The organism is Methylobacterium sp. Gmos3 (assembly GCF_056430985.1).
The window spans coordinates 219,134-576,222 of record NZ_JBWJYL010000002.1; the positions used below are offsets into that span (position 1 = coordinate 219,134).

Here is a 357,089-nt window from a genome sequence, read left to right on the forward strand (position 1 = left end):
GATCATCTCCACGAGGCTCGCCACGTCGCGGACTTCGGTGTCGACGGCGGTCGCGCGCTCGATGAGAGCCCGGGCGGACGCGGGACCATCCGCGTAGCGCCCCTCGACGAGGCGAGCGAGGCGCTCGCTCTCCGAGGGGGCGAGGATACCGTCGACGCGGGCGACATGGACGAGAAGCGCGGTCGCGGCGAGGTGGGTGTCGTCGGCGGCGTCGCGCGCGTCGGAGCCGCCGATCCCCAAGGCTTCCACCGCGTAGGCACGCAGGCGTGCGATCAGGGACATGTCCGCTCCGGGCCAAACGTGCATTGCAACATTCGGCCCCGCCCCGGCAAAATCAAGCAGCCGCAAACAGGTTGCGCCGGGCCGTGTCCCGTTTGCATCGCCTTCCCGGCGTCAGCCCTGCCGCTGGGCGTGGGTGACGGCGACGTGGATGAGTTCGGCGAGCGTGCGCACCCCGAGCTTCTGGCGCATCTGCGAGCAGGAATTGGTGACGGTCTTGTAGCTCACCGACAGGTCGGCGGCGATGGCGCCGTAGGAACGCCCCTGCGCCAGCCGCGCGAGAATCTGCTGCTCGCGCGGCGTGAGTTGCAGTTCCGGGGTGCGGCGGGCATCGGCGCGCAGCATCGCCACCTCGGTGGCGAGGCGGCGGTCGAGATAGACTTCGCCCTGCCGCACCTGCTCGAAAGCATCGTAGAGTTCGGCCGAGGCGTGATCCTTCAGCACGTAGCCCAGCGCCCCGGCTTCGAGGGCGCGGGCGACGATCACCGGATCGTTGTGCATGCTGAAGACGAGGATGCGCGTGCTCGGCGCGACGGCGCGGATGCGCCGGATCAGGCCGAGGCCGGCCAGCCCGCTGCCCTGGAAGGTCAGATCGCAGATGACGACCGGCGGCCGCAGGCGGTGGAAGATGCGGTAGCCGCCCACCACCGTCGTCGCCTCCGCGATGGTCTCCACGCCAGCATCCTCGAGGACACGGCGGCAACCCTGCAGGACGATGGGGTGATCGTCGATCACGAGCACCGGCAGCCGCGTGGTGACGGGCTCGATCTGGGTGGCGATGGCGTTCATACGCTCTGTGCAGTGATGAGTTCGTCGCCGGGCTCGCGGCTCCGCTCGGGCGGCACCGGAATGGCGATACGGACGATCGCCCCCGGGCCAATATTGTCAAGGGTGAAAGTCCCCTGGAGGGCCTCGACACGTTCACGCATCCCCGACAAGCCGAGCCCGATCCGGTGTTCGGTGGGGATGCCGGTCCCGTCGTCGCGGATTTCCACGTAGATCGTGTCGGCGCGCTGCTCGGCCGTGGCCTCGACGTGGGTCGCACCGCCATGCCGCACGGCGTTCGTCGCGCTCTCCTGCACGCACCGGAAGATGGTGAGATCCACGAGGTCGCCGTAGCCCTGGGCGAGGCCATCGAAGCGGCCCTCGAAGGTGATGCCCCGATGCCGCTCGCCGAAGCCGCGCAGGAGCAGGTCCAGGCAGGTCGGCAGCGGCGCCTGCCCAAGGCCGTGCGGGCGCAGGCGGTTCAGCAGCGCGCGGTTCACGCCCTGCACCTGACCGACGATGGTACCGATCTCGGCCGCGCGGGCCGCGAGCTTCACGCGGTCCACCTCCTTCGCGGCCGCCGCGATGCGGGCGATGGACGCCGCGTTGGCTTCGAGCGCGAAGAGGCAGGGGCCGAAATCGTCGTGCAGTTCCAGCGCCGTGCGGCGGCGCTCGTCGTCCTGCGCCGTCAGGAGCTTCTGGTTCAGGCTGGCATTGGCCGAGCGGGTCTGCGCCAGCGCCCCGGCCACCTTGTTGAACCGCTCCGCGATCACAGCCAGTTCCGGCGTCCCCGGCGGCGCGAGGCGCGCGGTGTAATCGTGATGTTCGAGCTGCGTCAGCGCCTCGCCGAGGCGGCGGAGCGGCGCGAGGATGCGCCCCAGCGCCAGATAGAGCGCCACCAGCATCGCGATATTGATGGAGAAGGTCGTGAGCGACAGGGCGCGGGCATAGCCCCAGATCTCCTCGATCTCGTCCATCGGCTGCGTCGTGATCTGCGCGGTGCCGAGCACCCTGTCGCCGACCGCGATCGGCAGGCTGTGCCGTTCGATGGGCGGCAGGATCATCCGCGCGAACCATGCCGGCGCCTCCCTCTCGGCCCGCCGCGTCTGCCCGGCCTGGCCGACGCGCTGGCCCTGCGTATCGAGCACCGCCACGCGGACATGCCGCAGCGCGCGGAAGCGGATGTCGAGAGCCCGCAGCAGGGTTTCCGGCGACGTCGTGTCGGACAGCCGGATCGTATCCGCCACCAGGGACTCGACCGTCGTAAGGGACGCGCGGGTCTCGACCCGGACGGCAGTGCGCGCGTTCAGGACCACCACCGCGCAGGAAATGATCGCGGCCAGGAGATCGATGAGGAGCACCACCGCGATGAGGCGGGTCCGTGTCGACCAGCCGGCCCACGGCATGGTCCTCGTCTTGGCTGGGCGATGCGGCGGCAGGAGGTTCGGGCGCGTATCCACGGCGTGACGAGGCCCGTGTCTGGAGAGCAGAGGGTGATGTCCTGAATGACGGCTCGACTACTATTCCTTAAGCGAAAGGCCGTAAATCCTGTGGATGACTTCAGCGGGTCCGAACTCCACTAGATACGACACTGGGTTGTCGCTCGGCGACATCATTGCGCCGTATTGCGAGCCCTCTATCGGCGAGCTTGCCGGTATCCGGCGTGCGCATCGGGCCGGGCCAGCCGAATCCGGGCGTCCCGATGGCACCCATCGCGCATCAGGTCCGAGATCGCAACCGATGTCCGAGTTACTCCTAGACACGTCGGAGAGGCGAACCGCCCGCGCCACCGCCATGCCGCATGGCAAGCGCTCGCGCCTGCGCCTCCTGCTCGTTGGCGCCGTCTGTGCCGCTGCCCTGTCCGGCTTCGCCGTCGCGGCCTCGTCCGTCATGGCGGGCCTCGTGATGCCCACGCCCCGCCTGTCGCGGGCGCCCGCGATCGGCACGGGGCTGGCGGCGAGCTGGCCGGACCTGAAGGACGGCCTTCCCCCCCGGGCCGGCGAGCCCGTGAAGATCACCGAGAGCAAGGCGGAAGCGCCGAAGCCCGCGCCGGCTCCGCGCATGGCGGCATTCTCCGCCGACCAGAAGGCGTTCGACGCCAGCACGCCGACATTGCCGGTGCCTCAGGCGCAGCCGAAGCCCGTCGCCGAGCGCGCGGCTCCGGTGAAGCCGACCGAGCGCATCCCTGTCCCGACCGAGGTGGCGGTGCTGGACGATATCCCCGCCGCCAGGATCGTGACCCCGAGCCGGACGGTCGCCACCCTCGCCCCGCGTCCGTCCGAGACCGTGCGTGCCCGCGACGAGGTTGCGCGCGTCGCCGAGGAGCCGGCCAAGGTCGCGGCGCCGAAGCCCGTCGCCGCAGCAACCCCCGTTCCGGCCAAGCCGAAGCCGGCGCCCGTGGCCACCGCCAAGGCCGCGCCCGAGCCCGCCAGGGTCGCGAAGGCGGAAACGCCGAAGCCCCCCGCGAAGCCGGTTGCCGCGAAGCACGCCGTGACCCAGACCGCCTCGGCGGAACCCGAGCCGGAAGAGACAGAGATTCTCGGGGTGAAGCTGCCTTCCCTCGCCCCGACGGGCAGGAAGATCAAGGACGGGGTCAGCGCCCTCGGCGACGCCGTCCGCAACGCTTTCTGACCGGCGGCGCCCGTCCGCTTATCCGCGTGAGGGCTCAGCCGGAAAGGTCCCCCTCCACCGTCATTGCAAGCATCGGCGAAGCGATCCAGGGGCTGCGCGACGGCCAAGACCGTGGCACTTCCCTGGATCGCTTCGCTCGCGAGGGCGAAGGTGCGTCAGTCTCGCTGAGGCTTGAAGCCGCCCTTGCCGGCCTGCCGACGGTGACGGTCGGCGCGGGGTGAGCCCATGCTTTTGCCGCCGGGCAGTCCCTTGCGCGGAGCCGGGGCGAAGTCCGGCGGCAGCGCCTCGACCTGGATCTCCGGCGAGCCGTTGCGCGCGAAGGATTCCGCGAAGCGCGAGGCCGCGTGGCCGCGCACCTCGAATTTGGTCTCGCGGTCGAAGATGCGGATGGCGCCGATCTCCTGGCGGTCGAGACCGCCGCGCCGGGTCAGCAGCGGCAAAAGGCGGCGCGGATCGGCATTGTCGCGCCGGCCGAGGTTCAGGCGGAACCACACCGCCGGCCCCATCGCCGCGATCTTCTCCGCATTCATCGGATCGAAGGGTGCCCGCTCGGGACGCGCGCGACCTTCGCCGGGATCGGTGACTTCCTCCGGCGCCGGCAGGCGGGTGCGGTAGATGCGGGCGACGATGTTGGCGAGATCCTCCGGGCTCTTATGGGCCAGGAGCATCTGCGCCATCACCGAATCGTCCTCCGAGGCCGGCTCGGATATGAGCGAATCGTTCAGCATCCGCTCGGCGTCGAGGGCGCGGATCGTGTCGGCCGAGGGAGGGCCACACCATTCCGGCTGGACCTTCGCCATGGCGAGCATCTGCTCGGCCCGGCGGCGGCGGGCGTTCGGCACCAGCAGCACCGACGTGCCCTTGCGCCCGGCGCGGCCGGTGCGGCCCGACCGATGCTGCAGGGTCTCCGCGTCGTGCGGCAGGTCGGCGTGGATGACGAGGCTCAACGAAGGCAGATCGATGCCGCGCGCCGCGACGTCGGTGGCGACGCAGACCCGCACACGGCCGTCGCGCAGGGCCTGAAGCGCGGCGTTGCGCTCGCCCTGCCCCATCTCGCCCGACAGGCCGACCGCGGAGAAGCCGCGCTCGGTCAGGTTCGCCTGGAGGTGCCTCACGGCGTTGCGGGTGTTGCAGAACACGATGGCCGTGGGGGCATCGGCCTCGCGCAGGAGGTTCAGCACCACGTGCTCGATCTCGCGCGGGACCACCCGCACCGCCTTGTAGGCGATGTCGGCGTGGCCGCGCGTTTCGCTCTTCACGGCAAGCCGCAGGGCGTCGCGCTGGTAGCGCTCGGCCAGCGCCTCGATGCCCTTCGGCAGGGTCGCGGAAAACAGATAGGTCGAGCGCTCGGCGGGCGTCGCCGAGAGAATGAACTCGATATCCTCGCGGAAGCCGAGATCGAGCATCTCATCGGCCTCGTCGAGGACGACGGCGCGCAGCGTCGACAGGTCGAGCGCCCGGCGCTCGATATGGTCGCGCAGGCGGCCCGGCGTGCCGACGACGATCTGCGAACCTCCCATGAGGCTGCGGGCCTCCCGTCGCGGATCCATGCCGCCGACGCAGGCCGTCACCCGGCCCTGGGCCGGGCCGTAGAGCCAGGACAGTTCGCGCTGCACCTGCAACGCGAGTTCGCGAGTCGGGGCGATCACCAGGGCGAGCGGCGCGGCCGGGGCCGGCATGGCCCCGTCCTCGTTGACGAGCAGGTCGGCCATGGCGAGGCCGTAGGCCACCGTCTTGCCCGAACCGGTCTGAGCGGAGACGAGCAGGTCGCGTCCCCCGCCGGACGCTTCGAGAACGGCGGCCTGGACAGGCGTAGGCTCGGCATAGCCGCGCTCATCCAGAGCCCGCGACAGGGGGGCGGGCAGGTTCGGAAAAGGCACTTCGGTCAGGCTTTCGTTTAGGCGCCGTCCGCCAGGGCAAAGCCCGATCGGCATCGAACGACGCAACATCCTCAGGAACAGACACGCGGCGCCATTGCCCGCGCGGGACGCTTGAGAGCGTCCATCCGAAGGCCGCCCGTTTTGGTCCGAGGCGCGCATGGTAGCGGTTGCCCAACGGGCTGACCACTCCATCCCAGGCATGAGGGGGCTGCTTGCGCGGGAAGACTATGCCGTTGGCTCGGGATCGAGGGACATCCTCATGCGCAGCCGGACGATCCCGTCCTCCGTGCGAACCGCCAGTACGTAGTCCTGACGTTCCGGGCCGTCCGCCATGCCCTGGGCGATGCGCGTCATGATTCGCGCGGCCTGGGCGCGCGCGGCGTCGAGATCGGGCAGGTCGAACCCCTCCCGGTCACGGACGAGGTTGCTGCCGTCGTGAAGGTCGATGAAGAAGCGGGGCAAGGCGCAAGCCGGATCCATGCGGTGGATCCTACTTATGCGCCGGCCTTGTTTCTACGTAGTTACCGGTCCGCCAATAATCGCGGCAGGATCGACGCAGGGCGACGGTCCTCAGGACCGCCGCGAGCACAATCATCAGTTGTTAAGCTCAGTAAGCTCGGCCGAAATACGGCCTGGACTCGGGACGGTACCGGTCGGCGACCGGCCAAGTATAGGGCTTGGCCGCACCGGAGACGTAGGTGTTCGCTTGGTACGCTGGCTTAAAGCCGTTGAGGGTCGTGGACTGGCCCTTCTTCTTCGGGGCCGACACATCCTTGGCCGCGACTGTTCCAGTCAGGCCGATGACGGCAAGGGTGACGAGAGAAAGTCGAGACAACATCCCGGGCATCAAGACCTCCACCGCCGGCGCAAGTGCCGGTACGGATCGAACGGTCAAGCCGATGCACGGTTCCGGGCGGGGCACCGCGGGGCCTCATCGAAATCGTCGCCCAAACGCACCGGCCTCGCGAACGGAGGTCGATCCGGCCGGTCTCTCAGGCGCCGAACCGCTCGGTGCGGATGATCGTGGCCGGCACGCCCGCCGCCATGATGAGATCGGCCGCAGGGCTGACGAAACGGTTCGACCCACAGAGGAACACCCTGTTCGGCCTTCCGATGCCGGCGAGCACCGCCTCCACCAGGGCGGAATCGATGCGCCGCCCTTCGCCTTCCCGCGTGGTGCGCAGGAACAGCGAGAAGTGCGGCTCGTCGCGGGCGCGGGCCTCCAATTCGTCGAGGGCGATGGCCTCCGCCCGGCTGCGCACGGAATAGATCAGCGCCGCCGGAATGTCCGGAGCGGCCTGCGCCCGTCGCCGCAGCATCGCGAGGAGCGGCACGACGCCCGACCCGCCGCCCGCCAGCAGCAGGGGCCCCCCATCCTGCCCGTCCCAGGAGAACGACCCGCCGATCGGTCCGCGCAATTCGAGGCGGTCTCCCACCTCGGCGTGGTCGAAGAACCAACTCGAGACCTCGCCATCGGGCAGGCCTTCGACCAGCAATTCGAGCGTCCCGCTGTCGTCGGGCACCGATGCCACGGAATAGCTGCGGCTGGCGCGGTAGCCGTCCGGCGCGGTGAGGCGGACATCGACATGCTGCCCCGCCCGCTGCCGGCCGGCGATGGCGCAGCGCAGGCGCACGCTCTTCACATGCGGCGTGACCGCCGTGACCGAGGCAACCTCCGCCTCGTGCCAGCGGAAAACGATGGGCTCGGGCGCCGCCGGCTCAGTCACCGATATACCGCTGCTCACGCCAAGGGTCCCCGTACATGTGATAGCCGCGCAGTTCCCAGTAGCCGGCGGTATCGCTGTTGGTGAAGCGCAGGCCCTTCAGCCACTTGGCGCTCTTCCAGAAATACAGGTGCGGCACGAAGAGCCGCGCCGGGCCGCCATGGTCGGCATGGATCGGCTCACCCGCGTAGCGCGTGGCGATCATCGCCTTGCCGTTCAGGAGATCCACCACGGGCACGTTGGTGGTGTAGTCGTCGAAGGATTCGGCCAGCAGGTAGGCGGTCGGCGCCGAGATGTTCGCATCGGCCAGAAGGTCGTCGATAGTGACGCCTTCCCAATCCGTGTCGAACTTGGACCACTTGGTCACGCAATGGATGTCGCCGTGCCACTTGGTGCGCGGCAGGGCATCCAGTTCCTCCCAGCTATACGCCTTGATCGGCCGCGACCCCTCGCGCAGGGTGAAGCGCCAGGTCGCAAGGTCGATCACTGGGTTCGGGCCGATCTGGAGGATCGGGAAGTCCTGCGTCAGGTACTGGCCGGGCGGTAGCCTCGCCCCGGTCTCTGGAGGCTGGCGTCGCCCGACAAAGCCGCGTGTCACCATGGCGCTTCCCTCACCCATGGCCCGGTTTCGGGCGCGGAACGCCGTCCGTCAAGCGCCGCCACTTCGCCGAACTATCGCCAGAAAGCCGATGTGGTATGGCACCAACGTCGAAGGGCGTGGACTCATCACAGGAACGGACATGCGGACGACCGTCGCGACCGCCGTGCTACTGGCCGGCGTCATTTCCCTCGCTCCCGCCGCGCAGGCGCGGGACGGTATCGGCCCGGCCGGCGCCGCGGCGCTCGGCGCCATCGGCGGCCTCGCCGTCGGCAGCGCCATCGCCGGCTCGGCCAACAACGGCTACTATCCCGGCCGCCCCGTCTACCGCGCCCCGCCGCCGGTCTACGTGGAAGAGGATTACGCCCCGGTCTGCCATTTCGAGCGTCGCCGTTACGTCGATGCCTATGGCGACGTGCTGTTCCGCCGCGTCCGCGTCTGCGAGTGATCCGCGTCTGACACGGGCGGCGGCTTGAAGCGCTCGGCGCAGGCGATTCCGCCGAGCACGAGCGCCAGCGCCGCCGCCTGGACGGGCCCGAAAGGCTCGCCGATGAGCAGGACGGCGAGGGCCGCCCCGAAGATCGGGACCAGATTCACGAACAGGCCCGCGCGGTTGGGGCCGATCAATTCGACGCCGCGCATGAAGCAGAGCTGCGACAGCAGCGAGGGGCCGAGGCCGACGAAGGCCACCATCACCCAACCCTCATGGCTCGGCCAGACGGAATGGCCGGTGGCCCATTCCACCGCCAGCGGCGGCAGGGACGTCACGAAGGCGGCGACCGCCATCGCGCCGAAGAAGCCCAGCGCCGACACTTTCGGCCGCATCGGCAGCACGACCGTGTATCCCGCGTAGAGCAGGCAGGCCCCGAACACGAGCACGTCGCCCCGGTTGAAGGCGAGGTTCGTGAGCACGGAGAGGTCGCCATGGCTCGCGGCCATCGCCGCGCCCGCCAGGGTCAACACCACGCCGACCGCCTGGCCTCCACCCACCGGCACGCCATAGGCGAGGCGGTTGGCGATGATCACGATGACCGGGATCGATCCCTGGAACAGGGCGAGGTTCACCGCGCCGGTATAGGTGCCGGCGGCATAGAACAGGCAGTTGAAGGCGGTGTAGCCGAGCCCGCCCATCAGCAGGATGCGCAGCCAGTGCCGCCGGAGCACCGGCCACTCGGCCAGGATGCGCGGTCCGGCGAACGGCATGAGCACCGTGCAGGCCACGAGCCAGCGCAAGGTCGTGATGACCTGCGGCGACACGTGACCCGGCGCCCACCGGCTGGTCACGGCGTTGCCCGCCCAGAGCAGGGCGGTGAGCGTCAAGAGCGGGTAAGCCTTGGCGGCGCCGCCGCCCGGCCGTGTCACCTCAGCGGCGACGGAACTGACCGCCGCGCACCGGCGGGCGGGGGCCGGAGGAGCGCTCGTCCTTATGGCGGAACACGAGGCGACCTTTCTCCAGATCGTAGGGCGACATCTCGACCGTCACCCGGTCGCCGGCCAGCGTCTTGATGCGGTTCTTCTTCATCTTGCCGGCCGTGTAGGCGACGATTTCGTGGCCCTGGTCCAGCTGCACCCGGTAGCGGGCGTCGGGAAGGATCTCGATCACGAGACCGTCGAACTGCATCAACTCTTCTTTGGCCATACACCTTCTCCAGTCGGACCGTCCGGCAGCAGGCGTTCCGGCAAAACCGCGTTCGACAACCCGTGTCGTCTGAAAAACGCCGGAGCGCGACGGTCCGATCCGAAAGGGGGGATCACTTCTGCCCGGCGGCGAAGCACGGATTTAGTCGCCATGGAACATGGCCGCAAGTCGGATGCGACGTTGCCGGTGCCGCAATACAATCCGATTTCGCCCCGGAGCCTCAAAGTCTGGCCAAAAAACGGGGTTCGTCCACTTCGCTCCCTCACCCCGAAAGGCTGACTGAAAAAGCGATGGATACCCCTCGCGAGGGCGGCGGGTGTCTTCGCCGGGGCGTCGTGACCCTGTCGTTCAGTCGATCAAGACGGAGGCTCCTGGCCGGTATAATCGAGCCGCCCGTCCGGCGTGCGACGCCAGACCCGAAGCGTCATCATCCCACCCGCCGGATCGCCCCGCCGGTCGAAGGACACGTCGCCGAGAATGGTCTTGTAACTGCCCGCGCGGAGCGTGTCGGCGAGCTTGCGCCCATCGACCTTGCCCCGCGCATCGGCTGCCTGCCCCCTGTCGAGCGCCTGCGCGAGGAGTTGGACGGCGGCGTAGGCACCGGCGGCAGCCATGTCCGCTTCCGGCGTGCGGGCGACCGGCTTGCCGGCTTTCGGATCCGGCAGGCGCGGCGGGTCCGGGGGCAGCGTCATCACGGTGCCCTCCCCCGCCGGGCCGCTCGCCGCGAAGGCCTGCGCGAGGATTCCGTCGCTGGCAACGAGGGTTGCGGTGAGGTGGGCCTCGCGCAAAGCCTTCACCAGCGTGGCGGCGTCGGGCGCGGTGCCGCCGAAATACACCGCCGCGACCTTCGCCGCCGCGAGCCGCTTCATCAGGGCGGAGAGATCCCGGTTGCCGCGCTCGATCCCCTCGAAGGCGGCCTCGTGCTGGCCGAGTTCGTGCAGCCGCACCGCCACCGCGTCGGCAAGGCCGCGCCCGAACGTCGTGCGATCGTTGAGGATGGCGATGGGGCGCCCGGCGAAGGCGCGGCCGAGATAATCGGCGGCGGCGCGACCCTGCTGCGGATCGCTCGGGCCGAGGCGGAACAGGTTCCACAGGCCCCGCCCGGTCAATGGCCCGTAGGTGACGAAGGGCGCGACCAGGACCGTCCCGGCCCGCTCGTAGACCGGCGCGGCCTTCGCGGCCGAAGCGGATTCGAAGGGTCCGACGACCAGTCCGATTCCGTCCGCCGTGAACCGCGCGGCGATGGCGGCGGCCTGCTTCGGATCGCCGCCGTCATCGGCGGTGGCGAGGGCGAAGCGGCGTCCGCCCGCCCGGTTGAGATCGGCCACCGCCTGGTCGGCGCCCGCGCGAAGGCCCTGACCGAACGCGGCGTCCGGCCCGGAAAGAGGGGCCGACAGGCCGATCCGCACCGCCGGCACCTGGGCGGCGGCCGGCAATGCCCCCAACAGGCAGAGGGCCAGAACGAGGGCTCTCATGATCGGCAGCGGCCTCGGCGGATGGAAACTTGCGCGAGTATACGCAGGCCGATCTTCGCCCGGCGAGGGGAGTCACGGATTTTCGACCAGCCCTGCGTGCAAGCAGGGTCGCGATCCTGAGCGATCTGCGCGATAAGGCACCCGGCCCGCAGTGCCGCGGCGGCGAAGCATCGTCCCCGGCGGGTCGCTCCAGCCGTTTCGGGACCTGTTCCATGACCTCGTTGTTCGCCGGCATCCAGGATGCGCCGCTCGATCCCATCATGCGCCTGTTCGAGGCGTTCAATGCCGATACCCGCCCCGGCAAGCTGAACCTTGCCATCGGCGTCTACACCGACGCGGACGGCAAGGTGCCGCGCCTGCGGGCGGTGCAGGAGGCCGAGAGGCGCTGGATCGAGAAGGGTCTGCCGAAGACCTACCGCCCCATCGAGGGCACCAAGCCGTTCCGCGACGCGGTGCAGGCGCTGCTGTTCGGCGAAGGCGCGGCGATCCTCTCGCAGAACCGCGCCGCGACGCTCCAGAGCGTCGGCGGGACCGGCGCCCTCAAGATCGGCGCGGACGTCCTCGCCAAGCTGAAGCCCGGTGCCACCGTCGCCGTGAGCGACCCGACCTGGGAGAACCACCGCGCCCTGTTCACGCAGGCCGGCTTCACGGTGGTGGATTACCCCTACTTCAACGCCGAGACCGGCGGCGCCGATTATCCGGCCATGCGCGCGGCACTCGACAAGCTGCCCGCCGGCTCGATCGTCGTGCTGCACGCCTGCTGCCACAACCCGACCGGTGCCGACCTCACGGACGAGGAATGGGCCGACCTCGTGCCGCTGATGCAGTCGCGCGGGCTCATCCCGTTCCTCGACATCGCCTACCAGGGCTTCGGCCTTGGCTTGGAGGCCGACGCCGCGCCGGTGCGCCGCTTCGCCGAATCGGGCCAGGAATTCTTCGTCGCCTCGTCCTTCTCGAAGTCGTTCTCCCTCTATGGCGAGCGCGTGGGCGCCCTGACCATCGTCGCGGCCGATCCGGCCATGCGCGCCAAGGTCGAGGCCCTGGCCAAGCGGCTGGTCCGGTGGAGCTACTCCAACCCGGTGACGCATGGCGCGGCCATCGTCGAGATCGTGCTCACCGATCCGGCGCTCCGGGCCGATTGGGAGAAGGAGCTCGGCCAGATGCGCGAGCGCATCCAGGAGATGCGGGTGCGCATGGCCGACAGCCTGCACCAGCGCCACCCCGACCGGGGCTTCGAGGCGATCAAGGTGCAGAAGGGCATGTTCTCGTATACCGGCCTCGGCCCGGACGAGGCCGTGCGCCTGCGCGAGCAGCACGAGGTCTACGCCCTGGAGACCGGCCGCGTCTGCGTGGCCGCCCTGAACGCTCACAACATCGACCGGGTGCTCGACGCCATCGACGCCGCCGTCCAGGCCTGATGCCCGAGCGGGCGCCGCGACATGGCGGCGCCCGCTTGCCGTCTGCGTAAGTAGGTCCCAAAAAAGTCCTTAATATCGGGCTGCCGTGAGGCCCATTCCGACGGATCCCCGCCAGCCCCATGCTCAAAACCGCCTTCGTTGCCGCACGCGACCGCCAGCGGCTGTCGGAGATTGCCTCGATCCTGATCGGCTTCGGCGTGACCCGCGTCGTGGACCGCCTCGGTCTGCGCGCCCTTCCGCTCCTGCCGCGCCGCCAGCCGCGCCTCGACGTCACGCGCCTGTCGGAGCCGGAACGGCTGCGCCGGGCCATCGAGGCCCTGGGCCCGACCTTCATCAAGTTCGGTCAGATCCTCGCGAGCCGGCCCGACCTCCTCTCGCCCGCCTGGACGGAGGAGTTGCAGAAGCTGCACAGCCAAGTCCCCCCAGTGCCGTGGGAGCAGATCCGCAATCAGCTCGAGCAGGACCTCGGCGGCCCGGCGCAGGAGATCTTCGCGGAGTTCAACATCGAGCCGCTCGCCTCGGCCTCGATCGCCCAGGTCTACCGGGCGCGGCTCCACACGGGCGAGGACGTCATCGTCAAGGTCGTGCGGCCGAACCTGCGCAAGATCATCGAGGCTGATCTACGGCTGATGGCTCACGGCGCCCGCATCGTCGAGGCGGAGTGGCCGGATATGGCCCGCTACCAGCCGCGCGAGCAGATGCGCCATCTCGCCGACGGCCTGAACGGCGAGCTGGACCTCCTCAACGAGGCGCGCAACTGCGAGCAGCTGGCCCAGATCTTCGAGGGACGTGACGACATCGTCTTTCCGAAGATCCACTGGGAGTATTGCTCAGAGCGGGTTCTGGTCCAGGATTTCATCCACGGCATCCCACCCAACGACGAGGCCGCGCTGGAAGCGGCCGGAATCGACAAGAAGATGCTCGCACAGAAGGGCACCGACGCCTTCCTGCAGATGGCGCTGATCGAGGGTCAGTTCCACGCCGATCCTCACCCAGGCAACATGCTGGCGATGCAGGGCAACCGCATCGGCTTCATCGATTTCGGCATCGTCGGCCGGCTGTCGCAACGGCGGCGCAACCAGTTGCTCGTGCTGATCGGCGCCATGCTGAAGCAGGACGCGGACGGGCTGATGGCCGTGCTCCTCGATTGGACCGGCACCAGCAACCCGGACCTCACCAAGCTTCAGGTTTCGGCTCAGTCCTTCGTGGAAAGCCACTCCTCGATCCCGCTGAACCTCGGGCTGGTGCTCACCGACTTCATGAACATGGCCCGCGAGAACGACCTCGCGATGCCGACCGACCTTGCGATCCTGTTCAAGGGTCTCGTGACGGCCGACGGCGTGATGCGGCATCTCGACCCGAACTTCGACCTCTTCGCCGCCGCCGCGCCGACGGTGCGGGCGAGCATGCGCTCGCAATTCTCCCTCGACGGGCTCAAGCAGAAGGCCGAGGCCCTGGGCGCCGGCCTCTACGGCGCCGCCTCCGAGTTGCCGACGCTGATCCACCTGATGCTGGTGCGGCTGAAGCAGGGCCGCGTCACCGTCGAGATCGAGATCAAGGGCCTCGAAAAGGTGACGCGTGGCATCGAGCGGGCCGCCGCCCGCGTCGCCGTCGCCCTGGTGGTCGCTGCCTTCGCCACCCAGCTCGCGCCCCGGCTGATCGATCTCGGTACTCCCGTCTTCGTGTCAATCGGCCTCGTGATATTTATCCTCGGCATCGGGTGGTTGGTATTGCTGATGCGAAAGCGGTAATTGTATTAACGAATACAATTCTCGGATCTTGTCGTTTTGTCGCAAGCGAGCGGAGACAGTCTTCGCTTGCAGCAGCTTGGCCGCGTGCTACGGTTTCGGACCCTTCGAATCGCGCGGATGCGGGCGGGGGCGGCGGGTTAGAAGCGGGGTCATCCCGCCACCGTCGTCTCAGCCTCGACCTGACCGTCGCCGACCTCGCCTTCGGCGGGTGCAAGCCCCGTGACGGGGCCTCCGGGAGGGCACGGCGGGGGCGCTGGGATGGATCTTCTTGATGCACTGACGGAGCCGGTCGGCGGGCGCCTCGGCGACCTGGAAGCTGAGAACGCGCGCCTGCGGCTGCTTCTTAGCCAGGCGACGGAACTGGCCGACAGCGAGATTCGCCGCAACGCCCGGCTCGGCCGCATCGTGGAAAGCGAACGGGTGGCCGCCGAGCGCAGCGAGGCCCTGTGGCGGCGCGATCTCGAGGACGGGGCGGCGCGCCTCGCCAGCGCCGAGGAACTGAACGCGCAACTTCAGGCCAGCGAGGAATTCAACCGGCGCCTGCTCTGGACCACGAACGACTTCGTGGCGGTGCTCGATCTCGACGGACGGCTCATCACGCTGAGCGAGAACGGCCCCTCGACCCTCGGCCTCGTCAGCGCGGCCGGCGCCCTCGGGCAGCCCTGGATCGATTTCTGGATCTGTCCCGAGAGCCGCAGCGCCGTGCTCTCCGGGCTGCATTCGGCCCGGCTCGGACGGGCCAACCGGTTCCAGGCCGAGCTGGAGGTGCGCGGCCTCTCGACCTGGTGGGACATCGCGGTGACGCCGATCCACGGGGCCGACGAGCGGCCGGAGCGGATCCTGGCGGTGGCGCGCGACATCACCGAACTGAAGACCACGGAGGCGCGCCAGACCCTGCTGATGCAGGAACTCGCCCACCGCATGAAGAACACCCTCGCGCTCGTCCAGGCGGTGGCCGCCCAGACCCTGCGCAACGCCGCCTCCCTCGAAGCGGCCTCGGACTCGCTGTCCGCGCGGCTCCTCGCCCTGGCGCAGGCGCACGACGTGCTCGTGCAGGGTTCCTTCACCAGCGCCTCGCTCTCGGCCCTCGTGGCGACGGCGGTGTCGCTGCACGGCGACGGCATGCCGGGTCGCTTCCGCATCGAGGGGCCGGACGTCACCCTCAATGCGCACCAGGGCATGACGCTGGCGCTGATGCTCCATGAACTGGGGACCAACGCCACGAAATACGGCTCGCTCTCGACGCCCGCCGGCCATGTGGCGGTGACATGGAGTGTGATCGAAGCCCGGCCGGAGGGGGATCCGGTCCTGTGCTTCCGTTGGGAGGAAGTCGGCGGCCCGCCGGTCTCGCCGCCGACGCGCACCGGCTTCGGCACGCGTCTCATCGCGCGCAGCCTCGCGCACAGCTTCGGTGGAACGGTGAAGCTGGATTATCCCCTCACCGGGGCGGTCCTGACCTTCGAGAGTCCGCTACCGCCGCTGGCCGCCGAAACGCAGGTCTACCAGCGCGCCGGCTAGAGCGTTTTCGGTTTGATCTGGATCACCTGCTTCACCGTCTTTGCGAGCGACAGCGAAGCAATCCAGGGCAGCGGGACCTGAACGGATGTGGCGGATCCCTGGGTTGCTTCGCTTCGCTCGCAAAGACGGGAGGCGCAGCATGATCCGGGTTTTCCCGAAAACGCGCTAGCCCTGGGCTTGGGCCACGGCCCGGGCCTTCTCCGCCAGAGCGCCGAGGGTTTCGTCGCGCAGGCGGCGGGCTTCGGCGAGCGGGCCGGCGATCGCGTCGCCGGTCTTCGCCTGGCGTTCGAGGGCGCGGCAGGCGGCGCTGAAGGCGTCGCAGCCGAGCATACCGGACATGGAGATGAGCGTATGCGCCTCGCGACCGACATCGGCGGCCGGGCGCTCGTCCTCCGGGAACGCATCCGCCAGCGCCTGCGAGAACCGGGCGATCAGCTTCTCCAATCTATCCCGCCCGATCACGTCGCCGAGTTCGGCGAGCGTGCTCGCATTGACGAGGGCGGGCGTGGACAATGGCGCTGTCCCTTCCAAACACGTGATTGACTTTGCGCGCCGCAGGATGCCCCGCTGACAGCCATCCTCCAACCCCCTCGGCCCCCATCGGTCACGATGTCGCTGCCGGGCGGACCCGGGAGCCACACGGTGCCGCGCGGAAACCGGCCTTGAGGACGAACAGCCTTCGGGCAAGGCTCACCGCTCTCTGGATGATGCTGCTGGCCTCCGGCGCGGCGACGGGCCTCCTGCTCTACGGCCTCTACGGCCAATCCACCGCCGTGCAGGTCGCCGAGGCCGAGGTGGCGGTGACGCGCGGATGCCGCGAGATCATCGACCGGGTGGCCGGGCGGAAGGGTTCGCTCCCGCCGGGCACCGCCCCGGAGCGCGTCGTCGCCCTGGCGCTCGAATCCCTGCCCGGCGTCGAGGGCGGCATCTGGACGGCATCGGGCGGCTCGGTCGCCTATGCCTTCCCGACCTACGAGGGCACCGGCCCGAAGACCGACCTGCCGGAGGCGGAACGCCCGGTCATCGCGGCGGTGACGGCCGAGGCGTTGCAGGTCGAGCATGCCGTGACGCTGCGGCGGCCGAACCGGACGCAGGTGCTCGTGCTTCAGGGCTGTCCGCTGCGCGCCTACGGGCCGGACGCCGCCGCCTGGACGATGATGCGCGCCCACGTCGCCGAGGGCCCCTCCTACACGCGCCTGCTGGTGGGCCTCGCCTTCCTCGCGGTGACGGTGGCCGGGTCCGCGATCTTCCTCGGCCGGTTCCTCATGGGCTTCTCGCGGCGGATCGCGCAGTTGGAGGCGACCCTCGCCTCGCCCCTCGCCGAGGAGGAGGAACTGCCGCACCTGCCGCGCACGGGCGAATCGGAACTCGACCGGTTGGTGGATGCCCTGAATGCCGCCGGCGGCCGATTGCGCGCCGCCCGCGAGCGGGCCGTGGCCGCCGAACGCCTCGCGGCGGTGGGGCGCCTCGCCGCCGACCTCGCCCACGAGATCCGCAACCCCATCGCCGCCATGCGGCTGAAGGCCGAGAACGCCCTGGTAAGCGGTGAGCCCGAGCGGACGGCGACGGCGCTGAAATCGGTGCTGGGCCAGATCGCCCGCGTCGATGCCCTGCTGCGCGACCTCCTGAACCTGACGCAGCCACGCTCCATCGCCCGAAGCCCGGTGCCGGTCGGCCCGTTGCTGAGGGAATGCGCGCAGTATCACCGCGAGTTGGCCGAGGCGCGCAACCTGCGCATCGCCGTCGAGGCCGGCGCCCTGCCGCCGGGCGACGATCCCCATCTCGACCGGGCACAGGTGATGCGCGCGGTGGAGAACCTGATCCTCAACGCCATCCAGCACAGCCCGGATGGCGGCTGCGTCCGCGTCGAGGCCGGGCGGATCGTCCGCGCCGGCAGCGTGTTGCTGACGATCGCGATCTCGGATTCCGGCGTTGGCGTCGATCCCGAGCTTCGCGCGGTGATCTTCGAGCCCTTCGCCACCGCCCGCCCCGGCGGCACCGGCCTCGGCCTCGCCATCGTCCGCGAGATCGCACGGGCGCATCGCGGCGATGTTTCGCTGGCGCCCGCCGCGCCGGGCGAAGGCGCCACCTTCATCATGGAGCTGCCATGGCGACCGTCCTGATCGTGGATGACGACGCCGCCCTGCGCGAGGGGCTGGCCGAAACGGTGAGCGACCTCGGCCACCGTCCGCTCGTCGCGGCGAGCGGCAGCGAGGCGCTGGCGCGGCTCGCGGCGGGGGGCGTGAACGCCGTGCTCCTCGACCTGCGGATGCCGGGCGATCTCGACGGCATGGCGACGCTCGCCCGCATCCGCGCGCAGGCTGAGCCGCCGCCGGTCCTCGTGCTGACGGCCTATGCGAGCCCGGCCAACACCATCGAGGCGATGCGCCTCGGCGCGCACGACCACCTGACCAAGCCCGTGGGCCGGGCCGACCTCGCCGCCGCCCTCGACGGGATGCTCCAGCGCGCGCGGCCCGATCCGGTGCAGGAGGGCAAGCGCCCGGCGGGTGGACTCGTCGGGTCGAGCGAGGCCATGCGCCGGGTGCAGAAGACCATCGGCCTCGTAGCCGACAGCCCCGCCACGGTGCTGATCGGCGGCGAGACCGGCACCGGCAAGGAGGAGGTCGCCCGCGCCCTCCACGCCTATTCGGCGCGGCGCGAGAGGCCGTTCGTGCCCGTCGATTGCGCCGCGATCCGGCCCGACCTGTTGGAGATCGAACTGTTCGGCCATGCGCGCGGCGGCTTCCCCGGCGCCACCGCCGACCGCAGCGGCGCCTTCGCGCAGGCCGCCGGGGGCACGCTGTTCCTCGATGAGATCGGCGACATGGCCCCCGCGATGCAGGCGAAGATCCTCCGCGTCATCCAGGACCGGACGGTCACGCCCCTCGGTGGCCGTCCGTTGCGGATCGACGTCCGTCTCGTGGCGGCGACCCACCGCGACCTGCCCGCCCTGGTGGCGGAGGGCCGCTTCCGTGCCGACCTCTATTACCGGCTCGCGGTGGTGCCCGTCGTCATGCCGCCTCTCCGCGAGCGGCTGGCCGACATCGTGCCGCTCGCCGAGCATTTCCTCGCCGCCTTCGGCAAGCGCCTCAGCGCTGGCGCGGCGGCGCGGCTCCTCGCCTATCCCTGGCCCGGCAATGTCCGCGAGCTGCGCAACGTCGTGGAGCGCGCCGCATTCCTGGTGCGCGGCGGGCTGATCGCCCCCGAGGAGATCGATCTGCCCGGCGCCGTCACAGCGGAGGCCGTCGCGCCCGAGGACGAGGATACCGACCTGCCGGGTGCGGTGGCACGCCTGGAACGCCGGATGATCGCGAGGGCGCTGGTTGCGGAGGCCGGCAACCGGAGCCGGGCCGCCAAGCGTCTCGGCATCCAGCGGCAGTTGCTCTACGCCAAGATCGACCGCTACGGCCTCGCCGCCGATGAACCGGACCTGTCGCAAATCACGACAATGGATGTCGCTAAATCCGACAGAGGATCGACCGGCGAAGACCACGAAAGCTGATGGATCTGCCTGTTCTGCTCAACTAAACGTCATTGGAGACCGTGTCCCGGAACTGTGCTTGCCCTGGCGCGTCATGGTCGCGCTCGGTTCGCAGGCGCGGACAATCGGGAGGGTTGGTCGCATGGCTGGGTCGGCGGTGCCGAACGAGACGCGGACGGGGACGACGAGGGCTCCCTCGGCGAAGGCCCTGCGTGGCCTCGACGCGCTCAACTTCTTCCTCGCGGACGTGCGCGACGGGCTCGGCCCTTATCTGGCGATCTACCTCATCGCCGTGCGCGGCCCCGACCAGGGCTGGAACGAGGCGACGACCGGCCTCGTGATGACCATCGCGGGCATCCTCGGCCTCGTGGCGCAGACCCCCGCCGGCGCCTTCATCGACAGGACCGACCACAAGCGGCTGGTGGTGATCGGCGGGGCCATCGCGGTGACGGCGAGCTGCCTCGTCCTGCCGTTCGTCTCGAATTTCTACGTCGTCACGGCCACGCAATCCCTCGCCCATGTCGCGGGCGTGATCTTCGCGCCCGCCCTGGCGGCGATCACCCTGGGCCTCGTCGGCCCCAAGATGTTCTCGAAGCGGATCGGCCGGAACGAGGGCTTCAACCATGCCGGCAATGCCGTCTCGGCGGCGGCGGCGGGCGGCCTCGCCTACTTCTTCGGGCCGGTGGTGGTGTTCTGGCTGATGGGCATCCTCGCGGCCCTCTCCATCGGCGCGATGCTGCTCGTGCCGGCCAAGGAGATCGACGACGATCTCGCCCGCGGCATGACCACGCCGGAAGAGAAGAAAGAGGACGAGCCCTCGAGTCTGAAGACCCTGTTGAAGAGCAAGGGCCTGCTGCTCTTCGCCGTGCTCTGCGCGATCTTCCATCTGTCCAACGCGGCGATGCTGACCTCGGTCGGCCAGTTGCTCACCCATATCTCGGGCAAGGATCACGCGACCTCGCTGATCGCGGTCTGTATCGTCGCCGCGCAATGCGTGATGGTGCCCACCGCCATCTTCGTCGGCGCCAAGGCCGACGCCATCGGACGCAAGCCGATCTTCCTCGTGGCCTTCGGCATCCTGGCGATCCGGGGCGTGCTCTACACCTTCTCCGACAATCCGTTCTGGCTCGTCGGGGTCCAGCTGCTCGACGGCATCGGCGCCGGCATCTACGGCGCGCTGTTCCCCGTCGTCGTGGCCGACCTGACGCGCGGCGGCGGACGCTTCAACGCGGCGCAGGGGGCGGTCGCGACGGCGCAGGGCGTCGGAGCATCGCTCAGCGCGACGCTGGCGGGCGTCATCATCGTCTCGGCCGGGTACTCGGCGGCATTCCTCAGCCTCGCGGCCATCGCGGGCGTCGGCTTCGCCCTCTACCTCGTGCTGATGCCGGAGACCCGCGACAGCATCGCGGAACAGCCCGGCGGCGGCACCCTGCCCCGCGCCGCCGCGACAGCCTGAGCGGCCGGCATGAGCACGCCTCCCCCGGACGGGTCGTCCCGGCCCTTCGTCTTCCTGCATGTCGGCGACCAGCACCTCACGGTGCGGGACGCGCGCCATCACCAGGACCTCGTGGCGATCCTCGACCAGATCGCCCGGTTCGATCGCGGCGCCTTCGACTTCGTGTACCTGCCGGGCGACATCGCGGAGAACGGCGCCGCCGGGGAATACGCACTGATTGAGGAGGCGCTGGCGGCCCACCCGACCCTTCCGGTCCTGCTCATCCCCGGCGACCATGACCGGCAATACGGCTCGATGCAGGATTTCGCGCGCTTCCACGCGGTGGTGATGGCCGAGCGATACCCCAGCGTGGCGAACGACCTGTTCCAGCCGCCTGCCGGCCCTGGGCTCGAACCCGAGTGCAAGCCGATCCCGCAATATTACTACGCCGCCGATCATGGCGGCGTGCGCTGCCTGTTCGTGGACATGGTCAGCGCTGGCTTCGGCCAGAAGGGCAAGGGCCTCGATTTCCGCCTCGGCTCCGGCCAGATGCAATGGCTCAGCGAGGAGGTCGTGCGCGCCCGGCGCGAGGGGAAGACCTGCGCGGTCTTCATGCACAGCTACCCCGACGACCTCGAGAAGAAGGAAGCCGAGGACGTCGCCGGCCTGTTCTGGAGCCAGGGCGTGCGCCTCGTGGAGATGGGGCACACCCACTACAACGAGTTGGCCCATGACGGCCGCACCACCTACGCCGCCGCCCGCTCCGTGGGGCAGAACGAAGACGGCTCGGTCGGCTACGCCGTCGGCGCCATCGACGGCGGCGAGGTGAGCTGGCGCTTCCGGCCCCTCGACAGGACCGATCCCTTCGTGCTCGTCACCCATCCCGCCGACCGGCGGCTCGCGACACGGGGCCTGAGAGCCGACGAGGCCGGCTTCATCACCGTGCGCGCCGTCGTCCTGTCGGACGAGGCGCCCTCGGTCTGCCGCTGCCGCGTCGATGACGGACCCTGGCAGGCGATGGCGAGCACGGCCGACGGGCACGCCTACACCGCCTCCGTCGAGTGGCCCTACGGCGCCCGGCGCATCGCGGTGGAGGCGATCCATCCGCGCTGGCCCGGCCATGGCCCCGATTACATCGACCGCGACGTCATCGAACCGGCCGGCAGCGTGTTCCTCAGCCCGACCCGTCCCGACCGCCCCGGCAGCGATGCGTGCAGCCTCGGCGCATGGCTCGACAAGGGCGTGCGCGGCGATCAGCTCGGCCCGAACAGGGCCGGGCGCGACTGGTGATTTCCCTTTTCCTTCTGACCGAAAGACCGACGCCGCGATGGGTGCCCTGACCCTGACACCGAACCTTGCGACCTGGGGGATTGCCGCCCTGGCGACGCTGGGCGTGATCCTGCGCCCCTTCTCCTGGCCTGAGGCGATCTGGGCGGTGCTCGGCGCCGCGCTCCTCGTCGTGCTCGGCCTCCTGCCCTGGCAGGTCGCCATCGACGGCGTCGCCAAGGGCACGGACGTCTACCTGTTCCTGATCGGCATGATGCTGCTCGCCGAGATCGCCCGGAAGGAAAGCCTGTTCGATTGGCTGGCGAGCCTCGCGGTGCGCGCGGCCAAGGGCTCGGCCACGCGCCTGTTCCTGCTGGTCTACATCGTCGGCACGGTGGTGACCGTGTTCCTCTCCAACGACGCCTGCGCCGTGGTGCTGACGCCCGCCGTCTATGCCGCGACCAAGACGGCGAAGGTGAAGGACCCCCTGCCCTACCTGTTCATCTGCGCCTTCATCGCCAACGCGGCGAGCTTCGTGCTGCCGATCTCGAACCCGGCGAACCTCGTCGTCTTCGCGCAGAACATGCCCCCGCTCGGGACGTGGCTCCGCCTGTTCGCCCTCCCCTCGCTGCTCGCCATCGTGACGACCTACCTCGTCCTGCGCGTCACCCAGAACGGGGCGCTCAAGCAGGACATCGAGGCCGACGTCGAGACGAAGCCGCTGGAGACCGGCGGCAAGGTCGCCGGGCTCGGCATCGTCCTGACCGGTGCCGCCTTGATCGGCGCGTCGGCGGCCGGCATCGAGCTCGGCCTGCCGACCTTCATCGCCGGCCTCGCCACCGCCATCGTCGTGCTCGCGATCAAGCGCGGTGGCGTCGTGGAGGTCGCCAAGGACGTGTCGTGGAGCGTCCTGCCGCTGGTCGCCGGGCTGTTCGTGCTGGTGGAGGCCCTGGAGAAGACCGGCGTCCTCAAGATGCTGGCTGACACGCTGAAATCCTATGCCGGCGCCGACCCGATGGCGACAGCCTGGGCGGGCGGCGCGGCCGTCGCCTTCGGCTCGAACCTCGTGAACAACCTTCCCGCCGGCCTGCTCGCGGGCGCGGCGGTGCAGACGGCGCAGGTCTCGCAGAAGGTGGCGGGCGCCATCCTCATCGGCGTCGATGTCGGGCCGAACCTCTCCGTCACCGGGTCTCTGGCCACGATCCTCTGGCTGACGGCGATCCGCCGCGAGGGTCAGGACGTCTCGGCCGGGCGCTTCCTCAAGCTCGGGGTGCTGGTGATGCCGCCGGCCCTCATCCTGGCGCTGGCCGCGCTTCTCTACCTCTGACCCTGTCGAAGACCGGAGATCACGCGGCGTGACTGCGACCCTTCTTTATCCCTTCATCATCATCGCCGGGTGCCTTCAGGCGCTCGGCAACTCCATGAACGCGCAGTTGCGCGGCAAGGTCGTCAACCCCTGGCTCGCGGCCACGGTGTCGTTCCTGCCCATCGTCTTCGTCTTCACGACGCTGTTCTTCGCGATGCCGACGCCGCTGCCGACCCTCGACAGCCTCTCCAAGATGCCGTGGTATGCGCCGCTCGGCGGCGTCGCCGGGGCGGTGGCGGTGTTCGGCGGCCTCGCCTTCATCGACAAGGTCGGCGCCGGGCCGTTCAACGGCCTGACGCTCACCGCCAACATCATCACCTCCCTCGCGATGGATGCGTTCGGCCTGTTCGGCCTGCAGGCGGCCGGCTTCAAGCCGCTTCCCTGGCTCGGCGGCCTGCTCATGGCCATCGGCGTCGTGTTCATCGCCCGCTCGGGCGGCAAGAAGGACGGCGACGAGCACACCAGCACCGCCGGTAAGCTGCTCTACCCGTTCATCATCGTGGCCGGCATGCTGATGGCCATCGGCGTGGTGTGGAACGCGCAGTTGCGTGGCGCCGTGGTGAACCCCTGGCTCGCCGCCACCATCTCGTTCATTCCGGTGGTGTTCGTCTTCGCCTTCATCTTTCTGCTGCGCCCGACCCCGCTGCCGAAGCGCGAGGACCTCGCGGGCGTGCGCTGGTACATGCCGCTGGCCGGCATCACCGGGGCGGTGGCGGTGTTCGCCGGGCTGCTCTTCGTGGACAAGGTTGGGGCCGGAGCATTCAACGGCCTGCTCATTACCGCGAACCTGCTCACCTCCGTCGCCCTCGACCATTTCGGGTGGCTCGGGATGAAGCAGGTGAAGGCCGGCAAGGCGCGCCTGTTCGGAGCCGCCGTGATGGTGGCCGGGATTGTGCTGATCTCGGTGTTCTAGGCTTGCAGGGAGGCCGCCGCCTCGTCGGCCGCGAGTACCGGCTCGGGCGGCGCCTTGCGAGAGAAGTAATACAGGTCCACCGCCCGCCAGAAGGCGCCGCGCTCGGCGTCGCTGCGGTGGGCGAGGGCCGCTTCGAGATGCGCCATCGCCTCGCGGGCGATCTCGCTGCCCTGCAACTCGTCCATCAGTTCGGAAAGGTCAGGCATTGCAACCTCCGTTCTCTGTCCGAGAAGGAATAACGCCTAAGCTTGAATAGTGATCCAGAATCCGTGGAACGGCTTGCCACCCGCTAAGCTGCGACTACGATCCCCGCACTGCGAAAATCGTTCGCGGGAGATTCTACATGCAGCTTCGTCATCGCTTCCTCCGGTCTGCGGCCCTGCCGCTGGCACTGGCCATCGGCCTTCACGCCGCGCCCCTCGCCGCGAAGGAGATGCCGGAGACACAGGCGACGACCGAGGCGCGCAAGCCGAACGTGGTCATCATCGCCACGGGCGGCACCATCGCGGGCGCGGGGGCGGACGCCACCAACAGCGCGAGCTACGCCTCGGCCAAGGTGCCGGTGGACAAGCTGATCGCCGCCGTGCCGCAGATCACGACCGTCGCCAACGTGCGCGGCGAGCAGGCCTTCCAGATCGGCTCGGAAAGCTTCACCGACGAGAAGCTTATCCAGCTAGCCAAGCGCGTCTCGACGCTGCTGAAGCAGGACGACGTGGACGGCGTGGTCATCACCCATGGCACCGACACGCTGGAGGAGACCTCGTTCTTCCTCGATCTCGTCGTGAAGAGCGACAAGCCCATCGTCGTGGTCGGCTCGATGCGCCCGTCCACCTCCCTCTCGGCGGACGGCGCCCTGAACCTCCTCGACGCGGTGACGGTGGCCGGCAGCAGGGAGGCCATCGGCAAGGGCGTCACGGTGACGATGGGCGACTACATCCAGAGCGGTCGCGACGTGACCAAGCGGACGAACGTCGTCCCGAACGCCTTCTTCAGCCAGTGGGGTCCGCTCGGCATGGTGGTCGAGGGCAAGACCTACTTCTACCGGACGCTCGCCAAGCGCCACAACACGAGTTCCGAGTTCGACATCGACCAGATCGACAGCCTGCCGCTGGTCGGCATCGTCTACGGCTCGGGCAACATGATCCCGGCCGTCTACGACACCGAGGTCCTGGCCGGCGCCAAGGCGATCATCCATGCCGGCACCGGCAACGGCTCGGTGGCCGATTACCTCGTCGACAAGCTCAAGGACATCCGCGCCAAGGGGACGATCATCATCCGCTCGGCGCGGGTGCCGGACGGATACGTGGTGCGCAACGCCGAGCAGCCCGACGACAAGTACGATTGGGTCGTCTCCCACGATCTGAACCCGCAGAAGGCCAAGCTCCTCGCCGCCGTGGCGCTCACCAAGACGAGCGACACGAAGGAGCTTCAGCGCATCTTCTGGGAATACTGATCCCTCTCGCCCCCGCCCGGCATGCGCGTCACGCGGGGCGGGTGGCGATGCGGTCGTGATCCCCTCGCAATTTCTGGAGTAAAGACTCACCTGCATGCCGCAGGAGAAACACCCATGAGCGACCTTCATCCGGAAGTCGCGGCCGTCACCGCGCGCATCGTCGAACGCTCGCGGGACAGCCGCCGCGCCTATCTCGACCTGATCGAGCGCGAGCGCGAATCCGGCGTCCACCGGCCGACGCTCGCCTGCGGCAACCTCGCCCACGGCTTCGCGGCCTCCGGCGAGGACAAGGCGGCGATCCGGGCCGGGCGGTCGATGAACATCGGCATCGTCACCGCCTACAACGACATGCTCTCGGCGCATCAGCCGTACGGGCGCTACCCGGACCAGATCAAGGTCTTCGCCCGCGAGCGCGGTGCCACCGCCCAGGTGGCGGGGGGCACGCCGGCCATGTGCGACGGCGTCACCCAAGGGCAGCGCGGCATGGAATTGTCGCTGTTCTCGCGGGACACCATCGCCCTCTCGACGGCGGTGGCGCTCAGCCACGGCATGTTCGACGGCACGGCGCTGCTCGGCATCTGCGATAAGATCGTGCCCGGCCTGCTGATCGGCGCGCTGCGCTTCGGCCATCTGCCGACGATCCTGATCCCGGCCGGGCCGATGCCCTCGGGCCTTGCCAACAAGGAGAAGGTGCGGATCCGCCAGCTCTACGCCGAGGGCAAGGTCGGCCGCGAGGAACTGCTGGAATCCGAATCCGCCTCCTATCACGGCGCCGGCACCTGCACGTTCTACGGCACGGCCAACTCCAACCAGATGATGATGGACATGATGGGCCTGCACATGCCGGGCGCCTCGTTCATCAACCCCGGCACGAAGCTGCGGCAGGCCGTGACCCGCGCGGCGATCCACCGCCTCACCGAGATCGGCGCGAACGGCAACGATTACCGGCCGCTCGGCAAGTGCGTGGACGAGAAGGCCATCGTGAACGCCACCGTGGGCCTGCTCGCCACGGGCGGCTCGACCAACCACGCGATCCACCTGCCGGCCATCGCCCGCGCGGCGGGCATCGTCATCGACTGGGAGGATATCGACCGGCTCTCGGCGGCGGTGCCGCTGATCTGCCGCGTCTACCCGAACGGCGCGGGCGACGTGAACCATTTCCACGCGGCGGGCGGGATCAGCTTCGTGATGTCCGCCCTGCTCGATGCCGGGATGCTGCACGACGACATCCTCACCGTCTCCGGCTCGCGCCTGCGCGACCATGCCCGCGACCCGAAACTCTCGGGCGAGGAACTGGTGTTCGAGGACGCGGTGCCCGAGAGCCTGGACGACACGATGATCCGCAGGCCGGATCGCCCGTTCCAGCCGGATGGCGGGATGCGCCTCGTGAAGGGCAATCTCGGCCGCGCGACCTTCAAGACCAGCGCCGTCGATGAGAAGCGTCATGTCATCGAGGCCCCGGCGCGGGTGTTCGACGATCAGGATGAGGTGCTGAAGGCGTTCAAGGCCGGCGAGCTGGAGCGGGACGTGGTGGTGGTCGTGCGCTTCCAGGGTCCGCGCGCCAACGGAATGCCGGAACTGCACAAGCTCACCCCGCCGCTCGGCGTGTTGCAGGATCGCGGCTTCAAGGTCGCGCTGGTGACGGATGGGCGCATGTCCGGCGCATCGGGCAAGGTGCCCGCCGCGATCCACCTGACCCCCGAAGCCCTGGCCGGCGGCACCATCGCCCGGCTGCGCGACGGTGACATGGTGCGTCTCTCGGCCCCCGAGGGCCGTTTGGAGGTGCTGGTGGACGAGGCCGACCTCGCTGCCCGTGACCTCGCGCCGACTCCGAAGCCGCAAGCTGGCACGGGCCGGGAGTTGTTCGCGTTCATGCGCATCGGCGCAGACGGGGCCGAGCAGGGCGCTTCGGCCATGCTCGCCGCCGCCGGCCTCTAGGCGAGAGAACACTCACGCTCACCCCCCCTCACAACCTCATCCTGAGGTGCGGCGCAGCCGCCTCGAAGGAGGGCTCCAGGGATCGCGGAGGCATCTGGACGCCTCCTTCGAGGCCCGCCGAGGCGGGCACCTCAGGATGAGGGCATTGGGTGGGATCCCAGGTAACGGAAAGGAACGGCACCATGAACGACCTCGCCAGCATCGACACGTTGATGCGCTCCGTGCCGGTCATCCCGGTTCTGGTGATCGATGACGTGGCCCAGGCCCGTCCCATCGCCGAGGCGCTGGTGAAGGGCGGGCTGACCGCGCTCGAAGTCACCCTGCGCACGCCCGCCGCCCTCGACGTGATCCGCGAGATGGCATCGGTGGAGGGCGCGGTGGTCGGCGCCGGGACGGTGCTGAACCCCCGCGATCTCGACGCCGCCATGAAGGCCGGCGCCGAGTTCATCGTCTCGCCGGGCCTGACGGCGCCGCTGACGGAGGCCGCCAAGGCGAACGGCGTGCCCTACCTGCCGGGCGTCGCGACTGCCGCCGACATCATGCGCGGGCTCGACCACGGGCTCGACCGGTTCAAGTTCTTCCCGGCCGAGGCAGCGGGCGGCATCAAGGCGCTGAAGGCGCAATCGGCCGTGTTCGGGCAGGTGCGCTTCTGCCCCACGGGCGGCATCACCGAGGCCACCGCCCCGGACTGGCTCGCCCTCCCCTCCGTGCTCTGCGTCGGCGGGAGCTGGGTGGTGAAGCCCGGCGCGCCGGATCCCGCCGCCATCGAGGCGGCGGCGCGGGCGGCCTCCGGCTTGCGGAAGGCCGCCTGAGGGCGGCTTACTCCGCCGGCATCGCCTGCATGGATTCGCGGGGCACGAAATGCGTGCCCTCCTTTTCCAGCACCACCTTGCGGTCGTGCAGGGATTCCAGCGTCGAGCGGTGGCCGATGGAGACGATGGTCGTCTCCGGCAGCCGCTCGCGCAGCATCCGGTAGATCTTCGCCTCCGAGGGCTCGTCCAGCGAGGCGGTCGATTCGTCGAGGAACAGCCACGCCGGTTTGGCGAGCAGCGCTCGCGCGATGGCCAGACGCTGCTGCTCGCCGCCGGAAAGCCGGCGCTCCCACACATCGTCCACGTCGAGCTGGTCGATCAGTTGCGGCAACTGCGCGTCGGTGAGCGCCTGCCGGATCTCGCCGTCCGAGAATCGCGACCGTTCGTTCGGATAGACCACCGCATCGCGGAGCGTCCCCAGCGGAATGTAGGGCCGCTGCGGCAGGAGCAGGGCCGATTGCCCGGCGGGCACGTCGATGCGGCCCCGACCGAAGGGCCAGATGCCGGCGATGGCGCGGAAGAGGGTGGACTTACCCGAACCCGAGGGGCCGGTGACGAGGGTCGCCATACCCTTCGGCAGCGCGAGCGTGTCGGCGGCGACGATTTCGCGGCCGTCCGGTAGGGCCAGCGCGAGGCCCGTGGCGGTGACGCCCCCGGAGGTGGCGTTGCCCTGCATGAGCCCGCCGCCCGTCGCGGCCATGGCCTCGGCCTTGGTCATCGCCCGGCGGAAGGAGCCGAGACGGATCGTGTTGGCCTTGTAGGCCGCCAGCGTGGTGTACGCGTCCACGAAGAAGGACAGCGAGGTCTGCACCTGGCCGAAGGCGTTGCCGGTCTGTTGCAGCGCCCCGAGCGTGATCTTCTTGGCGAAGAACGACGGCGCCGCGATCAGGTAAGGGAAGATGACGCTCGCCTGCCGGTAGCTGAAAGTGAAGGCGATCAGCTTGATCCGGCGGAAGATGATGCCGGTGTAGTTCGCCACCACCATGTGGAACAGCGAGGACAGGCGGCTGGCCTCGGCCTTCTCGCCGCGCAGCAGGGCGATCTGCTCCGAGTAGACGCGGTTGCGGGCGAGCGAGAAGCGGAAATCGGCCTCGACGCGCTCCTGGCGGAAGTTCAGCCCGATGAGCGGGCGGCCGATGAGATGCGTCAGCCACGTGCCGACCACGGCGTAGGCGATGACGAGCCACACGAGGAAGCCCGGGACGACCGTATCGGTGAAGGGCAGCACGAAGTCCTTCGAGATGGTCCAGAGGATCACGATGAAGGACACGAGCTGCGCCGCCTGGCTCAGAAGCCGGATCGACAGGCTCGCCGTCTGCCGGATGAAGGCATCGACGTCGGATTGGATACGCTGGTCGGGGTTGTCCGCTTCCTCGTCGGTGAAGGGGATGCGGTAATGGGTGCCCTCCCCCAGCCAGCGGTCGGTGAGGCTATGCGTCAGCCACGTCCGCCAGCGGATCAGCAGGGAGGAATCAACGAACAGGTCGAACATGCCGATGGCGATGTTCAGCGCGGCCAGCGGCACGAAGATCCACAGCAGCTGATGCCAGAACGCCTCCGCGTTGTACTCCTGCAGGGAGTTGTACATGTCGCGGTAGAAGAAATTGAACCGCAGCGTCAGCGCGACGTCGGCGAAGTTCACGAAGATCGACAGGGCGACGAGGTTGCGGCCGATCCGCCCCTCGGTGCTGCCGAACCACCGGAACAGGCTGATTTCCTTGGTCGGCGCATCGCGGTTGGCGAAATACGGATCGGCGATGTTGGTGATGGCGCGGATCGGCTCGAGATAGGAGATGCCGAGCACGATGCCGGCGAAGACCACGGCGCCGGTCGCCGCGAAGGCCGGCGGCAGCAGGGCGGCGAGGAAGGGCGGCAGCACGCCCGCCTCGGCCAGCGCCCGCGATCCCGCGAGCAGCAGATAGCCGACGCCGTAGACCGAGACGAAGACCTTCAGATAGGCCGAGATGCCGTTGGACGCGACGAGGATCGCCGCCATCGCGAAGCCGGCCAGGGAGACGTAGAGCGGAGGGCTCGGCACGCCGGGGAACGCCAGCAGGACCAGCGCGCACAGCGCGGTCACTACGGCCTGGATACCGAGTCCGGTCCTGATCGCCGCCACACCCATCTCCCTTCACGCCCCCCCCCCCGACCGCGAACGGACGGAACCCGCGGACATGGCTGCGGGTCGTGGCGAGATAGCGGCAGGGGAGGAACCTGTCGCGTGAAACTTCGGACAGGTTCGGTTCCGGCGGTTATGTCGCTGACGTGACAGGCCCTCGTGCAGTGACATCGGGGGCCGGCTGGAGACAGGGTACGAAAGGTGATCGCCGAGACCGAAAGGACGCGGTAACCCCCTCTCCCCGCCTGCGGGGAGAGGCCCGCCGACACCTCGTCGTGTCGGCGGGAAGCGGAGGCGAAGCCGGAGCGGCGGTGTGGGGGCTGGACGGAAGAGCCTCGTTCGGGGCGCCCCCTCACCTTCGGCTGCCGCCTCGCCGCGACGACGACGGGGTCGTCGCGGCCCTCTCCCCGCAAGCGGGGCGAGGGGAATGCTCACCGCCGACGCTCTCTCAGACCCGCCCGCCACCAAGGCACGGGCAACCCCTCTCCCCGCCTGCGGGGAGAGGTCCACCGACACCTCGTCGTGTCGGCGGGAAGCGGAGGCGAAGCCGCAGCGGCGGTGAGGGGGCTTACCGGAGGAGCCTCGTTCGGCAGGCCCCCTCACCTTCGGCTGCCGCCTCGCCGCGCCGACAACGGGGTCGTCGCGGCCCTCTCCCCGCAAGCGGGGCGAGGGGCCTACAAACTTTCACGGCCAGAGCCTCGGGTCGAGGTCGCGTTACGCGACCTTGCGCGGCACCAAGCGCTCGCTGCCCAGGGCTTCCTGAGCGCCCGAGATTCCGGCCTCGGTGTATTCCGCATCCTCGTTGACCCGCCAGACATCGTGCAGGCGGGTGCCGGCGCGGATGTTCTCTACGGTCAGCATCGCCGTCATCATGGCGTGGTCCTGATTGTTGTACTTGTGCATGCCATTGCGGCCGACGAGGTGCAGGGTCGGGTAATCCCGCTGCAATTCCCGGCGCACGGTGGCGACGTGGGCGGAATAATCCTCGTCGTAAACCGGATAGGCCTTCGGCTGGCGCACGACACAGGCGTCGACCACATCCGCCGGGTCGATGAGCCCGATGCGGCCGATCTCCGCCTTGGCCAGCGCGACGAGATCCGCATCCGACGAGGTCCAGAGCCCGTCGCCCTCGAAGCAGAAATATTCGAGGCCGAGGCAGGTATGGGCCTCGTCCGGGATCATCTCCGGCGACCACGAGCGGAAGTTCTGGACCCGGCCGACCTTCACCGACGGGTCGTGGATGTAGATCCAGTTGTCGGGGAAGGTCTTGTCGGACTTGGCGATCAACGCCACCGTCACGAAATCGCGGTAGGCGAGCGCCCGCGCGTTGAAGGTGCTCAGCGGACGCGGGCGGATGGCGTTCACGAGGTCGCGCACCGGCGCGGACGAAATCACGTGCTTGGCGGTGAAGGTCTCACGGCTGCCGTCGCCGCGTTTCGCCGAGGCGGTCCAGAGGCCGGTGCCCGCGTCGAAGGTGAGCGAATCGACCATGCGGTCGAGCAGCACCTTGCCGCCCTGCGCCCGCGTCTTGGCGGCGGCGGCCTCCCACATCATGCCGGGACCCCGGCGCGGATAGCGGAACGATTCGATCAGCGTCTTGATGACGGGGCCGCCGGCCTTCTGGCGCTTGCGCAGGCCCAGCGAGCGCTTCACCCCGTCGAGGATCGCCGCGCCGAGATCGAGCCCCTTGATCCGCTGCGCCGCCCAATCGGCCGAGATCGCATCACAGGACAGGCCCCACACCTTCTCGGTGTAGGTCTTGAAGAAGATCGAGAACAGGCGCTCGCCGAACTGGTTGCGCACCCATTCGTGGAAGTTCTTCGGATCCTGAACCGGCCGTGCGCGGGCGTAAAGGTAGGAGGCGACGCAGGCGACACTGGTGGCGATGCCGAGATTCTTCAGTGCCTCGAAGGCCTTGAGCGGATAGGCATAGTACTTGCCGTTGTAATAGATCCGCGACAAGCGCGGGCGCTCGATGAAATCGTTGGGCAGGATCTCGTCCCACAGGTCCACCACCGCCTTCGACTTCGAGAAGAAGCGGTGGCCGCCGATGTCGAAGAGGTAGCCGTTGTGCGAAACGGTGCGTGAAATGCCGCCGACCTGCGCCGGGTCGCTCTCCAGCACCGTGACCTCGCGGCCATGCTTCGAGAGCAGATAGGAGGCTGTCAGACCCGCCGGCCCGGCGCCGATCACCAGGGTCTCGGTGTGGTGGCTCATCAGTCGCTCCGGCCCGGATCGATACAATTCAGCGCGCGTCGGCCTGATTAATGTCGGCGGACGGTTAAGACTTCGCTGCCTCTACGAAACCCATTTCAGAACACGGATCACACCCATGTTCGCCGCCTGGCGGTGGGCCGAGACGTCCCGCCGGGCGGCGATCTCGGCCCGGTTGGCGACGTAGTAGCGGTAGGCGGCGAGCAGCATGTCGCCGTTGGTCAGCGTCGGTCGCCAGCCGAGACCGGCCTTGATTCGGCTGGTGTCGAACACGAAGCTCTCGGCGATCATGCGGTAATGGTAGGGGCCGAGCGGCGAGATGCGCAGCGCGTGCGCGGCACGCATGGCGAGCAGCGTCGGCTTCAGTGGCAGATGCGCGGTGCGGGCGCCGGTGCCGGCATGGGCGATGACGTGCTCGAAGGTCTCACGCATGGACCCGACATCGTCGGCGCCGATGCCGAACACGCCGGAGGCGGTTTGCCGCCACGCCAGCAGCATCGCCGCGATCAGGTCCTTGGCGTAGATGAACTGGTAGCGGTTGCTCCCCTCCCCCACGAGCCACACCCGGCGGCCCTCGCGGATGAAGTCGAACAGGATGGCGAGCAGCCCCAGCCGCCCCTCGTCGATGATCGTGGGCGAGCGGATCACCGTCGTGGCGAAATGCCCCGCATGGGCGGCCAGGATGCGCTCGCCCTCCAGCTTGCTCGCGCCGTAGATTTCGCAAGGAGCGGGCGCATCGTCCTCGCGCACGGGACGGTCGAAGCCGCGCGCCCAGAGGCAGTTGCTGGAAATATAGACGAGGCTGCGGATCCCGGCCGAGGCCGTCGCCCGGGCGAGGGTTCGCGTGCCCTCGACATTGCTCGCCCAGAGCTCGCGCGGCTTGATGGTGCCGTGGGCCAGCAGCGCCGCGCAGTGGAACACCGCCTCGTGGCCCGGCAGGTGCCGGTCGAGGAGCGCCCGGTCGCGGATATCCCCGACGATCGCGGTGAAGCCCGGCGCCGCGATGGTGGCGGGCAGGAGATCCACGCTCGTGACGAGGTGGCCCTCGTCGAGGAGGCGGCGGACGAGGAGCGAGCCGAGGAAACCGGAACCGCCCGTGACGAGAACGCGTGCCATTGTGAAGCTCGCCGGCTGGAAGGGATCGGAACGTCAGGCCGCCGCGTCGAGGGCGCGGTTGCGGGGAAGGGTGAGTCCCTGTGGCCTGAACAGGCGCATGGCCTGGGCGAACAGGGCACCCGGCACCAGCACGCCGAGGATCGGCAGATCGAAGACGATGAGGATGCGCGCCATCGGCAGCAGCAGCCACGCCGCGACGGTCATCGGCGCCGCGCCGGGTGCCCGGCCGAGGACCAGCAGCGCCAGGGCGGGCGCCGCGATGGCGAGATCGTAATGCGAGACGTAGGGCTGCATCACCAAGGCGCCGAGGATGATGACGGCGAGCGCACCGGGCTCCCGCACGTCCCGCCGCATCGCCGCGACGGCGAAGGCAAGGCAGGCCGCGCTGACGACACCCTGGAGAACCCAGGCGGCGCCGGCCGGCAGGCCGGAATAGCGCGCGGCGAAATAGGCCGTGACCGAGGTCTCGATCATCTTCGCGTCGAACTGGGTGATGAAGGCGCTCTGCACCGGCATCGTGATGGTGACGAAGCGCTGCCAGACCTCGATCCCGAACATGCCCACGGAGGCGGCGATGAGGGCCAGGGTCGCCATGGCGCCGACCACGAGGCAGCGCCAATGCCCCGACAGCAGCAGGATCAGCCCGATGGCGCAGGCGAATTGCGGCTTCATCGACAGCAACGCGAGGCAGAGCCCCGCGAGCCAGGGCCGCCGCCCCGCCTCGATGAGCGCGACGGTGGTGGCGAGCGCCAGCAGCCCGCCGAAATGCCCGTACATCATCATCGCCACGGCGGGCGGCGACAGGCAGACCACGAGGATCGGACCCCACGCGGGCGATCCGCGCAGGAGGAGGCGCGTCGTCAGCGCAAGGGCCGCCAGGTTCGCGGCCGTCCAGAGCAGCACGGCCGGCAGGAACGGCAGGGCCGCGACGGGCGCGAACAGCAGCAGCGAATGCGGTGGGTAGACGAAGATGAGCAGCGGATCGCGCGTCATCTGAAATGCCGTCTTGATCGCCGCGCTGTAGGCGGGCTGATCGACCAGCAGGGCACCCTGCCCCGCGAGCACGAGGCGCGGCGCCATCCAGAAATTCACGAAATCCCGGCCGAGCGGCGCGCCGATCATCCAGCCGTGGATGTTCCACGGGATCATCGCGAGCCACGACAGCGCCGAAATGAACGCCCCGCCGACGAGGATCGCGATCTCCCGTCGCTGCAATGTCGGTGTGAACATCAGGTCGGCTCCGCGCAGGCACAACCCTAGGAAGCAACGGCTGACGATTGGTTAACCCAACCATGCTTCTACGAAAGCGCTGCCCGGCGGCCCTTCGGGTGGTGGGAGACGAGACGACGATGCCGGACCGAGCCCCGCCGGCCACCCTGCCCGCGACGCGGATCAACCCGGCGATCCTGCTCTGGCTGTTCGCCGCCTTCGGCCTCGCGACCCTGGCCCCGCCGGCCGACATCGCCGCCACGATCCACCACCTGCGCGTGCCCGATCCCGACGACGCGATGCGCCTCGCGGAGGTTCGCGACCTCTTGAACGGCCAGGGCTGGTTCGATCTCGTTCAGCACCGTTTCGGGCCGCCCGCCGGGATCGTGAGCCACTGGTCGCGGCTGGTGGATGCGCCGCTCGCCGGGCTGATCCTGCTGCTGACGCCACTGGTCGGCCGGGACATGGCGCTGGGCCTCGCCGCCGCCTTCTGGCCGATCGCGCTCTTCTGCCTGTACGCCTTCGTGCTGATGCGCGGGACCGGCGCCATGTTCGGCGGGAGGGCCGGGCTGATCGCCCTCGTGATCGCGACGCAGACCATCGGCGTCACCGTGCAATTCTCCGCCGGACGCGTCGACCATCACGGTCTGCAACTCACCATCGTCCTCGGCATGGCGCTGGCGCTGATGCGCGGCGGTGGCCGGGCCGGGCTCATCGCGGGGATGCTCGCCGCCGCGTCGATGGCGGTGGGGCTCGAAGGGCTGCCCTATGTCGCGGCCGGCGCCCTGTTCCTGTGCGGCGACTGGATCCTGCGCGGACGGCCGGCGCTCGGCGCCTTCACCGGCTTCGGCCTCGGCCTGGGGCTCGCGGCGCCGATCCTGTTCGGCGTGCAGACCGCCCCGGCCCGATGGGGCATCACCGCCTGCGATGCCCTCTCGCCACCGTGGCTCACCCTCGCGGGGGGCGGCATGATGCTCACGCTGGCCTGCGCCGGTCTCGACCGGATGCTGGCGCGCTCGGCCTCCCGGCTCGCCGCCGTGGCCGTGCTCGGTCTCGCCGTGATCGGCGCCGTCGCCAGCCTGTTCCCCGTCTGCCTCGCCGGGCCGTTCACCGGGATGACCGCCGTGGTGCGCGACCACTGGCTGCTGAAGGTCAACGAGATGACCAGCGCGGCGACCTTCCTTGCCCGTGGGCAATGGGAGGTGCTGGTCTTCTACCCGGTCCTGATCCTCGCGACGCTCACCGCCACTTGCCTTGCCGGACGGGGGCGTCCCTGGGCGGTCGCGGCCACGCTCCTGTGGCCGGGATCGATCATGGGGCTGATGGAATTTCGCGGCCTCTACGTCGCGAGCGGCCTCGTGCCCCTCGTCGCGGGGGCCTTCATCGACCGGGCGCTCGGCCCGGCCGGGTTCCGCTGGAAAAAGCTCTCGGCGGTGACGGCTGCCGGGCTCATCAGCACGGTCTGGATCGCGCCGGCCGTGCTGGGCGAGACGCTCCTGCCCTGGACGCGGACCGCGAAGGACCCCGAGGGCGCCAGGGGCTGCCTCACCGATACGGCCCTGCGGGATCTCGCGATCCTGCCGCGCGGCACGGTGCTGGCACCCGTCTTCATGGGGCCGGCGATCCTGCTGCACACGCCCCATGCGGTGGTGGCCGCGCCCTATCACCGGGCCGTGCCGCAGATCGCGGCCTCCCTCGAAGGGCTCGGCGGCACCGAGGCGGACCTGCGCGCAGCGATGGCCGCGCAGGGCGCGACCTATCTCGTGGCCTGCCCGACGCGCCCGGCGGACGACCTCCAGCCCGAGACGGCCTTCGCCACGCGGCTCACGCGCGGCGAGGCGAGCACGGACTGGTTGCAACCGGAGCCGTCACGGGGGCCGCTGAAGATCTGGCGGGTGGCGCCTTAGACGAGCCGCCGGTCGAGCCGGATGATCCGGCACGGATCGCCGGCCTTGGCGGGCGCGGCATGCGGCTCGCGGATGAGCAGGGCCTCCGAGCGGCCGAGCACGGCGAGCATCGACGAATCCTGCCGGTTCTCGGGCGTGGCGACGGGGAGTTGCCCCGCCTCGATGGCGAGGCTCGCGCGCATGTAATCGGCCCGGCCGTCATTGGCCGGCAGGTCACGGCCGAGGCGCGCGGGCTCGCTGCGGTCGGCCCCCGCCTGCGGATCGCCCAGCATCGCGCGGATGGCCGGCACCACGAACAGCAGCCCGCAGACGATAGACGAGACCGGGTTTCCCGGCAGGCCGATCACCAGCATGTCGCCGAGACGCCCGTGCATCAGCGGCTTGCCCGGCCGCAGGGCGACCCGCCAGAAGCCGAGCTCGAGCCCTTCGCGGGCGAGCGCCGCCTGGACGAGATCGTGATCGCCCACCGAGGCGCCGCCGAGGGTAATGAGCAGATCGGCTTTCGCCTCCCGCGCCCGACGGAAGGCGGCTTCGAGCGCCGCATGGTCGTCGGCCGCGATGCCGAGGTCGATGGTCTCGGCGCCGGCCTCCTTCGCGAGGGCGGCCAGCGCGAGGCTGTTCGAGGCGACGATCTGGTCCCAGGCGGGTGTCGCGCCGGGCTCGACCAACTCGTCACCCGTGGCGAGAATCGCGACCCGTGGTCGGCGGCGTACGTCGAGGCGCGGATGCCCGGCGGCGGCGGCCAGAGCGAGGCGGCGCGCGTCGAGACTCAGGCCCTCGGCGAGGAGCACCTGCCCCGCCGAAAAATCGAGGCCTTCCCGGCGGATGAACCGGCCCGGCTCCACCGCCTCGCGGACGCGGACGGTCTCGCCCTCGGCCTCGGCATCCTCCTGGATCAGGATGGCGTCGGCGCCCTCAGGCACCGGGGCGCCGGTGAAGATCCGCACCGCCTCGCCGGGTTGGAGCGTGCCCGCGAAGCCATGGCCGGCGGCGCTGGTGCCGGCGAGCGTGAGGCGCGCGCCCACCGTTCCCGCATCGGCCGCACGCACGGCGTAGCCATCCATGGCGGAGGCCGGGAAAGGCGGCTGCGTGCGGGTCGACACCACCGGAGCCGCGAGCACACGGCCGGCGGCGCGGGCCAGCGGCACGCTCTCGGCCTCGACGGGCCGGGCGACGCTCGCGAGGATGCGGGACAAAGCCTCGGCGACGGGAATCAAGCCGCTCATCGGCCCTGGCCTCACTCTGCTGCGTCTGCCCTGTAGGCGCCGGAGCGCCCGCCATCCTTGGCGAGGAGGCGGATGCCCTCGATGCGCATGCCGCGATCCACCGCCTTCACCATGTCGTAGACCGTGAGGCAGGCCACCGAGACGGCGGTCAACGCCTCCATCTCGACGCCGGTCGGCCCCTGCACCCGTACCTCGGCGGTGAGGCGCAGGCCGGGCAGGCTCGCATCCTCCTCGCATTCCACCCGCACCTTCGACAGGAGCAGCGGGTGGCAGAGCGGGATGAGCTCATGGGTCCGCTTGGCCGCCATGATCCCGGCGAGCCGGGCCGTGCCGATCACGTCGCCCTTCTTGGCGTCGCCCTCGCGGATCAGGTTCAGGGTCTCCGGCCGCATCGCCACGAAGCCCTCGGCCCGAGCGGTGCGGTTGGTGGCGGGCTTGTCGGTGACATCGACCATGTTGGCCGCGCCCGAGGCGTCGAGATGGGTGAGGCCCTCGCTCATGCCTTGGACTTCTTACCCGTTTCCCCGAACAGCAGCGCCCGGGTCGCTTCGGTGACGTCGCCCTGGCGCATCAGGCTCTCGCCCACCAGCACCGTATTCAACCCGTGCTTGGCCAGCGTCTCCACGTCGGCATGGCTGCCGATGCCGCTCTCGGCCACGGCGATCCGGTCGTCCGGGATGCCGGGCTTCAGCCGCAGGGCGTTGTCGAACGAGACCTCGAAGGTCTTCAGGTTGCGGTTGTTGATACCGACCAGGGCCGTGCCGAGCGGCAGCGCACGGGCCAGTTCGGCCTCGTCGTGGACTTCGGCCAGCACGTCCATCTTCAGTTCGTGCGCGGTCTCGACCAGGGCGGCGGCCTCATCGTCATCGAGGCAGGCCATGATGACAAGGATGCAATCGGCCCCCCAGGCCCGCGCCTCGTAGACCTGATAGGGCTCGAACATAAAGTCCTTGCGCAGCACCGGCAGGCGGCAGGCCTCCCGCGCGGCGATGAGGTAGTCGGGCTTGCCCTGGAAGGAGGGCTCGTCGGTGAGCACCGACAGGCAGGTGGCGCCGCCCTTCTCATAGGCCGTTGCCAGGGTGGCCGGATCGAAATCGGCGCGGATCAGCCCCTTCGAGGGCGAGGCCTTCTTCACCTCGGCGATGAGGGCGGTGCGCCCCTCCGCCCGGTGGGCGCGGATCGCCTCCGCGAAGCCGCGCGGCGGATCGGCCTGCGCGACCTTCTTCTCAAGCTTGGCCAAGGACACCCGCAGCTTCGCCTCGGCGATCTCGCGGCGCTTGTACGCCTCGATCCGCGCGAGCACGTTCGGCCGCTCGGGCGCCTCGGCGGCGGGGTCGGGCGTGGCCTCTTGCGTCAGCGAGGTCATCGGCTCTCCTGCCCCTTCGAGCATTCTTGCGACACGCGCACCAGACGCGCGAGGGTGGCACGGCCCGCGCCGGAATCGATCGCATCCTGCGCCCGGCCGACCCCTTCCACCAGGGTCTGGACCCGCCCCGCGACGACGAGAGCCGCGCCCGCATTGACAACCGCGATGTCGCGGTAGGCGTTTCGTTCGCCCGCGAGCACCGCTCCGAGAGCCCTGGCGTTGTGCGCCGGGTCGCCGCCGCGCAGTTCCTCCGGGGCGCGCAAGGGCAGGCCGACATCGCGCGGATCGATGGTGAACCGCGTGATCCGGCCGTCCTCCAGTGCGACGACGCCGGTCGGCCCGGTGACGGTGATCTCGTCGAGCCCATCCGACCCGTGCACGGTCCAGACCCGCTCGCTGCCGAGTTCGGCCAGCACCCGCGTCAAGGGCTCGGCGCGGGTGCCATCCGCGACGCCGAAGAGCTGGCGGATGACGCCGGCCGGATTGCACAGGGGGCCTAGCAGATTGAAAATCGTCCGCACCGGCAATTCGGCCCGCACCGCCGCGACGTGGCGCATCGCGCCGTGATGCGTCTGCGCGAACAGGAAGCACAGCCCGGCTTCCGCGAGGCAGCGTTCCTGGCCCGCCGGATCGAGCCCCAGTGCCACGCCGAGCGCCGCGAGCACATCGGCCGCGCCGGACCGCGAGGTAGCGGCGCGGTTGCCGTGCTTGGCCACCGGCACGCCGCAGGCCGCGACGAGGATGGCGGCGAGGGTCGAGACATTGACGCTGCCCGAATGGTCGCCCCCCGTCCCGACGACATCGACCGCGCCGTCCGGCGCCGTCACGCGCACCATCCGCGCCCGCATCGCCTCGGCGGCGCCGACGATCTCCTCCACGTCCTCGCCGCGCAGCTTGAGCGCCGTGAGGAAGGCGGCGGATTGGACGGGCGTCACCTCGCCGGACAGCAGCAGGTCGAAGGCCGCGCGCGCTTCGGCGCGCTCGAGGGGCTGGCCCCCGGCGACCTTGGCGAGGAGCGGTCTGAAACTATCCATCGGACTCGTCGCGAGTGGCGGGGCCGGCGGCGTCAATGCACGTCGGCGGCCGTCCTGTCACGCTGCGCGTTCCAGGCTTTGGCGAGATCGAGGAAGTTCCTCACGATGTCGGCGCCGTGCTGCGAGCGGATGCTCTCCGGGTGGAACTGCACCCCATGCACCGGAAGCGTCTCGTGCTGCAGGCCCATGATGAGCCCGTCCGCCTCGGCGGTCACGGCGAGCGCCGAGGGGCAGGTCGCCCGGTCCACCACCAGCGAGTGGTAGCGCGTCGCCTCGAAACTGTCGTTGATGCCCCGGAACAGGCCGCTCGCCTTGTGGCGGATGGTCGAGACCTTCCCGTGCAGGGGAAGGGGCGCGCGCACCACATCCCCGCCGAAGGCCTGCCCGATGGCCTGCAACCCCAGGCAGACGCCGAAGATCGGGATCTCGCCCGCGAGATCGCGCACCACGTCGAGGCAGATGCCGGCCTCGTTCGGGCTGCACGGCCCGGGAGACAGCACCAGCGCATCCGGCGCCTTCTCACGGATGTCGGCCACCGACAGCGCATCGTTCCGCGCCACCTCGATCGAGTCGCAGAGCGGGCCGATCAGATGGACGAGGTTGAAGGTGAAGCTGTCGTAATTGTCGATGACGAGGACTTTGGACATGACGCGGATCCGGGACTCGAACCCGTGTGGCGCCTCGGAGCAGTCGGGTCAATGGCGGGTTATTGCCCCCGCCGCACCTGCGCCGCGAAGCGCACCGCCTCTTCCGCCGCGCGGAACAGGGCCTTGGCCTTGTTGACGCATTCCTGCTGCTCGGAGGCCGGGTCGGAATCGTAGACGATGCCCGCCCCCGCCTGGACGTGCATCCGCCCGTCCTTCACCAGCGCCGTGCGCAGCACGATGCAGGTGTCCATTTCGCCGCCCGCGCCGAAATAGCCGATGCAGCCAGCGTAAGGCCCGCGCTTCTGCTTCTCCAACTCGTCGATGATCTCCATCGCCCGCACCTTCGGCGCGCCGGACACGGTGCCCGCCGGGAAACCGGCCGTGAGGGCGTCGAGGGGATCGTGCCGCGTGTCGAGGTCGCCCTCGACGTTCGACACGATGTGCATGACTTGGCTGTAGCGCTCGATGAAGAACTGATCGGTGACGCGCACGGTGCCGATCCGCGAGACGCGGCCCGCGTCGTTGCGGCCGAGGTCGAGGAGCATCAGGTGCTCGGCGCGCTCCTTCGGATCCGCCAGAAGCTCCTCGGCGAGGGCTTGGTCCTCCGCAGGCGTGGCGCCCCGGCGGCGGGTGCCGGCGATGGGCCGGATCGTCACGACGCCCTCGCGCACCCGCACGAGGATTTCCGGCGACGAGCAGACGATCTGGAAGGCGTCGAAGTCGAGGTAGCAGAGGAACGGAGCCGGGTTCGTGCGCCGCAAGGAGCGGTACAGCGCGAAGGCCGGCAGGGTGAACGGCGCCTCGAACCGCTGCGACAGGACAACCTGGAACACGTCACCCGCGACGATGTACTCCTTCGCCCGCGCGACCATTGCCGCGAATTCGTCCGGCGTGGTGTTCGAGACAGGCTCCGGCGCGGCGACCGTCGCGAGGTCGATCCGCGCCTCGATGGGCAGCGGGCTCTCCAGGGCGGCGGCGACCCCGTCGATACGTGCCAGCGCGGATTCGTAGGCTGCCCTTGCGGCAACACCCTCCACCGGGCGCACCGGCGTCACGACAGTGATGACGTCGCGGATCGAATCGAACACGACCATCAGGCGCGGGCGCATCAGGATCGCATCCGGCACGCCGAGCGGGTCGGGGTTCGGCACCGGCAGGCGCTCCATCGAGCGCACCATGTCGTAGCCGAGATAGCCGAACAGCCCCGCCGCCATCGGCGGCAGGTCGCGGTCCGCGTCGGCGCCGATGGCACTCTCGGCGATCAGCCCGCGCAGGCTCGTGAGCGGATGGCGATCATCGGGTTCGAACGCGCTGAGGTCGGGCTGGCGGGCGAGGGAGGCCGCGCCGTCCCGGCAGCGCCAGATCAGATCGGGGTCGAGCCCGATCATCGAGTAGCGCCCGCGCACCGCCCCGCCCTCGACCGACTCGAGCAGGAAGGCTGGCCCGGCATGGCGGGCCCGGAGCTTCAGGAACGCCGCGACCGGCGTTTCGAGATCGGCCACCAGGGCGATCTCGATCAGGCTCGGCCGCCCGGCCTCGTAGGCGGCGCGGAAGGCCTCGAAATCGGGCAGGTCCGACATCAGTACTCGCCGCCGAAGACCTTGCGGAGCGCCGCCTGGTCGACCTTCACGCCGGCGTTCTTCTGAACGTCCGCGATATACTGCGACAGCACGTCGTCCGCGATGGCCGACTGGAAGTTCTGCGTCACGGTCTTGTCGCTGGTGCTGTCGGGCACGAAGGCCGGCACCGTCGCCGACGTCACCTTGAACACAGCGCGCGAATCGCCAGAGGCCGCGCTGCCGGCCTTGTCGACCGGCGTCGCGAAGATCAGGTTCACCACGTCCGCGGTGAGCATGTCCTTCGGCTGGCTGCGGGCGAGGTCCGTCGTCTCCTGCGCGTTCACGCCCACTTCCTTGGCCGCGTCCTCGATGCTCGCGCCTTTGTCGAGCTTCTCGACCAGTTCGCGGCCCTTGGCCTGGAGGCGCTTGGCGTTCTCGGCCTGCATCCAGCCGGCCTTCACCGCGTCCTTCACCTCATCGAACGGCTTGTCGTGGGCGGCGTCGATCTTGGTGACGTCGTACCAGATGAAGCCGCCGGTCTTGGTGCGCAGGGGCTCGTTGTCGCCGCCGATCTCGGCGCGGAACACGGCCGGCAGTGTCGTGTCGGCATCTGGGATGGTGCCGACGCGGGTGCCGTCCGGCGCCTTGCCCTGGCCATCCACCGCCTGCACCGCCACGAGGTTCAGCTTGCGCTCGGCGGCGATATCGGCGAGCGACTTGGCGCTGGCGCGCTGGTCCTCGATGCCATCGCGGATGTCATCGATCTTGTCCTTCGCCCGCTGCAGGGCGAGGGTCTTGCGGATCTCAGGGGCCACCTCCTCGAACGGCTTCACCGTGCCGGGCTCGATCTTGGTGACGCGCAGCAACACCTGCCCGAACTGGCCCTTCACCGGCTGGCTCACGCCACCCTCGGGCAGGCTGAACGCGGCCTCGGCCACGGTCTTGTCGAACAGCTCGTCGCGGGACAGCGTGCCCAGCGTCAGCTCGTTGCCGGCGGTGCCGCGCGCCTCGGCGACCTGATCGAAGGTCTTGGCGCCCTCCTCGATCTCCTTCCGCGCCGCCTCGGCCGAGGCCGCGTCGGGGAAGACGATCTGCTGGATGGTCCGCTTCTCGGCATTGCCGTAGCGGCTCTTGTTGAGGTCGTAGGCCTTGCGGGCATCCTCGTCCGAGACCGGCTCGGCCTGCGCCACCGTCTCCGGATCGACCACGAGGAAGTTCACCGTGCGGAATTCCGGCGCGCGGAAGCGGTCCTTGTTGCCCTCGTACCAGGTCTTCAGCTCGTCATCGCCCGGCGCGGTGATCTGGCCGGCATCGGAGGGCTGGAGGAACAGGTAGGACACCGCCCGCCGCTCGGTCGTATAGCGGTGGACGGCCTCGCGCAGGGCCAACGGCACGGTGATACCGCCGGAGACCGCCTCGGCCAGCTGAATGCGCGCGATCACCGAGCGCTGCACGTTGACGAAGCGCGACTCGTTCAGGCCGGCGCGCTGGAGCGTCTGGTAGAACAGCTGCGGCTCGAACTGGCCCTGCGCATTCTGGAACGACTTCTCCTCACGGATCGCCCGCAGCACGGCGCTGTCGGGCACCGCGAGGCCGAGATCGTGGGTCTTCTGGTCGAGGGCGGCCTCGGTGATGAGCTGCGACATCACCTGCCGGTCGAGGCCGAGGGCCCTGGCCTGCTCCGGCGACAGGGCGCGCTTCAGCTGCACCTGATAGCGCTCGAGCTGGTTCTGGTAGGCCTGCCGCACCTGCTCGGACGAGATCTTGGTGCTGCCCACGGTCGCGACGGCATTGCTCCCGCCGCCGCGGATCAGATCCTCGACGCCGTAGATGCCGATGCCGAACAGCAGCAGCGAGAAGATGATCGCCAAAACGATCTTGCCGAGCCAGTGCTCGGAGGCGGCGCGGATGCCCTGCAGCATGGTGTGTCTTGGAAACGCCGTTCTGGAGATGCCGTGTCGCGGCTCGCGATAGACCATTCGCGCCGTGAAACAAAGGCTCGCCCGCGTTACCATCCCCGTCGCGACCATTAGCAAAGGGCGTTGGCGCGGTTTGCGCGCCCAAGCTTGCTCTGGTACGGCCGCGTGATCACACGACGGTGAGGAGCGAGGCGGGGTATGACGCAGAGTGGGCGGCGCCCCCTGGTTGCCGGCAACTGGAAGATGAACGGCACGCGATCCTCGATCGCGGTCGTGGAGCAGATCCGCGACGGCCTGTCCCCGGATCTGTGCTCCCGGATCGACGTGCTGATCTGCCCGCCCTCGACCCTGATCGGGTCCTGCGTCGCGGCGGCTTACGGCTCGAACATCGCCATCGGCGGCCAGAACCTCCATGCCCGCGAGAGCGGCGCCTTCACCGGCTCGATCTCGGCCGAGATGCTGGCCGATCTCGGCGCGAAATACGTGATCGTCGGCCATTCCGAGCGGCGCGCCTACCACCACGAGACCGATGACGGCGTCCACGCCAAGGCCCTCGGCGCCCGCCGCGCCGGCCTGTGCGGCATCATCTGCGTCGGCGAGACCATCGAGGAGCGCGAGCAGGGCCGCGCCCTGGACATCGTCCGCGCGCAATTGGCCATCGGCCTGCCCAAGGGCGCGACGTCCGCCGACACGGTGATCGCCTACGAGCCGGTCTGGGCCATCGGCAGCGGGCGCACGCCGACGCCGAAGGACATCGCCGAGGTTCACGCCTCCCTGCGCGACATGCTCGACAAGCTGGCCGGCGAGGAAGCGCACAGGATCCGCATCCTCTACGGCGGCTCCGTGAAGCCCGGCAACGCCCGCGAGATCCTGTCCGTCGAGAACGTCGACGGCGCCCTGGTCGGCGGCGCGAGCCTCGTGGCCGAGGATTTCCTGGGCATCTGCAAGGCCTACACCTGAGTGAGGGCCGGGGCTCGGCGCCCGGGCTTCGCACGGGTGTCACACTGACTTGGTCTTGAGGGTGGGCGAGTCCCGACCGAAAGCGCCCCATGTCCGAGGATCTGAGTTCCGCGCCTCCCGCCCTGGTGGAGATGATCCGCCGCGAGATCCTCGACAGCTATGACGAGGAACTGGAGCAGGATCTGGAGGAGAGCCGGCTCGATCAGCTCGATGCCGCCTCCGGCCATACCGAGCTCAACCGGCGCTTCTATTTCCGCGAGCTTCTGCGCCTTCAGCACGAATTGGTCCGGCTGCAGGATTGGGTCCAGCACAACAAGCTGCGCGTCGTCGTGATCTTCGAGGGCCGCGATTCGGCGGGCAAGGGCGGCGTCATCAAGCGCATCACCCAGCGGCTCAACCCGCGCGTCTGCCGCGTGGCCGCGCTGCCCGCGCCGAACGAGCGCGAGCGGACGCAATGGTACTTCCAGCGCTACGCCGCCCACCTGCCGGCGGCCGGCGAGATCGTGCTGTTCGACCGCTCCTGGTACAACCGCGCCGGCGTCGAGCGGGTGATGGGCTTCTGCACCGAGGCCGACGTCGAGGAGTTCTTCCGCTCGGTGCCCGAGTTCGAGCGGATGCTGGTGCGCTCCGGCATCGTCCTCCTGAAATACTGGTTCTCGATCACCGACGAGGAGCAGGCCCTGCGCTTCACCATGCGGATCACCGATCCGCTGAAGCAGTGGAAGCTCTCGCCGATGGATGTCGAATCGCGGCGGCGCTGGGAGGATTACACCCGCGCCAAGGAGGACATGCTGGCCCGCACCCACATCCCCGAGGCGCCCTGGTGGGTGGTCGAGGCGGTGGACAAGAAGCGGGCGCGGCTCAATTGCATCAGCCACCTCCTGGAACAGATCCCCTACGGCGAGGTGGAGCACCCGCCCGTGCAACTGCCCGCACGGGTGCGCCACGCCGATTACCTCCGCGCGCCGATCCCGGCGGACATGCACGTGCCGGATCGCTACTGAGTCGCGAGGCGGGCGTGGTTGGCGCTGGCGCCCGCATGGTGTAAGGCCCGGTGCATCTCGATGGAGCGGCGCCGGACGCCGCCCCCCGCCCATGCCTAGACCGAAGCCGGTCGGCGCGGGCGAGCGAACCCGGATCCCCGATGCAGACCGTCCTGATCGTCGTCCACCTTCTGATCGTTCTCTCCCTCATCAGCGTCGTGCTGTTGCAGCGGTCGGAGGGCGGGCTCGGCCTCGGCGGCGGCGGCGGAGGTGTCGGCGGCTTCATGACCGGCCGGGGCCAGGCCAACGCCCTCACCCGGGCCACCGCGATCCTCGCGGCGCTGTTCTTCATCACCAGCATGACACTCGCGGTCATGTCGCACCGGACGGCCGCGCCCAAGTCGATTCTCGACACGGGCGCTCCGACGCTGCCCGGCACCCCGGCGACCAAGGCCCCGGCGGGCGCGGACAACCTCCTCGACACGCTGCGCAAGGCGCAGCACCGGACGCCCGAGCAGGCGCCGGCCTCGCCCGCCCCGGAATCCGGTGCTCCCACCGCGCCGCAATCGCGCTAAGAGTCCCGCGCGGGTCGCCCACGGCCCGCGTCTCGCCTGAGTTCGGCACGGATCGCCCGCGGGTCGCGAACCTGCGGCCGCTTCGCGTTCCATCCCCAGCCACCGCCGGTTTGGACGGGAACACCGTTTGGCAAACGCGGCTGCCTTCTTTATGGATCGAGGCCCATGACGCGGTACGTTTTCATCACCGGCGGCGTGGTCTCCTCCCTCGGCAAGGGGCTCGCCTCGGCGGCATTGGCAGCGGTGCTTCAGGCCCGCGGCTACCGGGTTCGGATGCGCAAGCTCGACCCCTACCTGAACGTCGATCCGGGCACGATGAGCCCGACGCAGCACGGGGAGGTCTTCGTCACCGACGACGGCGCCGAGACCGACCTCGACCTCGGGCATTACGAGCGCTTCACCGGCGTGCCGGCCACGCGGGCCGACAACATCACCACCGGGCGCATCTATCAGGACATCATCGCCAAGGAGCGGCGCGGCGATTATCTCGGCGCCACGATCCAGGTGATCCCGCACGTCACCAACGCCATCAAGGACTTCGTCCTCGAAGGCAATGACGCGTTCGATTTCGTGCTGGTCGAGATCGGCGGCACGGTGGGCGACATCGAGGGCCTGCCGTTCTTCGAGGCGATCCGCCAGCTCGGGCAGGAATTGCCGCGCGGCACCACCGCCTTCGTGCACCTGACCCTGCTACCCTACATTCCGAGCGCAGGCGAGTTGAAGACCAAGCCGACGCAGCACTCCGTGAAGGAACTGCGCTCCATCGGCATCCAGCCCGACATCCTGCTCTGCCGCTGCGACCGACCGATCCCCGTGGAGGAGCGGCGCAAGCTCGCCCTGTTCTGCAATGTGCGCGAGACGGCGGTGATCGAGGCGCGCGACGTGGCCTCGATCTACGAGGTGCCCCTTTCCTACCGCACCGCCGGCCTCGACCGGGAAGTGCTCGGCCATTTCGGCCTGGAGCACGGCGACGAGCCGGATCTGGCCCGGTGGCGGACCATCGCCGAGCGGGTCCGCAATCCCGAGGGCGAGGTCTCCATCGCCATCGTCGGCAAGTACACGGGGCTCAAGGACGCCTACAAGTCGCTGATCGAGGCCCTGACCCACGGTGGCATCAACCACCGGGTGAAGGTGAACCTGCAATGGATCGAAGCCGAGGTCTTCGAGAACGAGGACCCGGCCCCGTTCCTCGAAGGGCTCAACGGCATCCTCGTGCCGGGCGGCTTCGGCCAGCGCGGCGCCGAGGGCAAGATCCGCGCGGCGCGCTACGCCCGCGAGAAAAAGATTCCCTATCTCGGCATCTGCTTCGGCATGCAGATGGCGGTGATCGAGGCGGCGCGCTCGCTTGCCGGCATCCCGGACGCGAATTCCACCGAGTTCGGCGAAACGTCCGAGCCGGTGGTCGGCCTCCTGACCGAGTGGCTGCGCGGCAACGAGCTGGAACGCCGGGCGGCCGCGGGCGACCTCGGCGGCACGATGCGGCTCGGTGCCTATGAGGCGCAACTCGACCCCGAGTCCAAGATCGCGCAGATCTACGGCTCGGAGCGCATCTCCGAGCGTCACCGCCACCGCTACGAGGTGAACATGGCCTACCGCGAGCGGTTGGAGGCCAAGGGCCTGCGCTTCTCCGGCCTTTCGCCCGACGGTCTGCTGCCGGAGACGGTGGAGCATGTCGGCCACCCGTGGTTCATCGGCGTGCAGTTCCACCCGGAGCTGAAATCCCGGCCCTTCGAGCCGCACCCGCTGTTCAAGGGCTTCGTCGGCGCCGCCATCGAGCAGAGCCGGCTGGTTTAATCCCACCCGCTCCCACGACCTCACCGTCATTGCGAGCGAAGCGAAGCAAACCAGGGGCGGAGGGCCGCTTGTCGAAGGTGGCGGATCCCTGGATTGCTTCGCTGCCGCTCGCAATGACGGCGTGTGCCCGTGTGGGGGGGACGGGGCACCGTCCCGGTGTCGCGGCGGCTCGCAAACCTGCGGGAAGGCCTTAGATCCCAACCGTGACAGAGATCCTGTTCTACCATCTCCAGCATCAGCCCCTTGAACGGGTGCTGCCGACCCTCGTGGAGCGGTCGCTGGAACGCGGCTGGCAGGCGGCCATCCAGGCGGCGAGTGAGGAGCGGCTGTCCGCCCTCGACGACCAGCTCTGGACCTATACCGACGAGAGCTTCCTGCCGCACGGCACGGACCGCGAGCCCGACGCCGCGAGCCAGCCCGTCGTGCTCACCCTTAAGGAGGCGAACCCGAACGCGGCCTCGATCCGCTTCCTCGTGGAGGGCGCGGATCTTCCCCCCGATGCCGGCGACTATGCCCGCATCTGCATCCTGTTCGACGGCACCGATCAGGATGCGCTGCTGCGCGCCCGCGAGCAGTGGAAGCAGGCCAAGGACGCGGGGCACACCGTCGCCTATTGGCAGCAGGACGAATCCGGCCGCTGGAACAAGAAGGCGTGACGCCCTCCATGACATCATCCAAAGCCGGCTACCTCGCGGGCGCCCTTCTCCTGGCGCTCGCCCTACCGCTGCCGCTCGCAGCGCAGGACGCCCATCACGGTGCCCCGCCCCGCGCGCAACCGGCAGGCCCCGAGGGCCGGCGCCTGCCCGCCGATTCGGTGACGAGCCAGAGCATCACCCTGCCCGATGGGCGCAAGCTCGACTTCACCGCCACCGCCGGCAGCCTGCCCATCGTGGACGAGAGCGGGAAGCTCCAGGCCGAGATCGGCTTCATCGCCTTCACGCGGCCGGCGGAGGAGGGCCGCGAGCGGCCTGTCACCTTCGCCATCAATGGCGGCCCCGGCGCCTCCTCGGCCTATCTCAACCTCGGCGCCATCGGGCCCTGGCGGCTGCCGCTGGGCAAGGACAGCATCAGTCCGTCGCAAAGCGTCGCCCTTGTGCCGAATGACGGGACGTGGCTCGATTTCACCGATCTCGTGTTCATCGATCCCATCGGCACGGGCTACAGCCGCGCGACCGATGGCGACCCCAAGAAATACTGGTCGGTCGATCCGGACGCCTCGATCCTCTCGGCGGTGATCGCCCGCTATCTGCGGGTCAACAGCCGGATGGCGAGCCCGAAATTCTATGTCGGCGAAAGCTATGGCGGTTTCCGGGGACCGCTTATCGCCGCCAAGTTGCAGGAAGAGATCGGCGTCGGACTGTCGGGCATGGTCCTGCTCTCGCCGGTCCTCGATTTTGCGTGGCTCGAACGGCCGCGCAACGATCCGTGGGGCTTCGTGCTCCGCCTTCCTTCGCTGGCGGCAACGGCCCAGGAACGCAGCGGCAAGGATCCGACACAGGCCTCCTTGGCGCAGGCGGAGGATTACGCCACGGGGGCCTATTTCGCCGACCTGCTGAAGGGGCCGGGCGACACGCAGGCGGTCGACCGGATGGCCGATCGTCTCGCGCCTCTCACCGGTCTCGACCGCGAGTTCCTGCGCCGTCAGGCGGGCCGCCCCTCGGGGCGCGGCGTGCAGCGCGAGTATGGCCGAGACAACGCCCGGGTGACGAGCCTCTACGACACCGGCATCACCGGCTGGGACCCGGAGCCCGACTCGCTCGCCTCGCAATTCGAGGATCCGCAACTGACGGCGATGCATGCGCCGCTCACCAGCGCGATGCTCGACCTCTACGCCCGGACGCTGAAATGGCCGGTGCCGAACATGCGCTACGAGTTGCTGAACAACACGGTGAACGGCGGCTGGAACTGGGGCTCGCGCCGGCAGGCGCCGGAAGCCATCTCAGCCCTGAAGGGCGCGCTGGCGCTGGACGGCAAGTTCCGCGTCCTCGTGGTCCACGGCGCCACCGATCTGGTGACGCCCTATTTCGCGTCGAAATTGCAGATCGCGCAGGTGCCGCCCTACGGCGGAGGGCGGCTCACCCTCTCGGTCTATCCCGGCGGCCACATGTTCTACGGGCGGGATGCCTCGCGGGCGGCCTTCCACAAGGATGCCGCCGCCCTCTATGAGGCGGCGCTGAAGGACCGCTAGCCCCGCGCCGGGACGAGCAGCGCGACGATCCCGAGCAGCCAGCCGCCCATCAGGGCGAAACCGCCGCTTGGGGCGGCCATCGGGAACAGCGCGTGGCCCGCCAGCGCGCGAAGGCTGAGATCGCCACAGAACAGGCACAGACCCACGGCGAGCAGTCCGGCCGCGATTCGGGCGAGCGGCATCCGCACCAGCCCCGCCGCGCCCAAGCCCACGAGGGCGAGGATGGCGGGGGCGTGAAACAATAGGAACTGCGCGGCGGTCTTCAGCGAATCGGCGCCGGGGATATGGGCCGCCGCCGCGCTGGCCGCGACGCCGAGCAGGCCGCAGAGGCAGGCAAAGGCGCCGAGCGCGCGATCCGGCGGCGCCAGTCTCACAGGCCGCGCTCGGCGAGCAGCCGGGCCACCGCCGCCCGCAGGTCCGCCACACCGTAATCGTCGCGGCTGGAGGTCAGGATCACCTCGGGATAGGCGGCGGGGCGCTTGGCCAGGGCCTCGTGGATGCCGGCGAGGCGGGCCTCGATCTGGCTCTTCTTGAGGGCGTCGGCCTTGGTCAGCACGACCTGATAGCTCACCGCCGCCTTGTCGAGCCCATCGAGCACGTCCGTGTCGATGCTCTTTAATCCGTGGCGGGAATCGATCAGCACGAAGACCCGCGCGAGGTTGGCGCGGCCCTTCAGGTAGGAATGGATAAGGTTCGTCCAGGCCTCGACCTTGGCCTTCTCGACGGCCGCGTAGCCGTAGCCCGGCATGTCCACCAGGGACAGGCGGTCGCCAATCTGGAAGAAGTTCAACTGTTGCGTGCGCCCGGGCGTGTGCGAGACGCGCGCCAGGGTGTTGCGCCCGGTCAAGGCGTTGATCAGGCTGGACTTGCCGACATTCGAGCGCCCGGCGAAGGCGATCTCGAGGCGCTCCATCGGCGGCAGCCGGTCGAGGGTCTGCGCGGCGGCGTAGAAATCGGCGCTGCCGGCGAACAGCCGGCGGCCGGCCTCGGTGAGGCCGGCCGTCTCGTCGTCTGTCGTATCGGGTGTGGTCACGTCAGCCCTTGGTCGGCGCTGTGCCGGCGGGCGTCTTGGAGCCGCGCCGGAACGTCCGTCGCAGGTTATCCCACAGCTCCACCTTCACGCCGTTGCGGCGCATGATGATGTATTGCTGCAGCACCGACAGCGAGTTGTTCCACGCCCAGTAGATCACCAATCCGGCCGGGAACGAGCCGAGCATGAAGGTGAAGATGATGGGCATGAAGGTGAAGATCTGCGCCTGGACCGGGTCCGGCGGCGCGGGGTTCATCTTCATCTGCACGAACATCGTGATGCCCATGATGATCGGCCACACGCCCAGGTGGATCGGGATGAATTCCGGGGGCGTGAAGGGCAGCAGGCCGAACAGGTTCACGATGCTCGTCGGATCCGGCGCCGCGAGGTCGTGGATCCAGCCGAAGAACGGCGCGTGCCGCATTTCGATGGTGATGAACAGCACCTTGTAGAGCGCGAAGAAGACCGGAATCTGGATCAGCACCGGCCAGCAGCCGGCGACCGGATTGATCTTCTCCTTCTTGTACAGCTCCATCATCGCCTGTTGCTGCTTGACCTTGTCGTCCTTGTACCGCTCGCGGATCGAGGTCATCTCCGGCTGGACGGCCTTCATCTTGGCCATCGAGACGTAGGAGCGGTTGGCGATCGGCAGGAACAGCAGCTTCAGGCACAGGGTCACGATCAGGATCGAGACGCCGAAATTGCCGAACAGGTGGTAGATGAAGTCCAGCGCCCGGAACATCGGCTGGGTGATGAACCAGAACCAGCCCCAATCGATCATCAGGTCGAAATGCCGGAGGCCGAGGTCTTTCTGGTAGGCATTGATGACGTTGACCTCCTTGGCGCCCGCGAACAGGCGCTGGGTGGTCGTGGCCGAGGCACCGGCGGCGAGGTTCACCACGTTGCCGCGGGCGCTCGCCTGGTAGACGTTGGTGGTGCCGTCGGTGCGGTCGGTGAAGGCGCCGGTATAGGGCGCGTTCTGCTCGGGGATGACCGCCGCCGCCCAGTACTTGTCGGTGATGCCGAGGAAGCCGCCGGTGACGTTGTTGTAGGCCTTGCCCTTGGTGTTGGCGCCGCCATAGGCGCCTTCCTTGGCGAGCTTGTCGTAGGTGATCTCCTGCAGGCCGTCGTCGCCGAGATAGCCGATCATGCCCTCGTGCAGGACGTAATAGCCCTGAGTGTGCGGCTTACCCCAGCGCGAGACGAGGCTGTAGGGGTAGAGCGTTACCTCGCCCGAGCTCTTGTTCTCGACCGAGTCGCGCACCGTGAACATGTACTTGTCGTCGACGGCGACGATGCGCTTGAACGTCAGGCCCTCGCCGTTGTCCCAGGTCAGGGTTACGGGCATGCCCGCAGAGAGCGTCTTGCCGTCGGCGGTCCACACCGTCTCGCTGTTCGGCAGCTTGGCGTTGGCGCCGACCCAGCCGAACTCGGCGTAATAGGGCGTCTCGGTCCCGGCCGGCGAGAACAGGACGATCTCGGGGCTCTTGGGGTCGATGGTCTCGTGGTAATTCTTCAGCGCGACGTCATCGATGCGCGCGCCCTTCAGGTTGATCGATCCCGAAAGGGCCGGCGTCTCGATCTTCACGCGCGGGGCGCGGGCGAGCGCCGCCTCGCGGGAGACCGGGCCGCCCGGCGGCGTCGGCGCGGTGCCGGGCGCCGGGGCGGCCGGGCCGCCCTCCTTCGGCGAGGGCGAGGGCACGCCGTCCGGCGTCACGCCCGGCGGCTGGGTCTGCGCCTGGGCCGCCTTGTTCTGGGCCTCGATCTGGCGCTGCTGCTCGAGGCGCGGCCCGGCCACGAAGTACTGCCATCCGAGCAGCACCAGCAGCGACAGGCCGATGGCCACGAACATGTTGGTCTTGTCATTGCCCATTGGGGACACCAAGGCCTTTGTTCGGGGAGGCGGGCGGCGCCGGAGGGCGCTTTCCGCGTCGGGATGAAGGGGGGTTCGGGCTGCCGCCGGAATCCGGCTTGCCGGCGCGGGTCACCGTGGGAATCGCCTTGCGGAGATCGTCGGTGAGGGCCGCGAAATCCGCATGGAGCGCGGGGCGGCGGGCGACGAGCACGATGTCGGCGGTACGGCCCGCGAGGTCGGCGGGCAAGCCGGCGGCGACCTCGGCGACGGCGGCACGAAGCCGCCGCTTGATGCGGTTGCGCTCGGTCGCGTGACCGACGCGCTTGGTGACGGTGAAGCCGAGGCGCAGGCCACCGGCTTCCTCGGAGCGCAGGATGCCCTGCGCCGTCATCCGTTCGGTGTGAAAACGGCGGCCCGCGGCAGCGGCCAGGAAGTCGGGCCGCTTCTTGAGCCGTTCGATCGTCGCCATCGACCGTTCGATCCCGGCTTCAATGCCCCGGAAGGGGCCGCGCACAGGGCGCGGCGGCGGGTCTCGACCCGCCGGGCTCAGGCCGACAGGCGCTTGCGGCCGTGGGCGCGGCGACGGGCCAGCACCTTGCGGCCGCCGGCCGTGGCCATCCGCGCGCGGAAGCCGTGGCGACGCTTACGGACGAGCTTGCTCGGCTGATAGGTTCTCTTCATGACGAATGGCCTTCAAAGGTCGAGGCGCGCTCGCGGGCGGCTATGCCGCTCCCGACCTTCACGCGTCCTGCATGTCTCGCAAACACGAAGGGCGCCCAAGTGGGGCGCCCCGTCGCGGGTGGCCGGCTTATGGCGGAAGGGTCGGCACAAGTCAACTTTTTGCAGGCCCGTTCGGGCCATTCCTTAGTGTCCCTCGAACTCCATGAGGGTACGCACGTCCACACCGAGGTCGCGCAGGCGCTTGGCGCCGCCGATCTCCGGCAGATCGATGACGAAACAGGCCGCCACGACTTCCGCGCCGATCTTGCGCAGCAGGTTGACCGCCGCGATGGCGGTGCCCCCCGTGGCGATCAGGTCGTCCACCAGCAAAACCCGGTCGCCGGGGCCGACGGCATCGACGTGGATCTCGATCTCGTCGGTGCCGTATTCGAGGGCGTAGGCGATCGAGACGGTCTTGTGCGGGAGCTTGCCCTTCTTGCGGATCGGCACGAAGCCGCAGGACAATTGGTGGGCGATGGCGCCCCCGAGGATGAAGCCCCGCGCCTCGATTCCCGCCACCTGCTTGATGCCGCCGCCGGCATAGGGGTGCACCAGCGCGTCCACCGCCCGCCGGAACGAGCGCGGATCCGACAGGAGCGTGGTGATGTCGCGGAAGACGATGCCGGGCTTCGGATAATCGGGAATCGAGCGAATCGATTCCTTCAGCGCGACGTGGCGGCGGGCTTCCATGCGGGTGATCTTCCCTGACGAAAGGGGCGGTTAAAGCAGATGGGCTGGCGCGATGCCAGTCGGCCCCCTCAGCCGGCGCCTTGAGCCTTCTTGAGGATCGCCAGCAGGTCGCGCTGCAGGCTCTCGTTGCCGCAGCACACCGAGCGGGGCGCCAGGGGCTCGGCCGCGCCGTCCGCCGAGGTCACGAAGCCGCCGGCCTCGCGCACCAGGGCGACGCCCCCGGCGAAATCGTAGGTCTGGAGATCGCGCTCCCAATAGGCGTCGAGCCGCCCGCAGGCGACATAGGCGAGGTCGAGCGCCGCCGAACCCATGCGACGGGTACCGCCTGAGACTGCCATCACGGCGGAAATCTCGCGCAGCAGACGCGGATGGCTGCCGCGCCCGAGATAGGGGGTGCCGTAGCCGACGAGGGCGTCCGCCATCTCGGTGCGGGCCGCGACCCGGATGCGGCGGTTGTTCAGGTAGGCGCCCTTGCCGCGCTCGGCGACGAACAGCTCGTCCTTGATCGGATCGAACACCACGCCCGCGACGATCACGCCCTCGCGCTCCAGCCCGATGGAGACCGCGAAATGCGGCACGCCGTGCAGGAAGTTCGAGGTGCCGTCGAGGGGATCGACGTGCCACGTGTGGCTCTTGTCGGTGCCTTCGATGATGCCGCCCTCTTCCAGCACGAGGCCGTAGCCGGGGCGCGCCTTCAACAGGGCATCGCGCACCACCTCCTCGGCCTTGCGGTCGGCGGCGGAGACGAAGTCGCCCGGCCCCTTGCGCGAGACCTGGAGGTTCTCGACCTCGCCGAAGTCACGCCGCAGGCTGCGGGCGGCCTTGCGCGCGGCATCGACCATCACGGTCATGAGGGGCGAGGAAATCATAGCGTCTTGGACTCTTGCGTCGCGGATTTGCGACGGTGGTTACAGGCAGGAGGCTGCGATGGCGAGCCTACAGACGGCTCACCGTTATTCGTGTGGACTGGCGTCGCACCGGCCAACCCTATTCTCCACCTCATCCTGAGGTGCGGCGAAGCCGCCTCGAAGGAGGGCTCCAGGGATCGCGGAGGCTTCCGGAGCCCTCCTTCGAGGCCCGCTGCCGCGGGCACCTCAGGATGAGGTGGAGGGTAGGACCCGGTTTGCCGAGCAGGCTACTCGGCCGCTTCCACGAACACCGTACCCGCGCGCGGCAGGCCGAGCGTCGCCCAGGTCTCCTTTAGCGCCTCGGTGAGGCGCGCGATCTGGGCGGCATCGTGGAACGGCGACGGTGTGATGCGCAGGCGCTCCGTTCCGCGCGGGACGGTGGGGTAGTTGATCGGCTGGATGTAGATCCGGTGCCGTTCGAGCAGATGGTCGGCCGCCGCCTTGCACAGCTCGGCATCGCCCACCATCACCGGGACGATGTGGGTCTCGGTCTCCAGCAGCGGCAGACCGGCCGCATCGAGGGCCGCCTTGGTCGCGGCGGCCTGACGCTGATGCGCGATGCGCTCGGCGTTGGAGCGCTTCAGGTAGCGCACGGAGGCCGTCGCCGCCGCCGCCACGGCCGGCGGCAGGGCGGTGGTGAAGATGAAGCCCGGGGCGAAGCTGCGCACGGCGTCGCAGATCGCCGCCGAGCCGGTGATGTAGCCGCCGACGCAGCCGAAGCCCTTGGCCAGCGTGCCCTCGATCACGTCCACCCGGTGCATCACGCCGTCGCGCTCGGCGATGCCGGCGCCTCGCTCGCCGTAGAGGCCTACCGCGTGGACCTCATCGAGGTAGGTCATGGCGCCGTAGCGTTCCGCGAGGTCGCAGATCCGGCCGATCGGGGCCACGTCGCCGTCCATCGAGTAGACCGATTCGAACGCGATCAGCTTCGGCCGGTCGCCGGCCTCGCGCAGCAGCTCCTCGAGATGGGCGAGGTCGTTATGGCGAAAGATCTTCTTCTCACAGCCGGAATGACGCACGCCCTCGATCATCGAGTTGTGGTTGAAGGCGTCCGAAAGGATCAGGCAGTTCGGGATCAGCTTGGCGATGGTCGAGATGCCCGCCTGGTTCGACACGTAGCCCGACGTGAAGACGAGGCCCGCCTCCTTGCCGTGCAGGTCGGCGAGTTCGCGCTCGAGATCGACCAGCGGGGAGTTGTTGCCGGCGATGTTGCGGGTGCCGCCCGCGCCGACGCCGCAGCGCGCGGCGGTCTCGGTCATGGCGCCCACCACGTCCGGGTGCTGGCCCATGCCGAGGTAATCGTTCGAGCACCACACGGTGATCTCGGTGACGGAGCCGTCGGGGCGGCGCCACTTCGCCACCGGGAAACGGCCGGAGATGCGTTCGATGTCCGCGAAGACGCGGTAGCGGCGCTCGCTGTGCAGGCCATCCAGGGCCTTGCGGAAATACCCGTCGTAGCCGGCACCCGCCCGCACCTCCGCCACGGGGGAGAGCGTTGTGTTGGGGGTCCGGTAAGCAGGCATCGCGCGTCCTTCTGAGGGGGTCGCCGCCGGTTGGCTGTCGTGAGGTCGGGCGTTGTATACCGACTCCGCGCGGATCTGGAACCGCTTCAAGTCGAAGGTCGGACCACCGCGCCCTGCAACCCTCCCTGGATCCAGATCAATGCAAGAGGACAAACCGGCGCCGAGAGAAGAGCGTTTGAAGGCCGCGCTCAGAGCGAATTTGCGTCGGCGCAAGGCGCAGGAGCGCGATCGCGCGGCGCCCGACAAGCCGACCACCGAGCGGGACGATGCGTCGCGCAAGCAAAGCTAAGCCGTCATTCGCTTCGTGCGGTCCCGATTCCGACAAATCCAGTCTATAGCAGGCTCCACTTAAGCCTGGGCGTTTCCCGCCCGATACAGTTTTCAAGCTCCCGCCGCCGGTGCGGGGGTGCCAGGACGGACCCGATGGATCGCATCCACATTACAGGCGGCGCGCCGCTCAACGGCACGATTCCGATTTCGGGCGCCAAGAACGCGGCGCTTCCGCTGATGATCGCCAGCCTGATGACCGGTGAGACGCTGGAGCTCATCAACGTCCCGCGTCTGGCCGACATCACCGCCCTGCTCCGCATCCTCGGCAATCACGGCGTCGACCAGATGGTGGTCGGCAAGCGTCCGGGTCAGACCTCCGAGACCGGCCAGACCATCCGCCTCACCGCCTCGAACATCATCGACACGACGGCTCCTTATGACCTCGTGTCGACCATGCGGGCGAGCTTCTGGGTGATCGCGCCGCTGCTCGCCCGGTTCGGCGAGGCGAAGGTCTCGCTGCCCGGCGGCTGCGCCATCGGCACCCGGCCGGTCGACCTGCTCATCATGGCGCTGCAACAGCTCGGAGCCGAGACCGAGATCGACGGCGGCTACGTCATCGCCAAGACAAAGAAGGGTCTGCGCGGGGGGCATGTGTCCTTCCCGAAGGTCACGGTCGGCGGCACGCATGTCGCCCTCATGGCCGCTGCGCTGGCCTACGGCACCAGCGTTATCGAGAACGCCGCCCGCGAGCCCGAGGTGGTCGACCTCGCCGAGTGCCTCAACAAGATGGGCGCGCGGATCAAGGGCGCGGGCACGCCGCGCATCGAGATCGAGGGCGTGGCCCGCCTCGGCGGCGCCCGCCACGAGGTGCTGCCCGACCGGATCGAGACCGGCACCTACGCCATGGCCGTGGCGATGACCGGCGGCGACGTGATCCTCAAGGACACCCGCGCCGACCTGCTGCACTCGGCCCTCGACATCCTGGCGACGACGGGCACAGAGATCACCCCGGTGGATGGCGGCCTCCGCGTCCGCCGCAACGGCGGCGGGATCGCGGCGGTGGACGTCACCACCGATCCGTTCCCCGGCTTCCCGACCGACCTCCAGGCGCAGTTCATGGCGCTGATGACTCTGGCCAAGGGCCAGTCGCATATCCGCGAGACGATCTTCGAGAACCGCTTCATGCACGTGCAGGAGTTGGCCCGCCTCGGCGCGAAGATCCGCCTCGACGGCGACATGGCGATCGTGGAAGGCGTCGACCGCCTGCGCGGGGCGCCGGTCATGGCGACCGACCTGCGCGCGTCGGTGTCCCTCGTCATCGCCGGCCTCGCCGCCGAGGGCGAGACGCAGATCAACCGCGTGTACCACCTCGACCGGGGCTTCGAAGCCCTCGAAGCCAAGCTCGGCCGCTGCGGCGCGCAGATCGAACGCGTGCGGGGGTAAGTCGTTCGCGGGGCTTGTTCCCGGATTGGGAACACGCTATCGTTCTTTTGTGAATGTCATTGCGCGCTCGAGTCTCGTGGCTTTCTGGTCTCGTCATCCGAGATCGGAAGGCCCCCTGCAGGCGTGGTACCTTCTCGCATCCCGCGAGACATGGACTAGCCCGCAGGAGATCAAGCGCGCTTTTGGTACAACCGTGGATTTCATTGGCGATAATCGCGCAATATTTGACATCGGCGGCAACAAGTACCGCCTTGTCGTCCACTTCTCTTACAAATTCAAATCATGTCAGATCAAGTTTGTTGGAACGCATCGCGAATACGATGATATCGATCCTCTCACCGTGGAGATCGCCCGCAAATGAATGAGACGACAATCTCCAGCGCCGCTCAGACCGTTCACAACATTCGGGCCTTGCGGACCGATGCGGATCATCAATGGGCGCTTGCGGAGGCAAACCACTATTTCGAGAACGAACCCGAAATCGGCTCGCCGGATGGTGATCGTTTCGCTGTTCTGGTGGCGCTCATCACCGCCTATGAAAGCGAGCACTATCCCATCCCCGTGGCCGACCCGGTGGACATGCTGCACTTCGCCATCGAGGACATGGGTCGCTCGCAGGCCGGGCTGGCGGAGCTTTTGGGATCGCGGGCGCGGGCGTCGGAGATCCTGAACCGGAAGCGGCACCTCACCCTCGCGCAGATCCGACAGATCAGCGAGGCATGGCATCTGCCGATCGCGGCATTGGCCGCGCCCTATCGCCTGGATCGGGACGCGGCCTGAAACGGCGATGGGCGGCCCAAGCCGTCCGCCGCAAATCGCGCGTCAGCCGCCGATGGCGCCGCGCTTGAGGCCGAAACCGGGGATCTCGCAGCCGCAGGGCGCATTGAACGGACCCGGACGGGTCGGGCAATTGCCGCGGGCCGTCACGCAGATCCGGCCGAAACGGCGCGGGCCGTAATCGTACTCCTCGCGGTGGAAGCGGCGCGGCCGATCGTCGTAATAATCCGGCGGCGGGGGCCGGCGGGGGCGGTAATCGTATTCGTCGCGGTAATATTGCGCGCTCGCCGGCGTTCCCAGCGCCGGAGCGAGCGCGAGGGCGGTCAGTACCGCCAGCGTGATGCGCTTCACCGTCATCGTCCTGCTCGATCGTCCGGCCGCTTCCCGGCGGCCACGGTCACTTACAACCTAAAAGTGCGATCATGAACGATGCATGAGGCGGTGCGATCCGACCATAGCGGCGTTGCCGGGACAAGCCGGCGCCGCTACTGACGCCATGCTGCCCCGCCTTGGGCCCCCTCACCCGACCGGAACCCCTCGATGGAGCTTCTGAAGCTCGCCGCCCTGGACGCCGAAGACCTCACCGTGATCTCGGCCCATCTGCAGGACGCGATCCTGCGGCCGGAGGATCTGACCTATCTGAAGGGCGAGAAGCGCTTCGCCCTGGTGCTGCGCCGGTTCGACTGGTCGGCGGGTCCGAAGGCGCCGCCCCAGCGGCGGCTGAGCGGGCTGCATTTCGAGCGGGTGCTGGCGGTGCGCACGCGCGGGCTCGACCAGGGGCCGGACGCCATGCCGCTGAGCCTGCTGGCGATCACCTTCACGCCGGGCGATGCGCCTTCAGGGCAGGTCGAGATCCTGTTCTCCGGCAACGGGACGATCCGCCTGGAGGTGGAGTGCATCGAGGCGCGGATGCGCGATCTCGGGCCGATCTGGGAAGCCGGCGGGCGCCCGGGCCATAACGACGCGACCGGGCCGGCGGCCTGAGACGGAAGGGGGACGATCATGGTCCGCATCGACAGCCGGGATCCGGATTTCGCGAAGGCCTTCGCGCACCTGCTCACGATGAAGCGTGAGATCTCCGAGGATGTGGACGATGCCGTCCGCAGGATCATCGCCGACGTGGTGGCGACGGGCGACGACGCCCTCGTGGCGTACACGCGGCGCTTCGACCGGCTCGGCGCCGACTTCTCGGCCGAGCGCCTGCGCATCGGGCCGGATGAGGTCCAGGCCGCCGTCGCTGCCTGCCCGCAGGAGGCCCTGGACGCCCTGCGCCTCGCGGCCGAGCGCATCGAGACCTTCCACAAGGCGCAGAAGCCCACCGACCACAAGGTCACCGATGCGCTGGGCGTCACGTCCGGCTGGCGCTGGACGGCCCTCGAATCGGTCGGTCTCTACGTGCCGGGCGGGACGGCGAGCTACCCGTCCTCCGTGCTGATGAACGCCGTCCCGGCGCGGGTGGCGGGCGTGCCGCGCATCGTGATGGTGGTGCCCACGCCCGATGGCGTGCTGAACCCGCTGGTGCTCGCCGCCGCGTATCTCGCCGGGGTGGACGAGATCTACCGGGTCGGCGGCGCGCAAGCCGTGGCGGCGCTGGCCTACGGCACCGCGACCATCGCGCCGGTCGCCAAGATCGTCGGCCCCGGCAATGCCTGGGTCGCGGCGGCCAAGCGCCGGGTGTTCGGGCAAGTCGGCATCGACATGATCGCCGGCCCCTCGGAGGTGCTGATCCTGGCGGATGGCGAGGCCAACCCGGACTGGATCGCCGCCGACCTGCTGGCCCAGGCCGAGCACGACGTGGCCGCGCAGGCCGTGCTGATCACCGACAGCGGCGAGCTCGCGGACGCCGTGGAAAGCGCCGTCGAGCGCGCCCTGGCCACCCTCCCCCGCGCCGAGATCGCGCGGGCGAGCTGGCGCGATTACGGCGCCATCATCCGCGTCCGGGACTTCGACGAGGCGGTGCCGCTGGTCGACCGGATCGCCCCCGAGCATCTCGAGATCGAGACGAAGGACGCCGAGGCCCTGTCCCTCAAGGTCCGCAACGCGGGCGCGATCTTCCTCGGCTCGCATACGCCGGAGGCGATCGGCGATTACGTCGGCGGGCCGAACCACGTTTTGCCCACCGCCCGCTCGGCGCGGTTCTCCTCCGGGCTCGGCGTGCTCGATTTCATGAAGCGCACCACCGTTCTCGCCTGCACGCCGGAGAGCTTGCGGGCGCTCGGGCCGGCGGCGATAACGCTTGGCCGGTCGGAGGGGCTGGACGGGCACGCCCGTTCCGTGGCGATCCGGCTGAACTTGTGAGGCTTCGGGGATGTCGGACAAGGAGCGGGGGGCGGACAAGGGGCCGAACCGCCTCGTCGCGGTGACGCTGGACGAAGCGTCCATCGCCCGCGGCAACCCCGATCAGGAGCATGAGCGCGCCATCGCGCTCTACGACATCCTGGAGGGCAACAGCTTCTCGATCCCCGGCCGGGAGGGTCCGTTCAGGCTTCTCCTCGGCCTCGTGGAGAACAAGCTCTCCTTCGCCATCAGCACGGCCGAGGGCGAGCCGGTGATGACGCATCTCCTTTCGCTGAACCCGTTCCGCCGGGTCATCCGCGATTACGAGATGATCTGCGAGAGCTACTACAACGCCATCCGCACCGCCTCGCCGAGCCAGATCGAGGCCATCGACATGGGGCGGCGCGGCCTGCACAACGAAGCCTCCGAGACGCTGAAGCAGCGGCTCGACGGAAAGGTCGATCTCGATCACGATACGGCGCGGCGCCTGTTCACGCTGATCTTCGCCCTCCACTGGAAGGGCTGAAATCAGTGGCGGACCCGCGTCCGGTCTGAGCCGCCATGGCCGAGCCGCCACCCGATCCGGCCCCGCGCAAGCAGCGGGTGCAATCCGTGCTGTTCATGTGCAATTACAACGCGGTGCGCTCCCCCGCCGCCGAGGCCATCGCGCGCCATTATTTCGGCAAGTCGATCTACGTGCAGTCGGCGGGCGTCCGGCAGGGCGAGCCCATCGACCCGTTCATGGTCGCCGCCCTGGACGAGATCGGCATCGACGCGAGCCGCCACCGCCCCCGCACCGTCGAGGAGCTGGAGGATTGGGAGGGGCTGAACTTCGACCTGATCATCACGCTGGCGCCGGAGGCCCACCACAAGGCCATCGCGCTGACCCACATGCTGGCCGCCGATGTCGAGTACTGGCCGACGCCCGACCCGACACTCGTGCAGGATGCGTCGCGGGAGCAACGCCTCGACGCCTATCGCGACGTCCGCGACGGGCTGACGGCGAAGATCAAGCAGCGGCTGAAGTCTTAGGGCCGCACCCGCACGAGTTGGTTCAGCCAGCCGTCTCCGAATCTTCACCTCATCCTGAGGTGCCGTCGCAAGGCGGCGGCCTCGAAGGCCTCATCCTGAGAGTCTGGCCGGAACGGTCGCGTCCCCCTCCGTCATTGCGAGGAACGAAGCAATCCAGGGACGCTCCACGGTCGGAAGCGGCCCTCCCGTCCCTGGATTGCTTCGCTCACGCTCGCAAAGACGGTGAGGTGTGAGGCGCCGTCGCGACCTTTCCGGCCTGACAATGAGGTGCGGCGAAGCCGCCTCGAAGGAGGGCTCCAGCCTGCTGCGCGATCCCTGAAGCCCTCCTTCGAGGCCCGCTGATGCGGGCACCTCAGGATGAGGTGAGTGGATAGGGGCCGCCTCAACGTGATCGGTCGTTGTCCTAGCCCTCAGCGCAGGACCGCGCGCGGGCCGCTGACGGTCTCGAGGAGGGCGGCGCGCGCCCGCGCCACGAGGTCCGGCCGCGCCTGGGCGATGTCGTCCGCGTCGAGCAGCGGCGAATCCGAGAGGGCGGCGAGGTAGGCGCTCTCCTCGCCCCGGCAGGACCGGAGGGCGGCGTCCGCCGCGAGGTCCCGGCCGGTGAAGGCCGCGCCCTCGACATAGGCGCGTCCGAGGCAGCTTCTCCACGAAGAATGGGCGGAGGCCGCGTCCCCGGCCAGCGCCGGGGCGGCGGTCAGCGCAACCACGATGGCAGCAGCGGAGAGGACCGGGAGGGAAAAGCGAAGGGCGGCCACGGGACGATCCGTTCGGCTGAAAGCACCTGTTAGCCTTCACGCAGAGGATAAAGGATCCCTTAACGCGGCCGCCCTGGTTGTCGATAACTCCCGCCGGATCAGTCCTGCTTCTCGAACGCCCCGGCGATGGTGAGATGCAGGTCGTCGCCGATCAGCGGCAGGTAGGTCTTCACCCCGAACTCGGAGCGCTTCACCACGCCGGTCGCCTCGAAGCCGACGGTCATCTTCTTGTCGAGGGGGTTCACGCCCGCGCCGACGAGGGTGACGTCGAGGGTGACGGGCTTGGTCACGCCGTGCAGGGTCAGGTCACCCGTGACCTTCGCGTGGTCCTTACCGGCCGGCGCGATCTTGGTGGAGACGAAGGTCATCTCCGGGAACTTGGTGCCGTCGAGCCACTGGTCGCCCTTCAGCTCGTCGGTGAGCTTGGCGCTGGTGGTCGTGACCGAAGCGACGGGGATCTTGATCGTCAGCTTGGAGGCCGAGGGGTTCTTCGGCTGAAGCTCCAGCGTGCCGGACGCCTCAGAGAAGCCGCCGGCATAGTTCGAGAAGCCCATATGCGACACGCGCCAGCCGACCTGGGTGTGGTTCGGATCGACGGCGTAGGTGCCGGCCGGGATCTGGGCCGGGTCACGGGTCGCGGGGGTCTGAGCCTGCGCGCTGGCGATGCCGACGAGCAGGAGGGCGAGGGTGGCGAAGGACTTCACAGGGCATCTCCGTGTGGATGATGCGAGAGGCCGTAACTCCGCGACCGGCCTTCGTTAAGGCTAAGCTTTCCACCGACGTGCCGAAGCGCACAAGGCGGCTCAGGCACGCCAAACGGTCTTAGCGAGCGCAGCGACGCAATCCAGGGCAGCGGGACGCTTCGGAACGTTGCCCTGGATTGCTTCACTTCGTTCGCAATGACGACGCGTGTGGTTCAGTGCGCCCGCGCCACGCAGAATTCCACCGCGTCGAGGAGTGCGGACCGCACCGGCCCATCGGGGAAGATCGAGAGCGACGCCTTGGCCTTCTCGCCGTAATGGCGGGCGCGGGCGACCGTCTCTTCCAGGGTGCCGTGACGGCGCAGGGTCGCCAGGGCGGTGGCGAGGTCGTCGTCGCGGATCTCGCCGCGCGTCAGGGTTCGGCGCCAGAAGGCGCGGTCTTCCTCGCTGCCGCGCCGGTAGGCGAGGACGATCGGCAGGGTGATCTTGCCCTCGCGGAAATCGTCCCCAACGTTCTTGCCGAGTTCGGTGGAGGTGCCGCCGTAATCCAGCGCGTCGTCGATGAGCTGGAAGGCGATGCCGAGATTCATGCCGTAGGCGCGCGCGGCCTCCTGCTCGGCCTCGCTGCGCCCGGCGATCACCGGCCCGACCTCGCAGGCGGCGGCGAAGAGTTCGGCGGTCTTGCCCCGGATCACGGCGAGGTAGGCCTCCTCGCTGGTCTCCAGGTTCTTGGCAGCGGCCAACTGCATCACCTCGCCCTCGGCGATCACCGTGGCGGCGGCGGAGAGGATGTCGAGAGCGCGAAGCGAGCCGACCTCGACCATCATGCGGAAAGCCTGCCCCAGCAGGAAATCGCCAACGAGCACGCTCGCCTCGTTGCCCCACTTGATGCGCGCGGCGACGCGGCCCCGGCGCATGTCGCTCTCGTCCACCACATCGTCGTGGAGGAGCGTCGCGGTGTGCATGAACTCGACGCTGGCGGCGAGTTTCACGTCCCCGTCCTTGCCGGCCTGGTCCGCGTAGCCGCAGAGTTGCGCGCAGGCGAGGGTGAGGATCGGCCGCAGGCGCTTGCCGCCCGAGGCGATGAGGTGGTTCGCCACCTCAGGAATCATCGCGACGTCGGAGCCCGTCCGGGAGAGGATCGTGGAGTTGACCCGCTTCATCCCGTCGGCCACCAGCGCGACCAGGTCGTTCAGCCCGGCATCGTCGGGCTTCTGCGGGTTCTCGATCGTGGCGGCGATACCCAAGATCCGTGACTCCCAAACCGGGCCGCGCGGGAGACGTCCGCGCGGAAAACATCGGCGCCGTCCAATCGCATGGTGCCTGCGGCGTCGCAACATGGGCGGATATGGGACAGGCGGCATCCGCACTCCACGCGGCGAATGCGCCAACCCCATACCGGGATCCCGGCAGAAGGAGGAGAGACGGGTTTGGTCGAACTGATCCGGGCGAACGACATCGTGCTCATCGGCTTCGCGCGTTCGCTCTTGGAGGATGCGGGCATCCCCGTCCTCGTCGCGGACGAGCATATGAGCGCCATGGAAGGCTCCATCGGCATGTTCGGGCGGCGCCTGCTGGTGCCGGACGACCACGCCGCCCAGGCCCGGCGCATCCTCAAGGATGCCGGGCTCGCGCACGAATTGCGGGCGCCGTGAGCGAGGCCGATGCCTTCCTCGGGGGGCGGCTGCGCCTGCACCAGCCGCCGCGCGGCGCTCACCGGGCCGGGACGGACGGCGTTCTCCTGGCGCGGCTTCTCGCCGCCGAGCCGGGGGAGAGGCTGTGCGACCTCGGTTCGGGGCCGGGCATCGTCGGCCTCGCCTGCGCGATCTTGCGGCCAGGCGTCTCTGTCACACTGGTCGAGCGCGACCCCGCCCTCGCGGACCTCGCCCGTGCCAACGCCGCGCTGAACGGCGTGGCGGCCGAGGTCATCGAGGCGGATGTCCTCGCCCCCGGCCGCGAGCGGGAAGCCGCCGGCCTCGCCCCCGACCGCTTCGACTGCGTGCTGACGAACCCACCCTTCTTCGAGGACGGCCGCTACCGCCCCTCCCCCGACGCGGCCAAGGCCAGCGCCCATGGCTTCCCGGCCGAGGGTCTCGACGGCTGGATCCGCACCTGCGCGGGCATCCTGCGGCCGGGTGGTCGGCTCGGAATGATCCACAGGGCCGACGCCCTGCCCCGCTGCCTCGCGGCGCTGGCCGGTCGCTTCGGTGGCATCACGGTGCGGCCCGTCCACGCGAAACCGGACGAGCCGGCGATCCGCATCCTCGTCTCCGCCGTGAAGGGGAGCCGGGCCCCCTTCTCCCTCGCGCCGCCCCTCGTCCTGCACGGGCCGGACGGGCGCTTCAACGCCGAGGCCGACGCCCTCCACCGCTGAGAGAGCCCGCGCCGAAGCGCGCATTGTTGCTGCACCGCACCCTGAGGTAGGAGCAGAACCATGTCCGAGACCGCGACGATGACGCCCTCCATCTGGACCCGGATGTCCAACCCCGGCCATTTCATGCGCTGGTCGGGAAAGGCCGTGCCGTGGCTGACGGCCCTGTCCCTCGCGGCCCTCGCCGTGGGGCTCTACCAAACCTTCTTCGTCGTGCCCGCCGACTATCAGCAGGGCGAGACGGTGCGGATCATGTACATCCACGTCCCGGCGGCGTGGCTCGGAGTGTTCTTCTACGGCGCCATGAGCCTGTCGGCGGTCGGCACCCTGGTCTGGCGCCATCCCCTGGCGGACGTGGCCCAGCGGGCGGGCGCGCCCATCGGCGCGGCCTTCACCCTCGTCTGCCTCGTGACGGGTTCCCTCTGGGGCAAGCCGATGTGGGGCACCTACTGGGTGTGGGATGCGCGGCTCACCTCGATGCTGGTGCTGTTCCTGATCTATTGCGGCCTCATCGCCCTGTGGCGAACCATCGAGGACCCGAACCGGGCGGCGCGCGCGGTGGCGATCCTCACCCTGGTCGGCGCCGTGAACCTGCCGATCATCAAGTTCTCGGTGAACTGGTGGTCCACCCTGCACCAGCCGGCCTCGATCCTGCGGATGGGCGGCTCCACCATCGACCCGTCGATGCTCTACCCGCTGCTCCTGATGATCGGCGCGGCGACGCTCGGCGGCTCGACCCTGCATCTCTACACGATGCGCACCGAGATCATGCGCCGCCGGGTGCGGACGCTGACGATCCGCGAGGCGGAACGGCTCGATGCCGGCGCCCGCCGGATTGTGCCCGCCCCCGCCGCCGCGCCGCTCCCTCAAGCCCTGTAGGCTCGAACGTGTTCGATCTCGGATCGCATGGCGGCTTCATCGTCGCCGCCTACGCCTTCACGGCGCTGATCATGTGCGGCCTCGTGGGGAACGCCCTGCGCGACCGCGCCGCCCAGCGCCGCGCCCTGAAACGCTTCGGGGAGGACCGCCGGTGAGCGAGACCCACGACATCGCGGCGCCGCAAGCCCGGCGCTCGCTTCTGCTGATCCTGCCGGTTCTGGTGTTCGCCGTGCTGGCGGGCGTGATGTTCCTGCGCTTGCGCTCCGGCGCCGACCCCTCGGCCCTACCCTCGGCGATGATCGGCAAGCCCGCGCCGAGCTTCGACCTGCCGGCCGTGCCCGGCCTCGCCAAGGACGGCGCGCCGGTCCCCGGTCTGTCGAGCGCCGACCTCAACGGCGGCGTGACGGTGCTCAACGTCTTCGCATCGTGGTGCGCACCCTGCCAGGTCGAGCATCCGATGCTGATGCGGCTCGCCCGCGAGCCCGGCATCCGCCTCGTCGGCATCGACTACAAGGAGCCGGATCCGGCGGCCGGAAAGAAGTTCCTCGACCGGCACGGCGTGCCCTTCGCGGCCGTGGGCGCGGACGCAGATGGCCGGGCGGCCATCGATTTCGGGGTCTACGGCGTGCCGGAGACCTTCATCATCGGGCCGGACGGGGTGATCCGCGACAAGATCGTGGGCATCGTCACCCCGGACAATTTTTCGAGCGTCCTCGCGCGCATCCGGGCCGCCGGGAAGGTGGCGGAGGCGCGCTGAGGCCTCACGCTTCCGGCTGTTTCTGCTCGTAGCGCATCAGCAGCGGCGTCTGGGCGAGGGCGAAGAGCACGGTGATCGGCATGATGCCGAACACCTTGAACTTCACCCAGAACTCGTAATCCTGCGTGCGCCAGACGATCTCGTTCAGCACCGCCAGCGCCAGGAAGAAAAGGCCCCAGCGGAAGGTGAGACGCCGCCAGCCCTCCTCCGTCAGCGAAAACACGCTGTCGAGCACCACCGAGAGCAGCGGCTTCTTGAACAGCAGCCCGCCGAGCAGGATCAGCCCGAACAGGCTGTTCACGATGGTCGGCTTGATGACGAAGAACGTCTTGTCCCTCAGCGCCAGGGCGAGGCCGCCGAACACCAGCACCACCGCCCCCGAGACGAGGGGCATGATCGGCACCCGGCGCAGCAGCGCGAAGTGGATGCCGAGCGAGAGGATCGTCGCCCCCACGAACAGGGCGATGGCCGCGTAGGTGACCTGATCGCCGTCGAGCCCCAGCCGTTCGCCGAAGGCGTTGGCCAGGAAGAACAGCACCAGCGGACCCATTTCGAGCCCGAGCTTGGCGAGCGGCGGCAGATGCCGGCGCGGCGGAATGGCTTCGATCTGCATGGTCTCAGTCCCGTTCCAGGCCGGCGACGGCCCTGGCGAAATCGCGGGCCGCGAAGGGCTCCAGATCCTCGACGCCCTCGCCGACGCCGATGAAGTGCACCGGCAGGCCGAACTTCGCCGCCAGCGCCACGAGGATGCCGCCCCGCGCCGTGCCGTCGAGCTTGGTCATCACCAAGCCGGTAATCGGTGCGGCCTGCGAGAACAACTCCACCTGCGAGAGGGCGTTCTGGCCGACCGTCGCGTCGAGGATCAACAGCGTCGCGTGCGGCGCCTCAGGATCCTGCTTGCGCAGGACGCGGACGATCTTCTCCAACTCGGCCATCAGGCCGGTCTTGTTCTGCAAGCGGCCCGCCGTGTCGATCATCAGGATGTCGGTGCCTGCCGCCTGCGCCTGCTTCAGCGCATCGAAGGCGAGCCCGGCCGCATCCGCCCCCTGTGCGCCGCTGATGACCGGCGTACCGGTGCGGGCGCCCCAGACGTTCAGCTGCTCGATGGCCGCCGCGCGGAACGTGTCGCCGGCCGCGAGCATCACCGAGCGGCCCTCGGCTCGGAACTTCGAGGAGAGCTTGCCGAGGGTCGTCGTCTTGCCCGCGCCGTTGACCCCGACCGTGAGGATCACGAACGGCTTCTTGGTGCCGTCGATCTCCAGGGACTTCGCCACCGGCTCCAGCGCCCGCTCGACCTCGGTGGCGAGGATGGCGCGTACCTCGTCGGGGGAGATACCCTTCTCGTAGCGCCCCTTGCCGACCGCCTCCGAGATTTTCATCGCGGTCTCCAGGCCGAAATCGGCCTGGATCAGCGCGTCCTCCAGATCTTCGAGGGTGGTGGCGTCGAGCTTGCGCTTCGTGAACAGCCCCGTCACCCGGTCGGACAGGGCCGTGGAGGTGCGGCGCATCCCCGAGGTCAGGCGGCTCCACCAGCCTTTGGCCTCCGGCTCGCGGTCGGGGCCCGCGCCGGCATCGTGCGCCAGGGCGGCGGCGGTGTCGGTCGGCTGGATGTCCGGGTCGAGGGCGACATCCGGCTCGAGTGAGACATTCGGCTCGCGGTTCATGGTGCCGGTATCGACCGGATCCGCACCGTGCGCCGGCCGGTCGCCGGCCGTGCCCGTGGGCGGCTTCTCGTCCTCGCCCTCGACGGGCAGCAGGTCGGCGCCCTCCGTGGCGTCGATGGCGCCTTCGTCCTCGGGCAGCGGGATGTGTTCCACATCCTCCGCACCCGTGGCGAAATCCGGCTCGCCCTCGGATGGGGAGGCCGGCAACTCGTCCTTGACCTCGTCCTTGCCCTTGCGCCCGAACAGGCGCCCGAACCAGCCGGGCTTGTCCTCGCTCGTCATAAACCCTCGCCTTCCGCCCGAATCCGTCGCATGTCCCGAATCCGATGCCTCATACAACCGACATAGGCGCGCGCCTCCTGTATCGCGATGCCCTGGTGCTCGTCATCGACAAGCCGGCGGGTCTTCCGGTCCATCCCGGCCCCCGTGGCGGCGAGACGCTGACCGACCATCTCGACGCGCTCCGCTTCGGCCTGCCCCGCCGGCCGGAAGCGGCGCACCGCCTCGACCGGGACACGTCGGGCTGCCTCGCGCTGGGCCGTCACGCCAAGGCGCTGGCCCGCCTCGGCAAGCTGTTCTCCGGCAACCTCGCCGGGAAGACCTATTGGGCCGTGGTCTCCGGCGGTCCCTCCGAGGAGGCCGGCAGCATCGACATGCCGCTCGGTCGCCGCTCCTCCGATCCGCGCTCGTGGTGGATGAAGGCCGACCCGGACGGCGACCCGGCCCTCACCCATTGGCGCGTCCTGGGCCGAGCCGAGGGACGGACCTGGCTCGAACTCAAGCCGGTGACGGGCCGCACCCATCAACTGCGCGTCCATTGCGCCGAATCGGGCTGGCCGATCCTCGGCGACCCGATCTACGGCGGCGCGCCGCGCGGGAGCGCCCTGCACCTGCACGCCCGCGCCCTGTCGCTGCCGCTCTACCCGAAGCGAGAGCCCATCGTCGTTCAGGCACCGGCTCCGGTGCATATGGAGGCGGCCCTGTCGGCCTGCGGCGCGACAGCCTGAGGCTCCGCGATCAGCCGTGCTCCGTCGTGGCCGACGATCCGCGCCGAGATGAATGTCCCCGGCGCGATGCCCTCGCCGAGGAGTACCGGCGAGAAATCCTCCGCACGGCCGGTGCCGCCGCGCTCGGCCAGCACCGTCAACGTCTTCCCCACCTGCTGCGCCAGATGCCGGGCGCGGGCGGCATCGCCCGCCTCGCGCAGACGCGCGGCGCGGTCGCGGATCGCCTCCGGCGCCACCGGGGGCATTCGCGCGGCCGGGGTGTCGGGGCGGAGCGAATAGGGGAAGACGTGGAGATGCGTCAGGCCGCATTCCTCGACCAGGGCGAGGGTCTGGCCGAACTGTGCCTCGGTCTCGGTGGGGAAGCCCGCGATCAGGTCCGCCCCAAAGACGAGGCCGGGCCGGGCGGCGCGGGCCTCGGCGCAGAAGCGGATCGCGTCGTCGCGGGAATGGCGGCGCTTCATGCGCTTGAGGATGAGGTCGTCGCCGGCCTGCAGCGACAGATGCAGATGCGGCATCAGCCGAGGCTGCCCGGCGATGGCCTCGAGCAAGGCGTCGTCGGCTTCCACGGAATCGATGGAGGAGAGGCGCAGCCGGGCAAGACCGGGCACCTCCGCTAGGATCCGAAGGACGAGGCCGCCGAGGGACAGGCTCTCGCCAAGATCGCGGCCATAGGCGGTGAGATCGACCCCGGTGAGCACCACCTCGCGCCCGCCGGCCTCGACGGCGCGGGCCACCTGCTCCACCACCGCGCCCGCCGGCACGGAGCGGGAGCGCCCGCGCCCGAACGGGATGACACAGAAGGTGCAGCGGTGATCGCAACCGTTCTGCACAGGCACGAAGGTGCGGGTATGCCCCGCCATCGCCGGCACGTCCGCGCGCTCGGCGGTGAGGGCTTCCATCACCGCCCCCGGACCCCGCGCCGCGCCGGCCCAGGCGGCGGGGTTCAGCTTCTCCGCATTGCCGATCAGCCGCCCAACCTCGGGCATGGCGCGGTAGGCCTCGGTCTCGACCTCGGCGCCGCAGCCGGTCACGACGATCTCGGCCTCGGGATTGGCACGGGCGGCGCGCCGGATCGCCTTGCGCGCCTGCCTCCCGGCTTCCTGCGTCACGGCGCAGGTGTTCACCACGAGGCGCGGGCGCCCGTCGCCAGCGGCGAGGCGGCGCATGGCCTCCGTCTCGACGGTGTTGAGCCGGCAGCCGAAGGACAGGGTCTCTACGCTCAACAATCGATCCCGGCGAACAGCTCCGGCGCGAAGGTGCCTTCCGCGACGAGGGCGACGGGGCCAGTCATCAGCACGTGATCGTCGGCCCGCCATTCCACGAAGAGGTCGCCGCCGGGCAGGCTCACATTGGCCTGCCGGCCGATCATCCGCAGGCGCGAGGCCGCCACCACCGTCGCGCAGGCGGCCGTGCCGCAGGCGAGCGTCAGTCCCGCACCGCGCTCCCAGACGCGGAGCTTGATCGCCTCGCGCCCCAACACCTGCGCCACCGAGATGTTGGCCCGCTCGGGGAAGACCGGATGATTCTCGAGAAGCGGGCCGACCCGGCCGAGATCGTACCCATCCGGGTCCGTCTCCACGAAGAACACCGCGTGCGGGTTGCCCATGTTCACCACGCCCGGCGAGTGCAGCACCGGGTTGTCGATCGGCCCCACCTGCAACTCGATGCGGCGTGTATCCGGGAAAGGCTCGGCCAGCGGGATCTCGTCCCAGGCGAGGTGCGGACGGCCCATGTCGACGGTGAAGGACCGCTCGGAATTGCGGCGAACCCCGACGCGGCCGGCACTCGTCTCAAGGAGCAGGCGGCTGCCCTCGGCGGGCCGGGCCATGGCCGGATCGTCCAGCATCGCGTAGGCGACGCAGCGGGTGCCGTTTCCGCAGGCGCCGGATTCCGATCCGTCCGTGTTGTAGATGCGCATGAAGGCATCCGTCCCCGCGCTCACGGGATCGTGCAACACCATCAATTGATCGAACGACGAGCCCGGATCGGCCGCGATGGCCCGCGCCTCGGCCGCCGAGACGCGCACGGATGTGCCGCGCAGGTCGAGCACCACGATGGCGTTGCCGGCGCCGTGCATCTTCAGGAAACGTCGATAAGCGAGTGCGCTCATACGAAGGAATCTGCCGGAGGGGTTTGCGCGCTTATGGCAAACCCGGCGCCGGAGCGCGAGGGCGCGACAGCGTTGCAGATCCGCCGCACAGGCCGGGACCCGTGGCGGACGGCCTCGCGGCCCCGCCGGAACCGAATTACCTTAACGCTCGGCCGCCGCGAGACCCCGAGTCGCCGCCGCCGATGGGAGCCCACCCGCGTGACCCGTTGCCGTCGCCTCGTCCCCGCGCTCTGCGCCCTCGCCGCCGGGCTGGCCACAGCCCTGCCGCTGGCCGCGCAGCAGCCGCCCTCCCCGGCACAGACCAATCCGCTGCCGACGACCACCGCGCCGAACCCGCCGGCCGACCCGAACAAGAGCGCCGCCCCGGCGCCGGAGCAGGCGATCGTACCGCCCCCCGCAGGCCAAGCGGCGCAGCCCCCCGCAGGCCAAGCGGCGCAGCCCCCCGCGGGCCAAGCGGCGCAGCCCGCCGATCCATCGCGCCCGCCCCTCGTCGCCAAGCCCGCCGAGGCGGGGGACGTCGATGAAGTGACCCTGCCCGCGAAACCCGCCGCCATTCTCGCCGGCAAGGCGAAATGGGAGGAGGCCGTGCAGGGCCTGCAGAAGGCGTTCGCGCAGATCGAGGTCGACCTCGCCAGGGCCGGGATTAAGCCCGCCGGGCGCCCGCTCGCCGTCTTCACCAAGACGGAGGACGAGGGTTTCGACTTCGAGGCGATGATTCCCGTCGCCGCGGCCCCGAGCACCGCCTCGGCGGCCGGAGACGGCCTGCGCTTCGGCACCACGCCCGCCGGCAAGGCCCTGCGCTTCGCCCACCGGGGCTCCTACGAGGGCATCGACACCACCTACGAAACCCTGACCGCCTATCTCGATGCCAAGGACATCGTGGTTCAGGACAAGTTCGTGGAGGAGTACGTGACCGACCTGAAGGACGGCGCGGACGACACCCTGGACGTCAACATCTACGCGTTGCTGAAGTGAGCCTCATGAGCGGACCTCCCCTCGCTCGGCTGCTCCAGCCACGCGAAGTCGGACATTTTGCCGCCTCCGACTCCGACCGGGAACGTGGCCAAGCTGGCGGTGATTTGCCGGTCATGTTCGCCGCGAACGACCATTCGCCACCCAAGGTTGTATCTCCCGCCGGGGTGGACGGCGTCTCCGCTCTCGCGCTCGTGGTGCACGCGCGCCTCTGCGCCGTGTACAAATGCCCGATCCCGTATTTCAGCGCGCTGGAGCCGCTGTCGGAACTCGTTTCGGCGCTGCTCTCGCACCGGACGCGCAATGCCGCTTCGGGCAAGGCCTTCGAGAGCCTGCGAGCCCGTTTCCCGACCTGGGAAGAGGTGATGCGCGCCGATCTCGCGGAGATCGAGGAGGCCATCGCCGGTGTGACGTGGCCGGAGCTGAAGGCGCCGCGGATTCGCACCATCCTGTCGGCCATCGAGGCCCGGGCCGGAAGCCTGAGCCTTGATTTCCTCGCCAACCTGTCGCCGGAGGAGGCAAGGGCCTGGCTGGAGCAGTTCCCCGGCATCGGCCCGAAGACCAGCGCCGCCGTTCTCGCCTTCTCGTCCCTGCGGATGCGGGCGCTGCCGGTGGACAGCCATCATCACCGCGTCGCCCAGCGCCTCGGGCTGATCGGCCCCCGCGTCGGACTCGGGCCGGCGCATGTCCTGTTGCTGGCGCAACTGCCCGCCGAATGGTCGGCGCAGGATGTGTACGACAACCATGAGATCCTGATGATGCACGGCCAGAAGGTCTGCCATCATCGCCGCCCCGCCTGCGGTCGCTGCGCCCTGGTCGATCTTTGCCCCAGCGCCCTCATGGAGATGCGCGAGCCCTGAGCCTCTCCTCCGCTTGACCCTTCGGCGGCGTGGTTCCACTAACCGGCGCCCGGCTGGCGAGACGTGACCCCGTGAGACCCGGCCCTTCACTGTCAGGATCGGCGCCGATGGCCGCGTTCAAGGAATTGGTGTTCTCCGGCGTCCAGCCGACCGGCAACCTCCATCTCGGCAATTACCTCGGCGCCATCCGGCGTTTCGTGGAGATGCAGGGGCGGGAGGCGCAGTGCCTCTACTGCGTCGTCGACATGCACGCGATCACCGTCTGGCAGGACCCGGAGGCCCTGCGCGGCCAGATCCGCGAAGTCACCGCCGCCTTCCTCGCCGCCGGGATCGATCCGAAGCGCTCCATCGTGTTCAACCAGAGCCAGGTGCCGCAGCACGCCGAGCTCGCCTGGGTGTTCAATTGCGTCGCCCGCCTCGGCTGGCTGAACCGCATGACCCAGTTCAAGGAGAAGGCGGGCAAGGACCGGGAGAACGCCTCCATCGGCCTCTACGACTATCCCGTGCTGATGGCCGCCGACATCCTCGCCTACCGCGCCACCCATGTGCCCGTGGGCGAGGACCAGAAGCAGCACCTCGAACTGACCCGCGACATCGCGCAGAAGTTCAACACCGATTTCGGCGCGTCGATCACGGCGCAGGGCCATGGGGAGGGCTTCTTCCCGATCACCGAGCCGATCATCGGCGGCCCGGCGGCGCGGGTGATGTCCCTGCGCGACGGCACGAAGAAGATGTCGAAGTCCGACCCATCGGACAATTCGCGCATCAACCTGACGGACGATTCGGACGCCATCGCCCAGAAGATCCGCCGGGCGAAGACCGATCCCGAGCCCCTCCCCTCCCAGGTGGCGGGGCTGAAGGAGCGGCCGGAGGCGGACAACCTCGTCGGGATCTACGCGGCGCTCGCCGGCACGACCCGCGAGGACGTGCTGCGCGAGCATGGCGGCGCCCAGTTCTCGGCGTTCAAGCCGGCGCTGGCCGACCTCGCCGTGTCGAGCCTCGCGCCCATCGCCGCCGAGATGCGCCGGCTCTCGGCCGATCCTGGCCATATCGAAGCCGTCCTCGCCGATGGCGCCGAGCGGGCCGAGGCCATCGCCCAGCAGACCCTGGATGCGGTGAAGGACATCGTCGGGTTCGTGCGGAGGAAGCGGGGATGACGGTGCGGGCGCTGGTCTTCGACGTCTTCGGGACGCTGGTCGATTGGCGCTCCGGCGTCGCGCGGGAGGCGCGGCGCCTCCTCTCCGCGACGGCCCCGGACCTCGATGCCGGCGCCTTCGCCGATGCGTGGCGGGGTCGCTACCAGCCCTCGATGGAGACCGTGCGGTCGGGCGCCCGCCCCTTCGTCGATCTCGACACGCTGCACGCCGAATCACTCCCCGACGTGCTGGCGCAGTTCGGCATCTCGGACGTGTCCGACGCGGTACGGGCTGAACTGGTCCAGGCGTGGCATAGGCTCGACGCGTGGCCCGAGGTGCCGGCCGCGATGGCGCGCCTGTGCGAAAACTTCCTTCTGGCGCCCAACTCGAACGGCCCGGTGCGGCTGATGGTGGACCTCGCCCGCCGCAACGGCCTGATCTTCGACGCGATCCTCGGCGCCGGCTATTCCCGCGACTACAAGCCGAAACCCGCCCTCTACCGGGATGCCGTGGCCGCCTTCGGCTTCACGCCGGAGGAGACGATGATGGTCGCCGCGCATTCGAGCGATCTCGCGGCGGCGGCGAGCCATGGGCTCTCCACCGCCCACATCGCCCGGCCTTTGGAGCACGGGCCGGCGGGCGGCGAGACCGGGCCGAGCGTGCCCGTGACCTACGCGGCCTCCGACCTGTCGGACCTCGCCGACCAGCTCGGCTGCCGCTGACGCGCGAGAGGGGAGCCCCTGATGGCCGATTGGAACCCCGCCCTCTACACCCGCTTCGAGGACGAACGGACCCGCTCGGCGGCCGACCTGCTAGCCCGCGTGCCCCTCGAAGGGCCGACGCTCGCCTTCGACCTCGGCTGCGGGCCGGGCAACTCGACGGCCCTCATCGCCGCCCGGTATCCTGAGGCCGAGATCGTCGGGCTCGACACCTCCCCCGCCATGCTCGACAGCGCGCGGGCGCGCCTGCCGCATCTGCGCTTCGGCCTCGCCGACGCCGCGACCTGGGCACCGGAGCAGGCGCCGGACCTGATCTACGCCAACGCGGTGCTGCAATGGCTGCCGGATCACCCGACCCTGCTGCCGCGCCTGTTCGGCCTCCTGGCGCCGGGCGGGGTGCTCGCTGTGCAGATGCCGGACAATCTCGCGGAGCCGAGCCACCGCCTAATGCGCGAAGTCGCGGCCTCCGGCCCCTGGGCGGCGGCCATCGGGGACCCGGCCGTGGCGGGTCGCCTCGGCCGGATGCTGGAGCCCGCCGGCTATTACGATCTTCTCGCGCCGCTGGCCGCCGAGGTCGATGTCTGGCGTACCGCGTATCACCACCGCATGGCCGATGCGGCGGCCATCGTCTCCTGGGTGAGCGCTACGGGGCTGCGCCCGTTCCTCGATCCCCTGGACGCGGACCAGCGCGCCGGCTTTCTCGCGGCTTACGAAGCAGCCATCGATGCCGGCTACCCGCCCCGGACGGACGGGCGCCGGCTGCTCGCTTTCCCGCGCGTCTTCATCGTGGCGCGCAAAGCCTCCTGACACCCTTCCGTCATTGCGAACGACGTCGGCGGGTGATCTGTGAGATCAGCCCTGTCCGCGCGCGACGAGTTCGCCGTAGGCGCCGAGGTCTAGTTCACCTTCAGCCGCGACCCGCGCCCGATCCTCGTCCGCGATCACCGGCTGCACGAAGTCCAGGCGCTTCCACTGCGCCAGCGGCGTCTCCGTGCCGTCCTTCGGCACGTAGCGGCTCTGCTCGACCTTCGTGTAGCGGTGGATGTAGCGGGGGCAGTTCACCCACAGCGTCTCGACCTCGACGCGCACGATGTACTGCGCCTCCGGGTAGCTGCTCTGGAGCGGGTCGTCCCTCAAAATCCGCGCGGTGCCCTGGACGCGCAGGCGGTGCGGCGTCTCGAAATCGATGAACAGCAGGCCGACCTTCCCCTGGCCGACGATGTTGCCCATCGACAGGAACATGCCGTTCCCGTCGTAGCCGGGGAAGGCGAGCGTCGTATCGCCGACCACGCTTACAACGCCGGTCGGGCCGCCCTTGTAGGAGACGGTCGGATTGCCCTGCTCGTCCACGGTCGAGAGAAAGAACATGTCGCGCGATTCGATGAAGGCGCGGTCCTGCGCGTCGATGGCGCGGTGGACGTGGTGCTTGTCGAGGAAGTCGGCGAGTTTCGTCGTGCCGAAATCGTCCTGAAGGGCGCGGTGCGCGTCACCGTACAGCGTGTCCAAAGGCTCCTCCCTTACTTGTCGTTGGAGCCGTTCTTTCCAGAGGCGGCGCGCAAAGAAAAGGGCCGGCCCCATCCCTGGAGCCGGCCCCTTTGTCTCACGGTGGGAGAGATCAGTTGCGGGTCTTGTCGACCAGCGCCTTCTCAGAGATCCACGGCATCATGCCGCGCAGCTTGGTGCCGACTTCCTCGATCGGGTGAGCGGCGAGCTTGGCGCGGGTGGCCTTGAACGAGGTCTGGTTGACCTTGTTCTCCAGCATCCAGTTGCGGGTGAAGGTGCCCGACTGGATGTCGTTCAGCACGCGCTTCATCTCGGCCTTGGTCTCGGGCGTGATGATGCGCGGGCCGGTGACGTACTCACCGTACTCGGCCGTGTTGGAGATCGAGTAGTTCATGTTGGCGATGCCGCCCTCGTAGATGAGGTCGACGATCAGCTTCACCTCGTGCAGGCACTCGAAATAGGCCATCTCCGGGGCGTAGCCCGCCTCGACCAGGGTCTCGAAGCCGGCCTTGATCAGCTCCACGAGGCCGCCGCAGAGCACGGCCTGCTCGCCGAACAGATCGGTCTCGCACTCTTCCTTGAAGGTGGTCTCGATGATGCCGGCGCGACCGCCGCCGTTGGCGGAAGCGTAGGACAGGCCGAGGTCGTGGGCGTTGCCCGAAGCATCCTGGGCGATGGCGATCAGGGTCGGCACGCCGCCGCCGCGCAGGTACTCGGAGCGCACGGTGTGGCCGGGGCCCTTCGGGGCGACCATCAGCACGTCGAGATCGGCGCGCGGCTCGATCAGGTTGAAGTGCACGTTCAGGCCGTGGGCGAAGAGGAGCGCGGCGCCCTGCTTCATGTTGCCGGCAAGCGACTCGCGGTAGATGTCGCCCTGCAGCTCGTCGGGGGTGAGCATCATCACCACGTCGGCCCACTTGGCGGCCTCAGCGACCGACAGGACCTTGAAGCCTTCGTGCTCGGCCTTCTTGGCGGTAGCGGAGCCCTCGCGGAGCGCGATGACGATGTCCTTCACGCCCGAATCGCGCAGGTTGAGCGCGTGGGCATGGCCCTGGCTGCCGTAGCCGACGATGGCGACCTTCTTGCCCTTGATCAGGTTCAGGTCGGCGTCGCGATCGTAATAGACCCGCATGGCGGCAATGTCCTCTTTCGTGTCGATGAGCGCGCGCGGGCGCTCCGTGGGTGTGCGGCCGTGCGATAGCGCGGGCTTTTAGCCGCGCAAGCCTCTGAACGGAAGGCCAAACCGTACAGGGCTGATCCGCCGTCAGGCCGGCAGCGCCAAGCCCTCGCGGGCGAACACGGCTTGCACCGCCGGCCGGGCGGCCACGCGCTTGGCGTGCGCCGTCCAGGCGGGGAAGCGACCGGCCATGTCGAACTTCAGAACCTGCCCGCGTCCCCAGATCCAGAAGACCATCAGGTAGGCATCGGCCACGGTGAAACGGTCGCCGACCGCCCAGCCCCCGTGGGACAGCCGCACCTCGGTCATGGTGCAGAGGTCGCCGTAGGTGTCGGCGCCCTTGGCGCGGATGCCGTCCTGGGCGTCTTCGTCGTCCGTGTAGCGCTCGGCGCGGCGGACATGGGCGTAGGTGACGTGATGGTTGCAGGCGAGCCAGCCGAGCCATTCGTCGGCGATGGCCATCTCGCGCAGATCCGCCGGCCACAGGCCCGTCTCCGGCACCTGCCGGGCGACGTGGCGCATGATCGCCGAACATTCAGTGAGAACCCAGCCGTCCTCGACCAGCGCCGGCACCCGGCCCCGGTCGTTGATGGCGAGGTATTGCCCCGAGCGCTGGTCCCCCCTGGCGAGATCGAGGGCCTTGCCTTCGAAGGGCAGACCGGATTCCTCAAGGACGATATGCGCCGCCAGCGAACAGGCGCCGGGGGCGTAGTAGAGGGTGCGGGCCATGGGGAATACAGCGTCCTGACTCATTGGAAGGCGGCGAGACCCAGAAGGTTTGCCAGCTTTTCGCGAACGAGATCGAGCGTGATCGACGGCACACGATCGATCGGTCGAAATCCGCGAGACGCGCGATCGACGTTGCGGATCTGATCCGTGAGGATCGCGCCCGAAATCGCCAGCCCTTCCGGCAGGATCACCTTCGTCGGCCAGGGATCGACATTGCGCGTGACCGCGCAGACGATGGCTGTCGCATTCCGTACGTGGTAGCCGCGATTCGTCAGGATAAGCCCAGGACGGACGCCGCTCTGCTCACGACCGAGAGTCGGCCTGAAATCCACCCAGACGAGGTCGCCCGCATCGGGAAGGGCGAAGTCCTCACGACCAGTCATCATCGATGATCTCGGCGCCGACATCCGGCCCCCAATCGACGACAGGGGGGCGCTTCGCGGCACCGAGTCGATCCATCTCGGCAAGCATATCCTGAAGAGTTTCCCGTCTGCGCAGGGGAAGGACGTCCACGATCTGGCCGTCGGCCAGTCCGTGTCTGGCTCCTTCGACGGCAGGGATACGAATGACGTATTCCCCGCCCCGCCGCACCAGCTTCGCTTCCATCAGGGCAACTCCACCACGCGCACGATCATACCGCAATCGGCCTCATCCTAAAGCGGCTCCGCCCCCCGGCTCATCGCGGCGATGCCGGTGCGGCAGATCTCCACGAGGCCGATCACGCTCATCAGGCGCACGAACCGATCGACCTCCTCCGTCGCGCCGGTCAGCTCGAAGACGAACGAGTTGAGCGTCGCGTCCAGGGTCTTGGCGCCGAAGGCGGCGGCCAATCGCAGCGCCTCGCTGCGGTGCTCGCCCTCGCCCTTCACCTTCACGAGGCAGATCTCCCGCTCCAGGGCGTTGCCCTGAAGGGTCAGGTCCACGACCCGGTGCACGGAGACCAAACGATCCAGCTGCGCCTTGATCTGGTCGATGACGGCGTTGGTGCCCGTGGTGACGATGGTGATGCGCGAGATGTGGCGCGCCTCCTCCGTCTCGGAGACGGTCAGGCTCTCGATGTTGTAGCCACGGCCCGAGAACAGGCCGGAGATCCGAGCCAGGGCGCCGGGCTCGTTGTCCACTATCACCGCCAGCGTATGACGGTTCACCGACTCGACCCGGACCGGCTCCGGGTAGTGGGTGTTCATCGCGTTCATGCCCGTGGTCCCGTCCTGTCGTTGCGGCCCGCGAAGGGCCCGCCCCTGCGAAGTTCCGCCCCGGAGGATCGCCTGGACGCTCCCCGAGACGCATGATAACGGCGCGGCCGATGACAGCCCGACAGCGCGCCCTCGATGCCGTGTGCCCCAGCGGACGCCTCGGCGTCGAACTCGGCCCCCTGAACCGGCCCCTGATCCGGCGTGAGGACGGCGAGATCCTCTATGCCGACCATCGCGCCACCGACGATCTCCGCGCGAAATACGCCGGCCACGAGTCGGTCATCGGACCCGAGGCGCAACCGATCGTCGAGGTCGATCTCGTCCTCGAGCACCAGAGCCTCGCCGAGGCCCTGGGACCGCGCGCGCCCGTGGACTACATCGTGGCCAGCCACGTCATGGAGCACATCGCGGACCCGCTCGGCTGGCTGAACGAACTCGCCGCCGTGCTGCGCGAGGGAGGGGTGATCTTCCTCGCGGTCCCCGACAAGCGCTTCACCTTCGATTTCCACCGCCGACCCTCCACGACGGCGGACCTCGTCGGCCACCATCTGGCGGGGGCGAAGCTCGCGAGTCCCACCCAGGTGTTCGACTACGTGTCCCGCGTCGCCGAGGTCGACCCCTTCGCCGTCTGGGCCGGCAGGCAGCGCGATCCGAAGCCAATCTTCGAAGGCCAGCTCGTGCGGGCGCTCGACGATGCGCGCAACGTCGCCGCCCATGGCAGCTATTACGATGCCCATTGCACGGTCTACACGCCCGCGAGCTTCCTCGAAATCTTTCGCGAGGTGATCGAACTCGGGCTGATCCCGTTCGAGATCGCCCGCATCGACCCGACCGAGCGCAACACGATCGAGTTCTTCGTGACGCTGCGCAAACGCGAGACGGCGAGCCCGGCCGAGCGCGCCGCCGCGACGCCGCGCCTCGACCCGCACCGGCACGGCGAGTGGCCGGACGTGCCGGTGCGCGGGCTTTGGCGGCGCCTCGCCCTGGCGCTGCGGATGCTGCGCACCGGCAGCATCCGCGGGTCTGAGGAGGGCCGGCACGGCTGATCCCCGGTTCGGGACTTAGACCAGCATCTTCCCTTCCTCGGAGATCACGTCGCCCAGCTCGACGCCGGTCTCGCCGAGGTAGTCGGAGAGCAGCATCTCGTTGTGCGCCTTGCCCGAGGGGATCATCGGGAAGCAGTTCTCGGTCTTGTCGACCACGCAGTCGAACAGGACCGGGCCGTCATAGGCGAGCATCTCCGCGATGGACGCGTCGAGATCACCCGGCTTCTCGCAGCGCATGCCCTTGGCGCCGTAGGCCTCCGCGAGCTTCACGAAGTCCGGCAGGCTCTCGGAATAGCTCTGCGAGTAGCGCGAGCCATGGAGCAGTTCCTGCCACTGGCGGACCATGCCCATGTACTCGTTGTTCAGGATGAACACCTTCACCGGCAGCCGGTACTGGATGGCCGTGGACAGCTCCTGGATGTTCATCAGGATCGAGGCTTCGCCCGCGATGTCGATCACGAGCCCGTCCGGGTTGGCGAGCTGCGTGCCGATGGCGGCCGGCAGGCCGTAGCCCATGGTCCCGAGGCCGCCGGAGGTCATCCAGCGGTTCGGCTCCTCGAACTTGAAGTACTGCGCCGCCCACATCTGGTGCTGGCCGACCTCCGTGGTGATGAAGGTCTTGCGGTCCTTGCACGCCTCGTAGAGCCGCTGCACCGCGTATTGCGGCTTGATGATCGTGCCCGACGGCCAGTAGGCGAGGCAGTCGCGCGCCTTCCACTGGCGGATCTTCTGGAACCACCCGTCGAGGTTCGACTTTTCTGGCTTCGACGGCAGGGCGCGCCAGGCCTCCAGCATATCGGCGAGCACGTAGGCGCAATCGCCGAGGATGCCGACATCCACCTTCACGACCTTGTTGATCGAGGAGGCATCGACGTCGACGTGAATCTTCTTCGAGAAGGGCGAGAAGGCGTCGAGGCGGCCGGTGATGCGATCATCGAAGCGCGCGCCGATGCAGATCATCACATCGCATTCGTGCATCGCGAGGTTGGCCTCGTAGGTCCCGTGCATGCCGAGCATGCCCAGGAACTTCTCGTCCGACCCCGGATAGGCGCCGAGGCCCATCAGCGTGGAGGTGATGGGGAAGCCGGTCTCGGCCACCAGCTCACGCAGCAGGCGCGAGGCCTCAGGCCCGGCGTTGATGACGCCGCCGCCGGTGTAGAAGACCGGCCGGCGCGCGCCGGCCATCAGCTCGACGGCCGCGCGGATGCGCTCCGGATCGCCCTTCACGGCCGGCTTGTAGGTCTTGTGCCGCATCGTCGTGGGGCGCTCGTAGAGGCCCGTGGCGAACTGGATGTCCTTCGGCAGGTCGATGACGACCGGGCCGGGGCGACCGTTCTTCGCGACGTAGAACGCCTCGTGCAGGATGCGCGGCAGGTCCTCGATCGATTTCACGAGGTAATTGTGCTTCGTGCAGTGCCGGGTGATGCCGACCGTGTCGCATTCCTGAAAGGCATCGGTGCCGATCAGGTGCGTCGGGACCTGGCCCGTGATGCAGACCAGCGGGATCGAATCCAGCATCGCATCGGTGAGGCCGGTGACGATGTTGGTGGCACCGGGGCCGGAGGTGACGAGGACGCAGCCGACCTTGCCGGACGAGCGGGCATAGCCCTCGGCGGCGTGAACGGCGCCCTGCTCGTGGCGCACGAGGATGTGCTTCACCGCCTCCTGGTGAAACAGCGCGTCGTAGATCGGCAGCACCGCGCCGCCCGGATAGCCGAAGAGCGTATCCACGCCCTGATCCTGGAACGCCCGGATGACCATCTCGGCCCCGGTCATGACCTCGCCGCCCATGTCCGTCTCCTCGTCCTGTCGGCCTTTACGTCGGCCGTCCCTCGTTCCGATGCGCCTGTCGCGGGCAATAAAAAAGGGTCCCGAGGGACCCTGCATGCGCCACCAGCCGGATCGCGGCTCGTGCTAGAGCCGCCCGGTCGGTGACGCCACCGCTACAATAAGGACCGTGCGCATCTCGAAAACCATTCTCCGCCCGACGCGCACCGCCCGACCTTTCGGGAGCCTCGCATCGAGGATTGCGCGTCATACTCCTCGGATGCCGGCCGGTCAACGACCCGATACGGCAGAAATTTTGCCGGCGACGCCTCAAGCCGCCGGAGGCGGGAAGCGGCGCACCCAGCCGCTCGCCGCGTCGTAGGCCGCGCCGAGTTGCAGGCAGGCCAACTCGCCGTGGTTGCGGCCGACGATCTGGATGCCGGTCGGCAGGTCGTTCGGCCCAAACCCGGCCGGCACGGCGAGCGAGGGGAGCCCGGCCATGGTCGCCGGCACCGCGATCTGCATCCAGCGATGGTAAGTGTCCATCGCCTGCCCGCCGACCTTGTCCGGCCAGCGATGCGCGATGGGAAAGGGGAAAACTTGCGCAGTCGGCATCACCACAAAGTCGTACACCTCCATGAAGCGGCGCAGCGCCCCGTACCAGCGGGTCCGGCCCTCCTGCGCCGCCATTACCTGATCGGCTGTGAGCGTGGCGCCGCGCTCGGCCTCCCACACCGCCTCGGGCTTCATCAGCGCGCGGCGGGTTGGGTCCATCACCAAGGGGCGCAGGTTCGCGGAGACCGTGAAGGCGCGCAGCACGCCCCAATCGTGCCAGACCTGCTCGATGTCGAACTCCGGCACCACCTCGTCCACGAGGCAGCCGATATCGGCGAAGGCGGTGAGCGCCGCGCGGCAGGTTTCGAGCACGCCCGGCTCGAACGGGATGCGACCGCCGAAATCCCCGAGCCACCCGATCCGCACGCCCCGGAAATCGCGCTCCAGCGGACCGGCGAAACCCGCCGGGTCTTGGCGGATCGAGTTCGGGCAGCGCGGGTCGTAGCCCGCCTGCACCGACAGCATCAGGCCGATATCGGCGGGGCTGCGCCCGATCGCGCCATGGACGCTGAGGCTGGGGCTGAACACGTCGAGCGTCTCGGACGGAATGCGACCCCAGCAGGTGCGCAGGCCATAGACGTTGTTGAAGGCCGGCGGATTGCGCAGCGACCCGCCATGGTCTGTGCCGTCCGCCACCGGTTGCAGGCGCAGGGCGACGGCCACCGCCGCGCCACCGCTCGACCCGCCGCCCGTTTTGCCCGGATCGTAGGCGTTGCCGGTGACGCCGTAGACCGGGTTGAAGCTGTGCGAACCGAGACCGAATTCGGGGATGTTGGTCTTGCCGATGAAGATCGCCCCCGCCGCGCGCAGGCGCGACACCATGATCGAATCGGCCTCGGCGATCCGGTTGGCGAAGATCGGCGAGCCCTGCGTGAAGGGCAGGCCCCGCACGGGGTCGAGATCCTTCACCGCCAGGGGGAAGCCGTGGAGCGGCCCGACCGGCTCGCCCCGCGCCAGGGCGGCGTCGGCCTGGGCGGCCTCGGCGATCAGGCTCGCCTCGTCGCGCAGGGCGACGATGGCGTTGAAGGTCGGGTTGAGGCGCGCGATCCGGTCGAGATAGGCGCGCATCACCTCCACGCAGGAAATCGCCCGGCCGCGAATGGCGGCGGAGAGATGGACCGCGCCGAGCGCGGTGATTCCGTCCGCGCCCGGCATGGTCATGCGCTCCCGATGGTCCAGGGAAGGGTCTCGTCGCCCCGGAAGACGACCACCTCGGTCTCGTCCACCGCGACGCAGGAGACGACCCGGCCGGGTCGCCTTTCCAGGGTGATGGTCTCGGCGTTCGGCGCGAGGCCGTGGAAACGGGCGCCGTTGAGGGAAGCGAAGCTCTCGAACTTGTCGAGGGCGCCCTCCTCGTCGAAGACCTGCACGTAGGTCTGCAAGGCGGTAGGCCCGCAGAACACGCCCGCGCAGCCGCAGGCCGATTCCTTGGCGCCGACCGGATGCGGCGCCGTATCGGTGCCGAGGTAGAAGCAGCTCTCCCCGGAGGTGGCCGCCTTGCGCAGGGCGAGGCGGTGCCACTCCCGCTTGGCCACCGGCAGGCAGTAAAGGTGCGGCCGCAAGCCCGCCTGGAAGATGTGCGTGCGGTTGATGACGAGGTGGTGCGGTGTGATCGTCGCCGCGACGCGCGGGGCGTGGGCGCGAACCACGTCGAGGATCTCGGCGGTGGTGGCGTGCTCCACCGTGACCTTCAGTCCCTGATGGCGGGCGAGAAGCGGCAGAAGCTTCGTCTCCATGAACACCGCCTCGCGGTCGAAGATGTCGACCGCCGGGTCCGTGACCTCGCCGTGGATCAGGAGCGGCATCCCGATCCGCTCCATCCGCTCCAGCACGGGGGCGATGTTGCCGAGGTCGGTGACGCCCGCGTGGGAGTTGGTGGTGGCCCCGGCCGGATAGAGCTTGGCCGCGATCCACACCTTTTCGCGGAATCCGCGCTCGATCTCGTCCGGGCTCGTGGCGTCGGTGAGGTAGCAAGTCATCAGCGGCGTGAAGCTCTGCCCCTCGGGCAGCGCCGCCAGGATGCGGTCCCGGTAGGCCGAGGCGGCCTCCACCGACGTCACCGGCGGCACGAGGTTCGGCATGATGATGCCGCGGCCGAACTGCGCCGCCGTATAGGGCAGCACGGCGCGCAGCATGGCGCCGTCGCGCAGGTGGATGTGCCAATCGTCCGGCTTGGCGATGACGAGGCGGTCGAGGGTGGACGCGGCCATGGCGCGCTCAGCCCTGGCCGAAGGCGGAGATGCCGCCATGGGCCGAGGACCACGTGGCCGGCTCGTGCAGGAAGCTTTCCACCTCCTTGAGTGTCGCCGGATCGAAGGTGCCCATCTCCTTGGCGACTTCGAGCACGTCCCACCATGTGGTGAGGGCGTGCATCGTGAGGCCGTTCTCCTTCAGCAGTTCATCGCTGTCGGGGAAGATGTCGTAGTAGAACAGCACGAAGCAGTGATCGACCACCGCGCCCGCGTCGCGCAGCGCCGAGCAGAAGTTGATCTTGCTGCGCCCGTCCGTCGCCAGATCCTCGACCAGCAGGGTCTTGGCCCCTTCCACGACCTCGCCCTCGATCCGCGCGTTGCGGCCGAAGCCCTTGGCCTTCTTGCGCACGTACTGCATCGGCAGGCCGAGGCGGTCGGCGATCCAGGCGGCGAAGGGGATGCCGGCGGTCTCGCCGCCTGCGATATGCGTCAGCGACTCGTAGCCGATCTCCTGCACGATGGTCGACACGGCGAAGTCGGTCAGCGCCGAGCGCAGGCGGGGGAACGAGATGATCTTCCGGCAATCGGTGTAGACCGGGCTCGCCCAGCCGGAGGTGAACTTGAAGGGCTCGCCCTTGTAGAAATGGACGGCCTCGATCTCCAGGAACATCTTCGCCGCCTCGCGGGCGATCAGCTTCCGGTCGATCGGCATGAAGGTCGTCATGAGTCGGCTTTCGAGGATACGGATTCCCGCATCGTCCTCATGCCATCGGCAGCGGGCGTCAACCCTTCCCGGAGCCCTTGTCCGCGCGCAGATGCGCGAGGTGGCGGATCGCCAGGGCATAGCCGTGGATGCCGAAGCCCGCGAGCACGGCGGTGGCGGCTTTCGAGACGTAGGAATGGTGCCGGAATTCCTCGCGGCGATGGACGTTCGAGATGTGGCACTCGATGACCGGCACCTCGCAGGCGTTGAGCGCATCGAGGATCGCCACCGAGGTATGGGTGTAGGCCCCGGCATTGATGACGATGCCGGCGCAGCCGACGCGGAACGCATGGATCGCCTCGATCAGGACATGCTCGGCATTGCTCTGGCGGCATTCGGCCTTCAGCCCGAACTCGGCGGCGGCGGCCCGGCACAGATCCTCGACGTCGCGAAGCGTCGCGCTGCCATAGATCTCCGGCTGGCGCTGGCCCAGCAGGTTGAGGTTCGGCCCGTTCAGGACCAGCACCGTATCGTTCATCCCCAACCCTTTCGCCCGCCGAGCGAGAGGTGCAACGATCCCGGCGGCGGTTCAAGCCCGCCTTCTCAGGCGCAAACCGCTATGCTAGACGAGCCCTCGCGCGGGTGTAGCTCAATGGTAGAGCAGCAGCCTTCCAAGCTGAATACCCGGGTTCGATTCCCGGTACCCGCTCCACCCCCTTCCGCCCATCGCCTCGCCCGTTCTGGATGGCCGTCGCCTTCGCGTATAGGCTTGGCCAACAAGCGACGTAGCCGAGGTTCCGCCCATGAAGGTATCCGCCGACCTGTGCATCGTGCCGATGGGCGTCGGCCCGTCGGTGTCGCCCTATGTCCGCGAGATCAAGGCGATCATCGAGGCGAGCGGGCTCGATGCCACGATGCATCCGAACGGCACCAACATCGACGGCGAACTCTCGGACATCTGTGCCCTCGCCGAGAGATGCGAGGCGCGGCTGGCCGAACTCGGCGTGCAGCGGACCTTCTTCACGCTGATCTTCTCGACCCGGCGGGACAAGGTGCAGACCATGGCCGACAAGCTCGCCGCCGTTTCCTGAGCCCTGCGGCCCTCTGACTTTGATCGTTACGGCGTCTGCCGCGTTCACGCTGCAACGATGGTGCGGCGGGAGACGGTCATGGACCAAGCTGGCAGCGAGGACGACCGGGCCCGGAAGGTCACAATCGAGCCCTACGACGGGCCTGCCGGCGGGTGGGGCTCGGCGCGCTCCCTCCTCGAAATCCTGACGCGGGAAGGCGTGCCGATCACCGGCACGGCGCTGCTCACCAAGCAGAACAAGCCGGGCGGCTTCATGTGCACGTCCTGCGCCTGGGCGAAGCCGGCCAAGCCCCTGGCCTTCGAGTATTGCGAGAACGGCGCCAAGGCGACGGCCTGGGAGCAGACCCGTCGCCGGGCGACCCCGGACCTTTTCGCCGCGCACACGGTGAGCGACCTCCTCACGTGGAGCGATTACGCGCTGGAGGAGGCCGGGCGCCTCACGCATCCGATGCGCTACGACCCGGCCACGGACCGCTACCGCCCCTGCACCTGGGAGGACGCCTATGCCGAGATCGGCCGCGAGCTGAAGGCGCTCGAACCGAAATCGGTGGTGTTCTACGCCTCCGGCCGGGCCTCGCTTGAGGCGAGCTACATGTGGGCGCTGCTCGCCCGGCTCTACGGCAACAACAACCTCCCCGATTCCTCGAACATGTGCCACGAGCCGACCTCGGTGGCGCTGCCGCAATCCATCGGCTCGCCGGTCGGCACGGTGCGGCTGGAGGATTTCGAGGAAACCGATCTGCTCTTCTTCTTCGGGCAGAATGTCGGCTCGAACTCGCCGCGGATGCTCCACCCGCTGCAGGAAGCCCGCAAGCGCGGCGCCTCGATCATCACCTTCAATCCGCTGAAGGAACGGGGCCTGGAGCGCTTCACCGATCCGCAATCACCCACGGAGATGCTGACGCGATCTTCTACGAAGATCTCCACCCAGTACCATCAGGTGAAGGCGGGCGGGGATCTCGCCGCCATCACCGGCCTGTGCAAGGCCCTGTTCGCGGCCGACCGGCACGCGCGGGCCGCCGGGAAGCCGGGCGTTCTCGACCACGCCTTCATCGCCGAGCACACGCACGGTCTCGAAGCCTTCGAGCAATTCTGCGACGGCCAGGAATGGCCGGACCTCGAACGGCGCTCCGGCCTCAGCCGCACCGCCATCGAGAGCGCAGCGTCGGTCTATGCCCGCGCGAAGGCGGTGATCGGCGTCTACGGGATGGGCCTGACGCAGCACCGCCGGGGCACCGAAACGGTACGGATGCTCGCCAACCTGCTGTTGCTGCGCGGCAATATCGGCAAGCCCGGCGCGGGCATCTGCCCGGTGCGCGGCCATTCGAACGTGCAGGGCCAGCGCACCGTCGGCATCACGGAGAAGCCGGAGCTCGCCCCCAACGACAAGCTGCGTGAACTCTACGGCTTCGAGCCGCCGCAGGAGAAGGGCCTCAACACGGTGGAGGCCTGCGAAGGCATCCTCGACGGCAGCGTCCGCGCCTTCATCGGGCTCGGCGGCAACTTCCTGCGGGCGATACCGGATACGGGCGTGATGGAGCCGGCCTGGCGCAAGCAGCGCCTGACCGTGCAGATCGCCACGAAGCTGAACCGCTCGCATCTCGTGAACGGCGAAGTCGCCTACCTCCTGCCCTGCCTCGGCCGCATCGAGATCGACCGGCAGGCCAGCGGACCGCAGGCGGTGTCGATGGAAGATTCGACCGCCCGGTTCCACGGCTCGAAGGGCGCCGCCGATCCGGTGAGCCCGCAGCTGCGTTCCGAGCCCGCCATCGTCGCCGGCATCGCCAAGGCGACCCTGCCGCCGAACCCGCGCATCGATTGGAACGCCTGGGTCGGCGACTATTCGCTGGTGCGCAAGGCTATCGAGGCGACCTATCCCACCGTCTTCCACGACCTGAACGGTCGGATGTTCGATCCGGGCGGACTCGCCAAGCCCCTTCCCGCCCGCGAGCGGCGATGGGAGACCGAGACCGGCAAGGCGAACTTCGTGGTGCCCGGCGGGCTGGAAGCCGACCCGGACCTGCCGGAGCGCGGTGGCGACGTGCTCGATCTCATCACGCTTCGCTCGAACGACCAGTTCAACACGACGGTCTACGGCTACCACGACCGCTTCCGGGGCATCGACGGCACCCGCGACGTGCTGTTCATGAACCGGGCGGACATCGCACGGCTGGGCCTGCGCGACGGGGCCAAGGCCGCCGTCGAGACGGTGAGCGACGATGGGGTGAACCGGAGGCTCGGCGGCCTTCGGATCGTGGCCTACGACATCCCCCAGGGGAATTGCGGCGGCTACTATCCCGAGATGAACGTGCTCCTCCCGCTCTGGCACCACGACGCCCAGAGCAAGACTCCCGCCGCCAAGTCGATTGCCGTGAAGGTGATCGCCGAAGCCTGAGCGCGGCAAGCCGGGAGGCTGGCGCCGGGCGCCGGCCTCCGGCATGGATCGGCCATGAACGAGACGACACAGGTCGCGGGCGCCCCCGTGCCGGATCAGCGGTTGCGCGACTTCCTCGACCGGGCCGGCGGCGCGGGTCCCCTCGCCGCGCCGGGCCTCGATCTCGCGCGCCTCGATTGCAGCCGCGCCGCCCTCGCCTCCGAGGGTGACGCGGCGCCGTGGCGCGATGCCGAGAGCGGGGGCCTCAACCTCTCGGGTGCGGACCTCACCCGCGCGCGATTGGACGACGCCGATTTCGGCGGCGCCAACCTGCGCCGGTCCACGCTGGCCGGGGCGGTGGGACGCTCGGCCCGCTTCGCCGGGGCGATCCTCGAAGAAGCCGACCTCACCGAGAGCGATCTCTCCGGTGCGGATTTCAGCGGCACTGTCGCGGGGCAAATCCGCCTGTCGCGGGCGATGCTGGAGGACGCACGGTTCGGCGGCGCGGCGATGCGCTTCGCGGACCTGTCTGAAGCACTGCTCGACGGGGCCGACTTCACCCGCGCCGATCTGTGGGGCACCGACTTCACCGGGGCCGACGCGGACGACACCGTGTTCCGCGAGGCGCGGCTCGACGAAGCCAAGCTCGGCGACGCCAACCTCACCCATGCGGATTTCGAGGGCGCCAGCCTGACCAAGGCGGTGCTGGCGGGCTCGCGGCTGCACGGCGCGACCTTCACAGGCGCGAAGCTCGACGGGGCGGACTTCTCCGGCGCCGACCTGTCGGACACGAACCTCGTGCGCCTCAACCTCGCGACCTGCCGCCTGCGCCACGCCCGGTTTTCCGGCGCCTGGCTCAACGGAACGCGGATGCACGTCGAACAGCTCGGCGGCGGCGTGGGCGAGGAGATGGCCGGCGACTTCGCCGCTGCCCAGGCGAGCTATCTCGCCCTGGAACAGAACTGGAAGAGCATCGGCGATCAGGACGGCGCGAGCTGGGCCTACAAGCGCGGACGGCGGATGGGCCGCCACCATGCCGGGGCGCAGGCCAAGGGCGCCTGGACCGCACGCAACTGGCGCGGCGTGGCCCGGCACGGCTATCGCTGGGTCGCCGACCGTTTCGTGGAATGGCTGTGCGATTACGGCGAGAGCCTCTCGCGCATCACCCGCGCCTTCGTCCTGCTGATCGGCGTCTTCGCCGTGCTCTATGGATTGACCGGCGGGCTCATCATTCTCGAAGGTCCCGAGGCCGGGCCGACCTACAACCCCCTCGACCTGATGAGCTACAGCGCCCTCAACATGATGACGGCGAACCCGCCCGAGATCGGCCTGAAGCCCACGGGGCGCGTCACCAACCTCCTCGTCGGGATCGAGGGCGCGGTCGGCATCATCCTGATGGGTCTGTTCGGCTTCGTCCTCGGCAACCGCCTGCGGCGGTGAGGCTCACTCGGGCGAGCCGAGGCGGTCGATCACGAGGTTGAGGTCCCGGCGCAGGTTGCGGATCTCCGGCTCACTCATTTCGAGCTGGCACATCACCGTCTCGCGCACCGAGGCGGCCTCAACCCGCAACTCCCGCCCCTGGTCGGTCAGGCCGATCTCGACCTCGCGCTCGTCGCTCTGCCGCCGGGTCCGCCGCAGGAAGCCCGCGCTTTCCAAACGCTTCAGCACCGGGGTCAGCGTGCCGGAATCGAGGCGCAGCCGCCGGCCGATCTCGGAAACGGTGACGCCGTCCTGCTCCCACAGGACGAGGAGCACGAGGTATTGCGGATAGGTCAGGCCAAGCCGTTCCAGCAGCGGCCGGTATGACTTGGTCATCCGGTGCGCGGCGGCGTAGAGCGCGTAGCAAAGCTGGTTGTCGAGGCGCAGGGATTCCGTGACGGACGGATGGTCGATCGTCGCTGCCGTGTCCGCCATCGTGAACGCTCGTCCAGTACTCTGCGCCGCCTGTTCCGCCAGCCTTTGAGCCGGCTTCGCCGACAGACTTAGCACATTGCCAGGAAATCGCATGCGTGGGTGTCGACGCACGAGAGATTTAGCGACACGCCTTGAAGCCTGAGATGCAGCAATCAGGCGTACAACGAGCCGAGGCTGTGGAGGAAGCCCTGTTCGTCCTCCAATGTGCGGAGATCGAGCAGGATCGTATCGTCCTTGATTCGTCCGATGATCGGCACGGGCGCGCGACGAAGGGTTTCCGCCAGGCGGCGGCACCGCCCCCCGGCGCTGCGCGCGCGACCCTCCCCCGCAGGGGTCAGCACCAGGGCGGCGCTGGGAAGGGTCTCGACCGGCAGGGCACCGGAGCCGATCTGGCTCATCGTCTCCGCGACCGCGACGCTCGCGCTGCCTTTCACCCGCTCGGCCACGATGGGCGCGAGGCGTTCGGCCTGGACGGCGATGTCCGACCGCTCGCGTGTCAGCAGCCGGAGCGTCGGAAGCTCGTCGCGCAGGCGCTCGGGATGCAGGTAGAGGCGCAGCACCGCTTGGAGCGCCGCGTAGGTCATCTTGTCGACCCGCAGCGCCCGCTTCAAAGGGCTCTTGCGGATGCGGGCGAGGAGATCCTTCCGCCCGGCGATGATCCCGCACTGAACGGCGCCGAGGAGCTTGTCGCCGCTGAAGGTCACGACATCGGCGCGCGCGAGCGCCGCGCTCACGGTGGGCTCCGGCGGCAGGCCGTAAGCGGCGAGATCGATCAGGCTGCCGCTGCCGAGATCCTCGGCCAGGGGGACCCCGCGCTCCCGGCACAGGGCGTGGAGCGCATCCGGATCGGGCTGGGCCGTGAAACCGCTGATGGCGTAGTTGCTCGGATGCACCTTCATCACAAGGCCCGTGGCGGGGCCGATGGCCTCGGCGAAGTCGCGCAGATGCGTGCGGTTGGTGGTGCCGACTTCCCGCAGCTTGCAGCCGGCGCGCACCATCACGTCCGGCACCCGGAAGGAACCCCCGATCTCGACGAGCTCGCCGCGCGAGACCACCACCTCCTTGCGCATGGCGAGCGCGTTCAGCACCAGCAGCACGGCGGCGGCGTTGTTGTTCACGACGATGGCCGCCTCGGCCCCCGTGATCCGACGGATCAGCCCCTCGATGTGGTCGTCCCGCTCGCCGCGGTTGCCGGTGGCGAGGTCGAATTCGAGGTTCGTCGCCTGGGTCATCACCGCAGCGACGGCCTCCGCCGCCGAGCGCGGCAGCAGGGCGCGGCCGAGATTGGTGTGCAGGACCGTGCCCGTCAGGTTGAAGACCGGACGCAGCGACGGTCGCCGCTCGGCCGCCAGCGCCTCACCGCACCGGGCGAGGATCGTCGACTCGTCTCCGGTCTCGGCCTCGCCGGAGCGGATCCGCGCGAGATCACCCCGGATCGCGTCGGTGAGCGCGCTGCGCCCGAACGATTCGGCCAGGGATTGCCCGTCGGGATGGGTGAGCAACCGCTCGACGGAGGGAATGCGGCGCTTCTCCGGCGCTGCGTCTTGGAGAACGTGCGTCATTGGCCAAGGACATAATGGGTCGTCGGCGCGAAGCCAGGGCGCCGCGCCCATCGGCCCCTTCCTCCCGATCCGATTTCCGACCAGATCGCCCGGCAAACGCCCGCTCGATACAACCGGAGGAGACCGTTCCGTGAAGAAGACCGCCTTCGCTCTCGCCCTCGCCATGCTCGGCGCCGGCCATGGCGCCGCCCAGGCCGAGACGATCACCAAGAACCGTTTCGGCTGCCACGCCAAGGAAGTGACGGAGCGCCTGTTCCAACTCGTTCAGGCAGGCGACGAATCCGGCTTCGGCCAACTTCTCCAGTCGAGCCTCGCCTCGGGCGAGTGCCACAGCTGGAAGACCGGCGAGGAGGCGACGGTCCAGACCCGGACCGTGGGTTATGCCTGCCTCCTCTCCAAGGAGGGTGGCGGCCAGTGCTACTGGACGCCGGTCAGCGCCATCGAAGGCGACAAGTGATCGACACCCGCCACCTCTGACGTCTCGTTGAGGTGGCAGGCGGCGAAATGGCCGCGCCCCACGGGATCGAGCTTCGGCACCTCCACGCGGCAGCGGTCGAACGCATACGGGCACCGGGTGTGGAAGCGGCACCCGGGCGGCGGCGCGATGGGGCTCGGCACATCGCCCTTCAGGACGATGCGGGTGCGCGCCGCCCCCGGCTCCGGCACGGGCACCGCCGAGAGCAGCGCCTGCGTGTAGGGATGCTTCGGCGCCGTGAAGAGCTCCCGGCGCGGCCCGATCTCGACGATCTTGCCGAGGTACATCACCGCCACCCGGTGGGTCATGTGCTCCACGATGGCGAGATCGTGCGAGATGAACAGCAGCGCGAGGTCGAGATCGCGCTGCAGATCGCAGAGCAGATTGACGATCTGCGCCTTCACCGAAACATCGAGCGCGGAGACCGCCTCGTCGCAGATGATGAGGTCCGGCTCGGCCGCCAGCGCGCGGGCGATGCCGATGCGCTGGCGCTGGCCGCCGGAGAACTCGTGCGGGTAGCGCCCGAGCGCGTCGCGCGGCAGGCCGACCCGCTCCATCAGCGCGGCGAGCCGGCTCTCCATGTCCGCCCTGTTCCGGGCGAGGCCGAAATTGCGGATCGGCTCGGACAGGATCCCCCTCACCCTCATGCGCGGGTTGAGGGACGAGAACGGGTCCTGGAACACCATCTGGATGCGGCGGCGCAGGGGCCGGAGCGCCCCATCCGACATCTCGTCGATGCGCGTGCCGCCGAGGACGACCTGTCCCGCCGTCGGGCGGTAGAGGCGCATGAGCGCCTTGGCGACCGTCGACTTGCCGCAGCCGGATTCACCGACGAGCGACAGGGTTTCGCCCCGCGCGACGGTGAAGGACAGGCCGTCCACCGCCTTGAGCACCTTCGCGTTGCGCCCGAACAGGCCGCCGCCGAGGGCAAAATGCTTCTTGAGGTCGTTGACCTCCAACAGGGTCGGAGCGGTGACGCTCATGCCGCGAGGGCGTCCTTCGGCGCGAAATGACAGGCGGCGAGATGCGCCGGCCCCTTCGGTTCAAGGGCCGGGGCCTTGGTCCGGCAAATCTCGGCCACCTGCGGGCAGCGGCCGGCGAAGACGCAACCTTCGATCCGCTGCTTGAGGCTCGGCACCATTCCGGGGATCTCGGCGAGGCGCCCGGTCTCCCCGTGCGCGGCGGAGCCGAGCCGGGGCACCGCCCCCATCAGGCCGCGCGTGTAGGGGTGGCGGGGCGCGCGGAACAGGTCCTTCACCGACGCCTCTTCCACCTTGCGCCCGGCATACATGACGACCACCCGGTCAGCGACCTCGGCCACCACCCCGAGATCGTGGGTGATGAGCATGATCGCCGCGCCGACCCGGCGCTTCAGATCACGCATCAGATCGAGGATCTGCGCCTGGATCGTCACGTCGAGGGCCGTGGTCGGCTCGTCGGCGATGAGGAGCTTCGGCGAGCAGGCGAGCGCGATGGCGATCATCACCCGCTGGCGCATCCCGCCGGAGAGCTGGTGCGGATATTCCCGCACCCGGCGCTTCGGCTCGGGAATGCCGACCAGCGTCAGCATCTCCACCGCCCGCTCCTCCGCCTGCGACCGGCTGAGCCCCTGGTGCAGGCGCAGGGTCTCGCCGATCTGGCGCCCGACCGTGAGGACGGGGTTCAGGCTCGTCATCGGCTCCTGGAAGATCACGCTGATGTCGTTGCCGCGGATCTTGCGCATCTCCCTGTCGGAGAGGCCGAGCAGGTTCGTGCCCTGGAAGCGGATCGAGCCCGCGATGGCCGCCGGAGGCTCCGGCAGCAGCCGCAGGATCGACATCGAGGTTACAGACTTGCCGCAGCCGGATTCGCCCACGATGGCCAGCGTCTCGCCCGCGCCGATGGCGAAGGACACGCCGTCCACCGCCCGGTTCACCCCCTCGGGGGTGCGGAAATGGACCTGGAGGTTCTCGATTGCGAGGAGCGGTGCCTCGTTCATGCGCTGCACCTCAGACTTCCTTGGCCATGCGGGGGTCGAGGGCGTCGCGCAGCCCGTCGCCGACGAGGTTCACCGCCAGCACGGTGAGGGACAGGGCGACGGCCGGGAACAGGATGATGTAGAACTTCACCTGCCAGAGGGCGCGGCCCTCGGCCATGATGTTCCCCCAGGTCGGCACCGAGGGCGGCACGCCCGCGCCGATGAAGGAGAGGATCGCCTCCGTGATCATCGCCGAGGCGCAGATGTAGGTCGCCTGCACGGTCATCGGCGCCAGGGTGTTGGGCAGGATGTGCCGCCAGATGATCGCCGGCATTCGCGTGCCGGTCGTGACCGCCGCCTCGACATAGGGCTGCTCGCGCAGGGACAGCACCACGCCGCGCACGAGGCGGGCGACGCGGGGGATTTCCGCGATGGTAATGGCGATGATGACGTTCTGCACCGAGCCCCGCGTCAGCGCCATCAGCGCGATGGCGAGCAGGATCGGCGGGATCGACATCATGCCGTCCACGATGCGCATGACGATGCCGTCGAGCCAGCGCACCATCCCCGAGACGAGGCCGATGGCGAGCCCGCCGATCGAGGCGAGCACCGCCACCGAGAAGCCGACGAGCAGCGAGACCCGCGCCCCGTAGATGACGCGGGAATAGATGTCGCGCCCGAGCATGTCGGTGCCGAACCAGTATTGCGCGGAGGGCAGCCGGGTGCGCTTGGCCGGGGCGAGCGCGGTCGGATCGACCGTGCCGAGCCACGGCGCCAGAAGGGCGGCGAGGAGGATGAGGGTCAGGATCACCCCGCCCGCCACCACGGTCGGGTAGCGGCGGATGAAGCGCCAGACCGGCCCCCGCGCCTTGCGCGGGGGGATGACGTCGGGGAGCGGAGCGGCCACGGCCGGAGCGGCGGCGTCCATGTGGGGAACGATCGTCGCGCTCAATAGCGGATCCTCGGATCGAGTATCGTGTAGAACAGGTCGATGGCGAGATTGACCAGAACGTAGATGAAGCTGAACAGCAGCACGACGCCCTGGATCACCGGATAGTCACGCCGCAGGATCGCATCCACGGTCAGCCGCCCGAGGCCAGGGATGGCGAAGACGGTCTCCGTCACCACCGCGCCGCCGATGAGCAGCGCGATGCCGATGCCGATCACCGTGACGATGGGCACCGCCGCGTTCTTCAGGGCGTGGACGAACAGGATGTTGCGCTGGGCGAGCCCTTTCGCGCGGGCGGTGCGCACGTAATCCTGGCTCAGCACGTCGAGCATCGTCGCCCGCGTCACCCGCGCGATGAGGGCGATGTAGACGAGGCCGAGCGTCACCGCAGGCAGGATCAGGTTCGAGAGCCAGGGCCACAGGCCCTGTGCCAGGGGCGTGTAGCCCTGGACCGGCAGCCAGTTGAGCTGCAGGGCGAAGACGTAGGCCAGGATGTAGCCCACCACGAAGACCGGCACCGAGAAGCCGGCCACCGCGAGGCCCATCACCATGCGGTCGATGAGGCTCCCCGCCTTCCAGGCCGCCAGCACGCCGAGCGGCACCGCCACGACGATGGCGAAGACCAGCGTGACGCACATCAGCGAAACCGTCGGCTCGACCCGCTGCCCGATCATGGTGGTGACGGGCAGGTTGGTGAAGATCGAGAGGCCGAGATCCCCGTGGAGGATCCGCCACCCCCACTCTCCGAAGCGGACGAGGAAGGGCCTGTCGAGGCCGAGCGAGGCGCGGATGCGCTCGATGTCGGCGGGTGTCGCCTGATCGCCCGCGATGATCGCGGCCGGGTCGCCGGGGGAGAGGTAGAGGAGGCTGAAGACGAACAGCCCCACCACCGCCATCACCGGAATCGTGGCGAGGATCCGCCTGCTGATATAGCCGAACATCGGAACCTCAGGCCTTCGACACGCCCCAGACGAAGGGAAGCGGCCCCTTCACGATGCCCTCGACGTTCGAGCGCCACGCCTGATAGCCGAGGAAGAAGCCCGTCGGCGCGTAGACCACCCCGTCGAGGGCGGCGGCGTTGGTCTTGTCGATGGCCGCCTTCTCGGACGTCTCGTCCGCCGCATCGAACCATTCGGCGATGCCGGATTCGACCGCGGGAACACTCGGCCAGCCGAACCAGGCCTTGTCGCCGTTGGCCCGCACCGCCGGGTAGCCCGCCGGATTGATGGCATCCGCGCCCGCGTGCCACGTGTGGAACATGTTCCAGCCGCCCTGCGCGACCGGCGCCTTCGAGGCGCGGCGGGTGCCCACCGTGCCCCAATCGGTGGCGACGAAATCGACGTTGAAGCCGATCTGCTTCAGGAGGTCGGCGGTGATGTCGCCCTGCGCCTTGGTGATCGGCTGGTCCTGCGCCACGATGCAGACCACCTTCTCGCCCTTGTAGCCCGCCTCCTTGAGCATCTTCTTGGCGGTCTCGATGTCGCCCTTGCCGACCTTCGCGCCGCCGGCCTCGCTGTAGAGGGCGGTGCCGGGGGTGAAGAATCCGGGCAGCGGCTTCCACAGGGCCTCGTCGTCCCCGACGATGGCGCGCATGTAATCCTCCTGGTTCATGCCCACGAGGACGGCCTGCCGGATCTTCGGGTTGTCGAAGGGCGGATGGAGGTGGTTCATCCGGAACGAGCCGACATTGCCCAGCGGGTCGGCGATATCGACGCGGATGTCCTTGTTCTTGCGCAGGAGCGGGACGAGGTCGGGGATCGGGTTCTCCCACCAATCGACCTCACCGTTCTGGAGCGCCGCCGAGGCGGTGGCGGCGTCGGGCATGATGACCCACTCCACCCGGTCGATCAGCATCCGCTTGCCGCCCGCGAGCCAGGAGGCCGGCTCATCGCGGGGCTTGTAGTCCTTGAAGGTCTCGAAGGCGGCCCGTGCCCCCGGCACCCACTCGTTCTTAATGAACTTCATCGGCCCCGAGCCGACATACTCGGTGATCTGCGTGAACGGGTCGGTCTTGGCGATCCGCTCCGGCATGATGAAGGCGCCGGGGACGTTGGTCTTGCCGAGCGCGAAGAGCAGCTTCGGGAAGGGCTTCCGCAGGCGCCAGCGGAAGGTGGTGTCGTCCACGGCCGCCAGCTCGTCCTGGATGCCCTTGATCATCCCGCCGATTGGATCGCGGGCCATCCATCGGTTGAGGCTCGCCACCACGTCCTTGGCCAGGACCGGCTCGCCATCGTGGAATTTCAGGCCGGGGCGGAGCTTGAAGGTCCAGGTGAGGCCATCGGGCGTGACCTCCTCCGAGCCGACCATCTGCCGCTGCGGCTTCAGGTTGGCATCGACGCCGTAGAGCATGTCCCAGACCATGGCTCCGGCATTCCGCACCACGTACTGCGTGCCCCAGACGGGATCGAAATTGGCGAGGTTCGATTGCGGCACGAAGCGCAGCACCTTCGCGTTCTGCGCGAGTGCCGGGCTGGCGAGACGGGGCGCGGCCAAGCCGGCGGCGCCGAGGGCAGCGGAAGTCTTCAGGAAGGTCCTGCGGTCCATCATCGTCTCCAAGCCGGGGCTGGCCGCCCCATTGAGCAGCCCCCACAGGGCGTCGGTCGTTCGTTGGGCGCGCGCGGCAGCCGGTGCCGGGATGGCCGGCGCTCGTTGTCGAGCCCGCATCCGCGCGACGGTCGGTGAGACGCCGACATCGCCGGGCTCGGTCGAGACCTCTGCAAGCGCCGGGCCACGGTTCCCCCGCCCTCCGTCTGATGACCAACGGTTGAGCAGCTTATTATCTGTGCAGCCGGCGTCTAGTTGTGTCCGCAAATTGGCTTTGGAGAGAAGAAGTTTCTCTCTCAGCGCCATCCGGCACGAGCATTGCCTTCAGGGAAGGCACGAAATTCAAAATTCGAAAGAGGCTCGATGAAGCGACGCACGGTGATCACGGGCGCGGGCGCCCTCCTGGCGGGGGCCATCGCGCGCCCGGCCCTGGTGCGGGCGGCCTCCGCCTCCACCCTGCGCTTCGTGCCCTATGCCGATCTGGCTCTGCTCGATCCGATCATCACCACGAACTACGTCACGCGCACCCACGCGTTGATGGTGTTCGACACCCTCTACGGCCTCGATGCCTCCTACCGCGCGCAGCCGCAGATGGTCGCGGGGCACCGCGTCGAGGATGGCGGCCTGACCTGGCGGCTGACACTTCGGGATGGGTTGCTCTTCCACGACGGATCGCCCGTCCTCGCCCGCGACGCGGTGGCAAGCCTCAAGCGCTGGGGCCAGCGCGATTCCTTCGGGAGCGCCCTGTTCGCGGCCGTCAACGAGCTCACTGCGCCATCGGACAAGGAGCTGCTGTTCCGGCTGAAGCGCCCGTTCCCGCTTCTGCCGGAAGCGCTGGCAAAGCCTGTCTCCTACGTGCCGGTCATCATGCCCGAGCGGCTCGCCGCCGCTCCGCCGACCCAAGCCGTCACCGAGATGATCGGCAGCGGCCCCTTCCGCTACGACGCGCGGGAACGGGTTTCGGGCTCCCTCAACGTCTACCGCCGCTTCGAAGGCTACCGCCCCCGCGAGGACGGCACCGCCAGCTTCACCGCCGGGCCGAAGATCGCGCGGTTCGATCGGATCGAATGGCGCACAATCCCCGATGGCGCGACCGCCGCCGGCGCCCTGCGCTCGGGCGAGATCGACTGGTGGGAGCAGCCGCTGGTGGACCTCGTACCGACCCTGTCGCGGCAATCGGACATCAAGGTCGCCCTCATCGAGAGCGCGGGGCTGATCGGCCAGATCCGCCTGAACCACACGCAACCGCCCTTCGACAACCCGGCCATCAGCCATGCACTCCTGACAGCCGTGGACCAGGGCGAGATGATGGATGCGGTGGCCGGCACCGACCATGCCATCCGCCGTGGCCCCTGCGGGATCTTCACCCCCGGCGGTCCGATGGCCTCGGATGCCGGCATGACGGCCCTGACCGGCCCCCGCGACCTCGCCGCTTCGAAGCGCGCCCTGGAAGCGGCGGGCTACAAGGGTGAGAAGATCGTGCTTTTGGCCGGCACCGATGTGCCGCGCATCTCGGCGATCTGCGAGGTGATGGGCGATGTCTGCCGCAAGCTTGGGCTCAACCTCGATTACGTGGCCACCGATTGGGGCACGGTGAACCAGCGCATCCTGAGCGCGAAGCCCATCGACCAGGGCGGCTGGTCGATGTTCGGCGTGTTCTCCGGTGGTCTCGACCAGCTCTCGCCGGCCTACCACCTCGCCGCCCGGGGCAACGGCCGCGCCGGCATCCCGAGCTGGTTGACGGACGCGCCGATCGAGGACCTCCGCAATGCGTGGTTCCAGGCCCCGGACCTCCCCGCCCAGCAGGCCCTCGCCGCCAGGATCCAGGCCCGCGCCCTGGAAGTCGGAGCCTACGTGCCCTGCGGTCAGTACTTCCAGCCATCGGCCTACCGCACCGATCTCGACGGGATGCTGACCGGGCTGCCGTTGTTCTGGAACGTCGGCCGATCAGGATAAAGCATGGAAATCACGCGTGCGTCATCAGTACGTCGCAAGCTTCGAAAAGGATAAATTCACCATCAAAAAAGACTTGTGGCAGAGCTTCGGAACCGAACTAACATGGCAAGTTCTGCTTAAGATCTGCGATCGATAACTTTGGGACCCGCCAAAGTCCCAAAGTTCCGCTGCCATGTTCGCGATGAGCCTCACCCTCGGGGTGACAGCGCCCTTGCTCGTGCTCGCCGTCCTGCACCTCCAGGTTCGACTGGCGGGGCGGTGCCGCGAACGGCTGAAGCCGCAGGCCGAGCGGCTTCTCATCGAAAGCCGATGGATGGAGCGGCACGCGAAAAGCCCGGCCGAATTCAGGTCCCGATGGGAGGCCGAATTGGCTCATCTGCACAGGATGCAGATGCCGAAGGCCATGCGCGCGATTTTCCGGATCGGCAGCTTTCGGCAGGCACTGCACGCGGAATGCGCCGCGATCCTCACCAAGGAGATCGAATCCTGGACCTTCGTCGACCGTGCGAGCACATCGCCCGAAAGCTACGAGCGGCTGATGCTCCGCTGCCTGAGAACGGACGGCTGGCGCCTGGATCATCACGATGGGGAGCATGTCGTCCTGTTCCGCGAGCGGACGCGCATCGTCGCCCGCCTGCTGTGGACGGCGCATGACATCGAGTGCCTCGCCATCTCGGAGGCCGCTTCCGCGGCAAGCCGCATCGGCTGCCCGAATGTCTGCGTCATCACGAACGGCCGCTTCACCGGCGCTGCATCTGCGATGGCGCGGCAACAGGGTGTGAACCTGCTGCATTGCTCGCAGCTCGACCGCCTGCCCGCACAGGCCGCCACGGCTGTTCCGGTTCGGACGCCCCGCGCGACCGACCTGCGCATGGCCGCCTGACCGGCCTCGCCCAGAACCAAATGCGCTCCGGCGGATTGCCCCTGCCGGAGGAAGCGATGGCCGACACGTCTCAAGAGCCGAAGCATGTGAATGTCGAGGACCCGAGCGCCGCCGCCTACTGGGCGCGGCGCTTTCAGGTGCCCGTCGAGGATGTCATGAAGGCGGTGCGGGAGGCCGGCGACGATCCGGCCGCCGTGGCGGCGCATCTCGGGCTGCCATGGCCCTACGAGGCGAGCGGGATCGTGTAGGCGTGAGGACGACGATGAGTGTCCGTCTCATGGCGACCCTCCTCGTCGCCGGCTTGGCCGCCCCCTCCCCGGCCCTGGCCTGGGGCGTGCCGGGCTGCATCAACCTTCCCGAATACGAGCGGGCGCTCGGCGCCCTCGAAGGCATGCCCGGCGCGTGCGACATGAGCGTCGAGGAGGCGCGCCGGATCGTGGCGGCCCAGGGCAACAGACCCGGCGGCCTGCTGGGTCGGATCATCGGGGGCTCGCCGCAACCGTCCCCTGTCGTGACCGAACCGCCACAGGCTCCGAGGCGCGAAGCCGGCCATCGCAACAAAGCCGCGAATCAGCGATAGCCGGATGTACGGGCGCTTGCAGTTCCGTGCGGCCGACAGCGGACACCGCGCCGAGGGAAACACGATGCTGATGACCATCGTCTACGTCATTGCCGTGCTGACGGCGCTGGACATGTCCGGCGTCGCGTTCCGGTGGGCGACGAACAAGATTTCCCGCTGACCGGGAAGGACGTCAGTCCAATTCGGTGGTGATCGGTGACGATGCTTTCATGGATTGAGAGCTATCGTTCCGCATGACCAGCATCGCCGCCCAAGTCGTCCAGATGCAGGCCGGAAGCACCGCGCAGTCCATCGGGACGGCCGTGGCCCGGCAGCAGATCAAAGCCTTGAAATCGGTCGCCGACATGGTGGCTCAGACCGCAGCGTCCGCTGCGCCGCCGGCCCCGCCCGGACAGGGCCAGTCCGTCGACATCCGCGCCTGAGCGAGGCGCTTGGTGGGCGGTAACGGGCCCGAACCACCGAATCGGCACGCAGGCACAGCGGCCTTCGCCGGAGTGGACCTCCGCCGCCGCCCCGCCGTGATCGCGCATTTGTCCGCGCCCAACCCCACGCGCCCGGCAGCGTTGGCCTCGTAGGCGTCGACGCGCATCGCAAGTGCGTCGTCAATCTACGTATCCCAGCCGAAGCATCGGTTGACTCGCGAGAGACGCATGTCGTCGACCGCCCGGCTCCACCCGTAGCCGTTGAGGATGATGGCGTTGTCGGCTGCGCAGTCATCGCGGGGGACGATGACACCCGCGCCCTCGGTGGCGCTGGCAATGCTCTTGGCCGGAATCCGCGTGCGTAACATTCGCCTCGAATCGGCGGATCTTCGCCCGACGGCTAAAGCGCCCCGCGAGCGAGCGGCCAAAACTTGAACCAGAAAGAATAAAATGGAGGTGGATACTAAGGCCCTTCGACGCCGCCGCGACCCATTCTGTCTTCGACCGGGCATCGTCGATCACAAATAATTTATTTCATGCCTGGTTGCTACGCATCGACCGATATGTTCAGAAATAAAAGCAATTTAAATTGTTGATTTTGGCTTATCCCAGCGCATGGTGATCATTTTTGCAGTTTTCAGATGAGGCTGCGTTGGACTAACCCTCCCTAACGCAACTTCTAATGAGTATGCCATGCACGCCCGCAGGTAATACTCATGGCACGCCCGGTCATCTCGATCCCTCGAGTGGCCGGGCGTTTCTATCTGTGACGAAGAGTATGCATACATAATGCCTTGTGGAGATATAGCCTCCGCCCACGGCCGGAATTGCAAATTCTACATTTACATCCAGCGATCATCGCATTCTTATGACTTTATTACAGTACAATAATCTCGATTTGAACTTATATCATGACAACACTACTATACATCGGCGGCAGATGACCCAGCCAGCGAGTGTGACGTGATTGCAATGCTGGCATTTTCAGTATTGGGCGGCGATTGACTCGGGCGATTGAATTTAATAACGCTTTGGTAAGGATATCAAATCAGTAACGAATATCCTTAAATTCATACTAATCAGTCATCGAGCGCCCATTCCGCAGACCAGAATGGGTCTTCAGAGGAGGATCGTAAAATGTCGACAGTAGATGGTTCTGTTGTGAAGCCCGACGTGAACGGTGTCGTTCAGGGCAACGGCGGCGATGTCGATAAGATGGCCGGCGGCTCGGGCAATGACAGACTCGAAGGTCATGCCGATTTCAATCAGTACTACGGTGGTGCAGGCAACGACACCTTCATTCTCGCTGCAAAGTTCGGTCAGACGACGGATTCCCCGACTACCGTTTTCGCCGATCAGGCCGCCTACATCACTGATTTCCAGAATGCCAGCGGCGGCACGAACCCCGCAAACGCTCCCGGCGATCATGACTTCATCGCGCTGACTGGCTTCGGCGAGGGCTCCTCGGTGCATCTCGACCATGTGGGAACGTCCGGCACCAATGGTGCGACGCTCTACTATTACAACATCTACGACACGCACACCGGCAATTACTATAATTTCTTGGTCAATTCTCTCAACGGAAAGGCGCTCGGCGCTGGCGATTTCGCCTTCTCGAGCACCACGTCGGCCGATCACCCGATGATGACCAGCTAAGCTACAGGCTGATCAACACCAGATCGACCTTCGAAAGGCGGGCTCGGGCCCGCCTTTTCCTTATTGAATTTTCGGCGATTCATTTTTCGGGTGCTGGCCACTGGATGAATGACCAATGGTCGAGCGCGAAGACCGCACCCCGCGCTGCTGCACGTGCGCGCTCACGCGGTAGCCCGTCGATTGGCTCGATGCGGAATACCGGACAGGTCAGGCCGATGAGGCGCAGACCCAACCTCAACCCGCGCTACGGCGTCGATGAATATGGTGGGCGGTGACGGGCTCGAACCGCCGACCCTCTCCGTGTAAAGGAGACGCTCTACCAACTGAGCTAACCGCCCGCAGCGGCGTTCGATACGGCATTGCCCGCCGGTCACGCAAGGGCTGACGCCCACACGAAAAAGCCCGGAGCGATGTCGCTCCGGGCTTTCCGGTTCAGTGGGCCACGAAGGCGGCGCCGTCCTCGTCCGTCCGCGCGGACTTCACCGGCGGCAGCGGCTCATCCCACTCGATCGGCACGGGCTGGCGCAGCAGCGCCCGCTCCAGGACCTGATCCATCCGCGAGACCGGAACGATCTCGAGACCGTTCTTCACGCTGTCGGGCACCTCGGCGATGTCCTTGGCGTTCTCCTCGGGGATCAGCACCGTCTTGATGCCGCCGCGCAGGGCGGCGAGCAGCTTCTCCTTCAGCCCGCCGATCGGCAGCACCCGACCGCGCAGGGTCACCTCGCCGGTCATCGCGATGTCGCGGCGAACCGGGATACCCGTCAGGGTCGAGACGATGGCGGTCGCCATCGCGATGCCGGCGGACGGGCCGTCCTTCGGCGTCGCGCCTTCCGGCACGTGGACGTGGATGTCGCGACGCTCGAACAGCGGCGGCTCGAGGCCGAAGTCGAGGGCCCGCGAGCGGACGTAGGACGCCGCCGCCGAGATCGACTCCTTCATCACATCCTTCAGGTTGCCCGTGACCGTCATCTTGCCCTTGCCGGGCATCATGACGCCCTCGATCGTCAGCAACTCGCCGCCGACCTCGGTCCAAGCCAGACCCGTCACCACGCCGACCTGATCGTCCGCGTCGATCTCGCCGTAGCGGAACTTCGGCGGGCCGAGGAAGACCGGAAGGTTCTCCTCGCTGGCCTCGACCGACTTCGCCTTGGTGATCAGGATCTCCTTCACCGCCTTGCGGGCGAGGTTGGAGATCTCCCGCTCCAGGTTGCGGACACCGGCTTCCCGCGTGTAGCGGCGCACCAGCATCATCAGCCCGTCATCGGTGATCGACCACTCCTTCTTGTCGAGGCCATGCTTCTTCATGGCGCTCGGGATCAGGTGCTTGCGGGCGATCTCGACCTTCTCTTCCTCGGTGTAGCCGGCGATGCGGATGATCTCCATCCGGTCCATCAGCGGCGCCGGGATGTTGAGCGTGTTCGCCGTCGTGACGAACATCACGTTCGACAGGTCGTAATCGACCTCGAGGTAATGGTCGTTGAACGTCGCGTTCTGCTCGGGATCCAGCACCTCCAGCAGGGCCGCCGATGGGTCGCCGCGATAGTCCATGCCCATCTTGTCGATCTCGTCGAGCAGGATGAGCGGGTTGGACGTCTTGGCCTTGCGCATCGACTGGACGATCTTGCCGGGCATCGAGCCGATATAGGTCCGGCGGTGACCACGGATCTCGGCTTCGTCCCGCACGCCGCCGAGCGACAGGCGCACGAACTCACGCCCCGTCGCCTTGGCGATGGACTTGCCGAGCGAGGTCTTGCCGACACCGGGAGGACCGACGAGGCACAGGATCGGGCCGGTGAGCTTGTTCGCCCGCTGCTGCACGGCGAGGTACTCGACGATGCGCTCCTTGACCTTGTCGAGGCCGAAATGGTCCTCGTCCAGCAGCGCCTGGGCGCCGAGGAGGTCCTTCTTCATCTTCGAGCGCTTGCCCCACGGGATGCCGAGCATCCAGTCGAGGTAGTTGCGCACGACGGTCGCCTCGGCGGACATCGGCGACATCTGACGCAGCTTCTTCAGCTCCGCCGTCGCCTTCTCGCGGGCTTCCTTCGAGAGCTTGGTCTTCTCGATCTTCTCCTCGAGTTCGGCCAGCTCGTCGCGGCCATCCTCGGAGTCACCCAACTCCTTCTGGATCGCCTTCATCTGCTCGTTGAGGTAGTACTCGCGCTGCGTCTTCTCCATCTGCCGCTTGACGCGGGTCCGGATGCGCTTCTCCACCTGCAGCACGGAGATCTCGCTCTCCATCAGCGACAGCACCTTCTCCAGGCGCTGGGCGACGGTCGGCGTCTCGAGGATGCCCTGCTTGTCGGCGATCTTGACGAGCAGGTGCGAGCCGATCGTGTCGGCGAGCTTGGACGGCTCGTCGATCTGCGTGACGGCGGAGACGACCTCGGGGGAAATCTTCTTGTTGAGCTTGACGTAGTTCTCGAACTCCGAGAGCACAGAGCGCGCGAGCGCCTCGGCCTCGACCTGATCGCCGAGCTCGTCATGGAGCGCCAGCGCGGTCGCCTCGTAATACTCGTCGGAGCGGGTGAAACTTGCGATCTTGGCGCGGCCGACACCCTCGACCAGCACCTTCACGGTGCCGTCGGGCAGCTTCAAAAGCTGGAGGACGCTGGCCAGCGTGCCGATCTTGTAGATCGCGTCGGTGGCCGGATCGTCGTCGCCCGCGTTGATCTGCGTCGCGAGGAGGATGTGCCGGTCGGAGCGGACGGCCTCTTCGAGGGCACGGATCGACTTTTCGCGGCCCACGAAGAGCGGCACGATCATGTGCGGGAAGACGACGATGTCGCGCAGGGGAAGGACGGCATAAGAGCCCGTCGAGCCCGGAATGACCGGCTGGCGCGATTTCGACTGGGACATATCGGAAACCTCATCAGGAATGCCGGACAGGACGCCCCTCCGCTGACGGAGCAAGCACGCTGCCACGGCCGACCGGGCCGCGAGGGTCTTATTGGGGAAATGAGCGGCTGGTGACGCGGTACCGTACCTCTAAGGAGCGTACGGCCACCGCGCTGAGCCTGACATGATGACGCCCCGGACGCCTTTCAAGGAGAACGGGACAGCGCAGCCCGGCGACACAACGCCGGGCTGTCATCAGCCTTACGCACTGACGCTGGCGGGCGCTTCCTTGCCGCGCTCGCCATGGATGTAGAGCGGTCGCGACTTGCCCTCGACCACTTCCGGGCCGATCACGACCTGCTCCACGGACTCGAGGCCTGGCAGATCGTACATCGTGTCGAGGAGGATCGTCTCCAGGATGGAGCGCAGGCCGCGGGCGCCGGTCTTCCGCTCGATCGCCTTGCGGGCGACGAGAGACAGGGCCTCGTCCTGGAACGTCAGGTCGACGTTCTCCATCTCGAACAGGCGCTGGTACTGCTTCACCAGGGCGTTCTTCGGCTCCTGAAGGATCTTCTTCAGGGCGGCCTCGTCGAGATCCTCCAGGGTCGCCAGGACCGGGAGACGGCCGACGAACTCGGGGATGAGGCCGAACTTCAGCAGGTCCTCCGGCTCCACCGAGCGGAAGATCTCGCCGGTACGGCGGTCGTCGGGGGCCTGCACGGTCGCGCCGAAGCCGATCGAGGTGCCCTTGCCGCGCTGGGAGATGATCCGCTCCAGCCCGGCGAAGGCGCCGCCGCAGATGAAGAGGATGTTGGTGGTGTCGACCTGCAGGAACTCCTGCTGCGGGTGCTTGCGGCCGCCCTGCGGAGGCACGGAGGCAACCGTGCCTTCCATGATCTTCAGAAGCGCCTGCTGCACGCCCTCGCCCGACACGTCGCGGGTGATCGAGGGGTTGTCCGACTTACGGGAGATCTTGTCGATCTCGTCGATGTAGACGATGCCGCGCTGGGCGCGCTCGACATTGTAGTCGGACGCCTGAAGCAGCTTAAGGATGATGTTCTCGACATCCTCACCGACGTAACCGGCCTCGGTCAGCGTCGTGGCGTCGGCCATGGTGAACGGCACGTCGAGGATGCGGGCCAGCGTCTGCGCGAGCAGCGTCTTTCCCGAGCCCGTCGGCCCGATCAGCATGATGTTGGACTTCGCCAGCTCGACGTCGTTGTGCTTCGTCGCGTGGGCGAGCCGCTTGTAGTGGTTGTGCACCGCGACGGAGAGAACCTTCTTCGCGAAGTCCTGACCGATGACGTAGTCATCGAGGACGCGGCGGATCTCCTTCGGCGTGGGCACGCCGTCCCGGCTCTTCACCAGGGAGGACTTCGACTCCTCGCGGATGATGTCCATGCACAGCTCGACGCATTCGTCGCAGATGAACACCGTCGGGCCGGCGATGAGCTTGCGGACCTCGTGCTGGCTCTTGCCGCAGAACGAGCAATACAGCGTGCTCTTGGAGTCGTTGCCGCCAGACTTGCTCATATCGGTCTCCGATTCCCCACATGCGCTGCCGGCAAAGGGGCGCATGGCCATTTCGTGAAACGTAAGGGGGTTCGCTTAAAGAAACAGTGTGCTGCGCGCCTTTGACCGTGAGGTCATATCCCCCGATGCAAACACGCTGCCGCGGCAGGATCAAGGCCGCGACAGCGCGTCGTGTCCGCTCAGGCGGCGGCCGGCTCCGGACGCTTCTGGATGACCTCGTCGATGAGGCCGAACTCCTTGGCCGCGTCGGCGGTCATGAAATTGTCGCGCTCCAGGGCGGTGTGGATCGCCTCGTACTCGCGGCCGGTGTGCTTCACGTAGATCTCGTTGAGGCGCCGCTTCAGGGCCTCGATCTCGCGGGCATGGATCAGGATGTCCGTCGCCTGACCCTGGAAGCCGCCGGAGGGCTGGTGGACCATGATCCGCGCGTTCGGCAGGGCGAACCGGTGGCCGGGCTCGCCGGCCGTCAGCAGGAGCGAGCCCATCGAGGCGGCCTGGCCGACACAGAGCGTCGTCACCGGGCAGCGGATGAACTGCATCGTGTCGTAGATCGACAGGCCCGAGGTTACCACGCCGCCGGGCGAGTTGATGTAGAAGGAGATTTCCTTCTTCGGGTTCTCGGCTTCGAGGAACAGGAGCTGCGCGACGATGAGCGAGGCGCCGTAATCCTCGACCGGTCCGGTCAGGAAGATGATCCGCTCACGCAGCAGGCGAGAGTAGATGTCGAAGGCGCGCTCGCCACGGCTCGATTGCTCGACGACCATCGGCACGAGGGCATTGTTAAAGACGTCGATCGGATCTCTCATCTCATCCTGCCCCGGGGGTGAGGCCCGGCGTCCGCCGAATCGCGGAACGCCGGGCATGCCAGCGAACAACGGCGATGCTTAACTATCGCCTAAACTCATTGCCCGCTGCCCAAGGAGGGGGCGGGCTCAGTCGGCCGAATCGGCCTTTTCAGCCGGCTTATCACCGGTCGTGTCGTCTTCCTCGTCGTCGGCGAACAGGGCGTCCTTCGCGACGGGCTCTTCCGTGACTTTGACCTGACCGAGGACGTGGTCAACCACCTTTTCCTCGAACAGGGGGGCCCGCAGCTCAGCGAGCGCCTGCGCATTCTTACGGTAGAAGTCCCAGACCTGCTGCTCTTGGCCGGGGAACTGCCGCACCCGGGCGATGAGGGCCTGATTGACCTCCTCGTCGGAGACCTTGATATCGGCGCTCTCGCCGACCTGCGCAAGCACAAGTCCGAGCCGCACGCGACGCTCTGCAATCTTGCGGTACTCGGCCTTGGCCTTTTCCTCGTCGGTGCCCTCGTCCTCGAAGGTCTTGCCGCGGGTCTTCAGATCCTGCTCGACCTGAGCCCACACCGCGGCGAATTCCTGCGCGACCAGCGACGGGGGAAGCTCGAAGGCGTACTTGCCGTCGAGCGCGTCGAGCAGATCCTTCTTCAGGCGGCGACGCGAGGCGGTCTCGTAATCGCTGCCGATCGCCTTGGAGATGGCGTCCTTCAGGTCGGCCAGGGAGTCCATGCCCATGGTCTTGGCGAACTCGTCATCGACCTTCGCCTCACCCGGCTGCTGGATCTTGACGACGGTCACGTCGAACTCGGCATCCTTGCCGGCGAGTTGCTCGGCGCCGTAGCCCTCCGGGAAGGTGACCTTCACGAGGCGCTGCTCGCCGGACTTGGCGCCGACCAGCTGGTCCTCGAAGCCGGGGATGAAGGTGTTCGAGCCGAGTTCGAGGTCGATGCCCTCGCCCTTGCCGCCCTGGAACTCCTCGCCGTCGATACGGCCGACGAAGTCGATGGTGACGCGGTCGCCCTTCTCGGCGGGGCCACCGTCCTCACGGTCGGTGAAGGGGCGGCTCTGCCCGGCCATGCGGTCGAGGGCCTCGGTCACTTCCTCATCCGAGGGGGTGGCGACGAGCTTCGTGAGGCTGACATCCGAGAGGTCAGCCAGCTCGAAGCTCGGCATCACCTCAAGGGCCACCTTGAAGGCGAGGTCGGCCTTGGCGTCCAGCGCCTTCTCAACCTCCTGCTGGTCGGACGGGAACTCGATCTGCGGCTCGAGGGCGAGCTTCAGGTTGTTGTCGGTGACGATCTTGCGATTCGCCTCGTTCACGGCGTTCTGGACGACATCGGCCATCACCGAGCGGCCGTAGACCTTGCGCAGGTGGGCGACCGGCACCTTGCCGGGGCGGAAGCCCTTCAGCTGCACCTTGTCCTTCATGCCGGCGAGTTCGCTGGTCAGGCGCTCCTCGAGTTCCTGGGCGGCCAGCAGGACCTGATATTCCCGCTTGAGGCCCTGGGTGTTGATCTCGGTGACCTGCATCGTCGTCGCTCTTCCAGAATCGTGTGCCGCCCCGTCCCATCGAATCCGAGTCGGGGTTCAACGGCAGCGCAGGAGGCGGGCGTCGGCAGACGCAGGGAATCCCTGCCGTCGCGGGGTGGCCTGGTGCGGGCGGAGGGGCTCGAACCCCCACGTCTTGCGACACTGGAACCTAAATCCAGCGCGTCTACCAGTTCCGCCACGCCCGCGCGCGCCGACAACCCGGCCCGTCGCCGGCCGCCGGAAGCGCGCCCTATAGCACGCGCGACGGCGCCCGCAGCAAAAAAGTTCGGCCTGTTGCCTCCGGTGGCGCCATCGCCTTCGCGCGGCTATGGAGCGGCGCACGCCCGCCGCCCACGAGGAACCATGGCCGACGAGTCCACGCCGCATCCCGCCCCGCTTCCGTGGGCCGATTCTCGGGCCTCGGATGTGTCCGTCGCTCCCTCACGGCGGGCCATGGTCGGCGGCCTCGCGGCGCTCGGTCTCGCCGGCACCGCGCGGGCGCAAACCCCACCGGCCACGCCGGAACCGAAGGCCCTGACGGCCGCGCCGGGCAAGTCCCGGTTCAAGCCGGAGCCGGCGCAGGAGACGGCGATCTGGTGTTTCGACGGCACGAGCACGCCGCCGATCGTGCGGGTGAAGCTCGGCCAGCCGGTGCGGCTTCGGTTGAAGAACGGCACCGACAAGCCGCTCTCCCTTCACTGGCACGGGGTGCGCAACGTCAACGCCATGGACGGCGTCGGCGGGGTGACGCAGGCGCCGGTGCCCCCCGGCGGCGACTTCCTCTATGAGTTCACGCCCCCCGACGCGGGCACCTTCCTGATCCGTCCGTTGGTGGTCGGCGGGTCGAGTGAGCCTTCCGGCCGGGGACTCGCCGGGATGCTCGTCGTCGAGGAGACGAATCCCCCCGCGGTCGATGCCGATCTCGGCCTGCTGCTGCAGGATTGGCGGCTCGAAGCGGATGGCACGCTCATGCCGTTCGGACAGACGAGCTTCGCCGCCGCGAGCGGGCGGCTCGGCAACCTCGTGACGGTCAATGGCGGCCCCGTGCCCCAATCCATCGAGGCGCGGCCCGGCAGCCGCATCCGCCTGCGGGTCGGCAACGGGTGCAATGCGCGGGGTACGCGCCTGCGCTTCGAGGGGGTGAAGGTCTACGTGGCCGCCGTCGACGGGCAGCCGACGGACACGTTCGAGCCCCTGCGCGCGACCCTGCCCTTCCCGCCGGGCACCCGCTACGACCTGATGATCGACCTGCCCGACGAGGAGGGCGCGAAGGCGAGCGTCATCGCGCTGATCGGCTCCGGCCTGACGCTCGCGAGCGTGACGACCAAGGGCGCGAAGCTTGCGCAGACCCGCGCGCCCATCGGCCCCATCGGCGAGAACAAGAAGCTTCCCGCCGAGGTGAAGCTGCAGAATGCCCTGCGGCGGGACGTCGTCATCACCGGGGGCGCCTTCATCCCCAAGGAGGGCGGCGAGGCGAAGGACAAGGCCGCGCCGGAGCCGGTCTACACCGGCGATCCGAAGAAGGTCTGGTCGGTCAACGGCGTCAGCGCTGCCACCGGGCAGGCGCCGATCTTCACGGTGAAGCGCGGGCAGGTCGTCGTGCTGGCGTTGCGCAACGACACCGCCTTCCCGCAGGCCCTGCACCTGCATGGCCACTGCTTCCGCCTGCTCCACCCCCTGGACGACGGCTGGGAGCCCTACTGGCTCGACACGTTCCAGCTGCTCGAAGGCCGCACTGCGCGGATCGCGTTCCTCGCGGACAATCCCGGCAGGTGGCTCATCAGCGCCACCGTGCTGGAGCGATTCGATACCGGGCTCTGGACCTCGTTCGAAGTCACCTGAGCCCGGAAAGGACGGCGGGCATCAGCTCGGGCAGGTCCTCCGCGATGAGGCCCGGCCCGTGGCGCAGGCCGGCATCGCCGTGGAGCCATACGGCGGCGCAGGCGGCTTCGAAGGTCGGCATCCCCTGCGCCAGCAGCCCGGCGATCAATCCACCGAGGACATCGCCGGAGCCGGCGGTGCCAAGATAGGGCGTGCCGTGGTCGTTGATCGCGGCCCGGCCGTCGGGATGCGCCACCACCGTGTCAGCGCCCTTGAACACCACCACCGTCCCCGTGAGCGCGGCGGCGGCACGGGCTCGGTCCACCTTGCTGCCCGCCTGCATGACCTTGGTGTCATCGAACAGCCGGGCGAACTCGCCCGCATGAGGCGTCAGCACCGCTTCGCCGCCGCCCTCCGCGATCAAGCCGGCGAGATGCCTCGCTCCTCCCGCGAAGCTCGTGAGCGCATCCGCATCGAGGACGAGACGGCGCCCCGCCGAGGCCGCCACCGCGACGCGATCCCGCGTCGGCTCGCCGACGCCGAGGCCCGGCCCGATCAGGACCACGTTCAGCCGCTCGTCCGTCAGCAGATCGTCGAGATCGTCGGGCTCTTCGCAGCGGCGCAGCATGATCGCGGTGAGGTGGGCGGCGTTCTCAGCGAGCGCCCCGGCCGGCGAGGCCAGGGTCACGAGCCCCGCTCCGACCCGAAGGGCCGCGCGGGCGGCGAGGCGCGCCGCGCCGGTCTTGGTCGCGGGGCCTGACAGCACCACCGCGTGACCCCGGGTGTATTTGTGGCTCGCCCGCGTGAGACGCGGAAACTCCCAGCGCCAGAGATCCGGCCCATTGTGATGGAGCGGCGGCAGGGAGGCCTCCAGCCCGGCGGCGATGGCCGCCTCCCCCGCGCCGATCTGCGCCACATGGATGTCGCCACACAGCGAGCGGCCGGGTTCGAGGAGATGCGCGGCTTTGAGCGCGACGAAAGTGACGGTCTCCACCGCCTCGAAGGCCACGCCGCGTACCGCGCCGCTGTCGCCATCGACGCCGCTCGGCACATCGACCGCCAGAACGGGCAGGCGCGCGGCCTTCACCGCCTCGACCATGGATCGCGCCGCGCCGTCGAGATCGCGAGACAGGCCGGCGCCGAACAGCGCGTCGATGACCAGATCGACGCTCGCGAGGTCGCTCGGCAGTTCGGTCAGGACCGGCTCCGGCCAGGACTCGGCCGCGAGGGCCGCATCGCCCTTCAGAGCCGCCCGGTCGCCCAGCAACACGAGCGCAATGGCGTAGCCCTCGGCCGCGAGGAGACGCGCCGCGACGAAGCCGTCACCGCCGTTGTTGCCCGGGCCGCAGAGGACGAGCACCCGTCCGCCTCGGGGCGCGAGTACCCTCGCCCGCTCGGCGACCGCCGCACCGGCTGCTTCCATCAGGGCGATGCCCGGCACGCCCCCGTCGATGGCCGCCGCGTCCAGCTTGCCCACCGCGGCAACGCTGAGCACCCGAGTCCCCGCACCGCTCACTGCCCTCGCCTCGACCATCGGATGCTCACTCAATGGACAGAATCTCACCGATCGCCTCAATGTTGCGCAGGAATTGCACACGAAATAGGCGATTTGGAGCAGCGCGACGGCGAAACCCCGTGGCGGCTGGCTCGCGGCGATGTTACTGTTACGCAACGTGCATAGACAGGCCCGAGCGGCATGAAGAAGATCGAAGCGATCATCAAGCCCTTCAAGTTGGACGAAGTGAAGGAGGCCCTCCAGGAGGTCGGCCTTCAGGGCATCACCGTGATCGAAGCCAAGGGCTTCGGGCGCCAGAAGGGCCATACCGAGCTCTATCGCGGCGCCGAATACGTGGTGGACTTCCTGCCCAAAGTGAAGCTCGAGATCGTGCTGTCGGACGCGCTGGTGGAAGGCGCCGTCGACGCGATCCGCAAGTCGGCCCAGACCGGCCGCATCGGCGACGGAAAGATCTTCGTCTCCACCATCGAGGAGGCGATCCGCATCCGCACCGGCGAGACCGGGCCGGACGCCATCTGATCGTCCTTCGCAGTCGAGACGTACTATTCCTCGACTGCCTGATTTTCGCTCTTGCACGAATATCCGGCAAACAGCCTTTTGGCATGGTTGCCGGCAACGCGTGACCTTACATCTCTCCTGATGAGGTGACCCAACGGGTCGCCGGATAGAGCCGGGAGGGCTGAGCGATGGCCGCACAGGACCTACGCGAGTCCGCGAAAGTCTACGATCTCGCAACATTCCGACGCGCGCAGGCGGCTCGGCGACCCGTCGAGGCGCCCAAACCCGTGCCCGTCGTCAGCGGCGGCGCCTGGTATCACGAGGCCGCCATCCGCGACGACGACCGCCCCCGGGAGCGCTGACGTCAGAGGCAAAAAGAAAGCCGGACCCGAAGGCCCGGCTCTCTCACTGTGCGGAACTCGTCCGGTCTCAGGCCGCGGCGGAGCTGGCGGTCTGAACCGAGGCGATGGTCTTCAGGACCTGCGACGCGATTTGGTAGGGGTCGCCCTGGGAGTTCGGACGGCGATCCTCGAGATAGCCCTTGTAGCCGTTGTTCACGAAGGAATGCGGCACGCGGATCGAAGCGCCACGATCAGCCACGCCGTAGCTGAACTTGTTCCACGGCGCGGTCTCATGCTTGCCGGTGAGGCGCATGTGGTTGTCCGGGCCGTAGACGGCGATGTGGTCTTCGATGTTGGTCTCGAAGGCCTTCATCAGGCTCTCGAAATACTCCTTCCCGCCGACTTCGCGCATATACGCGGTCGAGAAGTTGCAGTGCATGCCCGACCCGTTCCAGTCGGTGTCGCCGAGCGGCTTGCAGTGGTACTCGACGTCGATGCAGTACTTCTCGCAGAGACGCTGCAGGAGGTAGCGGGCCATCCACATCTCGTCGGCGGCCTTCTTGGAGCCCTTGCCGAAGATCTGGAATTCCCACTGGCCCTTCGCCACCTCGGCGTTGATGCCCTCGTGGTTGATGCCGGCCTCGAGGCAGAGTTCGAGGTGCTCCTCGACGATCTGGCGGGCGACGTTGCCCACGTTCGAGTAGCCGACGCCGGTGTAATACGGACCCTGCGGCGCCGGGTAGCCCTGCTCGGGGAAGCCGAGCGGACGGCCGTTCTGGTAGAAGAAATACTCCTGCTCGAAGCCGAACCACGCACCCGCGTCATCGAGGATGGTCGCGCGCTTGTTCGACTCGTGCGGGGTCTTGCCGTCCGGCATCATCACTTCGCAGAGGACCAGCACGCCGTTCTTGCGGGCCGGATCGGGGAAGTGGCGCACGGGCTTGAGCATGCAGTCGGAGCTGCCACCCTCGGCCTGCTTCGTGGACGACCCGTCGAAGCCCCACATGGGAAGCTGCTCAAGGGTCGGGAAGCTGTCGAATTCCTTGATCTGCGTCTTGCCACGCAGGTTTGGCACCGGCGTGTAGCCGTCGAGCCATATATACTCGAGCTTGTATTTCGTCATTCCGGTCTCTCGCCGATCTCTCGATCCCTTGTCGACGCGGCGCCCCGCAGATCATGGGGCTCCGGCGAACGGCACGCCGCCTTTGCAACGGTCGCCGAACCCTAAGCACGCATCGTGCCATCTCCCCCGCCACCAATCGTTCGGTTCCCATGCATTCGATCACGGAATCGAGAGTGGGGCCGCGCGGGTGACATGCCCCAGGCTCCCCCTGTAAGGAACGGCACGTCTGCCGCGCTTCGCGCGGACGGGACGGGCAACAGGGAGCAGAGTCACGATGACGACCGCAGCCGAGGTGTTGAAGACAATCCGGGACAACGACGTCCGCTACGTCGACCTCCGCTTCACCGACCCGCGCGGCAAGTGGCAGCACGTGACCTTCGACGTCTCGATGGTGGACGACGCCTTCTTCTCCGAGGGCCAGATGTTCGACGGCTCCTCGATCGCCGGCTGGAAGGCGATCAACGAGTCGGACATGCTGCTGATGCCCGATCCGTCCACCGCCTGCATGGACCCGTTCTTCTCCGCCGCGACGCTCTCCGTCGTGTGCGACGTGCTGGAGCCTGGAAGCGGCGAGCCCTACGGCCGCGACCCCCGCTGCACCGCCAAGCGCGCCGAGGCCTACCTGCAAGAGGTCGGAATCGCGGACACCGTCTATGTGGGCCCCGAGGCCGAGTTCTTCGTGTTCGACGACGTGAAGTTCTCCGCCGACCCGTACAAAACCGGTTTCGAACTCGATTCGACCGAGCTGCCGACCAACGGCTTCACCGATTACGAGGGCGGCAACCTCGGCCACCGGATCCAGACCAAGGGCGGCTACTTCCCGGTGCCGCCGCAGGATTCGGCGCAGGACATGCGCGGCGAGATGCTCGCGGCCATGGCCGCGATGGGCGCCACCGTCGAGAAGCACCACCACGAGGTGGCCAGCGCCCAGCACGAGCTCGGCCTGAAGTACGACACGCTCACCACGATCGCCGACCACCTGCAGATCTATAAGTACTGCATCCACAACGTGGCGCAGAGCTACGGCAAGACCGCGACCTTCATGCCGAAGCCGGTCTACGGCGACAACGGCTCGGGCATGCACGTCCACCTCTCGCTCTGGAAGGACGGCAAGCCGCTCTTCGCGGGCGACAAGTATGCCGGCCTGAGCCAGGAGTGCCTGTACTTCATCGGCGGCATCATCCGGCACGCCAAGGCGCTGAACGCCTTCACCAACCCCTCGACCAACTCGTACAAGCGGCTGGTGCCGGGCTACGAGGCCCCCGTGCTGCTGGCCTACTCGGCCCGCAACCGCTCGGCCTCCTGCCGCATCCCGTGGACGAAGAGCCCGAACGCCAAGCGGCTCGAGGTGCGCTTCCCCGATCCGACCGCCAACCCGTACCTCGCCTTCTCGGCGCTGCTGATGGCCGGCCTCGACGGCATCCGCAACAAGATCGACCCCGGCGCGGCGATGGACAAGGATCTCTACGACCTGCCGCCGAAGGAGCTGCGCCGCATCCCGACCGTCTGCGGCTCGCTGCGCGAAGCCCTCACCAGCCTCGACAAGGACCACGCCTTCCTCACGGCCGGCAACGTGTTCACCGAGGATCAGATCGAGTCGTTCATCGAGCTGAAGATGGCCGAGGTCCTGCGCTACGAGATGACCCCGCACCCGATCGAGTTCGTGCAGTATTACAGCCTGTAAAATTTACTAAGTGCGCATAAAGACTTACAGGCAGCGTCTGACGTCTTGTGCAAGTTTTTGTGCGCACTTCAGCGCCCGAAGGCGCTTACGCTGAGAAGGGCCTGCCGACGCTGCTCGTCGGCCTGCTGACGCTGCTGACGCGCCAGCGCCTCGACCTCCGGGTGCGGAGCGAAGGCGTCGGCCAACGGCGACGTCGGCATGACCGGCGCCAACGTGGGTAGCGTCGCGCCCGGCAAGGCGTCGGCGAGGGCGGTCCCGGCCTGCGGGGCTTGCCCACCTCCGGTGGCGGGCGCCGGCTCGGTGGGCGCGAACGACCCGCCGAGCAACGCCGCGGCCTTGGCCTTGTGCGCGCCCATCTGCTGCGTGACCTTGTCCATGACGGAGCCGGGCGCGCCGCCGTTGCCCGCGTCGGACGCCCCGTAGCGGCCTGGCGAGCCTGCGTTGATCGTGCTGTAGAGGTCGGCCAGACCCATCCCGGGCTTGAAGCCGCGATCACGCAGGAAGTTGCCTGCGGCCTCGACCTGCTGCGCCGCCGGGGTCGCCTGCGTCACGCCGTAGCGCTGCTGCTCCGGGATGCCGAACTGGATCAGGCCGATATGACGGTTGCCGGCGCCGCCGCGGATCGCCGGATTGAAGGTGCCGCCCGTCTCGTAGGACATGGCGGTGGCGAGATCGACCGGGTTGGCGCCGATCCTCGCGGCGGTCGCCCGGATGGCGTCGGCGAGAGATGGGTTCGTCACGGCCTCGCCCTCCGCAGCGCGTCCTTCACCGGATCGGGGTCATTGTCGTTCAGCGCGTCGACGATCTGCGACGCCTGCTCACCGACGTAGCCCTTCGCCCGTCGCGCCAGGACGGCGCGATTCGCCGGGTTGTTCTCCATCAGCAGCGTCTTGGCCGCCTCGGGGTTCACCAGCGCCTCGTCGACGAGCCGCGTTATCGCCTCGGCTTGAGACTTGGCGATGCCGCGCCGAGCGGCCACGGCCGCCAGTGACGTCACGAGGAACGTCCCGGAGACCTGCCCGCGCTTGTAGGCGTAGAGACGGCTCTGGATCGTCTCGGGCGTCATAATGTTGCTGGAGCCGCCGTTGACGCCCTGGGCCGTGCCGGAGGAGTTCGGCGCCTTGGCGCGTCCGCGCAGGTTCGTGTTCTTCAAGGCGTCGGCGATCTCGCGCACGCGCGCCAACTGCTCCGGGTCGTCCCGGTAGAGCCGTTCGGCCACGGCCGCGTTCCTGGGCTCGTCGAGGAAGCGGGCGAGCTTCTTCGGCATCCACGGCTGCACGCCGTCGAGTGAGGCCGTCGTCTCGCCCCTTGAGCGGCCCTGCTTCTCGAGAATGTCCCAGAAAGTCCGGCGGGCCCCCTCGACCGCGTGCGGGGCGTTGCCCGCGAAGTTCAGGAGCTCGTCGGCGGCCTCGGCGGGGCGCGGAGCGTTCAGCACGCCCTTCATGGCCGTCTCGGACGCCTCGTCGCCGTAGCGCAGGTAGCGGCCCACCGCCGAGGAGCCCGATTCGCGACCGGGCGCACCCAAGCGTGAGATCGTGTCCTGCTCGGCGGCGTTGGCGCCTGCCGCCGCGCGGTTCAGACCGGACGCCTCCTCGACCTGCCGCCGCATATCTGGGAACTGATCGAAGACGCGGCTGTGATCGCGAACGTAGGCGTCGACCGCATCCGGCGTGCGCAGGCGCCCGACGTCGGCGCGGATCTGATCCTCCAGCGCCTCGCGGGCGCGCGGGTCGACGCCGACCTCGTGCAACAGCGCATCAAGCCCACCCTGATTCGCGTTGTCCGGCCGCACGAAACGCCGCGGCACACCGCTGTCCGGGATGCGGTACTGACCTTGATTCCGATCAAGCACCTGGGCCACGTCCGTCTGCGGGCGGGTGAAACGGTCGTTGAGATCGCGCGTGACCGCCCGCGCTTGGTCGTAAGCGCCCTGGTTCGGATGGTGGGTCGTGAAATAGTTGTCGATCGCGTCGACGTACTGGCCGATGACGCGGGCTCGGTTCGCCTCGCCGTTGCTGGCCGCGGCGCGCTGGGCGTCGGTCAGCGCCGAGCGCAGCCCGGTTGCTTCGCGGAGCGGCACGTCGACGGTCTCCGGTGCCGGAGGCGGCGCGGGTGCAGCCGGAGCCGCAGGCGCCGCCTCGGGCTGCACGCGCATCCGCTCAACGCTCTCGCTGTTCGGGAAAAATAGCTGACGATCCTCACCCCGGCCGGCGACATTCGCTACGAAGGCGTCGCGCGGGATCGACCTCGGGTCCGAGAACTTGCTGAGATTGCCGTGGCCTCGCGCCTGGAGGTTGAATAGCCCGGCGTTCAGGTCGGCTTCCGACATACCGGGAAGCCTCGCGCGCAGATCCCAAGTCGTCACGCCGCCGGACGATCCGGCGCGTTGTCGCGACGGATCGACGGGCATGTCCTGCACAGCCTGAAGAATTCGCTCCTCCGTGCCGGGTGTGCTGCGGAAGGGCAGATCGGTCAGGCCCAAGCTTGGCGTAGCCGCCGGGGCGGGCGCAGCCGGAGGCGAGGGGCGGAACAGGCTTTCGGCCATGGCCCGCTCCTCGGCTGTCATGCCCTCCATACCCGCGCGGGCGGCAGCCCCGGCAGCGTCGCCGCCCGCTTCCTCGGCGGCGGGCATGAACCGCTGCGGGATGCCGGTGAGGTGCTGCGGGTCGAACGTCTGCTGCTCGGCCTGCGATAGCCCACGGCGGACGCCGGCGAAGCCCTCGACCAGCGGCGTAATGTCCGCCGATCCGTTCGACACGCCATCCCACGCGCCGCGCTCGACCTCGCGTGCCGCCGCCAGGGCCTCCTCCAGCGGTGCGCGAATGTCGGCGCCCCGGGCGTCGGCGTGCATGACGGCCTGGAGACGCTGGGCGGCTTCGTCGAAGCGGGACTGAGCCGTCTGCCGCTCGACCGCTGCGTTGCGCAGATGGACGTCCCGGTTGTTCGAAAGCTCCTGCCGGAACGCACCGGGCGAGCCCTCGGGCGCCGCCGCCTGTAGCGCGTTATCCACAGCCTGCGTGTTCGCGCGGCGGCGCTCGGCGAACGCGCCGCTGCCGGCCGTCTCCCGGCTGTATTCCAGTCCGGCAAGCCCCGTGCTGCCGGTGCGGTCGGCAAGGCTCTCCTGATACCCCGGCACCGTGTCGCCGATCTTCGGTCCGCGATTGATCGCGTCGATGATGGGCTGCGTGTCGACCGGCTCCTTCGATCCAAGCCGCGCGCTCGGCAGCCCGAACGCCTCGACGAGCGTGTCGACGGCTCGGTCGTTCGTGACCTGGTTACGGAAGTTCGGGCTGCCGGTGATCGCCTTTACGACGTCGCCGCCCTTCGAGAGCGCGTACTGGCCGGCGCCGACGACGCTGAGGCCAACCAACGCGCCCGCGAGATCGCCACCCGCGTGGGCAAGCCCGTGCTCGTCGGCGCCCGCCGCGCGCGTCATCTCGTTCGCCACGCCCGCGCCGGCCCCGGCGGCTCCGGCAGCCGTCACCTCCTTGGCGATGAACTTCGACGGATTGACCGCCGCCGGCTCCGCGAACAGGCGCGCGAGCGCCGGCAGTTCCTTGACGCCCTCTCGGCCGAGCGCCGACGCCGCGCCCAGGCCGAAGCCCACGGGCAGCGACATGGCGCCAAGTTCCTTGCCGGTCCGATTCGCCATGCGCTCGGCCGCGTTGCTGGGCTCGCGCTGCGGATAGGACAGGGCCGGACCGCCGGTCGGCCGGTCCGGGAGGAAAGCGTTGGCGAGATCGATCGTCCGATCGTTGGCCGTGTCGAGCCCACCCTTGATGAAGTCGCTGCCCATGAAGGGCGTGGTGATGGGCTTGTCCCCGATGCCGAGGGCTCGACGGATATTCTGGACGTCCGAATCCCGGTTGAGGAAGGCCGTGGTCGCGTCGACCGGCAGGCCGACGATGTCGGCCGCGCCCTGGACGATCCCGCGCACGCCCTGATCCGCGACGCCGAGAGCGCCACGCACAAGCCCACCGCCCCGCTCGCCGAGCGTCGGCGGCGGACGGGGCGGCTCGGCCGGCGCCGGGGCCTGCCCTCGCATCATCGCGTCGAGATCCGAGCTCTGCTGGTAGGCCGGCGACGCGCGGCGCGGACCGAGGCCCAGGGCCTCCTCCACCGTTGCCGCCGCGCCCGACAGCGCGCCGCTCACCGCTTGGGGGGCGCCGGAAGGCGCGGGCGTCGCGGCTGGCTGTGGGGCGCCCGCCTGCGGCCCGCCGAACTGCGCGCGCATGGCCTTGGCGATCACGTCGTCGGCGGTGCCGTCCGGGAACTCGTTGATCGACCCGTCCGGGCCTTCGACCTCGATGGTCATTCGAGCGCTCCGGTGGCGGGGTTGTAGCGTCGGCGCACGGGCGCTGCCGGAGCGGCAGGGGCGGCCGGAGCGGCTGGCGCTGCGCCGCCGGCCGGCTGACCGATCGCGGCGGCGGCCGGGGCGCTCGGGCCGTAGAGCTTCCGCTGCGACGCCGCCAGCCCGAGGATGCCGTCGATGTTCGCGCGCGTCTTGTCGACGTTCGAGAGCCACCCGCCGCCACCCAGCCCTTCCATGACCTGCTTCATGCGGTCGTTCGAGATGCGTCCGTTCGGGTCCATCATCTTCGCGACTTGCGACGCCAAGAGCAGTTCGTAGAGCTTGGCGTTCGGAATGTTCGGGTTGTAGCCGGACCCGACGAGCGACTTGAACTCGGCCGCGATCTCGGGATCGACACGGCCGCCCGCAATATCCTTCTCGAAGGCCTGCACCTGGGGTCCAAACAGAGCGCCCGCCTCGCGCAGGGTCGCCGCCGAATCCTGCGCGAAGCCACGTACCTTGCCGACGATCCCGATGGCTCCGGGGTCGCGGTCGAGCAGCGCCTTGTAGGCTTTGGCCGTGTCCTCGACGGCACTGATGTCGACGAGCTTGCCTTCGAGCCCGTTCTTGGTGGTCTGCCCGAGCCCGGTGTCTTCCTTGTTGCCCGTGAGGTTGGCCGTGTAGGTCTTTACGCCCGCCGGAAGCCGCTCGCCGGTCTGCGTGTCGTAGAGCGCGCCGTCCGGGGCCGTGCGCGCGGTGCCGGAGCCCGCGCCGTTCGGCTTGTCGTAGTTGAAGAACTGCGGCTTGCTCTCGGCCGGCGCGACCGGCAGTCCGTAGGCCTGATCGCGGGGCGTGAACTGCGGGCCGTTGGCGCCCATCGTCTTCTCGACCGGAATCGGCGCCCGCACGACGCTGTCCTGCACCTCCGGGGGCTGCCGAGAAAGGATCTGCGCCTTCAACTGGTCCTCGGACATGGGCTTGGGCGTGCCCATCACTGTCCGACCATCCGGCAACGCTACGGTCTGCCCCTCGTTCGCCTTGACAGCGCCCACCTGCGTCGGCGGCAAGCTGTAGACGCTGGCGATCGATGGCGGGACGAAGCGCGTCGCCCCCTCCCCGACCGGCGTGAGCAACGCGCGGTCCGTCTCGCCCTTCTGCTGCATCCCGGTCTGCTGGAGCGCCCGCGTGTTGTCGGCCGCGTTCGTCTTCAGGGTCGTGGCGTTGTTCCGGTCGACCGCCGTGAGCGACTGGTTCGGGCTGTAGGCGCCCGCGATCCCGGCGCGGCGGTCGAGCAAGCCCTGGTTGAAGTTCGGGTCCGCAGCGTAGGCGTACAGATCGCCAATCTGCTGGATCTTCTGCTTCGTCTCCTGCGCCTTGGCGGCGGCATAGATTTCCTGCGGCGTCGCGGGCGCGAACGCCTTGGCGATGCTGTCGAAGGCGCCGCTGATCTGGCTCGGATCGACGGCGGTGTTGGCCCGGAAGGTCGGCATGGCTCAGAACGTCCGGTAGGGGTTGCTGGAACCGGCGAAGGTCGGCAGCTTCGTGAAAGCGCTGGCGAGCGAAAGCCCCGCCTGCGGGAGCCCCGCGTATGCGTTCGTCGGCGAGGCGAGACTGGACGTCGCCGCAAAAGTCGGCAGCGACGTAACGCCCCCGGCTCCGCTGCTGGCGCCCCCGAAAGCGCCCCCGAGCCCGGCGGCGACGCCGACCTTGCCCAGGCCCTCCGCGAGCCCACCCATGGTCTTCATCGTGTCGCCCGCGTGGCTCGCGGCGTTGAGCTCCATCGGTAGGACCGATTCCGACCCGCGCATGAAATTCCCGATCTGCCCGATCTGGCCCGCGTCGCGCGCCTGGGCGCGGGTGTTCGTGCCGAGCAAATCGCCGAACGAGCGCAGATCCCCAAGCGAGCCCGCCTGCTGCTGGGCGTAGGCGTCCGCCTTGCCGCGCTGCGCCGTCTCGCCCTGGGTCGTAATGTTCGACGATGAGGCGGGCGCCTCAATGGTCGTCGCGCCGGCCTGCGCCGGTAGCTGCGTGCTGCGCAGATAGTCGGTGAGTTGCCCGGCGCGATCCTGCTGCTTGCCCGCGAAGCCCTCGTAAAGGCTGTTCGAGTGCTGCTGGACGGCCGCCGCCTCCTGCTGAAGCTGCTGCTGGCGGGCGCGCTCGGCCGACGCGGCGCGATTGCTCGCGGCGGCGACTTGGCCCTGCCCGATGGAGTTGGCCGCGATGCCGCCTGCGGTAAGGGCGGCGCCGGCAATAGTGATCGGATCGCACATCGGCCTACCTCGACACCTTCACGGATCCGCCGGACGAGCCGAACAGGCCGGTATTGTAGGTGCCGCCGACGCCCGTGAGCGCGGCGTTGCGCTCGATCTGGGCCTGCTGTGCCAGCGCGCCCGTCGTCGCCGTAAAGGCGTCGGCGAGCGGCGAGTAGGCGGCGGGCTGGGCCAGGATCGTGGCCTGGGAGGCCGCGCTGTTCGCCGCCTGCGTCGCGTCTCCAGTGGCGTTGAGCGAGGCAATGAGGTTGCCACGGGCCGTCTCGACGTTCGACCGGGCCGTGTTGGCGTAGCTCTGAGCCTGATCCGCGACGTTCGTCCGGGCCGTGTCGTAGGTCTTCTGCAACTGGCCCTGCTGGAAGCCACGCGTCGAGGAATCGAGGTTGCCGTCGCGGGCCAGCGCGTAGGTGAGCGACCGCTGGGCGTTGCCGTACTGGTCGTCAAGCTGCGGAAGCTGGAACGCGGTGAAGTTGTCGCGCTGCTTGTTGAAGAAGTCGTCAGTGAACTGCCCGTTGAAGGTCGTGTTGATCTGGTCCGTACCAGCGCGGACCTGCGCCTGCCGAGCGGCCTCGTCGGCCCTCGCCTGCTTCGCCGCCGCGCCCGCGCCGCCGTCCTTCTTCGACATTACCGCTCTCCCGGCCGGCGCATGAACACCCCGACACGCTCGAAGCCATGCTTCTCCAGCAGGCGAGCGGTCTGTTCGGTGTAGAGGCCGTTGTTGTTGCCGCCTGTGATCTCTAAGGCGCCGAGCCGTGTGCTCCAGGCGATGAGATGTCGAATGAGTAGGACGGCTGCCCGAGTGCCGCGCTTATCGGGACGCACGAACATTACCTGCTGTGTCGTAAAGATGCCAGAGGCGAAGGCGTAGCTGCCGATCGACGCCATCAGGAAGCCGATCAGTTCTCGCCGCTGCTCCACGACGAAGAAGGTGGGCTCGGCCGTGGCGAAGGAAGCGTCGATCGTCTCGTCGATCACCTTCGGGTCCGGGGCGAGCCCACGAACACTCTCGATCACGGCGTCGCAGCAGAGCTTGCGCAGCGCCGGCCGGTCGGCCTCAATGGCAAGTCGGACGAGCAAGCCGGCACCTCGCGAAGTAGTGGAAGTCCTCACCGTTGGCGCCATAGGCCTGGGCCACGCCTTCCTGGCGGAAGCCGAGCAACCGAAGCCACCGCTGCATCTCAACGTAGCTGGCGAGCGTCACGGCCTCGATGCGGTGAACGCCCTGCGCCTCCAGGGCCGGCAGGTACGTGTCGCGGATGAACTTCGTGGCGGCCTTGGCGATGCCCGGGAAGTCGTCCGTCGCCATGAACAGGATCGAAGCCGTGTTCGGCCGCAACTGCACGCCGCCACCGACGAAGACGGGCTCACCATCGTCTCGGCAGCCGGTCAGCAGGCCCTCGTGGTGCCCGTAATTCTCGCGCAGCACGCCCGCGAGCACGTCCGGCGCCAGCGGCCCGAACACGGCGGCCATCTCCTCGCGGTCCCGCTCCCGGAGGCGAGCGGCCACGGACGCGATATGCTCCGGCGTGGTCGCGCGCAGGATCATGTCGCGGCCTTGTCGCTTTCGGCCGAATAGGTGATCGCCGCCGAGCCGAGGATCGCGGGCGCGTTCGGATCGAACACCCCCTGGGAGGAGCACCGCAACGAGAAGTGCGTCGCGCGGTGCGCCCCGGGGATTCGGTTCTCCATGAAGGTCGTCTCGGTCACGGTGGCGAGCCGATCACTGGCGGCGACGTTGGCCGGGTCCATGCCCATCTCCAACCGCCATGTGCCCCGGCACGCGATGTCGATGCCCTGCAGGGTCTTCGTCTCGGTCGGCGTTTCGCCGTCGAGGTAGGGTAGCCACGCCACGGCGCTCGTGTCGTCGTACTCGAGCGCGGCCCCGAGGCCGCCGTAGACGTAAATCTGGTCGCCGGAGCGGAGGTAGACGCGCCGCTCGAAGACGACCATGTCCTCGACCTTGAACCCTGGGTTGTAGATCGACCATGCGCTCACCTTCGCCGCCGGGAAGTAGGAGAACACGAAGATCGTGTCGGCCACGGCGAGCCAGAAACGGCCGTCACGCGGCTCGATCAGACCGATGGCGTTGCGGACGTCCGCCGCGCTGCTCTTGCTGACGTAATCGGTCAGCAGGACGTCGATCGCGGAGCCGATGTCAGTGCTGACGGCCGCGTTCGAGGCGTCGCGGGCGCGTAGGGAGCGCAGGCCGGAGGCGTCGAGGTAGAACAGGTCGTTGTCGCCGAACTGCGCCACGCTGCGCGGGCTGATCGTGCCCGTGTTGTGGAGGGCCTGGATCGACTTCGACAGCGCCGGGTCCGGGTCGACGTAGCGGATCTGCACCGTCCGGTCCGAGAAGATCGCGAGGTAATTCTGGTAGCGCCCGATCGAGACGAGGTCTTCCGACCCGTAATCCTCCTCGGACAGGTCGTTGAAGCCCGCGCCCGTGCTCGTGCCACTACCGCTGTCGGCATCGAAGTTCGTCGGGTCGGCAACGTTCGAGTAGATCAGGTTGGCGTCGGACAGGTAGTAGAGCTTACGCCCGAAGGTCCGCACGAAGGGGCCCGGCACGACGGCCGTGTTCGTCCCGTACTTCGTAACCAGGGCACCGTCGTAGAAGTGGTGCGTGCTACCATCCGCGAAAACACCCACCGCAAAGATCTTACCCGCGAACAGGTCGAAGCTCGGCACGTCGACGAGGTCCGTCGCACCGTCCGGGTGCTGAAGGCGTTGGTAGGTGACGCCCTGCGGCATCCCGGGGCTGGGGTCCGAGCCGAAGACCACGATGCCGCCGGACGTGAAGGCGAGGCCGGTCGTCCCTGCGGGCAGCGTGTAGACGGACACGAACGCCGCCCGCTGCTCGAACTCGCCCCCGCGGTTGATATGACCGTCTTCGGCCTTGACCAGCGTGCCGCCCTTCGACGTCTCGGGCAGCCGCCGAGTGTCGAGGCCTCCGGTAAATTCGCGAACCCAGATCGTGCCCATTGGCTACGCCGCGGTCCAAAATGGGTTATTTGTAGCGCCGACGATCTTGACGCGCCCGGTATCGGAAGACTTTGGCGTTCCTACATACCCGTAGCTTGGACTGACCGCTCCATCGACATAGCCACTCAGTCGTACATCATTGTCGCCTTGAGAATTTGAGAAGTCCACGGCGCCTCCATAGGCCATGCGAACCTTAGCTACGACGTCGTTGTTTGCGCAATAGTCAGACCCAAAGCCGAGGGTTATGCCGTGTTTGTTTAGAGGTCTGCCCTTACCGGCGAACAAGTCCGTAGCGTCGACGAGGCCGGAAATGCGGTTCTCAGTGCCGCGGACCACTAGAACATACTGCCCCCAGCAGGCATAGAACTCGCATGTATCCGCCTGCGATTTCGTACCCTCGAATGAAGCACAGATGTTCGCGCCCTCAAAGTGACATGCGATGAATTGGTTCGATCCAGTCGTATCGCGCATCGCGAATGCCATACGGTTCGTTGCCGTCGCTCGATGCCACGGATGAATGTTGACGAAACGACCGTTCATCGTTCCCTCAATAGATAGGCCGTTGTAGATGTTGTCTGCGGATTGCGCGAAGTCGATGATCGAAATGTTTTCGGCGAAGCTGTCGTGCGGGCCCGCCGCTTTCCACCCGTGTTTGCCGCCGGTATCAAGCAGCAGGTTGGTGAACCGCGCCTCCATACTGTCTTGAGCATAGGCGCCGCCGTCCGTCCACAGACCATGCTCGGCCGCCTGAACGATTTTGACGTCATCGATTGCGTAGCGGTACCCAAATGCCGCTAAACAAGAGCCGGCGGAATTATTCGCTCTGTTTCCATCAAGACAGAGACCGGAAATACCCCAATCAACAATTCCCTTATCGTTCAACTGCCCTGCGTTCGCGTAGAAGTCCTGGCCGAGCAAGAGGTCGGCGTTGATCCCGTTTGCCAGCCGCAAAACGGTCTGCTCCTTTCCTCGACCCCGAAGCTTCACGCCAGAGCGCAAGGTGACAGTTTGGCCGGTGAGCGTTCCCGCTGGGATAAGGATTTCACCACCGCCGGATCGCGTACTAGGGTCGTAAGTCGCAGAGAGCGCCGCAATCGCAGCGTTAAGATCACTAAGTCTGTTAGTAACAACGATGCCAGAAGCTATCGCTTTCGGAACTTCACTCGCGGCTAGTGCGCCCGTAGCTGTATCTTTGTGGGCGGTGCTACGAAACGCATCTGCAATAGGCCCTGACGTCATCTGAGCCGCAACCGGCCGAATGTCCGTCTCGATCCAAGTCCCGTCACCAACACCGTGACAGTCCACACCATCGGCGTAGTTCCGCAGCGTCTCGCCCTCGGCAAGAGCGAACGCGCCGGTCGTCGGCGGTCGATACCCGGCCGTGAACGACCGGCGGATCTGAACCTTCTTAATCGTGACAGAAACGTCGCTCACCCCTCGCGCCCTCCGTCGACCGTGACGATGACTGCGCCCGGTGGCGTGGGATCGGGCGTCGGGGCCGCTACCGCCGGGCGGTAGTCGACCGAAGGCATCCCGCGCAGCGGTGGACGCTGTGGGCATTCCCTGAACATCGGCACCCGGCGGCGCGGCGTAAGCTCCCCGCGCAGGGTGTCGTAGCGGCGCGTCGCCTGATCGAGCTTGAGCTTGGCGTCCTTGGCGCCGGCCGCCGCCAGGATCTCGGCCGCCGCGAACAAGACGATCATGCGGTCGTCGAGGTCGCACACGTCGGCGTCGTCGCGGAACGGCCGCAGCCGGCGAATGCCGACGATCTTGACCATGCCGTCGAGGCCGACCGTGTCGCCGTCCTGATCGGGCACCGGCCACAGTTCGATCCGGTCGTCTTCCCAGATCCGCCAGAGGCGGACCGGCCAGCCGGTTTGCCCGCCATCGCTATCGATCGCGGCATACTGCTCGGGCCCGATCTCGGTCCCGAGCAGGCACCAGCGCGTCGCGTAGCGGACCTCGACGTGCTGGATCCGCTCGACCGCGATGTCATCGGGCAGGTCGTAGTAGCGCTGCCCGGCCTGCACCGGGAACGTCCGCTCGACACGCAGATGCGGCCAGGGAAAATCCTCGTAGAGCCAGTCCTGCATCCGCTGCAGGAGCCGGACTTGCGTCTCACGCTGCTGGGCGTTGTGGGCTGGATTCATCGACACGCGGCTTTCCGCCCGCAGATCGTCCAGCAGCTTGAGGAGCGTCTGGCCGCGCGCCATGACCGATTACTCAAACAGGGCGTTGCCGGCGCCCGGCGTGACCTCGGCGTGCCGGACGTCGGCGGGCTTCTCTCCGCTGCCGGGGGTACCCGCGTCCTCAACCGACCGAGCGCCCGTCTGGGAGTTGGCGGGCTCGAACGGCCCGGTGCCCTGCTCCTGGGCGCGGGCCTTCAGCTTGCCGAGATCGCCGTCGTCGGCCGCGTTGATCGCGACGCCGGGCGGCTCGTCGTTCTGGTGCTGGGACCGCGGATCGACCATGCCGCCGACGAACTCGGGCTGATCGACGGGATCGGCCGGCACGCGGATCGGCTGGAAGCCCGTGTTGCTCCAGCCGACCTCACGCGCCTCGGCGCCGGGGCGACCGTGCGTCTGGTCGAGCGCGACTTCGGCGGTGCGCACCGGGCGGGCCCGCTCGGTGGCGCGGAACAGGTTGTCCGGCAGGTCGAGCTCGGCCAGCGTCTCAGGGAGCAGCGTGGCGCTCGGATACATGATCTCGATGTGGCGCTTCCCGTCGTCGGTGTGGGCTTGGTAGATGTCCGCCAGCCGCGCGAGTTCGGCCTTCTTCGAGCGGTCGACGCGCGGGCCGGGCAGAATGTCGTGGACCGCATCGGTTCCGTGAAGCCGCTGCAGCACGAGAATTTCGGCCGGTGTGACCATCTTGGGGACGCTGTTCCCGGGGTCGCCGCCGAGGGCGACGAAGGCGTGTGCCGTGTCCATTCGTGTGGGCCTCCGCGCCCTCAAGTTGAGAGGCGGCGCCAGCGCGGCGCCGCCTCGTCGTGCGACAGATCAGACGCCTACGCGATGTCGTAGACGGCCGAGGTGTTCAACTGTTGCGCGATGAGTACGCCCGTCGAGGTGAGGCCGCGGTACATCACGTAGCGGTCGTAGGGCCGCGGCGGCGACGCCTTCTTGTTGCGCTCGCCGACCATGTACAGGAAGCGGACCCGGCGCATGTCGATCGTATAGCAGCGCTTGGACAGGCCCAGATCATCCATGGTCGGATCGTAGATGATCTGCTTCCCGTCCCAGGTCGGATCGGCCATCTTGCCATCGACGGCGCCCGCAGCGCGGAAGCCGTTCAGGCTGTAGTTGCCGTTCGCCCGGATCTCGCGCTCCATCGCGTCGATGAAGTCCGAGCCCGCGAAGCGGCGATGCGTGACGCCGCCCTGGGCGTAGCGCTTGATCTGCCGGTCCTCGCGCTGGAGGAACTGCATCAGCGTGCCACCGTTCGCAGCCGACGAGGTGATCGCATTGGGTCCGGTCCCAGCAGCCGCCGCCGCAGCGGTCGCGGCCCGGTTGCGCCACCACGGGTAGGTCACGCGCGACAGACCGCCGGTCGAGCCCGCTCCCGGGTTGTCGAGGATGATCGAGCGGATGCCCGCGAAGGCCTTGGCGTCGGCGGTGCCGTCGCCGTGCAGGAGCTTGTCCCAGGAGACCTTCTTGTCCTCGTCGAAGTCCTCCAGCTTGCCGTCGAGGAGGTTCGCGAGGGCGGCCTGCTCGCGGCCGTCCTTCTCGGACGTGGTCTGTTCGGCCCCATCCTCGGTGACGGTGATGCCGTCGATCTTGAGCTCGGTGTGAGTGATGCCCAGACCGATGTGATGCTCCTTCCAGGGGTAGTTGACCCGCAGGTTCGTCGCCGGGTTGTAGTACGTGACCTGATCGTCGTGGGTGTAGCCCATGAACGACCCGCCGCCCTGGCCGCCCTTGACGCCCAGAGAGACGTTGCCCTTACCGCCCGGGAAGGTGCCGGCAGCCGCCTCGAAGGCAGCCATCATCGGCTTCTCCTGAACGTTCTGCTTGGCGGTCTTGCCCTTCTGCAGGTAATAATCGAGGGCCGAGTTGGCGATGTTCGCCAGTTCGTTCGAAGTGAACGGCATTGTCCGTGTCCCGAATGCGCGAAGCCTACGGCGCCGCCTGCTGGACTACTTCCATCATGTTGCGCGGCGCGGGCTTCGTGTTGCCTCCAGCCACCGATCCGCCCGTGACGGGCTTCTGCGCCTGCCGGGGAGCCTGCCGCTGCTGGGCCTGCGTAGCCGGCGTGGCGGGCGCGAGCGCGGCGTTGACCGTCTTATAGACGTCGTCAAGCTGCGCACGGACCGCTTCGGCCGTCGTCGGCAGATCCCCATTGCGGTGGCGCCACGCCAATTCGCGATGGATCGGTTCGAGCTTGGCGTCGAAGTTCGGGTCGCGTTCGCGGCGCGTGTCTTCCCAGGACTGAACGGCGGTGGAGATGGACCGTTGATGGTCCTCCTGCGCCGAACGCTCGCGGCGCTGCGCCTCGAAGCTCTGGGCTGCCTGCACGGAACTGACGGACGCCCGCGCTCGGCTCACCTCGTAGGCGGCCTCCTGCGTCATCCGGCCTTCCTGCACGGCCGCCTGCAACTCCGGCGACAGCACCTCACCCGCAGCCTGCAACACCTTCTCGACCCACGGGCGCGCCAGTTCCCAGGCCTTCGCCGGGTTCGTCTTCGCCATGGCTCCCACGGTCAGCAGATCGGCCGCCTCCTGGGCGGACATTCCGTTGTCGCGGATGAAGGTGTCGACCTGCCGATACCGCTCGGCATCGGCCTTGAAGCCGTTCCGCTCGCTGAGAAGCTGACGGAACCGCGGGTGCTTGTTGAACGGGACGTCCGAGTAGTTCTCGTCGTCTCGCGTCTTGGGAGTGTCCGCGCCGGACTGCTGCCCGGCCTCGTCACCTTCGGCTGGCGAGGCCGCCGCAGGGTCGGGCTTCTTCGGCGCCGCGTCGCGGACGACCGAAAGGAGGCCTTCGTCTTCGGTATTCGCCTGCGCGGCGGACGAGCCCGCGCCATCCTGAGAGGCAGCGCCCCCAGCGTCCGACCCTTCGGCCGCGCCCGTCGACGGAGCGTCGGCGAGCGAAACGTCGAGGATTTCGTCTTCGGGGTCCATGTGGATCCTCTAAACCTCTGCTTCGATACGACATAATGTCCGCTGTCGCAAGACAGATCAGACGGACGAATCGTCAGGCAGCGTCACGCGGAACGGCTGGAAGATCGAGCGATTGAGCCACATAAAGCCCTGCTCGATATTCGTCCTCGCCAGCGCAAAATGCCGACCGTCGACAGTTCCAGCCGGCAGCTTTGCCAACTCGTCCATACGGCGCAGAATGACCTCCTCGATCTGCTTGTTCGTGTTCACGAGGTCGACCGCACTCTGCGTTTGATCGACATAGCCGCTGACCGGCAGTCCCTTGAGCTTGTCCGTCATCGTTCTCTCCTCTGGTTAAACCTGTGCTGGCGCCGTGCGCGCGCCCATGGGCGCACCGCGGCCGACCGGACCGCCAGGCGCCGCCGGGCCGTTGGCCGCGCCATGGTGCCCCTGCCCTTCCGGCTGCGCCGCCGGATCGCCCGGCTGCGGCTGCGCGCTGCGATTTTGCGCCACGACGGACGGCAGGCTGTCGACGAGGGCGCCCGTGAGATCCATGCGGTCGTCCAGGCGCCGCAGCGTCTCCCGCGCGAGCCACGGCGGTTGAAGACCGGGCATCTGCATCAGGAACGGCAGCATCTTCTCCCAATTCGCGATCTCGACCGCCTGATTCGGCTTGCCGGTCGAGCCCGCCTCGATCTCCAAGAACAGTTCGTCCGCGATGTCCTGCAGCGTCATCTCGGGCCACACCGCGCCCACGCCGACGACCCGCATGACGGTGTCCTCGGACATCTCGCGGAGCATGATCTGCCCGGCGCCCCGGACGAGCCCGGTCAGGAAGTTGTCGAGATCGTCGACGGACGCTTGGTCGGTCGTTGCGCTGGCGCCGGCCGCGATCGAGTTGGCGGTCGCAGTGCCCTTCGTCGGTGCGCCGAGCATCGCCGTGGATGAGCCCACGACATACTGCATGTCGGCCATGATCTCGCCGACGTCGTAGAGGTTCGGGTCGACGCCCGGCACCGGCACCGTCTGCAGGACCGACTTGATGTCCTTCGTCGGGTCCATCTGCAGCCCGGTCGCCGTGAAGGCGGGGGCCGAGCCGAGCCAGCCCAGATCCTCCTCCGCGAAGGCGCCCTTCGGGTAGACCCAGCGCGGCCGAGCGGCGCGGCGGTGCTCGCGCTTGCCGTCCCGGCTGCGGTTGTACTCCTTCTGGATATCGAGCAGCAGCGTGACATCGGACGGCGGGAAAAGCTCGTCCTCGCTCTCGACGCTGTTGAAGGTCAGCGCCCAGACGGGCCAGAATTGATCCACGTAGACGTCCGGCGGCCCCGGCTCGCGCAGGAAGCCCTCGCGGCCATCGCAGATGTAGTAGACGAGGCCCGCCGCCTTATCAAAGTGCTCCCACACGAGCGCGAGGTCGCCGCGCGGCTCCTCGCCGTCGTTGTCGTCCGCCTCGAACAGATCGGCTTGCCCCTCGCGGTTCGTATCATCGCCCGCCGCATCCTCGGCGGTTAGCCCGTTCGCGCGGTACGGCTTGAACCGGCCCTTCTCCAGATCGACGCCGAAGATCTCCTTCACCTCGTCAGGGGTGTAGAGGTATTCGAGCGTGAGGTGGCGGGCGCCGACGAAGCCTTCGAGCGAGCGACACAGCTTGTCCGGGATCACGCGCGTCGACTGCGGGAAGTCGAAAACCAGCCCCTCAGACACGACGATCTCAGGCTCACCCTGAAGCGACGCGATCATATGCTCGATCTCGGCCGCCTCGGCTTCGAGATCCGCGACCGGGCCCTCGTCCTCGGCCTGCTCCTCCATGAGCGCCTGGAGGTGGGCAAGCCGCTGGCGGCTGTCGTTCAGCCGGTAGTCGACGCCTGGCGCAGGCCCCATGGTTCGCTGGTAGCAGAGCTTGGCGTAGCCCACCCCCGTGGTGCAGGCGCGCCGCACGGTCTGCTTCATGCTCTCCTTGAAGCCGAGCGGCTGCTGCTCGCGGATCGCGTGGGCGAACAGCTTCTCCAGGGTCTTGGCGACCTTCTGCGCGTCCTGGCGCGCCGCCATGCCCTGCTGGAAGTCCGCGATGAGCGCCTGGGCCTGCTCGAAGCCCGGCGGCAACTGCGGCGCGGGCGCAGGCGCGCCCGTCACCGGATCGACGCCCGCCTGCTCCGGCGGCGTCGCGGCGGCAGCCTGCGCGGCCTGGATCGTCTGGAACGCCATCATCAGGGACGATTGCTCCTCGTCCCAGATTTTGAAGTCCAGCTTCTCCACCCGACGAGCCACCGCCTTCGGGTTCTTGGCGTAGAGCGAGGCCGTCTTCGCCTTGACGTGACGCCCGACGATATTGGCCTTGTACTTGTCCTCGCCCCATTCCTTGTCGTGGCCCTTCATCGCCACGCGCATGTCGCGCCGCATCCGCTTGAACGCGGGGCCGAAGTGGCGCTTGTCCTCCCGAATCGTGCGCGAGAGGCGCTTCTGCAGGGCGATGTCCTGCTCGGACGGCCGCTGCTCGTCCGCCTTGGCGGGCGCCGCATCGGTGGCCGCAGGCGCAGGCGCACCCGTCACGTCGATCTCGGCGTCCTCGGCTTCCCCGAACATCAGTAGCCTCCCCCGAGCCGAATCCGGGCGTCACGGTCCTGGCGCGCCTGCTGCGCCTTGATCCAGGCGAAGCTCCCGGTGCGCGGCTCGGCCTCGCGGCGCTCCTCCTGGGAGCGACCGGCGGCGAACATGGATTGAAGCAGGAGCCCGAAATAGGCGAACGCATCCACGAAGTCGTCGTTGCGGCCGTTCGGGAACTTCAGCATCTCGTCGATGGCCCGCTCGGTCCAGACGGCGTGCCGCGGGAAGAACACCTTGCCCTGCGCCACTCGGCCCGCGATGGCTTGGGCGCGGGCCTCCTTGTTCCCGATCGGCGTCATCTCGCGGATCGCGAAGAAGTTACCCGTCTCCTCCATGCGCTTGCGCAGAAACGGCCCGATCGACTTCGAGATGTGCCCGCGCTCTGCGCCCCAGACGATCGGCTTGCGCAGCGCCGCGAGCGCCAGCATCGCCTCGACGACCTTGTCGGTCGGCCACCGCTCCCACACGCAATCCGTCAGCCAGAGGTTGCCCGCACGGTCGACGCCGCCGCCGAGCAGCACCGTCGCGTCGTGCTTCGTCCGGTCAGTGCCCACCGCGTGATCCGAAGTGCAGTACGGCGTTAGCTCTCGCGGCAGGTCGTCCGGCCCGTAAAGCTGGATCGTCTCGCGCTTGAACAGGATGCCATCCACGGCGGTCGGCGTCTGCTGGTAGAGCGCCGGGAAGCCGGTGGGATCAAGGCGGCGCTGCTGCTCGAGGAAGGCGACGTCGAACTTCGGCTGGCCCTTCGATTCCGGCCACAACGCCTCGCCGGGCTGGCGCCCGAGCGGATCGTCGTCGACCGCGAGCGCGGGCAGGTTGATGATCTTGAACTTCGCGGCCAGCACCGGGTCGTAATGCGGGTTCATCGGATCCGTGATGCGGCCGACCGGATCGTCCTCATGCCAGCGCTGCATGATGATGATGACCGGAGAGCCTGCGTTCATACGGCGGGTCATCGCCACCTTCACGAACCACTGCCACGTCTCCTCGCGCACGGCCGCCGAGCGCGCCTCCTCAGCGCTCTTGATGAGGTCGTCGAGGATCAGGAAGTCGGCGCCGCGCCCGACGAGCGCCGTCCCGCGCCCGACGAAGAAGGCGAGCCCACCCTGGACGGTCTGCAGCCGATCCTTGGCCGAGCCACCGCGCCGGAATTTCACCTGGGGGAAGACCTGCTGGTACTGCGGGGTCGACATGATCGCCCGCACCTCGGCGCCGAAATCCTCGGCGAGTTCCTGCGTGTGGGCGGCGACGACGACCTGACGCTTCGGGTCGCGGCCCATGATCCAGGCCGGGAAGCGCCGGGTGGTCAACTCGCTCTTGCCGTGCCGAGGCGGCATGGTGAGGATCAGGAAGGGCATCGCGCCCTTCTCGACCTCCTCCAGCGCCCGCGCCACGGCGTCGTGGTGGCGCTGGTTGTCGTAGCTCGACCGAGTGGCGTCGTCGGGGTCGCTGTGGTCCGGCTGCGTGAAGCGAACGAACGGCATGAACCGCTCACGGGCCTCGATGACGATCTCCTCGCGCTGCACGGCGCGAAGCATCGCCTGCGCCTCGCGGCGCTTGGCCTCCCGGGCGCGCTCGTCCTTCTCGACCTGGGCACGCTCGGCCGCACGCGCCGCAGCCGAGCCGGGCTTGGGTGCCGGCCGCTCGACGCCGGGGCGGTACTTCACGCGGCGGGCGGGCTCCTTCACGGGCGCCGCTCCACACGTAGCCCCGCAATGGCGTCGAGGATATTCTTCTGCATCGTGTCGAGGCGATCTTCGATCTTGCCGATGCGGGTATTGATCGTGCTCTGACCATCCACCACGCGCCGCTCCATCGCGGCGATCTCCTCGCGCTTCATGTAGTTGGTCGCGAGGTGTTCCCGGAGCTCATGGTGGTTCTCCCGCATCAGCGTAAGGCTTGCGCTGAGTGTGGCGATCTTCGCGTCGAAGTCGCTCTCGATGCGGTCGACATGAGCCGGCAGATCACGCTCCAGCGCGACGATCCGCTGCGTGTTCTGGTCGATCTTGCCGCGCTGCTCGGCCTCGATCCCGCTCCGCTTCCAGACGAAAGCGAGGAAGGTAAGGGCCTGACCGACGATAAGAATGACACCGCCAAGGCTGATCTCCATCTGAAACTGGGGCATCAAGGGACCGCTACCTTGGGATCAGCTTGTCGAGACCGAACGGCAGGGTGATGGGCCCGCTCTGAGGCGCGCCGCTGTTGTCGATGCCCTCGCGCACCCGCTCGACGGCGGCGCCGATCAAGCCCGTGCTCTTGGCTGCCGTGTAGACGTTGAAGGCGACGATCAGCAGCGGAAGCGTCCCCGGCGGCAGGAAGCCGACCGCGAGGTTGAGCGGGAAGGGCAGGTCCGGGTTGGTCGTCCAGCCCTGGGCCAGCGCCACGCCGAACGCGCCCAGAGCCGACAGGATCGAGGCGATCGACGCGAAGGTGATCTTGCGGCCCGTCACCACGCCCGGATTGCCGGCGACGGCGAGATCCTTGGCCGTGATGTTGGCACGGGCCGGAGCGATGCGGGCGCGATTCGCGTCATCGGCCAGCAGGGCGCGCGTCTGGGGGCCATAGTGGCCGTCCGGCACGATGGCGGGGTTCGAGGCGGCGGCCTGCTCCTGCAGCGCCTTGATCGCGGCCGTGGTGCGCTCGCCCCACTTGCCGTCCGCCAGCCCGACGATGTGGTAGCCGAGGTCGACGAGCCGCTGCTGGATCGCGCGAACCTCGAAGGCCGGCAGCGCGTCCTCGGACCAGCGGCCGGGGGCGGGCTTGGGCACGGCGGGGACGTCGGGGGTGACAGCCGGGGCGGGCCCAACTCCCGTCGTCAGGAGGGCATAAGCCCGCCGCGCTGAAGCCAGCCGCTTGTCGAGATGCGGCACGCCGGGCCGCAGGTACTTCGTGCAGACGACGGTGGCGGCCTGGTCGACGGTCGTGCAGGCCCGCAGGGCGCGCAGAGCGTTCGCCTCGGCGCCCTGAAGCTCCTGCGCCATGAAACGGTAGTTCGCCTCGTCGGCGTTGGGCTTGAGCCCGTTCGTAGCGCACCACGCCTCGAACTGGCGACGCCGCGGTCCGGTCCATTGCATCCAGCCGTAGCCGCCGCGCGAGCCCGCGACGACGGGGCTGATCTCCTGCAGCGTGTTGTAGCCGGCGCTCTCGACGTCGCCATTGCCGAACAGGCCCGCGACCGCGACCTGCGGCAGGGCGAGATCGGCCGCCGCCCGCTGGCCGTAAGTGGCGATGATGGTGGGAAGCCGGGACTGCATCTCAGACACCCGCGAAGATGATGAAATTCGAGACTGCGGCCGGGGGGACGATGCTGAAGGGCGTGCCGCCGCCGGGGTTGTCGATGCTGCCGAAGCTGAAGGTCTGCGGACCCGGGGCGACCGTGGCCTTGCCCACCACGCCCTGCCACACGTCCCCGACCGGCGTGCCTCCAGCGCCGGACGATGCTGCGATCAGATTGGCGCGCGTCTCATACTGATGCTGCGGGTAGCTCACCGTGATCTGACCGCCACCGGGAAGGGTCGCCGGCAGATTGGCGGTCGTGAGGGTGGTGCGGTCCCGGCCAGCGCTGACGCCGCCGATTCCACTCGCCGACGAGTACGCGAGGTTTCCGCCGTCGAGCGGCGCCGCCAGCCGCCCGGCCGCCGTGCCGCCCATGTCGTCACGCCCGAAAGCCACCCGTCCCCGGCGGTCGGGCAGCGAAAAGGTCGTCGACCCGTCGCCCTGTCCGTAGGGCAGAAGCCGAACCGACGCCGCCACCGCAGAGGCGGTCGCAGGGGCGCTCAAGGTCAGGTTGCCGTCGACATCGATGACCAAGTAAGCGCCGCGCGGAATGCCCGGCCCTTCGACGATGGCGCCACGCAGGCCTATGTTCCGAACGGACCGCGAGGCGTTGGCGAAGACCGTGGACCCCGCCGTGATGTCGACCTGAAACGCCATGGAGACGGCCTGGAACAGGTCGGCGTAGGTGGTGCGGGACACCGCCTGCCCGGCGGCGTAAAGCCAGCCGCTCGGCGGGGTCAGACCCGAAAAGTCGACCACTGCGCCGATCGGCATGAGGCCGAAGCCGGGCGCGGCCTTGGCGCGCGTCACGGTGGCGTCGCCTAACTCGTCCGTCCCGATTGCGCCGGGGGCCATGGCGCGCCGCGTCACGGCATCGTCGGCCAGGGCAGATGGGCCCACTCCTCCGGCGGCGATCGTCACCGCCTGGGACAGGTCTGCGACGAGCGTCCAGTTCGTGCCGTCGTCGGTGTTTGGGTCGATGCCGGCGTTGCCGTTGAGCGCCTGCCACACGCTGTAACCGCGCGTGACCGTGTCGTCCTCAAGGTAGAGCGCCGTCGAATCCCAGGGCCGGGCCGCGCCCACCCCTACGAGGAGATCGGCGGCAAGCGCGCTTCGGGTGACGCTGCCGTTGGCGATCTTGCCGTCCGCCCGGACGACGGCGCTGATCTTCGCGGCGAGCGCGTTGACGGCGTTGTTCGTCTGGTCGAGGTCGGCATCGATCTGCGTGCCGGGGAAGCTGTCGTCACCTTGCGACTGCTGGAAGGCAGTGAAGGACGCGAGGCGCTGTATGGCGGCGATGAGCGACATGGCGTCCGATCTGTACGCCGACCGTCAGACATAAACAAGACGGCGCCGAAGCCGCTATGCCTCGGCGCCGCTAGTCGTCATCAAGGAGGAAACGCCCGCCACCCTCGGCGGGACATCGGACGAAATAGCCCGGTGCTGTCTGACGGTCAACACAAGCAGCTAAGCCGCGAGTGCCGCTGCCTTCTGCGCCACAAACAACGCGAGCGGCCCCTTGACCAAGCCGCCCAAGGCCGCATGGCCCGCATCGAGCGGATGCGAGTAGTCGTAGGCCACGTTGCTGTAAGTGGCCGACGCCTGATCGCCTGGGGCGTATTCCAGGCGGTAGGTGCCAGCGCCCCCGGTCCCCGTGATCGCCTCGGCTACGCGAACCGGGATACTGGCGCCGACCGACAGCACGAGGTTCGAGACGATCTTGCCTGCCGACACGCTGTCGACCGAGAGAACGTCTCCGGTGATGGAGCCGGTCAGCGTGGTCGCGTTCGGCGGGAACAGCGGCGAGGAGCCGATAGCGCCTGACGGGACGATCGGCGCGGTGAACGCCGTGGTCTGCGTGGTCGCACCCATCCACCGCTGGTTGCCGGTGTTGACGTCGATGAAGCCCGCGAGCGGGTCTGCGTCGAAGGCCGTGATGAAGGCGTTGCGCAGGATCGCGATGTAGGAGGAGGACTGCTGTTCCGGGGGCGCCGCGAAGCCGACCTCGAACGTGATGAGGCTATCGAGCGCGGCGTAGCGTGCGCGGCGCAACCCGAGCAGGGTCCAGTTGCCGAGGGCGGCAGTGCCGTTGAGGAAGTTGCCGTTCTCGTTGGCGAACTTCTGCGCTCCGGTCCATACGGAGGTGTATCCGGGGACCGCACTGTCGTTGATCGTGCCGTGGAACGTTACGATGTCCCGCCGCCCGAAAGATGTCACCTCGTCGTACCCATAGGGGTTGGAGGCCACACGATCCGGGAGCTTGCCCTGCTGCCCGGAAGTGCCCGCCGAGTAGGAGAAGGCGTTCTGGCGGTGGCCACCGTTTTCGGAATGAAGGGAGCCGAAGGTCCCCTCCATCATAACGTGGCCGGAAGTGCCGAGCGTTTGATCGAACGCGCCCTGACCCCAGATGAAGCTGTCGCCGATGTCGTAGTGGGTCGGGCGAGCATCAGCATAGGGCGCCACGGTCGCGCCGCTCTCGACGTTCAGGCCCGTAATTGTGTTCAAAAACGGTACGAAAATCGCGACTGCGCGCTTGTTCGCGCCTGGATACGCAGTGTTGAATTGAACATCGAAGTACGAAGTCTGCGACTTGTATCCCATCTGCCGGGACGTCGCTTTGTACCACTGCGGGACGACGCTATCCGCATCGTCCGTGTAGACAATTAGCACTTGGTTCGCCCCGGTCAGGTTTGTTCCCGAGTACGCCAACTTGAAGTCGAAATGCGAACCGATACTACCCGTAAACACAAACGCCTTCGACATGCCGTTGCCGTAGGTGTTGCTTCCGAGACCCGCCGTCGTATCGGCGTAGATGTTCGCCCCGTTGGCGATGCCAGGGGTAGCGTTACCGCCGGGGCCGGACCCAAAGTTGTAGGCCGCCGTCAGCGCGATGGCCCCGCCTGCCGCCAGCGATCGGCTGTTAACCGTCGAGGCGCCGAGGTTGATCGACAGGGTGGGCGGCGTCGGCGCGACCACGAGGGCCTTCCGGTTGGCGTTCGCGGCAACCAGCTTGCTCGCCGTCGCCTTCGCCAGGGCGGTAGGCACGACCGGCGCCGGGACGATGAGGATCTGGGCCGTCGAGACGGACGTGGTGCTGTCCGACTTGAGCTCGGTGATGGTGAGGGTGCGGACGGTGAGCTGCGTGACCACGGGGGCTGTGCCAACGGCCAGAGGATAGCCCTTGTTGTCCGCGCCCACGGTGATCGTCTCGCCCCCATCCGAGGACACCCGCAGCACCGACGTGGTGGCGTAGCCCGCGTTGATCGCGAACAGCATCGGGTCGCCCGAGAAGAACAGGCGGCCGGAGGGCCGAAGGTTGCCGGTGAAGGCCGCGAGCACGATGGCCGGGCTGTTTTTGGCCGTGCCGCTCGTCGGCGTCTCGGTCAGGGCGTTGGCCGTCGAGCCCGCCGCGCCCGTGCCGTCCCACGAATAGGTCCGCGCCGCCGAGTTGACCGTGAGCCCGGCCAAGTTGCTCGTGATGGTCGAGCCGGGCGTCGCGCCATTGATGATGCCCGAGGACGCCAGCCCGTTGGTGAGCAGGCCCGAGGTGTAGATCGTGTTGAGGGCCTGCGCCGCCGCGACTGGCGTGGTAGACGCCTCGCTCGACTGCGCACCCTCGCCGGCCGAGTTCACGGCCGAGAGCGAATAGTAATAGGTCGTCCCATTCGTTAACCCCGTGTCGACGTAGGGGCTGGCCGTCGAGATCGTCCCGACAAGTGCGCGCGAGCCCGACACGGTGCCGCGATAGAGCTTGTGGCTGGTGATCGCGGCGCCGTTACTGGCGCCATCGGTCCAGGCGATCGAGACCTGCCCACTGCCAGGCGTCAGCGTGATCGTCGGCGCGGCGGGCGCTGTGGCCGCAGCAGCGCTGACCGTCACCGACCGGCTGAAGCTCGCTGTCGCGCCCGCGCTGTCCGTGACGGTATAGGTGGCGGTGTAACTGCCAGCGGTCGTGTAGGCGCCGCTCGTCAGGCCGGTCGTGGCGTTGGTGATGGAGCGCCCCGGCGGCAGGCCCGTCGCGGCGACCGAATAGGGCGCCGTGCCGCCGGCAATGGTCGGCGTGAACGTGGCGGTGTCGCCGACGCTCGCCGTGCCGGCCGCGCCCGAAATCGAGAGTGGAGAGGGCGCCGCTGCGGTGCCGGCCGCCACGGCGATCGCGCCGTTCGTCGTGTTCGGACTGTTCATCGCCCCCGCCAGGGTCTCGACGAGGTTGACCGGACCCGGCGTGGTCGGCGTCCCGGTGACGTAGGCGCCAGAGACCGACAGCCCGGCCGCGCCCGCGCCGGTCAGCGCCAGCGACGAGCCCGCCGTGAGCCCATTGATCCTGGCGCTGAAGGACAAGCCCACTCGCCCCGAGGTGAACAGCGGCGTGAGGGTGTTCAGCGTCGGCGCGCCGCCTGCGGCGCTGACGACGAGCGAGAGCCCCGAGAGCGTCGCCGACCCGGAACTGTCCGTGACGGTAATGCCAAGGGTCGACGTGCCGGCGGTCGTCGGCGTGCCCGAAATCGTGCCCGAGGTCGTCGAGAACGACAGGCCCGTAGGCAGGGTGCCGGTCGTGCTGTAGGTCTTCGTGCCGGACCCGCCGCTGACGGTGGGCGTGAAGCTGTAGGGCGTCCCCACTGTGGCGGCCGGAGGCGTGCCGCTGATCGTCAGCGCGGGCGTCACGTCGGCGACCTGGGCGTTCGTCGCGTCGTAGAAGTGCGTCCCGCGCCCGTAGAGCAGCTTGTTCAGGTCGGTGTCGAAGTAGAAGACCACGCCGGTCGCTGGAATCGGCGGTCGCTGGTTCGACGGCCCGGAGCCCGCCGCGCCGCCGCCGGAATAGGGCAGGACCGTCACGGCGGTCGAGAAGTTCAGGGCCCGCCCGTAGGCGCGCTGCCCGCTGTTACCGAGGACCGGCACGCCGGATTCGCTCCGGCTCGACACGGTGATGCCCGGAACGTCGAGGGTCGACGGCATCGCGTCCGCGACGACAACGAGGGCGGGCTGCCGATCGTCCAGGGTCAGCACCGTCAGGGGGACGGGGCCGAGATCGACCCACACGCGGCTCGTCAGGCTGGTCCGGGTCATCGCCATGAGATAGCTTCCTTAGTGCTGCACAAACCGCGCTCTTGAGGCTGCCTGTGAGATCCCTGCTGCTCGTCCTGTCGGCGTTCGTGCTCGCCGGGTGTCAGACCCGTGCCGAGCGCACCGAATCCACAGAGCGCTCATGGCTTGGAAAGTCCGTCCGCGACTATGCTGCCGCTCACTCCCTCGCTCCGACCAAGATCGACGCGACGACCTACATTTTCGGCCCGCCTGCGGCCCTGTCGGCCTGCCGCCGAACAGTCACCACCGAACCGGACGGGCAGACGATCCGAGAGATCGTCTGGAACAACTGCTGATCTGAAAAGGGCCCCGCCAGTCCGCAGACTGGCAGAGCCCCGCATCCGGCCCCCGGACCCTGGAAGGCAAGGGCCGGATCCCGTGGATCAGACGGCCGGAGCCGGGGCGACCTCGCCGGTCCCGCTGATATTCGTCGCGGCGCCGTTGGCGGCGGGCTTCTCCAGCGAGGACGTCACCGCCTCGACGGTCGAGCGCAGCGTGGAAATCTCGTCGAGGATCGGGTCGAGATCCTTCGGATCGATGCCGTTGGAGCCGGAGTTCTCGCCGACGCGGGCGACGAGGCTGTCGACGGACGCCTTGGCGCCGTCGAGGGCCTGCTTGAGATCGGAAACGGAAGCCATGACGAGCCCTTCGATGGCGTTGCGGAAGCTCGGGGAGTCGAGCAGGCCGACGACAAGCGCCTCGGCCTCATGCTCCAGAGCTGCGGCGGTGAGTGGGAAGCGCGGCATGGCGGACGATGTGTCCGATTTTCACGATTTGTCAAGTGACGTATCAGACATCGCCAATACGGGCCCACGCCCCCGTGTTGCCGGCGGCGTAAACGCATAGCTGAATCGGCACTTGCGGAAGACCTGAGCGACTTTTCGGCTGAGCGGCGCGTCGGACAATATGTCCGGTTCGACTTTTCGGCGAAATTTTGTACGCGCGCCCGGCTCGGTCTCCGTCACGCGGTTTTGGGCGTAGCCGGGGGCCGGGCCCGGCCTTCGGCCGGCGGCCAGCCGCCCGCCGTCGAGCCGGCCCGGGGCCTCGATCGCCCCGCCAGCCCCGTCCGCCGCGTGATATAGTATCTCTAGTACTATCCGATACCCAACGATTGCAGATACTTAGCGCGTGCACAAGCCCTTTTTGAGCGCAAATCAGTCGAAAAGGCCTTCCGGCTCCGGCGACGGCAAGGCGATGGCCTGGCCCTCGATCACGGGCGCGTCGAGCTCCCGCAGATAGGCCAGCGCGCGATCTTTCGCGGCCGAGAGCTCGGCCCGCGTCATCTCTGACAGCGGCTTGTCGAGCCCATTCCCGTCGATCACGCCCATCCGCGTCATCTCCGCGAGCGTCCGGGCCGCCGCGATCCGCGGATTCTTGGGCGCCTTCTCGTCTCTGGCGATCTCCAAAAGCGTGTTCACCGCGACGGGCACGCCCTCTGAGTAGAGGCGGACGAGCACGCCTTCGCGGATCGCGGCGATCACCTCCGGCCGCCGGACGAGCTTGGACGCGGATGGCCGTGGATGCGCATATCCGGCCTTTTCGGCCGAATAAACCGGGTCGGCAGACGCGACCATGTGCTCAATAAACGAACGCTCTTGTTCGGTTAGCCGTCCAGATTGATCGGGCATGTTTCCGCCTCGGCTGCAAGGTTTACGGTGTAAACCGTTTATCGCAAGCGGACTGTTGCCGCGTCAACCCGCCCGACAAAATGTCCGCCCGGCTCGCATAATTTCGGACAAAATGTCTGTTGAGGGGTTGACGGCACAGCTTGTTCAGACAAAATGTCCGTCGTCACCACACGCAACGGACACACGCCATGACCCACTACAGCGTCACCTTCCGCGATCTCTCCGGCGACCTGACCGGCATCGTCCTGACCGGCTTCCGCGACGGCGTCGCCGTCTCCCGGATGAACTACGCGGCCGTGAAGTCCTCCGCGATCATGCCGACCCTCAACACGATCCGCCGGCACTTCCTGGCGGTCGGCATCATCGAGGCGCGCTAAGCGCCTCCCCCTCTCACGACAGGACACCCACCATGACCTTCCACCACGCCAAGCCCCGCCCCTTATTATCGGTATCTCCGCGCAAGGCCTTCCGCACCTGGTATCGCGCGTGTCGGGCATCCACTGAGGACGCACCGGCCGCGGCGCTAATCGTTCACGAAAACGACGACCTTGGCCTCGTCTTTCGCCACGGAATGCTCTGCAGCGAATGGAACGGCATCCGCCGCGTCAGCTACCAGCCGACGAGCTTCGTTCTAGGCCTTGTCACGCTCGACGAAACACGTCTGGCGGACAAGGCCTATCGCCGTTGCGCTATCGGCTCGTCCCGCAACTACCGCATCCACGGCACGACGCGCGACTGCCCAATTCCGCTCGTCCCGTCTGTCTGATCCGTCACCCGACACAGGAGCAACCACCATGCCCGCCATCATCTACGATCAACACGACAAGGCCTTCCGCGGCGTGTCCGCTTTCGTTGTCCTGAGAGACGGCAAGCGTGTCGCCACCGTCGCGATCCGCCGCGTGTCCAGCGTCACCGCCTTCGTCCACTGGATCGGCGTCGAAATGGTCAAAGGCGTCGCCCATGGCGGCGGCTACGACATGGCGTCCGCCGCGTGCGGCGCCGCCGCGCGCAAGATCCCGGATGACATCTCCGGCCGCGCTGGCGACGCCGAGACCCGGCAAGCCTTCGTCGACGCTTTGCACGACAAGGACGGCCGTCGCTGGCACGACCGTCTAACCGACGCCGGCTTCCAAGTCGTGCAAGCCGTCTGATCCGTCACCCGACACAGGAGCAACCATCATGCGCAAGCCCAAGCAACCCGCCCGTAACGCCTGGATCAAGGCCTCGTCGTGGTACGGTAAAGCCGTCGCCAACGACCGCGCCGCCGAAGCACGCCAGTTCCGCCAAGGCGCACGCCCGAAGTCGCCGCGCGCCAACGCGCAAGCGGTTCAATACGCCCGTTGGCTGGCCACGCGAGACGGCGTTTCACTGCCCGAGCACACGGAAGGCTATGTCGTGTGGCGCGAGACGGTGCACGGCTGGCGACCCCGCGAAGTCGCTTTATGGGCCGTGCAGGTCGACACCTACGGCTGCCGTCGCGGCCGTATCGGCTCCGCTCCCGTCGCGGAGGTGAAGCTGCCGAATTGGGGTGCGGCCTGGGATGTCGTCGAGGATCTCTCCGACGCGCACGCGATCGCCGCCTAACTCGTCTGATCTGTCGCCTGACGCAGGAGCCATCACGCCATGACCCGTTCCGCCCTTCTCCTTCCCGTCGCCGAGTTCCTGGCCGCCACCACGGCGGGTCTCGCCTTCATCGCCGTCGCCGTCGCCATGGGCGTCCTATGATCTGGCTCATCGTGGCGCTTGCCGTGTGCGCCCTGTTCGCCCTGCCGTTCGTGCTGCTCGCACGCCTCGTCGAGTGGTTCGTTCACCGCTAGCCCCGACACCCGCTAGACCTGCCAAGCCGCCCCGCCCCGGGGCGGCTTTTTCGTTTGCGCCGTCCCGCGTGCTAGAGCTGGCGAATGGACAAGATGTCTTTCATCGCCGTTGGCGCCGTCGCCGGGACGATCCTCGCAACGCCCATGGTGCGCGCCATGCTCGATCTACCCGTCACGGCAACGGGCGACCCGGCGCACGACATCGGCCGCATGGTCGGCGCCGCGGCCGTGGGCGCGCTTGTCGGCTGGCTCGCCTGGCGCTGGCGCAACGGACGCACCGTCCGATAGCCGCCAAATTTGACCGTACACGGCCGCCGCGGCGTCCGATGCTGTCTGATAGCCGCCCGCCCCGCCGCGGCCGATGGCGTGTCCATTCTGCGAAGTCTAGCGGCATCCGTCGCGTCGGGGTCCGGCCGTGGCGTGTCCGCGCGGCGCACGGCGGGCACGGCCGCCGGCCTAGGCGCCCGCAGCCGCCCCGGCGCGGCGCGCCCCGAGAGGCCGGGGCTTGGGCGCTATCACGTGACGAACCCAATCCTGACTCCGGGAAAGGCGTTGGAAAATCTTATCGGACGTTTTGTCCGCCGCGTGACTGATCGGGAAAGGCGTTGGAAATTCCGATCCGACGCAAAGTGCAACGTGCAAAACGGGCGGGCTCCCTGCGCTGGGGAGGACACCCCTAAAGGGGTGGTCCCGCCCCTAGCTGCGGTCTGGGGTTGCCGGGGGTCGATCTTGCACTTCGTTGCACTTTCTTGCACTTTTGCTAATTCGTTGATTTCGTTGCATCTTGCAGTCTTGCACTTCCGTTGCACTTCGTTGCACTTTCGAGTGCAACGGCCATCTTGCACTTCGTCTTGCACTTCCGTTGCACTTCTTGCACTTTGCCGATCTCAGTCGAAAAGGCCCTCGTCGGACGTTTTGTCTGGCGTTTCGTCATCCTTGATCGGATGCAACAGCGGCGTCGCCTCGACAGTCACGGACGTTTTGTCGGACGGCTTCCACAACCCCCGATCGACCTTTACGGCGAGCCGTTTCGCCACGAGGTTCATCACCATCGTGCGCACGACGCCGCGGTTCATGCGGCCCTCAAGGGCCTCCACGATCTCCTCGACCTTCACGCCGCCCCGGTCGTTGTCTGCCGTCTCAGAACAGGCTCGCAATGCCGCCAAGACCTCACCTTCCCGCGCCGTTGCCGTCCCGGGTGGCGCCGTCTCCACGGTGGCCGTCAGCACGCATACCGCCGACCCCACGGCCGCCCCGTCCTCGTCCTTCCACAGCGAGACCGGCTTCAGCGCGAAACCGGACTGCCACGAGCGCGGAAGATCCCGCTGCTTCGTCACGGCGATGCGCCCCTCGGCGACCTCGATCTCGGTGTCGGTCGCCGCGCGCAGCAGCGAATGGCCGCGAGCGCCCTTGGCGGCGTCCTTGCCCGTGTGGTGGACGACGAGGAGATGGGCTTTCGTCGCCGCGCGGAGCCTGTCGAGGTGCTTGACCATCCGCCCCATGTCGTCCGAGGCGTTCTCGTTGCCGCCCGCCAGGGCCCGGGAGAATGTGTCGAGGACGATCAGCGCCAGATCGGGCAGCGTGCGCAGCAGCGCGATCAGCGGCTCCAGATCGGCGTTCGGATCGAACAGGTCGACAGGGGACAGGACGAAGTCGAAGGATGGGCACGCCCCGAGATCCTTCGAGAGCGCCGCGGCGCGGAGCGTGACGCCGACGCCACCCTCGGCGGCGATGTAGGCGACATGGCCCTGCGTCGTCTTCATGCCCGCGAAGTCCAGCCCCTTGGCGACGTGGTAGGCGAGCAGGAGCGCCACGAATGTCTTGCCGACGTTGCTGTCGCCGTAGAGTACCGTCATGGCGCCCTGGTCGAGCAGGCCCTTGACCAGCGGCTTGCGGCCCGCCGTGCGCGCCAGCGTGACCGCTTCGTTGAACGCCGTCAGCGAGAGCGTGACCCGGGCCGGCGCCTCGATCTGCGGGAACGCCGACACGTCGATCTCCTCGTCGTCCGGGATGGGTCCTAACAGGCTCCGGTCGCGCTCCGTGCGATCCTCCACCGCCGCCACGGCGCGTGCCCAGTCCCGCGCCAGCATCCTTGGCGTGAACACCCCGGAGGACGGGTGGAAGTGTTCCTGGGCGAAGGCCACGAAGCCGAAGTCGTTGACGTCGTAGTCCGGTCGGCGGCCCGCCATCTCGATCGCCAGGGCGAAGCGCCACGCAGAGGCCGTGCCGTCTCCCGGCGGCGGATCGAGGTCGCCCGCCAGCACGGCGCGGAAGCGCGGCGCGGCCTTGGCGTGTGCCCGGGTCCGCTCGGCCAGGGAAGCGGGCGGCGGCGTCGAGGCGACGGTGTCGAAGTCCAGCTCCTCCAGCGCCGCGCGTATCGCAGGCTCGGAATCGGACAGATCGGACGCGGCGACCGGCGGGTAGACCGCCGTGATCTCGTCCAGGCTGTAGCGCCGCTCAGACGTGAAGACGAGGCGGGCCGGACCGCCGTGCAGGCCTTTGGCGAGCTTGCGCGCGTTCGGCCAGTTCATCGTGCCCGGCAGGCGCAGGATCCGGTCCGCGTTGTGGCAGGCATCGCCGCCCAGCGCCGCGGCCAGCCCGCGGTTGGCGTCCTCGGCGTCGCGGAGGTGGCGCCCGTTCTCTGCCTTGGCATCCAGCGGCGCGTCGAGGAAGTAGAGGACGTGGACGCCGTTGCCGCTGGTGAGGATGGCGGACGGCGGGAGTGGGCCCGTTTCGAGAACTTTCACCCGGGCGAGCAGGTCGTCGAGGGATTCGCCGGGGCGCGGATCGATCTCGGCCCACAGCGCGCGGATGGCGTCGAGGTGATCCTTGCGCAGCTTCGTGTTCGGCGCGTGCGGACCGGGCCGGTTGACGCTGTAATAGAGATGCCAGCCCGCGTGCGCGTCGAGCCACGCCGGCAGGTCGGCGTCGTCGATGCTCTCGAACAGCCGCGAGGCGATCTCCTCCTCGTCCTGGCTGATCGCGGTGAGGTGGACTTGCCCGCCGGACGGATCCAGGCGGGCGAGGAAGTCGAGCACCTGCGACAGGGCGATGGGCGAGCGGGGTTGGGCGTTCATCGGCCTGCGGGGTGGCTGGAGGTGTCGGGTGACGGATCGGACGGCTCAGTCGTCCTTGAGCGCATCGCGCCGGGCAGCGCCTTCCGCCCGGTCCCACGCCTCGTCCTGCCGCCGTTCGGCCTCCCGCTTCAGGTGCACCTCGGCCGCGTCCATCAGGCTCTCGCACAGCGCCCGCGCGAATGGGATCTGCCCCTCCTCGTTTGCCGGGAAGCACTCGGGCAGCCACCGCCGCGTGAACTCTAGCATGTCCAGGAGCGAGCCGGCGGCCTCGTCCGAGCCTCCCGCGATGTCGGCGGCCAGCGCCTTCGAACGCGCGGTCAGGGCATCCGCAATCTGCTCGCCTGCGGGCTTGGCTGAGATGCCGAGCAGGTCGAGAATCAGGCGGCGAGCGTCATCGAAGATGCAGTTGTTCCCCTCATCACCCATGCCGCTGTACGGACCCGCCTCCAGATCACGCATCAGCGCCTCAATGCGCGACATGCGCGCCGCTGGCTCCTTGGGCGGACGCGGCGGTACGGCGCCGACGCCGAGCGACACGACCGGATGCGTCGTGCCGATGATGCCGAGTTGCAACGGCGCGCCGAGCTTCAAATGCTCGATCTCGATAGCGCTCGGCTTCCATTCCGAGACCATCTTGTTGACGCCTGCGGCGAAGATCTCGTCGCGGATGGGCAGGGCCCCGCATTCTCCATCGCGCTCTGGGTTCCAATCTTGCGGGGCTCCGAACACGCGGGTGCGGCCGGCGATGTCGACGATGTCCATGATGCTCTCCTGTTGTCGGGTGACGGATCAGACGGCGTGATGCTGAACGGACGGCTGTGCTTCCGTCAGCAGCCGGTGCGCCTCGCGGCACCATAGCGCATCGGCCATTGCGTCATGCGCACCCTTGTTCTCGGGCAGCTTCACGTCGGGCCGCTCGACGCGGATCTGCTGCACATCGCGGCAGAACATCGGCCAGCCCTTCGGCAGGTCGATCATCCGGCCGTAAAGCTGGCACAGCGCGACCCAATCGTAGTCGGCGTAGTAGGCCCAGAACTCGGGCTCGGGGCCGACGAAGGCCAGGATCTCGTCGGCGATGACGCGGCGAACCTTGACGCGGTCGCCGCCACGCAGGTGCGGCATCACATTCGCAACCAACCACGGGTCGCACCCGCAGTATAACTTTGCGCTTCGCGTCTCAGCCGCGTAGCGGGCCCCGTCCTCACGCACGAGGGCGATGCTGATGAGCTCGATCGTCCGGCCGTTCTCGTAAAACTCAGTGTCGAAGAAGACGCGCATGGTTCCTCCTGTGGTGGGCTTGGGTCAGTCGAACAGGCTCTCAGTCGGCTCCTCGACCGCCGCCGAAGCCTCCGGTTCGATCCGGTCTATCGCGGCTGCGATGGGCGAGACGGCCGGGCCGGGGAACGCCCGCTCCCAGGCCTCGGCCTCCGTGGCGCCGACGAAGGTGAAGCTCTGGCCGTCGTCGAGGATTTCGAGCGTCACGGTGCCCGCAGGCTCCAGGGCGTAGACGGCGAAGCCGAGGTTGGGCGCGGCCGTGCGCGCCTCGTCGATCGAGCGCGGCGTCATGCGCACCGCTCCTGCGCGCCAGGGCCGAGACCCTGATGGACGAGCCGCGCGACCATGCCGGAGCGTGAGACACCCTCGCGCTTGGCGGCGGCGTCGATCTCCTTGATCGTGTCGGGGTTCAGGCGGATCGAGACGCGCTTCACGCCTCGCGCTTGCCGGTTCATCAGCGCCTCCTTAGCGGCGCCGCTACGGCGCCGTAGTGGCACCGTTATCGTCCGATCCGTCCGCCGACGTCAAGCCGATTTGTCTGCCGATTGTCCGATCTGTATGGTGCGCAGCACGCCCGCAGCAGCCGGACCGTCAGACGATGCCTCCCTACCAGCGCCAATTCAGCTTTGCCGGTTTTCAGGCCAACCGGCCGAAGGATTCGTTGCCGGGTCAGCGGGTCGACACCGAGCTCGACGCCCTGGCCGGCGTGATTGCCGGGATCGGCAACGTCACCATGAAGGGGCGGGTCGCCAATTACGCCGCGCTCCCGACGCTCACTGCGGTGCGCGGCGACATCTGGGTCATGGACGGCGCAGGCAAGGACGCGACCGGACGGTCGTACAGCGCAGGTGACGGATACGCTTTCGCCGGTCCAGGCGCACCCGTGCCGTGGACGTACATCGGCCGCGTACAGGGTGATCCCGGAGCAACGACCGTCGATGGTCTGGTCGATGCCGGCGCGGTGGGCAAGGCCGTCGCCAAATCGGTGGATCAGGCGACCGCTCGGAGCGCCATCAGCGCCGCATCGAACACGTATACGCCCCCAACTGTCGCGGCGGTTCCCGCAACGCGCGACCAGATCACCGCCTCGCGTTTTTCGTTGGCGCAAGACGGTGGATGGGGGGCGTCTCAGGTCGACAACGACCGCATCTTCAATGCGGCGCTCGCGCGCAGCGCCGACACCGGAACCGGCGCTGTAGAGATCGAGGTGCCGATGGGGACCTGGGCGTTGACCACGCCTCGGGTTATCTCGACCACGAAGCCCTTCTCGCTCGTCGCCCCGCATCGCGGCACGGGCCGGATCGTCTGCGCGACAGGGGCGGGATCTCTCCTGAAAGTCACGCAGCAGCGGATCGGCGCGCAGATCGCGGTTCAGGGCGTCGAGTTCGCGGCCGCCGGACCCGGAGTTGCGCCGCCGCTCGTCCTCGCTTTCGCCGGTACGAGCGCAGGCCCGTCGCCTTTCTACCAGTACAGCAGCTTGACCCTGCGGGATCTCAGCTTCGTCGGCGCGGGCAACAGCGACGTCACCGGGCAGAACTACTTCCTGAACGGTGCCGATATCAGCAACGCATGGCAGGCGATCATCTCCGGGTTCCACTTTACCGGGGCGGTGGAGAATCGACGGGGTGCGCAGAACCCGATCACCTTACGCTACTCTTTCGCCACCCAGATCTACGACATCTTCGCGACCTACGCGCAGCGCGGCATCTATGACCCCGGCGGGGCGACCAACGGTCTGAACACGGAGGGGCTGGGCGTTCATTCCGGCGAGATCGTGGACGTCGATTACGGCATCGACCTGATCGGCACGGACGCAGATCCCGGTCTGTTTATCGGGCCGGTCCACATCAATGCCGGAAAGTCCTGCGTAAGGACGAACTTCAAGAGCCAGATCGACATCAGCCGAGGGCTATTCTATAAGCTTTTCGGCGACAGCAATGACTTCAATGCCTTGGATATACAGAACGCAGCTTACGGATATATCTCCAATATCCAGATCGGGGATAGCCGGAGCGGGAACGACGGCGGCGCGTTTACGGGCGTCAAGCTCACGAACTGCATCGGCGTGTCGGTTCGAGGCGTGCAGGCGCAAGGCTGGCAGAATGCGGCCGGATCGCTGGTCTACCTCGCGGGCACCACGGACAGGTGCCGGTTGCAAGGTGTGGACGCGGACATGGTGCCAGGCCTGAACCCGATCGGCTATGATCCCACCATCGGCAAGGGCAACCGATTCTCGGGCGTCATGCCGTCGCTGGTCCAGGGCCTCGCCGTCAACAGCGCCACGCCGTCCGTAGGCAACGATCGCTCGGGGTTGTGGACAACCGCCAACACGGCGGCCACGTCGATCACGCGTTTTTCCGACAGTTTCATTGGGCAGCGGGTCAAGGTCTACTTCCTCGACGCCGTCACGACGCTCGTCCACAGTGGCAACCTGCGCCTGAAGGGCGGCGCCAACGTCACGGTGCCTGCGGGTGGCCGCATGACGTTCACCGATTTCGGCGGGTTCATGGTCGAGGACAGCCGCAACTTCTAGCCCTGCGGCTAGTCCTTCCGGTAGCGCTTGCCCCGCCAGCCGCCCGCCGTGAGTGGCAACCCGTCCGCCCATGCCGGTAGCTGGCAGATCAGCCGCTCGAAGGCGCCGACGTCACCGAAACCGCGCGGCACCTCCGCGATGATCTCGTCGTGGACGTGCCCGACGACGGGGTAGCCCGCCTCCTCGGCCAGCGCGAGGCCGTTGTCGAGCAGGTCGAGGGCGATGGCCTGCACGACGTTCTCGAACAGCAGGCCGCCGTAGAGGGGGTAGCGGACCCACTGCTTCGTCTGGCTGTCCACGCCGCGCGCCGTCACGACGGGGCGCTTCTCGCGAAGCTCCGGCGTCAGCGCCTTGTCCGCCCACGGCACCTCGACTTCACGGACCTGCGGGCGCCCGTAGGCGAGGCAGCGGCCGGACGGCAGGCGGCACCACAGGAAGCCCTTGGCGACGAGGAACGAGCACTTCACGGCCGAGCACTGGCTACCGGGAGCGTCGACCGCACCTCGGGCGGCGGCTTCGAGCGCCTTCCACGCCGCGACGATCGCCGGGTGCGTCGCGCGCCAGCCCACCTTCACGAGTTCGGCCGCCAGCCACTCCTCGCGGCATAGCTGCTGCGTCAGCAGTTCGTTGCGGGCCTTGCACTCCTCGTAGCGGCTCTCGGCCTTCTCCCGGCGCTCCGGGTCCGCCGCTTCCCACACGGGCTCGAACACGGGCCGGATCTTCAGGGAGTAGTTGCGCGCCATGGACCGGAACGCGCCCACCCCTCCCTGGTACTGGAGCGACAGTTCCGAGACCTTGCCGACTTGGCGCCTGGGATCTTTCTTGTCGAGGAGGTCGACCGTCGTGTTGAAGATGCCCGCCGCCGCGCGCCGGTACATGTCGGGCAGCTTCGGATCGGCGATCAGGTCGAATAGCGCCTTGACCTTCCACTGCTCGCCCGCGACCCAGGCGGCGACGGCACCCTCGATGCCGCTGTAGTCGGCGGCGATCAGGTCGTGGCCCGGTGCGGCCCACAGGAAGCCGCGGATCGCGTCCGAGACGAGCCACAGCGGCTTGCCGAGGTCGTCGCCGTAGAGGAAACGGAGGTGGGCAGGGTCCGCCGTGCGGATCGCCGCGAACAGCGTGGCGGGGTCGAGGTCGGCATCGCCGAACACCTTCCGAGGACGCGGCAGGTTGTGGACCTGCGCACCGGTCGAGGAGTAGCGCCCCGTGCCCGCCGCCCGGAACAGGAACGAGCCGCGGATTCGACCGTCCCGGCCGGCGCGGTTGAGGAAGGCCTGGATCTTCGCGGTGCTGGTCTTGGCGTATTCCTGGCGAAGCTCCAGCACGCGGCGGATCTCGGGCTGCAGGGTGTCGTCCTCCAGCATGTCCTCGATCTCGGCCTTGGCGAGGCTGTCGAAGCGATCCTTGTCGTTGCCCCGCTCGCGGCAGAACGCCTTGATGTCCTCGACCTTGGAGCAGCCGGTGACGGCCCCGTCGGTCACTTCCCGCATCTCCCGGTCGAGCACGGCCTTGGCGCGCTGCACGAGGAGCAGGGCGGCCTTGGCGCTCTCGACGTCGACGCGAATGCCGCGGTCGTTGATGCGCTCGTTGCGCCAGTAGGCCTCCTGGCATTCCTGGCGCAGCGGCATCATCCGGCGGTCGGCCGCACATTCGGTGAGCACGTCCTGATCGCAATAGGCGTGGAAGGCCTCGAAGTCGGCGGTGTGGTCAGCGGGCTCGTTCCAGAGGGTGTTCATTGCCTGCCCTTCTCCTCCTGCACGTCCTCACAGCGCACAGCGCCGTGCCCGAGACGAAGGGCGTGCTGGACGCGCCAGCCGCCGCGGTGCTTCTCGAAGTGCCCTGTGCCCGGCGCCACGTAGCGCCCGCACCGGTAGCAGGGGCCGCCAAATCGGTTACGCATCGGCGTTCTCTCCCTTCTTGGCCTTCCAGGGCTTCGAGAACTTGTTAATGTAGTTCTTGCCGGCCGTGTCCTTCTGGTCGGCCAGCCCCAGGGCCGTGCCCAGGCGCGCGAGATCGCGCGGCAGCGACAGGGCTGCGGCCTGGGCCGCCGTGCAGCGGAATTGCTCCACGTCGACCGGTGGCCAACGGTATCTGGATACCAGAACCATCGACCACAGCAGGCGCTCGAAGCCCGCGTTGTGAGCCACGATCCGGCCCCCTGCCCCGGCATGGGCGACGATGTCGGGCGGGCACGGCTCGGGCGGGCGCCAGCGGCGCACGGGCCCGTCATCGAAGCGGTAGCTCGCCATCAGCGGCTCCGTCTCCGGGTGCTCCATGTAGCGATAGACGCCCTCGATCTTGAGATCGACCGGGCTCCTCGTCTCGAAATCAATGTGCAGGTCTGTCATGCTACGTCCGATCGTCTGGTGACAGAGGAGACACCCATGGCCGACGAAGCTCCTGCGGTAGGATATGGCTGCCGGCTCGTCGTCTCGACGATCATGCGCGCGCCGAACGAGACCACGACGCCCATCCTTATGACGATGCCGGACGGCCCGCCGGTCCAGGCGACGCGGGCGCGATTCCTGGCGCCGATGATCGCCCGTGTGCGCGCCCTGGAGGCAGGCACGACGGCGGCGGCCACCGATCTCGGGCAGCGCCTCGACGCCCTGAAGGCCACGCTGGCGGCGACGGGCGCCACGGTCGCCGCGCAGGCCCAGGTCCTCGGAGCCATGATGGAGGAGATCGCCGCAGTAGAGCGCGCGGTGGCGGCGCTCGCGACGCGGGCCGGGGCCCTGGAGAAGGTCGACACCGCCACGGCTGCGCGGCTGTCGCAGGACGAAGCTGCCGCCGCGGCGCTGGCGGGCCGCGTCACGGCCGCCGAGACGGCCGCGACGGCGCTGACGACCCGGACCGCGGCGGCTGAGAGCACGATCACCGCCCTGTCTTCGCGCATGGCGTCCGCCGAGGCGGGCGTGACGTCGCTGGTCTCCCGTGTCACGGCTGCCGAGAGCGCGGCGACCGCCCTGGCCTCGCGCGTTACGGCCGCCGAGACGGCCGCGGCGGCGCTGGCGGCTCGCGTAGCGGCTCTCGAAGCCGCCCCCAAGCAGGCCGCCGCCTTCACGGCCAGCGCGAAGGTGCCGGCGCTGGCGCTCGCGACGTCCGGCACGATCACCCTGTCGCCGCTGACGCCGGCCAAGACAGGAGACACGCTGAAGGCGGGCGAGCGGGTCGTCGTGGAGCCGCAGAGCGCCCTCCCCGCGGGGCTGATCGTGACGTCGGCCCGAGTCACGGCGGACGGGACCGTGACGCTGCAGACCGCGGCGCTGGTCGCGGTCGCGGCCGGGTCGACGGCGCTGACGTGGAACGTGACGGCGCTGCGGGGGTAGGGCATCAGTCGAACAGCCCCTCACCGGGCTCCTCCTGCGGGGCTGGAGCCGGAACCGCGCCCTCGACACGCCGCCACGCCCCGAGCGCGCCCATGATGGCGTCGAACGGGTCGGCCTCGATCGAGATGTGGTAGCCGCCGGAGCGGGGGAAGCGGCTGGAACACTGCCACTGGCGGGTGCCATCGGCGCCGATGCGGGTGAGGTTCAGTTGCAGCAGGCCGTGCTCTATGGCCCCGGCGTAGGCGTCGCGGAGGTATCCCGGGAGGTCGTCTTCATGGGTGGGCATTGGGTGGCTTCCTTCTGACGGGCACGGCGAGCTTGGTGGCGCAGGCGTTCGCGCTCGCGCCACGCAGGGTCTTCCATTCGGCGGTGGTGCCGGCGGCGTAGGCGCTCCTGAACGTTCGCCCGAGTGTTGGGCAGGAGGAGCTTCTGCACCGTGTAGAGGGACCGCCCCACAGCGAAGGCGATCTCCTCCTTGGTGACGCCGAGGCTCGCGAGGCGGATGGCCTCGGCGTGCCACGGCTGATCCGGCAGGCCGTTCATTCGTCGCAGAACGGCGCCCCAGCCGTGCGGCTACGGGCGTCGACCTTCGGCACGGGGCCGGACAGGGCCCACCACGCAATCGCGCAGTAGACGAGCGCCATGATCGCGGCCCAGACGATGATCGCGCAGGCCGGGCAGCCGCGAATGCGGTCGAAGAACCGGCTCACGAGAACAGGTTCTCCATGCCGAGCGCTTGACAGTAGAGTTCGCAGATCGCGTTGAACTCTTGCCGCTCGCTGTGGTCCTGCTTGCGCGCCCGGATGATCGCCCGGATGGCCTTGGCGTCGAAGCCGCGCCCTTTGAGTTCGGCGTAGACCTCCTTGATGTCCCCGGCGATGCCGACCTTCTCCTCCTCCAGGCGCTCGATGCGCTCGATGAACTGCTTCAGTTCGTCGGCGGCGACGCCTTCACCGCTGTTGTGCCCGACGCCGGGCTCTGCCTTCTTAGCCACGGGACACCTCCAGACGACCGGAGGCGATCTGGGCGGCGCGGCGCGTGATTTCGCGGTTGCCCTGGTGCGCGAGCCACCGCGAGCGATCCTCGATGCCGATGAAAAGCGTGTTGCCACGCTTGTCACGGAACACGTAGGCGCGCTGACGGCCCGTGAGGCGCCGCTTCGGATTGGCGTAGGGGTGGTCTTTAAGCCAGTTCATGGTGGTGCTCCTGCTGCGGTGGGAGACGGCGCGCCTCACAGCGCGCCGTCGTCGGATGACGGATCAGACGCTCAGGAGAACAGCGCGCCAGCGCCGTCGCCCGTGCCGCCATCCGAGGCGGCCTCGCCGTCGTCGTCGATCGCCTCGAAGTACTTCGTGGGATCGGCGACGCCCCCGCCCAGCTTCTCGCCGTCGCGGACCATCTGCACCATGGACAGGCCGATCGACACGCCCTTGCCGTTCTCGGCGTTCTCCCAGGTGTAGGCGTGAACCACGGCGTAGCCGTAGCAGCCGGAGTAGAGGTCCGTGCCCTCGACCGCCGCCGTCATCTTCTTGGAGAACAGCGCGGGCTGCAGGTTCGAGGCGCAGCGGATGAAGTACATGCCTTCGAGCTCCTTGTAGCGCTCGCCGGACTTCTTCGAGACACCCTGCGGCCCGTCGCCGTCGAGGATCGGCTGCTTGATCGCGCCGTTCTGCAGGAGCGTCTTGGCCTTCTCGCCCCACTCGGCGGTCGCGGCCTCGATGATCGCCTTCTTGATCTCACCTAAGTCCGTGGACTTCGGGAAGATCAGATTAACTTCGAATCGCTCCTTCTCATTGCGGGCGCGGGCCTTGAACAGGTTACAGCGCGACAGGCGAGCCAAGGGAGCGCGGAAATTCTCGGTACGGGACGTCATGTCAGTGCCTTTCAGTCTTCAACAGCGGATAAGAACTTGTGCGCGGCCGGTACGACCGGCTCCCGCACGGTTTTGTCCTGCCGGACCAGGGAGGTGCCGACAGTGGGCGTGATCGACAGACCGTCGATCAGCTTGGCGTGCTCCGGCGCGAGCGCCTTGCGGACCTGCTTCGGGGTCCGCAGCTTGGGAGCGTTGAGGTAGGTGCCCGTGGGCACGTCGAGAAATTCCAGCATGGCCCGGACCTGTTCGTCCGCGCCGTCGCGCCAGGCCTCGCGGCCGTGCTTCTCGACAAGCTGGTAGTTCGGGATGACGACGCCGCCTTCGGCCTGGCGGTGAGCATAGGCCCGGACCGAGTTGAGCCAGTCTTGGATCATGTCGGCGTTGTCGAGGATCCGGGCGACCTCCTCGGGGGCCAGCCGGTCCGTCGTGTTCGGCTGCTCGGCGCCGGTCTCGTCCTTGAAGAAGCGCTTGGCTTCGGCCTCGGCACGAGCGGCCAGGGCCGGGCAGAAGCCAGCCGCCGGGCAGAATTTGCAGTGGTCGCCGGGGGAGAGATAGGCGCGAGCCCACTCCTCGGCCGCTTCGGAATCGACGGGGCCAGCGCCGTAATCGACTTGCGCATCAGCGGCGCGGTCCCACGCCTCCCGTAGCTCGCCGGTCCAGTCGATCAGGTCGGCGAGGTGGATCGTCTCGGATCGCACCCGCCCCTCGGGGTGGGCCATGCGCGGCTGAACGATCGTCGACTTGACCCACTCGACGTCGAGGCCAGGATTCGCCAGGACCGCGCCCAGGGCGTAGGTGCGGGCCTGCTTGTTCTCCTTGGCCTCCACCCGGACGCCGCGCCCGCCCTTGAGGTCGATGACCTCCAGGGTGCGTGCCTCCGCATCGAAGACCACGGCGTCGGCCGTGCCTCCGGCATCGAACGGCGGGCCGAGCGCGGCGAGGCTGAACCGCTGCTCGATCCACAAGGCGCCCGCCTGGGAGGCCTTGCGGACGTAGTCGACGTAGACCTGCGCCGTCTCGGCCAGTTCCTCGTCGACCTCGATGCGATGGGACTTCGTCACGACGAAGCGCCCGATCCACTCCTCGGCCTGCTGCCCGCTGCGCAGGCAAGCTTCCGAGACCTCGTGGCAGGCGGTGCCCCAGGCCGCCGCCTCGCTCTCGACGTCGCCGATCGTCGAGGTGGCGGCCAGGGTGAGGCTGCCGGCGCACGCCCAGAGGCGCCCGCTGGCACTGGCGGACCATGTCGCGTGCGCCCGCTGGGCGTGGCCGGCGGACATTAGGCGCGCCCCATGGTCGCGATGACGGCCATCAGCAGGAACGCACCCGCGAAGGCGGCCGAGCCGCCGTAGAGCAGGTAGTCCCGCTGCGTCACCTCGTCGTCGCCCCAGCGCCGCGCATAGGCGTTGAGTCCGGCGGCGCCGAACAGGATCAGCGCGCCGCCGAAGATGAGCCCGAAGGCGTGAAGGACGGCCATCACGCCACCTTCTCGCGGCCGTAGGGGTTCTGCTCCAGCGCGTCGCGGAAGCGCTGCGTGACCGCCGCGATCTGGTCCTCCGGCACCTTCGACAGCGCCTTGATGCCCTCGATCGCGATGATCTTGCCGCCGTCCTCCTGGGCCGCCGGCATCCCGTAGGCCTTGGCGTAGGCGCCGGCCGCGCTGCGCATATCGTCGGCGGTGAAGACGACGGCGGCCGTGGGCTCGGCCTTGCCTTCCGCGACCGCCTTCTCCTTCGCCGCTTCGGCCTTGGCCTGCTGCTCGGCCACCTCGTCGGCGGCGTCCTGGGCGGCGGCTTCGGGGGCCGGATCGGCCGGCGGGGTCGGCTGCGGCTTGTCGGCCGCCTTGCGCGCGCGCTTGGCGGGCTCGGCCTTCGTCTCGGTAGCGTCGGACGACATATCAGACGAGCCGGACGTCATCTGCGCGCCGATGCTCGGCGTGCGGAAGAAGCCGATGGCGGCTAACGACTGCTTGATCTGGGTCTCCAGATCGCCCCGGTCCGGGTGCGCTTCGATGTGAATGCTAATCACGGCATGACCTCTCGAATGGATGCGACTTTGCGCACTAGAACCGCCGTCAACGTCTCGTCGATCGAGCCCGCCAACGCGGCAACTCTCACCAAACACTGCTTCTTCTGCGCGTGATTGGTGATTCTGAGGGCGGCCTGCTTCATGTCCTTCGGCGTAAAGCTCGATTCCACGAAGATCAGGTCGCTCGAAACGGAAAGGTCGATCGCCTCGCCCGCCGCGATCATCTGGCCGATGAAGACGCGGGCGCGGTTGCTCTGGAAGGCCTCGACGGTGGCGGCGCGCTCGCGGGCCGGGGTGGCGCCGGTCAGGGTGACGACGCCGAGATCGCGCAGGGCGTCGCGCAGGCATTCGACGACGTCGGTGTGCCAGCACATCAGCACGACCCGGTCCATGCGCCCGTCCGCGATCTCCTCCTTGACGACCTCCGCGACCGCGAAGGCCTTCATGTGCCCGGTGACGCGCCGGAGCGTGCCCATGTGCTGTTCGAGCGTCGCCGTGTCGCCGGTCTCAGCGGCGGTCAGGATCTCGTCGGCATCCTCGATCTCGGACAGGGCGGCGCGGTAGTCCTTGCCGTTGAAGCTGCCCGGGTCGAGCGCCAGGGTGGCGTAGATGGGCTCGCGAATCCCGACGTCCTGCTGGGTGCGCCGGAGGGCGAAGCCGTCGAGGCGCTGCTTCAACTCGGCCTCGTTCTTGCCGCGCAGCACGATCGGCTTCCACTCGCCCGCAATGAACTTCCGCCGGACGACGCAGTAGCGGTCGAGAAACTTGTCGTAGGACAGATCGGACACACGATCCGGCGCGAAGGTGCGCAGCATCGGCCACAGGTCGAGGGGCGAGTTCGGCATGGGCGTGCCCGAGAGGCAGATCGCTCGGTCGGCCTTGGCGCCGAGCATCATCGCGGCGCTGGTGCGCTTGGCGTCGAAGCTCTTGGCGTAGTGGCTCTCGTCGAGCACCACGACTTCGGCGGGCCACGTCTCCAGCCTGGGCTTGAGCCGCTTGTCCGCCACGATCGACCATGCCACGACCAGCACGTCGGCCTCGGAATCGATTTTCTCCGTCGCGCCGTAGAGAACCTGCACGCGACGGGGAAACGCCTGCCACTCCCGCACCTCGCGGCCGAAGTTGGCCCGGCCGGTCGCCGTGGTGACGACGAGCACGCGGCGCGCCATCATCAGGTCCAGGCCGATGATCGAGGCGCCGGTCTTGCCCACCCTGGGCTCGTCCGCCAGCAGCACCCCGCCGGACGCGAGGAACTGGCCGCCTTCGATCTGGTGCGGAAAGGGTGTGGGCATCAGCGCGAGCCGATCAGCGCGCCGGCCGTGGCCCCCAGGCCCGCGATCAGCGAGCCCAGCAGCGCGGGCGAGAGGCGGGCCTTCATCATCTTGCCGCCCGCCGGCAGCAACAGAACCGTGGGTACGCCTCGGTCGAGGAACACGCTGACGAGGTCGACCTGCACCGAATCGTCAAGACGATTGACGCTCGACACCTCCGCACCGTCCGCGACTCCGGCGCGCCGCTTGGCGATCTCGGTCTTCGCCTGTTCAACGGCATCGTCAGTCAAAGAGGTCATGGTCACGCTCCTGCAGGCGTCCGTACTCGGCGATCAGGGCTGCCTCCGCGAAGTCGACGCGGCGGCGGCGGAACTCGGCGGCAGCGTCGGGCCACAGCCGCATGGCGTGCATCCTGGCGTCGTCCTTGCCGCCGCGGATCTTGAAGACGGGCTTCCAGACGGTCGGTGGGACGCGAACGTGTCTGATCCGCAGACCCATCAACAGGTATTCGGCGGCCCCGGCGGCGCGACCGAAGTTAAACGCGGCGCTCGCGGATTGACCGTCCATGCCGCCGACCTGCTCCAGATAAGCCACGTCCGGCGACATATCAGACAAGATGTCCATTAGCGCGTAGCCGTCGACCTCGTCTTTGCTGCTCCGGCCGCGCTGCACCGACAGCTTCGGCATTTCGAACAGCTTGACGGAATGTCCGTCGACCAGCGCGAGCGCGCCCTTCGCGCCCGGATCTATCCCCAGAATCTTCACCGCAGCCACACCGCGAGCGCGCCGGCCACGAGTGGAACTGCGTGAGAGGTTCCCTGCAGATCGTCGTAGAACGGCTCGCGGGTAATCTCGGCGTCGCGAGCGGCGCAGAACTCGGCCATCAGCGATTCGCACTGCTGGCGCAGCCCGTCGTGTTTCGTGTGGAGCGCGAGGCTCGCGATCTCGTCGTAGCTTTCTTCCAAGGCGGCGGGAGCCCAGCCAGCTTCAAGGCCGTGCCGCATCAAAGCGGAGAAACGCCAATACATCTGCACGTCAGCAGCGCGTAAGCACATGGCGTCCTCAACGATCAATGAAGGGCAGGATAGACACGGGGGCGCCGTGTTCAAGTTCGAGGACGCCGAGAATCACCGGCAGCCACGCCCCTGGCACCGTCTCGCGGCTGCGCCACTTCTCCAGCGCGGCAGCCTGCGGCGCGTCGAAACCGTAGGCGGTCACTAGGCTCGATAAGCCGGCCATGTCCGGGAAATACCGAGCGAGAAACTTCTTGCTGTTGAACCGGGCCATGTCCGCCTCTGTCTGATTGGATGATAGCTAACGGACAAAATGTCCGCCGTCAACGCTGCGATTTGCAGTCCCGGACAAAATGTCTTACAGGTCCGATAGTGACAGACGAAACGGACAACGAGCATGAACGCTGAGGCTGACGACGTGTCTGAGGTTGCGTCTGACGGGCTTGTGGACCGCCTGCCCGACGCACCCGCCGACGATGCGGTGCGCAAGGCGAAGCTGCACATGATCGCGGGCCGGATCGCCGAGATGCGCCGCGATCGAGGCTGGTCGCAAGCCGAACTCGCCCGCCGCGCTGGGCTGAACCGGAATGTCGTCAACACGACCGAGAACGAGACGAGCTTCCCCACTCGGGAGAACTTGAGCCGTATGGCGCAGGCGCTCGGCGTCGAGATCCACAAGCTGACCGATCAGTATGTCGAGGAGGCCATGCACCGCGCGCCGGCCGCCCTCAACATCACGGAGGCCAAGAATCGGCCCGGCTTCGCGTGGCTGCAGGTAAACCGGCTGGTCCGAAGCGGCACGGCCGTAAAGGTCTATCAACTCGTGGCCGAAGATGACGCCGACGCTGCTGACCGAAGCTGACGTCGCCGCGCTGCTGCGCTGCTCCGTCTCTAAGGTGCGCAAGCTGAGATACGCGGGCCGCTTGGCGTTCATCCCAGGCAGGCCGGTCTTCGTGCGCCAAATCGACTTCGACGCCTTTCTGGAGACTGAGCGATGCCTGCGGCGCCCACACTCGAACTGCACGAAAACGGGCGCTACTACATCCACTGGATCGAGGGGCGGCGCACTCTCCGCGTTTCAACGCGGACTGGCGATCTCGCTACAGCGCAGCAGGTCTTCGGCGGCTGGCTCGTCGGCGAGAAGCAACGCGAGAAGCGGCCGGCGGCGGGGCTGACCTTCGCTGAGGTGTGGGATCAGTACGTCGAGGAGGTCGTCACTGGCACGCCGAGCGAGAAGCGCGTGCCGGCCATGGCCGGGCGGCTGAAGCAGGAGTTCGGCGCCCTCTCCGCTGCCGACGTCGGGCAAGCCCACTTCGACAAATACGCGCGTGACCGGCGCGCCGGGCGGCTCGGCAAGAAAGCTGTCGACGGCACGATATGGCTCGAACTCACGAAGGCGCGGGCTGCGATCAATCACGCGGTCAAGCGCAAGCGCCTGCCCGCGACCGCCCGGGTCGACGTCGAGATGCCCGTGTCGCCCTCGGAATCGCGGGACCGTTGGCTGCGGCAGGAGGAGTTCGCCAAGCTCGTCGTGGCTGCTCGCGCGCTGCGCCGCGACGGGCGGCTCGGCCGGGTCGAGCGCTTCCTGATGCTCGCCATTGAGACGGGCGCCCGTACCCGCGTGATCGAGATGCTGACGTGGGACCAAGTCGACTTCGAAACGGGCGTGATCCACTACCACCGAGCGGGCGACGCGCGCACGAAGAAGCGGCGCCCCAGCGTGCCCATCTCCAAGGCCCTGCGCCCGGTGCTGGAGCGGGCCTATGCCGAGCGGAACTCGAAGTACGTGCTCGACGCCCAGCGCGCGATCTACATGGCGCTGGTCGACGTCGCGGAGACGGCCGGCGTGCCGGGCGTGTCGCCCCACGTCCTACGCCACACCGCAGCGACGTGGATGGCGCGGCGGGGCGTGCCGCTGTGGAAGATCGCCGGGATCCTGGGCAACACCGTCGCCATGGTCGAGGCCGTCTACGCCAAGCATTCCCCCGATGGGCTCGCTGACGCCGTCGAGGCGATCTCAGCCGGGAGCCTCCACCTTGAAGACGCTTGAGCATTGTGCGCAAACCGGTGCGCATCTGTCTGATCCGTGTCTTTTGTGCGCACTTTCCATCAGACGCGTATCAGATATGGACATGACAGACCGAAGCGGGAAGATGTCTTTTCTGTCCGATCAGCATCTTACGGATTGTCTCGTTTAGTTCGTGCAGTACTACTCGCTCTGATGGGGCAAGGGCCGCGGGTCTCGCATCCGCGGCCTCCCCTTCGCAGTCTCGACCCGCGGAGGGGGTGACAGGGAAGCCGGGACCTTGATCTTCGACCACCTCGTCGTCGTGGCCCCGGATCTCGCCGAGGGTGTCGCGCATGTCCGCGCCTGCCTCGGCATCGACATGCCCGAGGGGGGACGACACCGCGAGATGGGCACGCGGAACCACCTCCTTCGCCTGAGCGAGGCGACGTTTCTGGAGGTGATCGCGGTCGATCCCGACGCGGACCGGCCGCAGCGGGCGCGATGGTTCGGCCTGAGCGATCGAACAGCCGTGTGGGCGGATTGGGATGCCGGGCGGCGGTTGCGCGGTTTCGTGGCTCGCACCGGCGACCTCGACGGCGTTCTGGCGCCTCACCGGGCTCTGCTGGGGGAGCCGGTCACCGTGTCGCGCAGCGGCCTATCGTGGCGTTTCGGTCTCCGCGCGGACGGCGCTTGGCCGGCCGACGGCGCCGCGCCGTGTGTGATCGATTGGGGTCCGGGCGGCAATCCCGCGCGATCGATGCCGGACCTCGGAGCGAGCCTGGAACAGGTCTCTCTCACGCATCCCGATCCGGCATGGGTGAGAGCGCTCCACGCGTCTCTCGATCTCGATTGGCTTATCGCCATCGAACGCGGGGAGATCCTGCGGTTCGAGGCCCGGATCGCCACCCCACAGGGGGTGCGGACATTGACGTGAGGTTCCGACGGACCCTCCTCGCCGGACTGATCGGGAAGCGACCGGCGAGGAGGATCTGGCCCAGTTGCTAAGCTCGGGCCCGTTCAGGCTATCAGTATCCTGAACGGAAACCGTCACCGCAAAACCTCACCCCCACTCGGATAAAGCGCGAATCCGCAGTCCTCCGCGGCTCTATGGTCGCAGTGTAGAGCTTTCGACCTCAGCTATGGGCGAAGATATCGGCCTCGTCCCATCCGAGCAGGTCGAGCCGGGCGCGCGACGGCAGGAACCGGAAGCACGCTTCCGCCAGATCGGTGCGCCCCTCGCGCGCGAGCATCGAATCGAGCTTCGCCCTGGCCGCATGGAGATGCAGCACGTCGGAGGCGGCGTAATCGAGTTGCGCCTGGGTGAGCGTGTCCGCCCCCCAATCCGAACTCTGCTGCTGCTTCGAGAGATCGACGCCCACCGTCTCGCGCACGACGTCCTTCAGGCCGTGCCGGTCGGTGTAGGTGCGGGCGAGCTTGGAGGCGATCTTGGTGCAGTAGACCGGCGTCGGCATTACGCCGAGCCGGTGGAACAGCACCGCGAGGTCGAACCGGGCGAAGTGAAAGAGCTTCAGAACCGATTCGTCACCGAGCACCCGGATCAGGTTCGCGGGGGCCGGGCCGCCGGGGACGATCTGCACGACGTCCGCCGTCCCGTCGCCCGTCGAGAGCTGCACCACGCAGAGCCGGTCGCGGTGCGGATTGAGCCCCAGCGTCTCCGTGTCGATGGCGACGGAGGCGCCGGGATCGTAGGAGGCGGGCAGGTCGCCACGATGGAGGCGGACGTTCGGGTTCTGTGACACGGGATCGGCTCGGGAAATGGGGTTTGCGGCCGGTATCATCCGAACCGAAGGGGAACAAGGCTGGGAGGCGGCGCGCGTTCGCCCTAAGCATAGCGGGCGCGGACGACGCGCGGAGAGGATCCGGACCCCATGCAGGACATCGCCTCCATGAGCGCAGCCGAGGTGATCAAGGCCCTCGGGCTGCAGCCGCACCCGGAGGGCGGGCATTACAAGGAGACGTTCCGCGATCCCCGCAGCGCGGATGGTCGCTCGGTCGGCACGGCGATCTACTTCCTGCTCGATGTCGGCGAGGTCTCGGCATGGCACCGGGTCGATGCCGCCGAGATCTGGCATTGGTACGCGGGCGCGCCCCTCGTGATCAGCGTGAGCCCGAACGGGCACGACGCCTCGGCTCACTATCTCGGCCCGGAGATCGGGCGGGGTCAGCGGCCGCAATTCGTCGTGCCGGCCAACCATTGGCAGACGGCCACCAGCCTCGGCGCCTGGACCCTCGTCGGGTGCACCGTGGCGCCGGGCTTCGACTTCGCCGGGTTCGAACTCGCCCCGCCGGATTGGCGCCCCCTCCCCCGCGCCTGACGCGTCACGCCGTCCGCGAGGCGCGCACGGCGAACAGCGCGCCGGCCACGATGAGCAGGCACGACAGGGCGAGCGCCGGCCGGGCCGGCGCATAGCCCGCCGCTACGAGAATCAACGTCGAGAGAACCGGCGCCGCGTAGGCCGCGACGCCGAGGAGGCGCACGTCACCGCGCTTGCAGCCGATGTCCCAGAGGTAGAACGCGGCCCCGACCGGCCCGATGCCGAGCAGGAGTATCGCGGCCCAGGCGCTGGCCTCCTGCGGCCAGACACTCGTCTCGAAGGCGAGATGGCAGACGAGGCTGAGCAATCCGGTCGCGAGACAGAAGCCGGCCACCGCCTCGGTCGGCACTGCGCCGACCCGCGCGGACAGGACGGAATAGGCCGCCCAGACGAAAGCCGCCGCGAGAGAGGCCGCATAGCCGGGCATCGCCCCTGTGCCGAAGCCGATATCCCGCCCTGCGAACAGGATGCCGACGCCAGCGAGGCCCATCAGCGCGCCCGCCACGTGGCCGAATCGCAGCCCCTTCGCGCCGGGCAGCAGCGCGGAGAACACCACGATCAGCAGCGGCCAGAGATAGTTGATGAGACCCGCCTCGGCCGGCGGCGCGAGTCGCAGGGCGGTGAAATAGAGCGCGTGGTAGCCGAACAGGCCCCCGACCCCGAGCAGCCAGATGGACAGCGGCTGCCGCAGAGCCCGCGCGCGCGCCGGTCTGACGAGGAACGGGAGGCACCCGAGGCCGCCGCCGATCAGGAAGGTGATCGTGGCCAGTTGGAAAGGCGGCATGCCGCCCGACGCGGCGGTGAACAGCGCCAGCAACGCCCAAAGGAGGATCGCCCCGAACCCGACGAGGGTGGCGCGCGAATCTTGAGTAGGCTTCGTCATCATCCATCCGCGAGACAGGCGATCCGACTCGCCATTGTGGAAAGTTCGACCGCCGAAAAGACCCTAGGCTGTCGAAAGACTGCACGTCCCCGGGGCAAAAGCCGCGCTTCGCCTGAGCTTCATGCGCGCAACGCAAACCTTTGCCGGCAATAGCCTTCGCAAGATGTTGCGGACCGGCAACATCACGTCGGAACGACGCCGCGACAGACAAATCCAAGTTGAACAGACTTAGCCGTTCGCACATGGTGATTGCGCACGGGGGCATCGCCAAGCGACGGCCCGCTGGAGCCCGCCACCTAAGACGCGGGCCAGATCAAATAAAAGAACGCGGTATGACCCGGAAACCGGGCGCTCCGCATCTTGGGTCTCGAAGCTTTGGAGATGATGATGAAGCTCTTGAAGAGCTCTCTGCTCGGGTCGGCTGCGGCGCTCGCCGCCGTCGGCGCTGCCCACGCGGCCGATCTGCCCGTCAAGAAGGCCGCCCCGATCGAATACGTCCGTGTCTGCTCGGCCTACGGCGCAGGCTTCTTCTACATCCCGGGCACCGATACCTGCCTGCGTCTCTCGGGCCGCGCCCGTTTCGAGGGCGGCTACGAGACGACGTACTCGCGTCAGTCCGGCGGTAACCTCGGCGACACCGCCGGCTACCGTGGCCTGCTCCGCATCAACCTCGATGCCCGCACCCAGACCGGCTACGGCACCCTGCGCGCCTTCACCCGTCTCGAAGTCGCCTCGCGCACCGGCGGTTCGTACGGCGGCGGCACCTCCGGCACCAACCAGCGTTGGGGCAACGCCTTCCCGGGCACCGGCACCGACCAGTTCGGCCGCGCCCAGCAGTACGTGAACGCGGACAAGGCCTTCATCCAGTTCGCCGGCCTCACCGCCGGTCGCGCCTCCTCGTTCTTCGACTTCTACGCCCACGACTTCGAGTTCGCTGCCGCCACCGGCGGTTCGGACGTCGCGTCGACCAACCTGTTGGCCTACACCGCCACGATCGGCAACGGCTTCTCGGCCACGATCTCGATCGAAGATCCGACCTTCCGCCGCACACCGATCTTCTCGCCGAACAGCACCGCCGCGACGGTCGCCAACGGTTCGGTCGGCAACTTCGGTCTCACCAGCCTGCCGGCTCCGGTCTTCTTCTTCAACGCCGCCGGCGCGATCGCCGGCACGACCTCGATCGACGTGATCGAGCGCAACCGCCTGCCCGACTTCGTCGGCGTGGCCCGCTACGACGCCCCGTGGGGTTCGGCCCAGATCTCGGCCGCGTCGCACGAGCTGAACGTCGGCAACACCACGGCCGCGCTGCCGACCGGTGCCGTCGCCGGCCAATCCTTCGTCGCCCACACCAACAGCGTGATCGGTTACGCTGTGCAGGGTGGCCTCAAGGTCAACGCGCCGTTCATCGCTCCGGGCGATGCGTTCTACCTCCAGGGCGCGTATGCCGACGGCGCTCAGCTCTACACCGGCTACTGCGCCTACACGGGCTGCGCGGCGCAGACCGCCGGCACCCTGCAGGGTCAGAAGTTCGCTCAGTACTTCAACGACGCGACGGTCAACCCGTTCACCGGCCAGCTGGAGACGTCCACGTCCTTCACGGTTTCGGCGGCTTACCTTCACTACTGGGCGCCTGAGTGGCGTTCGGCGGTGTTCGGCAGCTACGGCGAGCAGAACTTCAATGCCGGCGCCCGTCAGGCGCAGGGTCAGCTCTCCCAGTTCGTCAGCGGTATCAACGGCAACACCTTCGGCACGAACGGCGTCGGCGCCCCCGGCACCCGCTTCTACCAGCTCAGCCAGGCTCTCCGCGACACCTACCAGTTCGTGGTCGGCGCCAACGTGATCTGGTCGCCGGTCAAGGACCTCGATATCGGTCTCGAGGGCTTCTACACCCAGTACGGCGTGAAGAGCGGCCGCGTCATCGACCAGGACAAGGACCCGACGGCCTACACCGCCGCCCGCGTCGCGTCGATCAACGCCGGTGGCCCGGTCCGCACCGCCACCTCGGATGGCGTCCAGCAGATCCGTATTCGCGTCCAGCGCGACTTCTAAGGCAAACAAAGCGCCGGGGAGGCACTTCCCCGGCGCTCCGGATGAACCCCGTGTCATGCGGTCTTCGAGGCCCGGCGCCAGCGCCGGGCCTTTTTTATTGTCTTGCCGCTTATTCTCACGCTGAGCCGTCCCACTCGCCCGGTCTTCGCGCGATAAGATTCGGCGGGGATGAAAGTCGCCGCTCGGTCGTCGTCTCTCCCGTCGCGTTGCCGGCCCGATAGCGCGCTGGTACGCCTGAGCGCTCTCTCCTGGCGCTGCCCGATCCGAAACCGGCCGGGGTCGCACCGCACGAATACCGACCGGCTCGCCAGAAGCCGGACTTCGGAGGACAGCGATGAATACCGCAGCCGCGCGCCCGAGCCCGAGCCCCGCCGCCGTGCCGCCGACGCTCGCGCCGGCCTCGCCGCGCTTCTGGCCGGACCGCTGGTGGCGCCTGATCGACATCAAGATCGGCATCATCCCGCTGCCGGTCTACGCGATCCTCGCCGCCCTCATCGCGATCCTGGTGCAGGAGGGCGAGATCAAGCCGGACGGGCCGACGATGATCGCCGTCCTTGTCCTCGGCGGCTTCACCTGCGCCGAGATCGGCAAGCGGCTCCCGGTTCTGAAACACATCGGCGCGGGCGCGATCTTCGCGACCTTCATCCCCTCGGCGCTCGTCTACTACAAGTTCGTGCCGCCCCAGATGGAGAAGGCGATCATCGACTTCACCAAGTTCACGAACTTCCTCTACATCTACATCGCGACGATCATCGTCGGGTCCATCCTGGGCATGGACCGCGAGGTGCTGATCAAGGGCTTCCTGAAGATCTTCGCGCCGCTGGCCATCGGCTCCGTGGTGGCGGCCATCGTCGGCACCCTGGTCGGCACGATGCTCGGCATCGGCGCCTACAAGACCTTCTTCTTCCTCGTCGTGCCGATCATGGCCGGCGGCGTCGGCGAGGGCGCGATCCCGCTCTCCATCGGCTATGCGGCGATCCTCGGCACCCAGCAGGGGGTGATGTTCGCGCAGGTGCTACCGCCGGTCATGCTCGGCTCGCTCACGGCCATCGTCCTGGCCGGCACCCTGAACTACGTTGGCAAGAAGAAGCCGCACCTCACCGGCAACGGCAAGCTCCAGCCCGACGCGGAGGAGTTCAAGTCCAGCGACGCCCAGGCCAAGGCCGAGGCCGCGCAGAAGGGCATCGACCCCGCCACGATCGGCGCCGCCGGCCTCACCGCCATCACGCTCTACCTGCTCGGCGTCATGTGCCACCACCTGACCGGGCTGCCCGCCCCGGTGGCGATGCTGTTCCTCGCGGTGTTCGCCAAGCTCGCCAGCGCCGTCTCGCCCCGGCTCCAGGCGGGCGGCTTCGTGGTCTACAAGTTCGTCCAGGTCAGCATGACCTACCCGCTGCTCTTCGCCATCGGCGTGGCGCTGACGCCGTGGAAGGACCTGATGGCCGCCTTCACCATCGTGAACCTCATCACCATCATCGCGACGGTGGGAACGCTGATGACGGTGGGATTCTTCGTCGGCCGGGCCTTGAACATGTACCCGATCGAAACCGCCATCGTGAATGCCTGCCACAGCGGCCAGGGCGGCACCGGCGACGTGGCGATCCTCACCGCCGCCGACCGCATGGCGTTGATGCCCTTCGCCCAGATCGCCACCCGCATCGGCGGCGCCCTGACGGTGACCGGCACCCTCATCGTGATGAAATGGATCGGCGCCTGAGGGCACCGGCCCGGCCACGACATGCTACCTCGTCGTGAGGCGAGGCAGCAACGAGGCTAGCGACCGGCTTGCGGGCCGGATGCGCCATCCAGCGCCACGCCGCGAACGGCCGCAGGCCGCTCCTTGCACCGCGTGACGTAGTCATCGAGGGCATTGCTCGACGGGAACGCCTGACGGGCGAAGCCCAAGGCGCTGCCGATCAGGAGATCGGCGCCGCTGAACGTCTCGCCCGTCACATAGGGGACGCGCGTCAGGGTGGTCTCGAGCCGGTGCATGACCGCTTCGTGGTTCCGCCGTTTCTGCGGCGATCCCGCCAGCTCGCCCGACAGGCCGGCGAACAGGGCCGGTTCGAGTTCGCAGGCGTACCACGCGATCCATGTCAGGAACGCGCCCCGGCGCGGATCGCCGACGGCGGGGGCCAACGCCGCCTGGGGGAACGCCTCGCAGAGGTGGAGCACGATCGCGACCGATTCGGTGATCAGCACGCCGTCGTGGTCGAGGGCGGGCACGCGCTTGTCGGGATGCGGGTTGTCGGCATCCGGCTCGCCCGTTCCCGTCATCGGCCGGTAGATCGACACCGGCCTGATGACGTAGGGGGCGCCGATTTCCTCCAGCAGCCAGATGATGCGCGAGGAGCGGGATTGGGGAGCGTGATACAGGGTGATCATGGTCTTCGTACCTCGGCCACGGAGCGGGACAGGCGCGGCCCGACGCTTGTAGAAGCACCCTCCTGACAGCATCCTGGCAGCAGGAGACGGGCGATGCGCCGGGCGGACAGACTTTTCCAGATCATCCAGATCCTGCGGCGCTCGTCACGGCCCGTCACCGCCGCCGCCATCTCCACCGAGTTGGAAGTCTCGGTGCGCACGATCTATCGCGACGTGGCCGATCTCATCGGGCAGCGCGTCCCGATCCAGGGCGAGGCCGGGCTCGGCTATGTGCTCAGTGACGCGTTCGACATGCCCCCGCTGATGCTGACGCCCGACGAGATCGAGGCGGTCGTGCTCGGCGCGCAATGGGTCGCCGGGCGCGGCGATCCGGTCCTCGCTCGGGCGGCCCTCGATCTCATCGCCAAGATCACCGCCGTCGTGCCCGAGCGCCTGCGGCCCCTGCTCACCGATCCGTCAATCGGTACGCCCCCCGGCCTCCCGCCGGCCGGCGACGGCATCGACGTGGCACAGGTCCGCCAGGCGATCCGCGACGCGCGCAAGATCTGCCTGAGCTATCGCGATATCCGGGGCGAACGGAGCGAGCGGATCGTCTGGCCCGTGATCGTCGGCTATTTCGATCAGGCGCGTGTCCTCGCGGCCTGGTGCGAGCTTCGCCAGGAGTTCCGGCATTTCCGCACCGATCGGATCGTCGATGCACGGTTCCTCGATGAGCGTCACGGGGTCAGGCCCGCCCTCCTTCGGGCGCGCTGGAAGCGCAACCTCGTCGAGACGCGGAAGACCACCCTCTCCAGACCGCCCGCGGCCGTGACGGCCGGGTGATGGCGCAGCGAAGTCGGCGCGAGCCTCACGCGACGCTGCGCTCGATCTCCTCCTCGTCGCAGATCACGCCGGCATTGCCCTCGAACTCGGCGGCGAGGTCGACGGGGGCCTGAGGCGGTGCCTTGGATCCCCTGTCCTTCGCGAAGGCGCCGAGAAACACGCGCATCACGTGGCGCACGCCCGCGTCGTTGATGGTGCGCTGATCGTCGTTGTAGTAGCGCCCGGCATTCACGTTGCTAGTGATGATCTCGTAGGACGGGAAATAGACCGCCCGCGAATCGTCTCGCGCGACGGCCTCGCCCGCTGCCGCGCGCAATACAGCCTTGGAATAGCTGTTCGACACCATCACGTGCCGGTCCATGTACGTGGCGATCAACGGCACGGGAGAGACGGTGAGGATCACCCGCGCCGCCGGGTTGACGCTCCTGAGGCGGTCGAGGAACCGGTTCAGGTCGGCCAGCACATCCGCCGAGCCGGCATTGACGTACGCGTAGAGGTCGGGATCGTAGGTGCCGCCGGCCACGCCCGGTGCCAGTGGCAGGGCCGCCCCATCCGCGCGCCAGCACCAGCCCTCGGTGAGGCCGAGGGTGAAGACGAAGATGTCCAGGGTTTCGAAGAGGTGCCGGACGGCGGCGAGGTGCGCGTCGCGGGCGGCGATGACCTCCGCCTCGCTGGCGAAGCCGCCCGGTTCGATGGTCGGGCGAAACGGATCGACATAGCGCCCGTCGTCCCGCAGCCACGCCTTCAACTCGGGCTCGAACCGGCCATAGGCGCGGTCGAAGAGCTGGACGAGCTGGCGCGTGTAGTAGAGGTTGCCGTACCGCGCGGAATAGGTGCCGAACTGCCGGGCCTTGGCCTCGGCCTCGCTCATGCCCGCAGGCGGCGGCTCGGTCAGGTAGAAATTGAAGCCGGCGCCGTGCAGCGCCTCCGACACCCGCTGCGCGAAACAGGAGCCGCCCGTCGCGACCTTGTCAGTCAGCGCGATGGTAAAGTCGCTCGTCGGCTGCGGATTGACTGCAAAGGGCGGCACGTTCGTCACAGCCTTGCGCCAGAAACGCTCGGCCGGTAGACCCGTATACGGATTATTCGCCATCGCCGAACCCTCTTGCCGCTGTGGCGGGTTACGCCGCAGCCGCCCACCGCTCAAGACCAGCGCGCAACGTGGCCCTGACCGATCTGCCCCGGCGCGCCCGCCATGCGCTTGCCCTGTCGGCCCCTTCCTGGGCGACAGCGTGGCGGAACCGGACCCGCGAGCATCCGGCCCGAAACGGCCCCTCCATCGCCATCGTCGGCAATTGCCAGGCACGGGCGCTGGCCCAGGCCATGCGGCTGCTCGCGCCACAGAGCCCCGTGCGCTACCTGTCCATGGGCACGCTGAAGCGCGACCACGGCCATCTCGACGCGCTGGCAGGCGTGCTGCACGGGCATGATCGTGTCTTCAGCCAGTCGTTCCCGGAGGGGCTGATCCCGGGCGGCGGCAGTCTCCGGCTCAAGGAGCGGGAACCGCGCCTGACGCTGGTGCCGTCCATCGTCTTCTCGGCCTTCCACCCGGACATGGTCTATGCCGGCGCGGCCTCGGACCTCGCGACCCTGAAGCTCGCCCCCTCCCCCCTTGGGCAATACCACTCGGCCATCGTGCTGGCCGCGCACAGGCTCGGGCTCGACGCGGAGCGCACGACCGCGCTGTTCCGCGAGGATGTCTTCGCCCGGCTCGGCTACCTCGATTGGTGGGAACCGGCGGTGCGCGAACTGACGAGCGCCGCAGAGCAGGCGGGCTTCGAGCTCGACCGCGAATTGGCCCGCTGGGCGAGGCGCGGCGCCTTCATGCACCTGATGAATCACCCGAAGGCCTTCGTGGTGGGCGACATCGCCAAGCGGCTGTTGCGCGAAGCCGGCATCGAACCGGCGCCGGTCGAGATCGAGGATTACCTCGCCGACGAACTCGTCCACGACGTGGTGTGGCCGATCTACCCGCCGATTGCCGCGCAATTCGGCCTTGCCGGCTCCTACCTGTTCAAGGCGAAGGCGCGGAACGGGGCTTTCCCCGTGCTCTACGATCTGCCGGGTTTCGTCGCCGCGAGCTACGCGCTCTATGCGGGCATGGTGGCCTCGGACCTGCATTGTCCGCGCGTCGAGGCGTGGCTCGCGGCGCCGGACATCGTCGCCCTGTTGCGCGGGTAGGGTCAGCCCGCCGCTTGCAGGGCCGCCGGGGCGAGGGTGCCCTCGGCCATGGCGCGGATGGTGGCGTCGATCTCGCGAACCTGGAACGGCTTGCGCAGGAACAGGCTGCCAGGCACGCCGCGATGCCGGGACGAGGTATCCGCCGACGTATAGACGACCTGCCCCTCCGGCCTGATCGCCCGGAAGGCCCCCGCCACCGTCCACCCGTCGATCAGGCCCGGCAGGTGGATGTCGGTGAACAATGCGTCGATCTCCTCGCCGCGCTTGCGCAGCATGGTGAGGGCGGCCTCTCCCGTCGAGGCTTCGAGCACCCGGATGCCGCGCGCTTCGCAGAGACTCGCGACGATCTCCAGCAGGAGATAACTGTCCTCGACGATCAGGACGCTCTGGGCACGAAGCATGGCGGGCGCACCGGTGAACGCGATGATTCAGGATCGAGCGACCGGATTAAGAGGCGGTTAATCATGCGCGGAGCTTTCGCGCGCGCTCAACCCCTGTGGCGCGTGCGCCACCGCAGCGGCGAAAACGCATGGTTGTCGCGGAGATGCCGTCGCCGGGCCGCAATTCGGGTGCCCTAGGCGGGCTGCGGGTGCGTCGTCGCACGCCGCAGCGGAGGCCGCCGGCAGAAGCACCGGTTCGGGCGCCGCGCTGAACCCAGGCTTAACCATCGTAGCCTTAATGGGAGGCAGGCAAACGGCCGCGTCCCAGCCTCGAAGACCCAAGCCGGCCTTCGGCACCGCGCGAGGAGTTCTTGTACACGATGTCCGCGATCATCACCCGGCGCCTGCGCGCCGTCGCCCTCGGTCTCTCCATCTGCGCCGCCCTCGGCCTCGGCGCGTGCAGCAAGGACAGCGACCTCGCCGACGCCTCGGCCTACGGTGCCGGCGGCGGCGCCTCGACCCCCGGCAGCGCCCAGGACTTCGTGGTGAATGTCGGCGACCGCGTCTTCTTCGAATCCGATTCGACCGACCTGACGCCCACCGCCACCGCCACCCTCGACAAGCAGGCCGCGTGGCTGCTGCGCTACCCGCGCTACACGTTCATCGTGGAAGGCCATGCCGACGAGCGCGGCACCCGCGAGTACAACTTCTCCCTCGGCGCCCGCCGCGCTCAGTCGGTATTCGACTACCTGAGCAGCCGTGGCGTCGCCGCGGGCCGGATGCGGACCGTCTCCTACGGCAAGGAGCGTCCGGTGGCGGTGTGCAACGACATCTCCTGCTGGTCGCAGAACCGCCGCGCGGTCATCGTGCTCGACAGGGGCGCGGGCGCCTGATCGGCGCCGCTGGCCGTCTTTTTGCCGCGGACGGGGCGTTCTGATACGGGGCGCCCCGCCCGCTGACTACAAGTCGAGCCCCATGCACGCCCGCCTCCGTACACGTCTCCTCGCCGCGTTCGTCATCCTGCCGGCCCTGTTCGGCCCGGCGGTGGCGCAGGACGCCTCCGAACTCGTCGTTCGCCTGGGCCGGCTGGAAAGCCAGTCCCGCACGATGTCGGGGCAGATCGAGACCCTCCAATACGAGAACCGGCAGCTCAAGGAGCAGCTGCGCAAGTTCCAGGAGGACGTGGAATTCCGCCTGAACGAGAAGGGCGGCGGTGGTGGTGCCGCCGCGGCGAAGCCCGCCCGGAGTTCCGCTCCCTCCGCCGCGCCGGCCCCCGCCGCCCCGGGCGCCGTTAACGGCGGCAACCCCGGCTTCGGCCCGGCCCCGACGCGCCCGCAGCCGCAGAAGCGCGGCGATGCGTTCGACCCCGAACAGAACCCCGATGCGCCCGGCGCGCCGATGCGCCTCGGCGCCGCCGAGCCGTCCGCGCCCCTGCCCCAGCGCGAGGCCGCCGAGGCGGCGCCCCTGCCGCGCGGCGCCATCGATGACGAGGGCGAAAAGCCTTACGATGAACCCGTCGATCTGAACCCGCCGCGCCGGACGGGCGCCATCCCGAGTGTCGCGCCACGGCCGAGTGAGAGCGTCGCCGCCACCGGCACGCCGGATGCCGGGGCCGATTACGACGCCGCCGTCGAGCTGATCCATTCGCAGCAATACGAGCAGGCCGAGATGAGCTTGCGCCAGTTCCTGCAATCGCATCCGCGCGACGCCCGCGTGCCCGGCGCGACGTATTGGCTGGGCGAGAGCTACCTCGCCCGGGGCCGCACCCGCGAGGCGGCCGAGCAGTTCCTGAAGGTCTCGACCGACTACGCCCGCTCGGCCCAGGCACCGGAGGCGATGCTGAAGCTCAGCGTCTCCCTGAACGCGCTCGGCGCCAAGGAGCAGGCCTGCGCCACCCTCGCCGAACTCGAGCGCAAGTTCCCGAACGCCGCCACCGGCGTGCGCCAGGGCGTGACGCGGGAACAGAAGCGCGCCCGCTGCGCGGCGTGAGCGAGGCGGACGACCCGCTCCTCGAAGCGCTGCGCCCCTGGCTGAGGCCGGGTGAAGCGCGCGGCATCCTCCTCGCCGTCTCCGGCGGCCCCGATTCGACCGCGCTGATGCACGCGGCGGCGATCCTGGCGCCGGCCATGCCGCTCCACGTCGCGACCGTCGATCACGGGCTGCGCCCGGAAGCGGCCGCCGAAGCGGTGTCCGTCGGACAAGCGGCTTCGGCCCTCGGCCTCCCGCACGCCATCCTGTCCTGGCAGGGCGACAAGCCCGATACCGGGCTGCAGGACGCCGCCCGCGACGCGCGCTATCGACTTCTCGCCGCCCATGCCGCCGCGACGGGCGCCGACCTCGTCCTCACCGCCCATACCCGCGACGATCAAGCCGAGACGGTGCTGATGCGCCTCGCCGCCGGCAGCGCCCTGGCCGGGCTCGCCGGGATGCGGAGAGAGCGCCTGCTGGCGCCGGGCCTGCGCCTCGGGCGGCCCTTCCTCGGCCTCGACAAGGCGGTTCTCGTCGCATGGTGCGCGGCGCGCGGCCTGTCCTTCCTGCGCGACCCGTCGAACACCAACCCGCGCTTCGCCCGCGCCCGCCTGCGGGCGGCCGCGTCGGCGCTCGCCGCCGAGGGCCTGACGAGCGCGCGGTTGGCGCGGCTCGCCGAGCGCGCGGCCCGCGACGAGGACGCCCTGCGGCAGGCGGCCGAGGCCGCGCTGGCGGAGGCGACGCTTCCCGCGCCGGCCGGCTCACTGCATCTCGACGGCAGGAGGCTGTGCGCTCAACCCGAGGCGATCACCCTTCGCTGCATCGATCTGGCGTTCACCCGCGCGGGCGGGCGCGGCTATCGATTGGAGAAGCTGGAAGCCCTGGTGTTTGGCGGCCTACTGCCGGCCCTGCACGCCGGGGCGAGCCTGCGGCGAACCCTCGCGGGATACAGCGTGTCGGTCGATGGCGCCCGCAGGGTGACATTCGGACCCGCTCCTCCCCGGAAGAATGCCGGGCCTGCGGCACCCACGCCCGACTTACTTGGCAACGAAGACCCCCCCGCCTACATTGGCGAAGCGTGATCGGACGGGCTGGCGCTGTTGCGCGAGGGCCATCTGGGGGACCGCGCGCGCCAAGGATCGATCGATGAACCCGAATTTCCGCAACTTCGCCTTGTGGGTCGTCATCTTCCTGCTTGTGCTCGCCCTCGTCACGCTGTTCCAGAATCCTGGGCATCGCGGCGGCGGCAGCGAGATCGCCTATAGCCAACTGCTGAACGATGCCGATGCCGGCAAGATCCAGTCGGTGGTGATCTCCGGGCAGGATGTGTCCGGCACCTATGTCGGCGGCGGCAACTTCACCAGTTACGCCCCCAATGACCCGAACCTCGTCACCAAGCTCCAGGGCAAGGGCGTGCAGATCACTGCGCGTCCGCCGTCCGACAACACACCGTGGTTCATCCAGCTTCTCGTGAGCTGGCTGCCCATCCTCGTGTTCATCGGCGCCTGGATCTTCCTGTCGCGCCAGATGCAGTCCGGCGCAGGCCGCGCCATGGGCTTCGGCAAGTCGAAGGCCAAGCTCCTGAACGAGGCCCACGGGCGCGTCTCCTTCGATGACGTCGCCGGCGTCGAGGAGGCCAAGGAGGATCTGCAGGAGATCGTGGAGTTCCTCCGCGACCCGCAGAAATTCCAGCGCCTCGGTGGCCGCATCCCGCGCGGTGTGCTCCTCGTGGGCCCGCCCGGCACGGGTAAGACGCTCATCGCCCGCGCCGTCGCGGGTGAGGCCAACGTGCCGTTCTTCACCATCTCCGGCTCGGACTTCGTGGAGATGTTCGTGGGCGTCGGCGCCAGCCGCGTGCGCGACATGTTCGAGCAGGCGAAGAAGAACGCGCCCTGCATCATCTTCATCGATGAGATCGACGCGGTCGGCCGCCATCGCGGCGCCGGCCTCGGCGGCGGCAACGACGAGCGCGAGCAGACCCTGAACCAGCTCCTCGTGGAGATGGATGGGTTCGAGGCGAACGAGGGCGTGATCATCATCGCGGCCACCAACCGCCCCGACGTGCTCGACCCCGCGCTGCTGCGCCCGGGCCGGTTCGACCGCCAGATCATGGTGCCGAACCCCGACGTCACCGGCCGTGAGCGCATCCTGCGCGTCCACGTCCGCAAGGTGCCGCTGGCGCCGGACGTCGATCTGAAGACCATCGCCCGCGGCACGCCCGGCTTCTCGGGCGCGGACCTGATGAACCTCGTCAACGAATCGGCCCTGCTCGCCGCCCGTCGCGGCAAGCGGATCGTGACGATGCACGAGTTCGAGGACGCCAAGGACAAGGTGATGATGGGCGCCGAGCGGCGCACCCTCGTCATGACCGAGGACGAGAAGCGGCTCACCGCCTATCACGAGGGCGGCCACGCCATCGTCGCCCTCAACGTCCCGGCGACCGACCCGGTCCACAAAGCGACGATCATCCCGCGCGGCCGTGCCCTCGGCATGGTCATGCAGCTGCCCGAGCGCGACAAGCTGTCGATGTCGTTCGAGCAGATGACGTCGCGTCTGGCGATCATGATGGGCGGCCGCGTCGCCGAGGAAATGATCTTCGGCCAGGACAAGGTGACCTCCGGTGCCCAGTCGGACATCGAGCAGGCCACCCGCCTCGCGAAGATGATGGTGACCCGCTGGGGCTTCTCGCCCGAGCTCGGCACCGTCGCCTACGGCGACAACAACGACGAGGTCTTCCTCGGCATGTCGATGGGCCGCCAGCAATCGGTGTCCGAGTCGACCGCCCAGAAGATCGACGCCGAGGTGCGCCGTCTGGTCGAGACCGGCCTGACCGATGCCCGGCGCATCCTCGCCGAGCGCAAGGACGACCTCGAGTCGCTGGCGCAGGGACTGCTCGAATACGAGACCCTGACCGGCGAGGAGATCCGCAACCTCATCAAGGGTCAGCCCCCGGTCCGCGATGGGGGCGACACGCCCTCGACGCCGGCCCGGCCCTCCTCCGTTCCCTCTGCCGGCCGTGGACGGCCGAAGGAAAGCGACGGCGGGATGGAACCGCAACCGCAGGTCTGAGGCTCGATGCACTGACGTGACGAGGGGCGCCGAGAGGCGCCCCTTTTTCGTCCGCCCACACGTCTCTCTCGTCGCTGCGAGGAACGAAGCAATCCAGGGACGACGCGCCGCTTCCCGAACGTGGCGCAACCCCAGATTGCTTCGTTCCTCGCAATGACGACGGTGAGGCGTATGGCGCGAGGGTCGGGCCGAAGCGATCCACAGAACCGGTGTGCCCGCCGCATTTCGACCGCCTTTGTCGCGGAGCACCCGATTCACCACGCCCCCGGCCGAAGCTCGGCCAGCGGGCGAAATCTGCTATGATGGCCGGGTGCGCCCCGAACGGCGCCGGAGACGCGACGTTGCGCAAGTATTTCGGGACCGACGGCATCCGTGGCCGCGCCAACGGGATCATCACGCCGGAGCTCGCCCTGAAGGTCGGGCAGGCGGCGGGCCTCGTGTTCCAGCGCGGCGACCACCGCCACCGGGTGGTGATCGGCAAGGACACGCGCCTCTCGGGCTACATGATCGAAACCGCCCTCGTCGCCGGCTTCACCTCGGTGGGCATGGACGTGCTGCTCCTCGGCCCGGTGCCGACCCCGGCGGTGGCGATGCTCACCCGCTCGATGCGCGCCGATATCGGCGTGATGATCTCGGCCTCGCACAACCCGTTCGAGGATAACGGCATCAAGCTGTTCGGCCCGGATGGCTTCAAGCTCAACGACGAGGTCGAGCGCGAGATCGAGGCGCTGATCGATGCCGAGCTGCACAAGCGGCTCGCCGGCTCCTCGGACCTCGGCCGCGCGAAGCGGATCGAGTCCGTCCACGCCCGCTACGTCGAATTCGCCAAGCGCACCCTGCCGCGTTCCGTGACCCTCGAAGGGCTGCGGGTGGTGGTCGATTGCGCCAACGGCGCCGCCTATCGCGTGGCGCCGGAAACCCTCTGGGAACTCGGCGCGGACGTGATCAGCATCGGCGTCGAGCCGGACGGGTTCAACATCAACCGCGATGTCGGCTCGACGGCGCCGACCGCCCTGGTCGACATGGTGCGCGAGCGCCGGGCCGATATCGGCATCGCCCTCGACGGTGACGCCGACCGGGTGCTGATCGTGGACGAGAAGGGCCACGTGGTCGACGGCGACCAGTTGATGGCCGTCATCGCCCGCTCGTGGAAGGAAGACGAGCGCCTCACCCAGCCGGGCGTGGTCGCGACCATCATGTCGAACCTCGGCCTGGAGCGCTTCCTCGGCGGGCTCGGCCTCAATCTCGCGCGCACCGCCGTGGGCGACCGCTACGTCCTCGAGCATATGCGCGAGCACGGCTACAACCTCGGCGGCGAACAATCCGGCCACATCATCATGTCGGATTACACCACGACCGGGGACGGTCTGGTCGCCGCCCTGCAATTGCTCAGCGTCGTCCAGCGCAGCGGCAAGCCGGTGAGTGAGGTCTGCCACTGCTTCGATCCGCTGCCGCAGATCCTGAAGAACGTCCGCTACCGCTCCGGCGAGCCCCTGCGGCAGGACAGCGTGGTGACGGTGATCGAGCAGGCGCGCGGCCGGCTCGGCCAGTCGGGCCGCCTCGTCATCCGCCCGTCGGGCACCGAGCCGGTGATCCGCGTGATGGCCGAGGGCGACGACCGCACCCTGGTCGCCGAAGTGGTGGACGAAGTGGTCGAGGCCGTCGCCAAGGCCGCCGCCTGACCCGAACTAGCCCGGCCGCCCCTCGTAGCGCAGCACGAGGTCGGCCGGCGCGGTGATCCGCCACGCCGCGAGCAACGCCTCGCGCAGGGTGTCCTCCTCGCAGTCGTACAAATCGAGATTGGTCCAGCCCCGGCGCCCCCAGGCGCCGTCGAGGGGCTGGAACAGGTCTGGTTCGGCCTCGCAGAAGGCCTCCTGCGCCTCCGGGCCGAGCCGCAGCACCACCCTCTCCTCCTCCACCCAGAGCGTGCCCAGCACCCGTCCGCCGACGCGGAAATCCGGGTTGCCGCGATGCGCGCCCTCGATCACCTGGGGCAGCAGACGGGCCAGCGCGCGTACATCGTCGCCGGTCATTGCGGGGCTCCGCCCTCGGGCGCTTCGAAAACTTGCAATCCCAAACCTTAACGCTGGCGAAAACAGTTGCCGAGATCTTAACGACTGCGCAACACTTCCCGCACTGGCTGAAATCTTTGTCAGGACTGAAACTTAACGTTAAGCTCGGTTTAAGGTGTTGCGGTCATCCTCATGAATGTCAATCGGCCGGCACTAAGCTTCCGGCACGCGATACGAGTGAAGGAATCCTTATGGCCCGCTCCAAGCTACATGCTGTGGTGCGCGTCGCGACGCTCGTGGCGAGCGTCGGCGCGCCCTGTCTGGCACTTGCTGCCGATCTTCTGCCGCCGCCCCCTCCCCCGCCGATGCCCCCGCCCGTCGATTTCGCGGGTGGCTGGTATCTGCGCGGCGACGTGGGCGCCAGCATCTACACCGCCCCGAAGTACAGTGTGAACGATATTCCGGGCACCGTCTTCTTCGGCGAGGCCCAGTCGGGTGGCCTCTTTGCCGGCGTCGGCGTCGGTTATCAGTTCAACAACTTTTTCCGCGGTGACGTGACCGGCGAATACCGCACCGCTTCGCTGCGCCTGTCGAGCTACAACGATTTCGGGTGTGGCTGCGGCGATGTCACCGGCCGCAACTTCAACCTGACGAACGGCCATTACGATGCCGCCGTGGTTCTCGCGAACGGCTATTTCGACCTCGGCACGTGGTACGGCGTCACGCCGTTCGTGGGCGGCGGTGTCGGCGTGGCGTTCAACTCCTTCTCCGGCTTCACCGACAGCGGCGTCACCAACTTCTACTCGCCGGACCGCTACAACCAGCCGACCTCGCCGGGCTTCTTCAAGGCGAAGACCACCGAGAGCCTGGCCTGGGCACTCCATGCCGGTCTCGCCTACGACGTGACCCCGAACTTCAAGGTCGAACTGGCCTACCGTTACCTCAACCTCGGCCACGCCCAGACCGGCGTGCTGACCTGCCTCGACGCCTCCTCGCCGAACTGCACCACCGTGCTGAAGGCGAAGAGCCTCGAAGCCCACGATATCAAGCTCGGTGTCCGCTACATGATCGGCAGCGCCTTCGTGCCCCCGCTCCCGCCGCTCATGCCCGAGCCGCTGGTGCGCAAGTACTGATCATCCCACAACGAGACGGGCGAACGGCGCGGGCTTCCCGCGCCGTTCGTGTTTTTGGCCCTTGCATCGATTGCGTTCGCGTCAAGGCAGAACACACTCAATTCGGCGATTGCAACGGTCGATTAAGGTTACTGTCGTATCTTTCAACCGTGGCGTGAAGACTCATCTGCTTCGCAGCCCCGAGGATTGTTGGGATGCGTAAGATCTTGCTTTCGCTGTTCGCCTTCGGCGCGATCGGGACAGCGCAATCGGCCGACCTCGATTACGATTACCTGCGCGGTGCCGATTTCGATCCGCCCCCCGCCCCGGTCATCGATTGGAGCGGCTTCTACATCGGCGGCCACGGCGGCTGGTCGACGCACAGCCTCGGATACGGCAACACGGCGCAGCCCATCGTCGCGAGCTACCTGCGGCAGACGGTGGCGGAAGCCGAATTGTCGGCCTCGACGCTCCTCTCCACCCCCACCAGCAAGCGCGTCTTCGGCGCGAGCTACGGCGCCTATGCCGGCTTCAACGCTCAGTTCGACGACATCGTGCTCGGCATCGAAGTCGATTACACGCATTTCGGCCTCGGCGGCGGCGTCAGCGATGCGATCGGGCGCTACAAGACCACGAGCGACGGCTACAACACGCTCGTCAACCTGACATCCAACTCGTCGACGAAGGTCACCGACTACGCGTCGTTGCGGGCCCGCGCGGGCTACGCCTTCGGCAATGTCCTGCCCTACGTGACGGGTGGCCTCGCGGTCGGCTCGGCGCAGATCACCGACCGGGTCACGATCCAGAATGCCGGCTACGACCAGGCGACGTACAAGTCGAACCTGGCCTTGGCGGCCGGCGCCACGCCGGCTTACGTCAACCGTTACGGCTACAGCTTCTTCGATCCGACCAACCCCGGCACGGCGGTGCTGGCGAGCCCCTACGTCTACAACCGGACGAAGACGAAGACGGTGGCCGGCATCGCGGCCGGCGCGGGTATCGAATACGCGATCACGCCGAACGTCCTGCTCCGCGCCGAGTACCAATACGTGCTGTTCAACAGCTTCGATGGGCACAAGGCCAACATCAACACCTTCCGCGGCGGCGCGGCGGTCAAGTTCTGATCCCGGAGCTTTCCATGACACGCGGTTCGCGGGCTCTCGGCCTGCCCCTGCTCGCGATCCTGCTGTGCGGCGGGTTCACCCCCGCCGTGGCGCGGGAGGACGCCTTCTCCGACGCTCCGCCCCGCCATGTGCGCGTCTACCGCCGCCCGGTGGCCCCGCCGCCCTTTGCCGGGCCGCCCGCGATCGTCAGCGGCTACCTGCCGCGCAACAATTCCGTGCCGCTCTACAACGAGCCGCCGGGCATCCGTTCGCCCTACGGCACCTACGGCCGCTGATCAGCTCTCCAGCTCGCTATCCCAGTAGAGATAGTCGAGCCAGGTGTGGTGATACTGCCGGTGGTCGAATTCCGGCTGGCGATGGTGCAACTCGTACCGCGTCGGCCGGCGCGGCGCGTTCATGAGCGGCATCTCGGCCTCCTCGGGCGTGCGGTTCGCCTTGCGCAGGTTGCAGGGCGAGCAGGCCGCGACGACGTTGTCCCAACTCGACAGGCCGCCCCGCGAGCGTGGCACCACATGGTCGAAGGTCAGGCCGCCCGAGGGGAGGCGCAGGCCGCAATACTGGCAGGCGAAGCCGTCGCGCAGGTAGATGTTGTAGCGGGTGAAGGCCGGGCTGCGCGCCAGGGCCACGTAGTTCTTCAGGGCCACCACGCTCGGCACCCGCAGCGACCGCGAGGGGGAGCGCGCCTCCACGTCGTAGCTGGCCACAAGGGTCACACGGTCGAGGAACAGGGCCGTGAACGCATCCTTCCAGGACCACAGAGACAACGGATTGTAGGAGAGCGGCCGATAATCCGCGTTCAGGACGAGGGTTTGAAGGTCCATCATCGGCGCGTCTCGCTCACGGCTATCTTTGGCGCGTCCAGCGCGCGGGAAGTGGCCCGCGCCCCGCCCACCCGCCGCTCTCGCGACCGGGAACAGGCGGCGAGCGGCGTCGAGAGACCGCCGTGGGGGGGGTCCCGTCGCGCGCCTCGCGCGGTGTCGGAATGTGGATGCGGATGGGCGACAGGGCCGGAAGCCGGCGCGAAGACACGCCGGGGCTGGCACTCGGATACGGTACGCGGCCGGGCCGGGACGCTAAATCCGTCGGCCGCGCCCCTTCGCTTAGTGACGAAAAGGCCCTGTCCATAAGGGCTTCATCTAATCCCACCGTGACACCCTTGTGAAGCTTTTCGCGCCTGTCGCAGGGACGCACCCACATCCCTTTCGGTTTTCGCGCCCGCACAGGGACAATCCGGCGGCGGGGGTTGGGTCACGCACGCTTTGGCCTTATTCGTCTGGCGAAACCGCCGCCTCGCGCGGCCTGCCCGTCGCGACTCGCCCGCGAATCGCCTGTGGCCCCGCATCCCGGCGCCAATCTGGCCACCCGTCGAGAGGTTTGCTCATGCTGTTTTCGCCAGTGCGCGTATCCACGCCGCACGGCCCGCGCCGGCTTCACGCCACGCCGCTCGCGTTTCTGGCCGCCCTCGGGGCAGCCCTGTGCCTTGCCTCCCCCCTCCCCGCCTCTGCCCAGGGTCCCGCGACCCAAGCGCCGCCAGCCTCACAAGCGCCATCCGCCGCCCAGGGGCCTGCCACCCAAGCCCCCGCGAAACCCGCCGAGGCCAAGAAGCCCGACGCGAAGCCGGCCGTCGCACAGGTTGAGCCGCCGGAGCAGTTCAAGATCGTCCGCGCCAAGCTCGACGAGGCCAAGTCCGAACTCGACAAGCGCGAGAAGGAACTTGGCCACACCGACCTGACCGCCGCCGACCTCTCAACCATCCGCGATTCCGTCACCACGGTGACGGACGAGGTGCGCGCCATCGTCAGCCGGCTGGACGACCCCCTGGCCTCCGCCCGCGAGCGCCTGTCGCAGCTCGGCCCCAAGCCGAAGGAGGGTGAGGAGAGCGCCGACGTCGCGCAGCAGCGCGCCGAGCGCGAAGCCGCCGTCACCCGCATCGACGAGACCCAGCGCCTCGCCCGCTCCCTCGTGGTGCAGGGCGACCAGCTGGTGGACCGGGTCTCGAACCGCCGCCGCGCCTCGTTCACCCGCGACCTGTTCCAGCGCACGCACCCGCTCATCAGCCCCAGCCTGTGGGAAAAGGTGGCCGCCGACATGCCGCGCGATATGCGCTCGCTGCAGAGCGCGGTGACGGATATCGGAGTGCTGTTCTCGCGCAACGGCAGCATCGGCAACCTGCTGCTCCTCGGCCTCGCCTTCGGCGTATCGGTGGCCCTGTATTTCGGCCGCCGCAACATCGCGCCCCGCGCCGCCCGCCGCGACGAGAATAAGACCGAACCCTCCCGCCGGGCGACGCTGATGGGGGCGTGGCGGGTCATCCTCGTCGGCACGGTGCCGGCGGTGGCCGGCTCCTACGCGGTGTTCTACGCCCTCGACGAGACCAACCTGCTCCCGTCCCGGCTCCTGCCGGTCGCGGGTGCGATCCTCGGCGGGCTCGCCTTCATCGCCGCCGTCGAGGCCCTGTGCGACGGGCTGCTGAGCCCGGACAAGCCGGCCTGGCGCCCCGCCCCGGTCAGCGACTCGGCGGCGACGCGCCTGAAGCTGCTCGCGGTGAGCATCGCCACCATTGCAACGGTGGTGAAATCCGTGGAGGCGCTCAATTCCGGCATCTCGGCGGCGCTCACCATCTCGATCGCGACGCGCGGCATCGGCGCCGTGGCGACCTCGCTGATCCTCGCCATCGGCCTGCACCGTTTCGCGGACACGGAACAGGAGGAAGAGGCCTGCTTCGGCCCCTACGTGCCCACCAAGACCACCACCGGCATCGGCGGACCGGCCCGACTCGTCGGCTGGGTCGCGGTGGTAGTGATCGGCTTCGCGGCGCTCGGCGGCTATGTCGCGCTGGCGACGTTCCTTACCGACCAGCTGATCTGGGCGACCTGCATCCTCGTGGTGCTGTACCTGCTCGTGCAGAGCGTCGACACGTTCCTCGGCAAGGCGCTCACCGACGAGAGCCGTCTCGCCACGGCACTGCAAGCCAATACCGGCCTGCGCAAACGCTCGCTCAACCAGATCTCGGTGCTGGCGACGGGCGCGGCCCGCGTGGTGCTGATCCTCGTCGCGGCCCTGCTGATCCTGGCGCCCTGGGGCCTGGATTCCACCGACATCACCTCCTCGATGCGCTCGGCCTTCTTCGGCTTCCAGGTCGGCGGGGTGACGATCTCCCTGTCCTCCATCGTGCTGGGGATCGGGGTGCTGGCGATCGGCGTGATCGTCACCCGGGCGATCCAGCGCTGGCTCGATCAGACCTACCTGCCTGCGACGGACCTCGATGCGGGCCTGCGCAACTCGATCTCGACGGTCGCGGGCTATTGCGGCTTCCTGCTCGCGCTGGCGATGGCCTTCTCGTATCTCGGCCTGAGCCTCGAGAAGATCACCATCGTGGCCGGCGCGCTGTCCGTCGGTATCGGTTTCGGTCTCCAATCCATCGTCAACAACTTCGTCTCGGGCCTGCTCCTGTTGTGGGAGCGGCCGATCCGCGTGGGCGATCAGGTGGTGATCGGCGATTCCGAGGGCATCGTGAAGCGCATCTCCGTGCGCTCCACCGAGATCCAGACCTTCGACCGCTCGGCGGTCATTGTGCCGAACTCGAACCTCATCTCCGGCATCGTGAAGAACCGGGTGCGGGGCGACCGCACCGGGCGGCTCTCTCTCACCGTCAACGTCCTGCGCAACCAGGATCCGGTGAAGGCGGCGGAACTCATCACCGGCTGCGCCGACGCGCATCCCAACGTGGTGCGCGATCCGCCGCCGCGGGTGGTGTTCCGCAAGATCGGCGACACCTTCCTCGAATTCGAGCTGCTGGCCTGGATCAGCGACGTGTCGCTCGGCCTCAAGGTGCAGACGGACCTGAACTTCGCGGTGTTCAGGACACTGACCGAGCAGGGACTGATCCCGCCGCTGGGTCCAGGTGCGAGCATCGTGACGGTCCAGGGGCTCGACGACATGCAGAACGCGATGGGCGCGATCGCCAAGACCTTCGTACGCCCGACCCAGGAGAATGCGAAGAGTCCGGCGCCCGAGACGATTCCGGCCGCGCCGCTCTAGTGCATCGATCCAGACAAAGGCGTCAGCCGTGTCTGGAAAAATTGATGCAAAAACAGGGAGCTAGTGCAGAGACGCATGAACGGAGTGAGTGCGTCACTGCACTAGCGGCGGCCCTGCGTCGCGGTGGGCCGCTCACCGATCTCATGGTCGAGCAGCGCCATGTTGCGACCGGATGCCTTCGCGGCATAGAGCGCGGCGTCGGCGCGGGCGAAGAGGTCCCGCGTCGGTCCCGTCCGCGCGCGGGCGATGCCCACCGAGGCGCCGACCGTGAGCACGAGGCCGGCATGGGCGAAGGGCCGCCCGAGGCCGGCGACGATGGCCGCGCCGAGGGTGCGAAGGGCGGCCGGCTCGGCCGGCGGCGGGACCAGCACGGCGAACTCGTCGCCTCCGAGGCGGGCCACGAGGTCGGCCCCGCTACAAATTCGCGCGAGCCGCGCCGCCGCGCGCTTGAGGCAGGCGTCGCCCGCCACGTGGCCATGCGCATCGTTGATGGCCTTGAACCCGTCGAGGTCGATCAGGATCAGCGCTCCCGGCGGCAGTCCATGGCAGCCATCCGGCTCGTGGAAGCAGCGCTCGAAGGCGCGCCGGTTGGCGAGGCCGGTGAGCGGATCGAGATCGGCGCTCCGGTGAAGCTCGGCGAGCCGCGCGATATCGGCCGTGATGTCCTGATGCGTGCCGAACAGGCGCACCGGAACGCCGGCCCGCGTCTCGATGCCGGCCCGCGTCCGCAGCCAGCGCCGCTCGCCCAGGGGCGTGACGATCTCGCTGTCGAACTCGAAATTGCAGATGCGCGCCAAAGCCTTGCTGCGCAACACGTTCAGCAGCCGGAGCGAGGACGCCTCGTACATGTCCAGGATGCGCGACCGCTGGAGGCGGCTCCCCCTGCGCATACCGAAGACATCGAAGCTGTTGCCGGACCATTCCAGCGCCTCGTCCCGCAGGCGGCACGACCACAATCCGACACCGCCGGGCAGGTCGGCCTGCCGCAAGATCCCGTCTTGCCGGCGCAGAAGCGCCGATTGCGCGCGGATGATCGCCGCCTGGATCGCGATCCGCGCGTCGGCATCGTCGCCATCGGTGGGGGAGGAGGTGGGCTCGGCGGATCCTGACATCTCACCGCGTTCGTCTTGTGCGCGATCAGAATGCCTGCGTCCGGTAAACACACGGTCACCTTTCACCCCGGATGTACAGTGCGGGCGCCATGATTATATGCCGCCTTCCACGGGGGGGATGGGGGATGTCGGGCGTGATCGGGTGGGGCGGACGGACAGCAATCAATCTGGCGGGTATGCTGGCGGCCACGGCGCTCCTCGGCGCCTGTGCCGCGAACGCGCCGACGACGAATGTCGTGCCGGCGCTGTATCTGCCGCTCGCGTCGAACACCGCGCAGGTCGATACCGAGACCGCGCGGGACATGATCTCGTCCTACCGCCGCAACCATGGGGCGGGACCGCTCACCGTCGATCCGGAATTGCAGAGGCTGGCCGAAACCGAGGTCGCCGCCATGGCCGCCGCCGACCGCCCGAGCAAGGCGCAGACGGTGAAGGCGGCGGTGACGCGCCTCGGCTATACGGACGTGAACGCCAATCTCTCGGCGGGCTACCACACCTTGGCCGAGGCCTTCTCCGGCTGGCGCGAGAGCCCGCCCCACAACGCGACGATGCTCGATCCGAATGCGGCGCGCATGGGCATCGCCACGGCCTACGCGCCCGGCTCCAAGTACAAGGTGTACTGGGCGCTGCTCACCGCGCGCTGAGGCGGCTTAGGGGATGCCCTTCATCAGCGGGGTCGGCGGCGCTTCCCTCAGAAGCGTCATGGTCACCCGGCGATTGGCCGGCATGTAGGGGTCGTCCGGGAACAGCGGCTCGGTGTCGGCCTTTCCGGCCACCGTACTGAAGCGATCATCGGGCACGCCGGCCCCGGCCAGGATGTCGCGCACGCTGATCGCCCGTCCGGCGGACAATTGCCACGGGGGCGCGGGCGGGCGGCGGCCCGGTCGGTCGGTGGCGGTGTAGCCGGTGATGACGATGCGGTTCGGCATCTTCCGCAGCGCCGGGGCGAGCCTTTCGAGAAGCTGCCGCGTGAGCTCGTTCGGCCGTGTCGATCCATCCGGGAACATCGAGCGCCCGTCCTGATCCACGATGGAGACGTCGAGCCCCTTCTCGTGACGGGTGATCACGACGTTCTTCGAAATCTCGGCGAAGTCCGGCATCTGCTGAAGCGCCTGCCGCAGGGAGGCGGCGGCGAGACCGAAATTCTCCGGCTCGCCGGCATCGCTCAAGCCGTCCTCGGCGCTCTGGTCGATGGACGGGGGCGTCGTGCGGTCGGTGGCCCTTTCCGGCGGGATGTTGCGCAGGTTCTTGAGCCGGTCGGCGGCCGGGATGCCGTCCGCCTCGGTGATGCCGGCGAAGCGCGAATCCTTGGCCACGCCGAACGCGTCGCGCATCGAGCCGGCCACGAGCTGGAGCTTCTTCTGGTCCTGCGTCGAATAGGCGGCGACCATGACGAAGAAGCTCATGAGGAGCGCCATCAGGTCGGCGAAGGTGACGAACCAGCCGTGGCCGCCATGCGCGCCGCCGCGCTTCCGCCTGGCCATGTCAGGCCGCCGCCTCCAAGATCGCGTCTCGATTGTTGTGCGGCAGGTAGGCGACCAGCATCTCACGCACGAGCGTCGCGCTCTTCTGGTCGCGGATCAGCAGGATGCCGTCGATGATGAGGGAGCGGGAGACGTCCTCCTCCTCGAGCTTGACGTGCAGCTTGTCGGCGAGCGGCAGTGTGATCAGGTTGGCGATCACCGCCCCGTAAAGGGTGGCGAGCAGGGCCGTCGCCATGGCCGGGCCGAGCTTCGACGGGTCGGACATGTTGGCGAACATCGCCACCATCCCGAGGATCGTGCCGATCATGCCCCAGGCCGGAGCGCAGTCGCCATAGGCCCGGTACACCTTCGAGCCCTCGTCCAGATGCAGCAGGAAGTTGTCGCGGTCCCGCTCCATCGTGTCGCGGATGAATTCCCGGTCGTAGCCATCGGCGATGTAGCGTGCGCCCTGGGCGAGGAACGGATCGGAAATCTCCATGTTCTCCAGGGCCATCGGCCCCGACCTCCGCACCACGTCGGCGATCCGGGTGAGTTCCTCGATCAGCTCCATCGGCTTCACGGAGCGCGTCATGAACGCGAACCGCAGGCCCATCGGGATGCCGTGCATGATGGTCGAGAAGGGAAAGCGGATCATGGTCGCGGCGGTGGCGCCGCCGAACACCACCACCATGGCGTGTTCCGACACGTAGGCGCCGAAATGCCCGCCATCGAGCATGATGAGGCCAATGACGACGCCGACGCCGGACAAGAGCCCTAGTGCGGTCGCGAGATCCATGAGATGTGGCCTGGCCCGATTTCGAGGGGCGCCGGATCTGACTCACGGCGCACCCGCCGGTAGCGTTAGGCCGGCGTGCTGAAAGAACGGTAAAGGACGGGGATCCTGTCACATCCCGTCATCGCCCGTTCAGCCGGGACACGGCATAAGCCCCTCGTCACAAGGGGGCATTGCCCTCGCACGATGACGAAGGGGCGGTTCCGAAGCCTGAACGGGCCGGAGCCGGCGGCGGAGCGGTACGATGGTTCGTCTGTACGGACGGGTTCTGGGTTTCCTGAAGGCCGAGCGGCGGCTCGCGATTTCGCTCGCCCTCGCCAACGTCCTGTTGGCGGTGGCGGCCTTCGCCGAACCTCTACTCATGGGCCGCATCATCGACGGGCTCACGCACCTGAACCGCGGCGGCAACGCCATGACCCAGATGCTGCCATTGATCCTGGCCTGGGTTGGTTTCGGATTCTTTACCATCGGCGCCGGGGTGTTCATCGCCCTGCATTCCGACCGGCTGTCGCACCGCAACCGCCTCTCCAGCATGGCCGCCTTCTTCGAGCACGTGCTCGACCTGCCGCTCGCCTTCCACTCGGCCAACCATTCCGGCCGCGTGCTCAAGGCGATGCTGGAGGGCACGAACGGCATGGCGTGGCTGTGGCTCGGCTTCTTCCGTGACCACCTCGTTGCCCTGGTCTCCCTCGGCGTGCTCCTGCCGATGACGCTGTTCATCAACTGGCAGCTCGGCTCGATCCTCGTGGTGCTGGTCCTCGCCTTCACGGCCCTGACCACCTTCGTCATGCGCCGCACCGAGACCCTTCAGGGCCAGGTGGAGCACTTCAATTCGGGCCTCGCCGCCCACGCCTCCGACGCCCTTGGCAATGTCGCGGTGATCCAGTCCTTCACCCGCGCCAAGGCCGAGAAGGACGCGATGCGCGACATCATCGCCAAGCTGCTCGCTGCGCAGATCCCGGTCCTGTCCTGGTGGGCGCTCGCCAACGTCGCGACCCGCGCCTCGGCGACGATCACCATGACCGCGATCTTCGTCACCGGCATCTCGCTCTATCAAACCGGCGCGACCACGGTCGGTGAGGTCGTAGCCTTCATGAGCCTCGCCACCGCCCTGGTCTCGCGCCTCGACCACGTGGTCGGCTTCGTGAACGGCCTGTTCCAGCAGACGCCGAAGATCGCCGAGTTCTTCGCGATCTACGACACGGTGCCTTCCGTGGCCGACCGGCCGCACGCCAAGCACGTCGCCCGCTTCGAGGGCGAGGTCACCTTCGAAGAGGTCGGCTTCAGCTATGACGGACGGCGCAAGGCGCTCGACGGCGTGTCCTTCTCGGCCAAGCCCGGCGAGACCATCGCGCTGGTCGGCACCACCGGCTCGGGCAAGTCGACCACGCTCGGCCTCCTGCACCGCAGCTTCGACCCGGCCTCCGGCGCGATCCGCATCGATGGGCTCGACGTGCGCGACATCGCCCTCTCGTCGCTGCGCCACAACATCGGCGTGGTGTTCCAGGAGCCGATGCTCTTCGCCCGCTCGATCCGCGAGAACCTGCAGGTCGGCCGTCCGGACGCGACCGACGCCGAGATGCTGGAAGCGCTCGACCGCGCCCAGGCCGGCGAGTTCATGGCCCGCCAAGCGGATGGGCTCAACACGGTGATCGGCGAACGCGGCCGGTCACTCTCGGGCGGTGAGCGCCAGCGGCTCTCCATCGCCCGCGCCCTTCTCAAGAACCCGCCGATCCTCATCCTCGATGAGGCGACCTCGGCCCTCGACGCCTCCACCGAGCGCAAGCTCCAGGGCGCACTCGAAGCGGTGATGGACGGCCGGACGACCTTCGTGATCGCCCACCGCCTCGCCACCATCCGCAACGCGGACAAGATCCTGGTCTTCCACGAGGGCCGGATCGTGGAGAGCGGCACCTTTGACGACCTCGTCGCCCAGGATGGCCGCTTCGCCGACCTCGCCCGGGCCCAGTTCATGGCCGCCCAGGCGGACGACGCCGAGGATCGGTTGGCCCTCGCGGCCTGATAAGCCGACCCCGAACGACAAAGGCCCCGGCGATGGGAATCGCCGGGGCCTTTTGTTTTCGGTCGAAGGGGATCAGACGGTAGCGTAGCGCGGAGCGGCGCGGCGAGCCGGGATGGCGGCCGGGGTCTCGCGCGGGCGCAGCACCTCGGCGAGCTTCACGAACCCGTCCGGCGTCCGGTCATCCACCGCGCGGATGCCGAAGCCCAGGGCGAAGGAGCGTGTCAGGTCCGTATCGCGCTCGATCCCGAAGCGGTCGAGGGCGGTGAGGAAGGCCTCACGGAACAGGCTCGGGCGGCACCAGCCCTTCTCGGCCATCTGTAAGGGCCAGTCCCACAGGCGCTCGGCCCGGCGCGCGGCGACCGTCCCGCGGGAGATGAAATAGCCCGTGCCGCGATGCTCCAGACCGTCCTCCTGGACGGACCACTCGGCGTTGCGGAAGAGTTCGACGGAGACCGCGCCGCTCATCGGGAAGCCCCAACTGTTAATGGAACGTTCCACGAACACTGACCCGGAACACGTCTCCCGTCAAGCGTCTGTTCCACTCCTGTTCGCCATGCCCCGCCGGTATGGCGGGCCGAAACTCAGCGCTTGGCGAACATCGGATGCTCGACTCGGTCGCCCGGCTTGATGCCGAGCTTGGCGGCCGTGCCGGCATTGAGTTCGAGCACGGCGAGGACGGGGCCGTTCGAGGGAATGATCGCCGTCGAGAGCGGCTCGGTATCCGCCGCGACGCGGGTGACCGTGCCGTCCTCGCGGATGAAGACCATGTCGAGCGGGAGATAGGTATTCTTCATCCACATCGTCACCGGCTCGCTGCGTTCGAAATCGAACAGCATCCCGTGGTCGGGGGCCATGTGGCGGCGGAACATCAGGCCGCGGCTGCGCCCGGCATCATCGCGCATCACCTCGACCGAGAACCGGCGTGCGCCGCCCTGGGTGGCGATGGTCAGCGGCTCGGTCGGCACCGGAGCGGCCTTCACGACGGTCTGCGCCGCGGCGATTCCCATCGCGGCAGGCGCGAGGCCGATCCCGGCGACGAGGAGGGAGGCGACAAGGCGGGCGGATCGGGACACGCTGATCAAGGGATCGAGCCTCACGCGGGACAGGCCGTCATGGCCCGTGAACGCACTGACATAGCGCGTCCTTGAGGGAAGCGCGACGCGTCCTCCCGACACCGAATCGTGTTCGGATTCAATGCGAGACGGGGAGACCGCCATCGATCAGCCGAACCTCGGCGGCCATCACGCCCTTGGAGCCGTCGCCGTAGCGCACGAGCACCGCTTCTCCCGGCTTCAGCTCGGCGATGCCGTAGCGGCGCAGGGTCTCCATGTGGACGAAGATGTCGGGCGTGCCGTCGCCGCGCGTGAGGAAGCCGAAGCCGCGCAGACGGTTGAACCACTTCACCACCGCCGTCTCGAGGCCGCTGGTCGGCGTCACCGTAACATGGGTGCGCGGCATCGGCAGTTCGGAGGGATGGAGCGCCGCCGATTGGTCGAGGGACACGACCCGGAAGGCCTGCCAGCCGCGCTGACGCTGGACCGCCTCCACGACGATGCGCGCGCCCTCGCTCGCGGCCTGGAACCCGTCCCGGCGCAGGCAGGTGACGTGCAGAAGGACGTCGGGCGACCCGTCATCGGGGACGATGAAGCCGAAGCCCTTGGCGACGTCGAACCATTTGATGCGCCCCGCCACCTCGACGAGGTGCAGCGGCTCCTCGACGTGCTCGGCGGCCTGCCCCTCAGGCAGTTGGGGGATCTCCGGCCCGGATCCGCGTTCGTCAGACATGGCCGAAACTACCTACACTGAATCGCGTTGCGCGCTCACGAGATAAGATTAACGAAGTCCTGAATCGCTGGAAGCCCATTTGGCCGGCAACCGAGCCCGCCCGCGTTGCAATCTTGCGCAGGGCGGCAGGCCCGCAACAGTTTTGAGCGGACCGTAAGGACAAGCTGTCCAGCCGCCCTGCGCACAAACCAATCGCCGATTGCCGCTTCAACCGAAGCGAAGACAGATCGAGGCCTTCACTGCGACTTTGCGGGCGCGTGGTCACGATCGCGAGAGCACGAAAGCTGTAGCGGCGGCGGCCCGGCCATGATTTGAGCGAGGCATGGTCGCGCTTTCCCCGTCCAGCACCGCCACCTCGCGGCGCCTGCCCGTCATCGACGTCGCCCGTGCCGTCGCCCTGCTCGCCATGGCGTGCTTCCATGCCCTGTGGGACCTCGGCAACCTGCGGCTGACACCGGAGAACTACGCCGCCACCGCCATCGGGCGCCATGCGGCGGAATGTATTGCCGGCTCTTTCCTGATCCTCGTCGGCATCGGGCTGGTGCTGATGAACGGCCGGGGCATCCGCCTTCGTCCGACGCTCATCCGCCTCGGGCGGATCGCGGCCGGAGCGCTTGCCGTCACCATTGCCACCCGCATCGTCTTCCCGGATGCCTATGTGTTCTTCGGCATCCTCCACTGCATCACGGTCGCGAGCGTGATCGGGCTGCCGTTCCTGTTCCTGCCCTGGCCGGTGACGCTCGCCGTGGCGGCCGCGATCCTCACCGCGCCCCTCTATGTCCAGGCGGATTGGCTGGATTCCCCGATGCTGTGGTTCATCGGGCTCGGGCGGATCACCCCGCGCACCAACGATTACGTTCCGCTGTTCCCGTGGTTCGGGCTGGTGCTGGTCGGGATCGTGCTGGGGCGGCTCGGCCTGCCGCTGCTGGCCCGTTCACGCCTCGGCACCTGGGCGCCGCGCGGAACCCTGGGCCGGACGGCGACCTTCGCCGGGCGGCACAGCCTCGCGGTGTACCTCATCCATCAGCCGCTGCTGTTCGGCCTCGCCTTCCTGCTGGCGCAGGTGATCGGGCCGAACCCGAAGGCTGGGCTCAAGGCGTTCCGGGCGGATTACCTCGCCATGTGCACGCAAGGCGGCGGCGAGAGCGGCCCCTGCCGGGTCGCGGCCCGCTGCACCAGCGAGGCGCTGGTGCGCGAGGATCTGTTCCGGGACGATGGGCGCCCCTACTCCGTGGAGGAGCGCGCCCGCGCCCAGGCGCTGTCGCGGAACTGCTACGCCGTCGCCGAGGGCGACGGCGCGCGCTGATCAGTCCTTGGCGCGCTCGACATAGGCACCGTCGGCGGTCATCACGACCACGCGAGTGCCGGCGGCGATGTGCGGCGGCACCGTGGTGCGCACGCCGTTCGAGAGCGTCGCGGGCTTGTAGGAGGACGAAGCGGTCTGGCCCTTCAGCACCGGCTCGGTCTCGGCGACCTCGAGGGTCACGCGCTGGGGCAGCTCGATGGTCAGCGGCACGCCGTTATGGACCGACAGCATCACCGCCATGCCTTCCTGCAGGTACGGGGCGGCATCGCCGACCACATCCTCCGGCACGGCGATCTGCTCATAATTCTCGGGGTTCATGAAGTGGAACCCCTCGCCGTCGTTGTAGAGGAAGGTGTGCTCACGATCCTCGACGAAGGCGCGCTCGACCTGCTCGGTCGTGCGGTAACGCTCGGAGACCTTCACGCCGTCGGTGATGCGGCGCATGTCGAGCTGCGTGACCGGGGTACCCTTGCCAGGGTGGATGTTCTCCGCGAACAGGATCACATACAGCTTGCCGTCTTTTTCGACGACGTTGCCCTTGCGGAGCGTCGAGGCGATCACCTTCACGGGAAATGGTCCTAAATTGACGAGGTTCTGGCGGCGCGCGGAAGGCGCAGTTCCGCGAGCGGATGTCCGCACCTATCTCATTCGCGGTTCGGTTGCCAGCCGCGCCACGCGACTTCCCCCGGAGCGCCCGCATCGTGGCTGACGCCCCCTCCCCCTGGTGGACGCCTGCCCGGCACGCCGACCGGCGGCCGAGGCTGATGCTGCGCAACCGAATCACCGCCCGCTTCCGCGCGTGGTTCGAGGCGCGCGACTTCGTGGAGATCGAGGCCGCCTGCCTTCAGGTCTCCCCCGGCAACGAGGCGCATCTCTCGGCCTTCTCGACGCAGGCCATCGGCGCTAGCGGCGCGCGCACGGCGCTTCACCTTCACACCTCGCCGGAATTCGCCTGCAAGAAGCTGCTCGCGGCGGGCGAGCCCCGGCTGTTCAGCTTCGCCCATGTCTTCCGCAACCGGGAGCGCGGGCCGCTGCACCATCCCGAATTCACGATGCTCGAATGGTACCGCGCCGGCGAGGGCTACGAGACGCTGATGCGCGACGCCGCCGCGCTCATGGCGCTCTCCGCCGAGACGGCCGAAGCGCGGACCTTCACATGGCGGGGCCGCGAGGCCGACCCCTTCGCCGAGCCGGAACGTCTGACCCTGGCGGAGGCCTTCGACCGGTACGCCGGCATCGACCTCCTCGCCTGCATCGCGGCCGATGGCGCCACCGATCGGGATCGCCTCGCGGCCGGCGTCGCGGAGGCCGGGCTGCGGGTGGCGGCGGACGACACTTTTGCGGACTTGTTCTCGCGGGTGCTGGTGGCCAAGGTGGAGCCGCATCTCGGCATGGGGCGGCCGACGATCCTGTGCGAGTACCCGATCAGCGAGGCCGCCCTCGCCCGGCCCTCGCCGCACGATCCCCGCGTGGCCGAACGGTTCGAGGTCTATGCCTGCGGCGTCGAACTCGCCAACGCCTTCGGCGAACTGACGGACCCGCCCGAGCAGCGCCGCCGCTTCGAAGCGGAGATGGACGAGAAGGAGCGCGTCTACGGCGAGCGCTACCCTGTGGACGAGGATTTCCTGGCCGCCCTCGCCCATATGCCGGAAGCCTCGGGCATCGCGCTCGGCTTCGACCGGCTCGTCATGCTGGCCTGCGGCGCCGGGCGGATCGAGGACGTTCTCTGGACGCCCGTCGCGGAGACCCCCCCGTGAGCGGCATCCTGCGCCACCCGGAGCAACTGACCGAAGCCGGCCTCGTCACGGAGGCCGATCTGGCGACGCTGCGGCCGGTGCTGGCGCGCTACGCCCTGTCGATCACCCCCGACATGGCCGAGTTGATCGACCCCGCGGACCCGGCCGACCCAATCGCCCGCCAATTCGTGCCCCGCGCCGAGGAACTGATCGCCACGCCGGAGGAGCGCGCCGACCCCATCGGCGACGGCGCTCACGAAAAGCTGCCCGGCCTGATCCACCGCTATCCCGACCGGGTGCTGCTGAAGCCGCTCCATGTCTGCCCGGTCTATTGCCGGTTCTGCTTCCGCCGGGAGAGCGTAGGACCGGACGGGCTCGGCACCCTCACCGAGGCCGAGTTCGCGGCGGCCTTCGCCTATATCGCGGCCGATCCGGCGATCTGGGAGGTGGTGCTGACGGGGGGCGATCCGCTCGCCCTCTCGCCCCGGCGCCTCGGCATGATCGCGCAGCGGCTCGGCGCCATCCCCCATGTGAAGGTGCTGCGCCTCCACACCCGCGTGCCGGTGGTGCAGCCCGCCCTCGTGACCGACGCGGTGGTCGAGGCCCTGTCCGGGTTCGGCGGCGCGGTGTTCGTGGCGCTCCACGCCAACCACCCCCGCGAATTCACGCCCCAGGCCCGCGAGGCCTGCGCACGGCTCGTCGGGGCCGGCATCCCGATGGTGAGCCAATCGGTGCTACTGCGCGGCGTCAACGACGATGCCGCCACCCTGGAAGCGCTGATGCGGACCTTCGTGGAGAACCGCATCAAGCCATATTACCTCCATCACGGCGATCTTGCGCCGGGTACGGGCCATCTGCGCACCGGCATCGCGGAGGGGCAGGCGCTGATGCGCGGGTTACGGGGGCGCCTCTCCGGTCTCGCGCAGCCGACCTTCGTGCTCGACATCCCCGGCGGGCACGGCAAGGTGCCGATCGGGCCGAACTACCTGAGCGAAACAGAAACCGGCCTGGACGTGACCGACCCCGCCGGCCGGGCGCACCCCTACCCACCCAAGGAGACCCGATGATGCGCAGGCTCTGGGGCCGATTGAGTTCGGTGAACGTCCAGAAGGCCGTCTGGGCACTGGACGAGGCGGAACTCGCCTACGAGCGCCTCGACGCGGGCGGCGCCTTCGGCGTGGTGCGCGAGCCGGCCTACCGCAGCATGAACCCGAACGGGCTGGTGCCGACCCTGGAGGAGGACGGCTTCGTCCTGTGGGAGTCGAACGCGATCATGCGCTACGTCGCCTCGCTGAGCCCCGTGCTCGCGCCCCCCATCGACCCGCGCCAGCGCGCCCAGATCGACCAGTGGCTCGATTGGCAGGCGACGAGCTTCACCCCGGCGATGCGCGACGCCTTCTGGCAATTGTTCCGCTCGGCCGATCCGAACCGCAGCCTCATTGCCGCTTCGCTGACGGCCTCGGAGGTCTATGCGGCGATTCTCGACGCGCATCTCGCCGGGCGCGACTATGCCGTGGGCGAGAGCTTCAGCATCGCCGACATTGCGCTGGGCTGCGCCACGCATCGCTGGCTGAACCTGCCGGCCGAGCGGCAGGACCGCCCGAACCTGCGCCGCTGGTACGAGCGCATCGCCGCCCGGCCCGGCGCCGCCCGCGCCCTCGCCGAGCCTGTGGGCTGAGGCAGTGGATCGGGGAAGGCGGCGCTTGCGTTGCCGCCGGGGTCACGCCATCCCCCCATGGCAAACCTGAGCCGGAGCGTCCGTATGGCCATCGACCCCACCCTGCGCGATGCCCTGAGCGCCGTCACGACGGCCAGCATCACGCGGGCTCTCGAACGGGCGGGCCTGCGCGACTTCGCCCCGGCGAACCTCGCGCGGCGGTCGGGCACCACCATCGTCGGCCCTGCCCACACGCTCCGCATGGTGCCCGCGCGGGGCGAGGGCATCGGTGACCTCGCCACGGCCATCGAATCGGTGCCGGAGGGCGCGGTGGTGGTGATCGATGCCGCCGGCACGGGCCGCAACCTGCCCTTTGGCGCCATCCTCGCCGGGCGCCTGTCGAGCCGGGGCGCGGCGGGCCTCGTCACCGACGCCACCGTGGCGGAAGAGGTCGGCCTGCCGGTCTGGGCGGCGCAGGGCGCGGCAGCGGGCGGCCTCACCCTCGCCGGCAGCTGGCAGCCGATCGCCTGCGGCGGCGCGGCGGTGCATCCCGGCGACATCGTGGTCTGCGGTCCGGACGGCGTCGTGGTGATCCCGCCGGACTTGGCGGAACAGGTCGCCCTCGAAGCCGTCGAGCAGCAGCGCCTCGACCTGTGGCTGCAACGGGAGGCCGAGAAGGGCACCAGTCTCTACGGGCTGCTGCCGCCGGACTCGACCGCCCTCGCGCGGTTCGAGGCCGAAACAGGCTCGGCCTGAGAGGCATGTTCTTCCCGCTGTCGAAGGTGATCTTCTTCCTAATCACCCCTTCGAACCTGCTGATCTTCCTGAGCGTCGCGGGCGTGGTCCTCCTCGCCGCCACGCGGCTGCGCCGCACGGGCACGGCCCTCGCCTTCACCGGCACGGTCGGCCTGCTGCTCGCGGGGATGGCGCCGCTGTCGGAACTCGCCCTCCTTCCCCTGGAGCAGCGCTTCCCGCCCTACGAGGCGGACACGCCCGCGCCGACCGGCATCATCCTGCTCGGCGGCGCCATCGAGGCCGGATTGTCCGAGGCGCGGGATCAGGTGATCGTCAACGATGCGGGCGAGCGGCCGGTCTACTTCGCCGACCTCGCCCGTCGCTTCCCGCAGGCACGGCTCGTCTTTTCCGGGGGCAGCGGCTTCATCGGCGGCGGGGTCTCGGAGGCCGACATCGTCAGCCGGCACGCGGACGCGATCGGCATACCCCGCAGCCGGATGATCCTGGAAAACCGCTCCCGCAACACGCGGGAGAACGCCGCCTTCACGGCCGATCTCGTCCACCCCAAGCCCGGCGAGCGCTGGCTGATCATCACCTCGGCGTGGCACATGCCGCGCGCGGTCGGCTGCTTCCGGCAGGCGGGCTTCACCGTCGAGGCCTTCCCCGTCGATTACCGCACCAAGGGCTGGCGCGACCTACTCCACTTCCATGGCTTCGCCTCGGACGGGCTGCTGCAGCTCGATCTCGCCGTGAAGGAATGGATCGGCCTCGTGGCCTATCGGATGGCGGGCTACATCCCCGATTGGCTGCCGGCGCCGGCCTCGCCGCCATCCTCGGGCAGCGCCAGCCGGTAGATGCCGCGAAAGTCGTCCGGGTCCACCGGGCGGCCCTTGCGCATGATGACGACGCGCCCCTCATGGGCGAGGCGCACGGCCACCCGCCGCACCGGCTGCATCAGCGGCCCCCACCCATCGGGATGCGGTCCGCCGAGGGCACGCGCCACCTCCGAGGGGCAGATCGTCTTGCCGGCCCCCCGCTCGTCGACCAGGCGCAGCATCGTCTCCGCGATGGCTTCGACATCCGCGCTCATCGCTGTCTCCCGCCCAATGGGCCTTCGTGCTCGCACTCGCCCAGGGCGAGCAACTCGCGCCGGATGCGCGAGAGGAATTGCCGGTGAAACATCACGCACACGACGAAGGTGGTTGAGCCGAACAGGATGATCGGGCTCACGAACCAGCCGAGATAGGCCAGCGCGAAGAAGAACGCGCGCTGGCCCCTGGCGAAATGGCTGCCCGCGCTGACGTTCATGGCGGCGATCCGGCTGACCGTGCGCAGCATCTCCGTTTCCGGCACGTCCGCGCCCTTCGGCGGAACGGCGCCCAGGAGGATCGCACTGTAATTGAACAGCCGGTACGCCCAGGCGAACTTGAAGAACGCGTAGGTGAAGACGCAGGCGAGACCCGCCACCTTCACCTCCCAGGTCAACCGGTTGGCCACGGTGCCGAAGGGCAGCGTCGCGAACAGGTTGATCACGTCGTCGCCCGAGCGCGACAGGGTGAGCACCGAGCCCAGGGCGATCAGCGAGGTCGACGCGAAGAAGGCCGTGCCGTTCTGCAAGGACGCGTTGATCTGCGTGTCCACCACCCGGTTGTCCCGCACGATCACCTGCCGCGCCCAGTTCTCCCGGTGGCGGTCCATGATGCGGCTGAGCGAGATGCGGCGGCCCCTCAGGCGGCCGACACCGAGGCCGTAGGCCGTCCACGCCGCGAGGAAATAGAGAAGGGCCGCGAGGTCGAGGGGCGAGAAGCCGGGTGCGGCGGCGGACAGGTCGGTCATGATCGTCGGGGCTTATCAGCCGGATCGCCGGGGCAGAACCCGTTTCGACTGACGATCAGCCCCGCTCGACGGTGAATCCGGGCGAGGCGGGCGCCTCGGCGCCCTCCGTGACGGCCACATCGTCGACGCGGGCCAGCAGCGGGCCGTTGCGGCACAGGCCGAGCATTCGCTCCACCGCGTCGGAAGGCCCGCTGAACAGGGCCTCGACGCTCTTGTCAGGGCGGTTGCGCACCCAGCCGGAGAGGCCGAGCCCATCCGCCTTGTCCTTGGTCCAGGCGCGGTACGACACGCCCTGGACGCGGCCCCGAACGATGACGGAGACGGTGCGATTTGCGCCGTCATGGGCAGCGCGATGGTCTTCTGTCATGCGAATCGCCTTCGTCTTAGCGAGCCTCGCGAGGCGCTGACGGCTGTGAGGCGGGCGGCCCGCGCAGCCAGCCGCCGATCTCCCGGAGATAGGGCGCCGGCAATTGCGCCGCCGAGGCCGCCGCGAGCACCGCTTCGAGATAGCCGGGCCTCGGCCGCCCCGGCGCCGTCGAGCGCCCGAGATAGATCAGCGCCCGGCGCACGCCTGTATCGGTGCGGATGGGCAGGCTCGCCTTGGCGTAGAGGCCGCTCGCGACGCCCTCGTAGCGGTCGAGGGCCGGAATGTCGTCGAGGGCCAGTTCCCACAGCACGCCGTGGACGACCCGCGCCGGATCGCGCACCACCGAGGCGTAGCCCTCGCGCATGACGATGAAGCGGTGGCCCGCCAGACGCCCCCGGCCGATCAGGCGCGAGACCGGGCAGCGCAGGACCATGGCGGCGGCGTCCATGTTGGCGCCGTAGGCGAAGTAGAGCGGCAACTCCCGCGACGCAGCGGCGCGATCACTCGCCCCGTTGGCGGGCCCGAGCGACCGCCCATTCATTGGCGCGCATCGCGGCATAGGCGAGGATGACGCCCGCCGCCGGGATCACGAAGATGACGAAGATCTCACCGGAACTCATAGCCTCAGGCTCCGAAGCACCCGTCTCGCCGTCCAATGTATGATGCCCCCGGCGCAAAGCCAGAGCAAGACGAACAGCAGGGTGGCGAGCTTCAGCGGCGGTGCGGTCGACACGCCGAAGCTGAAAGCGGTCATCGGCGTCACGAAACCGATGACGACGTAGGCGACGGCGACGTTGTTCAACGCCGTCGCCAGGAGCTTCGTCTGCTCGTTGTGGACCGCCGTCACCTTCGCCTGCGGCTCACGCGAATTCGAGGATCACCGCGTCGACGGCGAGGCTGTCGCCTTCCTTCGCGTGGATCTTGCCGACCGTGGCGTCGCGCTCGGCCCGCAGGACGTTCTCCATCTTCATCGCCTCGACCACCGCGATGGGCTCGCCGTTCTTCACCTCCTGGCCCTCGGCCACGAGGATCTGCTTCACGAGGCCGGGCATCGGGCAGAGCACCTGCTTGCCGGAGCCCGCCTGCTCCTTCACCGGCATGAGGGCGGCGAGCTCGGCCTCGCGGCGGGTGAACACCCGCGCCTCGGCCGCCGCGCCGGCATGCTGCAGGAACGCGCCGTTGAGCAGGCTGCGCACCTGGATGGCGCAGCGCTCGCCGTCGATGGTGCCGATCCAGACCGGCTGGCCGGGGCGCCAGTCGCTGGCAACGTGCAGGGCCGCACCGTCCTCACGGGTGACGATCACGCCCTCACCGTCGGTCTCGACGGTCACGGGGAAGCGCTCGCCGGCCAGCGTCACCACGCGCTCGTTCTCGAAGGCGAACAGGCCCGGCGCCCGCATCTGGCCGCTGATGCCGCGCTTGCGCTGGTTGAGCTTGTGGTCGATGGCCGCTGCCGCCGCCATCATCCGCGTCGCGACCTTGCCCTCGGGCTCCGGCGCGGCGAACCCGCTCGGGAATTCCTCGGCGATGAAGCCGGTGGAGAGCCGTCCTTCCTGCCAGCGCGGGTGCGCCATCAGGGCCGACAGGAACGGGATGTTGTGTCGGATGCCGTCGATGGCGAACGCGTCGAGCGCCTCGGCCTGGGCGTGGATCGCCTCCAGGCGGGTCGGCGCCCAGGTGACGAGCTTGGCGATCATCGGATCGTAGTGGATCGCGATCTCGCCGCCCTCCTCCACGCCGGTGTCGTTGCGGACGATGGCCTCGCCCTGCGGACCTTCCTCCGGGGGCTGATAGGTGGTCAGCCGGCCGATGGAGGGCAGGAAGTTGCGGGTCGGGTCCTCGGCGTAGACGCGGCTTTCCACAGCCCAGCCGTTCAGCTTCACCTGCTCCTGCGAAAGGGGCAGCGTCTCGCCGGCCGCGACGCGGATCATCAGCTCGACCAGATCGAGGCCGGTGATCATCTCGGTGACGGGATGCTCGACCTGCAGGCGGGTGTTCATTTCGAGGAAGTAGAAGGACTTGTCCTGCCCCGCCACGAACTCGACCGTGCCGGCGGAATCGTAGTTCACTGCCTTGGCGAGGGCGACGGCCTGCTCGCCCATCTTGCGACGGGTCTCCTCGTCCAGCAGCGGCGACGGCGCCTCCTCGATCACCTTCTGGTTACGGCGCTGGATCGAGCACTCGCGCTCGCCGAGGTAGATGACGTTGCCGTGCTTGTCGCCGATGACCTGGATCTCGATGTGGCGCGGGTCGGTGATGAACTTCTCCACGAACACCCGGTCATCGCCGAAGGAGGACGAAGCCTCGGACTTGGCGCGGGCGAAGCCCTCCGCGACCTCATCGGCGGAATGGGCAATGCGCATGCCCTTGCCGCCGCCGCCGGCCGAGGCCTTGATCATCACGGGGTAGCCGATCTCGTCGGCGATGGTCACCGCGTGCTCGGGGCTGTCGATGACGCCGAGGAAGCCCGGCACGGTCGACACGTTGGCGGCGGCGGCGGCCTTCTTCGACTCGATCTTGTCGCCCATCGCGGCGATGGCGCCGGGATTGGGGCCGATGAAGACGATGCCGGCGGCTTCGAGCGCCTTCGGGAAGGCCTCGCGCTCGGAGAGGAAGCCATAGCCGGGGTGCACGGCCTGCGCGCCCGTCTGCTTGCAAGCCTCCACGATCTTCTCGATGACGAGATAGGACTGCGACGCGGCGGCCGGGCCGATATGGACGGCCTCGTCGGCCATCGCCACGTGCACGGCATCCCGGTCGGCATCCGAATAGACCGCCACGGTCTTGATGCCCATGCGCCGCGCGGTCTTGATCACCCGGCAGGCGATCTCGCCGCGGTTCGCGATCAGAATCTTGTCGAACATCCTTCGGGCCGCCCTGCATCGGATCGCCGGATTGCACACCGGCTTATTCGTTCCGATAGAGCAGATGTGTCGCGGACGGAAGCTGTACCGATAGGCGGTTCACGCCGCGAGGGCGAAGTGCCGGCGCGAGCGGGCGGCCGGCTCGCGGATCCAGCGGTTCGCCTCGAGGGCGAAGGCGGTGAGCGCCTCGGCGGACCCTTGCGCCTCGCGGACGATCTCCTGCGCGATCCGCGCGGCGACCGGGCTCGGGCCGGAGCGGCCGGCGAACGTGGCGGCGAGCCAGGTGGCGGTTTCGCGGTCGACGTAGCCGGTGGAGCGCTCGCCCCACACCACGTAATCCACCACCGTCGCGACGAGGAAATCCGCGAAATCCTCGGACGCCGGCACCGCGCGCTCCAGGGCGACCAGCAGGTCGACCTCCTCGCGCCGGGTGATGCCGTCCGGGATCACCTCGCGCTTCAGGACCAGCAGGTCCTCCGGCGAGATGCCGCCCGATGAGACCGCATGGTTGCAGAATTGTTCAACCGAGATCTGGATCATCTTCGCCTGCCTCCGCGACCTTCTGTGAGGTCGTCCCTGTCGTTCCGTGTATCCGACAGTACGGGGCGGCTGATCTTCCAGAGGTTAACAGCCAAATCTGAACGGCTCTTCAGGTAAACACCTGACAACGAGAGAGCCTTATTCGAACGTTGCCGGGTTTCGTTAGCGGACGATGACCGAGGCCCCGACAGGCACGCGATTGTAGAGGTCGATCACGTCGATGTTGCGCATGCGGATGCAGCCCGACGAGACCGCTTGCCCGATCTTCTCCGGCTCGTTGGTGCCGTGGATCCGGTAGAGGGTGTCGCGCCCCTTGTCCGAGAGGTAGAGGGCGCGGGCGCCGAGCGGGTTGGCCGGGCCGCCCTGCATGGCGTGGACCTGCGGCCAACGCTTGATCATCTCGGCCGGAGGGTTCCAGGCGGGCCATTCGGCCTTGCGGTCGATCACCGCCGTGCCGTTCCAGCCATAGGCCTCGTCGCCGACGCTGACCCCGTAGCGCAGGGCCTTGCCGCCCGGCTGCACGAGGTAGAGCTGGCGCTCCTTCGTCTCCACCACGATGGTGCCCGGAGGCTCGTGGGTCGGGTCGTTCACCTCGTAGCGGGCGAAGTGCGGATCGAACTCGGCCTCCGGGACCAGCGCCATGAAGGACGCGTCACGGGCCGAGACGGCGGGGTCGGGCACCGCCTTGAAGCTGCATCCGGCCAGCAGCGCCGTCGCCGCGAGGATCGCCAGCGCCCGCATGATCGTGCCCCAATCAACCAGTGTGCGAATCAGACAGATGTCGGAAAACCTCCGATCCTTAACCTGGGCCGCTGACGACCCGTAGTCCGCACGCTCGCGGCGTGGCACATTGCCCGCTGCTGTTGCGGCGGCGTGACAGAGTGGATTTCGGGAGACAGCCCGCGTGACGACCCTCTACGTCAGCCATCCCGCGAGCTTCGACCATGTGGTGCCCGAGGGGCACCCGGAGCGGCCGGCGCGGATGCGGGCGATCGAGCGTGCCCTGGAGGACGAGCGGTTCGCGTCCCTGGTGCGGGTCCAGGCACCGCGCGCCGAGCCCGCCGTGGCCACCCTCGCCCACCCGGCCGAATATGTGGACGCCCTGATGGCCGCCGTGCCGGAGCACGGGATGGTCGGCATCGATTCCGACACGATCCTCTCGCCCGGCAGCATGGAAGCCGCCCTCCGGGCGACCGGGGGCGCGGTCCATGCCGTGGACGCGGTGATGCGCGGCGAATGCAGCAACGCCTTCGTGGCCATGCGCCCGCCGGGCCACCATGCCGAGCGGATGCAGGCGATGGGCTTCTGCCTGTTCAACCATGCGGCCATCGCCGCCCGCCATGCCCGCGCCGCCTTCGGCGTCGACCGCGTCGCGCTGGTCGATTGGGATGTCCATCACGGCAACGGCAGCCAGGACATCTTCTGGGACGACGGGGCGGTGCTCTATTGCTCCACCCACCAGATGCCGCTCTATCCGGGCAGCGGAGCGGCCTCCGAGCGGGGCAACAAGGATACGATCGTCAACGTGCCGCTGCGCGCCAACGACGACGGCGAGGTGTTCCGCGAGGTGTTCGAGGCGGGCATCCTCTCGCGCCTCGAAGCCTTCCGGCCGGACCTCGTCATCATCTCCGCCGGGTTCGACGCGCACCGGCTCGACCCGCTCGCCAACCTGCGCCTCGAGGCCGAGGATTTCGCCTGGGCGACGCGACGGCTGATGGAGGCCGCCGAGCGCAGCGCGGGGGGGCGCATCGTCTCGGTGCTCGAAGGCGGCTACAGCCTGGAGGGCCTGTCCCGCTCCGTGGCGGCCCATGTCAACGCCTTAATGGGGCATTGAACGCGGCGACTATCGCGTCGGTGGATGCTTTCGCGCCACTTGGGGCATATTCGATGCGTCGCCAATTTTCACGCAACGGTTGAATGAATCATTAGATCTTTGCCTGCAGGGTGATGACTCCCCACTGGGAGTGTTGCGCCGCCAGATGGCATCTTCGTTTCACACCTGCGCGACGGCGATCCGGCGGTTGCGCGGCGACCGGACGGGGACGACGGCTGTCGAGTTCGGCCTTCTCATCGTGCCGTTCATGCTAACGCTGATGGGTGCGTTCGAGGTCGGCTACACCTTCTTCATGATGTCGGCGCTCGATTCCGCCGCGCGAGGCAGCGCCCGTGCGGTGATGACGGGCGCCGTCTCGACCGCCGGCATGAACGCGACCACGTTCCGGACCACGATCGTGTGCCCGAAACTGCCGGCGAACTTCACCTGCAATGACGTATTCGTGAACGTCACCATCGTCCCGGCCACGTCGACCCAGACCGGCTACTACTCCTACGTCAATTCGGCGAAGAGCGCGCTGCTCATGCCGCCCCTGGATGCAACGCTGAACACGTTCTGCCCCGGCTCGGGCGGGCAATACGTGGTGGTACAGATCCTCTACCCGACGAGCTACTTTACCAAGCTGTTCGCGGGAGGATCCTCGACGGTCTACAAGAACAAGTCGGTCAACGTCCTGATGTCGACGGCGACGTTCAGGGCCGAGCCCTATAGCGGTGGCGCCGCCTATGCGGGCTGTTGAGCATGGCTCCCCCTGCTCTGCTTCGGCGCTTCCTGCGCGAGAGCCGCGGCATTGCCGCCGTGGAGTTCACCCTGATCTTCCCGATCCTGCTCGGCGTCTCAGCAGGCATCTTCGAGTATTCGAGCTTCGTGCGGCAATCGCGCCAGCTGACGGACACCGCGAACTCGATCGCGGAGATCCTCGCGGCCGATTCCGACACCAGCGTCACCTCGACCGACCTGCATTATGCGGTCGACTCGACGATGCTCACCTTTCCGAAGGTGTTGAGCGACGCCACGCGCAAGGGCATCGCCTGGGGGAACGACATCACCATCTCGCTGGCCGGGGTCAGCTTCGCGCCGACCGTGACCGGCTGCACCAGCAACTGCACCTACAAGGCCGCAATCAACTGGACCGGCGGAGCCAAGCAGAGGGCGTGCAACAGCACGCAATCCTCCGCCTTGGATACCGCCCTGCCGACCGCCGGGACGCTGCCCGCGAGCCTGTTCACCCCGGTCGCCAACCCGCAGGGCGGCAACGGACCGCCGCTCTTCGTGGTCGTGGCCGACATCACCTACACGTGGTCGCCGGCGGTGTTCACGGGGCTGCTCAACAGCGTCACCATGAAACGCTCCTCGTACATCAACCCCCGCTACGTCAGCTCGCTCAAGTACACGGTCGCCAGCAACGACGACGGCTTCGGCCAAGCCTGCGCCGGTTACTGACCATGCGCGCTCGCGATCTTCTCACAGGGGCCGGGACGACATGACGATGCGATCCCGCCTTCTCGCGCACCTGCGGCGCCTGCCGAAGCTGATGCAGCGCGCCTGGGCCGCGCGCTCGGGCAGCCTCACCACCATCACCGCCTTCTCGGCGATCCCGATGGTCGGCTTCATCGGCCTGTCGGTCGATTACGGCATGGAGTTGGCGGCCAAGTCGAAGCTCGATCACGCCGCCGACGCGGCCGTGATCGCCGCCATCACCAGTGCCCAGACCTACATCGTGAACTATACGGGCACGGCCGATCCGACCACCAACGCGATCGCCGTCGGCAAGGCGCAGGCGCTCGCGCAGTTCAAGGCCAATACCGGTTCGCTTCCGGCGGCCGTGCCGACGCCGACCATTTCCATGAACGTGTCCGGGCGCGTGCTCACCGCGACGACATCCTATTCCTTCACGATGCCGACGATCTTCATGAAGGCCCTCGGCACGAGCACGGCGAGCTTCAGCGGCTCGGCGAGTTCGACCCTCACGATCCCGGCCTTCACGAACATCTACATCGTGATCGACACGTCATCCTCGATGGGCATCGGCGCCACCACGGCCGATCAGCAAATCGTCTACAACGCCACGGGCGGCTGCGCGGTCGCCTGCCACCACACGAACACGACCGATACCGCCCGCAACAAGGGCGCGACCCTGCGGATCGACGTGGCCAAGAATGCCGTCGTCTCTGCGTTGAAGCAGATCATCGCCGCCGGCAACGCGACCCGTTTCCAGGTCTCGGTCTGGACGATGAGCACGCAGTTCAACAACGTGTTCACGCTCGGGAAGGTCGCGGATGCCATCTCGGTCGTGCAGGGTCTCGATATCACCGACAACGTGAAAGACGGGGGCACCAACACGACCTACAGCCTGAAGTCCCTGGGCAACACCCTCAATACGGATGGCAACGGGCTGACGTCGGCCACGGCTCAGGGATTCGTGATGTTGATCACGGACGGGGTGCAGGATTCGGACATGAAGGTGAAATCCGGCAGCAGCTGGATCGACGGCTACGATACGAACTTCGTGCCGTATTCCCCCTGTCAAAACCCGAACTGCAAGAGCCTCACCGGCTTCTCGGTGCCGATCGTCATCCAGGCCTTCGATCCGACGGCGTGTACCCCGATCAAAAACAAGGGCTACACGCTAATGACGCTGAACACGAAGTACATCGTGCCGCCGTCGAACCTCCAGAGCACCAGCCCGACTCTCAACAGTGTCTTCGACTTCGTGAAGACCTATCTGGCGAGTTCGATCGCCTCGAACCTCGCCTCCTGCGCGTCGGCGCCGAGCTACGCCTACGCGGCCGATTCGCCGAGCGAGATCAACACCGCCGTCCAGCAGATGTTCTTGGCGGCCGGGGCGCAGGCGCGGATCACCAACTGATCCGCGCCCCGGCGAGCCCTACAGCGGCTCGTCGCCGAGGAGTTCGATGCCGAAGCCCGACAGGCCGACATAGGAGCGCGACGACGTCGCGAGGTTGCGGATCGAGACCACGCCGAGGTCGCGCAGGATCTGCGCCCCGAGGCCGACCTCGCGCCATTGCCGGGCGCGGACGGCCTCGGCGCCTTCCTCGTTGACGCTCTTCACGGGCACGCCCGCCGTGCCGTCGCGCAGGTAGACGAGGACGCCCCTGCCCTTCTCGGCGAAGCGGCGCAGCACCGAGTCGATCTGCTGGCCGCCCCCGATCACGTCGGCGGCGACGTTCGAGCGGTGCAGGCGCACCAGCACGTCACGCCCGTCGCCGATGTCGCCCATCACGAAGGCGAATTGCTGGATCGTCTCGAACGGCGTCGAATAGACATGCGCCGTCATCGCCCCGTGGGCGGACTGAACCTGGAAATGGCCGATGCGCTCCACCAGCCGGTCGCGGGCCTGCCGGTAGGCGATGAGATCGGCGACCGAGATCCGCTTGAGCTTGTGTGTCTCGGCGAAGGCGTCGATCTGCGGCCCCTTCATCACGGTGCCGTCGTCGTTGGCGAGTTCGCAGATCACGCCTACCGGCGGCAGGTCGGCGAGCTTGCACAGGTCCACGGCCGCCTCGGTATGGCCGGAGCGCATCAGCACGCCGCCGTCGCGGGCGATGAGCGGGAAGACGTGGCCGGGGCGCACGAAATCCGCCGCGCCCATGTTGCCGTTGGCGAGCGCCCGCACCGTGTTGCAGCGCTGCTCGGCCGAGATGCCCGTGGTGAGGCCGTGCTTCACGTCCACCGTGACGGTGAAGGCCGTGCCGAGCGGCGCGTCGTTCGAGGCGACCATCGGGTCCAGGCGCAGGCGCCGCGCCTCGGACAGGCTCAACGGGGCGCAGACGATGCCGCAGGTGTTGCGGATGATGAACGCCATCTTCTCCGGCGTGCAGAGGGAGGCGGCGACGACGAGATCGCCTTCGTTCTCACGGTCGTCATCGTCGGTGACGACGACGATCTCGCCTCGGGCGAAGGCTTCGATCACTTCGGTGACGGTGCAATGGCTCACGGGTGACGTCCTAAAGTCGCGACGGGCCGTCCCACGGGGACGGCATCTCGGTCAGGGCTGCCCCACCTGACCGCGATGACGGAGATAGTGATCGGCCAGCACGCAGGCCATCATCGCCTCGGCGACCGGCACGGCGCGGATGCCGACGCAAGGGTCGTGGCGGCCCTTGGTGATGAGGTCCACTTCGGTGCCGTCCCGGCTCACCGACTGGCGGGGCGTGAGGATCGAGGAGGTCGGCTTCACCGCGAAGCGGACCACCACCGGCTCGCCGTTGGAGATGCCGCCCAGGATGCCGCCGGCATGGTTGGCGAGGAAGCGCGGGCGCCCGTCGTTGCCGGCGCGCATTTCATCGGCATTCTCCTCGCCGCGCAGGGCGGCGGCGGCGAACCCATCGCCGATCTCCACGCCCTTCACCGCGTTGATCGACATCATCGCCGCCGCGAGATCGGAATCGAGCTTGCCGTAGACCGGTGCGCCGAGGCCCGGCGGCACGCCCTCGGCCACCACCTCGACCACCGCGCCGACCGACGAGCCGTCCTTGCGGATGCCGTCGAGGTATTCCTCGTAGAAACGCGCCGTCTCGGCATCGGGGCAGAAGAACGGATTGCGGGCCACCTCGTCCCAATCCCAGCGGCTGCGGTCGATGGCGTGCGGGCCCATCTGGACGAGGGCCGCGCGGATCGTCACCCCGGGAATCACCTTGCGCGCCACCGCGCCGGCCGCCACCCGCGCGGCGGTCTCCCGCGCGGAGGAGCGCCCGCCGCCACGATAATCGCGGATGCCGTACTTGGCGTCGTAGGTGTAGTCCGCGTGGCCGGGCCGGTAGCTGTCGCGGATCTCGGAATAATCCTTCGAGCGCTGATCGGTGTTCTCGATCATCAGCGCGATCGGCGTGCCCGTGGTGAACTGGCGCCCCCCGGTGCGGTCGTCGGAGAAGACCCCGGAGAGGATCTTCACCTGATCGGGCTCGCGCCGCTGCGTGGTGAAGCGCGACTGGCCGGGCTTGCGCCGGTCGAGCTCGGCCTGGATCTCCTCGGCCTCCAGCGCGAGGCCGGGCGGGCAGCCGTCCACGACGCAGCCGAGCGCCACCCCGTGGCTCTCGCCGAAGGTGGTGACGCGGAACAGGTGGCCGAACGTGTTGTGAGACATGGCGGCCCGCTCTAGCGCGGGTCGGCGCGAGTCACAAACCGCCCGGAGAGCAGGCCGGCCGTGCGCTCGCCGCCCCCTCGCGATGGAGACAGTCGAATCATCAAAACTTACGTATTCGCGGTGGGAATAAAAATCCCCAGACCATCGTGGAACTCAGGCGGCATGGTCCCGCTTGTAACGGCAAAGGTTACTGCACAGGTAGGCACCATGAAGACCTCGGTCACTGCGCTCGCTGCGCTCCTCGGCGTCTGCGTTCTTTCCGCTCCCGCCCTCGCCGCCTCGTCCTACGATCCCTTCGGTGGGAGCGATGCCGAGGATTACTACGCTGACCAGAGCCCCTACGGGTATCAGGGCACGTCCAACCCCGGTTACGGCCAGGGCGTCCAGGCCGCGCCGCAGGCGCAGGTCCAGCCGATCCCGCGTGAAGTCGTCCCCTTCACCGCGAATTACGCCCCCGGCACCATGGTCGTCTCGACTTCCGAGCGGCGGCTGTATCTGGTTCTCGGGAACGGCGAGGCCCTGCGCTACGGCGTCGGCGTCGGCCGTCCGGGCTTCACCTGGGGTGGCGTGAAGACCATCACCGCCAAGAAGGAATGGCCGTCGTGGGTTCCGCCGAAGGCGATGCTCGCCCGCCGTCCCGACCTGCCGCGCTACATGGCCGGCGGCATCGAGAACCCGCTCGGCGCCCGCGCCATGTATATCGGCGGCACCGAGTACCGCATCCACGGCTCGAACGAGCCCGACACGATCGGTCAGGCGGTGTCGTCCGGCTGCATCCGCATGACCAACGACGACGTCAGCGATCTCTACGAGCGCGTGAAGGTCGGCGCCAAGGTCGTCGTGCTGAACTGATCGCGATCCGAGCGACGAGGATGAAGCCCTGCCCGGCGCGACCCGCCGGGCAGGGCTTCGTCGTTACGGAACGACCTGTCCGACCGCCGTCTGTGCCGGGCTGAACGAGGCGATCGGCAGATCGCAGAAGCAGCGGGCGCCCAGCGGACGCGGCCCCGGCAGCGGGCAGGAATAGGGCTTCGGCCCGGTCAGGCCGCGTTGCACGGCATCGCAATTGTAGCCGACCTCGCGCACCACCCGGCGGCGCGGCGGCGGCGGCGGCGCGTAATCGTCCTCGTAGGCCGGGGCGCGGCGGTCATAGCCGCCACGCGGGCCTTCGTAATATTGGGCGCCGGCCGTCGTGACCGACGACGCGAGCGCCAGTGCGCTCAAGGCGCCGCAGAGCCAGCGCGCTCCGCCACGGAATCCGTTCATCGTCGCACTCCCGTTTCCACCGGGCCGCTTCGGCCCCGCTTCGCCGCTGTCAGCGGGAATGGGGGCAAAAACGAGACGGCCCGCCCCAGCGCGGGACGGGCCGTCTACCTAGCCGGCGACTCGCACGCGGCGAATCGGTCAGTGGTTGGTGGCGCGATCGGCCGCGTTCTGGGCGTTCTCGACGGTCTGGTTGGCGGCGTCGCGGCCCTGCTCCATCGCGCGGCGGGCCTCGTCGGCGCCCTGCTGCATGACGGACTTGGCGCGCTCGGCGCCTTCCTGCATGGCACTCTGCGCGATGCCGGAGAACTCCTTGGCCTGGCTCTGCATCGCCGCGAACTGGCTGCGGACGAAGTCGGCCTGGATCTGCATGGCTTCCTGCACGTCCTTCGCGCGCACGATGCGCTTGGCGAAGTCGAACGCCGCATTGACGTTCTGCTCGGCGTACTCGAAACCGCGCGACGACGCGTTCTGCGCGTTGTTGCGGGCCACCTCAGCCGAACCCTGGACGGTGTCGGCCGTGCGGCGGGCCGCACCGATGAAGCTGTCGAACGCCTTGCGGGCCTGGTCGACGCTCTTCTCGGCGAAGTCGCGCATCTCGGTGGGGATCTCGTAGTTCGGGGTGTTGCTCATGTGGCTGTCCTCTCGTTAGCGGCTGTTGATGGCGCGTTGTGCACTGCACAATAATCGATTCGCAGCCATATGCCACCCGCGCCGCACGCATTAAGGTTGACATGACGTAAACGTGTGACGGCTAGCGCCATAGTCCAGCGATTGGCGGTACTAAGCGCTACAAAGAGGGTCGTTCGCATGCCGGAGTGGCGCGGCGGGCATACCGGACGGGACGGACATCTGGAGCCGGGAGCGGAGTCGCGGGGCTTGGACACCGACAGCACAATGCAGGACGAGCGCCTGTCGCCGGCGTTCGCGCTCTGGGAGCGCGACGCGGCCCTGGCCGCCACCCTGAACGATACGAGCGGGAGCCATCTCGTCCTCGATGCCGGGGACGGGCGGGTGCGCCATGCCTCACCGGCGGCCGAGCGGCTGGGCGAGGTCCTGCGCGGCCTCGACCTGCCCGGCATCGCGCGCCAGCTCGCCGCGTGCTGCCCGTCCGAGGGCGGCCATCGCCTCGTGCGCCTGCGCCTCGATCCGCGCCGGATCGTGCCGCCTTCCCTGTTCATGGTGTCCCGCGCGACGGATGCGGAGGGGCGTTCGGTCTATCTCGCCGTGCCCTCGGGTGTGCCGGCCTTGCCGCGCCTGCCAGCCCATCCGGTGGCCAGGACCGAGTCGCCCGCGGTGCCGGCGACGGTGCCTGTGCCGATGCCGGCGATCGAGCCGCCCCGCGAGGGCGACCGCTTCCTGTGGCGCAGCGACGAAGCGGGCACTCTCACGCGGCTGACCGGACCGCTCGCGGGCCTGTCGGGCCAGGATTGGCGGATGCTCGCCGGGGGGGATGCCGCTGGCCTGCGCACGCTGCTCGCCGCGCTGGCGGGGCGGACGACCTTTCGCAAGCAGCCGATCAGCTTCCGCCTCGGCCTCAACATCGTCCATGCCGAGGTCTCGGGGGCGCCCTCGGCGCGTGAGGGCGCGGCCTTCCGGGGCTTCGAGGGCTTCGGGACCATCCGGGGCGTGGCGCGGGCGGATGCCGGCGTCGCGACACTCGCCGACGACCTGATCGCGTTCGCCTCAGACGAAGACGACATCGCCGGGTCCGACGCGACGCTTTCGACAGACGAACACGCCGCTTTCCGCGAGATCGCCCGCGCCCTGGGCGCGCGCTATGCCGGCGACGACGACAGCGCCGCCCCCCTGGCCGAGCGGCTGGCCGGCTCCGTGATGCCCTTCCCCGGCCTGCGGGCGGACATCGCCCCTCCGGCGCAGGATGAGGGCGACGAAAGCGGCGGCCTCCTCGACAGCCTGCCCATGGCGGCCCTGGTCCATCGGGGCGAGGCGATCCTGGCGGTGAACCGTCCCTTCCTCGACATGACCCGCTTCGCCGATGTCGAAGCTTTGAGGGCGGCGGGGATCCATGCGGTGTTTCCCGGCGGGCCGCCGAACTTCCGCAGCGGCCAGTCGCACGAAACCGCCATCGGCATGGCGGAGGGCGGCGCGCTCCCCGTCGAAGTCACCCGAGGCATCTGCGCCTGGGACGGCGGGCCGGCGGCGATCCTCCTGCTGCGCGGCCTCGACGAGAACGATCCACGACGCGAACTCGCCGCCGAGCGGTTGGCGCGCGAGGCTCAGGCCGGGCGGGCCCTCGGCGCCGAAGCCGCCCTCGATGCCCTTCAGGCGGGTGTCGTCACCATCGACCGCGACGGGCGGGTCGTCACCCTGAATCGCGCGGCGGTCGCCTGCCTCGGAGGAGCCGCCACCGAACTCGTGGGCAGCGCCTTTGCCGGGTTGTTCGACGCCGGCAGCGCCGCCCCCCTTGCCAACGCCCTGGCCGGCGGCGGCGAGGCGCCCTCGGCCGTGCTCGCGCAGGGCCGGGCCATGACCCTCGCCCTCGCCCCTCCGCGCGCGGACGGGCACCGGGTCGCAGTGCTGCACCGCCTTCCCGACTCGACCCTCAGCGGCGCCGCCCCGGCCGCCCGGCCGGAGCCTTCCGCCCCCCGCGCCAGCAGCCTGCTGCGCCTCGACCGCGAGTTGCGCGAGCCGGTGGATGCCATCCTCTCATTGACCCACGCCATGCTGGAGGAGCGCTACGGCGCCCTCGGCGACCGACGCTACCGCGCCTGCCTCTCCGATATCCGCGATGCGGGCGAGCGGATCGTGGAGCGCATGGCCGAACTCTCCGACCTCGCCGCCATCGAGGCCGGGCAGATCGACCTTTCGCCGCGCCCGCTGGCCCTGAACGAGGTGGTCGCCGCGTGCGTCGCCGAGCTCCATGCCGAAGCGGCGCGGGGGCGCATCGTCCTGCGCACCAGCTTCTCGGCCGACCTCGCCGAACTCGAAGTCGATGAACCGAGCGTGCGCCGGGCGGCCGCCCTCGTCATCGAACATGCCATCCGCCGCTCGGTCGCCGGGGGGCAGGTCATCGTTTCGACGGGACTCGGCGAAGGCGCCGAGGTGGCCCTGCGCGTCCGCGACGGAAGCCCGGCGCAGGAGAGCGCGGGATCCATCGCGGGCGAGGACGACCCGCGTCTCGCCCTGCCCCGGGCCTTGGTCCAGGCCAATGGCGGCCGTCTGCGCTCGACCGGCCGGGCCGAGGACGGAATGCTGGTCGAAATCCTGCTGCCGGCGCGGCGCGGCCTCCGCCCCGCCTTGCGAGACAAGTCCGCTACTTTGTCATCTCAAGAACCGGGCTGACCGAATTGTTAGTGGCACGTGACGGTTGAGTGGATGAAACCCGCTTGACAGTCCGGTGACTGGCCGTTCATCACGTTTCCATTGCGCTCAATTTAGTTCGAGCCCGTCGGGTTCTTGTGCGCATGGGGACGTCCGGGGGTTACCGGATCGGCCTCCATGACGCTACACGACTTTGGAAGTCCTGGCTGCGCGGTGTGAACCGCGATACGATCAGGCACCAAAAACAGGGATGGAACACGATGGAAGGCAAGGTCGTCGAAGTCCAGGACGCGTGGCGCGAGGGCGCGCTCGTCGATGATGCCAAGTATCGCGAGATGTACGAGGCGTCGGTCAAGAATCCCGACGCTTTCTGGGGCGAACACGGCAAGCGGATCGACTGGATGACGCCGTATACGCGCGTCAAGGACACCAGCTTCGAGCCCGGAAACGTCTCGATCAAGTGGTTCGAGGACGGCAAGACCAACGTCGCCTACAATTGCGTCGACCGCCATCTCGAGACCCGCGGCGAACAGACGGCCATCATCTGGGAAGGCGACAACCCGGACGAGTCGAGGCACATCACCTATCGCGAGTTGCACGCGCAAGTGTGCCGCTGGGCGAATGTGCTCCGCAACCGCGGCGTCGAGAAGGGCGACCGCGTCACCCTCTACCTGCCGATGATTCCCGAGGCCGCCTACGCCATGCTGGCCTGCGCCCGGCTCGGGGCGATCCACGCCATCGTGTTCGGCGGCTTCTCGCCGGATTCCCTCGCCCAGCGCATCCAGGGTTGCGCCTCGAAGGTGGTCATCACCGCCGACGAGGGTCTGCGCGGTGGCCGCAAGGTGCCGCTGAAGGCCAACGTGGACGAGGCGATCAAGCGCCTGGGCAGCCCGATCGTCGATCACGTCATCGTCGTGCGCCGCACGGGCAGCGCCATCGCCATGGAGCCCGGCCGCGACGTCTACTACGACGAGGCCGCCGAGCAGGTGACGGACGAGTGCCCGGCGGAGGCCGTGGAGGCCGAGCACCCGCTCTTCATCCTCTACACCTCGGGCTCGACCGGCCAGCCGAAAGGCGTGGTGCACACCACGGGCGGCTACCTCGTCTACGCCTCGATGACCCACCAGTACGTGTTCGATTACCGCGAGGGCGACGTCTACTGGTGCACGGCGGATGTCGGCTGGGTCACGGGCCACAGCTACATCGTGTACGGCCCGCTCGCGAACGGCGCGACCACGCTGATGTTCGAGGGCATCCCGACCTATCCGTCGAACTCCCGCTTCTGGGACGTCGTGGACAAGCACAAGGTCAACATCTTCTACACCGCGCCGACCGCGATCCGCTCCCTCATGGGCGGCGGCGAGGGTCCGGTGAAGAAGACCTCCCGCGCGAGCCTGCGGGTGCTGGGATCGGTCGGCGAGCCGATCAACCCGGAAGCCTGGGACTGGTACTACAAGGTCGTCGGCGACAGCCGCTGCGCCATCGTGGACACGTGGTGGCAGACCGAGACCGGCGGCATCCTCATCACCCCGCTTCCGGGCGCCACCGCCCTGAAGCCGGGCTCGGCCACGCGCCCGTTCTTCGGCGTGCAGCCGGAGATGGTCGATGCCGAGGGCAAGGTGTTGCAGGGTGCCTGCGAGGGCAACCTCTGCATCGCCGATTCCTGGCCGGGCCAGATGCGCACGGTCTACGGCGACCACGAGCGGTTCGAGCAGACCTACTTCTCGACCTATCCCGGCAAGTACTTCACCGGCGACGGCGCCCGGCGCGATGGGGACGGCTATTACTGGATCACCGGCCGCGTCGATGACGTCATCAACGTCTCCGGCCACCGGATGGGCACGGCGGAGGTCGAATCCTCCCTCGTCGCGCACCCGAAGGTCGCCGAGGCAGCGGTGGTCGGCTACCCGCACAACGTGAAGGGCCAGGGCATCTACGCCTACGTCACCCTGAACGAGGGCGAGGACGGCGACGACGCGCTCCGCAAGGAGCTCGTCGCCTGGGTGCGCAAGGATATCGGGCCGATCGCCTCGCCCGACCTGATCCAGTTCGCCCCCGGCCTGCCGAAGACCCGCTCCGGCAAGATCATGCGCCGCATCCTGCGCAAGATCGCGGAGGACGATTTCGGTTCGCTCGGCGACACCTCGACGCTCGCCGATCCCGCCGTGGTCGATGACTTGATCGACAACCGGCAGAACCGGGGCTGAACTGTCCCACCTCATGTGGGCCTCAGGACGGGGCGGTCGTCGGCAAGACGGCCGCCCCCAATAACAAGAGCGATCCAAGGCAAATCTTGGCAATGGATTGGAAGGCCGGAGACGCCTTCCGGGGAGATGACGCGATGAGTGGGTCAACGGTTGGACGTCTGGGGGCGAACGTCACGCCCATAGGAGCGGCGGGAACGGATACCGTCGATCCGCAGCTGGAACGCATCGCGCGGACGCCGGAATTCCAGCAACTCGTGGCCGAGCGCACGAAGTTCGGCTGGATCCTCACCGGGCTGATGCTGGTGGTCTATTTCGGGTTCATCGGCCTCATCGCGTTCGACAAGTCGGTGATGGCGATCAAGGTCGGCGGCGGCACGGCCTCGCTGGGCCTGTTCCTCGGCGTCTTCGTCATCCTGTTCGCCTTCCTGCTCACCGGCATCTACGTCGCCCGCGCGAATACGCGCTTCGACGCCCTGAGCGACGCCCTCACGCGCAAGGTCGCCCGCTGATGCGCCACGTTTCCCTCTTCCTCGGCCTGACCCTCGCCGCGATCGCGGCGACGGCGGCCTACGCGGCCGGACCCGATCTCGGCGCCGTGCAGCAATCGGCCACGAACTGGCCCGCCATCGGCATGTTCCTGTTCTTCGTGCTGCTGACCCTCGGCATCACCTACAAGGCGGCCAAGGGCACCAAGTCGGCCGCCGACTTCTACGCCGCCGGCGGCGGCATCTCGGCCGGCACCAACGCGCTGGCCATCGCGGGCGACTACATGTCGGCCGCGTCGTTCCTCGGCATTTCCGGCCTCGTCTACACCTCTGGCTTCGACGGGCTGATCTACTCGACGGGCTTCCTCGTCGGCTGGCCGATCGTGCTGTTCCTCATCGCGGAGCGGCTGCGCAACCTCGGCAAGTTCACCTTCGCCGACGTGGCGAGCTTTCGCCTCGACCAGACCGCGATCCGCATCATCTCGGCGGTGGGCACCCTGGTGGTGGTCGCCTTCTACCTCATCGCCCAGATGGTCGGCGCCGGTAAGCTGATCCAGCTCCTGTTCGGCCTGCCCTACCTCTACGCCGTGATCATCGTCGGCGTGCTGATGATCGTCTACGTCGCCTTCGGCGGCATGAAGGCGACCACCTGGGTGCAGGTGATCAAGGCCTGCCTGCTGCTCGGCGGCGCGACCTTTATGGCCGGCGCCGTGCTCTACTTCTACGGCTTCAACCCCGAGGTGTTGTTCAAGAAGGCGGTCGACGTCCACCCGAAGGGTGAGGCGATCATGGCGCCGGGCGGCCTGGTCTCGAACCCGGTCGAGGCGATTTCCCTCGGCGTCGGCCTGATGTTCGGCACCGCCGGCCTGCCGCACATCCTGATGCGGTTCTTCACGGTGTCGGACGCGCAGGCGGCCCGGAAGTCGGTGTTCTATGCCACCGGCCTGATCGGCTACTTCTACATCCTCACCTTCATCATCGGATTCGGCGGCATCGCGCTGCTCATGTCCGATCCGAGCTACTTCAAGCTCGGCGCGGCCGGGACCTTCGACAAGCTGAAGGACATGATCGGCGGCACCAACATGGTCGCCGTGAACCTCGCCAACGCGGTGGGCGGCCCGTACTTCCTGGGCTTCATCTCGGCGGTCGCCTTCGCGACGATCCTCGCGGTGGTGGCGGGCCTGACGCTGGCCGGCGCCTCGGCGGTCAGCCACGACCTCTACGCCCAGGTCATCGCCCGTGGACGCACCTCCGAGACGGCCGAGGTGCGGCTGTCGAAGATCGCCGCGGTGGTCATCGGCATCGTGGCCATCGTGCTCGGCTACGTCTTCGAGAACCAGAACGTCGCCTTCATGGTCGGCCTCGCCTTCTCGGTGGCGGCGAGCTGCAACTTCCCCGTGCTGGCGATGTCGATCCTCTGGCGCGGCACCACGACCTGGGGCGCGCTCGCGGGCGGCCTCGTAGGCCTGACGGCGGCGGTGGTGATGGTGGTGCTCTCGAAGGCCGTGTGGGTCACGACCTTCGGCCATCCGGTGGCTTTGTTCCCCTACGACAACCCGGCGCTGTTCTCGATGCCGCTGGCCTTCGCGACGATCTGGATCGTGTCCCTGATGGACAATTCCCGCCGCGCCCAGCGGGAGAGGGCCGCTTTCGAAGCTCAGTTCGTGCGCTCCGAGACCGGCATCGGCGCCGTGGGTGCCCACGCTCACTGATCGAACTTAATCCTTCGAAGAATGACAAAGGGGGCGCGGTGCAAACCGCGCCCCTTCTTCGTTCCACGGTCCGATTACGCTTCGTGTCTGTCGTGTTGATAGTTGGGATTCACGAATGCTTTATCTGTTGGGCTCGTCGCGCGTGTGATGTAACGCATAGGTGATCTGCGAAAAACGCAGACCGCGCCGCAAAGGCGTCGTCAATCACCTGGGAGGGCACGACAGATGGCAGTGGCAGCCGCGTTACCGCGGGCCGAAGAGACCGCAAGGCCGATGACCGCGGGCGAGAAGAAGGTCATCCTGGCCTCCTCGCTCGGGACCGTCTTCGAGTGGTACGACTTCTTCCTCTACGGCTCCCTCGCGACCGTGATCGGCGCGCAGTTCTTCTCGGCCTACCCGGAAGCCACGCGCAACATCTTCGCGCTCCTCGCCTTCGCGGCGGGGTTCATCGTGCGCCCCTTCGGCGCACTGGTGTTCGGCCGCCTCGGCGACCTCGTGGGCCGCAAGCACACCTTCCTCGTCACCATCCTGATCATGGGCATCTCGACCTTCGCGGTCGGCCTGCTGCCATCCTACAACGCGCTTAGCGTCTACGGCATCGGCTGGGTCGCGCCCGTGTCGCTGCTCATCCTGCGGATGCTCCAGGGCCTGGCGCTCGGCGGCGAGTATGGCGGCGCGGCGGTCTATGTGGCCGAGCATGCGCCCGTTGGCCGGCGCGGCTTCTACACCTCGTTCATCCAGGCGACCGCGACGCTGGGCCTGCTGCTCTCGCTGATCATCATCCTGTCGACGCAGGGCTACGTGAACAGCGCCTTCCCGGCCACCACGATCACCAACGCCGACGGCACCACGAGCACGCTCACCGCCTTCCAGGTGTGGGGCTGGCGCATTCCGTTCCTGGTCTCGGTGGCCCTGCTCGCGGTTTCGGTCTGGATCCGCCTTCAGATGAGCGAGAGCCCGGCCTTCAAGAAGATGAAGGAAGAGGGCACCCACTCCAAGGCGCCCCTCTCCGAAGCCTTCGGCCAGTGGAAGAACGCCAAATGGGCGCTGCTGGCCTTGCTCGGTCTCACCGCCGGCCAGGCGGTGGTCTGGTACACCGGCCAGTTCTACGCGCTGTTCTTCCTGCAGAGCATTCTGAAGGTCGATCAGTTCACCGCCAACGTGATGGTGGCGTGGTCTCTGATCGCGGTGACCGGCGGGTTCCTGGTCTTCGGTGCGCTCTCGGACAAGATCGGCCGCAAGCCGATCATTTTGGGCGGCTGCCTGCTCGCCGCCCTCACCTACTTACCGCTGTTCCACATGCTCACCGCCAGCGCCAACCCGGCGCTGCACGCGGCGCAGACGGACGTGCCGGTTGTGGTGAAGACCAACGCCGCCGAGTGCTCGTTCCAGTTCAATCCGGTCGGCACGGCCAAGTTCACGAAGGAGTGCGACGTCGCCAAGGCGCTGCTCGCCCGCTCGGCCGTGAACTACACCACCGAGAACCAGCCGGGCAGCACGGCGACCGTCGTCACCGTCAAGGGGAAGGATTTCCCCGTGGCCGACCCGGCCTTCGCCAAATCGGTGTCAGCCGCGCTCACGGAAGCCGGCTACCCCTCGGCCACGGCGAACCCGACCGTGATCAAGGCCGCGCATCCGCTCGACATCTTCACGAGCCAGAAGCTCGCGGTGATCGGGATCCTGTTCATCCTCGCGGTCTACGTGACGATGGTCTACGGCCCGATCGCCGCCGCGCTGGTGGAGCTGTTCCCGACCCGGATCCGCTACACCTCGATGTCGCTGCCCTACCATATCGGCAACGGCTGGTTCGGCGGTCTCCTGCCCGCCACCGCCTTCGCGATGGTGGCCCAGACCGGCGACATCTATTACGGCCTCTGGTACCCGATCGTGATCGCGCTCTTCACCTTCGTGGTGGGCCTGATCTTCATCCCCGAGACCAAGGACAGGGATCTCCTGGCCTGATCGGCGGCCCGGCGCAGCGATGCGCCGGGCCTCGAACACCCACCGTCATTGCGAGAGGGCGGTTCCCCGCCCCTCAGTGGCGGAAGTGGCGGTGTCCGGTGAAGACCATCGCCAGACCGGCCTCGTCGGCGGCGGCGATCACCTCGTTGTCGCGCATCGAGCCGCCCGGCTGAATCACCGCCGTGGCGCCGGCCTCCGCAGCGGCGAGCAGACCGTCCGCGAAGGGGAAGAAGGCGTCGGAGGCGACCACCGCCCCCTTGGCGAGGCTCTCGGCGAGGCCGAGCCGGTCGGCGCCCTCGCGGGCCTTCCAGGCGGCGATGCGGGAGGAATCGACCCGCGACATCTGCCCGGCCCCGACGCCCACCGTCGCGCCGTCCTTGGCGTAGACGATGGCGTTCGACTTCACGTGCTTGGCGACCCGGTAGGCGAAGCGCATGTCGGAGGATTCGGCCTCGGTGGGGGCACGCTTGGTGACGACCTGGAACGGCATGTCGTCGACCACCACCGCGTCGCGGCCCTGCACGAGCAGTCCGCCGGCCAGCGTCCGCACCGTCACGCCGGGGGCGCGCGGATCGGGCAGGCCGCCCGCGAGCAGCAGGCGCAGGTTCTTCTTGGCCGCCAGGATGGCGATGGCTTCCTCGCTCGCCTCGGGGGCGATGATGACCTCGGTGAAGATCTCCACGATCTTGCGCGCGGCCTCGGCGTCGAGGGTCCGGTTCAGGGCGACGATGCCGCCGAAGGCCGAGACCGGATCGCAGGCGAGCGCCCGCTCATAGGCTTCGAGCAGGCTCCCGCCCTCGGCCACGCCGCAGGGGTTGGCGTGCTTGATGATCGCCACCGCCGCCGTGCGCGCCGGATCGAACTCGGCGACGCATTCGTAGGCCGCGTCCGTGTCGTTGAAATTGTTGAACGACAGCTCCTTGCCCTGAAGCTGCCGGGCCGTCGCGACGCCCGCGCGCGGAATGCCCGGCGCGCGGTAGAAGGCGGCGCTCTGGTGCGGGTTCTCGCCGTAGCGCAGCCCCTGCGCGAGGGTGCCGCCGAAGGCCCGGAACGGTTGCGGCTCGTCCACCTCGAACCGCGTCGCCATCCAATTGGCGATGGCCGCGTCGTAGGCGGCGGTGCGGGCATAGGCCTTCTGCGCGAGCTTGCGGCGCAGGCCGAAGGAGAGCGTGCCGTCGCCGGCCTTGAGGGCGTCGAGGATCGTGCCGTAATCCGACACGTCGGTCACCACCGCCACGTCGGCGTGGTTCTTGGCCGCCGCGCGGATCATCGCCGGGCCGCCGATATCGATGTTCTCGATGCAATCCTCTTCGGGCTTGTCCGCCGCGATCGTCGCCTCGAACGGGTAGAGGTTCACCACCAGCAGGTCGATGGCGCCGATCCCGTGCGCAGCCAGCGCCGCCTGATGCTCCGGGTTGTCGCGGATCGCGAGCAGGCCGCCATGCACCGCCGGATGAAGGGTCTTCACCCGGCCGTCCATCATTTCCGGGAAGCCGGTCAGGTCCGCGACCTCAGTGACGGGGATGCCGGCATCCTTCAACGCCTTGAAAGTGCCGCCGGTCGAGACCAGGGCGATGCCGCGGCCGTCGAGGGCGCGGGCGAAATCGACGAGGCCGCCCTTGTCGGAAACGGACAGGAGCGCGCGGGACACCCGCACGTGATCGTGGGTCATGGGTCGGGCCGAAGTGGTTGTATGTCGCGGTGCGCTACCATGGAACCGCCGCGCGCGGCCAGCCTCGCGGGATGACCCTCCCCTCCCGCTGAAACCCTCAGCGGGTGCCGCCTGCGAGGCGGGCGAAGGTCCAGCGCACCTCGGCGGCGTCGGTGACGGCGAGGTAGAGCACGATCTGGTCGGTCCGGCGCGGCCCGCTGAGGCCGGCGAAGTAGACGCTCTCCTCGATGCGCACCTCGGCGCCCTCGGCGTCGAACAGCCAGACCTCTCCCAGCGCCGAGGCGAGTTCGATCCCGCCCGGCACGTGGCGCACGGCGATGGCGGGGTGGATGTGGAAGCGCACCGCCACGGAGAGCCCGCGCGAACGCCCCGGCAGGCGGGACTTCGCGCCCTTGCCCTGGCGCATGAAGGCATCGTGCCCTTCGAGGCGCCCCTCCTCCGGCATGAGGTGCCAGCGCCGCTCGTGGATGAGGCCGAATTCCTGCACGTAGCCGTCGTGCCGTGCGGCGAGGACGATGCCGTCCTCCTGCTCGACGCGCTCGGCGGCGACCGTTTCCGGGCCGCGCAGGACCACCGGTCCCATCCGCCGGCTGATCCAGGCGCTCATGCGCCGCTCCCACCACCAGCCGGATTTCACCACGAAGCGGCAGGAGGAGGCATCGGCCACCGTCGCGGTCGAATGGGCCGCCGTGGAACGCGCCAGTAGGCGCAGGTCGGGCCCGCTCGCGGGCAGGCCGCAATTGACGACGATGCGCTGCGGTCCGCTCGACATCTCGAAGGACAGGCAGCCCGCCCCGGCATTCATCGAATAGGGCAGCGGCGCGCAGGCCCCGACATCGGCGGTGAGCACGATGCGTCCGCCCTCGATCCGCTCGTAGCCGGAATTCGGGGCGTGCATCATCGGCCGCCCGAACGTGTCGTCATAGACGAGAAGCGTCGCGAGATGATCCGCGTCGGTGGCGCCCATGCCGTTGTAGTGGCTGAGCGAGGAATCCGGGTGCCGCAGCAACCGCAGCAGCGGCAGCATCCGGTCGACGGCGCGCAGGAGCGCGGCCGGCGGCTCGACGGAGCGGCTGAGGAAGGCCTGCCGCAGGGGCAGCAGATCGAGCAGCAATTCCATGCCGAAGCGCGGGTTGCGCGAGCGGTGGCCGCCATCGGTCAGGATCTGCCGTTCCAGTTCCCGCGTGAGCACCCGGGTCGCCCGCCGCAGGATCGATTGGAGCCCCTCGCAGCACAGGCCCGCGTAGCAGAGCGCCACCGCCGCGTTCAGCCGAGATGCCGGCAGCACGCCCTTGCGCAGGTCGCGCTCCAGTTGCTGCGCGTTACGGCCGATGGCCCGCAGGAAGCTGTCGTAGAAGCCGTGATCGGCTCCTTCGAGCACGAGGGGCGATTGGCACAGGAACGAGATCAGCCGCCGCGCGGCGACCGGCGTCTGCCGCGCCAGGACCGGATCGCCCCGTCCCGCGATGAAATCGGAGACGAAGCTGCGGGCGTTGGCGCGGGCCAGCGCCGTGTCCGCCGCCCGGAGGTGGCGCAGCCAGCCGAAGCCGTAGAGCTCGTCCGCCCATTCCGGCGAGGGCGGCGCGTAATCGAAGGGCGAGCCGCCGCCGGCCGCGAGGGAGCGCCCGGCGAAGACGAACAGCCCGGCATAGATATCGTCGGCGAAGGTGGCGTCGGAGGTTCGCAGATCCTGCGGCGCGATCACCAGGGCGCCGACGCGGACGCGCGCCAGGATCGCGGGCGGCGCGCTGGCGCGCGCGGCAGCGGCGCGCGTCGTGCGCGCGACTTCCCGGCCGACCAAGCGGTAGAGTCGCCAGCGGTCAGGCCCCCAGCCATCAGGCCCCCAAGCCACGCGTTCTCCCATGACTTCAGGCCCGGGAGACCTCACGGTCGAGGTTCGGCCGGCACCCTCCCTCCTCAAGGTAGGGCGGGCCTCTTAACCATTGGTTTACGCTGTGTCAGCCCACCCAGCCCGTCAGCGTGGCGCGAGAGCGGCCTCGAACGCCTTCACGTTGTAGGCGATCATCGCAAGGTAGGTCGGTGCCGGGCCGTCCGGCGGGGAGAGGGCGTCCGAATAGACCGCGCCGCCGATCCGCGCGCCGCTCTCTTGGGCGATGCGCTCCATTTGCCTGGGGTCCGACACCGTCTCGAGGAAGACCGCGGGCACCTTCTCCTTGCGGATCTGGGTGATGATCTTGGCCACGTCGCGCGGGCTAGCCTCGCTCTCGGTCGAGATGCCCTGCGGCGCGAGGATCGTCAGGCCGTAGGCCGCGCCGAAATAGCCGAAGGCATCGTGCGTGGTGATGAGCCGGCGGTTCTCCGGCGGGATCCGCTCCAGCGCGGCGCGCACGTCCCGGTCGAGGGCGTCGAGTTTGGCGATGTAGGCCGTTGCGGCGGCGGCATAATCGGCCGCGTGGGCCGGATCGACCTTCGCCAAGCCGTCGCGGATATTGGCCACGTAGACCTTCACGTTCGCCACGCTCTGCCAGGCATGGGGGTCGACATCGCCGTGATCGTGCCCGGCATGGCCGTGCGGATCGGCCTCGGCGATGGTCGGCACACCCTTGCTCGCCGTGACGATCGGAGCCTTCGTGCCGGAGGCGCGGATCAGCCGCTCGATCCAGCCTTCGAGGCCGAGCCCGTTCACGAAGACGATATCCGCCTTCGCGAGCGTGCGCGCATCGCCCGGCGCGGGGCTGAAGGTATGGACGTCCGAGCCCGGCCCGACCAGCGTCGCCACGTCGACATGGCTCCCGCCGACCTGCCGCACGAGGTCTCCGAGAATCGAGAAGGTCGCCACCGCGCGCACCGGCCCGTCCCCCGCGAGGGCCGAGGCCCACGACCCGAGAACGAGGGCGAGCACAGCCGCCATCCGCACCAATCCACGCACCGCGAGTCTCCCTGCCATCGCGGCCTGATAATGTAACACTATTACATACACAAGGCGGATACATCGCGGGCGCCTGATGGCGGTCGGACGCGCGTTTCGGCGCCTGTCCCGAACCACGAGGAGATCACGATGTCCCGTCGCACCACCGCCCTGCTCGCCACCGGCCTCGTCGGCCTCGGGCTCGCGGGGGCCGCCTGGGCGCACGACCGGCACCCCGGCGGAATGCACGGCCGCTGGAGCGCCCTGACGCCGGAAGACCGCGCCGCCTTCGCCGATGCCCGGATCGCCGCGATCCATGCCGGCCTCAAGCTGACGCCCGATCAGGAAAAGCTGTGGCCGCCGGTCGAGGCCGCGATGCACGACATGGCCAAGATGCGCCAGCAGCGCCGGGCCACCATGGAGAACGGGCCGCGCTTCGCCGACGATCCGCCCGCCGCCCTCCGCGCCATGGCCGACATGGCCTCTACGCGGGCCGACGCCCTGCGCAAGCTCGCCGACGCGACGCAACCGCTCTACGCGAGCCTCGATCAGGACCAGAAGCGCCGGGCGCTGATCCTGTCGCGCCCGATGGGGCCGATGGGCGGGCATGGTTGGCGCCATCACCACGATGATCGCGACGGCGACCACGGGCCGGAGGGCGAGGGCCGCTGAGACGGCTTTCGGCCGGAATAACTTGATCCGCGGCGGCGGGGGCGTCACACCGCCTCCGCCGCCCCGCATCCCGGGCCGGCGACGAGGTTCGAACCGGACTTTCCATGGCACGCCTGCCCGGCGACACGGCCCCCCTGCTCGCCCGGCTGTGGCGGGAATGGCTCTTCCCCCACCGCGCGGTGCTCGCCGTCGTCCTGGTGCTGATCGCCGTGGTCGGCGCCTCGACGGGGCTCTATCCGGCCCTCATCAAGGCCGCCTTCGACGCCTTCGACCGCAAGGACGCCTCGGCCATCGCCTATGGCCCCATCATCGTCGTGCTCGTCACGTCGCTGCGCGGCTTCGCGCTCTATGGGCAGACCGTGCTGACCAACAAGGTCGTCACCCGCGTCGAGGCCGACATGCAGGCCGCCCTCTACGGCCACCTCATCGAGGCCGACCTCGCCCAGCTCGGGCGGGAGAGCCCCGCCGCCCTCACCCAGCGCTTCACCACCGATTTCGCCTTCATCAAGGAGGCGCTGACCCGCATCTCGACGGTGCTCCTGCGCGACATCGCCATGCTGGCCGGGCTGGTGGCCGCCCTCCTCTGGATGGACCCGATCCTGACCCTGGTCGCGGGCGTCACCGTGCCCTTCGTGGCGGGACCCATCGGCAAGATCGGCAAGAAGCTACGGAAAGTCTCGACCTCGACGCAGGAGCAGATGGGTGCAACGGCGAGCCTGATCTCCGAGAGCCTGCAGGGCGCCCGCGTCGCCAAGACCTTCGCGATGGAGGGCTACCTGAAGGGCCGGGCCGCCGAATCCCTCAATGAAGTCCGACGCCTGAAGATGAAGGCCGCCAACGCACGCGGACGGCTCGACCCATTGCTCGAAATCGGCGGCGGCCTCGCGGTGGCGGTGGTGCTCGTCCTCGTCGGCCAGCGGGTGCTGAACGGCGACCGCACGGTCGGCGATTTCACCGGCTACGTCGCCGCTTTGCTGCTCGCCGCGCAGCCGGCGCGAGCCTTGGGCAACCTCAACGCCATCCTGCAGGAGGCGGCGGCGGCCCTGCGGCGCTACTTCGACCTGATGGACGAGGCGCCCACCATCCGCGAGGCGCCGAACGCCGTGCCGCTCGAAGTCGGGGCCGGAGAGATCCGTTTCGAAGCGGTGCGCTTCCGCTACCGCGCCGACGCGCCGGCCCTTGAGGGTATCGACCTGACCGCCCCGGCGGGTGGCGTGACGGCCCTGGTCGGCCGCTCCGGTTCCGGCAAGTCGAGCCTGCTCAACCTTGTGCCCCGCCTCTACGACGTCGATGCGGGGCGGGTGCTGATCGACGGGCAGGACGTGCGCGCCGTGACCCTCTCCTCCCTGCGCGCGGCGGTGGCCGTCGTCTCGCAGGAGGTCGTGCTGTTCGACGACACCATCGCCGCCAATATCGCCTTCGGGCGCCCCGGCGCCACGCAGGCCGAGATCGAGGCGGCGGCGAAGGCGGCCGCCGCGCACCGATTCGTATCGGCGCTTCCTGGGGGCTACGAATTCCGCGTCGGCTCCGGCGGGGGGCGGCTCTCGGGCGGCGAGCGGCAGCGCATCGCCCTGGCCCGCGCCTTCCTGAAGGACGCGCCGATCCTGCTCCTCGACGAGGCGACATCCGCGCTCGACTCCGAATCGGAGCGGCTGGTGCAGGAGGCGCTGGGCCAGCTGATGCGCGGGCGGACCGTCCTCGTCATCGCCCACCGCCTCTCGACCGTGCGCGACGCCGGGGTGATCGCGGTGATGGAGGCGGGCCGCGTCATCGAGACCGGCCACCATGACGACCTCGTGGTGCGCGGCGGTGCCTATGCCCGCCTGCGGCGGCTGCAACTCAGCGACGAACCGGGGGACGATCCCATGCGGCCGGAGGACAGTGGCGTCCCGGCGCAGACCACGCCATAAGGGACCGGATGCGCTCCCCGCTGCGGCGGCGGCCCGTCCCCTGCGGGAGCGCGCCGGAACATGCGGCCGGAGCCGCACCGTCCCGAATCGGGGATGGCACGGCTCCGCCCGAGAGGACCTGACCGTGAGCGACCTGACGTTCGAGATCGACAGCAACCCGGCCCCCCGCTCGGCCGAGGACCGCGCCGCCCTGATGGCCAATCCCGGCTTCGGCAAGGTGTTCACCGACCACATGGCCATTGCCCGCTACAGCGCGGCGCACGGCTGGCACGATGCGCGGATCACCGCGCGGGCGCCGATCCCCCTCGATCCGGCGGCGGCGGTGCTGCACTACGCCCAGGAGATCTTCGAGGGGCTGAAGGCCTATCGCACCGCCGATGGCGGCGCCGCCCTGTTCCGGCCGGAAGCGAACGCCCAGCGCTTCCGCCGCTCGGCCGAGCGCATGGCGATGGTGCCCTTCCCGGAAGACGCCTTCATCGAGGCGCAGCGCAAACTCGTCGAGATCGACCGCGCCTGGATCCCCGACACGGCGGACGGCAGCCTGTACCTGCGCCCGTTCATGATCGCCAACGAGGTGTTCCTCGGCGTGAAGCCGGCGACCGAATACCTCTTCATCACCATCGCTTCGGCGGTCGGCTCCTATTTCAAGGATCCGAACGGTACCGTCACCGTGTGGCTGTCCGAGCATTACACCCGCGCCGCTCCCGGCGGCACGGGCGCGGCCAAGTGCGGCGGCAATTACGCGTCGAGCCTCGCGGCGCAGGCCGAGGCGGCGAGCAAGGGCTGCGAGCAGGTGGTGTTCCTCGACGCGGCCGAGCGCCGCTACGTCGAGGAACTCGGCGGCATGAACGTGTTCTTCGTCTTCGAGGACGGCACGCTGCTGACCCCGCCGCTGTCCGACAGCATCCTGCCCGGAATCACGCGCGACTCGATCATCACCCTCGCCCGCGAGGCGGGGCTGACCGTGCGCGAGGAACTCTACGCCATCGACCAATGGCGCGCGGACGTGCGCTCCGGCCGCCAGACCGAGGCCTTCGCCTGCGGCACGGCGGCGGTGATCACGCCTATCGGCCGGGTGCGCGGGCGCGAGGACGACTTCACCATCGGCGATGCCGTCGCCGGTCCGGTGGCCCGCCGCCTGCGCAGCCTGCTGGTCGACATCCAGCGGGGCAACACCAACGACTCGCACGGCTGGTTCCAGAAGGTGTTCTGAGCAGCCTGCCGACGACATCGCGGAGGCCTGTTCGGCGAGCAGGCCTCCGCCGCCGTCGTTGCGCGTGTGAGCGACGCAATGCCGAACATGCCGCTCGATCCAGCGGGTCCGATCGGTCGTCGCATCACACAATTGCCGGTTGCATCGACATTTCTCAAGTATTCAGAATTGTATTTCGCCGCATTTCGTCGAAAGGACTTTTGATCGTCGCCGCGAGACGGTAGAGCGTTGGGCTCTGTCCCATTTCAAACGCACCGCCTAACGGAGACCCGTCCATGTTGCTGCCGGAATCGGCGCTGCGCTCCATGAAAGTGATGTTCGCGACGCCCTGTTACATCTCGGCGGTGTCGATGAACTTCGTGACCAGCATTTTCACCCTCGCCTATTCGTGTTCGGCCAAGGGTATGACGACCCGGCTGGCCATGCGCAGCGAGAGCCTGATCACCCGCGCCCGAAACCGCATGGTCCGAGATTTCCTAGCGGACGAATCCCTGACACACCTGTTCTGGATCGACTCGGACATCGCCTTCACGCCGCAGGCCGTCTACCGCATCCTTTTGGCGGATCGCGACATCTGCTCAGGCGTCTATCCGCTGAAGATCAATTATTGGCCGGAGGAGGGACTGCCGGCGGGCATGACCTACCCGGAATACCAGCGGCGCTACACCGCCTACGCCTTCAATCCCGTCGGGCAGGGCAGAGAGCCGTTGAAGCCGTATACCGACGACGACGGCTTCATCGAGGTCGCGGAGGCCACGACCGGCTTCATGGCGGTGAAGCGCGACGTCTTCCTGAAGATGATGCGGCATTACCCGGAACTGCAATACGTCCCGGACGGGCGGCACAAGGATCCGCTCGCCCATCTCTACTGGCTGTTCTTCGATTGCATGGTCGACCCCGATTCGGGACGCTACCTGTCGGAGGATTACGCCTTCTGCCGCCGCTGGCGCGACATGGGCGGCAAGGTCTACGCCGACCTGCATTCGAAGCTCGACCATCTCGGCCAGCACACCTACCAGGGCGATTTCCAGGCGAGCCTCATCGCCCAGGGCCATCTCTGAGGCGTAGCGGGATCCTCAGATTCGCCTCTTTCCTGCGGCAGGGGTCGGCCTTCGCACGGAGGCCCTCTCGTTGATCCGCTTCGAGAACGTCACGAAGATCTACAAGACGGACGGCCATCGGCGCACCATCCTGGAGCAGGCCTCCTTCACCCTGAAGCCGGGCATCTCCTACGGAATCCTCGGCATCAACGGTGCCGGCAAGTCGACCACGATGCGCCTCATCGCGGGCACGGAGGAGCCGACCCGCGGCCTCGTGAAGCGCGGCCTGCGCGTGTCCTGGCCGCTCGGCTTCGGCGGCGGCTTCCACCCGCAGATGACCGGGCGCGACAACGTCAAATTCATCGCCCGCATCTACGGCGAGGATCCCAAACGCGTGCTCGACTTCGTGGAGGATTTCTCCGAACTCGGCAGCTATCTCGACGTGCCGATCCGGACCTACTCCTCCGGCATGGGCGCCCGGCTCGCCTTCGGGATGAGCATGGCGATCCCGTTCGACTGCTACCTCATCGACGAAGTCACCTCGGTCGGCGACGGCCGCTTCGCCCGGCGCTGCGAGGAGGTGTTCTCGCAGCGGCGCAAGCATGCCGACGTCATCATGATCTCCCACTCGATGGAGGTCATCCGGGCGTGGTGCACGCAGGGCATCGTGCTGCTCAACGGCCGCGCCATCGTGTACGAGGACGTGAACGACGCCATCGAGGTGTATCACCGCCTCAACGCCTGATGCGGGCGGGCTGCGCCGACATGGTTTTGCCGTCTGGCGCTGGCATGGCGGATCCGCGCTAGCCATGACGGCCAGCCGTCATGGCAGCGCCGGACGCTCGGACAGATCGGGAATCGCTCGATGAACATGGAGATCGGCAAGCCCGAGGGCAGGCCGCTCACGCCGGCCGACCGGCAGCAGCAGATCGCGGAATCGCTCCGGCAATTCGCGCGGATGTCGCGCTTCGCCGACCGCCGCAAGGGCATCCGGTCGTACCAGAGCCACGTCAAGAGCGACCCGTGGGTCCCGGTCCTGTTCGTGGTCTGCTTCGTCCTGCCGGCGCTGGCGGGCGCCATCTATTACGGCCTGATCGCGTCCGACCGCTACGTGACCGAGGCGCGCTTCGCCCTTCGCCCGGCCATCGGCGGCGCGGAGAAGGCGAATCCGGACTCTGTCGGCACCAATTCGGGCGTGCCGGCGCAGATGGTCGCCCAGGATACGCTGATCACCCACAGCTACATCGTCAGCCGGCCGATGGTGGAGACCATCGAGAAGCAGCTTCCGATCCGAGAATGGTTCGGCCGCGACAGCATCGACTTCCTTTCGCGCATCGATCCCGACAAGCCGATCGAGAAGTTCCTGAAATATTGGAAGCAGCGCGTCGAGGTGGATGTCGAATCCTCCTCCGGCATCATGAGCCTTTGGGTCGAGGCCTTCGATCCCGACGAATCGCTGGCCATCTCCAAGGCCGTCCTCAAGGAGGCGGAGAGGATGGTCAACGAGCTCAGCGCGAACGCGCGGAACGACGCCTTGGCCGAGAGCAATCGCGAGCTGAAGCTCGCCGATGATCGCCTGCGGAAGGTCAGTCTCGCCGTCCGGGACCTGCGCAATCGCGAAGGCGTGCTCGACGCGCAGAAGAGCAACGAGGCGAACCTCAAGGTCATTTCGGAATTGCGGGCCAATCGCATCAACCTCGCGATCCAGCTCTCCGTCGGTCAGCGCGACCTCGGGCCGGAATCCCGCCGCATCATGGATCTCAAGCAGCAGATCCGTGACATCGACGACAACATCGCGCGGATCGAGAAGGCCTCGGCCACGCAGGACCCCGAGCAGAAGCGCGTTCTGTCCGAGGCGTTGACCCGGTTCGAGGCGCTCGAAAACGAGCGTAAGAACGCGACGAAATACTATGAGCAGGTCCTCGCCGCCCACGAGCGTGCCCGCATCGTGGCCGCGCGGCAGATCGAGTTCTTCAGCCCCATCGTCCAGCCGGTCAGGGCGGAATCCGCGACCCAGCCCCGGCGCATTCTGATGATCAGCCTCATCGCGGCGGGCTCGGCGGTCGCATTCGCGGTTGCCCTGTTCCTGCGCAAGGCAATGGATTGAACGACCCGTTCCGAAGCTTGATGGGGAGATAGGCACGGATTACACTACGCTGCGCACGCCAATACAATAGAAGTTGTTGTAATTACATACATACAACTTAGCGGCGCGCCCGGCGGGTGGATCGAGATGAAGGCCGAAGAACTCGCTGTCTGTGTCGCGATGAACGACAACGACAGGGCGTGGTACGAGATGCTGGTCCCCTTCATCCTCTCCCTGCGGCAGAGCGATTACGGGGGCCACATCGCGGTCATCAGCTTCGGGATGTCCCAGCGCAAGATCGATATCCTGCGCGGCCAGGGCATCAACGTGGTGGTGGCCGAGGAAGAATCCCTGCCCGTTGGGCGCTACATCGAGCTCGCGCGAATCTGCGAAATCAACTTCGCGTTGAAGAAAATCGCCCTCTACGACGCCGACATCTGGTTCCCGAGCGGGACCTTCGATCTGTTCTCGCTGGTCGAGGGCGACGACATCTTCGTCTGCAGGGATGCCTTCCTATGCGACTTCGTCTCCGATCCCCTGATCGGCCCGAACCAGCAGGCTCATCGCCAGATGGTGCGCGACGACGTCGTGCGTCTCCATGGCGGCGCGCTCCAGGCGGGGCTCATCGTCGGCACCGCGCGCGCCTGGAAGGATTTCGCGGCCCATGTCCACGATTGCGTCGGCCGCATCGGGACCGACTTCCGGGTAACCTACGGCCTGGACACGACCTTCCTGCACCTGTGGGCTGCGAACGGACGGGTGAAGCTGCTGCCGGAGACGCAGAACTTCGTCACCAAGAATGGGGTGGTGGAGGGACGGGATGCCCTGGCGCGCGTGATGCTCACCTCGGCTTCGGGGCCGATCCGAGGCCTGCACATGACGACGGACATCCGCTTCCTGAATTGCTGGCGCTACTACAGCATCCATAGCAGCCATGCGCTCGCCGCCGGCTCTCCCTATGCCCTCTCGGACTCGGCGGTCTCGCCCCTGGAGGCCCTGCCTGCCCAGGTCGCGGATGCGGCGACGGCGATGGGGTTCGAGATCCTGTCCATCGATGGCGAGGAGGGGGCGCAATGGCACGCCTTCCGTGACGGCGACGGGTTCAGCATCGTCGCCGCCGGCAACCACGCGATCCGGTTCCGAACCACCAAGACGTTCGGGTCGCTCGTCATAACGGTGATGTATCTGTCCGGCCATCCCGCGCCGATCCGGGCGCGGATCGTCGTGTGCGAGCAGGTAATGACCGTCACGAAGGATCTGAGCCTGTCGGCCTCGATGACCGCGCTCGAGGGCACGGAAGTGTCCCTACACTCGGACAGCCTGCCGGGGCAGAACTGCAAAATCGTCTGGATCCTGTCCGAGCGCCACGCCCTCCTGCAATAGCGCCCTCGTTCAGGGGCGGTTGCCGCCGAAGACCTGATGCGGCGCGTTGCCGGCGTCGTCCCCGGCGGTGCCACCGGTCCAGCCCTCGGCACGCCAGCCATCGGCCCGCCCGTCGAGATCGATGGACCCGGCCTCCTTGAAGGCGGCGATCACCTGATCCGCCCTGCCCTCGTCGCAGCGGGCCGTCACCAGGGTGCCGCCCCGGCGCACGCCTTCCGCATAGGCTTTCGCCTCGGTCTCGTTCATGCCGGCGCCGGTGAGGCCGCCGACAAGTCCGCCCGCGGCCGCCCCGATTCCCGCACCGGTCAAGGCCGTGACGAGCCAGCCCGCCGCCACGACCGGCCCGATGCCCGGCACGGCGAGCATCCCGAGCCCGGCGAGCAGGCCGGCGCCGCCGCCGATGATCCCACCGACCGTCGCCCCGGTCCCGGCGGTCCCGGCGCCCGTCGCTCCGGCGGCGGCATCGGCCTCCGTCTCGCCCGCCACGGGGGCGGTGCCGGGCGCGGAGATGTTCGGTGCATCGGGCGACCGGCTGCCGACGATGGCGATGTCGGCATGGGGGATGCCGAGGGCTTCCAGGCGCTCGATCGCGGCCTGCGCATCCGCGTAACGTTCGAACAGGGCGGTGACGGCGCGGTCCGGCATGGTGCCTCCTTCCGGTCTTGCCCGATCAAGCGCCGGAGCGGCGCGGGGTTCCGGTTAACGGGCCGCTAACCATCCGCCCGGCAAATCTTGCCGGGTGATGCGGGCGTGGCCCGGTGGGGGAGCGGAATGAGCGAGGCGGCCACGCCGACGGGCGGGCGGATCGGCGGCGCGGCGGCGATGCTCGGCCAGATCGGCCTGCCGAGCCGGGGCGACCTGCACGCGCTGTCGAAGCGGTCGGACCTGCTCCTCGCGACGGGCGTGCTCGGCATCCTCGCGGTGCTCATCTTCCCGCTGCCGTCGGTGCTGCTCGACCTGCTGCTCGCGGTGTCGATCATCATGTCGGTCCTGATCATGATGGTGGGACTGTCGATCGACAACCCGCTGGAATTCACCGTCTTCCCCACCCTGCTGCTCATCGCGACGATGCTGCGGCTCGCCTTGAACCTCGCCTCGACGCGGCTGATCCTCGGGCATGGGCACGAGGGTACCGCCGCCGCCGGCCACGTCATCGAGGCCTTCGGCCAGTTCGTGATGGGCGGCAACTTCCTGATCGGGATCATCGTCTTCGCGATCCTGATCATCGTGAACTTCGTCGTCATCACGAAGGGCTCGGGGCGCATCGCCGAGGTCGCGGCGCGCTTCACCCTCGATGCGATGCCCGGTAAGCAGATGGCCATCGACGCCGATCTCTCGGCGGGGCTCATCGACGAGAAGGCCGCCAAGGCCCGGCGCGCCGCGCTCGAGGAGGAATCGGCCTTCTTCGGCGCCATGGACGGTGCCTCGAAATTCGTGCGCGGCGACGCGGTGGCGGCGCTGCTCATCACCTTCATCAACGTCATCGGCGGCATCATCATCGGCGTCGCGCAGCAGAGCCTGAGCTTCGGCGACGCCGCCAAGAGCTACACCCTGCTCACCATCGGCGACGGGCTCGCGAGCCAAGTGCCGGCGCTCATCGTCTCGACGGCGGCGGGCATCCTCGTCTCGAAGGCGGGCGTGCGCGGCGCCGCCGACAAGGCGCTCGGCAAGCAGCTCGCCATGTACCCGAAGGCGCTCGGCATGTCGGCAGCCGTGATGCTGCTGATCGGGCTTTTGCCGGGCATGCCGATCCTGCCGTTCCTCCTGCTCGGCGGCGGAGCGGGCTACGCCGCCTGGAGGCTGAACAAGACGGCCAAGGAGGCGCCCGCCGTCGATGCGGAGGGCAAGCCGGTGGAGGCCGCGCCCGGCGGCGCCGCCGCGAAGGAGGAGACGGTCACAGACCTGCTGAAGCTCGACGATCTGAAGCTCGAAATGGGCTACGCCCTGCTGCCCCTGGTGAACGGCGAGGGACAGGACCGGCTCACCGACCAGATCAAGGCCCTGCGCCGCCAATTGGCGGCCGAGCTCGGCTTCGTGATGCCCTCGGTGCGCATCCTCGACAACGTGCAGCTCGAGGCCAACGCCTATGTCGTGCGGGTGAAGGAGATCGAGGCCGGCACGGGCAAGATCTTCCCCGGCCAGTACATGGCGATGGACCCGATGGGCGGGCAGGTGCAGTTGCCCGGCCAGCACATGCTGGAGCCGACCTTCGGCCTCCCCGCGACCTGGATCGACGCCTCCCTGCGCGACGATGCCCAGCTCAAGGGCTACACGGTGGTCGACGCGGCCACCGTCGTCTCGACGCACCTCACCGAGGTCATCAAGGCGCATGTCTCCGAGCTTCTGAACCATGTCGAGGTCCAGAAGCTGATGCGCGAATTGCCCAAGGAGCATGGCGATCTGCTGAAGGAGGTCTGCCCGTCGCAGATCTCCACCACCGGCATCCAGCGCGTGCTGCAATTCCTCCTGACCGAGCGGGTCTCGATCCGCGATCTCGGCACCATCGTGGAGGGTATCGCGGAGGTCGCGGGCGCCGTGAAGAACCCGCGCGACGTGGTGGAGCATGTCCGCGCCCGTCTCGGCCGGCAGATCTGCGCCCAGTATCAGGGGCCGGACGGGGCCCTGCCCATCGTGACCCTGTCGCCCGCCTGGGAGCAGGCCTTCGCGGAGTCCATCGTCGGCGAGCGCGAGGAACGCTACCTCGCGATGCAACCCTCGAAGCTCTCCGAGTTCGTGAACGCCGTGCGAGACCGGTTCGAGACGGCCGCACGGATGGGCGAGATGCCGGTCCTCGTGACCTCGGCCCAGTCCCGGCCCTTCGTGCGCTCGATCATCGAACGGTTCCGCCGGGAAACGCCCGTGATGAGCCAGGCGGAGATCCATCCCCGCGCCCGCCTGCGGACGGTCGGCTCGATCTGAGTGCATGACCGGATGGTTCGGGAAGACCCTTCCGCCTCATCGCGTCATGGCGCGTGACCTCTCGGGCCGGTCCTGAGAGCCCGACCGAAAACGTCGCGACGGCGCCTCACACCTCACCGTCTTTGCGAGCGTGAGCGAAGCAATGACGGAGGCGGACGCGACCTTTCCGGCCAGACTCTGAGGACCATTCCGCGCCACGACGTCGCGGGCGAACTGGACTGTATATAGTCAGATCGAGACCCGCATCGCGAAGAAGCAGCTCAATTTAACTGTCTCCGTGCCTGAGAAATCAACGCTTAGGGCGGAGAATGGCCTCTTCGCAGCATTGAAATGCGTGGGCAGTCAAAAGGTCCTTCCGTGGAGACCACCCGTCAGGACTCCTTTCGCGAAACGCCAGAAATCCGTGCGCTCCTCGTGGCGGACCTCGCGCATTCCGTGGTCCCGACCACCATCATGGGCGTGACCATCGTCGGGGTCAGCCTGTTCATCCATGCCGAGACCGGATTCGGGCTGCTGCTCGCCGCGGCGGTGTGGGGCGGGTTGGCGTGCATCGGCAAGCTGCTCCTGATGGCGGCGCAGCTTCGCGCCGCGCGGGCGGGCGGCGCCGATGCGCGGATGACCACCCTCTTCGAGGCGGCGCATGTGGTGGTCACGTTGGGTATGGGCTCGTCCGTGGGCGCCGTGGCCTACGGCGTGTTCCGGCAGCCCGACGTCCTGCTCCAGTTGCTCGCGACCGGGATGCTGTTCGGCTACGGATCGGGCGTCGTCTCGCGGGTCGCGATCCGTCCGAGGATCGCGATCGCGTCGATGCTCGTGGCGGGCGTTCCGGCCATCGTCTCGGTGGCGATGTGGGCGGATACCCCCCATCAGGTGATCGCCCTGACCTTCGCGGTGTTCCTGATCGGCTCGTTCGAGAGCGTGCGCCATTCCCACAGCACCGCCGTGCGGCACGTCGCCATGCGGATCGAGATGGCGCGGCTCGCGCGCAACGACCCGTTGACGGGCCTGGAGAATCGGCTCGGGCTGCGGCGGGCGTTCGAGCGGCTAGTCATGGCGCCCGGCACGTCCGTGGCGGTCCATTGCCTGGACCTCGACGGGTTCAAGGGCATCAACGACCGGTTCGGCCATGCGGCGGGGGATGCCGTGCTGGCCGAGGTGGCGCGGCGCCTCGCTGGTTCGGTGCCGGCGGGCGCGACGGTGGCGCGCATGGGGGGCGACGAGTTCGTCGTGCTGCAACGGCATGTCAGGCAGCCGGAGGACGCCGAGGATCTGGCGCAGCGGATTCACCGGCAGGTCCGGGAGCCGATGCGGATCGACAACCGCAGCCTCAGCGTCGGCGTGAGCCTCGGCTTCGCCCTGGCCGAGGCCGGCCACGCCCGGCTGGAAGACCTGCTTCGGCGCGCCGACGAGGCGTCCTACCGGATCAAGCGGTCGGGCGGCGGCGTCTCGGCCGGGGCGGTCGACCCGGCCCCCCGGCTGAGGGACGTGGCCTGAGCGGTCGCTCAGACGGCCTTGCGCTTCAGGTCCCGCTCCAGGTTATGGGCGTCGAGGCCGGGCACCGAGACCGGCGCCTCCGGCACGGGCTTCGGCGCCTGCGGGTGGGCGGCGGTGCCGATGGCGGCGGCGAGGCGCGACCGTTCGAAGGCCACCACCACGACGATCGAGATCAGCGCCGGGATCCAGAAGTAGAAGATGCGGAACACGATCACCGCCGCGATCACCGCGTCCTTCTGGGCGGCGTCGGTGATATGCATGGCGGTGATGAACACGATCTCGAACACGCCGAGGCCGCCGGGGGCGTGCGAGGCGAGCGCCACGGAGAACGAGGCGAGGAAGATCGCGAGCACCGGGATGAAGCCGGGGTTCATGGCATCCGGCAGGGCGAAGTAGATGATGCCCGCCGCGCCGAGCAGTTCGAGGGGCGCCGCCATGAGCTGCCGCCCCATGATGCCGGGGCGCGGATATTCGAGCTTGAACGAGCGGATGTGCAGCGGCCGAAGCCGCAGGACCGAGCCCGCCGCGTAGAGCGCCACGAAGCCGAGCATACAGGCGCCGACGATGTAGGCGGTCTTCGGATCGGTGAGGAAGCCCGGCAGCCTCCCTTCGAGGCGTGCCAGCAATTCGGGATCGATGACCAGCGTCAGGCCGCCGAGGAAGATCGTGCCGAGGAAGAAGGTGAAGGAGCACAGCGCGACCAGCACCGCCACCTGCGCCGCCGTCAGGCCCTTGGCCGTGTAGGCCCGGTAGCGCACGAGGGCGCCGGAGAAGACCGAGGCGCCGATATTGTGCGAGAGCGCGTAGGTCGTGAACGAGCAGAGCGAGACGAACAGCCACGAGATGTGGCGCACCCCGAGATGCAGCAGCGCGATCCGGTCGTACCAGGCCAAAGCGGCGTAGGCGACGAGGGTCGAGAGCCCGGCGAGCATGATCCGGTGCGTCGGAATCGCGAGGATTGCGTCACCGATGGCCGAAATCGAAGTGGTCTTGAGCTCCTGATACAGGAAATAGCCCGAGATCACGACGGCCGCGAGGCCGATGAGCGGCCAGATGAACTCGCTGAGCTTCTTCATGGATGATGACGCCTCGGGAATGGCCCCTGATGCGCCACTATCCGGCGCGCCGCAACCCGGAGTATCCGGCTGCCGGCGCGCTCACATGTCATCCGATCGTGACGGTTTCGTGCAGGCTCAGGCGCGGGCGCGGTTGAGGCCGATTCCGTCCATGGCGGCCTGGTCCCGGGCGTTCTCGGCGGCGCGTTCGGCGGACCGTTCGCGATCGTCGAGGATCTCGACCTTCTTCAATTCCTCGAAGGCCTCGCCCAGCTCGGCCTTCGCTTCGGCCAGCTGGCCTTCGAGGGCCTGGGCCGATTGGCGCATGTTGTCCCGCCGGGTCGCCGCCGCGCGGGCATAGGTCGGGTACGCAAAGTGACCGACGTCGGTGATGCCGGCGCGGGACTCCTCCATGGCGACTTCCCGATCAAGCTCGGTCGCCATGCGGTTGAAGTCCGCCATCATCATCTCAATCTGGGTCACACGGCGACGCTTCTCATCGACCTGGAAGCGGCGCAGGCGGATCAGCGTGTCACGCGATTTCATGGAAGAACGCTCACTCCACGCGGTGCGCGCCGGCCATTGCCGCCCGATGCGCGACTAGTCTCAGGCTCCCCCGACGATCTGGGCGAGCCGTGCGTAACCATCGCTGATGGACGTTGCTTCTTCCTTACTCTGCCCCAGAAAAGCCTCAAGATCTGGAATGAGCGCGACTGCTTCGTCCACTTCCTGGGAAGAGCCGGCGCGGTAGGCGCCGAGCCGGATCAGTTCCTCCATGTCCGCATAGGTGGAGAGGACCCGCCGCGCCCGCCGCACGACCGGGAGATAGGCCGGATCGCAGGAGCGCGGCATGGTCCGCGACACCGACCGCAGAACGTTGATCGCCGGGTAGCGGCCCCGCTCCGCGATGGAGCGCTCCATCACGATGTGCCCGTCGAGGATGCCGCGCACGGCATCCGCCACCGGCTCGTTGTGATCGTCGCCCTCGACCAGCACCGTAAAGAGAGCGGAGATCGTGCCGGCCCCGACGCCCGGACCGGCGCGTTCGAGCAGGCGCGGGAGTTCGGAGAAGACGGTCGGCGTGTAGCCCTTCGCCGTCGGCGGCTCACCCGCCGCGAGGCCGATGTCGCGCTGGGCCATGGCGAAGCGGGTGATCGAGTCGATCATGCACAGCACGCGCGCGCCCTGGTCGCGAAAATGCTCGGCGACCGACAATGTTACATAGGCCGCGTTGCGCCGCATCAGCGCCGGCTCGTCGGAGGTCGCGACCACCACGACGGAGCGGGCGAGGCCCGCCGCGCCGAGATCGTCCTGCAGGAACTCCTGCACCTCGCGTCCGCGCTCGCCGACGAGGCCGATCACCGCCACATCCGCCGCCGTGTAGCGCGCGAGCATAGAGAGAAGCACCGATTTGCCGACGCCGCTGCCGGCGAAGATGCCCATGCGCTGCCCGGCGCACATCGTGAGGAAGGTGTTGATGCAGCGGATGCCGAGATCGAGGGGCGCCCCGACCCGCTGGCGCGCATGGGCGGGCGGCGGATCCGCCCGCAGCGGGTAGATCTGCCCGCCCTGCGGCAGGGGTCCGAGCCCGTCCACAGGTCGTCCCAGGGCGTCGATGACGCGGCCGAGCCATTCGGGCGACGGGCGGATCGCCCCGGCGGCCTCGTCGCGGACGAAGGCGGGACAGCCCCGGCGAACCCCTTCGAGCGAGCCGAACGGCATGGCGAGCGCCCGGTCGCCCTGGAAGCCGATGATCTCGCAGGGGATCGTTCCCTGCCCGCCTGCGCCCTCGATATCGAGGCGCCCGCCGAGGCGCATCGCGGCCACCGGCCCGGCCACCTCGACCAGCAGGCCGCGGATGGCGACGACGCGCCCATACGTCGACAGGGTTTCGACCCGCTCAATGCCGCCGAGCGCCGACGACAAATTCGCAACGGTTCTTGCCGGCTCGTTCGCCAACGGCCTCGCCCTCAACGGTTCGTTTACCCGCCTCCTTAACACTGCGGTCATCGGGCTTGTAGCGGCCTGGCGCCTGGACGGCTTTCCTCCCCTTCCCCTCGTAATGCCGTGGGGGTGTGGCAGGCGGGTGACGCCTCGGTGCCGAATCGTTGCGGCCGAAGCACTTAGTGACGTGTCGCAGGCGAAAGACGCCGCGATCGAAGGGGCGCTCAGGCGTTCCGCCATCGACGCCGGGGAAAATTTCTTCGGTCAAGCTGGGCGATCGCGCAAGTAAGAGCTTGCGGGCGGGAATCAGGTTTTGTTAACGATTAACTCATAGCGTTTCACGTCAAGAGCGGTGGGGCGCCTGTCCACAGGCCGGTGGCAGGCTGTCGACGGGGACGTGTGCGCGCACTGATACGGCCGGCTGGGCTGGGGACCGACGATGCGGGTACTTCTGATCGAGGACGATAGCGCCACGGCGCAAAGCATCGAGTTGATGCTCAAGTCCGAGAACTTCAACACGTACACGACAGATCTTGGGGAAGAAGGAATCGACCTCGGGAAGCTGTACGACTACGACATCATCCTCCTCGATCTGAATTTGCCCGACATGTCGGGCTACGAGGTGCTCCGCAACCTTCGCGTCGCGAAGGTGAAGACGCCGATCCTGATCCTCTCCGGCCTTGCCGGGATCGAGGACAAGGTGAAGGGCCTCGGCTTCGGCGCCGACGACTATCTCACCAAGCCGTTCCACAAGGATGAGCTGGTGGCGCGCATCCACGCCATCGTCCGCCGGTCGAAGGGCCACGCCCAGTCGGTCATCACCACGGGCGACCTGATCGTGAACCTCGATCAGAAGACCGTCGAGGTCGGCGGCGCCCGGGTCCACCTCACCGGCAAGGAGTACCAGATGCTGGAACTCCTCTCCCTCCGGAAGGGCACGACGCTCACCAAGGAGATGTTCCTCAACCATCTCTACGGCGGCATGGACGAGCCCGAGTTGAAGATCATCGACGTCTTCATCTGCAAGCTGCGCAAGAAGCTGGCCAATGCGAGCCAGGGAAAAAATTACATCGAGACCGTCTGGGGCCGCGGCTACGTGCTGCGCGAGCCCATGGACGGCGAGGAGCGCATGGCGGTCTGATTCGCCTCACCCTCCACCCGGACGCTTCAGACCCCGTCGGCCTCGGCCGGCGGGGTTTTTCGTTCCGCAAATGGAAAGCTTGTTATCGCCAGTAGTGATTTGATCGACCCATGTGATTGTTCATGGAAAATCGACTATTGCTCATAATATAAGATCATTTATAACGCGAAGAACAGATCGACATCCCTTTTGCCTAAGTATTTTTTAGGTTTAAAAGCCTCGTACGTTGCATCGAAGCAACATCATTGCCGATCTACGGCCCTATAAAGGCGCATCCGGCACTTAGTTCGGCCAACAGAGAAGGTAACGATGAAGCACAAGCTCCCATTATCACTGGTTGCAGCAGCACTTCTTACGTCGAGTGCATCGGCCGCCGACCTTCCGCGCCGTGCGGTTGCTCCGCCGGTCTTCACCCCGGTGCCGGCCTTCAACTGGACCGGGCTCTATGCCGGCGTGAATGCTGGCTACGCCCTCGGCCGCGACAGCATCGCGAACACAAGCACCGACCTGGCTTCCTCGTTCGCCGCGCTGAATGCCAACAAGGTCGGCCTGAAGAGCAACAACTTCACCGGCGGCGGCCAAGTCGGCTACAATTATCAGCTCACGCCGGGCAACGGTCTCGTTCTCGGCACCGAGGCCGACGCGGAATATGTCGGCCTGCATCGCAAGCGCAGCTTGCAGAACACGTCCACCAATGCGGCGCCGAACCTGCCGAACGTCTCTTTCACTGACGTCGACCGGTACGTCGGAGAATCATCCACCGACGCTCTCTTCACCGTCCGCGGCCGGGCCGGTTACGCGTTCGATCGCTTCCTCGTCTACGGAACCGGCGGTCTGGCCTTGGCCGATATTCGGACGCGCGGAACCTATACCTCGGCCGAGACGACGTATCAGGACGGCCAGGCCAAAAACGTCGACACGGGCACGATGAAGCATTTCCGGCAGACCGGCACTCAAACCGGCTACGCCGCCGGCGGTGGCGTCGAGTACGCGCTGCCGCAGTTCGACAAGTCGGGCAATGCCGTCACGCTCCGCGTCGAATATCTGCACTACGATCTCGGCCGCCGGACCATCAAGGTCGACGAGACCCTGAAGGCGAAGGTGACCAACGAAGGCAACCTCATCCGCGCCGGGCTGAACTACAAGTTCAGCGGACTCTGAGTCCACCGGCTCGATTGAGTTGAAGAACGGGCGCTCCCGAGCGGAATTCCGCGCGGGGGCGCCCTCACTTTTTTGGAAGCAAGAGCGTCGATACGGCGGGGCAACCGGCCAGCCCTTCTCGAGCCGCGACCGGTCACGGCGAGGCAGCCCCACCCTCTCAGCTCATCCTGAGAGTCCGGCCGGAGAGGCGAAGACCACCTCTGTCTTTGCGAGCGCAGAGCAGCAAAGACGGGGCGGGATGGAGGGGCCGTTCAGGCTTCTCGGCTAGCGCGGTTTCGGTTTGATTGGGATCACTCGCTCAACCGTCTTTGCGAGCGACAGCGAAGCAATCCAGGGCTGCGGGACCTCATCGGATGCGGCGGATCCCTGGATTGCTTCGCTCCGCTCGCAAAGACGGGGGACACGGTGTGAGCCGAGTTTCCCCGAAAATGCTGGAGACACTCAGGCGGGGCGCTATCGCACGTCCGACCCCGTGAACACCTGTGCCGCCGGAGCGACGATGACGTAGGTGCCGCAAGGCGCGGAGCGTGAGATCACCGCGCTGGCCACGCCCCAGACGTAGGTACCGCCCCGGTCCGTCGCGACGACCGGCCCGCCCGAATCACCGAGGCAAACCCGGCCGCCGCCATCGACGCGGGCGATGGTCAGCCCGGTGCTGGTCGAGGCCACAGGAGTCAGCCCCGCCGTCCGCAGGCGGCCGACGCCTGTGCGCGAGAGGCCGGCGCCGGCAAATCGCAGATGCTTCGGCACGCGGCTCGGGTCGCTCGCCAGCGGCACGGGGCGACGTCCACGCACCGGCTCGGTGAGGCGCAGCACCGCGAGGTCGACGGACAGGTCCGCAATGGAGATGTCCGGCGCCACGTTCGGCAGCATCTCGCCGGGATCCGGGCTGTAGCGAGCCGCGACGCGAGCGGCGTAGACCGGCCGAACCGGGTTCCCGCCCTTGAAGAACACGACGAGCGCGCCGAGCGGATCGCCATTCACGCAATGGGCCGCCGTGAGCACGAGGTCGGGGGCCACGAGCACCCCCGAGCAGCGGGTCAGGCGCAACGCCTCCTCCGGCTGGGTGATCGTGCCGATGCCGACCGTGGCCTGGGCGAGGGCATCGCCCCCCGCCACGGCGCCGCCGTCGAGGGCGTGGCCGGGCGAGGCGGCGAAGACCGCCATGGCCGCCGCGAGAAGAAGGCGACCCCTACCGACGTTGCGCAAATGCGTGCTCCCGAATGATCCGCGCTCAGCCGGCGACGGTCCAGGTGGTGGTGCCGTCCTTGTTGTCCTTCACCGCCACGCCCATCGCCGCGAGGGCGTCGCGGGCGCGGTCGGAGGCCGCCCAGTCCTTCGCCGCCCGCGCCTCCTTGCGGGCCGCGATCAGCGCTTCGACCGCAGCAACATCGATGCCGGAGGCCGCGACGCGGGTTTGCTCACGCTCGGAGCGCGTCTGCCCGAGGAAGCCGAGGACGTTCGCCGCCGCGCGCAGAGAGTCCGGTGCGGTCAGCTTGTGCAACTCGGCGATGGCCGCCGGGGTGTTCAGATCGTCGAGAAGCGGCGCGAGCACGCTCTCCGGCATCCCGCCCGCCGGCGCGGCATCCCCGGCCGTGGCGTACCAGCGGTCCAGCATCCGGCTGGATTCCTCCAGTCCGCGCAGGGTCCAGTCGATCGGCTGACGGTAATGCGTCTTGAGCATGTTGAGGCGCACGACCTCGCCGGGCCAGTCGTCGAGAACCTGCCGGATGGTGATGAAGTTGCCGAGGGACTTCGACATCTTCTCCCCTTCGACCTGCAGGAAGCCGTTGTGCATCCACACATTGGCCATGACCGGCGTGCCGAAGCAGCAGCGCGACTGCGCCACCTCGTTCTCATGGTGGGGGAAGATCAGGTCGATCCCGCCGGCATGGATGTCGAAGGTCTGGCCGAGGTGCTTGGCCGACATGGCCGAGCACTCGATGTGCCAGCCCGGCCGCCCCGGCGCCGCGATCCCGCAGGGCGAGGGCCATGAGGGTTCGCCCGGCTTCGAGGGCTTCCACAGCACGAAATCGAGGGGCGAGCGCTTGTAAGGCGCGACCTCGACGCGGGCGCCGGCCTCCATCTCGTCCAGCGGCCGCTTCGAGAGCCGGCCGTAATCCGGCATGGAGGGCACGTCGAACAGGACGTGCCCGTCCGCCACGTAGGCGTGGCCCGCCGCGACCAGACCCTCGATCATCGCCGTCATCTCGGCAATGTGATCGGTGGCGCGGGGCTCGATGAAGCGCGGAGGTTCGCCCGGACGGTTCACGTCCTCCGGCATCAGGATGCCGAGGTCGCGCACGTCCTTGTGGAACTGCGCCAGCGTGCCATCCGTCAGTTCGCGGATGGTGATGCCGCGCTCGGCGGCGCGGGCGTTGATCTTGTCGTCCACGTCCGTGACGTTGCGGGCGTAGGTGACATGCGCCGGCCCGTAGAGGTGGCGCAGCAGGCGGAACAGCAGGTCGAAGACGATGATCGGCCTGGCATTTCCGATATGGGCGGCGTCGTAGACGGTGGGGCCGCAGGCGTAGAGGCGCACGTTGCCGGGATCGATCGGGCGGAAGGCGTCCTTCTGCCCGGTCAGCGTGTTGTAGAGCCGCAACATCGGCGCCATGAAACCCCGTTCCTCCCCGCCGCCCTCGCCCCGCGGCCGATCTCCAAATCGCCTTTGCCCCGAGGGGGCTGGGCGGCCATCCGGCGGCGGCGCGGCGAAACCGTGGCATCCCGCCGCGCTCGGCCCGGACGCCTGTTGCACCGCCGCGACGGTGTTCGGCGCCCGATGGGGCTAACGCAAAAGGGTGAGGATTTCGAGAAGGGAGACGGGCGGCCGGACCACGCAGGCGCGTAAGGGTTCCTTAACGCTCCTCTCCGACCGTCCCCTCAGCGATCGTCACGTCACCCTTCCCGTGACAGAGGAAACCCCATGCGACGCAAAGCTGCCGGATCCCTTGCCATTGCCGCGCTCACGGCACTCTCCCTTGCGGGGCAGGCCCTCGCGGGCAGCGACGGCGAGACGCCCCGCGTGGCGGCGAACCATGTCGAGAAGACCTTCCTGATCCCCTCCAGCGACGGCTATGGCGTCGCCGATTGCCTGACCTCGCCGGGCAGCCAGTGCGGCCAGGTCGTCGCCAATGCGTGGTGCGAGGCCCAGGGCTTCGCCTCGGCCGGCTCCTACGGCACCGCCGCCGCCGACGAGTATACCGGCGCCATCGAGCAGCCGGCCGTCACCAAGCCGGCCGACCGCCCGATCCGCATCACCTGCCAGGACTGACCGGAAGCCCCGTTATTTCACGAAGTCGGAGCATTTGGCCGCCGGCTCCGTGCCCCAGGGCGCCAGCGGCACCGCCGAGGTGGAGTTCTTCGGCGACCCCTGGATGACCTTATCCGAATAGACCATGTAGATCAGTGTGTTACGGGCCGCATCGCAGCCCCGCACGATCTGCATCGACTTGAAGATCAGCGAGCGCCGCTCGCTGAACACCACCTCGCCCTGCTTGAGGTTGTTCTGCTTGAACTGCACCGGGCCGGTCTGGCGACAGGCGAGGGAAATGTCGGACACATCCTCGGCAAGGCCGAGGGTGCCCTTGATCCCGCCCTTCTCGGGCTGTGTGTACCAGCAGGCGACGCCCGAGACGGCCGGGTCGTCGATCCCGTAGACGACGAGCTTGTCGTTCGGCGTGAGCGGACGCCACACCGTGGACTTGTCGAAGATCCGGTCGGGGTCCTGCGCCAGGGCCGCCGAGGCGGCCGAGACCGCCAGAGCGGCGGCGAGACCGAACCGAGTGAGACTGCGAAACAACATGGGCTACGAATTCCCCCGTGACATTGCGACGACGCATGTAGGAGGGGTGACGCCGGGCTGCGAGGAGATCTAATGTTGTATTCGTCTCCCACGCGAACACGAACCGGCCGCGCCGCGGTGGCTGCCTGATTCTGAGCGCGATTTCAGCGATGACACGGATGCGTTTGACGCCGTTTGCCAGCCGGGCCCGCCATGTCCTCGCGGCGCTGGCGCTCGCCTTTGGGCTCGGCGCGGCTCCGGTCATGGCCCTGCCCTCGCCGATGCCGGAGCCATCGAACCCTTCCGCCAGGGTCGAGCCCGTGGCGCCGCAGCCGCAATTGCCGTCGCCGGAATGCCGCCGATACCGGGCGGAACTCGCCTCGGTGCAGAACGGTGTCAGCGCCACCCGCGCCCTTCAGGACGAGATCGGCCGGCTGCAGACCTATTTCCGCTCCCTCAATTGCGAGGGCGGAAAGTTCCTGTTCTTCGACACGAGGCCCCCGCAATGCGGCGCGGTGGAGCAGCGCATCCGCGCGCTCAACGCCACCTATGGCGGCGCGGTGATCGACGATACCGGCGCCCGCAAGCGCGAATTGCAGTCCCTCGTCGCCCGCACCTGTCCGGCGCGCGAGGGTGTGTCCACAGGCGAGAGCTATGCCAGGGGCGGCGCGCAGGTGATCTGCGTACGCACCTGTGACGGCGGCTACTTCCCGATGCCGAACCTGCCGGAAGGCCGCGGCGGGGCCGACGACATGTGCCAGGCGCTCTGCCCCGGCACCGAGGCGGTGGCCTATTCGATGCCGCACGGCGACGAGGCCCTGAAGCAGGCGGCGACCGTGAAGGGCAGCCGCGCCTATACGAGCCTCGCCAACGCCTTCAAATTCCGCAAGGCCTTCGTGCCGAACTGCTCCTGCAAGCCGGACGGCAAGACCTGGGCTCAATCCCTGGTGAAGGCCGAGAGCATGTTGGTGCGGCACAAGGGCGACATCTTCGTCACGCCGATGCAGGCCGAGGCCCTGTCGCGTCCGAAGGTCCGCCTGACCCTCGTCGGCCGGGCCGACCGCACGGCGGCCGAACTCGCCGCCGACGCCGCCGGCCGGGCCGGGATCGACGGAAAGGACGGCGTGAAAGCGGCCGATGCCACGGGCGACACGCCGAAGGCTGACGCGGCGGAGCCCCACAAGGGCGAGCATGTCGCCGTCAGGGTGATCGCACCGGGATTGGTGGCCGTCCCGGCCCGCATGACTCCCTGAACATCGGAACCATTCGGCCTCTCTGCAGTTCGGTAGCGCTCGAACCGAACGAGATGCCGATGCAGCGTTACCGCCTTCTCCTCCTGGCCGGCACCGTCTTGCCCGCCCTTGCCCTCGCCCAGGTCGCCGCCGCGCGACCAGAGGGCATGGTCGTGGCCCAGGGTGGGCCGGAGGAGCGCGGCCCCGGCGGCCCCGGTCATGGCGGCCCGGGCGGCCCCGGAGGTCCTCGCGGTGGTCCCGAGCGCGCCGGCCCCGGACCCGAGCGGGGAGGACCCGAGCGCGGTGCCCCGGCCCCGGCCCAGCGGGAGCGGCCCGAACCGCGCCCCGAGCGCGCACCGCCCGCCGCCCGGCCGGAGGCACCCGAGCCGCGCCAGCAGCGCCCGGAGCCGCGTGAGGAGCGTCAGGCTCCGCCGCGTCCCCAGCCTCAGGCTCAGCCGCAACCTCAGCGCGAGCGCCCGGAGCCGCGTCAGGAGCAGCCGCAGCGGGAAGACCGCCGGCAGCCGCAACCGGACCAGCGCCAGCAGCAGCCAGAGCAGCGCCAGCAGCGCGAGGATCGTCGTCCGGATGCCCGGCCCGACCGTTCGGACCCGCGCGACGACCGCCCCGGCCCGCCCGCCGGCCGTCCGGCGCCAGACCGTGCGCCGCCGGCCGCCAACGCCCCACGCCAGCAGCCCCAGCCGCAGGGCGGTCCCGACCGCCCGGATCGCGGCCCGCAGGATCGCGACAACCGCCCCGGTCCCGACCGTGCGGCCCCCGGCACCGAACGCAACGCCGTGCCCGCCGCGCCGAACGCGGCGCCCGGCGTGCCGGGTCGTCCCGTGCAGCGTCTGGAGGATGGTCAGCGCCCTGGCGGCGACCGCAACACTCCGCCCCCGCCGCCTCCGCCCGCGAACGCCGCCCCCGCTGCGCCGGGCCAGCCCGGTCCGGGTCGCGAAGGCGCGCCGGGCGCCGAGCCGAACCGTCCGGTGCCGCCGAACATGCGTCCCGGCGTGCCCGGCCGTCCGTTCCAGCCGCCGGGACAGCCGGTCCCCGGCCAGCCCGGAGCGCCGGGCGTGGCACCCGGCCAGCCGCCCGCGCCCGGGCAGCCGCCCGGCCAGGGGCAAGGTCAGTTCCGCAACGACCAGTTCCAGGGCGACCGTGGCGGGCCCGGGGGGCCGGCGCGCGGCGACTTCAACGTGCCCGGCCGACCCGGCTACATCTCCGGCGGCTTCCGCGAAAACGAGGACGTGCGCGACTACGATCAGGTCCGTCGCGACCGGCGCGAGTTCAGCGCGGACGGCCGCACCTATTACCGCGAGCCCGGCCGCCTCATCGTGCAGGACCGCAACGGCTACCTGATCCGCCACGACGAGAACGAGCGCTTCCGCGAGCTCGACCCGCGCGGCTACCGCTACGAGCGTCAAGGCAGCGACTACGTCAGCTACATCGACCGCCCCGGCGGCGACCGGATCTACACGATCACCGACGACGATGGCCGGCTGGTGCGCCGCTACCGCCGCTTCGCGGACGGGCGCGAGGTCGTCATCATCGACAACAGCTATGCCGGCCCGCCGCGTCCGATCTACGACGACGTGGTGGTCCTGCCTCCGCCGGACATTCGCATCCCGCGCGAGCGCTACGTGGTCGAGTACGATCAGGCCGATCCGGGTCTCGTCTACGAGGCCCTGACCGCGCCGCCGGTGGTGGCGGTGGACCGCCGCTACACCCTGGACCAGATCCGCTACAGCCCGGATCTGCGCGCCCGGATGCGCTCGGTCGACATCGACACGATCAACTTCGACACCGGATCGTGGACGGTCACTCCTGATCAGGGCCGCCGCCTCTCGGTGATCGCCGACGCGATCAACAAGGCGGTCCGTGCCAACCCGCAGGAGGTATTCCTCATCGAGGGCTACACCGACGCGGTTGGGTCCGACATCGACAACCTGTCCCTGTCGGATCGTCGGGCGCAATCGGTGGCCACGGTGCTCACGCAGCAGTTCCAGGTGCCGCCGGAGAACCTGACCACCCAGGGCTACGGCGAGCAGTACCTGAAGGTGAACACGCAAGGGGCGAGTCGCGAGAACCGCCGCGTCACGGTCCGGCGGATCACCCCGCTGCTGCAACAGGGTAGCGGCCAAGGCTCTGCCCCGCCGCCACCGCGCTAAAGGCGAAGCGCCCCTCCCCCGTCATCGCGGAGAGGGGCGCTTTCGTGCGTGAGGGTGCAGGCGGTGTATGAGGCGGCGTGCCGATTCCCGCCTCCTACGCCGCCCACATCGCGGCCCTCGCCCACCGCGCCCTGATCGACGAACTCGAGGCTTATCCGAAGCCGGGGCTCGTGAGCCCGGTCGATTCGGGTAGCCATCGCGACATGGACGTCGATACCCTCCGGCGCAGCGCCGGGGCGATCGCGCCCTACTTCAGCGAACTCGTCGTGGCCGGTGCCGAGGGGGCTCCGCTCTCTGAACTGCGCCGGATCGGCTTGGCCGCCGAAGCGGCGATGCTCGTCGCCACCGGTGGCATCAACGCCCATCGCGGGACGATCTTCTCCCTCGGGCTGATCTGCGCCGCCGCCGGATACGCGGGCGGTTCACCCATGTCGGCCGAAGCGCGGGCCGAGCAGGTCGGCGCCCTGTGGGGGCATGAGATCGCCAAGCGCCCCGCCTCCCCCGTCACCCACGGCGGGCGGGCCTCGCTCCGCTATGGCGTCGGGGGAGCGAGCGCGGAGGCGGCAGCCGGCTTTCCAGCGGTGCGCGAGTTGGGGCTTCCGGCCCTGCGCCTGGGGCGCCGCCTCGCGCCGGATGACGGGCAGGCGGCGCGGATCCAGTGCCTGTTCGCCCTGATGGCCGAACTCGACGACACCAACCTGCTGCACAGGGGTGGCCCGGACGGTTTGCACTTCGCCCGCAGCGCGGCGCGGGCCTTCCTGGACGCGGGCGGGGTCGGCGCGCCGGCGTGGCGGGAGCAGGCGCTGGCCCTTCACCGCGCCTTCGTGGACGCTCGACTGAGCCCCGGCGGGGCCGCCGATTTGCTGGCGGTGACGCTGTTCCTCGACAGCCTCTCCGACGCCTGACCGCTCAGTTGCGCGCCATCTGCATGGCACCGGACGCAGCGAGGTTCGGCGGCGCGGCACCCGATCCGGCGACGACGACGAGCTGGCGGATTTCGCCGCGCAGGTACGAATCGAGGAAGCGGTTGTAATCCCGGAACGAGACGCAGCCATTCGAGGCGCCCGTCGGACCGAGCATGAAGGTGTGGGCCAGCAGCCCGACCCGGCCATAGACCGCGTCCGCCCCGCCGACCGGGGTCAGGCGGATCGCCCGCACCCCGTGGAAAAGCTGCTCGCGCTCGGTCAGGGTGTAGATGCCGGGGGGCGTCGCCCCGCGCATCCGGACGTTGACGTGGCGGGGATCGTCCATGATCTCGCCGAGGCCGGAATGGGCTTCGAGCTTCTCGCCGTTCGGCAGCGTCACGATCCGCGCGGAGATATCGTAGGTCGCCGTGCCGCCGTCACCCGAAGGCGGGGCCAGCGGCGGGCTCAGGCGCGGGCGCGGGGTAAGGTCGGCCGGCTTGGTCTCTAGCGCCGTGTAGGCGCGGGCCGGCGAGGATTCCACGCCGAACAGCTTTTCGAAGAAGGATCGATTGTCCTCCGGCGCCGGCTGAGCCGGTAGGGCAGCCTCCTGGCGAATGGGCGCGCGACTGGCGCGGCGGGGCGCCGTACCGCGCAGTTCCGGCGGACGCGGCACCGGCAGCGGCACCGTCATGGCCGTCCGTGGCGGGCTCGCCCCGGCCGCGGGGGGCGTCGGTGCGGGCATCTCTTCCCCGGCGGGGGCCGTCCAGGCCCAGCGCGAGAGCTTGCCGGCGAGGTCCGTGTGCCACGGATCGAGCATGTCTTCGGATGGGATCGGCGCCGCTTGCGCCTGGATCTGCTCCTGAGCCGTCTCGGCCTCGGGCAACCGCAAGGCGATCCGCTCCTCGGCGCGCGGCACGGGAAGGTCGGCGACCCGGCCGTGGCCGAGGGCGGCGAGCGCCACCACGGCCGTGAGGAGGCCAAGCGGCGGCAGGCAGGAACGGCGGCGGCCCTTCAGTCGGCCGGCGGCGGGCTGCGTGCGGTCGGTCATCGGTGCGCCCATGCTCCTCGTCACGGATGGGCTGCCGCAGCACCGCGTCGGCGAATCGCCTGAACGTCGGCAAACGGGCGGATCCCACGAGGATGAATCAGCGTAATGGGACCGGCGAATTCAGGGCAGGGTTGTGGTCGATCCGGGACGCAACTGGACGGTTTCTGGGCGAGACGGGTCTTGAGCCTGTTTTCCGCCGCAATCCACACAGGCGCGCTCGGCCGATTCCTGGCCGGGACTCGCTGACAAATTGTTTCAAAAAATTACATTGCCGCAGCTTCGGTGGATTCGGCGGCGACCGGTCAGGACCGAACACTGCCGCTCTTCAAAAATAACAGGGCCCATCGTGGCGGTGGTTCAACGTCGATCTTGGCCCCTCGCCAAGTCTACTCGCCGAATCTTCAGCGGCAAAATATATTTCCATACCTTATTCAAACGAAATTCCCCGAACATCGTCCAAGCTCAACCATCGAGTTCGAGATCGATTTATAAAGTGCACTTTCCTTGAACGTAATATAGTTGGCTCGGTTTATTCCTCAGTTCATACGGATCTTCGTTGCCGTGCTGAGCAGTCTTGCGGCCGGCCGTGTTTGACAACAATTGCGGCTTAGTTAACCAATTGTCCAAAGTTCGACAGATTCGCGCGCATTCGCTCGGCCGAGCCAGCAACGAAAAGAGTATCGAGCGAATCAAATTTCAGTACTTAAGTAAGAGAGGGGACTGAGCCATGTCACTGTCGGGATCCTATACATTTGTCGGCAAGGGAAACTGGTCGCTCGATGCGACCAGCGGGAGCGCAACCGGTGGTGGCGAGATCGACGCGCTCGTTCCGACCGGATCGCGCATCGAGAAGGCGTTCCTGTATGAGTCGACCTTCGACGCCAGCCAGCCCGCCGGCAGCGTTACCCTGTCATCGGGAAGCAGCTCGGTCTCGGTGTCCGACTTCACCGACCTCGGTGCCAACGGCTTCCTCGAAGCTCACCGGGCGGATGTGACGTCCTTCGTCAGCCAAATCGTCGGGAGCGGAAGCGCGAACGGGTATGCGTTCAACGTTGGCAACATCGTCGGCAACAACTCCGTGGACGGATACGCGCTGGTGATCGTGTATTCGAACCCCAACGAGACTAACCGGACGATTTCCCTTCTCGACGGGTTCAGTGCCTCGAGCGGCGACAACTTCACGCTGAACTTCGGCACGCCGCTGAACCCCGATGCGAACTTCTCCGCGCAGATGTCGTTGGGCATCGGCTTCGGCTTCCAACCGAGCGGGCAGTACTCGACCATCAACGTCAACGGCCGACCGCTGACCTCGTCCGCCGGCGGACAGGATGACGGCGTGAGCAACAACGGCGGCCTCATCACGATCGGCGGCATCGGCGACAGCCCGACCAATCCGACGGATCCGACGGCCAACGACAGCGCCGGCTTCCGCACCGACGACGAGCTGTACAACCTCGCGCTGGGCAACGGCCAGAGCAGCACGCCGTTCGTCAAAGCCGGCGATACCGTCATCAAGGTCGACACGCTGAACCCGTCGAACGACGACAACATCTTCTTCGCCGGCTTCAACATCACGTCGAAGGTCGTGGTCGATTCAAACCAGAACGATGCGCCCGTCGCGGTCGGTGATTCCGGTGCGGGCTTCGTGACGACGAAGGGCAAGGCGTTCACGACGGCGAGCGTGCTCGCGAACGACTTCGATCCGGATCAGGGCGATTCCTTCACGCTCAAGAGCTTCGACGCCAGCAAGCTGCACGGGACCCTTAAGTCGAACGGCGACGGCACCTTCGTCTACACGCCGGATGCCTCCTTCGTCGGGACGGACACCTTCACCTATACGATCGCCGACAAGGCCGGCCTGACCTCCACCGCGCAGGTCGACTTGACCGTATCGAACACCGCCCCGCCCTCCTCCTCGGGCGGGATCATCTTCGGCGACCAGGATCTGACGCCGAACACGATCAGCAAGGTGAGCGACAACGGGCACGGTCTGAACGACAAGCTGCAGAGCGGCTACGCGAGCGGCGCCGCCTACAAGGACTACCAGCAATTCCACGGGGGCGACGGCAGCGACACGTTCATCCTGCGGGCCAAGGATTTCGGTGGCGAAACCGCCTATGGCGGCATCTCGAAATACATCACCGATTTCCAGGGCGCGGGCGGCTACAGCCCCACGAACAACGACTTCCTGGCCCTGAACGGCTTCGGAAGCGGAAGCACGCTCACCTACGAAACCAGCCGCGCCCCCGCTTCGGGTGGGCCGGACAGCATCGACGTCTACAAGATCCACTCGGCGTCGACTGGCCAGGATTATGAAATCCTGGTCCACTCGCTGAACGGCAAGCATCTGGCTGCGAGCGATTTCGCTTTCTACGGTTGAAGCGTGGTCGTCGGCTGCAGCCGACGCTGAGACGACGAGAGGCGGAACCCCACTGCCTCTCGCCAAACGATCCGCCCGGCGAAGATACCCGGCGCGAAAGAGGATTGGATCGGGGAAGAGGTGGTGCCGGAGGAGGGATTTGAACCCCCGACCTTCGCTTTACGAAAGCGCTGCTCTACCACTGAGCTACACCGGCAACCGGCCGAACCCAGGGCTCGGACGCGGGAACGCTCATAGCTCCCCGTCCGGCTCAAAGCAAGACGCGCGGACGCCTCACTGCGCCGCCAACTCGTCTTCGAGGAAGGCGCGCACCGCCGCGCGGTCGACGCCCGGCGCGATGAAGCTCTTGCCGATGCCCCGGGCGAGGATGAACGTGAGCGCGCCGTCGCGGACCTTCTTGTCCTGCGCCATGGCGTCGAGGATCGCCTCCGCGTCGCCGCTGCCGCCCGGCACCTGCTGGAGGCGGGTGGGAAGACCGGCGAGCGCCAGATGGTTCGCCACCCGCCCCGCCTCCTGCCCCCCGCACAGACCGAGCCGGGCCGAGAAGCGGAAGGCCAGGGCAAGGCCGATGGCGACGCCCTCGCCGTGGACGAGACGTTCCGAGGAATAGCCGGTGATCCGCTCCAGCGCGTGGCCGAACGTGTGGCCGAGGTTGAGGAGGGCGCGCTCGCCATCCTCGCGCTCGTCGCGGATCACCACGCCCGCCTTGGCGCGGCAGCAGGCGGCGACCGCCTCGTCCCGCTCCGGCCCGCCGGAGAAGATGCCCCGCCAATTGGCCTCGCACCACGCGAAGAAGCCCTCGTCTGCGATGAGCCCGTATTTCGCGACCTCGGCATAGCCGGCGCGCATCTCGCGCTCGGACAGGGTGTCGAGGCTCGCCGTATCGGCCAGCACGAGGCGCGGCTGATGGAAGGCGCCGATCAGGTTCTTGCCAAGCGGCGAGTTGATGCCGGTCTTGCCGCCGACCGAGGAATCGACCTGAGCGAGGAGGCTCGTCGGCACCTGCACGAAGCGCACGCCCCGGCGCAGGCTCGCGGCGGCGAAGCCCGCGAGGTCGCCCACCACGCCGCCGCCGAGGGCCACGACGAGATCGTTGCGCTCGATCTTCAAGGCAAGGAGCCCGTCGCAGACCTCGGCGAAGCGCGCGTAGGATTTCGACGCCTCGCCCGGCGGCACGGTGACGGTGCCCGCCCGCAGCCCGGCGGCTTCCAGGCTGGCCTTCAGGTCTTGGGCGTAGAGGGCGCCGACATTCGCATCGGTGACGATGCCGGCCGCCTTGGCGCCGAGCGCCGCGAGGCGGGCGCCGGCCTCCGCCACGAGGCCGCGCCCGATCAGGATGTCGTAATCGCGTCCGCCGTCGAGGGCGACATAGACGGAAAGCGGTTCGGTCACGGCTGGCGGCTCACTGGGCCGCCAGGGCGGGCGGCGGATCGAGAAAGGCGACGAGGGATTCCATCACGTCGTCCACGACGCGGTCATGCGACACGTCGCGGGAGATGACCACCACGTCCGCCTCGGCATAGACCGGGTGGCGTATCTCCATCAGCGCCCGCATCGTCGCCTCGGGATCCTCGGTCTGGAGCAGGGGGCGGTTGCCGCGCTTGCGCACCCGGCGCATCAGCACGTCGAGATCCGCCTTGAGCCACACGGAAACGCCCCGCTCGCGCACGCGCTCGCGCGTGGACTCGCGCAGGAAGGCGCCGCCGCCCGTGGCGAGCACCAGCGGGCCGGCGCGCAGCAGGCGGGCGATCACCCGCTCCTCGCCATCGCGAAAGCTCGGCTCGCCGTAGATGGAGAAGATGTCGGGGATGGTGAGGCCGGCGGCGGCCTCGATCTCGTTGTCCGCGTCCTTGAACAGCAGGCCCAGCCGGCTCGCGAGGCGGCGGCCCACCGTGCTCTTGCCCGCGCCCATCAAACCGACGAGCACGATCGACCGGAGCCCGAGGCCCCGCCGCAGCCGCGCTTCGATAGGCTCGCCGGCCTCCGTTTCGTTCATCGGACCCACAACAGACATTCTACTCGATACCGACACCGGATCGCCCCCCACGGCGACCCGGCTGCGGCCCTACGTGCCGCACCCTGCGGGTGGCTCTTAGCGCGTTTCACGGTCAGCGCGAAACACGCCGTTCGTGGGAAGTCTGTGGCGCCGCCGGCCTTGTCAGCGCCGCGTTCACATGGTGGAACCCGGCGGTCCGATGCGGCTCAGCAGGGCGGCCCTTGTCGGCCTTCCCGACCCCGCGCCCGTCCGCCCCGAGGATCGACCGACGTGCCGACCCTGTTCCGTTTCTTCGCCACCATCGCGATCCTCGCCGGGCTCGTCTTCGCCGGCATGTTCGCTCTGGCGACCTTCGTGAAGCCGACCCCGCGGGAGATGTCCGTCTCCATCCCCGCCTCGAAGCTCCAGCCCCCCCGGTGAGCGGGACGGCGGGACGGCTTCCGCCGGAGGTCGGCGACTACCTTGAGATGCTGGCGGCCGAGCGCGGCGCGGGTGCCAACACCATCGAGGCGTACCGGCGGGACCTGACGGACTATCTCGCCTACCTCGCGCGCGCCGGGCTCGACATCGAGGCCGTCGATACCGCTGCGCTTCGCGCCTTCATGGTCGAATTGGAAACGCGGGGCCTTTCGGCCTCGACCGCCGCCCGGCGCCTGTCCTGCGTGCGCGGCTTCCACAAGTTCCTGTACGCGGAGGGGATGGCCAAGGCCGATCCGAGCGCTCCGGTCTCGGGTCCGCGCAAGGGCCGCCCCCTGCCGAAGGTGCTCTCGGTCGCGGAGGTGGACCGCTTGCTCGCGGGGGCGCAGCAGGCCGCGTCCCTCCCAGACCAAGCGCCGGGTCCCGCCCGGCGGGCGCGGCGGATGGCCTGCCTGCTCGAATTGCTCTACGCGACGGGCCTGCGCGTGTCGGAACTCGTGGCCCTGCCGCGCTCGGCCGCCAGCAGCGACGCGCGGATCCTCATGGTGAAGGGCAAGGGCGGTCGCGAGCGCATGGTGCCGCTGACGGAGGCCGCGCGGGCCGCCATGGCCGCGCATCTGCCCGCGGTGCCGGAGGAAAGCCCCTGGCTGTTCCCCGCCGACAGCGAGAGCGGCCACCTGACCCGCCAGGCCTTCGCCCGCGACCTGAAGGACGCCGCCGCCGCCGCCGGGCTGCGGGTGGATACGATCAGCCCGCACGTGTTGCGCCATGCCTTCGCGAGCCACCTGCTCCATAACGGCGCGGATCTGCGCATCGTCCAGGAATTGCTGGGCCACGCGGACATCTCAACCACGCAGATCTACACACATGTGCTGGACGACCGCTTGAAGGCGATGGTCCGAGATCTGCATCCCTTGATGGACAACCCGTCGGATGCGGCATGAACCGCAATTGAATTCATTGTGCCAGCGCACCTAAATGTCTAGATATCGACTCTAAGGCTGGACGGCGCGCCGTCGCGGATGTTCGAGAGGTAGACGGAATGGCGGGGCCCGCCACACAGCGCAAAGGCGCGACATCGACCGAGGGCGAGTTTGACACGGAAGGACGGGAAGCCGGCCTCAACGAGTCGCAGCGTCTCGACAATCAGCTCTGCTTCGCGGTCTACGCAGCGGCCCATGCCTTCGGGCGGGCCTACCGCAACCTGCTCGGGCGCCACGACCTCACCTACCCGCAGTACCTCGTGCTGATGGTGCTGTGGGAGGAAGACGGGCTGACCGTGAAGGAGATCGGCGAGAAGCTCTTCCTCGACTCCGGCACGTTGACGCCCCTGCTGAAGCGGCTGGAAGCCTCGGGCCGGGTCCGGCGCGCCCGCGACCGGCCGGACGAGCGGCAGGTGAGCATCTTCCTCACCGAGGCCGGCGAGCGCCTGCGCGGCACCCTGGCCTGCATCCCGGACGAGGCCGGCGGCATGACCGGCTTCGACATGAAGGGCCGGAAGGACCTGCTGCAGGAGCTGGTGATGCTTCGGGACGGGCTGCGCGGCAACGATCCGTCCTGACCATCGGGCCGAGGCCACTCTCCGACCGGATGTCTGAAACGCACAGTAAAAAGCCCGGCCGAGGAGGCCGGGCCTGTCATGACGAAGCCCGGCCGCAGGGGCCGGGCACAGAACGCCTTACGACTGGCTCTTGAGGTAGGCGATGACGTCGCTGACCTTCTTGTCGTCCGGGTAGCCCTGGAAGATCATCTTGGTGCCCGGCACCTTCGCCTTCGGGTTCTTCAGCCACTCGTGCAGGTTGGCCTCGTCCCAGGTGATGCCCGAGTTCTTGAGGGCGGCCGAGTAGTTGTAGCCCTCGTAGGTGCCCGCCTTGCGGCCGACGACGCCCTTCAGGTCCGGCCCGACGCCGTTCTTCTGGAAGTTGTGGCACGCCTTGCACGGCGCGAACGCCTTCTCACCGGCTGCCACATCGCCGGCCTCTTGAGCCTGGGCCGACAGGGGGATCATGGCGGCGAGGATGGCACCGAGAACGAGCTGACGCATGAATTTCCTCCTGGTTACGGCTTAGGCCGGCGCGCGGGTCATACCCGTCGCGACTGGAACAGGTCTAAGCTGATACGCTCAATGCTGGCAACGCCCCAAGGATGCCGGAGGATGCGTCTTTTCTCCCTATCCGTCACGAATCGCCGCAAGCGGGACGGATTAAAATGCGGTGCAACGCACCATCGCACCGATCCGTGCTAGGGCTCGCGGATGCCGCGCTGGATCTTCATCCTATTCTGCATCGCACTGGGGCTCTCGGTGGTGGGGAGCCTCCTCATCGTGCTGCACAGCCCGAACTCGCTGCCGCCGGTCACGAACGCGGCCCGTCCGCCGTCCTGACCGAACGGTCGCTCCGGCCCCGCGAACCCTGGCCGTCCTTGCGAGCGGAGCGCAGCAAGCCAGGGAGACACCCCATCCGGGACCAGCCCGCCGCATTGGATCGCTTCGCTCCGCCCACAACGGCGGACTAGCGCGTTTTCGGGAAAACCCGGATCATGCTGCGTCTCCCGTCTTTGCGAGCAAAGCGAAGCAACCCAGGGATCCGCCACATCCATTCAGGTCCCGCTGCCCTGGATTGCTTCGCTGTCGCTCGCAAAGACGGTGAAGCGGGTGATCCGGATCAAACCGAAACCGCTCTAGCGGATCACAACCGCCAGAGATTGATGCCGGGGGGCGCGGTGGCGCGGTCGAGGGCGCCGGTCACGTCGAGGACGTCTCCCCTGCCCTCCGCCAGCAGCGGGACGATGCCGCCCCAGCCGTTCTCGCGCAGCACCCGGTGAGGGACCGCGAGGATCACCGCGTCGGCGGGCTCGAGGGCGTCGAGGGGCGTGAGCGCGAAGCCGTGCTCGTCCCGAACCGCACGCCCGTCGGCCATGGGGTCGGCGGCCTGCACCGCGACCCCGAACGCGGCGAGCCCCCGCACCACATCCGCCGCGCGGCTGTTGCGGATGTCGGGGATGTCCTCCTTGAAGGTCACACCCAGCACGGTGACGCGGGGCGCCGGCCGTCCCCGCCGCAACAGGCGGCGGATACAGGTCTCGACCACGTGGGGCGCCATGGATTCGTTGATCCGCCGCCCGGCGAGGACGAGTTCGGGGTGGTGCCCCGCCTCCTGCGCGCGGTGGGTGAGGTAATACGGATCGACCCCAATGCAGTGGCCGCCGACGAGGCCGGGGCGGAAGGGCAGGAAGTTCCACTTGGTCCGGGCGGCGGCGAGCACGTCGCCGGTATCGAGGCCGATCTTCGCGAAGATCAGGGCGAGCTCGTTCATCAGGGCGATGTTCACGTCGCGCTGGACGTTCTCGATCACCTTCGCGGCCTCCGCGACGCGGATGGTGGGCGCGCGATGCACCCCCGCCAGGGCGACGGCGCCGTAGGTCCGCGCCACGATGTCGAGGCTCGCCGGGTCGCTGGCCGCGACGACCTTCATCACGCTGTCGAGGCGATGCTCCCGGTCCCCCGGATTGATCCGCTCCGGCGAGTAGCCGAGGCCGAAATCCGTCCCGGCCGTCAGGCCCGACGCCGCTTCGAGGATCGGGGCGCAGACGTCCTCGGTGACGCCGGGATAGACCGTCGACTCGAACACCACGATGGCGCCGGGCGCGAGCGCTTCGCCGACGAGGCGCGAGGCGGCTTCGAGCGCCCGAAGATCGGGGCTGCGCGCCGCCGTGATCGGGGTGGGCACCGTGACGATGAAGAAGTCGCGATCCCGAAGGTCGTCGGGCACGGCGCTGACCCTCAAGGCCGGCAGGTCGGCCTCGGGCACCTCTCCGGTGCGGTCCCGGCCGGCGGCGATCTCGGCGACGCGGGCCGGGTCGATGTCGAAGCCCAGCGTCTCGAACCCCGCCTTGGCGAAGGCCACCGCGACCGGCAGGCCGACATAGCCGAGCCCGATCACCGCGATCCTGCGACCACCCATATCCCGCGCCTCGCCAGCAGCCGTTGCGGCGCCACCGGAGGCGCCCCGGGCGCTTCCGTCAAGCTCGGTGATACGCGCGGTACCATTCCACGAACCGGTCGATGCCGGTTTCGAGGGCCGTCGCGGGCGAGAAGCCGACATCCTCGGCGAGGTCGGTGACGTCGGCATAGGTCTCCGGCACGTCGCCCGGCTGCATCGGCCGCAGGTCCAGCACCGCCTTGCGCCCGAGTTTTTTCTCCAGCAGCCCGATCATCCCCATCAGATCGGCGGGTTCGGAATTGCCGATGTTGTAGAGCCGGTAGGGCGCGAGGCTGGTGCCGGGATCGGGCGCGCGCCCATCCCACGCAGGATTGGCGGAGGCCGGGCGATCGATGAGGCGCACGATCGCCTCGACCACGTCGTCGATATAGGTGAAGTCCCTCCGCATCCGGCCCTCGTTGAAGACCGGGATGGGTTCGCCCGCCAGGATGGCCTTGGTGAACAGGTAGAGGGCCATGTCCGGCCGACCCCACGGGCCGTAGACGGTGAAGAACCGCAAGCCCGTCGTCGGGATCCGGTAGAGGTGGCTGTAGCTGTGGGCCATCAGCTCGTTGGCCTTCTTCGTCGCCGCGTAGAGGCTGACGGGGTGGTCCACGTTCTGGTGAATCGAGAACGGCATCGCCGTCACCGCACCGTAGACGGAGCTGGACGAGGCGTAGATCAGATGCCCCACCTCATGGTGGCGGCAGCATTCGAGCACGTTGAGGAAGCCGGTGAGATTGCTCGCGGCATAGGCGTGCGGGGCGGTCAGCGAGTAGCGGACACCCGCCTGGGCGGCGAGGTGGATCACGGTGGTGAAGCGCCCTTCCCGGAACAGGGATTCGAGGGCCGGCAGGTCCGTTAGATCGGTGCGGTGGAACGTGAAGCGCTCGGACGGAAGTCGGCGCAGGCGCGCCTCCTTCAGAGCGGTGTCGTAATACGCGTTGACGTTGTCGAGGCCGGTCACGGCCCGCCCCTCCCCGAGCAGGCGGTATGCGACGTGATGGCCGACGAAGCCGGCGACGCCCGTGATCAAGATGCGCTTTTCGGTCATGCTCGGACGGGTATCTCCTCGCCGCCACCTTGCCGCGCGCGGGCTCGCGCCTCAAGTTCGAGAGATCGTGATCGTAGGAAATTAGCCGACAAGCATTTCGCGCTGGGCAGCTTCGCGCTATTGCGCAAAATTGGCCGAATGCGCTTGCCGTTGAACATAGCGAGTCCGATCTGTTGATGATGTCCGAGACCACGCGCCGCGCCGGAGCCTTTACGCTCAAGACCGTTCCGATTCAGGCGCAAGCGCCCCTCCTTGACGAATTCACCCGTCGCCGGCTCGGGCGGGAGCTTCGCGCGCTCTACGATCCCGTGATCGACGAGCCCATCGACCCGCGCCTGGCCGAGTTGCTGCAGCAGCTGGAAACCGACCGCGCCGATACCGGAAACTGATGTTCCGCTCACACCGTTTGGTGAGCTTTTCGCGATAGACGCATCTCCTCGCCGGAGGACTTGCGATGCGGCTCAGCGTGGTGATCTGCACCTATGAGCGGCCGGCGCTGCTCGGCGCCCTCCTTCGTTCCCTGATCGCGCAACGCGGCGCCGGGAACGGGAATGTCGAGATCGTCGTCGTCGACAACAGCGACGGAGAGACCGCCCGGCCGGTGGTCGAGGCGCTGGCCCAGGGCGCGCCCCTGCCGATGCGCTATCTGACGGCTCACCCGGCCAACATCTCGGTCGCCCGCAATGCCGGTTGCCGGGCGAGCCGGGGCGAGGCGCTGGCCTTCCTCGACGACGATCAGCAAGCGGAGCCCGGCTGGCTGGCGGCGGTAATCGACGGGCTTGACCGCTTGCCCCACGACGCGTTCTTCGGGCCGATCACCCCGCATTTCGAGGATCCCGGCGCGGTGACGCCCGCCTCCCGCACCCTGTTCACCCGCCAGGGCGGGCAGGCGGCCGGGCACGACCTGTTCGCCATCGGCCGTCCGGCCTCGCAGAGCTTCGTGCTTTCGACCGCCAACAGCGTGATCCGCCGGGCGGCGATGCCGGCGGCGGCCGAGCCGTTCGATCCGTCTTTCGGGGAATGCGGCGGCGAGGACCTGCACCTGTTCTGCCGCCTCGCCCGCGACGGGCGCCGGTTCGGATGGCTGCCGGAGGCGCGGGCCACCGATTTCGTGCCCCGGCACCGCTGCGGCACCGGCTATCTCGTCCGCCGGCATTTCGCGGGCGGTCAAGCCTATGCCGCGACGCTGATCCGCACGAGCCCGACCCCCCTGCGGGACGAGGGCATCATGACCGCGAAGTCGCTGGTGCAGGTCGGCCTGCTCCCGCTGACGGCCCTCGCCATGCTCCGACGGGACGCGCCGGGGCGCAGCCTCGCCATCCGTGCAGCCGGCATTGCCGGCAAGCTCCTGTGGCGGAGGCTCTACCCCCTCTACCGGACGGAGGCGGCCTCGCTCGCACCCGCCGCGACTTCGTGAGCCCGCACGGCAGAACTTAGTCAATCGTCGCCGTTTTTCGTCTCAACGAAGACAATATTAACGCTGAGAACAAACGCGGCATCGACTTCGATGGTCGTTTTAACTCAGGACGAGCGACCGCGCGTTACGAAACAGTCGATACGGGTCACGCACCCGCCGGCATGACGGCTCGGGTCGGTTTCGTCCCGGAACGGGGCAGAACGGGCTGGGCAGCGTCTTGCATCGTCGGGGTGCGGGACGCCGCGATATCGGGGAAAGCCGGTCGATGCAGTTGATCGAACGTCAAAGCCCTCGCAGCACCTATGCTGCCGAGACCGACGAGTGGGATGCGTTCCGCCTGGAGATCCGCGAGGCGGTGGCGTCGATGCGCCGCCACGCCCTCGGGATCACCCTGTGCGTCGTCGGCGCCATCGCGCTCGCCACGCCGATCATCGTGCTGCGCACACCGAACTATCTCGGCACGGCGCAGGTGCTGCTCGATCCGCGCGGGCTGAACGTCGTCAGCAACGAGCTCGTGCCGCAGCCGCCCTCGGCGGATGTGAACGACGCGGTGATCGAAACCCAGTCGCGCTTCCTCCATTTCGATGCGGTGCTGCAGGAGGTCGTGAAGCGCCTCCACCTCACCGAGGATCCGGCCTACATGGCGCGGCCGGGCCTCGGCGCGCGGATCAAGGCCATGCTCGGCCTGTCGAGTGCCGCACCCACGGCCGATCCCGTCGACGTCGCGAGCAAGATCCTCAGCAAGCAGACCACCTTCCAGCGCGAGGGCAAGAGCTTCGTCGTGAACCTGACGGTGCGCGCGAACGATCCGGTCAAGGCGGCCCGCCTCGCGACCGCGATCGGGCAGGCCTTCGTGGACGACACCGAGCACCGCCGGAAGGAAGTGGTGGTCAAGGCGCGCGACGCCATCGGCGCGACCCTCAAGGGCCAGGGCGAGCACGTCATCGCCGCCGAGCAGGCGGTGGAAAAGTACAAGCGCGAGATCGGCGTGGTCGATCAGGACGGGCGCAGCCTCAACGCCGCGCGCATCGCCGAGTTGAACTCGCAGCTCCTCGCCGCCAAGGCGCAGACTCGCGCCGCCGCCTCGCGGGTGGCGGCCCTCGAAGGCCGCAGCGCCACGCCCTCCGACGGCGCCGGGGCCGACACGGTGGAATCGACCACCCTCTCGCAGTTGCGTCTGAACCTCGCCGAGGTCGTGCGCCAGCAGGACAACCTGCGCGCCACTTTGGGACCGCGCCATCCGGCGGCGGTGGAGGTCGATGCGCAGGTCCGCTCCCTGCGCGCCGCCATCAGCCGCGAGACCGGGCGCCTGCAATCCTCGCTGCGCAGCGAACTCGCAGCCGCCCGCAACCGCGAATCCGCCCTGGAACGCGACCTCGCCCGCGCCGAGGCCGATACATCGCGCACCAACACCGCCCTCGTGACCCTGCGCCAGTTGGAGCGCGAGGCCCTGGCGCAGCGCTCCGTCTACGAGAAGACGCTGGGCCGCGAGCGCGAACTCCTCGAACAGGAAAGCGTCGGCACCTCGAACGTGTCGCTGGTCGGGGCCTCGAAGCCCGATCCGCAATCGGCCGACCTCTCGCCGGCCCTGGTGCTCGCCGCCGCCGGTCTCCTCGGGCTGCTGGCGGGTTCCGGCGGCGCGATCCTCTTCGACCGCCGCGGCGGACGCCTGCACTCGGCCGAACGGCTCACCGCCCGCACGGGCATCCCGGTCCTCGGCACGCTGCCCCTGTCGCGCAAGCGCCTGCGGGAGGCGAGCGAGACCGTGGCCGTGCTCGCAGGAGCGCGCGGATCGCCCTCGGCACGGATCCTCACCCGCCTCGCGGACTACCTCGACGAGGCCGCCGAGCACGGGCAGGTGCGCCTGCTGATCGTCTCCGCCTCGGACGGCCCGATCTCCACCATCATCGCCCAGAACCTCGTCCTGGCGCAGGCGGCGCGCGGGCGCCGGGCGCTGCTGGTCGATGGCGATGCCCGCTCCGGCCGGCTGACCTGGATGATCCCGCGCGATCCGCATGCAGGCGTCGTGTCCTGCACCGTGGAGGGCTATCCGCCCTTCTGCGCCACGGCAGCGAGCGAGCGGGTAAGCCCGGATGCCGTCCCGGACCCCGACGAGGGCTACGATTGCGTCGTGATCGACGGCGGCGAGGGCCAGGACGAGACGCGCCTGCGCCGCTCGGCGGCCACCGCCACGGCCATCGTCATCATCGCCGAGGCCGGCGTCGCCACCGCCGAGCGGATCGAGGATCTGCGCGCGGCCCTCCTGTCGAGCGCCGACAAGATTGCGGGCGCGCTGTTCGTGGTCTCGGGTGCCGATCCTGTCGTGCCGGCCCCGGCCCGCTCGCGGCCCCTGCCCCAGCGTTTCGCCCTGGCCGGCGAGAAGGGGGCGCTGGCGTGAGCGCGCGTTTCCGTTGACGACCGCGCTTCCGAGCCTGACCCAGGCGCAGGGCCTTTCGGCCCTCGCCGAGACGCGTCCCACCGGCAGCCGCCGCGCGCCCTGGTTCCTGCGGGCCCTGCCCGTTGCCCTCACCCTCGCCTTCCTGGCCTACATGTTCATCGGCGTGATGCCGATGTCGGATGCCAGCGCCATCACCTCCGGCGACGGCAACTCCACCGAGCGCCTCGCGGTGCTCGCGATGACAGGGCTCGCCCTGATCGAGATCGTGCGGCGGCGACGGATCGTGCTGCCCCTGGTGATGCGCTCCTGGCCGGTCTGGCTGGTGCTCGGCTGGTTCTGCGCCAGCGTCTCCTGGGCCGCCTTCCCGGACATCGCCGTGCGGCGCGTGATGGTGATGGTGTTCCTGTGCCTCATCACCCTCGCCATCGCGGCGGGGATCGGGCCGCTGCGCCGGATCCTCGGCCTGATGGCCGGCATCCTCGTCGTGGTGATCGCGGGCGACCTCGCCGTCACCGCCCTCAACCCGGCCTTCGCCTTCACCGAGATCGGCGTGCGCGGATACCACCAGCAGAAGAACGTCGCCGGCCTCGTAGCGATGCTGGCCGTGATCGTCAGCGTCGGCTGGGCGTTGATGCGTCCGACCCCGCGCCGGATCGCCGCCGGGCTCGCCTTCTTCCTCGCGGCGGTGGGCTTCCTCATCCTCACCAAGAGCAAGACTTCGATGATGCTGGCACTGCTCGGCGTCGGGCTCCTGCCCTGCATGCTGGTGCTGCGCCGCCTCGGCCCCGCCGCCGCCCTGTTCCTCACGCTGATGGCCGTGGGAGCGGTGGGCGTGACCTATCTCGGCGTCACGGCCTTCGGGGGCGATTTCGTCGGCCTGCTCACCCCCGGAAACGATTCGAGCTTCACCGGCCGCACCCAGATCTGGGACTTCGCGGCCTCGGAGATCGCGCGCCGGCCCTGGACCGGCTATGGGTTCGGTTCATTCTGGGACGTGGGCGATGCCAACGATCCCTTGCTGCGCGCGCCACCCGGCTCCTGGCTCGCCACCCTGAAGATCGGAGAGCGGGCCGACGTGGTCATCAACGAAGCGCATAACGGCTATCTCGACCTGCGGCTCCAGGGCGGCGCCCCCGCGCTGATCTTCGCGGTGCTGGCACAGGTCCTGACCATCCTGGCGCTCGCGCGGAAGCTGTTCTCCCGCAGCGTCCTGCGCGCCGATGCGGTGGCGGCGGCGACCTTCCTGGTGATCGCGCTGGTGGTGCTCGTCCACAACGCCACGGAATCGAGCCTCTGGATGCGCGGGCAGGTGCTCGCCAACGTCTCGATCCTCATCAGCCTGCTGGCGTTCCGCCGGGAGCCGACATGACGATCCGCCGGATCGGCGGCTGGATCGGAGCGGGGCTCGCCGACGCGGCGGGCCGGCTCGTCATCCTGTCCGCCACGACCGCCTTCCTCGCCCGCCTGCTCCCGCCGGGGGATTTCGGCGCCACCGCGCTGACGCTCTCCATCGTCACCGCCTTTTCCATGGCGGTGGGCACGCCCTACGAAGAGGCGCTGACGCAGGCGAAGGTCGTCCGCCGGTCGGACCTCGGGGCCGTGCTCGGCCTCTCGACCGTGGCCGCCCTCGCCTTCCTCGCCCTCTGCGTGCCGGTGGGCCTCCTGCTCGATCACATCTACCAGCGCCACGATCTCCACCTGCTCCTGCCGAGCACCGGCGTCCTCCTCCTGGCCCAGGGACCGATGACGATGGCGACCGCCGTCGCGCGGCGGCGGAAGGCGTTCTACGTCATCAACGCATCGAGCATCTTCGGCCATGTCGCGGGCGCGGTGGTCGCCATCGGGCTCGGCTTCGCCGGGGCCGGGATCTGGGCCCTGGTGAGCCTGCGCATCGTCCTCGTCTTCGCGAGCGCGGCGAGCCTGTTCTGGATGCTGGGCCTGCGGGTCGCGCCGAGCTGGTCCTTCGGGCGCCTGCGCCGGTTCAACCGCTTTGCCGGGCTGGTGCTGGCCTCCCGCGTCGTCGAGAACGCGACCTACGTCGTCTACAACACCCTCGTCGGCGCGCTGTTCGGGCTCACCGTGCTCGGCTACCTCAACATCGCCATGCGGCTCATCGAGCCGGTGCGCGGTGCCATCGTCGCGGTCACGCACAACCTCTGCTTCCCACACTTCAGGGGAAGCGCCCTGTCCCGGGAGAATGTCGGCGAGGCGGCGGCCGAAGTGGCCCGCGAGACCTCGGCCCTCGTGGCGCCGACCATGATGGGTCTCGCCGCCGTCAGTCCCCTCGTCGTACCGCTCATGGCCGGGCCGGGCTGGACCACGGCCGAACCCATCGCGGCGGCGCTGGCGGCGGGCGGCCTCCTCGCCCTGCCCTCCCAGGTGGTGCAGACCGCGCTGTCCGCGAGCGGTCGCCCGCAGAGCGTGCTCCTGTCCTACGTCGTCGCCCTCGTGACGCTGGCCGCCGCCCTGGTGGCGACGGTGGGGATGCACCCGGCCACGATCGGCCTCGCGCGGCTCGCCGGCGATCTCGCGCTGACCGTCACCACCGTGCTCGTCAACGGCCCTCGGATCGGGCTCTCGCCCTGGCCGCTGCTGCGGCGGCTCTCGGGCGTGTGGCTCGCGGCGGCCGCGATGGCGGTGATCGTCGCGTGGCTCGGCATCCGCATCGCGGAATCGCACGGGCAGGTGCTCGCCCTGCTCGTCGCCATCCCCGCCGGGGTGATCATCTATATCCCGCTGCTGTTCCTCATCAGCCGCGCGAGCTTCGATTCCCTCGTGGAGCGGATCCGCCCCCTCCTCGGGCGGACGGCCCTGGCCGACGCGCGATGACCGGCCCGATCCTCGTCACCGGCGCGGGGGGATTCATCGGCAGGGCCACGGTCGGGCGGCTGCGGGAGTCGGGCCTGCCCGTCCGGGCCGGGCTCCACCGCCTGCCCGATGGGCGCAATTCGGACGAGGGCAGCGTGCGCTGCGACCTCGACGCGCCGCGCAGCCTCGACGCCGCCCTCGCCGGGGCGTCCGCCATCGTCCATGCGGGCGGTCGCTCCGCCGCCGCCATGCCCGGCCAGTTGCGCAACCTCCTCGCCGCGGCCGACCGGGGGGGCATCGACCGCATCGTCCATCTCAGTTCCATCGCCGTCTACGGCCCTTCGGAGGGACGGGTCGGCGAACCCGACGCGCCGCCGACTCTCGCGGCGCCCGACGATCCCTATTGCGCCGCCAAGCGCGCCTGCGAGGCGATGCTCCGCGCCTGGGTCGCGGCGCGGCCGGGGCGTCGGGTGGCGATCCTGCGTCCGGGCATCGTCTACGGGCGCGGGAGCGACCTCTGGGTCGAGCGGCCCGCCGCTGCGCTCCGCGCCGGGGCGCTGGGGGACCTCGGCCCGCGCGGACAGGGCGTGGCGGCCCTGATCCACATCTCCGACGTCGCGGAGGCGATCCGCTGCGCCCTCGCCGCCCTCACCGGACCGGGCAAGGGCCTGATCGCCGCCAACCTCGTCGGGCCCGACACGCCGACCTGGAACGCCTATTTCGCCATGCTCGCCGGACCGAAGCCGCCGCGCCCGCTGCCGCCGGGGAGGCTCGCGTGGCTCCGCGCCCTCGCCCTGCCGGCCAAGGCGCTGGCGAAGTTGCGCGTGCCCGTGCCGCGCGCCCTGCGCCTCGTCCCCGCGTCGGGCGAGCTCCGGCTGTTCGCGCGGGCCGCCCAGTACGACACGGCCCGCGCCCGCGCCGAACTCGGCTTCCGCCCGGCGGTCCGGCTGGCGGACGGATTGGCGGAATCCCTCGGCCCGATCCGTGCAGCGAACGCGGAAAGCGGCGCCGCCCCGGCCCAGAATGGGACGGATCGCCCTGTTTCAGGACAAGAGTAGCGTGAGCGAGGGACGAGCCATGGCGACCACAGCCGAACCGGCCTTTTTCCCATCGATTGCCGGACCGCGCACGGACTTCCTCGACCTCCCCTTCCATCGGCTCGACCTCGACTCCACGCTGCAGACCCTGCTCGCGGTGCCGCCGGGGCAGAGCTTCCGCTACCTCGTGACGCCGAACGTCGATCACATGGTGCGGATCGCGGACGAACCGGGGATCGCCCGCCTCTATCGGGAGGCGTGGCTGTGCATCAACGACAGCCGCATCCTCGCCCTGCTGGCGCGGAGCTGCGGCACCGACCTTCCCCCCGTGCCGGGCTCAGACCTCGTCGCCGCGCTCCTCACCCATCCGAAGCTCACCGCCGACTCGCCGATCCTCATCGTCGGCGGCGGCGAGGGGCTGGCGGAAACCGTGGCGGACTTGTGCGGGTTGACGCGTGTCGAGCAGATCCGCCCGCCCATGGGCCTGCGCAAGGACCCGGCCAAGCTCGCGGCCACCGTCGAGGCGATCGAGGCGAAGCCGGCGCGCTTCGTTCTGCTGGCGGTGGGCTCGCCGCAGCAGGAACTCCTGGCCAACGCCCTCGCCCGCCGGGGCATCGCGACGGGGGTCGGCCTCTGCATCGGCGCCGGCCTCGACTTCCTGGTGGGCGACCGCCGCCGGGCGCCCACGCTCTTCCGGATGCTCAACCTCGAATGGCTGTTCCGCCTCGCCTGCGAACCCAAGAGGCTCGGCCGGCGCTACCTGATCGACGGACCCCGCATCTTCCAGCTCGTCCGGGATTATCGCCGCAAGACCCGCTGAGGTCCCCCAGCAGGTTCGGTCGCGCGGAACCGGGGTCAGCCCCGCGCGATGGCCTGCCCGACGATCGTCCGCCGGGCATCCCACGAGAGCGGGATGGTCGATTGGATGCCGAGCCCATAGCGGCCCGGCCGGACCTCGGGGATGCCGCCGCCCTCGGACCAGACCGTCTCACACAGGCTCTCCTCCGCGCCGGCATGGCCGGAGGCGGCGAGGCCGAGCACGTGCTCGCAATAGACGCCGTAGAGAATGTATTCGGAGAAATCGCGGGTCGCGGCCAGGGCCTCGATGGGATCGCGGCCCGTGACCTCGCCGATCCGCTCCAGCAGACCGCGCACGTTGGCCCGGCGCCACGTCACGAACTGATCGATGTAGTCGGCCCCGTGGTAATCCGTCGGCCGCAGGCCGAGCAGGGTCGAGGCCGAGCGGTGCCAGGGCGCGTGCATGGCATCGTCCGCCGCGCCGGGAAAGCGCGCCAGCCGCAACAGCCCGTCCTTCGCCAGCGCCTCGGCGGAGAGCGCGCGCACGAAGGCGGTATCGCTGTCGAGGTGAAGCACGGTGTCGGTGGCGGCCCCGGCGGCGGCGTTGAGCTTCATGATCTGCTGGGCGATCCAGCCCCGGACGGGGCGCCCCTTGAACGAGACGTAGACGTTGCGCCGGGGCAGCCGCAGGCGCCGCCGCCAGTCCGGCCCCGGCAGGGGGAGCTTGCGCAGCCAGCGCGGCAGCAACTCCTCCTGCGGCACCAGCGCCCGGCGTCCGCCGGCCAGCGGACGGAACAGCGCCATATCCGCCGCCGGCACGGCGAGCAGATGTGCCGCTCCGGCGGGGGCGAAGCGGTCGGCCGTCTCGCAGAGCAGGCGGCAGCAATCGAAATCCCCCGAGAAGGACAGGGTGATCAGGGTCGGCGGGTTCGCGCTATCCACGGGTCGAGTCCTCTCGCGGGTCGTCAGACCGCCCATTCCATTGGCCGCATCGCCCCGGGCGCGGACGAGACCATCGCCGGGCGCGGGAAGCGTTCGGGGTGCTGCAACATCTCGGTGACTTCGGTGATGTGGACCGCGAGATCCGCATCCATCCGGCCCGGCGCGCCGGACGCGATGGCGTCCGCGAAATCACGGATGCCGCGCATGAAATCCATCGGCGGCCGCCCGCGCCCCGCCCGGAACGGCACGGGGCGGGCCGCCGGCACCACCCGGCCCCGTCTTACGGGGAAGCGTCGTTCCAGGAAGCGGTCGAGGCGGCTCGTCGCCGTGCGCTTCAGGCGGACGGGGCCGGCGAAATCCCACGGCTCCTCCACCTGCAAGACGCCCCGGTCGCCCACGATCCGCAGGCGGTGGTCGTAGGGCGCGACGATGGAGTTCGTGACCCGCGCGACGATGCCGCCGTCGAACTCCAGCAGGCCGCAGGAGAAATCCGGCGCCGGATGCACCGGGTGGTCGCATTCCTTGTCCGGGACCAGCAGGGAGGCGTAGGCGGTGACCCGCCGCACCGGCCCGAACATCGCCACGAGGAGCGTGACGACGTAGCCCGCATGTTCGAAGGTGCAGCCGGTCTCGAATTCGCCTTCCGCCGGCCAGCGCCGCCCGCTGCGGCTGATCCAGTTCCGGTAATCGGCCTTGTGGACCATGCCGTCGTCGAGTTCGGCGTAGATGAGCCGCACCCGCCCGACCGCGCCATTGCTCACCGCGCGCCAGAGCGTCTGCGCCTGCTCGCCGAGGACGTTGCTCGGCGCGGCGGCGAGGCGCAGCCCGGCCGAGGCCGCAGCCTCCTTCAGGCTCCGCGCCTCGGTCAGCGTCAGGCCCAGGGGCTTCTCCGAATAGACGTGCCGCCCCGCCGCGATGGCCGCGCGGGTGACGGGGGCGTGGTTCTCCGGGTCGGTGAGGTTCACGACGATGACATCCGGCTCGGCCAGCAACTCGGCCAGCGAGCCGTAGGCCCTGTCGCCCCAGGTGCGGACGAAGGCCGAAAGCCGTTCCGAATCGCGGTCGTAAACCCCTGCCAAGTCGAGACCGTCGGCATGCAAATCGAGGCATTGCCGGTACATATCCGCGACATACCCGCAGCCGACAAAGGCGATCTTGGCCCGATGGCCACCCGAGACCGGCATTCGTTTACCATTCCCGGAGAAATTTACGCGCAAATGCGGTATTGATCTCACGTTATCAGGTGCCGACTTTACTTCCGGCTGGAATAAGTCGCATCGACATACAAATTATATCACGCCAGTTATCTATTAATGAACTTCGCAGGGAGCATCGGAGACGGTATGCCCGGAACCGAGCCGGTCGCGGTCAGCGTGGTCATCCCCACGCTGAACCGTCATAGGGCGCTCGAGCGCGCCCTGGGGTGCATCCTCGCGCAGCACCTGCCCCCCGACACGGGGGCCGAGATCGTGGTGGTCGACAACTCCGTCGACGGCAACGCCCGCGACCTGATCGAGCGGATCGCGGAGGGCGCGCCCATGCCGCTCCGCTACGTATCGGTGCCGAAGCCCGGCATCGCCACCGCGCGCAACGCCGGGATCGCGGCGGCGCGGGGCGAGTGGATCGCCTTCATCGACGACGACGAGACAGGCGGGCCGCACTGGCTCGCGGCGTTGCTCGCCGTCGCCCGGCGCGGCGGCTACGACGCGGTGTTCGGCCCCGTCAGCGCGCTGGCCGACGACGACCGTGAGATCGGCCCCTTCGCCGCCTACTTCGCGCGCGGCGTCACCGCCGAGGATGGCGGCGACGTCACCCACCGCGCCGCCTATCTCGGCACCAACAACTCGCTCTTCGCGGCCTCCGTCTGCGCGGGTCCGGGCGGCCCGTTCGAGGAGAGGCTGAACAGCATCGGCGGCGAAGACAGCCTGTTCCTCCAGCGCCTCGTCCACGAGGGGCGCCGCTTCGGCTGGGCGGCCGGGGCCGAAGTGACCGAATGGGTGCCTCCGCGCCGGCTCGACTGGGCCTATGTCCGCCGCCGCCGCTTCCTCAGCGGGCAGATCCGCACCTTCGTGCACGAGATGGCCTATCCCCGTCGCCGCGTGGAGGTTGTCCGCTGGATGCTGGTCGGCGTCGCGCAGGCGATCATCTCGGGGACGCTGGCCGTGCTCCTGAAGCCGATCAACCCGCCCGCCGCGCGCCACCACCGGATCGCGGCCTGCGGCGGGCTCGGCAAGGTGTTCTGGATGACCCGCTTCCGGGGCTCGCTCTACGGGTCCGGACTGGTCTCGTGAGGCCGAGCCGCCGGGCGCTGCTCGCGGGCGCCGGGGCGACGATCTGGGCCGGTGCGTCCCGCGCCGGCGAGCCGCTGAGCGTGCGGGTGCGCAACGGCGCCGCTCCGGTGGCGGTGAGCCCGCTGATCTACGGCTCTGGCGAGATCGGCACCCTCGACGGCGGCCCGCCCTCGGCGGAGCTTGACCGGGCGGCCGGCGTCACGCTCCGCCGTTTCGGCGGCAACTTCGCCACGAGCTACAACTGGACCAGCAATGCCTGCAACGCCGGCAAGGACTGGCAGCAGGCGAACGGCGATTTCCTGAGCCAGAGCCTCGGCCTCCCCCCCGCCGAGCGCGGCGTCCCCGGCGCGGTGATCGCGGCGATGCACGGCGCGTCGCTGGCGATGGGCGCGCGCAGCATCGTCACCCTGCCGCTCGTGAGTTTCGTCGCGGCGGACAAGGACGGACCCGTCCCGGCCGATCAAGCCGCCCCCTCCCGGCGCTTCGTGCCGGTCTCGTGGGAGGGACGGCGCGCGGCCTCCGCGCCCGTGGACCCGCGCGTCGCCGATATCCCGCACCTCCTGGCGCGGCTCGTCGCCCGCTACGGCCCAGCCTCCGGCGCCACCGGCATCCGCGGCTACATCCTCGACAACGAGCCCGGCCTTTGGGCGACGCAGCACCCGCGCATCGTGCGGGCGCCCGTGCGGATCGCGGACCTGCTCGCCCGGTCGATCAAGGCGGCGCGGGCGATCAAGGCCATCGATCCCGAAGCCTGGGTGATCGGCCCGGCGAGTTGGGGCGCCACGGGGATGGTGAACCTGCAGAACGCCCCCGATTGGAACGCCTACCGGCACCACGGCAGCTTCCTCGCCGCCTATCTCGACGCCTTCCGCCTCGCCTCGGAGCGCGAAGGCAAGCGCCTGCTCGATGTCCTCGACGTGCATTGGTATCCATTCAGCACGCGGGGCAACCTGTTCCGCACGGAGGACCCTGTGCTGGCCGGGCCGTTGCTCGACGCACCGCGCTCCCTCACCGAGCCGGGCTTTCGCGAGGCGAGCTGGGTGTCTCAGGCTCTGCCAGTGTCGAACGAGGGCGGCCTCGCCCTGCCGCTGCTGCCGAGCCTCGAACGGCTGACGGCGGCGAACTTCCCCGGCACCCGCATCGCCGTGACGGAGTACAATTACGGCGGCGCGGGGCAACTCGCCTCCGGCCTCGCCCTCGCCGACGCCCTCGCACGCTTCGCCCGGCCGGACATGCTGCTCGCCGCCCATTGGGGGGCGCTCGCCGACTGGCTCGGAACGGCCTTCCGGCTCTACCGGAACTACGACGGCCAAGGCGGGCGCTTCCCCGACAACACCCTGCCCGTCGAGGCCGCGCGCCCCGAGGCGCTGACGGTCCGGGCCGGCACCGACGGAGGGCGTCTGCACCTCGTGGCGATCAACCGCGCGGCCGAGCCGCAGCCGGTGGAGATCGTCTTCGAGCGGCCCCTGCCGGCCTCCCGTCTCACGCAGTACGGCTTCGACGCCCGCCATCCCGAGATGACCGCGATGGGTGCGCCCGAGCCGGTCTCCGGGGGCACCCTGCGCCTGATGCTGCCGGCGCGCTCGGCCCGGCATTGCGTGGTCGCCCCCGCCTGATCGGACTTTCGTCGCCGTTGTGCCGGGAACGGACTCCGTCTACACAGGGCGGATGACGGTGCCCCGAGAGGGGTGAAAAGGGAACGCGGTGAGGGTCTGCCCGAACCCGCGGCTGCCCCCGCAACTGTAAGCGGCGAGCGTCTGCCAACAGCCACCGGAGCGATCCGGGAAGGCGGCGGGCGCGCCGAGCCGCGAGCCAGGAGACCTGCCGTCATCCCGACTTTTCGCAACGCCGCCGGTGGGGCGGCTGGAGAGCCCAGATGACGACCACGACGCAGTCCTCGTCCTTTGCCCCCGTCGCCACCCGCGCCAACGAGCGCCTGATGGCGGCCGCGCTGGCGGCGTTCCTCGGCCTCAGCCTCGTGTTCATGGCGGGCTTCTCGCCGGCCATCGCGCTCCACAACGCGGCGCACGATTTCCGGCACGCCCAGAACTTCCCCTGCCACTGACGCGAACGCGCCAGGAATGATCCTTCGCCTTCTGTCGGCGGCGCTGGCCGCCGGCTTCCTCGCGGCCGTCGTCGCCACGGGGCTGCAACTCGCCTTGACCTCGCCCCTCATCATTGAGGCGGAGAAGTACGAGCAGCGGGAGCCCAGCCGCGCGGCGCAGGCCCTGCCGCCCGCCCTGCCGATCGTGCTCGCCCATGCGGGCCACGACCACGCGGCGCCCGATGCGGCGCCGGAATGGCAACCCGCCCCCGGCATCCAGCGCATGGCCTTCACCGGCCTCGCGACCCTCGTCGGCGGCGTGGGCTACGCCCTGATGCTCGGCGCGGTGCTGATCGCCTGCGGCCGGGAGCCGACCTTGCAGACCGGCCTCGCCTTCGCGCTGGCCGGCTTCGCCAGCGTCTCCCTGGCGCCCTCCCTCGGCCTGCCGCCGGAATTGCCGGGGCAGGAGGCGGCGCCGCTGCTGGCGCGGCAGGCATGGTGGGTGATGACCGCCGCCGCGACGGCGATGGGCCTCTACCTCATCGGCCTGCGCCGCTCGTTCATCGCCATCCTGGGCGGGCTCGTGCTGATCGTCGCGCCCCATATCGCCGGAGCGCCGCAGCCCCCCGACGGCGCCTCGGAACTGCCGGCCGCCCTCGCGGCGCAGTTCGCGGCCCGATCCCTCGCCATCGGCGCGGTGTTCTGGGTGATGATCGGTCTCGGCTTCGGCTGGGCATGGCAGAATGTCGGCCCGGCGAGGCGCCGCCATGCCTGAGGCCGGCACGATCCTCTACGTCTGCACCACGTGCAAGCGCGAGGGCGACGACCCGGAGGGCCCCCGCGCCGGGGCGCGCCTCCATGCCGAATTGGCGCGACGGGCCGAGGGCCTGCGCGTCGAGCCGGTGGAATGCCTCTCGGTCTGCAAGCGGCCCTGCACGGTGGCCGTCGCGTCGGCCGGCCGCTGGACCTACGTCTACGGCGACCTCGACGCGGAAGCTGCCGCGACCACCATCCTCGACGGCCTCAAGGCGTATGACGGCACCCCGGACGGGATCGTCCCCTGGCGGGAGCGCCCGAAGGAATTCCGCTCGGGCGTGATCGCCCGTATCCCGCCGTTTCCCCCTCTGCCCCCCATCCCCGAGGCCGCCGAATGACCATCGTCGCCAAGATCCCCTGCACGATCGTCACCGGCTTCCTCGGCGCCGGCAAGACGACCCTCGTCCGCCACGTCGTGGAGAACGCGAAGGGCCGCAAGCTCGCGATCCTCGTCAACGAGTTCGGCGATGTCGGCTTCGACCGCTCGTTCCTCGCCGCCTGCGGCATCGAGGGCTGCACCGAGGATTCCATCGTCGAGCTGCCGAACGGCTGCATCTGCTGCACCGTGGCGGACGATTTCGTGCCGGCGCTGGAAACTCTGCTCTCTCGCGCCGAGCCGCCGGAGCACATCCTGATCGAGACCTCCGGCCTCGCTTTGCCGAAGCCCCTCGTCCAGGCGTTCCAGTGGCCGGCGATCCGCTCGCGCGTGACCGTCGACGGCGTGGTGGCGGTGGTGGACGGCCCGGCGATCGCGACCGGCGCCTTCGCCGAGGACCCGGAGGCGCTGGCCGCCCAGCGGGCGGCCGACACCTCCGTCGATCACGACAACCCGCTGGAAGAGGTGTTCGAGGATCAGCTCCTCTGCGCCGACCTCGTGGTGCTGAACAAGACCGACCTGATGGATGCCGACGGCCTCGCCAAGGTGCGGGCCGAGGTGCAGGGCCATCTGCCCCGCGCCGTAAAGGTGGTGGAGACCGCCAACGGCGTCATCGACCCGCGCGTGCTGCTCGGCCTCGGCGCGGCGGCCGAGGACGACCTCGCCAACCGCCCCTCGCATCACGGCGAGGGCGAGGACCACGACCACGACGACTTCGAGACCGTGGCGCTGCCGGTCCGCGCCGCCGTGACGGCGGGCGACCTCGCCGCGCGCGTCGAGAAGGCGGCCGAGACCGAGGGCGTGCTGCGGATCAAGGGCTTCGTGGAAGTCGAGGGCAAGCCGATGCGCCTCGTGGTGCAGGGCGTCGGCCGCCGGGTGTCGCACCATTTCGACCGGCCGTGGCGCGCGGGCGAGGCCCGTGACGGGCGCCTCGTGGTGATCGGCCTGAAGGGTTTCGACCAGAACGCCGTCGCCAGCGCCCTGGCGGGATAAGCCGAGGAGGCGCCATGCACCTCCTGCGCGTCGATACGGTCTCCCTCGACGAGGGCGAGGCGGCGATCGATCTCGGCCAGGAGCCGGGCGACCTCGTGATCCTGTCCTTCACGGACAGCGACCTCGCCGGCCTCGCGCGCGCGCATGCCGCGATGCCGGACCTGCCCTCGCTGCGGCTCGCGAAGCTCGCCAAGCTGCGGCATCCGCTCTCCGTCGACCTCTATGTGGAGAAGGTCGTCGCCCGCGCCCGCGCGGTGGTGATCCGCTGCCTCGGCGGGCTCGATTACTGGCGCTACGGCATCGAGCGCTGCGCGCAGGCCGCGCGGGCGCATGGCGTGGTGCTCGCGGTGCTGCCGGGGGACGACCGGCCCGATCCGCGCCTCGCCGCTTTCAGCACCGACGCCGCCTTGGCCGAGGACTTGGATGGTTACTTCCGGGCCGGCGGCCCCGTTAACCTGCGCCGTCTGTTCCGCCGCCTCGCGGCCCATCTCGACGGCGGCGGCCCGGTGGACCCGCCCCAGCCGCTGCCGAGGGGGTTCGCATGGTGCCCCGGCTGCGGGCCGGTGGCGGTAGACACGGCTCTTGCGGCAGGCCGGAGTGCCGTGCCGTTGCCCACCGTCATTGCGAGCGAAGCGAAGCAATCCAGGGAAGCACCCCGTCCTGAAGCGGCCCGCCGCCCTAAATTGCTTCGCTTCGCTCGCAATGACGGGGCGGGTGGTTTGGGCCGGGACGAGCCTCCGCTGGCCCTCCTCCTCGTCTACCGCTCGGCCGTGCTCGGCGGCGACACCGCGCCGTTCGAGGCCCTGGCGCTCGCCCTACAAGAGCGCGGGATCGGCGTGCTGACGCTGGCGGTTTCGAGCCTGAAGGACCCGGAGGCCGTCGCCGCCGTCAAATCGGCGCTTGCCGCGCAACGACCGGACATCGTGATTGCGGCCACGGCCTTCTCGGCGCGGGACGATGCCGGCTTCGTCCTCGACCGGGCGGGATGCCCCGTGTTGCAGGCCTTCACGGTGGGCTCGCCCCGCGCGGCCTGGGAGGCCTCGTCGCGGGGGCTCGGCGCCTCCGACCTCGCCATGCAGATCGCCCTGCCGGAATTCGACGGGCGGCTCTCGGGCTTCCCCATCGCCTTTAAGGAGGAAGCCCCGGAGGCCGAGGGCTTCTCCGAGCGCCGGCTGGTGCCCCATGATGAGGGCATCGCGGCCATCGCGGAGCGGGCGCGCGGTTGGCTGCGCCTCGCCGCCCTACCCCCGGCCGAACGGCGGGTGGCGGTGGTGATGTCCGACTATCCCGCACGGGGCGGCCGTGCCGGGTTCGCGGTAGGGCTCGACACGCCGGAAAGCGCCCGCGCCCTCTTCGCCGACCTCGCGGAGGCCGGCTACCCGGCGGCGCCGCTGCCGGACGATGTGATGACGGGGCTCACCGAGGGGGAGGCGACCTTCGCGGTCCCCCTCGCCGATTACGCCGCGTGGCTCGCCACGCTGCCGGAGGACGCCCGCGCCGCCCTCGCCGAGAGTTGGGACGCGCCGGAAGACGATCCGCTCTGCCGCGACGGGGCCTTCCGCTTCCGCTGCGTCGGCGAGACCTGCGCCCTGTTCCTCCAGCCCGACCGGGGCCGCGATGCCGACCGCAAGGCCGGCTACCACGACCCCGACCGGGTGCCGACGCACGCCTACCTCGCCTTCCATCTCGGCCTGCGCCGCCACTTCGACGCCCTGGTCCAACTCGGCACCCACGGCACCACCGAATGGCTGCCGGGCAAGGCCGTGGCGCTCTCGCCTCGGTGCTGGCCCTCGCTCTGCGTCGGGGCGCTGCCGGTGGTCTATCCCTTCGTGGTGGACGATCCCGGCGAGGCGGCGCCGGTGAAGCGGCGCCTCGGCGGCATCGCGCTCGGCCACCTGACCCCGACCGTCGCCCGCGCCGGCCTGCCGCCTGAGACGGCCCGCCTGCGCGAGCTGGTGGAGGAATATTCCGCCGCCACGGTCCTCGACCCGCGCCGGGCCAAGCTGCTGGCCGCCGCCATCTTGGAGGAAGCCGAGGGCCATGGCCTCCTGGCCGGCGCCGGCATCCCGCAGGGCGCGCCGATGGAGGAGGCGCTGACCGCCCTCGACGCCCATCTCTGCGATCTCGGCGAAACCTCATTCCGGGACGGGCTGCACGTCTTCGGCCGCGCCCCGGACGATGCGCCCGAACCCATCCGCGCCTGCGCGGCGGGCGAGCGCGCCGGCCTGCTCGCGGCCCTCGACGGACGCTTCGTGCCCCCCGGCCCGGCCGGCTCGCCCTCGCGCGGGCGGCTCGACGTGATGCCGACCGGGCGCAACCTCACCACCCTCGATCCGCGCGCCATCCCGAGCCGGGCGGCGACGCTGCTCGGCGAGAAGGCCGCGCAGGCGGTAGTGACGCGCTACCTGCAGGACGAGGGCGCCTATCCGGCGCGGATCGTCATGGACCTCTGGGCCTCGCCGACCCTGCGCACGGGGGGCGAGGACGTGGCGCACGCCCTGGCGCTGATGGGCGTGCGGCCGGTCTGGGACCACGCCAGCACCCGCGTCACCGGCTTCGAGGTGTTGCCGCTCGCCGTGCTCGACCGCCCCCGGATCGACGTGACGATGCGCGTCTCCGGCGCCTTCCGCGACACCTTCCCGGATACGCTCGCCCTCCTCGACCGGGCGGTGCGCGCCGTCGCCGCCCGCGACGAGGACGAGGAAGACAACCCGCTGGCCGCCGCCGCCCGCCGGGGCGAGGCCGGGGCGCGGGTCTATGGCGCGGCGCCGGGCCGCTACGGCGCGGGCGCCGCCGCCCTCGTCCTCGACGGCGATTGGCAGGAGCGCGACGCCATCGGCCGGGCCTACCTCGCCGCCAGCGGCTACGCCTATGGCGACCGCGAGGGGCCGGATGCCGGCTTCGGCCGGCGGGTGGCGCAGGCGGATGCCTATGCCCACGCCTTCGACGTGGCCGAGCGCGACCTGTTCGACGGCGACGCCGCCGTCGACGCGATGGGCGGGTTCGCTGCGGCCGCCTCGCTCAGCGGCGCCAAGCCGGCCCTCTACAGCCTCGACGTGTCCGAGCCCGAGCGCCCGAAGGCCCGCACCGCGCGGGAGGATTCCGCCCGTCTGATCCGTGCCCGCCTCGCCGATCCCCGCTGGATCGCGGCGCAGCTGCGCCACGGCTATCGCGGCGCGCAGGAACTGGCGCAGGGGCTCGATGCCGTGTTCGTCCTGGCCGCCGGCAGCGACGCCGTGACCGATGCCGGATTCGAGGCGCTCTATTCCGCCTGGATCGCCGACCCAGACGTGTTCGAGCGCCTGCGCGCCGCCAACCCCGCCGCCACGCGGGCGATCCTCGACCGGTTCGACGAGGCCCGCGACCGGGGCCTCTGGACGAGCCGCCGCAACGCGCTCCCCGCCGATGCGCTCCTCGGCGAGGTGGCCGGATGACCCGCGCCCTGCCCGATTCCGCCCGCCGGGGCTGGTGCCCCGGTCTCAGCCGGCCGATGCCGACCGGCGATGGGCTCCTCGCGCGCATCCATCCGCCGCTGGGCGTGCTGAGCCTGGCGCAAGCCTGTGCCGTGGCCGAGGGCGCGCGCCTTTACGGCAACGGTCATCTCGACCTGACGGCGCGGGCGAACCTTCAGATCCGGGGCGTCACCGACGCGACCACCGCGCCGCTCGCCGCCCTGCTCGATCATGTCGGCCTCGGGGATACCCGCCGGGATGGCGGCCCGCAGCGCCTGACCCTGACAAGCCCCCTCGCCGGGGACGGCATTTCCGCGTTGGCGAAAGCCATCGAGGAAGCCGGGCGCGGCGTGCCCGGCCTGCCGCCGAAGACACTGGTCGCGGTGGGCATGGCGATGGCCGAAGCGGACCTGTCCGTCCTGCCGCTGGCGGCGGATCGGGTCACCATCGTCGCGGGGACTTCCGTATGGGAAAGCGATGTGGCGGACGCTCCCTCCGCCATCGCCGCCCTGCTCACCGCCTTCGCCGCGACGGGTCAACGGCGGATGAGGGATGTGAATCCGGACGCTCTCCGTCATTGCGAGCGAAGCGAAGCAATCCAGGGCAGCGCGACGTCTCGGAGTCTGGGCGAAAAGCCGAGTTCTCCCCTCACTCCGCCTCATCCTGAGGTGCCGCGCAGCGGCCTCGAAGGAGGGCTCCAGACGGCGCTGCGATCGCTGGAGCCCTCCTTCGAGGCCTCCGCTGCGCTCCGGCACCTCAGGATGAGGTCGAGCGTGAACGAACCGCCGAACTCTCGGCCAGACACTCAAAACGTGCCGCCGCTGGATTGCTTCGCTCCGCTCGCAATGACGGTGGCGGTTCCGGCGCCAGGCCCCTCCACCCATGACGGCCGGCCCGTCCTCGCCCTCGACGCCCCGTTCGGCCGCTGCACCGTCGACGCCTTCGAGCGGCTGATCGCCGTGGCGGAGGACATCGGCGCGCCGGAAATCCGCCTGTCGCCCTCGCGCGGCGTGGTGCTGCTCCCCTCCCAGCCGGAGCGGATCCGCCTCGGCGACCTCGCGGCGGACTTCATCGTCGCGGCGGACGATCCGCGCCGCGCTGTGGCCGCCTGCACCGGGGCGCCGGCCTGCGCCTCCGGCTCGACGCCGACGCTCGTCGATGCCGCCCGCCTCGCGGAGAGCTTTCGCCCCCTCGCGGCGCGGGGCCTCTCGGCGCATGTCTCGGGCTGCGCCAAGGGCTGCGCGAAGCCCGGCCCGGCCGACCTGACCCTCGTCGGGCACGAGGGGGCGTACGCCATCATCGTCGGTGGAGCGCCCGGCGATTCACACCAACTGCAAGTCCCTATCGAGGCGGCTTTGGAGCGGTTAGGAAGGGCGGCAACTCTCGGGCTTGCCGCCGCCTTCGCGTCGGCTACCAACGACGGGGGGAGGAACCGGAGACCGGCATGAGCGCGAGCCCGACCGCCGTGCAGCACGACACGTCGCGTTACGAGTATGTCCGCGATGGCGGCGCGATCTACGCGAAGTCCTTCGCGATCATCCGCGCCGAGGCCGACCTCGCCCGCTGGTCCGGCGCGGCGGAGCGCTGCGTCGTGCGCATGATCCACGCCTGCGGCATGACCGACCTGCCCGCCGACGTCGAGATGTCGGACGGCTTCGCCGAGGCCGGCGCGCGGGCGCTCGCCAACGGCGCGCCGATCCTGTGCGACGTCCACATGGTGGCCGACGGCGTCACCCGCGCCCGTCTTCCCGCCGAGAACCGGGTCGTCTGCACCCTGCGCGACCCCCGCGTGCCGGAGATGGCCCAGCGCCAGGGCACCACCCGCTCGGCGGCGGCGATGGAATTGTGGCGCGAGCATCTGCCCGGCAGCGTCGTCGCGGTCGGCAACGCGCCGACCTCCCTGTTCCGCCTGCTCGAATTGCTGGACGAGGGCGTCGCGCCGCCCGCCGCCGTGATCGGTATCCCGGTCGGGTTCGTGGGCGCAGCGGAGTCCAAGGAGGCGCTGGCGCGAGACGGGCGGGTGCCCTTCGTCGTCGTCCACGGGCGCCGGGGCGGCAGCGCCATGGCGGCGGCGGCCGTCAACGCGCTCGCCAGCGAGGTCGAGTGATGGACGGGCTGAGGCCCTTCGAGGGCGAGACGGAAGAGGTGGCGCGTACAGTCGCCACCGGCACGCTCTACGGCGTCGGCATGGGGCCGGGCGATCCGGACCTGCTCACCGTGAAGGCCCTGCGCATCCTGCAGCGGGCGCCGGTCCTCGTGCATTTCTGCAAGCAGGGGAAGCGCGGCAACGCGCGCGGCATCGCGGACGCAATCTTCAGCGATCCGTCCCGCGAGATGGCGCTGGCCTACCCCTACACGACCGAGCTTCACCCGGAGCACCCGGATTACGTCTCCGCCCTCGCGACCTTCTACGACGAGGCGTCGGACAAGCTCGCCGGGCATCTTGATGCCGGCCGCGACGTGGCGATCCTGTCGGAGGGCGATCCTTTCTTCTACGGCTCGTTCATGCACCTGTGGCGGCGCTTGAAGGACCGCTTCCCCGTGGACGTCATTCCCGGCGTCACCGGCATGTCCGGCTGCTGGACGCGGGCCGGCACGCCGATCACCTGGGGCGACGACGTGCTCACCGTGCTGCCCGCGACCCTGCCGCTGCCGGTGCTGACCGAGCGCCTGAAGGGCACCGACGCCGCCGTGGTGATGAAGCTCGGCCGGCACCTGCCGAAGGTCCGCGCGGCGCTGACCGAGGCGGGGCTCCTGTCCCGCGCGGTCTATGTCGAGCGCGGGACCATGGCGGGCGAGCGGGTGATCCCCCTCGAGGTGAAGGCCGACGACTCGGCGCCCTACTTCTCCATGGTCCTCGTGCCGGGCGAAGGCCGCCGGCCGTGAGCGGCAGCGTCACGGTGGTCGGGCTCGGCCCCGGCGACCCGTCTCTCCTGACGGAGTCCGCCCGCCGCGCCCTCGACGCGGCCACCGACCTGATCGGCTACTTTCCCTACGTTGCCCGCGTGCCGGAGCGCGGCGGCCTCGTGCGCCATGCCAGCGACAACCGCGTCGAGGTCGACCGCGCCCGCCATGCCCTGAGCCTCGCCGCCGCCGGCCGGCATGTGGCGGTGGTGTCGGGGGGCGATCCCGGCGTCTTCGCCATGGCCTCGGCGGTGTTCGAGGCGGTGGAGCACGGCGAGCCCGGCTGGCGCGACCTCGCGATCACCGTCGAGCCCGGCATCACCGCCATGCTCGCCGCCGCCGCGCGCCTCGGGGCGCCGCTCGGCGGGGATTTCTGCGCGATGTCGCTCTCGGACAACCTTAAGCCCTGGCCGGTCGTGACGGCGCGGCTGGAGGCGGTGCTGCGGGCCGATTTCGTGATCGCCCTCTACAATCCGATCTCCTCGGCCCGGCCCTGGCAGCTCGGCGCCGCGCTGGAGCTGGCCGCCGGCATCCGCCCGCCGGAAACCCCGGTGATGTTCGCCCGCGCCATCAGCCGGCCGGACGAGGCGATCCGTGTGACCACGCTCGCCGAAGCGCCCTCCGCCCCCGCCGACATGGCGACGATGGTGATCCTCGGCGCTTCCGGCACGCGGCTGATCCCCCGCGAGGGCAAGGCACCCTTCGTCTACACCCTGCGCAGCGTGCCGGGGGCGGCGTGACGGCGCAGCCAGGCCAGCGCCTCGTCGGCATCCGCCACGCTCGGCACCTCCGGCTTGGCGGGCCGGCGCACCATCACCACCGGCAGGCCGAGGCGGCGGGCCGCGACGATCTTGCCGTGGGTCGCCGCGCCACCGGCATTCTTGCTGACCACCACCTCGATGCCGGCCTCGCGCATCAGCGCGGCTTCGGCCTCGGCGTCGAAGGGGCCGCGCGCGGCGATGGTGGTGAGGCGCGGCACCGGCAGGGCATCGCCCACCGGCTCGATGCTGCGCACGACGTAGGCATGGTGAGGCGCCCCGGCGAAGGCCGAGACCTCCTGCCGGCCGATGGTGAGGAACACCACGCGCGGCACCGGTCCGAGGGCGCCGGCCGCCGCCGCCATGTCATCGACCTCGATCCAGGCATCGCCTGCCTCCCGCTCCCAGGCCGGGCGGCGGATCGCGAGCAACGGCACCCGTGCGAGCGTGGCGGCACGGGCCGCGTTGGCGGAGATCCGCGCGGCGAAGGGATGCGTGGAGTCGATCAGCGCCTCGATTCCCTCCTCGCGGAGAAAGCTGGCCAGTCCCTCGGCGCCGCCGAACCCGCCGACCCGCATGGGGACGGGGCTCGCCATCGGCGCGCTGGTGCGGCCGGCGAGCGACAGCACGGGCGCGAAGGCCGGATCGTCGGCGAGCGCCCGCGCGAGGGCGGTCGCCTCCGTGGTGCCGCCGAGGATCAGGAGTCGCGTCGGGGATTCGGGCATGGCCGCCTTGTCCCCGTCCGGTGAGCCCGTGTCGAGCCGCTGGCTGACGATCGTGGGGATCGGCGAGGACGGCCGCGCCGGCCTCTCGCCCGCCGCCGCCGCCGCCCTCGACGCCGCCGAGATCGTCTATGGCGGGCGCCGCCACCTCGACCTCGCCGCGCCGCTCATGGCCGAGACCCGGATCTGGCCGAGCCCGATCTCCGACGCCTATCCCGGCATCCTCGCCCGGCGCGGACGGCCGACCTGCCTCCTCGCGACGGGCGACCCGTTCCATTACGGCATCGGCGCCGAGATCGCCCGGCTGGTGCCGGCGGACGAGATCGCCGCCTTCCCACAGCCTTCCGCCTTCAGCCTCGCCTGCGCCCGGCTCGGCTGGCCGCTGGCCGAGATCGGCCTCGTGACGCTGCATGGGCGGGCGTTGGAGCGGATCGTGCCGCATCTGCGGCCGGGGGCGCGGCTCCTCGTCCTCGCCTGGGACGGCGGCACCGCGTCCGCCCTGGCCGGGCTCCTGACCGCGCGCGGGTTCGGCGCCAGCGTCGTGACGGTGCTCGAAGCGATGGGCGGCCCGCGCGAGCGCATCCGCCGCGCCCGCGCCGAGGGCTTCGACCTCGGTGACATCGCCGCCCTCAACACCCTGGCCATCGAGGTTTCGGGCGAGGCCGAGGGCCTGCCCCTCGCGCCGGGCCTCGATGACGAGCTGTTCGAGAATGACGGTCAGCTCACCAAGGCCGAAATCCGCGCGCTGACCCTCTCGGCCCTGAAGCCGCAGCCGGGGCAGCACCTGTGGGATATCGGCGGGGGCGCCGGCTCGGTCTCCATCGAATGGATGCTGCGGGGGCCGTCCCTGCGGGCCACCGCCATCGAGGCGCGGCCCGAGCGGGCCGAGCGGATCCGCCGCAACGCCCTCTCCTTCGGCGTGCCGGACCTCGCCGTGGTGCTCGGGCGGGCGCCGGCCGCCCTCGACGGGCTGGTGCTGCCGGATGCAATCTTCGTCGGCGGCGGCGTGTCGGAACCGGGGCTGATCGACCTTGCGGCCGGGGCGTTGAAGCCGGGCGGGCGGTTCGTCGCCAATGCCGTGACCCTCGAAGGCGAAGCCGCCCTGCTCGCAGCCTACGCCGCAAGGGGCGGAAGCCTGCGCCGGGTCTCGGTGGCGCGCGCCAGCGCTGTCGGCGGGCTGCAAGGCTGGCGGACGGCGATGCCGGTGACGCAATGGGCCTGGACGAAGCCGCGATGATCGTCGCCGGCATCGGCTTCCGCCGGGGCGCCGAGGCTTCCGAGATCGCGGCGCTGATCCGGCGCGCCCTGTCGGAGGCCGGCATCGCGCCCGGCCGCCTCGCCGCCATCGCCACCGCCCACGACCGGGCCGGCGATGCGGCGCTGCACGAGGCGGCGAGCGCCTTCGGCCTCGTGCCGCAGGGCATTGCCCCCGAAGCGCTCCTCGCCTGCGATGCCCGCGTGCCGACCCGCTCGGCACGGATCGAAGCCCTGCGCGGCGTCGGCTCCCTCTGCGAGGCGGCGGCGCTCGCCTGCGCCGGGACGGATTCGCGCCTCGTGCTCGACAGGATCGCCAGCGGCAGCGTCACCTGCGCACTGGCCTTCCGGCACGAAACCCGCCAGAGGGCTGAAGGATGACGGTCCATTTCATCGGCGCCGGCCCCGGCGCGGCCGACCTCATCACCGTGCGCGGGCGTGATCGCATCGCCGCCTGCCCGGTCTGCCTCTATGCGGGCTCCCTGGTCGCCCCGGAGATCCTGTCATGGTGCCCGCAGGGCGCGCGGATCGTCGACACGGCGCCGCTCTCCCTCGACGCGATCCTGGCCGAGATTGAGGCGGCCCACGCGGAGGGCCACGACGTGGCGCGCCTGCATTCGGGCGATCTCTCGATCTGGAGCGCCCTGGCGGAACAGCTGCGCCGGCTCGACCGGCTCGGCATCCCCTACACGATCACCCCCGGCGTTCCGGCCTTCGCGGCGGCGGCCTCGGTGCTCGGCCGGGAACTCACCGTGCCGGGCCTCGCCCAGTCCGTGGTGCTCACCCGGACCTCGGGCCGCGCCAGCGCCATGCCGGAGCGAGAGCGGCTGGCCGCCTTCGCCGCGACGGGGGCGACGCTGGCAATCCACCTCTCGATTCACGTCATCGATGCGGTCGCCGCCGAATTGACGCCCTACTACGGCGCCGATTGCCCGGCCGCCGTGGTGTTTCGCGCGACTTGGCCCGACGAGATAGTTGTCCGTGGAAAGCTTCGGACGATCCCACAACTTGTGAACGAGAAAAAACTTGAGCGGGCGGCGATTATTTTCGTCGGACCGGCCCTTGACGCCGAGAACTTCCGCGAAAGCGCGCTTTATGCCGCCGATTACGACCGCCGATTCCGCCCGAACGGGGCCGTCGGGGGCAAATCACCATGAGTGCGCCGGGGCTCCTGATCGCCGCGCCGCGCTCCGGCTCGGGCAAGACCACCGTCACGCTGGCCCTGATGCGCGCCCTGCGCCGCCGGGGATTGCGCGTCCGGGGCGCCAAATGCGGACCCGATTACATCGATCCCGCCTTCCATCGGGCCGCCACCGGATTGCCGAGCTTCAACCTCGACAGCTTCGCCATGGGGCCTTCGTTGCTCGACACCCTGGCCGGCGCCTCGGCGGCGGAGGCCGACCTCATCGTCGCGGAGGGGTCGATGGGCCTGTTCGACGGCGTCCGCGCCGCCGAAAACCGCTCCGGCGCCAATGCCGACATCGCCGCGCGCTACGGCTGGCCGGTGATCCTGGTGGTGGATGTGTCGGGCGCGGCCCAATCCGCCGCCGCCGTGGCGCTCGGCTGCAAGGTCTACGACCCGCGCGTGACCATCGCGGGAGTGATCCTCAACAAGGTCGCGAGCCCCCGCCACCGCCGTCTCGTGGAGGCGGGCATGGAGCGGGCGGGGCTGCGGGTCTTCGGCGCCCTTTCGCGGGAGGCGGGGCTGGTTCTGCCGGAGCGGCATCTCGGCCTCGTCCAGGCCGGTGAGACGGCCGACCTCGCCGCGCGTCTGGAGCAATTAGCCGGCATGGCCGAGGCGGGGATCGACCTCGATGCCCTGGTCGCGGCGGCGGGCGGCGCGATCCCGACCGATGGAAGCCGGCCCTTCGTGCCGCCGCCGGGCCAGCGGATCGCCATCGCGCAGGATGAGGCGTTCAGCTTCGTCTACCCGCACATGGAGGCCGGCTGGCGCGGGGCCGGAGCGGAGCTCGTGCCATTCTCGCCCCTCGCCGACGAGGGGCCCTCCGAGGATTGCGATTGCTGCTGGCTTCCAGGGGGTTACCCGGAGCTACACGCCGGGCGCATCGCCGCCGCGACCCACTTCCTGGGACGAACACGAGCGTTTGCGCGGACCCGCCCGGTCCATGGCGAGTGCGGCGGCTACATGGTGCTGGGCGAAAGCCTCGAAGATGCGGACGGGGCGGTCCATCCGATGCTGGACCTTCTCCCCGTCGCCACATCCTATCGCCGGCGGAAACTGCATCTCGGCTATCGCGTGGCGCGGCTTGCCGCCGATTGCATTCTCGGCCGGGCTCAGACAGGCCTGGTCGGACACGAATTCCACTACGCCAGCGTCACGTCGGACGCGCCGGACGAGAGCATTGCGCTCGCCCGGATCGCCGATGCCGAAGGTGCCGACCTCGGTTTCATGGGGCACCGTCTCGGGCGTGTGAGCGGAAGCTTCTTCCACCTGATCGCCGCCGGAGGTTGATTCGCGCGCCCCCGGAGGGGCGGCCGATCCTCACTGCTTCGGATCGGCTTCACCGCCAGTGGCGCGAAGATGCGCGAGCCGGGCAGCGCTTCGGACCAGCGCCAGGACGTCGCGGCGCATCTGGTCGTCCACGATCTGCGTGTAGGCGCGCAGCAGATCCACCGAACCCTGCGCGTTGAGGAAGCTGAACACGTCCTCCTGGGGGCCGTCCGACGCGTTGTTGTCGTCGAAGAAGGCCGAGACCGGCACTTCCAGAAGCCGGGCGATTTCCCGCAGGCGGCCGGCGCCGACGCGGTTCTGGCCCTTCTCGTATTTCTGGACCTGCTGGAAAGTCACGCCCACGGCATTACCCAGGGCGGTCTGGCTCAGCCCACGGGCCTTGCGCAGTGCCGTGATTCGCAGACCCACCAGACGATCAACATCGGTGGTCTGCTTCGGCATCGACGGAGGCATAGCGTCCTTCCCCAGAGGGCGATCGGCTTTCAAATGCAGGTCCGTCAATTTATTCTCGCTTCTTTCCACCTTCCCCAACCCCATTTTCGTTTGCGCATCCGGATTGCGCCCCTCGTGCCTCGGCCCGGTGCATTTTGCCGTCGACGCAATTACTAGGACCTCAAATCGTCTAAATTCGCAAGTCTCCCGATACATCCTGTGGTTTATGGATCAGGAATGAGTTATTTCGAGGCAATTCGCAGATTGTAGTCAGGGGTTGTGTTCTATTATACATCTCAACCGCCAGGGATGGCGTTGCGAACGACCACGCAGGGGCTCCAAGGTTCGACCTAGTCTTTGATAGCTTTAAGGAGACAAACGCATGTTCGTCGCGATGAATCGGTTCAAGGTGATGAAAGAGGAGACTGATGAGTTCGAGGCCGTATGGCGCGGACGCGAGAGTCACCTGGCCGAGATGAAAGGATTTGTTAATTTTCATCTGCTCCGCGGCCCGGAAATGTCTGATTATATTTTGTACGCCTCGCACACCGTTTGGCACTCTCGGGAAGACTTCGACGCGTGGACCCGATCCGAGCAATTCCGAAAGGTACATAGTCGCGCACCGTCGACTCGCTCGCTTTACCTGGAACATCCGATCTTCGAAGGGTTCGAATCGGTCGAATAGCGTTTGAAGCCGACCTCATTTGCGTCGAACGCAGATCTGGCAAATAAGGTGAGCCGGTAATTTCGCCGGCTCAATCCGCACGATTCGCGCGCCGGCCGCATGTGAACCCTAAGTTAAGTACTTCGCGGAGTTGCCGTAGGGCCACGGCCCCGTTAACCATCGCTAGACTTTACACCTGCACCAAACCGAAGACCTGTTGCAGGGGAGAACATCGCGCACGCACTGACCCGGCCTGGGACCATGAAACTCCCTCGCCGGTCCGGAACCAGGGTGTCTCACGGCGGCAGGCTCGGCGCTTGCTCACACCCCCGGTGAGAGCCGTGACTGAAACCACGTTCGTTTCAAAACGGCACAGACACCGACCGGTACGGGACAGGCAGGCCGATGCTTCAAGAGCGGGTCCCAGAATCGTACGAGCCCATCAGCCTCGCGACCGCGACGCGCCGTCGCCGCGTGTGGGCAGCGCTGCTGCCCCAGCGCGGGCGCGGGATCATGCGGGTGATGCTGTCCATCGCCGCTGCGATGGCGGATCTGGCAGCGATCGCGGCGGTGACGCTGGTGAGCGAGCTCGCCTACCGCCTCGCCTTCTCGAACGATGACGCATGGCCGACCGAGACGCGCGGCTTGCAACTGACGGCACTCCTCAGTCTCGTGATCGTGACCACCAATGCCCTGCGCGGTGAATACGCACTCGACAAGCTGGTCGAGGGTCGCGCCGGCCTGCGCAGGGTCGTCTCGCTCTGGTTCGTGGCCTGGGCGGTCGTGCTGGTCATCGGCTTCCTCACCAAGACGACCACCGACTATTCGCGTCTCGTCTCCATCGTGGTGTTCGTCGTCGGCCTGCCGACCCTGTTCGCCAGCCGGCTGGCGATGAGCCGCCTCATCGGCCGCAGCCTCAACCCGGCCTCGCCCACGGTGAGCCGCGTCCACCTCGTCGGTTACGAGGAGGACATCCACGCCTTCTATGCCAGCAACCACACCGGCGGGCCGGGCCTGCGCGTGGTCGGCACCAGCTACCTGCGCCGCACCGATCCGCAGGCCGACGCCGCCACGCGCTACGAGCAGCTTCAGGAAGACCTCGATCTCGCCGTATCGGTGGTGCGCTTCCTGCGGCCGGACGACGTGTTCGTCCTGGTGCCCTGGGCCGACGCCGCCGAGGTGGAGCGCTGCATCGATGCGTTCCTGCGCGTGCCCGCCGCCCTGCACTTGCGCCCCGGTACGGTCCTCGACCGCTTCCCCGACATGCAGGTCGCCCGCGTCGGCAAGGTCTCGGGCATCAACATCGGCCGCCGGCCCCTGAACCTCGGCGAGATCGTGCTGAAGCGCTGCTTCGACGTCGTTGTCGCGCTGCTCGCCCTCTTCGCCCTCTCGCCGCTGCTGGCGGTGATCGCGGTGGCGATCAAGCTCGACAGCCCCGGCCCGGTCTTCTTCCGTCAGCGCCGCTACGGCTTCAACCAGCAGCCGTTCGACGTGTTCAAGTTCCGCTCCATGAAGACCGAGCGCAACGCGGCCTTCGTGCAGGCGACCCGCAACGACAGCCGCATCACCCGCATCGGCGCGCTGCTGCGGCGGACGAACCTCGACGAGTTGCCCCAGCTCCTCAACGTGATTCTGGGCGACATGTCCCTCGTCGGCCCGCGCCCGCACGCCCTCGCCCACGACCGCAGCTTCGAGCGGCGGATCGCTCTCTACGCCCGCCGGCACAACGTAAAGCCGGGCATCACCGGCTGGGCACAGGTCAACGGCTTCCGGGGCGAGACGCAGACCGACCAGGCCATGGCCGGCCGCGTCGAGCACGACCTGTTCTACATCGACAACTGGTCGATCTGGCTCGACATCCAGATCATGATCCTCACCGTGCTGTCTCGCCGCGCCTATCGGAACGCGTTCTGAAGAGGGGCCGCTCCGGCCGGCTTGCGTTCGCGCGGCTTGCCGGCCATATAGCCGGCGGGGGGTTGGCGGGGGACGTTTCACTCGCCAACCGGGTCAGGTCCGGAAGGAAGCAGCCCTAACGAGACCGAGCGGGTCTCTGTCCAGCCTCCCACCCTATTCCGGGGCGCGAACCTCCTTACCCGACACGTCATGGACGCTTCGACCGGCACGCCTGACGACGAGCCGGGACTCCCCGGGCTCAAACCCTCGGCTTCGCAGCCGGCCCCCTACCGGGTCCTGGCGCGCAAGTACCGCCCCACGCATTTCGGCGACCTGATCGGCCAGGAGGCCATGGTCCGCACGCTGGGCAACGCCTTCGCGGCCCAGCGCATTCCCCAGGCCTGGATGCTGACCGGCGTGCGCGGCGTCGGCAAGACCACCACCGCCCGCATCCTGGCCCGCGGCCTCAACTATGCCCGCGCGGGCGTGCCCGACACCGGCCCGACCGTGGACATGCCGGAGCTCGGCCTGCACTGCCAAGCGATCATGGAATCCCGGCACATGGACGTGCTGGAGATGGACGCCGCCTCCCATACCGGCATCGACGACGTCCGCGCCATCATCGACGGCATCCGCTACGGACCGGTCTCGGCCCGCTACAAGGTCTACATCGTGGACGAGGTCCACATGCTGTCGGAGAAGGCGTTCAACGCCTTCCTGAAGACCCTGGAAGAGCCGCCGCCCCACGCCAAGTTCGTCTTCGCCACCACCGAGATCCGCAAGGTCCCGGTGACGATCCTGTCGCGCTGCCAGCGCTTCGACCTGCGCCGGGTCGAGGCGCCGGTGCTGCGCGCCCACCTCGCCCGCATCTGCGAGGCCGAGAAGGTCGGCGTCGAGGACGAGGCGCTGGCCGCCATCGTCCGCGCGGCGGAGGGCTCGGTGCGCGACTCGCTCTCGCTCCTCGATCAGGCCATCGCCCACGGGGCCGGTACGGTCACGGCTCAGGGCGTGCGCGACATGCTCGGCCTCGCCGACCGCGCGCGGATCGTGGATCTGTTCGAGGCGGTGATGCGCGGCGCCGTGCCGGCCGCTTTCGCGGAATTGCGGGCGCAATACGATTCCGGCGCAGACCCGGCGGTGGTGATGTCGGACCTTGCGGCCTTCACCCACCTCGTCACCCGCCTGAAGATCGTCCCCGACGCCGCGGCCGACCCGTCGCTCAGCGAGACCGAGCGGCTGCGCGGGGCCGACTTTGCCGGCAAACTCTCCATGCGGGCGCTGTCGCGGGCGTGGCAGATCCTGCTCAAGGCGATCCCCGAGGTGCAATCCGCGCCCCGGCCGCTGGCCGCCGCCGAGATGGCCCTCGTCCGCCTCGCCTACGCCGCCGATCTGCCGACGCCGGACGAAGCCCTGCGCCGCCTGCGCGACGACGCTGCCGCCGGAGGCGAAGGCGAGACGCGCCAAGCCCTTCCGCCGGCATCGCCGGCGCCGGTCGCCGTCGTGTCGACGCCGCGCCCGGTGCCTGAACGGATCGTCCCCCCCTCGCCCCCGGCCCAGGCTCAGGCGGTGAACGCGGCGCCCGCCCTGCGCGCGGTCGCACCCGCCCCCGCCCGCAGCCCGGCCCCCGCGCCGGAAGCGGGGCCTAGGCTCGCGCGCTTCGAGGACGTGGTCGCCCTGGCCGATGCGCGTCGCGATATCCTGATGAAGGCCGCCCTGGAGCGGGACGTCCATATCGTGCGTTTCGAGGAAGGCCGGATCGAGCTGCGTGTCGCGGCCGGTGGCCGCCCGAGCCTCGCCAACGATCTCGCGGCGTCGCTCGCGGCCTGGACGGGACGCCGCTGGGTCGTCACCCTCTCGCAGGAGGAAGGCGCCCCGACGCTCGCCGAGAACAGCCGCATGGCGAGCGAGACCCGCCGGGAGAACGCCGCCGCCGACCCGTTCGTGCGCGAGGCCCTGTCCCGGTTTCCGGGGGCCGAGATCGTGGATGTGCGGGAGACGGCAACGGACGCCCGCGCAACCGCCGAGGAGGAAATCCTCGGTGATGTCGATGCGGCCCGCGTCGAGGAAGCGGAGAGCGACGACCTCTAGGGGCGTCGCAGGGAATCGGCCGACCCGCGACCTCATCCTGAGGTGCCGCGGAGCGGCCTCGAAGGAGACCTCCAGGGACCGCCGCGGCCGCTGGAGCCCTCCTTCGAGGCCCCTTGCTTTCGCAAGGGGCACCTCAGGATGAGGTTTTCGGGCGGGAGGCGCGGTGCCCCCCGTTGAGGCACGATCGATGGGTGGAAGGAATCCGGCATGCGCGACCTGATGGGCATCATGAAGCAGGCTCAGGCCATGCAGGAGAAGATGGCCGGGATGCAGGCCGAACTCGAGACCGTCGAGGTCGAGGGCGCCTCCGGCGGCGGCTCCGTCCGCGTGACCATGACCGCGAAGGGCCAGTTGCGCCGGGTCAGCATCGAGCCCTCGCTGATGGTGGCCGACGAGCGCGAAATCCTCGAAGACCTCATCGTCGCCGCCTGCAACGATGCACGCGGCAAGGCCGAGCACGTCATGCAGGAGCGCATGGGCGAGCTCACAAAGGGCCTCCCCCTTCCCCCCGGCATGAAGCTGCCCTTCTAGGCACCCGATGCCGACCGACGCGCTGGTCTTCTCCTGTCCGGAGACGATTGCGCAGGCCGAGCCCGCCTTCGCGGGCAACGCGGACCTCTACGCGGCGATGCGCGGGCGGATCAGCGCGCGCACCCGTGCGGTGGCGACGCTGTTCCCGGCCTATTCCTACCGCCGCCCCGTCCCGAAAATGCTCGCCGGCCCCGACCCTGCCGGGGTCGCGGCCGTGGCACGCTGGTATGGCGAACTGGATGAGACCTTTCGGGGCTTCCCGGCATCCGTCCTCTGCGAGGCGTCGGACATCCGCCTCGGCGGCAACGTCCTGCATTACCGCGAGGGCGGCGACCTGCGGGTGCTGTTCGAGACCCATCGCCTGAGCGATCTCAAGATGATCGAGGCGATCGGTCTCGATCACGAGGGGATCGATGAGCGTTTCGATCCGCAGGGTGTGTATTTCTACCTCGGCTCGGTCGGCTCGTTCAATTACGGCCATTGGCTCGTCGACGACCTGCCCCGGCTCGAAGGCTTCTTCGTCCTGCGGCGCCTGCATCCCGGTCGGACGATCACGATCCTTCTGCCGGGCTACGATCCGCAGATCGATGAGGTGCGACGGCGGATGATCGCGCTCGCCCTCGGGCGCGACGCCAAATGGCGGGCTGTCTTCTACGACCGGAAGCGGGTCTACGCGCTCCCTCGCCTGTATTTCGCGACCCCTTGCAGCCAGGAGCCCTACGGCAAGTCGCCGGAGGCCGTCGCCGCAATCCGATCACGCTTCCTGAAACGGACCCGCATCGCCCGTGCCGAGGCGGCGATCCGGCGGATCGCGGCGGGGAATGACGGCCGGCGTCTCTTCGTGGATCGGTCGGGCGCGAGGGGGCGTACCCTCGTCAACCGCGCGGAGATCGTGGCGGTGATGGAGCGGCGGGGCTTCGAGGTGATCGACCCCGAGCAATACAGCCCGCGCCAGCAGATCGTGCGCTTCGCCAGGGCCGAGGTGATCGTCGGCCTCGCGGGGGCGGCGATGACCAACACGATCTTCAGCCCGACCGGGGCGCGGATCCTGACGATCGCCCCCGACAGCGGATGGAACGACCCGTTCTTCTGGGATCTCGCCGCCGTCTGCGGCCACCCCTATGCGGCGTTGTTCGGCCGCTGGAGCGACCGGGAGGAAGTCATCGCCCGACGCGACTTCTCGGTGGCGGTGCCGGACCTCGAAGCCGCGCTGGACGCGCTGTAGGGCGGCGGCGCCCGGAGGGGCGCCGCCTGCGGGATCAGGCTGCGATGGCCTGGGCGCTCGGGCCGGCGGCGCGCACGTCGGAATCCACGTGGTCCTCGAAGCGCTTGAAGTTGTCCTCGAACATCTTCACGAGGCGGGCGGCCGTCTCGACGAAGGCGCTCTTGTTGCCCCAGGTCTTCACCGGCTGGAGGATATGCGGCTCGACGCCCGGCACGAAGACCGGCACCGCGAAGCCGAAATACGGATCGCGGCGGAACTCGGCGTTCGAGAGCGAACCGTCGAGGGCGGCGGACAGCAGGCGACGGGTGACGCGGATCGGCATGCGGCGGCCGGTGCCGACGCCGCCGCCGGTCCAGCCGGTGTTGACCAGCCAGCAATCGACGCTGTGCTTGGCGATCAGATCGCGCAGCAGGTTGCCGTAGGTGCTCGGGTGGCGCGGCATGAACGGCGCGCCGAAGCAGGTCGAGAAGGTCGCCTCCGGCCCGGTCAGGCCGCGCTCGGTACCCGCCACCTTGGCGGTGTAGCCCGAGAGGAAGTGGTACATCGCCTCGGCGCCGGTCAGCTTGGCGATCGGCGGCATCACGCCGAACGCGTCGCAGGTGAGCATCACGATGTTCTTCGGATGCCCGGCCCGGCCGGTGCTGCTCGCGTTGGCGATGAAGTCGAGCGGATAGGCGCACCGGGTGTTCTCGGTGAGCGAGGCGTCGTCGAAGTCCGGCACGCGGGTCAGCGGGTCGATGACGACGTTCTCCATCACCGTGCCGAAGCGCTCGGTGGTGGCGTAGATCTCCGGCTCGGCGTTCCGCGAGAGGCGGATCGTCTTGGCGTAGCAGCCGCCCTCGAAGTTGAAGATGCCCTCGTTCGACCAGCCGTGCTCGTCGTCACCGAGAAGCTGGCGGGAGGAATCGTTCGACAGCGTCGTCTTGCCGGTGCCGGACAGGCCGAAGAAGATCGCCGAGCCGCCCTCGGCGTTGAGCGCGGCGTTGGCCGAGCAGTGCATCGGCATCACGCCCTGGCCGGGCAGGATGTAGTTCAGGTAGGTGAAGACCGACTTCTTCATCTCGCCGGCGTAGGCCGAGCCGCCGATCAGCACGAGCTTCTTGGAAAAGTCGATGGCGATGACCGTCTTGGAGCGGCAACCGTGCCGGGCCGGATCGGCCTGGAAGCTCGGCAGGTCGATGATCGTCATGTCCGGCACGTAGGACGCGATCTCGGAATGGTCCGGCCGGATCAGCAGGTTGCGGATGAACAACGAGTGCCACGCGAACTCGGTGAAGACGCGGGCCTTCACCCGGTGGGCCGGATCGGCGCCGCCGTAGAGATCCTGGGCGAACAGCTCCTTGCCCTCGGCGTGCTTCAGGAAATCCTGACGCAGGGTCTCGAACTGGTCCGGCGTGATGGCGCCGTTGTTGTCCCACCAGATCTCGTTCTCGGTGGAGGCGTCCCGCACCACGAACTTGTCCTTGGGCGAGCGGCCGGTATGCGAGCCGGTGGTGGCGACGAAGGCACCGCCGCGGGCGAGCTGGCCCTCCTTGCGGGTCAGCGCCTCCTCATAGAGACGGGGCGCCTCGAAGTTCCAGTGAACCGCCTTCAGTTCCCGGAAGCCGGCAGCCTCAGCGCCATGGGCCGCGTTGAAATCACCGATGTTGTTCAAATGCGAATCTCCCGGGCACCTTGCGCGCGGCGCACCCTGACAAGCGGACGGCAAGGCCGTCACACGGCTCTTCCGTTGCGTAAACCGCGAAGCGTCGCCGTCAATATGACCTTCGTAGGGGCCTCGCAACGTCGCCTGAGCCCAATTATATCAAAGCGGCCCAAACGTCATGGCGATCAGCATAGCAATCCGCCAGTAACCTGAACGGAGGGAGCCCCTCCAACACCATTACAAAATCCACGAAGTCTATCGTGCGCGGCTGGATATTGCCGCGTCCGCTTCTTGGCGCCGCACCCGCTTCCCCTTCGGCCGGCAGCGTTCTAGACGGAGACACGAGCCGCCGAAGACACACGAGACCCGATGCCTCAAGCCGTCGCCGGCCCGGAGATCGAACGCCTGATCCAGTTGCTGGGCCGGATGCCGGGGCTGGGTCCACGCTCCGCCCGCCGGGCCGCGCTCCAACTCATCAAGAAGCGGGACACGCTCCTCGCGCCGCTGGCCGAGGCGATGCGCGTCGCCTCGGAGCGGATCGTCGTCTGCTCGAACTGCGGCAACGTCGATACGAGCGACCCCTGCACCGTCTGCCGCGATCCCGGCCGCGATCCGACCACCCTCGTGGTGGTGGAGGATGTCTCGGACCTCTGGGCGCTCGAACGCTCCGGGGCGGTGAAGGCGCGCTACCATGTGCTCGGCGGCGTGCTCTCGGCCCTCGACGGGGTGCGGCCTGACCACCTGAACATCGCGCGCCTCGTGGAACGGGCGGCCGACCCGGCGGTGACGGAGGTCATCCTGGCGCTCAACGCCACCGTCGATGGGCAGACCACGGCGCATTACATCACCGAGGCGATCCGGCACCTCGACCGCCGGATCACCCGCCTCGCGCACGGCGTGCCGGTGGGCGGCGAACTCGATTACCTCGATGAAGGCACCCTCTCGGCGGCCATCCGCAGCCGGACTCTGTTCTAGACCCGGCGGAATTTGACCACCTCCGGGTGCCGCCATATTGCCACAACTGATTAGGGCGCCCTCTTCCGGCGCCGCGCCGGTAGACGCCATGACCATACGCCCCCTCGTCATCCTTCCCGATCCGCGCCTGAAGCTCGTGTCCGAGCCGGTCGGGCCGATCACCGACGAGATCCGCACCCTCGTCGCCGACATGTTCGAGACCATGTACGACGCGCCCGGCGTCGGGCTGGCCGCGATCCAGGTCGGCGTGGCCAAGCGGGTCGTCACCATCGACACCTCGAAGGAAGAGGGCGTGCGCGAGCCGCGCGTCTTCATCGACCCCGAGGTCGTCTGGGCGTCCGAGGAGAAGCGCGTCTATGAAGAGGGCTGCCTCTCGATCCCGGAATACTATTCCGAGGTCGAGCGGCCGGACCGCGTGCGGGTGAAGTTCCGCGATCTCGACGGCAAGGAGCAGGAGATCGCCGCCGACGGGCTGCTCGCCACCTGCATCCAGCACGAGATCGACCACTTGGACGGCGTGCTTTTCATCGACCACCTGTCGAAGCTGAAGCGCGACCGGGTGATGAAGAAGTTCACCAAGGCCGCCAAGCGCGACGCGGCCTGATCCGGCCATGCGCGTCGTCTTCATGGGCACCCCGGATTTCGCGGTGCCGACCCTGGCGCGGCTAGCCGCCGATGGGCACGAGATCGCCGCCGTCTACACCCGCGCTCCGGCGCGGGCCGGGCGGGGGATGACGCTGCGACCCTCCCCCGTCCATGCCCTCGCCGACAGCCTTGGCGCGCCCGTCCTGACGCCCTCGACGCTGCGCACGAAGGAGGCCGCCGAGACCTTCGCCGGCCATGGCGCCGACGTGGCGGTGGTGGTAGCCTACGGGATGCTGCTGCCGCAGGCGATCCTCGATCTGCCCCACCACGGCTGCCTGAACCTGCACGGCTCGCTGCTGCCGCGCTGGCGGGGCGCCGCGCCGATCCAGCGGGCGGTGATGGCGGGCGATGCCGAGAGCGGCGTCGGGGTGATGCGGATGGAAGCCGGGCTCGACACCGGCCCCGTCGCCCTGGAGGCGCGGGTGCCGATCACCCCCGGCCTGACGGCGGGCGAGTTGCACGATGCGCTGATGCCGGTCGGCGCCGGGCTGATGTCCGATGCGCTGAAGGCCCTCGACAGCGAGGGCCTCACCTTCACGCCGCAACCCGAGGAGGGCGTAGTCTACGCCCACAAGATCACCAACGAGGAGGCGCGGATCGACTGGTCGCGGGACGCCGCGACGGTGGCCGCCCATATCAACGGCCTGTCGCCCTTCCCCGGCGCCTTCCTGGAGACCGATCTCGGCAAGGGGCCGGAGCGGGTGAAGGTGCTGCGCGCCCTCCCCGCCGAGGGCAGGGGCGAGCCCGGCACGCTCCTCGACGGCGAGGCGACCGTCGCCTGCGGCACGGGGGCCGTGCGGCTTCTGGAACTGCGCCGCGCCGGAAAGGGCGGCAGCGCCACCGGCGGCGAATTCGTGCGTGGTGCCCGCTTGGCGCCGGGCGTGCGCCTCGGCTGATGCCCCGCTACAAGCTGATCATCGAATACGACGGCGCGCCGTTCTGCGGCTGGCAGCGGCAGGCGGACGACCCGACCGTGCAGGGCGCCATTGAGGCGGCGGTGACGCGCTTCTCCGGCGCGGAGAGCCGCCTCACCTGCGCGGGCCGCACCGACGCTGGCGTCCACGCGACGCATCAGGTCGCCCATCTCGACCTCGCCAAGGACTGGCGGACGGACACGGTGCGCGACGCGATCAACGCACATCTGCGCCCGCGTCCGGTGGCGGTGATCGCGGCCGAGATCGTGCCCGAGACCTTCGACGCCCGGCATTCGGCGATCCGCCGGCACTACCGCTACCGCATCCTCAATCGGCGCAGCCCGGCGGCGCTGACCCGCGCCCATGTCTGGCACGTCCCCTGGCCGCTCGACGCGGAGCTGATGCACGCCGCCGCGCAGCGGCTCACCGGCCTGCACGACTTCACCGCCTTCCGCGCCGCCGAGTGCCAGGCCAAGAGCCCCGTGCGCACCCTCGAAAAGCTCGATGTGAGCCGGCAATGGAAGGGCCAGCACGGGGAGATCGTGATCGAGACCTGCGCCCGCTCCTTCCTGCACCATCAGGTGCGGGCGATGGTCGGCACGCTGATGCTGGCGGGCTGCCGCCGTCTCTCGGCGAACGACGTGGCGGATATTCTCGCCACCGGTGACAAGACCCGCTGCGGCCCCCTGGCGCCGGCTTGTGGGCTCACCTTCGTGGGCGTGGATTACTCGTAGGCCCCCCGTCATTGCGAGGGGAGCGAAGCAATCCAGGGAAGCGCTGCGTTCGGAAGCGGCCCGCCTCCCTGGATTGCTTCACTGCGTTCGCAATGACGATGAGGGTTCCTGTTAGGCGAAATACGCGTCGAGCACCCGGCCGTAGATCGCCGTCAGCCGCTCGATGTCGGCGACCGCGACGCATTCATCGACCTGATGCATCGTCTCGCCCACGAGGCCGAACTCGATCACCGGGCAGACATCCTTGATGAACCGCGCATCAGAGGTGCCGCCCGTGGTGGAGAGCACCGGGGTCAGGCCGGTCTCGGCGCGGACCGCCTCGCAGACGAGGTCCACGAAGGCGTTCGGCCGGGTCAGGAAGGCCGGAGAGTTCGACGGCTGAAGGTCGAGAAGGTAGCGCACGGAATTGCCGGCGGCCTTGTCGAGTCGGCGTCGGATCTCGGCGCCGAGGCTGTCGGCCGTCCAGTCGTCGTTGAAGCGGATGTTGAACACCGCACGCGCGGTCGCCGGGATGACGTTGTTCGCCGTGTTGCCGACGTCGATGGTGGTGAATTCGAGGTTCGACGCGTCGAAATGCGCGCTGCCGCCGTCGAGCGGTTCGGCAATGAGCGCCGTGGTCAGGCGCAGCAGGCCGGGAATCGGGTTCTCGGCCTTGTGCGGATAGGCGACGTGGCCCTGTCGCCCGAGCACCGTGAGCTTGCCCGTGAGCGAACCCCGCCGGCCGATCTTGATCATCTCGCCAAGGGTGCCGGGATTGGTCGGCTCGCCGAGGAGGCAATGGTCGAACCGCTCGCCCCGCGCCCGCGCCCATTCGAGGAGCTTCACCGTGCCGTTCACGGCCGGCCCCTCCTCGTCCCCGGTGATGAGGAAGGCGATGGAGCCGGGGACATCGCCGCGCCGCTTCTCCACGAAGGCGAGGGCCGCCGCCATCATGCAGGCGACGCCGCCCTTCATGTCGGCCGCGCCGCGCCCGTAGAGCATCCCGCCCTCGATCACCGCGCCGAACGGGTCGTGCCGCCACGCTTGCCTATCGCCCGTGGGCACAACGTCGGTGTGTCCCGCGAAGGCGAGGCACGGCCCCTCGCGGCCGATCCGCGCGAACAGGTTGGGCGTGTCGGGATGGCCCGCTTCCGCGAAGACCGGCCGCTCCACCGTGAAACCGGCCTCCGCCAACGCCCCCGCCACCACGCCGAGCGCCCCCGCATCCTCCGGGGTGACGGAGGGGCAGCGGATGAGGGCCTGGGCGAGGTCGAGGGCGGAGGCGGACACCGGGGTTCCCTTACTTCATCACCACCACCCGCGCGTCGCCGTGGCGGCGCATCACGCTCACGGTGACGTCGCCGTCGTAGGATTGGAAGCGCAGGTCGAGCCGCGAATCGCGGAGCTTCACGTTGTACAGCGTCACCCCGTCGAGGAAGCCCGGCAGGATCGGGTTCTTCAACAGGACCCGGTTGCGGTCGTGGTCGAGTTCGAGGCCGAGGCAGGCCGCGAGGAAGGCGAAGGGCGCCGCCGCCGCCCAGGCCTGCGGGCTGCACGCCACCGGATAGGAGACCGGCCCGCGCTGAGGCCGGCGCATGAAGCCGCAGAACAGCTCCGGCAGGCGCTTCTGGTCCTGATAGAGGGAGGTGTCGAACATCCCTTGGAAGATCCGCGCCGCCTCGGCCTTGCGGTCGTATCGGGCGAGGCCCATCGCGATCAGCGCGTTGTCGTGCGGCCAGATCGAGCCGTTGTGGTACGACATCGGGTTGTAGCGCGCCTCGCCCTTGGCGATGGTGCGCACGCCCCAGCCGTTGAACCCGTCATTGCCCAGCAGGGTCTCCGCGACGCGAGCGGCCCGCTCCGGCTTGGCGATGCCGGTGAACAGGGCGTGGCCGGCATTGGACGAGCGCACGGCGCATTGCTTCTTCGCGCCGTCGAGGGCGAGGGCGTAGGTGCCGATCTCCTCGTTCCAGAAGGCCTGATCGAACTTTTCGCGCAGGCCCTTGGCCTCGGCCGTCAGTTGCTCGGCCATGTCGTCGTGGCCGAGCAGGCCGGCGAGCTGCCCCATGCCGTTCTTGGCGGCGTAGACGTAGCCCTGCACCTCGCACAGCGCGATCGGCCCCTTCGCGAGATGGCCGTCCGCGTGGAAGATCGAATCGTGGCTGTCCTTCCAGCCCTGGTTCTCCAGGCCCTTGTCGGTGTCGCGGGCGTATTCCACGAAGCCGTCGCCGTCGCGGTCGCCGTACTTGTTCATCCATTCGAGCGCGAGTTCGAGCGCCGGCCAGATGTCGCGGATCGTCTGCAGGTCGCCGGAGACGAGGTAGTATTCCCAGGCCAGCATCACGAAGAGCGGCGTGCCGTCGATGGTGCCGTAGTAGTGCCGGAACGGCACCTCCCCAAGCATCGCCATCTCGCCGCGGCGGGTCTCGTGCAGCACCTTGCCGGGCTGCGCGTCGGCGGCCGGATCGACCACCTTCGCCTGCGTGGCGGCGAGGTAGCGCAGCACGCCCCGGCCGAATTTCGGGTCGATCCACAGGGCCATCATCGCGGTGATGATGCCGTCACGGCCGAACACCGTGGAGTACCAGGGGATGCCGGCGAAGGGGTAGATGCCCTCCGGCGTCCGGCTCGCCAGCATGTAGAGGTCGGCGGTGGCGCGGCAGAGCCCCTCGTTGAACTGGTCGTTCGAGGAGATGATCGTGGTGATGCCGGCCGTCAGCGCCCGCAGGTCGCGGCGGGAATCGCGGTAGGCGCGGGCGAAGATCGTGCCCTCGCCGAGGCCCTTCGGGTGCTTGGGCGAGCCGCCGCCATTGGCCACCTGCGTCAGGCGCGCGGCGGCATCCTCGCCGATCATCGTCTCGGTCGGCGGCTTGGTGAAGGCGCGGTGCGATTCGAACACCACGCGGATGAAGATGGAGGTCTGCGCGCCGGGCGACAGGGAGATCTCGAACTCGGCCTTGCCGGGCTCCAGCAGGGCGGGCTTCGGCCCGAAATGCAGGCTCGTGGTGCGCACCACGTCGTCGAGACCGACATAGCGGAACTGCACCTCGGTGGGGGTCGCGACCAGCACGCCGCGCTTGCCGCGCTCCTTTCGGTCGGTGCCGCGCACCTCGAACAGGTCGCGGTAATCGGCGTCGAACGTCACGCTAACGCGCAGGCGGCGGTGCTTGGTGTCGTAGGAGCGCAGGCCGATCCGGTCGTAGCAGGCGCCCCGGAACAGGAACTTGGTGCGCTCGATCGCCACCGTCTCGCGGGGGATCGAGGTTTCGTCATGGGCGTCGAGGCGGATGTCAGGCGTCGTCATGTCGACGCTGAGCGCGCCGTTGTCGTCCTGCATGACGGAGGAGAGCATCAGGGGCCGCTGGCCCTCGATCTTCACCTCGAGGCGGGAGAGGTAGCGGGTATCCTGGAAGTACAGGCCCTCGGGGCCGGGCTGCACGCCGATGTCGCCGTAGGAATCGAGGACGCCGAAGGCCTCGCCGAACTTCAGCGAGCGCAGCGGGCGCTCGACCAGGGAGGTCTGCGCCTCGATGTGATAGGTCGGCAGAACCTCGTCCGCATCCTGAAAGCCGTGGCCGAACGGGGTTTCCGTCGCGAGGTCTGTCTTTGCCGCCATGCAGGCTTCTCCGGGGTGTCGCGGAATCGAGAGGGCCGCCGCATCGGCCTCGATGCGGCGGCCCTGTCTCAAGCAGTCGGATGAGTCGCTTTCGCGACGCTAGGACGGGCGACCGGTCCCTCGCAAGCCCGATGCCGCCCGAATTCGCGCCCTCAGGCCGGGAAGGCCGCAGCCGGCATGGCCGGGCGCGAGGACCCGTTCACGTCGCTCGGCACCGTCTTGAACGTGGCCTTCGGCAGGCGGATCACCTCGGCGGAACGGGAGAGAAGCTCCTCGTAGGCCGCGACGTACTTCTGCACCATGCGCTCGGCGGTGAAGCCGCCCTCGAAATGGCGGCGCACGCCCGCGCGGCTCATGGCCTTCACCTTCGCCACGGCGGCGACGGCATCGTCCATCGAATCGCACAGCACGCCGCTTACGCCGTCGGCGATGACCTCCGGCACGGAGCCGTTGCGGAAGGCGATCACCGGCGTGCCGGCCGACATCGCCTCGATCATCACGAGGCCGAAGGGCTCCGGCCAGTCGATCGGGAAGGCGAGCGCCAGGGCGTTGCCGAGGAAGTCCTTCTTCTGCTCCTCGTTGATCTCACCGATGAACTCCACCAGCGGATGGTGGATCATGGGCTCGATCACCTCGTCCCAGTAATCCTGGTCCGCCTTGTCGACCTTGGCGGCGATCTTCAGCGGCGTGCCCGAGCGGATCGCCATCTCGATGGCGCGGTCGGGGCGCTTCTCGGGAGAGATGCGGCCGAGGAAGGCGAGGTAGCCGCCCTTAGCCTCGGGGTAGTAGGGGCAGTTCTGCGCCGGCAGGCCGTGATGGATCGTGGAGAGCCAGTTCACGTTCGGCGGCATCGGCAGGCGCTGGTTGTCGGAGATCGACACCAGGGGCATGCCCGTGAAGGTGCGGTAGACCGGCATGAAGTCCGGCACGTCGAGGCGACCGTGCATCGTGGTGATGCACTTGTGGTTCATGTCCTCGAACATCGGATACTGCAGCAGATCGATGTGGAAATGCAGCACGTCGAACTCGTGCGCCCGGCGATGCACCTGATGCAGCATCGCGAGGTGGCTCGCGGTATGGTCGCGGTAGCCGAGCAGGCGCAGGCCCTCGGGGGTGCAGGACGCGAGCTTCGCCAATGTCTCCGAATCGCCGCTCGCGAACAGGGTCACGTCATGGCCCTGGCGGACCAGTTCTTCCGTGATCCAGCTGACGACACGCTCCGTGCCGCCGTAGAACTTCGGAGGGACCGCCTCCGAGAGCGGAGCAATCTGAGCAATGCGCACGAAGTGTCTCCTTGGTGACCGACTTTGAGCGGGGTCTAGCGAGATCGGCCTGAGCGGGACATGAATGAAACAGAAAGCCAAGGTTATGGTTCCTGAGCCCTGTGCGTCACGGCTGCGTGACCCCCGCGAACCGCCCCTTCCCCGCTTTCCCCGGCATCCCTCCTGCCCGAGAAACCGGCTTGCATTTCGCGCGCCGCCACGAAGGCGTTGCCGGAACGGGCGGTTTCTGCCATAAGCCGCCCCGCGTCGAACCGCCCGGCCGATCAAGGGCTGCCGTGGCGGTTCATGCTGCTCCACCAGAAGCATCATCGCGCAAACCCAACCCGGTCCTCGCGGGCCGCGCTGGCGTTTCGCGCAACAGGAGAGCCAAATGCCCAAGCTGAAGACCAAATCGGGCGCCAAGAAGCGCTTCAAGATCACCGGCACCGGCAAGGTGATGTACGCCCAGGCCGGCAAGCGCCACGGGATGATCAAGCGGACGACGAAGCAGATCCGCAACCTGCGCGGCACGACGACCCTGTTCGAGGGCGATGCCGCCAACGTGAAGAAGTACTTCCTGCCGAACGCGCGGTAAGCCTTCCCACAAGCCGATACTGTTTCAGTCGAAATCCAGGAGATAACCGATGGCCCGCGTCAAACGCGGCGTGACCTCTCACGCCAAGCACAAGAAAGTCCTGAAGGCCGCCAAGGGCTATTACGGCCGGCGCAAGAATACCATCCGGATCGCCAAGCAGGCGGTCGAGAAGGGCATGCAGTATGCCTATCGCGACCGGAAGAATAAGAAGCGCACGTTCCGCGCCCTGTGGATTCAGCGCCTCAACGCCGCCGTCCGCGAGCAGGGCCTGACCTATTCGCGCTTCATCAACGCCCTGGCGTTGGCCGGCATCGTGGTGGACCGCAAGGCCCTGTCCGAGCTCGCCATCCACGAGCCGGCCGCGTTCGCCGCCGTGGTGGAGAAGGCCAAGGCCGCGATGCCCGCTCAGCCGGAGAAGAAGGCCGCCTGAGCGGACCCTTCACTGACCGGACGGAAGGCGCGGTGCCCGAAGGGTGCCGCGCCTTCGTCGTTTTTGGAGCCGCGCGGCTTGCATGAATGCGAGCGGCGCGCAAAAGCACACCCGTCGGCGGCACGGCCCCCGCGATCCGAATGAAGCGATGACCGATCTCGACAGCCTCGAACGCGATCTCCTGGCGCAGGTGTCCGCCGCCCCCGACGAGGGCGCCCTCGACGCCGTGCGCGTGGCCGCCCTGGGCAAGAAGGGCAGCGTCTCCGAACTCCTGAAGACGCTCGGCGCGATGACGCCGGACGAGCGCAAAGAGCGCGGCCCCCTCATCAACGGCCTGCGCGACCGGGTCGCCACCGCCCTGACGGCGCGCAAGACCGACCTCGCGGAAGCGGCCCTCGAAGCACGACTCGCCTCCGAGCGGATCGACGTCACCCTGCCGGGCCGGGAGGCGCCGGAGGCGCGCGGGCGCATCCACCCGATCAGCCAGGTGATCGACGAGGTGACGGCGATCTTCGCCGACATGGGCTTCGCGGTCGCCGAAGGGCCCGACATCGAGACGGACGAGCTGAACTTCACCGCTCTGAACTTCCCGCCGGGCCATCCGGCGCGGGAGATGCACGACACGTTCTTCCTGGCGCCCGACGCCAACGGCAAGCGCAAGGTGCTGCGCACGCACACCTCGCCGGTCCAGATCCGCACCATGCGGAGCCAGCAGCCGCCGATCCGGGTGATCATCCCCGGCCGCACCTACCGGCACGATTCGGACCAGACCCACACGCCGATGTTCCATCAGGTCGAGGGGCTGGTGATCGACACGGCGGCCAACATCGCCAACCTGAAATGGGTGCTGGAAGAGTTCTGCAAGGCGTTCTTCGAGGTGGACGGGGTGAAGATGCGCTTCCGCCCCTCGTTCTTCCCCTTCACCGAGCCTTCGGCGGAGGTGGACATCCAGTGCTCGCGCAAGGGCGGCGAAATCCGCTTCGGCGAGGGCACCGACTGGCTGGAAATCCTCGGCTGCGGGATGGTCCACCCGAACGTGCTGCGCAATTGCGGGCTGGACCCGGACGTCGTGCAGGGCTTCGCCTTCGGCGTCGGCCTCGACCGCATCGCCATGCTGAAATACGCCATGCCCGACCTGCGCCCGTTCTTCGAGGCGGATGTCCGCTGGCTGGATCATTACGGCTTCCGGCCCCTCGACGTGCCGAGCCTCGTGGGCGGGCTGACGGGGTGAGCGGAGCGGCACGATGACAGACCAGGAGTTGCATACGGTCGTCTCCGGCATCCTGCGCAGCCGTGTGCCCGACGCCGGCTTCCAGGGCGTCGAGGTCAGGTCCGGTCTCGACTCGGGCGGCGAGCCGGTGATCCACGTCGTGGCCCACTACCGGCGGCGGCCGAACGTGAAGCCCGACCCGCTGCTGGCGGTCGGCCCGGTGCTCCAGTCCGAACTATTCGCCCGGGGCGAGGACCGCTTCATCCTGCTGAAGAACGAAGTCGATGAGGAGCAGGACGTCGGCGAGGACATCGACTGACCATGCCCTCGATGATCGACTCCATGCTGAGGCAGGCGGCCGACCTCGTCGAACGGAACCCCCGCAGTTCGGCGGCGAAGCGCCGTGCGGTCAGTTCCGCCTACTATGCCGCCTTCCACCAGCTTCTGGCGCTCTGTGCCGGCAGCATCCTTCCCGACGGGGACGTGGGCACGCCGGAATTCGAGCGGGTGTACCGCACCCTCGATCACGGGACGTTGCGGCACGCCTTCAGTGCGGCTCCCCTTCGGTCGAACCCGGTGCTCAGCCCCATCGGCTTCGGGTTCGTCCAGTTGCAGGAAGCCCGAATCAAGGCAGACTATTCGCCGCCCCGCCGCAATCTCTTCTCGCTCGCCGAGGTCACCGAGTACCTCGCGCGGGCCAGAGCCCTCGTCAGCGCCCTGACCGAGTTGGATGACCCGGATCGTCGCGTCCTCGTCGTTCATCTCCTCTTCCCGAGCCGCAAGAAATGAAATTCACCCTCTCCTGGCTCAAGGATCACCTCGACACCGAGGCGTCCCTCGACACTGTCGCCGAGACCCTGACCCGCATCGGCCTGGAGGTCGAAGGGATCGAGGACAAGGCGGCGACGCTGAAGCCCTATGTCATCGCCCATGTCCTCACCGCCGAGCAGCACCCGAACGCCGACCGGCTGCGGGTCTGCTCGGTCGACACCGGCGAGGGCGCGCCGGTGCAGGTGGTCTGCGGCGCGCCGAACGCGCGGGCGGGGATGCGCACCGTGTTCGCGCCCCCCGGCACCTACGTGCCCGGCAAGAACATCACCCTGTCGGTGGGCAACATCCGCGGCGTCGAGAGCCGGGGCATGCTGTGCTCGGCCGCCGAACTCGGCCTCGGCGAGGACCATGACGGCATCATCGACCTGACGACCGAGGCCCCCGCCGGCACGCCCTACGCCGCCTTCGCGGGGCTGGACGACCCGGTCATCGAGATTAATCTCACGCCCAACCGGCCGGATTGCACCTCAATCCACGGCATCGCCCGCGACCTCGCGGCCGCGGGGCTCGGCGTGCTGAGGCGCGAGACCGCGACGCAGATCCGGGGCGAAGGCCCCTGCCCCGTGTCGGTCGTCCGCGACTTCGCGCCGGAGGATGCCGGCCTGTGCCCGATGTTCGCCCTGCGCCTCGTACGCGGCGTCCGGAACGGCCCCTCGCCCGAGTGGATGCAGGCTCGGCTCCGGGCCATCGGGCTCCGGCCGATCAACACGCTGGTGGACATCACCAACTACATCACCTTCGACCGGGGGCGCCCGCTCCACGTCTTCGACGCCGCCAAGGTGAAGGGCGCGCTCACCATCCGCCGGGCCAAGGCGGGGGAGACGCTGCTCGCCCTCGACGGCAAGACGCACACGCTGACCGACGACACCGTGGTGATCGCCGACGAGGCCGGCGTGGAATCCATCGCCGGCATCATGGGCGGCGAGGCCTCGGGCTGCGACGAGAGCACCACCGACGTGCTGATCGAATCGGCCCTGTGGGATCCGGCCAACATCGCCCAGAGCGGGCGGCGGCTCGGCATCGTCACGGATGCCCGCTACCGCTTCGAACGCGGCGTCGATCCGCTCTCGACCGTTCCGGGCCTCGACCTCGCGACGCAGCTCGTCCTCGACCTCTGCGGCGGCACCGCCACCGAGGCGAGCATCACAGGCGAGCCGCCGGAGACCGAGCGGATCATCGACTTCCCCTGGACCGAGGTGCGCCGCCTCGCCGGGCTCGACCTGCCCCGGCCCGAGATGAAGGTGACGCTGGAGGCGCTGGGCTTCCACGTTTCCGGCACGGGCGACCGCGTGAAGGTGCTCACCCCGTCCTGGCGGCCGGATGTCGAGGGCAAGGCCGACCTCGTGGAGGAGGTGATCCGCATCGCCGGCCTCGACCGGATCGAGGCGAAGCCGCTCCCCCGCCCGGCGGGAATCGGCCGCCCGCTGCTCACGCCCATGCAGAAGCGCACCCGCACCGCCAAGCGCGCACTGGCGAGCCGGGGCCTGATGGAAGCGGTGACGTGGTCGTTCATCCCCCACGCCGACGCGAGGCTGTTCGGCGGCGGCGGGGCGGACCTGAAGCTCGCCAACCCCATCGCGTCCGATCTGTCGGACATGCGCCCGAGCCTCGTGCCGGGCCTTCTGCGCGCCGCGCAGCGCAACGCCGACCGGGGCTACCCGGACGCCGCCCTGTTCGAGGTCGGCCAGTGCTTCGCCAACGACCAGCCGGAGGGCCAGACCACCCGCGCGGCGGGAATCCGGCGCAACACGGCCATTCTCCTCGGCGCCGGCCGGCACTGGGACGGCGCGACCCGCACCGTCGATGCCTTCGACGCCAAGGCCGATGCGATGGCGCTGCTCGCCAGCCTCGGCATCCCAACCGGCGGTTTGCAGGTCACGCCCGGCGGCCCGGCCTGGCTTCATCCCGGCCGCTCCGGCACCCTGCGCTTCGGGCCGAAGACCGAGATCGGCTGGTTCGGCGAGGTCCACCCGCGCACGATGCAGGCCCTCGACCTGAAGGGCAGCCTTGTGGCCTTCGAGCTGATCCTCGATGCGCTGCCGCTGCCCAAGCACAAGCCGACCAAGGCGAAGCCGGCTCTGGCCCTCTCAGAGTTCCAGCCGCTGACCCGCGACTTCGCCTTCGTGGTGGGCCGCGACGTGCCGGCGGGCGATGTCGTGAAGGCCGCCCAGCACGCCGAGCGCAAGCTCATCGCCGGTGTCGAGGTGTTCGATCTCTACGAGGGGCCGGGCGTGGCCGAGGGGTCGAAGTCCATCGCCGTCGCGGTGCGGCTGCAGCCCACCGACAAGACGCTGACGGATGCCGAGATCGAGGCGGTGAGCGCCAAGATCGTCGCCGAGGTCGCCAAGCGCACCGGGGCGAGCCTGAGAGGCTGAGACGACCATGACCGCCCTTTCGCTGCTGATCGAGGATCTGGCCGGGGCCATCCACCTGCCGCCCGCCGCCCTGCGCAAGGCGGCGGAGCACCCCGAGGCTATCGCCGGGGCGGTGCTGCCGCTGCTGGGAAAGGCCGCGGCGGGGGCCGTGCTGGAAGAGCGCGAGGCGAACCTCGCCTTCTGGGGGCTGCACCTGATGGCGCAGGCGCGGGATAGCCGCGCCCTCCCCCCGCTCCTCGCCCTGCTGAAGCAAGACCTCGATGTGGTGGACGCGGTGCTGGGCGATGCCGTCACCGGCACGCTCTCCCGCGTACTGGCGAGCCTGTTCGACGGGCAGGCCGATCCGCTGTTCCGGCTGATCCTCGACAGCAGCCAGGACGACGCCATCCGGCAGGCGGCGCTCGATGCCTGCACCTTCCTGTGCATCGATGGGCGGATCGAGCGGGAGGCCATGCACCGGCTGCTCATCCGGTTCGACGATGCCAGGGCCGCCGTCGAAGGCGATCTCGGCTGGGGCGCCTGGGAGGAGTCCATCGCCTATCTCGGCTTTGGCGACCTCGCTCCCCGCGTCGAGACGGCGCGGAAGGACGGCCGCATCGATCTGGCGCTCGCCGACCCTCACTGGTTCAAGGACGCCCTCCGCGAGGCCGAGCGCTATCCGCAGAATCGGGAACGACTGCCCCCGGACCAGTACGGCTACCTCGACGACGCCGTCGCCGCCCTCCATTGGACCGCCGAAGGCTTCGGCGAGCCGGTGCGCAACCCGTTGAAGGATGTCGGCCGCAACGACCCCTGCCCCTGCGGCTCCGGCAAGAAATTCAAGAAGTGCTGCCTCGGCAAGGTCGAGGCCGAGGCGCCCTGGATGCCGACCGCCCCATGAGGGAGGCAGCGTCCCACGGAGTGAGTCTGCGCGAGGCGACCTCCGTATGGGCGCGGATCGCCGCCCTGTCCTTCGGAGGGCCGGCGGGGCAGATCGCGGTGATGCACCGGATCGTCGTGGAAGAGCGGCGCTGGGTCGATGAGGGCCGCTTCCTGCACGCCCTCAACGTCTGCATGTTGCTCCCTGGCCCGGAGGCGCAGCAACTCGCCACCTATCTCGGCTGGCTGATGCACCGGACGCTCGGCGGGGTGATCGCCGGGGTGCTGTTCGTGCTGCCGGGCGCCGTGTCGATCATGGCGCTGTCGATCGTCTATGCGCTCTACGGGCAGGTGCCGGCCATCGGCGCGCTGTTCTTCGGGCTGAAGGCCGCCGTGCTGGCCATCGTGCTCCAGGCGGTGCTGCGGGTGGGACGCCGGGCCCTGCGGAGCCGGGCGCAATGGGCACTGGCCGCCGCCTCCTTCCTCGGCATCTTCCTGTTCGGCATCCCCTTCCCGCTGATCGTGCTGGGCGCGGGGCTGATCGGCTTCGTCGCGGCACGCTCCGGCTCGACGGCCTTCGCGGGCACGGCCTCCTCGGCCGAGGCCACGAGCCTGCTCGGCGACGCCCTGCCAGCCCATACCCGCGACCGGCGCGCGGCCTTCCGCATCGCCGCGATCTGCCTCGCCCTGTGGCTGGTGCCGGTGGGGGCGATCCTCCTGGGGCTCGGCTCCGGCGACGTGTTCGCGCGGATCGCGACCTTCTTCTCGACCATGGCCGTCGTGACCTTCGGTGGGGCCTATGCCGCCCTGGCCTACGTCGCGCAGCAGGCGGTGGAGAGCTTCCACTGGCTCTCCGCGCGGGAGATGCTCGACGGGCTCGGCCTCGCGGAGACGACGCCGGGGCCGCTCATCATGGTGATGCAGTTCGTCGCCTTCATCGGGGCCTATCGCAACCCGGGCGATCTCGCGCCGCTGGTGGCGGGCATCCTCGGCGGGCTGCTCGCCACCTGGGTGACGTTCGTGCCCTGTTTCCTGTTCGTGTTCCTCGCCGCGCCCTTCGCCGAGGCGTTGCGCGGCAATTCACGGGTGGTCGGGGCGCTGAACGCCGTGACGGCGGCGGTGGTGGGGGTGATCCTCAACCTCGCGGTCTGGTTCTCCCTGCACACGATCTTCCGGGAGGTGCAGCCCATGCGCACGCTGGGCCTCGCCTTCGACGTGCCGGTCCTGACGAGCCTCGATCCGGCGGCGCTCATCCTATCGCTCGCCGCCATCGTCGCGACGCTGCGGTTCGGCGCGGGGCTCGCCACCGTCCTCGGCGGCTGCGCGGCGGCGGGGCTGCTGCTCCACCTCGCCGGCTACGCGACGGGGTGAACGCTCAGTTCCGGCGCAGCAGCCGCTCGAAGTAGTCCAGCTCCTCCTGCGGCCGGCTCGGGTCGCCGAGCTTGCGGCGCAGCTCTTCCATGATCCGGCGGGCGCGCTGGACGGCCGACTCATCGGCGGTCGGCACGCGGACGCGACCGTCGCTCATCTCCTTGCCGCGCGTCGGGCGGCCGAGCGGGTCGTCGTCGCGGGCGCCGGCCTGGCCCTCCTGACCCGGCTGCTGGCCCTCGCCCTGCTGGCCTTCGCCCTGGGCTTGCGCCATCTCCTGCATCTGCTGCGCCATGCCCTCGGCCCCGCGCTGGAGCCCGTCGAGGGCGCGGCCCTGGGCATCGACGGCATCGCCCTCCTGGCCGTCCTTCAGGGCCTGCTCGGCGTCGCGCATGGCCTCCTCGGCATCGGCGAGACCCTGCTCGCCGCGCATGCCGTTCTCCTTCATGCGCTGTTCGAGGTCCTGAAGCCGCTGACGCAGCGCCTCCTGCCGGTCGCCGGGGCTGCCGCCCTGCTGGCCCTGCTGCTTCTTCCCGCCCTGTTGGCCCTGCTGCCCCTGTTGCCCCTGCTGCTGGCCTTGTTGCTGCTGGCCGCCGCGCTGGCCCTGCTGCTGCTCGCCCCGGTTCGAGGGGCGCTGCTGACCGCTGCGCGGCTGCTGACCATCCTTGAACGTCTCGTCGCGCAGCTCCTGCTGGTCGCGGGTCATCTGGTCGAGGTCGCGCATCTGCTTCTGCATCTGCTTGGCGGCCTCGTTGCCCTGCTGGCCCTTCTGCGCCGTCTGGAGGTTTTCCAGGATGTTGCGCAGCTGGTCCATCAGCCGCTGCGCCTCGGCGGTGTCACCGCGCTTCATCGCGTCGGCCATGTCCTGGATCATCTTGTTGAGATCGTCCGGCGTGACCGACTTCGCGTTCTTCTGATCGCCGCGCTGCTGCTGGCTCTGCTGGTTCGGATCACGACCCTGCTTCTGAGCCATCTCGTTGAGGAACTTGTCGAGGGCCTGCTTCAGGTCCTGCGTCAGGCGATTGATCTCGTCGTCCGGTGCGTTCCGGTCGATGGCCTCCTTCAGGCGGTCCTGGGCCTGCCGCAACTGCTTCTCGGCGTCGGACAGGTCGCCGTCCTCGATCTTGAGGGCCATCTCCCAAAGGAGGTCGGCGACATCCGTCAGATCGGCATCGGTCTTCGCCCGGCGCAGGCGGTTGGTCGCCGTGCGCAGGCCGAGGAAGATCGCCGGCTGCGGGGTGAACAGGTTCGGTGCGATGAGCAAGGCGTCGAGTCCCGCCTGCACGCGCGGACGGCCGCTGTCGGGCTCGGTGACGAGGCGCCGCCGCTCCTCGGCGAGGGCGCGCGCGAGGGGATCGCGGAATGGGCGGCCCGGCAGGGTCATCTCGCTGACGGGGGTGGTGCCTTCCTGCCCGGCCTCGTCCTTCACGACGATGTGGAAGCGCACCCGCGCGCCGGCCCATGGGTTGTCGGTCAGGTCCACCAGGGACTTCGTGTCCGCCTGCCCGCTCGGATCGGAGGGCAGCGCCAGGGCGATGTGCGGCGGCGGCACCAGGGAGCGGCCCGGCTTCAGCGGCTGCACCAGCCCCTCGGCGGAGGCGATGCCGTAATCGTCCTTGGCGCGGTAGGTCAGGTTGAACGTGCCGCGCCCGTTCACCTCCGGCCCGCCCACGAGCGTGACCTCGGGGGCGTTGTCGGGGATCGCGTCGATGGTCAGGCGCTGCGTGCCGGCGGGGGTGGCGAGCGTCAGGTCGGCGGCGCCGGTGACGCGGAAGCGCTCCTCGCGCAGGTCCGGGCGCGGGGCCTGCCCCGGCACGGAGACAAGGCCACGCGCGGGGGTGAGGTTCGTGTGCGCGCCCTGCCCCTCGCCCGCGATGCGGACGATGAGTTGCGAGTTCACGGGCGCCCGCAAATGCTGGTCGCCCGCGCCGATGGAGATCAGCAGCGGCGGCATCCGCGTGTAGAGCGGCGGGTCGATCCAGGCATCGACGCGGAAATTCGGGCCGGGGGCCGGCGGGGCGGTCCAATCGAAGGCGGCGCCGAGGCGCTGGCGCCATTCCGGCCCCGCGACGAACAGGGCGGCGACGGCGGCCACGATCAGCCCGGCGCGGAGCGCGTAGGGGTCGCGCCGCACCATGCCCGGCTTCGGACGGCCGACCCGGAGGGCGGCCACCGCCCGCGCGGCCCGCGCCCGGTGCAAGTCCCACAGGGCGCGGCTGCCCGCGTCGCCCATGCCGACGGCGAGTACGTCCTCCGCCGCCGAGGCGGGGCCGTGGGCGAAGATCGGATCGCGGCCGGCGGCCTCCCGGTCGAGGCGGGCGAGCGCGGCGCTGCGGCCGGGACGCGGCAGGCGGACGAGGGGGATCAGCGTGGCGACGAAGGCCAGGGCGAAGAGGCCAAGGCCGATCTTCCGCCAGGACGGCGAGAGATCAAGCCACAGCCCGGCCCAGGACAGGGCGAGGAAGGCGAGGATGAGGGCGAGGCTGCGCCACAGGATCGGCCACGCGGCTTCCCACAGGACGACGGCCTTGGCCTGGGCGACGAGGCGATCGAGCCGCGCGGCCTCGCCGGACTTCGTCCGCTGGCCGCCTGCCCCGTCACCGCCTCGGCTGCTTGTCACTCTGCCCGATCCGCCGTTCCGCCCCGGCGCCGCGGCGCCCACAATCCCAGGCTAGCATGGTGGCCCCGGCCCGACGCCGGGTCAAATCGGCGCTGCGGGCTCGGACGATCCGCGATCCCGTCATTGCGAGCGACAGCGAAGCAATCCAGGGGCGGAGGGCCGTTGGCCGGACGCGGCGCTTCCCTGGATTGCTTCGCTCCGCTCGCAATGACGAAGGACGGGGTTCAGGCGTGCGACTGGATGAAGTTGCGCACCTGCGGGTAGATCTGGTTCTCCCATTTCCGCCCGGCGAAGACGCCGTAATGGCCGACGCCCGCCTGGAGATGGTGGGTGCGCATGTTGGGCGGCAGGCTGGAGCACAGGTCGTGCGCCGCCATGGTCTGGCCCACGGCGCAGATGTCGTCGCGCTCGCCCTCCACCGTCATCAGCGCCGTCTTGCGCACGGCGCGCATGTCGATGGCCTCGCCACGCCACGTCAGCTCGTTCTTGGCCAGCGTGTAGTCCTGGAACACGGTCTTGACCGTCTCCAGGTAGAAATCCGCCGCGAGGTCGAGGACGGCGAAATACTCGTCGTAGAAGGATTCGATGGCCGTCGCCTTGTCGACCTCGCCGTTGGCGAAGTGCCAGAACAGGTCGGCATGGCCCTGGACGTGCCGCTTGGCGTTCATCGACATGAAGGCTGAGACCTGCACGAAGCCGGGATAGACCTTCCGCCCCGCCCCCTTGTGCCGCGAGGGCACGGTGGCGATCAGGTTGCGCTCGAACCACTCTATGGGCTTCGAGGTGGCGAGTTCGTTCACCCCCGTGGGGTTCACCCGGCAATCCACCGGTCCGGCCATCAGCGTCATGCTGCGCGGCGCGGCGGGGTCCTTGGTCTGGGCCATCACGGCGGCGGCGGCCAGCGCCTGCACCGCCGGCTGGCAGACGGCGACGATGTGTGACCCCTCGCCCATCGTCCGCAGGAAGCCGACGAGATGGGCGACGTAATCGTCGAAGCCGAACACCCCGTCCGCCAGGGGCACGTCGCGGGCATTGTGCCAGTCGGTGATGTAGACGTCGTGGTCCGGCAGCATGGTCCGCACGGTGGCGCGGAGCAGCGTCGCGAAATGACCCGAGAGCGGCGCCACCACGAGCACCTTCGGCTGCTCGGTCACGATGTCCTTGCGGAAGCGCAGCAGCGTGCCGAAGGGCGTGACCTCGACCTTCTCCTCCGCGACCGCCACCTCGCGGTTGCCGACCATCACGCTCTCGATGCCGTAGGCGGGCCGGGCGAAGGTCAGGCCGGAGCGCATCATCATGCGCGCGCCCGCCGACATCCAGTTGATCGGCTCGCCCCACATCGCCCACGGGGTCCAGGCGGAATCGAGGAGCCGGCCCCAGCCCCTCATCTGCTCGGCGAAATCGCTTTGCAGATCGAACGCATCGTACAGCATCGGTCGGGAGCTCGCAGGTGCGCGGCCCGGCACGCGGGCGAAGAGATGGGAAGGCGGAGGCGCAGGCCTTACGGGCAAATGCATCAGCATGACCCTCCAACGATGTGCCTCGACCGCCTGCCCGGCAACTCCCCCTTAGGAGAGTCTCCTCCCGAAACGGTTCACCTGTGGCAACGATGCACCAATTTTAATGCGTACTCCACGTGTTTCCCGCCGACCTGCCCGTCAGATCGGCAGGAAACTGCAACTTCACGCTGAAAAGATCATCAGATCGTCTGATTATAAGGCCCGACTTCCGGGCTTTCCCGCAGAACCGAGTCGACCGCCTTGAACATGGCGTGGAGCCGCGCCTCGGAGGCCGGGCTCTCGATCACCACGACCAGTTCGGGCTTGTTGGACGAGGCGCGCACCAGCCCCCAGGTGCCGTCCTCGGTGGTGATGCGCACGCCGTTGACGGTGACGAGATCGACGATCCTGGACCCCGCGATGGGCTCGCCCGTCCCCAGCATTGAGCGGAAGCGCTCCGTTACCTTCTCGACCACCCCGTACTTCACCTCGTCGTCGCAATGGGGCGACATGGTGGGCGAACCCCAGGTCTTGGGCAGGGCGCGGTAGAGGTCGGCCATGGACCTGTCGGGGTTGCGATCGAGCATCTCGATGACGGCGATGGCGGTGAGCAACCCGTCGTCGTAGCCGCGCCCGATCGGCTCGTTGAAGAAGAAGTGGCCGGATTTCTCGAAGCCCGCCAGGGCGCCGAGTTCGTTCACCCGGCGCTTGATGTAGGAATGGCCGGTCTTCCAGTAGTCGGTCTTCACCGCCACCTTCTGCAACTCGGGATCGGTGTTGTAGAGGCCGGTGGACTTCACATCGACCACGAAGGTCGCGCCGGGGTGCAGCTTGCCGAGGTCGCGGGCGAGCATCACGCCGATCTTGTCGGCGAAGATCTCCTCGCCCTCGTTGTCGACCACGCCGCAGCGGTCGCCATCGCCGTCGAAGCCGAGGCCGACATCGGCGCCGGTCTCCTTCACCTTGGCCGCGATGGCATGGAGCATCGCCATGTCCTCGGGGTTCGGGTTGTAGCGGGGGAAGGTGTAGTCGGGCTCGACGTCGAGGGGCACGACCTCGACGCCGAGCGCCTCCAGCAGGCGCGGGGCGAAGGCCCCGGCCGTGCCGTTGCCGCAGGCGGCCACGACCTTCAGCTTGCGCGAGATCGGCTTGGCGCGGGACTTCAGGTCCTTCAGGTAGGTCTCGGCGAAGCCCTCGACGAACTCATAGGAGCCGCCGTCGCGATACTGGTAGGTGCCGCCGAGCACGATCTCCTTCAGCCGGCCCATCTCGTCGGGGCCGAAGGTCATCGGGCGGTTGGCGCCCATCTTCACGCCGGTCCAGCCGTTGTCGTTGTGCGAGGCGGTGACCATCGCCACGCAGGGGCAATCGAGGGCGAACTGGCCGAAATAGGCCATGGGCGACAGGGCGAGGCCGATATCCTTCACGCGCAGGCCCGCCGCCTGCATCCCCGCGATCAGCGCGAGCTTGATCGCCGAGGAATAGCTGCGGAAATCGTGGCCGGTGACGATGTCCGGCCGCACCCCTAGTTCGTGCACCAGCGTGCCGATGCCGAGGCCGAGGGCCTGCACGCCCATCAGGTTGATCTCGCCGGGATAGAGCCAGCGCGCATCGTATTCCCGGAAGCCTGTCGGCTTCACCAGAGGAAGCTGCTCGAAGGTGAAGCTGTTGGGCTTGAGGCCCGATTCAGGCTTGGGAAACATCGCGCGCTCCGGTCGGTCGCTGATGGCCTTGCCGTATAGAAACGGGCTGTGCCGCGATAGCCGAAAAGGCGCGAATGCTGATCTCGCGCCCAGGAGCCTGTCAGGATGCTTGCCGCGCAATGACGGCCCGGTCGCTCCGGCGATGCTCGCAGGCGACCTTCAGGTAGCGGTCGCCGCCGCCCGGCAGCCCGGCCTGGGCCGCCATGGCCTGGGCGTGCATCAGGCACTCCATAGGCGATTGCGCGGGGGAGACGATGACATCGAGGGCGGTGTCGCGCGAGCAATCCTGCGCGATCAACGTCCCGGCACAGACCAGGGCAACGGCTAACAATTCGGGCATGACGGACCTCGTGTTCGAGTGATCGAAAGGTCCGCGGAATGCTCCGGCGTGCGAGCGACCGCGTTCTTGTTGCCTGGACATTCCCTCCACTATCGAACGGCTAAGCACGGGCCGTGCCAGCCGCTCCTTACGACTGATTTCAGTCGATCGGTCTCAGCCACGCGCCGGAAGCCACCGGGTCTCGGGCTCCGCTGTGGGCAGCACCATCGCGACCGCGTCGAGATCGACCACGAACCGCTCGGTCAGCAGGCGCCACATCTCGGCGGTGTTGCCGGCCTTCTGGCGCAAGTCGTTCATGGCGCTCGCGACACCTGTCGTGTTGGTCAAGACCGGGCGGAGAATTCGGGGATCTACGTTCGGCATCGGCTTCGAACCCGCTACAGTATTCGGGATTGTTGTCGTTCATGGTTAACATCCCGTTAACATCAGGCATTCGCGCGGTTCGGGAGAGTTGAAGCGGCTTCACATCCGCGTGGTTCACAAGATGGACGCCTTCCCCTATCAAGCGCGCAGCAAAGGGCCGGCCCGGCATTGCCATGGCGGGGGCCGGCCGGACCGGAGCAACATGGACGCCTCCCCCGACACCGTCGGCGCCCCGGCGCGCGCGACCCGCCTCGTCCTCGCCTCGGCCTCGCCGCGCCGCCTCGCGCTGCTGCAGCAGATCGGGATCGAGCCGGACGCGCTGCTGCCCGCCGACATCGACGAGACGCCGCGCAAGTCCGAGCCGCCGCGCGATCTCGCCCGCCGTCTCGCGCGCTCGAAGCTCGCGGCGGCGGAAGCCGCCCTCCACGGCTCGCAGGACGCCACCCAGACCTGGCTCCTCGCCGCCGACACCGTGGTCGCCGTCGGGCGGCGGGTTCTGCCCAAGGCCGAATTGCCGGACGAGGCGGCCGATTGCCTGCGCTTGCTCTCGGGGCGGCAGCACCGGGTCTATACGGCGGTGTGCCTGCTCTCCCCGAAGGGACGGCGCGAGAGGGTGATCGAGACGCGGGTGCGCTTCAAGCGCCTGTCCGGCCGCGACATCCAGGGCTACCTCGATTCCGGCGAGTGGCGCGGCAAGGCCGGCGGCTACGCCATCCAGGGTATCGCGGGCGCCTTCGTCGTGAAGCTCGTGGGCTCCTACAGCGCCGTGGTCGGGCTGCCGCTCTACGAGACGATGAGCCTTCTCGACGGCGAGGGCTATCCCGTCCGCGCGGGCTGGGGGGCGGCGGCATGAGCGGCGCGCGCTGCCCGATCTGCCGCAAGCCGGCGGTGCCGGAATTCACGCCGTTCTGCTCGCAGCGCTGCGCCGACGCCGACCTCGGCCGCTGGTTCAACGAGCGCTACGCGATCCCCGTCGAGGAGGACGAGGAGGAGGCGCAGCCGGAGCCGCGCCACCCCCTGTCGGACGACGCGTGAGCCGCCCTCACGCCGCCTTGCGCTGAAGCGGGGCGAGAAGCTCCGGCAGGGCCTTGAGGTCGAGGGGCTTGGCGAGGAACCCGTCGAACCCGGCCGCATGAGCCTTGATCTCGTCCTCTCGGCTGGCATTGGCCGTGAGCGCGATGAGCCGCAGGCGGTCGCCCTGGGCGGCCTCGGCCGCGCGGATCTGCCGGGCGACCTCGTGCCCGTCGAGCCGGGGCATGCGGATGTCGATGAGGGCGAGGTCGAACGGCCCGGAATCCCGGTAGCGCTCCACCGCGTCGGCTCCATCCGGGGCATGGACGACGTGGCAGCCGAGGCGTTCCAGGGCGCGGGTGGCGAGGAGCGTGTTGATCGGGTTGTCCTCGGCGAGCAGCACCCGCAGGCTCGCGGAGGCGGGCACGGGCTGGGGTGCCGGACGCAGCGGGGCGGTGACGGTCGGGGTCGCGGCGAGCTGCTCCACCAGCGAGCGTGCCCGCACCGGCTTGATCAGGTAGCCGTCGAACCCGGCCGCCGCCGGGGCGCCGAAATCCCGGCGGTCGAAGGGCGAGAGCAGCACGAGCCGTCGGCGAACGCCGCAGCTTCGGGCAGCCTCGGCGATCCGCCGCACCGCCGCGTCGCCGAGCGCCCGATCCGCGATCACCGCGTCGAACGCCACCGCCGAGAGAGCATCGAGCCCTTCCTCCAGCCCACGCACGATCACGGCCGCACCGCCATGGCGGGCGAGCGCGCTGGCGAGATACGGCGCCTGGAACGGTGAATCGGCCACGATCAGGCAGCGGCGGCCGGCGAGGCGCGGCGCCTCGGCCGTGCCTTCGCCCTCGACGGGAGCGGCCGGAAGCGGCAGCACCGCGCGGAACGTCGAGCCCGCGCCGACGCGCGACTGCGCATCGACCCGCCCGCCCATCCGGGTGGCGAGGCGTCGGGTGATGGCGAGGCCGAGCCCCGTGCCCTCGTGGCGGTTGGCGGCCTTGTCGTCGCCCTGCTCGAATTCCTCGAACAGGCGCGGCAGACGCTCCTCGGCGATGCCGGGTCCGGTATCGGTGACGGAGACGACCACTCCCTCGCGGCCGAAGGACAGGGCGACGCCGACGCCGCCGCGCTCGGTGAACTTGATGGCGTTGCCCGCGAGGTTGAGCAGGATCTGGCGGAAGCGGTCGGCATCGCCGATCAGCGAGGCCGGCACCTCGGCGGCGACGTCGAGGGCGATTTCCAGCCCCTTGTCCTGGGCGCGGGGCGCCAGAAGCTCCACCACGCCCTCGGCCACGGCGGCCGCGTCGAAGGGTTCGGCGGCGAGGTCGATGCGTCCGGCTTCGATCCGCGAGAAATCGAGGATGCCGTCGATCAGTCCGAGCAGCGCCTTTCCGCTCGCCCGCACCGCCTCGACATAGGTCGTCTGTTCAGGGTCGAGGCCCGTGCCGATCAGCAGGTCGGTCATGCCGATGATGCCGTTGAGCGGCGTGCGCATCTCGTGGCTGACCGTCGCCAGGAAGCGGGATTTCGCCACGCTGGCGCTCTCGGCCCGCGCCAGGGCGGCGTCGAGGGCCTTCACCGCCTCGACGCGCTCGGTGATGTCGCGGCCCGCGCGCATCCATTGCATCGGCCCGTCGCCGTCCGCGACCGGCACCTCCACCACGTCGAACCAGCGCTCGCGACCATCGGCGGCGACGATGCGGGTCTCGATCCGGCGCAGCCCGTCGGCGCGCACGGAGACCGTTTCCCCATCGAGCACATGCGGCTCGATCGACTCGCCGAGCAGATCGGCCGGCTCGCGGTCGAACAGCCGCGCATAGCCCTCGTCGGCGTAGGTGATGCGTCCGCTCACGTCCCGCTGCACCACGAGGTCGGTGGTCGCCGCCACGAGGGTGCGGTAGCGTTCCTCGCCCTCGCTCGCCCGCCAGACGCGGTCGTGCAGGTTCTCTTCCTCGCTGTCCGTCACCTTCCGGCGGCGGGCTCGGGACACCATCGCGATGCCGCCCGCCAGCGCGAGCAGGATGGCAGCCAGGACAAGTTCGGTGAACGGCATGAACGTCTCCGCGCCGGGTCGAGCGGTGACGTTCGCAAACGAACCTGAAGGTGACGTCAGGAAAAGCACTTAACCACTGGTTGCTGTGGACACACGCCACGCGTGAATTTGAACGCGGTGCCCGATCCGAGCGGCGCCTTGGGCGTTGGCTGCGCGCAACCGATCCAACGGAGACGTGGATGCCAGGCGAACGCTACGACGTCATCATCATCGGCTCCGGCCCCGGCGGGGGAACGATGGCTTGGCGCCTCGCCCAGACCGGCAAGCGCATCCTGCTGGTGGAGCGCGGGGATTACCTGCGCCGGGAGCCGCGCAACTGGGACAGCCAGGCGGTGATCGTCGATGGGTACTATCAGGCCAAGGAGACGTGGTATTCCTCGGACGGGAAGAGCTTTCATCCCGGCCTGCACTATTATGTCGGCGGCAACTCGAAGTTCTACGGCTCGATCCTGTTTCGCCTGCGCGAGAAGGATTTCGGCGAGATCCGCCATCAGGACGGGCTCTCGCCCGGATGGCCGGTCGGCTACGACGAACTCGAGCCGTATTATCAGGCGGCCGAGGAGCTGTTCCACGTCCATGGCTTGCGCGGCGAGGACCCGACCGAGCCGTGGGCCAGGAAGCCCTACGCGCATCCGCCTGTCACCCACGAGCCGCGCATCGAGCAACTCTCCGAGGATCTGAAGCGCGAGGGCCATCACCCGTTCCACCTGCCGGTGGGGGTGCGCCTCCAGGAGCGCGACGGCCAGCCGCTCTCGACCTCGCCCTGCGTGAAGTGCGAGTCGTTCGACGGCTTCCCCTGCCCCACCAACGGCAAATCCGACGCGCAGGTGATGTGCGTCGATCCGGCGCTGCGCGATTGCCCGAACCTCACCCTCTCGACGCGGACCTATGTCGAGCGCCTCGTCACCGACGCGGCGGGCCACAGCGTCACCGGCATCGAGGGCACCCGCGACGGCCAGCCCTTCGCGGCCAGCGCCGACCTCGTGGTCGTGGCCTGCGGCGCCCTCTCCTCCGCGCTGCTGATGCTGCGCTCGGCGACGGACAAGCATCCGGACGGGCTCGCCAACGCCTCGGGGCAGGTCGGGCGCAACTACATGCGCCACAACAACTCGACGGTGCTGGCGATCTCGAAGATCCCCAACCCGACGCGCTTCCAGAAGACGCTCGGCGTCAACGACTTCTATTTCGGCGACCCCGATCCGAAGGACAATTGGGATTTCCCCCTCGGCCATATCCAGATGGTCGGCAAGTCGGACGGGGCGCAGGTCCACGGAGAGGGCCTGCCGGGCTTCCTGCAATGGTTTCCCGAGAAGCCGTTCGACTGGATCGCCCAGCACTCCGTCGATTTCTGGCTGACCTCGGAGGACATCCCGAAGGCGGAGAACCGCATTTTCTACAAGGGCGGCAAGGTCCACCTCGACCTCACCGAGACCAACGCGGAGGCGCACAAGCGCCTGCGCCGCAAACTGCAGGAGCTGTGCGACAAGACCCACATCCACCCGCACCTGTTCGACCGCTCGCTCTATCTCGGCAAGGACGTGCCTATCGGCGGCACCGCCCACCAGGCCGGGACGCTGCGCTTCGGCACCGATCCGGCGACCTCCGTCCTCGACCGGGACTGCAAGGCTCATGGGCTCGACAACCTGTACGTGACGGATGCAAGCTTCTTCCCGTCGATCGGGGCGGTGAACCCGACGCTGACGATCATCGCCAACGCCCTGCGGGTGGCCGACCGGCTGATCGCGCGCCTGGGCGCCCGTGACGAGATCCCCGCGCCCCGTCTTTTCGACCACACGGAACCCAGCGAGCCCCTTCCCGCGTGAGGCGGGCGAGGGCATCCTCATCGGGGAGAGAATCCTGCATCGATGGCGCGGGACCGGCGTTGCCATCGGCGGAGCCAAGCGAGTCGAGTCATGAGTACGCCCGCTGCCGGTCTGTCGCCCCTGTGCGAGGCCATCGCCCTTTGTCTTTACGAGCATGACGGGAGCGGCCTCGCCGGCGCGCCGGTCTGGGACGGAGACCGGATTGACGGCGAGCATCCGGGCCTGCGCGAGCGTTATCGCGCCCGCGCCGAGGCCCTGCTCGACGGGCCGCTGAAGGACTTCATCGCGGGTCTGGAGCGCAGCGACCAGTTGCGCGGCGAGATGGAGGAGGAGCTGCGCGTCCTGCGCCGCCAGCGGATCGCGGCGGAGCGGGAGCGCGAATTGCTCGAAGCCAATAACCGGATGCTGGAGCGCGCCCGCAACGCGGATGCCGCCCGCGCCGAGGCCGAGGCCGCGCTGAAGACCCTGGAACGGGAGCGGGACGTCGCCCGCGAGGCGGAATCCTTCTGGCAGCAATTCGCCTTCGATGCCGACGACCTCGCCACCCAGCGCCTCGTGGCGGCGGGCGACGCCCAGGCGGCGGCCGAGCGCGAGGCGATCCGCGAGCGGGCCCAGCGGGAACGCGTCGAGGGCGCGCTGAAGCTGTTCGCCGACCGCGCCGACATGATGCCGAAGGAGGGCTGGATCTCGGACCTCGTGGGGTCGAACCGCGATCTGCCGCTCTGGTGGTTCCACGCCGCGCAGGTGGCCCTTCAGCGGGCCGAACCCGCCGCCGACTACAAGCCGCCGGCGGCGGACCGGCCCGGCGAGCGCGGGGTCCGCTGATGCAGAGCACCGGCCGGAACTGGGCGGCCCGCTGATGGCGATCGACCACGTCGATCTCGCGCGCATCGACCTCAACCTGCTGGTGGCCCTCGACGCGCTGTTGCAGGAACGCAGCGTCACGCGGGCCGCCGCCCGGATCGGCATCGGTCAATCGGCCATGAGCGCCAGCCTCGCCCGCCTGCGTCGGCTCTTCGATGACGAGTTGCTGACCCGCGCGCCGGACGGGATGCGCCCGACGCCCCGCGCCATCGCCCTGGCCGAACCCCTGCGCGGCGTGCTGCGCGGCGTGCAGGCCCTGGTCCACCGCGAGGAGCAGTTCGATCCGGCGACCGTCGAGCGGACCTTCATCGTCAGCCTGCCGGACAGTCTCGAAATCCTGCTGGGGCCGCGCCTCGTGGCGCATCTGCGCGCCCATGCGCCCGGCATCCGGCTGCTGCTGCGCTCGGTGGAGGCGGTACGCATCCTCGACGAACTCGACGCCGACCGGGTCGACCTCGCCCTCGGCCTGTTCACGAAAGGACAGGTGCACCACAAGCAGCGCCAGCTCTACCGCGACAGCTACGTGGTGCTGTTCAACGCCGATCTCGTCGGGCTCCGCGCTCCGATCGGCCTCGACGATTACCTGCGCTTCCCCCATGTCCTGACCTCCCTGCGCGAGACCGCGCACGGCGTGGTGGACGATGCGCTCGCGCTGATCGGGCGCTCACGGGTGCTCGCCGTGACGACGCCGCGCTTCCTGGTGGTGCCCTCCCTGGTGCGGGCGGCCCCCCTCCTCGCGACGATGCATGCGCGACTCGCCACCTCCTTCGCCGGATCGCTCGGGCTCAGCGTCAGCCCCGTGCCGGTCGCCCTCGACGAGGTTTCGGTGTCGATGCTCTGGCATGCCTCATACGACAAGGATCCCGCTCATCGCTGGCTTCGGAACCTGCTTGTGCAGCTCTCGGGAGAGAATACGACAGCAGTGGAATGAGAACCGGCGCTATCTGTGACTTGTCGGCGGGTCCTGGCCTTGACCGGGTGGGTGCGGGAATCCTCTAACCGGGCAAGAAGGGACGAACAGCATCGTCCCGAACGGACCCGTGAGCGGGCCGCCGTGGCGACGGGCGGTGCCGCGCTTCAGCCGAACGCACCCGTTCCGCCCCCTCGTCACCTCAGCGGAAGATACGATGCCCAAAGGATCAGACCTCCTCGTCGCAGCCCTGGAGAACGAGGGCGTCGACCGCATCTTCGGCATTCCCGGCGAGGAAAACCTCGACGTGGTGGAATCGCTGCGCACCTCGAAGATCCAGCTGGTGCTGACCCGGCACGAGCAGGCCGCCGCCTTCATGGCCGCGACCCATGGGCGCCTCACCGGCCGTCCCGGCGTGTGCCTCTCGACCCTCGGCCCGGGGGCGCTCAACTTCTCCACCGGCGCGGCCTACGCCCATCTCGGCGCCATGCCGATGATCATCATCACCGGCCAGAAGGGCATCCTGTCCTCGCGGCAGGCCAAGTTCCAGATCGTGGACGTGATCAGCTCGATGAAGCCGATCACCAAGATGGCCCGGCAGATCGTCTCGGCCTCCTCGATCCCGACCATCGTGCGCGACGCCTTCCGCGTCGCCATGGAGGAGCGGCCCGGCCCGGTCCTGCTCGAACTGCCGGAGGACATCGCCTCCGAGCAGGCCGAGGCCAGCCTCGTGCCCTCGCACCCGATCGACATCCCGGTCGCTCACCCGAAGGCCATCGCCCGCGCGGCCGAGCTGATCCTCCAGGCCAAGCGCCCGCTCATCATGCTCGGCGCCGCCGCGAGCCGGCCCCGCGCCACGGGCGAGCTCGGCGGATTCGTCCACCGGACGCAGATCCCGTTCTTCACCACGCAGATGGGCAAGGGCACCGTCGCGGGCGGCACGCAGCTCTACATGGGCACGGCCGCCCTCTCCGAGCGCGACTACGTCCACGAGGCCATCGACCGGGCGGACGTGATCATCGCCATCGGCCACGACACGATCGAGAAGCCGCCCTTCTTCATGGGCCAGAAGGACCAGAAGGTGGTCCATATCGGCTACATGCCGGCCAACGTGGAGGAGGTGTACTACCCCGACGCGGAGGTGGTGGGCGATCTCGGGCCGACCCTGAAGCTGCTCGCCGACGAGCTGGAGGGCAAGCTCCCCAACGCGGGCGCGCTCCTGCACCTGCGCGAGCACATCCTCAGCCACATCTCCGATCGCGCCACCGAGGACCGCTTCCCGGTGACGCCGCAGCGCCTCGTCCACGACGTGCGCCAGGTGATCCCCGAGGACGGAATCGTGTGTCTCGACAACGGGATGTACAAGATCTGGTTCGCCCGGAACTACCGCACCTACGTCGCCAACACGCTGCTCCTCGACAACGCGCTGGCCACGATGGGCGCGGGCCTGCCCTCCGCGATGATGGCGGCGATGCTGAACCCCGGCAGCCGCGTGATGGCGGTGTGCGGCGACGGCGGCTTCATGATGAACAGCCAGGAGATGGAGACCGCGGTGCGCCTCGGCCTCAACCTCGTGGTGCTGGTGCTGGACGATTCGGCCTACGGGATGATCCGCTGGAAGCAGGCGGTGGATCATTTCAAGGATTACGGCATGACGTTCCGCAACCCGGACTTCGTGAAATACGCTGAATCCTACGGTGCCACGGGCCACCGCATCGAGGCGGTGCAGGACCTCGTGCCGACCCTCGACAAGGCGTTCAACGCGGGCGGCGTCCACCTCGTGGCCGTGCCGATCGACTACTCGGAGAACACCCGCGTGCTGGTCGAGGAGCTGCGCGCGAAGGTGAAGCCCTTCGAGCAGGCGAACTAACGGGAAAGCCGCCCTGGATCGCGCCTCCTCCGTCATTGCGAGCGGAGTGAAGCAATCCAGGGCAGCGGGCCTTCTCAGGACGTGGCGGATCCCTGGATTGCTTCGCTCCGCTCGCAAAGACGAGGGTGGGCTTGGCAAGTGAGCGAGAGAACTGAGAGCGAAACGGAAAGCCCATGAACCCGTTCACCTTCCAGACCACGCCGAACGTCCTGTTCGAGGCCGGCGCCTCGAAGAAGCTCCCCGACATCGTGGCGAGCTACGGCGCCAAGCGCGTCATGCTCGTCACCGACAAGGGCGTCCGGGCGGCGGGCCTCACCCGCTCCGCCGAGGAGGCCCTGGCCAAGGCGGGCATCGCCATCGACGTCTACGAGGATGTCGTGGCCGATCCGCCCTCGTCGGTGATCGAGGCCGCCGCCGCCCGCGCGCGGGACCTCGGCACGGACCTCGTGCTCTCCATCGGCGGCGGCTCGGCGCTCGATACGGCCAAGCTCGTCGCCTACCTCGCCAAGTCGGACGACAAGCTGGAGGACATCTACGGCGTCGGCCTCGCCAAGGGTGATCGCCTGCCGCTGATCCTCGCGCCGACCACCGCCGGCACAGGCTCGGAAGTGACGCCGATCTCCATCGTCACCACGCCGACCACCGAGAAGAAGGGCGTCGTGGCCCCGAAGCTCCTGCCCGATTGGGCGGTGCTCGACCCGGAGCTGACGCTGGGCCTGCCCGCCCACGTCACCGCCGCCACCGGTATCGACGCGATGGTGCACGCCATCGAGGCCTTCACCAGCAAGAACAAGAAGAACCCGATCTCGGACCAGCTCGCCAAGCAGGCGCTGGCGCTGCTCTCGGCCAACATCCGCACCGCCTGCTCGGACGGCAAGAACGTTGAGGCGCGCTCCGGGATGCTGCTCGGCTCGATGCTGGCCGGCATGGCCTTCGCGAACGCGCCGGTCGCCGCCGTCCATGCGCTCGCCTATCCGGTAGGGGCGATCTTCCACGTGCCGCACGGGCTCTCGAACGCGCTGGTCCTGATGGGCGTGATGCGCTTCAACCTCAGCCACGCGCAGGGGCTCTACGCGGAACTGGCGCCGATCCTCGACCCCGCCGCCGCCGACCTGCCGGAGGCCGAAGCCGCCGCCCGCTTCGTGGAATGCCTCCAGGCGATCTGCCACGATTGCAAGGTGCCGGCCTCGCTGAGCGAAGTCGGCGTCAAGGAGGGCGATCTGGAGCGCATGGCGACGGACGCCATGAAGCAGACCCGCCTCCTCGTGAACAACCCGCGCGAGGTCACCTACGACGACGCCTACGCGATCTACGCCGGGGCGCTCGGCGAGGTCCGCCCGGCGGCCTGACGCCCATGACGGAGGATGGGCCACGCATCCCATCCTCCGAATCATTCCGGGACTCGATCGAGAAGCCCGTTTTCCCTCCACTAGACCTCATCCTGAGGTGCCCGGCTTGCCGGGCCTCGAAGGAGGGCTCCAGGGATCGCAGCGACATCTGGATGCCTCCTTCGAGGCTGCTTCGCAGCACCTCAGGATGAGGAGACGGATGGGAACGAAGGGCTTCTCGGTTAGTCTCAAAGGTCGAGAGCGAAATAAGCAACGGACGGGGGACACGCCGGGATGGACCAGTTCGACGCGTTCAAGGCGATGGGCGAGTTCTGGGCCCGCACGGGGATGGGCTTCCTCACGCCCCCCGGCATGGGCAACAACGCGGCGGGCTTCGGCGCCTTCCCGCCGGCCCCCGACCTCGGCCAGTTCGCGGAGGCGCAGACCTCCCTCACCCAAGCCTGGGCGGCGGCGACCTCCCTGTCGCAGACGCTGGCCGCCTCGCTCCAGGGCGTGGCCGCGACCAGCGACCCCACGGCGGGCGCCGTTCTCGCGCGGATCTTCGACCCCCAGGCCTGGCTCGGCGGCACCAGCGATTTCAGCGCGACCCTCAACCGGATGTCCGAGGGGCCGCAACTCGCCGACCTGTGGCAATCCGAGAAGCGCTTCGCCGCCCTGTTCACGGCCTTCGCCGCCCTGCGGCAGGCGCAGGGCAAGCATCAGGCGGTGATGCTCGACGCCTGGACGCGGGCCGCCGGCACCTTCGCCCGCGAGGCCAATGCCCGCGCCGCGCGGGGCGAGACCTACCCGACCGGCCGGGACATGATGCAGCACTGGATCGAGACCGCGAACGGCGTGCTCCTCGACGTGCAGCGCTCGGACGCCTTCCTCGCCTCCCAGCGGGACGTACTCAAGGCGGCCACCGAGTTGCGCCTCGCGCAGCAGGACGTGGCCGGCTTCATGAGCGACCTCTACGGCCAGCCGAGCCGCGCGGAACTGGACGACGTCCACCGCAGCCTCACCGAGCTTCGCCGGGAGGTCCGCTCCCTGAAGAAGGACAAGCGCGCCGCCACGAAGCGCGCGAAGGCCGGGGCGACACGGGAGGAAAGCCATGGCTGAGACCACAGACAGCGGGCACGGCTTGCCGGCCGCCACGCCCCTCGACCTCACCCCCGCCGAGATGATGGCGGAGGTCGGCGCCCTCGGACGCAAGATGGCCGAGGGCGCCAAGCTCTTCGCCAGCGTCCGCGACGAGGACGTGCGCATCGCCACGACCCCGAAGGATCTCGTCTGGAGCCAGGACAAGGTCAGCCTCTACCGCTACCGGCCGCTCACGGAGAGCCGGGGCCTGCCCCCCATCCTGATCGTCTACGGGCTGATCGGCCGCTACACGATGGCCGACCTGCAGGAGGACCGCTCGCTCGTCCGCAACCTGCTGAACCTCGGTCTCGACCTCTACGTGGTCGATTGGGGCAATCCCGGCCGGGCCGACCGTTTCGTCACCATCGACGATTACGTCGATGGCTACCTCGCGGAGTGTGTCGCCTTCATCAACGACACGACGAACCGCGAAAAGGTGAACCTCCTCGGCATCTGCGAGGGCGGTGTCTTTACCACTTGCTACGCGGCGCTCTACCCCGAGACCGTCAACGCCATGGTGCTGACGATCACGCCGGTCGATTTCCACGCCGACACCGTGGAGAACCGCAAGGGCCACGGCTTCATCAATATCTGGGTGCGGTCGCTCTCGGCCGAGGACATCGACCAGTTGATCGCCGCGCAGGGCTCCCTACCGGGGGAGTTCATGGGCTCGGTCTTCTCCATGATGACGCCCATGCGCACCATGACGAAGTACAATCTCGATTTGCTCGAAGCCCTCGATGATCGCAAGAAGTTCCTGAACTTCCTGCGCATGGAGAAATGGATCTCCGACCGGCCGGACCATCCCGGCGAGGCGGCCAAGCAATGGCTGAAGGACCTCTACCAGGACAACAAGCTGGTGAAGAGCGACTTCGAACTCGGTGGGCGCAAGGTGGAGCTGAAGAACATCACCTGCCCGGTGCTCAACGTGTTCGCGCAGGACGATCACATCATCCCGCCCGCGACCTCGCAGGCCCTGCGCGGCAAGATCGGCACCGAGGATTACACCGAACTCGGCCTGCCCGGCGGGCATGTCGGCGTGTTCGTCGGCGGCAAGGCGCAGAAGCTCCTGGGTTCGGGCATCGCGGATTGGATCGCCGCCCGTGGCTGACGGACAACGCCTCCCCACCGGCCTCAAGAACAAGATCGTCACCGCCGACGAGGCCGTGGCCATCGTGCAGGACGGCGACATGGTCGCCGTCTCCGGCTTCGTCGGCATCGGCACGCCCGACGAACTCATCCTGGCGCTCGCCCGGCGCTTCACCGAGGGCAAGGGCCCCCGCGACCTCGGCCTGATGTTTGCCGCCGCCCCCGGCGACGGCAAGGATCGCGGCCTCAACCGCCTCGCCATGCCGGGCCTGATCCGCCGCGTCGTCGGGGGGCACTGGTCCCTCGTGCCGAAGCTCGGCGCCATGGCGATCGAGGGCACGATCGAGGCTTACAACCTGCCGCTGGGCGTGGTCTCGCACCTCTACCGGGACATCGCCGCCAAGACCGCCGGCCACATCACCAAGGTGGGGCTCCACACCTTCGTGGATCCGCGCAAGGGCGGCGGCAAGCTCAACGACCGGACTTTGGAAGACCTCGTCAGCCTGATCGACCTGCACGGCGAGCCGTGGCTGCATTACCGGACCTTCCCGGTGAACGTCGCGCTCATTCGCGGCACCACCGCCGACCCGGCCGGCAACGTCACCATGGAGCGCGAGGCGCTGACGCTCGACAACCTCGCCGCCGCCATGGCCGCGAAGAATTCCGGCGGCTTCGTCATCGCGCAGGTGGAGCGCATCGCCGAGAACGGATCGCTGGCCCCGCGCGAGGTGACGGTGCCGGGCGTGCTGGTGGATTGCGTGGTGCTCTCGAAGCCCGAGAACCACCACCAGACCTACGCGACGCCCTACAACCACGCTTTCACCGGCCGCCAGCGGGTGCCGCTCGACCGGATCGGCACCCTGCCCCTCGACATCCGCAAGGTGATCGCACGGCGCTGCGCCTTCGAATTGCCGATGGGCGGCGTCGTGAATCTCGGCATCGGCGTGCCGGAGGGCGTCGCCAAGGTGGCGGCGGAAGAGCGGGTGCTGAAATACCTGACACTCACCGCCGAGCCCGGCGTGATCGGCGGCCTGCCCCAGGGCGGGCTCGATTTCGGCGCGGCGCTGAACCCGGCCGCCGTGCTCCACCAGAACCAGCAATTCGACTTCTACGACGGTGGCGGCCTCGACCTCGCCTGCCTCGGCCTCGCGGAGGCGGACGAAGAGGGCAACGTCAACGTCAGCCGCTTCGGCACCAAGCTCGCCGGGGCCGGCGGCTTCATCAACATCTCGCAGAACGCCAAGCGCCTCGTCTTCGCCGGGAGCTTCACGGCGGGGGGCCTCGACATCAGCCTCACGGACGGGACGCTGCGCATCCTGAAGGAGGGCAAATCCAGGAAGTTCGTGCGCGCCGTGGAGCAGGTGACGTTCTCCGGCGCCTACGCGGCCGAGCGCGGCCAGCCGGTGCTCTACGTGACCGAGCGCTGCGTCTTCCGCCGCACCACCGAGGGCGTGGAACTGGTGGAGGTGGCGCCGGGCATCGACATCGACCGGGACATCCTCGCTCACATGGACTTCACGCCCATCGTGCGCGACCCCGCGCCGATGGATCCGCGCCTGTTCCGGGACGAGGCGATGGGCCTGGAACAGTGGCTGCTGGGCATGAGCCTGTCGGAGCGCATGTCCTACGATGCCGAGCGGAATACACTCTTCGCCAATTACGAGGGCTTCCAGGTCCGCACGGTGGAGGATGTCGACCTCGTGCGGCGGGAATTCGAGCGGACCTGCCAACAGATCGGCAAGCGTGTCCACTTGATCGCCAACTACGACGGCTTCGAGCTTGATCCCGCCGTGGCCGAAGCCTACTTCTCGATGATCGCCTATCTGGAAAGCCGCTACTACGCCACGGCCTCGCGGTACACGACGAGTGCCTTCATGCGGCTCAAGCTCGGCGCCTCCCTGCAATCGCGGGATCTTGCGCCCCACGTGTTCGAGACGCGCGCGGAGGCTCAGGCCCGCAGCACGGCTCGCAGCGTGCCCCCGCGCGCCCAGACCGAGCCGTCGCCGCCCAAGGAACCGTTGGATGCCTGAGACCGGTGATCGGTTAACGCTGAAGAACCCCGAGCTTCTCGTGGAAGCCTGCCTGATCGGCGGGGAATGGTCGAAATCCGGCGCGGGCCGGATCGACGTCACCAACCCGGCCACCGGCGCGGTCATCGCGCGGGTGCCGAATGCCGGCGCCGAGGAGACGAAGCGCGCCATCCAGGCCGCGCACGCCGCCTATCCGGCCTGGCGGGCCAAGACCGCCAACGAGCGCGCCGTGCTCCTGCGCAGGCTCGCCGCCGTGATCACCGAGAACCAGGAGGATCTGGCGCAGATCCTCACCGCCGAGCAGGGCAAGTCCCTCACCGAGGCGCGGGGCGAGGTCGGCATGTCGGCCGCCTACGTCCTGTGGTTCGCCGAGGAAGCCCGCCGCGTCTACGGCGAGACCGTCCCCTCCCCCTGGGCGGACCGGAAGATCCTCGTCACCAAGGAGCCGATCGGCGTGGTGGCGGCGATCACCCCGTGGAACTTCCCCTCCTCGATGATCGCCCGCAAGCTCGCCCCGGCGCTCGCGGCCGGCTGCCCCATCGTCATCAAGCCCGCCTCGCAGACGTCCCTCTCGGGCCTTGCCTGGGGCAAGCTCTGCCAGATGGCCGGCATCCCGGACGGGCTGGTCTCGATCCTCACCGGCCCGGCCCGCGCCATCGGCGGCGAGCTGACCGGCAACCCGCTGGTGAAGAAGGTGACGTTCACCGGCTCCACCGAGGTGGGCAAGGTGCTGCTGCAGCAGGCTGCCAGCACGGTGAAGAAGGTCTCGATGGAACTGGGCGGCAACGCGCCCTTCATCGTGTTCGACGACGCCGACCTCGACCGCGCGGTGGCGGGCGCCATGCTCGCGAAGTTCCGCAACTCCGGCCAAACCTGCATCTGCACGAACCGCTTCCTCGTGCAGGACGGCATCTACGACGCCTTCGCCGAGAAGCTGGCCGAGGCGGCGAACAAGCTGAAGGTCGGCGACGGCACGCACGAGGGCGTGGCCCAGGGTCCACTCATCGACATGGCCGCCGTGGAGAAGACCGAGGCCCATATCCGCGACGCCCTCGACAAGGGCGGCAAGGTCATCGCGGGCGGCCACCGCCACGCCCTGGGCGGCCAGTTCTTCGAGCCGACCGTCGTCGTGAACGCGACGCCTGCCATGGATGTCGCCCGCGAGGAGACGTTCGGGCCGCTCGCCCCCCTCTTCCGCTTCAAGGACGAGGCCGAGGCGATCCACATGGCCAACGACACCGAATACGGCCTCGCCTGCTACTTCTACACCCGCGATCTCGGCCGGATGTTCCGGGTCTCCGAGGCGCTGGAATACGGCATGGTCGGCGTCAACGAGGGCATCATCACCACCGAGGTAGCGCCCTTCGGCGGCGTGAAGGAGTCGGGCCTGGGCCGCGAGGGCGGCCGGCTCGGCATCGAGGATTACCTCGAGGTGAAGTACATCTGCGTCGGCGGCCTCGGCGCCTGACGTCCCGCGGGGAGGCCTCAGGCCTCCTCGCTCTGCCTTTCTGCGGCGAGGGTGCCCTCCGGCTTCGGCTGGAGTGGCGGCGCCATGCCCTCCGCCTGCGACACGAGGCGAACCGCCCGCGCGGTCAGGAACCAGCATCCCGGCTCGGAGGCGCGGTCGCGCCCGCGGTCGCGCGTGCGGAGCAGGCCGCGCCGCACGAGGGAGCGCACGGTGCGCATCTCACCGGGATCGGGGGTGGGCAGAGGCCCTTCGCACCACAGGCGGCGCAACATCGCCCGTTGAGCGGGGGTTAATTGCCACCAGAGACTTGGTGCTGTGCGTTCAGGCATCTTGAGATTGGAATCAATCCAGAATCTCCCGCAAACGCAAGGGATAATTTGGCAATCCTCAATGACATTCTCGTGCCTCGCCTGATCCCGAGCCGCGCGGGGACGCCCCGTCGCGTTGACGGATCGCCCGTCCTCGCGCCTATAGCGCCGGGCGGCTCTGGCTCAGGCGGCCTTGAGCGGGTGGGGGCGATTCCGGGGCGCATGTCGGTCGCCGAGGAGCAGAGACGCAGTGTGACGGGAGCGGGCGACGGGCAACCGGAGACCGATCGCTCGGCCGTGGGCCTCGTGGCGGTGATCGTGGCCGCCAATGAGGGCGAGCCCCGTGCCTTGACGATCCGCGTGCCCGGACAGGCCACCTGCCGGGGCGACGGCCTTCCCGCCGGCCCGCTGGTGCCGGAGCACGCCACCCTGGAGAAGGGCCTGCGGGCCTGGGTGGAGCGGCAGACCAATCAGCGACTCGGCTATGTCGAGCAGCTCTACACCTTCGGCGACCGCGACCGTTCCGGCAGCGAGGCCGCGCCGGCCGCGCACGCCCTGTCGGTCGCCTATCTCGCCCTGGTGCGGGAGGAGCGCCCCGCCGGCCTCGCCGAGGCCGCGTGGCACAATTGGTATCGCTACCTGCCCTACGAGGATTTCCGCCGGGGCCGCCCCGCGCAGCTCGATGCCATCGCGCCCCGCCTCATGGCCTGGGCCGCCGAGACGCCGGACAAGGCCCTGCGCCAGCGCCGCCTCGACCGTCTGGGCCTGACCTTCGGCATGAACGGCGGCACGTGGAACGAGGAGCGGGTGCTCGAACGCTACGAATTGCTGTTCGAGGCGGGGCTGATCCCCGAATCGCGGGGCAATCTGGGGCCGGGCCGGGCGGGCGACCCGACCGGCGTGCCCATGGCCTTCGACCATCGCCGGGTCCTCGCCACGGCGATCGGGCGCCTGCGCGGCAAGATCAAATACCGCCCGGTCGTGTTCGAGCTGATGCCGCCGGAATTCACGCTGCTGCAATTGCAGCGGACCGTCGAGGCGCTGTCGGGCGTGCAACTGCACAAGCAGAATTTCCGCCGCCTCGTCGCCCAGCAGGGACTGGTCGAGGAGACGGAGAGCCTGACCAGCGGCGCCGCCGGCCGCCCGGCCCGGCTCGTGCGCTTTCGCCGGGAGGTGCTGCTGGAGCGCCCCGCGCCGGGCCTGCGCCTGTCCGCGCGCCGGGTCGGGTAGCTTCAACCGTAGGTCTGGTCCTGCCCTGGGAATGTGCCGGCGCGGACCTCCTCCGCATAGGCCTGCACCGCCCCCTCGATATGGGCGCGCAGCGACCCGAACTGGCGCACGAATTTCGGCGTCCGCTCGGACAGGCCGAGCATGTCTTCCAGCACCAGGATCTGCCCGTCGCAGACGGAGGAGGCGCCGATGCCGATGGTGGCGGCTGTCACCTTGGGCGAGGTCGCGATGGCCCGTGCCACCGGCTCCACGATGCCCTCCAGCACGATGGCGAAGGCCCCCGCCTCGGAGATGGCGCGGGCATCCTCCAACAGGCGGCGCTCGTCGTCGGGCGCGCGGCCCTGCACCTTGAAGCCCCCCATCACGTTGACCGCCTGCGGGGTGAGGCCGATATGGCCCATCACCGGCACGCCGCGCTGCACGAGGAAGGCCACCGTGTCGGCGAAATGGGCGCCGCCCTCCATCTTGATCGCCCCGGCGCCGGTCTCCTTGAGCACGCGGGAGGCGTTGACGAAGGCCTGCTCGCGGCTCGCCTCGTAGGAGCCGAAGGGCATGTCCACGACGACCAGCGCCTTCGATGTCCCGCGCATCACCGCCTGCGCCTGGAGGATCATCATCTCCAAGGTCACGGGGATGGTCGATTCCATCCCGTGCATCACCATGCCGAGGGAATCGCCCACGAGGATGAAGTCGCAGAAGGGATCGACGATACCGGCGGTATGGGCGTGATAGGCGGTGAGGGAGACGATCTTCCGCCCCTCGGCCTTGCGCTTGCCGATATCCACCGCCCGCAGGCGGCGGGATTGGATGACCTGGGACATCCCGCGCTCCCCAACGCTCACCGCCGGGATCCGGCGTGGCGCCTTATACGACAGGCGACGCCGCGAGCCAGGGGCCGGTCGCGGCGGAACGGGGGAGATGTCAGGGGCCTTCGGCGCGCTTCCACTCCGGGTCCTCGGTGAGGTTCCGGGTCTCGTGGGTGTCCTGCCAGCCCTCGACGCCCAGCGGGAACCAGTTCACCGCCGTGTAGCCCTTCTCCACGAGGCGCTTGCCCGCGTTCCAGCTTCCCCAGCATTCCACGTGGCAGAACACCACGATGGGCTTGGCCTTGTCGCCGCCGGTCAGTTGCTCGACGCGGCTGAAGAACAGGGCCTCGCGCTCCGGCGGTAGCGGCACCGCGCCCGCGTTCGGCAACCACACGGCGCCGGGGATCGAGGGATGGACCGGCAGCCACAGCCGGCCCTCGGGAAAGTTCGCGGGCTTGCGCTCGCGCATGGCGACGTCGATCAGCACCGGCTTATCCGGCCCGTCGAGCATCGCGGCGACCGTCGCCGCGTCGACCACGCGGGCCCCCTTCAGAGTCGGCGGCGTGTAGCCCCGCTGCGGGCCGGTATAGAGGCCCGGCGGCTCCGGCACGTCGACCGGCGAAACGGCCGGCTCGGCGGCGGCGAGGCACAGGGCGGCCGCCGCGACGGCCGCCGCCCGCCCCAGAAAGGTACCGCGAAGCCCCATCAGTTCGTCGGGCTCGGCGCGTTGAAGCTGTGCGACCAGCGACCGCCCTGGTTGTCGCTCGCGGCGACCTTGATCGCCTGCCCGTCCGGCTTGAAGCCAAAATTGATCACCGGGTTCGAGGCGATGGAGATGTCGCCCGTCATGGTGAAGACGGTCTTGTCGCCCGCCGAGACGGTGAGCTTGTCGATGTAACGGGCCGGCGTGAAATCGCGCGTGACCTGGTTCATCTGCATGCCCGAGAAGTTCGGGTGGCGGATCATCAGCGTCGCCTCGACGGGCTTGCCGGGCTGCGCCTCCGCGAACTTCATGCGCATGTCGCCCATGCCCTTCATGGCCTCCTCGTCGCTCATGCCCATGGGGGCCGAGCAGCCGCCGGACGCCTTCACGAACTGCTTGGCCTCGTAGAGCTTGCCGTCCGAGGTCTCCACGACCGCGTGCATGTCCGTATAGTTGTTCACCCGCACGCGCAGCTTCAGCTCGTTCGTATCGGCGGCCGGGCCGAACTCGAACTTGGCGGCGTAGGGCGCCGGGTTGTCGTCGATGATGAGCGAGACCGACTTGATCTTGTCGCGGTCGGGCATCGACAGGGTGATCGGCACCAGGGCCGCATCCTCGGCGCGCTTGGGCGCTTCGAGCTTCACCAGCGTGTCGGTCGGTTCGATCTTTTTGTCGCCGAAGATCGACTTGGCGATCTCCTGCCAGCGGGCATTGCGCTCCTGGTCGGTGTCCGACGCGCCCGCCGCATGGGCGAGCGGCGCGACCAGCGTCGCGGCGGAGAAAGCGAGGGCGAAGGCGAGGGTCGGGCGCATGGCGTTGTCTCCCAATGTTCGGTTTATCGATGAATGACGGATCAGTCCCACTCGAGTTCCTGGTAAGCCACCGTCACGTTCCGGCGGTTATAGTGATCGAACAACTTCCACTTGTCCTGTTGGCCTTGCGCCACCGTTCCGACCGCCTTGTCGATCGGCACGTCCTTGGCGATGGCCGCCTTGGTCTCGTCGCGGAGGGCGGTGAGGTAGGCGGTCAGGTCCGCCACGGCGGGGGCCAGCTCGACCCGCACCGGCCCGTGGCCGGGCACCGCCTGCGCGGCGCCGGTCGCCTTGATGCGATCCAGCTCCTTCAGCCAGCCCTTCAGACTGCCGTCGAGGGACGGGATTCGCTCCACGAAGAGGAGGTCCGCTGGGAAGAGCAGGCCGCTCTTAGAATCCCGCATCGAGAGGTCGCTCGTCGTGTGCGCTGGGCCGTGGGCTGTGAAGGCGAGCTTGCGGTCACCGAGGTCGATCTCGGCCGTGTCGGATACGGTCATGGTCGGGTAGACGACCGGGCCGGTCTTCTCCTCGCCGAACAGGTCGATGAGGCGCTTGCGGTAGAACTCGCCGCGCGCGTCCAGCGCCTCCCGCAGCTTGGCATGGCCGACGAAGACCGGCCTGTCCGCCGTGAAGGCCCCGGCGCCGAAGGCGTGGTCCGGGTGGACATGGGTCAGCACCACATGGGTGATCGGCTTATCCGTGCGCTTGGCGATCTCGCCCCGCAGCCACTGTCCGTCCGCGAGGCTTCCACCCGACTCGGTGACGAGCACTCCCGATTCGCCGACGATGAACCCGATATTGGCGATGGCGTCCAAGTTCTGCGCGTCGGCATCCGCGATCAGCCCCTTGCGGATGAAAATGCCGGGGCCGACCTCCTCCATCGTGAAGGATTCGGCATAGGCGCGCGGGGAGAGGCCCGCCGTCCCGAGACAGCACAGGCACAGGCCGCCGAACAGCGATTGCCGTCGCGTGGGGCCGTTTCTCGTCGGATGAACGGACGATGCCGCCATGCCGAAACCTCCCGGTCTTTCTTTCCGACCAATTAGTAGGTAGATTTCGAAAGGCGTCAAGGGACGCCCGTGTTCAGGCGATTGTGCCGCAGGGTCGAGACAAGCGATGCGCGACACGCGAGCGGAGCTGCTGATTGAGGCGGAGACCCTGGTGCGCAGCCGGGGCTATGCCGGGTTCAGCTATGCTGACCTCGCGGAGGCGGTGGGGATCCGCAAGGCGAGCATCCACCACCATTTCCCGACCAAGGCCGATCTCGCCGCCGCGCTGATCGCGGCCTACGACACGCGCTATTCGGAGGCGATGGCCTCCATCCGCGCCGAGGTGCCGGACGGGCCGAGGCGCATCGCGGCCTATGGCCGGCTCTACCTCGGCGGGGTCGAGCAGGGGCTCGGCTGCCTCTGCGCGGCGCTGGCCATCGAAGGCGAGGCCCTGCCCGAGCGCCTGCGCCAGGACATCGTGGCATTCTTCCGCAAACACCTCGCATGGCTGGAGGAGGTGCTGCGTGAGGGCGTGGCGGACGCAAGCCTGCGCCCCGGCCTCGACCCCGCGTTGCAGGCCCGCTCGATCCTCGCGACCCTCGAAGGGGCGCTGCTGATGGAGCGGCTGTTCGCGTGCCCGGCCGCGTTCGGGGATACGCTGGCGGCCCTGGTCGGCGGGCTGGCGGCCTCGCCTAAACCGCCGTCGCCGTAAAGCGCGCGTAGCCTTCGGCCCGCAGCCGGCAGGCGGGGCACTGCCCGCAGCCATAGCCCCATGCGTGGCGCGCCCCGCGCTCCCCGAGGTAGCAGGTGTGGCTCTCCTCCACGATAAGATCGGTAAGCCGCACGCCGCCGAGCGATTGCGCGAGACGCCAGGTCGCGGCCTTGTCGATCCACATCAACGGCGTGTGCAGGACGAAGCGGCGCTCCATCCCGAGGTTCAGGGCCACCTGAAGGGCCTTCACCGTGTCGTCGCGGCAATCCGGGTAGCCGGAATAATCCGTCTCGCACATGCCGCCGACGATGTGGCGGATGCCCCGCCGGTAGGCGAGCGCGGCGGCGAAGGTGAGGAAGACGAGGTTCCGCCCCGGCACGAAGGTGTTCGGCAGGCCCGACGACTCGAAGCCGATTTCGGTCTCGCGGGTCAGCGCCGTGTCGGAGACGGCGCCCAAAGCATCGAGGGCGAGCACATGGTCCTCGCCGAGGCGCCGCCCCCAGGCGGCATCGATGGCCGCGAGGCCGCTGCGCAGGCTGTCCCGGCAATCCAGTTCGATCCGGTGGCGCTGACCGTAATCGAAGCCCAGGGTCTCGACGCGGGCGAACCGGTCGAGCGCCCAGGCGAGGCAGGTGGCCGAATCCTGTCCGCCCGAGAACAGGACGAGGGCCGCGTCGTCGCCCGCGATCCGCTCAGTCGCCATCGTAGTCGGCCCAGGACATCGGCGTCTCGTTGATCCGCACCCGGGCGAGGCCGGGCAGGTCCGGCTTCAGGCGATGCCAGATCCAGGCCGCGATGTTCTCGGCGGTGGGGTTTTCGAGGCCCTCGATCTCGTTGAGGCAATGATGATCGAGGCGCAGCAGCAGCGGGCCGAAGATCGATTCGATGTCGTAGAAGTCGATCACCCAGCCCGTCCGCTCGTCGACCGGCCCCTCGACGGTCAGTTCGACCCGGTAGGAATGCCCGTGCATCCGGTGGCACCGATGTGTCGCGGGCACGTTCGGCAGGCGGTGGGCCGCCTCGAAGGTGAAGGCCTGGGTGATTCTCATGACGGGGTTCGCGGGCTGTGAACGATCGCGCCCCCGCCATAGCGCCGACGGCCCCTCCGGCGCAAAGGCGCAGTGCGTCGGCCCTCCCGGTTCGAGACGCTCAGGCCGCGTCCCGTGCGCCGTCCTTGGCCCAAGACGCGTACCACGCCTTGAACAGCTTCAGCTGCGTCTCCGCGTAGTGGCGCTGCCCGGCGCTCAGTTCGTCGGAGGCATTGAAATGCAGGGCGTATTCCGGGTTCCCCTCCAGGACCATCAGGTACTTGTAGAAGAGAACGAGGTCGGTCCCCTCATCGAAGCTCGACAGGATCCCGAGGGCCGAATCGAGCTCCATCGCTCGCCGCCGCGCCGCGACGTCGCCCGTGGCCGCCTTCTCGCACAGCGATACGAGGTGCAGCACCTCGCGCGGCAGGACGTTGCCGATGCCCGTGATGGCCCCCTTGGCCCCGCAATTCACGTAGCCGTGCACCACCTGCGTATCCACGCCGACCATCAGGGTGATGTCGGGGGACTGGCCGGTGATGTGCTCGGCCGCGTAGGTCAGCGACTGGGCGCCGCCGAACTCCTTGAACCCGACGAGATGGGGGTAGCGGTCCCGCAGGCGGAAGAAGAGTTCCGCCCGTGTCTCGAACCCGTAATACGGGCTGTTGTAGATCACCGCCGGCAGGTCGACCGCCGCCTCCAGGATGCCGGCGAAATGCGCTTCCTGCGCGGAGGCGGCACTGCCGCGCGACAGGACGCGCGGAATGACCATCAGGCCATGGGCGCCGGCCGCCTTGGCATGGGCGGCGAGCGCCGCCGCCCGCTTCGGGTTCTGGGCGCCCGTCCCCACGATCACCTTCACGCCGGCCGCGAGAAGCCGCTCGACGCCCTCCATCCGCTCCTCGTCGGTCAGGAGCGGCCAATCGCCCATCGAGCCGCAATAGACGACCGCCGACATCCCCGCCGCGACGAGTTCCCGCCCCTTGCGGGCCAGTGCCTCGAAATCGGGGGACCGATCCGGGCGGCAGGGGGTCATCAGGGCTGGGATCGTGCCGGAAAAGATCTGTCGGTCGGAGGCCATCGGCGATTCGTCCGGTCGGAGGAGGCAGGGGCGCGGCGGCAGGGGCACGCCGGGCGGGTCGCCTTTCTGTGACAGCGATCGGCCGTCAGCGCAAGGATTTTATACAATCTCCACGGTCTCGGCGCGCGCCGTCGGTTCGCCAAGAAACGCCAGCAGCGCGGTCGAGACGTGCGTGATGTGATCGAACAGGAGGGCACAGGCGGCCGACGCATGTCCGTTCCGGCAGAGGCGAACGATCTCGCGATGCTCCCGGTCGGCTCGCTCCAGCTCCGCCGCGTCGGTCGAGAGCTGGACGCGGGTATAGCGGTCGCATTCCGTCAACAGGGAGCCGACGAGGGCGAGCGAGCGCGGGCGATCCGCGCGGCTGTAGAGGAGAAGGTGCAGCTGCGTGTTGAGCGTCCCCCAGCGGGCCGTCGCACCGTCGCGAAGGGCGGCGGCGTAATCGTCCAACAGCCTGTCGGCATGATCGAAATCGGCTTCCGTCAACCGGGGTGCGGACAGCGCGAGGAGGCGCGGTTCGAGGATCGCCCGAAGCTCCAGCGCCTCGGCCGCATCGGCGGGGGACAGCGGCGCCACCGTCGCGCCCCGGTGCGGATGGATCCGCACCAACCCCTCGGCTTCAAGCTGGAACAGCGCCTCCCGGACAGGAATCCGGCTGGCGCCGAATTCCGTCGCCAAGCCGTCCTGGCGCAGCTGCGACCCGGCCGGATAGCGCCCGTCGAGGATGCGCTGCCGGATCTCGGCGCCGATCGAACCCGCGATGGTCCGGTTCTTCATCGTCTCGCCCACTTTCCATTCCCAACCGAAACAGAACCCTTGACGGCCGCCCCTCGGCTTGAAATTGTATAAAATCATGAGGGCATCGATGCCCGAGCACAAGAGGGGTCGACCGCGATGACGCTCCACCGTCGCCAGCTACTGGCCGGCACCGCCTCGGCGGCGGCCGCCGGGATCGGCCTCCCCTCGCGTGCGCGGGCGCAGTCCGGCGGCAGCGTGCTGCGCTTCATCCCCTCGACGCCGCTGCCGTCCCTCGATCCGATCGTCGCCACGAGCTACGTGATCCGCAACCACGGCTATCTCGTCTACGACACGTTGTTCGCGACCGACGAAGCCTTCCGCATCCAGCCACAGATGGTCAGCGCGTGGCAGACGGCGCCGGACGGCCTGCGCTGGACCTTCCATCTCCGGGACGGGCTCACCTTCCACGACGGCACCCCCGTCGAGGCGAAGGACTGCATCGCCTCCATCGCGCGCTGGTCCAAGCGGGATGCCTTCGGGCAGACGTTGGCCGGGTTCGTGGCGGAGTACGGCCAGGAGGACGCGCGGACCTTCACCATCAGCCTGAAGCAGCCCTTCCCGCTGTTGCCGGCGGCTTTGGGCAAGCTGTCCTCCAACGTGCCCTTCATCATGCCGGAGCGCATCGCCCGGCAGGATGCCTCGAAGCCGATCACCGAGGCGCTCGGCTCCGGCCCCTGGCGCTTCGAGGCGCGCGAATGGATCCCGGGCCAGAACGCGATCTACACGCGCCACGCCGCCTACCGGCCGCGCGAGGAGCCGCCCTCCTGGGCGGCCGGCGGCAAGGTCGCCAAGATCGACCGGATCGAATGGCTCGCGCTCACGGAGGCCTCGGCGGCGGTCGGCGCGATGATGCAGGGCGCCGTCGACTGGTACGAGCAGCCGCCGATCGACCTCGTGCCCGTTCTGAAGGGCAAATCGGACATCGAGATCCGCAACGTGCCGCTCGGGGTGATCCTGCTGATGCGGTTCAACCACACGCAGCCGCCGTTCAACAATCCCGAGATCCGGCGGGCCGTGATGATGGCCATGAAGCAGGACGACTACCTGCAGGCGGTGGTCGGCAATCCGGACTACTACAAGGAAGCAAAGACCTTCTTCACGCCGGGCTCGCCGATGTCGACCGGTGCGGGAGGGGGCGCCGCCATGCAGGCAGACCTCGCCAAGGCCAAGGCGATGCTGGCCAAGGCGGGCTATGCGGGGGAGCGGGTGGTGCTGCTGGCGCCGGCCGACCAGCCGATCGCCTACAACCAATCCCTCGTGACCCAGGATCTGCTCAAGCAACTCGGGATGAACGTCGATCTGGTCTCCACCGACTGGGGCAGCTTCATCGCCCGGCGCGGCAACCGGGGGCCGGTCGATGCCGGGGGCTGGTCGTTGTTCCACACCCTCTGGTCGGGGGCCGACGTCCTCAACCCGGCCCTGCACCCGCTGATCCGCGCCAACGGCCAGGCGGCCTGGTTCGGCTGGCCGGACGATCCGATGCTCGAGGGCCTGCGCAACGAATGGATCGCGACCACCGACGAGGCGCGGCAGAAGGCGCTGGCGGCGCAGATCGAGGAGAGGGCCTTCTCCGTCGTGCCCTACGCCCCGGCGGGCCTCGTGCAGCAACCGATGGCCGTGAGCAGGAAGCTCAAGGGCATGGTCATGGCCCCGGTCCAGTTCTTCTGGAACATCGAGAAGACCGGCTGAGATCCCTTCGCCCGCGCCAACGGCGGGGGGTTCTTGTGGGGAGAGCGCGGTGTCACCCCGTGGGGGACGCCGCCTTCTCGGACACCCCCGCCTGGGCGAAGGTCGCCATGCCGGTGTGGCAGGCGAGCGCGCCCTTGATGATGCCCATCGCCACGGCGGCGCCCGAGCCCTCGCCGAGGCGCATCCCCAGCGACACGACCGGCTTCAGGCCGAGCCGTTCCAGCACCTCGGCATGGGCGCCCTCGGCCGAGACGTGCCCCGCGACGCAATGGTCGAGGGCGGACGGGTCGAGGGCGTGGAGCACCGTCGCCGCCGCCGTCGAGACGTAGCCGTCGATCACCACCGGCACATGCTGCAACCGCGCGGCAAGGATGGCCCCTGCCATCGCCGCGATCTCCCGCCCGCCGAGCCGGCGCAGAACTTCGAGCGGATCGTCGAGATGGCCTGCATGGCAGGCGAGCGCCGCCTCCACCGCCGCGACCTTGCGGGACAAGCCCTCGCCGTCGACGCCCGTGCCGTGCCCGACCCAATGGGCCGGATCGCCCCCGAGCAGGGCGGCGTAGAGCGCCGCCGCGATGGTGGTGTTGCCGATGCCCATCTCGCCGATGCCGAGACAGTCGGTGCCCGCCGCCACCGCCTCCATGCCGAAGGCCATGGTCGCGACGCAGGCGCGCTCATCGAGCGCCGGGCCTTCGGTGATGTCGCCGGTCGGCACGTCGAGGGCGAGGTCGAACACCTTGAAGCCGAGCCCGTAGGCCGAGCACAACTGGTTGATGGCCGCGCCGCCGGCCGCGAAATTGTCGAGCATCTGCCGGTTCACGGCATCGGGGAAGGCCGAGACGCCCTTCCGCGTGACCCCATGGCTGCCGGCGAAGACGCAGACCAGCGGCCGGTCGAAGCTCGGCGGCGCCTTGGCCTGCCATGCGGCGAGCCACGTGACGAGATCTTCCAGCCGCCCCAGGGCGCCGGCGGGCTTGGTCAGCACCGCGTCGCGCGCGGCGACCATGGCGGCGGTCTCGGCATCGGGCCCCGGCATGGAGCGGACGAGGTTGCGGATGTCGTCGAAGGGCCCGCTCATCGCTGCCTCGATCCTGTGGGTGGACGCGTTCCGTGCGGACGGAACCGGCCCCGCCCGCTATGAATGGTGGAGCCGGTGCATCGAACCCGGCGCACGGGACCGCTTCGATGGACAGGCAGACCGGCGGCGAGGCCGATTGGCCAGGGCGCGAGGCCCTGCACGATCTCGCCGCGTGCTTGCGCTTCTACTCCTGCCTGCCGGTACCGCAACTGCCCGGCGAGCCGGATCCCCACCGCGCCCCGGATTTCACCCGCCTGCCCCGGATGCTGCCGCTGGCCGGGGTGATCCTGTCCCTTCCCGCCGCCCTGGTCCTGATGGCCGGCTGGCTCGGAGGGCTCGGGCCGTTCCTCTCGGCGACGCTGGCGGCGGCGGCGATGGCGGTCACGACCGGCGGGCTGCACGAGGACGGGCTCGCCGATCTCGCGGACGGGCTCGGCGCGGGCGGCGACCGCACGCGGATGCTGTCCATCATGCGCGACAGCCGAATCGGCTCCTATGGCGCGCTCGCCCTGTTCCTCGCCCTCGCCCTGCGGATCGGCGCCCTGGCGACGCTCCTCGACCGCACCGGCCTGCCCGCCGCGACGGGTCTCGTCCTCGCCGCGTCCCTCTCGCGCGTGGCGGCTCTGGCGCCGATGGTGCTGCTGCCCCCCGCCCGCAGCGACGGGCTTTCGGCCGCCGCCGGGCGCCCGAGCCGCGCGAGCCTCATGCTCGCCGGCCTCATCGGCCTGTTGCTGGCGCTCGCCTCCCTGGCCCTCGGGCTCGGAGCGGGCGGCGTGGCGGCGATGGTCGTCCTCTGCGGCCTCGCGGCGCTCGGCGTCACCGCCCTCGCGCGGCGGCGGCTTGGCGGCCAGACGGGCGACGTCATCGGCGCGTGCCAGCAGGCGGCCGAGATCGCCGCCCTGCTCGGTCTCGTCGCGGCCCTGGCACCTTGACCTCGCCGCCCTCGCTCCACCACATCGCGGCCATGTCCGCCGCCCCACCGAAACCCTCCAGCCCCTGCACCAAGGTCTGCGTGCTCGATGACGCCACCGGCCTGTGCCGGGGCTGCGGACGCACCCGCGACGAGATCGCCGGCTGGGGGATGATGCGCGAGGCCGAGCGCCACGCGATCATGGCCGGGCTCGACGCGCGGCTACGCGCCGCCTACCCCGCCCTCGCGGAGCCCCCGGGCCGATGATCTGGCTCGGCCTCGGGGCGCTCGGGCTCGTCCTCGCCGCCCTCGTACTGTCCGATGGCAGCGACACGGTCGGCGGCGGCCTCTCCCCCGACACGCTGGCCAACATCGCCTGGACGGGCACGATCCTCGCGCTGATCGTCGCCGGGTTCTGGCGGCAGTTCCGGGCCTCGCCGCTGCGCCATATTCAGGCGCTCGCCGCCTGGGGTTTGATCGGCGCGGCCCTCGTCCTCGGCTACAGCTACCGCGACCGCCTTCAGGACGTCTCCGCGCGGGTGGTGGGCGACCTGCGGCCGGGCTCGGCGGTGAACGGCCCCGGCGGGACGGTGACGGTCACGCGGCGCTCGGACGGGACGTTCCGGGTGCAGGGTCGCGTCGGTGGAGCAAGCCAGGACTTCCTGTTCGACACGGGCGCGAGCAGCGTGGTGCTCACCGCCGAGAACGCGGCCTCCCTCGGCTTCACGCCCCGGCCCGACGAGTTCAACGCCCGCGTCTCCACGGCGAACGGCCCGACCAGCGCGGCGCCGATCCAGTTGGAATCGCTCTCCATCGGCTCGATCACCGAGCGCAACGTGAACGCGATGGTGGCGCGGCCCGGCGCGCTCTCCGGCAACTTGCTTGGCCAGACCTTCCTCGACCGCCTCTCCCGCTACGAGGTGCGCGGCGACAAGCTGATCATGACGCAGGGGCGCTAGCGCGGTTTCGGTTTGATCCGGATCACCTGCTTCACCGTCTTTGCGAGCGACAGCGAAGCAATCCAGGGCAGCGGGACCTGAACGGATGTGGCGGATCCCTGGATTGCTTCGCTTCGCTCGCAAA

The 357,089-nt window shown here is 68.9% G+C and carries 347 protein-coding genes, 4 tRNA genes, 1 other RNA gene, 1 pseudogene and 1 riboswitch (1 of these 354 cut by a window edge); of the genes and pseudogenes, 177 read left to right on the forward strand and 176 right to left on the reverse strand.

The features are described from left to right. The 3 genes from ACS5Q7_RS04525 to ACS5Q7_RS04535 form a co-directional block, all read right to left on the reverse strand. Positions 1-282, reverse strand: partial view of a tellurite resistance TerB family protein gene (locus tag ACS5Q7_RS04525; RefSeq protein WP_478338231.1) — the 5' portion only. Its footprint begins 189 nt before the window's first position; only the first 282 of its 471 coding nucleotides appear in the window; it begins with the start codon at positions 280-282; its stop codon lies beyond the left edge, outside the window. A gap of 111 nt (positions 283-393) precedes the next feature. Further along, the gene (locus tag ACS5Q7_RS04530) at positions 394-1,068 is read right to left on the reverse strand and encodes a response regulator transcription factor (protein WP_478338232.1); all 675 of its coding nucleotides are present in this window, start codon (positions 1,066-1,068) and stop codon (positions 394-396) included. After that, positions 1,065-2,450, reverse strand: coding sequence for an ATP-binding protein (locus tag ACS5Q7_RS04535; RefSeq protein ID WP_478338233.1), 1,386 nt, complete (start codon positions 2,448-2,450; stop codon positions 1,065-1,067). Before ACS5Q7_RS04535 ends, ACS5Q7_RS04530 begins: the two co-directional genes overlap by 4 nt. 334 nt (positions 2,451-2,784) lie before the next feature. Between ACS5Q7_RS04535 and ACS5Q7_RS04540 the strand changes: the two genes are divergently transcribed. Continuing rightward, positions 2,785-3,675: a hypothetical protein gene (locus ACS5Q7_RS04540; protein WP_478338234.1), complete on the forward strand. Its 891-nt coding sequence runs from the start codon at positions 2,785-2,787 to the stop codon at positions 3,673-3,675. Between the two features lie 155 nt (positions 3,676-3,830). On the opposite strand, the gene ACS5Q7_RS04545 is transcribed toward ACS5Q7_RS04540, so the two are convergent. The 5 genes from ACS5Q7_RS04545 to ACS5Q7_RS04565 form a co-directional block, all read right to left on the reverse strand. Then, the gene (locus tag ACS5Q7_RS04545) at positions 3,831-5,555 is read right to left on the reverse strand and encodes a DEAD/DEAH box helicase (RefSeq protein ID WP_478338235.1); all 1,725 of its coding nucleotides are present in this window, start codon (positions 5,553-5,555) and stop codon (positions 3,831-3,833) included. Positions 5,556-5,780: 225 nt separating this feature from the next. Further along, positions 5,781-6,017: a DUF6894 family protein gene (locus ACS5Q7_RS04550; RefSeq protein ID WP_478338554.1), complete on the reverse strand. Its 237-nt coding sequence runs from the start codon at positions 6,015-6,017 to the stop codon at positions 5,781-5,783. 145 nt (positions 6,018-6,162) lie between these two features. Then, positions 6,163-6,402: a hypothetical protein gene (locus tag ACS5Q7_RS04555; RefSeq protein WP_478338236.1), complete on the reverse strand. Its 240-nt coding sequence runs from the start codon at positions 6,400-6,402 to the stop codon at positions 6,163-6,165. A 145-nt stretch (positions 6,403-6,547) separates the two neighbouring features. After that, positions 6,548-7,300: an FAD-binding oxidoreductase gene (locus tag ACS5Q7_RS04560; protein WP_478338237.1), complete on the reverse strand. Its 753-nt coding sequence runs from the start codon at positions 7,298-7,300 to the stop codon at positions 6,548-6,550. Then, positions 7,275-7,880 (reverse strand): sulfite oxidase-like oxidoreductase, encoded by a 606-nt coding sequence (locus ACS5Q7_RS04565; RefSeq protein ID WP_478338555.1) that lies wholly within the window; start codon positions 7,878-7,880, stop codon positions 7,275-7,277. Before ACS5Q7_RS04565 ends, ACS5Q7_RS04560 begins: the two co-directional genes overlap by 26 nt. 139 nt (positions 7,881-8,019) lie before the next feature. On the opposite strand from ACS5Q7_RS04565, the gene ACS5Q7_RS04570 reads away from it, so the two are divergent. Beyond that, entirely contained in the window at positions 8,020-8,325 is a 306-nt protein-coding gene (locus tag ACS5Q7_RS04570) for a hypothetical protein (RefSeq protein WP_478338238.1), read from the forward strand. Here ACS5Q7_RS04570 and ACS5Q7_RS04575 read toward each other — a convergent pair. The 3 genes from ACS5Q7_RS04575 to ACS5Q7_RS04585 form a co-directional block, all read right to left on the reverse strand. Next, positions 8,283-9,239: a DMT family transporter gene (locus ACS5Q7_RS04575; protein WP_478338239.1), complete on the reverse strand. Its 957-nt coding sequence runs from the start codon at positions 9,237-9,239 to the stop codon at positions 8,283-8,285. The two genes, ACS5Q7_RS04570 and ACS5Q7_RS04575, sit on opposite strands and share 43 nt — an antisense overlap. Position 9,240: 1 nt before the next feature. Further along, complete coding sequence (gene infA / locus ACS5Q7_RS04580) at positions 9,241-9,516, reverse strand: translation initiation factor IF-1 (protein ID WP_012320343.1); 276 nt, start codon at positions 9,514-9,516, stop codon at positions 9,241-9,243. A gap of 356 nt (positions 9,517-9,872) precedes the next feature. Then, complete coding sequence (locus tag ACS5Q7_RS04585; RefSeq protein WP_478338240.1) at positions 9,873-10,991, reverse strand: branched-chain amino acid ABC transporter substrate-binding protein; 1,119 nt, start codon at positions 10,989-10,991, stop codon at positions 9,873-9,875. 212 nt (positions 10,992-11,203) lie between these two features. On the opposite strand from ACS5Q7_RS04585, the gene ACS5Q7_RS04590 reads away from it, so the two are divergent. The 3 genes from ACS5Q7_RS04590 (at position 11,204) to ACS5Q7_RS04600 (ending at position 15,678) form a co-directional block, all read left to right on the forward strand. After that, positions 11,204-12,409, forward strand: a complete 1,206-nt coding sequence (locus ACS5Q7_RS04590; RefSeq protein WP_478338241.1) for an amino acid aminotransferase — start codon at positions 11,204-11,206, stop codon at positions 12,407-12,409. A 119-nt stretch (positions 12,410-12,528) separates the two neighbouring features. Continuing rightward, positions 12,529-14,160 (forward strand): ABC1 kinase family protein, encoded by a 1,632-nt coding sequence (locus ACS5Q7_RS04595; protein ID WP_478338242.1) that lies wholly within the window; start codon positions 12,529-12,531, stop codon positions 14,158-14,160. A 258-nt stretch (positions 14,161-14,418) separates the two neighbouring features. Then, the gene (locus ACS5Q7_RS04600; RefSeq protein ID WP_478338243.1) at positions 14,419-15,678 is read left to right on the forward strand and encodes a sensor histidine kinase; all 1,260 of its coding nucleotides are present in this window, start codon (positions 14,419-14,421) and stop codon (positions 15,676-15,678) included. Positions 15,679-15,843: 165 nt separating this feature from the next. Here ACS5Q7_RS04600 and ACS5Q7_RS04605 read toward each other — a convergent pair whose 3' ends face one another. Then, complete coding sequence (locus ACS5Q7_RS04605; RefSeq protein ID WP_478338244.1) at positions 15,844-16,191, reverse strand: Hpt domain-containing protein; 348 nt, start codon at positions 16,189-16,191, stop codon at positions 15,844-15,846. A gap of 149 nt (positions 16,192-16,340) precedes the next feature. Between ACS5Q7_RS04605 and ACS5Q7_RS04610 the strand changes: the two genes are divergently transcribed. From ACS5Q7_RS04610 to ACS5Q7_RS04635, 6 genes are all read left to right on the forward strand, one after another. Next, a complete protein-coding gene (locus ACS5Q7_RS04610; protein WP_478338245.1) occupies positions 16,341-17,801 on the forward strand; it encodes a sensor histidine kinase in 1,461 nt (486 codons plus the stop codon). Then, positions 17,786-19,180 (forward strand): sigma-54-dependent transcriptional regulator, encoded by a 1,395-nt coding sequence (locus tag ACS5Q7_RS04615; RefSeq protein ID WP_478338246.1) that lies wholly within the window; start codon positions 17,786-17,788, stop codon positions 19,178-19,180. Before ACS5Q7_RS04610 ends, ACS5Q7_RS04615 begins: the two co-directional genes overlap by 16 nt. Before the next feature lie 121 nt (positions 19,181-19,301). Then, a complete protein-coding gene (locus tag ACS5Q7_RS04620; protein ID WP_478338247.1) occupies positions 19,302-20,615 on the forward strand; it encodes an MFS transporter in 1,314 nt (437 codons plus the stop codon). Positions 20,616-20,624: 9 nt separating this feature from the next. Continuing rightward, positions 20,625-21,884: a metallophosphoesterase family protein gene (locus ACS5Q7_RS04625; protein WP_478338248.1), complete on the forward strand. Its 1,260-nt coding sequence runs from the start codon at positions 20,625-20,627 to the stop codon at positions 21,882-21,884. Between the two features lie 37 nt (positions 21,885-21,921). Then, positions 21,922-23,187 carry an arsenic transporter gene (locus ACS5Q7_RS04630; protein WP_478338249.1) on the forward strand — a complete coding sequence of 422 codons (1,266 nt, stop codon included), beginning with the start codon at positions 21,922-21,924 and terminating at the stop codon, positions 23,185-23,187. A 28-nt stretch (positions 23,188-23,215) separates the two neighbouring features. Next, positions 23,216-24,139: a DMT family transporter gene (locus ACS5Q7_RS04635; RefSeq protein ID WP_478338250.1), complete on the forward strand. Its 924-nt coding sequence runs from the start codon at positions 23,216-23,218 to the stop codon at positions 24,137-24,139. Here the strand turns inward: ACS5Q7_RS04635 and ACS5Q7_RS04640 are convergent. Continuing rightward, on the reverse strand, positions 24,136-24,345 hold the full coding sequence (locus tag ACS5Q7_RS04640; protein WP_478338251.1) for a hypothetical protein: 210 nt from the start codon (positions 24,343-24,345) through the stop codon (positions 24,136-24,138). The two genes, ACS5Q7_RS04635 and ACS5Q7_RS04640, sit on opposite strands and share 4 nt — an antisense overlap. Before the next feature lie 137 nt (positions 24,346-24,482). On the opposite strand from ACS5Q7_RS04640, the gene ACS5Q7_RS04645 reads away from it, so the two are divergent. The 3 genes from ACS5Q7_RS04645 (at position 24,483) to eda (ending at position 28,342) form a co-directional block, all read left to right on the forward strand. Beyond that, positions 24,483-25,592, forward strand: a complete 1,110-nt coding sequence (locus ACS5Q7_RS04645; protein WP_478338252.1) for a type II asparaginase — start codon at positions 24,483-24,485, stop codon at positions 25,590-25,592. 114 nt (positions 25,593-25,706) lie between these two features. Then, positions 25,707-27,530 carry a phosphogluconate dehydratase gene (edd, locus tag ACS5Q7_RS04650; RefSeq protein ID WP_478338253.1) on the forward strand — a complete coding sequence of 608 codons (1,824 nt, stop codon included), beginning with the start codon at positions 25,707-25,709 and terminating at the stop codon, positions 27,528-27,530. Positions 27,531-27,712: 182 nt separating this feature from the next. Further along, positions 27,713-28,342, forward strand: coding sequence for a bifunctional 4-hydroxy-2-oxoglutarate aldolase/2-dehydro-3-deoxy-phosphogluconate aldolase (gene eda / locus ACS5Q7_RS04655; RefSeq protein ID WP_478338254.1), 630 nt, complete (start codon positions 27,713-27,715; stop codon positions 28,340-28,342). A gap of 7 nt (positions 28,343-28,349) precedes the next feature. Here the strand turns inward: eda and ACS5Q7_RS04660 are convergent, their stop codons facing one another. From ACS5Q7_RS04660 to ACS5Q7_RS04675, 4 genes are all read right to left on the reverse strand, one after another. Beyond that, positions 28,350-30,461: an ABC transporter ATP-binding protein/permease gene (locus ACS5Q7_RS04660; protein ID WP_478338255.1), complete on the reverse strand. Its 2,112-nt coding sequence runs from the start codon at positions 30,459-30,461 to the stop codon at positions 28,350-28,352. A gap of 714 nt (positions 30,462-31,175) precedes the next feature. Continuing rightward, positions 31,176-32,678 (reverse strand): NAD(P)/FAD-dependent oxidoreductase, encoded by a 1,503-nt coding sequence (locus ACS5Q7_RS04665; protein WP_478338256.1) that lies wholly within the window; start codon positions 32,676-32,678, stop codon positions 31,176-31,178. Positions 32,679-32,759: 81 nt separating this feature from the next. Further along, a complete protein-coding gene (locus tag ACS5Q7_RS04670; protein ID WP_478338257.1) occupies positions 32,760-33,791 on the reverse strand; it encodes an NAD-dependent epimerase/dehydratase family protein in 1,032 nt (343 codons plus the stop codon). Between the two features lie 33 nt (positions 33,792-33,824). Further along, positions 33,825-35,021, reverse strand: coding sequence for a glycosyltransferase family 87 protein (locus ACS5Q7_RS04675; protein ID WP_478338258.1), 1,197 nt, complete (start codon positions 35,019-35,021; stop codon positions 33,825-33,827). Positions 35,022-35,140: 119 nt separating this feature from the next. Between ACS5Q7_RS04675 and ACS5Q7_RS04680 the strand changes: the two genes are divergently transcribed. Further along, positions 35,141-36,907, forward strand: a complete 1,767-nt coding sequence (locus tag ACS5Q7_RS04680; protein WP_478338259.1) for a hypothetical protein — start codon at positions 35,141-35,143, stop codon at positions 36,905-36,907. Here the strand turns inward: ACS5Q7_RS04680 and ACS5Q7_RS04685 are convergent. Genes ACS5Q7_RS04685 through ACS5Q7_RS04715 form a run of 7 tightly spaced genes read right to left on the reverse strand, consistent with a single transcriptional unit; the run spans position 36,904 to position 44,661 of the window. Beyond that, positions 36,904-38,133, reverse strand: a complete 1,230-nt coding sequence (locus ACS5Q7_RS04685) for a molybdopterin molybdotransferase MoeA (protein ID WP_478338260.1) — start codon at positions 38,131-38,133, stop codon at positions 36,904-36,906. The two genes, ACS5Q7_RS04680 and ACS5Q7_RS04685, sit on opposite strands and share 4 nt — an antisense overlap. Before the next feature lie 11 nt (positions 38,134-38,144). Further along, complete coding sequence (gene moaC / locus ACS5Q7_RS04690) at positions 38,145-38,633, reverse strand: cyclic pyranopterin monophosphate synthase MoaC (protein WP_478338261.1); 489 nt, start codon at positions 38,631-38,633, stop codon at positions 38,145-38,147. Then, positions 38,630-39,499, reverse strand: coding sequence for an indole-3-glycerol phosphate synthase TrpC (gene trpC / locus ACS5Q7_RS04695; RefSeq protein ID WP_478338262.1), 870 nt, complete (start codon positions 39,497-39,499; stop codon positions 38,630-38,632). The genes moaC and trpC overlap by 4 nt, the downstream gene beginning before the upstream one ends. Next, entirely contained in the window at positions 39,496-40,533 is a 1,038-nt protein-coding gene (gene trpD, locus ACS5Q7_RS04700; RefSeq protein WP_478338263.1) for an anthranilate phosphoribosyltransferase, read from the reverse strand. Before trpD ends, trpC begins: the two co-directional genes overlap by 4 nt. Positions 40,534-40,565: 32 nt before the next feature. Continuing rightward, positions 40,566-41,180, reverse strand: coding sequence for an anthranilate synthase component II (locus ACS5Q7_RS04705; RefSeq protein WP_478338264.1), 615 nt, complete (start codon positions 41,178-41,180; stop codon positions 40,566-40,568). A gap of 59 nt (positions 41,181-41,239) precedes the next feature. After that, positions 41,240-42,760 (reverse strand): anthranilate synthase component I, encoded by a 1,521-nt coding sequence (gene trpE / locus ACS5Q7_RS04710; RefSeq protein ID WP_478338265.1) that lies wholly within the window; start codon positions 42,758-42,760, stop codon positions 41,240-41,242. Continuing rightward, on the reverse strand, positions 42,760-44,661 hold the full coding sequence (locus tag ACS5Q7_RS04715) for a peptidyl-prolyl cis-trans isomerase (protein WP_478338266.1): 1,902 nt from the start codon (positions 44,659-44,661) through the stop codon (positions 42,760-42,762). Before ACS5Q7_RS04715 ends, trpE begins: the two co-directional genes overlap by 1 nt. A gap of 195 nt (positions 44,662-44,856) precedes the next feature. Between ACS5Q7_RS04715 and tpiA the strand changes: the two genes are divergently transcribed. From tpiA to ACS5Q7_RS04745, 6 genes are all read left to right on the forward strand, one after another. Further along, positions 44,857-45,618, forward strand: a complete 762-nt coding sequence (gene tpiA, locus ACS5Q7_RS04720; RefSeq protein ID WP_478338267.1) for a triose-phosphate isomerase — start codon at positions 44,857-44,859, stop codon at positions 45,616-45,618. Between the two features lie 89 nt (positions 45,619-45,707). Then, entirely contained in the window at positions 45,708-46,622 is a 915-nt protein-coding gene (gene ppk2 / locus ACS5Q7_RS04725) for a polyphosphate kinase 2 (protein ID WP_478338268.1), read from the forward strand. A 140-nt stretch (positions 46,623-46,762) separates the two neighbouring features. After that, entirely contained in the window at positions 46,763-47,176 is a 414-nt protein-coding gene (gene secG, locus ACS5Q7_RS04730) for a preprotein translocase subunit SecG (protein WP_478338269.1), read from the forward strand. 165 nt (positions 47,177-47,341) lie between these two features. Further along, positions 47,342-48,970: a CTP synthase gene (locus ACS5Q7_RS04735; protein ID WP_478338270.1), complete on the forward strand. Its 1,629-nt coding sequence runs from the start codon at positions 47,342-47,344 to the stop codon at positions 48,968-48,970. Positions 48,971-49,173: 203 nt separating this feature from the next. Continuing rightward, entirely contained in the window at positions 49,174-49,626 is a 453-nt protein-coding gene (locus tag ACS5Q7_RS04740) for a DNA polymerase III subunit chi (RefSeq protein WP_478338271.1), read from the forward strand. Between the two features lie 8 nt (positions 49,627-49,634). Further along, the gene (locus ACS5Q7_RS04745; RefSeq protein ID WP_478338272.1) at positions 49,635-51,158 is read left to right on the forward strand and encodes a S10 family peptidase; all 1,524 of its coding nucleotides are present in this window, start codon (positions 49,635-49,637) and stop codon (positions 51,156-51,158) included. Here the strand turns inward: ACS5Q7_RS04745 and ACS5Q7_RS04750 are convergent. The 8 genes from ACS5Q7_RS04750 to hemA form a co-directional block, all read right to left on the reverse strand. Then, positions 51,155-51,532, reverse strand: coding sequence for a DUF423 domain-containing protein (locus ACS5Q7_RS04750; protein WP_478338273.1), 378 nt, complete (start codon positions 51,530-51,532; stop codon positions 51,155-51,157). The genes ACS5Q7_RS04745 and ACS5Q7_RS04750 overlap by 4 nt on opposite strands. After that, positions 51,529-52,191 carry a ribosome biogenesis GTP-binding protein YihA/YsxC gene (gene yihA / locus ACS5Q7_RS04755; RefSeq protein ID WP_478338274.1) on the reverse strand — a complete coding sequence of 221 codons (663 nt, stop codon included), beginning with the start codon at positions 52,189-52,191 and terminating at the stop codon, positions 51,529-51,531. The genes ACS5Q7_RS04750 and yihA overlap by 4 nt, the downstream gene beginning before the upstream one ends. 1 nt (position 52,192) lies before the next feature. Then, positions 52,193-54,061, reverse strand: coding sequence for a membrane protein insertase YidC (gene yidC, locus ACS5Q7_RS04760; protein WP_478338275.1), 1,869 nt, complete (start codon positions 54,059-54,061; stop codon positions 52,193-52,195). Beyond that, a complete protein-coding gene (gene rnpA / locus ACS5Q7_RS04765; protein WP_478338276.1) occupies positions 54,051-54,512 on the reverse strand; it encodes a ribonuclease P protein component in 462 nt (153 codons plus the stop codon). The genes yidC and rnpA overlap by 11 nt, the downstream gene beginning before the upstream one ends. Before the next feature lie 77 nt (positions 54,513-54,589). Then, positions 54,590-54,724, reverse strand: a complete 135-nt coding sequence (rpmH, locus tag ACS5Q7_RS04770) for a 50S ribosomal protein L34 (protein ID WP_238205808.1) — start codon at positions 54,722-54,724, stop codon at positions 54,590-54,592. A gap of 183 nt (positions 54,725-54,907) precedes the next feature. Continuing rightward, on the reverse strand, positions 54,908-55,453 hold the full coding sequence (locus tag ACS5Q7_RS04775) for an adenine phosphoribosyltransferase (protein ID WP_478338277.1): 546 nt from the start codon (positions 55,451-55,453) through the stop codon (positions 54,908-54,910). 68 nt (positions 55,454-55,521) lie between these two features. Then, positions 55,522-56,322: an inositol monophosphatase family protein gene (locus tag ACS5Q7_RS04780; RefSeq protein ID WP_463846548.1), complete on the reverse strand. Its 801-nt coding sequence runs from the start codon at positions 56,320-56,322 to the stop codon at positions 55,522-55,524. Between the two features lie 266 nt (positions 56,323-56,588). Next, positions 56,589-57,884: a 5-aminolevulinate synthase gene (hemA, locus tag ACS5Q7_RS04785; RefSeq protein ID WP_478338278.1), complete on the reverse strand. Its 1,296-nt coding sequence runs from the start codon at positions 57,882-57,884 to the stop codon at positions 56,589-56,591. Positions 57,885-58,023: 139 nt separating this feature from the next. Here hemA and ACS5Q7_RS04790 point away from each other — a divergent pair, with 139 nt between their 5' ends. The 4 genes from ACS5Q7_RS04790 to ACS5Q7_RS04805 all read left to right on the forward strand — a co-directional run bounded on the left by ACS5Q7_RS04790 (position 58,024) and on the right by ACS5Q7_RS04805 (position 60,377). Continuing rightward, positions 58,024-58,173 (forward strand): hypothetical protein, encoded by a 150-nt coding sequence (locus ACS5Q7_RS04790; RefSeq protein ID WP_478338279.1) that lies wholly within the window; start codon positions 58,024-58,026, stop codon positions 58,171-58,173. A 134-nt stretch (positions 58,174-58,307) separates the two neighbouring features. After that, the gene (gene murA / locus ACS5Q7_RS04795) at positions 58,308-59,597 is read left to right on the forward strand and encodes a UDP-N-acetylglucosamine 1-carboxyvinyltransferase (protein ID WP_478338280.1); all 1,290 of its coding nucleotides are present in this window, start codon (positions 58,308-58,310) and stop codon (positions 59,595-59,597) included. A gap of 76 nt (positions 59,598-59,673) precedes the next feature. After that, positions 59,674-59,958 carry a type II toxin-antitoxin system HigB family toxin gene (locus ACS5Q7_RS04800; protein ID WP_478338281.1) on the forward strand — a complete coding sequence of 95 codons (285 nt, stop codon included), beginning with the start codon at positions 59,674-59,676 and terminating at the stop codon, positions 59,956-59,958. 50 nt (positions 59,959-60,008) lie between these two features. Then, on the forward strand, positions 60,009-60,377 hold the full coding sequence (locus ACS5Q7_RS04805) for a helix-turn-helix domain-containing protein (protein WP_478338282.1): 369 nt from the start codon (positions 60,009-60,011) through the stop codon (positions 60,375-60,377). Positions 60,378-60,419: 42 nt separating this feature from the next. On the opposite strand, the gene ACS5Q7_RS04810 is transcribed toward ACS5Q7_RS04805, so the two are convergent. Further along, positions 60,420-60,731, reverse strand: coding sequence for a hypothetical protein (locus ACS5Q7_RS04810; RefSeq protein ID WP_478338283.1), 312 nt, complete (start codon positions 60,729-60,731; stop codon positions 60,420-60,422). 183 nt (positions 60,732-60,914) lie between these two features. Between ACS5Q7_RS04810 and ACS5Q7_RS04815 the strand changes: the two genes are divergently transcribed. From ACS5Q7_RS04815 to ACS5Q7_RS04830, 4 genes are read left to right on the forward strand one after another with little or no spacing between them, the layout of a single operon-like run. Next, positions 60,915-61,358: a DUF2948 family protein gene (locus tag ACS5Q7_RS04815; protein ID WP_478338284.1), complete on the forward strand. Its 444-nt coding sequence runs from the start codon at positions 60,915-60,917 to the stop codon at positions 61,356-61,358. A gap of 18 nt (positions 61,359-61,376) precedes the next feature. After that, complete coding sequence (gene hisD, locus ACS5Q7_RS04820) at positions 61,377-62,672, forward strand: histidinol dehydrogenase (protein ID WP_478338285.1); 1,296 nt, start codon at positions 61,377-61,379, stop codon at positions 62,670-62,672. Positions 62,673-62,682: 10 nt separating this feature from the next. Next, positions 62,683-63,177 (forward strand): UPF0262 family protein, encoded by a 495-nt coding sequence (locus ACS5Q7_RS04825; RefSeq protein ID WP_478338286.1) that lies wholly within the window; start codon positions 62,683-62,685, stop codon positions 63,175-63,177. A gap of 35 nt (positions 63,178-63,212) precedes the next feature. Further along, the gene (locus ACS5Q7_RS04830; RefSeq protein WP_478338287.1) at positions 63,213-63,683 is read left to right on the forward strand and encodes an arsenate-mycothiol transferase ArsC; all 471 of its coding nucleotides are present in this window, start codon (positions 63,213-63,215) and stop codon (positions 63,681-63,683) included. Positions 63,684-64,093: 410 nt separating this feature from the next. Here the strand turns inward: ACS5Q7_RS04830 and ACS5Q7_RS04835 are convergent, their stop codons facing one another. The 3 genes from ACS5Q7_RS04835 to ACS5Q7_RS04845 all read right to left on the reverse strand — a co-directional run bounded on the left by ACS5Q7_RS04835 (position 64,094) and on the right by ACS5Q7_RS04845 (position 66,380). Beyond that, on the reverse strand, positions 64,094-64,438 hold the full coding sequence (locus ACS5Q7_RS04835) for a hypothetical protein (protein ID WP_478338288.1): 345 nt from the start codon (positions 64,436-64,438) through the stop codon (positions 64,094-64,096). Between the two features lie 98 nt (positions 64,439-64,536). Continuing rightward, positions 64,537-65,142: a YceI family protein gene (locus ACS5Q7_RS04840; protein WP_478338289.1), complete on the reverse strand. Its 606-nt coding sequence runs from the start codon at positions 65,140-65,142 to the stop codon at positions 64,537-64,539. Positions 65,143-65,354: 212 nt separating this feature from the next. Next, positions 65,355-66,380 carry a polyprenyl synthetase family protein gene (locus ACS5Q7_RS04845; protein ID WP_478338556.1) on the reverse strand — a complete coding sequence of 342 codons (1,026 nt, stop codon included), beginning with the start codon at positions 66,378-66,380 and terminating at the stop codon, positions 65,355-65,357. Positions 66,381-66,569: 189 nt separating this feature from the next. Here ACS5Q7_RS04845 and ACS5Q7_RS04850 point away from each other — a divergent pair, with 189 nt between their 5' ends. From ACS5Q7_RS04850 to ACS5Q7_RS04870, 5 genes are all read left to right on the forward strand, one after another. After that, complete coding sequence (locus tag ACS5Q7_RS04850; protein ID WP_243955307.1) at positions 66,570-66,794, forward strand: putative signal transducing protein; 225 nt, start codon at positions 66,570-66,572, stop codon at positions 66,792-66,794. Continuing rightward, on the forward strand, positions 66,791-67,513 hold the full coding sequence (locus tag ACS5Q7_RS04855) for a tRNA1(Val) (adenine(37)-N6)-methyltransferase (protein ID WP_478338290.1): 723 nt from the start codon (positions 66,791-66,793) through the stop codon (positions 67,511-67,513). The genes ACS5Q7_RS04850 and ACS5Q7_RS04855 overlap by 4 nt, the downstream gene beginning before the upstream one ends. Before the next feature lie 78 nt (positions 67,514-67,591). After that, entirely contained in the window at positions 67,592-68,389 is a 798-nt protein-coding gene (locus ACS5Q7_RS04860; protein WP_478338557.1) for a heme ABC transporter permease, read from the forward strand. A gap of 8 nt (positions 68,390-68,397) precedes the next feature. Then, on the forward strand, positions 68,398-68,544 hold the full coding sequence (ccmD, locus tag ACS5Q7_RS04865; protein WP_243955302.1) for a heme exporter protein CcmD: 147 nt from the start codon (positions 68,398-68,400) through the stop codon (positions 68,542-68,544). Beyond that, positions 68,541-69,146, forward strand: a complete 606-nt coding sequence (locus ACS5Q7_RS04870; protein ID WP_478338291.1) for a DsbE family thiol:disulfide interchange protein — start codon at positions 68,541-68,543, stop codon at positions 69,144-69,146. The genes ccmD and ACS5Q7_RS04870 overlap by 4 nt, the downstream gene beginning before the upstream one ends. A gap of 4 nt (positions 69,147-69,150) precedes the next feature. On the opposite strand, the gene ACS5Q7_RS04875 is transcribed toward ACS5Q7_RS04870, so the two are convergent. Together ACS5Q7_RS04875 and ftsY are read right to left on the reverse strand one after the other, a co-directional pair. Continuing rightward, positions 69,151-69,759: a septation protein A gene (locus tag ACS5Q7_RS04875; RefSeq protein ID WP_243955298.1), complete on the reverse strand. Its 609-nt coding sequence runs from the start codon at positions 69,757-69,759 to the stop codon at positions 69,151-69,153. A gap of 4 nt (positions 69,760-69,763) precedes the next feature. Then, positions 69,764-71,092 (reverse strand): signal recognition particle-docking protein FtsY, encoded by a 1,329-nt coding sequence (ftsY, locus tag ACS5Q7_RS04880; protein WP_478338292.1) that lies wholly within the window; start codon positions 71,090-71,092, stop codon positions 69,764-69,766. 44 nt (positions 71,093-71,136) lie between these two features. Here ftsY and ACS5Q7_RS04885 point away from each other — a divergent pair, with 44 nt between their 5' ends. Beyond that, positions 71,137-71,817: an RluA family pseudouridine synthase gene (locus ACS5Q7_RS04885; protein ID WP_478338293.1), complete on the forward strand. Its 681-nt coding sequence runs from the start codon at positions 71,137-71,139 to the stop codon at positions 71,815-71,817. Here the strand turns inward: ACS5Q7_RS04885 and mtaB are convergent. Together mtaB and dapF are read right to left on the reverse strand one after the other, a co-directional pair. Further along, a complete protein-coding gene (gene mtaB, locus ACS5Q7_RS04890) occupies positions 71,757-73,040 on the reverse strand; it encodes a tRNA (N(6)-L-threonylcarbamoyladenosine(37)-C(2))-methylthiotransferase MtaB (RefSeq protein WP_478338294.1) in 1,284 nt (427 codons plus the stop codon). The genes ACS5Q7_RS04885 and mtaB overlap by 61 nt on opposite strands. Then, entirely contained in the window at positions 73,037-73,927 is an 891-nt protein-coding gene (dapF, locus tag ACS5Q7_RS04895; RefSeq protein WP_478338295.1) for a diaminopimelate epimerase, read from the reverse strand. The genes mtaB and dapF overlap by 4 nt, the downstream gene beginning before the upstream one ends. A gap of 198 nt (positions 73,928-74,125) precedes the next feature. Here dapF and ACS5Q7_RS04900 point away from each other — a divergent pair, with 198 nt between their 5' ends. The 5 genes from ACS5Q7_RS04900 to tam all read left to right on the forward strand — a co-directional run bounded on the left by ACS5Q7_RS04900 (position 74,126) and on the right by tam (position 78,421). Next, entirely contained in the window at positions 74,126-74,902 is a 777-nt protein-coding gene (locus ACS5Q7_RS04900) for a GyrI-like domain-containing protein (protein WP_478338296.1), read from the forward strand. 113 nt (positions 74,903-75,015) lie between these two features. Next, positions 75,016-75,759: an endonuclease III domain-containing protein gene (locus tag ACS5Q7_RS04905; RefSeq protein WP_478338297.1), complete on the forward strand. Its 744-nt coding sequence runs from the start codon at positions 75,016-75,018 to the stop codon at positions 75,757-75,759. A gap of 107 nt (positions 75,760-75,866) precedes the next feature. Further along, the gene (gene trpS / locus ACS5Q7_RS04910; RefSeq protein WP_478338298.1) at positions 75,867-76,916 is read left to right on the forward strand and encodes a tryptophan--tRNA ligase; all 1,050 of its coding nucleotides are present in this window, start codon (positions 75,867-75,869) and stop codon (positions 76,914-76,916) included. Beyond that, on the forward strand, positions 76,913-77,617 hold the full coding sequence (locus ACS5Q7_RS04915; RefSeq protein WP_478338299.1) for a haloacid dehalogenase type II: 705 nt from the start codon (positions 76,913-76,915) through the stop codon (positions 77,615-77,617). Before trpS ends, ACS5Q7_RS04915 begins: the two co-directional genes overlap by 4 nt. A gap of 21 nt (positions 77,618-77,638) precedes the next feature. Then, the gene (gene tam / locus ACS5Q7_RS04920; RefSeq protein ID WP_478338300.1) at positions 77,639-78,421 is read left to right on the forward strand and encodes a trans-aconitate 2-methyltransferase; all 783 of its coding nucleotides are present in this window, start codon (positions 77,639-77,641) and stop codon (positions 78,419-78,421) included. 45 nt (positions 78,422-78,466) lie between these two features. Here tam and ACS5Q7_RS04925 read toward each other — a convergent pair whose 3' ends face one another. From ACS5Q7_RS04925 to ilvN, 6 genes are all read right to left on the reverse strand, one after another. Further along, positions 78,467-79,120, reverse strand: coding sequence for a pyridoxamine 5'-phosphate oxidase family protein (locus tag ACS5Q7_RS04925; protein ID WP_478338301.1), 654 nt, complete (start codon positions 79,118-79,120; stop codon positions 78,467-78,469). Positions 79,121-79,229: 109 nt separating this feature from the next. After that, positions 79,230-80,249: a ketol-acid reductoisomerase gene (ilvC, locus tag ACS5Q7_RS04930; protein WP_243955280.1), complete on the reverse strand. Its 1,020-nt coding sequence runs from the start codon at positions 80,247-80,249 to the stop codon at positions 79,230-79,232. Positions 80,250-80,381: 132 nt separating this feature from the next. Then, on the reverse strand, positions 80,382-81,023 hold the full coding sequence (locus ACS5Q7_RS04935; protein ID WP_478338302.1) for a glutathione S-transferase family protein: 642 nt from the start codon (positions 81,021-81,023) through the stop codon (positions 80,382-80,384). A gap of 20 nt (positions 81,024-81,043) precedes the next feature. After that, a complete protein-coding gene (locus ACS5Q7_RS04940; RefSeq protein WP_478338303.1) occupies positions 81,044-81,409 on the reverse strand; it encodes a type II toxin-antitoxin system PemK/MazF family toxin in 366 nt (121 codons plus the stop codon). Next, positions 81,393-81,629: an AbrB/MazE/SpoVT family DNA-binding domain-containing protein gene (locus ACS5Q7_RS04945; RefSeq protein WP_478338304.1), complete on the reverse strand. Its 237-nt coding sequence runs from the start codon at positions 81,627-81,629 to the stop codon at positions 81,393-81,395. Before ACS5Q7_RS04945 ends, ACS5Q7_RS04940 begins: the two co-directional genes overlap by 17 nt. A 47-nt stretch (positions 81,630-81,676) precedes the next feature. Beyond that, on the reverse strand, positions 81,677-82,219 hold the full coding sequence (ilvN, locus tag ACS5Q7_RS04950) for an acetolactate synthase small subunit (protein ID WP_478338305.1): 543 nt from the start codon (positions 82,217-82,219) through the stop codon (positions 81,677-81,679). Between the two features lie 110 nt (positions 82,220-82,329). Here ilvN and ACS5Q7_RS04955 point away from each other — a divergent pair, with 110 nt between their 5' ends. After that, on the forward strand, positions 82,330-83,265 hold the full coding sequence (locus ACS5Q7_RS04955; protein ID WP_478338306.1) for a class I SAM-dependent methyltransferase: 936 nt from the start codon (positions 82,330-82,332) through the stop codon (positions 83,263-83,265). Positions 83,266-83,280: 15 nt separating this feature from the next. On the opposite strand, the gene ACS5Q7_RS04960 is transcribed toward ACS5Q7_RS04955, so the two are convergent. From ACS5Q7_RS04960 to aroQ, 5 genes are all read right to left on the reverse strand, one after another. After that, positions 83,281-85,056, reverse strand: a complete 1,776-nt coding sequence (locus ACS5Q7_RS04960) for an acetolactate synthase 3 large subunit (RefSeq protein WP_478338307.1) — start codon at positions 85,054-85,056, stop codon at positions 83,281-83,283. 306 nt (positions 85,057-85,362) lie between these two features. Beyond that, positions 85,363-86,808: an amidase gene (locus ACS5Q7_RS04965; protein ID WP_478338308.1), complete on the reverse strand. Its 1,446-nt coding sequence runs from the start codon at positions 86,806-86,808 to the stop codon at positions 85,363-85,365. Then, on the reverse strand, positions 86,805-87,857 hold the full coding sequence (pyrC, locus tag ACS5Q7_RS04970; RefSeq protein ID WP_478338309.1) for a dihydroorotase: 1,053 nt from the start codon (positions 87,855-87,857) through the stop codon (positions 86,805-86,807). The genes ACS5Q7_RS04965 and pyrC overlap by 4 nt, the downstream gene beginning before the upstream one ends. A 7-nt stretch (positions 87,858-87,864) precedes the next feature. Then, positions 87,865-88,563 (reverse strand): orotate phosphoribosyltransferase, encoded by a 699-nt coding sequence (locus ACS5Q7_RS04975; RefSeq protein WP_478338310.1) that lies wholly within the window; start codon positions 88,561-88,563, stop codon positions 87,865-87,867. 58 nt (positions 88,564-88,621) lie between these two features. Then, the gene (gene aroQ, locus ACS5Q7_RS04980) at positions 88,622-89,080 is read right to left on the reverse strand and encodes a type II 3-dehydroquinate dehydratase (RefSeq protein ID WP_478338311.1); all 459 of its coding nucleotides are present in this window, start codon (positions 89,078-89,080) and stop codon (positions 88,622-88,624) included. 100 nt (positions 89,081-89,180) lie between these two features. On the opposite strand from aroQ, the gene ACS5Q7_RS04985 reads away from it, so the two are divergent. The 4 genes from ACS5Q7_RS04985 to ACS5Q7_RS05000 all read left to right on the forward strand — a co-directional run bounded on the left by ACS5Q7_RS04985 (position 89,181) and on the right by ACS5Q7_RS05000 (position 93,446). After that, positions 89,181-89,254: transfer RNA gene (locus tag ACS5Q7_RS04985), tRNA-Gly, on the forward strand. Positions 89,255-89,345: 91 nt separating this feature from the next. Next, the gene (locus ACS5Q7_RS04990; RefSeq protein WP_463846598.1) at positions 89,346-89,633 is read left to right on the forward strand and encodes an MTH1187 family thiamine-binding protein; all 288 of its coding nucleotides are present in this window, start codon (positions 89,346-89,348) and stop codon (positions 89,631-89,633) included. Positions 89,634-89,711: 78 nt separating this feature from the next. After that, positions 89,712-92,027, forward strand: coding sequence for an FdhF/YdeP family oxidoreductase (locus tag ACS5Q7_RS04995; protein ID WP_478338312.1), 2,316 nt, complete (start codon positions 89,712-89,714; stop codon positions 92,025-92,027). Between the two features lie 54 nt (positions 92,028-92,081). After that, positions 92,082-93,446, forward strand: a complete 1,365-nt coding sequence (locus ACS5Q7_RS05000) for a pentapeptide repeat-containing protein (RefSeq protein WP_478338313.1) — start codon at positions 92,082-92,084, stop codon at positions 93,444-93,446. Positions 93,447-93,449: 3 nt separating this feature from the next. Here ACS5Q7_RS05000 and ACS5Q7_RS05005 read toward each other — a convergent pair whose 3' ends face one another. Together ACS5Q7_RS05005 and selA are read right to left on the reverse strand one after the other, a co-directional pair. Beyond that, positions 93,450-93,920, reverse strand: coding sequence for a MarR family winged helix-turn-helix transcriptional regulator (locus ACS5Q7_RS05005; protein WP_478338314.1), 471 nt, complete (start codon positions 93,918-93,920; stop codon positions 93,450-93,452). Between the two features lie 152 nt (positions 93,921-94,072). Then, a complete protein-coding gene (gene selA, locus ACS5Q7_RS05010) occupies positions 94,073-95,482 on the reverse strand; it encodes an L-seryl-tRNA(Sec) selenium transferase (protein ID WP_478338315.1) in 1,410 nt (469 codons plus the stop codon). A gap of 130 nt (positions 95,483-95,612) precedes the next feature. Here selA and ACS5Q7_RS05015 point away from each other — a divergent pair, with 130 nt between their 5' ends. Further along, positions 95,613-95,939: a hypothetical protein gene (locus tag ACS5Q7_RS05015; protein ID WP_478338316.1), complete on the forward strand. Its 327-nt coding sequence runs from the start codon at positions 95,613-95,615 to the stop codon at positions 95,937-95,939. Here the strand turns inward: ACS5Q7_RS05015 and ACS5Q7_RS05020 are convergent. Genes ACS5Q7_RS05020 through ACS5Q7_RS05040 form a run of 5 tightly spaced genes read right to left on the reverse strand, consistent with a single transcriptional unit; the run spans position 95,900 to position 101,407 of the window. After that, positions 95,900-96,940, reverse strand: a complete 1,041-nt coding sequence (locus tag ACS5Q7_RS05020; protein ID WP_478338317.1) for an ABC transporter ATP-binding protein — start codon at positions 96,938-96,940, stop codon at positions 95,900-95,902. The two genes, ACS5Q7_RS05015 and ACS5Q7_RS05020, sit on opposite strands and share 40 nt — an antisense overlap. After that, positions 96,937-97,935 (reverse strand): ABC transporter ATP-binding protein, encoded by a 999-nt coding sequence (locus ACS5Q7_RS05025; RefSeq protein ID WP_478338318.1) that lies wholly within the window; start codon positions 97,933-97,935, stop codon positions 96,937-96,939. The genes ACS5Q7_RS05020 and ACS5Q7_RS05025 overlap by 4 nt, the downstream gene beginning before the upstream one ends. A 10-nt stretch (positions 97,936-97,945) precedes the next feature. Further along, positions 97,946-98,842, reverse strand: coding sequence for an ABC transporter permease (locus tag ACS5Q7_RS05030; RefSeq protein ID WP_478338558.1), 897 nt, complete (start codon positions 98,840-98,842; stop codon positions 97,946-97,948). A 20-nt stretch (positions 98,843-98,862) separates the two neighbouring features. Next, complete coding sequence (locus ACS5Q7_RS05035) at positions 98,863-99,804, reverse strand: ABC transporter permease (RefSeq protein ID WP_478338319.1); 942 nt, start codon at positions 99,802-99,804, stop codon at positions 98,863-98,865. A gap of 7 nt (positions 99,805-99,811) precedes the next feature. After that, a complete protein-coding gene (locus ACS5Q7_RS05040; RefSeq protein ID WP_478338320.1) occupies positions 99,812-101,407 on the reverse strand; it encodes an ABC transporter substrate-binding protein in 1,596 nt (531 codons plus the stop codon). Positions 101,408-101,770: 363 nt separating this feature from the next. On the opposite strand from ACS5Q7_RS05040, the gene ACS5Q7_RS05045 reads away from it, so the two are divergent. The 5 genes from ACS5Q7_RS05045 (at position 101,771) to ACS5Q7_RS05065 (ending at position 105,248) form a co-directional block, all read left to right on the forward strand. Further along, positions 101,771-103,363, forward strand: coding sequence for an ABC transporter substrate-binding protein (locus ACS5Q7_RS05045; RefSeq protein WP_478338321.1), 1,593 nt, complete (start codon positions 101,771-101,773; stop codon positions 103,361-103,363). 172 nt (positions 103,364-103,535) lie between these two features. Continuing rightward, positions 103,536-104,246: a restriction endonuclease gene (locus tag ACS5Q7_RS05050; protein ID WP_478338322.1), complete on the forward strand. Its 711-nt coding sequence runs from the start codon at positions 103,536-103,538 to the stop codon at positions 104,244-104,246. A gap of 56 nt (positions 104,247-104,302) precedes the next feature. Then, a complete protein-coding gene (locus tag ACS5Q7_RS05055) occupies positions 104,303-104,494 on the forward strand; it encodes a DUF3606 domain-containing protein (protein WP_478338323.1) in 192 nt (63 codons plus the stop codon). 14 nt (positions 104,495-104,508) lie between these two features. Further along, positions 104,509-104,826, forward strand: a complete 318-nt coding sequence (locus ACS5Q7_RS05060) for a hypothetical protein (RefSeq protein ID WP_478338324.1) — start codon at positions 104,509-104,511, stop codon at positions 104,824-104,826. A gap of 233 nt (positions 104,827-105,059) precedes the next feature. Further along, on the forward strand, positions 105,060-105,248 hold the full coding sequence (locus ACS5Q7_RS05065; protein ID WP_478338325.1) for a hypothetical protein: 189 nt from the start codon (positions 105,060-105,062) through the stop codon (positions 105,246-105,248). A gap of 185 nt (positions 105,249-105,433) precedes the next feature. Here ACS5Q7_RS05065 and ACS5Q7_RS05070 read toward each other — a convergent pair whose 3' ends face one another. Then, positions 105,434-105,616 carry a hypothetical protein gene (locus ACS5Q7_RS05070; RefSeq protein WP_478338326.1) on the reverse strand — a complete coding sequence of 61 codons (183 nt, stop codon included), beginning with the start codon at positions 105,614-105,616 and terminating at the stop codon, positions 105,434-105,436. 769 nt (positions 105,617-106,385) lie between these two features. Between ACS5Q7_RS05070 and ACS5Q7_RS05075 the strand changes: the two genes are divergently transcribed. Continuing rightward, the gene (locus ACS5Q7_RS05075; protein ID WP_478338327.1) at positions 106,386-106,904 is read left to right on the forward strand and encodes a hypothetical protein; all 519 of its coding nucleotides are present in this window, start codon (positions 106,386-106,388) and stop codon (positions 106,902-106,904) included. Between the two features lie 262 nt (positions 106,905-107,166). On the opposite strand, the gene ACS5Q7_RS05080 is transcribed toward ACS5Q7_RS05075, so the two are convergent. The 6 genes from ACS5Q7_RS05080 to ACS5Q7_RS05105 form a co-directional block, all read right to left on the reverse strand. Next, a tRNA-Val gene (locus tag ACS5Q7_RS05080) sits at positions 107,167-107,242 on the reverse strand. Positions 107,243-107,336: 94 nt separating this feature from the next. Continuing rightward, entirely contained in the window at positions 107,337-109,763 is a 2,427-nt protein-coding gene (lon, locus tag ACS5Q7_RS05085) for an endopeptidase La (RefSeq protein ID WP_478338328.1), read from the reverse strand. 240 nt (positions 109,764-110,003) lie between these two features. Continuing rightward, positions 110,004-111,275, reverse strand: a complete 1,272-nt coding sequence (gene clpX / locus ACS5Q7_RS05090; RefSeq protein WP_378966501.1) for an ATP-dependent Clp protease ATP-binding subunit ClpX — start codon at positions 111,273-111,275, stop codon at positions 110,004-110,006. Between the two features lie 179 nt (positions 111,276-111,454). Then, the gene (locus ACS5Q7_RS05095; RefSeq protein ID WP_478338329.1) at positions 111,455-112,081 is read right to left on the reverse strand and encodes an ATP-dependent Clp protease proteolytic subunit; all 627 of its coding nucleotides are present in this window, start codon (positions 112,079-112,081) and stop codon (positions 111,455-111,457) included. Positions 112,082-112,207: 126 nt separating this feature from the next. After that, entirely contained in the window at positions 112,208-113,602 is a 1,395-nt protein-coding gene (gene tig / locus ACS5Q7_RS05100) for a trigger factor (protein WP_478338330.1), read from the reverse strand. A gap of 121 nt (positions 113,603-113,723) precedes the next feature. Continuing rightward, positions 113,724-113,808 (reverse strand) — tRNA-Leu (locus tag ACS5Q7_RS05105). A gap of 157 nt (positions 113,809-113,965) precedes the next feature. Between ACS5Q7_RS05105 and ACS5Q7_RS05110 the strand changes: the two genes are divergently transcribed. Continuing rightward, positions 113,966-115,444, forward strand: a complete 1,479-nt coding sequence (locus ACS5Q7_RS05110; protein WP_478338331.1) for a multicopper oxidase family protein — start codon at positions 113,966-113,968, stop codon at positions 115,442-115,444. On the opposite strand, the gene ACS5Q7_RS05115 is transcribed toward ACS5Q7_RS05110, so the two are convergent. After that, on the reverse strand, positions 115,437-116,957 hold the full coding sequence (locus ACS5Q7_RS05115; RefSeq protein ID WP_478338332.1) for an NAD(P)H-hydrate dehydratase: 1,521 nt from the start codon (positions 116,955-116,957) through the stop codon (positions 115,437-115,439). The two genes, ACS5Q7_RS05110 and ACS5Q7_RS05115, sit on opposite strands and share 8 nt — an antisense overlap. A gap of 162 nt (positions 116,958-117,119) precedes the next feature. On the opposite strand from ACS5Q7_RS05115, the gene ACS5Q7_RS05120 reads away from it, so the two are divergent. Together ACS5Q7_RS05120 and ACS5Q7_RS05125 are read left to right on the forward strand one after the other, a co-directional pair. After that, on the forward strand, positions 117,120-117,458 hold the full coding sequence (locus tag ACS5Q7_RS05120; protein ID WP_238248076.1) for a P-II family nitrogen regulator: 339 nt from the start codon (positions 117,120-117,122) through the stop codon (positions 117,456-117,458). A 167-nt stretch (positions 117,459-117,625) separates the two neighbouring features. Beyond that, the gene (locus ACS5Q7_RS05125; protein WP_478338333.1) at positions 117,626-117,799 is read left to right on the forward strand and encodes a DUF2735 domain-containing protein; all 174 of its coding nucleotides are present in this window, start codon (positions 117,626-117,628) and stop codon (positions 117,797-117,799) included. A gap of 67 nt (positions 117,800-117,866) precedes the next feature. Here ACS5Q7_RS05125 and ACS5Q7_RS05130 read toward each other — a convergent pair whose 3' ends face one another. Beyond that, positions 117,867-118,901: a glutamine synthetase beta-grasp domain-containing protein gene (locus ACS5Q7_RS05130; RefSeq protein ID WP_478338334.1), complete on the reverse strand. Its 1,035-nt coding sequence runs from the start codon at positions 118,899-118,901 to the stop codon at positions 117,867-117,869. Between the two features lie 274 nt (positions 118,902-119,175). On the opposite strand from ACS5Q7_RS05130, the gene glnA reads away from it, so the two are divergent. Then, on the forward strand, positions 119,176-120,585 hold the full coding sequence (glnA, locus tag ACS5Q7_RS05135) for a type I glutamate--ammonia ligase (protein WP_478338335.1): 1,410 nt from the start codon (positions 119,176-119,178) through the stop codon (positions 120,583-120,585). Between the two features lie 68 nt (positions 120,586-120,653). Here the strand turns inward: glnA and ACS5Q7_RS05140 are convergent, their stop codons facing one another. From ACS5Q7_RS05140 to ACS5Q7_RS05235, 20 genes are all read right to left on the reverse strand, one after another. Next, entirely contained in the window at positions 120,654-121,325 is a 672-nt protein-coding gene (locus ACS5Q7_RS05140; RefSeq protein ID WP_478338336.1) for a hypothetical protein, read from the reverse strand. Continuing rightward, positions 121,322-124,834 carry a hypothetical protein gene (locus tag ACS5Q7_RS05145; RefSeq protein WP_478338337.1) on the reverse strand — a complete coding sequence of 1,171 codons (3,513 nt, stop codon included), beginning with the start codon at positions 124,832-124,834 and terminating at the stop codon, positions 121,322-121,324. The genes ACS5Q7_RS05140 and ACS5Q7_RS05145 overlap by 4 nt, the downstream gene beginning before the upstream one ends. 62 nt (positions 124,835-124,896) lie before the next feature. After that, positions 124,897-126,366, reverse strand: a complete 1,470-nt coding sequence (locus ACS5Q7_RS05150) for a hypothetical protein (RefSeq protein ID WP_478338338.1) — start codon at positions 126,364-126,366, stop codon at positions 124,897-124,899. Between the two features lie 3 nt (positions 126,367-126,369). After that, positions 126,370-127,146 (reverse strand): hypothetical protein, encoded by a 777-nt coding sequence (locus tag ACS5Q7_RS05155; RefSeq protein ID WP_478338339.1) that lies wholly within the window; start codon positions 127,144-127,146, stop codon positions 126,370-126,372. Positions 127,147-127,150: 4 nt separating this feature from the next. Next, positions 127,151-127,771 carry a hypothetical protein gene (locus tag ACS5Q7_RS05160; protein WP_478338340.1) on the reverse strand — a complete coding sequence of 207 codons (621 nt, stop codon included), beginning with the start codon at positions 127,769-127,771 and terminating at the stop codon, positions 127,151-127,153. Next, complete coding sequence (locus ACS5Q7_RS05165; protein WP_478338341.1) at positions 127,771-128,223, reverse strand: N-acetyltransferase family protein; 453 nt, start codon at positions 128,221-128,223, stop codon at positions 127,771-127,773. Before ACS5Q7_RS05165 ends, ACS5Q7_RS05160 begins: the two co-directional genes overlap by 1 nt. Further along, positions 128,201-128,692: a hypothetical protein gene (locus ACS5Q7_RS05170; RefSeq protein WP_478338342.1), complete on the reverse strand. Its 492-nt coding sequence runs from the start codon at positions 128,690-128,692 to the stop codon at positions 128,201-128,203. The genes ACS5Q7_RS05165 and ACS5Q7_RS05170 overlap by 23 nt, the downstream gene beginning before the upstream one ends. Then, positions 128,689-130,128, reverse strand: coding sequence for a hypothetical protein (locus ACS5Q7_RS05175; protein ID WP_478338343.1), 1,440 nt, complete (start codon positions 130,126-130,128; stop codon positions 128,689-128,691). Before ACS5Q7_RS05175 ends, ACS5Q7_RS05170 begins: the two co-directional genes overlap by 4 nt. Positions 130,129-130,131: 3 nt before the next feature. Further along, positions 130,132-131,562, reverse strand: coding sequence for a hypothetical protein (locus ACS5Q7_RS05180; protein WP_478338344.1), 1,431 nt, complete (start codon positions 131,560-131,562; stop codon positions 130,132-130,134). Continuing rightward, positions 131,559-132,341, reverse strand: a complete 783-nt coding sequence (locus ACS5Q7_RS05185) for a phage adaptor protein (RefSeq protein ID WP_478338345.1) — start codon at positions 132,339-132,341, stop codon at positions 131,559-131,561. The genes ACS5Q7_RS05180 and ACS5Q7_RS05185 overlap by 4 nt, the downstream gene beginning before the upstream one ends. Positions 132,342-132,347: 6 nt before the next feature. Further along, positions 132,348-133,058, reverse strand: a complete 711-nt coding sequence (locus ACS5Q7_RS05190; RefSeq protein ID WP_478338346.1) for a hypothetical protein — start codon at positions 133,056-133,058, stop codon at positions 132,348-132,350. Between the two features lie 77 nt (positions 133,059-133,135). After that, the gene (locus ACS5Q7_RS05195) at positions 133,136-134,218 is read right to left on the reverse strand and encodes a phage major capsid protein (RefSeq protein WP_478338347.1); all 1,083 of its coding nucleotides are present in this window, start codon (positions 134,216-134,218) and stop codon (positions 133,136-133,138) included. Positions 134,219-134,243: 25 nt separating this feature from the next. Continuing rightward, entirely contained in the window at positions 134,244-135,248 is a 1,005-nt protein-coding gene (locus ACS5Q7_RS05200; protein ID WP_478338348.1) for a hypothetical protein, read from the reverse strand. Between the two features lie 57 nt (positions 135,249-135,305). Beyond that, on the reverse strand, positions 135,306-135,566 hold the full coding sequence (locus tag ACS5Q7_RS05205; protein ID WP_478338349.1) for an Acb2/Tad1 domain-containing protein: 261 nt from the start codon (positions 135,564-135,566) through the stop codon (positions 135,306-135,308). Between the two features lie 15 nt (positions 135,567-135,581). Beyond that, entirely contained in the window at positions 135,582-137,810 is a 2,229-nt protein-coding gene (locus ACS5Q7_RS05210) for a hypothetical protein (protein ID WP_478338350.1), read from the reverse strand. After that, a complete protein-coding gene (gene terL, locus ACS5Q7_RS05215; RefSeq protein ID WP_478338351.1) occupies positions 137,810-139,519 on the reverse strand; it encodes a phage terminase large subunit in 1,710 nt (569 codons plus the stop codon). Before terL ends, ACS5Q7_RS05210 begins: the two co-directional genes overlap by 1 nt. Beyond that, a complete protein-coding gene (locus ACS5Q7_RS05220; RefSeq protein WP_478338352.1) occupies positions 139,516-139,956 on the reverse strand; it encodes a hypothetical protein in 441 nt (146 codons plus the stop codon). Before ACS5Q7_RS05220 ends, terL begins: the two co-directional genes overlap by 4 nt. 10 nt (positions 139,957-139,966) lie before the next feature. Further along, positions 139,967-141,085, reverse strand: coding sequence for a phage tail tip lysozyme (locus ACS5Q7_RS05225; protein WP_478338353.1), 1,119 nt, complete (start codon positions 141,083-141,085; stop codon positions 139,967-139,969). A 1-nt stretch (position 141,086) separates the two neighbouring features. Then, positions 141,087-142,415, reverse strand: coding sequence for a tail fiber protein (locus ACS5Q7_RS05230; RefSeq protein WP_478338354.1), 1,329 nt, complete (start codon positions 142,413-142,415; stop codon positions 141,087-141,089). A 159-nt stretch (positions 142,416-142,574) separates the two neighbouring features. Beyond that, positions 142,575-146,180, reverse strand: a complete 3,606-nt coding sequence (locus ACS5Q7_RS05235) for a beta strand repeat-containing protein (RefSeq protein ID WP_478338355.1) — start codon at positions 146,178-146,180, stop codon at positions 142,575-142,577. A gap of 47 nt (positions 146,181-146,227) precedes the next feature. On the opposite strand from ACS5Q7_RS05235, the gene ACS5Q7_RS05240 reads away from it, so the two are divergent. Next, positions 146,228-146,488, forward strand: coding sequence for a hypothetical protein (locus tag ACS5Q7_RS05240; protein ID WP_478338356.1), 261 nt, complete (start codon positions 146,228-146,230; stop codon positions 146,486-146,488). An 87-nt stretch (positions 146,489-146,575) separates the two neighbouring features. On the opposite strand, the gene ACS5Q7_RS05245 is transcribed toward ACS5Q7_RS05240, so the two are convergent. Together ACS5Q7_RS05245 and ACS5Q7_RS05250 are read right to left on the reverse strand one after the other, a co-directional pair. Beyond that, positions 146,576-146,938, reverse strand: a complete 363-nt coding sequence (locus ACS5Q7_RS05245) for a hypothetical protein (RefSeq protein ID WP_478338357.1) — start codon at positions 146,936-146,938, stop codon at positions 146,576-146,578. Positions 146,939-147,346: 408 nt separating this feature from the next. After that, positions 147,347-147,820, reverse strand: coding sequence for a hypothetical protein (locus tag ACS5Q7_RS05250; protein WP_478338358.1), 474 nt, complete (start codon positions 147,818-147,820; stop codon positions 147,347-147,349). Between the two features lie 188 nt (positions 147,821-148,008). On the opposite strand from ACS5Q7_RS05250, the gene ACS5Q7_RS05255 reads away from it, so the two are divergent. From ACS5Q7_RS05255 to ACS5Q7_RS05275, 5 genes are all read left to right on the forward strand, one after another. Continuing rightward, entirely contained in the window at positions 148,009-148,197 is a 189-nt protein-coding gene (locus ACS5Q7_RS05255; protein WP_478338359.1) for a hypothetical protein, read from the forward strand. A 32-nt stretch (positions 148,198-148,229) separates the two neighbouring features. Continuing rightward, a complete protein-coding gene (locus ACS5Q7_RS05260; protein WP_478338360.1) occupies positions 148,230-148,586 on the forward strand; it encodes a hypothetical protein in 357 nt (118 codons plus the stop codon). Positions 148,587-148,614: 28 nt separating this feature from the next. Continuing rightward, entirely contained in the window at positions 148,615-148,971 is a 357-nt protein-coding gene (locus tag ACS5Q7_RS05265) for a hypothetical protein (RefSeq protein ID WP_478338361.1), read from the forward strand. 28 nt (positions 148,972-148,999) lie between these two features. After that, entirely contained in the window at positions 149,000-149,404 is a 405-nt protein-coding gene (locus ACS5Q7_RS05270; protein ID WP_478338362.1) for a hypothetical protein, read from the forward strand. A 317-nt stretch (positions 149,405-149,721) separates the two neighbouring features. Beyond that, positions 149,722-149,925: a hypothetical protein gene (locus ACS5Q7_RS05275; RefSeq protein ID WP_478338363.1), complete on the forward strand. Its 204-nt coding sequence runs from the start codon at positions 149,722-149,724 to the stop codon at positions 149,923-149,925. A gap of 599 nt (positions 149,926-150,524) precedes the next feature. On the opposite strand, the gene ACS5Q7_RS05280 is transcribed toward ACS5Q7_RS05275, so the two are convergent. From ACS5Q7_RS05280 to ACS5Q7_RS05300, 5 genes are read right to left on the reverse strand one after another with little or no spacing between them, the layout of a single operon-like run. Beyond that, positions 150,525-152,714, reverse strand: coding sequence for an AAA family ATPase (locus ACS5Q7_RS05280; RefSeq protein ID WP_478338364.1), 2,190 nt, complete (start codon positions 152,712-152,714; stop codon positions 150,525-150,527). Positions 152,715-152,759: 45 nt separating this feature from the next. Next, on the reverse strand, positions 152,760-153,476 hold the full coding sequence (locus tag ACS5Q7_RS05285) for a hypothetical protein (RefSeq protein ID WP_478338365.1): 717 nt from the start codon (positions 153,474-153,476) through the stop codon (positions 152,760-152,762). A 27-nt stretch (positions 153,477-153,503) separates the two neighbouring features. Further along, a complete protein-coding gene (locus ACS5Q7_RS05290) occupies positions 153,504-153,992 on the reverse strand; it encodes a 3'-5' exonuclease family protein (RefSeq protein WP_478338366.1) in 489 nt (162 codons plus the stop codon). 24 nt (positions 153,993-154,016) lie between these two features. Further along, a complete protein-coding gene (locus tag ACS5Q7_RS05295; RefSeq protein WP_478338367.1) occupies positions 154,017-154,280 on the reverse strand; it encodes a hypothetical protein in 264 nt (87 codons plus the stop codon). Next, entirely contained in the window at positions 154,277-154,444 is a 168-nt protein-coding gene (locus ACS5Q7_RS05300; protein ID WP_478338368.1) for a ribbon-helix-helix protein, CopG family, read from the reverse strand. Before ACS5Q7_RS05300 ends, ACS5Q7_RS05295 begins: the two co-directional genes overlap by 4 nt. Before the next feature lie 143 nt (positions 154,445-154,587). On the opposite strand from ACS5Q7_RS05300, the gene ACS5Q7_RS05305 reads away from it, so the two are divergent. Further along, complete coding sequence (locus ACS5Q7_RS05305; RefSeq protein WP_478338369.1) at positions 154,588-156,522, forward strand: hypothetical protein; 1,935 nt, start codon at positions 154,588-154,590, stop codon at positions 156,520-156,522. 8 nt (positions 156,523-156,530) lie between these two features. Here the strand turns inward: ACS5Q7_RS05305 and ACS5Q7_RS05310 are convergent, their stop codons facing one another. Continuing rightward, positions 156,531-158,261 carry a DNA polymerase family A protein gene (locus tag ACS5Q7_RS05310; protein ID WP_478338370.1) on the reverse strand — a complete coding sequence of 577 codons (1,731 nt, stop codon included), beginning with the start codon at positions 158,259-158,261 and terminating at the stop codon, positions 156,531-156,533. A gap of 156 nt (positions 158,262-158,417) precedes the next feature. Continuing rightward, entirely contained in the window at positions 158,418-158,873 is a 456-nt protein-coding gene (locus ACS5Q7_RS05315) for a hypothetical protein (RefSeq protein WP_478338371.1), read from the reverse strand. Between the two features lie 36 nt (positions 158,874-158,909). Between ACS5Q7_RS05315 and ACS5Q7_RS05320 the strand changes: the two genes are divergently transcribed. After that, entirely contained in the window at positions 158,910-159,854 is a 945-nt protein-coding gene (locus ACS5Q7_RS05320) for a hypothetical protein (RefSeq protein WP_478338372.1), read from the forward strand. 4 nt (positions 159,855-159,858) lie between these two features. On the opposite strand, the gene ACS5Q7_RS05325 is transcribed toward ACS5Q7_RS05320, so the two are convergent. From ACS5Q7_RS05325 to ACS5Q7_RS05385, 13 genes are all read right to left on the reverse strand, one after another. Beyond that, positions 159,859-160,140, reverse strand: coding sequence for a hypothetical protein (locus ACS5Q7_RS05325; protein WP_478338373.1), 282 nt, complete (start codon positions 160,138-160,140; stop codon positions 159,859-159,861). 253 nt (positions 160,141-160,393) lie between these two features. After that, on the reverse strand, positions 160,394-160,564 hold the full coding sequence (locus tag ACS5Q7_RS05330) for a hypothetical protein (RefSeq protein ID WP_478338374.1): 171 nt from the start codon (positions 160,562-160,564) through the stop codon (positions 160,394-160,396). Continuing rightward, positions 160,561-160,848: a DUF2312 domain-containing protein gene (locus ACS5Q7_RS05335; protein WP_478338375.1), complete on the reverse strand. Its 288-nt coding sequence runs from the start codon at positions 160,846-160,848 to the stop codon at positions 160,561-160,563. The genes ACS5Q7_RS05330 and ACS5Q7_RS05335 overlap by 4 nt, the downstream gene beginning before the upstream one ends. Beyond that, positions 160,841-161,050, reverse strand: a complete 210-nt coding sequence (locus ACS5Q7_RS05340) for a hypothetical protein (RefSeq protein WP_478338376.1) — start codon at positions 161,048-161,050, stop codon at positions 160,841-160,843. Before ACS5Q7_RS05340 ends, ACS5Q7_RS05335 begins: the two co-directional genes overlap by 8 nt. Before the next feature lie 71 nt (positions 161,051-161,121). Beyond that, positions 161,122-161,727 carry an ssDNA-binding protein gene (locus ACS5Q7_RS05345; RefSeq protein ID WP_478338377.1) on the reverse strand — a complete coding sequence of 202 codons (606 nt, stop codon included), beginning with the start codon at positions 161,725-161,727 and terminating at the stop codon, positions 161,122-161,124. 11 nt (positions 161,728-161,738) lie between these two features. Then, the gene (locus ACS5Q7_RS05350) at positions 161,739-163,004 is read right to left on the reverse strand and encodes a DUF2800 domain-containing protein (protein ID WP_478338378.1); all 1,266 of its coding nucleotides are present in this window, start codon (positions 163,002-163,004) and stop codon (positions 161,739-161,741) included. Next, complete coding sequence (locus tag ACS5Q7_RS05355; protein WP_478338379.1) at positions 163,004-163,201, reverse strand: hypothetical protein; 198 nt, start codon at positions 163,199-163,201, stop codon at positions 163,004-163,006. Before ACS5Q7_RS05355 ends, ACS5Q7_RS05350 begins: the two co-directional genes overlap by 1 nt. Beyond that, positions 163,201-163,752 (reverse strand): hypothetical protein, encoded by a 552-nt coding sequence (locus ACS5Q7_RS05360; RefSeq protein ID WP_478338380.1) that lies wholly within the window; start codon positions 163,750-163,752, stop codon positions 163,201-163,203. The genes ACS5Q7_RS05355 and ACS5Q7_RS05360 overlap by 1 nt, the downstream gene beginning before the upstream one ends. Further along, positions 163,749-165,044 (reverse strand): DEAD/DEAH box helicase, encoded by a 1,296-nt coding sequence (locus tag ACS5Q7_RS05365; protein WP_478338381.1) that lies wholly within the window; start codon positions 165,042-165,044, stop codon positions 163,749-163,751. Before ACS5Q7_RS05365 ends, ACS5Q7_RS05360 begins: the two co-directional genes overlap by 4 nt. After that, positions 165,044-165,328 carry a hypothetical protein gene (locus tag ACS5Q7_RS05370; protein ID WP_478338382.1) on the reverse strand — a complete coding sequence of 95 codons (285 nt, stop codon included), beginning with the start codon at positions 165,326-165,328 and terminating at the stop codon, positions 165,044-165,046. The genes ACS5Q7_RS05365 and ACS5Q7_RS05370 overlap by 1 nt, the downstream gene beginning before the upstream one ends. Continuing rightward, a complete protein-coding gene (locus tag ACS5Q7_RS05375; RefSeq protein ID WP_478338383.1) occupies positions 165,306-165,788 on the reverse strand; it encodes a hypothetical protein in 483 nt (160 codons plus the stop codon). The genes ACS5Q7_RS05370 and ACS5Q7_RS05375 overlap by 23 nt, the downstream gene beginning before the upstream one ends. Further along, positions 165,785-166,051 (reverse strand): hypothetical protein, encoded by a 267-nt coding sequence (locus ACS5Q7_RS05380; protein WP_478338384.1) that lies wholly within the window; start codon positions 166,049-166,051, stop codon positions 165,785-165,787. The genes ACS5Q7_RS05375 and ACS5Q7_RS05380 overlap by 4 nt, the downstream gene beginning before the upstream one ends. Before the next feature lie 34 nt (positions 166,052-166,085). Beyond that, the gene (locus tag ACS5Q7_RS05385) at positions 166,086-166,310 is read right to left on the reverse strand and encodes a hypothetical protein (RefSeq protein WP_478338385.1); all 225 of its coding nucleotides are present in this window, start codon (positions 166,308-166,310) and stop codon (positions 166,086-166,088) included. A 123-nt stretch (positions 166,311-166,433) separates the two neighbouring features. Here ACS5Q7_RS05385 and ACS5Q7_RS05390 point away from each other — a divergent pair, with 123 nt between their 5' ends. The 4 genes and pseudogenes from ACS5Q7_RS05390 to ACS5Q7_RS05405 all read left to right on the forward strand — a co-directional run bounded on the left by ACS5Q7_RS05390 (position 166,434) and on the right by ACS5Q7_RS05405 (position 168,978). Continuing rightward, on the forward strand, positions 166,434-166,898 hold the full coding sequence (locus ACS5Q7_RS05390) for a helix-turn-helix transcriptional regulator (protein WP_478338386.1): 465 nt from the start codon (positions 166,434-166,436) through the stop codon (positions 166,896-166,898). Continuing rightward, positions 166,870-166,968 (forward strand): annotated as a pseudogene (locus ACS5Q7_RS05395) (hypothetical protein); the annotation flags it as partial. The gene ACS5Q7_RS05390 and the pseudogene ACS5Q7_RS05395, both read left to right, overlap by 29 nt. Before the next feature lie 62 nt (positions 166,969-167,030). Continuing rightward, the gene (locus ACS5Q7_RS05400) at positions 167,031-168,086 is read left to right on the forward strand and encodes a site-specific integrase (RefSeq protein ID WP_478338387.1); all 1,056 of its coding nucleotides are present in this window, start codon (positions 167,031-167,033) and stop codon (positions 168,084-168,086) included. Positions 168,087-168,342: 256 nt separating this feature from the next. Further along, the gene (locus ACS5Q7_RS05405) at positions 168,343-168,978 is read left to right on the forward strand and encodes a VOC family protein (protein WP_478338388.1); all 636 of its coding nucleotides are present in this window, start codon (positions 168,343-168,345) and stop codon (positions 168,976-168,978) included. A gap of 199 nt (positions 168,979-169,177) precedes the next feature. On the opposite strand, the gene ACS5Q7_RS05410 is transcribed toward ACS5Q7_RS05405, so the two are convergent. Next, positions 169,178-169,804 (reverse strand): ribonuclease D, encoded by a 627-nt coding sequence (locus tag ACS5Q7_RS05410; RefSeq protein WP_478338389.1) that lies wholly within the window; start codon positions 169,802-169,804, stop codon positions 169,178-169,180. A gap of 147 nt (positions 169,805-169,951) precedes the next feature. Between ACS5Q7_RS05410 and ACS5Q7_RS05415 the strand changes: the two genes are divergently transcribed. Continuing rightward, positions 169,952-170,380, forward strand: coding sequence for a cupin domain-containing protein (locus ACS5Q7_RS05415; RefSeq protein WP_478338559.1), 429 nt, complete (start codon positions 169,952-169,954; stop codon positions 170,378-170,380). A gap of 4 nt (positions 170,381-170,384) precedes the next feature. On the opposite strand, the gene yddG is transcribed toward ACS5Q7_RS05415, so the two are convergent. Next, positions 170,385-171,263 carry an aromatic amino acid exporter YddG gene (gene yddG / locus ACS5Q7_RS05420; protein WP_478338390.1) on the reverse strand — a complete coding sequence of 293 codons (879 nt, stop codon included), beginning with the start codon at positions 171,261-171,263 and terminating at the stop codon, positions 170,385-170,387. 387 nt (positions 171,264-171,650) lie between these two features. On the opposite strand from yddG, the gene ACS5Q7_RS05425 reads away from it, so the two are divergent. Further along, positions 171,651-173,312, forward strand: a complete 1,662-nt coding sequence (locus ACS5Q7_RS05425; protein WP_478338391.1) for a porin — start codon at positions 171,651-171,653, stop codon at positions 173,310-173,312. A 334-nt stretch (positions 173,313-173,646) separates the two neighbouring features. Continuing rightward, positions 173,647-175,029: a 2-hydroxycarboxylate transporter family protein gene (locus ACS5Q7_RS05430; RefSeq protein WP_478338392.1), complete on the forward strand. Its 1,383-nt coding sequence runs from the start codon at positions 173,647-173,649 to the stop codon at positions 175,027-175,029. 56 nt (positions 175,030-175,085) lie between these two features. Here the strand turns inward: ACS5Q7_RS05430 and ACS5Q7_RS05435 are convergent, their stop codons facing one another. Further along, a complete protein-coding gene (locus tag ACS5Q7_RS05435) occupies positions 175,086-175,697 on the reverse strand; it encodes a glutathione S-transferase family protein (RefSeq protein ID WP_478338393.1) in 612 nt (203 codons plus the stop codon). Between the two features lie 93 nt (positions 175,698-175,790). Between ACS5Q7_RS05435 and ACS5Q7_RS05440 the strand changes: the two genes are divergently transcribed. Beyond that, complete coding sequence (locus tag ACS5Q7_RS05440) at positions 175,791-176,519, forward strand: helix-turn-helix transcriptional regulator (protein WP_478338394.1); 729 nt, start codon at positions 175,791-175,793, stop codon at positions 176,517-176,519. Between the two features lie 25 nt (positions 176,520-176,544). Here ACS5Q7_RS05440 and ACS5Q7_RS05445 read toward each other — a convergent pair whose 3' ends face one another. Then, positions 176,545-177,612 (reverse strand): GSCFA domain-containing protein, encoded by a 1,068-nt coding sequence (locus tag ACS5Q7_RS05445; RefSeq protein ID WP_478338395.1) that lies wholly within the window; start codon positions 177,610-177,612, stop codon positions 176,545-176,547. Between the two features lie 68 nt (positions 177,613-177,680). On the opposite strand from ACS5Q7_RS05445, the gene ACS5Q7_RS05450 reads away from it, so the two are divergent. Then, positions 177,681-178,700: a WcbI family polysaccharide biosynthesis putative acetyltransferase gene (locus ACS5Q7_RS05450; RefSeq protein WP_478338396.1), complete on the forward strand. Its 1,020-nt coding sequence runs from the start codon at positions 177,681-177,683 to the stop codon at positions 178,698-178,700. A gap of 2 nt (positions 178,701-178,702) precedes the next feature. Here the strand turns inward: ACS5Q7_RS05450 and ACS5Q7_RS05455 are convergent, their stop codons facing one another. Continuing rightward, positions 178,703-179,101, reverse strand: a complete 399-nt coding sequence (locus ACS5Q7_RS05455; protein ID WP_478338397.1) for a response regulator — start codon at positions 179,099-179,101, stop codon at positions 178,703-178,705. 359 nt (positions 179,102-179,460) lie between these two features. Between ACS5Q7_RS05455 and pal the strand changes: the two genes are divergently transcribed. From pal to glmM, 5 genes are all read left to right on the forward strand, one after another. After that, the gene (gene pal, locus ACS5Q7_RS05460) at positions 179,461-179,973 is read left to right on the forward strand and encodes a peptidoglycan-associated lipoprotein Pal (protein ID WP_478338398.1); all 513 of its coding nucleotides are present in this window, start codon (positions 179,461-179,463) and stop codon (positions 179,971-179,973) included. Positions 179,974-180,055: 82 nt separating this feature from the next. After that, a complete protein-coding gene (gene ybgF, locus ACS5Q7_RS05465; RefSeq protein WP_478338399.1) occupies positions 180,056-181,069 on the forward strand; it encodes a tol-pal system protein YbgF in 1,014 nt (337 codons plus the stop codon). Then, positions 181,066-182,130 (forward strand): tRNA lysidine(34) synthetase TilS, encoded by a 1,065-nt coding sequence (gene tilS, locus ACS5Q7_RS05470; RefSeq protein WP_478338400.1) that lies wholly within the window; start codon positions 181,066-181,068, stop codon positions 182,128-182,130. The genes ybgF and tilS overlap by 4 nt, the downstream gene beginning before the upstream one ends. Positions 182,131-182,194: 64 nt before the next feature. Beyond that, positions 182,195-184,117, forward strand: coding sequence for an ATP-dependent zinc metalloprotease FtsH (gene ftsH, locus ACS5Q7_RS05475; protein ID WP_243955074.1), 1,923 nt, complete (start codon positions 182,195-182,197; stop codon positions 184,115-184,117). A gap of 341 nt (positions 184,118-184,458) precedes the next feature. Continuing rightward, complete coding sequence (glmM, locus tag ACS5Q7_RS05480; RefSeq protein WP_478338401.1) at positions 184,459-185,799, forward strand: phosphoglucosamine mutase; 1,341 nt, start codon at positions 184,459-184,461, stop codon at positions 185,797-185,799. A gap of 6 nt (positions 185,800-185,805) precedes the next feature. On the opposite strand, the gene ACS5Q7_RS05485 is transcribed toward glmM, so the two are convergent. Continuing rightward, positions 185,806-186,150 carry an MmcQ/YjbR family DNA-binding protein gene (locus ACS5Q7_RS05485; RefSeq protein ID WP_478338402.1) on the reverse strand — a complete coding sequence of 115 codons (345 nt, stop codon included), beginning with the start codon at positions 186,148-186,150 and terminating at the stop codon, positions 185,806-185,808. Positions 186,151-186,380: 230 nt separating this feature from the next. Here ACS5Q7_RS05485 and ACS5Q7_RS05490 point away from each other — a divergent pair, with 230 nt between their 5' ends. The 3 genes from ACS5Q7_RS05490 (at position 186,381) to ACS5Q7_RS05500 (ending at position 188,640) form a co-directional block, all read left to right on the forward strand. Next, positions 186,381-187,262, forward strand: a complete 882-nt coding sequence (locus ACS5Q7_RS05490) for an outer membrane protein (protein ID WP_478338403.1) — start codon at positions 186,381-186,383, stop codon at positions 187,260-187,262. 194 nt (positions 187,263-187,456) lie between these two features. Continuing rightward, entirely contained in the window at positions 187,457-188,365 is a 909-nt protein-coding gene (locus ACS5Q7_RS05495) for an outer membrane protein (RefSeq protein WP_478338404.1), read from the forward strand. A 14-nt stretch (positions 188,366-188,379) separates the two neighbouring features. Next, positions 188,380-188,640 carry a hypothetical protein gene (locus ACS5Q7_RS05500; protein WP_478338405.1) on the forward strand — a complete coding sequence of 87 codons (261 nt, stop codon included), beginning with the start codon at positions 188,380-188,382 and terminating at the stop codon, positions 188,638-188,640. Here ACS5Q7_RS05500 and ACS5Q7_RS05505 read toward each other — a convergent pair whose 3' ends face one another. After that, positions 188,641-189,189 (reverse strand): HNH endonuclease, encoded by a 549-nt coding sequence (locus ACS5Q7_RS05505; protein WP_478338406.1) that lies wholly within the window; start codon positions 189,187-189,189, stop codon positions 188,641-188,643. Between the two features lie 556 nt (positions 189,190-189,745). On the opposite strand from ACS5Q7_RS05505, the gene ACS5Q7_RS05510 reads away from it, so the two are divergent. Next, positions 189,746-192,406, forward strand: coding sequence for a DUF3772 domain-containing protein (locus ACS5Q7_RS05510; protein WP_478338407.1), 2,661 nt, complete (start codon positions 189,746-189,748; stop codon positions 192,404-192,406). 101 nt (positions 192,407-192,507) lie between these two features. On the opposite strand, the gene ACS5Q7_RS05515 is transcribed toward ACS5Q7_RS05510, so the two are convergent. Beyond that, positions 192,508-193,518 (reverse strand): diguanylate cyclase domain-containing protein, encoded by a 1,011-nt coding sequence (locus ACS5Q7_RS05515; protein ID WP_478338408.1) that lies wholly within the window; start codon positions 193,516-193,518, stop codon positions 192,508-192,510. 125 nt (positions 193,519-193,643) lie between these two features. Here ACS5Q7_RS05515 and ACS5Q7_RS05520 point away from each other — a divergent pair, with 125 nt between their 5' ends. Continuing rightward, complete coding sequence (locus ACS5Q7_RS05520; protein ID WP_478338409.1) at positions 193,644-194,162, forward strand: CAP domain-containing protein; 519 nt, start codon at positions 193,644-193,646, stop codon at positions 194,160-194,162. Positions 194,163-194,168: 6 nt separating this feature from the next. Here the strand turns inward: ACS5Q7_RS05520 and ACS5Q7_RS05525 are convergent, their stop codons facing one another. Next, entirely contained in the window at positions 194,169-195,002 is an 834-nt protein-coding gene (locus tag ACS5Q7_RS05525) for an OmpA/MotB family protein (protein ID WP_478338410.1), read from the reverse strand. Between the two features lies 1 nt (position 195,003). Next, positions 195,004-195,777 (reverse strand): motility protein A, encoded by a 774-nt coding sequence (locus ACS5Q7_RS05530; RefSeq protein ID WP_478338411.1) that lies wholly within the window; start codon positions 195,775-195,777, stop codon positions 195,004-195,006. A gap of 241 nt (positions 195,778-196,018) precedes the next feature. On the opposite strand from ACS5Q7_RS05530, the gene ACS5Q7_RS05535 reads away from it, so the two are divergent. Beyond that, positions 196,019-197,797 carry a glucan ABC transporter ATP-binding protein/ permease gene (locus ACS5Q7_RS05535; protein ID WP_478338412.1) on the forward strand — a complete coding sequence of 593 codons (1,779 nt, stop codon included), beginning with the start codon at positions 196,019-196,021 and terminating at the stop codon, positions 197,795-197,797. 72 nt (positions 197,798-197,869) lie between these two features. On the opposite strand, the gene ACS5Q7_RS05540 is transcribed toward ACS5Q7_RS05535, so the two are convergent. The 3 genes from ACS5Q7_RS05540 to ACS5Q7_RS05550 form a co-directional block, all read right to left on the reverse strand. Further along, positions 197,870-198,295 (reverse strand): hypothetical protein, encoded by a 426-nt coding sequence (locus tag ACS5Q7_RS05540; RefSeq protein ID WP_478338413.1) that lies wholly within the window; start codon positions 198,293-198,295, stop codon positions 197,870-197,872. A gap of 83 nt (positions 198,296-198,378) precedes the next feature. Then, complete coding sequence (locus tag ACS5Q7_RS05545) at positions 198,379-198,804, reverse strand: DUF192 domain-containing protein (protein ID WP_478338560.1); 426 nt, start codon at positions 198,802-198,804, stop codon at positions 198,379-198,381. 184 nt (positions 198,805-198,988) lie between these two features. Beyond that, the gene (locus tag ACS5Q7_RS05550) at positions 198,989-199,582 is read right to left on the reverse strand and encodes a cold-shock protein (RefSeq protein WP_478338414.1); all 594 of its coding nucleotides are present in this window, start codon (positions 199,580-199,582) and stop codon (positions 198,989-198,991) included. A 322-nt stretch (positions 199,583-199,904) separates the two neighbouring features. Here ACS5Q7_RS05550 and ACS5Q7_RS05555 point away from each other — a divergent pair, with 322 nt between their 5' ends. Further along, positions 199,905-200,888 (forward strand): heparan-alpha-glucosaminide N-acetyltransferase, encoded by a 984-nt coding sequence (locus ACS5Q7_RS05555; protein WP_478338415.1) that lies wholly within the window; start codon positions 199,905-199,907, stop codon positions 200,886-200,888. Here the strand turns inward: ACS5Q7_RS05555 and efp are convergent, their stop codons facing one another. Further along, the gene (efp, locus tag ACS5Q7_RS05560) at positions 200,889-201,455 is read right to left on the reverse strand and encodes an elongation factor P (RefSeq protein ID WP_478338416.1); all 567 of its coding nucleotides are present in this window, start codon (positions 201,453-201,455) and stop codon (positions 200,889-200,891) included. A 134-nt stretch (positions 201,456-201,589) separates the two neighbouring features. On the opposite strand from efp, the gene epmA reads away from it, so the two are divergent. The 5 genes from epmA (at position 201,590) to ACS5Q7_RS05585 (ending at position 205,870) form a co-directional block, all read left to right on the forward strand. Then, positions 201,590-202,645 (forward strand): EF-P lysine aminoacylase EpmA, encoded by a 1,056-nt coding sequence (gene epmA / locus ACS5Q7_RS05565; RefSeq protein WP_478338417.1) that lies wholly within the window; start codon positions 201,590-201,592, stop codon positions 202,643-202,645. Next, entirely contained in the window at positions 202,642-203,691 is a 1,050-nt protein-coding gene (locus tag ACS5Q7_RS05570; protein ID WP_478338418.1) for a lysine-2,3-aminomutase-like protein, read from the forward strand. Before epmA ends, ACS5Q7_RS05570 begins: the two co-directional genes overlap by 4 nt. Further along, positions 203,691-204,302 (forward strand): glutathione S-transferase family protein, encoded by a 612-nt coding sequence (locus tag ACS5Q7_RS05575; protein WP_478338561.1) that lies wholly within the window; start codon positions 203,691-203,693, stop codon positions 204,300-204,302. The genes ACS5Q7_RS05570 and ACS5Q7_RS05575 overlap by 1 nt, the downstream gene beginning before the upstream one ends. An 84-nt stretch (positions 204,303-204,386) precedes the next feature. Continuing rightward, complete coding sequence (locus tag ACS5Q7_RS05580; protein WP_478338419.1) at positions 204,387-205,037, forward strand: RraA family protein; 651 nt, start codon at positions 204,387-204,389, stop codon at positions 205,035-205,037. 5 nt (positions 205,038-205,042) lie between these two features. Then, positions 205,043-205,870, forward strand: a complete 828-nt coding sequence (locus ACS5Q7_RS05585; protein WP_478338420.1) for a YdcF family protein — start codon at positions 205,043-205,045, stop codon at positions 205,868-205,870. Here ACS5Q7_RS05585 and ACS5Q7_RS05590 read toward each other — a convergent pair. The 8 genes from ACS5Q7_RS05590 to ACS5Q7_RS05625 all read right to left on the reverse strand — a co-directional run bounded on the left by ACS5Q7_RS05590 (position 205,807) and on the right by ACS5Q7_RS05625 (position 211,364). Then, positions 205,807-206,106, reverse strand: a complete 300-nt coding sequence (locus ACS5Q7_RS05590; RefSeq protein ID WP_478338421.1) for a DUF3253 domain-containing protein — start codon at positions 206,104-206,106, stop codon at positions 205,807-205,809. The genes ACS5Q7_RS05585 and ACS5Q7_RS05590 overlap by 64 nt on opposite strands. Next, complete coding sequence (locus ACS5Q7_RS05595) at positions 206,103-206,852, reverse strand: DUF599 domain-containing protein (protein ID WP_478338422.1); 750 nt, start codon at positions 206,850-206,852, stop codon at positions 206,103-206,105. The genes ACS5Q7_RS05590 and ACS5Q7_RS05595 overlap by 4 nt, the downstream gene beginning before the upstream one ends. A 55-nt stretch (positions 206,853-206,907) precedes the next feature. After that, positions 206,908-207,219, reverse strand: coding sequence for an acylphosphatase (locus ACS5Q7_RS05600; RefSeq protein ID WP_478338423.1), 312 nt, complete (start codon positions 207,217-207,219; stop codon positions 206,908-206,910). Positions 207,220-207,235: 16 nt separating this feature from the next. Further along, positions 207,236-207,697, reverse strand: a complete 462-nt coding sequence (locus ACS5Q7_RS05605) for a gamma-glutamylcyclotransferase family protein (protein ID WP_478338424.1) — start codon at positions 207,695-207,697, stop codon at positions 207,236-207,238. A gap of 138 nt (positions 207,698-207,835) precedes the next feature. Further along, complete coding sequence (locus tag ACS5Q7_RS05610) at positions 207,836-208,066, reverse strand: hypothetical protein (RefSeq protein WP_478338425.1); 231 nt, start codon at positions 208,064-208,066, stop codon at positions 207,836-207,838. A 13-nt stretch (positions 208,067-208,079) separates the two neighbouring features. Further along, positions 208,080-210,083, reverse strand: a complete 2,004-nt coding sequence (locus tag ACS5Q7_RS05615; RefSeq protein ID WP_342164129.1) for an acetyl/propionyl/methylcrotonyl-CoA carboxylase subunit alpha — start codon at positions 210,081-210,083, stop codon at positions 208,080-208,082. 99 nt (positions 210,084-210,182) lie between these two features. Next, positions 210,183-210,623: a hypothetical protein gene (locus tag ACS5Q7_RS05620; protein ID WP_478338426.1), complete on the reverse strand. Its 441-nt coding sequence runs from the start codon at positions 210,621-210,623 to the stop codon at positions 210,183-210,185. A 162-nt stretch (positions 210,624-210,785) separates the two neighbouring features. Beyond that, the gene (locus tag ACS5Q7_RS05625) at positions 210,786-211,364 is read right to left on the reverse strand and encodes a L,D-transpeptidase (RefSeq protein ID WP_478338427.1); all 579 of its coding nucleotides are present in this window, start codon (positions 211,362-211,364) and stop codon (positions 210,786-210,788) included. A 163-nt stretch (positions 211,365-211,527) separates the two neighbouring features. On the opposite strand from ACS5Q7_RS05625, the gene ACS5Q7_RS05630 reads away from it, so the two are divergent. The 4 genes from ACS5Q7_RS05630 to ACS5Q7_RS05645 all read left to right on the forward strand — a co-directional run bounded on the left by ACS5Q7_RS05630 (position 211,528) and on the right by ACS5Q7_RS05645 (position 215,326). Further along, positions 211,528-212,457 carry a histone deacetylase family protein gene (locus ACS5Q7_RS05630; RefSeq protein WP_478338428.1) on the forward strand — a complete coding sequence of 310 codons (930 nt, stop codon included), beginning with the start codon at positions 211,528-211,530 and terminating at the stop codon, positions 212,455-212,457. Positions 212,458-212,602: 145 nt separating this feature from the next. Next, positions 212,603-213,196 (forward strand): TadE/TadG family type IV pilus assembly protein, encoded by a 594-nt coding sequence (locus tag ACS5Q7_RS05635; protein WP_478338429.1) that lies wholly within the window; start codon positions 212,603-212,605, stop codon positions 213,194-213,196. A 2-nt stretch (positions 213,197-213,198) separates the two neighbouring features. After that, entirely contained in the window at positions 213,199-213,900 is a 702-nt protein-coding gene (locus tag ACS5Q7_RS05640) for a TadE/TadG family type IV pilus assembly protein (protein WP_478338430.1), read from the forward strand. 40 nt (positions 213,901-213,940) lie between these two features. Further along, positions 213,941-215,326 (forward strand): TadE/TadG family type IV pilus assembly protein, encoded by a 1,386-nt coding sequence (locus tag ACS5Q7_RS05645; protein ID WP_478338431.1) that lies wholly within the window; start codon positions 213,941-213,943, stop codon positions 215,324-215,326. Between the two features lie 18 nt (positions 215,327-215,344). Here the strand turns inward: ACS5Q7_RS05645 and ribB are convergent, their stop codons facing one another. Then, positions 215,345-216,415, reverse strand: coding sequence for a 3,4-dihydroxy-2-butanone-4-phosphate synthase (ribB, locus tag ACS5Q7_RS05650; protein WP_478338432.1), 1,071 nt, complete (start codon positions 216,413-216,415; stop codon positions 215,345-215,347). 51 nt (positions 216,416-216,466) lie between these two features. Further along, on the reverse strand, positions 216,467-217,564 hold the full coding sequence (gene aroC / locus ACS5Q7_RS05655) for a chorismate synthase (RefSeq protein ID WP_478338433.1): 1,098 nt from the start codon (positions 217,562-217,564) through the stop codon (positions 216,467-216,469). A 207-nt stretch (positions 217,565-217,771) separates the two neighbouring features. Here aroC and ACS5Q7_RS05660 point away from each other — a divergent pair, with 207 nt between their 5' ends. Then, positions 217,772-218,416 (forward strand): L,D-transpeptidase, encoded by a 645-nt coding sequence (locus ACS5Q7_RS05660; RefSeq protein ID WP_478338434.1) that lies wholly within the window; start codon positions 217,772-217,774, stop codon positions 218,414-218,416. Between the two features lie 63 nt (positions 218,417-218,479). Here the strand turns inward: ACS5Q7_RS05660 and ACS5Q7_RS05665 are convergent, their stop codons facing one another. Together ACS5Q7_RS05665 and ACS5Q7_RS05670 are read right to left on the reverse strand one after the other, a co-directional pair. Then, positions 218,480-218,830, reverse strand: a complete 351-nt coding sequence (locus ACS5Q7_RS05665) for a hypothetical protein (protein WP_478338435.1) — start codon at positions 218,828-218,830, stop codon at positions 218,480-218,482. A 138-nt stretch (positions 218,831-218,968) separates the two neighbouring features. Further along, a complete protein-coding gene (locus ACS5Q7_RS05670) occupies positions 218,969-219,460 on the reverse strand; it encodes a phasin (protein ID WP_478338436.1) in 492 nt (163 codons plus the stop codon). 246 nt (positions 219,461-219,706) lie between these two features. Between ACS5Q7_RS05670 and ACS5Q7_RS05675 the strand changes: the two genes are divergently transcribed. From ACS5Q7_RS05675 to ACS5Q7_RS05695, 5 genes are all read left to right on the forward strand, one after another. Then, complete coding sequence (locus tag ACS5Q7_RS05675) at positions 219,707-222,133, forward strand: PAS domain-containing protein (RefSeq protein WP_478338437.1); 2,427 nt, start codon at positions 219,707-219,709, stop codon at positions 222,131-222,133. 239 nt (positions 222,134-222,372) lie between these two features. Beyond that, a complete protein-coding gene (gene acs / locus ACS5Q7_RS05680) occupies positions 222,373-224,319 on the forward strand; it encodes an acetate--CoA ligase (protein WP_478338438.1) in 1,947 nt (648 codons plus the stop codon). A 134-nt stretch (positions 224,320-224,453) separates the two neighbouring features. Continuing rightward, positions 224,454-224,828, forward strand: a complete 375-nt coding sequence (locus ACS5Q7_RS05685; RefSeq protein WP_478338439.1) for a DUF485 domain-containing protein — start codon at positions 224,454-224,456, stop codon at positions 224,826-224,828. Further along, a complete protein-coding gene (locus tag ACS5Q7_RS05690; RefSeq protein ID WP_478338440.1) occupies positions 224,828-226,516 on the forward strand; it encodes a cation acetate symporter in 1,689 nt (562 codons plus the stop codon). Before ACS5Q7_RS05685 ends, ACS5Q7_RS05690 begins: the two co-directional genes overlap by 1 nt. Before the next feature lie 225 nt (positions 226,517-226,741). Continuing rightward, complete coding sequence (locus ACS5Q7_RS05695; RefSeq protein ID WP_478338441.1) at positions 226,742-228,478, forward strand: MFS transporter; 1,737 nt, start codon at positions 226,742-226,744, stop codon at positions 228,476-228,478. 73 nt (positions 228,479-228,551) lie between these two features. Here the strand turns inward: ACS5Q7_RS05695 and purH are convergent, their stop codons facing one another. The 3 genes from purH to ACS5Q7_RS05710 all read right to left on the reverse strand — a co-directional run bounded on the left by purH (position 228,552) and on the right by ACS5Q7_RS05710 (position 233,022). Beyond that, complete coding sequence (gene purH, locus ACS5Q7_RS05700) at positions 228,552-230,150, reverse strand: bifunctional phosphoribosylaminoimidazolecarboxamide formyltransferase/IMP cyclohydrolase (protein ID WP_478338442.1); 1,599 nt, start codon at positions 230,148-230,150, stop codon at positions 228,552-228,554. Positions 230,151-230,247: 97 nt separating this feature from the next. Then, the gene (locus ACS5Q7_RS05705) at positions 230,248-232,002 is read right to left on the reverse strand and encodes a heparinase II/III family protein (RefSeq protein WP_478338443.1); all 1,755 of its coding nucleotides are present in this window, start codon (positions 232,000-232,002) and stop codon (positions 230,248-230,250) included. 123 nt (positions 232,003-232,125) lie between these two features. Beyond that, positions 232,126-233,022 (reverse strand): metal ABC transporter solute-binding protein, Zn/Mn family, encoded by an 897-nt coding sequence (locus ACS5Q7_RS05710; RefSeq protein ID WP_478338444.1) that lies wholly within the window; start codon positions 233,020-233,022, stop codon positions 232,126-232,128. A gap of 147 nt (positions 233,023-233,169) precedes the next feature. Between ACS5Q7_RS05710 and ACS5Q7_RS05715 the strand changes: the two genes are divergently transcribed. The 7 genes from ACS5Q7_RS05715 (at position 233,170) to ACS5Q7_RS05745 (ending at position 241,323) form a co-directional block, all read left to right on the forward strand. Continuing rightward, positions 233,170-233,691: a Spy/CpxP family protein refolding chaperone gene (locus ACS5Q7_RS05715; RefSeq protein WP_478338445.1), complete on the forward strand. Its 522-nt coding sequence runs from the start codon at positions 233,170-233,172 to the stop codon at positions 233,689-233,691. Between the two features lie 104 nt (positions 233,692-233,795). Beyond that, complete coding sequence (locus tag ACS5Q7_RS05720) at positions 233,796-235,601, forward strand: ABC transporter ATP-binding protein (protein ID WP_478338446.1); 1,806 nt, start codon at positions 233,796-233,798, stop codon at positions 235,599-235,601. Between the two features lie 124 nt (positions 235,602-235,725). Then, the gene (locus ACS5Q7_RS05725) at positions 235,726-236,814 is read left to right on the forward strand and encodes a branched-chain amino acid aminotransferase (protein ID WP_478338447.1); all 1,089 of its coding nucleotides are present in this window, start codon (positions 235,726-235,728) and stop codon (positions 236,812-236,814) included. Between the two features lie 275 nt (positions 236,815-237,089). Beyond that, positions 237,090-237,875: a hypothetical protein gene (locus ACS5Q7_RS05730; RefSeq protein ID WP_478338448.1), complete on the forward strand. Its 786-nt coding sequence runs from the start codon at positions 237,090-237,092 to the stop codon at positions 237,873-237,875. A 70-nt stretch (positions 237,876-237,945) separates the two neighbouring features. Continuing rightward, positions 237,946-238,599, forward strand: coding sequence for an ABC transporter ATP-binding protein (locus tag ACS5Q7_RS05735; RefSeq protein WP_478338449.1), 654 nt, complete (start codon positions 237,946-237,948; stop codon positions 238,597-238,599). Positions 238,600-238,719: 120 nt separating this feature from the next. After that, complete coding sequence (locus ACS5Q7_RS05740) at positions 238,720-239,961, forward strand: KpsE/RkpR family capsule polysaccharide export protein (RefSeq protein WP_478338450.1); 1,242 nt, start codon at positions 238,720-238,722, stop codon at positions 239,959-239,961. A gap of 126 nt (positions 239,962-240,087) precedes the next feature. Beyond that, positions 240,088-241,323, forward strand: coding sequence for a hypothetical protein (locus ACS5Q7_RS05745; protein WP_478338451.1), 1,236 nt, complete (start codon positions 240,088-240,090; stop codon positions 241,321-241,323). A gap of 9 nt (positions 241,324-241,332) precedes the next feature. On the opposite strand, the gene ACS5Q7_RS05750 is transcribed toward ACS5Q7_RS05745, so the two are convergent. Continuing rightward, positions 241,333-241,968 (reverse strand): hypothetical protein, encoded by a 636-nt coding sequence (locus tag ACS5Q7_RS05750; protein WP_478338452.1) that lies wholly within the window; start codon positions 241,966-241,968, stop codon positions 241,333-241,335. A gap of 126 nt (positions 241,969-242,094) precedes the next feature. On the opposite strand from ACS5Q7_RS05750, the gene flhA reads away from it, so the two are divergent. Next, entirely contained in the window at positions 242,095-244,242 is a 2,148-nt protein-coding gene (gene flhA, locus ACS5Q7_RS05755) for a flagellar biosynthesis protein FlhA (RefSeq protein WP_478338453.1), read from the forward strand. A gap of 357 nt (positions 244,243-244,599) precedes the next feature. Next, entirely contained in the window at positions 244,600-245,736 is a 1,137-nt protein-coding gene (locus ACS5Q7_RS05760) for a diguanylate cyclase domain-containing protein (protein WP_478338454.1), read from the forward strand. Positions 245,737-245,744: 8 nt separating this feature from the next. On the opposite strand, the gene ACS5Q7_RS05765 is transcribed toward ACS5Q7_RS05760, so the two are convergent. The 3 genes from ACS5Q7_RS05765 to fliI all read right to left on the reverse strand — a co-directional run bounded on the left by ACS5Q7_RS05765 (position 245,745) and on the right by fliI (position 248,750). After that, the gene (locus tag ACS5Q7_RS05765) at positions 245,745-246,812 is read right to left on the reverse strand and encodes a lysylphosphatidylglycerol synthase domain-containing protein (RefSeq protein WP_478338455.1); all 1,068 of its coding nucleotides are present in this window, start codon (positions 246,810-246,812) and stop codon (positions 245,745-245,747) included. A 117-nt stretch (positions 246,813-246,929) separates the two neighbouring features. Continuing rightward, entirely contained in the window at positions 246,930-247,337 is a 408-nt protein-coding gene (gene fliJ / locus ACS5Q7_RS05770; protein ID WP_243954966.1) for a flagellar export protein FliJ, read from the reverse strand. Between the two features lie 60 nt (positions 247,338-247,397). Then, positions 247,398-248,750, reverse strand: coding sequence for a flagellar protein export ATPase FliI (fliI, locus tag ACS5Q7_RS05775; protein ID WP_478338456.1), 1,353 nt, complete (start codon positions 248,748-248,750; stop codon positions 247,398-247,400). Between the two features lie 424 nt (positions 248,751-249,174). On the opposite strand from fliI, the gene ctrA reads away from it, so the two are divergent. Then, positions 249,175-249,876 (forward strand): response regulator transcription factor CtrA, encoded by a 702-nt coding sequence (ctrA, locus tag ACS5Q7_RS05780; protein ID WP_238250123.1) that lies wholly within the window; start codon positions 249,175-249,177, stop codon positions 249,874-249,876. 309 nt (positions 249,877-250,185) lie between these two features. Next, positions 250,186-251,037: an outer membrane protein gene (locus ACS5Q7_RS05785; RefSeq protein ID WP_478338457.1), complete on the forward strand. Its 852-nt coding sequence runs from the start codon at positions 250,186-250,188 to the stop codon at positions 251,035-251,037. Between the two features lie 453 nt (positions 251,038-251,490). Here ACS5Q7_RS05785 and ACS5Q7_RS05790 read toward each other — a convergent pair whose 3' ends face one another. Further along, positions 251,491-252,246 carry a trypsin-like serine protease gene (locus ACS5Q7_RS05790; RefSeq protein ID WP_478338458.1) on the reverse strand — a complete coding sequence of 252 codons (756 nt, stop codon included), beginning with the start codon at positions 252,244-252,246 and terminating at the stop codon, positions 251,491-251,493. A 25-nt stretch (positions 252,247-252,271) separates the two neighbouring features. Beyond that, positions 252,272-253,654: a cysteine--tRNA ligase gene (cysS, locus tag ACS5Q7_RS05795; protein WP_478338459.1), complete on the reverse strand. Its 1,383-nt coding sequence runs from the start codon at positions 253,652-253,654 to the stop codon at positions 252,272-252,274. Positions 253,655-253,963: 309 nt separating this feature from the next. Between cysS and ACS5Q7_RS05800 the strand changes: the two genes are divergently transcribed. Next, on the forward strand, positions 253,964-254,311 hold the full coding sequence (locus ACS5Q7_RS05800; protein ID WP_478338460.1) for a hypothetical protein: 348 nt from the start codon (positions 253,964-253,966) through the stop codon (positions 254,309-254,311). A 12-nt stretch (positions 254,312-254,323) separates the two neighbouring features. Here ACS5Q7_RS05800 and ACS5Q7_RS05805 read toward each other — a convergent pair whose 3' ends face one another. Next, positions 254,324-254,842, reverse strand: coding sequence for a CreA family protein (locus ACS5Q7_RS05805; RefSeq protein WP_478338461.1), 519 nt, complete (start codon positions 254,840-254,842; stop codon positions 254,324-254,326). A 149-nt stretch (positions 254,843-254,991) separates the two neighbouring features. Between ACS5Q7_RS05805 and ACS5Q7_RS05810 the strand changes: the two genes are divergently transcribed. The 3 genes from ACS5Q7_RS05810 to mdcB all read left to right on the forward strand — a co-directional run bounded on the left by ACS5Q7_RS05810 (position 254,992) and on the right by mdcB (position 259,126). Further along, complete coding sequence (locus ACS5Q7_RS05810) at positions 254,992-256,074, forward strand: DUF2865 domain-containing protein (protein WP_478338462.1); 1,083 nt, start codon at positions 254,992-254,994, stop codon at positions 256,072-256,074. 59 nt (positions 256,075-256,133) lie between these two features. Beyond that, complete coding sequence (locus ACS5Q7_RS05815) at positions 256,134-258,221, forward strand: OmpA family protein (RefSeq protein WP_478338463.1); 2,088 nt, start codon at positions 256,134-256,136, stop codon at positions 258,219-258,221. A 77-nt stretch (positions 258,222-258,298) separates the two neighbouring features. Next, complete coding sequence (gene mdcB / locus ACS5Q7_RS05820) at positions 258,299-259,126, forward strand: triphosphoribosyl-dephospho-CoA synthase MdcB (RefSeq protein WP_478338464.1); 828 nt, start codon at positions 258,299-258,301, stop codon at positions 259,124-259,126. A gap of 4 nt (positions 259,127-259,130) precedes the next feature. Here mdcB and ACS5Q7_RS05825 read toward each other — a convergent pair whose 3' ends face one another. Then, complete coding sequence (locus ACS5Q7_RS05825; RefSeq protein WP_478338465.1) at positions 259,131-260,174, reverse strand: DUF2778 domain-containing protein; 1,044 nt, start codon at positions 260,172-260,174, stop codon at positions 259,131-259,133. 727 nt (positions 260,175-260,901) lie between these two features. On the opposite strand from ACS5Q7_RS05825, the gene ACS5Q7_RS05830 reads away from it, so the two are divergent. After that, on the forward strand, positions 260,902-262,554 hold the full coding sequence (locus ACS5Q7_RS05830; protein WP_478338466.1) for an Ig-like domain-containing protein: 1,653 nt from the start codon (positions 260,902-260,904) through the stop codon (positions 262,552-262,554). Positions 262,555-262,675: 121 nt separating this feature from the next. On the opposite strand, the gene ACS5Q7_RS05835 is transcribed toward ACS5Q7_RS05830, so the two are convergent. The 3 genes from ACS5Q7_RS05835 to ACS5Q7_RS05845 all read right to left on the reverse strand — a co-directional run bounded on the left by ACS5Q7_RS05835 (position 262,676) and on the right by ACS5Q7_RS05845 (position 264,550). Then, positions 262,676-262,750: transfer RNA gene (locus ACS5Q7_RS05835), tRNA-Thr, on the reverse strand. Between the two features lie 77 nt (positions 262,751-262,827). Beyond that, positions 262,828-263,946, reverse strand: a complete 1,119-nt coding sequence (aroB, locus tag ACS5Q7_RS05840; RefSeq protein ID WP_478338467.1) for a 3-dehydroquinate synthase — start codon at positions 263,944-263,946, stop codon at positions 262,828-262,830. 10 nt (positions 263,947-263,956) lie between these two features. Then, positions 263,957-264,550, reverse strand: coding sequence for a shikimate kinase (locus tag ACS5Q7_RS05845; RefSeq protein ID WP_478338468.1), 594 nt, complete (start codon positions 264,548-264,550; stop codon positions 263,957-263,959). Positions 264,551-264,820: 270 nt separating this feature from the next. Between ACS5Q7_RS05845 and ACS5Q7_RS05850 the strand changes: the two genes are divergently transcribed. From ACS5Q7_RS05850 to ACS5Q7_RS05860, 3 genes are all read left to right on the forward strand, one after another. Continuing rightward, a complete protein-coding gene (locus ACS5Q7_RS05850) occupies positions 264,821-264,970 on the forward strand; it encodes a histidine kinase (RefSeq protein WP_478338469.1) in 150 nt (49 codons plus the stop codon). Continuing rightward, entirely contained in the window at positions 264,967-265,911 is a 945-nt protein-coding gene (locus ACS5Q7_RS05855; protein ID WP_478338470.1) for a site-specific tyrosine recombinase XerD, read from the forward strand. Before ACS5Q7_RS05850 ends, ACS5Q7_RS05855 begins: the two co-directional genes overlap by 4 nt. Positions 265,912-266,009: 98 nt before the next feature. After that, complete coding sequence (locus ACS5Q7_RS05860; protein WP_478338471.1) at positions 266,010-266,528, forward strand: MarR family winged helix-turn-helix transcriptional regulator; 519 nt, start codon at positions 266,010-266,012, stop codon at positions 266,526-266,528. Positions 266,529-266,645: 117 nt separating this feature from the next. On the opposite strand, the gene ACS5Q7_RS05865 is transcribed toward ACS5Q7_RS05860, so the two are convergent. Beyond that, positions 266,646-267,011: a c-type cytochrome gene (locus ACS5Q7_RS05865; RefSeq protein ID WP_478338472.1), complete on the reverse strand. Its 366-nt coding sequence runs from the start codon at positions 267,009-267,011 to the stop codon at positions 266,646-266,648. Between the two features lie 210 nt (positions 267,012-267,221). On the opposite strand from ACS5Q7_RS05865, the gene ACS5Q7_RS05870 reads away from it, so the two are divergent. After that, positions 267,222-267,350: a hypothetical protein gene (locus tag ACS5Q7_RS05870; protein ID WP_478338473.1), complete on the forward strand. Its 129-nt coding sequence runs from the start codon at positions 267,222-267,224 to the stop codon at positions 267,348-267,350. 304 nt (positions 267,351-267,654) lie between these two features. Here the strand turns inward: ACS5Q7_RS05870 and ACS5Q7_RS05875 are convergent, their stop codons facing one another. Together ACS5Q7_RS05875 and ACS5Q7_RS05880 are read right to left on the reverse strand one after the other, a co-directional pair. Then, a complete protein-coding gene (locus ACS5Q7_RS05875; RefSeq protein WP_478338474.1) occupies positions 267,655-268,929 on the reverse strand; it encodes a nucleotide sugar dehydrogenase in 1,275 nt (424 codons plus the stop codon). Between the two features lie 58 nt (positions 268,930-268,987). Then, on the reverse strand, positions 268,988-270,001 hold the full coding sequence (locus ACS5Q7_RS05880; protein ID WP_478338475.1) for an NAD-dependent epimerase: 1,014 nt from the start codon (positions 269,999-270,001) through the stop codon (positions 268,988-268,990). 176 nt (positions 270,002-270,177) lie between these two features. Here ACS5Q7_RS05880 and ACS5Q7_RS05885 point away from each other — a divergent pair, with 176 nt between their 5' ends. The 7 genes from ACS5Q7_RS05885 (at position 270,178) to ACS5Q7_RS05915 (ending at position 278,481) form a co-directional block, all read left to right on the forward strand. Continuing rightward, positions 270,178-270,390 carry a NepR family anti-sigma factor gene (locus ACS5Q7_RS05885; RefSeq protein ID WP_478338476.1) on the forward strand — a complete coding sequence of 71 codons (213 nt, stop codon included), beginning with the start codon at positions 270,178-270,180 and terminating at the stop codon, positions 270,388-270,390. Positions 270,391-270,455: 65 nt separating this feature from the next. Then, positions 270,456-271,418 carry a glycosyltransferase family 2 protein gene (locus ACS5Q7_RS05890; protein WP_478338477.1) on the forward strand — a complete coding sequence of 321 codons (963 nt, stop codon included), beginning with the start codon at positions 270,456-270,458 and terminating at the stop codon, positions 271,416-271,418. A 265-nt stretch (positions 271,419-271,683) separates the two neighbouring features. Then, a complete protein-coding gene (locus ACS5Q7_RS05895; RefSeq protein ID WP_478338478.1) occupies positions 271,684-273,816 on the forward strand; it encodes a hypothetical protein in 2,133 nt (710 codons plus the stop codon). Positions 273,817-273,829: 13 nt separating this feature from the next. After that, positions 273,830-275,185 carry an O-antigen ligase family protein gene (locus ACS5Q7_RS05900; protein WP_478338479.1) on the forward strand — a complete coding sequence of 452 codons (1,356 nt, stop codon included), beginning with the start codon at positions 273,830-273,832 and terminating at the stop codon, positions 275,183-275,185. Next, the gene (locus ACS5Q7_RS05905; protein WP_478338480.1) at positions 275,182-276,645 is read left to right on the forward strand and encodes an oligosaccharide flippase family protein; all 1,464 of its coding nucleotides are present in this window, start codon (positions 275,182-275,184) and stop codon (positions 276,643-276,645) included. The genes ACS5Q7_RS05900 and ACS5Q7_RS05905 overlap by 4 nt, the downstream gene beginning before the upstream one ends. Continuing rightward, positions 276,642-277,682 (forward strand): NAD-dependent epimerase/dehydratase family protein, encoded by a 1,041-nt coding sequence (locus ACS5Q7_RS05910; RefSeq protein WP_478338481.1) that lies wholly within the window; start codon positions 276,642-276,644, stop codon positions 277,680-277,682. The genes ACS5Q7_RS05905 and ACS5Q7_RS05910 overlap by 4 nt, the downstream gene beginning before the upstream one ends. Before the next feature lie 19 nt (positions 277,683-277,701). After that, complete coding sequence (locus ACS5Q7_RS05915; RefSeq protein WP_478338482.1) at positions 277,702-278,481, forward strand: WecB/TagA/CpsF family glycosyltransferase; 780 nt, start codon at positions 277,702-277,704, stop codon at positions 278,479-278,481. Between the two features lie 35 nt (positions 278,482-278,516). On the opposite strand, the gene ACS5Q7_RS05920 is transcribed toward ACS5Q7_RS05915, so the two are convergent. Together ACS5Q7_RS05920 and ACS5Q7_RS05925 are read right to left on the reverse strand one after the other, a co-directional pair. Then, entirely contained in the window at positions 278,517-279,401 is an 885-nt protein-coding gene (locus tag ACS5Q7_RS05920) for a DUF6492 family protein (RefSeq protein ID WP_478338483.1), read from the reverse strand. A gap of 23 nt (positions 279,402-279,424) precedes the next feature. Continuing rightward, complete coding sequence (locus tag ACS5Q7_RS05925; protein ID WP_478338484.1) at positions 279,425-280,585, reverse strand: Gfo/Idh/MocA family protein; 1,161 nt, start codon at positions 280,583-280,585, stop codon at positions 279,425-279,427. Between the two features lie 159 nt (positions 280,586-280,744). Between ACS5Q7_RS05925 and ACS5Q7_RS05930 the strand changes: the two genes are divergently transcribed. The 11 genes from ACS5Q7_RS05930 to cobJ all read left to right on the forward strand — a co-directional run bounded on the left by ACS5Q7_RS05930 (position 280,745) and on the right by cobJ (position 293,017). Further along, positions 280,745-281,692, forward strand: a complete 948-nt coding sequence (locus tag ACS5Q7_RS05930; protein ID WP_478338485.1) for a glycosyltransferase family 2 protein — start codon at positions 280,745-280,747, stop codon at positions 281,690-281,692. Next, positions 281,689-283,308, forward strand: coding sequence for a glycoside hydrolase family 44 protein (locus ACS5Q7_RS05935; protein WP_478338486.1), 1,620 nt, complete (start codon positions 281,689-281,691; stop codon positions 283,306-283,308). Before ACS5Q7_RS05930 ends, ACS5Q7_RS05935 begins: the two co-directional genes overlap by 4 nt. Positions 283,309-283,347: 39 nt before the next feature. Then, positions 283,348-283,535: riboswitch (cobalamin riboswitch) on the forward strand. A 33-nt stretch (positions 283,536-283,568) separates the two neighbouring features. Then, a complete protein-coding gene (locus ACS5Q7_RS05940; RefSeq protein ID WP_478338487.1) occupies positions 283,569-283,757 on the forward strand; it encodes a CbtB domain-containing protein in 189 nt (62 codons plus the stop codon). 16 nt (positions 283,758-283,773) lie between these two features. Further along, on the forward strand, positions 283,774-284,511 hold the full coding sequence (locus ACS5Q7_RS05945; protein WP_478338488.1) for a CbtA family protein: 738 nt from the start codon (positions 283,774-283,776) through the stop codon (positions 284,509-284,511). After that, positions 284,504-284,890 (forward strand): DUF1636 domain-containing protein, encoded by a 387-nt coding sequence (locus ACS5Q7_RS05950; RefSeq protein WP_478338489.1) that lies wholly within the window; start codon positions 284,504-284,506, stop codon positions 284,888-284,890. Before ACS5Q7_RS05945 ends, ACS5Q7_RS05950 begins: the two co-directional genes overlap by 8 nt. Then, on the forward strand, positions 284,887-285,921 hold the full coding sequence (gene cobW, locus ACS5Q7_RS05955) for a cobalamin biosynthesis protein CobW (RefSeq protein WP_478338490.1): 1,035 nt from the start codon (positions 284,887-284,889) through the stop codon (positions 285,919-285,921). Before ACS5Q7_RS05950 ends, cobW begins: the two co-directional genes overlap by 4 nt. A gap of 14 nt (positions 285,922-285,935) precedes the next feature. Continuing rightward, complete coding sequence (gene cobN, locus ACS5Q7_RS05960) at positions 285,936-289,355, forward strand: cobaltochelatase subunit CobN (protein ID WP_478338491.1); 3,420 nt, start codon at positions 285,936-285,938, stop codon at positions 289,353-289,355. Next, positions 289,352-290,821, forward strand: a complete 1,470-nt coding sequence (locus tag ACS5Q7_RS05965; protein WP_478338492.1) for a precorrin-3B synthase — start codon at positions 289,352-289,354, stop codon at positions 290,819-290,821. The genes cobN and ACS5Q7_RS05965 overlap by 4 nt, the downstream gene beginning before the upstream one ends. Then, the gene (locus ACS5Q7_RS05970; RefSeq protein ID WP_478338493.1) at positions 290,818-291,480 is read left to right on the forward strand and encodes a precorrin-8X methylmutase; all 663 of its coding nucleotides are present in this window, start codon (positions 290,818-290,820) and stop codon (positions 291,478-291,480) included. The genes ACS5Q7_RS05965 and ACS5Q7_RS05970 overlap by 4 nt, the downstream gene beginning before the upstream one ends. Continuing rightward, positions 291,480-292,259 carry a precorrin-2 C(20)-methyltransferase gene (locus tag ACS5Q7_RS05975; protein ID WP_478338494.1) on the forward strand — a complete coding sequence of 260 codons (780 nt, stop codon included), beginning with the start codon at positions 291,480-291,482 and terminating at the stop codon, positions 292,257-292,259. Before ACS5Q7_RS05970 ends, ACS5Q7_RS05975 begins: the two co-directional genes overlap by 1 nt. Beyond that, entirely contained in the window at positions 292,256-293,017 is a 762-nt protein-coding gene (cobJ, locus tag ACS5Q7_RS05980) for a precorrin-3B C(17)-methyltransferase (RefSeq protein ID WP_478338495.1), read from the forward strand. Before ACS5Q7_RS05975 ends, cobJ begins: the two co-directional genes overlap by 4 nt. Here cobJ and ACS5Q7_RS05985 read toward each other — a convergent pair. Next, positions 292,984-293,760 carry a cobalt-precorrin-6A reductase gene (locus ACS5Q7_RS05985; RefSeq protein WP_478338496.1) on the reverse strand — a complete coding sequence of 259 codons (777 nt, stop codon included), beginning with the start codon at positions 293,758-293,760 and terminating at the stop codon, positions 292,984-292,986. The genes cobJ and ACS5Q7_RS05985 overlap by 34 nt on opposite strands. Between ACS5Q7_RS05985 and cbiE the strand changes: the two genes are divergently transcribed. The 4 genes from cbiE to ACS5Q7_RS06005 are packed head-to-tail and all read left to right on the forward strand — an operon-like array spanning position 293,759 to position 297,484. Further along, complete coding sequence (gene cbiE, locus ACS5Q7_RS05990) at positions 293,759-294,994, forward strand: precorrin-6y C5,15-methyltransferase (decarboxylating) subunit CbiE (protein ID WP_478338497.1); 1,236 nt, start codon at positions 293,759-293,761, stop codon at positions 294,992-294,994. The genes ACS5Q7_RS05985 and cbiE overlap by 2 nt on opposite strands. Beyond that, positions 294,970-295,392 carry a cobalamin biosynthesis protein gene (locus ACS5Q7_RS05995; protein ID WP_478338498.1) on the forward strand — a complete coding sequence of 141 codons (423 nt, stop codon included), beginning with the start codon at positions 294,970-294,972 and terminating at the stop codon, positions 295,390-295,392. Before cbiE ends, ACS5Q7_RS05995 begins: the two co-directional genes overlap by 25 nt. Next, positions 295,389-296,168, forward strand: a complete 780-nt coding sequence (gene cobM, locus ACS5Q7_RS06000) for a precorrin-4 C(11)-methyltransferase (protein ID WP_478338499.1) — start codon at positions 295,389-295,391, stop codon at positions 296,166-296,168. The genes ACS5Q7_RS05995 and cobM overlap by 4 nt, the downstream gene beginning before the upstream one ends. Next, on the forward strand, positions 296,165-297,484 hold the full coding sequence (locus ACS5Q7_RS06005) for a cobyrinate a,c-diamide synthase (RefSeq protein WP_478338500.1): 1,320 nt from the start codon (positions 296,165-296,167) through the stop codon (positions 297,482-297,484). The genes cobM and ACS5Q7_RS06005 overlap by 4 nt, the downstream gene beginning before the upstream one ends. Before the next feature lie 30 nt (positions 297,485-297,514). Here the strand turns inward: ACS5Q7_RS06005 and ACS5Q7_RS06010 are convergent, their stop codons facing one another. Next, complete coding sequence (locus tag ACS5Q7_RS06010; protein WP_478338562.1) at positions 297,515-297,925, reverse strand: helix-turn-helix domain-containing protein; 411 nt, start codon at positions 297,923-297,925, stop codon at positions 297,515-297,517. 373 nt (positions 297,926-298,298) lie between these two features. Between ACS5Q7_RS06010 and hmuQ the strand changes: the two genes are divergently transcribed. The 6 genes from hmuQ (at position 298,299) to ACS5Q7_RS06040 (ending at position 304,317) form a co-directional block, all read left to right on the forward strand. Beyond that, complete coding sequence (gene hmuQ / locus ACS5Q7_RS06015) at positions 298,299-298,601, forward strand: heme-degrading protein HmuQ (protein WP_478338501.1); 303 nt, start codon at positions 298,299-298,301, stop codon at positions 298,599-298,601. A 384-nt stretch (positions 298,602-298,985) separates the two neighbouring features. Then, complete coding sequence (locus ACS5Q7_RS06020; RefSeq protein ID WP_478338502.1) at positions 298,986-300,494, forward strand: undecaprenyl-phosphate glucose phosphotransferase; 1,509 nt, start codon at positions 298,986-298,988, stop codon at positions 300,492-300,494. 55 nt (positions 300,495-300,549) lie between these two features. After that, positions 300,550-300,648: signal recognition particle sRNA small type (gene ffs, locus ACS5Q7_RS06025), an RNA gene on the forward strand. A 35-nt stretch (positions 300,649-300,683) separates the two neighbouring features. Beyond that, the gene (locus tag ACS5Q7_RS06030; RefSeq protein WP_478338503.1) at positions 300,684-302,561 is read left to right on the forward strand and encodes a DNA polymerase III subunit gamma/tau; all 1,878 of its coding nucleotides are present in this window, start codon (positions 300,684-300,686) and stop codon (positions 302,559-302,561) included. A gap of 207 nt (positions 302,562-302,768) precedes the next feature. Next, the gene (locus ACS5Q7_RS06035) at positions 302,769-303,092 is read left to right on the forward strand and encodes a YbaB/EbfC family nucleoid-associated protein (RefSeq protein ID WP_478338504.1); all 324 of its coding nucleotides are present in this window, start codon (positions 302,769-302,771) and stop codon (positions 303,090-303,092) included. Between the two features lie 7 nt (positions 303,093-303,099). Then, positions 303,100-304,317 carry a glycosyltransferase family 61 protein gene (locus tag ACS5Q7_RS06040; protein WP_478338505.1) on the forward strand — a complete coding sequence of 406 codons (1,218 nt, stop codon included), beginning with the start codon at positions 303,100-303,102 and terminating at the stop codon, positions 304,315-304,317. Between the two features lie 34 nt (positions 304,318-304,351). Here the strand turns inward: ACS5Q7_RS06040 and ACS5Q7_RS06045 are convergent, their stop codons facing one another. Continuing rightward, positions 304,352-305,971, reverse strand: a complete 1,620-nt coding sequence (locus ACS5Q7_RS06045; protein WP_478338506.1) for a phosphoenolpyruvate carboxykinase — start codon at positions 305,969-305,971, stop codon at positions 304,352-304,354. Positions 305,972-306,331: 360 nt separating this feature from the next. Here ACS5Q7_RS06045 and recR point away from each other — a divergent pair, with 360 nt between their 5' ends. The 4 genes from recR (at position 306,332) to truA (ending at position 309,230) form a co-directional block, all read left to right on the forward strand. Then, entirely contained in the window at positions 306,332-306,937 is a 606-nt protein-coding gene (gene recR / locus ACS5Q7_RS06050) for a recombination mediator RecR (protein ID WP_478338507.1), read from the forward strand. 88 nt (positions 306,938-307,025) lie between these two features. After that, entirely contained in the window at positions 307,026-307,541 is a 516-nt protein-coding gene (locus ACS5Q7_RS06055) for a peptide deformylase (protein WP_478338508.1), read from the forward strand. Positions 307,542-307,548: 7 nt separating this feature from the next. Beyond that, positions 307,549-308,478, forward strand: coding sequence for a methionyl-tRNA formyltransferase (gene fmt, locus ACS5Q7_RS06060; protein ID WP_478338509.1), 930 nt, complete (start codon positions 307,549-307,551; stop codon positions 308,476-308,478). Next, positions 308,478-309,230 carry a tRNA pseudouridine(38-40) synthase TruA gene (gene truA / locus ACS5Q7_RS06065; RefSeq protein ID WP_478338510.1) on the forward strand — a complete coding sequence of 251 codons (753 nt, stop codon included), beginning with the start codon at positions 308,478-308,480 and terminating at the stop codon, positions 309,228-309,230. The genes fmt and truA overlap by 1 nt, the downstream gene beginning before the upstream one ends. A gap of 111 nt (positions 309,231-309,341) precedes the next feature. Here truA and dapE read toward each other — a convergent pair whose 3' ends face one another. The 3 genes from dapE to ACS5Q7_RS06080 form a co-directional block, all read right to left on the reverse strand. Further along, the gene (dapE, locus tag ACS5Q7_RS06070) at positions 309,342-310,499 is read right to left on the reverse strand and encodes a succinyl-diaminopimelate desuccinylase (protein WP_478338511.1); all 1,158 of its coding nucleotides are present in this window, start codon (positions 310,497-310,499) and stop codon (positions 309,342-309,344) included. A gap of 10 nt (positions 310,500-310,509) precedes the next feature. After that, positions 310,510-312,825, reverse strand: coding sequence for an amylo-alpha-1,6-glucosidase (locus ACS5Q7_RS06075; protein ID WP_478338512.1), 2,316 nt, complete (start codon positions 312,823-312,825; stop codon positions 310,510-310,512). Positions 312,826-312,977: 152 nt separating this feature from the next. Further along, on the reverse strand, positions 312,978-314,108 hold the full coding sequence (locus tag ACS5Q7_RS06080; protein WP_478338513.1) for a glycosyltransferase family 4 protein: 1,131 nt from the start codon (positions 314,106-314,108) through the stop codon (positions 312,978-312,980). A gap of 370 nt (positions 314,109-314,478) precedes the next feature. On the opposite strand from ACS5Q7_RS06080, the gene rpmI reads away from it, so the two are divergent. From rpmI to chrA, 8 genes are all read left to right on the forward strand, one after another. Next, positions 314,479-314,682: a 50S ribosomal protein L35 gene (rpmI, locus tag ACS5Q7_RS06085; RefSeq protein ID WP_007561407.1), complete on the forward strand. Its 204-nt coding sequence runs from the start codon at positions 314,479-314,481 to the stop codon at positions 314,680-314,682. 49 nt (positions 314,683-314,731) lie between these two features. Further along, a complete protein-coding gene (rplT, locus tag ACS5Q7_RS06090) occupies positions 314,732-315,112 on the forward strand; it encodes a 50S ribosomal protein L20 (protein WP_342164227.1) in 381 nt (126 codons plus the stop codon). 148 nt (positions 315,113-315,260) lie between these two features. Beyond that, on the forward strand, positions 315,261-316,343 hold the full coding sequence (gene pheS, locus ACS5Q7_RS06095) for a phenylalanine--tRNA ligase subunit alpha (protein WP_478338514.1): 1,083 nt from the start codon (positions 315,261-315,263) through the stop codon (positions 316,341-316,343). 13 nt (positions 316,344-316,356) lie between these two features. Then, complete coding sequence (locus tag ACS5Q7_RS06100; RefSeq protein ID WP_243954848.1) at positions 316,357-316,641, forward strand: hypothetical protein; 285 nt, start codon at positions 316,357-316,359, stop codon at positions 316,639-316,641. Positions 316,642-316,643: 2 nt separating this feature from the next. Then, positions 316,644-317,111, forward strand: a complete 468-nt coding sequence (locus ACS5Q7_RS06105) for a hypothetical protein (RefSeq protein WP_478338515.1) — start codon at positions 316,644-316,646, stop codon at positions 317,109-317,111. Further along, on the forward strand, positions 317,108-319,528 hold the full coding sequence (gene pheT / locus ACS5Q7_RS06110) for a phenylalanine--tRNA ligase subunit beta (RefSeq protein WP_478338516.1): 2,421 nt from the start codon (positions 317,108-317,110) through the stop codon (positions 319,526-319,528). The genes ACS5Q7_RS06105 and pheT overlap by 4 nt, the downstream gene beginning before the upstream one ends. Before the next feature lie 7 nt (positions 319,529-319,535). Further along, positions 319,536-320,408, forward strand: a complete 873-nt coding sequence (locus ACS5Q7_RS06115) for a DUF1186 domain-containing protein (RefSeq protein ID WP_478338517.1) — start codon at positions 319,536-319,538, stop codon at positions 320,406-320,408. Continuing rightward, the gene (gene chrA / locus ACS5Q7_RS06120; RefSeq protein ID WP_478338518.1) at positions 320,405-321,757 is read left to right on the forward strand and encodes a chromate efflux transporter; all 1,353 of its coding nucleotides are present in this window, start codon (positions 320,405-320,407) and stop codon (positions 321,755-321,757) included. Before ACS5Q7_RS06115 ends, chrA begins: the two co-directional genes overlap by 4 nt. Before the next feature lie 4 nt (positions 321,758-321,761). Here chrA and ACS5Q7_RS06125 read toward each other — a convergent pair whose 3' ends face one another. From ACS5Q7_RS06125 to ACS5Q7_RS06145, 5 genes are all read right to left on the reverse strand, one after another. Further along, complete coding sequence (locus ACS5Q7_RS06125) at positions 321,762-324,374, reverse strand: TIGR02302 family protein (RefSeq protein WP_478338519.1); 2,613 nt, start codon at positions 324,372-324,374, stop codon at positions 321,762-321,764. Between the two features lie 224 nt (positions 324,375-324,598). After that, positions 324,599-325,807: a polyhydroxyalkanoate depolymerase gene (locus tag ACS5Q7_RS06130; RefSeq protein WP_478338520.1), complete on the reverse strand. Its 1,209-nt coding sequence runs from the start codon at positions 325,805-325,807 to the stop codon at positions 324,599-324,601. A 266-nt stretch (positions 325,808-326,073) separates the two neighbouring features. Further along, positions 326,074-327,576: a phosphomannomutase/phosphoglucomutase gene (locus ACS5Q7_RS06135; protein ID WP_478338521.1), complete on the reverse strand. Its 1,503-nt coding sequence runs from the start codon at positions 327,574-327,576 to the stop codon at positions 326,074-326,076. A 100-nt stretch (positions 327,577-327,676) separates the two neighbouring features. Then, positions 327,677-327,916 (reverse strand): hypothetical protein, encoded by a 240-nt coding sequence (locus ACS5Q7_RS06140; protein WP_478338522.1) that lies wholly within the window; start codon positions 327,914-327,916, stop codon positions 327,677-327,679. A gap of 153 nt (positions 327,917-328,069) precedes the next feature. Continuing rightward, complete coding sequence (locus tag ACS5Q7_RS06145) at positions 328,070-328,213, reverse strand: hypothetical protein (protein WP_478338523.1); 144 nt, start codon at positions 328,211-328,213, stop codon at positions 328,070-328,072. Between the two features lie 268 nt (positions 328,214-328,481). Between ACS5Q7_RS06145 and ACS5Q7_RS06150 the strand changes: the two genes are divergently transcribed. Then, the gene (locus tag ACS5Q7_RS06150; RefSeq protein WP_478338524.1) at positions 328,482-329,132 is read left to right on the forward strand and encodes a Maf-like protein; all 651 of its coding nucleotides are present in this window, start codon (positions 328,482-328,484) and stop codon (positions 329,130-329,132) included. After that, positions 329,129-329,314: a DNA gyrase inhibitor YacG gene (locus ACS5Q7_RS06155; RefSeq protein WP_478338525.1), complete on the forward strand. Its 186-nt coding sequence runs from the start codon at positions 329,129-329,131 to the stop codon at positions 329,312-329,314. Before ACS5Q7_RS06150 ends, ACS5Q7_RS06155 begins: the two co-directional genes overlap by 4 nt. Positions 329,315-329,321: 7 nt before the next feature. On the opposite strand, the gene ACS5Q7_RS06160 is transcribed toward ACS5Q7_RS06155, so the two are convergent. Continuing rightward, positions 329,322-331,340: an ATP-binding protein gene (locus ACS5Q7_RS06160; protein ID WP_478338526.1), complete on the reverse strand. Its 2,019-nt coding sequence runs from the start codon at positions 331,338-331,340 to the stop codon at positions 329,322-329,324. A 179-nt stretch (positions 331,341-331,519) separates the two neighbouring features. Here ACS5Q7_RS06160 and ACS5Q7_RS06165 point away from each other — a divergent pair, with 179 nt between their 5' ends. The 9 genes from ACS5Q7_RS06165 (at position 331,520) to ACS5Q7_RS06205 (ending at position 343,862) form a co-directional block, all read left to right on the forward strand. After that, positions 331,520-333,163, forward strand: a complete 1,644-nt coding sequence (locus tag ACS5Q7_RS06165; protein WP_478338527.1) for an FAD-dependent oxidoreductase — start codon at positions 331,520-331,522, stop codon at positions 333,161-333,163. A 90-nt stretch (positions 333,164-333,253) separates the two neighbouring features. Beyond that, positions 333,254-333,988 carry a hypothetical protein gene (locus tag ACS5Q7_RS06170; RefSeq protein WP_478338528.1) on the forward strand — a complete coding sequence of 245 codons (735 nt, stop codon included), beginning with the start codon at positions 333,254-333,256 and terminating at the stop codon, positions 333,986-333,988. Positions 333,989-334,022: 34 nt separating this feature from the next. Beyond that, positions 334,023-334,958 carry a LysR family transcriptional regulator gene (locus ACS5Q7_RS06175; protein WP_478338529.1) on the forward strand — a complete coding sequence of 312 codons (936 nt, stop codon included), beginning with the start codon at positions 334,023-334,025 and terminating at the stop codon, positions 334,956-334,958. Positions 334,959-335,154: 196 nt separating this feature from the next. Next, positions 335,155-336,807, forward strand: a complete 1,653-nt coding sequence (locus tag ACS5Q7_RS06180; protein ID WP_478338530.1) for an acetolactate synthase large subunit — start codon at positions 335,155-335,157, stop codon at positions 336,805-336,807. Between the two features lie 173 nt (positions 336,808-336,980). Then, positions 336,981-338,156 carry an iron-containing alcohol dehydrogenase gene (locus ACS5Q7_RS06185; RefSeq protein ID WP_478338531.1) on the forward strand — a complete coding sequence of 392 codons (1,176 nt, stop codon included), beginning with the start codon at positions 336,981-336,983 and terminating at the stop codon, positions 338,154-338,156. Between the two features lie 273 nt (positions 338,157-338,429). Beyond that, on the forward strand, positions 338,430-339,254 hold the full coding sequence (locus ACS5Q7_RS06190) for a poly(R)-hydroxyalkanoic acid synthase subunit PhaE (RefSeq protein ID WP_478338532.1): 825 nt from the start codon (positions 338,430-338,432) through the stop codon (positions 339,252-339,254). 61 nt (positions 339,255-339,315) lie between these two features. After that, entirely contained in the window at positions 339,316-340,386 is a 1,071-nt protein-coding gene (gene phaC / locus ACS5Q7_RS06195; RefSeq protein ID WP_478338563.1) for a class III poly(R)-hydroxyalkanoic acid synthase subunit PhaC, read from the forward strand. A 79-nt stretch (positions 340,387-340,465) separates the two neighbouring features. After that, positions 340,466-342,394 (forward strand): acyl CoA:acetate/3-ketoacid CoA transferase, encoded by a 1,929-nt coding sequence (locus ACS5Q7_RS06200; RefSeq protein WP_478338564.1) that lies wholly within the window; start codon positions 340,466-340,468, stop codon positions 342,392-342,394. Then, the gene (locus ACS5Q7_RS06205) at positions 342,387-343,862 is read left to right on the forward strand and encodes an NAD-dependent succinate-semialdehyde dehydrogenase (RefSeq protein ID WP_478338533.1); all 1,476 of its coding nucleotides are present in this window, start codon (positions 342,387-342,389) and stop codon (positions 343,860-343,862) included. The genes ACS5Q7_RS06200 and ACS5Q7_RS06205 overlap by 8 nt, the downstream gene beginning before the upstream one ends. Before the next feature lie 17 nt (positions 343,863-343,879). On the opposite strand, the gene ACS5Q7_RS06210 is transcribed toward ACS5Q7_RS06205, so the two are convergent. Next, complete coding sequence (locus ACS5Q7_RS06210) at positions 343,880-344,080, reverse strand: hypothetical protein (RefSeq protein ID WP_478338534.1); 201 nt, start codon at positions 344,078-344,080, stop codon at positions 343,880-343,882. A 312-nt stretch (positions 344,081-344,392) separates the two neighbouring features. Here ACS5Q7_RS06210 and ACS5Q7_RS06215 point away from each other — a divergent pair, with 312 nt between their 5' ends. After that, positions 344,393-345,400: an NUDIX hydrolase gene (locus tag ACS5Q7_RS06215; RefSeq protein WP_478338535.1), complete on the forward strand. Its 1,008-nt coding sequence runs from the start codon at positions 344,393-344,395 to the stop codon at positions 345,398-345,400. Between the two features lie 2 nt (positions 345,401-345,402). Here the strand turns inward: ACS5Q7_RS06215 and panB are convergent, their stop codons facing one another. The 4 genes from panB to ACS5Q7_RS06235 all read right to left on the reverse strand — a co-directional run bounded on the left by panB (position 345,403) and on the right by ACS5Q7_RS06235 (position 348,731). Beyond that, positions 345,403-346,221, reverse strand: coding sequence for a 3-methyl-2-oxobutanoate hydroxymethyltransferase (gene panB, locus ACS5Q7_RS06220; RefSeq protein WP_478338536.1), 819 nt, complete (start codon positions 346,219-346,221; stop codon positions 345,403-345,405). A gap of 100 nt (positions 346,222-346,321) precedes the next feature. Then, positions 346,322-346,912 (reverse strand): rhodanese-like domain-containing protein, encoded by a 591-nt coding sequence (locus ACS5Q7_RS06225; protein WP_478338537.1) that lies wholly within the window; start codon positions 346,910-346,912, stop codon positions 346,322-346,324. Then, complete coding sequence (locus ACS5Q7_RS06230) at positions 346,912-347,721, reverse strand: quinoprotein dehydrogenase-associated SoxYZ-like carrier (RefSeq protein ID WP_478338538.1); 810 nt, start codon at positions 347,719-347,721, stop codon at positions 346,912-346,914. The genes ACS5Q7_RS06225 and ACS5Q7_RS06230 overlap by 1 nt, the downstream gene beginning before the upstream one ends. A 41-nt stretch (positions 347,722-347,762) precedes the next feature. Next, positions 347,763-348,731 carry a quinoprotein relay system zinc metallohydrolase 2 gene (locus tag ACS5Q7_RS06235; RefSeq protein WP_478338539.1) on the reverse strand — a complete coding sequence of 323 codons (969 nt, stop codon included), beginning with the start codon at positions 348,729-348,731 and terminating at the stop codon, positions 347,763-347,765. 106 nt (positions 348,732-348,837) lie between these two features. Here ACS5Q7_RS06235 and ACS5Q7_RS06240 point away from each other — a divergent pair, with 106 nt between their 5' ends. Next, a complete protein-coding gene (locus ACS5Q7_RS06240) occupies positions 348,838-349,422 on the forward strand; it encodes a TetR/AcrR family transcriptional regulator (RefSeq protein WP_478338540.1) in 585 nt (194 codons plus the stop codon). Here ACS5Q7_RS06240 and queC read toward each other — a convergent pair. The 4 genes from queC to ACS5Q7_RS06260 all read right to left on the reverse strand — a co-directional run bounded on the left by queC (position 349,403) and on the right by ACS5Q7_RS06260 (position 352,308). After that, positions 349,403-350,125: a 7-cyano-7-deazaguanine synthase QueC gene (gene queC, locus ACS5Q7_RS06245; protein ID WP_478338541.1), complete on the reverse strand. Its 723-nt coding sequence runs from the start codon at positions 350,123-350,125 to the stop codon at positions 349,403-349,405. The two genes, ACS5Q7_RS06240 and queC, sit on opposite strands and share 20 nt — an antisense overlap. Continuing rightward, entirely contained in the window at positions 350,115-350,471 is a 357-nt protein-coding gene (gene queD / locus ACS5Q7_RS06250) for a 6-carboxytetrahydropterin synthase QueD (protein WP_478338542.1), read from the reverse strand. Before queD ends, queC begins: the two co-directional genes overlap by 11 nt. A gap of 100 nt (positions 350,472-350,571) precedes the next feature. Beyond that, entirely contained in the window at positions 350,572-351,531 is a 960-nt protein-coding gene (locus ACS5Q7_RS06255; RefSeq protein WP_478338543.1) for a dihydrodipicolinate synthase family protein, read from the reverse strand. A 99-nt stretch (positions 351,532-351,630) separates the two neighbouring features. Then, the gene (locus tag ACS5Q7_RS06260) at positions 351,631-352,308 is read right to left on the reverse strand and encodes a GntR family transcriptional regulator (protein ID WP_478338565.1); all 678 of its coding nucleotides are present in this window, start codon (positions 352,306-352,308) and stop codon (positions 351,631-351,633) included. A gap of 117 nt (positions 352,309-352,425) precedes the next feature. Between ACS5Q7_RS06260 and ACS5Q7_RS06265 the strand changes: the two genes are divergently transcribed. Beyond that, on the forward strand, positions 352,426-354,018 hold the full coding sequence (locus ACS5Q7_RS06265; RefSeq protein WP_478338544.1) for an ABC transporter substrate-binding protein: 1,593 nt from the start codon (positions 352,426-352,428) through the stop codon (positions 354,016-354,018). A gap of 52 nt (positions 354,019-354,070) precedes the next feature. Here the strand turns inward: ACS5Q7_RS06265 and cobT are convergent, their stop codons facing one another. Then, positions 354,071-355,096 (reverse strand): nicotinate-nucleotide--dimethylbenzimidazole phosphoribosyltransferase, encoded by a 1,026-nt coding sequence (cobT, locus tag ACS5Q7_RS06270; protein ID WP_478338545.1) that lies wholly within the window; start codon positions 355,094-355,096, stop codon positions 354,071-354,073. Between the two features lie 107 nt (positions 355,097-355,203). Between cobT and cobS the strand changes: the two genes are divergently transcribed. The 3 genes from cobS to ACS5Q7_RS06285 are packed head-to-tail and all read left to right on the forward strand — an operon-like array spanning position 355,204 to position 356,965. Further along, complete coding sequence (gene cobS, locus ACS5Q7_RS06275) at positions 355,204-356,028, forward strand: adenosylcobinamide-GDP ribazoletransferase (protein WP_478338546.1); 825 nt, start codon at positions 355,204-355,206, stop codon at positions 356,026-356,028. A gap of 32 nt (positions 356,029-356,060) precedes the next feature. After that, positions 356,061-356,273, forward strand: coding sequence for a DUF1289 domain-containing protein (locus tag ACS5Q7_RS06280; protein WP_478338566.1), 213 nt, complete (start codon positions 356,061-356,063; stop codon positions 356,271-356,273). Further along, positions 356,270-356,965 (forward strand): retropepsin-like aspartic protease family protein, encoded by a 696-nt coding sequence (locus ACS5Q7_RS06285; RefSeq protein ID WP_478338547.1) that lies wholly within the window; start codon positions 356,270-356,272, stop codon positions 356,963-356,965. The genes ACS5Q7_RS06280 and ACS5Q7_RS06285 overlap by 4 nt, the downstream gene beginning before the upstream one ends. Positions 356,966-357,089: the final 124 nt, after the last annotated feature.

Bases quoted from the DNA above. Each gene is read 5' to 3' on its own strand.
- ACS5Q7_RS04530 (WP_478338232.1), bottom strand. From the start codon at position 1,068: ATGAACGCCATCGCCACCCAGATCGAGCCCGTCACCACGCGGCTGCCG.
- ACS5Q7_RS04535 (WP_478338233.1), bottom strand. From the start codon at position 2,450: ATGCCGTGGGCCGGCTGGTCGACACGGACCCGCCTCATCGCGGTGGTG.
- ACS5Q7_RS04540 (WP_478338234.1), top strand. From the start codon at position 2,785: ATGTCCGAGTTACTCCTAGACACGTCGGAGAGGCGAACCGCCCGCGCC.
- ACS5Q7_RS04555 (WP_478338236.1), bottom strand. From the start codon at position 6,402: ATGCCCGGGATGTTGTCTCGACTTTCTCTCGTCACCCTTGCCGTCATC.
- ACS5Q7_RS04565 (WP_478338555.1), bottom strand. From the start codon at position 7,880: ATGGTGACACGCGGCTTTGTCGGGCGACGCCAGCCTCCAGAGACCGGG.
- ACS5Q7_RS04570 (WP_478338238.1), top strand. From the start codon at position 8,020: ATGCGGACGACCGTCGCGACCGCCGTGCTACTGGCCGGCGTCATTTCC.
- infA (WP_012320343.1), bottom strand. From the start codon at position 9,516: ATGGCCAAAGAAGAGTTGATGCAGTTCGACGGTCTCGTGATCGAGATC.
- ACS5Q7_RS04585 (WP_478338240.1), bottom strand. From the start codon at position 10,991: ATGAGAGCCCTCGTTCTGGCCCTCTGCCTGTTGGGGGCATTGCCGGCC.
- ACS5Q7_RS04590 (WP_478338241.1), top strand. From the start codon at position 11,204: ATGACCTCGTTGTTCGCCGGCATCCAGGATGCGCCGCTCGATCCCATC.
- ACS5Q7_RS04595 (WP_478338242.1), top strand. From the start codon at position 12,529: ATGCTCAAAACCGCCTTCGTTGCCGCACGCGACCGCCAGCGGCTGTCG.
- ACS5Q7_RS04600 (WP_478338243.1), top strand. From the start codon at position 14,419: ATGGATCTTCTTGATGCACTGACGGAGCCGGTCGGCGGGCGCCTCGGC.
- ACS5Q7_RS04615 (WP_478338246.1), top strand. From the start codon at position 17,786: ATGGCGACCGTCCTGATCGTGGATGACGACGCCGCCCTGCGCGAGGGG.
- ACS5Q7_RS04620 (WP_478338247.1), top strand. From the start codon at position 19,302: ATGGCTGGGTCGGCGGTGCCGAACGAGACGCGGACGGGGACGACGAGG.
- ACS5Q7_RS04625 (WP_478338248.1), top strand. From the start codon at position 20,625: ATGAGCACGCCTCCCCCGGACGGGTCGTCCCGGCCCTTCGTCTTCCTG.
- ACS5Q7_RS04630 (WP_478338249.1), top strand. From the start codon at position 21,922: ATGGGTGCCCTGACCCTGACACCGAACCTTGCGACCTGGGGGATTGCC.
- ACS5Q7_RS04640 (WP_478338251.1), bottom strand. From the start codon at position 24,345: ATGCCTGACCTTTCCGAACTGATGGACGAGTTGCAGGGCAGCGAGATC.
- ACS5Q7_RS04645 (WP_478338252.1), top strand. From the start codon at position 24,483: ATGCAGCTTCGTCATCGCTTCCTCCGGTCTGCGGCCCTGCCGCTGGCA.
- edd (WP_478338253.1), top strand. From the start codon at position 25,707: ATGAGCGACCTTCATCCGGAAGTCGCGGCCGTCACCGCGCGCATCGTC.
- eda (WP_478338254.1), top strand. From the start codon at position 27,713: ATGAACGACCTCGCCAGCATCGACACGTTGATGCGCTCCGTGCCGGTC.
- ACS5Q7_RS04665 (WP_478338256.1), bottom strand. From the start codon at position 32,678: ATGAGCCACCACACCGAGACCCTGGTGATCGGCGCCGGGCCGGCGGGT.
- ACS5Q7_RS04670 (WP_478338257.1), bottom strand. From the start codon at position 33,791: ATGGCACGCGTTCTCGTCACGGGCGGTTCCGGTTTCCTCGGCTCGCTC.
- ACS5Q7_RS04675 (WP_478338258.1), bottom strand. From the start codon at position 35,021: ATGTTCACACCGACATTGCAGCGACGGGAGATCGCGATCCTCGTCGGC.
- ACS5Q7_RS04680 (WP_478338259.1), top strand. From the start codon at position 35,141: ATGCCGGACCGAGCCCCGCCGGCCACCCTGCCCGCGACGCGGATCAAC.
- ACS5Q7_RS04685 (WP_478338260.1), bottom strand. From the start codon at position 38,133: ATGAGCGGCTTGATTCCCGTCGCCGAGGCTTTGTCCCGCATCCTCGCG.
- moaC (WP_478338261.1), bottom strand. From the start codon at position 38,633: ATGAGCGAGGGCCTCACCCATCTCGACGCCTCGGGCGCGGCCAACATG.
- trpC (WP_478338262.1), bottom strand. From the start codon at position 39,499: ATGACCTCGCTGACGCAAGAGGCCACGCCCGACCCCGCCGCCGAGGCG.
- trpD (WP_478338263.1), bottom strand. From the start codon at position 40,533: ATGGATAGTTTCAGACCGCTCCTCGCCAAGGTCGCCGGGGGCCAGCCC.
- ACS5Q7_RS04705 (WP_478338264.1), bottom strand. From the start codon at position 41,180: ATGTCCAAAGTCCTCGTCATCGACAATTACGACAGCTTCACCTTCAAC.
- trpE (WP_478338265.1), bottom strand. From the start codon at position 42,760: ATGTCGGACCTGCCCGATTTCGAGGCCTTCCGCGCCGCCTACGAGGCC.
- ACS5Q7_RS04715 (WP_478338266.1), bottom strand. From the start codon at position 44,661: ATGCTGCAGGGCATCCGCGCCGCCTCCGAGCACTGGCTCGGCAAGATC.
- tpiA (WP_478338267.1), top strand. From the start codon at position 44,857: ATGACGCAGAGTGGGCGGCGCCCCCTGGTTGCCGGCAACTGGAAGATG.
- ppk2 (WP_478338268.1), top strand. From the start codon at position 45,708: ATGTCCGAGGATCTGAGTTCCGCGCCTCCCGCCCTGGTGGAGATGATC.
- secG (WP_478338269.1), top strand. From the start codon at position 46,763: ATGCAGACCGTCCTGATCGTCGTCCACCTTCTGATCGTTCTCTCCCTC.
- ACS5Q7_RS04735 (WP_478338270.1), top strand. From the start codon at position 47,342: ATGACGCGGTACGTTTTCATCACCGGCGGCGTGGTCTCCTCCCTCGGC.
- ACS5Q7_RS04745 (WP_478338272.1), top strand. From the start codon at position 49,635: ATGACATCATCCAAAGCCGGCTACCTCGCGGGCGCCCTTCTCCTGGCG.
- yidC (WP_478338275.1), bottom strand. From the start codon at position 54,061: ATGGGCAATGACAAGACCAACATGTTCGTGGCCATCGGCCTGTCGCTG.
- rnpA (WP_478338276.1), bottom strand. From the start codon at position 54,512: ATGGCGACGATCGAACGGCTCAAGAAGCGGCCCGACTTCCTGGCCGCT.
- rpmH (WP_238205808.1), bottom strand. From the start codon at position 54,724: ATGAAGAGAACCTATCAGCCGAGCAAGCTCGTCCGTAAGCGTCGCCAC.
- ACS5Q7_RS04775 (WP_478338277.1), bottom strand. From the start codon at position 55,453: ATGGAAGCCCGCCGCCACGTCGCGCTGAAGGAATCGATTCGCTCGATT.
- ACS5Q7_RS04780 (WP_463846548.1), bottom strand. From the start codon at position 56,322: ATGATTTCCTCGCCCCTCATGACCGTGATGGTCGATGCCGCGCGCAAG.
- hemA (WP_478338278.1), bottom strand. From the start codon at position 57,884: ATGCCTGCTTACCGGACCCCCAACACAACGCTCTCCCCCGTGGCGGAG.
- ACS5Q7_RS04790 (WP_478338279.1), top strand. From the start codon at position 58,024: ATGCAAGAGGACAAACCGGCGCCGAGAGAAGAGCGTTTGAAGGCCGCG.
- murA (WP_478338280.1), top strand. From the start codon at position 58,308: ATGGATCGCATCCACATTACAGGCGGCGCGCCGCTCAACGGCACGATT.
- ACS5Q7_RS04810 (WP_478338283.1), bottom strand. From the start codon at position 60,731: ATGACGGTGAAGCGCATCACGCTGGCGGTACTGACCGCCCTCGCGCTC.
- ACS5Q7_RS04815 (WP_478338284.1), top strand. From the start codon at position 60,915: ATGGAGCTTCTGAAGCTCGCCGCCCTGGACGCCGAAGACCTCACCGTG.
- hisD (WP_478338285.1), top strand. From the start codon at position 61,377: ATGGTCCGCATCGACAGCCGGGATCCGGATTTCGCGAAGGCCTTCGCG.
- ACS5Q7_RS04825 (WP_478338286.1), top strand. From the start codon at position 62,683: ATGTCGGACAAGGAGCGGGGGGCGGACAAGGGGCCGAACCGCCTCGTC.
- ACS5Q7_RS04830 (WP_478338287.1), top strand. From the start codon at position 63,213: ATGGCCGAGCCGCCACCCGATCCGGCCCCGCGCAAGCAGCGGGTGCAA.
- ACS5Q7_RS04860 (WP_478338557.1), top strand. From the start codon at position 67,592: ATGACGCCCTCCATCTGGACCCGGATGTCCAACCCCGGCCATTTCATG.
- ACS5Q7_RS04875 (WP_243955298.1), bottom strand. From the start codon at position 69,759: ATGCAGATCGAAGCCATTCCGCCGCGCCGGCATCTGCCGCCGCTCGCC.
- ftsY (WP_478338292.1), bottom strand. From the start codon at position 71,092: ATGACGAGCGAGGACAAGCCCGGCTGGTTCGGGCGCCTGTTCGGGCGC.
- ACS5Q7_RS04885 (WP_478338293.1), top strand. From the start codon at position 71,137: ATGCCTCATACAACCGACATAGGCGCGCGCCTCCTGTATCGCGATGCC.
- dapF (WP_478338295.1), bottom strand. From the start codon at position 73,927: ATGAGCGCACTCGCTTATCGACGTTTCCTGAAGATGCACGGCGCCGGC.
- ACS5Q7_RS04905 (WP_478338297.1), top strand. From the start codon at position 75,016: ATGTTCGCCGCGAACGACCATTCGCCACCCAAGGTTGTATCTCCCGCC.
- trpS (WP_478338298.1), top strand. From the start codon at position 75,867: ATGGCCGCGTTCAAGGAATTGGTGTTCTCCGGCGTCCAGCCGACCGGC.
- ACS5Q7_RS04915 (WP_478338299.1), top strand. From the start codon at position 76,913: ATGACGGTGCGGGCGCTGGTCTTCGACGTCTTCGGGACGCTGGTCGAT.
- tam (WP_478338300.1), top strand. From the start codon at position 77,639: ATGGCCGATTGGAACCCCGCCCTCTACACCCGCTTCGAGGACGAACGG.
- ilvC (WP_243955280.1), bottom strand. From the start codon at position 80,249: ATGCGGGTCTATTACGATCGCGACGCCGACCTGAACCTGATCAAGGGC.
- ACS5Q7_RS04935 (WP_478338302.1), bottom strand. From the start codon at position 81,023: ATGGCCCGCACCCTCTACTACGCCCCCGGCGCCTGTTCGCTGGCGGCG.
- ACS5Q7_RS04940 (WP_478338303.1), bottom strand. From the start codon at position 81,409: ATGATGACTGGTCGTGAGGACTTCGCCCTTCCCGATGCGGGCGACCTC.
- ACS5Q7_RS04945 (WP_478338304.1), bottom strand. From the start codon at position 81,629: ATGGAAGCGAAGCTGGTGCGGCGGGGCGGGGAATACGTCATTCGTATC.
- ilvN (WP_478338305.1), bottom strand. From the start codon at position 82,219: ATGAACGCGATGAACACCCACTACCCGGAGCCGGTCCGGGTCGAGTCG.
- ACS5Q7_RS04955 (WP_478338306.1), top strand. From the start codon at position 82,330: ATGACAGCCCGACAGCGCGCCCTCGATGCCGTGTGCCCCAGCGGACGC.
- ACS5Q7_RS04960 (WP_478338307.1), bottom strand. From the start codon at position 85,056: ATGGGCGGCGAGGTCATGACCGGGGCCGAGATGGTCATCCGGGCGTTC.
- ACS5Q7_RS04965 (WP_478338308.1), bottom strand. From the start codon at position 86,808: ATGACCATGCCGGGCGCGGACGGAATCACCGCGCTCGGCGCGGTCCAT.
- pyrC (WP_478338309.1), bottom strand. From the start codon at position 87,857: ATGGCCGCGTCCACCCTCGACCGCCTCGTCATCGCCAAGCCGGACGAT.
- ACS5Q7_RS04975 (WP_478338310.1), bottom strand. From the start codon at position 88,563: ATGACGACCTTCATGCCGATCGACCGGAAGCTGATCGCCCGCGAGGCG.
- aroQ (WP_478338311.1), bottom strand. From the start codon at position 89,080: ATGAACGATACGGTGCTGGTCCTGAACGGGCCGAACCTCAACCTGCTG.
- ACS5Q7_RS04990 (WP_463846598.1), top strand. From the start codon at position 89,346: ATGAAGGTATCCGCCGACCTGTGCATCGTGCCGATGGGCGTCGGCCCG.
- ACS5Q7_RS04995 (WP_478338312.1), top strand. From the start codon at position 89,712: ATGGACCAAGCTGGCAGCGAGGACGACCGGGCCCGGAAGGTCACAATC.
- ACS5Q7_RS05000 (WP_478338313.1), top strand. From the start codon at position 92,082: ATGAACGAGACGACACAGGTCGCGGGCGCCCCCGTGCCGGATCAGCGG.
- ACS5Q7_RS05005 (WP_478338314.1), bottom strand. From the start codon at position 93,920: ATGGCGGACACGGCAGCGACGATCGACCATCCGTCCGTCACGGAATCC.
- selA (WP_478338315.1), bottom strand. From the start codon at position 95,482: ATGACGCACGTTCTCCAAGACGCAGCGCCGGAGAAGCGCCGCATTCCC.
- ACS5Q7_RS05020 (WP_478338317.1), bottom strand. From the start codon at position 96,940: ATGAGCGTCACCGCTCCGACCCTGTTGGAGGTCAACGACCTCAAGAAG.
- ACS5Q7_RS05025 (WP_478338318.1), bottom strand. From the start codon at position 97,935: ATGAACGAGGCACCGCTCCTCGCAATCGAGAACCTCCAGGTCCATTTC.
- ACS5Q7_RS05030 (WP_478338558.1), bottom strand. From the start codon at position 98,842: ATGGACGCCGCCGCTCCGGCCGTGGCCGCTCCGCTCCCCGACGTCATC.
- ACS5Q7_RS05035 (WP_478338319.1), bottom strand. From the start codon at position 99,804: ATGTTCGGCTATATCAGCAGGCGGATCCTCGCCACGATTCCGGTGATG.
- ACS5Q7_RS05040 (WP_478338320.1), bottom strand. From the start codon at position 101,407: ATGGACCGCAGGACCTTCCTGAAGACTTCCGCTGCCCTCGGCGCCGCC.
- ACS5Q7_RS05045 (WP_478338321.1), top strand. From the start codon at position 101,771: ATGAAGCGACGCACGGTGATCACGGGCGCGGGCGCCCTCCTGGCGGGG.
- ACS5Q7_RS05050 (WP_478338322.1), top strand. From the start codon at position 103,536: ATGTTCGCGATGAGCCTCACCCTCGGGGTGACAGCGCCCTTGCTCGTG.
- ACS5Q7_RS05055 (WP_478338323.1), top strand. From the start codon at position 104,303: ATGGCCGACACGTCTCAAGAGCCGAAGCATGTGAATGTCGAGGACCCG.
- ACS5Q7_RS05060 (WP_478338324.1), top strand. From the start codon at position 104,509: ATGAGTGTCCGTCTCATGGCGACCCTCCTCGTCGCCGGCTTGGCCGCC.
- ACS5Q7_RS05065 (WP_478338325.1), top strand. From the start codon at position 105,060: ATGACCAGCATCGCCGCCCAAGTCGTCCAGATGCAGGCCGGAAGCACC.
- ACS5Q7_RS05070 (WP_478338326.1), bottom strand. From the start codon at position 105,616: ATGTTACGCACGCGGATTCCGGCCAAGAGCATTGCCAGCGCCACCGAG.
- ACS5Q7_RS05075 (WP_478338327.1), top strand. From the start codon at position 106,386: ATGTCGACAGTAGATGGTTCTGTTGTGAAGCCCGACGTGAACGGTGTC.
- lon (WP_478338328.1), bottom strand. From the start codon at position 109,763: ATGTCCCAGTCGAAATCGCGCCAGCCGGTCATTCCGGGCTCGACGGGC.
- clpX (WP_378966501.1), bottom strand. From the start codon at position 111,275: ATGAGCAAGTCTGGCGGCAACGACTCCAAGAGCACGCTGTATTGCTCG.
- ACS5Q7_RS05095 (WP_478338329.1), bottom strand. From the start codon at position 112,081: ATGAGAGATCCGATCGACGTCTTTAACAATGCCCTCGTGCCGATGGTC.
- tig (WP_478338330.1), bottom strand. From the start codon at position 113,602: ATGCAGGTCACCGAGATCAACACCCAGGGCCTCAAGCGGGAATATCAG.
- ACS5Q7_RS05110 (WP_478338331.1), top strand. From the start codon at position 113,966: ATGGCCGACGAGTCCACGCCGCATCCCGCCCCGCTTCCGTGGGCCGAT.
- ACS5Q7_RS05115 (WP_478338332.1), bottom strand. From the start codon at position 116,957: ATGGTCGAGGCGAGGGCAGTGAGCGGTGCGGGGACTCGGGTGCTCAGC.
- ACS5Q7_RS05120 (WP_238248076.1), top strand. From the start codon at position 117,120: ATGAAGAAGATCGAAGCGATCATCAAGCCCTTCAAGTTGGACGAAGTG.
- ACS5Q7_RS05125 (WP_478338333.1), top strand. From the start codon at position 117,626: ATGGCCGCACAGGACCTACGCGAGTCCGCGAAAGTCTACGATCTCGCA.
- ACS5Q7_RS05130 (WP_478338334.1), bottom strand. From the start codon at position 118,901: ATGACGAAATACAAGCTCGAGTATATATGGCTCGACGGCTACACGCCG.
- glnA (WP_478338335.1), top strand. From the start codon at position 119,176: ATGACGACCGCAGCCGAGGTGTTGAAGACAATCCGGGACAACGACGTC.
- ACS5Q7_RS05150 (WP_478338338.1), bottom strand. From the start codon at position 126,366: ATGCCGACCTTCCGGGCCAACACCGCCGTCGATCCGAGCCAGATCAGC.
- ACS5Q7_RS05155 (WP_478338339.1), bottom strand. From the start codon at position 127,146: ATGTGCGATCCGATCACTATTGCCGGCGCCGCCCTTACCGCAGGCGGC.
- ACS5Q7_RS05160 (WP_478338340.1), bottom strand. From the start codon at position 127,771: ATGTCGAAGAAGGACGGCGGCGCGGGCGCGGCGGCGAAGCAGGCGAGG.
- ACS5Q7_RS05170 (WP_478338342.1), bottom strand. From the start codon at position 128,692: ATGATCCTGCGCGCGACCACGCCGGAGCATATCGCGTCCGTGGCCGCT.
- ACS5Q7_RS05175 (WP_478338343.1), bottom strand. From the start codon at position 130,128: ATGGGCACGATCTGGGTTCGCGAATTTACCGGAGGCCTCGACACTCGG.
- ACS5Q7_RS05185 (WP_478338345.1), bottom strand. From the start codon at position 132,341: ATGGCGCGCGGCCAGACGCTCCTCAAGCTGCTGGACGATCTGCGGGCG.
- ACS5Q7_RS05190 (WP_478338346.1), bottom strand. From the start codon at position 133,058: ATGGACACGGCACACGCCTTCGTCGCCCTCGGCGGCGACCCCGGGAAC.
- ACS5Q7_RS05195 (WP_478338347.1), bottom strand. From the start codon at position 134,218: ATGCCGTTCACTTCGAACGAACTGGCGAACATCGCCAACTCGGCCCTC.
- ACS5Q7_RS05200 (WP_478338348.1), bottom strand. From the start codon at position 135,248: ATGGACCCCGAAGACGAAATCCTCGACGTTTCGCTCGCCGACGCTCCG.
- ACS5Q7_RS05205 (WP_478338349.1), bottom strand. From the start codon at position 135,566: ATGACGGACAAGCTCAAGGGACTGCCGGTCAGCGGCTATGTCGATCAA.
- ACS5Q7_RS05210 (WP_478338350.1), bottom strand. From the start codon at position 137,810: ATGTTCGGGGAAGCCGAGGACGCCGAGATCGACGTGACGGGTGCGCCT.
- ACS5Q7_RS05220 (WP_478338352.1), bottom strand. From the start codon at position 139,956: ATGCCCCAGTTTCAGATGGAGATCAGCCTTGGCGGTGTCATTCTTATC.
- ACS5Q7_RS05225 (WP_478338353.1), bottom strand. From the start codon at position 141,085: ATGCAGTCCCGGCTTCCCACCATCATCGCCACTTACGGCCAGCGGGCG.
- ACS5Q7_RS05230 (WP_478338354.1), bottom strand. From the start codon at position 142,415: ATGTCGCTCATCGCCGCCATACAGCGCCTCGCGTCCTTCACTGCCTTC.
- ACS5Q7_RS05235 (WP_478338355.1), bottom strand. From the start codon at position 146,180: ATGGCGATGACCCGGACCAGCCTGACGAGCCGCGTGTGGGTCGATCTC.
- ACS5Q7_RS05245 (WP_478338357.1), bottom strand. From the start codon at position 146,938: ATGCCGCGCTTCCCACTCACCGCCGCAGCTCTGGAGCATGAGGCCGAG.
- ACS5Q7_RS05250 (WP_478338358.1), bottom strand. From the start codon at position 147,820: ATGCCCGATCAATCTGGACGGCTAACCGAACAAGAGCGTTCGTTTATT.
- ACS5Q7_RS05255 (WP_478338359.1), top strand. From the start codon at position 148,009: ATGACCCACTACAGCGTCACCTTCCGCGATCTCTCCGGCGACCTGACC.
- ACS5Q7_RS05260 (WP_478338360.1), top strand. From the start codon at position 148,230: ATGACCTTCCACCACGCCAAGCCCCGCCCCTTATTATCGGTATCTCCG.
- ACS5Q7_RS05265 (WP_478338361.1), top strand. From the start codon at position 148,615: ATGCCCGCCATCATCTACGATCAACACGACAAGGCCTTCCGCGGCGTG.
- ACS5Q7_RS05270 (WP_478338362.1), top strand. From the start codon at position 149,000: ATGCGCAAGCCCAAGCAACCCGCCCGTAACGCCTGGATCAAGGCCTCG.
- ACS5Q7_RS05275 (WP_478338363.1), top strand. From the start codon at position 149,722: ATGGACAAGATGTCTTTCATCGCCGTTGGCGCCGTCGCCGGGACGATC.
- ACS5Q7_RS05280 (WP_478338364.1), bottom strand. From the start codon at position 152,714: ATGAACGCCCAACCCCGCTCGCCCATCGCCCTGTCGCAGGTGCTCGAC.
- ACS5Q7_RS05285 (WP_478338365.1), bottom strand. From the start codon at position 153,476: ATGGACATCGTCGACATCGCCGGCCGCACCCGCGTGTTCGGAGCCCCG.
- ACS5Q7_RS05290 (WP_478338366.1), bottom strand. From the start codon at position 153,992: ATGCGCGTCTTCTTCGACACTGAGTTTTACGAGAACGGCCGGACGATC.
- ACS5Q7_RS05295 (WP_478338367.1), bottom strand. From the start codon at position 154,280: ATGACGCCGCGCTCGATCGACGAGGCGCGCACGGCCGCGCCCAACCTC.
- ACS5Q7_RS05300 (WP_478338368.1), bottom strand. From the start codon at position 154,444: ATGAACCGGCAAGCGCGAGGCGTGAAGCGCGTCTCGATCCGCCTGAAC.
- ACS5Q7_RS05305 (WP_478338369.1), top strand. From the start codon at position 154,588: ATGCCTCCCTACCAGCGCCAATTCAGCTTTGCCGGTTTTCAGGCCAAC.
- ACS5Q7_RS05310 (WP_478338370.1), bottom strand. From the start codon at position 158,261: ATGAACACCCTCTGGAACGAGCCCGCTGACCACACCGCCGACTTCGAG.
- ACS5Q7_RS05315 (WP_478338371.1), bottom strand. From the start codon at position 158,873: ATGACAGACCTGCACATTGATTTCGAGACGAGGAGCCCGGTCGATCTC.
- ACS5Q7_RS05320 (WP_478338372.1), top strand. From the start codon at position 158,910: ATGGCCGACGAAGCTCCTGCGGTAGGATATGGCTGCCGGCTCGTCGTC.
- ACS5Q7_RS05325 (WP_478338373.1), bottom strand. From the start codon at position 160,140: ATGCCCACCCATGAAGACGACCTCCCGGGATACCTCCGCGACGCCTAC.
- ACS5Q7_RS05340 (WP_478338376.1), bottom strand. From the start codon at position 161,050: ATGAACTGGCTTAAAGACCACCCCTACGCCAATCCGAAGCGGCGCCTC.
- ACS5Q7_RS05345 (WP_478338377.1), bottom strand. From the start codon at position 161,727: ATGACGTCCCGTACCGAGAATTTCCGCGCTCCCTTGGCTCGCCTGTCG.
- ACS5Q7_RS05350 (WP_478338378.1), bottom strand. From the start codon at position 163,004: ATGTCCGCCGGCCACGCCCAGCGGGCGCACGCGACATGGTCCGCCAGT.
- ACS5Q7_RS05355 (WP_478338379.1), bottom strand. From the start codon at position 163,201: ATGGCCGTCCTTCACGCCTTCGGGCTCATCTTCGGCGGCGCGCTGATC.
- ACS5Q7_RS05365 (WP_478338381.1), bottom strand. From the start codon at position 165,044: ATGCCCACACCCTTTCCGCACCAGATCGAAGGCGGCCAGTTCCTCGCG.
- ACS5Q7_RS05380 (WP_478338384.1), bottom strand. From the start codon at position 166,051: ATGTATTGGCGTTTCTCCGCTTTGATGCGGCACGGCCTTGAAGCTGGC.
- ACS5Q7_RS05385 (WP_478338385.1), bottom strand. From the start codon at position 166,310: ATGGCCCGGTTCAACAGCAAGAAGTTTCTCGCTCGGTATTTCCCGGAC.
- ACS5Q7_RS05390 (WP_478338386.1), top strand. From the start codon at position 166,434: ATGAACGCTGAGGCTGACGACGTGTCTGAGGTTGCGTCTGACGGGCTT.
- ACS5Q7_RS05400 (WP_478338387.1), top strand. From the start codon at position 167,031: ATGCCTGCGGCGCCCACACTCGAACTGCACGAAAACGGGCGCTACTAC.
- ACS5Q7_RS05415 (WP_478338559.1), top strand. From the start codon at position 169,952: ATGAGCGCAGCCGAGGTGATCAAGGCCCTCGGGCTGCAGCCGCACCCG.
- yddG (WP_478338390.1), bottom strand. From the start codon at position 171,263: ATGACGAAGCCTACTCAAGATTCGCGCGCCACCCTCGTCGGGTTCGGG.
- ACS5Q7_RS05425 (WP_478338391.1), top strand. From the start codon at position 171,651: ATGAAGCTCTTGAAGAGCTCTCTGCTCGGGTCGGCTGCGGCGCTCGCC.
- ACS5Q7_RS05430 (WP_478338392.1), top strand. From the start codon at position 173,647: ATGAATACCGCAGCCGCGCGCCCGAGCCCGAGCCCCGCCGCCGTGCCG.
- ACS5Q7_RS05435 (WP_478338393.1), bottom strand. From the start codon at position 175,697: ATGATCACCCTGTATCACGCTCCCCAATCCCGCTCCTCGCGCATCATC.
- ACS5Q7_RS05440 (WP_478338394.1), top strand. From the start codon at position 175,791: ATGCGCCGGGCGGACAGACTTTTCCAGATCATCCAGATCCTGCGGCGC.
- ACS5Q7_RS05445 (WP_478338395.1), bottom strand. From the start codon at position 177,612: ATGGCGAATAATCCGTATACGGGTCTACCGGCCGAGCGTTTCTGGCGC.
- ACS5Q7_RS05455 (WP_478338397.1), bottom strand. From the start codon at position 179,101: ATGCTTCGTGCCCAGAGCGTCCTGATCGTCGAGGACAGTTATCTCCTG.
- pal (WP_478338398.1), top strand. From the start codon at position 179,461: ATGTCCGCGATCATCACCCGGCGCCTGCGCGCCGTCGCCCTCGGTCTC.
- ybgF (WP_478338399.1), top strand. From the start codon at position 180,056: ATGCACGCCCGCCTCCGTACACGTCTCCTCGCCGCGTTCGTCATCCTG.
- ftsH (WP_243955074.1), top strand. From the start codon at position 182,195: ATGAACCCGAATTTCCGCAACTTCGCCTTGTGGGTCGTCATCTTCCTG.
- ACS5Q7_RS05485 (WP_478338402.1), bottom strand. From the start codon at position 186,150: ATGACCGGCGACGATGTACGCGCGCTGGCCCGTCTGCTGCCCCAGGTG.
- ACS5Q7_RS05490 (WP_478338403.1), top strand. From the start codon at position 186,381: ATGGCCCGCTCCAAGCTACATGCTGTGGTGCGCGTCGCGACGCTCGTG.
- ACS5Q7_RS05495 (WP_478338404.1), top strand. From the start codon at position 187,457: ATGCGTAAGATCTTGCTTTCGCTGTTCGCCTTCGGCGCGATCGGGACA.
- ACS5Q7_RS05500 (WP_478338405.1), top strand. From the start codon at position 188,380: ATGACACGCGGTTCGCGGGCTCTCGGCCTGCCCCTGCTCGCGATCCTG.
- ACS5Q7_RS05505 (WP_478338406.1), bottom strand. From the start codon at position 189,189: ATGATGGACCTTCAAACCCTCGTCCTGAACGCGGATTATCGGCCGCTC.
- ACS5Q7_RS05510 (WP_478338407.1), top strand. From the start codon at position 189,746: ATGCTGTTTTCGCCAGTGCGCGTATCCACGCCGCACGGCCCGCGCCGG.
- ACS5Q7_RS05515 (WP_478338408.1), bottom strand. From the start codon at position 193,518: ATGTCAGGATCCGCCGAGCCCACCTCCTCCCCCACCGATGGCGACGAT.
- ACS5Q7_RS05520 (WP_478338409.1), top strand. From the start codon at position 193,644: ATGTCGGGCGTGATCGGGTGGGGCGGACGGACAGCAATCAATCTGGCG.
- ACS5Q7_RS05525 (WP_478338410.1), bottom strand. From the start codon at position 195,002: ATGGCCAGGCGGAAGCGCGGCGGCGCGCATGGCGGCCACGGCTGGTTC.
- ACS5Q7_RS05530 (WP_478338411.1), bottom strand. From the start codon at position 195,777: ATGGATCTCGCGACCGCACTAGGGCTCTTGTCCGGCGTCGGCGTCGTC.
- ACS5Q7_RS05535 (WP_478338412.1), top strand. From the start codon at position 196,019: ATGGTTCGTCTGTACGGACGGGTTCTGGGTTTCCTGAAGGCCGAGCGG.
- ACS5Q7_RS05545 (WP_478338560.1), bottom strand. From the start codon at position 198,804: ATGGGAATCGCCGCGGCGCAGACCGTCGTGAAGGCCGCTCCGGTGCCG.
- ACS5Q7_RS05550 (WP_478338414.1), bottom strand. From the start codon at position 199,582: ATGTCTGACGAACGCGGATCCGGGCCGGAGATCCCCCAACTGCCTGAG.
- ACS5Q7_RS05555 (WP_478338415.1), top strand. From the start codon at position 199,905: ATGGTCGCGCTTTCCCCGTCCAGCACCGCCACCTCGCGGCGCCTGCCC.
- ACS5Q7_RS05575 (WP_478338561.1), top strand. From the start codon at position 203,691: ATGCGCAGGCTCTGGGGCCGATTGAGTTCGGTGAACGTCCAGAAGGCC.
- ACS5Q7_RS05580 (WP_478338419.1), top strand. From the start codon at position 204,387: ATGGCCATCGACCCCACCCTGCGCGATGCCCTGAGCGCCGTCACGACG.
- ACS5Q7_RS05585 (WP_478338420.1), top strand. From the start codon at position 205,043: ATGTTCTTCCCGCTGTCGAAGGTGATCTTCTTCCTAATCACCCCTTCG.
- ACS5Q7_RS05590 (WP_478338421.1), bottom strand. From the start codon at position 206,106: ATGAGCGCGGATGTCGAAGCCATCGCGGAGACGATGCTGCGCCTGGTC.
- ACS5Q7_RS05595 (WP_478338422.1), bottom strand. From the start codon at position 206,852: ATGACCGACCTGTCCGCCGCCGCACCCGGCTTCTCGCCCCTCGACCTC.
- ACS5Q7_RS05600 (WP_478338423.1), bottom strand. From the start codon at position 207,219: ATGACAGAAGACCATCGCGCTGCCCATGACGGCGCAAATCGCACCGTC.
- ACS5Q7_RS05615 (WP_342164129.1), bottom strand. From the start codon at position 210,083: ATGTTCGACAAGATTCTGATCGCGAACCGCGGCGAGATCGCCTGCCGG.
- ACS5Q7_RS05620 (WP_478338426.1), bottom strand. From the start codon at position 210,623: ATGATCCAGATCTCGGTTGAACAATTCTGCAACCATGCGGTCTCATCG.
- ACS5Q7_RS05625 (WP_478338427.1), bottom strand. From the start codon at position 211,364: ATGCGGGCGCTGGCGATCCTCGCGGCGACGGCGCTGCTGGCCGGATGC.
- ACS5Q7_RS05635 (WP_478338429.1), top strand. From the start codon at position 212,603: ATGGCATCTTCGTTTCACACCTGCGCGACGGCGATCCGGCGGTTGCGC.
- ACS5Q7_RS05640 (WP_478338430.1), top strand. From the start codon at position 213,199: ATGGCTCCCCCTGCTCTGCTTCGGCGCTTCCTGCGCGAGAGCCGCGGC.
- ACS5Q7_RS05645 (WP_478338431.1), top strand. From the start codon at position 213,941: ATGACGATGCGATCCCGCCTTCTCGCGCACCTGCGGCGCCTGCCGAAG.
- aroC (WP_478338433.1), bottom strand. From the start codon at position 217,564: ATGTCTCACAACACGTTCGGCCACCTGTTCCGCGTCACCACCTTCGGC.
- ACS5Q7_RS05660 (WP_478338434.1), top strand. From the start codon at position 217,772: ATGAAGACCTCGGTCACTGCGCTCGCTGCGCTCCTCGGCGTCTGCGTT.
- ACS5Q7_RS05665 (WP_478338435.1), bottom strand. From the start codon at position 218,830: ATGAACGGATTCCGTGGCGGAGCGCGCTGGCTCTGCGGCGCCTTGAGC.
- ACS5Q7_RS05670 (WP_478338436.1), bottom strand. From the start codon at position 219,460: ATGAGCAACACCCCGAACTACGAGATCCCCACCGAGATGCGCGACTTC.
- acs (WP_478338438.1), top strand. From the start codon at position 222,373: ATGGAAGGCAAGGTCGTCGAAGTCCAGGACGCGTGGCGCGAGGGCGCG.
- ACS5Q7_RS05685 (WP_478338439.1), top strand. From the start codon at position 224,454: ATGAGTGGGTCAACGGTTGGACGTCTGGGGGCGAACGTCACGCCCATA.
- ACS5Q7_RS05690 (WP_478338440.1), top strand. From the start codon at position 224,828: ATGCGCCACGTTTCCCTCTTCCTCGGCCTGACCCTCGCCGCGATCGCG.
- ACS5Q7_RS05695 (WP_478338441.1), top strand. From the start codon at position 226,742: ATGGCAGTGGCAGCCGCGTTACCGCGGGCCGAAGAGACCGCAAGGCCG.
- purH (WP_478338442.1), bottom strand. From the start codon at position 230,150: ATGACCCACGATCACGTGCGGGTGTCCCGCGCGCTCCTGTCCGTTTCC.
- ACS5Q7_RS05710 (WP_478338444.1), bottom strand. From the start codon at position 233,022: ATGGCGGCTGTGCTCGCCCTCGTTCTCGGGTCGTGGGCCTCGGCCCTC.
- ACS5Q7_RS05715 (WP_478338445.1), top strand. From the start codon at position 233,170: ATGTCCCGTCGCACCACCGCCCTGCTCGCCACCGGCCTCGTCGGCCTC.
- ACS5Q7_RS05720 (WP_478338446.1), top strand. From the start codon at position 233,796: ATGGCACGCCTGCCCGGCGACACGGCCCCCCTGCTCGCCCGGCTGTGG.
- ACS5Q7_RS05730 (WP_478338448.1), top strand. From the start codon at position 237,090: ATGTTGCTGCCGGAATCGGCGCTGCGCTCCATGAAAGTGATGTTCGCG.
- ACS5Q7_RS05740 (WP_478338450.1), top strand. From the start codon at position 238,720: ATGAACATGGAGATCGGCAAGCCCGAGGGCAGGCCGCTCACGCCGGCC.
- ACS5Q7_RS05745 (WP_478338451.1), top strand. From the start codon at position 240,088: ATGAAGGCCGAAGAACTCGCTGTCTGTGTCGCGATGAACGACAACGAC.
- ACS5Q7_RS05750 (WP_478338452.1), bottom strand. From the start codon at position 241,968: ATGCCGGACCGCGCCGTCACCGCCCTGTTCGAACGTTACGCGGATGCG.
- flhA (WP_478338453.1), top strand. From the start codon at position 242,095: ATGAGCGAGGCGGCCACGCCGACGGGCGGGCGGATCGGCGGCGCGGCG.
- ACS5Q7_RS05765 (WP_478338455.1), bottom strand. From the start codon at position 246,812: ATGAAGAAGCTCAGCGAGTTCATCTGGCCGCTCATCGGCCTCGCGGCC.
- fliJ (WP_243954966.1), bottom strand. From the start codon at position 247,337: ATGAAATCGCGTGACACGCTGATCCGCCTGCGCCGCTTCCAGGTCGAT.
- ctrA (WP_238250123.1), top strand. From the start codon at position 249,175: ATGCGGGTACTTCTGATCGAGGACGATAGCGCCACGGCGCAAAGCATC.
- ACS5Q7_RS05785 (WP_478338457.1), top strand. From the start codon at position 250,186: ATGAAGCACAAGCTCCCATTATCACTGGTTGCAGCAGCACTTCTTACG.
- cysS (WP_478338459.1), bottom strand. From the start codon at position 253,654: ATGGCGCCGATGTTGCGGCTCTACAACACGCTGACCGGGCAGAAGGAC.
- ACS5Q7_RS05800 (WP_478338460.1), top strand. From the start codon at position 253,964: ATGCGACGCAAAGCTGCCGGATCCCTTGCCATTGCCGCGCTCACGGCA.
- ACS5Q7_RS05805 (WP_478338461.1), bottom strand. From the start codon at position 254,842: ATGTTGTTTCGCAGTCTCACTCGGTTCGGTCTCGCCGCCGCTCTGGCG.
- ACS5Q7_RS05810 (WP_478338462.1), top strand. From the start codon at position 254,992: ATGACACGGATGCGTTTGACGCCGTTTGCCAGCCGGGCCCGCCATGTC.
- ACS5Q7_RS05815 (WP_478338463.1), top strand. From the start codon at position 256,134: ATGCAGCGTTACCGCCTTCTCCTCCTGGCCGGCACCGTCTTGCCCGCC.
- ACS5Q7_RS05825 (WP_478338465.1), bottom strand. From the start codon at position 260,174: ATGACCGACCGCACGCAGCCCGCCGCCGGCCGACTGAAGGGCCGCCGC.
- ACS5Q7_RS05830 (WP_478338466.1), top strand. From the start codon at position 260,902: ATGTCACTGTCGGGATCCTATACATTTGTCGGCAAGGGAAACTGGTCG.
- ACS5Q7_RS05845 (WP_478338468.1), bottom strand. From the start codon at position 264,550: ATGAACGAAACGGAGGCCGGCGAGCCTATCGAAGCGCGGCTGCGGCGG.
- ACS5Q7_RS05860 (WP_478338471.1), top strand. From the start codon at position 266,010: ATGGCGGGGCCCGCCACACAGCGCAAAGGCGCGACATCGACCGAGGGC.
- ACS5Q7_RS05865 (WP_478338472.1), bottom strand. From the start codon at position 267,011: ATGCGTCAGCTCGTTCTCGGTGCCATCCTCGCCGCCATGATCCCCCTG.
- ACS5Q7_RS05870 (WP_478338473.1), top strand. From the start codon at position 267,222: ATGCCGCGCTGGATCTTCATCCTATTCTGCATCGCACTGGGGCTCTCG.
- ACS5Q7_RS05875 (WP_478338474.1), bottom strand. From the start codon at position 268,929: ATGGGTGGTCGCAGGATCGCGGTGATCGGGCTCGGCTATGTCGGCCTG.
- ACS5Q7_RS05880 (WP_478338475.1), bottom strand. From the start codon at position 270,001: ATGACCGAAAAGCGCATCTTGATCACGGGCGTCGCCGGCTTCGTCGGC.
- ACS5Q7_RS05885 (WP_478338476.1), top strand. From the start codon at position 270,178: ATGATGTCCGAGACCACGCGCCGCGCCGGAGCCTTTACGCTCAAGACC.
- ACS5Q7_RS05890 (WP_478338477.1), top strand. From the start codon at position 270,456: ATGCGGCTCAGCGTGGTGATCTGCACCTATGAGCGGCCGGCGCTGCTC.
- ACS5Q7_RS05895 (WP_478338478.1), top strand. From the start codon at position 271,684: ATGCAGTTGATCGAACGTCAAAGCCCTCGCAGCACCTATGCTGCCGAG.
- ACS5Q7_RS05905 (WP_478338480.1), top strand. From the start codon at position 275,182: ATGACGATCCGCCGGATCGGCGGCTGGATCGGAGCGGGGCTCGCCGAC.
- ACS5Q7_RS05910 (WP_478338481.1), top strand. From the start codon at position 276,642: ATGACCGGCCCGATCCTCGTCACCGGCGCGGGGGGATTCATCGGCAGG.
- ACS5Q7_RS05915 (WP_478338482.1), top strand. From the start codon at position 277,702: ATGGCGACCACAGCCGAACCGGCCTTTTTCCCATCGATTGCCGGACCG.
- ACS5Q7_RS05925 (WP_478338484.1), bottom strand. From the start codon at position 280,585: ATGCCGGTCTCGGGTGGCCATCGGGCCAAGATCGCCTTTGTCGGCTGC.
- ACS5Q7_RS05930 (WP_478338485.1), top strand. From the start codon at position 280,745: ATGCCCGGAACCGAGCCGGTCGCGGTCAGCGTGGTCATCCCCACGCTG.
- ACS5Q7_RS05940 (WP_478338487.1), top strand. From the start codon at position 283,569: ATGACGACCACGACGCAGTCCTCGTCCTTTGCCCCCGTCGCCACCCGC.
- ACS5Q7_RS05945 (WP_478338488.1), top strand. From the start codon at position 283,774: ATGATCCTTCGCCTTCTGTCGGCGGCGCTGGCCGCCGGCTTCCTCGCG.
- ACS5Q7_RS05950 (WP_478338489.1), top strand. From the start codon at position 284,504: ATGCCTGAGGCCGGCACGATCCTCTACGTCTGCACCACGTGCAAGCGC.
- cobW (WP_478338490.1), top strand. From the start codon at position 284,887: ATGACCATCGTCGCCAAGATCCCCTGCACGATCGTCACCGGCTTCCTC.
- cobN (WP_478338491.1), top strand. From the start codon at position 285,936: ATGCACCTCCTGCGCGTCGATACGGTCTCCCTCGACGAGGGCGAGGCG.
- ACS5Q7_RS05965 (WP_478338492.1), top strand. From the start codon at position 289,352: ATGACCCGCGCCCTGCCCGATTCCGCCCGCCGGGGCTGGTGCCCCGGT.
- ACS5Q7_RS05970 (WP_478338493.1), top strand. From the start codon at position 290,818: ATGAGCGCGAGCCCGACCGCCGTGCAGCACGACACGTCGCGTTACGAG.
- ACS5Q7_RS05975 (WP_478338494.1), top strand. From the start codon at position 291,480: ATGGACGGGCTGAGGCCCTTCGAGGGCGAGACGGAAGAGGTGGCGCGT.
- cbiE (WP_478338497.1), top strand. From the start codon at position 293,759: ATGGCCGCCTTGTCCCCGTCCGGTGAGCCCGTGTCGAGCCGCTGGCTG.
- ACS5Q7_RS05985 (WP_478338496.1), bottom strand. From the start codon at position 293,760: ATGCCCGAATCCCCGACGCGACTCCTGATCCTCGGCGGCACCACGGAG.
- ACS5Q7_RS05995 (WP_478338498.1), top strand. From the start codon at position 294,970: ATGGGCCTGGACGAAGCCGCGATGATCGTCGCCGGCATCGGCTTCCGC.
- cobM (WP_478338499.1), top strand. From the start codon at position 295,389: ATGACGGTCCATTTCATCGGCGCCGGCCCCGGCGCGGCCGACCTCATC.
- ACS5Q7_RS06005 (WP_478338500.1), top strand. From the start codon at position 296,165: ATGAGTGCGCCGGGGCTCCTGATCGCCGCGCCGCGCTCCGGCTCGGGC.
- ACS5Q7_RS06010 (WP_478338562.1), bottom strand. From the start codon at position 297,925: ATGCCGAAGCAGACCACCGATGTTGATCGTCTGGTGGGTCTGCGAATC.
- hmuQ (WP_478338501.1), top strand. From the start codon at position 298,299: ATGTTCGTCGCGATGAATCGGTTCAAGGTGATGAAAGAGGAGACTGAT.
- ACS5Q7_RS06020 (WP_478338502.1), top strand. From the start codon at position 298,986: ATGCTTCAAGAGCGGGTCCCAGAATCGTACGAGCCCATCAGCCTCGCG.
- ACS5Q7_RS06030 (WP_478338503.1), top strand. From the start codon at position 300,684: ATGGACGCTTCGACCGGCACGCCTGACGACGAGCCGGGACTCCCCGGG.
- ACS5Q7_RS06035 (WP_478338504.1), top strand. From the start codon at position 302,769: ATGCGCGACCTGATGGGCATCATGAAGCAGGCTCAGGCCATGCAGGAG.
- ACS5Q7_RS06040 (WP_478338505.1), top strand. From the start codon at position 303,100: ATGCCGACCGACGCGCTGGTCTTCTCCTGTCCGGAGACGATTGCGCAG.
- recR (WP_478338507.1), top strand. From the start codon at position 306,332: ATGCCTCAAGCCGTCGCCGGCCCGGAGATCGAACGCCTGATCCAGTTG.
- ACS5Q7_RS06055 (WP_478338508.1), top strand. From the start codon at position 307,026: ATGACCATACGCCCCCTCGTCATCCTTCCCGATCCGCGCCTGAAGCTC.
- fmt (WP_478338509.1), top strand. From the start codon at position 307,549: ATGCGCGTCGTCTTCATGGGCACCCCGGATTTCGCGGTGCCGACCCTG.
- truA (WP_478338510.1), top strand. From the start codon at position 308,478: ATGCCCCGCTACAAGCTGATCATCGAATACGACGGCGCGCCGTTCTGC.
- ACS5Q7_RS06075 (WP_478338512.1), bottom strand. From the start codon at position 312,825: ATGGCGGCAAAGACAGACCTCGCGACGGAAACCCCGTTCGGCCACGGC.
- rpmI (WP_007561407.1), top strand. From the start codon at position 314,479: ATGCCCAAGCTGAAGACCAAATCGGGCGCCAAGAAGCGCTTCAAGATC.
- rplT (WP_342164227.1), top strand. From the start codon at position 314,732: ATGGCCCGCGTCAAACGCGGCGTGACCTCTCACGCCAAGCACAAGAAA.
- pheS (WP_478338514.1), top strand. From the start codon at position 315,261: ATGACCGATCTCGACAGCCTCGAACGCGATCTCCTGGCGCAGGTGTCC.
- ACS5Q7_RS06100 (WP_243954848.1), top strand. From the start codon at position 316,357: ATGACAGACCAGGAGTTGCATACGGTCGTCTCCGGCATCCTGCGCAGC.
- ACS5Q7_RS06105 (WP_478338515.1), top strand. From the start codon at position 316,644: ATGCCCTCGATGATCGACTCCATGCTGAGGCAGGCGGCCGACCTCGTC.
- pheT (WP_478338516.1), top strand. From the start codon at position 317,108: ATGAAATTCACCCTCTCCTGGCTCAAGGATCACCTCGACACCGAGGCG.
- ACS5Q7_RS06115 (WP_478338517.1), top strand. From the start codon at position 319,536: ATGACCGCCCTTTCGCTGCTGATCGAGGATCTGGCCGGGGCCATCCAC.
- chrA (WP_478338518.1), top strand. From the start codon at position 320,405: ATGAGGGAGGCAGCGTCCCACGGAGTGAGTCTGCGCGAGGCGACCTCC.
- ACS5Q7_RS06130 (WP_478338520.1), bottom strand. From the start codon at position 325,807: ATGCTGTACGATGCGTTCGATCTGCAAAGCGATTTCGCCGAGCAGATG.
- ACS5Q7_RS06135 (WP_478338521.1), bottom strand. From the start codon at position 327,576: ATGTTTCCCAAGCCTGAATCGGGCCTCAAGCCCAACAGCTTCACCTTC.
- ACS5Q7_RS06140 (WP_478338522.1), bottom strand. From the start codon at position 327,916: ATGCCCGAATTGTTAGCCGTTGCCCTGGTCTGTGCCGGGACGTTGATC.
- ACS5Q7_RS06145 (WP_478338523.1), bottom strand. From the start codon at position 328,213: ATGAACGACTTGCGCCAGAAGGCCGGCAACACCGCCGAGATGTGGCGC.
- ACS5Q7_RS06150 (WP_478338524.1), top strand. From the start codon at position 328,482: ATGGACGCCTCCCCCGACACCGTCGGCGCCCCGGCGCGCGCGACCCGC.
- ACS5Q7_RS06155 (WP_478338525.1), top strand. From the start codon at position 329,129: ATGAGCGGCGCGCGCTGCCCGATCTGCCGCAAGCCGGCGGTGCCGGAA.
- ACS5Q7_RS06160 (WP_478338526.1), bottom strand. From the start codon at position 331,340: ATGCCGTTCACCGAACTTGTCCTGGCTGCCATCCTGCTCGCGCTGGCG.
- ACS5Q7_RS06165 (WP_478338527.1), top strand. From the start codon at position 331,520: ATGCCAGGCGAACGCTACGACGTCATCATCATCGGCTCCGGCCCCGGC.
- ACS5Q7_RS06170 (WP_478338528.1), top strand. From the start codon at position 333,254: ATGAGTACGCCCGCTGCCGGTCTGTCGCCCCTGTGCGAGGCCATCGCC.
- ACS5Q7_RS06175 (WP_478338529.1), top strand. From the start codon at position 334,023: ATGGCGATCGACCACGTCGATCTCGCGCGCATCGACCTCAACCTGCTG.
- ACS5Q7_RS06180 (WP_478338530.1), top strand. From the start codon at position 335,155: ATGCCCAAAGGATCAGACCTCCTCGTCGCAGCCCTGGAGAACGAGGGC.
- ACS5Q7_RS06185 (WP_478338531.1), top strand. From the start codon at position 336,981: ATGAACCCGTTCACCTTCCAGACCACGCCGAACGTCCTGTTCGAGGCC.
- ACS5Q7_RS06190 (WP_478338532.1), top strand. From the start codon at position 338,430: ATGGACCAGTTCGACGCGTTCAAGGCGATGGGCGAGTTCTGGGCCCGC.
- phaC (WP_478338563.1), top strand. From the start codon at position 339,316: ATGATGGCGGAGGTCGGCGCCCTCGGACGCAAGATGGCCGAGGGCGCC.
- ACS5Q7_RS06200 (WP_478338564.1), top strand. From the start codon at position 340,466: ATGGTCGCCGTCTCCGGCTTCGTCGGCATCGGCACGCCCGACGAACTC.
- ACS5Q7_RS06205 (WP_478338533.1), top strand. From the start codon at position 342,387: ATGCCTGAGACCGGTGATCGGTTAACGCTGAAGAACCCCGAGCTTCTC.
- ACS5Q7_RS06210 (WP_478338534.1), bottom strand. From the start codon at position 344,080: ATGCGCACCGTGCGCTCCCTCGTGCGGCGCGGCCTGCTCCGCACGCGC.
- ACS5Q7_RS06215 (WP_478338535.1), top strand. From the start codon at position 344,393: ATGTCGGTCGCCGAGGAGCAGAGACGCAGTGTGACGGGAGCGGGCGAC.
- panB (WP_478338536.1), bottom strand. From the start codon at position 346,221: ATGTCCCAGGTCATCCAATCCCGCCGCCTGCGGGCGGTGGATATCGGC.
- ACS5Q7_RS06225 (WP_478338537.1), bottom strand. From the start codon at position 346,912: ATGGGGCTTCGCGGTACCTTTCTGGGGCGGGCGGCGGCCGTCGCGGCG.
- ACS5Q7_RS06230 (WP_478338538.1), bottom strand. From the start codon at position 347,721: ATGCGCCCGACCCTCGCCTTCGCCCTCGCTTTCTCCGCCGCGACGCTG.
- ACS5Q7_RS06235 (WP_478338539.1), bottom strand. From the start codon at position 348,731: ATGGCGGCATCGTCCGTTCATCCGACGAGAAACGGCCCCACGCGACGG.
- ACS5Q7_RS06240 (WP_478338540.1), top strand. From the start codon at position 348,838: ATGCGCGACACGCGAGCGGAGCTGCTGATTGAGGCGGAGACCCTGGTG.
- queC (WP_478338541.1), bottom strand. From the start codon at position 350,125: ATGGCGACTGAGCGGATCGCGGGCGACGACGCGGCCCTCGTCCTGTTC.
- queD (WP_478338542.1), bottom strand. From the start codon at position 350,471: ATGAGAATCACCCAGGCCTTCACCTTCGAGGCGGCCCACCGCCTGCCG.
- ACS5Q7_RS06255 (WP_478338543.1), bottom strand. From the start codon at position 351,531: ATGGCCTCCGACCGACAGATCTTTTCCGGCACGATCCCAGCCCTGATG.
- ACS5Q7_RS06260 (WP_478338565.1), bottom strand. From the start codon at position 352,308: ATGAAGAACCGGACCATCGCGGGTTCGATCGGCGCCGAGATCCGGCAG.
- ACS5Q7_RS06265 (WP_478338544.1), top strand. From the start codon at position 352,426: ATGACGCTCCACCGTCGCCAGCTACTGGCCGGCACCGCCTCGGCGGCG.
- cobT (WP_478338545.1), bottom strand. From the start codon at position 355,096: ATGAGCGGGCCCTTCGACGACATCCGCAACCTCGTCCGCTCCATGCCG.
- cobS (WP_478338546.1), top strand. From the start codon at position 355,204: ATGGACAGGCAGACCGGCGGCGAGGCCGATTGGCCAGGGCGCGAGGCC.
- ACS5Q7_RS06280 (WP_478338566.1), top strand. From the start codon at position 356,061: ATGTCCGCCGCCCCACCGAAACCCTCCAGCCCCTGCACCAAGGTCTGC.
- ACS5Q7_RS06285 (WP_478338547.1), top strand. From the start codon at position 356,270: ATGATCTGGCTCGGCCTCGGGGCGCTCGGGCTCGTCCTCGCCGCCCTC.